Genomic DNA, 456,137 nt, shown 5'->3' with positions numbered 1-456,137 from the left:
CGGCCTGCCGGCTCGACCTGCCTGTGCTCGCAAGCCTCGTGGGATCGCGGCCGGATCGGCTCGACGTTGTCGCGATCTGCACCGATACGAAGGACCTGCGCAAGATCCGCGCGTTCCTCGGCGGTCTCGCCGTGCAGAACCTCGCCTGCTACGTCGATGCGTATGACACGACGGCGGAAGCCTCAGCCTCGGCCTTCACGCTCGTCGGCATGCCCGTGACCTATCTGGTCGGCGCGAGCAACCACGTCGAGGGTTACATCACCGGCGCACCCGACTGGCTCTCGCCGGCAGGCGCGCGGTTGCTGCAATTCTATCGCGAGCAAGCCTGATCCGCTCAATTCGGATGCCACCAGCGGCCACCGATGACCACGCCCTCCGAAACGATCTTGCGATCGCCGATCAGGTGCTCGCCGACGACGTCCTCATAGTCGAACTGGCCCTGCCTGACCGAAATCAGCGTGGCGTCGCCGACGCAGCCCGGCTTGAGGCTGCCGAGCTCGGGGCGGCGCAGCGCCATCGCCGCGTTCACCGTCGAAGCGGCGACCACATCGGACAGCTCCATGCCCATGCACAGGAACTTCGACATGGTCGTGACCTGGTCGAAGGCCGGGCCATCGATGCAGAGCTGATGGATGTCGGAGGAGATCGTGTCCGGATAGAAGCCGTTGGCGAGCATCGCGCGCGCGGTCTTGAAGGCAAACGAGCCCTTGCCGTGGCCGATGTCGAACAGCACGCCGCGCTCGCGCGCATCCAGCACCGCCTTCTTCACCGTGCCCTGCGCCGTCGCCGGCGTGTTGGGGAAAGGGCGGAACGCATGGGTCAGCACGTCGCCGGGCCGCAGGCGCGCCAGCACGTCCTCATAGCTCGGCGGCGGATGATCGATATGCGCCATCAGGGGCATGCCGACCTCGTTCGCGACCTCGAGCGCGATGTCGAGCGGCACGGCCCCCGACGTGCCCGAGGAGTGCAAGCCCACGCGCACCTTGATGCCGACGATGAGATCGCGGTTGGCATCCGCCACCTTGGCCGCCTCGATCGGATTCATCAGCCGCAACTCCTCGCTCTCACCCACCATGATCCGGTGCGAGAAGCCGAAGATGCCGGCATGCGAGACGTGCAGGTAAGCGAGAATGCGGACCTGGCTCGGCTCGATCACATGCTTGCGGAAGCCCGCGAAATTGCCGGGCCCCGCGCTGCCGGTGTCCACCGCCGTGGTGACGCCGGAGAGGCGGCAGAATTCCTCGGCATCGATGCCGAGCGAGGTGCCGCCCCAATAGACATGGGTGTGGAGATCGATCAGCCCCGGCGTCACGATGTAGCGTGACACGTCGCGCACCTCCGTGCCCGGATCCGCCTTGAGCCCGCTGCCCACCGCAGCGACCTTGCCGCCGGCAAAGCCGACATCGGTCACGGCGTCGAGCTTCTGGGACGGGTCGACCACACGGCCGCCGCGCAGGATCAAGTCGAAAGGCATTGTCGTCTCCGGATGGGCAGTGAGGCGTGGCTAGCAGGTCAGCCGGGCCAGCAAGGAAGGAAGCCGTTCGCTTCTAGCAATTTTTGCGCCGATGGACCCGCCAAATAGCGGCCAATGCCCATGACAAAATGGCGATCCCGGGATGACTCGAACATCCGACCTACGGTTTAGGAAACCGCCGCTCTATCCGGCTGAGCTACGGGACCGCGGAACCCGCGGGAGGCGGGTTTCGACCCCTCTTAGCAGAGCAGGATTGGGATCGCCAGTCGCCAGACGGGGTCAGCGATGCGCTGCGCCGATGGTCGTCAAACTGCGTTAGGGGTGTACCATGGTCCCAGCCCAAAACCGGGTCCAGGAGCCGGCACCATGATCGAGGGCATCAGTGCCATCACACTCGGCACCCATGACATGGCGCGCGCCGTGCACTTCTACCGTTCGCTCGGGTTCGAACTCCTGTATGGCGGCGAAGCCGCTGCATTCACCAGCTTTCGCGCCGGGACCGGCTATCTCAACCTGACCGCACAACCGGACGACAAGCACTGGTCCTGGTGGGGGCGCGTCATCTTCTACGTCGCCGATGTCGACGGGACCTACGAGCGCGCCCGCGCAGCCGGTTGGCAGCCATCGAGCACGCCTCGCGATGCGGAATGGGGTGAGCGCTACTTCCATCTCACCGACCCCGACGGCCACGAGCTCAGTTTCGCGCGTCCGTTGTCCTGACCGAATAAGTCACACCCGCTGACGTTCCCAACGCGCAAGTAGCGCTCTCTCAGCCGCCGTGGCAAGCTCGGCGCGGTTGCCTCAAGCGAGAATTGTATCTGGGTTCTAACGAGGGAGGACGACCATGGTAACCTATGTCGTGCTGGGAAACTTCACTGATCAGGGAGTCCGCAACGTCAAGGACTCGCCGAAGCGGGCCGACGCCTTCAAGGAGATGGCCAAGACGTTCGGAGTGACCGTGAAAGAGATCGTCTGGACGCAGGGACGATATGACGTTGTAACCGTTCTCGAGGCTCCAGATGAGGCTGCCGCGATGTCGCTTAGCCTTAGTCTCAGCGCACTCGGCAATGTCCGCACCGAAACGCTGCGCGCGTTTTCGGCGGCAGATATGACAAAGATCGTCGGCAAGATGCTCTGACGCTCAAGCCCGCGCGAGCGCACTGGACCCGGGATGGCAATCCCGGGAATAGGCCTTTCATGCCCTGATATTGTTCTCGCGCACCACCTTGCCCCAATAGGCGACCTGCTTGTCGAAGAAGGTCTTGAAGGCGGCGCCGTCCTCGAGCAGCAGCGTCATGTGCTGGGTCTCCTTGAGCTGGGCTGCGGTCGCGGGTTCGCTCAGGATCTCCCTGGACGCCGCCGCCATGGCGGCGACGATCTCAGGCGGCGTGCCCGCGGGCGCGAAGATGCCCCACCAGGCCAGCGTCTCGAAGTCCGGAAAGCCCGCCTCGATCGCGGTCTGCGTATCGGGCAGCGCCGGCAGCCGCTCGCGGCCGAGCTGCAGGATCGGACGCAGCATGTTGGAGCCGAGCTGGGCTGCGACCAGCGCCGCCGATCCCGCGATCAGATCGACATGGCCGCCGAGCACGTCGTTCATCGCGGGGCCGCCGCCGCGATAGGGCACGTGCACGATCTCGACCCCGGCCTTGTTGCCGAGCACGGTCATGGCGAGATGGCCGAGCGTGCCGATGCCGACGGAGGCGTATTTCACCGCACCGGGCGTCGCCTTGCAGGCCGCGACCACGTCGGCAAAACTCTTGTAGGGACGGCCGGCGCCGGCGGCGATCACGTAAGGCGCGGTGCCGACGAGCAGCACCGGCATCAGCTCGCGCTCGACGTCGACCGGCGGCTTGTCGAGGATGGACGGGATCACCGCGTGGGAATCGAAGGTGACCAGGAACGTCGTGCCGTCCGCCGGGCTCTTGGCGACCTGCGCGGCGCCGAGCGCGCCCGCGGCGCCCGACTTGTTCTCGACCACGACGATGCGGCCAAGCTTGGTTTGCAGATTGCTCTGGAGCAGCCGCGCCATCGCATCGGTCGAGCCACCCGGCGGAAACGGCACGACCAGAGTGATCTTGCCGGCCTGCGCCGCCGCGGGCGCCATCGCCAGGATTGCGGGCGCTGCCAGCAGCGCCCGTCGTGTGATCGTCATGGTCCCCTCCCTTGTGTTTCCGCGCCCGGCTTTTGCTCTTTGGCGCTTAGGTCGTCCCGAAACCCGACCCGGGTTTTCTGTATTCTGGCCGCGGTGGACTGAAGATGTCCAGCACGCGGGCGCCCTCGGGGCCGGCGCGCATGGTGTGCGGCACATTGCCCGGCGTGCGCCAGAAGTCGCCCTTCTTCACGGGGATCTCCTCATCGCCCTGGACGCGGATGGCGGAGCCGTCGAGCAGCACGCCCCATTGCTCCTCGGGATGGTGGTGCAGCGTACCATGCGCGTGCGGCGCCAGCGTCACCACCGACAGCATCGCCTGCTCGCCGGAGAAGATGCGCGTGGTCACCCCCGCCGCAAGCTCGCGGAACAGCCCGTCGCTGGCGTCGTCGAGATTGTGGAACTCTTCCTTCTGGCTCACGCCATCCTCCCCTTCGTTCTCGCGTCGATCAGGACTTGCCGTAGGAGCCCTGATAGCGGCCCTCGCGGATCGCCTTCAGTGTCTCCTCCTCGCGCGCGACCTGGGCGCGCACGGCTTCCAGCAACGCGGCCGCACCAGCCGCGGGAAACGACACCACGCCGTCCTCGTCGCCGACGACGATGTCGCCGGGCGAGATCACGCTGCCGCCGACCGTAACAGGCACATTGATCTCGCCGGGGCCGTTCTTGTAGGGGCCGCGATGGATCACCGCGCGGGCATAGCAGGGGAAGTCATCAGCCGCGAACGCCGCGACATCGCGGATCGCGCCGTCGATGACGTAGCCTTCGGCTTTGCGCCACTGCGCGATGTTCTTCATGATCTCGCCGACCAGCGCGCGGGTCTCGTCGCCGCCGCCATCGACCACGATGACGTCGCCGGGACCGACCAGATCGAGCGCGCGGTGGATGGCGAGATTGTCGCCGGGCCGGGTGCGCACCGTGAAGGCCGTGCCCACCAGCTTGCCGCCGCGATGATAGGGCTTCAGCCCCACCGCGCCCGGCAAGCGGGCGAGGTTGTCTGAAATGACGGAGGTCGGTGCACCTCGAAAGCCCTCGATGATGTCGGCCGGCGGCTTCGGCACGCTGTTGGCTACGATCGTGATGGTCATGTCAAAGAGTCCTTTCGTGAATTTTCTTATTCGGCGTGCGCCCGCGCCTTCGCCGGCCAGATCCGGAAGGCACGCCCCTCCTTCATCCACGCCGCACGCTCGTCGCGCAACAGCGTGCGGCGCACTTTTCCGGAATCATCGCGCGGCGGGGCGCTGACGATCTCGAAACTCTCGGGGTGCTTGTAGCGGCTGAGCCTGTCCTTCAAGAACTCCGCCATGCCGTCGGCGATAACCTGGCCGTCCGCATCCAGCTCCGGCTCGATGATGGCATGCACGCGCTGGCCCAATTCCGGATCAGGCAATCCCACCACCACGCAGGAGCGCACGACGGGGCAGGCGGAGACGGCGGCCTCGACTTCGGCCGGATAGATGTTGGCGCCGCCGCGCAGCACCATGTCGGCGAGGCGGTCGCCGAGATAGAGATAGCCTTCCGCATCCAGCCTGCCGATATCGCCGAGCGATTCCCAGCCGTCGGCGCGCCGCTTCGGCTCGGCGCCGAGATAGTGATAGGTGGCGTCCTTGCCGTCATTGTTGAGGAAATAGATCTCGCCGGTCTCGCCCGGCGCGACGTCGTTGCCGTCCTCGCCGATGATGCACAGGCGCGCCATCTCGCCGATCTTGCCGACCGAGCCCTTGTGGGTCAGCCATTCCGTGCCTGATATGATGCAGGAGCCTTGCCGCTCGGTGCCGCCATAGAGCTCCCAGACCCGCTCGGGCCCGAGCCAGGCGATCCAGTTCTCCTTCAGCCAGGGCGGCATCGGAGCCGCCATGTGAAACACGGTCTGAAGGCTCGAGACATCGTAGGCGTTGCGCACGTTCTCAGGCAGCGCCCAGATCCGGTGCATCATGGTCGGCACGAAATTGACCCACTGCACGCGCTCGCGTTCGATCAGCCGCAGCGTCTCCTCGGCGTCGAACTTGACGAGGCCGGTGAGCTGGCCGCCGGCGAACAGCGCGGTGTGCGACACGATGAACGGCGCATTGTGGTAGAGCGGGCCGGGATTGAGCAGCGAGACCCCGAAGGGGATGTTGAGCGCCGGCGCGGCGACGGTGTCGGTCACCGCCGGGTGATGATCGAGGATCACTTTCGGGCGGCCGGTAGAGCCGCCTGAGGTCATGGCCTTCCAGTAGCGCGCCACCGGCGGCGTCAGCGGCTCGTCCGAAAATCCTTCCGGCACGAAATCCGCAGGCAGACGGTTCGGCGCGTTCCAATCGGCCTCGCCGCCGACCACCAGCGCAGGCTTGAGGATGTCGAGCACCGCGGCGGCTTCGCCGCGCGGCAACCGCCATGACAGCGAGGTCGGTGTCGCCCCGCACTTCCAAATCGCAAACGAGGTCTCGAAGAATGCATTACCGTTGGGAAGACCGATCGCGACGAAATCGCCGGGCTTGACGCCCTTGGCCGCAAATGCCCGCGCGCGCCGGTTGGCGCCGCGCTCGAGCTCGTCCCATGTCAGCGTATCCTGCCCGTGGCGGACGGCGATCGTGCCTTGGGGTTTGCGCTCAGCGTACCAGCGCGGCACGTCGGACAGGGGCAGCAGCATCAGGCGTTTCCACTTCGTCTTCTTGGCGGCGCCTCGGGGTGAGATGCTCGCGGTGCGAAGTGTAACAGCCGGAGCCGGAGCTTCAAGGCAGCGGCGTCAGCGCTCGGCGCCGCAGCCCGGAATATCGAACAGGGCCGCGAGCCCGCATTTCGAGGTCAGCATCTTGTCGCCGTCATGACCGACGCCGGGAACGTCCCAGACCCGGTGGTTTGGCGTACCGTGATCGCGCTTGGCCATCGCGTCCACGTAAGCGTGGCCGCGGGCGTAACGATAAGGCCCCTGCGCCTCCGCCATGCAGCTCTTGTCCAGCGCGGAATGCTTCGGGTTGGTGTCGAGCGTGCCAAGCAGATAGATCACCTCGCGCTCGACATAGCGCTGCTCGAGCGCCGCCGGCGTCGCGTCGGCGAGATAGGGCGGCCGGTCGCCCATGCCGTATTTCCAGTTGTTGTAGCCCGGACAGGACGCGGCAATTGCGGGCACCGGCCGGTCGGCGCTGAAATAGGCATAGGACGAGGGGTTGGCGACGACATAGCGGACGTCGATGTGCTGGCGCGACAGCGCCGTCTCGCCCTTGCCGGCGATGGCATAGCGTTGCACGACCTGTCCGCCGCCGGAATGGCCGGCAACCACGACCTGCTTCAGGTTCGGGAAGACGCGCCGGTCGGCGAGTCTTGCGAGGATCGCATCGAGCGCCTCGAACGAGGAGACCGGATTGGGCGCAAGCGCGGCATCGCCGCCCTCCCATCCCTCCAGCGACCAGCGCAGCGTGTCCTCCGTCAGCTTGTGCGCTTCGATATCGATCTCGGCGAGAAACTGCGGCACGATCATCAGTGCGGCCTTGCCGTCGTCGCCCGCCACGGCCTGCGCGTTGTTGGCCGATATGTAATATTCGTCGGCGTTGCGCAGGCGTCCGTGCAGCACGATGACGGCGCGCGAGATCGCGGGCTGCGGCATCGACCAGTCGCGGGAGAGGTAGAGCCGCAGCGTTCCCCGGCCGCCGACCGAGAGCCGTGCATCGCCGATCGCCTTCACCGGCTTGCGGTTGGGCGCATCTTCGTCCGCTGCAAAGGCATGGCCGCAGATCAGCACCAGGACGAGTGCGGCAAGACAGGCCAGCGCTCTCATGACGAACATTCCCCTTCGCCTCCGAATGGATAGAACTCTAAGCGCATGACGTGCCGTACGGCTGTGACTCCCGCGCCACGTCAAGCAAAAAATGTCAGCATTGCAGTCATGAAATTCCCGAGTTCCATGGGTGACAAGCCGGCGATAAAGAGGCAAAAATTGGCCCGACTCAGTTCGGGTTGAGTTTTGCAAGGAATGCTCTCGTAGAATGTGGTCCGTGTTTGCATCGCGTCGTGCGGCGCTTCTCGTTGCTGCAGCAGGATTTTTTCTGCTGACGCACGCGCATGCCCAGGCGCAATGGTGGAAGCGCGCGCCTGTCGACTTCGAGGAATGCGCTGATGCCGCCGAGAAGGCCACGACCAAGGCGGAGAAAACGTCGGCGCTTGCGGATTGCAACGCCAAGTTCGCCGGACGCCGCAAGCCGGGCGGCGGCTACTCCTATTACGACTTCCTCCAGGACCGCACCTTCGATATCGCAGGTCCCAACCCGACGCCGGAAGAGCAGAAGAAGATCGACGAAGCCTACACCGCCTATCTCGCCAATCAGCGCCGCAGCAATGAAGCGGCCCAGGCCACCGCGCGTCAGCAGCGCGAGCAGCAGGAACAACAGGTGCAGCAGCTCCAGCAGGTCGCGCTGCGGACCGACGTCGAGCGCGTGCCCGTCCCGGTCGAACGGCCGAAGGTGCAGCAGGCCGTGGGCCCGAGACCGAAGGGCGCACCCTGCACCAAGGGCTCGTTCTCCTGCGAATGGCCGCGGCTGTCGGAAAGCCTGAACGATCTGAAGAAGCTGTTCAGCCCGACGCCGAGCAAGCCGGCGAAGAAGGGGTGAGCTTCTCGCACTGACCGTAGGGTGGGCCAAGGCGCGCGCTTCGCGCCCCGTGCCCACCATTCCGGCAAGAAGGAAGATGGTGGGCACGCTTCGCTTTGCCCACCCTACATCCTCAGTTCGGCTGCTTCTTCTTGCTGCGCTTCGGTTTGACCACCGGCGCATCCGCCGGCGCTGTCGCCGGTGAACTGCCCAACTGCGACCTGCTCTCCTGCAATCGCCTGTCATAACCGGGAGAGTTCATGACCGTCGGCGGCCGGGCTTCCGCAAACGTGGACGCGCCGCAGAGCACGGCCAGTGCGAATCCGATCATCAAGAAACGCCTCATCGTTACTCCTCCGGTCGCGCGGCATGCACTCAGGCGCTACCCGCGAATCTGCTGCGGCGTCAGCCCGGGAGGGCCGTTGCCGGCGACTTCAGCTTCCTTGATCAGCGCAACAATGCGGCGCATCAGCGGCACATTGACATTGCTCTGCTCGGCAAGCGCGATGACCGCGCCCTGGAGATAGTCGATCTCGGTCTTGCGGCCCTGCTTCAGGTCCTGCCACATCGAAGAGCGCGCCTCGGGATCGATCTTCATGGTCCGCCCCAGGATCGCGTTGAAGATCATGTCGGGCAATCTCAGCAATGTCGGCGTCCAGTTCAGCGGGATCGGCGTCGCGGAGACCGGATTGATGCCGGCGGCCTTCATCGCAGCCAACCCCTCTGCCATCTGTTCGGCGAACAGTTTTCGCCAGTTGCGGCTTGCCAGTTGCGCGGCGAGCGGCATGTCCGACAATGCGCTGAGCGCGTTGTTCAGGTTGATGATCAGCTTGCCCCATTGCACGCCGGTGATGTCGCGGCTCGCGCGCATCGACAGACCGGGCACCGAGAGCGCCGCGGCCGTGTTCTCGGCGTCCTCTCCGACATGGATGTCGCCGGAAGTCGAGCGGTGGAAGCGCCCCTCGCCCATCGCGATCACGTTGAACGGCACCATGCCGGCGAGCACGCGCCGGCCGCCGAGGCGCTCGCGCAGCACCGCGACATTGCCGACGCCGTTCTGAAGCGAGACGATGACAGCGTCCTGCGGCGCGTGCTGCGCGATCTGGTCCGCGACATCGGCGGTGTCGGCGCTCTTCACGGTCACCAGCACGATGCCGGCACTATGGAAGATCGCGGGATCCTCCGACAGCGCGAGCTGGCCGGCCCCGAGCTTCTTCTCGGAGCCGTCGAAATCGGTCAGCCGCAGGCCGAACCGCTCGATCTCGGTCTTCACCCGCGGCCGCACCAGCAGCGCGACGCGACGGCCGGCAGCCGCCAGCATGCCGCCGACGAAACAGCCGATGGCGCCCGCGCCGGCCACCACGATCGGTCGATCCGCAACCACCTGACCTCAACTCCCTGAATGACCGGCCTTCGATAGCAGAGCCGGGGGTCTCGCGGCTACGGCGCATCCGCCTTGTAACGGTCATGAGAGCCCCATATGTTTTCGCCCCGGGGGGCTTGTCAGCGGCGAGCGCTCGCCGAACGGGAACAGCAAACTCGCCGAACGAGAACGCCAAAGGAGAGCACCATGGGTCTACTCGACGTCCTCAACGGCATGCAGAACGGCCCGCACGGATCGCGCACGGGCGAGCAACCATCCTCCGGCGGCATGTCGCCGATGACCATGGCGCTGCTCGGCCTGCTCGCCTGGAAGGCATTCAAGCATCTGACGGCGGGCCAGCCGGGCGACGCGCCTGCCCCGCAGCAGCGCTCACCGCTGCCGCCTCCGACGCCTGTCAATACGGGCGACGCCACGCTTCCCGGAGGGAGCGGCGGCGGTCTCGGCGATCTGCTCAAAGGCGGCCTCGGCGGTCTGCTCGCGGGCGGCGCGGCCGGCACCGTGCTGAGCGGCGGGCTCGGCGATCTCCTCAATCAGCTCCAGCAGGGCGGCCACGGTGAGACCGCGAATTCCTGGGTCGGCAAGGGCCAGAACAAGCCGATCGCGCCCGGCGATCTCGCCAGCGCACTCGGCGCGGACCAGATCGAGAGCCTGTCCGCCCAGAGCGGCCTGTCGCGCGAGGAGCTGCTCTCCGGCCTCAGCCAATATCTGCCGCAGGTGATCGACCACCTGACGCCGGATGGACGGCTGCCGACCGAGAACGAACTCTCGGGCAGAATTTAGTCAAGATTGATCTGCGCGTTCTCGGGAAGGGGAGCATTGTCATGAGCATGGGCGGCCTGTTGTGGATCATCGTCGTCGGCTTCATCGCCGGTCTCATCGCGCGCTGGCTCGCGCCGGGGCCGAACAATCCGAGCGGCTTCATCCTCACCACCATCCTCGGCATCGCCGGTGCGTTTCTGGCGACGTTCGTCGGCCAGGCGATCGGGCACTACGGCGCGGACCAGGGCGCCGGCTTCATCATGGCCACGATCGGCGCGGTGGTGGTGCTGTTCATCTGGCACCGGCTGGTGGCGAGCGGCGTGATCAAGGGGTAGCCACCGTCATTCCGGGGCGCGCAACGCGCGAACCCGGAATCTCGAGATTCCGGGTTCGATGCTAACGCATCGCCCCGGAATGACGTCGTGTAGAGTCACGCAATCAAATGCATGCCAGCGTCCATGCGCACGACCTCGCCGGTCATGTTGCTGGAGGCCGGCATCGCCAGGAAGCAGACGAGCTGCGCGATGTCGTCGGCGGTTGACGCGACCTTCAGCGGCACCTTCGCCACCACGCTGTCGCGCACCTGCTTTGCGCCGGCCTCGCCGCGGCCCTTGGTGAACCAGGGCGTGTCGATATAGCCGGGGCATACCGTGTTGACGCGGATCAGCGGCGCCAGCGCCCGCGACAGCGACAGCGTCATCGTGTTCAGCGCGCCCTTGCTCGCGGCATAGGCGATCGACGAGCCGACGCCGCTGATGCCGGCGACCGACGACACATTGACGACCGCCGACGGCCGCCCCGACGCCTTCGCGCCGGCTTCCAGCAGGCTGCGCGCCGCGCGCACCATCTGGAACGGGCCGATGGTGTTGACGCCGTAAAGGCGCTGGAAATCTTCCGCCGACAATCCGTCGAGATCGGCATGGGCGACATGCTTGGTGGTGCCGGCATTGTTGACGAGCACGTCGAGCCGGCCCCAGCCGCTGGCTGCCGCAACGATCTTGCGGCAATCCTCATCCTTGGAAACGTCGCCCTGGGCGACCAGGACTTCCGCAGCGCCCGCGTTGCGGCAGAGCTCTGCCGTGGCCTCGGCTTCCTTCTGGCTCGACGAATAGTTGATGACGAGCCGCGCCCCGCTCCGTGCGAGAATTTCCGCGGTCGCTGCGCCAAGTCCGGATGCGGACCCCGTCACGATTGCGCATAAGCTGTCTTTGGCCATCCGGATTTCCTTCCCCTGTATCTGATGCAAGCCTTGGGTCGCTGGCCCTGTTTAGCGAGTTTGCCGCACCCTGCAAATCGAGCAAACTCCGCTAAGCGGAATTAGTCCAGATCGGTTCTCGCGCCCATGCCGGTGCCGCAGATGGGCTTGCGATCAACGCTTGTCAGGGCCATGGCTTTTTCAGATCATCGGGCGCAAGAAGAGACCGCGCGCCGGCTTGACTTGGCGGGACGCGCCAATGGCAAAGCACGGGGAACGCTGTGGCGGAGAGTGACAATATCGTCGTCGAGACCGCGGAGAAGATCTTCGCCGATCTCGCCGACCCGCAGACCATCAACAACGACAAGAAGGATTCCTGGCAGGCGCCGCTATGGCAGGCGCTGAGCGAGGCCGGACTGCCGCTGTCCTGGGTGCCGGACGATCTCGGCGGCTCCGGCGCAAGCCTTGCCGACGGCTTTGCGCTGCTCAACGCCGCCGGCCGCTTCGCGGTCGCGGTGCCCCTCGCCGAGACCATGCTGGCGGGCTGGCTGCTCGCGCAGGCCAGGATCGCCTCGCCCGAAGGCGAGATGACGGTCGCCCCGGCGTCGCCGAAGGATCGCATCACGCTCGATGCCGACGGCGCGCTCTCCGGCCGCGCCCGCGGCGTGCCCTTTGCCAAGGCCGCGAAACATTTTGCCGTGCTGGCGCATGGCAAGGACGGCGTCTCGATCGCGCTGGTCGATGCCAGCAAGGGCCGGATCGAATCCGGCCTCAATGTCGGCTATGACCACAGCGACACCGTCACGCTCGACAAGGCCCAGCCAATCACGATCAAGCCGGCGCCGAAGGGCTTTGACCAGACCGCCCTGATGCTGATGGGCGGCGTCGCGCGCAGCCTTCAGATCGCGGGCGCGCTGGAAGCGATGCTCGACATCTCCGTGCGCTACTCCAACGAGCGCGTCGCCTTCGAGAAGAAGATCTCGAAATTCCAGGCCGTGCAGCACAATCTCGCGCGGCTTGCCGGCGAATCCGCCGCAGCGCTCGCGGCCGCAACGTCCGCGGCCGATGCCATTGCAAACGCAACGTCGTTCAACGACGAGGTCTACCTGGAGGCCGCCTCGGCAAAGATCCGTTGCGCGGAAGCCGCCGAAAAAGGCGGCGCCATCGCGCACCAGGTCCATGGCGCGATCGGCTTCACCATGGAGCACATCCTGCACCGCTATTCGCTGCGGGCGCTGGCCTGGCGCGACGATTTCGGTTCGGAAAGCCACTGGGCCGTCGAGCTCGGCAAGCTGGTCGCAAGGCGCGGCGCCGACGAACTGTGGCCGCTCGTAGCTTCGCGTTGATCGGGAGACGAAACACATGACCGCTGCCCTCCGTTTCGATCCGATCCGCCTGCCCGAGAAGTGCGAGCAATTGCGCAAGGAAGTGCGCGCGTTCCTCGCCGAGGAGATCGCCGCCGGCACTTTCGATCCGCACAAGCCCAACCGCGAAGACACCGACGCGCCGGAATTTTCCCGCCGGGTCGGCGCCAAGGGCTGGCTGGGCATGACCTGGCCGAAGAAATATGGCGGCCAGGAGCGCTCGTTCCTCGAACGCTACGTGGTGACCGAGGAGATGCGCGTGGCGAATGCGCCGACGCGACGCTTCTTCGTCGCCGACCGCCAGAGCGGGCCGGTGCTGCTGAAATACGCCCCTGAACACATCAAGATGGAGATCCTGCCACGCATCTGCCGCGGCGAGATCTGCTTTGCGATCGGCATGAGCGAGCCGAATTCCGGCTCGGACCTGTTCGCGGCGAAGACCCGCGCGACCAAGACCGACGGCGGCTATCTCATCAACGGCACCAAGATCTGGACCTCGTCGGCGCATATCGCCGACTACATGATCGCGATCTTCCGGACGTCGCCGCCGACCAAGGAGAACCGCCGTCACGGCCTGACGCAGTTTTTGGTCAAGATGAAGCAGCCGGGCATCGAGGTGAACCCGATCGGCCAGATCACCGGCCAGTACGAGTTCAACGAGGTCGTCTTCACCGACTTCTTCGTCCCTGACGATCACGTGCTCGGCGAGGTCGACGGCGCCTGGAAGCAGGCGACGAGCGAGCTTGCCTACGAACGTTCGGGCCCCGAGCGCTTCCTCGAGACCTATTACGTGCTGACCGAGCTGGTCCGCGCGGTCGGTCCCAATCCGGACACGCGCAGCGCCGAAGGCATCGGCCGGCTGGTGGCACAGCTTCACACCATGCGGCGCATGTCGGTCTCCGTCGCCGGCATGCTGCAAGCCGGCAAGGAGCCGGTGGTGGAAGCCTCCATCGTCAAGGACATCGGCACGGTCTGGGAGCAGCAGCTTCCGCATCGCGTGCGCGATCTCGCCGCTTTCGTCGAGGAGACCGCGACCAACCGCGAGACGCTGGAGCGGCAGCTCGACTTCGCCATCAAGACCGCACCGAAACTCACCATCCAGGGCGGCACCACCGAGGTGCTCCGCGGCATCATCGCGCGCGGACTTGGCTTGCGCTAATTCAATCGAGGACCATCATGAGCACCTATACAGATATCGGCGTCGAGAAGGTCGGGCACGTCGGCACCATCGAGATCCGCCGTCCGCCGCTGAACTTCTTCGACATCTCGCTGATCAACCAGATCGCGGACGCGCTCGACGAGTTCGACCGCGACATCGAGATCCGCGCCTCGGTGCTCTCGGCCCAGGGCAAGGCGTTCTGCGCCGGCGCCAATTTCGGCGACCCCGCGCGACAAGCCCAGGAAGCGCGCGCGGCCGAGAAGAAGGGCGACCCGGCCGACAACCTCGGCCCGATCAGCCATCTCTACATCCAGGCCGTGCGCATCTTCCGCGCTAAGAAGCCGATCGTCGCCGCCGTGCAGGGCGCGGCGATCGGCGGCGGCCTGGGCCTCGCGGTGTCCGCGGACTTCCGCGTCACCTGCCCCGAAGCACGCTTCTCCGCGAACTTTACAAAACTCGGCTTCCACCCCGGCTTCGGCCTGACCGTGACGCTGCCGGAGCTGATCGGCAAGAACAACGCCGAGCTGATGTTCTACACCAGCCGCCGCGTCACCGGCGAAGAAGCGGTCAAATGGGGCCTCGCCAACGAGCTGGTGCCGCAGGACCAGGTGAAGTCGGCCGCGATGAAGCTCGCCGGCGAGATCGCCGAGTGCTCACCGCTCGGCCTGCTCTCGACGCGCGCGACGATGCGCGCCAGCCTCGCCGACCGCGTCATGGCCGCCACCAACCACGAGCTCGCCGAGCAGACCCGCCTGCGCGCGACGGAAGATTTCAAGGAGGGTGTGAAGGCGACGGAAGAACGGCGCGCGGCGAATTTCAGGGGGCGGTGACCTCTTCTTCCTTCTCCCCTTGTGGGAGAAGGTGGCGCGAAGCGCCGGATGAGGGGTATCTCTCCGCAAATGCCTCTCTCGCAGATGTGCGCGCGGAGAGAACCCCTCACCCGTCTCGCCGCTCCGCGGCGAGCCACCCTCTCCCACAAGGGGAGAGGGTTTAGCCGCGCCCCACCACCAGCGCGTCCACGATGGTCACGCCCTGCCCTTCGGCGTGCACCAGCACCGGGTTGAGCTCGATCTCCGCGATGTCCCTCGCATGCCGCGCGGCGAGCACGGAGACGTCCGCGATCAATTGCGATAGCGCCACGACATCCGCCTTCGCTGCTCCGCGAAAACCGTTCAGCAATGGCGCCGCCTTCAAACCCTTGAGCATCGCCCCCGCCTCCTCCGCACTCACAGGCGCCGGACGATAGGCGACGTCACGGAACAGCTCGGTGGTGATCCCACCGAGACCCACCATCACCATCGGACCAAAGGTCTTGTCCGTCATCGTGCCGACGATGATCTCGACACCCTGCTTCGCCATCGGACCGACCAGCACGCCCTGGATCACAGCCTCCGGCCGGTGCTTGCGCGCATTGCCCAGCAGCGCCTCGAACGCCAGAAACACCTCGCCCTTGGCGACGATGTTGACGCGCACGCCGCCGATCTCGCTCTTGTGCGCGATGTCGGGCGACTGGATCTTCATCACCAGCGGGAAGCCGATGCGGGCGACCGCTTCATCGAGCCCGGCCTTGTCCTTCACCAGCACTTCGTCCGGCAGCGCGATGCCGGCGGCGCGCAGCAACGCCTTGCTGTCGGCCTCTGACAGAACCGGCGAGGTCAGATGCGCGGAGAGATCGCGCGACGGCAACCGCGCCTCGTCCGCGGGCTTCGGTAGCTCGAAACGGGCGTAATCCACGAGTTGCCGCATCGCGACGCCGGCATGGGACAGGCCGGAGAGCACGACGACGCCGGATTTGGCAAGCTCGCGCCGTGCGAAGTCGGACGGCACCGTGTAGGAATAGAACAGCACCGGCTTGTGCTGCGCCGCCAGCACCGGCGTCAGCTCCTCCTCCCTGAAGGGCTTGCGCATCTCGCTCGACAGCGACAGCACGACCAGGATCGCGTCGACCTCGTCCGAGGCCGTGAGCAGATCGACGCTCTTCTGAAGACCGCCCGACGTGACGCCCTGCGCGGTGACGTCGATCGGATTGCGCGCGGTGCCGTAGGACGGCATCAGCGTCTTGATCTCCGCCTGGACCGGTTCGGACAATTCCGGCACCTGCAAACCCCGCAGCGCCACCGCATCCGCGCCCCAGATGCCGGCGCCGCCGGAGACGGTGACGACCGCAACGCGATCGCCCTTCGGCAACGGGTTGCTCGCCAGCACGGCGGCAATCGTCAGCGCCTCGTCGAGATCGTTGGAGACGATGAAGCCGTATTTCGCGAACACCGCATCATACGCTGCCGACCAGCCGGCCATGCTCGCGGTATGCGAGGCCGCGGCGCGCTGGCCTGCGCCGGAGCGGCCGACTTTCGTCACGATGACGGGCTTCTTCACCTCCGCGGCGCGCCGCGCCGCCGCGAGAAACTTGCCAACGTCGCGGATGCCTTCGATGAACAGCAGGATCACGTCGGTCGAGGAATCCTGCACCAGGTAATCGAGGAATTCGCCGGCGCCGAGATCGGATTCGTTGCCGGCGCTGACGACGTAGCTCACGGCGACACCGAGCGCCCGGGCGCGGTGATAATAGGCAAAGCCGATGCCACCGCTCTGCGCGACGATGCCGATTCGTCTTTGCGTGGCGACGAGCGGCACCACACCCGGCTTGACGTCCACGGCCGGGCTGAACGTCGCCGCCACGCGCTGCATCTGGCTGAAAAAGCCCTCCGCGTTGGGGCCGGAGATCCGCATGCCCGTGCGCTTGGCCAGCGCCGCGATCGCATCCTGCATCGCCGCACTGTCGCCGCCCTCCTCCGCAAAGCCGGAGGAGATGATGACGGCGTTCCTGACGCCGGCGACGGCGCATTGCTCGAGCGCAGGCAGCACGGCACGGGCGGGAATGATGACGACGGCGAGATCGATCGGCGCACCGATCTCCGCGATCGACTTGTAGCAGGCGAGCCCGTCGATCTCGGCGTAGTTCGGGTTCACCGGATAGATCTTTCCGGGATACTCGTTCTTGCGCAGCATCGCGAGCAGCCGCCCGGGAATCTTCTCATGATCGCGCGAGGCGCCGATCAGCGCGATGCTGGCGGGCGAAAAGAAGCTGTCGAGCGGATGCGGCATTGGGAGGCGAGTCCTTTTTCGTGGAGCCGTGCACTCTCTCAAACCGTCATCCCCGCGCAACGGCGAAGCCGATGTCGCTGGAGGCGCGAGATCAGCGGCGCAACTGCGCCGCTGGGCGAGCCTCGAAGGATGAGCGGCCCGGCCGGTGGCCGTTCATCCTTCGAGGCTCCCTGCACGGCGCTGCGCACCGTACAGCTCGCACCTCAGGATGACGGTTTGAGAGCTACGAAGGCGAGAGCTCACGCATTGAGCCGGAACGTCACTCCACCCAGCAGGAACTCGTTGCCAGCCACCGCGAGGCCTTTCGCCCTGGCCGCATGCAGCACGCCCGCGACATCAGCCACCCGGAACTCCAGCGCGCTCATGATCTCGCTAGGCCCCTTCACGAAACGAAAAGTTGCGTTGGGCAGCCTCAGCTCGGCATCGCTTGGCGCGACCCCGATGATCCCGCCCCAGTGCTCCGCCAGCCCCGCTGGATCCGGGCTCTGCATCTCCACCGCTGTCAGCGCCTGCGTCACATCCTTGCGGATGAATTTCTGCCAGTCCGGTCCCGCCGGCGGATACGGCCCCAGAATGTCGTCGCTGCCTTTGGTGTGGTTGAACTCGATGAAGGCCGCGCGGCAGTCGCGCGGATGGAGCTGCACGCCGTGATACGGCGCGTGGTCGATCACGTTCGCCGTACGCACGCCGAGCGCGTTGGCGTTGCGGCCGCGCTCGTCCGGATCGTTGCAGCAGAAGATCGCCATGTAGCCGCCGCGGCCGCCGGTCTTCTCGATGAAGCGGCCGGCGGTGGTGCCGTCCTTGAAGGGTGCGACCACCTCCAGCAGGATCGTGTCGACCGGGAGCAACGCGTTCTCCAGGCCGTATTTTGCGACATTGCCGTCGCGGTAGCAGACGGCGAGGCCCATGATGTCCGCGATGTCGGAGATCACGGGCGCGAGCTGCGGCGCGACCAGGCAGATCTGTCGCAAGCGCACATAGGGCGCCATGATCATGCGCCCTTGAAGGTCGGCTTGCGCTTCTCGACGAAGGCCTTTGCGGCCTCCTTGTGGTCCTCGGTGTCGCCGCAGCGGGTGTGATGGATCGCCTCGCCGTCGAAGCAGTCTTCCAGCGCCAGATGCTCGGCATTGTTGATGTTGCGCTTGATGAAGCCGAGCGCGATCGAGGGGCCCTGCGCCAGCGACAGCGCGAGCTCGTGGGCGGCAGTGTCGATCTCGGCGTCGGGCACGACCTTCGTCACCATGCCGATGGCCTGCGCCTCCTTCGCGGTGAGCACCGGCGACATCAGATAGAGCTCGCGCGCCCGCGCGCTGCCGAGCAGCTGGGTCAGGAAATAGGTGCCGCCGTAATCGCCGGAGAAGCCGACCTTGGCGAAGGCGGTGGTGATCTTACAGGATTCAGAGGCGATGCGCAGATCGCAGGACAGCGCCATCGAGAGGCCGGCACCGGCCGCGGCGCCGTCGAGCTGCGCCACCACGGGTTTCGGCATCTGGTGCAGGATGCGCGAGACCTCCATGCCGCGGCGCAGATTCGCAAGCTTCTGCTCGAACGGCAGCGGCGCGCGGCCCTCCGCCATCGACTTGACGTCACCGCCGACACAGAACGAGCCGCCGGCGCCCTTGAACAGCACCGCGCGCACCTCCGGATCGTCAGCCGCGCGCCGCGCCGCCTCGACCAGCCCGCGCACCATGTCCGGGTTGAGCGCGTTCTTCCGTTCGGGGCGATTCATCGTGATGGTGAGCAGCCCGCCTTCGAGCTTTTGCAGGACCATGTCGTTGCTCATGGGACGTCTCCCTCTTGTTGTTTGTTGTTTCGTCATTCCGGGGCGCGCCGACCGTTAGATTGTCGTTCCGGGGCTCGCGAAGCGAGAACCCGGAACCTCGAGATCCCGGGTTCGCTTCGCGCCCCGGGATGACGTCATGACTTACGTCACGCCGTCACTTCTTCACCAGCGGGCAGCGCGACTGCTCCAGCGACTGGAACGCTTCGCTGCCGGGCACGGTGGCGAGCAGCTTGTAGTCGTCCCAGCGGCCCTTGGATTCCGACGGCTTCTTCACCTCGAACAGGTACATGTCGTGGATCATGCGGCCGTCCTCGCGGATCTTGCCACCCTTGGCGAAGAAATCGTTGATCGGCGTCTCCTTCATCACCTTGATCACCGCAGCCGCATCCGTCGTGCCCGCCGCCTTCACGGCTTTCAGGTAATGCGTCACGGAGGAGTAGACGCCGGCCTGCGCCGAGGTCGGCGGCCGCTTCATGCGCTCGGTGAAGCGCTTCGAGAATGCGCGCGTGTCGTCGTTGAGGTCCCAGTAGAAGGCTTCCGCCAGCAGCAGGCCTTGCGCGGTCTCCAGTCCGATCGAATCGATATCGGTCACGAAGGCCAATAGCGGCGAGACCTTCTGGCCGCCCTTGGTGATGCCGAACTCGGCCGCCTGCTTGATGGCATTGACGGTGTCGCCGCCGGCATTGGCAAGGCCGATCACCTTGGCCTTGGAAGCCTGCGCCTGGAGCAGGAAGGATGAGAAGTCCGACGTGTTGAGCGGATGGCGCACGCCGCCGAGCACCTTGCCGCCGGTCTTGGTGACGACGGCGCTGGTGTCCTTCTCCAGATCCTGGCCGAAGGCGTAGTCGGCGGTGAGGAAGAACCAGGTGTCGAGGCCCGACTTCACGGCCGCAAGCCCGGTCACGTTGGCCTGGCCGTAGGTGTCGAACACGTAGTGCACGGTGTAGGGACCGCAGGCCTCGTTGGTGAGACGGATCGAGCCCGGGCCGTTGAACATGATGATCTTGTTGCGCGCCTTCGCGATCTCGCCCGCCGCAAGCGCGGTCGCGGAGGCCGCGACGTCGTAGATCATCTCGACGCCCTGGTTGTCGAGCATGTCGCGGGCGATGTTGGCGGAGAGATCCGCCTTGTTGAGATGGTCGGCCGCCAACACCTGGATCTTGCGCCCCAGCACCTCGCCGCCAAAATCCTCAGCGGCCATCTTGGCCGCGGTCTCGCTGCCGGGACCGGTGATGTCGGCATAGAGGCTCGACATATCGAGGATGCCGCCGATCTTCAGGGGCGGCTTGTCCTCGGCCTGCACGGCACTCGCACTCAGGGCCAACGCGGCGGCAAAAATGCCCGGCAAAATTCTCGTCATCGAAAAAGACCTCCCTTATCGCGCCGTACTCTGATGGCGGCTTGGTTATTGCTCTTGGTTATCGCTATTGCCGCAATCATGCCGCATGCGCGAGAGGGCAGCAAGCGCGAGGGGCGTGCAGCTCGCGCGATCGTCACGCGTTTTCCGCAAAGCGGAATGGTGGAATGACGCAAGACGTTTCCGCACCGTCATTGCGAGCGCAGCGAAGCAATCAGACCGTCACCGCGGGGATAGTCCTGGATTGCTTCGCTGCGCTCGCAATGACGCATGTGAGGCAATGGCTGAGCGTCACACGGCCACTGGATCGGATCGAAGCACTTCGTCGTTGGCCTCGTTTGAGTTAAGAGTGGAGCGTAACGCAACCTTCCCGGGCAACGTGACGCGACTGCTTCACCTCATCGTCGTACTTCTTCTCGTCGCGGGTCGCACTGCGTTCGCGGCGCCGTGCCAGTTCGAGTCGCAGGGCGATGGCCGCGTCGCCGCGATCGTCGATGCGCGCAGCGTGCGCCTGGACGACGGCCGCGAGATCCGCCTCACCGGAATCGAGCCGACCGCGACGACGAAGCAGGCGCTGGCTTCGCTGCTCGTCGGCCGCGACGTGACGCTGCGGAGCGCCGACGACACGCCCGACCGCTATGGGCGCCAGGGTGGGTTGATCTTCATCGGCGACAGCGACACCCCGGTGCAGGCGATGCTGCTGGCCCAGGGCGACGCCATCGTCTCCGCCGAGATCGCCGACAAGGACTGCGCGGCCGCCCTGATGTCGTCCGAGGCCGAGGCGCGACGCCAAAAAAAGGGCAACTGGGCTGACCCGTCGGCCATAAAAAACGCGGAAAGTCCGGACGATATTTTGGCCGGGATCGGGCGTTTTGTGGTGGTCGAGGGCAAAGTCCTGTCGGTCCGGCAAGCTGGGGCAATGACCTACCTCAACTTCGGACGGAACTGGACACGCGGCTTTGCCGTGACTATTTCAAGGCGCGCATCACCGGCGTTCGAAACCGCCGGGATAGCCCTTAAGTCCCTGGAAAATCGACGTATTCGAGTCCGGGGCTGGGTTGAGGGGAATACGGGGCCGCGTATCGATGTGCGCCTCGTTGGACAGGTCGAGTTGCTGGGTGCAAACGAGCCGGCAGGGGTAAGGCCTTAAACGGGCCGGGCACGGGTTAAGCGACGTGAATGGGGTGCTAGAACAGCACTGGACGGGTGAAGGCCGCCGCCTTCGGGCTGCGCCGGCCGTGCTATGCCTTTTGCTGGGCACGGCGCTCGCCGGTTGCGGCGACATGAACCGGTTCCAGACCGCGGCGGCCCCGCCGACGGTCGCGATGCCCAAGCCGAAGCCAGCCGTCGCGCAGACCCCCGCCACCGAAAAGGAGCACGAGCGCATCCTGGCGAGCTATGGCGGCACCTATGACGACCCGAGGCTCGAATCGCTGGTCACCAAGACCGTCGACCGGCTCGTCGCCGCCTCCGACCGCCCCGACCAGGGCTACCGGATCACCATTCTGAATTCCGGCGCGGTCAACGCCTTCGCGCTGCCGAACGGCCAGCTCTATGTCACGCGCGGTCTTCTTGCGCTCGCGAGCGATACGTCGGAATTGTCCTCCGTGCTCAGCCACGAGATGGCGCATGTGCTGTCCAAGCACGCCGCGATGCGCGAGGACCAGGCGCGCCAGGCCGCGATCGTCACCCGTGTTGTCACCGACATGAGCAACGATCCCGATCTCACCGCGCTCGCGCTGGCCAAGACCAAGCTCACCATGGCGAGCTTTTCGCGCAACCAGGAGTTCGAGGCGGACGGCATCGGCGTCGGCATCTCCGCCAGGGCGCATTTCGATCCCTACGGTGCCGCGCGCTTCCTTTCCGCGATGGAGCGCAATGCCGAGCTCAAGGCCGGCAAGACCTCGCTCGATCCGCGCGCGCAGGACTTCACCTCGTCGCATCCGGCAACCCCGGAGCGTGTGCAGAACGCGCAGACCATCGCGCGGCAATACGTCGCTCCGGAAGGAGGCGAGCGCGACCGCGAGAGCTATCTCGCCGCGATCGACAACCTCGTCTATGGCGAAGACCCGAGCGAGGGTTTTGTCCGCGGCCGGCGTTTCCTGCATCCGAAGCTCGGCTTCACCTTCCAGGCGCCGGACAATTTCACGCTCGACAACACCGCGCAGGCGGTGATCGGCGTGCGCGACGGCGGCTCGCAGGCGATGCGCTTCGACGTGGTGCGGGTGCCGGCCGAGCAGTCGCTCGGCGATTACCTCAATTCGGGCTGGATGGAAGGCGTCGAGAAGGCGTCCACGGAAGACATCACCATCAACGGCTTCCCGGCCGCGTCCGCCACCGCCAAGGGCGACCAGTGGCAGTTCAAGGTCTATGCGCTGCGTTTCGGCAGCGACGTCTACCGCTTCATCTTCGCGGCACGGCAGAAGTCGACCGAGAGCGAGCGCAATGCGCGCGAGACCGTCAACTCGTTCCGTCGCCTGACCCTCGACGAGATCCAGGCCGCCCGCCCGCTGCGCATCAAGGTGATCACCGTGCAGCCCGGCGACACCGTGGAATCGCTCTCCCACCGCATGGCCGGCGTCGATCACCCCGCCGAGCGCTTCCGCGTGCTCAACGGCCTCGATCGCAACGCGCAGGTGAAGGTGAGGGATCGCGTGAAGGTCGTGGCGGATTGACGCTGCGCGAAGCGCGCGTCATCCCGGGGCGCTTGGCGCGAACCCGGGATCTGGAGCCACGAAGACACTGCCGTAGGGTGGGCAAAGCGTAGCGTGCCCACCATTTCCGATCGAAATCGTTGAGAGAGGTGGGCACGGCGCCATGCGCCTTTGCCCACCCTACAAGCTCCGCGCTTGACTAAGCGCCCGCGTCCATGTCGCCCGCCTCGCGCTGGCCGCTGAGCCAGAGCGCGAGCAGCGTCCAGAACGCGCCCGAGAGCAGATACGCACCCGAGGCGATGACGCCGAGATTGGTGGCAAGCAACAGCGCGACCAGCGGCGCGAAGCCGGCGCCGAACAGCCAGGCCATGTCAGAGGTCAGCGCCGAGGCCGTGTAGCGATACGCCTGCTTGAAGTTCGAGGCGATCGCGCCCGAGGACTGGCCGAACGACAGGCCGAGCAGGATGAAGCCGATCACCATGTAGATGGTCTCGCCGAACGCGCCGGCGTCGAGCAGCTGCGGAGCGAAGCCGCTGTAGATCGCGATCGCGATCGCCGATCCCATCAGCAGCGACTTGCGGCCGACGCGGTCGGCGATGATGCCGGAGGCCACGATCGCGGCGACGCCGAACACGGCGGCGACGATCTCGATGATCAGGAAGCGCACCGGGCTTTCGCGGGTGAACAGGAACACCCAGGACAGCGGAAACACCGTGACCATGTGGAACAGCGCAAAGCTCGCCAGCGGCGCGAATGCGCCGAGCATGATGTTCTGGCCTTCGCGCGCGACCGTCTCGGAGATGCGCGCGGGCTGCAATTCACGGGTCTCGAACAGCGTCGCGTATTCTTCCGTCGTCACCATGCGCAGGCGCGCGAACAGCGCCACGACGTTGATGGCGAAGGCGACGAAGAACGGATAGCGCCAGCCCCAGTCGAAGAAATCGTCGGCCGAGAGGTTGCCGGCGAAATAGGCGAACAGCGCGCTCGCCACGATCAGCCCGAGCGGCGCCCCGAGCTGCGGCACCATCGCGTACCAGCCGCGCTTGGAGGGCGGAGCGTTCAGCGCCAGCAGCGAGGCCATGCCGTCCCAGGCGCCGCCCCAGGCCAGACCCTGCGCGATACGCGCCAGCGCCAGCAGCCAGATCGCCGCAACGCCGATCTCGGAATAGCCGGGCAGGAACGCCAGCGCCACGGTGGCGGTGCCGAGCAGGAACAGCGCCGAGACCAGCTTGGCCGTTTTGCCGTACTCACGGTCGACCGTCATGAAAATGACGGTTCCGATCGGCCGGGCCATGAAGGCCAGCGCGAAAATCATGAAGGAATAGAGCGTGCCGGTCAGTTCGCTGGTGAACGGAAACACCAGGCGCGGGAACACGATCACCGAGGCGATCGCGTAGACGAAGAAGTCGAAGAATTCCGAGGTGCGGCCGATGATGACGCCGATGGCGATCTCGCCGGGACTGGCCTGGTCGTGGCCGTGCTCGCCCGAGTGGAGGTCTGCCATTGCAGGGGTCTGTGCCGTCGCCATTCGTGCGCCCTTAACGTCCTGAAAACCAAAGCCGACCGCCCGGCGGGGCGCCAGGCAATCCGGGCCTGTCTGGCCCAACATTCCGCACTGCAACATTGGACAAATTGTCCAATGTCCGGATTGCTGCGCCGCAGCTACCCGTTGGCCCCGCAAAGGAAACTCATTCTCAAAGGCTCGGCCCGTGTCCCGTCTCAAGATCCTGGCGCTGCTACCCTTGGCAGCCGCGCTCAGTGGCTGCAACTACGTCGTGCTGGCGCCAGCCGGCGACATCGCTGCCCAGCAGCGCGACCTCGTCATCATCTCCACCGTCCTGATGCTCCTGATCGTCGTCCCCGTGATGGCACTGACGGTGCTGTTCGCCTGGCGCTACCGCCAGTCCAACACCTCGGCCCGCTACGAGCCGGATTGGGACCACTCGACCAAGCTCGAGCTGGTGATCTGGTCGGCGCCGCTGCTGATCATCATTTGCCTGGGCGCGCTGACCTGGATGGGCACGCATCTGCTCGACCCCTATCGCACGCTCGGCCGCATCCACGCCGACCGCGCCGTGGACCAGTCCAAGGCCCCGCTCGAGGTCGACGTCGTCGCGCTCGACTGGAAGTGGCTCTTCATCTATCCGGACTACGGCATCGCCACCGTCAACGACCTGGCGGCGCCGGTCGATCGCCCGATCAACTTCCGCATCACCGCCTCCTCGGTGATGAACTCGTTCTACATCCCCGCGCTCGCCGGCCAGATCTACGCGATGCCGGGCATGGAGACCAAGCTCCACGCCGTCGTGAACCACACCGGCACCTACAAGGGCTTCTCGGCGAACTACAGCGGCGCCGGCTTCTCCGGCATGCACTTCGACTTCCAGGGCCTCGACGACAAGGGCTTTGACGCCTGGATCGCCAGCGCCAAGTCCGCCGGCGGCTCGCTCGGCCGCGCCGAATATCTCCAGCTCGAAAAGCCGAGCCAGAACGAGCCGGTGCGGCGCTACGGCACCATCGATACCGATCTCTACCGCCTGATCCTCAACATGTGCGTCGAGACCGGCAAGATGTGCCAGAGCGAGATGATGGCGATCGACGCCAAGGGTGGCCGCGGCCATGAGGGCCTGAACAACACCCTGCCGCTCGCCTACGACAAGTACGCCCGTCGCGGCACCGCGCTCGGGCCCGAGCCGACCTTCGTCGCCGGCACCTGCACGCCGGATGCGCCGCAGGGCCAGACCACCGCGTCGATCAAGGCGCCGGCCGACACCGCGCCGCTGCTCGGCGCCGGCCTGAAGCGGCCGACCTTCACGCCGCTCAAGTCCTCGTCCTTCTTCCTCGGACAGCGTCCGAAGTCAGACTCCTAAAGAGAGCTCGCATGTCTCCTGATCTTCTCAAGCTCATCTTCGGCCGGCTCGGCCTCGAGTCACTGCCACTGCACGAGCCGATCGTCGTCGGCACCTTCGTGGTGGTCGCGCTCGGCGGCGCCACGCTGCTCGGCGGCCTCACCTATTTCCGTCTCTGGGGCTACCTCTGGCGCGAATGGTTCACCACGGTGGACCACAAGCGCATCGGCATCATGTACATGATCCTCGGCATCGTGATGCTGCTGCGCGGCTTCGCCGACGCGCTGATGATGCGCGGCCAGCAGATGCTCGCGTTCGGCGGCTCCGAAGGCTATCTCAACGCCCATCACTACGACCAGGTCTTCACCGCCCACGGCGTGATCATGATCTTCTTCGTGGCGATGCCGCTGGTCACGGGCCTGATGAACTACGTCGTTCCGCTCCAGATCGGCGCGCGCGACGTGTCGTTCCCGTTCCTGAACAATTTCAGCTTCTGGATGACGGTCGGCGGCGCGGTGCTGGTGATGGCCTCGCTGTTCATCGGCGAGTTCGCCCGCACCGGCTGGCTCGCCTATCCGCCGCTGTCGAACATCGGCTACAGCCCTGATGTCGGCGTCGACTATTACATCTGGGCGCTGCAGGTCGCCGGCGTCGGAACGACGTTATCCGGCATCAACCTGATCTGCACCATCGTCAAGCTGCGGTGCCCCGGCATGACCATGATGAAGATGCCGGTGTTCACCTGGACCTCGCTCTGCACCAACATCCTGATCGTCGCCTCCTTCCCGGTTCTGACCGTCGTGCTCGCGCTGCTCTCGCTCGATCGCTACGTCGGCACCAACTTCTTCACGAACGATTTCGGCGGCAGCCCGATGATGTACGTGAACCTGATCTGGATCTGGGGCCATCCCGAGGTCTACATCCTGGTTCTCCCCGCCTTCGGCATCTTCTCGGAAGTCACCTCGACCTTCTCCGGCAAGCGCCTGTTCGGCTACACCTCGATGGTCTACGCCACGGTGGTCATCACCATCCTGTCGTATCTCGTGTGGCTGCACCACTTCTTCACGATGGGCTCGGGCGCCAGCGTGAACTCGTTCTTCGGCATCACCACGATGATCATCTCGATCCCGACGGGCGCGAAGATGTTCAACTGGCTGTTCACGATGTATCGCGGCCGCATCCGCTACGAGCTGCCGATGATGTGGACGATCGCCTTCATGCTGACCTTCGTGCTCGGCGGCATGACCGGCGTTCTGCTGGCGGTGCCGCCGGCCGACTTCGTGCTGCACAACAGCCTGTTCCTGATCGCGCACTTCCACAACGTGATCATCGGCGGCGTGGTGTTCGGCGCGTTCGCCGGAATCAATTATTGGTTCCCGAAGGCGTTCGGCTTCAAGCTCGATGTGTTCTGGGGCAAGCTGTCGTTCTGGTTCTGGGTCGTCGGCTTCTACCTCGCCTTCATGCCGCTCTATGTGCTCGGCCTGATGGGCGTGACCCGCCGCCTGCGCGTGTTCGACGATCCGTCCTTGCAGATATGGTTCGTCATCGCCGCGATCGGCGCCGGCCTCGTCTTCCTCGGCATTCTCAGCATGCTGATGCAGTTCGCGGTCAGCTTCCTCAAGCGCGAGCAGCTTAAGGACGTCTCCGGCGATCCCTGGGACGCGCGCACGCTGGAATGGGCGACCTCCTCGCCGCCGCCGGACTACAACTTCGCCTTCACCCCCGTCGTTCACGACAATGACGCGTGGTGGGACATGAAGAAGCGCGGCTACCAGCGTCCGCTCATCGGGTTCAAGCCGATCCACATGCCGAGCAGCACCGGCACCGGAATCATCCTCGCCGGCTTGGCAACCGCGATGGGATTCGGCCTGATCTGGTACATCTGGTGGCTGGCCGCCGCGAGCTTCATCGCGATGCTCGCCGTCGGGATCGGTCACACCTTCAACTATCACCGCGACTTCGACATTCCGGCTGACGACGTCATCCGGACCGAGGACGCGCGCACCAAACTGCTCGCCGGAGCCAAGTAAATGACTGTCGCTGTCAATCCCTCGCAGACCGGCGAGCCGGTCTTCTATCTCGCCGACGAACACCCGCATCCGGAAGGCTACAGCACCTCGCTCGGCTTCTGGATCTACCTGATGAGCGACTGCCTCATCTTCGCGATGCTGTTCGCCGCCTTCGGCGTGCTCGGCGCCAACTACGCCGCCGGCCCCGCGCCGAAGGACCTGTTCGACCTCGACCTGGTCGCGGTGAACACCTCGATGCTGCTGCTGTCGTCGATCACCTACGGCTTCGCGATGTTGACGATGCAGCAGAACAAGATCGCGCAGACGCAGATGTGGCTGGCGATCACCGGCCTGTTCGGCGCCGCCTTCATCGGCATCGAGCTGACCGAGTTCGCCCACATGATCCATGAAGGCGCAACGCCCCAGCGCAGCGCCTTCCTGTCCGCCTTCTTCACCCTGGTCGGCACCCACGGCCTGCACGTCAGCTGCGGCCTGATCTGGCTGGTCACGTTGATGGTGCAGGTCTGGAAGTTCGGCCTGATCGAAGCCAACCGCCGCCGCCTGATGTGCCTGTCGATGTTCTGGCACTTCCTCGACGTGGTCTGGATCGGCGTCTTCACCTTCGTCTATCTCCTGGGAGTTCTGCGATGAACACCGATACCCACGCCGCTCACGCGGGCGACCATCACCACGACGACGGCCACGCCCACAGCACGTTCTCGGGCTACATGCTCGGCTTCGTGCTCTCGGTGGTGCTCACCGCGATCCCGTTCTGGCTGGTGATGAGCGGCACACTGCCGAGCAAGCAGATCACCGCGCTGGTCATCATGGCCTTCGCGGTCGTGCAGATTGTCGTGCACATGATCTACTTCCTGCACATGAACACGAAATCCGAGAACGGCTGGAGCATGATGGCGCTGATCTTCACCATCGTCATGGTGGTGATCGCGCTGTCCGGCTCACTGTGGGTGATGAACCACCTCAACAGCAACATGATGCCGATCCACCAGATGAGCGGAATGAAGTGAGCGAATTGGGGACCGTGACGAGCAAGGCAGGACGGGCGCGCCGTAAGGCTGCGCGCCCGTCCTTCTGGCTCACGGTCCTCTCGCTCACGGCCTTTGCCGCTCTGATCGCGCTCGGCGTCTGGCAGATCGAACGCCGCGCCTGGAAGCTGGCGTTGATCGACCGCGTCGAGCAGCGCGTCCATGCCCCGGCCCAGCCGATCCCCTCGCCCGCTTCGTGGCCTGCGGTCTCCGCCGCAAGCGACGAATACAGGCATGTCACCGTCGCCGGCCGCTTCCTGCATGACCGCGAGACGCTGGTTCAGGCCGTCACCGAGGAAGGCCCCGGCTATTGGGTGCTGACGCCTCTCAAGCGCGACGATGGCACCCAGGTCCTGATCAATCGCGGCTTCGTGCCGCCCGAGCGGCGCGAGGCATCGATGCGCCGGAACGGCAATCCGGACGGCGAGGTCGAGATCACCGGCCTGCTGCGCATGACGGAGCCAAAAGGCGGCTTCCTCCGCAACAACGTGCCCCAGCACAACCGCTGGTACTCGCGGGATGTCGCCGCGATTGCGGCGGCGCGCGGCCTCCACGATGTCGCACCCTTTTTCGTCGATGCCGATGCCGGATCACAAACCGCCCAAGGCCCCATCGAGGGCCCCATCGGCGGATTGACCGTGATCCGCTTTCCCAATAACCACCTGATCTACGCGCTGACGTGGTTTGCCCTGGCGTTCATGCTGGCCGGTAAACTTTTCGTCACATTCGGCGGCGGGCTGTTCCGCCGCGGGCGCTTCGTCCACGAACCGGCCGGCGGCTCCGATGCTGCCGCCCGCAGGACGGGATCAGATGCTGGAACGATCGTCGAACAGACCTGACGACGGAAGAACGCCTCCCCAGGCGTTTGGCGAGCTCGCCGTCACGCTGCAATCGCAGGCGGACGCGCGCAGCGAGCTGATCGGCGCTGCGCCGACCGACGACGAGACCAACCGCAAGAACATGGCGTTGCTGATCCAGCTGCGCTGGACCGCGGTGGTCGGCCAGATCGTGACCATCGGCGGCGTGCATTTCTGGCTCGGCATCCCCCTGCCGCTGGAGCGGATGGGCGCCGTGATCGGCGCGCTGGTGCTGCTCAACGTCTCGAGCCTGGTCTGGGTGCGCCATCGCGCCGCGATCTCCAGCAACGAGCTGCTGGTCGCCTTGATGCTCGACGTCGCCGCGCTGACCGCGCAGCTCTATCTCAGTGGCGGCGCCACCAATCCGTTCACCTCGTTATTCCTGCTCCAGGTGACGCTGGGCGCGGTGCTGCTCGATGCGCGCTCGACCTGGTCGCTGGTGGCGCTGACCTGCGCCAGCTTTGTCTGGCTGACATTGGCGTACCGGCCGCTCGACCTGCCGCCGAACCCGATCAGCGAGGCCTACAGCCTCACCGTGGCCGGCATGCTGTTGGGCTTCGTGCTCAACGCCGTGCTGCTGGTCGTGTTCGTCACCCGCATCAACAGAAACCTGCGCGAGCGCGACGCGCATCTGGCGGCGCTGCGCCAGCATGCGGCCGAGCAGGACCACATCGTCCGCATGGGCCTGCTAGCATCGGGTGCAGCGCACGAGCTCGGCACCCCGCTGGCCTCGCTCTCGGTGATCCTCAGCGATTGGCGCCGCATGCCGGATCTCGCCGCCGATCAGGAACTCGCCGAGGATCTCGCGGAGATGGAGACCTCGCTGCAACGCTGCAAGTCGATCGTGACGGGCATCCTGGTGTCGGCGGGCGAAGCGCGCGGTGAAGGTTCCTCGCCGACGACGGTGACGGCCTTCGTCACCGCACTGGTCGATGAGTGGCGCAACGCCCGTTCGGCGCGCACGCTCTATTTCGTCAACACGTTCGGCGAGGACGTCGCGATCGCCTCGGACGTCGCGCTGAAGCAGGTGATCTTCAACGTGCTCGACAACGCCTATGAGGTCTCGCGCGACTGGGTCGAGCTTCTGGCCGAGCGCGAGGGCGACAATCTCGTGCTGTCGATCAGCGACCGCGGCCCGGGCTTTGCGCCGGAGATGCTGGCGCAGCTCGGCAAGCCCTATCACTCAAGCAAGGGCCGCGCCGGCGGCGGGCTCGGCCTGTTCCTGGTGGTCAACGTTGTGCGCAAGCTCGGGGGCAGCGTAACCGCCGAGAACCACAGGAAGCGCGGCGCCACCGTCCGCCTGACCCTGCCCCTCGCAACGCTCGCGATCGGAGGCAGCTTTGACGCCTGACCGTTCGCTCATCGTCGTCGAGGACGATGAAGGCTTTGCGCGCACGCTGAAACGCTCGTTCGAGCGCCGCGGCTACGATGTCGTGCTCGCCGGTTCGATCGAGGAGGTGCGGAAAGTGCTGGAGGAGCGATCCTTCGGCCACGCCGTGGTCGATCTCAAGCTCGGCGGCGCTTCGGGCTTGGCTTGCGTCGAGCTGCTGCACACGCACGACGAGGAGATGCTGATCGTGGTGCTAACCGGCTTTGCCAGCATCTCGACTGCCGTCGAGGCGATCAAGCTCGGCGCCTGCCACTATCTGGCCAAGCCGTCGAACACCGACGACATCGAGGCCGCCTTCAACAAGGCCGAAGGCAATGCCGAAGTCGCGCTCGATGCGCGGCCGACATCGATCAAGACGCTGGAATGGGAACGCATCCACCAGACCCTGATCGAGACGGATTTCAATATTTCGGAGGCGGCGAGGCGGCTCGGCATGCACCGGCGGACGCTGGCGAGGAAGCTGGAAAAGCGGCCGGTGAAATGAGGCAAGGCCTCCTTCTCCTCGTCGTCCTGGACCAGCGAGCAAAGCGAGCGCCGATCCAGGACCCATCACCACAGGCTGCGGTTTGACGAAGGCTGTAACTCCGAGCCGTCGCAGCAACTCAAACCTGGGGTAATGGGTCCTGGCCTTCGCCAGGACGACGCTTGGTATGACCCTGCCCCCAAACAAAAAGCCCGGCCGCAAGGCCGGGCTTTTGATCTGTTGCGATCGACGCGACGTGGCGCTTACGCCGCCTCGTCGGCGACGGTGGTGTCGTCGCCATCGGTATCGTCGGCATCGCCCTCGGCATCCGCCTCGCCCTCGGTGGCTTCCGCCTTGGCGTTGCGGCGCGGGCTCTTGGCGAGCTGGGCCTCGATCTCCTTGACCGCTTCGGTCTCGGTCGAGTGCTGCACCACCGCGATCTCGCGGGACAGACGATCGAGTGCGGCTTCATAGAGCTGGCGTTCAGAGTAGGACTGCTCGGGCTGCGACTCGGAGCGATAGAGGTCGCGCACGACTTCCGCGATCGCGACGATATCGCCCGAATTGATCTTCGCTTCGTATTCCTGGGCGCGGCGCGACCACATGGTGCGCTTGACGCGGGCGCGGCCCTTGAGCGTTTCCAGCGCCTTCTTCACCAGCGCGGGCTCGGACAGCTTGCGCATGCCGACGTTCGCGACCTTGGCGGTCGGAACGCGCAGCGTCATCTTGTCCTTGATGAAGTTGATGACGAACAGCTCGAGCTTCGCACCGGCGATCTCCTGCTCCTCGATGGCCAGGATCTGGCCGACGCCGTGAGCGGGATAGACGACGAATTCGTTGGCCTTGAAGCCCTGGCGCTGGGTCACGACCTTCTTTTCCTCGACCTTCGGCGCAGCAGCCGCCGGCTTCACGGCCGGCTTGGCAGCGACAGGAGCCTTGGCAGGAGCAGCAACAGAGGCCTTCGGCGCAGCGGGCTTGGCAGCGGGAACCTTAGCAGCAGCAGGCTTGGCAACGGTCGCTTTCGCGGCCGGTTTGGCAGTCTTGTTAGGCATTGCGCTTCTTTTGTTCTTCGAGGACTTTGCAGCCGGCGCCTTAGTCGCGGTCCGACCCTTGGATGCGCTACGGCTGGCCGCGGCGACTTTTTTGGCCTCCTTATGGGAAGCCCTCGCTGAAGTACTCTTTTTACGCGTTTTCTGTGACACAGCCTGCGCGCGGAAACTGCCACGCCCCTGTTCGACATTTGGTTTCACGGGAACCCAGAGGGGCCAACGGGGCTGACGGGGTTCGGCTTAATGTGCCCAATATAGCACATTTCCCGCAAAAATCAATGATTTAGGGGTCTTTAGGCCTGGTTTTCGGCGCGAACGAAGGTATTAGGGTTAAGTTTGGGTCCGAATTAGTCTCCGGAGCCGGGGTTCGGAGAAAAATATTTCTCGAACTTGCCCTCCATACCGTCGAATTCCTTGGCGTCGGCGGGTGATTCTTTCTTTTGGGTGATGTTCGGCCAGCTCTTGGCGTAGTCGGCGTTGACCGAAAGCCACTTTTCCAGGCCCGGTTCCGTGTCCGGCTTGATGGCGTCGGCGGGGCATTCCGGCTCGCACACGCCGCAGTCGATGCATTCGTCAGGATGGATGACGAGCATGTTGTCACCCTCGTAGAAACAGTCGACCGGGCAGACCTCGACGCAGTCGGTGTACTTGCACTTGATGCAGTTTTCAGTGACGACGTAAGTCATCCAACGCTCCGAAAAGCTCTTTTAAAAGTCGCGGCTTGCGTAGCGCGGATGGCCCGGCGCCGCAAGGTCGGGGACGGCCGATCATGACGGCTTTGCGCGATTGATCGACCAAGAAATGAATTCAAAGCGCAATTAATTGCGCTTTCCTTCGCCGAGCTCCTCGTAGAGCACGCGCGCCGAGGCGGCATCGCCGCGGCGCTCGTTGAAGGCTATCACTTTCAACACGCGCACGGTGCGGTCGAGCGCGATGGTGAGCACGTCGCCCACCTTGATCGCATGCCCGGGCGAGGTCTCGCGCGTGCCGTTGACGCGGACATGGCCGGACTCGACGAGTTCAGCCGCGGAGGTGCGCGCCTTCACCACCCGCGCGTGCCACAGCCATTTGTCGATGCGCTGCCGCTCGGTCGTAGGCTACTCCTTGCGCCCCGCGAGCTGCTCCTTCAGCGCAGCGAGCTTTGCGAAGGGCGAATTGGGATCGACCGGCCGATCGCGCTCGCGCGGGTTCGCGCTCGAGGCGTAGGGACGCAGCGACGGCCCGCCTTGGCGGTCACGGCCCTTGTCGCGGTCGCGGCCACGATTGTCGCGACCCTTGTCGCGATCGCCGCCGAACTTGCCCTTGTTGCGATCGCGATCCTTGTCGCGATCCTTGCCCTGGAAGCTGCGGTTCTTGTCGTCGCGCCCCTCGGGACGCGGCGCGCCGTCGGCACCGCCTTCGCGGCCTTTGCGGAAATCTTTCCGATGCCCGCCATGGCGATGACGCTCGCCGCGCTTCTCGCCGTCGGCGGCTTGCGCGGCCTCGCCTTCGGCGGGCGCAGCACCCGCCTCGGCGCCCGCCTGCGGACGCGGCTGATGATGACGCTGATGGCGATGGCGCTCGTGGCGCGGCTTGCGATCCTCGTGACGGCCGCCGGGACGCCAGACCTCGACGAGCTCCGGCTCGGCGGGCGCGGCAGCGGCCTCGACCGGCGCTGCGGCATCGGGCGATGCGGCAGCTTCGACAGCGGCAGCTTCAGCGGGCGCGGCTTCAAGGCCGGCAGCCTCGGTGGGCGCGGCGGCCTCTTCGGCCGGCGGCGCGATGCCGGGAGCATCTTCGGGCGTGACGGGCGCCTCTAGCGATGCTGCGAGCGCCGGTCCTTCGGGCGCGGGCTCGTCGTGCTGCTCCATGCCGGGCGCGTCTTCGACGGTGACGGCTTCGGCAGCGACTTCGATCGGTGTGTCTGTGGCGACAGCGTCCTCGACCGGCGTTTCGGTCGCAGACGTCTCGGCGGGAGCCTCTGCGCTGGACGCTTCCGCAACGACCGCTACAGGCTTCGGCGGCAGCGGCGGGCGCTTCTCCATGCGATAGCCGAGCGCGCGCAGCACCGAGGCGAAATCCTCGCCCGCAGAGCCCGTGAGCGAGGTCATCGCCTGGGTCACGATAAAGCTGCGGCCGTCGAACGCGCCGGCGGGCTTTTCGCCGGGCGAGTTCTCGCGCCAAGCCAGCGCCGGGCGGATCAGGTCGGCAAGGCGCTCCAGGATGTCGACGCGCACAGCGCGCTCGCCGGCCTGCTTGTAGCCGAGCACGCGATAGGCATCGCGCGGCAGAGCCTTGTCGACCGGGAACGAAGTGCGGCCCGAAGATGCCAGATGCTGCGCGCCCGAGAGCGAGGACAGATCGACATTGTCCTGCTTCAGCGCCCACAGCAGCGCGGCCAGCGCACGCGCGGCGGGCTTCAAGAGGCCGGGGAAATAGAGGTGATAGGCGCCGAAGCGGACGCCGTATTTGCGTAAAGTGGCGCGCGAGGGTTGGTCGAGATCCTTCAGCTCGTTGGCGATCCTGGGACGCTCGAGCACGCCGAGCGCCTCGACCAGCTGATAGGCGATGCCGCGGGCAATGCCGGTGACGTCCTCGGCCTTGGAGAGCTCGAACATCGGCCCGAGCAGCTTTTCGATATGCGTCTTGAGCCAGAGGTCGAGGCGCGCCTGCACCTTCTCGCGCGGGCTGCCGGTCAGGCGCTCGTCCGAGATGATGCGGATGCGCGGATGCAGCGCGTCCTCTGCGGCGGACAGCCGCGCCACGGCGTCGCCGGTCCAGCGGATGGTGCCTTCCGAGGTCAGCACGAACTGCTCGTCCGGCGCGTTGCCCAGCTTTTCGGCGCGCGCGTTGATCTCGCCGGCGAGCACCGCTTGGGCCGCAGCCTGCAAGGCTTTCGCATCGGAGCCGGCTTCCGCCGCATCCGGTGCAAAGGTGAAGCCATCGAGACGGCCGATGACATGGCCTTCGACGATGACTTCGCCGGTCTTGCCGATTTCAGTATTCAAGCTCGTGTTCTCCCGCAGGCGGCGCATCAATACACTGGTCCGGCGATCAACGAAACGCTCAGTCAAGCGTTCATGGAGCGCATCCGACAATTTATTTTCGACCTCCCGCGTAATCCCCTGCCAGTGTTCGGGGTCGGCGAGCCAGTCCGGCCGGTTGGCGACGAAGGTCCAGGTGCGGATCTGCGCGATCCGGCCCGACAGCGTGTCGATATCGCCGTCGATGCGGTCGGCCTGGTCGACCTGGGCCGCGAACCAGGCATCTGGAATGCGGCCCTTCTGCATCAGGAAGCCGTACAGCGTGGTCACGAGCTCGCCATGGGCCGCCGGCGACAGTTTTCGGTAATCGGGGACCTGGCAGGCCTCCCACAGCCGTTCCACGGCCAGCTTGCCATGTGCGGTATCGCGCACATCGGCGTCGCGGGCGACGTGGTCGAGCACGCGCATGTCCTCGGCGATCGGCGCGCGCGTCAGCGCCTCATGGCCGGGGGAGAGGTTCAGCGACACCTGGAGCGCGCCGAGCGAGGAGAAATCCAGCTTCGAATTGCGCCATTGCAGCATCTTCACGCTGTCGAAGGTGTGGTTCTGCAGCGCGTTGACGAGCTCGGGCTCGAACGGCGCGCAGCGGCCGGTGGTGCCGAACGTTCCATTTCGCGTGGCGCGGCCGGCGCGACCGGCGATCTGCGCGAATTCGGACGGCGTCAGGCGGCGGAACTGGTAGCCGTCGAACTTGCGGTCGGAGGCGAAGGCGACGTGGTCGACGTCGAGATTGAGGCCCATGCCGACCGCGTCGGTGGCGACGAGATAATCGACGTCGCCGTTCTGGAACATCGACACCTGCGCATTTCTGGTGCGCGGGCTGAGCGAGCCGAGCACCACGGCCGCGCCGCCATGCTGGCGGCGGATCAGCTCGGCGATGGCATAGACCTCGTCCGCCGAGAACGCGACGATGGCGGTGCGGCGCGGCTGGCGGGTGATCTTGCGGTCGCCGGCGAATTCCAGCTGCGACAGCCGCGGCCGCGTGATCATGGACACGCCGGGCAGAAGGCGCTCGATGATCGGGCGCATGGTCGCCGCGCCCAGCAGCAGCGTCTCGTCGCGGCCGCGACGGTTGAGGATGCGGTCGGTGAAGACGTGGCCGCGTTCGAGATCGGAGGCGATCTGGACCTCGTCCACAGCGAGGAAGGAGACGTCGAGATCTCTCGGCATCGCCTCGACGGTGGAGACCCAGTAGCGCGGGTTCTTCGGCTTGATCTTCTCCTCGCCGGTGATCAGCGCGACGCTCTCCACGCCCTTGCGATCGGCGATCTTGTTATAGACCTCGCGCGCCAGCAGCCGCAGCGGCAGGCCGATCATGCCGGAGGGATGCGCGAGCATCCGCTCAATGGCGAGATGGGTCTTGCCGGTGTTGGTCGGCCCGAGCACCGCAGTGACGCCCGCGCCGGGTGCGCGCTCGGAGGCGAAGGGGGAAGGGGGAAAAGCCATTCTGTACGATTAGGTAGTGCCGATTTCGGCGAATGTCAGTGCTGTTTGGGGCGGCGCGGCGGCCGGGCGCGATTAGGGCTAGGCGCGATGCGCTTGGAGGTCACCTCGCCCCGCTTGCGGGGAGAGGTCGGATCGCGAAGCGATCCGGGTGAGGGGGACTCTCCACGAACCAGCTATCACCTATTCCGTGGAAGCAGCCCCTCACCCCAACCCTCTCCCCGTAAGAACGGGGCGAGGGAGAAGAAGAAGCCGCCCGAACCTCGCGCAACTGTCTCACTTTGCGACGCTTTTCCCTGTGTCCTTAAGCTTCGGAACGACTCTAGAACGAATCGCGGCCGAATCGCTGACTCCCTGTTGAGTCCTGTTACGTTCACGCAACATGTCGCGGCACCCTGTGTTTGATTGCACTAGATGGAGTTTTGGGCTGCCGCACAAGCGACGTTTCGATGGCGGGTTCCTTAAAATTGGGGACGGCGCGGAGTCGAATCAGAATCGGGGAGGAGTCAAATGGATTCACGGATCGAGGGCGCCAAAACAAAAACTGCGAAAACAACCCCATGCACAGTAGAAACGGCGCGCGGGCGAAGGGCGGGGTGACGGCGGGTAAGGTGTTGGAGCTGCGTGCCGAATCGCTCCGCTCGTCATTCCGGGGCGCGACGCCAGTCGCGAACCCGGAATCTATCAGGCCGCAAGGTTCGCCTCACCATGGATTCCGGGTTCGCGCCAAGTGGCGCGCCCAGGAATGACGGAGGAATGGTAGCCCGTATGGCGCGGCCTTTACTGCGTCTTCGCGACCCGCGGCGGCTGGGCGGATGTGATGAAGCTGGTGGCTTCGAGCATCGCGGGGCCGAGCGGCGTCGGCACTTTCAGCCAGAACGGAACCAGGATGCGCGTGCCGGCGACCGGGGCGAAGGCGATCTCGATGTTGCGCTGGGCGGCGAGGTATTTGATCACGGGGCGGTCGGGGATGTAGCCGGCGACAGGCACGAAATAGAGCGCGCAGACCACGACCGGGCCGCGATAGCCCTTCTCCGCCTTCACGGTCTCCATGCGCTTGAAATCGAGTTTTAAGTCGTAGCGCATGCGGCCGTCGAACACCGGCGCTGCGTTGTGGCAGGCGTCCGGCGTGACAGGATCGCCGGTGCCGGGCACGCGCAACAGCGAGGCCGTCATCGGATCCCAGACGCCGCGGCGATGCGCCTCGGTGACGACGATACGATCAGGGTCGACCGGCGGCTCCGGCACGATGCCGAACTCCTTCACATTGCCCTTGTCGAGCGTGATGTGGATCTCTTCGGTCTTCTTCGAGGTGGTGGTGGAGGCCTGGTAGCCGGTCGCAACCAGCGCGCCGTTGACGACCCGGCCCTGCGAGGCGCCGGTGCCGGACCCGCCCGCGAACGACTTCAAGAGCCCCGTGGTGCCGCCGGAGGCGGCCGCGGCAAACACGTCGTCCTGGATGTCGATGTTCCAGGCGCCCCTGCCGACCGGAATGCCTGCCAGCGTCGCCTCATACTGCGCCTCGAGCTTGCCTTGCGCGGCGGCCGGCTTCGCCTCCCAGGCGAAGACCAGCCCGCACAGGGCCGCCATGGCCAACCGGGCGGCAGACCGCGGGCTGGCGATACGCGGCTTGGGCGCAAATCGGGAGGAAATGGGCACGAAACGATCCAATCGGGGCGCGACGGTTGTTACTTAAGCCAAAAACCGCGGCAAACAATGTGTTCGGGCGCAACAAGCGCGGAACTCCACCTGATACTTCGGGGGCGAATACGCCCTTTATGTGATGGTAAGGCACTTCAAACATTGCCGTTTTGGTGATCGAGGGTGGTAAGCTCTTGCCGCTTATTCCCCTGTCATGCCCCGGCTTGACCGGGGCATCCAGTACGCCGCGGCCCCTCGACTCCGGCCGCGCCGGCACGGAATACTGGATCGCCCGGCCAAGCCGGGCGATGACACCTATTGTGGGCATGGCGCCGGGCATGAATCCCGCCCCAAAAACTTGACGTCCCGCCGCTTCCCCCCTATACGTCCGCCGCTCCCTGCAAGGACAGAGAATTTGCCCCCGTGGCGCCCCGAATGGCGGCCGCAAGTCGTTGGGGGCTTAGATTGAGGATTTGTGACATGTCTCGCCGCTGCGAACTGACGGCCAAGGGCCCCCTCGTCGGCCACAAGGTCAGCCACTCCAACATCAAGACCAAGCGCCGCTTCCTGCCGAACCTCGTCAACGTGACGTTCATCAGCGAAGCCCTGGAGCGCAACGTGCGCCTGCGCGTCTCCACCAACGCGGTGAAGAGCGTGGATCACAATGGCGGCCTGGACGCCTTCCTGCTCAAGGCCAGCGCCGACGCCCTGTCGCCGCGCGCCCTCGAGCTGAAGCGCGCCATCCAGAAGAAGGTCGGCGTCACCGCGCCGGTCAAGAAGGCCAGCTAAGCGAATTTTCGAGTTGGGCGGGGGCTAAGTTGCGTCGCGTGGCGTAGGCTTAGCCAGTAGAGTTTGTGTAGCGGCCGGATCGAGAGATCCGGCCGTTTTTGTTTTAGGGATTCGAATGGCGAAGTGCTGGCGACGAGCGGAGCGTTGCTGGCAGATCGCGGCCGAGGTCGGCATCTTACCTCGCGTTCGAGGGCTATCTCTCGCTCGAACAACGTACTGTTTGATCGCGCCGCAACCCCTCAAACATAGTGCTTCACGATCTCGTCGAGGATGGCCGGGCTGTAAAATCGCTGCTTTGAGCTTTTCTTGTTCCGTGGATCGAGCAGACGGACGCGACAAAACCGCGGATCGTCCTCGAGGGGTCTGCGCAGCTTGTGAAATCGCTCGTTCTCTTTGAAGTCGGGTGTCTTCCGTAGCGCCTTGCAGAGCGTCCGGTAGTCCCACGGGTAGCGCTTCAGCATGTCCTCCTCGCTCAACGTCACCCGAATGGCATTGGGGTCGTTGGGGGAGACGATGACCGGCATCGCCTGCGCGTTGGAGTTCCGGACGAACCTCAGCTCGACCTCCACGCCGACGTTGAAGGGCTTGGCAGCCTCGAAGGGAAATTTCCGCTCCTGATCGGCCAACAGCTTTGCGAGCTTGCCAGCGGCGCCTTTGGTGTCGTCACCGAAGACCGTCTGTATGACTCCGGCCGGTGTCTCGAAGGCGACGGGCATCAGCGCGAACTGGTACTGTGACAGGTCGCAATCAAACCATTTCCTTGCAGCGAAAGCGAAGTTGCGCAGCGCGGCAGCGCCGACCTCCTGCACCCTCTTATGCAGGTCTCGGCCCACGTTGTGGAAGTGGATCGCGTTGTCCCTGATCTCCATCAGGAGCGAGATGTTCTCGATAGCGTGGTCATCAATCGAGTCCTGCGCGTACTGCCTCACGATGTTCGCCCCGGGCAGCACGCCGATGGTCATCGTGTTGCCCGGACCCAATTGATGCGATTGGTCCCGGATTATAGGTCGGAATTTTTTGAGAAGATGCTCGGGAAAGGAGACCTGCTGGCGAACTACTCTCGTTCAGTCTTCAAAAAAACCGGCCGTAAAGAGGTAACGCACGCTGTTTGGCAGGAAAACGTCGGACATTTTCAGATCAATCATTGGTTCAACCTCCGCCCGCACCCTTCGTTCGGTAGTCCATTAGATGGCTCGACCACCATTTACGAAATCGTGGCGAACGATTTCGATCTCGCCAGCCAAAAACGAGTTATGGAGAGTTGGATCTGGGGAGAACCTGGCAACGGAGACCATCCATAGCTGGGCTTCATCGTCACCCGCGGTAGTGGTGCCCTGCGATCCCAAGGCCGGCACGGCGACGCCACCCGTAAACCAGCACCGCGCGCGCGTTAACCATGCATTAACCAATGCACCCTAGCCTGCTGTGATCGTCCAGCCATCATTAGCTCGAAATGCCTTCCCGGTTCGCTCCAGGAGAAGCGCCGATGTGCGTTGCGTTGTTGACGTATGCCAATCTCAGTGCCCGCCTCAAGATCTCGCGCGAGGCCGCTCGTTCGCTGGCGAGACGTCGCCGGTTGCCGCGCTCGCGGTCGGATGATGGCAAGGCCCTGGTGAGCGTTGATCTCTCCGCGCTCCGGTACACGCCCCGCCCACGAAAGGGCCGCCGGGCAGACCCCGTCGATGCCTCCATGACAAAGATCGAGGCGTTGGAGCCATTTCCGTTCCGATGGAGTCGGAACGGGGCTCCAGATTCTTATTCTGACGCGTTTTCTTCACGCGAACCGGTATCCACTTCGCTCGAAAACGCTCTAGAGATCGGGGCCTTCAAGGCGGAGATCGCGCGGCTCGAAGACGTCGCAGCCGCCTACAGGGCCGTGTTCGAGCGCGAGCGTGAGCGTGCCGATCGCCTCGCCGTCGAGCTGACGCAGGCGGCCGCCGAGACGACGGCCGCCAATGCGTGGGCGGCGCGACTGGAAGACGAAGTGACGGCGCTGCGGAACGATCGCCGCCCTGGCGAGGCGATCGCGGGATACGCCGCGCGTCGATTGGGACATCTGGCCGCCTCCATCGTGCAAGCAGACCGCGCGGCTAGAACGCGATGAGATCAGGATGAATCGTCGCTTCAAGTTGTTGTTTGCGCACTCGAGACTTTCTTTAATCCCCGGCTTGCCGGACCAATCGCGAGGGAAAAATGGCAAGCAATACCGATATCCATGAAATGAAGGCCCGCATCGTCGTCTTCGGCGTCGGCGGCGCCGGCGGCAATGCCGTCAACAACATGATCACGGCCGGGCTGCAAGGAGTCGAGTTCGTGGTCGCCAACACCGACGCGCAGGCGCTGGCGATGTCGAAGGCGACGCGCCTCATCCAGCTCGGCACAACGGTCACCGCAGGCCTCGGCGCCGGCTCGCAGCCGGAATTGGGACGCGCCGCAGCCGAGGAGGTCATCGATACGATCCGCGAGCACCTGACCGGCGCGCACATGGTGTTCGTGACGGCCGGCATGGGCGGCGGCACCGGCACCGGGGCTGCACCGATCATCGCCAGGACCGCGCGCGAGCTCGGCATCCTCACCATCGGCGTGGTCACCAAGCCGTTCTACTTCGAGGGCCAGCGCCGCATGCGCTTTGCCGAAGCCGGCGTCGAGGAGCTGCTGAAGACGGTCGACACCCTCTTGATCATCCCGAACCAGAACCTGTTCCGGGTGGCCAGCGAGAAGACCACGTTCGCCGATGCCTTCGCCCTTGCCGACCAGGTGCTCTATTCGGGCGTGGCCTGCATCAGCGACCTCATCGTCAAGGAAGGTCTGATCAATCTCGATTTTGCCGACGTCCTCTCCGTCATGAAGGAGAAGGGCAAGGCGATGATGGGACGGGGCGAGGCTTCCGGCGAGAAGCGCGTGCTCGCCGCCGCCGTGGCCGCGATCTCCAATCCGCTGATCGAGAATCCCTCGATCAAGCGTGCCAGTGGCCTCATCATCTCCATCACCGGCGGCAGGGATCTCATGCTGTACGAGGTCGACGAAGCCGCGACCCGCATTCGCGACGAGGCCGATCCGGACGCCAACATCATCGTCGGCGCGTCGTTTGACGAAAGCCTCGAAGGCATCGTCCGCGTCTCGGTGGTTGCGACCGGAATCGATAATCTCGATCCGGCGCAGCAGGCGCTACCGGTGGAAACCGCCCTCACCCAGCTCGCCGGCAGGCTGCGCAACGACGGCCGTCGCATCGCCGATCGCATCGAGCGCAGTGCTCCCCTTCCGCAAGCGGCAAGCCCGCCGCTCCGCCCGCAGCCGCACCACCCCGTGGGGCCACCGGCAAGGCCGGGTCTGGACTATGCGCCGCAGGCGGCGCTTCAGCCGCTCGATCCTTACGGCCGCGCCCCTGCGCGCAATCTGCCCGACGAGGCCGCTCTCGATATCCCGGCCTTCCTGCGCCGCGCCGCCAACTGAGCGGTGGCGAGCGGGGGAGTTACCTGCTCGGCAACCAGCGAGCCCAACAACAGCTCGTCATCCCGGGGCGCGACGAAGTCGCGAGCTAGGATGCGCAATTGCGCACCTGAGGATCCATTTGGCCGCAGTGCGTGTTGAGGGATGGATTCCGGGTTCGCGCCAAGAGGCGCGCCCCGGAATGACGGCGTAGAGCGTGCGCAGCGCGCCGATGTTTCAAGCCGCCGTGCTGCGCGGGCTCTCGGCGGTGTCCTTCTTGTCCGTCTCCCTGTCGCGGGACAGCCACGCCGGAAAACGAAGCAGGCGCTCGTTGGTGTCCTTTGGCAGCTCGATGGGCGGCGCTTCAATGGCCGAACTCGGCAGGTCCAGCGCTGCCTGTCCGGTTCGCACCGCATCCGCGCGCTGATCCAGTTCGCGGAGCAGGGGATCGAGCACGCTGTCGATCTCGGTCGCCACCGACACCAGGAAACTATTGAGCTCGCGCGCTTCGGGCACAACCGCCGCAGCCTGCTCGATCGCCCTCGAGAGACCATCGACGACAGGCGCAAACGCGCCGGCGGCTTGCTTGATTCGCGTCTTGATCGCTTCGACCTCGCTCAAGACGCGCTCACGCTCACGCCTTTTCTTTTCCTCCGAAAGACGGGCTTCAATTTCGGCGATCTGGGCCGTCAGGGTCGTGGCTTCGGATGCAAGCGCATCTCGTCTTCCGCGCGCGCGATCGAGATCGCGGCTGAGATTGTCCACTAAGTCGTCCTTTCCGAACATGGCTTTGCTCCGTGGGACAGGCGCTTTGCCCTGTAGGACAGCCTTGGCGCGAACCGCCAGCCTCGCCACCGACCGGATGGCCGGATCGGCCGAAACAGGCATCAACCTCGGTCGCGTCACATGGGCCGACATGGTGATCCCCCATCGTCAACATTAGGCAACCGCATGGTTAACAGACGGTTAATGTCAACAGACGATGCGGCCATGGGGCGTGACGGCATCGGCAACGAGATCCCGAAGAACATCTCCAACGTCCCGAAGCTCCATCGCTGCCTGCGCAAGACGGACAAGTCGCAGCCGCGGTAGCCCGCCTCCCCTACCCCCGAAAATCAATGCTCCGCAGCACGATCCCCGGCGGCGTGCCCTCGAACTCGGTCGCGCGGTACTTGCTCGCGGCGCGGGCTTCGATGCGGTCGCGCAGGCGGGTGAACTGGGCTTCGCGCTGCTCGGGCCTCGCCTGCGGGCCGCGCTCGAGATAGTCCATCGCGGAGGTCGAGATCGCGCAGGCGATCTCCTTCGATCCGTCCTGCATCAGGAACTGGACGATGCCGCGGTCCTGTTCGTAGCCGACGAAGCGGCTGCTCGTGAGTGTCATGGCTTACTCCCTTACGCGATTGCACCTTGGCGGTCGCCGCGGGGCTTCGATGCCGCCGCGGCCCGCGAATTCTCCGACGTCGTCCCGGCCTGGTGCGCAATTGCGCACGGGAGCCAGGACCCATTATCCCGGTCAGCGTTGTGGAGGCACGCTGTGGCCGCGTTCGTTCACAATAACTCGGTTCGGTGGTTATGGGTCCTGGCTTTCGCCAGGACGACGGCTGTGTTCCAGATGCGCACTGCCGCTGCGGCGCTCCGGCCGGCCTTCAATTGCCGCCACTGAGCCTCAGCTGTCGCCACTGAGCCTGGCGAAATCGTCGAACAGCGCCGTCACCAGCGCGCGGTGGCGCGAGTCCTCGGTGGAGAGGCTGGCGGCATAGAGGTTGAGCAGATAGCGCGCCTTCACCGCGGCCTCGGGCCACGAGGTGGCGGGCACGGTCATCAGGCGGTTCTCGAGATCGGCCTCGCGCTCGCGCAGCTCCCGGACATTGTTCTCGACCTCGGCCAGCGCGCGGCGCAGGTCGGTCGCCTTCTGGGCGGCCATGCCGCGATGCCTGTCGAGATCCACCGGGACGTCAGTCATGGGCGACCCTCTGGGCGACGCTCGCCGGCGCGGCCTGCGCGTCCGCGGCCTGCGCGTCCGCGAGGTCGACCGAGCCGATCGACAACATTTCCGTCATGCCGGCGCCCCCGCTTTCGGCAGGCACCGTGATCATGGTGGCGATGCGGCGCCAGCACGGGAACGACAGGCCCTCGATCATCTCTTCGTCGGTGACGACGTCATAGCTGCCCGCGGGCAGCAACCGGTCGATGCCGTTGATGCGGAACGGATGCCTGAAGGTGACGGTTTCTCGTCGCGAACGGATGGTCATGGACGCCTGCCTTCCTGCGAGCGAAGCCCCAACCGACGCCGGCTGTGACAAGCATGCGCTCCCTGGGCGGATATAGCCAGCACTATCGTCGCCGCGCCGCGCGCGGCCGGGGCCGCGGGCTGCGGGCTGCGGGCTGCGGGCTGCGTTTTAGTCCTCGCTATTGGCGTAGGGCAGGCGTAGGCTCGCTCCCATCACCGCACTTCCTGCAACGGCATCGACCGGTGACTGAGGGTCACGTGCGCTCCCGCCGTAGGACCAGTTAGCGGAGCATGGTGTTGCCCTGCTCTGGCAGGAGCGTGCGATGTCGCGGTTTCGCGTCCCGGAATGGATCGTTCCACAGGTCGACGTCGCGCTGTTCCTTCTGCTCCTGGTCTGCGCGGCGGCCATCCTCAATGGCTAGGACAATGCGCGTGCCCTATCTCGTCAGCGGCACCAACGAATATGGCTGTTCCAATCTCGGCCGCGGCAGCGCCACCGTCGCGCTGCGGCTGGCACGGAAGCTGCTGCGCGAGGGCTACATGGACGTGCGCGTCTGCACGCCGCGCGGACGCGTGCTGCAATCCGACGAACTGGACGAACTCAAACCCCCACAGGAGACCGACGCCATGGCCAAGGGACAGCAACGCGGCAACCGCGAAACCAAGAAGCCGAAGAAGGACAAGACCAAGGTGATCGCCGCGGCCCCGAGCCGCAAGGACGCGGCTTGGCAGCCGGATTTCGGACCGGCGAAGAAGAAGTAGGGCTTCTTTCGCCTCTCCCCGCTGCGGGGAGAGGCCGGGATTTGCGCAGCAAATACCGGGTGAGGGGGACTCTCCGCGAGTCCAGCTCTCAGCTCCCTTGCGGAGACTCCCCCTCTCCCCGCAAGCGGGGCGAGGGAGCGCACCTTCGCTGCGGCAACCACCACCGTCTCCTCGCCGTCGCGCTTTTTTGCTATACTCGCCCCGGTAGCATTGCCGGGAGGGGCCGACCTGTGGAGCACGAGCGCAGAACCGAACCGAAGACCGAGCCGAAGCACCTCGTCATCTGCTGTGACGGCACCGGCAACGAGATCAGCGAGAACATCTCCAACGTCCTCAAGCTCTATCGCTGCCTGCGCAAGACCGACAAGACGCAGCCGCGGCAGATGGTGTTCTACGATCCCGGCGTCGGCACGGTGACGGAGCCGACGACGTGGCACCGCCTCAAGGCCAACGTCAATCTGGTGCTGGGGCTCGCCACCGGCTACGGGCTCGATGACAACGTGCTGTCGGCCTATTGCTTCCTGGTCGAGCATTACGCGCCGGGTGACAAGATCTACCTGTTCGGCTTCTCGCGCGGCGCCTATACCGTGCGCGTGCTGGCGGGGCTGATCCACAAGGTCGGGCTGATCTCGCCGGAGCAGGCGAACCTCGCAGGCTCGGGCCTCGTCGCCTACAAGCAATATTCCGGCTCGGGGCGCGGCAACGACATCGCGGACCTCAAGGACGTCGGCTCCGACGACGACGGGCCGCTGCCGCAGGACAAGTTCGACCTCGCCGCGCAGTTCGCGCGCATCACCTCCTCGCGCTGGCCGACCATCCATTTCATCGGGGTGTGGGACACCGTGGCGAGCGTGATCGTGCCGCGTCCCGACCGGCTGTACTGGCCGAGCTTCGAGGAGCTCGCCTTCACGCTGCGCAATCCGAGCGTGAAGATCTTTCGGCAGGCGATCGCGATCGACGAGCGGCGCTGCATGTTCCGCCTCAAGCAATGGCGGGAGCCGCAGGAATATTGGAGCAACCGCTTCGTGCCCGACGACAAGAAGGAGCCTCAGGACATCATGCAGGTGTGGTTCGCCGGCGTGCACAGCGACGTCGGCGGCGGCTATCCGGAGGCCCAGAGCGGCGAGTCGAAATATCCGCTGATCTGGATGATCGACGAGGCGGGAAAGGCCGGGCTGAACTTCAACCCGCGCACCGTGAACCAGCTCGCCTGGGGCGTCCATCGCAAGAACTCCCCGTTCCAGTACGTGCCGCCCGCCTACACCGGCAAGACCGGCGAATTGCACAATTCGATGACGGCGGCCTGGCGGCTGCTGGAATATTTGCCGAAGAGCGCGAAGTACAAGGAGTGGCCGGAGCGAAAGGTGTTTCTCGGCTTCTACATCCCCGATTGCGAGCCGCGCCTGATCCCCGAAGGCGCGCATGTGCACGAGAGCGTGGTGAAGCGGATGGCGGTGGAGCCGGACTACCGGCCGGTGAATCTGCCGAAGACGTACGAGACGGTGCCGATGCCGGTGCCGCCGCATGTGGGGGCCGCGGCGGAGACGGATGAGATGGTGACGGGGTGAGATGGAGCTGGCGCCGACGGCGGAGCGTGGGGCAACGCCGTCGCACCCCGCTACCGCCGCTTTCGCCATTCGCCGCTACTTTTCATTAAAATTCTCGCGCCCACCTTAGTCGGATCGCATCAACTCCCGTCGATCATTGGGAAGAGACCACCCGCGCTATCCGCGGAATTGGAGGAGATGTGCCAATGCATCCGCGAAAGTTCGCCCGTGTAAAGCCCGCAGGGCTGGTGTCCCGCCAGGCCAAGATCATCACCGACCCGCGCGCGCCGGTGATCCCCTGCACGCTGATCGACTATTCGCCCGGCGGGGCCTGCGTCGATCTCGGCGGCCAGGTGAGCATCCCCGACAGGTTCGAGCTGCTGCACGTCAACACCAAGAAGCGCTGCCGCATCGCCTGGAAGCGCGGCTCGCGAGTCGGCGTGGTGTTTTGAGGCGCGAGCCGCCTCTTTGGCTCTCTTCCGTAGCCCCTCGCTCGATCGTCGTCCTGGCGAAAGCCAGGACCCATACCGCGGAATCTATCGGTTGTGGATGGTAGGCGTACCGGACAACGAGTCTCCGCCAAACTTCTCCCTGGGGTAATGGGTCCTGGCTTTCGCCAGGACGACACCGGAATTTGCGGCGACGGCTTTGCCTACTTCCGCATCCTGGCCTTCGCGCCGGCGACGATCTGCATGGCGACGCCGCCGACCCAGCCGAACAGAGAGAGCCAGGTCCAGGCCAGGTGCGGATCGAGCCGCAGCACGATGACGGCGACGGAGGCGAGCGCGGTGAGCGTGGCGCAGAGCGTCCCGGCCGAGCTCAAGAATTCCGCGGCGTCGATGGCGCTGTGCGCCTCGTCGAAGGGCAGCTGCGGCGTGTCGATGCCGAGATAGAAGCCGACCGCACCGAGCGCCATCATCAGCAGCAGGAAACCCTGCGTGGTGAGCACGGGGATTGCCGACCCCACATAGGCGCCGACGAACAGTCCGCACGCCGCGCCTGCCATCGCAAGGCCCACGCGCTCGAAGATGTGAGCAGCTTTGCGGACAGGATAACGCATGGCGGGCCTCCGTGAGGCGTTGAACGTGCGAAGGTTAGGCCAGTTTTGCGGGAGGTGGAAGCCGAGGGATGTTACGGATGCGTGAGGAGGCAGCTGCGATCGCGCAACTTAAACCTATCGAGTTACTCCCTGTGGTTATGCCGCGGTCCTCGCGCCTCGCACGCGTCCCCTACCTTGCCCCGAACGTCGTCTTGCCGAACAGCGCCTTCTGCGTCGACGGCTGCGAGCGCCAGTATTGCGGCGGAGCTTCGACCTCGCCGCCGAGCTCGGCAGCGGCGTGCCAGCCCCAGCGCGGGTCGTAGAGCATGCCGCGGCCGAGCGCGACCATGTCGGCCTTGCCGGAGGCGACGATCTCCTCGGCGTGCTTGGCATCGGAGATCATGCCGACGGCGATGGTGGGCAGTCCCGTCTCGCGGCGGATGGCGTCTGCGAAGTGCACCTGATAGCCGGGGCCGAGCGGAATCTTCTGCAGCGGCGAGACGCCGCCGGAGGAGGCATCGATCCAGTCGATGCCGCGCGCCTTCAGCGCGCTGGCGAATTCGATGGTCTGCGCCAGATCCCAGCCGCCCTCGACCCAGTCGGTCGACGACACCCGCATGCCGATCGGCTTGTCGTGCGGGAACACGGCGCGCACCGCGTCGTATACCTCGAGCGGGAAGCGCATGCGGTTTTGCAGGCTGCCGCCATATTCGTCGGTACGCCGGTTCGAGATCGGCGACAGGAACTGATGCAGGAGATAGCCGTGCGCGCCGTGCAGCTCGATGGCGTCGATGCCGATCCGCTCCGCGCGTTTCGCAGCCTCGACGAAGGCCTCGCGGATGCGCGTCAGGCCCGCGGCATCGAGCGCGAGCGGCGCGGCCTCGCCCTCCTTGTGCGGCAGCGCGCTTGGGGCCACCGTCTGCCAGCCGCCTTCACTGACCGGGATCAGCTGGCCGCCGTCCCAGGGCCGCGCGCTGGAGGCCTTGCGGCCGGCATGGGCGAGCTGCATCGCGACCGCGGTCGTGGAATGCTTGCGCACGGAGGCGAGGATCTGCTTCAGCGCGGCTTCGGCGGCGTCGCTGTAGAGCCCGAGGCAGCCCGGCGTGATGCGGCCGATCGCTTCCACATGGGTCGCCTCGATGCAGAACATCGACGCGCCCGAGAGCGAAAGATTGTTGATGTGGGTGAAGTGCCAGTCGGTCGGAACGCCGTCCTCGGCCGAATACTGGCACATCGGCGACACCACGACGCGGTTCTTCAAGGTCAGGCCGCGCAGCTTGATCGGGGAAAACAGGGCGCTCATGCAGGGAGTTCCGGGGGATGGAGGGCAATCATGGAAGTGTAGTGAGCGGATGCCGGATTGCTAGCCGCACGGCAGACATGCCCGCCCGTGGCGGCATGCATTGCGCGCGTCATATGATCACGGGATCGCGACATCAACTCAGCCGCCGCCCTACTCCAGCTCCTCGAACTGGCCCGCCCTGGGCTTGCCCATGCGGATGCGGCCGTCGGGCAGCAGCTCGCCGTCGGCCTCGGCGGAAAACTGGATCGTGGTGCGGCCATCCTTCATCGCCGTCGCCTTGCCGAGCGGGCCGAGCTTGTCCGCGAGCGCGGTGCCGTCGAGGACGAACACGCGGTAGTCGGTGAGATGGAAACGGCGCGGTGCCTGCCATGTCAGCGCGGGTACCGATGTGCGCATATCGCCGTCGGTCTTGCGATCGATGCTGCGGCCGGTCGCGTCGCGGAACAGGTCCGGCGCATCGACGAGGCGCGCGCGGCGGCCGTCGACGGCGTAGAGGTTCAGCGTGACGATGTGGCGCTCGCTGCGGAAGGTGACGGCGACGTAGCGCGAGTCGGCCGACCAGGCGGCGTGGAACGCATCCGGCGCGGTGTCGAGGATGTTGTCGTCGTTGACGTTGTCGAGCGTCATCAGCCGGCGATGACCCGGCTCCGCCATCAGATAGGCGTGAAATTTATCATGCGCGCCGTCGCCCTCACCATGGACGGCGATGGCGAGCCGCTTGTTCGGCGCCCACCCGCCCGAGATGATGCCGTACTCGCCCTTCGCATAGGTGTGCTCGGCCGTGGCGCGCGCCTGCGGCAGGCCGGCAAGCACGACGAAGAGCAGGGCTGCGATGGCGCGGCGGAGTTGCATGATGTTTTGTCGCGGCCAAAAGCCACCGCGTTCAACGATGACTTCACTCAACCAGCGTGAACTGGAGCAGCAGCGTACGCTGGAGCATTGAAAAATTGTCGTCCGAGACCAGCGTCAGCACGGTGTCGCCCTCGGGCGTGACGTGGGCGTCGATGCCTTCCATGTTGTCGATCTCCTGGCCGAGATCGGCCTTGAACAAGGCAGGGCCGTCGACCACCGCGCCCGGCGCGATCGATTTCAGGGGAATCGAGCGGATGCGGATGTCGACGCCGGTGAACCAGGAGAATTTGCGTTCGAGGATGAGCAGCTCGCCCGACGGCAAGAGCACCGCGTCGCTGATGTCGAACTTCTCGGTGCGGCGGACGCTGAACTGGCCGGGCGTGGGGCCGCCGATCAGGAACGCGACCAGATTGCCGTCGGCGTCCAGCCCGCGCTCGGAGAAGGCGATCAGGGTGCCGGCGAGCGGCTGGCCCTTCGGGACGAAGACCAGCCCCTCGAGCCCCTTGTTGTGCGGCAGCTTGCGCAACGCGGGCGGCACCTGGATCACCTCGCCGCGGGCGCGCGTGCCGCCTTTCGAAAAATCGTAGCGCAGGATCTGGTTGACGCGCTCGAGCCCGACATAGACGACGTTGCCGTCGCGCGTCAGCGACTCCGAATCCCACCAGAGGCGCTTTTCCGTGATCGGCCGTCCCTCCGCATTGAGCAGCGGCGCGGCCTCGACGTCGTCGAGCCCGGCCATCCTGCTGCCGGAATAGCGGATGGCCCCGGTGAACCAGCCGCCCTGGTCGGAGACCGCAAGGAAACGTTCGCCTTTCGCATCCAGCCGGATGCCGGACAGGCCGCCGAAGCCGCGATAGGGCGAGGTCAGCACCAGGCCGCTGCGATACTCCAGCGAACCGAAGCGCGTGCGCGAGCGGTCGCGCGGCTCGAAATTCGGGATCGGCCGCGCGTTGACCTCGATGCTGACGGGCTCGGCGACGGCGCGCTCGACCTGGAGCGGCCGCGGCGGCGGCTCGGTCGTGGCTTGCGCCTGCGCAAATCGGGACAGTGCGAAAGTGGAAAATCCCGCCGCCGCGTGGCCAAGGAAGCTGCGGCGGGATCGAAGCGTGCTCACGAATGCAGTTTGCGGCGCGGACGGCTTGCCGAGGGCTGCGGTGCGGTCGCCGTCTCGCTGAACAGCTCGGCAAGCTTCTCGGTGATGGCGCCGCCGAGCTCCTCGGCGTCCACGATCGTCACTGCGCGGCGATAGTAGCGCGTGACGTCATGGCCGATGCCGATCGCGATCAGCTCGACCGGCGAGCGGGTCTCGATCTCCTCGATGATGTGGCGCAGGTGCCGCTCGAGATAGTTGCCGGCGTTGACCGACAGCGTGGAATCGTCGACCGGCGCGCCGTCCGAGATCATCATCAGGATCTTGCGCTGCTCGGGCCGGCCGAGCAGGCGCTTGTGCGCCCAATCCAGCGCCTCGCCGTCGATGTTCTCTTTCAGCAGACCCTCGCGCATCATCAGGCCGAGGTTCTTCCGCGCACGGCGCCAGGGCGCGTCGGCGGACTTGTAGATGATGTGGCGGAGATCGTTGAGACGGCCGGGATTGGCCGGCTTGCCGGCGGCAAGCCACGCTTCACGCGATTGCCCGCCCTTCCAGGCGCGCGTGGTGAAGCCGAGAATCTCGACCTTGACGCCGCAACGCTCCAGCGTGCGGGCGAGGATGTCGGCGCAGGTCGCCGCCACCGTGATCGGGCGGCCGCGCATCGAGCCGGAATTGTCGAGCAGCAGCGTCACCACGGTGTCGCGGAACGTCGCCTCCTTCTCGTGCATGAAGGACAGCGGGTGATAGGGATCGGTCACCACGCGCGACAGCCGCGCGGGGTCGAGGATGCCCTCTTCGAGATCGAACTCCCAGGCGCGGTTCTGCTGCGCCATCAGCTTGCGCTGCAGCCGGTTGGCGAGGCGGGCGACGATGCCTTGCAGATGCGCCAGCTGCTTGTCGAGATAGGCGCGCAGGCGCTCCAGCTCGTCATGGTCGCAGAGGTCTTCAGCCGCGATGACTTCGTCGAATTTCGGCGCGAAGGCGTGGTATTCGGGCCCGCGCGGCTCGTTCTTGCCGTGCGCGTTCGGACGCGTCGCCTCGCCCGGAGTCTCGTCGTCGCCGAGCTCGCCGTCGTCGAACGTGTCTGACGTCGAGGCCTGCGCGCTTTCCATCGCGCTCTCGCTCATCTCCTCGCTCGACGCCTGCGCCTGGTCGGCGCTCATCTCCTGGGCGGCATCGGAATCGGGCGAGCCCTCGGCGCCGGACTGGTCGTTGTCGCCGTCGCGGTTTTCGTCGTCGTCGTCATTCTCTTCGCTGTCGGCGTTGCGCTCGTCGCCGAGCTCGAGCGCCGACAAGAGGTCATGCACGGCGTCGCCGAACCTGGTCTGGTCCTCGACCACGCCGTCGAGCCGGTCGAGGCGCTTGCCGATCTTGTCTTCGAGAATCGGCCGCCAGAGATCGACCATCTTCTTCGCAGCCGTCGGCGGCGCCATGCCGGTCAGGCGCTCGCGCACCAGCATCGCCAGCGCATCGGCCAGCGGCGCATCGGCGCGGTCGGTGATCTCGTCGAACTTGCCGCGATGGAAATGGTCGTCGAGCATCGCGGTGAGGTTTTTCGCAACGCCCGCCATGCGGCGCGCGCCGATCGCCTCCACCCTCGCCTGCTCGACCGCCTCGAACACGCCGCGTGCCTGCGGATTGCCCGGCATCAGCTTGCGATGCAGCTTCGGATCGTGACAGGCGAGCTTCAGCGCGATGGAATCGGCGTGGCCGCGCACGATGGCGGCGTCGCGCTTGGTCATCTTGCGCGCCGGCTCGGGCAGCCGTGCCTTGCCGGGCGCAAGGCCCGGCCGCTCGGCGGCAAAGGAGACCTCGAGCTCGGGCGATTTCGCGATCGCCTTCAGGCAGGAGGCGACCGAGCGCTTGAACGGCTCGGTCGGCGCTTCCTTGCTGTTACGGAATTTGGAATTGGATGATGATGTGCTCATAGCGACTTCGTAAACGAATGGCGCGTCACGCCGCCGGGATAGCCCTTGAGAGTGCCGAATTCCTCGTACCCGCAGGAACGATAGAAGCCCGGCGCCTGGAAACTCATCGTGTCGACATAGGCCTGGATCGCGCCATGCCGTCTCGCCTCATCCTCGATCGCCGCGATCAGCTTCGTCCCAAAACCCTTGCCGCGCTGCTTCTGGTCGATCCAGAAGTACTGGATGAACAGAACCGTGGCCCAGAGATGCCCGACGATGCCGCCGACGATCTTGCGGCGGTCCTTCAGTGAGACCGCGATGCTCCTGACCTTCTGCTTCCCAAAGTGCTCGTCGTTATAGGCGCCGAGCCCGGCGAGCACAGCCTTCTTGGTCGTCCCAATGGTGCGCTCGACGGTGATGGTGGCCATGGGTCAGCTGAGCGCCACGTTGACTGCCGATTCCGGCAGCTCCGCATTGAAGCAGCGCTGGTAGAACTCGGCGACCAGGGGACGCTCGAGCTCGTCGCACTTGTTGAGGAAGGTGACGCGGAAGGCGAAACCGATATCGCCGAAGATGTCGGCGTTTTCCGCCCAGGTGATCACCGTGCGCGGGCTCATCACCGTCGACAGATCGCCATTGGCGAACGCGTTGCGGGTGAGATCGGCGAGGCGCACCATCTTGTTGACGATGTCGCGACCTTCCTGGGTGCGATAGTGCTTGGCCTTCGCCAGCACGATCTCCACTTCCTCGTCGTGGCTGAGATAGTTCAGCGTAGTGACGATCGACCAGCGGTCCATCTGGCCCTGGTTGATCTGCTGGGTGCCGTGATAGAGGCCCGAGGTGTCGCCAAGGCCGACCGTGTTGGCGGTCGCAAACAGCCGGAAGGACGGATGCGGCTTGATCACCTTGTTCTGATCCAGGAGCGTCAGGCGGCCGGAGACTTCCAGCACGCGCTGGATCACGAACATCACGTCCGGACGGCCGGCGTCGTATTCGTCGAACACCAGCGCGACGTTGTGCTGGAGCGCCCAGGGCAGGATGCCGTCGCGGAATTCGGTGACCTGCTTGCCGTCGCGGACCACGATCGAGTCCTTGCCGACGAGGTCGATACGGCTGATGTGGCTGTCGAGGTTGACGCGCACGCAGGGCCAGTTCAGGCGGGCGGCGACCTGCTCGATATGGGTGGATTTGCCGGTACCGTGATAGCCGGTCACCATCACGCGGCGATTGCGGGCGAAGCCGGCGAGAATGGCGAGCGTGGTGGCGCGGTCGAAGCGGTAGTCGGAATCAACTTCAGGCACATGAGGATCGACTTCGGAATAGGCCGGCACTTCGAGATCGCTGTCGATCCCGAACACCTGGCGCACCGACACCTTCATGTCGGGCAAACCGGAAACTTCCTCAACTTTGGACATGGCGGCGGTCGTCATCAATCCTCCGAGGCCCCGGGCGATCCCGAGACCAGTTATTGCACGGTGGCTGCGGCTGGGTGCGTTTGCGAACCTATCAGAGACAACGTGCGGGCAGAAGCCCGCCCTCCAATCAAAGTTCCGTTGTCTTTTCATTTAGATAGGCAAGGAACGCGATTTTTGGAAGGCTGCCCTGCGAATCACGCTCGAATTTCGGGCGGGCCAGCTGGCCTGCCCACGCGAGTGGCACTTTTACCGCTTCTCCTTACTTATGTAGGGTCTGGACCGACGTAACCCCTCCCACCACGAAAGACGACGTGACGTCATTCCTCGATCCCTTCATCGCTTTCGTCTCGGCCCACGCGTGGCTGGCTTATCTGACCCTGTTCCTGGCAGCGCTTCTGGAAGCCGTTCCGGTGGTGGGATCGGTGGTCCCGGGCTCGACCATTATCCTGGCGCTCAGCGCCCTGATCCCGGGCGGCGAGCTGAAACTCGGCTGGGTGCTGCTGGCGGCCGCGCTCGGGGCCGTGCTGGGTGACGGCTCGGCCTACTGGATCGGGCACCGGCAGCAGCGCGAGATCCTCAACACCTGGCCGCTGACCAATTATCCGCGCGTGGTCGAGGAGAGCGAAAGCTTCTTCCACCGCTTCGGCACCTGGGCCGTGTTCTTTGCCCGCTTCGTGCCGCCGATCCGCGCATTTGTCCCGGTCACGGCCGGCGCGCTTGGGATGCCCCCTGCCCGCTTCTACGCGATCAACATCCCGGCGATCCTGGTCTGGGCCCCCGCGCATGTGCTGCCGGGCGTGCTGGCGGTGTCGGCCCTGCACGAATATGCCGGGCTGCCGCACCATGAGCACGTCGGCAAGCATATCTGGATGCTCGCCGTGATCGGCGGTGCGATCATGCTGAGCGTGACGGTTTGGATCTATCGTCGGCGGAGCGGTGGTGGTGTCGCGGCGGCCAAGCCGCGGGTCTGATTAGCTTTGGCTGCCACGGCGGACGGAGGTGCGCTCCCTCCCCCGCTTGCGGGGGAGGGTTGGGGGGGAGGGTGCATCCACAATCGAGAACCCCCAAGAGGAGGGAGCCCTCACCCGCGCCTCCGGAGCGACCTCTCCCGCAAGCGGGAGAGGTTAGGACCCGCCCGTCCGCCGCCCCGGCGCGGGTCCAACGTACCGCGCGCGCGGGCGGATCAGCTTGCCGAACTGCAATTGCTCGCTGGCGTGCGCAATCCAGCCGACGCTGCGGGCCATCGCAAACAGCGCGAGCTCGCTGCCTGCAGGCAGGCGCAGGGCATGCACGAGGACGGCGAGCGCATAGTCGATATTGACGAATTCGCCGGTCGCCTCGGCGATCCGCTCCGGCACTTCGCGCGTGAATTTGCGCGGCGCGCCGGCGCGCGACAGCGCATTCAGCAGCGATTGCGCGCGGGGATCGCCGCGCTTGTAGACGCCATGGCCGAAGCCGGCGAAGCGCTCGCCGAGCGCGACGCGTTCGCGCACCACGGGAGCGACATCGCGGTCGACCAGCGTTTTCACCAGTTGCGAAGCCAGCACGCCGGCGCCGCCATGCTTGGGTCCCTTCAGCGCGGCGAGGCCGGCGATGACGGCGTCGTAGAGATTGAGGCCGGTCGAGGCCGCGCAGCGCGCGGTGAAGGTCGAGGCGTTCAGTTCATGATCGGCGAGCAGAACGAGCGCGCGGCGGATCAGATCGGGCGCGTGCTTGTTGTCCGCCGCCCAGACGCGCGCGACCTGCTGGTGCAGCGGCTCGGCCGAGGCTTCCGCATTGAGCATGGTCGCAACCAGCAGGCGGACGATGCGCGCGCCGACCATGGCGCGGCCATCGGGAGCGCGGGTGAAGGCGCGGGGATCGGCGCTCGCGGCGAGCGCCAGCACGGCGATGGCGCGGTCGATCGGCGCAGCGCGGCGCGCGGCGCCTGCGATCGTGCGCATCTCCTCGGATATCTCGGGCTGATTGTCAGGCGCAAACGGATCGACGCCGGAAACGTCCCAGAGCAGCGTCGCCGTGTGCTCCAGCGTGTCGTTCTCGGCGAGGTCGACGCAATTGACGCCCCGATAGATCGCGCCCTCCTCGGTGATGGTCGAGATCTCCGTGTCCATGACCGGCAAGTCGGCATCGAAGCTGCGCAGCCCGCGCGGCTCCGGCGACGGCACCCGGCGCTCCTTCAGGGCGCGGACGTCCTCGGCGCGGTAGCGGTTCTTGCGCGAATCCGGCGTCGGCTCGGAGCGGATCAGGCCGCGGCTGACATAGGCGTAGAGCGTGGCCGGCGAGATCGCGAGTTCGGCGGCCGCCTCCCGGGCGGAGAGGTAGAGCTCATCAGAATTTTTCATATTGATTTATGTAATCAAGATTGATCAATCTGTCGAGAGGCCCGACTTTTGACCTGCGTAGAACAGGAGATTTGGGCCATGAACATCCACCTCACCAAAAGTCAGATCGGGCTGGACGGCGTTCCCGCGGCCGAGACCGTGCTGAGCCATGTCGACGGCGAGCGCGGCGAGCTGATCATCGCCGGCGAGCATGTCGGCCGGCTGGCCGCCAAATCGAGCTTTGAGGGCGTCACCGCCCGGCTCTGGAACGGCGCCAGCAAGACCTCGCTGAGCGAGGCCAATGTGCGGGCGAGCCTGGGCGCCGCACGCGAACGCGCCTTCGCGCGGCTCGCCGAGCTGCTGCCGGCGACGCACGGCATGGGAATCGTCGACGGGTTTCGCGCGGCCGTCGCGGGCCTTCGCGCCGAGCACGGGCTGGAGCATGAGGCGACCATCGTCGGCGCCTTTCCGGTGATATCAGGCGCGCTGGTCCGGCGCGCCAAGGGGCTCGATCCGGTCGCGCCCGATCCAAGCGCGAGCCACGCCGCCGACACGCTGCGCATGCTGCATGGGCGCGCGCCGGCAACGCGCGAGGTCACGGCGCTGGATGCCTATCTCGTCACCGTCTGCGACCACGGCATGAACGCCTCGACCTTCACCACGCGCGTGGTGGCCTCGACCCAGGCCGATCTGTTCGCAGCCGTCACCGCCGGCTATTGCGCACTGACCGGTCCCTTGCATGGCGGCGCACCGGAGCCGGTGCTGGAAATGCTCGATGCGATCGGCTCGCGCGAGCGGATCCAGCCCTGGGTGGATGCCGCGCTCGCACGCGGCGAGCGGATGATGGGTTTTGGTCATCGCGTCTATCGCGTGCGCGATCCGCGCGCCGACGTGCTGAAGACCGCGATCGAGGCCCTGGCCTCCAACGGCGCCGACCTGCCGTTTGCCGGCGAGGTCGAGGCCTATATCCGCGCAGCGCTGCGCAAGAAGAACCCGGACCGGCCGCTGGAGACGAATGTGGAGTTCTTCACCGCGATCCTGCTCGATGCGCTGGCGATTCCAAGGCAGGCGTTCACGCCGATCTTCGCGGTGGCGCGCGCCGCCGGCTGGACCGCGCATGCGCGCGAGCAGCAGCGCACCGGGCGGCTGATCAGGCCGAGCTCGTCTTATGTGGGGGCGGTGCCGGAGGCCTAGGGCCAGTAGCTTTGAACGGAATGATGACGACGGAGTGGTTCACTCCGTCGTCGTCCCGGCGAAGGCCGGGACCCATACCGCGTGATCTATCGATAGTGGGAGGTGGGAGTACCGCGGGAAGACGTCTTCACTGCGAGTCTTCGCCAAACCACTCCCTGGGGTTATGGGTCCCGGCCTTCGCCGGGACGACATCGAGAGTTTGGCTGCGACCGTCAGACTCTCGGAGGACGACGACCGCAAGAGGCCCTACGCCTCCCGCACCACCGTCTTCAGATAATTATACGCCTTGATGATCTCGATCAGGCGGTCTTCGGTCGAGCGGTCGCCGCCGTTGGCGTCGGGGTGGTGCTGCTTCACCAGCGCCTTGTACTTGCTCTTGACGTCGGCGAGCGTGGCACTGGGGCCGAGGCCCATGACCTGGAGCGCCTTGCGCTCGGCGTTCATCACCTTGCGCGTCTCGGCCTTGGGCTGGGCGTCCGGACCCTTCCGCCAGTTGGCGCGGCCATTGATCTCGCTGAACATGCTGAACGGATCGGACGCCATGTCGATATCGGCTTCCGCACCCTTCTTGCCGCCATTGGCGCCCATCTTCCAGGTCGGGCGGTGGCCGGTCAGCGCATCCTTCTGGTAGCGCGCGACGGCGTCGGCATTCATGCCGGAGAAGAAATTGTAGTTCTGGTTGTACTCGCGCACGTGATTGAGGCAGAAGTGCCAGTACTCGCGCTGGTTCTCACGCCCCTTCGGCGCGCGGTGTGCGCCCTTGTTCTGGCATCCGGCCCATTCGCACGCGACCGCGGTGTCGCGCGGCTTCACCTCGGGCTGCTTGCCCCGCGGCTTGACGCGGATGGAGTCGAAGAACTTTGATGAATCGATCGGCATGGCTGACTTTGACTACGCAATGCAAAAACCTTCAAGTCTTGACATTGCAATTAGCTGCGAACCCGGCAAATAACGGAGTGCGACCTCTGCACCTGAATGGCACACACATGGTTATGAGCGACATTATCAGCAACAAGTTGCAGGAAGCTTTCACGCCGGAAAGCCTGCAGGTTGTCGACGAGTCACATCTGCATGAGGGCCATGCCGGCCATCGGCCCAGCGGCGAGACGCACTTTCGCGTTTATATTGTGTCTCAAGCCTTCAAAGGGAAGAGCCGGGTCGATCGCCACCGCATGATAAATGCGGCGCTGGCCGCGGAACTCTCCGGCAGCGTGCACGCGCTCGCCATCCACGCGCAGGCGCCGGGGGAAAATTAGCTCGGTCATTCCGGGGCGGCTCAAAGAGCCGAACCCGGAATCTCGAGATTCCGGGTTCGATGCTTCGCATCGCCCCGGAATGACTGAGGGCTTAGAACGACGTCCCCGCCCTTCTCGGCTTGGCTTCTTCCATCTCGGCCTCGCGCGGCACCGGTGAAATACGGAGCGCGGTGATGCGGTTGCGTTCGCGGCGCAGGACGCGGAAGCGGAAGCCGTGGAACGTGAAGCTCTGGCCGCGATCGGGGATCGAGCGCGCCTCGTGGATGACGAGGCCGGCGACCGTGGTTGCCTCTCCATCGGGCAGATGCCAGTCCATGGCGCGGTTGAGATCGCGGATCGGCACCGAGCCGTCGACCACGACCGAGCCGTCCGGCTGGGCGCGCACGCCGGCGACCACGACGTCGTGCTCGTCGGAGATGTCGCCGACGATCTCTTCCAGAATGTCCTCCAGCGTCACGAGACCTTCGACTTCGCCGTACTCGTCGACGACGAGCGCGAAATGGGTCTTGCGGCGGCGGAACGCCTTGAGCTGCTCGGACACCGGGCGCATCTCCGGCACGAACCAGGGCGGCAGCGCGATGGTGGAGACGTCGATGCGCGAAGTGTCGCCTTCGGAGGCGCGGATCGCGCGCAAGAGATCCTTGGCGTGGAGCACGCCGATGATGTTTTCCGGCTTCTCGCGCCAGAGCGGAATGCGGGTGTATTCGGTCGCCAGCACCTCGCGCAGCAGCTCCTCCGGCGGCAGGTCGGCGTTGATCATCATCATCTCGGTGCGATGGATCATGACGTCGGAAACCTGGAGCTCGCGCAGGTCGAGCAGGCCGCCGAGCATGTCGCGGTCCTGCTTCTCGAACTTGCCCTCGTGATGCAACAGGTCGACCGCGCCGCGCAGGCGCTCGGTCGGCGACAGGATGGCTTGGTGCTCGCCGGCAAGGCCGAACAGGCGCATCAAGAGGCGCACGATGACTTCGACGATCTTGAGGAGCGGCCCCAGCACATACATGGTCAGCCGCATCGGGCGCGCGACCGCAAGCGCCATGCGGTCGGGCGCGTTGATGGCGATGGTCTTGGGCAGCACCTCGGCGAAGATCACCACCAGCGCGGTCATCACGCCGGTGGCGTAGAGCACGCCGACATCGCCGAACCAGGACGTGAAGATGGCGGTGGCGAGCGCGGAGGCGCCGATATTGGCGATGTTGTTGCCGAGCAGCAGAGCACCGATCAGGCGCTCGCGCATGTCGAGCAATTGGGATACGACGTCGGCGTCGTGATTACCCTGCTTGGAGAGCCGCAGCATGCTGGCGCGCGAGGCGCCGGTCAGCGCGGTCTCGCTCGCCGCGAAGAACGCCGAGACCAGGAGGCAGAGGACGACGATGGTGAATCCGAGCCAGTCCATGCACCACTCGAGTTTCTTGTCTTGACGCGTTTTCCTTGCGCGAACCGGTCCCCACTTCGCTCGAAAACGCTTTCACGAAATTCAGCCGCGCATCAGGCCTTCTGCGCGAGCTTCTCTTTCAGGAAGTCGCGCACCGGGGCCGGCTCGACGTCCTTTGCGATCACGGCGCGCCCGACCGCCTCCAGCAGGATGAAGGTGAGCTTGCCGCGCTTGACCTTCTTGTCCTGCGCCATCAGGGCCATCAGCGCGTCGGCATCGGCAAGCCCTTCCTGCGAAAAGCCCGCGATGTCCTGCAAGCGGGTCGGCAGGCCGGCCTCGATGAGATGCCGCTCGACGCGCGCCGCGTCGGCCTCGCCGATCATGCCGAGCTTGGCCGAGAACTGCGCCGCTAGCGTCATGCCGATCGCGACGCCCTCGCCGTGGAACAGACGGTCGGAGAAGCCGGTCGCAGCTTCCAGCGCGTGACCAAAGGTGTGGCCGAGATTGAGCAGCGCGCGTTCGCCGGTTTCGCGCTCGTCGCGCGAGACGATTCCGGCCTTGGCACGGCAGGAGGTGGCGATCGCGTGCTCGCGCGCTGATCCGCCCTTGAAGATGTCGGAATGGTTCTTTTCCAGCCAGGTGAAGAAGGCCTCATCGCCGAGCACGCCGTATTTGGCGACCTCGGCATAGCCGGCGTGGAACTGGCGCGGCGACAGCGTGTCGAGCACGGCGGTGTCGGCGATGACCAGCACCGGCTGGTGGAAGGCGCCGAGCAGATTCTTGCCCTGCGGCGAGTTGATGCCGGTCTTGCCGCCGACGCTGGAATCGACCTGCGCCAGCAGCGAGGTCGGCACCTGCACGAAATCGACGCCGCGGCGCAGGATCGCGGCGGCAAAGCCGGCGAGATCGCCGACCACACCGCCGCCGAGCGCGATGACGAGATCGTTGCGCTCGATCTTCGCGGCGATCAGGGCTTCGCTGACCTTTTCCAGGCCGGCATAGGTCTTGGAGATCTCGCCTTCCTCGACGACGATGCGCGACGTCGGGATGCCGGCGGCCGCGAGCGATGCTTCGGTCGGCTCGAGCCAGTGCTTTGCAACGGTACGGTCGGTGACAACAGCCGTGCGCACGCCGGGGCGCAGCGCTGCGACCCGTTCGCCGAGCGAGGCCAGCACGCCGCGGCCGATGACGATGTCATAGGCGCGATCGCCGAGCGCGACGTCGACGTTGACGGGATCGGAATGCTTCAACGGCGCAGTCATCGTACGGCACTCGCAACGTCGGCAGGTGGTTGGGCGGCCTGTTCGCCGCAGAGATGGGCGCGCAGCGTCTCGATACACTCCTCGACGATCTTGTCGTGCGGCACGTCGCGCGAGGCGATGGTGAGGTCGGCATGGCTGTAGACCGGCTCGCGCTCGGTGAGCAGGCGCGTCACGGTTCCCTCGGGGTCGGCGGTCTGGAGCAACGGGCGGTCGGCGCGGCGGCGGACGCGGCGCATGATGACGTCGTGGTCGGCCTTGAGCCAGATCGAGACCGCCTTGGCCGCGATGCGCGCACGCGTCTCCTCGCGCATGAAGGCGCCGCCGCCGGTCGCCAGCACCACCGGGCCGCCGTCGAGCAGGCGCGCGATCACGCGGGCCTCGCCGTCGCGGAAATGGCCCTCGCCATGGCGCTCGAAAATCTCCGGTATGGTCATGCCGGCCGCCGCCTCGATCTCGGTGTCCGCGTCGACGAAGGGCAGCTTGAGCCGGGCCGCCATGCGGCGGCCGATGGTGGATTTACCCACCCCCATCATGCCGACGAGCACGATCGAGCGCGCCCCGAGCGCCGACAGGATGTCGGCCTCAGGCGATGCTTGTATCGGCAACGCGGCGTCGGACATGGGTCTCGCTCTGGATCTCGCTCTGGGTCTCGCTCGATCTGCCGCCAAAAGCGGCCTGCTTTGGCCACCTATACGACCCCAAAGGGGGCCTCGCCAGAGGACTCTTGCCACGAAACGGCGAACATGTTGGATGATTTCATTGGTTAATTTGCCTGCCAAGTCCCCTACAGAGACCCCAGACCGATGCCCAGCCTGTTCCGCTTCCTGACGGTCGTCGCCGTGATCGCCGGCATCGTCTATGGCGTGATTTTCGCGCTGGCGAACTTCGTCAATCCGAAGCCGCGGGAAATGTCGGTGACGATCCCGCCGGATAAGTTTCTCAAGAAATAGGGGTTAGCCTCCAGGGCATGCGTGCAAAGCCCTCAGACGCCAAGCTCACCGGCCTGTTCCTCGACATGCTCGCGGCGGAACAGGGCGCCGGCCCCAATACGCTCGATGCCTACCGCCGCGACCTCACGGACTTCTCCGAGTTTCTGGGCCGCGTCGGCCACAGTTTTGCGGACGCCGAAACTCAAACGCTGCGCGACTATCTCGCCGATCTCGACACGCGTGGCTTCAAATCCACCAGCGTCGCGCGGCGGCTGTCGGCGATGCGGCATCTCTACCGCTTCCTGCTGAACGAGCGGATTCGCGGCGACGATCCCGCCGCGATCCTGTCCGGCCCGAAACGCGGCCGCGGCCTGCCAAAGGTGCTGTCGATCGCGGATGTCGACCGCATGCTCCGCCGCGCCAGGGAATTGAGCGAGGCGGAGGATGCCTCGCCCTCGAAGCGGCTGCGCGCCTTGCGGCTCTATTGCCTGCTCGAGGTGCTGTACGCCACGGGCCTGCGCGTCTCCGAGCTGGTGGCGCTGCCGCGCACGGCGGCCAAGCGCGACGCCCGCATGATCGTGGTGCGCGGCAAGGGCAACAAGGAGCGACTGGTGCCGCTGAACGAGGCCTCGCGGCAGGCGATGGCGGATTATCTCGCCGCGACCGAAGCCGCGAAATCCGACAAGAAGACCGGCGTTGCCGCCTCGAAATGGCTATTCCCCTCCTTCGGCGAGAGCGGGCACCTGACCCGGCAGCATTTCGCCCGCGACCTCAAGGAGCTCGCGGTCGCCTCCGGGCTTCAGGCCCGGCTGGTCTCCCCGCACGTGCTGCGCCACGCCTTTGCCAGCCACCTCCTGCACAACGGCGCTGACTTACGCATCGTGCAGACCCTGCTCGGCCACACCGACATCTCGACCACCCAGATCTACACCCATGTGGTCGAGGAGCGGCTGAAGAGCCTGGTGCGCGACCTGCACCCGCTGGCGGAGAAGTAGGCCTGCCGCAGCCGAAACCGCCTTGACTTCGGCCACATCTCCGCAGAAAGAGCCGTGGCCTCACGATTGAATTGGCGGGCTGCCCAGAAGCCCACAAGCCAACTCATTGAAGAGGCTACACTTCTTTCCGCAGGTCCGAAATCGCTTCGCCGCCTCGCCCCGTCCTCCCTATATTGAGTTGATGCAAGACCAGATGCGCAGCTATCTCGACTTCGAAAAGCCCGTCGCCGAGCTCGACTCCAAGGTCGACGAGCTGCGGACGCTCGCGGCCTCCGGGACCGACATCACCGACGAGATCGGGCGGATCGAGGACAAGGCGGCGCAGGCGCTGGCCGACCTCTATACGAACCTGTCGCCGTGGCAGAAGACGCTGGTCGCGCGCCATCCGCAGCGGCCGCATTTCAACGACTTCATCAAGGGCCTGATCACCGAATTCACCCCGCTCGCCGGCGACCGCAAGTTCGGCGAGGACGAGGCCCTGGTCGCCGGCTTCGGCCGCTTCCGCGGTGAGCCGATCTGCGTGATGGGCCAGGAAAAGGGCGATTCCACCGAGAGCCGCATCCGGCACAATTTCGGCATGGCGCGGCCCGAGGGCTATCGCAAATGCGTGCGGCTGATGGAGATGGCCGAGCGATTCGGCCTGCCGGTGCTGTCGCTCGCCGATTCCGCCGGCGCCTATCCCGGCATCGGCGCCGAAGAGCGCGGCCAGGCCGAGGCGATCGCGCGCTCGACCGATGCGTGCCTGTCGCTGGGCGTGCCGAACGTCGCCATCATCACCGGTGAAGGCATGTCGGGCGGCGCCATCGCGATCACCACCGCCAACCGGGTGCTGATGCTGGAGCACGCGATCTACAGCGTGATCTCGCCGGAGGCCGCCTCCTCCATCCTCTGGCGCGACGGCACCAAGGCGCAGGAAGCCGCCAACAACATGAAGATCACCGCCCAGGACATGCTCCGCTTCGGGGTGATCGACAGCATTTTGAAGGAGCCGGTCGGCGGCGCCCACCGCGACCCCGCCGCCATGATCGCCACCACGGGCGAGGCCATCGCCAAGGCGTTTGACGAGCTCCGCGGCCTCGACGGCGACGCCATCCGCAAGCAGCGTCGGCAGAAATTCCTCGATATCGGCCGGAAACTGGGCTGATTCGGGCGGCCTCGACGTCGTCATTCCGGGGCGATGCGAAGCAGCGAACCCGGAATCTCGAGATTCCGGGTCCGCCCTTCGGGCGCCCCGGAATGACGGTTGGAGCCCGGTAACCCCGCATTAACCCTTTTTTTGCCCAAATCGGCGATCTGAGTCCCAATTGGGCCGGAAGGCCCAAGTAAGGCCCAAAGTCGCGTCCATTTAGTCTCTGTTGACCATGCTACTGGGCCAACGGGCTCGTGATCCCCGCTCGGGTTGCGACCACATGACCCAGAGGTTAGAATTTTAATCAATGGCTTCAGGGCATAAGCGCTGGAGCGTGGTTTGAAAAAGCCCGTCACGACGGGTCCGGATCTCCGGTCGGATCATGCTCCAAAGAATTGGGGTTCGCGCTCTCTGCCCGGCACGGTGTGGGGTCCATCTTGATTTCTCGTTCGCTTGCTCGCGCGCTCTTGGCTTCGGTTGCGCTGCTGACGGCCAGTGTCCTGCTGGCCGGCTGCGACACCGACCAGGTTTCGCTCGCGACCAACGCCAAGGCCAACCAGCCGGTGCCGCCAAAGCTTCTCGCCGCGATGGTCGAGAAGGACATGGATCTGCAGTCCCCGATCCTGGTCCGCCTGTTCAAGCAGGAAGCCGAGCTCGAAGTCTGGAAGCAGACCCGCAACGGCCAGTTCGCGCTGCTCAAGACCTATCCGATCTGCCGCTGGTCGGGCGATCTGGGTCCGAAGGTGCGCGAAGGTGACCGCCAGGCGCCGGAAGGATTCTACTCGATCAATCCGGGCCAGATGAATCCGCAGTCGGCCTATTACCTCTCGTTCAACACGGGCTATCCGAACGCGTTCGACAAGGCTTTGGGCCGTACCGGCTCGCAGCTGATGGTGCATGGCGATTGTTCTTCGCGCGGCTGTTACGCCATGACGGACGAGCAGATCGCGGAGATCTATTCGCTCGGCCGCGAGTCCTTCTTCGGCGGCCAGAAGGCGTTCCAGCTGCAGGCCTATCCGTTCAAGATGACGCCGGTGAACATGGCCAAGCACCGGAACAATCCGAACATGCCGTTCTGGAAGATGATCAAGGAAGGCTATGATCATTTCGAGGTGACGCGGCAGGAGCCGAAGGTCGATTTCTGCGAGAAGAAGTACGTCTTCGACGCGGCGAAGACGCCCGATGCCAAGCGCGATCCGGTGTTCGACGCCTCGGCAAAGTGCCCGGCCTATGTGATCCCCGAGGACATCGCGAGCGCCGTGCGCGAGAAGGACGCGCGCGACCAGGCCGAGTACGCCAAGCTCGTCGCCAAGGGCACGCCGGTGGCGCGCATGAACACCGGCATCGACGGCGGCATGAACAAGATCTTCGCCGCCAAGATTCCGGAAGGCTCGACCGGCCTGTCGGAGGGCGCCGAAGGCACCACGCTGCAGATGCTGGCAATGGCGAAGGCGCCGGGCACGATCCCCGGCCACGTCAATCCGCCGAAGCCGAATTTCGACGCGGCCGCTCCCTCGCCGCAGGAAGAGCCGGTCGTCGCCGTCAGCGCGCCCGCGACCAGCACCCGCGTCGCGGCCGCAGCGCCCGCCGAGAAATCCCAAGAGAAATCGCAGGGCGGCGGCTTCTTCTCCAACCTCGGCCGCAAGATGGGCCTCGGCACCGCCGACACGACGGCGACCGCTTCGGCTCCGCCGGCGACCGCCTCCGTGGCCCCGGCCACAACGTCCACGACGCCGCCGACGGCAGCGTCCAGGCTGAAGGCCGCAGTCACCCGGTTCGTGCCGGGACATGACAAGTCCAAGGATGCAGCGAAGGACGCGCCGAAGCCGGCTGTGGCCGCCGCCAAGCCGGCAGAGCCGGTGAAGCCCGACACGCGCCTCGCCGCAACGCGTCCTGCGCTGAAGCCGTCGGTGTCGGATGGTGCGGGTGACAGCGGCCAGATGGCAGGCGCGGCACCGGTCGTGTCGTCGAACTCGTTCGACAGCCGGTTTGGGGCGGTGAAGTAAGCGCGCGGCCTCTCCGCGCGTTCTCTCCGGTCTATTCCAGCCTGACGCCGTCATTCCCCGCGAAGGCGGGGAATCCAGCATTCCAGAGGCACCAATTAGCGATCGAGAAGCCGCGGCGTACTGGATGCTCCGCCTTCGCGGGGCATGACAGGTGAGGTGGGACGAGAGTACCGCGCCTCACTCGCAGGTGAGCAGCGCTACCTTACGGCGCCAGATACCGCAGCAGTTCCGGATTGCCCCTCACCTCGCCCGCCTCGCCCTGCAGCGCGACCCTTCCGCGGTCAAGCACGTAGGCGTAGTCGGCGACGCGCAGCGCGAGGTCGAGGTGCTGCTCGACGATGATGACGGCGATCTCTTTCGCGAGCTCGATCAGGCGCTCGGTGATCTCCTCGATGACGCCGATCCAGACGCCTTCGGTGGGCTCGTCGAGCAGCAGCAGTTTTGGATCCCCTAACATGGCACGGCCGATGGCGAGCATCTTGCGCTCGCCGCCGGAGAGCGTGCCGGCGGGCTGGTCGAGGCGCTGGCCGAGCTTCGGGAAGATGCTCAGCACGTGATCGACTGCGTCGGCCTTGCTGCTCGCGAGCGAGCCGACCGCGAGATTGTCGCGCACCGACAGGCGCGCGAACACCGAATGCTCCTGCGGGACGTAGCCGATGCCGGCGCGCACGCGTTCCTGGGTCGCGCGGCGGCTGATGTCGCGGCCGTCGAAGGCAACCTCGCCCTTCCACGCCGGCAGCTCGCCGACGATGGTCTTCATCAGCGTGGTCTTGCCGGCGCCGTTGCGCCCGAGCACGGCGACGCCGCCGCGCCAGGGGATGCCGAGGTTGACGTCGAACAGGACCTGGCTGCGGCCATAGCCGGCGTCGAGATGCTTGATGTCCAAAAATTCAGGCACGGCGCAGATAGATCTCCTGGACGGATTTGTTGGCCTGGATCTCGGACACGGTGCCTGACGCCAGCACCTTGCCCTGGTCGAGCACGGTCAGGCGATCGCAGATGTCGCGGATGAAATCGAGATCGTGCTCGACGATGACGAGCGAGCAATGTTTCTTGATCGGCTGGAGCAATTCGCCGGTGACGCGGCGCTCCTCGAGGCTCATGCCGCCGGTCGGCTCGTCCAGCAGCAGAAGCTTTGGTTTTCCGGCAAGCGCCATCGCGATCTCCAGCCATTGCTGCTGGCCGTGCGACAGCGCCGCCGCCGCGTCGAAGGCGCGGTCGGCGAGGCGGAACTGCGTCAGCATGGTCATGACCTGGTCGTGCAGCGCGCCGCGCGTGCGCGAGAACACGAGGTCGAGCAGCGAGGATTGCGCCTGGAGCGCGAGCAGGATGTTGTCGTACAGCGTCAGCGTCGGCAGCACGCTCGTGATCTGGAATTTCAGGCTCATGCCGGCGCGGGCGCGCTCGGTCGGCGTGAACGCGGTGATGTCGGTGTTGACAAAACTCACCTTGCCCTGCGTCGGCACCTCGGCGCCGGCAATGCACTTCATCAGCGTGCTCTTGCCGGAGCCGTTCGGGCCGATCAGGCCGTGAAACTCGTTCTCGCCGACGGTGAGGGCTGCGCCGTCGAGCGCGGTGAGCTTGCCGAAGATCTTCTTGATGCCGGCGGCCTCAAGGAGCGGCATTGCGCTTCTCCTTTGGGTTCGCACCGAAGCTGCCGACACGCTCGCGCTCGCCCAGCACGAAGCTGATCAGGCCGAGCGGCCGGAACAGGATCACGAGCAGCAGCAGCAAGCCCAGGATGATAGGCCAGATGTCACGATAATTGTCGGACAGCCAGAAGCTGACGCCTTCGACGATGATCGCGCCGATGACCGCGCCGATCAGCGTGCCGGAGCCGCCGAACAGCACATAGAGCACCACCTGTGTCGAGACGACGACGCCGACCATGTTGGGCCAGACGAAACCTTCGTGGAAGGCATAGAGGCTGCCGGCAAGGCCGGCGACGCCGCCGCCGATGGTGAAGATGATCGCTTTCAGATGCTGCGCCTTGTAGCCGAAGAAGGCGATACGCTGCTCGTTCTCGCGCAGCCCCGCCAGCGCGAGGCCAAACTGCGAGCGCACCAGGAAGCGGCAGAGCAGGTAGACTACGACGAGGATGCCGAGCACGAGATAGTAGAAGGCGGGCCCTTCCGAGAATTCGTAACCACCGAGCGTCATCGGCGCGATCGAGGGAATACCGTTCTGGCCGCCGAGATAGTACCAGCCGCGCGCGAGGCGGTCGGCGGCGTAGGAGCCGGTGAGCGTGCCCAGCGATACGAAGATCACGCTGGAGGGATGCCGTCCCAGCAGCAGGAAGCCGCCGAGCAGCAGCGCGAAGGTGAGGCCGATGATGGTGCCCGCGGGGAGCACCAGGAAGATGTTGGTGATGTCGAGGTCGCGCGCGAGCAGCGCCACGCCATACCCGGCCGAGCCGAAGAACAGGGCCTGGCCAAAGCTCATGATGCCGGCATAGCCCCAGACCAGATCGAACGACAGGGCGAACAGCGCGAGGATGATCACGCGCGTCGCGAACACCGTGAGATAGTCCTGCAGCACCAGCGGCGCGAGCAGCGCGGCGACGAGCACCACGCCCTCCACGATCGGCAGGACTCTTCGTCCCGCCGCGACCTGTCCCGCCGCTTCGCGTTCAGCCATCGCATCGTCCGCTTCGTCGCCGGCGATGGCTTCCCTTACCACACTCATCGACTTCGGCATTCCGCCTCAGCATTCCTTGGGATCGACGAGCCCGTCGCTGCGTCCGACGATCTCGTAGTTTCCGCCCTTGGCGACCGCGGTGTACATCTTCATCTTGCAGTGCCGCTTGCCCGGCACCATTTCGGCAGGTCCGCCGGGACCTTCGGCGATCTTGGCGTGGTCGAGCGCGGCGGCGACCGACTCGCGGTCGAGCTTGCCCGCTTCTTTCACCGCCGCTTCCCACAGCTTGAGGCCGCGATAGGTGCCGGTGGCGGCGCTGCCGGCGGCGAACAGGAAGTTGCCCGGAAAATCCTTCTCGTAGGCCGCCTGGATTTTTGCGTCGAACGGGTTCTCCTTGGTCAGCACCTTGAAATAGTCGAGACAGCTCGCGAGGCCCTCGATCTCGCTCGCCTGATTGATGTTGAGCGTGTTCTCGTCATAGTAGACGCAGGCGAGACGGCCGCCGTTCTTGAGGAAGCCCGCTTCGTAGAGCTGCTTGAAGAACGGGCCGACGCCGGGCGGAATGACGGTGTTGAAGACGACGTCGACCTTGTTGGAGATGATGCGGTTGACGGTCGAGGAGAAGTCGACCTGGTCGAGTGGATAGTACTCCTCGAACACGACCTCACCGCCGTTGGATTCGATCACCTTGCGGGCATAGACGTTGAGCGTATGCGGCCAGACATAGTTGGCGCTCGGCAGCGCGAATTTCTTGCCGCCGTTCTTGATCAGCCAGGGTATGAACTCGTCGCATTGCTGCGCCGGCGTCGGGCCGGTGCAGAACAGATAGGGCGTGCACTCCTTGCCTTCGTAGAGCTGCGGATAGATGTAGAGCGTCTTGCCGCGCGCCACGATCGGGTCCTTGATCGCGTTGCGCATCGAGGAGGTGATGCCGCCCAGCACCATGTCGACCTTGTCGCGCTGGATCAGCTTGCGCACGTTGCCGACCGCGACGGATTCGTTCGACGCGGTGTCCTCGATATAGAGCTCGAGCGGACGGCCGAGCATGCCGCCGGCGGCGTTGATCTCCTTGATCACCATTTTTGCGACGTTGGCGTCGGCATTGCCGGCGTACGCAATTGGGCCCGTTAGATCTGTGGCGATGCCGACCTTGATCGGGGCTTCGGCCGCATTGGCCCAGGGGGCCGGGATTACCCAGCTGCCGACGCCGGTCGCGACCGCGCCCGACGCAAAGGCGAAATTGGAGAGGAAGCGGCGGCGTGAGAGCTGCGTACGATCGAACATATGACTAAACCCCTTTGCCAGCGATGAGGCCCTGCGGCCGGAATTTGATGAAGATAATGGCGAGCACAAAGACGAGGACGTCGGCGACGACGGGCGCCATCACCCAGGGCAGCGCGGCACTCAGCGTGCCGATGACGCCGGCACCCGCCACCGGCCCGATGAAGGAGCCGACGCCGCCGACCATGACCGCGACAAAGCCCTGGATCAGGAAGCGCAGGCCGAGATCGGCGAACAGGCTGAAGACAGGCACGATCAGCGCGCCGGCAAGGCCGGCGAGCGCCGCGCCGAAGGCAAAGGTGGCGCCATAGATCAGCGGCGTGGAGATGCCGGAGGCGCGCGCCAGCGAGGGATTTTCCAGCGTGGCGCGGACGCGCAGGCCGAAGCTCGTGCGAGAGAGCAGGAGATAGCAGCCACCCATCACCAGCAGCGTGATGACGATGATGGTGAAGCGCCATGCCGAGATGTGCATCGCGCCGATGTCGATCGAGCCGCCGATCGGCTCGGGCACGGTGAGATAGAAGCCGCCGATCAGGCCGCGCACGGATTCGCGGATGATCAGGCCGAGCGCATAGGTGCCGAGCATCGCCACGATCGGCGCGGCGTAGAAGCGGCGGATGATCAGCGCCTCCAGCACAAAGCCGAGCGCGCCGACCACGAAGGGCGCCGCGACCATGCCGGCCCAGATCGGCAGGCCCCCGGCGTAGGCGAGATAGGTGATGTAGGCCCCGAGCAGGACGAACTCTCCTTGCGCGAAGTTGAAGATGCCCATCATGCTGGCGATGATCCCGAGCCCCAGCACGATCAGGACGATGATCGCGCCAAAGCTCAGGATCTCGAACGCCGCGACGAACGCGTTAGCCATTTGGTGCTGTTCCGTCCGTCTGCATCGACGCCTCGCTCACATCTTCTTCCAGTCGCCGATCTGCTCGAAGGCGTGCGCGGCGCGATAGATGGTCGATTCCTCGAACATGCGGCCGACCAGCATCAGGCCGACGGGCAGGCCGTCGACCATGCCGCAGGGCAGCGACATCGCGGGGTGATGGGTGATGTCGAACGGCGCGGTGTTGCCGATCATCTCCAGCGCACGGGCGACGTAGTCCTCGCGGCTGGCCGTGGGCTCCGGCAGCTTGGTTGCCTTCATCGGCGTCGTCGGCAGCAAAAGCAGATCGTAATCCCCAAACGCCTTGTCGTAGGCGGCGGTCAGCCTGCGGGAGATATTGAGCGCCTTGCCGTAGAAGCGTGGACCGAAATTGTTGTTGATGTAGGTGCCGAGCATCATGAACAGCTTCGTGGTCTCGGACAGCGAGTCGGCCTGCCGGCGCCAGCCGCGATGAAAATCCATCAGCGAGGTCGAATAGAGATCGCCGCGGCTGAGGCCGTAGCCGTCGCCGAACATCATGGTCTGGGTCAGGCCTTCGGTGCCGATCGGGGTCCAGATCGCGCCGCCCAGGAGATGCATCGGGATTGAGACCGTCTCTACGGTGGCGCCAAGATCCTTGAAGCGCTTTGCCGCCTCGCGCACGCTTTCATTCACCGCGGCTTCTGCGACCGGCTGCTCAAAGCCTTCCTTGAGAATGCCGATCTTCATGCCCTTGACGCCCTGGCCGAGCGCCTTGGTGTATTCCTCGACCTTCGGAGCCTTGATGCGCGGATCGTAGCCGTCATCGCCGGCGAGCACTTCAAGCAGCAGCGCGTTGTCAGCGACGGTCGCGGTCATCGGACCGGTATGGTCGACATAGATCTCGATCGGCATGATCCCGGTGTAAGGCACGAGGCCCCAGGTCGGCTTCATGCCGTAAATGCCGCAGAACGAGGACGGCATGCGGATCGAGCCGCCCTGATCGCCGCCGATCGCCATGTCGACTTCGCCGAGCGCGACCACGACGCCCGAGCCTGACGACGAGCCACCGGCCGAGTAACCCATCTTGTGCGGATTGTGCACGGGCCCGAAAGAGCCGGTGTGGCTGCCGCCGGACAGGCAGAAATGCTCGCAATGCACCTTGCCCTTGATCTCGGCACCGGCATCCAGCATGCGCGTGACGATGGTGGCGTCGAAATCGGGCACATAGCCTTCCAGCGTCGACGAGCCGTTGGTCATGGGCACGCCGGCCAGCATGATGTTGTCTTTCAGCGCAACGGTTTTGCCCTTGAGCTTGCCGCCGGCGGCGCCTTTCACAGTCGCCTTGCGATACCAGGCATTGCGCGGGTTCTCTTCGGCCGAGGGCCGATAGCCCGGCGTGCGCGGATATTTCACCTCCGGCACTTCGTCCGGCATCGCGGCAACGAGATTGTAGGCTTCAATCGAGCCCTGCATCAGGCCGCGGAACGAGGCGACGTCGTCGTCGGTGAGCGAAAGGCCGCATTGCTCGGCGACACTGCGAAGTTGGGCGGGCGTGGGAAGGACGACTGTCACGGCGCTCTCCTTGAGGTTTCTTGATCCCTGGCTTTGGATGGAGGCCGCTCGCTCGCGCCTGCACGGCGCGGGCCAGCCGGCTTCGCCTCGATATTACAGACGGAAATATTTTCCTTTTCAAGCATTATTTCGAAGCTCGGCCGTGACGGACGAGCGGCCGGATCTCAGAGCGTCTTGATGAGCTTGAAGTCGAGACCGTCCGCTTCGGCAAGATACATCGGCATCTCGGCGCGGCCATCGCGGATGGTGACGGGTCCGCGGCCCGCCGAATAGACGGTGTTGCGCGCGGCCTTGAGCAGCGGGCGAAAGGCCAGCGAGCCGGCGCGGTTGGCCACGGATTCCAGGAACCGCAACCCCTCATAATTCGACTGGCCGACCGAGCCGACCGGCGGCGCGTGCGGGCCGAACATGGCCTGATAGCCACTTAGGAACTCGTCGTTGGCGCGCGAGGCCATGCAGTTGAAATAACCGGAGGCGCAGAACAAATTCTCGGTGTTGTCGGCGCCGATGCCGAGCAGCACGGTCTCGTCCATCGCGCCCGCGAGCCGCAGCGTCGAGGTGGCAAGCCCTGCCTCGGCGAAGGCACGGTTGAAGGTGATGCTGTCGGTGCCGATCAGCGAGATCAGCACCGCGTCCGGCTTGGCAGCGTGGATGCGCGCCAGATGCGCCTCGTGATTGTCCTCGCCGACGGGAACGAACTCCTCGCCGACGACCTGGCCGCCGGCCTCCTTGATGTAGCGCTTCACCGCGCGATGCGACTGCCAGGGCCAGACATAGTCGCTGCCGATCAGATACCAGCGCGCCGCCTTCTTGACGTCGGCCAGCCAGTGGATGGCGGGGCGGCTCTGCCAGCGCGGCGTCTCGCCGATCGCCATCACGCCCGGCGTGCGCTCGCCGCCCTCATAGACCGGCGTGTAGATGTAGGGGATGCGATTGCCGGTGACCTTGCGCAGCGCGACGCGGACCGCGCTGATATGCGAGCCCATGATGAGGTCGACCTCGTCGAAGGCGATCGCCTGCTCGGCGCGCTGCACCACCTCGTCGATCGGGCCGCCGGAATCGTAGATCGACAGCTCCAGCTCGCGGCCCAGAATGCCGCCGCGCTTGTTGATCTCGGCGACCGCCAGCATCGCGCTGTTGGTGGAGGTCGGGCCCCAGATCCCGGGCGAGCCGGTGAAGGTGAGGAAATTGCCGATGCGCAGCTTGTTGCGCGCACCACGGCGCTTCATGAAATGCGCGTCGAGCGGAGACAGGTCGAAGTCGGCCGCCGACGACGACAGATTCCTGAACAGCAAGGACGGCGGCAACGCCGGGCCGCCGTGAGCCGGGAAGTTTACCGTCGCGCGCACGCCAACTCCTGTCTGGCACCAGACCTGAAAGCACATTGAGTAGGCGGCCGCGGCTTCCGCCCTTTTGTTGGGCAATGATCCTATTTTGAAAATATTGAATATTCAAGAATTGAAGTGCATATAGATGCAGCATTGATTGCAAGACATTCACTCATTTGGGTCAAGACGAAGTCTTAGCCGTGGCAAAACCGTCGAAAGAAAACACTCCGATCACCGAACATCTCGCCTACCTGCTCGCGCAAGCCAACCGGGAGATCAACCGGCAGCTGGAACTGCGCTTGAGCAAGGAAGGTGTTCCCGTCGAGCAATGGCGCATCCTGAAAGTGCTGTCGGATGGCAACGGCCATTCGATGGGCGAGCTTGCGGACGCCGTGCTGCTCAACCATCCGACGCTGACCAAGATGATCGACCGCATGGTCTCGGACACGCTGGTCTATCGCGTGCAGGACCCGAACGACCGCCGCAAGGTGCTGATGTTCATCTCCGACCGCGGCAAGGTGCTGTGCAAGAAGCTCAACTCGCTCGCGGTGGACCAGGAGGAGCACATCCTGGAGAGCTACGGCAACAAGTCGACGAGCGAATTGAAGCGGCTGCTGGAGAGCTTGATCGACAGCTCGAATTGAGCGGCGAAGATTGCCGACTCTCATGTAGATCTTTAGGAGAGCGCCACCCTTCAGCGCCACAGTTGGTCTCTCATTCTGGAAAATCGTGCGGCAAGGGTCGCCCATACTCGATCGACCTTGGCCATTCCGCCAGCATTGGCATGTCCCAATCCGCCAGTGTGCGGCACTCCGTAGATCTCCGTGCGGTTGACCAAAGTATGGGACGAGGGGATGCAAGCTTCGTTCAGCTTCAAGTCGGTCATGTTCAAGGCACGCCTAAGTGAGTTGAATGTCTTTGCGCCAAGACAAATCGCCATAATCGGCTGGACAGCCTTTATCTGAGGAAGAGTGTAAGTCTTGGCGCAGTACAGCATGTCTTTCATGGGTACATTGCCTGTCATATGGCCAGGCTTGATGAAGACCAAGACATCGGTGGCATAAGTTTGAGCGAAAGAGATGTTGAAGTGCCTCTGCAGCAACTCCTTTAGTCGGCGGTTTGTCGGCAGATACTCGTCCTGACCCGATTGCTCTCTGCCTTCGATCCGCTCCCGTGTATTGTATCTTGGGTCTATCAGGAACCGCTCTGATGCCCAATCCTGTCCGACAATGATCAGTTGGGCGTTGAGATTGCACGCAGACTTCGTCCATGGAACTACGTATTCGCAATCCCAGCGACCGCTATCGAAACTGTGTAGGTGATGATAAGCGGAATGAGTCTCGCTACGCCGCCTTTCAACTAATGCGGCGAGAGCGGCAGCCTTGTCCACACTCCCTCCAATCTGCAATCTGTGCCAGGGCCCTGGTCTTTGAAAGGCTTTAGTAGTCCAGCGCTACTTCGTCGAGACTTTCGCTACTCTCATCAGAGTCAGCGTCTCCTTCGTAAAGGTCTGCAATGGAGTCTGAGCCGCGATGAAGGAACACCGGAGTGGTTCGCTTTGGTGCACCTTTTGTTACTTGCGGAAGTGAGCCCTTCAGGTCGCCTGACGCCGCTTTCGGCCGGAAGGTGCGCCGGTCCAAGTTTATCCTCCGGGCGTCAAGTACATCATCTCGTAGAAATGCAACGTTCTCCTTTAAAGCTAGTGCGAGAAGTGTGTGTCCGTTTGCATGGCTGATCAATTTCCTGTCCTTGGTCCATCCGCGGCGTACCGCCTCATACAGAAGGAGCCAATTTTCGCCGAATGTCCCTTGGGCACGCAGCACACCTCGCCAGTCCCAGCGAGAGAGCGAGAAGCCAATCAAATTGCGCTCCCAGAGCAATCCGAATAGCGCTATGATGATGGATCCGGGGAAAGCGCTGTCGGTCGGCACGTCCGACGCCTCAAGCTTTATGCGAAGTACGCCGGCTGCGACAAGGCTCCAGGCAACCTCGAAGTTATGCCCCTGAGGAAGGTGGATGGCCAAAATCGAGCGTATCCAACTATGGACCCGAGTCTTAACCTCTTGGTTGGCGCAAAGCCCCTGATTGTTAATTAAAAATCCAACGACATGGCTGATGCATATCGGAAAGTCGCGGGACAGACGAAACATAGAGTCAAGCAAGGTGTGAAAGGTGCCGTCTAGAACTGTCGCCCGACTTAGGCGGCGGCAGGCCCATTGAGCCGGAGTTCCCGCGACTCTCGAAGCAAGCGTTGAGGGCGAGGTCGACGAGATATTCGATATCTCGAAGCTGTTGTTGCGGATCGATCTGAGAGAGTGGAGCTTTATCAAAATCTAGCTTCCACTTCTCACGGAAGATAAGAGGAGAAGTTATTATCTTTGTCTTCTCTTCATTAAGCTGCAGATTGTATCTCCATAGAACCTGCCGGATGGCTCGCAGCGCTTGCCTGGCGTCGGCTTCGTTATCAAATCCGATCGAGAAATCATCCAATAGCCGGAATGCATTAGTTGGCTGCAAATATTTTGACAGGGACTTGTCCGTCTCTACACCTGAGAGAAGAAGCTCGGCCAGCACTCTTGAGGTATCCGGCCCGACCGGTATGCCGAAGGTCTCACGAGACTGGCAGCTCTGTAATGCCTCATCGATCTTGTTCGACCAATGGGCGTTGAGCTTCTTTCGGTTTGTTCTGAGAAGCTCCTTTGCCTTCTCCTTGCCAAGAACAGCCCAAGGAATTGAGTGCGTATAAGCCGTATAGAAGAATCTCGATATGTCCGCCTGGAGGATGAAGGGTTTCTCGGAATGAAGTTTTGCAGCCAACGTCCTTCGCTTTTGAAAATCTAGACCCGCGAAGGCTTTTGCTTGTGCAGCAGCTTCAGAGACGTCGTAAAGCGATGTACCCGACTTCTTGAGAAGGGACCTGATCTCCGCTCGTCTTTCCGTGATCAGAAGTGATACGCCGAGCTGCGCTAGGGGGTGAACCACGGCAAGGGCTCTTCGGCCTGGTACGTTTCGGGGGGCAGAGTATGTATCGTAGCTGGTAGCGAGCTTGATCAGCTTGTCCTTCTCGGCGCGAACCAAAGCATAGTTGCGCCGACAGAATTCGGAATACTCACGGCTAGTAACTGTAGGAGGTAATTCCTCAGGAAGGTACGCGGTGCTAAGCAAACACTGCAGGAAATCTCGCGGCCTAAGCTTGCTCGCCTTCATGGTCGATCCAGCCCCGGTTCGTACAATTTATTGGGGAAGACTAGCCGCTATACAACGAATGCACAGGGCTCTCCAAACCTCAGTCCACAGCAGAGTGGCAACGGAAGTGCCCCTAGTTGGCGCTATGGGAACGAGAGATTTCTCCTGCGCGCTCTCGATAGACTCCGCGGTATGAGTACCGGCCTTCGCCGGGACCCCGATGTGGTGGGAGTCGCGCGCCACACACTCAACTGTCATCGTCCGGCTCGACCGGGCGATCCAGTATTCCTGAAACGGATGTGATTGAGCCGAAAGGCCGCGGCGTACTGGGTCGCCCGGTCAAGCCGGGCGACGACAGCGGAGAATGAGGCGGGTATGTCGCGCCTCACGCGCGCATGACAGCGAGCTAGCGGTTACGCGTACCGCCCGTGGCAGTGCTTGTACTTCTTGCCTGAGCCGCACGGGCAATCCTCGTTGCGGCCGATCTTGCCCCAGGATGCGGGGTTCTTCGGATCGCGCTGGGCGGCGTCGGAGGCCGGCGCGCCGAGCGTGACGCTGGCGAGCGCCATCTCGTCCTCGCCGGTGTTCGGGTCGAACTTGTGCGCTTCCATCGGCGGCAGCACGGGCGCTTCCTGCTCCGGCGGGACGATCTCGACCCGCATCAGCTGCGCGGTGACGGCCTCGCGCAGGTGCGCGCTCATCTCCTGGAAGAGATTGAAGGCCTCGGTCTTGTACTCCTGCAGCGGATCGCGCTGGCCGTAGCCGCGCAGGCCGATGACCTGGCGCAGATGGTCGAGCATGATCAGGTGCTCGCGCCAGAGATGGTCGAGCGTCTGGAGCAGAATGGTCTTCTCGACGTAACGCATCACGTCGGGGCCCCACTGCGCGACCTTGGCGGCCATGTGCTCGTCGGCGCGGTTCTCGATGCGGTTGAGCAACTCCTCGTCGGCGATGCCCTCTTCCTTGGCCCAGTCGTCGACCGGCAGGTCGAGATCGAGCACGCGCTTCAGCTCCTCCTTCAGGCCGGCAACGTCCCACTGCTCGGCATAGGCATGCTCGGGCACGTGCTTGGCGACGAGGTCGTCGATGAAGGCATGGCGCATGTCGGTAACGGTCTCGGCGACGCTGTCGTCCTTCATCAGGTCGACGCGCTGGTCGAAGATCACCTTGCGCTGGTCGTTCTGGACGTTGTCGAACTTGAGCAGGTTCTTGCGGATGTCGAAGTTGCGGGCCTCGACCTTCTGCTGCGCCTTCTCCAGGGCCTTGTTGATCCAGGGATGGATGATGGCCTCGCCCTCTTGCAGGCCGAGACGCTGGAGCATGCTGTCGAGGCGATCCGAGCCGAAGATGCGCATCAGATCGTCTTCCAGCGACAGGAAGAACTTCGAGCGGCCGGGGTCGCCCTGACGGCCGGATCGGCCGCGCAGCTGGTTGTCGATGCGGCGGGATTCGTGACGCTCGGAGCCGATGATGTAGAGACCGCCCGGCTTCGTCACGGTCTTGGCGGGCTTGGAACCCTTCGCCGGCTCGATCTCGACGATCTCCTCGGCCTTCAGCACGATCTCGCGGAAGCGCTCGACGTCGGCCTTGATCTGCTCGATCTTCCTGGCCTTCTCGGCCTCGTCCTCGATGCCCGCAGTTTCCTTCGGGACGCGCATCTCGAGCGAGCCGCCGAGCTTGATGTCGGTGCCGCGGCCGGCCATGTTGGTCGCGATCGTGATCGCGCCGGGCACGCCGGCTTCCGCGACGATATAGGCTTCCTGCTCGTGGAAGCGCGCGTTCAGGACCGCGAACAGCTTCGACGGCTTGCCGGCACGGGCCGCCGCATAGAGCTTGTCGAGCGCGTTCTCCTTGCCGAAATCGATCTGCTTGTAGCCGTTCGACTTGAGGAACTCGGCGAGCACCTCCGACTTCTCGATCGACGCCGTGCCGACCAGCACGGGCTGGAGCCGCGCGTTCGCCCGCTCGATCTCGGCGAGAATGGCGGCGTATTTTTCCTTCTGCGTGCGGTAGACCTCGTCGTCCTCGTCGAGACGCGCGACCGACAGGTTGGTCGGGATCTCCACGACCTCGAGCTTGTAGATGTCGAACAGTTCGTCCGCTTCGGTCGCGGCGGTGCCGGTCATGCCCGCAAGCTTCTCGTACATGCGGAAGTAGTTCTGGAAGGTGATCGAGGCCAGCGTCTGGTTCTCGGGCTGGACCTGGACGTGCTCCTTGGCCTCGAGCGCCTGGTGCAGGCCTTCCGAATAGCGCCGGCCCGGCATCATGCGGCCGGTGAACTCGTCGATGATGACGACCTCGTCGTCGCGGACGATGTAGTCCTTGTCACGGGTGAACAGCGTGTGGGCGCGCAGGGCCTGGTTGATGTGGTGCACGACCGAGACGTTCTCGACGTCGTAGAGCGACTCGCCCTTGAGCTGGCCGGCGTCGCGCAGCAGGGTTTCGATCTTCTCCATGCCGGCTTCGGTGAGCGTCACCGTGCGCTGCTTCTCGTCGACGTCGTAGTCGGTCTTGTCGAGCTTGGGCAGGAAGCCGTCGATGGTGTTGTAGAAGTCGGAGCGGTCGTCGAGCGGGCCGGAGATGATCAGCGGCGTGCGCGCTTCGTCGATCAGGATGGAGTCGACTTCGTCGACGATGGCGAAGAAGTGCGGCCGCTGGACCATGTCCTCGAGCCGGTACTTCATGTTGTCGCGCAGATAGTCGAAGCCGTATTCGTTGTTGGTGCCGTAGGTGATGTCGCAGGCATAGGCCGTCTTGCGCTCGGCATCGTCGAGACCGTGGACGATCACGCCCGTGGTCATGCCGAGGAAGCCGTAGATCTGGCCCATCCAGCCGGAGTCGCGGCGGGCGAGGTAGTCGTTGACGGTGACGACATGGACGCCCTTGCCGGCGAGCGCGTTGAGATAGACCGCAAGCGTCGCCACCAGCGTCTTGCCTTCGCCGGTCTTCATCTCGGCGATGTCGCCCTCGTGCAGCACCATGCCGCCGATCAGCTGGACGTCGAAATGGCGCTGGCCGAGCGTGCGCTTGGCGGCCTCGCGCACGGTCGCGAAGGCCGGCACCAGCAGGTCATCGAGCGTCTTGCCCTCGGCGAGCTGCTTCTTGAAGTCGGCCGTGCGGGCCTTGAGCTCCTCGTCGGAGAGCTTGATGAGCTCGGGCTCCAGCGCGTTGATCGCGTTGACGCGGGACTGATATCCCTTCACCCGCCGGTCGTTGGCGGAGCCGAAAAACTTGCGGGCGAGCGCGCCGATCATGCCTAGTTCCTGTGTTCGCGATTTAACCGCGTTGCAGCCAAGAAGTTGTCCCCCGCCTGCCTATCAACTCACCGTGACGCTGATGGCGCCAGAGCCCGGACTGCGGGGGGTCATCCGCCATATGGGTGGGAATTGGGCAAGTCTGGGTTCAACGGCCAAAAACGCAGCAAAATAAACGCCATCGCCATGGTCGCGACCGGGCAGAGATATGGCCCGGTCAGGGCCTTGTCAACGGCGGGCGCATTGCGGCTAATTCATCATTTTGACAGACTTTTCGCGTTGCCAAGCCCCCCTGAATTGGGCGAGTGTCCGCCCCGCTCGAGCAGCCCCCTGCTTCAACAAAAGGATTTTCCATGACCACCTCGTTCCCGGTAACCAAAACCGGCCTGCGCTTCGGCCTCGCCACCGCCCTCGTGGGCTGCCTTGCGCTGGCGCTGATCGCGGGTCCCGGCCGGGCTGCCGACGATCCGGTCCTGGCGAAGGTCAATGGCGCGGAAATCAAGAAGAGCGACGTCGCCATGGCCGAGGAGGAACTCGGGCCGAGCCTCGCCCAGATGGACCCGGCGACCAAGGACGAGAACGTCCTGTCCTTCCTGATCGACATGAAGATCGTGTCCAAGGCCGCCGAGGACAAGAAGGTCGCCGACAGCGAGGAGTTCAAGAAGCGCCTGGCGTTCGCCCGCAACCGCCTCCTGATGGACAGCCTGCTCGCCAACGAGGGCAAGGCCGCCACCACCCCCGACGCCATGAAGAAGGTCTACGAGGAGGCCTCCAAGCAGATCACCGGCGAGCAGGAGGTGCGCGCCCGCCACATCCTGGTCGAGACCGAGGACGAGGCCAAGGCGGTGAAGGCCGAGTTGGACAAGGGCGCCGATTTCGCCGAACTCGCCAAGAAGAAGTCCAAGGATCCGGGCTCCGCCGACGGCGGCGACCTCGGCTTCTTCACCAAGGAGCAGATGGTGCCGGAATTCTCGGCGGTGGCCTTCGCGCTGGAGCCGGGCAAGATCTCCGACCCCGTGAAGTCGCAGTTCGGCTGGCACATCATCAAGGTCGAGGAAAAGCGCAACCGCAAGGCGCCGGACTTCGAGCAGGTCAAGGCCCAGATCGAGCAATACGTCACCCGCAAGGCCCAGGCCGACTACGTCGCCAAGCTGCGCACGGAAGCCAAGGTCGAGCGGCTGGACCAGCCCGCCGCGGACGCCAAGCCGGCCGACGCGGCCAAGCCTTCCGATGCGAAGCCCTCCGACAGCAAGATGGCGCCCCCTGCGAAGAAGTAAGAATTCGCTGTCACTTCGCGGACGCCAATAGTATCTAACGTCGCAATGGCCGGGCAAATGCCCGGCCATCTGCATATCCAGACCCCACCAAGGCGCCCCGCGATGTCCTCCTCCGTCTCTCCCCTCGCTCCCAAGACTGTTCCCGACATGCCCGTGATCGCGGGCGTCCGCCTTGCGACGGCCGAGGCCGGCATCCGCTACAAGAACCGCACCGACGTGCTGCTGGCGGTGATGGACAAGGGCACTGCGGTCGCCGGCGTCTTCACCAAGTCGAAATGCCCGTCCGCGCCGGTGGAATGGTGCCGCGCCAAGCTGAAGGGCGGCAAGGCGCGCGCCCTCGTCGTCAATTCCGGCAATGCCAACGCCTTCACCGGCAAGACCGGCCGCAGTTCCACCGCGCTGACCGCCAAGATCGCGGCCAAGGCCGTCGGGTGCAGCGAGAGCGAGATTTTCCTGGCCTCGACCGGCGTGATCGGCGAGCCGCTGGACGCGACCAAGTTCGACGGCGTTTTGGGCCGACTGGCCGAGACCGCCGAGCCCGGCGACTATCTCGCCGCGGCCAAGGCGATCATGACCACCGACACCTTCCCCAAGGTCGCGACCGCGACCGTCAAGCTCGGCAAGGCCAAGGTCACCATCAACGGCATGGCCAAGGGCGCCGGCATGATCGCGCCCGATATGGCGACGATGCTGTCGTTCGTCTTCACCGACGCGCCGATCGCGCCGGCCGCCCTGCAAGCGTTGCTCAAGAGCGGCGTCGAGGACACCTTCAACGCGGTGACGATCGACGGCGACACCTCGACCTCGGACACGCTGCTGGCCTTCGCGACGGGCGCGGCCGCCGAGCACGGCGCGCCCAAAATCAGCCGCGCCAGCGACCCCAGGCTGAAGGCCTTCGTCAAGGCCTTCAACCAGGTGCTCGCCAACCTCGCCGAGCAGGTCGCCCGCGACGGCGAAGGCGCGCGCAAGCTGGTCGAGATCACCGTCGAAGGCGCCAAGACCAAGGCGTCGGCGCGCAAGATCGCGATGTCGATTGCGAATTCGCCGCTGGTGAAGACCGCGATCGCCGGCGAGGACGCCAATTGGGGCCGCGTGGTGATGGCCGTCGGCAAGGCCGGCGAGCCGGCCGACCGCGACAAGCTCTCGATCTCCTTCAACGGCATCCGCGTCGCCAGGAGCGGCGCGCGCGATCCCGACTACGACGAGGCGCAGGTGTCGGAGGCGATGAAGGCGCCGGAGATCGCTATCAAGGTCTCGCTCGGCCTCGGCAAGGGCCGCGACCGCGTCATGACCTGCGACCTCACCAAGGAATATGTCGCGATCAACGGGGATTACAGGTCGTAGTCTCCATGACCCCTCTCAAGCTCACACTGGTGGTGGCCTGCGCGCTTGTCGACGCCGACAAGCGCGTCCTGATCGCGCAGCGCCCCGAGGGCAAGGCGCTGGCCGGCCTCTGGGAATTTCCCGGCGGCAAACTCGAGCCCGGCGAGCGGCCGGAGCAGAGCCTGATCCGCGAGCTGCATGAAGAGCTCGGAATTACCGTCGCCGAGCCGTGCCTGGCGCCGCTGACCTTTGCGAGCTACGGCTACGAGACCTTCCACCTGTTGATGCCGCTCTACATCTGCCGGCGCTGGGAGGGGATGGTCGCCGCACGCGAAGGCCAGACCCTCGCCTGGGTCCGTGCCAACAAGCTGCGCGACTACCCGATGCCGCCCGCGGACATTCCGCTGATCCCGCATTTGATTGATTTGCTGATGTGAGTTGGCGGTCACCGCGTCTCAATCTCCATTGTCGTCCCGGACAAGCGCGCCCAAAGCGCGCGCAGATCCGGGATCCATATCCACAGGAAGGCGTGGTTACGGGGACTCGGAGTGACCGCCTTCGCGCCACAACCACTCCCTGTGGCTATGGGTCCCGGCCTTCGCCGGGACGACATCGAATTCTTGGGCGGCGGTCTCGGCAATGACGGAGAGAACGACTCAGCTCTCCCCCGCCTTTTTCACCGCCTCCGCAAGACTCGCCTTCGCCGACCCCGGCTTGAGCGGCTGCTGCTGGCTTGCATGCGGGGCCCAGCCGGAGAGCCAGATGATGTCGAATGTCGCACGGATGCGGCCGTCGGAATCGGCAAAGCGTTCGGCATAGATTTCGGCCATGCGCAGCAGCGTCGCGCGCCGGCTCGGCGTGCGGCGGCGTTCGATCAATACATTGGCCGCGCCCATGCGCCTGATATCCTGCATCAGCGCGAAGGCATTGGCGTAGCGCACCACGACACGGTCGACGTCAGTGACCGGCAGCGCAAAGCCCGCGCGCTGCAACAGCGCGCCGATGTCGCGCAGATCGGCGAACGGCGCGACGCGCGGCGACACGCCGCCTTCGCATTCGGCTTCGGCGGCAGCAAAGGCCTGGCGCAGCTCGGTGAGGCTGTCGCCGCCGATCATCGCGGCCAGCAGCAAGCCATCCGGCTTCAACGCGCGCCGGACCTGCGCCAGCACGCCCGGCAGGTCGTTGACGAATTGCAGCGCCAGTGCCGAGACGACGAGATCGAGGCTCTCGGGCGTGAAGGGCAGCTTCTCCTCGCCGGTTTCGCCAAGTGCAATCCGCTGAAGCGACGGCAGCCGCGCGCGCAGGACCGCGAGGCCTTCACCGGGCGTCCAGAGATCGGCCGGAGCGTGAAACTCCCGCATCACCGCGGCGAGCCGGTCGGACATGTCCTCGGTCACCCGATCGAGCAGGAAACTCACGGCGCCTTGCGCGTGCGCACGGCGTTGCCGCGCGTGCAGCAAGGCCCGATCGAACAGGGCGGGCGGGGTTTGCACGTTCTGAGCCATGCCGCTGGTTACGCCGATCCAAGTCGTTCTGGCAACCGTGTCCCGGACGCAGTGCGGCACCAAGTGACGCGCCGCGCTGCGTCCGGGGCACGAGACCGAGCCGCTTGAGCGGATTGTCGCAGAGCGCTAGCCTTCCCACATGGAAGCCGACGCCGCCCCTTCCCGTTCGATCGCTACACCTCTGCGTGCCGCGTGGACGGCCGGCCGTCACGCGCTGGCGCGCGCGGCACGGCTCGCGCTCGACATTGCGCTGCCGACCTTGTGCGTGTCCTGCCGCGAGCCGGTGGATGGCGAGGGCGTGTGCGCGGCCTGCTGGGCGCGGCTGTCGTTCATCGAACGGCCCTATTGCCCGCGCCTCGGCATCCCCTTTGTCTACGATCCCGGCCCCGACATGCTGTCGATGGAGGCGATCGCGAGCCCGCCGGCCTACCAGCGCGCGCGAGCAGCGGTGCGCTATGACGACGTCGCGCGCACGCTGGTGCATGCGCTGAAATACCAGGACCGCACCGATCTGGCGCCGGCGATGGGCCGCTGGATGGCGCGCGCGGGCGGCGAGTTGCTCGCCGGCGCCGACATGCTGATCCCCGTTCCCCTGCACTGGCGACGGGCCTGGCGCCGCCGCTACAACCAGTCCGGGGCGCTGGCGCGGAGCATCGAGCGGCAAAGCGGGGTGAAAGTGCGGGGCGAGCTGCTGCGCCGGGTGCGCGCCACCGAGCAGCAGATCGGCCTGTCGCGGGCCCAGCGCGCCACCAATGTGCAGGGCGCATTCCAGGTATCTCCCGACCGTCAGGCCGAGGTGCAGGGCCGCCGCATCGTCCTGATCGACGACGTCCTGACGTCTGGGGCGACGCTGGATGCCTGCGCCCGTGCCTTGCTGCGTGCCAAAGCGGCCCAGGTGGACGTGCTGGTGTTTGCCCGGGTTGTGGAGGTCAGGTGAAGTCCCATATAATTCAATGAATTCATGACATGAGAGCGCCAGACAAGATGCCCGCCGCTGTCGAGATCTACACCAGACCAGGCTGCGGCTATTGCTCCGCGGCCAAATCGCTGCTGACCCGCAAGAAGGCGACCTTCACGGAATTCGACGTCGCCAGGAACCCGTCCTGGCGCGACGAGATGTACGACCGCGCCGGCGAGGGCTCGACCTTCCCGCAGATCTGGATCGGCGGTAGCCATGTCGGCGGCTGCGACGACCTCTACGCGCTCGACCGCGAGGGCAAGCTCGACGGCATGCTCGAAAGCGTGAAGGCTGAATCATGAGCGACAACAGGACCTTCACCGCCGCGATGGTGCAGATGCGCACCGGCCTGATGCCCGAGCCCAGCCTCGCGCAGGCCACCAGGCTGATCCGGCAGGCCGCGGCCAACGGCGCCGACTACGTGCAGACGCCCGAAGTCAGCAACATGATGCAGCTGAACCGCAAGGCGCTGTTCGAGCACCTCCAGAGCGAAGAGAACGACGCCTCGCTCAAGGCTTACCGCGCGCTCGCGGCGGAGCTGAAGATCCACATCCATGTCGGCTCGCTGGCATTGCGTTTCTCGGACGAAAAAGCGGTCAACCGCTCGTTCCTGATCGGGCCCGAGGGCAATGTGCTCGCGAGCTACGACAAGATCCACATGTTCGACATCGAGCTGCCGGACGGCGAGAGCTATCGCGAATCCGCCAATTACCAGCCGGGCGAGACCGCCGTGATCTCCGACCTGCCCTGGGGCCGGGTCGGGCTGACGATCTGCTACGACGTGCGCTTCCCCGCGCTCTACCGCGCGCTGGCCGAGAGCGGCGCCTATTTCATCACGGTGCCGTCCGCCTTCACGCGCAAGACCGGTGAAGCGCACTGGCACGTGCTGCTGCGCGCACGCGCGATCGAGACCGGTTGTTTCGTGTTCGCCGCGGCGCAGGCCGGCCTGCACGAGAACAAGCGCGAGACCTATGGCCACTCGTTGATCATCGATCCCTGGGGCGAGATCCTCGCGGAAGGTGACGTCGAGCCCGGCATTATCATGGCCACGATCGATCCCGCCAAGGTCGAGACCGCGCGCCGGGCGATCCCTTCGCTCCAGCACGGCCGCCGCTTCGGCGTCGCCGACCCCAAGGCCGGGCCGGATCATCTGCATCTGGTGCGGGGATCGGCATGATTCGCTACGCGCTTCACTGCGACCGCAACCACGCATTCGAAAGCTGGTTCCAGAGCTCGTCGGCCTACGATTCGCAGGTGAAGCGCAAGCTCGTGACCTGTCCGATCTGCGGCTCGGCCAAGGTCGAGAAGGCGATCATGGCGCCGCGCATCGTCGGCAAGAAGGGCCGCGGGCCGGCCACGCCTCCGCCGGAGCCCGCTTCAACACCCGTGCCCGAGGCTGCGCCGTCAGGACCGACCCCGCTGCTGATGGCGCAGGAGCGCGAGCTGCGCGCCAAGATCAAGGAGCTGCGCGACCACATCGTGAAGAACGCCGACAATGTCGGCGAGCGCTTTGCGAACGAAGCCCGCGCGATGCACTACGGCGACAAGGAGCATCGGCCGATCTACGGCGAGGCCTCGCCCGACGAGGCCAAGTCGCTGATCGACGAAGGCATCGAAGTCTCGCCGCTGCCGACGCTGCCGGAAGACAGGAATTGACGCGCGAAGCGCGTCATCCCGGGATGGTCCGAAGGACCAGACCTCAGATGCGCAATTGCGCATCGGGGGATCTCGAGATTCTCAGGAGCGCAATTGCGCTCCATAGTTCGCCCTTCGGGCGCCCCGGAATGACAGTCAACTACGCCCCCACCAACACCGCCACGCCGACCACGATCAGCGCGATGCCAAAGATCTCGCGTGGCGCGATCGGCTGCTTGAACGAGTAGTACGCCACGCCTTGTGCGAACAGCACCTCGATGAGGGCGAGCGTGCGGACATTCGCGGCCGCGGTCAGCGCGAACGCCAGGAACCAGAACTGCGAGGAGAAGGCGCCCATGAAGCCGGCGAACAGCGACGGCTTCCACAGGCCAAGGATCGCCTGCAGGATCTTGGGCGCGCGCCAAAGCAGGTAGATCGTCAGAATCAGAGTCTGCACGAACAGGCCCAGCACCAGCGTGAAGGACGCCGCCGTTACGAAAGACACGTTCGGCACCGTGATGATGGCGCCGCGGAAGCCGACCGCGGACAGCGCGAACGCCGCGGCCGCCACAAGCCCCAGAATGGTCGGCTTCAGCTCGGCAAAGCTTTTCTCGCCGCCGGGCCGCAGCGCCGTGATGACGACGCCGATTGTCGCAACCACGATCGCCAGTACCTTCAGCAAGGTGAGATGATCGCCGAGGAAGACGAAGCCGAAGATCGCGGTCTGGATCGCCTCGGTCTTGAGGTATGCCGTCGTCACCACGAAGGAGCGATCGTTCATCGCCAGCAGCATCAACCCGGTGCCGACGATCTGGCTGAGCGCACCGAGCAGCAGCCACGGCCAGAATACCGACGGCGGCATGCCGAGATGATCGCCTGTCGCGACCAGCACGACGCCAAGAAACAGCAGCGAGAACGGGAAGCCGAACAGGAAGCGGATATTGGTCGCACCCCACGTCCCCAGCGGCTTCGTCAGCGACCGCTGCATCGCATTGCGCGCGACCTGCCCGAGCGCGGCAATGATGGTGAAGGGAATCCAGAGGCTGGTGATGGTGAGCATGGGGGTGGGTGGGGATGGTGTGGCAGGAGAGGATTTGCGGCCAACCTGCCGCTAGCGCTCAAGCAGGTCAATCACAGGGATGTCATGGGTGCGATGCTCTCGCTACAAACGCCGATGTCGTCCCGGCGAAGGCCGGGACCCATAGCCACTGGATTTGGTTTGGCGAAGATTCGTGGTGACGAGCTCGCGCTGCAACTTCTCCCTGGGGGTATGGGTCCCGGCCTTCGCCGGGACGACACCGTGGGTGTGGATGCAGCTAGGCCGCCACGAACAGCCCCTCACACCATCCCTTCCGCCACCACCATGTAGTTCACGTCCATGTCGGAGGAGAGGGTCCACTTGTCGGCGAAGGGTGAGTAGACGACGCCGGTCTGCTCGGTGATGACGAGGCGGTTGTCGAGCAGGTATTTCGTCAGCTCGTCGGGGGTGACGAACTTGTTCCATTCGTGGGTGCCGCGCGGCAGCCAGCGCAGCACGTATTCGGCGCCGACGATGGCGAGAGCAAAGCTCTTCCAGTTCCGGTTCAGCGTCGAGACCACCATCAGCCCGTTGGGCTTGAGCATTGCGGCGCAGCGCTTCAGGAAGACGCCGACGTCGACGACGTGCTCGACCACCTCCATCGCCAGCACGATGTCGAAGCGCTCGCGCGGGTCGATCTCCTCGACCGTGGTGCAGCGGTAGTCAATCGCAAGATGGCTCTTGTCGGCGTGCAGTTTTGCGGCCGCAATATTGCTCTGCGAGGGATCGACGCCGATGACCTGGGCCCCTAGCCGCGACAGCGGCTCGCAAAGCAGGCCGGCGCCGCAACCGATGTCGAGCACGCGCAGGCCGCCGAGGCAGTTGAGGCTGCGCACGTTGCGCTCGAACTTGCGGCAGGCGGCGTCGCGGATATAGCCGAGCCGCAACGGGTTGATCCGGTGCAGCGGCGCCATCTTGCCCTTGGGGTCCCACCACTCCGCGGAGAGTTTCGAGAATTTCGCGATCTCGGCGGCGTCGACGGTCGAGCCCGGCTGGGCAGTTGCGGAAGTATTTTGCTGCATGCTCATGGTTACGCGCGGTCCTACCGCGTGGTGATCGAACTACGGAAGGCGAGCGGCGAGGCGATGGTCCTGATCGTCTCGATCCCCTCGCCGACACCGCGAATGGTCACGTCGCCGTAGTTGAGAATACGTCCAAGAATCGTCTGATCGACGTCGACGCTCTCGACCTTGTCCAGCGCCATCTCGAAGGTGCGGCGCTTGATGAACCCGGTCTTGTGCACAACCCTGAGGTTGGTGACGTCGGTCTCGGTGGTGAAGCGATGGAACCAGCCCTTCACGGTCCAGTACAGGGCGGCCAGCGCGACCAGGCCGGAGCCGAACAGGGACAGGATCATCACGCTGTAGATGTCGCTCTGCCGGGACAGGGCGAACAGGGCCAGGGCCACGATCCAGGCCACGATGGCCGGGAAATAGAAGATCCAGTGCGCATTGGTCGAATACAGCACCCGCTCGCCCGGTTGCAGGATCTCGTCGATGTAACGCGCCATGATCTCGGTTAACCCATTACCCCCAGGCCAGACTTCAAGCCAGACCTCGAGCCTGCCCCCGCAGGAACCCGCTTGCCCCCGGCCCCGCCGCTATGTATACGCGCGGTCGGTGTCCGCGAGGCCCGTCCAGTGCGGGTCACCATACTGATCCTTATGAGGGAATGCACGCGTCGTCATGAGCCGCCTCGTGATGAAATTCGGCGGCACATCCGTCGCCAACATCGAACGCATCCGCAACGTCGCACGCCATGTGAAGCGTGAGGTCGACGCCGGCCACGAAGTGGCCGTGGTCGTCTCGGCGATGTCGGGCAAAACCAACGAGCTGGTGGCCTGGTGCACCGAGGCCTCGCCGATGCACGATGCGCGCGAATACGACGCCGTCGTCGCCTCCGGCGAACAGGTGACCTCCGGCCTCCTCGCCATCGTGCTCCAGAGCATGGGCATCCAGGCCCGCTCCTGGCAGGGCTGGCAGATCCCGATCAAGACCAGCGACGCCCATGCCTCGGCCCGGATCGAGGACATCGACGGCAGCGAGATCATCAAGCGCTTTAGGGATCGCAAGGAAGTCGCCGTCATCGCCGGCTTCCAGGGCATCAACCCCGAGACCAACCGCATCACAACGCTCGGCCGCGGCGGCTCCGACACCTCGGCCGTGGCGGTCGCCGCCGCCGTCAAGGCCGACCGCTGCGACATCTACACCGACGTTGACGGGGTCTACACCACCGACCCGCGAATCGTGCCGAAGGCCAAGAGGCTCGGCAAGATCGCGTTCGAAGACATGCTGGAACTGGCCTCGCAGGGCGCGAAAGTGCTCCAGGTCCGCTCGGTGGAACTCGGCATGGTCCACAACATGCCGATCTTCGTCCGCTCGAGCTTCGACAAGCCCGAGGATATCGACCCGCATGCCAACCAGCCGCCCGGCACGCTGATCTGCAGCGAGGAGGAGATCATGGAAAGCCACGTCGTCACCGGCATCGCCTTTTCGAAGGACGAGGCCCAGATTTCGGTGCGCCAGATCGAGGACAAGCCGGGCGTCGCCGCGTCGATCTTCGGTCCGCTGGCGGATGCCAACATCAACGTCGACATGATCGTGCAGGGCGTCTCCGAGGACGGCAAGACCACCGACCTCACCTTCACGGTGCCGGCCGCGGACTTCACCCGCGCCAGGGATACGATTACCGCCGCCAAGGGCAAGATCGGCTATGCCCGGCTCGATACCGCCACCGACGTCGCCAAGATATCGGTAATCGGCAGCGGGATGCGCAGCCACGCCGGCGTCGCCGCCCAGGCGTTCTCGGCCCTCGCCGGACGGAATATCAACATCCGGGCCATTACAACCTCCGAGATCAAATTCTCGGTATTGATCGACACCGCCTATACCGAGCTTGCGGTGCGGACCCTGCATACGCTCTACGGCCTCGATCAGGCTTAGGCTAATTTTCTCTTAGCGGTCGCAGCAAACGCGAAGGTGTACACACCTTCGCGTCTGGCAGGCGTTTTGCTTGGCAAAACAAGCCCCAATTCGCTATACGGCGAACAGGGTGGGCTGCCACATACTGTGCCCCAGTTGAGGCGGTGCTGATTCGGCTCAGGCGCCAAATCTGAAGAAGATTTGGACCCGGGCCGGCGCCGGATGAGCAAATTCGTTGTTTTTCTGGATTTTCGGGCGAGCCGCCGGGACCCCCTTTCGGGCCCGGCTGACGGAGGAGACTGAGGGTACATGCGGAGCGCGTCGGGAGGTCCCCGCGTCTTGTTGAGACGGCTCCGCGAAACCATGGCGGAGCAGGTCTCGGCCCAGGAGCGGCTGGACAAGATCGTGGTGCTGATCGCCGCCAACATGGTGGCCGAGGTGTGCTCGGTCTATGTGCTGCGCATCGACAACACGCTCGAGCTCTACGCCACCGAAGGTCTGAACCGCGAGGCGGTGCACCATACCGTGCTCAGCGCCCATGAGGGCCTGGTCGGCCTCGTCGCCAGCGAGGCGACGCCGCTCAATCTGAACGACGCGCAGAGCCATCCGGCCTTCTCGTTCCGCCCGGAGACCGGCGAAGAGATCTACCACTCCTTCCTCGGCGTGCCGATCCTGCGCGCCGGCAACACGCTCGGCGTGCTGGTGGTGCAGAACCGCGCCAAGCGCACCTATGTCGAGGAAGAGCTCGAGGCGCTGCAGACCACCGCGATGGTGCTGGCCGAGCTGATCGCCTCCGGCGAACTGTCGGCGCTGGCCCAGCCCGGCCTCGAGCCGGCCGCGCGCCACTCCATGCAGAAGGTCGGCGCGATCCTGTCGGAAGGTATCGCGCTCGGCCATGTCGTGCTGCACGAGCCGCGCGTCGTCATCAAGGACTACATCGCCGAGGACCTGCCGAAGGAAATCAAGCGGCTGGACACCGCGCTCGCCAAGCTGCGCGCCGATCTCGACCGCATGCTGGAGCGCGGCGACGTCGCCGAGGGCGGCGAGCACCGCGAGGTGCTGGAAGCCTATCGCATGTTCGCCAATGACCAGGGCTGGTCGCACAAGCTGCACGAGGCGGTCGCCACCGGCCTCACCGCGGAAGCCGCCGTCGAGCGCGTGCAGTCCGACACCCGCGCGCGCATGCTGCGCTCGACCGATCCATACCTGCGCGACCGGCTGCATGACCTCGAGGATCTCGGCTACCGCCTGATGCGGCAGCTCGTCGGCCAGGACCACGCGCCGTCACGCGAACAATTGCCCGACAATGCCATCGTCATCGCCCGCGCGATGGGCCCGGCGGCGCTGCTCGACTACGACCGCAAGCGCCTGCGCGGCATCGTGCTGGAGGAAGGCACCGCCAACTCCCACGTCTCGATCGTGGCGCGCGCGCTCGGAATCCCTGCGGTCGGCGAAGTGCCGAACGCGCCCGGTATCGCCGATCCAGGCGACGCCATCATCGTCGACGGCACATCGGGCTCGATCTATGTGCGCCCCTCGCAGGAGATCGAGGCGGCCTTCGCCGAGCGCGTGCGCTTCCGTGCCCGCCGCCAGGCGCAGTACCTCGCGCTGCGCGACCGGCCCTGCGTCACCAAGGACGGCCAGAAGGTCGAGCTGATGATCAACGCAGGTCTCGCCATCGACCTGCCGCATATCGAGGACACCGGCAGCGCCGGCATCGGCCTGTTCCGCACCGAGCTGCAATTCATGGTCGGCCAGAGCCTGCCGCGCACCAGCGACCAGCTCGCGCTCTATCGCACCGTGCTGGATGCGGCGGGCACCAAGCCCGTCACCTTCCGCACCCTCGACATCGGCGGCGACAAGGCGCTGCCCTATATGGAAGCGGTGATCGAGGAGAATCCCGCGCTCGGCTGGCGCGCGATCCGGCTCGGGCTCGACCGTCCCGGCCTTTTGCGCGGCCAGATCCGCGCGCTGCTGCGCGCCGGCGGCGGCCGCGCGCTGCGCATCATGTTCCCGATGATCTCGGAGGTCGCCGAATTCGATGCGGCGAAGGCGCTGGTCGAGCGCGAGCTGACATATCTGCGCCAGCACGGCCACACGCTGCCGGAGCGGATCGACATCGGCACCATGGTCGAGGTGCCGGCGCTGCTGTATCAGCTCGACGAGCTCCTGAAGAAGGTCGATTTCATCTCGGTCGGCTCCAACGATCTGTTCCAGTTCCTGTTCGCGGTCGACCGCGGCAATGCCAAGGTCTCCGAGCGCTTCGACACCATGTCGGCGCCGATCCTGCGCGCGCTCCGCGACATTGCCCGCAAGTCCCATGCGGCGCAGAAGTCGCTGTCGCTCTGCGGCGAGATGGCCTCCAAGCCGATCGGCGCGCTGGCGCTGATCGCGATGGGCTATCGCTCGCTGTCGCTGTCGGCAACCGCGCTCGGCCCGGTCAAGGCGATGGTGATCGATCTCGATGCCAAGAAGGCCGAGGCGATGCTCGGCCCGTTGCTGGATGCGCCAAGCGGCAGCGTCTCGATCCGGCAGAAGCTGACGGAATTTGCCGAGGCCGAAGGCCTGGCCTTGTAGCGGGCCTGTCGCCCGCTTCCCGCCGCCTCGCCGCCTTCCGTCATTTGAGACTTACCCGATGTCGTCACTCCCCGAAGCCAAACTGGACGTCCTGCTCGCGCATCACGCTTCGCTCGAGGCCGAATCGCTGGGACAGCTCGCCTCCGAGCGCTACGTGCAGATCACGCGCGAGCTCGCCGAGATCACGCCGCTGATCGAGGCGGTCAAGACTTACCGGTCCGCGGTTAAAGAACTCGCCGACACCGAGGCGCTGATCGCCGATCCCGCGACGGATGCGGAGATGCGCGGCATGGCGGAAGCCGAGCGCGACGAGCTGGCGCCAAGGATCGAGGATCTCGTCCAGAAAATCCGCGTCGCGCTGCTGCCCAAGGACGCCATGGATGACCGCAACGTGGTGCTGGAAATCCGCGCCGGCACCGGCGGCGACGAGGCTTCGCTGTTCGCCGGCGACCTGTTCCGGATGTACGAGCGCTTCGCCAGCCTGCAGGGCTGGAAGGTCGAGGTCATCTCGGCGAGCGAAGGCACCGTCGGCGGCTACAAGGAAATCATCGCGGAGGTGCAGGGCCGCGGCGCGTTCTCGAAGCTAAAGTTCGAATCCGGCGTGCACCGCGTGCAGCGCGTGCCCGACACCGAGACGCAGGGGCGCATCCACACCTCGGCCGCGACGGTGGCGGTGCTGCCGGAGGTCGAGGATGTCGACGTCGACATCAAGAACGACGATCTGCGCATCGAGACCATGCGTGCGCAGGGCGCCGGCGGCCAGCACGTCAACAAGACCGAATCGGCGATCCGCATCACCCACATCCCGACCGGCATCGTGGTGATGATGCAGGACAGCCGCTCACAGCACAAGAACCGCGCCTCGGCGATGAACATCCTGCGCTCGCGCATCTACGACGCCGAGCGGCAACGCGTCGATGCGGCGCGCTCGGCCGAGCGCAAGGAAAAGGTCGGCTCCGGCGATCGCAGCGAGCGCATCCGCACCTATAATTTCCCGCAAGGGCGCGTCACCGACCACCGCATCAATCTAACGCTCTACAAGCTGCCGCAGGTGATCGCGGGCGAAGCGCTTGGCGAATTGATCGACGCGCTGACCACCGAGCACCAGGCCGCACAGCTCGCCGCGCAAGGCGCGGCGGCGTGACGCCCCGCGTGAGCGATCCCTTCACCGGACAATCGATCGAGAGCGCACGGCGTACACTGGCGGCGCGGCTGCGATCGGCGCAGCTCGAGGAAGCCGAGCTCGACGCCCGCATCCTGCTTGGTGCTGCGCTCGGCCTCGATCTCACCGGCCTGATTGCGCAGGCCGCCCGGCTTCTCACGGAGGCGGAGGCCTCGCGGATCGCGCAGCATGCGCAACGCCGGATCGCGGGCGAGCCGGTGGCGCGCATTCTCGGCACGCGCGAATTCTGGGGCCTGCCGTTCCGCCTGTCGGACGCAACCCTGGTCCCACGCCCCGACACAGAGACGGTGGTCGAGCGCGCGCTCGAGCTTTTCCGCGAGCAGAAGGCAACCCAGCAGCCACGCATCGCCGACATCGGCACCGGATCCGGCGCGATCCTGCTGGCGCTGCTGCACGATATCCCCGGCGCCTTCGGCGTCGGCACCGATCTCAGCCTGAACGCGCTCGAGACCGCCAGGGGCAATGCCGTGACCCTTGGCCTTGCCGACCGCTCCGCCTTCGTCGCCTGTTCCTATTTAGCGGCGCTCCGCGGCCCATTCGACCTCATCGTGTCGAATCCGCCCTATATCCCTTCTGCCGAAATTCCGAAATTGAGCCTCGAGGTGCGCGAGCACGATCCGCATCTGGCGCTCGACGGCGGCAACGACGGATATGACGCCTACCGCGCCCTGATCCCGCAGGCGGCCGAGCGTCTCGCGCCCGGCGGAGCGCTGATCGTCGAGGCCGGACAGGGCCAGGCCCGAAATATTGAAACCCTTTTGACGGCTGCGGCGTTGGTGGTGGACAGGCCGCCCAAGGCCGATTTGGCGGGTATCCCACGGGCCGTTTCGGCCCGAAAAATGCCCCCATAAAAGCCGGATTGGCCTGTAAAAACCACTTGGAATATCCCTTGGGAACGACTACCTTCTACTCAACACATCGGTGTCGGCCCCGTACACCTACGGGCGAAAGCCGGGCTCTCGGGCGAGAGCTTCACTGATTTTAGGTTCCAAGCCGCAGGTCCTGTTAAGCGCGATAGCCCATTGAGGTGCGCAGCTTTCCGACCGCAAAGTGAACGAAAGCCTGATATTGCGCGCGAAGACTAACGCAAGAAACCAGGGCTTGTTTTGGCAGGCAAAATGAATGGGTTCGCTGGCAATGAATGCTGGCGGGTGGGGAACGCGTCTTTGTTGAACGCGACGGTCGACGAACATTGGCAGGGTTCAAGCCGCCTCTTGCGCGCGGTGCGCGTGAGCGATGTGAACCGCTGTCATCAGGTCACTCCTAGCAATCGGTAATGCGTGCAACCTTTAGGGCTGGAATTAAAGGCAGGACATGAGAAACGGTCAGAACAAGCAGCGGATGCGCAACCGCAACAACAACAATAACAACAACCGGCGCGGCCAGAACCCGATGACCCGGGTCTACGAGTCCAACGGACCCGATATCAAGATCCGCGGCACGGCTTCGCACATCGCCGAAAAATATCTGCAGCTCGCGCGCGACGCGCGCTCCTCCGGCGACCCCGTTGCGGCCGAGAACTACTACCAGCACGCCGAGCACTATTTCCGCCTGATCGCGGCCGCCCAGGAGCAGTTCCGCCAGAACCAGCAGCCGCGCGGCGACGAGCCCATCAGCAGCAATAGCGACGACGGCGAAGACGACGGCGAGAATTTCTCGAATTTCGGCCAGGAGCCGGGCTTCGTCCCGCAGCCGCAACAGCAGCAGCCCTTCATGCGCGACCGCGACGGCCAGCGCGATCATCATCAGCGTGATCACCAGCAGCGTGACAACCAGCCGTCGTACCAGCGCGACAACCAGCAGCCGCGCGAGCACCGCGAACGCGACCATCGTCCGCAGCCGCAGCAATATCAGCCGCAGCCAATGCCGCCGAACCAGCCGCAGCCCGTCATCGCCGATGCCGGCAGCGTCGATCGCCTGCCCTCCTTCATCACCGGCGCACAGCCGCAAGTGAATGTCGGCGCGAACGGCGGCCAGGCTGGCTTCGAGGGCGGTGGTGGCGGCGAGCGCTTTCCGCGCCGGCGGCGCCGGCCGCATGGCCCGCGCCCCGAGCGCGAAGCCGCTCCGGCCGCGTCCAGCGACGATCTGGCGCCCGGCGAGTAAGCTCCTTCGGATTTTCTGATCTGCATCGTCCCGGCCTCGCGCCGGGACGATTTGTTTTCAGCTGCGCGTCACCGTCGAGGACGGCACCAGCACCGGCTTCAACGAGGGAATCAGCCGCGCCCGCTCGCGCTTGGCGGGGATCGCGCGATAGACCTGCTTGGTGGCCTCGACGATGTGCACGCCGGCGAAGGGTAGCGACAGCGCCGCGCCGGCACGCTCCCACATCTGCGCCGATTTCAGCACCCAGCCGCCGGCATAGGGCGGCATGAACAGCGCCTCGCCCCAGGCGGTCGGCGTGAACCAGGTCTGGCGCAACAGATCGGTGATCTGCGAGCGCGAATAGGGCCGGCCGTGGCCGAACGGCGTATTGTCGCTGCGCGTCCACACGCCGCGCCGGTTCGGGATCACCGCGATCACGCGGCCGGACGGCGACAGCACGCGCCACACCTCGCGCAGCAGCGCAGCCGGATCGTCCGACATCTCCAGCGCGTGGACCAGCAGGATGCGGTCGACCGCGGAATCGGGAAGCGGCAGCGAGAATTCATCCACCAGCGAGGCCAGCGCCGGCCGCCCCGTAGGCCATTTCAGGACGCCCTGGGCCGCCGGCATGAAGGCGAGGCAGCGCTCGGCGTCCTCCCGGAACAGTCCGAGATAGGGCGTGGGATAGCCGATGCCCAGCACACGCTGGCCCTCGGCGCGCGGCCAGCGCTCCCTGATGCCGCGATTGATCATTTGCCGCGCCACAATCCCGAGGCGACGGGAATAGAACTCGCGGAGGTCGACGACGTCGATGCTCATGACGGCAATGTAACATGCGCAAGGCCGCGGCTGCGCGCTGAATATTGCATTGCCTGCGCAACGTTAACGCCATATTTGTCTGGCGGGGCTGAGCGCGAAGGAGACGTCATGGCTGCCGAAATTCGTACTTTCAGCTGTTTAAACGACAATTTCGGTTACCTGATCCACGATGTGGAAACCAAGGCGACAGCGTCGATCGACGCGCCGGAGGCCGGCCCCATCCTGAAGGCGCTGGAGCGCGAGGGCTGGCAGCTCACCGACATCCTGATCACCCATCACCATGGCGATCATGTCGGCGGGGTCGCCGAACTCAAGCACAAATACAACTGCCGCGTCGTCGCGCCGCACGACAAGACCACTGCGATCGCCAACGTCGACCTGCGCGTCGCCAATGCCGACGTGGTCAAGGTCGGCAACCTGCTGGCGCGCGTCGTGGAGACGCCCGGCCACACGCTCGACCACATCTCCTACGTGTTCGACACCGAGAAGACCGTGTTCGCCGCCGACACGCTGTTTTCGATCGGCTGCGGCCGCGTCTTCGAGGGCACCTACCCGATGATGTGGGATTCGCTCTTGAAGCTGCGGGCCCTGCCCGACGATTTCAAGCTCTATTGCGGCCACGAATACACCGCCTCCAACGTCAAGTTCGCGCTCACCGTCGATCCCGACAATGCGGCGCTTCAGGCGCGCGCGGCGGAGGTGGCCAAGCTTCGCGCCGAGAACAAGCCCACGATCCCCTCACTGCTTGGTGACGAGAAGCGAGCAAACGTGTTCCTGCGTGCCGATGACCCCTCGGTCGCAGCCAGGCTACACATGAAGGGTGCGGATGCCGCCGCGGTGTTCGGCGAGTTGCGCGAGCGCAAGAACAAATCCTAAAGAACAAATCCTGACGGGGATCGATGCCGACCGCAGCCGAGATCATCGCGCGCCTTGAACTCCGACCGCATCCCGAAGGCGGGCACTATCGCGAGACGTTTCGCGACCAGACCACGGACGCCAACGGCCGTTCGCGCTCGACCCTCATTTACTTCCTGCTCGCGCGCGGCGAGCGTTCGCACTGGCACCGCATCGATGCGGTCGAGATCTGGCATTACTACGCCGGCAGCCCGCTGATGCTGCGCATCGCGCATGAGGGCTGCTCCCAGCACGAGGTCCGCCTCGGCACGGATCTCGTGAGCGGCGAACGACCGCAGGCCATCGTACCGGCCGATGCATGGCAGATGGCCGAGACAACAGGTGAGTGGACACTGGTCGGCTGCACCGTGGCACCCGCATTCGAGTTCGCGAAGTTCGAGCTCGCGCCGAAGGGCTGGGAGCCGTAGCTCCACACCGTCATTCCGGGGCGCCCCGCAAGCGGCAAACCCGGAATCTATCTCGCCACTATTGACGCCGATAAATGGATTCCGGGTTCGCACGTCGTGCGCCCCCGAATGACAATCATCGCTTCCGCAACACCATATCTTTCGCCGCGATCAGGCCGCCGCCGGCGATCAGGACCGCGGCGATGGCGATATTGGCACTGGCTTTTGCGAAGCCGGCGGCGATGAGGAAGCCGGTCGACAATAGCGGCGTCGCGTAGGAGGCGGCACCGAGCACGCGGATGTCGCCGCGCTTCATGCCGATGTCCCAGGCGTAGAACGCTGCCCCGACAGGCCCGATGCCGAGCCCAATCACGGAGATCCATTGCAGCGCCGTCTCCGGCCACACGGTGGTTTCGAGCGCGCCATGCATCAGCGCAGCGAGCAACGCCGTGGCGAGACAGAAGCCCGCGACCGCGTCGGTCGGCACCGCCTTCAATCGGCGCGACAGCACCGAATAGGTCGCCCACACGAAGGCGGCGATGAAGGCCGCGATCAATCCCGGCACCGCCCCCGGCGCGAAGCCGGAGGTATTGCCGGCGAACAGCAGCACGGTGCCGACGAGGCCGAGCACGGCACCGACGATGTGATGCACGGCCAGCCGCTCGCCCGGCAGGAAGGACGAGAACAGCACGATCAGCAGCGGCCAGAGATAGTTGAGCAGACCGGCTTCAGCCGGCGGCGCGAAGCGCAGTGCCAAAAAATACAGCGCGTGATAGCCGAACAGTCCGCCGACGCCGACGGTCCACACAGCCAGTGGCTGGCGCAGGCTTTTTGCCGCCTCGCCGCGGCCGATCCAGGTGAGCAGGCCGACGAGGCCGCCGATCGCAAACGTCATCGCGGCGAGCTGGAATGCCGGGATCTTTCCGGTCGCCACCGTCATCACTGACAGCAGCGACCACATCAGGATCGCGGTCAATCCGATCAGCGTCGCGGTGCGGGGAGTCATTTAAATCGCCTCGTCATTCCGGAGCGGCTCAAAGAGCAGAACCCGGAATCTCGAGATTCCGGGTTCGCCGCTATCGCGGGCCCCCGGAATGACAGTGCATGGACAAATGCCCGGGACAAGCCCGGGCATGACGACGTCGTCGATATCAGCCTGCGTGATGCCTACGCATCACACCATGTACTGGCCGCCGTTGACCGTCAGCGTCGAGCCGGTGATGGCGCCGGCTTCGTCGGCGGCGAGGAACACGACCGCGCGTGCGATTTCCTCGGGCTCCCCTAAGCGGCCGATCGGGATCAGCGGCAGGATGGACTTTTCCAGCACGTCCTTCGGCACCGCCTGCACCATCTCGGTGTTGATGTAGCCGGGGCAGATCGCGTTCACGGTGACGCCGCCCTTGGCGTTCTCCAGCGCCAAGGCCTTGGTGAAGCCGATCTCGCCGGCCTTCGCCGCGGAATAGTTCACCTGGCCGAACTGGCCCTTCTGGCCGTTGATCGAGGAGATGTTGATGATGCGGCCGAACTTGCGCCCGCGCATGCCTTCGATCACCTGGCGCGACATGTTGAACAGCGAGCCGAGATTGGTGCCGATCACGGCGTTCCATTGCTCGAGGCTCATCTTGTGGAAGGCGCCGTCCTTGGTGATCCCGGCATTGTTGACGAGCACGTCGATCGGGCCGACCTCGGCCTCGACCTTCTTCACGCCTTCGGCGCAGGCGTCGAAATTGCTGACGTCCCATTTGTAGACGGCGATGCCGGTCTCCGCCTTGAACTTCTCCGCCGCCGCATCGTTGCCGGCGTAGCTCGCCGCGACCTTGTAGCCGGCCGCCTTCAGCGCCTTGCCGATCGCAGCTCCGATGCCCCGCGTACCACCCGTCACCAATGCAACACGTGCCATATCGTATTCCTTCCCTTGGACTCTTCGGACGTTTCTGAGTGATCGTTTTTAGCTACGGATTATGCGGGACGTTTGACGGACATCAAGAACAAAACGCCCGGCGTGAGCCGGGCGTTTCTCTTTAGTCGAGGCTGAGGCGGTTGCGAAGAATATTTGATTTGCAACCGCTGCCTTTTTAGTCGCGTGCAACGCACTCACTTATGTGTGCAGCGCACGCGCATGGTCCAAATAAGCTGCGCGACAGCTAGATTCAGTCGCGCGCCAGACACATCGCGATACCCATGCCGCCGCCGATGCACAGCGTGGCAAGGCCCTTCTTGGAATCGCGCTTCTGCATCTCGTGCAGCAGCGTCACCAGTACGCGCGCGCCGGAGGCGCCGACCGGGTGGCCGATCGCGATCGCACCGCCATTGACGTTGACCTTGGAGGTGTCCCAGCCGAGGTCCTTGTTGACGGCGCAAGCCTGCGCCGCGAAGGCCTCGTTGGCCTCGATCAGGTCGAGGTCGCCGACGTTCCAGCCGGCCTTCTTCAGCGCGGCGCGCGAGGCCGGGATCGGGCCCGAGCCCATGATCTTCGGATCGACGCCGGCCTGGGCCCACGACACGATGCGCGCGAGCGGCTTCTTGCCTTCCTTGGCAGCCTGCTTGGCGGTCATCAGCACCACGGCGGCAGCGCCGTCATTGATGCCGGAAGCAGAGCCTGCGGTGACCGTGCCGTCCTTCTCGAAGGCGGGACGGAGCTTGGCCATCGCATCGAGCGTTGCGCCATGGCGCGGGTATTCGTCGGCGCTGACGACCACGTCGCCCTTGCGGGTCTTGATGGTGACGGGGACGATTTCGTCGTTGAACTTGCCGGCCTTCTGCGCGGCCTCGGCCTTCTGCTGCGAGGCGACCGCGAACTCGTCCTGCTGGGCGCGGGTGATCTGCCACTGGCGCGCAACGTTCTCGGCGGTGTTGCCCATGTGGTAGCCGTTAAAGGCATCCCACAGGCCGTCCTTGATCATGGTGTCGATGAATTCGAGCGCGCCCATCTTGACGCCGCCACGCAGATACTGGGCGTGCGGAGCCATGCTCATCGATTCCTGGCCGCCGGCGACCACGATCTCGGAATCGCCGTTGAGCAGCGCCTGGTAACCGAGTGCGACCGTGCGCAGACCCGAGCCACAGAGCTGGTTGACGCCCCAGGCCGGGCTCTCCACCGGAATGCCGGCGGCGATCGAGGCCTGGCGGGCCGGGTTCTGGCCCTGAGCGGCGGTCAGAATCTGGCCCATGATGACTTCGGAGACCCGGCCGGGCTCGATGCCACCACGCTCCAGCGCGGCCTTGATGGCGACGGCGCCGAGATCGTGGGCGGGAAGGGTCGCGAACGCTCCGTTGAAGCTTCCGACCGGGGTGCGGGCGGCGCTGACGATGACGACATCGTCTGACATGGGCATCTCCTGGGGTTGAATGGGGGCAGACGGGGCTGGGGAAACGGCTCGCCAGTCTCGGACGGCATCCTGTTAACGTCATTGCGGCATGTCAATCGGCCGGTGACCGAATTCATGCCGCAACGCATTCCAAATAGCGTTCTTGGCGCTTTCGCAAGCACGTTTTTGCTGCCCGATTAACCGTGGCGCACAAAACGGTAGCGTGACCCCTTTGAAAATGCTTATTTTGTTGCGTTGCGTACTCTTCCCGCCCTGCGGCATCGGCCGCCGGGTTCCCGTTCTCAGCGTCTTGCAAGTGAGAGCCCATGGCGAAATCAGACCAACCCACCACCATCAAGAAATACGCGAACCGCCGGCTCTATAACACCGGAACGAGCACCTATGTGACGCTGGAAGACCTCGCCGCCATGGTCAAGGATGGCGAAGATTTCCTGGTCTACGACGCCAAGACCGGCGACGACATCACCCGCTCGGTGCTGGCCCAGATCATCTTCGAGCAGGAGAACAAGGCCGGCCAGAACCTGCTGCCGACCACCTTCCTGCGCCAGCTCATCCGCTTCTACGGCGACAGCATGCAGATGGTGGTGCCGAAATATCTGGAACAGTCGATCGCGACGCTGACCCAGGAACAGGAGAAGTTCCGCAAGCAGATCGCCAATACGCTGTCCGGCACGCCCTTTGCGCCCCTGGAGGAGCAGGTCCGCCGCAACATGGAGCTGTTCCAGCAGACCTTCTCGATGTTCAAGCCTTTCGCCCCGCCGGCGCGCTCCTCCACCACCCCGGAGCCGGAGCCCGATGCGACCGCCGAGGCGCCGAAGGACAGCAACATCGACGATCTGCGCCAGCAGATGAAGGAAATGCAGGAACGCCTCGAGCGGATGTCGAAGAAGGAAGAGTAGGTCCTCTCGTTCGCCTCAGCGCGGCCGCCTGCCGCGGGCGTTTGCTTGGCGATTGTGCACCCGTCATTCCACAATGTCGTCCTGGCGAAAGCCAGGACCCATACCGCGCGATCTGTCGGTAGAGATCGATAGCAGTACCGAACGACGAATCATCGCCAAACTGCTTCCTGGGGTAATGGGTCCTGGCTTTCGCCAGGACGACGCTGGAGAAGCCGCCATGTCCGACCCAAGCGCGCATTGGAACAACGTCTACGCCACAAAGGGCGAGACCGAGGTCAGCTGGTTTCAGGAGAGCCCGGCGATCTCGCTCGACATGATCCGCTCCGCCAACGTGGATCGCGGCGCAGGCATCATCGATATCGGCGGCGGCGCTTCGCGGCTGGTGGACGCTCTCCTGCAGGACGGATACCGCAATCTCGCCGTGCTGGACCTGTCCGCCAATGCGCTCGACGCTGCGAAGCGGCGGATCGGCCCGGCGGCCGCGTCCGTCGACTGGATCGTCGCCGACGCCACGACGTGGCGGCCGGCGCGCAGCTACGAGGTCTGGCACGATCGTGCGGCGTTTCACTTCCTGACCGATCCGCGCGACAGGGCCGCCTACGTCGAGCGCCTGCGGTCGGCGGTTGCGGCCGGCGGCCACGTCATCATCGCCACCTTTGCGCTCGATGGTCCGGAGAAATGCAGCGGCCTGCCGGTGCAGCGCCACGACAGCAAGAGTCTTTCGACGGAGTTGGGGCCGGATTTCGAGCTGATCGAAACGCGCAGCGAGACTCATCACACGCCGTGGAAATCGACGCAGGCGTTTCAGTTCAGCCGGTTCCGGAGGCGCGGCTCTTGAGGCGTGGCACATGCCACACCTTCGGTGTCGTCCTGGCGAAAGCCAGGACGACGTCAGGAAGCCTACGCCGCCAGCTTCACCGCATGCGCAAAGTCCCAATAGAGCTTGCGCGCTTTTGTGTAGAGCGGGCCCGGCTTCAGCTCGCGCTCGTCGATGCGAATCACGGGCGCGACCTTGGCGAAATTGCCGGTTGAAAAAATCTCGTCGGCGGCGAGGAAGTCGGCATAGCGCAACGTCTTCTCGACCACGGTGACGCCGTCGGCGCGAAGCAGGCCGATGACGCGCTGGCGCGTGATGCCGTTGAGGAAGGTGCCGTTCGGCACCGGCGTGAACACCACGCCGTCCCTGGCCATGAACACGTTGGAATTGCCGAACTCGGCGACATTGCCGAGCATGTCGAGCATCAGCGCGTTCTGGAAGCCGCGGGAGGCGGCCTCCGCCAGCGCGCGCGAATTGTTGGGATAGAGGCAGGCCGCCTTGGCCTCGACCGGCGCGCATTCGGCAGTCGGCCTGCGGAACGGCGACAGCGTGATGGCGTTGCCGACGGGTTTGGGCATCGGCGCCTCGTAGATGCACAGGCACCAGTTGGTGGTCTCGGGGTCGAACAGCACGCCGCCGCCCGACCCGTTCTCCGCCCAGTACATCGGACGGATATACAGCTCGGCATTCGTCGCGAAGCGCGCGATGCCTTCGTTTGCGAGCGTGAGCCAGGTGCCGGGATCGACCACCGGCTTCAGGCCAAAATTGATCGCGGACTGATTGGCACGGGCGATGTGACGGTCGAGATCGGGTGCGACGCCCTCGAACGCGCGCGCGCCGTCGAACACGACCGAGCCGAGCCAGGCCGCATGCGTGCGCGGGCCCATGATCGGCACATTGCCGTCGTGCCATTTGCCCTCGAAGAAGGTCCAACTCGGCGAATATTCGATGGCTTTCTTGATCTCGGCCATGACCGGCCTCCCCTTGGCGTGATGCCGCAATATGGCACGACTATTGGGGGCAATTTCTAAATGATTCCCTGCGGGGAATGCCCCCCTCCCCTGGAGGGCCCCCTGGACGGAGGGTGAGCATCGCGGTGAAATAACATTGGGGAGCAAACCGGATATAATGCCGTCCACGTTACGGAGTCCTCCATGCCGCTCGATCCGCTCGCAAAGCGTTTGTTGACCATGATGGCTGCGGCCGGGCCGCAGGTGCGAAACCGGCCGAGCGTCGAGGCGCGGCGGCAGTCGCTGGCGAAACTGATGCAGTTCGCGCGCACTGACGCGCCTGACGTGACCGTCTCCGACGGCACGCTGCCCGGCCCCGGCGGAGAGCTTCCCTATCGGCTGTATTCGCCCGCAACCGCCGCTGAGCGCGCGCCGGGCTTCGTGTTCTTTCATGGCGGCGGGCTCGTCGCCGGCAGCGTCGCCACGCACGACCGCATCGCGGCGGCACTTGCGCATGCCACCGGCTGCCGCCTGGTCTCGGTCGATTACCGCCTCGCGCCGGAGCACAAATTTCCCGCCGCGGTGGACGATGCGATCGCCGCCACCGAATGGGTCGCACGCGAAGCGTCGTCCCTCGGCATCGACGCCGGACGCCTCGTGGTTGGCGGCGATTCCGCCGGCGCGACGCTCGCCGCGATCGTGTGCCAGGAAGCGCTGCAGAACGCCGGCCTCTCCATCGTCGCGCAATGCCTGATCTGCCCGGTGCTTGATTTCGAGGAGACCTCGCCTTCGCGCGAGGCGTTCGCCGAAGGCCACCTGATCGATCGCATCACGATCGAAGCCGATCTCGCCGACTATCTGCCCGGCGGCATCGATGCCGCCGATCCCCGCATCTCACCCCTGCGCGCCACACGCTTTGCGGGCCTGCCGACCGCAATCATCCATACCGCCGAGTTCGACCCGATGCGCGACGAAGGCAATGCCTATGCGCGCAAGCTTCTCGCCGCAGGCGTCACCGTCGAGCACGTCTGCCATGACGGCATGGTCCACAATTTCCACGCCATGGGCGCGATCCTGCCGCAGGCACAGCTCGTGCTGTCGCAGATCGGCGAACAGGTGCGGCGGGCGGTCGAGAAGTAAAAGCGCGAATCACACGCGCGCGTCCAGCACGGCCCTGGCTGCCGCAACATATTCGGGCCAATGCGCATCCGCATAGCGTTCGGCCTGCCGCGTGCAGGTGACATCGGGGGCATGCGCGGCCGCGATCGTGCGCGCGAAGCGCTCTTCGGCGACCGTCACGTCGCCAGGTTCGGCCGGCGGAACGGCGGCGGCCACGGCGGTCGGGGCGACAGCGAGGCCTGCCAGACCAGTGAGCAGGATGCGGCGTGACGTGTTCATGACTGTCGTCCCTCCATTGTCCGGCCTGCACTCTGGCCGGCGAGTATGTCAACGCGATCACCGCAGGGTACCCGCGCACATCCGCGCAGTCCATCGCTTGCGGACAGCGCTTGACCACAGGTGTGATCACGTTCCATCTAACAACAGTTCCGTCATCAAGTCGCCACGCGTCGGATCGTCACGTGCCCCGTCACAGCCCATCGCGAAGCCGACCGTACCGAACATCTATCTCGACCTGCGCACGACTTGCGCGACGATTCCCGCGGGCACGCTCGGGCTCGGCTTCGGCAACACCTCCCTGTCGGCCGCGTTCGAAGCCCTGGCGGTACGACAGGGCGCGACGCTGCCGAGCGGACTGCCTGCTGCGAAAAACGACAACCGCCTGTTCGGCATCACCGCGCAGATCGCATGGATGCCGAAACCGTCCTACCAGCTGACGCTGCGGACGCCGCTCTACACCGTGCGCAATTAGAGCATGATCCGGAAAAGTGTGCAGCGGTTTTCCGAAAAGATCATGCTCGAACAGAACAAGGCGCTTCTACTCCGGCACCGGCACGTCGAAGGTGTTGAGCGTGACCGAGACCATGCAATAGACGCCGACGAGATAGGACAGCTCGGCCGCGCCATGCTCGCCGAACTCCTTGACCGCGGCGCGCCAGGTCAGTTCCGGCAGCACGCCGCCGCTCACCAGCGCCGATGCGACGTCGTAGGCGACCGCCTCCTGCTTGGTCAGATCCACCGGCCGTTGCCCGGCCACGATGGTCGCGAGCTTCTCGTCGGAGAGGCCGCGCTGCTCGGCCACCAGCACATGAGCATAGAGCTCGTAGCCGGAGCGGAAATGCGAGCCGGTGACGAGGATCGCGACCTCGCGCACCGAGGCCGGCAGCAGCGGGTTCGACGCGATCGCCTTGACCAGCTCCCACACCGGCTTGCCGAAGCGCGGCTCGCGGACCCAGGGATTCCAGGGTCCGAGCAGCGCACCATCGTCGCGCATGTTCACAAAGCCCTTGAAGTGGTCCTTGATGCCGGCCCGCATGTCGTCATAGAGCGGCTTCTGTTCGTCGGTCAGATCTTTCGGATCGAGAATGGGAAGGCGCACGGCAGGATCTCCTCGTTGAGAAGCGGAGACCGTCGCCCGCATGTGCGCGCATCGCAAGTGAAGTTGCCGTGACGATCGTGCAATTTTGCAAATAACAGGGAGACGCCGGTTACGGCGCCTCCGGGCGCGCCAGCGGCTCGCCCAGCGTATGCATCAGCCGGTTGGCCCAGCCGAAGATCGCGGCCGACAGTACCAGGTCGAGCTGCTCGAGCTCGCTCAGCCCGGCCTCGCCGAGTGCACGCGCGTCATCTGCAGTAGCTTCGATCGGCGTCGTCGAGAGTTTTGTAGCGAAATTGAACAGTGCCTGCTGGCGCGCCTCCAGCGTGGCATCGCGCTCGTCGGCAAAGATTTCCTCGACGATGTCGTTGCGCCCGGAGTAGCTGATGAAGCGTGAGGCGTGCACGGCGGCGCAATAGATGCAGCGGTTGACGACCGAGGCACTCAGCGCGCCGAGCTCACGCTCGGCCGGGGACAAGCCGTCCTTGCCGTACATGATGAGGTTGAACAGCGGCGAGCGCACCGCGAGCGATTCAGGGTCATGCGCCAGCGTCAGCACGTAAGGCGAGACGCCCTTGTTGGAGGGCGTGACCTTCATCGCCGCGAGCTGCTCTGACGTCGCCGAGGCGAGCTCGACAGGCGTGACATAGGGCGACCAGGTCGGGATCGTGGCGGTGAAGTTGTGGACGACCTCGCTCATCGGGCTTCGACCTCTTTCAGGAGCCTGAGGCCGGCCAGGACCCGCAGCTGGTAGTTCACGAAGGCGGCAAGCTCGGACAGCCGCACGATATCGGCCTCGCTGACGCCGGCCGTCTTCAGCGCCGCAATGTCCTGTCGCGTCGCCTCGCGCGGCGACAGCGTCAGCAGGTCGGCATGGCGGGCCATGGCGTCGTGCAGGGAATCGCCACACAGGCCGCCGGGCCGTGCCAGGGCGGCCAGGTCGAGATCGCTCGCATGCGCCAGATAGGAGTCGTAATGCGCGGTCAGCGCCTCGTCGCCGACGTGCCGGCACATCCGCGCCGCGAGCGCCGCCCGCAAGCCGTGGCTCAGGCCGCCGGGCTCGCGCGGCAGCAGCACCGCGTCATGGGCGGCTTCGCTGAGGTGCAAAATCTCGGCGCGGGCGTTCAGAGCCTGGCCGAGCCGTGACGCCGCGCGCACGCCGGCAATGGTTTCGATCAGCGTGGTCAAGCAACACTCCGCGGGCTCTGTGGATTGACAACATCCTCGACGGCGAGCGCCAGCGGCTGCGCCGTATCCAGGAACGACGACAGGGCAATCTCGAACGGCGCTGGATCGAGGCCGCGTGCTTTCAGCCATGCGGGGTCATAGTAGGTCTGCCGATAGCGTTCGCCGGAATCGCAGATCAGCGTGACCAGCGATCCGGCTTGGCCGGCGCTGCGCATCTCCGAGGCAATGCGGCACAGCGCCAGGAAGTTGGTGCCGGTGGAGCCGCCGACGGATCGGCGCAGCCGGCGCGACAGTACATTCATCGCCGCAATCGTTGCGACGTCCGGGATTTTCATCATGCGGTCGACAACGCCAGGCACGAAGGACGGTTCGCAGCGCGGCCGGCCGACGCCCTCGATCAGCGAGGGCCGTTCGCAAACGTGGGAGCGGTCCTGCGTGCGGAAGCAATCGAAGAAGGCGGAATGCTCGACATCGGCGACGCACAGCCGCGTCGGATATTGGCGGTAGCGCAAGTAGCGTCCGATGGTGGCCGAGGTGCCGCCGGTGCCGGCGCCCATCACGATCCAGTCCGGCAGCGGGCGCGGTTCGCCCTGCAATTGCGTGAAGATCGATTCGGCGATGTTGTTGTTGCCGCGCCAGTCGGTGGCGCGCTCGGCGAAGGTGAACTGGTCCATGTAGTGGCCGTTCAGGCGGGTGGCGAGCGCGGCGGCCTCAGCATACAGCGCGCGGCCGTCGTCGATCAGATGGCAATTGCCGCCATAATGCTCGATCGCAGCGATCTTCTCCGCCGACGTCGTGCGCGGCATCACGGCGTAGAAGGGCACGCCGATCATCTGCGCGAAATAGGCTTCCGACACCGCGGTCGATCCCGACGAGGCCTCGACCACGGGCGTGCCTTCGCGGATGTGGCCATTGCAGAGCGCGTAGAGGAACAGCGAGCGCGCCAGCCGATGCTTCAGGCTGCCGGTCGGGTGCGTGGACTCGTCCTTCAGATAGATATCGATGCCTGATAGCGCCGGCACGATCAGCCGGATCAGATGCGTGTCGGCCGTGCGGCATTGGTCGGCCTCGATCGCAGCTACAGCCTCGTCGACCCAGCCGCGCCGGTAGACCGGCCCGGCCGGATTGTGGTGGCGAAAGGGGGTTGGCTCCATCGGCATAACCTCATGCTCTCATAATACCTCTTGCACATCAAGAAATATTGTTCATTCTATATTCACATAATGCGGGCGACATGGCGATGAACCAGGACGTTATCGATATCCGCCTTCTCGAGGCCTTCGCCGCCGTGATGTCGGCCGGCAGCATCACCGGCGCAGCGCGGCTGCTCGGCCGATCGCAGCCGGTCGTGACGCGTCAGATCCAGGATCTCGAAGCTGACGTCGGCTATCTCCTGTTCACCCGGAACGGCCCGCGCATCAGCCCGACGCCAAAGGGCGTGCTGTTTCATGCCGAGGTCGAGCGGCTGCTGATGGGCTTGAAGCACATCCGCCAGCGCGCCAACGCGATCGGTGCGGGGGCGCTTCCCGTGCTCAGCCTGGCGGCAATCCCGGCGCTGGCGGCCGGCTTCGTCCCGGCCGCGCTCGCAGCGCTCGAACGCAAGTTGCTGCCAAGCCAGGTCCACGTGCAGGCGCTCTCGGCCGAGAACGTCGTGCAATCGGTGCTGTCGCAGTCGGTCGATTTCGGCCTTGCGAGCCTGCCGATCCAGCATCCCGGGCTCGACATGCAGTGGGTCTGCGAGGTGCCGTGCGTCGCGTGCCTCGCGATGGATCATCCGCTGGCAAAGAAGAAGGTCATTCGCCTGAGGGATCTTGCTGGCGTCCGGCTGCTGACGATGGCCAACCCCTACCGGCTTCGCCGCCGCGTGGAGGAGGCGCTGGAGCGTGAGGGTGTCGTGCCCGCTGAGGTCATCGACACCAACGCTTCGCTGACGGCGATCGCCATGGCCAAGCAGTCGCTCGGCATCGCCGTGGTCGAGCCGGTGCTGACCTCCAGCCTGCCGGTGGAGGGCGTCGTCACCCGGCCCCTGGACGTGTCCATTCCCTTCCTGTTCGCCGCGATTGCGCCGACCGGGCGCGAGCTGACGCCGACGGTTGCCGCGCTCAACGACGCACTGCGCGCCGCGGTCGCGCTGATGCCTGGCGCAAAACTGCATAGCGGCGCCGCCGCGCTGGCCGAGGCCGGCGACGAAACCAGTGAATTCGAGAAAGCTCCCTCATGACGACGATGACACCTGACGCGGCGGGCCTCGCGGCGCTTGAAGCGCGCCTGAAGCAGGATCTGGCCTGGCTCGAACTGCCGGCCAAATCGTGGGTGCCGCGCCGCGTCGTTGACGGCAAGAGCGTCGTCGACGTCGTCATCGTCGGCGCCGGCATGGCCGGCCTCGTCGCCTCCGCCATGCTCAGGCGTCTCGGCGTCGACAACCAGCTCGTGCTCGACCGTGCCCGCGCCGGCGAGGAAGGCCCCTGGGTTACGTTCGCCCGGATGCGGACGCTACGCTCGCCCAAGGAATTGACCGGACCTGCGATGGGCATGCCGGCGCTGACCTTCCGCGCCTTCTACGAGGCGCAATATGGCAGGCAGGCGTGGCAGGCGCTCGACCGCGCGCCGCGCACGATGTGGATGGATTACCTGATCTGGTACCGCAAGGTGCTGGACCTGCCGGTCCGCAACGGGGTTTCGGTCGAGCGAATCCACGCGCGCACCGATGAATTGTTCGCGCTCGACATCAGCGAGGGCGGCACGTCGCGACAGATTCTCGCGCGCCATGTCGTGCTGGCGACGGGCCGCGACGGCCTCGGCGGTGCTTACGTGCCGTCGCTCTGCGACGGCATCGACCGACGTTTCTGGGCGCATTCGTCCGCCCCTATCGACTTCGAGAGACTTCGCGGCAGGCGTGTTGCCGTCGTCGGCGCGGGCGCATCCGCGATGGACAACGCAGCGATGGCGCTGGAGGCGGGCGCAGCGCGGCTCGACCTATTCATTCGGCGCGCGGACATCCCGCGCGTCAACAAGTTCACCGGCATCGGCAGCCAGGGCGTCGTCCACGGCTTTGCCGGCCTGTCGGATGACTGGAAATGGCGTTTCCTCGATCACACGCTGAAGGCGCAGACGCCGCCGCCGCGTCAAAGCGTACTGCGGGTCTCCGCCTATCCGCAGGCGCATTTCCATCTCGCAAGCCCGATCGATGATCTCGCCGTCGCGGGAGACCATCTCACGGTAACGACGCCGAAGGGCCGCTACGCGACCGATTTCATCATCTTCGGCACGGGCTTCAAGGTCGACCTCGCGTTGCGCGACGAGCTCGCCGAGTTCGCGCCGCATATCCGGTTCTGGTGCGACCGCTTCCCGGCACCTGACGGCATGGACAATGCCGAGCTGGAGAACTCGCCAGACCTCGGCGACAGCTTCCAGTTCCTGGAGAAAGAGCCCGGCGCCTGCCCCATGTTGGCGCGGCTGCATTGCTTCAACTATCCGGCGACGCTGAGCCACGGAAAGCTCTCCGGCGATATCCCCGCGATCAGCGAAGGCGCCGACCGGCTCGCGCGCGGCATCGTCCGTCGCCTGTTCGTCGAGGATCGCGAGATTCATTTCGCCAACCTCAAGGCCTTCGCCACGCCGGAACTCGCCGGCGACGAATGGCAGGATGCCGACGTCACCCATCAACCCGCCGAATAGGCGCAACCGGACAGGCAAGCGAGAGATGCAGACGAACAGGAAAGCCATCGCAGCCGCGATCGCCGGCAATGCCCTGGAGTGGTACGACTTCACGGTGTTCGCCCTGATGACACCGGTCATCAAGAACCTGTTCTTCCCGGTCGACCCGAAAATTTCGGGCAGTGAGATCAACGCACTGCTGCTGACCACCGCGCTGTTCGGCACCGGCTTCTTCATGCGGCCGATCGGCGGCCTCGTGCTCGGCTATTTCGGCGATCGCAAGGGGCGGAAGGCGGCGATGACGCTCGGCATGGGCATCATGGCTGTGTCGGTCGCGCTGTTGGCGTTGACGCCGACCTACGCCACGGCCGGCATTGCGGCGCCGCTGATCGTGCTGCTGGCGCGGCTGTTGCAGGGCTTTTCGGTCGGCGGCGAGTTCGGCACCTCGACCGCCTATCTGATCGAAGCGGCGCCTCCCGGCCGCACCGGCTTCTATGGCTCGTGGCAGATCGCCGGCCAGCTCATGGCCAACGTGCTCGGCGCAGTGCTGGGTGCCGCCCTGACGCTGGCGTTCACGCAGGAGCAGCTTGCCGCCGGCGCCTGGCGCATTCCCTTCTTCGTCGGCCTCGTGATCGTTCCGATCCTGCTCTATATGCGCGCCAGCGTCATCGAGCCCGAAGCTTCCCGGCGCAGCATGGCGACGCTGCACAAGGACAATTTCATCGCCGCGCTGAAGAATCCCGGCCGCAATTTCCTGATCGGCATGGGCATGGTGGTGGCGAGCGCCGTGTCGTTCTACGTCACCTTCGGCTACACCGTGACCTACGCCAAGGAGGTGCTGAAGCTGCCGCTGATGCAGAGCTTCCTGGTGCAGATGATCGCGGCAATCGTGATGGTGATCGTCGTGCCGATCGCGGGCGCCGTCTCCGACCGCTATCCGCGCCGGCCGCTGTTGCTGGTCTCGCTGATCGGCTATTTCGTCTCGCTCTACCCGCTCTATGCCTGGGTGATCTCCGAGCCGTCGATCGCAAGGCTCCTGGTCGCCCAAATCGTCATCGGCTTCTTCAGCGCCTTCTTCCTCGGCGTCTACTGCACCACGCTGGTCGAGCTGTTCCCGATCCGCGTCCGCTCGACCGCGCTTGCGATCGTCAACAATGTCGCGGTGCTGGTGTTCGGCGGCTTTGCCCAGTTCTTCGTGACCTGGCTGATCGCGCTCACCGGCTCCCCGCTGGCGCCGATCTTCTATGTCATGATCGGCGTCGGCCTCGGGCTGATCGCGGTGATCGCGATGCGGCCGGAGGACGCCGAGCGGGAGCAGGTCCCGGACGGCGTCGTCGAACAGGCATCGTGAAGCCGCTCAAAACTCCAGCGGCGCGTTGTCGACGACCTCTTTCATCACGAAGAAGGTGCGGGTCTGGCGCACCCCCGGCAGCGCGATGAGCTGTTCGCCATGGATGCGGTTGAAATCCTCCATGTCGCCGACGCGGATCTTGAGGAAATAGTCGAAGTCGCCGGCGACGAGGTGGCAGTCGAGCACGAATTTCAGTTTTGCGATCGCCTGCTCGAAGATGGCAAAGCTTTCCGGCGTCGAGCGGTCCAGCACGACGCCGACCATGACCAGCGTCCCCTTCGCCACCTTCTTCGGCGCGATCATGGCGCGGACGGCAGCGATGAAGCCGTCCTCGAACAGGCGCTGGGTGCGGCGATGGCAGGTGGCGGGGCTGATCGCAACGGTTTCGGCCAGCTCGGCATTGCTGAGCCGGCCGTTATTTTGAAGCAATCTCAATATCTTAAGGTCGGTTCGATCGAGCCGAAGCGGCATGGAAGAAGCTTCCGATTCTGGATGATTTTCTGAAAGAAATATTAGTCAAAATGCCAATCTTCGCAAGATATCATGCAATATCGGTGCAGCATTCGAGAGCACATTCCTTACCACATATGCTAATCGCTGCGGCCAGCTCAACACCAATCGAGATGACCTGACCATGCTGGAAAAATTCGCGCGCTATCCGCTGACCTTCGGCCCGACGCCCATCGAGAAGCTGGAGCGGCTGTCGAAACATCTCGGCGGCAATGTCGAGATCTATGCCAAGCGCGAGGACTGCAACTCCGGCCTCGCCTATGGCGGCAACAAGCTGCGCAAGCTCGAATACATCATCCCGGACGCGATCGCCTCGAACGCCGACACGCTGGTCTCGATCGGCGGCGTGCAGTCCAACCACACCCGCATGATCGCCGCCGTCGCCGCCAAGATCGGCATGAAGTGCCGCCTGGTGCAGGAAGCGTGGGTGCCGCACGAGGACGCCGTCTATGACCGCGTCGGCAACATCATGCTCTCGCGCATCATGGGCGCCGACGTGCGCCTGGTCGACGACGGCTTCGACATCGGCATCCGCAAGAGCTGGGAGCAGGCGATCGAGGAAGTGAAGGCCGCGGGCGGCAAGCCTTACGCGATTCCCGCCGGCGCCTCCGTGCACAAATATGGCGGGCTCGGCTATGTCGGCTTCGCCGAGGAAGTGCGTAAGCAGGAAGCCGAGCTCGGCTTCAAGTTCGACTACATCGTGGTCTGCACCGTCACCGGCTCGACCCATGCCGGCATGCTGGTCGGCTTCGCCGCCGACGGCCGCGCGCGAAAGGTGATCGGCATCGACGGGTCGTTCACCCCGGCGCAGACCAAGGCGCAGGTGCTCTCGATCGCCCAGAACACGGCCAAGCTCGTCGAGCTCGGCAAGGACATCGTCGCAGACGACGTCGTGCTGATCGAGGACTACGCCTATCCCGCCTATGGCGTGCCGTCGGAAGAGACCAAGGAGGCGATCCGCCTCACCGCGCGTCTCGAAGCCATGATCACCGACCCCGTCTACGAGGGCAAGTCGATGCAGGGCCTGATCGACCTCACGCAGAAAGGCTATTTCGAGAAGGGCGCGAAGGTCCTCTACGCGCATCTCGGCGGTGCCCCGGCGCTCAACGGCTACGGCTACGCGTTCAGAAACGGCTAGTGCGTCGGTGCCGTAAGACGGCGCGCGCCTCCTCACTGGTCTCGTCCTGGCGAAAGCCAGGACCCATTACCCCGACCGCCAATTGTTGAAACACACTGAGGCTGTCGGCGTGCCGTTTCCCACGGCCTGTGGTTATGGATCCCGGATCTGCGCGCGCTTTGGGCGCGCTTGTCCGGGATGACGGTGGAGATATTAGCTTCACCCCTACCGCGTCCGCACGATCTGCAGCAGCTCGTCGCCATAATGCTCGAGCTTCTTGTCGCCGATGCCGGGCACGTTGCGGAGCTCGTCCAGCGTGGTCGGCCAGGCCCGCACGATGCCGTCAATGGTGGCGTCGTGCAGCACGACATAGGCCGGCACGCCACGTTCGCGCGCGACATCCGAGCGCCAGGACCGCAGCCGGGCACGCAATTCAGGATCGACATCGCCTTGCGGGGCGCTGGCCGCAGGCGCGAGATCGCCGCGGCGGGATTTCGCGCGGCTGGAACGGACGCGGGTGCCGGGCACCTCCTCGCGCAGCCATACCTCGGTCTCGCCGCGTAGCACGCCGCGCGCGGCCTCCGTCAGCTTCAGTGCGCCATAAGCTTCGCTGTCGCTCTGCAAATGGCCCATCGCCACGAGCTGCCGCAGCACCGTGCGCCACTGCTTTTCGTTGAGCTCGCGCCCGATGCCGAATACCGACAGCTTGTCGTGGCCGAACTGCGTGACCTTCTCGGTCAGGCGACCGATCAGCACGTCGATCAGGTGCATCGCGCCGAAACGCTGGCCGGTACGATAGACGCAGGACAAGAGCTTTTGCGCCAGCACCTTGCCGTCGCGCATCTTCGGCGGCGTCAGGCAGTTGTCGCAATTACCGCAGGTTTCACCGTGCACGATCTCGCCGAAATAGGCGAGCAGCCGCCTGCGCCGGCACTGCGCGGTCTCGGCGAGCCCGACCAGCGCGTCGAGCTTGCCGATCGACACGCGCTTGAAATCGTCCGAGCCGCTGGACTCGTCGATCATGCGGCGTTGCTGCACGATGTCGGAGAGGCCGTAGGCCATCCATGCCGCGGACGGCTTGCCATCGCGGCCGGCGCGTCCCGTCTCCTGGTAATAGGCCTCGATGCTCTTGGGCAGATCGAGATGCGCGACGAAGCGCACGTCGGGCTTGTCGATGCCCATGCCGAAGGCGATGGTCGCCACGATGACGATGCCGTCCTCGTTGAGGAAGCGGTCCTGGTTGCGCGAGCGCACGCTACTGTCGAGCCCGGCGTGATAGGGCAGCGCGGCGATGCCGGCATCATCGAGCGCGGCGGCGACCTCCTCGACCCGGTTGCGCGACAGGCAGTAGACCACGCCGGCGTCACCCGCATGGCGCTCCCGGATGAACTCCTTGAGCTGCGACACCGCATTGCGCTTGTCGACGATCTCGTAACGGATATTGGGGCGGTCGAAGCTCGAGACGAATTGCGGACTGCCCCCAAGCTTGAGCCGTTCAACGATCTCCTTCCGCGTCAATTCGTCGGCGGTCGCGGTCAGCGCGATGCGCGGCACCTCGGGAAAGCGCTCGGCGATGATGGAGAGGCCGACATATTCGGGGCGGAAGTCGTGGCCCCATTGCGAGACGCAGTGCGCCTCGTCGATCGCGAACAGCGCCACCTTGGCCTGCGCCAGCATCAACAGGCAGCGCGGCGTCACCAGTCGTTCCGGCGCGACATAGAGCAGGTCGAGATCGCCCGCGATCAGGCGCCGCTCGATGTCGGAGGCCTCCTGCGGCGTCAGCGACGAGTTCAGCGCGGCGGCGTTGACCCCGGCCTCGAGCAGGCCGGCAACCTGGTCGCGCATCAGCGCAATCAAGGGCGAGACCACGATGCCGCAGCCTTCGCGCAGCAACGACGGCAGCTGGTGGCACAGCGACTTGCCGCCGCCGGTCGGCATCAACACGAGGCAATTGCCGCCATCGGTGACATGCCGGATGATCTCGCCCTGCGCGCCGCGGAACCCCGGCAGGCCGAACACCGAATGCAGCACCGACAGCGCGTCGCGGCCGTTGGCCGGCGCGGGCAGCGGAGCAGTGGAAGGGACGTTCATGGGTGTGTCGGAGGCCGTGGGATTCGTCACAAGGCCAGTCGCATGGCTGCGCGGGCGTGGCAAGACGATTTGACGCTTGCGCCGCTGCTTCTTCTCCCTCTCCCCGTTCTTACGGGGAGAGAGTTGGGGTGAGGGGCCTCTTTCCACGGATGAGACTGTTGCGGGACCTGTACCCCCTCACCCGGATCGCAAGAGCGATCCGACCTCTCCCCGCAAGCGGGGCGAGGTAAGAGAGCTACGCCCCGATTCGTCGCAGCGCCTCCGCGACGGTTACGATCGGCATGTCGCGCTTGCCGGCCGCCTCCAGCGCATGGCGCATCAGGTGCGGCGTGCAGCCATAGGGGCTCGGCGCGTTCACGACGTCATGGCCGTAGAAGATGAGCCATCCGCCGCTTGCGACCGCCTCGTCGAAATAGCGATCGACGCCCGCCCTATCGATCTCGCAATCTACCAACGGTGAGGCGCGCAGGAACTGGAGGTCGATGACATCGCGATTGACGCCGGGCAGAATGCCGCGCGCCGAGCGGAAGGTTCTCGCGAGCTGCGGCTTGCGCCAGACCGAGGCGAGGCCGTACGGATAGGCGAAATTCTCCAGCGCGATCGAGGAATCGATTTCGCGGAGATGGCTGCGGTTTCGTTCGATCTCGCGGGTCATGGCGGCCTCGCCGAGATTGACCGCGCTCTGATGCGAAAAGGTATGGCAGGCGATCTCGTGGCCGGCATGGTGAAGCCGCACGATTGCGTCGTTCGACAGCCCATGCCAATGATCCGACGGCCGGCCAATCAGGCTGCCGGCGATGTAGTAGGTGCCGCGGCCACCATGCGCTTCGAGAAGCGAAGCACCCTCGCCGGCGGCACTATCGGGGGCATCGTCGAAGGTGAAGCTCACCATCGGCGCGTGCGCGGGCAGCCGGTGCGGCGCGGCACGGAAATGCCGGGCCAGCCGATTGCTCACGCGTCCCTGGAGTGCCGACCACACGACCGCATTTCCTGTTTGCCCCGCCCCCTTCAGTGAAGCATTCGTACGCTGCCGGAAGCAAGCTTCACACTTCGTTAGTCCTAACGTGAAGCGTCCCGACCTAGCGCGCAAGGACCGACGCATCGGCGTCCGCGCCGAGATATTGCAGCCAGTTACGGAATAGCGCCGCCGCCGCGCTGCCGGCGGCGATATCGGCGCGCAAATTCAGCGCGGGAAGCTCGTTGCTGAGCGCTGGATGGCGCTGGTGCCTCGCCTGCTTCTCGAAGCGCACAAGCTTCTCTTCCGTCGCTGCGTCAAAATAGCTCACCGGCAGGTGCGGATAATTGTCACGCTCGCGCACGAGGTAGCGGCCGACGTCGCGCAGATATTCGCGCTGGAGCGACAATGCGTCATATTCGGGGTGGCCCTGGAAGAACACGAAGCGGCTGGCATATTGGCGGACGAAGACGTCGACACCAGCCAGTGCCGAGCGGGTCAAGACCTGATAACCGGCCTGCTCGAGGTCGCTCTCGACGATCTCGTTCAGGCGCGAATGCGAAACCTTGAGCGGCGCAGGCAGGGCATGCGTCAGCGGATCACCCGTAACGGCCTCGCAGTCGAAGATGCCGTGACACTTGGCCGGTAGCCGTCGCCGCGCGATGCCGTCGAGGTGCAGCACCGCGGCGTGCGCGGCGAGGCATGACCAGATCGTCGAGCGCGTGTTGGTCCTCGCCCAGTCGACCAGATCGGTGAGGTCGCGCCAGTACGGCTCCTGGTCGAGCTCGGGCGCGACCGGCTCGGCGCCGGTCACGATCAGCCCGTCGAATCGCTGACGCTTGAGATCCGCGAGATCGGAATATTCGCTCTCGACGTGCCATTTCGCTTCGGGCGAGCGCTTGACCGAGGGCAGCGAGAAGCAGTGGAAGCGGATGCGGCGCGGGCCGGCGGCGGCCTGGAGCAGCTTCATGAACTGCCGCTCAGTCGCCTTCAGCGCCGGATCAGGCATGTTGTTGATCAGCCCGATGGTGAGCTCGGCGCCGGCATGATCGCGCGCCAGATCGCCCTCAGCCGGCACCAGCGCCGGGCTCGACATACCGTGATCCCTGTCGATCAGGATCGTCATCGGGGCCGTCGCCTACTCCGCGGCCTGGAGGCGCGACGACGGACAGGCTTTTTCCAACGCCTGGTCGATGTCCTCGATGATATCGGCAGCATGCTCGATGCCGATGGACAGGCGGATCGTCTCCGGCAGAACGCCGGCGAGGCGCTGCTGCTCCGCCGACATCTGCCGGTGCGTGGTCGAAGCCGGATGGCAGGCCAGCGACTTCGCGTCGCCGATATTGACGAGGCGCGTGATCAGCTTCAGCGCATCGTAGAAGGTCTTGCCGGCTTCCATGCCGCCCTTGATGCCGAAGGTGAACAGCGAGGAGGCATTGCCGTCGAGATATTTCTGGACCAGCGGATAGTAGGGGCTGTCCGGGAAACCCGTGTAGTTGACCCAGGCGACGCGCGGGTCAGTACGCAGGAATTCGGCGACCTTGCGCGCGTTCTCGACGTGGCGCTCCATGCGCAGCGCCACGGTCTCGATGCCCTGGAGCAGCAGGAAGGCGTTGAACGGCGACAGCACCGAACCCATGGTGCGCTGATAGACGCTGCGCGCGCGCTCGATATAGGCGGTCTTGCCGAAGCGCTCGGCATAGACGAGTCCGTGATAGGACGCGTCCGGCTTGTTGTAGGCGGGGAAGCGGTCGGCGTATTTCGCCCACGGAAAATTTCCGGAATCGACGATGGCGCCGCCCAGCGTGGTGCCGTGGCCACCCAGGAACTTGGTCAGCGAATGCACGGCGATGTCGGCGCCGTAGTCGAACGGCTTGAGCAGGATCGGGGTTGCGACCGTGTTGTCGACGATCAGCGGCACGCCATGGGCATGCGCGATCTTCGCCAATGCCTCGATGTCGCAGACATTGCCGGCAGGATTGCCGATGGTCTCGGCGAACACCGCACGGGTGTTCTCGTCGATCAGCTTCTCGATCGCATCCGGCTTGTCGCTCTCGGCGAAGCGGCCCGTGATGCCCTGGCGCGGCAGAATGTGCGAGAGCAGCGTGTGCGTGGTGCCGTAGAGCTGCGGCACGGACACGATGTTGCCGCCGTGATCGGCGACGTTGACGAAGGCGAAATGCAGCGCCGCCTGGCCGGTCGCGACCGCAAGCGCGCCGACGCCGCCTTCGAGCTGGCTGATACGCTTCTCCAGCACCGCGCTGGTCGGATTGGCGATGCGGCTGTAACGGAAACCCTCGGCCTCGAGATTGAAGAGCGCCGCGCCGTGATCGGCGCTGTCGAAGGCGTAGGCCGCGGTCTGGTAGATCGGCACGGCAACCGCGTGCGTGGTGGCTTCGGGCTCATAGCCGGCGTGAATAGCGATCGTCTCGTTGCGCATCGTGCCACCTCCGCGTGGAGCGGGCCGCACTTATTGGCCTGTATGAGGCACGTGCGTTGTCCGCCGTCCTCGTGTTAGAGGCGGGTGGTAAAGCGAGCAATAATTCGCCTAGAGATCGAGGAAGTAACCCTAACGGTTATTGGTGAATTGGCTAAAATTCGAATCAAATTGGATTAACGAATTCGTACGCCTAGGCGCGACTCGCTTCCCATCGCGGATGCAAAGCATCGGCGTTCTCAAGGGACGGCGGCCGAAGGCCGCCAGTGCCACCCTCTCCCACAGGGAGCGAGGGCGGCACTGTCAACGCGGCGGCAACTCGCGAGCGCTCAGTCCATCGTCTCCCATAGGCGATGGGCGAGCACGCCGGCACGATTCTCGATCGCCGCCGCGGCATCGAGCGCGAGGTCCTCGCGGTAGCGGCCGGTGATGAGCTGCACGCCGATCGGCTTGCCCTCGTGCAAGGCCACCGGCACCACCGCGCCGGGCAGGCCCAGCACGTTGATCGCGGAGATGAAGCGTATCCCGCCCCAGAACACCTCCTGCACGCGCTCGGCGCTGATAGTGTCGTCGCGCGGGCCCGGCGTCGGACTGACCGTGGTCGGCGCCAGCACGACCGGGTAGTCCTCGAAGAACAGCTGCCAGGCGCGGATGTGGCCGTTGCGCGCGGCCGTCGCCTGCATCCAGGCCTTGAGATCGAGCACATTGGCCTTGGCCTTCATGCCGTTCCACGCATTGTGGAAATCCTCGGACGTGACCTTCAGCATCGCGGCCTCCTGCATCACCATCGTCTCGTTGGTGATGATGTCGCACCAGGTCTGCCAGACGCCGTTGATGTCGGGCACCTCGACCTCGCTGACGCGATAGCCGGAACGCTCGAGGTGATCGGCGGCCCGGCGCAGCGCCGCGGCGACCGCCGGATCGACGTCCATGTCGTCGGGGATCTTCGCCAGCGCGACCTTGATCGGTCCCTTCGGCTTCGGCCCCACAAGCGGCGCCGGCACCCACCAGGGATCGCGCGGATCGCGCTGGCTCATCACCTCCAGCGCGAGGCGAACGTCGGCAACGTGGCGGGCGAGCGGCCCCTGCGCCGACATCAGATGCGCCAGCATCGGCCGCTCGGCCGTTGCGCTTCCGTTGAAGGCGGGGATGCGGCCCTGCGTCGGCTTGATGGTGGCAACGCCGTTGCAATGTGCCGGCCAGCGCAGCGAGCCGCCGATGTCGTTGCCATGGGCGATGGTGCCGATACCGGCGGCAACCGCCGACCCCGCGCCACCCGAGGAGCCGCCGCAGGTGATATCAGGGTCCCAGGGGTTCAGCGTCAGCCCATGCAGGGGATTGTCGGTGAAGCCGCGGAAGGAGAATTCCGGCGTGTTGGTGAGACCGATGACGATCGCGCCGGCCTTCTTCAGGTTACGGACAACAGGCGCATCCGACGGCGCGATGTAATCCTTGTTGGCGGGCACGCCGTTGAAGTTCGGCCGGCCTTCGTAATCGACGTTTTCCTTGATGGTGATGGGCACGCCGTGCAGGAGGCCGAGCTCGCCGCCTTTGGCGCGCTGCTTGTCGGCCGCATGCGCAGCCTTCAGCGCTTCCTTGCTGAGATCGACAACGACCGCATTCAGCCTGGGATTGACCGCGCGCATCCGATCCAGATGCGCCTCGACGGTCTCGACCGCGGAGATTGCGCCGCTGCGGATCGCGGCCGCGGTATCGACCGCAGACCATTGCCAGACCGGCCCCTTGGGACGGCGCGCCGTGGCCGATTTGCGCGGGGCGGCCTTCTTGACTGATTTCTTCGCAGCTTTCGCGACGGCACCCTTGCGGGCGGTGGCTTTCTTGCTCGAGGTCTTCGTTACTTTCCTTGAAACACTTTTCTTCTTGCTCGCCGTCTTCTTCGCCACGCCGCATCTCCTGAAATTGCGCCGCGGAGGTTATGGAGATCACGCGACCGTGTACAGGCGCGTTTCTGCATGGCGCGTTGTCGCGACGCTCTGTCACGGCCCCGGAGCCAGGGACGCCCGTGAACCTTTGCGCCCGCTGTCTTGACCCATATATTGGTTGAATTGTGCAACAGACTACCGCTGAGATTGCGGCATAACGACCAGGTTTTTTGACGCAGCTATTTTTGACATCGGCAGATTGGAGCATTTTCCATGCTCACAGAATTCGACGCCGGATACGGCGAGCAACCCTTTCGCGATCTGTGCGCCAACTACCCCGGCGCTGAAGCCTACGATCCCCACGACTTCCGCATCGAATGGGGGCCCATCTTTCACCGCGGCCGGCTGGACGGATCGGCGCGTGTGCTCATCGTCGGCCAGGATCCCGCCCAGCACGAGACCATCGTGCGCCGAATCCTGGTCGGCACCGCGGGCCGCCGGACCCAGGGCTTTCTGGCCAAGCTCGGCATCGTGCAGAGCTATGTGATGGTGAACACCTTCCTGTACAGCGTTTACGGCCAGAGCGGCGGCTCCAAGCACAAGAACGAGCCGGGCATCGTCGACTATCGCAACAAATGGTTCAAGGCCGTGCTGGGCCCCGGCAACATCGAGGCTGTCGTCTCGCTCGGCGGCCTCGCGGACGAGGCCTGGAAAGCCTGGCTCAAGAGCTCCGACGGCGCGGCCTACAAGACCCTCGCGTATCAGCACATCACGCACCCGACCTGGCCGGAAAGCTCCGCGCATGATTCCGCGACGCAGGCGGCGAATACCAAGATCATGCTGGCCAAATGGAATGCCGCCCTCGCGGCGCTGGCGCCTGAGGTCAAGCATCCCGACGTGCCGACGACACTCGTGCCGTACGGCGACGCCTTCAAGCCGTCCGAGCTTGTCGACATCATTGCAAAGGACCTTCCGGCGGGACTGCCGGCCTGGATGCGTGGAGATACGCCGTGGGCCGTGCGCCAGGGCGTTGACGCGGCGGCCAAGCGGCGCACCATCATGATCACCATTCCCGATGGGGTGATTCCATGAGCCCGGCCGCAAACCCGAAGCGATGGGCGCTGACCGGCCGGATCGTGACGATGGCCACTGAGGGCGACGTCATCAAGAACGGGACGATCTTCATCGAGGACAATCGGATCGCCGCGATCCTGCCCAAGGGACAGCCGGCCCCGGTGGGCTTCGAGGCCGTCGCCGCGGTGACCACCGGCGGCACCATCTATCCCGGCCTGATCGAGCTGCATAATCACCTCAGCTACAACGTCCTGCCGCTCTGGCGCGTGCCGCAGCTCTTTGGCAATCGCGACCAGTGGCAGAATGCCAAATCGTACAAGACGTCCGTGACCGGCCCGATGAGCGCGATCGCCCTTGCCGACGACGGCTCGCTGCTGCCGGCCCTGGTTCGCTATGTCGAAGCCAAATGCCTGGTCGCGGGAACGACGACGAGCCAGGGGATCACGCTGTCGAACTGGAGCGGCACGATCCACAAGTATTACAAGGGCGCGCTGCGCGCCGCCGAGATCGGGAGCCCGCCCGATCTTCCGCGGGCACACTCCAAGATTCCCGACATCGATGCCGAGGATTGGGCGAAGTTCGACAACGAGCTGAAATCGTCGGCGTGTTTCCTGCTCCACTTAAGCGAGGGCATCGATCCCAAGGCGCATAGCCACTTCCTGGCGCTGCGCAATTCCGCGGGAGATTGGGCGATCGAGCCGTCGCTGGCCGGCATTCATTGCACGGCGCTCGATGCGACCGACTTCGGAACGATGGCCCAGCACCAGGCCAAGGTCGTCTGGTCGCCCCTGAGCAACCTGCTGCTCTATGGCAAGACGACCGATGTCGTCGCCGCGTGCGCCGCAGGCCTCACCATCGCGCTGGGCTCGGATTGGTCGCCGTCCGGCAGCAAGAACCTGCTGGGCGAGCTGAAGGCGGCGAAGGTCGTATCCGCGCATTTCAATCTCGGCTTCAGCGATTACGATATCGTCGCGATGGCAACGCGCAATCCGGCCGCGATCCTGAAGTGGGACTCAAAGCTGGGAACCATCGCCAAGGGCAAGTTCGCCGATCTCGTCGTCGTGAAGGGTGTCACCGGCGATCCTTACGCCCACCTGATCAAATCGCGCGAGCAGGATATCGTCCTGGTCACGATCGGCGGGCGAGCGCGCTATGGGACCAAGAAGGCCATGCAGCAGGCAGGCGGAAGCGGCGAGGCCCTGAAGGTCGGCAGGAGTGCGCGGGTGATCGATTTCACCTCGCCCGACCAGGATCCGGGGATCGAGAAGATCACGCTGGCGGAAGCAACGACCCGATTGAGTGCCGCGCTCGGCAATCTCGGCACGTTGCAGCCGCACAGCATCGCGATGTCGGCCGCGATCGCGAGCGGAACGGTGTCACGAACCGGATGGCGTCTCGCGCTGGACGAGCAGTTCGGCAACAATGTCCAATTGCGCCCGCGGCTGGCATATAACGGCATCCGGACCGGTCCGGATTTGGCAGCTGTCGCAGCAGCCGCCGAGCCGCTGCATCCGATCAAGCTGGATGGCCTCACGGTGGCCGACGATCCCGTCTTCATCGACACGCTGAAGAGCGAACCCAACCTTCCGCAGGGACTAGGCGCAGCGATCGCCGCCTTCTATTAGCTATCCGTCACACCAGCGGTGGATTGAGCCGCGCAAAACCCTCCTGGATGCGATAGGGGTAATAGGGATAGGGCGGCATCACGGCGCACGCCTCGTCGAGACGCTTGATCTGATCCGCGCCCAGCGACCAGCCGACCGCACCGAGATTGTCGCGCAGCTGCGCCTCGTCACGGGAGCCGATGATCACGGAAGAGACGGTGGGGCGCGACAGCAACCAGGCGATCGCGACCTGCGGCACGGTGCGGCCGGTCTCGGCGGCAATCGCATCCAGCACGTCGACGATCGCGTAAAGCCGCTGCTCGTCCACGGGCGGACCGAATTGCGCGGTGGCGTGCAGGCGGCTCTGTTGCGGCAGCGGTTGGCCGCGCCGGATCTTTCCGGTCAGCCGCCCCCAACCGAGCGGGCTCCAGACCAGCGCGCCGACGCCCTGATCGCGCGCGAGCGGCATCAGCTCCCACTCATAGTCGCGGCCGAGCAGCGAGTAATAGACCTGGTGCGCGACATAGCGCGGCCAGCCGTGCCGGTCCGCGATGGCGAGCGACTTCATCAGCTGCCAGCCCGCGAAATTGGAAACGCCGACATAGCGCAGCTTGCCGGCACGCACGAGCGTATCGAGGGTGGACAGCACCTCCTCGATCGGTGTGAACGCGTCGAACGCGTGAAGCTGAAGGAGGTCGATGGTGTCGGTGCCGAGCCGTTGCAGCGCTGCGTCGACCGCAGTCAGCAACCGCTGCCGCGATGAGCCGGCATCGAGCGGGCCATCGCCCATCGGCAGGCTCATCTTGGTCGAGATCAGCACCTTGTCGCGGCGGCCCTTGATCGCAGCGCCGAGAATCTCCTCGGAGGCACCGTTCGAATAGACGTCGGCACTGTCGAACAAATTGACGCCGGCATCGAGGCAGATGTCGACCAGCCTGCGCGCTTCCTCCGTGCCGCTGCGGCCCCAGGCGGAGAACAGCGGACCCTGGCCGCCGAACGTGCCGGTGCCGAAGCTGAGGACGGGGACCTTGAGCCCGGACGCACCGAGACTACGATATTCCATGATCGCTCTCCTATTCCGCCGGGCACGCCGCGACTGCGGTCGCCGTGCGATCGAGCTGGAGGCTCCACAGCGCCAGCACGAGGCCGATCGCGGTGATTCCGGCCGCCACCAGCGGCAACGCGGAGAGGTCGAGCCCGCGATCGATGGTGACACCGCCGGCCCAGGCCCCCAGCGCGTTGCCGAGATTGAACGCGGCGATGTTGAGGCTCGAGGCCAGCGTGCGGCCGCTCGGGCCGGCGGCTTCCAGCACGCGCAGCTGGAGCGGCGCGACGGTTGCGAAGGCGGCGATGCCGAGCAGCAGGATCAGCACGATCGCGGGGATCTTGACCGACAGCACCGCGGCAAGGCCGAGCAGCACGATGGCGAGCGCGGCGAGAGTGCCGATCAGGGCCCGCGCCAGGCCGCGGTCGGCGAGCTTGCCGCCCGCGACGTTGCCGATCGCAAGACCCGCGCCGAACACCAGCAGGATCGGCGACACCGCTTCCTCCGAAAAACCGGTGAAGCGCGTCAGGATCGGCTGGATATAGGTGAAGACGACGAACAGGCCGGCAAAGCCGAACACGGTCATGGCGAGGCCGAGCAGCACCTGCGGACGGCCGAGCACCGCGAGCTCTTCAGCCAGCGAGATCGGCTTGTCGCCGTTACCGACATGGCCGGGCACGAACGCGGCGACCACGGCAAAGGCGATCACGCCGATGACCGTTACCGCCCAGAACGCCGCGCGCCAGCCGAGCATCAGGCCGAACCAGGCGCCGAAGGGCACGCCCAGCAGCGTTGCGACCGTGAGGCCGATGAACATGGTCGCGATCGCCGAGGCGCGCTTGTCCTCGGCGACGAGGCCGGTGGCCACGACCGAGCCCACGCCGAAGAACGTGCCGTGGGCCAGCGAGGTCAGCACCCGCGCCGCCATCAGCAATTCGTAGTTCGGCGCCAGCGCGCAGGCGGCATTGCCGAGCGTGAAGATCGCCATCAGCGCCAGCAATACGGTTTTGCGCGGCATCCGCCGCGTCGCCAGCGTCAGAACCGGCGCGCCGACGAACACACCCAGCGCATAGCCGGAGATGAGGAGGCCCGCGATCGGCACGGAGACATGCATGTCGGCGGCGACCTGGAGCAGCAGGCCCATGATGATGAATTCGGTGGTGCCGATGCCGAAGGCACCGGCGGTGAGCGCAAGGACGGCGGGAGGCATGCGGGACTCCAATGGATGGCACGAGCCACGCAGATAGCCGCGCTGCAGCAAAAGCATTAGGATGTCCGCAATCCAATCATTTGTGACGTGAATTCAACATGGCCCGTTTCGACACCAACCGCTCCGCCGAGATGGAGGTTTTCGTCCGCGTCGTCGACCTGGGCGGGTTCACCCAGGCCGCGCGAAAACTGCGCCTGACGCCGTCGGGCGTCAGCAAGCTGATCTCGCGGCTGGAGGTACGGCTCGGCTCGCGGCTGATCAACCGCACCACGCGCAAGCTCACGCTGACGGAGGAAGGCCAGGCCTTCTACCAGCGCGCCGTGCGCATTCTCGCCGAGATGGAGGAGGCCGAGCGCGAGGCAGCTTCAGGCGCGGCACCGCGCGGCCGCCTCACCGTCAACAGCAACATCCCCTTCGGCATGCTGCATGTGATGCCGCTGATCCCGCGCTTCCTGGAACAGCATCCCGACGTCACGCTCGATCTGGTGCTGACCGACACACTGATCGACCTGATGCAGGAGCGCGCTGACGTCGCGATCCGCGTCGGACCGTTGCGGGCCTCACGCCTCGTCGCGCGAAAACTCGGCACCAGCCGCATGGTTGTGGTCGGCGCGCCGAATTATCTCGCGCGCTTCGGTACGCCGAAGATTCCGGCGGATCTTGCCGATCACCGCGGCATCGGCTGGACCTTTCCGCGCTCGATCCGCGGCTGGCCCTTCAAGCGCGGCGACCGCACCGAGGAAGCCGTCCCGCCGCCGGCCGCCCGCGCCAGCGACGGCGAAGCCGCCCGCCGCCTCGCGCTCGGCGGCGTGGGCCTCGCCCGCCTCGCCCTCTTCCACATCGGCCCCGACATCGAATCAGGCCGCCTCGTCCCGGTCTTGCAGAACTACAATCCCGGCGACCGCGAAGACATCCACGCTGTCTATGTCGGCCACACCGCGCCGCTCCCGGCGCGCGTCCGCGCGTTCATCGATTTTCTGGCGGAGCACGTGCGGGTGAGCGACCCCGCGCTGAAGCGCGCGGGGGACGGGAAATGGAGGGTGATGGAAATCCAGCGGACGCGTCCTATTCCTTGAGCTAAGCCTCACGTCGGCGTCGCATCGGAGCTCGACCTGGGCCGGCTCATTGCTCCACTGTCCTTTCCGCATTGATGCGAGGGACTGGCTGGTATGTTCTGCATTCGCGCTCTCGTCGCAAGGATCCCGTGATGATAACTGTCCGGAACCGGCTGCAACGTGAAGCGGGCTCCAGTGTCCGCGGCATGTTTCCGAAATCCGCCGACGCGGCCTTTCGCTAGAACCTTTCGATTGAACCAGACTCCCCGAGGACCTCAGATGCATCCCACCGACTTGCCCGGCCAACCCGGCATCGTTCCTCCCGGAGCGATCGGCCACAATCGCGGCGTTGTCGGTCGCAACTTCGCGTTCATGCCGCCGGAAGGCGTGTTGAAGAGCCGGCTTCCGGCGTGGAAATCCACAACCGTGCGCTTTCTGGCGGCGCCTTCGCTCGGCGCCGGTTTTGCCCAATATATGCTGGAAATCGAGCCCGCGGGCGGTACGGCCCAGCCGATCTGTGTGGACCTGCAGCACTTCTTCTATGTTGTGGCAGGAGGCGTGGACGTGACCATCGGCTCCGACCCGCCAGTGGAGCTTGCTGTCGGCGCCTTTGTCTATGTACCGCCCGGCGTATCCTTCACGATGTCCTGTCATCCCACCGCGCCTGCCCGCATCATCGCCGTCAAGAAGCGCTATGAGAAGGCCGAGGACATCGCCACCCCGACGGCGATCATCGGTCAACAACAATCCATGCCGATGACGAACCATACCGGGCTGCAGGGCCGCGGGTTCAAGCACCTGCTGCCAATGGGCGACCTGCGGTTCGACTTTGAGATGAACCTGATGTTTTTCCAGCCCGGCGTCTGCTTCCCGGCTGTCGAAACGCACATCATGGAGCACGGATTGTTCATGCTGGAGGGGCAAGGCCTATATTATCTCGGCAATAGCTGGCACGAAATCTGGGTTGACGATTTCATCTGGATGGGATCGTTCTGTCCGCAGCAATTCTATCCCACCGGCCTGAACCACTCGGTTTATCTGCTGTACAAGAACGTCAACCGGGACGTCGTCCTCTGAGGATGGCCGATGAGCGCCGGCAAGACGAGTCGAAGCGAACGAGGTTCAGAGATCCTCAGCCTGATGCCTGAGACGTATCGCGCGTGCCAGCCGGTAGCGCGGCGGTGATGATGATCTCGATCAAATCACCATCGGGCATAACCGACTGCACGAACGAGCGCACCGGCCCATAACCCGCCGGCATCCAGCTCGCCCAGGCCTCGTCGAAGGCTGGCTTGTTGTCGTGGTCGGTCACCACGATCTCAGCCTTGACGATGCGCGTACGGTCCAGACCCGCATCCTTCAGATAAGTATCGATGACGCCCAAGGCGCCCAGCGTCTGTATGCGAATGTCCTGGGTGCGATCAGGTGAAACCGCCACCGCCCACAGCAACCCGCCGCCGCCCGGCATATGATATGTTGTTACCGCTGACTTGCTGGGCAGATTCCTGTTCGGGATGCGCGTGATGTCGTTTGCATTCATTCTGGGCTCTTGGGCTTGGAGGAGATTCTCGCGATGACGCCTGAGGCCTAACAGCTATCGCGCTCGAAATAGTTCGGAATCGTTGCTTGCCGCACAAAATCGTGGGATGGCGGAGGGTGTCAGTCAATCCCCGTTGAAAGATACAGCACTCTCGACATTCCGAGACTGGCTCCGTCTCCTTCAGCTTTGCGTGGCCGTTTCTTCGATCGACGGCTCCATCAAGGCATAGTGCGCGATGCCGGCGGCAATGAGCCTGCAGAAGTTTATGGTAACGCGACCGTAGAAGGCGCCCGCCCCGGGTTCCGAGGATGCGAACCGATAGGAGGCGCCGAGACCGCGAGCGATCTCCAACAATCCCATGATCTCATGGTGCACCAGCGCCGAATGAATGCCGACCAGCTGCAGCAGCAGGGCCTGAATGCCAGGGTTGCTCATGACGGTCTTGCTCCGACGGGCGGCAGCGGCAGGAATTGCGCGAGATAGGCGCTCCTCCATTGATACGGCGTGTCGCCCGCGAAGCGCTTGAACACCGTCGTGAAATGAGCCTGCGTCTGGAACCCGACGGTCAAGGCGATGTCGACGAGCGAGACGTCAGCTTGTTGCAGCAATTCCTGGGCCCGCTCGATCCGCCGCTTCAGCAAATACTCGTGCGGCCTGATGCCGACGGCCGCCCGGAACTGCGCCGCGAAGTGCATCCGGCTAAGGCCGGCAACGGCAGCCAGATGCTCCAAGGTCACCTTCGCGGCCAGATTGTCGTCGACATACTGCATGACGCGCTTGAGGCGCCATTTCTGCAACGACCGCACCGCCCGGCAAACCCGGCCTTCATGATCACCCTCGGCCGACTCGGGCTGGCCTTGTCCGGCCACCGTCCGCCGGCTTGCCTTGCGGGTCAGAATGGCCAGACGCAGCGCATCGACAAGGATGGCAGAATGGGGATGGTGCATGGCTTTGGTGGCCGCGAGCGCATCCGCGAGGCGCTGCATCACCGGATCCGTGAATCCTTCCGCGCCCGTCTCCCGATCGACCTCCGAGGAGGCGCACGCAAGCCGTTTCGCGGACACCCTGAAGCTCGGCTCGCGGTCGGCAGATCCCCGCACGTCCGGCGCAGGCGGCTCGATGGCCAGCGCAACATCCAGATGAACGAGGGAGAGCGTCATGGCCTCCTCGCCGGAGCGCCGTGAACGTCTCGATGACCGCAGCCGCCCACATTCGATTGACGAGACGTCGATTGCGGCGGCGACATGGTCCTTGGCATTTTGCGGGTGTGACATCTGCAGCGACATCGTCGAACTCCTTGTTCCATTTCGCATCGGCAATGTCTGACGACTTGTCCGAATGCGATGGGAGCAGAGTAGTTCGGCGATCCGCGCGCTCCATTCTACGCGCGGGTGCATGGATAAGGTCTCGGGTTAACTGCGTCATACCTAGGTATGATCGCGGTACAGCCACCGGGCGAGAGTGCGAGCGGAACACCTCGTCCGCAGCTACGGACGCACGAGGCCGGCGGCTCGGCGCGCCTGCGGTAAGTTGACGCGGCCGTGATCGGCGATATCACCGAGAAGCCTCGTTCCGCCGGACAATCTCCCGGTCGCGCCCGCGCCGGATTCAACTGTCCAGGAGGTCTTCCACGAGAGCACGAAAATCGGCCGGCTGGATATTGTGGACGCGATCAAATCGCGGCATCAACGTGGCTGCTATGAGAAGAAGCACAGCCTGCGACGATGACGAACCTTGATCGGCCCACGGGTTCATCCATGAGCCGCGCCGGCTTGCGGTTCTGGTCCGCGGCCCTCGCCTTCGCGGTCTTCATGGTTGACGTGCTGACGCCGCTCGAGGGCGCGGTCGCAGTCCTCTATGTCATCGCGATCCTCCTTGCGGCGAGGACGAATCGGCGCAACGACATCATCGTCGCAGCGACCGGCTGTGTCGTCCTGACCATAACCGCCTATCTGCTGTCGCACGATCTGCATGAAATCGCCTCGCCCGCCCTTCGCGCGCTGGTGAGCCTCGCGGCGATCGGGATCACCACCCTGCTGGTGCTGCAGAATCACGCGGCGACGACGCGCCTCGCGGCGCAAGCGCGGCTGCTCAATCTCTCGCATGACATGATCTTCGTCAGGGATCGCAGCGGCGTGATCACGTTCTGGAACAAGACCGCGGAACAGACTTACGGCTGGTCGCCCGACGAGGCGCTCGGGCAGCTCGCCGACAAGCTTCTGCGGACCAGCTATTCCGACCGGCGGGAAGCCATCGAGGCCAGCCTGCTCGATACCGGGCGATGGGAAGGCAGGGTTGAGCAACGGACGAAGGCCGGCGCCGCGCTCACCGTCGACGCCCGATGGGCCCTTCAGCACGACCATCTCGGCAAACCCGTCGGGGTGCTCGAAACGCACACCGACGTTACGGACCGCGTGGCGGCGCACAGCGCGCTGGTGCAGAGCGAGCAACGATACCGCCGGATGTTCGACGCAAGCCGGATCGGCGTCGTCGAGGAGGACTGGAGCGGACTGCGGACCGCGCTGGATTCGCTGCAGACCGGAGGGGCGGACCTGCGCGACTATCTGGCACGCAACCCCGATTTCGTCAGGCATGCCCGCCGCCTCGCCAGAATCACCGACGTCAATCCGGCCCTGCAGAAGATGGCGGGGGCAAGCGGCTCTGCGGCCTTCATCGAGAACGCCGACAAGCTGCTGGGCGAGAATGATCGCAGTTTCCTCGACGCGCTGGTCGCATTCGCGAATGGAGAGCCGTTTCACGAAGGGGAGACCCAGCTCGTGAGCTTCGACGGGCGTAAGGTCCCCGTGCTGTTCACGATCACCTTTCCGCCCGAACCCGACGGAGATCAAAACGTGCTCGTCTTCGTCGTCGACATCACCGAGCGCAAGCAGGCTCAGGATGCACTGCTCGCGGCGCAAGCCGAGCTCGCCCATGCTGCGCGCGTTGCCACCCTCGGCGAGCTCAGCGCGTCCATAGCGCACGAGGTGAACCAGCCACTGGCGGCAATCGTCACCAGCGGCGAAGCCGGCTTGCGATGGCTGCGGCGCGACGTACCCGATCTCAAGGAGGTCGCCACCACGATCGGCCATGTTGTTGCTCAGGGCCGCCGCGCCAGCGAGATCGTGACCCGGATCCGGACCTTCCTGAAGAAGGCTGCACCCCAGCAGGATCTGCTGCAAATCGGCGAGGTCATCGAGGAGGCGACTGCGCTGGTCGCGCGCGAGCTCGCCAAGGACGACGTCGCCCTCATCGTCGAGCCGCAGCACGGCCTGCCGCCGGTTCGCGGCGACCGGATTCAGCTGCAGCAGGTCCTGGTCAATCTTCTGATCAATGCCAGCCAGGCGATGTCAGGCCGGCCCGGTTCCCGCGTCATCACGCTGCGTGCAGGCACCGTGGACAGCGAGACCCTCGCCATCACGGTGCAGGACAGCGGCCCGGGCATCCCGCCTGATGACATGGCACGCCTGTTCGATCCGTTCTTCACGACGAAGGACGGCGGGATGGGCATGGGGCTTGCGATCTGCCGAACGACGGTGGAAGCTCACGGCGGCCGATTGTCGGTGGTGAGCACCCCGGGCTCGGGAGCGACATTCCACCTGACATTGCCATATAGCCAAGAACACGCCCCGCCATGACACGACCAAACCAGGCTCAGCCGCCGACGCAACCCTCAAGCGCGACTGTCATCATCGTCGATGACGATGCGGGCATCCGCGCCTCGCTCGACAGCCTGTTCCGATCCGTCGGCCTCGAGACGCGCCTGTTCGGCTCGCCGGCGGAACTGCTCGGCGGCTCGCTGCCCGGCGGCCCAGGCTGCATCGTGCTGGACGTCCGCCTTCCCGGCGTGAGCGGGCTCGATCTGCAGAGCCAGCTCGTCCGGCAGGGCATCAGCTATCCGATCATCTTCATGACAGGCCATGGGGACATTCCGATGTCGGTGCGTGCCATGAAGGCCGGTGCCGTCGATTTCCTCTCCAAGCCGTTTCGCGACCAGGACATGCTCGATGCCGTGACGGCGGCGCTCGAACGTGATGCGCAGCACCGTGCCGAAGCCGCGACCAAGGAAGACATCCGCGCCCAGTACGGGACCCTGACGGCGCGCGAGCGCGAGGTGATGGGCCATGTCACCGCCGGCCTGATGAACAAGCAGGTCGCCGCCCTGATCGGCCTCAGCGAGATCACGGTCAAGATCCACCGCGGGAACGTCATGCGCAAGATGGGGGTTCGGTCGCTGGCCGACCTCGTCCGCAAGGCCGAGGCGCTGGGGGTATCCCAAACCCGCGGGACTACGGATCACACCTGAGTATAATTCCTGCGGGACTGCCCCGGGTGCATAAGGCGCCATCGGCCGCGCAAAGGGAGATGCCTCCTTGCGGAACACCGCGGTCAGGATTGTGTGCCAATGGCCAAAACCCCGGTGATTGCGATCGTAGACGACGACGAAGGCGTTCGCACGTCGCTGGCGAGCCTGGTGCGCTCGATCGGCTACGAGGCCCAGGCCTACGAATCCGGCATGGATTTCCTGCGGCAGACACCGGGAGACGATCCGGCATGCATGATCGCCGACGTCCAGATGCCTGTCATCACCGGCGATGAGCTGCAGGCACAGTTGATCGCGTCCGGCCGACGCTTCCCGATCATCTTCATGACGGCATTTCCAAGCGAATCCGTGCGCCGGCGCGTGATGGCGGCTGGCGCGCATTGCTATCTCGGCAAGCCCTCCAGCGGTGACGAGATCATCCGCTACCTCGAAGAGGCGCTGGCAGGCCACGCGCCGTAGTCCGCAAGACGGCCCCTGCCCCCAACCGGACGTGCATTCCGGCAAGCGGGTTGGTGGACCGGAAATACCGGCAAGCCCCGCAAACCTCATATTCGGCGCTGATTTTACGAGATCGGCAGGCCCGCACGCTCTGCCGGAAACGGATGGGGCACGATGCCAGTGAACACCACAAGTGCCGCCGCGCCGCGCCCGCTGGTCTTTGCCGGCTTTCCGGCAAGTTCCTGGGCGTTCGCGCTGCGGGTCTGGCTGGCGATGCTGCTCGCGTTGTATGTGGGCTTCTGGCTCGAGCTCGAATCCCCGTCGTCGGCCGCCCTCACCGTGGCCGTCCTGGCGCTGCCGACACGCGGTCAGGGTATGGAAAAAGCCGGCTACCGGCTGCTCGCAACCGTCATCGGCGTCATCGCCTCGATCGCGATCGCCGGCCTATTTTCCCAGACCGGCGGCCTCCTGCTGGTGGTGTTGGGCATCTGGGTCGGGCTTTGCACCTATGTGGCCGGCCTGCTGGATGGCAATCGCGCCTATGCGGCGGCACTCTGCTGCATCACCGTCGCCCTGATCGCCGTCGAGCAGATCGACACGCCGCTACAGGTGTTCCCGACCGGCGTCGCGCGTGGCGCAGCCATCGGCATCGGCGTCCTTGCGGTGGCGCTTGTGAACGAGGTTCTGGCCGCGCCGAGCTATCATCCGGTTCTGGCAAGCCGCATCGAAGTGCTGCACCGCCGGGTCACGGATCTCGCGCGAGATGCCGAGCGCGGCGAGACTCCATCCGCGGCCGTTGGGGCTGGACTGCTGCATGACATCGCGGCGGTACGTCCGGAGATCGCCAGCCTGACGACGGAATCGAGCATCGGCACGGCAAGGACCGCGGCCGCGCGTTCCGCGCTGGTCGATCTCGTCAGCGCGCTCTCGCTCGGTCGCATGCTCGCAGCGCTCCCTGCCGCGTCGGCGCTGGCCCCAGAGGCAGCCGGGCTGGTCGCGATATCCCGATCCTGGCTCCGGGCCGAAATCGGCCGAAACAACGCGCAGGTCCGCGGCAGCCTCGATGCGCTGCGCGAAGGGACAAGCCCGTATCGTGCATGGCGCGCACCGCTCTATCGCTCGCGCCGCATCGCGGCCGAGACTGGCGCACGGGCTGCGATCTCGTTCACGCTGATTGCAATTGTCTTCGTCCTGACGGGCTGGCCGACCACCGAGCTCTGCCTCTCGCTCGTTGCGGTGATCATCGGCCTCGGCTCGACGTCACCCTCGCCGCGCAACTTCACGATGGTGGCGGTGATGGCGACGCCGATCGCCTGCGTGCTGGCCGGCATCCTGAAATATCTCGTCTTCAACGGTGTGTCCGAGTTTCAGCTGCTCGCGATCGGTCTTGCGCCTGTCGTCATCGGCCTCGCACTGCTGATCACGCTGCCGAGCCCCATGCTGTCATCGATCGGCCGCCTCGTGCTGGTGTTCACCCTCGTCGTGCTCGCGCCGACCAATCCGCAGAGCTACGACCCCGAGGTGTTTCTCGTGACGAGCCTGTTTGTCTGCCTGTCGTCCGTGCTCGTCTTCGCGGCGCAGCAGCTGCTGCCTCCCTTGTCGGGCGACCGGCGAGTTCGGCTGCTACTGGGAGAGGCCCGGCGCGAACTGAGCCGCGCCGACGGGGGACGAGCCCGCCACCTCGCGCCGGAGGAAGCCGCCTTTCGCGACGCGGCGCGGATCGAGCAGATTTTGACCGCAAACGGCCCCTCCGCGATCGACGATCGGATGGCCGGCACGGCGATGCGCTGTTTCGACCAGGCCGCAGCCCTGCGGCGTTGCCGCGCCGAACTGGACCGGGTCGGACAGGGGCCGCTGGCCGTAGCGGCGCAGGCCGCGCGAGAGGCCCTCACCCGTCGGAACAGCGGCGTGATCCTCGCTGCAGCCGAGGCGCTGCACCAGTCGGCAGCACGAAGCGACCTGTCGGCCAGCGCGGCCATTGCCGCGCTGATTGCGGCAAGCGTGGCCTTCGCGCCGTCACAATCTCCGGCCGACTCCAGCCAAGGGAGACGGTCATGACGAACACCTATCGGGAACTGGTCATCGGCGGCGTGCTCATTGCCCCCATCGTTTCCTATGCGGCAACCGCGCTGCTCGCGTTCCTGTTACTGCGCCCGCTGCTGCGCTTCATCGGATTCGCGAGAGTCTTCAGCAACCCGTCGCTGGCCGAGCTTTGCCTCTACGTGGCGATGTTCGGCATGCTCGCACTGTTCTTCTAGGGAGAAGAGTCATGGAAGCTACCCTGCCCCGCGACGCCGCCCCGCTTCGCAGCGAACCATCAGCCGAAGCACCGGGCGATGCCTCAAGTACCGCGGAGGGCTCCGCCGCACCGGAGACCGTGGCACGCGACACCAGCGATCGCACGGCGGACACCGTCAGACCTCCGACACAGGCAACGCCCTCCGCGAGGCCGCTGCGCAAGGCTGTCGGCCGATTCATGCTCGGCGCAGGCAAGCATCTCGCGACCCTCGGCATCGCATTGGTCGCCGTCTTGATATCGGTTGCGACCTGGCAGCACTACGTCACTGCTCCCTGGACGCGGAACGGCAGCGTGCGTGTCCAGGTCGCCAATGTCGCGCCGCAGGTTGCAGGCAAGATCGTGGCGCTGCGGGTTGGCGACAACCAGTTCGTCCACAAGGGCGACGTCCTTTACGTCATCGACCCCTTCGACTTCGAAGTGGCCGTCCGAATCGGCAAGGCGCTGGTCGACCAGCGGGCCGCGGATCTGGAGGTGAAGCAGGCCGAGTTCGACCGGCGTCGACATCTGTCCAACCTCGCAACGACGCCCGAAGAGCAGCAGATCTATGCAGGCAACGCAGCGCAGGCGAAGGCCGCCTACGAGGCGGCGGCACACCAGCTCGCACAGGCGGAGCTGAATTTGAAACGGACCAGCGTGACCAGTCCCGTCGACGGTTACGTCACCAATCTCCTGCTGCGCGCGGGCGACTATGCCGTCACCGGCGTCAGCAACATCTCGGTGATCGATTCCAACAGTTTCTGGATCGACGGCTATTTCGAGGAAACCAAGATGGCTCGCGTCTGCGTCGGGGATCGCGCGGAAGCGCAATTGATTGGTTACGCCAAGCCGATCCTGGGGCATGTGAAGACCGTGACGCGAGGCGTCAGCGTGTCGAACGCCGCTGCGGGCACGCAGGGCCTGCCCAGTGTCGACCCGATCTACACCTGGGTGCGGCTTGCCCAGCGCGTACCGGTTCGCGTCGCCATCGACACGGTGCCGCCGGATGTGCCACTGGTCTCGGGCATGACGGCGACGGTGACAATCCGACAGCCCTCCGCGGGCGATCACCAGACCCGGTTCGACCGGTTCCGCGCGAGCTTCGTGGATCCCGTCACTGATCTGTTCGGCGCAGGACAACCGCCGCGTGCGAACTGCCTGCAGGCCACATCCCAGCAACGCCCCGAGGTGGAAGCGATCCCGTATTCGCGCGAACCCCCGGTTCCCTCGGCACAGTCGATCGCGCCCGGCCTTACACCCGGCATCGACGCCTCGCCACGTCTGCCCTGAACACGTCTGCTCTGAATTAGACGAACACGCCCGACCGGACGAGACGGCACCGCGTCAAACCTCTGGTCCGGCCGGTGCTGCGCTCTAACATCAGACCTCACTGCACATGTGCTTGATCCCTTTGGTTCAATTGAACTCTTTGCGACATGCGGTCGCACCTCTCGCATTTGCAAAATCTAATACCGCTTAAGCATCCTTAACGAGCCTTTCGACGAGGCCGCACCTATCGTTCGAGCATGGACCAGTTGCATTCGGCAGCCGTCACGACGGCGGCAGAATCCAGGACACGGGGACGAACGATGCTCACCGATATCCAAGCGGCCGGCGCCCGGTCGACGTATCAACCCAGCCGCCACAAACCGGCCTCCCCGCAGGAGACTCGCGCATTTCCCCTCGAACGGAGGTGGCGCCAGCCCGCGGCCACGCCTGACGACATCACGATCTCGCGCTGGACCTGCACGCAAACGGGCATAAGGCACGAAGAGGCGACGACCCCTGCCGACCGATACTTCTTCGCCATCGCCTTGAAGACGTCCCGCGCCAAACTGACCAGAGGCCGTCACACCATCTTCGACGGCATCATGCCGGCAGGCACGCTGTATATCGGCGCACCGTTGCAGCAGCTCAGTGCGCAGTTCTCCGCGCCGTGCGACTTCCTGCACTTCCACGTCTCGGCCAGCACATATTTTCCGTTCCTAAGGCCTGGAGCAGGAACAGCTTCGGCCGAAGGCCTCAACGACCTCGTGCTGCTCCGCGACCCCTTTGCCGAACAGCTGGCGAAGGCGCTGACCGAACGCGGCCATTCGGCTGACCGGGAATTCGCGCGCTGCATCGGTCAGACGCTGGCAATGCACCTCGCCCGGCGCGAGCTGCCACACTCGAAAGTCAATGCCTTGCCGAAATGGCGACTGCGGCGCGTGGAGGAATACGTCGGGACGCACTTCGACCACTGCATCAGCTTGTCCGAGCTTGCCAAGGTGGCGGGACTGTCCCGGATGCACTTCGCGGCCCAGTTTCGCGCCGCGACGGGATACCGGCCGCGCGAGTACCTGCTGCATCAGCGCATCGAGCGTGCGAAATCGCTGCTGTCGAATTCCGAGACGGCCCTGGCCGAGGTGGCGCTGACCGTCGGCTTCTGCACCCAAGCGCATTTCTCGACCGTCTTCAAACGGATCACGGGTGACACGCCCGCGCGCTGGCGTTGCGCCAGCCGGAACGCATCGGCTTCGTCCAGGCTCTCCGGCGGCGATCCGGCTTCGACATACAAGGCCGTGTCTCACGTGCTGCCCGCGGACTTCTCGTGAATCATGCGAAATGAGAAACACAAGGGGTTCGTGAAATACTTTGGCCGCGGGATCGGCGATGCTGTGCGTGTTAGGTGACTGAGACCCCAAGTCACCGCTCGAGCCTCCCTCCTCCCTGGGCATACGAGCGTTTTAGGGCCGTCCTCCCCCAAAGGACGGCCCCTTTTTTTGACCGGGCAGCGCGATCGACGGCATCGTCTCTTCGGAATTTGGCGAGGCTAGTCGTTCAGGTGACGCGCAGCCCAGGCGCGGACGCCCTGAAGACTCCTGAAATCATCCAGCGAGCGAGCCGGAAGTCCGGCCCCGATTTCCGCAACCATGCTGCTGAGCGCATGTCGCGGCCCGAGCTCGAGAAACCCCGTCGCGCCCGCTTCGACACAGGCCTGCAGGCAATCCGCCCATTGCACGGTTTGCGAGATCTGCGCGGCAAGTTTGTCGCGACCGCTCTCGAGCGAGACGACCGGAGCGGCATCGATTCCGCTCAGAATGCGCGCACCGGTCCTCGGGGGAAATACCGCCGGTGCCAGGCGCAAGGTCTCACGAAATGCGGCAGACGCCGCGGCGAGCCGCTTGGTGTGGGAGGCAACCTCGACCGGCAACGCGACGATCCTTGCGCCGTGCATCGCCCGCGCGTCGTCGGCAATCCCGCCCAGCGCCTCGCGGCCGCCGCCGATGACAAAGGCATCGCCCGGATTGACGATGGCGATCGCTGCGCCGTGACGTTCGCAAAGGCGACCGACCTCCTCGCGCGAAAGACCGCGGACGAAGATCAGCCCGTCACCGGCGCGCGTGGCCGCATCCATGGCCTCTGCGCGGCGTGCCACGAGATCGAGCGTGGCGGTCGCATCGAGCACACCGCCGACACCCCAGGCCGCGACCTCGCCGACACTGTAGCCGGCAATGATGACGCCGCGTGGAATGACATCTGCGAGCGCGCGCGCCGCGGCGAGCGGCTGCAAGGTGCAGAGAATCTGGCCCGTACGGTTGCGGTGCAGGGCCTCATCGGGTTCGCCGCGGACGAAATCGCGCGGATCGCTGCCACCGAGCAATGTCGCCGCGTGCGCAAACAGGTCCGCGGCCTCAGGCGCGCCGCCCGTGAGGGCGAACATGTCCCGATGCTGTCCGCCTTGTCCCGAGCAGAGGATCGCAAGCGTCACGGTCGCGACCTAACCGGGAAAGAGCATGGCGATCGCAATCGCCAGGGTCACGACGCTGAATCCGGTGCTGGCGATGACCATGGATCCCGCCGTCGCGGAATCCAGCCGGTAGTTGACGGCAAACAGGATGCCGAAAAAGCCCGAGGGCACCGCGGCAAGCAGAATGGCAGTCTTCGCGGGATCAGGCGCAATCGGAATGAAGTGAATGACCGCAATGGCCAGCAGCGGCCGAACGACATCCGAGGCCGCCGTTGCGGCCACGATCCGCCAATCCAGCCGGAACGATTGTGCCGACAGAATCGCCCCCGTGAGAAACAGGGCGACACCCGCGGCGGCGCTCCCGATCAACGCCAGGCATGCATGGGCGAGTGCATCGAGGCTCACGTCCGACAGCGAAAGCAGGATGCCTGCCGCAGGCGCCAGTACGACCGGCTTGGTGATCGCGCGCCTGACTGCCGTCAGAATCTGCCGCATCGACAATTCGGCGCCCTGCGCCCTGCTCGCACCCATTTCCACCATGATCAGGGTCAGCGGGCTGATCAGAATCGAGCCCGTTGCCAACGCGACCGCAACCGGGACGGTGCCGGCGGGGCCCAACACGGACGACAGGATCGGAAGTCCGACGCCGGCAAGGTTCGGAAAGCCGATCGTCAAGGCCTGCAGCGACGCATCGGACCGGGACGCCTTCGAGAACCTGCGCGCGGCGCAATACCAGGCGACATAGAGCAACAGCATCGTCACGCCGAGCACCATGGAGAGCGGAACCTGTTCGATCATATCGCGGCGCGAGGCCGAAGCGGTCGCGGCGAACAGGGACGCCGGCAGCGCAAAATCCATCACCAGCGCGTTGAGGGCGTCGACGTGAAGATTGTCGACGATATGAAATTTTCCGGCGGCGTATCCCAGCAACAGGACGAAGAAGACCGGCACCAGCGCCATCAGGATCGCGTTGGACATCATGGAATCGGCCTTTCATGGACATCGACGAAGAGCGTCATAGCGAGCAGGTCGGCCGATCCACCCGGGCTGAGACGGCGGGCGACGAAACTTTCGTGGATCGATTGTGCCCGCGCACGCCAGCCGGACGCGCAGACGCCGCCGGCATCGACGAAGCGACGCGCCGCGTCATGCGCAAACCGAAGGCCGTCGAGCCCGCCGCGATGCAGGAGGTTGGTGTCTTCGACGGAAGCGATCAGAGCAAAGCACGCCTCGACCCGGGCGGCTTCCGTATCCTCCACAACGACAGTTGCTCTCCGCAAGGCCGGCAAGCCGATTCCGTAGATGCTGGGAAATCCCCTCGCGGCCTCGATACGCGCACCGCCCGCGCGAAAGCGGCGGCGGGCCACGCTGCCATGGCTGTGCAGCAGCACCGGTCCATCGAGGATGCTGTCGCCCCACAGGCGCGCCACGACGTCGCCAAGCGGAAGCTCGGGATCGACCAACCCGCCGGCTCTCGCGCCGGCGGCCGCGCACAGCAGGCCGAGCCCGAAGATCGCGCCACGGTGCGTGTTGACCCCCGACGTCGCCGCGAACATGGCGCGCTCCGCCTCGAGGCCAATGATCCGCAGCCGCCCCATGCCGCAGCCAAACGCACCCGCATCGGCCAGGCGCTGCAGATAGGGCCTGATGGCCGCGGCGCTGCGACGAAACGTGCCCGCATCCATGTCATCGTGACTGCCATTGTCGACATGGCTCACCAGCCCCGGTTTCGGCCAGGTTTCGAGCTCCTTGACGAGGCAATCGGCGGCGACAGCCCCGATGGCAGAGACATCGGGCATCATCCGCGCGCGGCGCAGAAGCGGCCGTTCCATGCCTCTTGCGGCCATGGTGATCATGATCCCGTCGCTCCCGAAATGAATTGATGCCTGTCGAGCAGGACCACGCGCTCAATGCTCTTGACCAGAAGCTCGCTCGCGCCGCCGTGGACTTCACGCCAGTTCACCGCCGCGCCGTCGGCGCTCATCAGCTCGCCATCAAGCCGCATCGGCGCGCTGGTCTCGATCGCGGCGACATCGGCGACGAAGCGATCGATGTCGGTTTCGCTTCGAAACTCGAACAGGACATCGAGATCGGAACGGCCGGTCACGTAGTCGAGCCCGGTCAACGACTGCCAGGCCAGGCTGCCGTAGACGCGCGCGTCCACCGAATGGCGAAGCGCCAGCCCGTCGAGCCGGTCGAGCGTCGGCCACCAGTTGCGCGGCGCGTAAGCCCGCGCCTGTTGCAGCGACGGCGGCCGCGCGACCGAGGCGACGTGGTCGATTTCGACCAGGAGGGCAACCCGTTTCTTGCCGGCAGAAGGCGGCAGGGGCAGGCCCAGCGCGACGCCGGTTGCCTCGTGTGGCAAGGCGCGCCGCCTGATCGTCGGCCACCGCATTTTGGGCCAGCGCGCGAGAAGGGAATCGGCGGCGAGATCGTCGCGCGCGTCCAACATCGCGCGCCACCCCGCGGGGCTGACGAAGACGAGGTCGTGACGACCGGGTGGTCGATCACCGTGCTTGCAGGGCGAGGTCACGAACGCGCTCCGCGATCTCGGCGGCCTTCAGCCGGCCGCCACGCTGCTTGCCGAGCGCATCCCGCCGGTCCTGCGCGGCCGGCATGTCGGCGAGCAACGCCTCCAGCTGGTCGGCGAGCGATGCGGCATTGCTCCATGTCATGTGAACGGCACCCATTTGCGCGAGATTGGACAGGCCCGGCGCGAACACCGGCGTCGACTTCGCCTTTTCCTGTAGCGCCTCCATCGACAGCTTGGTCACCTTCGCCATCGAAGGCAGATCCATCACTGCGGGATCGGCTCCGGGCAGTCCGACCAGCACACGCGTTGCAAGGCCTGTCGCAAGCAGCGCGCCCGCAGCCGAGTGGCCGTACAGGACGCCGATGGTCGGGCGGCCATTCATGTCCGCGTGGATCAGCACCTTCGCCAGATGTGCGAGGAACTCGTTCAGCCCGAGCAGTTCGTCACGCTTGCTCATGCGCTGGCTGTCGCTATCGACGAGCACCAGGATCGGCCCGGAGTCACGACCGATCGACTTCAGGACATGTGCGGAAAGCCTGATGGCCTCGTCGACGCCCAGCGCGGTTCGATTCGCAATGCCGATCACCAGCATCGTGCCACCGGATCGCAGCGTCGCCGAGCCGTGAAGGACGCCGTTGTCGTTGCTTACCTCATGGCCGTCAGGAAAGAGCGAGGCGATGATGTCATCGAGCGTCACGGCTGGTCCTCCCGATCCTGTTGGCGAGCGCAATGAACTGATCTGCCGGCAGCTCCGGAACCGTCTCAGCGTGCTCGATGCCTTCCGCGGTCCAGATGTCGACGGCATCCGCGCAGGCGCCGAAGCGGCGCAACCGTCCGGCGAGCCGTTCCTGCTCGGCCTTCAGCCTGTCGAGACCGAAAGGTCCGACCAGGCCGATCAGCTCCAGCGCGGCCTCGCGAAAATCCTGCACATTGTCGTCGGCAAAGACATCGGCGGCGCCGAGCAGGCGGCGGTGCTTGCCGCCCATCGTCCGCCAGACCAGGGCACGATCGCGCGAGTCGAACTCCTCGACGCCGCGATTGGTCTCGATGACTTCGGGACCTGACACAGCGATGCGCCCCGGCTCCGAGACGGCGAGCGCGGAGCAACAGCCCGCGATCAGGCCGCCGCCGCCGTAGCATCCGGACCTCCCACCGATCAGGCCGATGACCTTCACGCCGGCGGCGCGCGCTTCCATCACGGCGCGCATGATCTCGGCGATGGCAAGCTCGCCGGCATTGGCTTCCTGCAACCGGACGCCGCCGGTATCGAACAGGATCAAGACGGGGATCGAGCCGATCTCGCGCGCGGCGCGGAGCAGCCCGGTCAGCTTGGCGCCGTGCACTTCGCCGAAGGCGCCGCCCATGAAGCGGCCCTCCTGCGCGGCAACGAACACCGGCGAGCCGTCGAGGCGACCGTGACCGACGACGATGCCGTCGTCGAACTGCTCGGGAAGATCGAATATCTTCAGATGCGGGCTGACCTCGCGCTGCTCCGGCCCGATGAACTCGACGAAGCTGCCGGCATCGAGCAGCAGTTCCAGCCGCACGCGGGCCGACGCCTCGTAGAAGCTGGTGCTGTGCGCCCGTTCGGCGGGGGTGATGTGCTTGATCGGCGCGGTCATTGGCCGTTCTCCGCGATCGATCGCACCGCCTGCGCCAGCCGGAGCGAGACCGTATCGGGACGCGCGCCGCCGTCATTGATCGAGAACTTCAGCCCGCCGGGCGAATAGCGCTCGACGAAATCGCCGATCACGGCTCTCCAGACCTCGCCGAAGCCGACGGCGGCGGTCTTGATGTCGATGGCACATTCCGCATCCGGCAGCACGCGCTCCACCAGCACTTCGAGATTGCCCGAGGCAACTATGCCGACAATCGCGCTCCGCCTGGCGCCGTCGGCGCGGGCGCGAACCGGATGTCGAAAGCTGAGATCTTCCATGGCGCGTTCCTCACCAGTTCCTGAATTTCGAAGGGGGTGCGTACAAGCCACCCGACCAGCGCACGAGATCCTTGATCGAGCGCGCCGCCAGCAGGCTGCGATCCGCATCGAGCGGATTGATGCCGAGATCTTCCGGCCGGCGGATCACGCCGCGCTCGCGCAGGCGCGCGACCATGCCGTGGTCCCGCCGACGGCCGACATCGGTGTAGCCGGCAACGCCACGGATGGCCTGCTCGCGCTCCTGCGCGGTGCGGCACAGCAAGAGATTCGCCACGCCCTCCTCGGTGACGATGTGCGTGACGTCGTCGCCATAGATCATGACCGGCGCCAGTTCGAGCTTCAGCTTCTCCGCGAGCTCGATGGCATCGAGCTTCTCGACGAAGAGCGGCACGTTCTTGTCCCCGAACGTCTCGCCGATCTGCACGACCAGCTTGCGGCCGCGGCGCATCAGTGCCGAGCCGTCCGGATCGGCCTCCGCTCCGGCCTTCAGCCAGGGCTCGCTCGGATGCCGCCGCCCGCGGGCATCCGCCCCCATGTTCGGAGCGCCGCCAAAGCCTGCGATGCGCGAGGTGGTGACAGTCGACGAATTTCCCTGCAGATCGATCTGCAGCGTGGAGCCAATGAACATGTCGCAGGCATAGAGCCCGGCGGCCTGACAGAAGGCGCGGTTGGAACGCAACGAGCCGTCGGGACCGGTGAAGTAGACGTCGGATCTGGCGCGGATGTAGTCATCCATGCCGACCTCCGATCCGAACGAGTGGATCTGCCGCACCCAGCCGGATTCGATCGCGGGAATGAGTGCGGGATGCGGATTCAGCGCGAAGTGGGTTGCGATCCTGCCCTTCAGCCCCAGCCTCTCGCCGAATGTCGGGAGCAGGAGTTCGATCGCGGCCGTGCTGAAGCCGATGCCGTGATTGAGCCGCTGCACGCCATACGGTGCATAAACCCCCTTGATCGCCAGCATCGCGGTCAGGATCTGGCCTTCGGTGATCGCGGCCGGATCGCGCGTGAACAATGGTTCGACGAAGAACGGCTTGTTAGCCTTGACGATGAAATGGACACGGTCCGCCGGGATATCGACCCGCGGAACCGTCTCCACGATCTCGTTGACCTGGGCGATCACGACGCCGTCCTTGAACGTCGTCGCCTCGACCACGGTCGGCGTGTCCTCGGTGTTCGGGCCGGTGTAGAGATTTCCCTCGCGATCGGCGCTGACGGCGGCGATCAGCGCGACGTGCGGCGTGAGGTCGATGAAGTAGCGGGCGAACAGTTCGAGATAGGTATGAACCGCACCCAGCTCGATCTTGCCGCCGAACAGCATGCGCGCAATCCGCGCCGATTGCGGCCCGGAATAGGCATAGTCGAGCCGCTTCGCGACGCCGCGGTCGAACAGGTCCAGATGTTCGGGCAGAACGACGCCCGACTGCACCATGTGCAGATCGTTGACCCTGGAGGGATCGACCGCCAGCAGCGCGCGGCTCAAGAGATCCGCCTGCTTCTGGTTGTCGCCCTCCAGGCAAACCCGGTCGCCCGGCCGGATCACGGCCTCCAGCAGGCGCGTGACGTCGTGTGCTTCGACGACCTTGCCGCGGGCAAGGACTGCGCCCGCCGCAATGCAGGCATCACGCGCGACACGGTTGTCCTGCCAGCTCGTCATGACTTCTGCCCCTTTGCGGCGTTGGCCCCGCTCCAGAGCGATCCCGGATTGGCACGGTCGGGATGGAGCTCGAGCATCGCCTCGTAGAGCTCGCGCGGCGATGTCGTCGCCTTATCGAGGCGGTTGAAATCGAGCAGGTATTGCCGGGTCGCCGCGATGTTGCGCGGGTCGTCGTCGTTATCCGGCTTTTTGTGTCCGGCGACGACGAAGCGCGGCTTCAGCGCCGCAAGCCGGTCGAGCGCGGCGATCCATTCCAGCCGGCTCTGCGTGTCGGTTTCGGCCAGATAGGGATGAATGCCGTTGTACACGGTGTCGCCGGCGACGATCAGATCGAGAGACGGGACATGAAGGGCGGTTGAGCGCGCCGTATCGGTTCGTCCCATGTCGATGACGACGAGCTTGTGTCCCTCGAGCGTGAGCTCGCCTTCGAGGGGCGCAGCCGCGACCAGGCGCTCTGCGATCTCGCCCGGAAAGCGCTTGCGCCAGAAACCGTCGAGCGAGGCCGGCGAGAGCTGCGCCTTCATCTCGTCGACGACCTCGGGAACGGCAACGGCTTTTGCCTGCGGAAAGCGGTCGAGCAGCGGTGCCAGCCCGAAGAAATGATCCCCGTGCCCGTGTGTGACATAGATCGTCGTCAGATTTCGCTCGCAAGACGCGACCCAGTCCAGCAGCGTTTTCGACTGCCCGGCGGTGAGGAACGTGTCGACGAGGACCGCGTCCCGCTCGCCGTAGATCAACGTCGACGAATTCGCGACCCACATCAGGTCCGGATTGCCGGACGGCAAGTCGCGGCTCAGTCCGGCCCGCTTCACCGTCGTCACCTTCCAGTTCAGGGCGGCGCCGGTCGTCTCGATCACATTCATGGGAATTCTCCTGATGGCACAGTCGGGCCGGCGGGAGTGCTGTCGCTCCCGCCGTCCTTCCTTCTGCCGGTCGTGCGTCAGGACCGGCGAAGCGTGATCAGCGCGTAACCGGCTGCTGGATGCTGCGCGCGGCGCGGGTGATGACCGCAGCCACTTCCTTCGGATGCGACTCGTAGACCGAGTGGCTGGCGCCCGGGATCACGGTGGTCTGGCTCTTGGCGCGCTCGTAGTACCAGCGCTCCAGATCCGGATTGATGATCTGGTCATTGCCGGCGACGATGCCCCAGCTCGGCTTGGTCTTCCACGCCGCCGCCGTCAGCGGCGTGCTGAACACCTGGGCCGCAGCCGGGACCTGGGAGCGCGCGACGAACTCGGCCCGCTCGCGCGGCAGATCGGGTGCGAACAGTTTCGGGAATTGCACGGGATCGAGATAGGTGAATTTGTCGGGCGTGACCTTGATGACGCCTTCGGTCTTGCCGAGCACGCTCGGCGTCTTCTTGCCCAACGCCGATTCGTCCTCTCCGACGTCGGGCGCGTGTGCGGCGACGTAGACGAGACCGACGACGCTCGGATGAACGCCGGCCTCGGTGATGATCGAGCCGCCGTAGCTATGGCCGACGAGAAGCGTCGGGCCATCCTGCAGATCGAGAATGCGCTTGGCCGCCGTGACGTCGTCGGCGAACGAGGTCTCAGGCTCCTGCACCATGGTGACGCGGAAACCTTCCTTGGTCAGGATCTCGTAGACCGGTTTCCAGCCGGACCCATCCACCCAGGCGCCGTGCACCAGGACGATGTTCTTCAGGGGCTCCGCGTTCGCAGGGGCGACGGTCGAGAGCAAGGAGAGAGCGGCGGCAAAGGCGAGACCAGCGTTGAGGTGTTTCATGACGGGATCACTCCGGGTTGGAATGACGCGACACTAGTTTCGATGCTTGCCCGCGTATTTCGGCAAGCAACGGCCCTTGCCACTTCGCACGCCGGGACACGCGAGCTGCGACGATCGCTGCTCGAACATCCTCCGGACGCGGCCCGGTTGAGAGACGCACTTCTAACGGAGGGCCCACGTCATGCACACTGACATTCATGACAATGATCTCTCGCAAGCGTGAACGGCCGGCGTTCATACGCGAAAGACGATCGATACGCGCTCTGTCATTCACGACAACGTTCCTGACGTCACTCGAAATCCAAGCATAGGATTGAACAATGACATCCATCGCAAAGTGCAGCGTCGCTCTCTTCGCCCTGCTGTGCGCGACCATGCCGGCTCTTGCCGGAAGCTGCGCGGATGACATCGCGCAAACCCAGGCCCAGCTCGATCTGGCCATAGAAAAGGATGCGGGCTCCCACGGCTGGAAGCCGGAGAGCCTCAGCGCGCTGCGCAGCCATCAACCGACGCCCCGCTCGCTCGCGGAAGCAGAAGGTGGCAACGGCGTCGATTTCACCGACGCGCTCGACTCGCTCGATCGCGCGCGCACCGCCAATCGCGCCGGCGACATCGCCGCGTGCAGCCGGGAGATCGCACACGCGCGGGCCATCCTGAGATAGCGAATGCGCTTCGGGGCCGATGACGAGGCGACGCCTCCTCGCCGTCGTGCAGCCGGGGAGCAGGACGTGCGTTCTGGAAATACCCGCGCGAGCGCATCTTTCTAATGTCCATGCATAGAGCCGGAGCCTTCTTCCATGCGAGATCAGCATTCACCGAACGACGCCGGCGCACGGAGTTCCGAATCGCGCCGGTTCTCCTTGATGCACCCTGCCGCGATGCTTGCGACCAGCGTCCTGTGGCTGGTCTCGACTGCGGCCATCGCCCAAACAACAATGCCGGGAACGCAGCCGCCTGCCGGCATGCTTGCGACCTCGCCGCTCAACCCGCAATCCACGCGACCCGTGGGCATTCCGTTGGGATCGACCGAGATCGCAACGCCCGGCATCTCCCCGATCAACCCCGCGCCAAACACGACCGCCTGCGCCGGATCCGGCAATGCTTCATCCTCCGGAGCATTGTTCGACGGCGGCGGGCTGTCCGGCACCTTATCGACCAATTGCCCCGGCAGCACGGCAGCAGTCTCGTCCCTGCCCTCGACATCGACGGTCGGCCGCGTCGGGATTCCGCTGGGCTCCACCGAAATCGGCGGCGCCGGAATCAGTCCGTCCGTGCCGGTGCCCGGCCCCACGTCCACGGGCGGCACGACTTCGATCGACGGCTCCGGCAATCCCTGAGATCAGAAGGACCATCACCGTGAAACGCAACCTCACCATTGCATTCGTTGCTCTCGCCGCGATCCTGATCGGCGCGGGTCTCTGGTTCTTCGGCACCGACCGGAAGCCGGCCGTGGCAGCCGCACCCGTGCCCACCGCCGTGCCGGTGGTCGCCGCCAGCGTCACCGGCAAGGACGTTCCGATCTATCTGCGCGGCATCGGCACGGTGATTGCCTACAACACCGACGTCGTGCGCAGCCAGATTCAGGGACAGATCGTCAAGATCGCCTTCACCGAGGGACAGACCGTCAAGGCCGGCGACCTGCTCGCGCAGATCGACCCGCGTCCCTACGAGGCGCAGATCGAACAGCTGACGGCCAATCGCGACAGGGACCAGGCGCAACTCGCGAATGCCGAGGCCAACCTCTCCCGCTACAACCAGCTTGGCGACAAGGGCTATGCGACCCCGCAACTGATCGAGACGCAGACGGCGCAGGTGGCGCAGCTCAAGGCCGCCGTGAAGGCGGACCAGGCCCAGATCGACGAGGCCAACGTCCAGCTCAGCTATACGCGCCTGTCGTCGGCCGTCCCCGGCATCACCGGCGTTCGCCAGATCGATGTCGGCAACGTCATTCATCCGACCGATCCCAACGGCCTCGTCATCGTCACCCAGATCGAGCCGATCTCGCTGCTGTTCACCCTGCCGCAGGCCGATCTGCCGGTGATCCAGGAGCATGCCGCGAAGGGCGAACTGAAGGTCATCGCCTACAGCCAGGACAACAAGACGAAGCTCGACGAGGGCACGCTGCTGCTGGTCAACAACGAGATCGCGGGAACGACCGGCACGGTCCAACTCAAGGCCGTGTTCCCAAACCATGAGCACAAGCTGTGGCCGGGCCAGCTGGTGAACGCGCGCCTGCTGCTCGAGGTCCAGAAGGGTGCGCTCACTGTCGCCGGCTCAGCCGTGCAGCAGGGACCGAACGGCAGCTATGTCTATGTCGTGACCGACGGCCAGACGGCCACCTTGCGTCCCGTTCACGTCGTGCAGATCAGCGATGGCCAGGCCCTGATCGACCAGGGACTGAAATCAGGCGACGTCGTCGTGATCGACGGCCAGTACCGACTCACGGAAGGCAGCCGCGTTCGCGAGCTGCACGGCAAGGCCGCGCGTGAAGCCGACCTGCAGAGCGCCGTGCAGGATGCGATCCCATGAACCTTTCCGCGCCCTTCATCCTGCGGCCAATTGCAACCGCCCTGCTGATGGCCGGCTTGCTGCTGTGCGGCCTCGCGGCCTATCCGTTGCTGCCGGTCGGTGCGCTGCCGAACGTCAATTACCCGACCATCCAGATCTCGGCGCAACTGCCCGGCGCCGATCCGGGCACCATTGCCTCGTCGCTGGCGACGCCGCTCGAGCAGCAGCTCAGCCAGATCCCCGGCGTCACGCAGCTCACCTCGTCCAGTGCGCTCGGCGTCGCCCAGCTCACAGTGCAGTTCGAGCTGTCGCGCACCGTGGACAGCGCGGCGGTGGACGTGCTGGCCGCGATCAATGCCGCAAGCCCTTTCCTGCCGCCGAACATCCCCTACCCGCCGACGATCAGGAAGGTGAATCCGGCGGAGACGCCGATCATGCTGATCGCGCTGACGTCGGACTCGCTGCCGCTGACCACGGTCGACGCCTATGCGGAAAACATCCTGCTGCCGAAGATCTCGCAGGTGCCGGGTGTGGGTCTCGTCGGCATCGGCGGCCAGCAGAAGCCCGCGATCCGTGTTCGCGTCAATCCGCAGGCGCTTGCCGCCCGCGGCATCGGCCTCGAAGACGTCCGCAACGTGATCGCCGGCGCCAACGTCGACCTGCCGAAGGGCACGCTCAACAGCCCGCGCGTCACCTATACGCTGAACACCAACGATCAATTGCTCAAGCCCTCCGCCTATGAAGACCTCATCATCGCCTATCGCAACGGCTCGCCGGTGCGGATACGCGACATCGGCACGGCGATCGAGGGGCCCGAGAACGACCTCCTGGCCGGCTGGTACGGCAAGGAGCCCGCCATCATCCTGGCAGTCCAGCGCGTTCCCGGCGCCAACGTGATCGAGACGGTCGACCGCATCAAGAAGCTGCTGCCGCAATTGCAGGCCTCCGTTCCACCGGCGATCAAGGTGACGATCGCCGCCGACCGGACCGCCACCATTCGCGCCGCGGTCTCCGACGTTCAATTCACGCTGATGCTGACGGTCGCACTGGTGGTAATGGTCATATTCCTGTTCCTGCGGAATTTCTGGGCCACCATCATCCCGGCGATCACGGTTCCCCTGTCGCTGATCGGCACGTTCGCGGTCCTCTACGTGCTCGGCTACAGCCTGGACAACCTCTCGCTGATGGCGCTGTCGATCGCGGTGGGCTTCGTCGTCGACGATGCCGTCGTCGTCATCGAGAACATCGTGCGCCATCTCGAGCAGGGCATGACGCCGATGGAGGCCGCGCTCAAGGGTTCCAGCGAAATCGGCTTCACGATCGTCTCCATCACCCTGTCGCTGATCGCTGTGTTCATCCCGCTTTTCCTGATGGGAGGCTACGTCGGCAAGCTGTTCCAGGAATTCGCCGTCACGATCACGGCTTCGCTGCTGCTGTCGCTGGTCATCTCGCTCACGCTGACGCCGATGATGTGCGCGCGGCTGCTGAAGGACGACTCGCGGAAGAAGCACGGCCGAATCTATCTCGCCTTCGAACGCGGTTTCGACGCCCTGCTTGCGCTTTATGCGAGCGGCCTGCGAATCGTGCTGCGCCATCGCTTCGTGACGCTGCTCGTGATGCTCTCGACGATCGCGCTGACCGGCTATCTCTACGTGATCATTCCGAAGGGTTTCTTCCCGCAACAGGATACCGGGCAGATTGTCGGCATCACCGAAGCCGCACAGGACATTTCCTTCCCCGCCATGTCCGAACGCCAGCAGGCGATCGTCGACATCCTGTCGAAGGATCCGGCAATTCAGTCGGTGGCGAGCTATATCGGTCCGGGAGGTCCCACGGCGACGCTCAACCAGGGACGGATATTTATCGTCCTGAAGCCGAAGCCCGGGCGCAAGGCCAGCGCCGACCAGATCATCGAACGGCTGGGGCCCCAGCTCGCCCATATCCAGGGCATCAGGCTCTACATGCAGGCCGCGCAGGACATCACCATCGGCGCACGCCTGTCCAAGACGCAATACCAGTACACGCTGACGGACGCCGATTCCAACGAGCTCACCAACTGGTCGGCGATCTTCCTCAAGAAGCTCCGCGAGCTCGACCTCATCACCGACGTCGCGAGCGACCAGGCCAATGCCGGTCCGCGGCTGGAGGTCACCGTCAATCGCGAGGTCGCATCGAGCTTCGGCATCCTGCCCACGACGATCGACAATGCCCTCGACGACGCATTCGGCCAGCGCATCGTCTCCACGATGTTCACCTCGCTGAACCAGTACCATGTCGTGATGGAGGTCGATCCGCGTTTCCAGTACGGGCCGGAAGCGCTCAAGGACATCTACCTGAACTCGGCCACCGGCCAGCAGGTCCCCCTGAGCACGCTGGTTCACAGCGTCATTAAGCCCGCGCCCATCCTGATCAACCACCAGAGCCTGTTTCCGTCGGTCACGATCTCGTTCAACCTGCAGCCCGGCGCCGCGCTCGGCGATGCGGTGACGGCGATCCAGAACATCGAGAAGAGCACGGGCAAGCCCGCCTCGCTATCGACCTCGTTCCAGGGCAACGCCCAGGCCTTCCAGTCTTCCCTGCGAGGCACACCGCTGCTGATCGGGGCGGCGCTGATCGTGATCTACATCATCCTCGGCGTGCTCTATGAGAGCCTGATCCATCCGATCACGATCCTGTCGACGCTGCCGTCGGCCGGCATCGGCGCGCTGTTGCTGCTGCTGGCGGTCCACATGGATCTCAGCGTCATCGCCATCATTGGCATCATCCTGCTGATCGGCATCGTCAAGAAGAACGGCATCATGCTGGTCGATTTCGCCCTCGAGGTGGAGCGCCAGCACGGGCTCAGCCCGGAAGAGGCGATCTACCAGGCCTGCACGCTGCGCTTCCGCCCGATCCTGATGACGACGATGGCGGCGCTGCTCGGCGGCGTGCCGCTGATGATCGGTTCCGGTACCGGCGCGGAGCTGCGCCAGCCGCTCGGCTACACGATCGTCGGCGGCCTGATGCTCTCGCAGATCCTGACGCTCTACACCACGCCCGTCGTCTATCTCTATCTCGACCAGCTCAGCAACTGGCTGACCGGGCGCAAGCCGCAGGCGGCCGCGACACCCACTTCATCCACGACCAAGGCAGATGCGGAATTGAGCCATGAATCCGCTTGAGAGGCTGACCGCCGGCATGACGGCAGAGAAGCTGGTGACCGTCACGTCCGAGATGACGGTTGGCCATGTGGTGCCGGGAATGCCAGCCGTCTACGGCACGCCGATGATGATCCTGCACATGGAGATGGCCGCGGGATCGGCCGTTCAACCATTCCTGCCGACGGGCCATGTCAGCGTCGGGATGATGGTCAATATCCGCCATCTGGCGGCAACCCCGGTCGGCCGCACGGTGCGCGCGATCGCGCGGGTCGTCGCGGTCGAAGCCAGGAGTGTGCTGTTCGAGGTCGAGGCCTGGGACGGCGACCGCAAGATCGGCGACGGCAGCCACCGGCGCGGTGTTGTCGATGTCGCCGAATTCGAGCGGCGGTTCGGCGTGACGAAGCCCGCCGCTGAGATGGCCTAGGATCGCAGGCGGCAGGCAGCCCGATCGCGGCTTCGTGCGTTTTGACAAAGCGCCTGCGAAAACGCAAAAGACCGCTCTTCGGCGGCGCGGTAGACCTCCCGCATGACGCTCGAACGCCTGGATGGCCCTAATTTCGTACAGCTCCAGCGATGGTGGCGCCGTCTGCTCCAAGACTGGGCCAAACAGGATCGCACTCCATTGTGGGCCTGGAGCAGCGTTGCCCTTTGCCTGCTGTCCTTCGCCTGGTCACTGCTCGGCTTCAATTCCACCACGATCGCTCTCGCCGCCTTTCTCGCGACTTCGCTCGCGGCGATCAGTCTGACCAGGTGGTCAGGCGAGCATGGCCACCTGGCCGCTTATCTCGCCGAGGCACAGAAGCTCAGCCAGACCGGCAGCTTCGGCTGGAACGTCGTGACCGGAGAGCTTTTCTGGTCGGATGAAACGTTCAGGATCTTCGATCTGGCACAGACATCGCGCCCGTCGCTCGCCGTCGTCTTGAAGCGCACACATCCCGATGACGTCAATGCCGTACGCGAGGCCATCGACCGGGCGGTGAACGAGAGGGGCGACTTTTCCCACGAAAACCGGCTGGTGCTGGACGACGGTTCGATCCGGACCATACGCGTGGTCGCCCGCGGAATGACGAACGGCCGGGGCCAGTTCGAGTTTGTCGGCGCGGTCATGGACATCACCGCTCAGAAGAAGGCCCATACCGAGCTGGAGCGGAGCGAACAGCGTTACCGCCATCTGTTCAGCCGCATGCCGATCGCATTCCGGCAGCTCGACGCCAGCAGGCTGGTCGTGCTGTTCCGAAAATTGCGTGCCGAGGGCGTCAAGGACCTTGGCGCCTATTTCGACAGCCATCCCGAGTTTCTGCGGACCTGCATGGACGCGCTCTCGTTTCAGGAGGCCAATGAACGAGCCATCCAGATGTTCGGAGGAGGCGTCGAGGGCTATGTCGGACGCTCCATGGCCGAGAGCTGGAAGGAGCGGCCCGACACGTTCCGGCGGGCGATGGAATCCCGCTATCGCGGCGAGACGAATTTCGAGGAAGAGACCAAGATGGTCACGTGGGACGGCCGCGTCGTCGACGTTCTCTTCACCACGGCGCGGGTCGGCCCCATCAATGATCTCGAAGTCAGCCTGGTCGGCACCATCGACATTTCACAGCGTGTTCGCGCTCAGCAGAAGCTCCAGCAGGTTCAGGCTGAGTTCGCGCATGCCGCGCGCGTCTCGATGCTCGGAGAACTCACCGCATCGATCGCCCACGAGGTCAACCAGCCCCTCGCGGCCATCGCCACCAACGGCGCCGCCGGGCTGCGGTGGCTGAACAGGCCCACTCCCGATATCGTCGAGATCCGCAAGACCATCGAGAACATCATCGTGGATACCCAGCGCGCCGCGAACATCGTGGCGCGCGTTCACGGGATGGCTTCCCGGAAAGTCCCCGAACAGGCATCCTTGTCATTTGACGAGATCGTCCGCGAAGCGCTTCTCTTTCTGCGACACGAGCTCGAATCCCGCGGCGTAACGATCCTGCACCAGCCCGATCCGACCACACCGCAGGTGCTCGGTGACCGCACCCAGCTCCAGCAGGTGATCGTCAATCTGGCCATCAACGCTGTGCAGGCGATGACGCAGGCGGGATATGACGATCGCAGGATCGTCATCAGCACGGTCACGCAGGACGCGGCCACGTTGTGCTGCGCCGTGGAGGACAACGGCCCCGGCATCGCAGTTGAACATGTCGACCGGCTCTTCGAGAGCTTTTTCACGACCAAGGACAGCGGGATGGGCATGGGACTGCCGATCTGCCGGTCGATCGTGGAAGCGCATGGAGGCCGGATCGGCGCCGGGGGTAACGGTGCGAGTGGCGGCGCCCGCTTCTGGTTCACGCTGCCGGTCTCCGTGCCGGCGGATTCGCTGCGCTGCGACCTCAACGCCGATACGTGACCGCGACGTTTCCGGCGTGGCCGCTATTCCCCGGTAGCGGCCGAACGCACCAGGCGGATCGGGACGCCCTTGTATGACGGCGTGAAGCTGAGCGGATCGCGGGCGTAGAGCGGCACCAGCGGATTGGTCTCCGGATAGTACGCAGCACAGCAGCCCGTCGGAAAGGAATAGGCTACCACGCGGAAGTTGCGCACGATCCGCTCGGCGCCATCGGTCGAGGCGGTTATCAGGTCGACGCGATCGCCGTCCACAAGTCCCCGCCTCTTCAGCTCGTATTCATTGAGGAACACCACGTCGCGCTGACCGAACACGCCGCGATAGCGGTCCGACATCGAGTAGAGGGTGGTGTTGTACTGATCGTGGCTGCGTATGGTGGTAAGCCACAGGAAATCGGGATCGCCCTGCGGCGGGTCCTCGCCGCAACCCGCGAAGACCAGGAAGTTCGCCTTGCCCGACGGCGTCGCCCAGATGCGTTCACGCGCCGTCGAGGTGAGATGGAAGCCGCCGGGGACGCGGATGCGGGCATTGTAGCCTTGGAAGATGGGGAACACCGCCTCGATCGCATCCCGGATGCGATCGTAATCGGCAACGAAGTCATCCCAGTCGACCACCGTGCGCTCTCCCAGCGTCGCCTTGGCAACGCCGGCGATGATCGCGACCTCGCTGAGGAGATGCTCCGATGCCGGCTTGTTGCGGCCGCCGGACGCATGCACCATCGACATCGAGTCTTCCACCGTGATCGACTGCGGCCCCGACGCCTGGACGTCGATCTCGGTACGGCCGAGACACGGCAGGATCAAGGCTGCACGACCATGAACGAGATGGCTGCGGTTGAGCTTGGTGGCGACGTAGGCGGTCAGATCGAGATTGCGCAACGCAGCCTGCGTCGCCTGCCAGTCCGGTATGGCCGCGGCAAAATTGCCGCCCATTGCGAAGAAAGCCTTCACCTCGCCGCGGATCATGGCTTCCAGCGCGGTTACCACGTTGTGTCCCGGCGCGGTCGGAGGCTTGAAGCCGAAGCGCTGCTCCAGCCGCTCGAGGAAGTCCGCCTTGGGGACTTCCGTGATCCCCACGGTCCGATCGCCCTGCACGTTGGAATGACCGCGAACCGGGCAGACGCCGGCGCCTTCGCGCCCCACATTGCCGCGCAACAGCGCGAGATTGGCGATCTGCTGCACGTTATTCGCGCCGCGCCAGTGCTGGGTGATGCCCATGCCGTACACGAGGATGGCACGCTCGGCCTTCATATAAGCGCCGGCGGCATATTCCATGTCCTCGCGCGTCAGGCCGGACTGACGTTCGATGTCCGGCCATTGCGTGCGCTTGAGATCGTCGATCAACGCCTCGACGCCGACGGTGTGACCGCGGATGAAATCCCAGTCCAGGATCTCCGGCCGCTCGGCGGCGCGGGCTGCTTCGTCGGCCTCCACAAGGATCTTCATGATTCCCTTGAGGACGGCGACGTCGCCGCCGACCCGTACCTGGAAGAGTTTTGAGCTGATCGCCGTCGACGACAGTGTGATCATCTCGATCGGGCTCTGCGGCGCCTGGAAACGCTCCAGCGCTCGCTCGCGGAACGGATTGAAGGAGATGATGGAGGCGCCGCGGCGTGCCGCATTGCGCAGGCTGGTCATCATCCGCGGGCTGTTGGTGCCGGGATTCTGACCGAAGATGAAGATGCAATCGGCCTTGTCGAAATCCTCCAGCAGCACGGTGCCCTTGCCGACGCCCAGCGAGTAAGGCAGGCCGACGCTGGTCGCCTCGTGGCACATGTTCGAGCAGTCGGGAAAATTGTTGGTGCCGTACTCGCGCACGAAGAGCTGATAGAGGAAGGCGGCCTCGTTCGAGGTCCGCCCGGACGTGTAGAACTCCGCCATGTTCGGATCCGGCAAGGCCCGAAGCTCGCGACCGATCATGTCGAATGCATCGCTCCACTCGACCGGGAGATAGCGGTCGGATGCGGCATCATAGGCCATCGGATGGGTGAGCCGCCCGACCATTTCGAGATCGTAATCGTTCCAGCTCGTAAGCTCGGTGACCGTGTGCTCGGCGAAGAATTCGGGCGTGCAGCGCTTCGACGTTGCCTCCCAAGCGACCGCCTTGCCGCCGTTCTCGCAGAATTCGAAGGACGAGGTGTGCTTCGGATCGGGCCACGCACAGCCGGGACAATCAAAACCCTCAGGCTGGTTCATCCGGCTCAGCGTCGCCGCGCCCTTCAGCGGCACCCGCTGCACCAGGAGTGCTTCGCTAAGCGCCTTGAGTGCGCCCCAGCCGCCGGCGGGTTCACGATAGGGACGAACCGATTTCGTGGTCATCTCGATATCTCTCGGTATGGCAATTCTCCGAACCAGTTAAGGATCGCGCGGGCAGAGCCGTCTTTTCAAAACGACGCCGAATTTCTCAATTGCACACGTTCGAACCCGGCCGGGCGGCTGAAGCAGCCAGTGCATTCCGGAAAAAGGAAAGCCGTTCGCGGAAGCTGTGCCGGCAGCAAGGAACTAGGCTGGGCATCTTGAGCCCCCGCGCGACAGAGGGCTTTCGATGATTTTCAGGAGAGGCCCCCATGTTTTCACGACGTGATTTGCTGGCCATGTCCGCGGCAGGCGCCGCCATGGTCGGTTCCAGTGCGCAGGCGGCAACCTTCGGCAATCCGGACGAGCCGCCGCAAGGCGCCGTCAACGCCAAGAGCCCCGGGAGCCTGAGCGATCCCGGTCCGCAAAATCCCGAACTGGCCAAGCAATTCCCTTCCGCACAAACGCCGCCAGCGACGGACGTCGGCGGCCTGCCGATGGATTGGGCCTCGTTCAACAATGCGCCGCGACGCATCCAAAACGGTGGCTGGGCTCGTCAGGTCACCGTCGAGGACTTCGCCATCTCGAAGGAAATCTCCGGCGTCAACATGCGCCTGTCCGCCGGCGGTATCCGCGAGCTGCATTGGCATCAAGCGGCCGAATGGGCGATCATGACCTACGGCTCCTGCCGCATCACCGTGCTCGACACGCAGGGGCGCCCCTATGTCGGCGATCTCAAGGCCGGCGACCTCTGGTATTTCCCGCCGGGCGCGCCGCATTCGCTGCAGGGCTTGGGCCCCGACGGCTGTGAGTTCGTGATCTGCTTCGACGACGGCCACGCCAACGAATTCAACACGCTGCTGGTGACGGACTGGCTGGCCCATACGCCACCCGAGGTGCTGGCGAAGAATTTCGGCGTGCCGGCCGACGCCTTCGCGAAGATCCCGCTGCACAATCGCTGGATCTTCCAGGGTACGGTGCCCGGCGATCTCGCCGACGATCGCGCGGCGGTCTCCAGGCACGCCGAAGCGCCGCCCTATCCCTTCATCCATTCGCTCGGCAGCTCGCCTCCCGTCAAGGAGAGCGCCGCCGGCAGCATCCGCGTCGCCGACAGCAGCAACTTCAAGGTCGCCACCACCGTCGCCGCGGCGCTGGTGACGATGCCGCCAGGCGCGGTCCGGGAAATGCACTGGCATCCGAATGCCGACGAGTGGCAGTACTACATCAAGGGCAAGGCGCGGATGACGGTGTTCGACACCGGCCCCAACGCGCTGACGACGGATTTCTCGGCCGGCGACATCGGCTATGTCCGGCGCAATCTCGGCCATTATGTCGAGAATGTCGGCGACACCGAGCTGCAGTTCGTCGGCGTGTTCCGCGCGCCGCGCTACGAAGAGGTGTCGCTCTCCAACTGGCTGACGCACACGCCGCCCAAGCTGGTGGCCCAGCATTTCAACATCGACGAGAAGCTGATCGCGCAATGGCCGGACAACGGCCCGGGCGTCATGCCCAAGTCCTGAAGCAAGGCCTTAGACGGTCTGAACGAGAAAGGCGCCGAAACCGGCGCCTTTCTTATATTCGCGGTTCGAGCCTGTAGCCGTCAGTAGTGGTCCGCCGTCGCAGCCGTCTTGCCGCGAAAGACGCGATAACCCACCGCGACATAGAGCAGCATCAGCGGGAACACGAACAGGCCCGCACCCCAGAACATGAAGGCGAGGCTCGCATGAGGCGCCGCCGCCTCCTCGATCGTGATGACGAACGGGATCATATAGGGCCAGAAAGACAGGGCAAGCGTGCCGAAGGCCGATGCGAAGATCAGCGCCACCATGTGGAACGGCCAATAATCGTCGTGGCGCAGAATACTCGTCGCGAGCACTGCGGCGGCGCCCGCGCCGATGAGGGGGAACACGAACAGATAGGGCCGCTCGATCCATCGGCGCAGGATTGGCAGATGCTCGACAAGCGCATGCGTGAAGACGACGACGAGAAAGGCCAGCACAGCGACCGCAAGCAACGGGATCTGACGCCGTGTGGCATCGCGGATCGGGCCTTCGCACTTCCTCACCAGCCAGCAGACACCGAGCAGCGCGTAGCCGAAGCACAGGCCGATCCCGCACAAGACCGAAAAGCCGGTCAGCCAGCCGAAGGTTCCGCCGACATATTCGCCGTTGGAGAATTGCAGTCCCTCGACAAGCGCTCCGACCATCGCGCCCTGCATGAAGCTTGCGGCAAACGATCCCACGGCGAAGCTGAAGTCCCAGACCCGGCGCGAGCGCGAGGCCTTGCCGCGAAATTCGAACGCAACGCCGCGCAGGATCAATCCCAGCAGCATGACCACGACCGGGATGTAGAAGGCGGGCATCAGCATGGCATAGACCACGGGGAACGCCCCCCACATGATCACGCCGGTGACGACCAGCCAGGTCTCGTTGCCATCCCAGACCGGAGCGATCGTGCGCAGCATCTCGTCACGCCTCGCCTCGCCATCGGCGAGGCCAAACAGCATGCCGACGCCGAGATCGAACCCGTCCAGCAGAAGATAGATCAGGATGCTGATGGCGAGCAGCGCAACCCAGAACATCACCATGTCTATTCTCCCGCTTCGAGGTAGCTGTGCGACGGCACCTGGTCGGCGAGCGACATCGGCCGATTGGGGACGGGAACGTGCAGGGGCTTGCCGCCCAGTCCCGCCGGGCCGGCGCGCAGCAGCCGGTAGATGTAGTAAGTCCCGAACGAGAAGATGAAGGCATAGACAGCAACGAACAGGATCAGCGAAGCCGTCGCGGCGGCCGCTGTCAGAGACGGCGTCACGGCATCGGCGGTCCGCAATACGCCGTAGACCGTCCACGGCTGGCGGCCGACCTCCGCGGTGTACCAGCCGGTGAGAATCGCGATCCACGGCAGCGGGAAGCTGAGGAAGATGCCCCACAGCAGCAGGCGGCTCCGATCGAGCCGATGCTTGAGGCCGAGCCAGGTCCCGAACCACGCGAGCCCCAGCATCACGAAGCCGCAGCCGACCATGACGCGGAAGGCGAAGAACGGGATCGCCACCGGCGGCCGGTCCTGCGGCGCGAAGCTGGTGAGGCCGACCTCTTTCGACGTCAGGCTCATGCTGCCGATGATGCTCCCGAGCACGGGAATCGATATCGCATATTTGTTGGACTCGGTGCTCGAATCGGGAATTGCGATCAGCACCTCCGAGGCCGGCTGCTCGTCATGCCAGCGCGCCTCGATCGCGGCGAATTTGGCCGGCTGGTAGTCGTGGACATAGTCGCCGACGAGATGCCCGATGAAGAGCTGGACCGGGAGCAGCACCGCCGCAAGCGCAAGGCCCATCCGCAGCATCACATGGGCCTCGGCGCGATAGGTCCGCCGCAGCAGATACCATGCGCCGGTTGCAGCCACGCAGAATGCGCCGGTCAGATAGGACGCGAGCAGCATGTGCGGAAACCGGACCCAGACCACGCGATTGAAGATGATCTGCGCCCAATCGTTCGGTACGAACTGGCCGTTCTGCAGGACGTAGCCGGTCGGCACCTGCATCCAGCTGTTGTTGACCATGATCCAGAACGCCGAAAGCGTGGTTCCGAGCGCGACCATCGCCGTCGAGAACAGGTAGAACCACGGCGGCACCCGGGGCCGGCCGAAGATGAGGATGCCGAAGAACCCTGCCTCCAGCATGAAGGCGGTGAATGTCTCGTAGGAGAGCAGCGGGCCCTGGATCGGCCCCGACATCTTCGACAGCACGCTCCAGTTCGTTCCGAACTGGAACGCCATCACCACGCCCGAGACGACGCCCATGCCGAAGGCGACGCCGAAGATCTTGAGCCAGAACTCGAACAGGGTCCGGTAGACGGGCTTGCCGCTGTACTGGTGCATTGCCTCGAGCACGGTGAGCCAGGCGGCAAGCCCGATCGTGAACGCCGGAAAGATGATGTGGAACGAGATCGTGAAGGCAAATTGCAGCCGCGACAGGAGGAGTGCCGTCGGATCCATCGGACATTCTCCCGTTCGTTCACGCCCGCTTCGCGGCCGCCGGCGCGCGTGCGGCCGGCTGCGGAATGTTGTCGACCTTGAGGACCTCCGCCGTCGTCGCTCGAATCTGACGACAGAAATCCGCGTCGTCGATTAACGACACACCATAGGACGGGACGATCTGCTTCAGCTTCGGCAGCCAGGCGCTCGCCGTCAGCTCTCCGGCAAAGCACTTTTCGAGCACGCTGATGGCGATGAACGCCGCAGTGGAGGCGCCCGGCGAGGCGCCGAGAAGCGCGACCAGCGAATGATCGTCCGCGCCGACGAGCTCGGTCCCGAATTCGAGCAGACCGCCGCGCTTGACATCGGGCTTGATGATCTGGACGCGCTGGCCTGCGACCTGCAGCCTCCAGTCCTTCGGGTCGGCCTTCGGGAAATATTCGTCGAGCGCCGCAAGCCGGTGGCTCTCGGATTGCAGCACCTGCCCGACCAGATATTCGGTGAGATCGAAATTGTCGCGCGCCACCGAGAGCAGCGGCTTGACGTTGGCAGGACGAATGGACTCGAACAGATCCAGCAGCGAGCCGTGCTTGAGGAATTTGCTCGAGAAGCCCGCATAAGGGCCGAACAGCAACGAGTGCTTGCCGCCGATCACGCGCGTATCGAGATGCGGCACGGACATCGGCGGGGAGCCGACCGCGGCCTTGCCGTAGACCTTGGCATGATGACGCTTGTTGATCTCCGGATCGTCGCAGCGCAGCCAGATCCCGCTGACCGGAAAACCGCCATAACCGCGTGCTTCCGGAAGGCCGGATTTCTCCAGCAGCGGCAGCGCACCGCCGCCGGCACCGATGAAGACGAATTTTGCGCGGACCGACCGCGTTTCGCCGCTCGCGGTGTCCCGCACCTCGATCCGCCAGCGGCCGCCCTGCTCGCGGACGAGACCGGTGACGCAGCTGTTGTAGTGGACCGCGCAACCCGGCTGGCTGACGAGATGACCAACCAGCAGATGCGTCAACGCGCCGTAATCGACGTCGGTGCCGGTGATGATCCGCGTTGCGGCGACCGGCTCGTCGCCGCTCCGTCCGTCCATCACCAGCGGCGCCCATTCGGCAATCTTCCTGGGATCCTCGGTATGCTCCATGCCCTCATAGCAATGATGGGCCGACATCGCCTTGAACCGCTTCCGGAGAAATTCGACGTTCTCCGTGCCGTGCACGAAGCTCATATGCGGCACCGGATGGATGAAGGACCGGGGGTCGGCGATCGCGCCCCGCCCGATGAGATAAGACCAGAATTGCCGGGACAGATCGAACTCGACGTTGACCTGGAGCGCCTTGGAGATGTCGATGCTGCCGTCGGGCCGCTGCGGCGTGTAGTTCATCTCGCAGTTCGCCGCGTGGCCGGTACCGGCGTTGTTCCAGGAGTCCGAGCTCTCCTGCGCGCAATCATCGAGAGTCTCGAGCATCTGAATCGTCAGGGAGGGCTCGAGCTCCTTGAGGAACGCGCCGAGGGTGGCGCTCATGATGCCTGCGCCAATGAGAACGACGTCAGTTTCGCGGTCGGAAGCTGCTGGCATGGTTTTTTCCTTCGTTGGGTGTTGCTGTTCCGGATAGCTCGATCAGGCCTGCACCGATTGCCGCGTCTTGGCGCGGAACGGCACATCTGCTCCCGGCCGCAGGATCACGTAGGCACGGCGCCAGGACGAATCGTCGGTCAATTTCCAGCTGTGCCCCGAGCCGGCGGTGTCTTCGGCAAGCAGGACGTTGCCGGGGTGAATCAGGAAGTGGTGGCCGTCACGCGTCTGGAAATCGAGCGTTCCGCTCAGCGTGATCACGAGCTGCCGGATCGGCGCGGTGTGCCAGGCAAAAGCCCCGCCTGATTCCGTCTCCTGGAAGGAGACGCTGACGGCATCGAACTTGCCGGTCAGAAAATCGCCACGCTGGCCCGGCTCCAGCTCGAGGAAACCTTCCTCGAAATGCGAGTTGTTATCCTCTCCGGTCCATAGACGCACACAGCGGATCATCGTGTCTCTCCTTGCATGGTTGCTGCGTTGCCCGCGCGGTGTGGTGCGGGCCGCATCATGGCCCTTGCTCCCTTCAACCGGTTTTCGCACCGATTGCGAGCGGCACCTTGATCTCGGCAACGTAGGGCTTGACCATCTTGGCGGGATCCACGATGCGGTCGAACTCCGGCTCGGTCACGAAGCCGAGCTTCAGCGCCGCCGACTTCAGCGTGAGATCGTTGTCCATCGCGTAATGCGCGATCCGCGATGCCTTGTCGTAGCCGATCACCGGCGCCAGGGCGGTCACGAGCATCAGCGACCGCTCGACATACTCCTTGATTTTCTTGCGGTTCGGCTCGGTACCCTCGACCAGAAAGGTGCGGAAATTCGTGCAGCCGTCGGTGAGGATGGTGACGGATTGCGCGATGTTGTGGATGATCAGCGGCTTGTAGACGTTCATCTCCAGGTAGCCGCCGGCGCCACCGAACCCGACGGCGACGTCGTTCGCCATCACCTGCACGGCGATCATCGTCAGCGCCTCAGCCTGCGTCGGATTGACCTTGCCCGGCATGATCGACGAGCCCGGCTCGTTCTCGGGAATCCGCAACTCGGCAAAGCCCGCGCGCGGACCGCAGGACAAAAGGCGGATGTCGTTTGCGATCTTGTAGAGCGAGCCGGCGAGCGTGCGCAGTGTACCGGAGAGCTGCACCAGCGCGTCGTGTGCACCCTGCACGGCGAACTTGTTCGGCGCACTGACGAAGGGCAGGCCCGTCAACCGCGCGATCTCGGCTGCGACGGCTTCTGCAAAGCCCGGCGCCGCGTTAATCCCGGTGCCCACGGCGGTGCCGCCCAGCGCGAGGCGGAAGACGCCCTTGAGCGCGTCGTCGATGCGCGCCAGACCGTCGGCGAGCATCGCGGCATAACCGGACCACTCCTGCCCGAGCGTCAGGGGTGTGGCATCCTGCATGTGGGTTCGGCCGATCTTGACGATGTCGTCCCACTGGTTCGATTTCGCCGCGATCGCATCGTGCAGAGCTTCGACCGCAGGAACCAGCCGTTGCGTCACGTTCATCGCGGCCGCGATGTACATGGCCGACGGGAAGCTATCGTTCGACGACTGCGACATGTTGACGTGATCGTTCGGATGAACCGGCAGCTTGCTGCCGAGCGCCGTGCCAGCAAGCTGGCAGCATCGGTTCGAGATCACCTCGTTCACGTTCATGTTGAACTGCGTTCCGCTACCCGTCATCCAGACGTGAAGGGGAAACATGTCGTGATGCTGGCCGGCGAGAATCTCGTCGCAGGTGTGGACGATCAGTTTGTGAATCTTGCCGTCGAGACGGCCGCCAGCGTAATTCGCATTCGCGGCCGCTTTCTTCAGGATCGCGTAGGACTGGATCATTTCGCGCGGCATCAGGTCCCGGCCGATGCTGAAATGCTCGAGCGAGCGCTGCGTCTGCGCGCCCCAGAGCTTGTCCGCGGGAACGTTCACTTCACCCAGGCTGTCTGTCTCTTTGCGGAGGTCGTTCATCCTTTGCCTCTCGTGGCAGTTGATGTCGGGAGCACTCTTGCGGCGCCGACCTAAAGTGTACGGACGGCACAGCGCACACGCTTCCGCGAACGAACGTCCTTTTTCCGAATGGCATGGTGGGCGCCTCGGCTTGCAGCGAGCGAACGCGCGTTGCGCGTGCGGAACACTCAGACAATCGCACGGCTCCAATGTTGATGGCTTCGATGCCGGCAGAGCCAGAGAACGCACACCGACAATGCGATCGGCAGAGCGAGGCTCCAGGTTCCCAGCCACTTCGTCACGCAGCCACCGACGGCGGCTCCCAGCAGGAACATCAGACAGATCGCAACCATCGCTCCACCGCCGCGCGCCGCATCGCGATCGGACGCGGCAACGAACTGATCGATGGCACGGAGCATGTTTCCACTGGCAGTGACCGAGAGATACTTCCAGCGTCCAACCTGCCTGAAACTCGCCGACTGCAACGCGACGCCGAAGGAGATGACAAGAATCACGATCTGATCGGGAACGCGATGAAGCAGCAGCATCGCCGTGGCAAGGCAGACGATTTCTCCGACGAGACAGCGCAGCGCCGCCCGGGTGCGGGCCGCCACCACCGCCCCGAGGACGAACGCCACGATCGGAAGGAGATGGTGAAGCGCGCGCAGCCATTGCCCGGACTGGGCATCGATCCCGAGGAAGACGACATTGCCGGTCTGCGAACTCGCGAAGACGCCCAGCGACAGCCACGTGAAGGCGTCGAGGAAGCCCCCCGACATGCTCAGGAGAGAGGCAACCAGCAGCGATCGTTCCGGAGCGTAGGCCTCGACGCGCGTCTCGGCCAAGGCCTCCGTTGATGCGGCTTGCATCGCCATGTTCGCGGGTCCGCGAGGTCAGCAGCCGGCGGGCGGCGCGGCCTCTTCAGGCAGCAGAACGCGGCGCGAATGCGTGAATACGCCGTATCCGTCATCGCGGGCGACGGCGAGCAACGTGATTCCCGCCTCGTTCGCTGTCTGGATGGCGAGCGCGGTCGGCGCGGAAACGGCAACGACGACCGGCGCGCCGATCATCGCAGCCTTCTGCACCATCTCTACCGAAACGCGGCTCGTCAGCAGCACAGCGCCGTCACGAGCCGAGTTGCCGTCGCGAACGATTGCACCGGCGAGCTTGTCGAGCGCATTGTGCCGGCCGACATCCTCCCTGATCACGGCAATGCCGGCGCGAGGATGCCAGAAGGCCGCTGCGTGAACGGATCTCGTCTGTTGGTTCAATGTCTGGAGAGGAGACAGCGCCTGCATGGCGCTCAGCAGGTCCCGTGCGTGAAAGGCAATGCCGGGGCTCTCGACCCGCGACGGCGCGCGACGTGCCTGTTCGAGGCTTTCGATGCCGCATAACCCGCACCCGACCGGACCGCTGATGGCGCGGCGGCGCGCGGCCAGGGACGCAGCGCGGTCGCCATCGAGCCACATCCGCACTTCCACGCCAAGCTCGTTCGAGATCAGCTCGATGCTCCTGATCTCGCTTGCGCAGCCGATGATTCCTTCGGTGAGGCTGAAGCCGACACCGAAATCCTCAAGATCGGCCGGCGTCCCCATCATCACCGCATGGGTCGACCCGTTGTAGGTCAGCGCGATGGCGCTCTCCTCGGCGACCAATCGCGACGTCGACCTCGTGCGGCCGCCGCGCCAGGCGATCTCCCGGTGCCGCGTGAATGTCGAACCCGTCATCATGGCTCACACCGTCGCCGGCTCGGCCGAATGTCGCGAGGCCCGGTTTCTGAGGGCGAGCCCGAACGCAATGAAGCCCCATCCCTGGAAGATCAGATCGACGACCAGCATCGCACCGAGCAGCCACAGGCCAATGGTCGGCCAGGCTGCAACCAGCATCACGCCGACGCAGAACGTCACGACGCCGGCGGCCACTATCCAGCGCCAGCCTGCGGCCGGCTGCATATGGAAGCCTACCCAGATCCGCGTCACCCCGGCGACGATCAGGAAAGCGCACATTGCGAGCGACAGTGTGAACGAAGCCAGTAGCGGATCGTAGAGGATGACGGCTCCGGCGGCGCCATAGATGATCCCGGCGAACAGCCAGAACAGGAAACCCCGCAGGCCGTGCACGGAGAAGGCATGCACGATCTGGAAGATCCCGGCGACTGCCATGGTCGCTCCAATGACGAGCACGGAGGCCAAGCTCGCCGCCATCAGATTGGCCGACGCAATGCCGCCGAGGATCAGTTCGCCAACCCCCAGTGCAACGAACCAGCCCCATTTTCCGGCAATCGCGTGAATGGCTCTTCCGAGCGACGCCTTCGAGTTCGACATGTCCGTCATGACTTGACCCTTGTACGTGCGACCGGCCTAGCGGTCATGGATGGGAGCAAGCGTACAGAGTTTCGCTCGGGGTCATCTTTCGAGAATGCCGCGATATTGTTTCATCCGCACGATGCGGGTCTTTTCGGTGGGCTCACGATCAAACGGCGAGCGTTCAAGGCAGGTCTGCAGCCATCTTTGGCAGATGCAACGGCAGTGAGATGGTAGAGTCGCGCATGGACTTCCAACCACCCCTGCGCGGAAGCGAAGGTCGCCCTCGCTTCCGCGGCGTCGCAGCGATCGGCCGCCTTCGACACCAGGTCGATCACCAAGGCAAGCTCGTCATCGACCCGGCATCCTGTGCCTACGAATTCGGGCCGCTTCGTCCGGTCTCGTACAGGAACCAGATCCGCCGCTCCGTCTCATCGATCCAGTTTTCCAGCAGGCTTGCGGTGGCGACGTCGCCATACTCGTCGCAAAGCTCGTGGACCCGACGCATTTCCCGCGTCAGCTGCTGGTTGTCGCTGCGCAGCTCGGCGAGCATGTCCTGGGGTTCGACATAATCCGCGTCGTTGTCGAGAATGCGCTGCTCGCGCGCGATATGGCCGATCGAGCGCAGCGTCGTGCCGCCGATCTTGCGCGCCCGCTCGGCAATGTCGTCGGTCATGGCAAAGATCTGCTCGGCCTGCTCGTCGAGCAGCAGGTGATAGTCGCGGAAGTGCCTACCCGATACGTGCCAGTGGAAGTTCTTGGTCTTCAGGTACAGCGCGAAGACATCGGCCAGCAGCGCTCTCAACGCGGCTGGAATGTCCCGGTTCGCGTTGGCCCCGAGATCCGTCGGGCTCTGGAGATCCGCTTTGCTCATTGTCGTCATCCTTGTTGGAGGTTGAAAAACTTTAACCGCATGCTTCGCCGGCGCACGAGGGCTTCATTCCGCCGGCGTCGTCCTGTTCCGCAACGGCAGGAGCGCGATCGTTCCGAATAGCCATCGCGGCGGATCAACGCGTGGAACAGCCCTGCCGCGAGATGCAGCAGCACGAGGGCAAAGAACGCAAAGCCCAGATAGACATGGGCATTCCACAACAGCGTGTGCAGGCGGTCGCTCTGCGGCAGCAACGCCGGAATTCGAATGTCGCCATACAGAACGACTGGATAGGCCGCAGCCCAAAGCATGCCGAGCCCCAGCAACGGCATCACGATCATGAAGCCATACAGGAGCTGGTGCGACAAACGTGCTGCCAGCTTCATCGCCGGCGGAAGATCAGCCGGCAACGGTGGCGCGCTGTAGTGGCGCCGCAGAGCCAACCTGATCACGACGAGAGCCAGAAGAGTGACGCCGAGCGTCTTGTGGATCAGGATCAGCGGCAGATATGTCGGCGCCACGGTGGACACCATGCCGACGCCGATGAAGAGCATGGCGATAATACAGACTGCCATCAACCAGTGCAGGAGCCGCTGAAGCAGGGCGAAACGATGAGGAGCATTGCTCATGGCCTGGCGGTCTCGGTTCGAGGATAATCCCGGGCTTCGGCCGCACGCAAATCGTAGGACTTGCGGTAGACCGACGAGCGCGCGGCCGGGAAAGGATCGTCCGACACCCGGATTCCCTGCGGCAGCACGGTCGGATCGAAGTTGATGTCGCGGCAGGGCCCATCCCGCTCCGGTTCGATCCGCTGCACGATGAGCGTTCCGACCTGCACCGTACGGCGGCCCTCAGGCCAGGGCTTGCTCGGGTCCGCGGTCGGATCACCAGGATCGGCGACGGTCGTGACCATGGTCCAGCGTTGCGGGCCGGCGATCCGGACCCGTTCCGCTATCTCCTGCTCGAGAAAATCGGGACCGCGCTTTTCCAGCTCGGCTTGTGACAGAGGAACGACCTCCGCCGTCGGCAGCAGCGACCATCGCACCGCATGCTCTGCGCCCTTCGCATCCGTGAAGTTGAAACTATTGAGCCCGTGGTAAGGCTCCTCCGCATAGCTCGCGGTCCAGGGCGCCGTTTTGGCCCAGGCCGCGAAGGCGGCGAATTCCGGATTGACCTGGATGAAAATCTTCATCGCCTCCGGGTCCTTCTTGCCGGATGCAATCAACAGGTCGTGAAACGCCTGCGGCGTGGAGACTGCAAAGAACGGCGGATTGATCATCGCCATCCGCCACTCTTCGCCATCCGCCGTTGCGATCTGCAATCCCAAACCGCGCACGCGCGCGGTTGCGTCCACGGCGTTCGGATCGGCAGTGCCGAGATTGAAGCGGCCCAGAGCCGGATACGTGCCTCGCTCGAAGACCCTGGCTTTCGAGAGTTCCACGCCGTTCCCGTTCGCCTCGAAGACGCCGGTGAAGCAGATTCCCTTGGCATGATTTCGCCGGTGCCCGAGTGGCGGGCCACTCGGGGGCGTGAGCGCCGCGATCATCCGATCCGGCGTCAGGCGCCCGGGCGAGAGCCACCCAGCAGTGTAGGCAAGCGCGGCAGCACCGCCCCCGAGGACGGCCACAATCAGCACCAGCGAGCCGAGCCTCGAGCGCGGCAGGTTGCCTGACTGATTCATCGCTGCTCCTTGCAATACGCAAGCCGCCCCGCAATCCGGCCCCACGGCCCGTTCTGTCGAGCGGCTCGGGTTCCGTTGTAGCTGGCGACCACGGCCGCGATCTTCTGAAACCGGATCGCCAATTTCGCGAAGGCACGTTCGCGCTTGCCCAGTCTGCGGGGCTCGTCCTCGCCGGATTTCGGGCTTTCTCGAAATATTTCGTGCGATCTGAAAATCACTCACCGGGCTCGAAAGACCCGCTTTGCGCCGGGGCCTAGTTCAATGGCTCTTCGCACAAGGCCAGCGGTCGGTCGACGAACGATGAACGTGTCGCGACGACGCTGGCGTCTTTGCGGAAGCTGGAGTGCGATTGGGGTTCGAATGAGCAAAGTGATCATCGTCACAGGAGCTGCAAACAGCATCGGACGAAGCACCTGCAAGACATTGGCGCAAGCCGGCCACACGGTCTACGTTTCAATGCAGGAAACGAAGGGCCACGATGATCACGGCGTCGAGGACGCCGGCAAGCACGGCGCGGAACTCCGAACCATCGCGTTCGACGTCGCCTCGGAAGCCTCCGTGAATTCCGCCATCGATGCCATCGTCGCCGAGAACAACCGCCTCGACGTGATCGTGCACAATGCCCGACAGGTCATCTACGGACCGGCGGAGGCCTTTACGCCGGACCAGCTTGCCGAGCTCTACGACACCAACGTGCTGAATGCGCAACGGGTCAATCGGGTCGCATTGCCCCAGTTGCGCAAGCAGGGCCAGGGCCTGCTGATTTGGGTCTCATCGAGCAGCGCACGTGGCGCCTCGGTTCCTTTCCTGGGAGCCTATGCTTCGTCAAAGGCCGCCCTCGATGCACTGGCGCTCGGCTATGCGGGCGAGCTCGCGCGCTGGGGCGTCGAGACGACGATCGTGGTCCCCAGTGCGCTCGGACCCGGCCACTACATTCGCTCCGGCCGACCGCTCGACACGGCGCGGGCCGAGGAATACGCGGATGGTCCGACGGCCGACGTGAGCGAGATCGCGCAATCGGCACTTGCGCAGCTTCCGGCGAAGGATCGAACTCCGCAAGACGTCGCGACCGCCATAGCCGATGTCGTCGGCATGCCATTCGGACAACGGCCGCTGAGAGTTCATTTCGGTCCTGACGACGACGGAGCCGCAGCCGTCAACGCCATCGCCGACAGCGTCCGCATGGAACTTCTCCGCCGGATCGGGTTGGACGACATTCTCAAGCCCGCGTCCATCGGATAGGGCTGGGTGTCGTGGCGTCGCACATTCGTGATCAGGCGAGACCGAAGACCAGCCGCGGCGCTCGTTTCGACGCATCGATATAAGCTCCCGGTCGTTTCTGTAATCAGGGATCGATTCCTGAAAATCCGGGAGCCTCTTCGGAGCCCCAGACGAAAGTGATACGTCCCAATCCTTTACCCTGTTACTGCCGAATGTTAGGTTTGAAAGGCCACTACGTTCACGCGTCTTGGTGTGCTTCCAAGTCATAGAACGTGACGAGTCGTGCGCCGGGTTGAAATTCCCAATGGCCCCCCGCTGGCAAAGCAACAACACGCAAAGCAGCAACACGATGGCCGCTGCCGGCCGCTCCGCCCAAGACGAAGCCGCCCGGGAGATCTTGGTCTTCGGGCCGTTTCGGCTCGACCCCTCGCAGCGGCGGGTTGAGAGAGACGGGAGCCCCCTGCAGCTGTCGGGTCGAGCATTCGACATTCTGCTCGCACTGGTCCGGCAGGCCGGCAACGTCGTCAGCAAGACAGAGCTTATGGCCACGACGTGGCCGGGCGCCGCCGTCGAGGAAAACAGCCTGCGTGTCCATATCGCCGCACTCCGCAAGGCACTCGGAGACGGCAACGACGGCGTCAGATATCTGAGCACGGTCTCCGGGCAAGGCTACTGCTTCGTCGCGGCGGTATCGCGCCCGGAACAGAGGCAACCTGCACCGACCAATCCGACTTACGTCCATAACCTGCCGGCGCATCCCCGGCAGATGGTCGGGCGTGAGCAAGCCATACAGGACATCTCGGAAAGACTGAGAGCCCAACGTTTCGTCACGGTCGTCGGCCCGGGCGGCATCGGCAAGACCACAGTCGCCATTTCCGCGGGCCACGCCCTGCTCGCGGAATTCGCCGGCCATGTCCACTTTGTCGGTCTCGGCGAGACAGGCAGCGCCGCTCCAGTGCCGGCGATCGTCGCATCTTCACTTGGGCTGCGAGCTCGATCGAATGATCCCACGAATAGCCTCGCGACATTCCTGCGCGACATGCGGATGCTGCTCATTCTGGACTGCTGCGAGCATGTCATCGAAGCCGCGGCGGCGCTGGCCGAACGGCTCTACCAGGCAGCACCGGAGCTGCACATCCTGGCGACCAGCCGGGAGCTGCTGCGCGTCGAAGGCGAGTTCACATACCGGCTCCCACCGCTGCCGAGCCCGCCGGAGAAGATCGTTTTGACGGCCGCGAACGCTCTCGCCTACCCTTCGGTGAAACTCTTCGTCGAGCGTGCGACCGCGGGAGGCGGCGAGTTCGCGCTGACGGATGCGAACGCCTCTGATGTCGGCAACCTCTGCCGTCGGCTCGACGGTATCCCGCTTGCCATCGAGCTCACCGCCGGCCATGTGGGCGCATATGGCGCAAGAGCGATGGTCCAACTCCTCGACCAGCACCTCAATTTGCTGTGGGAGGGACGACGCACCGCGCTGCCTCGGCACCGGACACTGCGCGCAACCATCGAATGGAGCTACAATCTTCTATCCGACGCGGAACGCGTGATTCTCGGCCGACTGTCAGTGTTCGTCGGCAGCATGACCCTGGACGCCGTGCGGTCGATTGCCGCGGGCTCGGAGGATGACGACACGATCCTGGCGATCATCGACAGCCTCGTCGCCAAGTCGATGCTTGCACTGAACACCGGCTCGCAACCGACCCGCTACCGCCTTGCCGACTCGACCCGGGCATACGCGCAAGAGAAACTTGCCGCCAGCGGGGACTCCGAAGCGGTCGCGCGACGTCACGCCTGCTACTTTCTCGGCCTCCTTGAGAAGATCGGCGACGAAGCGAACCGAGACCTTTCGACGGTTGCGGAGGAATTCGGCAACGTCCGCGCCGCACTGACGTGGTGCTTCTCGGATCAGGGAGACCGCAGAGCCGGCGTGGCGCTCGCTGCAGCATCGATACCGCTCTTCTTCAAGCTGTCGCTCCTGGCGGAATGCGAGCTCTGGGTCACCCGCGCCATCGAAGCACTCGATGACACCAATGGAGGCATCAGGCAGGGCCTCGTCCTTCACACGGCGCTAGGGGCTGCGCGCATGCTCACCGGACAGCTGGATGAATTGGGCGCAAATCACCTCCGCCGGGCGCTCGAGCTGACGGAAAGGATCGGCGATATACCGGGGCAGATCCGTTTGATCGACCAGTTGCATTTGCTGCAATTGTTCGTCGGCAAGTATGATGACGCATTCGGCATCGCCAAGCGCGGCGAAGCCATTGCCCTTGCCAACAACGATTCCAATGCGGTCGCGCGCATGCGCGTATTGCTCAGCATCTCCTGCCAGTATCTCGGCAAGTTCGTTGCCTCTCGCTCATACGTCGAAAAGGCATTGCGACATACGGGCCTGGACAAGGACGTCCTTAGCGGCCTCACCCTCGAATATCCCAAACGCGCTCAAATCACCCTTGCGCGCGTCCTCTGGCTTCAGGGATATCCCGATCAGGCGACGCGAATAGTGCGCCGCGCCATCTCGGACGTCATCGCAGCGAACCATCCGGTCATGTTCTGCAGAGCGCTGCCATGGGCATTCGGCGTCTTCTTCTGGAATGGCGATCTGGAGGATTGCGAAGAACACATCGACAGGTTCGTCGTGGAGGCTCGCAGGCACAACCTCGCCATCCTCCAGTTGGTCGGCGAGGCCATGAAGGGGATTACACTGCTGGCCAGGAACGAGACCGGTGTCGGGCTCGCCATGCTGAAAGGCTCGATCGAGAAGCTGCACAGCCTGTGCTTCGGTGCGGTGGCTGGGTTTCGCATGCCTCTCGCCGATGCCCTGGCGGCGACAGGTCACGGCGACGAAGCCCTGGACACCATTGATCAGGCGATTGCCCAGGCCCAACACTGCAACTTCATGATGGACATGCCCGACATGTTGTGCACAAGAGCGAAAGCGCTGATGCGGAAGAGCAATCCGGATCTTTCGCAAGCGGAGCTGAGCCTCATCCGAGCACTCGACCTCGCCCGCCATCAGGGGGCGCTGGGTTATGAGCTTCGCGCGGCGATCGCGCTTGCGAGACTATGGCAGCGAGGCGATCGCCGCCGGGAGGCGTACGATATGCTCGCCCCCGTCTATCAGCAGTTTACCGAGGGATTCCAGACGCGCAGCCTCGTGGCGGCAAGAGGCTTGCTTGCCGAGCTGAACCCGCCACGCTCGCGCTCGTTTGCGGCCAAATGATCCTCTCCGGATCGCGTAAGCGCGCATCGCCTCGATCGCCGTGCAATCGCGATAGAGGGGTGCAGTCTCGAACGACGCGTGCGGGCGGCCGGTCCATGCTGAGTTGGCAATGAGACGTCGGCGCCGGCCATCGCCATCCATGGCACAGGCGGCGCCACTGGCGGATTGCGGAACGTTCCAGAGCACGGGGATGCGGCGCTCGCCGAGGCCGCACAGGCATCCGATCGATCGGATCTGATGCCGCTCCCCGGGGCCTCCATCGCTTACGATCCCAGCTTCACCATCATTGCGCGCGCGTCGCTGAGGTCCGCAGTCTCGAAGCCTTCGGTGAATTTGCCATACACGGAAGCGAGAACATCGCGTGCATCGGCCGGATGCCCCTCACTCATCCTCATTCGTGCCACGCTGATCGCCGTCCTCAGCTCCCAGAACAATGCACCCTGGCTCCGCGCCACCTCGAACGCCTTGTCGAAGGCCTGCTCGGCACCGCCCGTCGAGCGGCGCGCGCCGGGGAGCAGCAGCAATTCGCCCTTTATGCGCAAGAGCTCGGCGACATACCATCCTTCGTCCCTTGCCTCGCATCGTGCGAGCGCCTCGTCGGCGGTCGCGAGCCCTTGCAACACCTCGCCGGCCTCTCCGAGACACACGGCGAGCTCGCCGAAGGGAAGCAGGAAACGCGGCAGGAAGCGCGCCTCGCCCGCGAGCTCGAGCGCCTTGCGCAGCAGCGGCAATCCGGTCGCTACGTCGCCCCGGCGCGAGATCAGCACGCCCCTGAAGGCGCGTGCCCATACGTTCCACAAGCGGATCGGGTGGCGTTCGGTGTGCTCGATCAGCATCGTACAATACCGCTCCGCCGCGTCGAGATCGCCGGCCAGGAAGGCAATCGGGCAAGCACCCTGCCCGAGGACGCTGCAGAATGTGAGTGCGTGGCCGCTCGTCCGGCCTTCCTCGACGTTGCGCTCGACGACGCTCAAGGCCTGATCCGCGAGGCCAAGCAGCCACAGGATCCGCGCCTGGAAGTAGTGAGTTGAGGCCCGCAGGTCGAACCGGAAACGGATGACCTGCGGCTTGGCCGCCAGATCCGAGAGGCGAGACAAGGTTCGCCCGATGTGATGATACGCCTGCCGCTGGTCGCCGAGATAGTGCAGCGTGGTTGCAAGAAGTCGGTCGGCCATCATCCGGTCGACAGGATTGCCGGAATCGGCTACGGCGTCCGCGAAACGATGCGCAAATTCGAGGGCCCTGCGGAATTCGCCATTGTTGAACTGATCGATGCAGAGTCCCCAAAGCGCGCGCAACAGGTAGTCCCTGTCACCGAGTTGCTCGGCCAGCTGAAGGGTCGCGGCCCAGGCGGGACCGGCCTCCCGGGCTCTTCCAACACCGTACATCAGCGACCAGCCGCGCGCGGCCGACAGCTGCATGCGAAGCCGCGGCGCGTTCGCAGCCGTCGGGTCGAGGCGCGCCAGAGCGAGTTCGGTCCGCTCGCGGCATTCGCTGAGGAGCGACAATTGCACCCAGAGCGGGACCGCGGCCGCCGTCAAGGCCGCTCCGACTTGCGCGTCTCCGCCGGACGAGAAGGCCCAATCAAGGCTCGTTCGCACGTTGTCGATGTGCCGGCCATAGATGGTGAGCCACTCCGCCTGCGGCTTCACTTCGCTGTCGGCCTCGGCGTTGGCAAAGAATCCGCAATAGTATTTCGCCTCGCGGCGGGCGGCGTCGGGATATTCTCCGCCCGCGTGCAGCTTCTCCAATGCATAGGCACGCGTCGTATCCAGCAAGCGATAATGAGGACTGTCGCGGCGAATATCGGCGACAACGAGCGACTTTGCCACCAGCCTGGCAAGCTGGCCGGTCACGTCGCCGATGTGCTCGCCGGCGAGCGCGATCACTGCATCGAGCTGGAATTCGCCGGCGAATATGCCGAGCTGCCGGAGCAGCCACGCCTCGTCGTCCGGCAGCAGGTCATAGCTCCAGTCGAGCGTTGCTCTCAGCGTTTGCTGCCTCGGCAACGCGGTACGACGGCCCGTCGTCAGAAATTTGAACCTGTCATCGAGAAGTGCCGCGATCCTCGGCGGGCTGAGCATGACTGCGCGCGCTGCTGCAAACTCGATCGCAAGCGGAATGCCGTCGAGCCGCCGGCAGATGGCTGCGATGGCGCCGATGTTCTCCTCGTCGGACGCGAAGCTTGAACCCAACGCCTTCGCTCTGCTCGTGAACAGCTCGACTGCGCTGTACGCGGAGGCGCCGGCGGGCTCGAGCCTGGCTTCAGGCGGCACGCCCAGAGGGAGCACGCGGTAGACGTGCTCCCCCTCGATGCGCAGCGCTTCTCGACTTGTCGCAACAATGAACGTCCCGGGACAGCGGCTGACAACGAGCTCGGCCACCTGGGCCACGGCATCAATGACGTGTTCGCAATTGTCGAGGATGAGCAACAATGGCCGAGGGCCGATCGCGCGTGCGATGGATTCAGGCGAAATCTCCTCGCCCTCGAGCTTGGTGCCGAGCACGCCGGCGATGACCGAGCAGACGAGCTTGGGATCGGACAGCGAGGCCAGTTCGACCAGCAACCGGTCAGCCGCCAAGCCGGTCGGCGGCGTTCTGGCTGCCTCCAGCGCCAACGCCGTCTTTCCGATCCCGCCGGGCCCGACCAGGCTCACCACGCGATAGGCCGACAGAAGCCGCCACAGATGTGCGATCGCGGCGGTGCGGCCGATGAGATCGAACGACGCGCTGGGAATGTTGGTCGACGGCAGCAACCCGGTTGCGGCAGATTGTAGCGGGGCGTCCATATGCCGGATCCGCCACGCTCCCAGCAAACGATAACCGCGGCCAACAGTGGTTGACAGCATGTCGCGGTCAGGACCAAGGGCTTTTCGGATCGCCGCGATATGTACGCGAAGTGCGCTCTCCTCGACAAAGACGCCCCGCCAGACGCGCTCCGTCAGGTCGTTCTTGGTGACGAGTTGGCCCTCCGCCTGAACCAATTCCGCAAGAATCTCAAAGGCACGCCCCCCCAAAGGAACGAGCTCTCCTGCCGAACGCAACTCGCGTCTGACAAGATCGATCTCCCATTGCGCATAAATGTAGACGGGACGCTGGCCTGGCTCAGCCATCATTGGGACAGCCCAAGCGGTTTCATCATTTTCAGTCCAGCTTACCATCAACCCTTTCGAAAGACACAGGTTGCCGGACGGCGCCGCCGCCGGCCCCCGTCTCGGAATGCGCGCTCTTCAGCAGCCGCGGCAGATCGATCCTTCCAGCATCTTCTCGAGCCGGGCGTCGTCCTTGTCGATGGTCGGGTCCGTGCCGAGCAACGGCCCCTTCGTCGCGCGACCACCACTGTCGGACGACGGAAGCGCGGTGCCCAGCGAGTTCGTTCCAGGCGCGGCGGCGCTCGTCCCGAGCGCACCGCCGCTTGCCATCGACATATGCGATCCCATGTCACCGCGGGCAGACGCAATGCCCGAGAGCGCTACGCAGGCGACGACACAAACAACAGGGATTAATCTCATTGCTCACACTCCAAATGTTCAAACGACCCGCCTCCCAGAAACGGGCATCAGACGCGTTTGACCACGCACAATCGCGCGAGGATTCTGACAACGTTGACAGAATCTTCCCGCAGGAGTGATGCACGTCCTCCGGGACTTCTCGACCGGACGACCTACATAGGATTCATCAAAAGAATTTTCGGAAACGCCACCAGCCGAGCAGCGATCATCGCCAAGCGACTCTCCGCACAGAGCAAGCAATGGAGAATCGCTATGAGTGTATTCAAAATCCTAATCGCTGCGGCGCTACTCTCAACGGCAACGATATCGTCCGCATCCGCCGCCTGGTCCTTCGCCGATCAGGAGCCGGCAGCCTTTGCATCGATGTACCCCGATCGCGACGTGCTGAATGGCGGCGCGCTGACGCCGGCCGGACGAATGGGCCTCGAGCGGCCGGGTGGTGCCGCGCCCGTATTCGCCGCGGGCCACTACCACGTCCGCAACTGGCATCGATGATGAGGCACCACAATCGAGCGTCATGCAGATGATGGCGTCCAAAATCCGGGAGTGCGGCCGCGCCATGCGGCGCACCCTGCCGGCTTCGAAACAAGGCCAATCACGTCGATCCGGATAGCCGGCCCGGCAGTTGCGAAACTTAACAGTTCTTCAGCATCTTAAGCCGGGCTCGCGGCAGCACCCGCGCTATATTCGGGACCCGACTTCTGCACGTGCACGCCCAGCGACCGCAATACGCGTCTCTCCCGGGCCGGCGCGGCCGAACGACACGTCGTCGGGTTTGGTATGTTCGAAACCCGGCAGCGCCATGGAGGCACCGCTTGATCACAGGCAGAACTGGCTACTCGATTTCGGGCAACGCGTGGCGCCTGGGAAAGCTCGTCATCTCCTGCGCCGTGCTCGCAGTCGGCAGCGCTTCCGCGGAGCCGCAGTACGACCCCGGCGCAAGCGATACCGAGATCCGGATCGGCAACATCATGCCCTACAGCGGTCCGGCGTCGGCTTACGGCATCATCGGCAAGACGATGAGTGCATACTTTCGCATGATCAACGACAACGGCGGAATCAACGGCCGGAAGATCAATTTCATCTCATATGACGACGCCTACAGTTCATCCAAGGCGGTCGAACAAGCACGACGGCTCGTCGAGGACGACGAGGTGCTCGCGATCTTCGCGCCGTTCGGCACGGCCAGCAATGCCGCCATTCAGAAGTACATGAACCACCGGCATGTGCCGCAATTGTTCGTCATCACCGGAGCGTCGCACTGGGCCGATCCCGAGCACTTTCCGTGGACCATCGGCTGGCTACCGAGCTACCGAACCGAGGCCCGCATCTATGCGGACTACATTCTGAGGCATCATCCAGGTGCCAGGATCGGCATTCTCCACCAGAACGACGACTTCGGGCGCGACTATCTGCTCGGGCTGAAGGACGTGCTCCAGGACAAGTACGCGCAAATGGTGGTTGCCAGCCTGCCATACGAGGTCAGCGAACCGACGATCGATTCACAGGTCGTCGCGATCAAGTCCGCCGCGCCCGACATATTCATCGACATAGCCACGCCCAAATTCGCCGCTCAGGCGATTAGGAAGCTCGCTGAGCTGGACTGGCATCCCATCCACATCGTGACGAACGTCTCGGTCTCGGTCGGCGCGGTGCTGAAGCCGGCCGGACTGGACAACGCAAAGGGAGTTCTCAGCGCGGGGTATCAGATGGACGTGACGGATCCGCAGTGGGACAGCCATCCGGGCATGCAGCACTTTCGCGCGTTCATGGCGAAATACTTTCCGGAAGCCGATCGATCGGAGAGCGGGCCTCTGGTGGCCTTCAACATGTCGAGCGCGCTCGTGGAGGTGATCAGACGCTGCGGCGATGATCTGACGCACGAGAGAATCATGCAAGTGGCCGCGGATCTCGATTTCGAACTCGAAGCCTACATCCCCGGCATTCGAATAAAGACATCACCAACGGACTTTCATCCGATCGAGCAGCTCCAGATGATGCGCTTCACCGGCGAGAGCTGGGAATGGTTTGGTCCGCTGCTCGATGGACGCGCTGACCAGGCGACGCCCTTGCCCGACTAGGACGCGAACCTCCCTGTGGGATGAGCCGTCGATGTCCGAAGTCAACGCACCGCGACGACTTCGTGCAAAGACGAAAATGTTCGTTCGATCAACACTGCGGATCCGACGCGCGCATGAACATGTCTCGCGTGCGGGCCGAGGCGTTCGGCGTCGCTTTCTCAAGGAGATGTTCGATGACTACACTGAAGCTCTTGTCGGCCGGATTCGTGGTCGCAGCCATGATTGCCTCCCCCGCGATGGCTCGCGAAGGCAACGCGAAGCGTACCAATGCCGAGGCTTATGCGTCGGCTCAGCGCGTTCCGGCCTCCTCCAAGCGCGGCTGCGCCCGTGCTCCCGACGTCGGTGCGTACGCAACCGCCCCCTGGCGGCGGCCGCCATGCGAGCCCACCTCGGGCTATTGAGTTCGCGAACCGGATCAAGTCCGGTTGACGCCGACTGGAAGTTGATCGTCTCAACGTTCCGGATTTTGACCTCTCGGCGGAAGGAAGGACGGCGGCTCACGATCAGGCCGCCGTTCTTGCGACCGGTGCACGTCTCTCGGACGCATTTCTGCTCCGGAGGTCTTGCGCTGACGATCCTCGGCGAAGTGAGTAAATGATGCTTCCGTTGCAGACGTCAGGCTTCTTCCGACCGCCTCTCCCATTGTGACACACGCCCGGCTGCTGTCACGAATTCGTGTATCGAACACGAGCGCGTCGGGTGCCAGCATCGACGATGAACGAAGCGTCGGACTGAGCGGGTCTTCTTGACATGCCGACGATCTCCCCTCTAGGAGACCTAGGCGCATTGACGCTTTCAAATTCTTGCCACGGGTCGGTGATCTCAAGGGCGGGCTCGTGATCTCCCCCTCGGATCACGGCAGCGAAGTTGATGCACGGACCCCTTATGTCATCTCCGGTTGATCGCACGTACTCTTTCGGACATTGGCTGATCGATTGCCAACGGAGGGAGCTGAGATACAACAACGTCGCGGTGCCGATCGGAAGCCGTGCATTCGAGATTCTCGAGAAGTTGGTGGGCTCCGCCGGCCTCCTGGTCACCAAGGACGATTTGATCGGAAGCGTCTGGTCGGGCCTGACCGTCGAAGACAACACGCTCCAGGTTCATATTTCGGCCGTCCGGAAGGCGCTGGGCGAGGATCGCAATCTGCTCAAGACGGTTTCAGGTCGCGGATACACGCTCGCTGGAACTTGGCGAAGCGGGCATTTGGATCATCCGGCGGCCGCACCGGTAACAATTCCGGCCGATGCGCTCTTTTCCAGCAACCTGCCGAGTATCCGCGCGCCTCTCATCGGTCGCGAGGATAGTCTGAGCGAATTGAGCGACGTGTTGTCCGCATATCGGGCCGTGACTCTTGTCGGCCCCGGCGGCATCGGAAAGACGAAGCTGGCGATCGAGCTCGCGCGCAGTGTCGCGCCTTCGTTCAACGATTCCGTAGCGCTGGTCGAGCTCGCGGCCCTGCAGGGTGCGGCTCTTGCGGCATCTGCGACCGCCCGTGCGCTCAGGCTCGCCTCGAATGACAAGGAAGTAACGCCCGCAAGCATCGCGCAGGCCATCGGGACCCGCCGCCTGCTTCTTGTCCTGGACAATTGTGAGCATGTGATCGAAGCGGCCGCGCAGATCGCCAGTGCCGTGCTCCACTATTGTCCGAACGTCACGGTTCTCGCGACCAGCCGCGAAGGCCTCCGCATCGACGGCGAATACGTTGCGGCCGTTCCGGCGCTGTCGGTCCCCGATCCCGATATGCACGCTCCCGATCTGCTGCTCCGGGCAAGCGCAGTGCAGCTGTTCGTCGCCCGAACGCGGGCGCTGCGTGCGAGCTTCGTTGCCGGCGCCGAGGAGCTTCAGAAGATCGCCGCCATCTGTCGCCGCCTCGACGGCATTCCGCTCGCACTGGAGTTTGCCGCAGCCCGGGCCGCCAATCTCGGAGTAGACGCCGTACTGCTCCGCCTGGACAAGCGCTTCGAGCTCCTGAATGGCGGCCGCCGCGACCAGCTGCCGCGACACCAGACCCTGCGGGCGACCCTGGACTGGAGCTACGATCTCTTGCCGCCGGCAGAGCAGAACCTGCTTTGCCAACTCGCGGTGTTTCCGGCCGGTTTCACGCTCGATGCGGCCAGTGCGATGATGGACGACACTCTGTCGCGGTCGGACGTCATCGAAACCCTGTTCAATCTGGTCGCGAAATCGCTGGTGTCGCTGGATCCCTCCTTCGAGGGACGATGGCGCCTCCTGGAGAGCACTCGCGCCTATGCGCTGGAGAAGCTCGCAGACGCAGGCCTCGTCGAGCAGGCTGCCAGACGGCAGGCCGTCTTTGTCAGGCAGATCATCGCGCCGCTCGGCGATGCCTCTCCCGCTCCCGACGACATCTCCCGTTTCGCCCAGGAGATCGGAAACGTGCATGCGGCGCTCGATTGGGCGTTCTCGCCCGGTGGAGATACGGCGCTTGGAATCGAGCTGACGTCCGGCTTCGTTCCGGTATGGATGCAGTTGCTGTCCTTCGTGGAATGCTCAACGCGGATCGAGCACGCTCTTGCGCATTTCAGCCCCGGGTTCACCTGCGTTCCGAAGCTCAAGGCGCAGCTCTATGTCGCGCTGGGATTCGCACTCCTCAACACCACGGGGTCGGCCGATCGCATGAAGGCGGCGCTGAGCATCGGTCTCGCGCTCGCCGAGGAATTGTCCGATCTCGAGCTTCAGCTCAAGGCGGTCTGGACCTTGTGGAGCTATAACCTCAACTCGGGCCAATATGCCGCGGCCAAGGACGTCGGCGAACGCTACCTCGAGATCGCGCTGCGCACCGGAAATCCCGCCAACGAGGCGGTAGGCCGTCGCCTGATTGGCGCTGCCGCCCATTTCTTCGGCGCGCAGGAGGTTGCACGGCGCGAGCTGACCTTGTCCCTGGACGATTCGGCCCACGGATTGAGCGGCGGCACGAACCTGATGTGGTTCCTGCTGAATCAGAGCGTTCTTGCCAAGGCGATGTTGGCTCGCGTGCTGCTGTTGCAGGGAAAGATCGCCCAGAGCAGATCGCTGGCCGCCGAGTGCCTCCAGGACGCCGAGCGTGAGAAGGACAAGCTTGCGATCGCCTACGCGCTCCGGAACGCCGTCTGCCCGATCGCGCTGATGACGCATGATCTCGCCGCCGCCGATCAGGCAATATCCTCCCTTCTCGAGCTCGTCACACGCGAAGGAATAGCTTTCTGGACGAGCTGGACGTCTTGCCTGAAGGGGCAGCTGTTGGTTTTGCAAGGCAACCATGACGACGGAATAGCGCTGCTGCGTAGTGGCCTGAAAGCGCGGACCGAGAACGGATGGCTGATGCGCAATCCCGAGTTTCTCGGATCGCTCGCCGAAGGCCTGCTCGCGAGCGGCGAGGCTGCGCAGGCCCTGGCCGCGGTGGAAGAGGCCTTGTCCATCTCGCGGCAAGGCCGGCAATTGTGGTGCCTTGCGGACCTGCTGAGGATAAAGGCTGAAATTCTTCTGGCCAATGGCCCATCCGAACTCTCGCGATCCGAATTGCTGTTCGCCGAGGGACTATCCGTGGCCCGAGAGCAGCAATGCAGCTTCTACGAGCTGAAGGTTGCGGCGGCCTGGGCAAGGATCATGGCGAAGTCGAACCGTCAGCAGACGGCACTTGATCTCGTTGGTCCGGTCAGCGCTCTGTTCGATCAGGAGATCGATCTTCCCGCACTCACGTTTGCTCGCGCTCTGGCTGAAATACCGGGCATCTCGCTTTCGACATACGACGGCGAGCGGCCCCCGTCTTGCACCTGCCACTAGGTTGCGATGACGCTTGAGGCCTGCAATTTCGCCTCAGCATCCCGGTGGCAGGATCGGCGACACGCCCGGCGTTGGCGCTGCACCCGAGGCGTTGGCCGGCAACACCGTCGCGGGCTGCGCCAGATTCATCGAAACCCCTTCCGCGCAAGCCGAGCTGTTCGGGCTGGGTACGACGGCGGCGTTCGGGTCGATGCCCGTGCCGCCGGCGCCGCTGGTATCCGCCAGGATCGTGCCGGGCGCGGGGCTTGCAGGCACCTGCGGAATCGAAAGCGGCAGAGATGCCGCGCTCGTCACCTGCCCTCCGGGCGTTGAGCTGCATGCCACTGTCGCACCTGTTCCCGCCGGCGCGGCCGTGGAGATTGTCCCGATGGAGCTGCCGTTCTGTCCCGTGACCGGCAGGATCGGGGCCGCGATGCCCGATGTCGAAAGGCCAGTGCTCGATACGGTCGGTGTCGCCGGCAACGGCGTTGGCGAGGTCGCCGGCGGAGCACAGACGACCACCGTCCCGGGCGTCGTCGGATCCGAGGCGAGCGGAACCGGCGCCAGCGTCGTATCCGGAACGCCCGGCACGGTCGTTGCCGAAAACGGCCCCGGACTGTTGAGCGGCGAGATCACGATCGCGCCCGGCACTGTCGGCAGATCCATTGCCGTGCTGCCGGTCGTTGCGATCTGTGCCTGGCCCGGAGAGATGCCGAGCAGCAGAGCCATCGCCGTTGCGAACGCGATCCGCATCATCTTTGGTGCCCTAACTCACTTCGCTCTTGCGAACCGTGACCTTGCTGCCCTCTGCCAGATTGACCGCGGGATTGAGCACGACCTGATCGCCGGGCTGCACGCCGTCGCGCACTTCCACCGTGGTGCCGAAATCCCTGGAGATCGAGACCTGCTGAAAATGAACCGTACCATTCCGCACGACCGCGACATGGAGGCCGTTCTGATCGAAGACGAGCGCATCGGACGGGATCGTCGTCGAGGGCGTCCTGCGCGGGATCGATAATTCGACCGTGCAATAGATGCCGGGACTGAGCAGGCCATCGGGGTTGGGCACGTCGATCTCGGTCAGCAACGTCCGGCTCCCCGGCTGCAGCGCGGTCGCGATCCGCGTGACCTTGCCCGCAAACGTCCGCCCCGGAATCTCGGGAACGCGGATATCCGAGTCGACGCCCGGAGCAACGCCGAAAGCCTCGTCCTGCGGCACGAAGACCTGGGTTCGGATGACATTGGAATGCATCATCGTGAACATGAAGGTGGAGCCGGCCTGCACTAGGCTGCCATTGTCCACGTTGCGCTGCGTGACCACGCCGTCGAACGGCGCCACCACGCGCTGGTAGGACTTCTCCTGCTGGAGCACGCGAATCTGCGCCTCTTGCGCCGCGATGTTCGACTGCGCGACGCCCACCGCGCCCTGCTGTGCGCGCAGGGTAAGACGATCGTTATCGCCCTGTTGCGCCGTCAACCAGCCCTGCTTGACGAGATTGCTGTCGCGCGAATTGGTGACGTCGGCCAGTTCTCGGCTCGCTTGCGCTTGCTGAAGTGCGGCCTGGTCCTGCGCGAGCGTCGCCTGCGCCTGCGCGATCTGCTGGTCCAGCTCGGGAGCGGTGATTTCCACGAGGAGATCGCCCTTCTTCACTCGATCGCCGATGTCGACGTAGCGCTTCTCGATATAGCCGCTGGTCCGCGCAAAGATGTTGGCAGCCTCGAACGCGGTCGTCGTCGCCGGCAAGGTGACCTTCATGAGGTCGCCGCTAGCCTGGACCGTCGCCACGCGAACTTCCGGAACGTTGGTCCGAACCTGCTCTGCCACTGCGGCGACCTCACGCGCGGCCTCATAGTGCCGCCAGCCGCCGATGCCCAGACCGCCCGCAAGTAGCAGGAGCACGCCTCCCCCGAGCAGCGGACCACCGTAACGGCGCTTGGATCGTGCGACCTTGCCCGGCAGCTCCACGATCCTGAGGCTCTCCGCTCCGGGGCGGTCTGCTGCCTCGTCGTCATCGGACCGTTCGCGAACATCACTCATTCCGGTTGCTCCTCGAATACGCCGTGGCGGGGCTTGCCGTCGTTGCCCTTGCGCAGCATGGCGAAGAGATAAGGCACGATCAGCAAGGTGGTCGGAGTTGCGAACAGCAGGCCGCCGATGACCGCCCGCGCGAGCGCTGCATTTTGCTCCTCACCCGGCCCGCCGATCGCCATCGGGATCATGCCCACGATCATCGCCGCCGCGGTCATCAGCACCGGCCGGATCCTCGTCCGGCCCGCGCTCAGCGCCGCCTGGAAGGCGGAATGTCCCTTCAACTGCTCGTCCCGCGCGAACGTCACGAGCAGGATGGAATTTGCGGAGGCAACGCCGACCGCCATGATGGCTCCCATCAGCGAGGGCACGTTCAGCGTGGTCCCGGTGACGAACAGCATCGTCACGATGCCGCAGAATGTCGCCGGCAGCGCCATGATGACGACGAAGGGATCTCCGAAATTCTGGTAGTTCACGACCATCAGCAGGTAGACGAGAATCGCCGCGAACAGCAGTCCAATCCCGAGATCGCGGAACGACTGATGCATGCTCTGGATCTGTCCCAGAACCTGGATCGAATTGCCGGGCTGCAGTTGCTTCTGAAGGGTGGACGTCACCTTGTCGATATCGGACGCGACGCTGCCGAGATCGCGGCCCTGGACGCTCGCATAGACGTCGAACACCGGCTGGACATTGGCCTGGTTCAAATTGGTCGGAACGGTGCCCCGCTTGAAGGTGGCGACATTGCTGAGGAGGCCAGGCACCGTCTGCCCGCTTGCGGCGAGCGATGCCGACACCGGCGTGTTGCCCAGGGAGTTCAGCGAGTTGGCCCTGTATTCGGGTGTCTGCACGGCCAGGTAATAGGGGATGCCTGACGTCGGATCAGTCCAGAAATTCGGCGAGACCTGCGCGGACGAACTGAGGCTGACATTGATATTGGTCGCCACCGTGCTCGCATTGAGACCCAATTGCGCGGCGCGAGTGCGGTCGATATCGGCGTAGAACGCGGGAGCATCGACCTCCTGCTGCAGATGCGCGTCGACGACACCGGGGATCGCCGCAAGACTCTTCTGCAGCTCCTTGGCCACGGCCAGGTTGTTGCTGCCGTAACCGACGGTGCGGACATCGATCTGCGCCGGGAGACCGAAGTTCAGGATTTGCGTGACGATATCGGCCGCCTGGAAATAGAACGTGTCCTCCGGAAATGCCGACGGCAGCACCTGCCGCAGCTTCCTGATGTAGTCCGCAGTCGGCTTGTGCCCGTCCTTCAGCGATACGAGAATGGTGCCGTCGTTCACCCCGATCGTGGAGCCGTCGGTGAATGCGAGATTGTAGGGCCGCGCCGGGAGGCCGATATTGTCGACGATCAGCGCCCGGTCGCGCTTCGGAATAACTTCGCGGATCTTGTCCTCGACCGCCTGGAAGATCGCTTCCGTCCGCTCGATGCGCGTGCCCGCGGGCGCGCGAACATGGAGCTGGATCTGGCCGCCGTCGATCAGGGGATAGAAATCCCTTCCGACATAGACGAACATGGTGGCTCCGAGCGCCAGCACCAGCACGGCGACGACGGGCACGATGACGCGACGACGCAACAATGTCAGCAGGAGATCGGAATAGCCGTCGCGCAGGTGCTCGAACCCGCGCTCGAACGCGGCGGAGGCGCGCGCGAATATGTTCGACGATCGCTCGCCCTCGCCATGACGCCGCTCGCCCTTCAGCAGCAGGCCGATAGTGATCGGCGTGAGCGTCCGCGACAATCCGTACGACGCCAGCATCGCGAACACCACGGCGAGGCCAAGCGGCGTGAACAAATATTTGGCCGGGCCTTCCAGAAATACGACCGAGGTGAACACGCAACTGATCGCGAGCGTGGAGACCAACGTCGGAATAGCGATCTCGGCGGCTCCGTGCAGGGTCGCTTCCGACAACGGCATGCCCTCTTCGGTCCAGAGCCGGTGCGTGTTCTCGATCGTCACCGTCGAATCGTCCACAAGGATACCGACCGCGAGGGCAAGCCCGCCGAGCGTCATCGTGTTGAGGGTCTCGCCGAGAAAATACAGGACGACCAGCGAGGACAGCATCGCCAGCGGGATCGAGATCAGGACAACCAGCGTCGATCGCCAAGACCCCAGAAACACCAGGATCATCAGCGCCGTCAGGCCGGCCGCGATCGCTCCTTCGCGCAGCACGCCATTGACCGAATGGGTGACGAATATCGACTGATCGAACAACTCGTTGATCTTCAGCCCCGCCGGGGCCGACGCGCGGATCGACGTCAAGGCCGCCTTCACGCCGTTGACGACGGCGAGGGTAGAGGCGTTCCCGTTCTTGATGACGCTGAGCAAAACGGCCCGGTGGCCATCCTCGCGGACGATATTCTGCTGGACCTGGGCACCGTCGCGGACCTGGGCGACGTCCTTCAGGAAGATCGTGGCCCCGTTGGCGAACTTGACCGGGATCATGTTGAGATCCTGGATCGTGGCCGGCGTTGCGTTGGTTCGAACGGTGTACTGGGTGTCGCCGATCTTCGTCGTGCCGGTCGGCAGCGTCAGATTCTGGGTGTTGACCGCATTGACGATGTCGAGCGGCGTCAATCCGCGCGACAGCAGCTTGTTCGGATCGATATCGACCATGATCTGCCGGTATTTGCCGCCGGCAGGCGTGGGAAGGGTCACGCCCGGAACGGGAGCCAGTTGCTGGCGGACCCGGTAGATGCCGAAATCGTAGAGTTGCTGCTCGTTCAGGCTGTTTGACTCGAGGCTGAGCTGGAGCACCGGGACGCTCGAGGCATTGAACTGCACGATGATCGGCGGCTGGATGCCCGGCGGCATCAGGGCACGGATGGCATTGGTCGCCGAGACGATCTGTGAGATCGCGAGATCGAGATTGACGTCCGGCTGAAAGTAGATCTTCTGAACCGAAAGGCCGTTGAGGGTCTGTGCTTCGATATTCTTGATTCCGGTGACGTTGGCGCTGATCGAATATTGGCTGTAGGTGCTGACGCGCTGCTCCATCTCCGGCGTCGAGAGGCCAGTGTAGCTCCAGATGACCGTGACAACGGGGATCCGAATCTCCGGGAAAATATCCGTCGGCATCGACCGGATCGCGATCCCGCCGAGAAACAGGATCAGCGCGGCAAGCACATAAAATGTGTGCGGAAGCCGTAGTGCGAAGCGAACAATTCCCATGGTGGTCTGCCTGGAGCGAGGGACGCGGGATCTTCGGACAGGTGAGGACGGTCGGAGCTCCGTTCAAATGAAAACGAATTCAGACGTTGCATACGGCGGCGCGTGGCGCATCCTGCGCGGCGAGCATCACGGCCCGCTTGACCTTGGCAAAGGCACGAATCTCGATCTGTCGAACCCGTTCGCTGGAGATGGACAATTCGCGGGCCAACTGATCGAGCGTCACAGGGCATTCCGTCAGTCGCCGCGCCTCGAAGACATGACGTTCCCGCGCCGCAAGCCCGCCCAGCGCAACCCGCAAGGCTTTGGCACGCCGCTCCGTCTGCTCGTGATCGGCGAGCATCGTCTCGGCGTCGACCGCCCCATCGACCAGCAAGGCTTCCAGCTCGGTTCCGCTTTCCTCGCCACCGACGCGCGCGTTCAGCGACATGTCGCCATTGAGCCGCGCATCCATCTCGATCACCTCACGCGCGGTCACATCGAGCTTCCCGGCGATCAATTCGGCGACGTCAGGCGTGAGCCCTGACATCACGCTGCCGGTGGCTTTCCTGATCTCGCTGCGGAGCTTGAAGAACAGCTTCTTCTGCGCAGCCGTCGTCCCGATCTTGACCAGGGACCAGGAGCGCAGGATGTACTCGTGAATGGCGGCCTTGATCCACCAGATCGCATAGGTGGAGAAACGCGCGCCGCGGCCGGGCTCGAAGCGTGACGCTGCGATGACGAGGCCGAGATTCGCTTCCGCGATCAGGTCGACCATCGGAAGTCCGTATCCCTTGTAGCCGCGCGCCAGCTTGGCGGCGAGCCGGAGATGGCTGGTGACGAGCGCGTCGGCTGCGCCGCGGTCTCGTGTCTCGTGCCAGCGACGTGCCAGCTGCTGCTCCTGACCTGGCTCGAGCAGTTCGTAGCGTCTGATGGCCGCGGAATACGCGCTGAGGAACGGTGCCGATACCGCTGCGCCCGCAGCGGCGACGGAAGCACTCCTCGCAACTTCGTGGCTAGTCTGCATCTGTCACTCCCACACTCCAGGCCGGCTGATCGATCTCGAAGGCATTGCGCATCATTTGGCTCATCCCATCAGGTCGGCGTCTGCGTGCCGCAATGTCCGGGACCGGCAGGTGGCGGCCTTGTCCGCCCGTCCGGTCCAGGCGAGGATCTCGATCCGCCCTCCGGGCGCGGGACCGACGATCAGCCGGAAGCCATGCAGCTTGACGATGGCGGCCACCAGGCTCAGCCCCAGCCCGACGCCCGGCGTGTTGCGCATCTTGTCGGAGCGATAGAACCGCCGCAGCACCGCCTCTCGCTCCTGCTCGCGGATGCCGGGGCCTGTGTCGCTGACGCGCACGAGCGCCGTGCCGTCCTCCGCTTCCAGCGCGAGCTCCACCCGTCCGCCCGATGGCGTGAACTTGACGGCATTGTCCACGAGATTGGCGACCGCCTCGAACAGCAGGTCCCGGTCGCCCCACACCTGCACATTGCGCTCGATGACGACACCGAGGGCGATGCGCTTGTCCTCGGCGATGGGTTCGTAGACGTCGCACACTTCCCGCAGGATCTCGTCGAGCGCGACCTCGCCAAAGCCGGCCATGCGGCGATTGTTCTCGATCTCGGTCAGACGCAGCAGGGCGGTGACGATCGCGAGCGACTGGTCGATGCCGGCGATCGCCTTGTCGGTAATCTCCTGGAGGTCCTCCAGCGTTGCCGCATGCGTGCGCCCGCGCTCCAGCGCCAGGCGGACGCGCGTGAGCGGCGTCCTGAGATCATGGGCGATGTCGTTGCCGACGCCGGCGAGCGCGTTGATCATCGTCTCCATCTCGTCGAGCATGCCGTTGACGATCCCGGCCAGCCGCGCGAATGGATCGTCCGTTCCGCCCTCCGGGAGCCGCTCGCGCAGCTCGCCGGCCACGATGCGCTGGACCCGTTGGTTCACCTCCTCCACGCGTCTCTGGGCGCGGATGCTCAGCCAGGCGCCAGCCAGCAGACAGAGGCTGAAGGCCGGCAGCAAGCCCAGGGCCAGCGCCTGCCCCACCACGCTCGATATCTCGCGCGTCTCATCGACGTTCCGTCCCATCACCAAGACATCGCCGCCATCGAGACGTCTGCCGACCGCCCTGACGACCGGAACGTGGGCTGCCGGCTTTTCGAACAGGTCGAGCCGCACGCCCTGCACCGCGCCATCAAGCCCCAGCTCGCGCGGCAAATGGTCGATGTTGCCGGCCAGCCTCGTGCCAGCGGCATCGAACAGTCCCGCGTATTGCACGCCCCTGGAATCCTGCCCGAGATGATCCGCGATCGCGCTGATGCGGCGGGCCGGCGGCAGGTCTGCGATGAAGTGAATCCGTGTGGTGATCATGCGATCGGATCGCGCGACCAGATAGTCGTCGAGCTTCCAGTAGATGAACGCGAACAGGCCGACCACGAACAGCGCGAAGGCGGCCGCCACGGCCAGGGCCCAGAGGAACGTGCTGGAGCGGATCAGCTGGCTCTGGTGCATCTCGCGCCCCTATAGCCGCGAACGCAGAACGAAGCCGGAGCCTCGGACGTTGTGGATCAGCTGCACCTCTCCGGGACCGTCGACCTTGTGTCGGAGCCGACCCATATGCACATCGATCAGGTTCGTGGTCGCCGGGACGAACTTGTAATTCCAGACCTCCTCGAGCAGCATCGCGCGCGTCAGCAGCTGATCGTTCCGGCGCATCATGTATTCGAGCAGGCGGAATTCGCGCGGCAACAGTTCGAGCTCGCGCTCGCCGCGTCGCGCGGTCCGCTCGATCAGGTCGATCTCGAGCGGCCCGACATGCAGGATGGTTTCGCGGCTGTCGGTCGGACGGCGCAGCAGCGCCTCGATCCGCGCGACCAGCTCGATGATCGCGAACGGCTTTGTGAGATAATCATCTCCGCCCATGCGTAATCCGCGCACCCGGTCGTCAACCGCGCCGAGCGCGCTCAGGACCAGCACGGGCGTCCTGACCTGGTCCTTGCGTAGCGCCTCGATGACGGCCAGCCCGTCCATTCCCGGCAGCATGCGATCGACGATCATGGCATCAGGGCTCGATGTGCGCGCGCGGTCGAGACCGTCGACGCCGTCGCCGGCCCATTGCACCTCGAACCCGCGATCGGCGAGCTCGGCGACAATTGCCTCGGCGGTCTCGGCGTCGTCCTCGATCAGGAGAATCCGGTTCATGATCCTCGTTCCGCGTTCCGCACGCCGTTTCGGCGCGCGGTGAGGAAGCGAGGGTTCAGCGGCACGCGGTCTCATGCTCAATGCCCGCCCGCGTCGAACGCGCGGCCCTGATGCCGCCTGACGCCGGCCACTCGCTGCGGTACAGGATAGGCTCGCGTCGCATGGGGCACCATTGAATTGCAATTCATGGTGCGGACCGCGCGCCTCGCGAGCAGCGCCAGTGCAAGGGCGATGCGTGTTGCCAATGTCGTGATCATCTTCCGGGCTCCGCTGCCAACTGCGCTGATCGAACATATGCCGTCAACGCACGCGCTGTAGTTTCAGGGGCCACGGATGTTATGCATTCGCACGATCGTGGTTGCGACGCCGCATCGGGTCACGGGCGGTTGAACTGCGGTGAGCAAATCGTGCGTTTGAATCGCGACTGATCGTTCACACGTCGATGACGAGCCGGCTTGGTTCGGCCTGATGTCATCAATGGAGAGAGCGAATGACCACGTCCAAACTGTTGTCGATGGGATTGATCGCAGCCGCCATGCTGGGCGGCCCCGTCATGGCGCGCGAGCACCATCGCGTCGTGCAGCAGCCCGCGGTGGAAGCCGATACGGTCGCGACGAGCGCGCCATTCTATCCGGGCGAACGCGCCTGCATTCCGGCACCGCGCGTCGGCGCCTTTGCCACCGCGCCGTGGACCGGCAACAACGTGCCTTGCGAGCCGGGCACGGGCAGCTTCTGATTGCACCAACGCGGCCGGCCGGATGGCTCCGCCGGGCGCTTCACATCGAATGACAGGGAGCGGGCTGTTCGATTCAGCCCGCTCTCTTGCGTGCGTTGCCACCACGCGCGGCGCGTTCACCTTCGCGCGCGGCGCCTGATGTCTGACGCGGAATTCAGTTGGATTGCCGCGCGGCGCACCTACCTCTCCTGCATCACACGCCCGGTCACCAGCAGCCTCGCGCGCACAGCACGATCCGGCAGCGGGCCTCAGGGATGACCGGGCAGCTCAACACGAGAGGAGTTTTCCATGAAACGAGCCATCATGATTCTGGCAACAGCAGCGCTCGCCTCGACGCTCGCCATCGGCGCGGCCGACGCGCACGGTGGAGGAGGTGGAGGTGGCGGCCACGGCGGCTTTGGCGGTGGCGGCTTCGGCGGTGGACATGCGGGCTTTGGCGGCGGCGCGCATTTCGGCAGCATGGGGCATGAGGGCGGCTTCGGCGGCGGCGCCCGGTTCGGCGGCGAGCACCTCGGCTTCGGCGGTCATGCCGACGGTCTCCGCCAGCACGCGTTTCACCACTTCGGCCGCTACCGGCCCGGATATGGATTCTACGGCGCCTATCCGGATTGCTATGATTGGTACGAGTTGCATCCCAACCAGCCGTTGCCGCTGAGCTGCAGCTAGCCCCAACCGCTCAACAGCCATCGGCCCGGACTGACCAAGGCGTATTGCCGTCGTCGTCAAAGATAAAGGCGACGAAACGCGTCGTACCCTTGCGAAGCCAAGATGCTCTCTCGAGAGCATCTTGGCTACCGAACGACTAACAGACTCAATGTTTTCCATGCCGTTCCAACACGAGCCCACTGTTACAGGCTTGAGTTCTACCGGCTCGCTCCAAAATGACGACCGCTCTGATCGCGCAGATTGTCCGATTTGCTCGTCCCGACATCCAAATCTACGACGCGCACGTTTGAGCAAGGGCCCGAGCCTGCGCTGAGAGCGTCAGCAGCGCAACAGTTGGCATGTGCCGGCATCGCGCTTCAGTCGCCGAGCGGCCCATTTGAATTTCCGTCCGTCCCCTTCAGCAACTCGTATTTGATCCGTCGCATCCGTGTCTGGGCTTCGAGCGGCTTGCAATAGGCCGTCGACGCGGCGAGCAGATCGATGGCCGCGAGAAGGGCATAGCGCGACGCGGTCGGCTTGAGCGCATCGGGCGCTTCGGGCACGTGCACCCCGAGCGCAATATCGGCGATTGAGGCCAGCCTGCTTTGCGGCCTGGTAATCGCGACGACCAGGGCGCCGTATTGCTTGGCGATACCGGCTGCCTCGATCACCTCGCTCGCTGCACCCGTGGTCGAGATGGCGACGACGACATCCTCCTCGCCAAGGGTCGCCGCGATCATGCGCATCAAGCTCGGGTCGGAGGTGTGAGAGACGGCGATCCCGAGACGAAAGAAGCGATTCTGGACCTCCATCGCCGCAAGGGTCGAGCCGCCGCCCACGCCGAAGGCTGCAAGTTTCGAACAGCGCGAGATGGCTTCGGCAGCCCTCTCGATGTCCTCCTTCCGTAGTCCCTCTTCGGCAGCAGCGATTGCGCGACGAATTTCCTGGAACACCGACCGCCAGAGAGCGGGGCGCGCCAGATCCGTGCCGACATGCGGGGGCAGCTCAACGTAAATCCGCCCAACCGCCATGGCTTGAGCCAGCCTCACCTTGAGGTCACGGACGCCGCGACAGCCGACGGAGCGACTGAACCTGGTCACTGTCGGCTCACTGACACGCGCGCTGCGAGCCAGCTCCGCATTGCTCGCGTGAATGGCAAACTCGACGTCGGCCAGCAGCGCCATGGCAACACGCTGCTCCGAGGGGCTGAGACTCGGAGCACTCTGTCTGATGACAGAGATGATGTCGCCGGCCACGAACGCGTCGCGACGCGACGGGGTCGAGACTGCCGTCCCCGCGGCTTTCGCCGGGTGAATTCGCTTCGCACGCGGCATGCGCGCCCTTCCTCAAGTCGGATTAACCTGCGCCCTTGACCAGGAGATCGTCGTAAGAAACCTTCAGCCTCGATCAATCCACGTATCGACAGATCGGCAGTCTACCGCAATTTTCTACTTGAAACTTAGCATATTCTGTATGTAACTTTCAAACAAACGATAACGCGCCGCCGGGTCAACGCCTGAGGGCGCATCCCCTGCAGGTGAAGGCAGGCGGCTGAAACAAGGTGGGAGGGGCGATCATGAGATGCGACCTCAGTGTCTTGATGCGCGGCGCCGTTGGGATCGCCACCGCATTGTTTCTCAATGCACAGGCCAGCGCGGCCACCCTGCTTCGCGAAGCCACCATCGGCGAACCGCCGCCACTTGACGTCATGCTGACGACTGCCGACGTCGCATCGGTCATCGGCCGCCACATCTTCGAAACACTGTATGCGCTGGACTCGGCCTATACGCCGCGCCCGATGCTGGCCGAGAGCGATCGCGAGGAAGACGGCGGCAAGACCATCGTCATCAAGCTCCGCGAAGGCGTTCCCTTCCACAACGGCAAGGAGATGACCGCCAGGGACGTGGCCGCCTCGCTGACGCGGTGGGGCAACTTCGGTGCGCGCGGCAAGCTCCTGATGGCCGCAGCCACGTCGGTCGAAGCGACGGGAAAGTACGAAGTCACGCTGAAATTGTCCGCGCCGAACGGCGCCTGGAAGAATCTCATTGCGGACGTCAATGGTGGCCTTGCGATCTATCCGGAAGAAATCGCCGCCAATGCCGGCAACCGGCCGATCGAGCAGAAGGACTATATCGGCACCGGGCCTTACAAGTTCGTGGAGTGGCGGCCGAACCGCTATGTCGAGGTGGAGAAATTCGATGGCTACAAGCCGGTGAAGGAAAAGGGCGACGGGTTCGCCGGCGCCCGCATCGCCATCTTCGACAAGATCCGGTTCATTCCGGTCCCGGACGTCGGCACCCGCGTGAGCGGCGTGCAAGCCGGCGACTACGACTATGCGGAAATGATCTCTGGCGATCTGTACGAGTCCCTGAGCAAGGACCAATCGGTCCAGGTGCAGCGTACGAACGCGTCGATCTTCGGCCTTTTCTTCATGAACTCGAAGCAGGGAATCCTGAAGGACAACTACAAGCTCCGCCGCGCCATCCAGACCGCGCTGGACAAGTCGCAGGCCCTGCGCGTCGCCTTCGGCTCCAAGGATCTGTGGAACGCCGAGGGATCGATCTTTCCCAAGGGCACGCCCTGGTACTCGGCGGAAGGCGTTTCCGGCTACAGCCCGCACGATCCAAAGAAGGCCAAGGAGCTCGCCAAGGAGGCGGACTACACGGGGACTCCGATCCGCCTTCTGGTCTCGACAAACTATCAGGCGCACTACGACGAAGCCTCCGTCTTCACTCGCCAACTGGCCGACGCCGGGATCAATGTTCAGATGATGGTCGTCGATTGGGCGACGCTTCTGAAGATGCGAGGCCAGCCGGAACAGTGGGACATCTTTGTCACCCACCATTCGTTCTCGCCCGATCCGCTGCTCCTCACGTTCCTGAATGCGAGTTATCCCGGGTGGTGGGACAGTCCCGAGATCAGTTCGCTTCGGGCCGAGCTGATCAAATCGACCGATCCGACCGCACGCAAGTCGACATGGGACAAGATCCAATCGCTGATCTACGATCAGGTGCCGGTCATGAAAGTAGGCGATGCCTACACCTATGACATCGCTTCTCCCAAGTTGAAGGGACTGAACCCGAACGGTCCCGTGTTCTGGAATGTGTCCACGAAGTAAGGACGGGCAATGAGACCGCTGGGAATGTCGAGCGCCGTCACCGGCGCGCATCATCGCCGCTGATCAGCCGCACAATCACATGTGGTCTTACGCACTCAAGCGCGCGGGAACGACGGCGGTGACGCTTCTGGCGGCGTCCGTTATCATCTTTGCCTTCATCCATATCGTTCCGGGCGATCCCATCTACGTCCTGCTCGGTGACACCGCGACCCCCGATCAGATCGACGCTCTGCGACACCAGCTCGGTCTCGATCAACCGATCATCCTGCAATATCTGACCTGGACCGGCCATGTGCTCGAGGGCAACCTCGGACGGTCGATCTTCTTCCAGGCGCCGGTGCTGTCGGTGATTGCCGACGGTGCCGAGACCAGCGCCTTGCTCGCCACCATGACGATGATCTGGGTTACGCTCATCGGCGTGCCGATCGGCATGATCGCGGCGGTTCGGCACGGCACCTGGCTCGACCAGGGGCTATCCGGCGCGGCGATGCTGATGGCCTCGATTCCCACGTTCTGGGTCGGGCTCTATTTGATCCTGATCTTTGCCGCGTGGCTTGGCTGGTTTCCGAGCTCCGGTTATCCATCGATCTTCGAAGGCGGGCTCGTCAATCTCCGCTATCTCGTCCTCCCGAGCCTGGCGCTTGCAGCGCCGAATGCCGCGCTGATTCTGCGGCTGACGCGCGCCAGCATGCTCGACGTCGCCCGCGAGGATTACGTGCGCACGGCGCGTGCAAAGGGCATCCGGCCCTGGCAGGTCGTGGTTCGGCACATCCTGCGCAACGCGCTCCTGGCGGTGGTCTCGGCATTCGGCTTCACCTTCGCGGCGCTGCTGTCCGAAGCGGTGGTGACCGAAACGGTGTTTGCCCTGCCGGGTATCGGCCGCCTCGTCGTACAGTCGATCCTCCGCCGGGACTATCCGGTGATCCAGGGCGTCATTCTGGTCATCGTCGTCGTGTATCTCCTGATCAACCTGATCGTCGATCTGAGTTATCGCCTGCTCGATCCGCGGGTCGAACTCCAATGAGCCGCGACGGTGCGACCCTTTGGTTGAAGCCATTCATCGCGCGCCCGATCGCACTGGTGGGGCTCGGCCTCCTCCTGGGGACCGTGCTTGCCGCGACTTTCGCGCCCTGGCTCGCACCTTACGATCCCTACGCCATCGACCCGTCGATCCGACTGACACCTCCGAACGCGCTTCATTGGTTCGGTACCGACCAATTTGGCCGGGACACCTTGTCACGCGTCATCCACTCGGCGCGCATGGCGCTCCTGATCGGTTCGGGCGTGGTCGTGTTCGCGCTTGCGACAGGCGTGCCGGTCGGCGTGCTGTCCGCCCTGTTTCCCCGGCTCGGTCACCTGTTGATGCGCATGATCGATGTGCTCATGGCATTCCCGAGCCTGCTGCTCGCACTCGGTCTGATCGTCGTCCTCGGCCCGAGCGTGGCCAATGCCATTCTGGCGATCGGGCTCGGCTACATGACGACGACGACGCGCATCGTTTACGGTCTGACGCTGCGCTTGCGCGTGGAGACCTATGTCGAGGCATCCCGCAGCATGGGCGCCGGAACGGCATGGCTCATCGGCAAGCACATCCTGCCGAACCTGATCTCTCCGCTTCTTGTGCAGGCCAGCTTCGTCTTCGCGTTCGCGCAGCTTGGCGCGGCATCGCTCGATTTCCTGGGCCTGGGCGCTCCGCCGGAGATTCCGAGCTGGGGCAACATGCTGGCGGAATCGCGCACCTTCATCACCCGAGCCCCGTGGCTGCTGTTCTTTCCGGGCATGATGATCGTGGCGACTGCATTTTCGCTCAACCTGGTCGGCGATGCACTGCGCGATCGTCTCGATCCCCGGTTCCGTCAGGTCTTTAGCGAGAAGGGCTAGATCGTGCTGTCCGTTCGCGACCTTACGGTGTCATTGGGCTCGGAGACCACACCGGTCGACATCGTCGCCGGCGTGTCCTTCGAACTTGGCAAGGGCGAAATCCTCGGCCTCGTCGGCGAATCCGGCTGCGGCAAGAGCATGACCTCGCTCGCGGTGATGGGATTGCTGCCGCAGCCCGGCCCGCGGATCCGGGCCGGCCGGGTCCTGCTGGAAGGCTGCGACGTGACGCAGCTGCAGCCCTGGCAGCGCGTCGAAGCGGGCCACGGCCGGATGGCAATGATCTTTCAGGAGCCGATGACCTCGCTTAACCCGGTTCGTCGGATCGGCGATCAGATCGCCGAAGCCGTGCGCGTGCATGATCGATCTTCCGGTCCCCCGGCGATCGCCCGGGCGCGCGAGCTGCTCGAGCTGGTGCGCATGCCAGATCCCGCAATGCAGCTCTCGGCGTATCCGCATCAATTGTCCGGCGGCCAGCGCCAGCGGGTCATGATCGCGATCGCGCTCGCCTGCCGGCCTCAGGTTCTGATCGCGGATGAACCGACCACGGCACTGGATGTCACCATCCAGGTGCAGGTTCTCGGGCTGCTGCGCGAGCTCTGCAACCGCCTCGACATGGCGATGTTGTTCATCACCCACGACATGGGGGTGATCGCGCAGCTCGCCGATCGTGTGTCGGTCATGTATGCGGGCCGGATCGTGGAGACCGCGGGCGTCGAAGCGTTGTTCGGCAGACCGCGCCACCACTACACGCGCGGACTGATGGACTGCATGCCGTCGCGGAATTCCGGCGCGCGCCGCCTGCCAACCATAGCGGGCCAGCCGCCGGCGCCCGGCACAGTCGGTGCCGGCTGCGTCTTTGCCTCGCGGTGCGCAGCAGTGCGCGAGTCGTGCCGCACGGCGGCCCCGCCGCGCGCGGAGGTTTCTCGAGGACACGAGGTGCTCTGCGCCTTCCCCCTGGACGGCGGGGAATCGCGATGAACGGAAACGCCGTCCTCGACATTCGGGATCTGAGAGTCTCCTTCAGCGTCAGGCGCGCCGGCCGAAAATATCAGGTGCGGGCGGTGGATGGTGTGTCGCTGTCGCTGGCAGAGGGTGAGGTGCTTGGGATCGTCGGCGAGTCAGGCTGTGGCAAGACCACGCTGGGCCGGTCCATCGTGGGGCTGGCCCGGCCCGACAGCGGCACCATCAGCTTCAAGGGAACGGACATGACGGGCGCCAGCCTTCGCAACATGCGCCTGAACATCCGGATGGTCTTCCAGGATCCCTATGCATCGCTCAACCCGCGGCGGTCGATCGGAGACTCGGTCGCGGAGGCTGGCGATATCAATGGTTTCTTCACCAGTCGCGCCGAGCGCAGCGCGGCGATCGCCACCACGCTGACGGCGGTCGGCCTGGATCCGTCTTTCGCCGCGCGCTATCCGTACGAACTGAGCGGCGGGCAGCGGCAACGGGCCGGCATCGCACGAACAATCCTTCCCTCACCGTCCATCGTGATCGCCGACGAGCCGGTCTCGGCCCTCGACGTGTCCGTGCAGGCCCAGGTGCTCAATCTGATGATGGATCTGCGTGAGCAGCTGAGACTGTCGATGCTGTTCATCTCCCACGACCTCGGCGTCATCGGACAAATCAGCAATCGCGTTGCGGTGATGTATATGGGGCGGATCGTGGAGCAGGCCGCAACGCGGACGGTTTTGGACGATCCGCGCCATCCCTATACACGTTCGCTGGTGGCGGCAATTCCGAAGCCGGACCCATCCAAGCGGATTCTCGGCGCGATCGAAACGGGTGAACCGCCAAGCCTCTTCAAGCGGCCAAGCGGCTGCGCCTACGCCCCACGTTGCCCGATAGCCAGCCATCGCTGCCTGGTCGACGTTCCCGAGCTTCGGTCTGCCGGCGCGGACGGTAGAGCAATTGCCTGCCATAACGCGTAGCCGGATTCGTGGGCCTGTCGGATCGACTTCGCGCGACCAGGAAACCGATGGCGTACGGCCAGGACCGGGCACGGAGACGAACGACGTCGCATTCAACCTTCACGCCACCGTCAACGAGCGCAACCACGCTAAGCGAGCGATGGCCCCTTCCGCCAATTCTTGTAGCAGCACGACCTGGGTTTGATCGCCGGCGCTTTCGGCGCTCTCCAGGTAGCCGTCGGCCAGCGCTTCCGAGATCGTCTCCGCGTCGCGCTGTTCGAGTGACACCGGGAATTTCCCGATGCCCTCGGCTTTCTCGGACATCTGCATCGTCTCTTCAACAAGCTCCCGTGTGCGGACCGCTGCAGCCCCGGCGAGACCGCGTTCCAAGTCGGCAAGCTGCGCTGCGAGACGGAGCTCCAGTGCGCGCGCATCGATCTGCATCACGGCCGAATCGTCGCGCCCCCTCCGTTCGGTTTGCTCATGCTCCTTATGGTAGGCGCGACGCCGTTCCTTCCTCAGTGTCGAGATATGTCCGAGTTCCTCACGCGCCATGGCTTCGGCGGCCTGCTTGATCTCCAAATCCCGGGAATAGGCGGCGACGTAGGACCAGAATGCGAAGGCGCGTTCCTCGTTGCGAACCGCCATGGCCAAAGCGCGGTAGGGGGTCGTCAGCCGGGAGGTTTCGATCTCCCTTGCCGTCTCGGCGTCGAAGGTTTCGGGCGCCTCCCATCGAACCAGTGCCGGATCCGGCGCCTTGCCGCGGCGCGATTGTGACCATCTTGCGACGCTGTCGACATGTTCGCGCTCAGCGGCGGCGAGGTTAGCGAAGACCTCGGCCAGGGCATCCTTGTTCTGCCGTCGCATCTCCTCCGCCAACGCGGAGTATCTTTTCGCAGCCTCCTCTTCCATGGCGTTGGCGAGAGCGAACAACTCGTCGAGCGACTCGAGCGTTCCGGCCGGCTCGCTCATCAGCAGCGAAGTTCGTAGCAACGGCATGACGAGATCCTCACGGAACAATTGGCGAGCTTGATCCAGCGCAAACACTCTTTCGGTTGACAGCGTAGCATCTATCCGATCAAGTTCCTGCGTCAACGGCGACTTCGGAAGAAATAGGAGCGCGCGGCCCGGTCGGTCGCGGCGTTCACGTTCGAGGTCCCATGCTCCAAAGAACGCATGTTGTTCCGGATTTTCTAACCCAAGCGGCGCGCGCACTCTTCGCGTTGGCGTTCCTTTGCGTGCTCTCGTCCTTCAACACCGCGTCCGCTGCCGACCTGAACGGTTACCTGTCGAAGATTGCCCCTGCCGACTTCTTCGCGGGCGCCGACCGTTTCGGTCCCCCGCAGGGCGAGCCGCCTATCATACCGGCCTATCGCGGCGATCAATTGCAGGGCTTCGTGTACCTGAATTCCGATTTCGCCAATGCGGTCGGCTATTCCGGAAAACCGATCCAGATGCTCGTCGGCATCGATCCGAAAGGTGTGCTGACCGGCCTCAAGCTGGTCGAGCACAAGGAGCCCATCGTGCTGGTGGGCATCCCCGAAAAGCGCATTCTGGAGGCCGTCAACAAGCTGATCGGCGCCGACCTGGGGAGCGTCGCCCGCGGGGCTGCGCCGGCGCCCCAAGTCGACATCGTCAGCGGCGCAACCGTAACCGTTCTGGTGATCGGCGACAGCATCGTTCGATCCGCCACCAAGCTGATCCGGAGCGGCCGCCTCGGCGCTCAGGGCAGTCCGGTTGCGGCGGCCGGGCCGCGAGCCGCGAAGGCCATCGACGCGGCCAAGAGCGAAGTCCGCGATTGGCAGACCCTGGTCGGCGACGGCTCGGTCCGGCGGCTAACCCTCTCCGTCGCCGATATCAACCAGGCCTTCGAGAAATCGGGCAATGCGGTCGCCGCAGCGCGCCCGGAGGAAGGCGCTCCGGACGACAGCTTCATCGATCTCTATGTCGCGGACGTCGCGGTGCCGACCATCGGCCGCAGCCTGCTGGGCGACGAGAGCTACGGCCGGCTGGCCGGCAGGTTGAAGCCAGGCCAGCAGGCGCTCGTCGTCGCCGGTGCCGGCCGTTATTCCTTCAAAGGGGCCGCCTACGTTCGGGGTGGAATCTTCGACCGGATCGAGCTGATCCAGGAAACCAACAGCATCCGTTTCCGCGATCGGGACCATACCCGACTGGGTAGCCTGGCGGCCGACGGCGCGCCGGATTTTCCCGAAATAGCGCTGTTCATCGTGCCGGCCGACTTCGCGTTCGATGCGACCGAGCCGTGGGCGCTGCAGCTCCTGGTGCAGCGCGTCGTCGGCGCACGGGACAAGGCCTGGGTCACCTTCGATCTTGGATACACACTTCCCGAAACCTATCTCAAGCGCGAAGCGCCGGTTCGGCCGGCCGCAGCGGCAGCGGCGCCGACCGCAAAGTCGTCGCCGGCCGCCGCCCCCGAAGCCCGCGTGCCGACGACCGACGAGGATCCGTTGTGGATGCGGATATGGCGCGCGGACGCCCTCAAGATCGGCACAGCGATGCTGGCGCTCGGCGCGCTGACGTTGATCTTCTTCTTCCAGAATTTTCTGGTCCGTCGTCCGGCGGTGTACACGTGGGTCCGCCGCTTCTATCTGCTGTTCATTCTCGTCTGGCTGGGATGGTATGCGAACGCTCAGCTTTCAGTGGTCAACGTCCTGACCTTCACGAACTCCCTGCTGACCGGGTTCAGTTGGGAGTATTTCCTCTCCGCGCCGCTGATTTTCCTTCTCTGGGCCTCCATCGCGGCGGGACTTCTCTTCTGGGGGCGCGGACCGTTCTGCGGTTGGCTCTGCCCGTTCGGCGCCCTGCAGGAATTGCTCAACAACGCCGCCAAGGCGCTCAAGGTCCCGCAGTACCGCGTTCCCTGGGGCCTTCACGAACGGCTGTGGCCGATCAAGTACATCATCTTCCTCGGCCTGTTCGGCATGTCGCTCTACTCGACCGCCTTCGCCGAGCAGCTCGCCGAGGTCGAACCGTTCAAGACTTCGATCGTCCTGAAGTTCGCGCGGGAATGGCCGTTCGTCGTCTACGCCCTGACCCTCCTCGCGGCGGGGTTGTTCGTCGAGCGCTTCTTCTGCCGCTACATGTGCCCGCTCGGCGCGGCGCTGGCGATTCCCGGCCGCATCCGGATGTTCGAATGGCTGCGACGCTGGCCGGAATGCGGCTCGCCCTGCCAGCGCTGCGCCAATGAATGCCCCGTGCAAGCGATCCATCCGGAAGGTCACATCAACGTCAACGAGTGCATCTACTGCATGCACTGCCAGGAACTCTATTTCGATGACCACCGCTGCCCGCACATGATCCAGGTGCGGCTGAAGCGCGAGAAGCGGATGGCCATGTCGTCGCCTTCGATGCGATCAGGCGGCAAAGGTCCGAACACAATCATCACAGCCGGGGGAAAACCCGTCGGCGCGTCGCCAGTCGACGCCATCACGCCATCTGCAACCTGCAACCTGAACCGAAAGCCGAGGAGGCAATCATGAGCGACAGCGACAACATCAAGGGCGTCAGCCGGCGAACGCTGCTGGGGACCACGGCGGCCGCTGCGGGCGTGGGACTTGCCGGCGGGGCGGTGGTAACAAAGGACGGCGCGGGCTTCGTCTCGACCGCCGACGCGCAGACCAAATCTGCCGCACCCAAGGCACCGCCGGCGCGTCCGGCCGTGCAGAAGACCGAAGTCGCGCCGGGCGAGCTCGACGAATATTACGTCTTCTTTTCGAGTGGCCAATCCGGCGAGATGCGGATCATCGGGCTCCCCTCGATGCGCGAACTGATGCGCGTTCCGGTCTTCAACCGCTGCAGCGCGACCGGCTGGGGCCAGACCAACGAAAGCCTGAAGGTTTTGACAGAAGGGATGCAGCCGGCGACCCGCGAATTCCTCAAGAACCGTGGCGGCACGTTCATGAACGGCGACCTCCACCATCCGCACGTCTCCTTCACGGACGGCACCTACGACGGCCGCTACGCCTTCATGAACGACAAGGCCAACAGCCGCGTAGCGCGGGTGCGGCTCGACGTCATGAAGTGCGACAAGATTATCGAACTGCCGAATCAGCACACCGTCCACGGCCTTCGGCTGCAGAAGTATCCACGAACCGGATATGTGTTCTGCAACGGGGAAGACGGCGTTCCGCTGCCGAACGACGGCAAGGTTCTCGACAACCCGAAGGAATATCACTCCATCTTCACGGCGCTCGACGGCGATACCATGAAAGTGGCCTGGCAGGTGATGGTTAGCGGCAATCTCGACAACGTCGATTCCGACTACCAAGGCAAATACTGCTTCTCGACCTGTTACAACGCCGAAGAAGGCGTCACTCTGGCCGAGATGACCGCCAACGAGCAGGACTGGGTCGTCATCTTCAACCTCAAGCGGATCGAGGAGGCAGTGAAGAAGGGTGATTTCAAGGAAATGAACGGCGTGCCCGTGATCGACGGTCGCAAGGGCTCGCCCTACACGCGCTACGTTCCGGTGTCGAACAATCCGCATGGCATGAATACCGCGCCCGACGGCATCCACATCGTCGCGGCAGGCAAGCTGTCGCCGACGGTGACGGTGATGGACGTTCGGCTGTTCGACCAACTGTTCGACGACAAGATCAAACCGCGCGACGTCGTGGTCGCCGAGCCCGAACTCGGCCTCGGGCCGCTGCATACGGCCTACGACGGCAAGGGCAACGCCTACACGACGTTGTTCCTCGACAGCCAGGTCGTCAAATGGAACATCGATCTCGCCAAACGAGCCTTTAAGGGCGAGAAGGTCGATCCCATCATCCAGAAGCTCGACGTCCACTATCAGCCTGGCCACAATCACTCCTCGATGGGTCAGACCAAGGAGGCCGACGGAAAATGGCTGATCTCGCTGAACAAGTTTTCGAAGGACCGCTTTCTCAACGTCGGCCCGCTGAAGCCGGAGAACGATCAGTTGATCGACATCTCGGGCGACCAGATGAAACTGGTCCATGACGGTCCTAGCTTCGCCGAGCCGCATGACGCCACCATCGTGCACCGTTCCAAGATCAACCCGATCTCGATCTGGGACCGCGCCGATCCGATGTTTGCCGATGCGGTCAAGCAAGCCAAGGCCGACGGGATCAACCTGGAGGCGGATTCCAAGATCATCCGCGACGGCAACAAGGTGCGGGTCTATATGACCTCGACCGCTCCGGCGTTCGGGCTCGAGCAGTTCCAGGTCAAGCAGGGCGATCAGGTCACCGTCTACATCACCAACATCGATGCGGTCGAAGACCTGACGCACGGCTTCTGCATCGTGAACTACGGTATCCAGATGGAGGTCGCGCCGATGGCGACCGCGTCGGTGTCGTTCAGCGCCGACAAGGCGGGCGTCTACTGGTACTACTGCTCCTGGTTCTGCCACGCCATGCACATGGAGATGAAGGGCCGCATGTTCGTCGAGCCGAAATCGGTCTGATCGGGAGCGACACCGTGCGTCTTCCGTCACGCATGCTTCCGGCGGCGCTCGTCGCCGCCGGATTGTCCGGCTTCGCCAGCGCGGAGACGCTGACTGCTGTGCCGGGGCAACCGCTGCAGGCGTTGCTGGATCGTGCCCGCGACGGTGACGTCGTCGAACTCGCTCCAGGGGACTACAACGGCTCGATCCGCATCGATCGCCCTCTTGCCCTGACCGGACGTCCCGGCGCCGTGCTGGACGGCGGGGGCTCCGGCAACGTCGTCACGGTGACCGCGCCCGATGTAACGGTCCGCGGCGTGACCATCCGGGGGTCGGGGCGCGACCTGCAGGCGATGAATTCCGGGGTCTTTCTCCAGAAGACCGCCGAACGCGCGACCATCGAGAACAACCGCCTGGTGGGAAACCTGTTCGGCGTCTACGTGCACGGAGCGACCGGATCGCGGGTGGCCAACAACTTGATCGAAGGGCTTCGCGGCCATCGCCTCAGCGAGGCCGGCAACGGCGTCTCGCTCTGGAACGCTCCCGAAGTCACCATTGCGGACAACACCTTCCGCTATGGCCGCGACGGTATCTTTACCATTTCCAGCCGCAAGGACCGCTTCGTCGGCAACCGCTTCGAACAGGTCCGCTTCGCGGTCCACTACATGTACACCAACGACAGCGAGGTCAGCGGCAACGTCTCGATCGGAAATCATGTCGGCTACGCCATCATGTACTCGAACCGGCTGATCATCCGCGACAACATCTCCGATCGCGATCGCGATCACGGCCTCCTGTTCAACTACGCCAACTACGCCGAGATCGACGGAAACAGGGTGACGGGCGGACTATTGGATACGGTGTCCGCCGGGAGCGAAGAGGGGCCGGACGACGAGCGAGGCATGATCCCGGACACGAAGCGCGAGCAGAGCTTACGAAGCGGCCCGGAGAAGTGCGTGTTCATCTACAACACGAACCACAACCGGTTCCGGAACAACTGGTTCGAACGCTGCGCCATCGGCGTTCATTTCACGGCCGGATCCGAAGGCAACGAGATCACCGGAAACGCCTTCGTCGGCAATCGGAACCAGGTCAAATATGTCGGTACGCGCAACCTCGACTGGTCCAAGGGCGGCCGCGGCAATTATTGGAGCGACAATCCCGCCTTCGATCTCGACGGTGACGGCATCGCCGACACCGCCTACCGACCCAACGATCTCGTCGATCGGGTGCTGTGGACGGCACCCTCCGCCAAGGTGCTGATCAACAGCCCTGCGGTGCAAGTGCTACGGTGGGCCCAGGCTCAGTTTCCGGCGCTCTACCCGGGCGGCGTCATCGACAGCCACCCCTTGATCGCTCCACCGCCGCGGCCGTCGGGCAAGGAGGGCGGAAGATGAGCGCTACCGTTTCCGTGACTGGTGTCGTGAAGAACTACCGCACGGTGCGCGCACTGCGCGACGTCTCGTTCGATCTCGCCCCGGGACGGCTCAGCGCACTGGTCGGCCACAACGGCGCCGGCAAGACCACACTGATCAAGCTGATGCTGGGATTGATCCGTCCGGATCAGGGCTCCATCCGCGTCCTCGACGAGGATCCGGCCGCCGGTGAATTTTCGGCACGACGGCAGCTTGGATATCTTCCGGAAAACGTTGCCTTCAACGCAGCACTCACCGGGCGAGAGACGCTGACATTTTACGCGCGGCTGAAACACGTCAAACCGTCGAAAGCGTGGGCCTTTCTCGATCGCGTCGGACTGACCGATGCGGCCGACCGCCGGGTCGGGACCTATTCGAAGGGCATGCGCCAGCGCCTCGGATTGGCGCAGGCGCTGCTCGGCCGGCCCCGGGTGCTCCTGCTCGACGAGCCGACGACGGGACTGGATCCCGCGCTACGGCAGACCTTCTATGAGATCCTGAACGAACTCCGCGACGACGGCGCCACTGTGCTGATCTCGTCCCACGCGCTGAACGAACTCGAGGATCGCGCCGAGCATGTCCTCATCATGAACCGCGGGCTCCTCGCCGCGCAGGGCACCCTGTCGGAACTGCGCTCGATCTCGCAACTCCCGATCCGGGTTTCGGTCGACTTTGCGCCCGGCGCCGGCGTTCCCGCGGCGTGGGTGAACGGCGCAAGTGTTGCGACCCCGCGCGGACGCATGCTGCTGGTGCCCGACGAGGCGCGCAAAATGGACGTGCTGCGCGCTGCGGCCAGTGATCCCGGCGTCATCAACATCGAGATCGCGGCGCCGACCCTCGATGAGCTCTATGCGCATTTCCTAAATTCGCAGGAGAGTGCTGCGTGAGAACGATCGTCATCATAGCCGCCAAGGAGATCCAGGAAGGGTTACGGAACCGCTGGGTCCTGGCAACCACGCTCCTTTTGGCCGCGCTGGCCTTGTCGCTGACGTTCCTGGGAAGCGCACCCACCGGCAATGTCGGCGCGGGGGCGCTCGACGTCGTCGTCGTCAGCCTGTCGAGCCTGACGATCTTCCTGCTTCCGCTGATCGCCCTCTTGATCTCGCACGACGCCGTGGTCGGCGAGATGGAACGCGGCACCATGACGCTGCTCCTGAGTTATCCGGTGGGCCGAGGCCAGGTGATCCTCGGCAAATTCTGCGGCCACGTCCTGATCCTCGCCTTCGCGACAGTGATCGGCTACGGCGCCGCGGCCGCTGCCCTCGCGACGACCGGCGCCTCGGTGCTCGCCGCGAGCTGGTATGCCTTCGCCTCGATGCTCGGAACCTCGGTCATGCTCGGGGCGGTCTTTGTCGCGGTCGGTTATCTGATCAGCAGCCTGGTCCGGGACCGCGGCACCGCCGCCGGCATCTCGGTGGGAGTCTGGCTGCTGATGGTGCTGGTATTCGACATGGCACTGCTCGGCGTGCTGGTCGTCGATCAGGGGAACATCGTCTCCGCACCCGTTCTCGAAGCGCTGCTGTTCCTCAATCCGACGGACCTGTACCGGATGACGAACCTGACCGGCTTTAACGTCAGCCAGTTTTCCGGGATGGCAGGGCTCGCCGGCACCGCGACGACCAGCGTCGGCGCGCTGTTGACGGGACTGACCGCCTGGGTCGTCGCGCCGCTCGGGCTTGCGGCCGCCTTCTTCGCTCGGAGGGAGCTATGATCCTGCGGATTCTGTGCATGATCGTCGCGCTGGTCCTCGCCGGCTGCAATCGGGACGGAAGCGATGCCGTCATGCCGCCGCCCGCGGCGCTCAACAGCGATGCAATGGGGGTCTTCTGCGGCATGAACGTGCTCGAACACCCTGGCCCCAAAGGGCAGATCATCACGGCGAGCCGCATCGACCCGTACTGGTTCACCTCGGTGCGCGACACCGTGGCCTTCACTCTGATGCCGGATCAGCCCCGTGACATCCGCGCGATCTACGTGTCCGACATGGCGCGCGCGCCCAGTTGGGAGGAGCCGGGAGCGACCAACTGGATCGACGCCAAAAAGGCGTTCTTCGTCATCGAGAGCCGCAAGCAGGGCGGAATGGGGGCCGCCGAGGCTGTGCCTTTCGGCAATCGTGCCGCGGCGGACGCCTTCACCGCCGCCAATGGCGGCAAGGTCGTCACGTTTGCGGACGTTCCGAGCGGCTACGTGCTCGGCAGCGACAGCGCCGCCGTCGATCAAACCGGGCATGAACGCCCCAGCGCCCGGACCAACTGACGAGGCTTCCGATGGCACCAGCAAATCTCACGCGCCGGCGCATGATCACCATCGCAGCCGCGACCGCAGGCTCGGCGTTTCTTTCCGGCGGAGGACACGCGTCCTCGACCGGGGCAGTGCGTTGGCGCGGATCGGCGCTCGGCGCGCAGGTGTCGATCGATATCTTCCATCCCGATCGGGAGGAGGCGGAAAGGATCATTCAGGATTGCCTGACTGAGGTAAGACGACTCGAAGGGCAGTTCAGCCTGTACCGGGCGGATTCCGCCATTTGTGCCCTCAACCGGAGTGGCATCCTTGTCGCACCGGAGCCCGACATGGTCGCGCTGCTCAAGGCCTCGCTGCAATTCTCCGACCTTACCGGCGGCACCTTCGATCCCACCGTCCAGCCGCTCTGGCAGCTCTATGCCGCACACTTTTCGTCGGAGAATCCGGATCCCGGCGGTCCGCCGGCCGGGAAGCTGGCGGAGGCGCTCGCGAAGGTGGGCAGCAGCGGCCTGCGCGTAAGCGAAAAGCTTGTGGCGCTCCTCAGACATGGCGCTGCGATCACCCTGAACGGCATCGCCCAAGGATACGCCACCGACCGTGTCGTGGATGTCTTGCGCGCCCGCGGGTTGTCGACGACCCTCGTCAACATGGGTGAGATCCGCGCGCTCGGAGCGCGCGCGGACGGGACGCCGTGGCGCGTCGGCCTTTCCGATCCGGACAGAGCCGGCGCGCTCACGGAAACCATCGACCTCATTGATCGGGCGGTCGCGACCACCGCGGGCGCGGGCTTCCGCTTCGATCCGGCGGGCCGGTTCACGCATCTATTCGATCCCCGGACGGGACGGAGCCCTGCGCTCTATCGGACCGTCAGCGTCATTGCGCCGACCGCCACCGAGGCGGATGCGCTTTCGACCGCCTTTAGCCTGATGCCTGCGTCGCAGATTGGCGACATAGCGGCCACGCGGCCAGATGTGCAGGTCCGGCTGATCACCAATGATGGAAATTTGCGCCTTTACGGCGCCTGAGAGGACGAGTCGCCATAAGATCTGGCGGAGAGAGTGGGATTCGAACCCACGGTACGGTTTCCCGCACACACGCTTTCCAAGCGTGCGCCTTAAGCCACTCGGCCATCTCTCCGGAGCGCCCTCTCTTGAAGGGGCGCCGGCGATTTTGCAAGAGACCGCGAGAAAATCGGGTGAATTTTCCGTAAGATGTTGTATTTAAATGACAATATCTGGCGCCGGCGGCTGTTTTGGAACCGCCTGCCGGCTGAACCCAGGACGGGTTTGGCGCGACGATTCATTTGAGAATGCCAAACACGACCGGGGGCGCCATGACCATCCGCAAGACCATCGCCGCACTGGGCCTGATTTCGGCCCTTGGCTCCGCCTTTGCCGGGCCGGCCCTGGCTCAGGTCTGCACCCGCCAAGGGGTTGACGTCAGCTGCGACGACGGGCGGCGCGGGGTGCTTTCGGGCGATGCCATTATCTGGCCGGACGGGACGCGCTCGAGTTCGTCGCCGCATCCGAGCGTGATCATCGGCAACAAGAGCTCGGTGCATGTCGGGCCCGGCGTGTTCGTCGGCCAGGGCAAGGGCATGGTGCCGCTGGACGATCCCAACGCGCCGAACAAGCGGCAATGCGCGATTCTGGATGGCGTGTCGTATTGCTATTGACGATCTCTTCCTTCCCCCCTCGTGGGAGGGGGGAAGATCAGAGCGAGCTTCACGGAAGCTAAATCAACCGCACGCCCGAGATCGCCGACTTCAACCAGCGCAGCGCTTGCGGGGGCTGGGCTGCGAGCGGGGCGACGGCGGCCTTCTCGATCCGGCACTTTTCGAGCTCGGCGACGAAATCGGCGGACCATTGCTGGATGGTGTGGCCGCGCAGCTTCTTCATCATCGCGTCCCAGCGCATCTTGCGCTCGGTGAGCGGCATCGCGGCGGCGATCGCGATCGCGCGTGCCATGGCGTCGATGTCGTGCGGATTGACCAGCAGCGCCGTGTCGAGCTCATTCGCCGCGCCGGCGAATTTCGACAGCACCAGCACGCCGGGGTCGGCCGGGTTCTGCGCGGCGACATACTCCTTTGCGACGAGGTTCATGCCGTCATGCAGCGGCGTCACCACACCGATCTGCGCGGTGCGATAGAGCCCCGCGAGCACGGCCTGGCTGAAGCCCTTGTTGAGATAGCGGATCGGCGTCCAGTCCACCTCGCCGTGGCGGCCGTTGACGTCGGTGACGAGACGCGCGACCTCGTTCTGAAGATTGCCATAGGCCTCGATGGCACCGCGCGAAGGATTGGCGATCTGGAGCAGCGAGATGCTGCGCAAGAATTGCGGCTGCTCGGTCCAGAGCCGGTCGAACGCGCTGATGCGGTTGACGAGGCCCTTGGAATAGTCGAGCCGGTCGACACCGATCGCCAGACGCTCGCCGTTGAGGCTGCGGCGCAGCCGCGACACATCCGGATGCGAGGCGGACTTGGCGGCATACTGCGCGAACTTCTCCGCATCGATGCCGATGGGGAAGACTTCACAGCGGGTGCGGCCGTGCTGCGACAGCACAACACCATCATCGATGACGAGACCGAGCTCGCCGGCGACATAACCGAGGAAATTCTGGCGATCCTCCTCGGTCTGGAAGCCAATGAGATCGTAGGCGAGCATCGCCGTGATCAGTTCGCGATGATTGGGTACGCCCTGCGTCACCGCGGCCACCGGCCACGGCGTGTGCAGGAAGAAGCCGATCGGATCGTCGACGCCGAGATCGCGCAGCTCCGCACCGAGTGCGAGGAAATGATAGTCCTGCACCCAGAATGCGGTCCGGGGTTTACGGAAGCGCATCAAGGCGCGCGCCATGAAGGCGTTGACCTCGCGATAGCTGACATAGTCTTCGCGCGAAACGCGGATCAGATCGCTGCGCGAATGCAGCGCCGGCCACAACGCCGAATTGGCAAAACCTTCGTAATAGCCGCCGTAATGCGCCGCCGGCAGATCCAGCGTCGCAATCGCGCCCGAACCCAGCGCCTCGATCTCGGCAAACGGCTCCTTCTGATGGCCGTCACGCACGCGGCCGGAAGACCCCACCCAGATGGCACCCGAATGTTCCACAACGGGAAGCAATGCCGCAGCCAAGCCGCCCGTCATGGGCTCGTTGGGTTTGCCGCGCGCAACACGATTCGAAACGACGACTAAGTTCACAGGTCGTCCCCTCCTGTTCATTCCACCCCGTTTAACTGGCGTTCATCAATATGGTTCCTGTCATCATTTCCACGAAATGAAACCAAAGTCAGGCGCGCACGTTGGAACTGGTTTCGCTTGCGGAACCTACTGCAAAGACAGTCATTTTGGTACTATTGCACGGCATGCATCGCTGCACGCTAGGGCGCTGCGCCGACGGCCTTTATGTCTGCAGCGTGGCGCTGCCTTTGTTTCACCTCGGATCGAGCAGGCGCGCGAGGAACGCGCGCACATCGCTCGGCGCATCGAAGTGACCATTCACACCCATGGCACGGCGGCCCACCGAAAAAGCGAGCCCGTTCATGTCAGGCATGATCGCGAACACGGTCTCGTCGGTGACGTCGTCGCCGATGAACAGTGGACGCCGTCCCCTGAACGGTTCGTGCTTCATCAACTCGTGCACGCCGGTCGCCTTGGTGAAGCCGGAATGCTTGATCTCGCAGACGAACTTTCCGGGCAGCACCTCGATCGGCGCATTGGGCAGATCGGCGCGGATCAGCGAGACAGCCTCGAAGATCGCCTTCTCCGCATGCGGTGCGAGGCGATAGTGCAGCGCGAGCGAATAGCCCTTGTCCTCGAGCAGAATGCCCGGACTGAGCTTTGCGATCGCAGCGAGCCGCCGCTTCAACTCCTTGTCCAGCGGCGGCGCGTGCACATCATCCACTTCATTGTCCACCGACAGCCGCATCTCCGCGCCGTGGCCGGCGACGGCGCGATAGACGTCGGGCGCGAAGATCAAGTCGATGTCGTTGAGCGAGCGGCCGCTGACCAGCGCCAACGCCCCGGAGGTGCGTTCCACCAGCCGCTTGAGCGTCTCCGACAGGCCCGGCGGCACCCACACTTCGCGCGGCGTCGGCATCAGGTCGAGCAGCGTGCCGTCGATGTCGAGCAGGATCGCGGTCTCGTCGAGATGTGGCACGAGCGCATGCGGCACCGGCACCGTTTCCGGCACATCGTCGTCAACGGGCATGGTGCGCTTCTGGTCCACTGCCATTTCCGCAAGTTCCGATTTCATAGTCTACTCCATAAAGGCCAGCGGCCGCGCTATTTGTTCGAGCGATTTGCGTTCCGCGGAGACGGCGTAGCGCCACGCCACGATCGCGGCCGCGATCATGAGGAATGCCCCCAGCAAATAGCCGGCGAACACGCTTGTGCGTGATCCCGTGTCGATCAGCGCGCCGAACAGCGCCGGGCCGATGACGCCGCCAATACCGGTGCCGACCGCGTAAAACACCGCGATCGCCAGCGCGCGGACTTCCAAAGGAAACGTCTCGCTGACCGTGAGATAGGCCGCGCTCGCGGCGGGCGAGGCAAAGAAGAAGATCACCATCCAGGCGATGGTCTGTCCTTGCGCACTGAGCGCCCCGATCGAGAACAGATAGCCCGACAGCGCCAACAGCAGGCCCGACGCGCCATAGGTGAACATGATCATCGCGCGCCGTCCGAGCGTGTCGAACAGGCGGCCGAGCAGCAGCGGGCCGAGGAAATTGCCGGCGGCGAAGGGAAGCAGATACCATCCGACATGATCGGCGCTGATGCCGTAGAAATCGGTCAGCACCAGCGCGAAGGTGAAGAAGATGGCGTTGTAGAAGAAAGCCTGCGCGCCCATCAGGACGAGGCCGACCAGCGCGCGCTGGCGATAGACCGTGAACAGCGTGTGCATGACCTCGCGAATCGGCGTGTGATCGCGCATCTTCAGCCGGATCCTGGTGAAGCGTCGGTCGCTCGCATCCTGGTCGTGTCCGATCACCGAACGCTCGATCTCGTCGACGATGGCGTGGGCCTGATCGGGCCGCCCGTGGATCATCAGCCAGCGCGGGCTTTCCGGGATCCACATCCGCATCAACAGCACGACGAGGCCGATGCTCGCGCCGATGAGATAAGCGAGGCGCCAGCCGAGATCGGGGCCGATCAAGGCGGGATCCAGCAGAACGATGGCCGCCACCGCGCCCATGGCCGCGCCGATCCAGAAGCTGCCGTTGATGACGAGATCGGTCCAGCCGCGATAGCGCGCCGGCACCAGCTCCTGGATGGTCGAATTGATCGCGGTATATTCGCCGCCGATGCCGGCGCCGGTGAGAAAACGAAACAGCGCGTAGCTCGCGATATCCCACGACAGTGCGGTCGCAGCGGTCGCGGAGAGATAAAGCGCGAGCGTGATGAAGAACAGTTTCTTGCGGCCGATGCGGTCGGTCAGCCAACCGAAACCGAGCGCGCCGAGCACCGCGCCGGCGAGATAGGCTGAATTGGCAATGCCGAGATCGAGATTGGAGAATTGCAACGAGGGACTTTGCTTCAGCGCGCCGGAAAGCGCACCGGCGAGTGTCACCTCGAGCCCGTCGAGGATCCAGGTGATGCCGAGCGCCAGCACGACCCGGGTGTGAAAGCCGCTCCACGGCAGCGCATCGAGACGTGAGGGAATACTGGTCTCGATGATGCGATCGGTCGCGACCGCCGAGACAGCAGGTCCATAATTCAGCGCTTGGCTTTGCTGCAATTCCATCGCGTTGCTGGGTCTGACCAATGGAAGCGACCCCGGTTCACATGATGTGGCCAGGGGCGAACCGATCATCGGGGTGCGGCATTCCGCCTGCCACCTGCGACAACGTCTGCGGCAAGCGCCGGTTCCAGCAGGAACGGCCTCCAACGCCGTCCGTTTCCGAAGGAGCCGCAGGGAGTTGACGCATGGCTCACGTCAGAAAGACGACACATTCTCGCAAAACAGCTGCGCGCAGCAGGAAGACCAGCGTGCGCAAGAGCGCGAAACGCGCGACGCCGAAGCGCTGGTCGCAACGTGTGACCAAGGAGAGCGACGCGCTCGATCTCAAGCGCGGCGTATTCACGCTCACGAGTCCGAAGAAGATCGCAGCATCGCTGAAGCGCTCGGCCGAGCACAGTTCGCGCCGCAAGACCGGCGCCTATCGTTCGGCGCTGTCGATGCTGACGTTCTATATCAACCGTGCCGGCAAGACGCTGCCGAAAACACAGCGGGCGCGGCTGGAGCAGGCGAAGGTGGAATTGAAGCGGGCGTTTGGAAGGGAGTGAGACTTAGACGGCACAGCGAAAAACCAGCCGTCGTCCTGGACAAGCGAGCGGAGCGAGCGCTGATCCAGGACCGATTATCACAGGACGTGGTTTGGCGAAGACTTGCGGCTGGCTGCTCGCGCAACGACTGCTCCCTGGGATAATGGGTCCTGGCTTTCGCCAGGACGACAGCGGAGAGAGTGGCGCAGTCCGAGCCTTACGCCGCCCGGATATTCCCCATGAAGCGGTCGAGCTCGGCGCGGAGGCGGGTGCTTTCGGATGACAGGGTCTTGGCCGAATTCAGCACCTCTTCCGAAGCCGAGCCGGTCTCGGCGGCGCCGCGATTGACCTCGCCGATGTCGGTGGCTGCGGTCTGGGTGCCCTGGGCGACCGTCTGGACACTGCGCGCGATCTCCTGCGTCGCGGCGCCCTGCTGCTCGACCGCGCTCGCGATCGACGTCGAGATCGACGAGATCTGGCCGATGGTCGCGCCGATCTCCTTGATCGCGGCGACCGACTCGGCGGTGGCGCCCTGCATGCCCGTGATGTGGGAGGAAATCTCGTCGGTGGCCTTCGCCGTCTGGCTGGCCAGTGACTTCACTTCGCTGGCAACCACCGCAAAGCCGCGGCCGGCTTCACCGGCGCGCGCCGCCTCGATGGTGGCATTGAGCGCCAGCAGGTTGGTCTGCTCGGCGATTGCCGTGATGAGCTTGACCACTTCGCCGATCTGCTGGGCGGCATGCGAGAGCTTGCCGATGCGACCATCGGTCTCCTTGGCCTGCACCACGGCGGCCTCGGCAATGCGGCTGGAATCGCGCACCTGGCGACCGATCTCCTCGACCGAGGCCGAGAGCTCTTCCGTCGCGGTGGCGACCGACTGCATATTGCTGGAGGCCTGCTCGGAGACGCCGGCGACCTGGCTCGACAGGCTCTGCGTGGTCTCGGCGGTACGGGTCAGCGTGGACGCCGCCGATTCGAGCTGCACGGCCGAGGCCGAGACGTTGGAGACGATGGCGCCGACGGCGTTCTCGAAATCGTCGGCAAAGCGGATCAGCTCGGAGCGGCGGCTTGCGGCCTGCTCCCGGCTCTGGGCTTCGCTGGCGGCGGCATCGCGCTCGGCCTTGGCGACGGCCTGAACCTTGAACTCCTCGACCGCGCCGGCCATCTCGCCGATCTCGTCCTTGCGGCCGAGGCCCGGCAGCACGACGTCGAAATTGCCCGAGGCGAGTTCGCGCATCGCCTTGCACATCGCGATCATCGGACGCGAGATGCCGTTGCCGAGCATCAGGGCGAGCACGGCGCCGATGGCCAGGCCGCCCAGCGCCAGCATCAGCATCAGCCGTTCGGTCTCTCCGATCGTTGCATTGGCGCTGGCCTCGATGCGCTGCTGATCGGCGGTCAGGTCCGATCGCAGCTCACTCGAAAGCTTGAGGATGGACGCGGCCGTCTTGGTCATCTCGCCGTTCGACTTGACGATGACCTTCACGTTCTCGGTCAGCTTGGCAAAGGAGGTGCGGTACTGCTTCAGCAGGTTGCTGATCTCGGTGACGCGGTCGGTGATCTTCTGGTCGTTGGCATAGATCGAGACCAGCAGGGTCTCCAGGAACTTGATGCGGGCGATCACGCCGTCGGCGGTCTTCGGTTCGGGCTTGGCGACGAAGGCGCCGACAGAGGTGGAGACCGCAAGATATTGCGAGGTGACGTCCTTGGCCGTGGTCTGGACCGAGGCGAGCCCGGCGAGCGCCGCGGTATCGGCAAGGTCGTCAAACTTGAAGCGAATCTTGTTGCCGACGCTGTTGAGCTCATCGGCCGCGATCTTGTTGTTCTCGCGCGTCAGGGTGATGATCTCACCGAATACCTTCGTAAAGCGCTGGAACTCCGCCTCGAGCTTGCCGACCTGCTCGCGGCGCGCGGCGCCGGTCGTGGCGGACGTCGATTTGGCGATCGCCGCTTTCAGATTCTCTTCGGCCGCCTTGGCCGCGGTCTCGTCGTCTGTCGCCCCGGTCAGCGTATAGGCCCGCGCCAGCCCCTGATAGGCGATCAGCTCGCGGTCGACGGTTCGCGCGAGATCCGCTTCCGCCACGCTGGTCCGGTAGGAGGCCACGGCGGCCTGGATCCGCTCGAAGCCGAAATAGGCGAAAGCCATGCTGACCGCGAGGATGGCCAGCACCGCCACGAAGCCGAGGATGATTTTTGCGCGAAAACGCAAGGTTGGCAGTTTCGATGTGTTCGGCTTGGATTTGACGGACATTCCCCCACCCCATTCCATTCGCGGAAAACCAGGCGCAGCCCGGAAGCAGCCCGCTTCCCGACTCGTGTGCACGGTAATTGGCAAAGGATAAGCGGCGGTAAATTTGCGGCGTCGCAACTTGCGGTTCGGTGACGCGGGCAAATGTCAAGGCGCGCTTTCTCGCGCCGCTACAAATTGAAGGCCGGCACCAATCTCCGCTGTCGTCCCGGACGAGCGAGCGCTGATCCAGACCCATTACCACAGGGCGTGGTTTGGCGATGACTCGTAGTTGCCGGTCTTTGCCCAGCTGGCTCTCGGGGTAATGGGTCCTGGCTTTCGCCAGGACGACGGTGGAGAGAGGGGAGAAGTCCGAGCCTTACGCCGCCCGGATATTTGCCATGAAGCGGTCGAGCTCGGCGCGAAGACGCGTGCTTTCGGATGACAGCGTCTTGGCCGAATTCAACACCTCCTCCGAAGCCGAGCCGGTCTCGGCGGCGCCGCGGTTGACCTGGCCAATGTCGGTGGCGGCGGCGTGGGTGCCCTGGGCGACCGTCTGGACACTGCGCGCGATCTCTTGCGTCGCGGCGCCCTGCTGCTCGACCGCGCTCGCGATCGACGTCGAGATCGACGAGATCTGGCCGATGGTGGCGCCGATCTCCTTGATCGCGGCAACCGACTCGGCTGTGGCGCCCTGCATGCCCGTGATGTGGGAGGAAATCTCGTCGGTTGCTTTCGCCGTCTGGCTGGCCAGCGACTTCACTTCGCTCGCGACCACCGCAAAGCCGCGGCCGGCTTCACCGGCGCGCGCCGCCTCGATGGTCGCATTGAGCGCCAGCAGGTTGGTCTGCTCGGCGATCGCGGTGATGAGCTTGACGACCTCGCCGATCTGCTGGGCGGCATGCGAGAGCTTGCCGATGCGGCCGTCGGTCTCCTTGGCCTGCACCACCGCAGCTTCCGCAATGCGGCTGGAATCGCGCACCTGGCGGCCGATCTCCTCGACCGAGGCCGAGAGCTCTTCCGTCGCGGTGGCGACCGACTGCATGTTGCTGGAGGCCTGCTCCGAGACGCCGGCGACCTGGCTCGACAGGCTCTGCGTGGTCTCGGCGGTGCGGGTCAGCGTGGACGCGGCCGATTCGAGCTGCACGGCCGAAGCCGAGACGTTGGAGACGATGGCGCCGACGGCGCTCTCGAAGTCGTCGGCAAAGCGGATCAGCTCGGAGCGGCGGGCGGTGGCCAGTTCCTTGTTCTGGGCTTCGCTGGCAGCGGCATCGCGCTCGGCCTTGGCGACGGCCTGAACCTTGAACTCCTCGACCGCGCCGGCCATCTCGCCGATCTCGTCCTTGCGGCCGAGGCCCGGCAGCACGACGTCGAAATTGCCCGAGGCGAGTTCGCGCATCGCCTTGCACATCGCGATCATCGGACGCGAGATGCCGGTGCCGAGCAGGAAGGCGAGGATCGCACCTAACAGCGTGCCGCCGACGGCCAGCATCAGCACCAGTTGCTCGGTCTGCCCGATGGTCGCTTCCGATTCCGTATCCAGCCGCTGCTGCTCGGCGACGAGGTCCGCCTTCATTGCGGTCGCGCCTTGCAGGATCGCACCAGCCGAGCCGCTCATCTCGGTCACGAGCTCATCGACCATCTTGGCGTTGGCGATCAGCTTCTCCAGCGCGTCGCGATAGGCCGCGAGCAGCACCTTCGCATCCTTCAAGCCGGCGACGATCTTGTCGTCCATGGAATAGACCGCGCCCAGCGAGTTCTCGACGAACTTCAGTCGCGCCAGCGCGCTTGTCGCCACCGCCTGGTCGGAGTTGAGGATGAAATTGCTCGCGGCCGAACTCGCAGTCTGGAACTGGGCATTGACCTGCTTGGTGCCGAACTCGATCGCCTGCGCTTCTGCGTCGGAGGCGTTGTTGCCGATATCGTCGAGCTTGTACTTCAGGAGGTTGGCATTGCGCTGGAGCTGGTTCTGGACCAGCAGGGCGCTGTCGCGCTTGGCCTGCAGGATCTTTGCAAACGTCGCGGAGAAGTTCGAGAACTCCTTGGCGAGCTTGTTGAGACTCTCCTGCCGCGCCGGCCGCTTGGCGCCCTTGATCGCCTGGTCGATAGCGTTCTTCAGGCTGGCCTCGGCTTCCAGCGCCGCCTTGGCGTCATCTTCCTTGCCGGTGACGACGAAGTAGCGGGCGGACGAACGATAGGCGAGCAGCTCGCGGTCGATGTTGCGGGCGAGGTCGGCCTCCGAAACGCTGGTGCGGTAGGACCCGACCCCGGAGGAGACCCGCTCGAAGCCGAAATAGGCGAAAGCCATGCTGCCGGCGGAGATCACCAGCACTGCGGCAAAGCCCAGGATGATTTTGGCGCGGAACCTGAGGGTCGGAAATATGGTGCGCTTAGACGGCGACGCGATACGCCCGGACATTCCCACCCCCAACCTTATGTTCTTGCAACGATCACGCGGCCCGGAAGCAGCCCTTTCCGAACGCGTGCGGAAAATTAAGGCAGAAACGTCAAGGGGTGGTAAATCCGTCCGGCCTGCACCCCGGGTGGAGAGAGTTTCCGGCCCCTCGCGCGCGACCAGCCTTACCAACCCGTGGGGCGCCGTGTTGCGGCTAACCGGAAAACGCCTTATTCTTTGAAGACTTGTCGGGCACTTATCAGGCACTTGGCGTTAGACCAGGCTGGTCCTCGAGGGGAGAAACGGAGTGGGGCAAACCGATTTTCGGTTTGGCGGTGCGTCTGGCGTTGCCGTTGCCAAATCGAAGGCTGCGAGCGTCGATGAAGCCGTGGCCGAGCTCGCCGCCCAGCTCCCATCCGACGAGCTGGCGCTGATCCTGGTCTTCCTCTCGCCCAGCTACGACCCTCATCACTTCATCGCCGAGATCACCCGGCAATTCGACGAGACTCAGGTCTGCGGTTGCACGACCGCGGGCGAGCTCGCCCCTGACGGCTGGGACGAGAACAGCGTCGTGGCGCTGGCGTTCAGCCGTGCCGACTTCTCCGCCGCGGTGCGGCCCATTCTCAACCTCGACAGCTTCCGCGTCGAGGACGGCCGCAGGATCGGCGGCGAGCTCCGGCACGAGCTGTTGCGGATCACCCCGCAAGTCGATCGCGGCAATCCCTTCGGCCTGGTGTTGATCGACGGCCTGTGCCGCCGCGAGGAGGCGGTGATGTCCGCGATCTATGCCTCGCTCGACGACATCCCGGTCGTCGGCGGGTCCGCAGGCGACGGGATGCGCTTCGAGAAGACCTGGGTGTTCTGCGACGGCAAGGCACACACCAACGCCGCCCTCCTGATCCTGTTGAACACCTCCCTGCCGTTCCGGGCTTTCAAGTGCGACAATTTCGAGCCGAGCCCGCAGAAGATGGTGGTCACCGAAGCCGACATCGAAAATCGAACGGTCAGGGAGCTGAACGCGGAGCCCGCGGCCGAGGAATATTCGCGCATGGTCGGGATCCTGGACGCCAAGCTCGATCCGTTCTCCTTCGCGTCCCACCCCGTGCTGGTGCGCGTCGGCGGCGCCTATTACGCGCGGTCGATCCAGCGCGTCGAGCCGGACGGATCCTTACATTTCTTCTGCGCCATCGACGAGGGCATGGTGCTGACGGCGGCGACGTCGCGCAGCCTGGTCGGCTCGACCCGCGACACCTTCGCCGAGATCCGGGACCAGATCGGAGACGTCTCGCTCTATATCGGCTTCGAGTGCCTGCTTCGCCGGCTCGACGCCGAGCAGCATCAGCTCGCCCGCGACATGTCCGACCTGTACCGGCAGAACCGGGTCGTCGGTTTTCATACCTATGGCGAGCAGTTCGGCTCCATGCATGTGAACCAGACCTTCACCGGCGTTGCGATCGGAAGGCGCCCGTCGTGACGGACATATTGCAGGGCCCTGATGCGGTCGACCAGCTGCGGCGCGAGGCGGTGAAGCTGAAGAAGATCAATGCCGCGCTGATGTCGCGCGTCGAACGCTCGATGGACCAGCAGCTCAACGCCTTTTCATTGTTCGAAACCGCCATTGCGCTCGACCACAAGGTTCGCGACCGGACTCATCAGCTGCGCGAGGCGCTGCATTCGGTCGAGCGCGCCAATGAAGGGCTCTACCGCGCCAAGCAGCAGGCCGAAGCCGCAAGCTCGCTGAAATCATCGGTGCTGATCTCGGTGACCCACGACCTGTTGCAGCCGCTGAACGCGGCGCGCCTGACGCTGTCGGCGCTGACCGAGATGATGGAATCGCAGGAGGCGGGCCTGCTGATCGACCAGGCCGACCGCTCGCTGCTGATGCTGGAGGATTTGCTGCGGTCGCTGCTGGAGATCGCAAAGCTCGACGCCGGCGCGCTCAAGCCCGACGTGCGCGCGATTGCGCTGGCGCCCCTGTTCGAACAGCTCCGCAACGAATTCGAGCCGGTCGCGGCGCGGCAGGGTCTTTCCCTGCGCATCCGCACCTCGCCGCGCGCCGTGAGGTCGGATGCGATGATGCTGCGGCGGATCCTGCAGAACCTGCTTGCCAATGCCATCCGCTATACCCGCAACGGCGGCGTCGTCATGGGATGCCGGCTGAGGGGCGACCACATCTGCATCCAGGTCTCCGACACCGGGCCTGGGATTGCACAGGCGCAGCAGCAGGCAATCTTCCGCGAATTCCAGCGCGGCGAGGCGACCGCGACCGACCAGGCCGGCTTCGGGCTCGGCCTCTCCATCGTCCGCCGTTTCGCAACCGTGCTCGGGCACGAGGTGCGGCTGTCGTCGCAGGTCGGCCGGGGATCGACCTTCACCCTGGAGCTGGAGCCCGCCGACCTCGCCGAGGTCAGCGACGAGGTGCACGAGGTCAAGCTCGCCGAGCGGCGCTATAGCGGGCTCGAAGGCGCCAAGATCCTGCTGATCGAGAACGACCCGAACGGCTCGGAGGCGATGGCCGCGCTGCTGGAAGGATGGGGCTGCGACGTCGCGACCACGCGCTCGGCCGCGGATGCGCTGCTGCGCCTCAGCGAGCTCGGCGGCGCACCCGATGCCGTGATCGCCGACCTCCATCTCGATCACGGCGAGAGCGGCTTGTCGGCCATCGCCGACGTCCGCCAGCATCTGAAGCTCGACACGCCGGCCATGATCATCACGGCCGACTACTCCGAAAAGGCCGCGAAGGACGCGAGCCGCCACGGCCTCGAAGTGCTGAAGAAGCCGATCAAGCCCGCCGAGATGCGGGCGCTGCTGTCGTTCCTGCTGAGCTAGCCCGCGCGGATGGCCTTCGCCCCCCGCCTGCGGGGCAAGCGCGCATGGCTCCCAACAAAAATGGCGAAAACAACCCCATGCACAGTAGCGGTAATATCTTACATCCATTCAAGGCAATGATTTACAATCGAAATCAGAAACAGAGCGCTCTCAATCTGGAGGGCAAACCAGGCGCGGATCGCCTCACTGCTGGTCCGGCCGTGGTCGCTCGCGCTCGGCCGCGGTGCCCCCGCCTGCCAGCGTCGCGAAATCGATCCTGGACATTTCGACGATGGCCTTGGTGCGGCTGATCACGTTGAGCTTGCGCAGGATGTCGGAGACGTGGACCTTCACCGTGGTCTCCGAGATCTTGAGCTCAAAGGCGATCTGCTTGTTTTGCAGGCCGCGCTTGAGCATTTCGAGCACGCGCAATTGCTGCGGCGTCAGCTCGTGCAGGCGCTTCAGGAGATCCTGCGCGGGGCCGGCCGCGCGCTGCGGGCGGACCTGCCCGCGATACGCGGCGGGAACACAGACCGCGCCGCGCAGCACCTCGCCGATCGATTGCGCCAGATCCTGCTTGGACGACGATTTGAGGATGTAGCCGGACACGCCGAGCGACAATGCGCCGGAGATGATCTGCCGATCCTGATATCCGGATACGATGACGACGGGAATTTTGGGGAACGCCTTGCGGATGCGGATGATGCCCGAAAGACCCGTGGTGCCCGGCATCGACAGATCGAGCAGGATCAGGTCGAGCTCGGTGGTCGCCGCCACCTGCTCCAGCGCGCCGTCGATCGAGGTCGCCTGAAGAATATCGGCCGCGGGCGCCACCATCCGGAGCGCGCCCTCGAGCGCCTCGCGAAACAGCGGATGGTCCTCGACGATCAGAAATCGCATCACGTATGAGCCATTCTGAAGACCTTGCCCAAGATGCCGCCGGGGCCGACGTTGAATTGCACATGCTGAGAATGGCTCAGCAGGGCGGCGCCGGCTTGATCCAGGTCAAGGACGACAGCGCGCGTCATTGCGGCCTGCCACGATCGACCCGTGCATGAGGCCGGCTGCGCGGATCGGGCAGCTCCATCTTGCCGATCTCGATGATCGCCTTGTTGCGGCTGAACAGGCCGAGCTTGCGCAGGATCTCGGTGATATGCGCCTTCACCGTGGATTCGGCGAGCTGAAGCTCCTGGGCGATCTGCCGGTTCGGATAGCCGCGACGCAGGAGGTCGAGCACGCGAAGCTGCTGCGGCGTGAGCTCGCGCAGCTTGACCTCGAGCGCCTTGCTGGCATCGGCCCGCCGCCGCGGCGTCGCCACGAAATCCTTCGGCACCGACACCGATCCGCTCAGCACACCCTCGATCGATTGCGCCAGCTCACGCTTCGACGTCGACTTGGGCAGATAGCCGGCGGCGCCCAGCGCCAACGCCTCGCGGACGACGTGCTGATCCTCCTCGCTCGACACGATAGCGACGGGCAGGCGCGGATAGGCCTCGCGCAAGCGCAGGAAGCCGGAGAAGCCGGTCGCATCCGGCAGCGAGAGGTCGAGCAGCGCGAGGTCGATGCCCTCCCCGGCCGACAGGATATGCAGGGCATCCCCGATCGACATCGCTTCGAAGATCCGCGCCTCCGGCAAGGCCAGCCGCACCGCATTGCCGAGCGCCTCGCGAAACAGCGGATGATCGTCGATGATCAGGAAGCTGGTCATGGGGCCTTCCCAACACTGCACCGCACCCGCATCGACCGCAGCAGCGGAAGCGGCACATCCATGCGATAGCCGTCCGGCGCCGGGATGATGCCGGACGGACGCTACCACATCCTCCCGATCGCGTTCGGTCAAGATCGTTCAGTCGTTCGATTCGGACTGGACCGTCAGCAGGAAGGAAAAGATGTGGTCGAACTGCTCGTCGGTGAAGACCTCTTTCCAGGCCGGCATGCCCTTGGTCGGCCGTCCCTCATGCACGGTCGTCCAGAACTTCTCGCGCATCTCGTCGCCGTAGCGGTGACGCAGCAGCCGCAGGTCGATCTTCCGCTCGCTCTGGATCGCGTCGGGGCCGTGGCAGTGCGCACAGGTTCCGTTGAAGATCTCCTTGCCCGAGCCGACGGCCTCGGCGGCCGGCGCGGCCGCGTCCCCCTTGGTCTCGGTCGCCACCACATTGGCGGTCTGCGTCACGCCGGGTCCGGTCCCGGTCGTCGTTCCCGCCGGCATCGCCTGGGTCGCACCGAAGCGCGCCGGCTGGCCGGTCGGCAGGCCATATTTCACCGCGAGCGCGCCGATCGTGCCCTGAAGCTGCGGCAGGACGGCATCGACGCGATCACGCAGCTCGGTGGACGTCTTCGCAAAGCCGATCGCCGCATCCCATGACAGGCCCTCACCCTCGGTGAGCTGGATCTGATAGCGATCGCCGTAGCTGGTCTTGTTCAGCCAGCCGGCGACCGGCCCCCAGATGAAGGCGACGTCGGCCTTGCCCTGATCGAGCGCCTGCATGCCTTGCTCGGGCGACAGCACCGTCACCTTCTGGATGTCGTCGCGGCTCGCGAGCAGATTCTGCGGCGTGCTGGCGAACTGCACGGCAACGCGCTTGCCCTTGAGGCCGTCGATGCCATCGAGCGCCTGCCCCTTGGCGGCCACGAGGGCATAGCCCTGCTTCGCGAACGCGTTGGAGAAGATCACGGCCGGTCCCATGAAATCCTCGGACCGCGGCAGCCCGATCATGGCGTCGCATTGCTTGCCGAGCAGGGTGACGCGCACGGTGCGCTTGCCGAAATAGGATTTGTACCAGTCATAGGCGATCGGCCGGCCGAGCGCCTGCGCCAGGGCCTGCCCGATCTCGACATAGAAGCCCGGTTGCGACGGACTATCGCTCGAGAATGGAAGATTGGTCGGATCGGCGCAGAGGCGGAGCGGCTGCGCCTCGTCTGCGCGCAGCGAGACCGGAACGATCAGCGCGGCACATGTGAGCAGGCCTGCGATGGCGCGATTTCGGCTCGCACCGATGCCAGAATGATTCGGACGCATCCTCGTCTCCCATAGCTTTGTTGAGCCGGAGCTCGTTGAGCCAAGCGCAGCGGCACCAGGCATCGGCCGATGCCGCAACCAAAGTCTGGAAAAAGCGCGCGCGTATCCCGCGGGGATACGCGCGCGAGTGGTCACTGGACGGAGAACACGAAGAGCGAACCGCCCTCGGGAGCTGCGGCCGTCATCTTCTTTCCTACCTCGCCCAGGAACGCAGGCAGCGCAGCCGTGCGGCCGACGACGATGGCGACATATTGCTTGCCGTCGACCTGGTAGGTCACCGGACCTGCGCCGATGCCGGAGCCGAGATTCCTGCTCCACAACACCTTGCCGGACTTCGCATCGATGGCGCGGAAATCGCCATGGATGTTGCCGGCAAACACGAGGCCACCGCCGGTGGTCAGCGTGCCGCCGTTGAACGGCAGGTCTTCCTTGATCGACCAGACCTTCTTCTGCGCGACCGGATCCCAGGCCACGAGCTCGCCGAGGAAACCGCCGGGGCCTTCCTTGGTCGGGAATTCGGCGCCGAGATAGAACACACCGCGCTTGTAGGCGACGTCGGAGACCGACCAGTCCATGCAGACATTGTTGGACGGGATGTAGACGAGGCCGGTCTGCGGGTTGAACGACATCGGCTGCCAGTTCTTGCCGCCGATCAGGTTCGGGCAGATGTCCTTGGCGGGATGGTTCGGCCCGGGACGCTTGTCGGGATCCTCGACCGCGCGCATCGTGGCGATGTCCCACTTCTTGGCCCAGTTGGAGAACACGTATTTCTCCGCCGAAAGCACCTTGCCGGTCTCGCGATTGGCGACGAAGAAGTAGCCGTTGCGATCCGCCTTCATCAGCGCCGGCACGGTGCTGCCGCCGATCTTCAGATCCGCGAGCACGGCTTCGTTGACGCCGTCATAGTCCCAGGCATCGGCCGGCGTGGTCTGGATGTGCCACTTGATCTTGCCGGTGTTGGGATCGAACGCCACCGTCGAGGCGGTGTAGAGGTTGGTCAGCTTGCCGAAATTGCCGTCGCCGGTCGAGCGTACCGCCGTGTTCCAGGGACCGGGATTGCTGGTACCCCAATAGACCGTGTCGGTCTTCGGATCGTAGGAGCCGACCAGCCAGGCCGCACCGCCGCCATGCTGGGCGGAGTCGCCCTTCCAGGTGTCGCCGCCGGGCTCATCCGGCGACGGAACGGTGTAGGTCTGCCACAGCTGCTTGCCGGTGTTGATGTCGAAGGCCTGGAGCGAGCCGCGCACGCCGTACTCGCCGCCGCCGAAACCGGTGATGACCTTGTCGCGCACGACGAGCGGCGGCGAGGTGATGACCGAACCCTGCTTGTAATCGACCACCTTCGCCGTCCAGAGCGCCTTGCCGGTCGCGGCATCGAGCGCCGTCAGCTTGCCGTCGAGGCGGCCGACGAAGATCTTGCCGTCGGCATAGGAGACGCCGCGATTGTTCACGTCGCAGCAGGCGTATTGCAGCACGTCCTCGGGAATATCGGGTTCGTAGGTCCATTTGCGCACGCCGGTGGCGGCATCGAGCGCGTAGACGTATTTCGGGCCCCAGGAGCTCGAAACGTAGAGCGTGTTACCGACGACGATCGGCGAGGATTCGTTCGAACGGAGCGAGGCGAGCGAGAACGAATAAGCGAGCGTCAGCTTGCCGGCGTTCTCGGTGTTGATCTGCTTCAGCGGGCTGAAGCGCGTGTTGCCGTAGTCGTGGCCGGCAACGGCCCACTGGCTCGAGTCGGATTGCGCCTTGAGCAGGGAGTCGTTGGCGCGAACGCCCGACGTAGCGGTAGCCAGCATCGCAACCATCGAGATGCCAGCCAAGAAGCCCTTCGTTCCAAAGGTCATGTATTCCCTCCACGATGTTGTTGTGCACGCCATGTTAGGCGCCTGAGCGCGCCGCGCCCGTGATGCGCAGTTCGTCTGCGAGCCATCGTTCGAAATTACAGCATCGCCTTGTCGCGCTTAGTATAGGCGGAAGGTAGTAGTGCAAATCATTGGCGGCTTTTGCCGCTCATCTCGTTGTCCGGGCTTGCGTCTTGCCCTTATTTTACAGCTCGAAAAGCGCCATCGGATTTGGGCAGCATCGCGCCGTAATCCGCTTCGTCCGCCCAATCAGCGCAGTAGGTTGGGCAAAGCAAAGCGTGCCCACCTCTTCTCTCGCAATCGTGGATTGGTTAAGTGGTGGGCACGGCGCAAGAGCGCCTTTGCCCACCCTACAAGTTCGCGTCAGGCGCCGAGGACGACGCGCTGATCACGATGATGGCGCTACCACAGCCGCGAAGCTTTCGAAGAAATTCGCGGCAAGCTTTCGCGACGTCGAGTCGATCAGCCGCGAGCCGAGCTGTGCGAGCTTGCCGCCGATCTGCGCGTCGGCCTCGTAGTGCAGGACGGTGACGCCAGGCGATTCTTCTTCCAGCCTGACCTTCGCGCCGCCCTTGGCAAAGCCGGCGACGCCGCCGGCGCCTTCGCCGACGATGCGGTAGCCGTTGGGCGCATCGATATCGGTCAGCGTCACCTTGCCGCTGAACGTCGCCTTCACCGGGCCGACCTTCAGCACCACGGTCGCAATCATCTCCGTCGGCGATGCCATCTCGAGCGATTGGCAGCCGGGAATGCAGCGCCTGAGAATATCGGGATCGTTGAGCGCGGCCCACACATTGGCTTTCGACGCTGGGATACGCTGACTGTCGTTCATCTGCATCGCTTCCACCCCTTTTGACCGTTGCTTGTATGGCACGACTAGGGCGGCGCCCGGCTGCGATCAATCGCCAGGAAGTACTAGGGGTGCTTTTTCTGGCGTCTCATTCACTCAATCCACTCTGCGGCCCGATGGATTCCGGGCTCCCTCGCTCCGCTCGGGCCCCGGAGTGACGGAATGGACTGTCCGGCGAGGAACGCCAAGGTCAACATCAATAGAATCAATGAGTTAGCCTGCCGCCGTCTACTACCAAGATCGCGATTACAACGGCGTGGGCGCGTGCTCCTATTCGCAACAACGAACACGACATCAAAGGGAGAAACGACGCGCCAAGGGCGCCGACATCCAGGGCCAGCGCCTCGCGCCGGCGGCTGAACCCAGCCGCCATCGACGAAGCGGAGATCGTTTTCGAAAGCTCCCTGCAAGGTCGCGCCACGCACTGGCGGCGGCACGGAACATCGTGGCCGAATCGCTGACCTGCGACAACCGCCATGATGACCTTTCCATGACGCGCAGTCCCCAAAATCCCAGTTGCAAAGTTCCGTTCGCGCTGTCTCTAATTGGAATAACTACAAACATTCGGGAGGACTTCACCGTGTCTACAGTCAAACTGACAGTGAACGGCAAGGCCGTTGCTGTCGACGTCGAGGATCGCACGCTGCTGGTCCATCTCCTGCGCGATCACCTCAACCTCACCGGCACCCATGTCGGCTGCGACACCAGCCAGTGCGGTGCCTGCGTCGTGCACATGGACGGCCGCGCGGTGAAATCCTGCACCATGCTGGCGGGACAGGCCGACGGCGCCAGCGTCACCACCATCGAAGGCATCGCCAAGGGCGACGAGCTGCATCCGATGCAGGCCGCCTTCCGCGACAATCACGGCCTGCAGTGCGGCTATTGCACGCCGGGCATGATCATGTCGGCGATCGACATCGTGCACCGCCATGGTGGCGAGCTCGACGAGGCCACCGTCCGCCAGGAGCTCGAAGGCAATATCTGCCGCTGCACCGGCTACCACAACATCGTCAAGGCCGTGCTGGATGCAGCCGGACGCATGAAGGTTGCGCAGGCGGCCGAGTAAGGCCGCCCGCCTCGAACAAAGACCACCACTTGCTGCTTTCGATGGAAAGCGCAGTCAAAATAATTCCGGTCGGGAGGACCAGACATGGGTGTTGAAGGCATCGGCGCGCGAGTCGTGCGCAAGGAAGACAAGCGTTTCATTACCGGCAAGGGCCGCTACGTCGACGACATCAAATTGGTGGGCATGACCCATGCCCATTTCATCAGAAGCCCGCACGCGCACGCCAAGGTCAAGAAGATCGACTCTTCCGCCGCGCTGAAGATGCCGGGCGTGGTCGCGGTGCTCACGGGGCAGCAGATCGTCGACGACAAGGTCGGCAACCTGATTTGCGGCTGGGCCATCACCTCCAAGGACGGCAGCCCGATGAAGATGGGCGCATGGCCGGCGATGGCGCCGGAGACGGTGCGCTTCGTCGGTCAGGCCGTCGCGGTCGTGATCGCCGACAGCAAGAACCTGGCGCGCGACGCGGCGGAAGCTGTCGTCGTCGATTACGAGGAACTTCCCGCGGTCGCCGACGTCCACGCCGCGATCAAGGCCGGCGCGCCGCAGCTTCATCCCGAGGCTCCCGGCAACCAGGTCTATGACTGGGTGATCGGCGACGAGGGCGCCACCGATGCGGCCTTCGCCAAGGCCGCCAATGTCGTGAAGCTCGACGTCACCAACAACCGCCTCGCGCCGAACGCGATGGAGCCGCGCGCGGCGATCGCCGATTACGACGCCGCGGAGGAGCATTTCACGCTCTACACGACGTCGCAGAACCCGCACGTCGCCCGCCTCGTGCTGTCGGCGTTCTACAACATCGCGCCCGAACACAAGCTGCGGGTGATCGCGCCCGACGTCGGCGGCGGCTTCGGCTCCAAGATCTTCATCTATCCGGAGGAGATGGTGGCGCTGTGGGCCTCGAAGAAGGTCGGCCGTCCCGTGAAATGGACCGGCGACCGCACCGAGGCCTTCCTCACCGACGCGCATGGCCGCGACCATGTGACCCATGCCGAGATGGCGTTCGATGCCAGCAACAAGATCACCGGCCTCAAGGTGAAGACCTACGCCAATTTCGGCGCCTACATGTCGCTGTTCTCCTCGTCGGTACCGACCTATCTCTACGCGACGCTGCTGTCGGGCCAGTACAACATCCCGGCGATCCATGCCGAGGTGATCGGGGTCTACACCAACACCACGCCGGTCGACGCCTATCGTGGCGCGGGCCGCCCCGAGGCGAGCTATTTGATCGAACGGCTGATGGAGACGGCGGCGCGGCAGTTGAAGGTCGATCCGGCCGCGCTGCGCCGGACCAACTTCATCACCCAGTTCCCGCACCAGACGCCCGTGATCATGGCCTATGACACCGGCGACTTTAACGCTTCGCTCGACGCCGCGATGAAGGCGATCGACTATGCCGGCTTCGCCGCGCGCAAGGCCAAGGCCAAGGCGGACGGCAAGCTGCGCGGCATCGGCGTGTCCTGCTACATCGAGGCCTGCGGCATCGCGCCGTCGAAGGCCGTCGGCAGCCTGGGGGCGGGCGTCGGCCTTTGGGAATCCGCCGAGGTGCGCGTCAACCCGGTCGGCACCATCGAGATCCTCACGGGCTCGCACAGCCACGGCCAGGGTCACGAGACGACGTTCTGCCAACTCGTCGCGGAGCGCCTGGGGGTTCCCATCAGCCAGGTCTCGATCGTTCATGGCGACACCGACAAGGTGCAGTTCGGCATGGGCACCTACGGCTCGCGCTCGGCGGCCGTCGGCCTCACCGCGATCCTGAAGGCCATGGAGAAGATGGAGTCCAAGGCCAAGAAGATCGCCGCGCACGCATTGGAAGCGTCGGAAGCCGACATCGTCATCGAGAACGGCGAGTTCAAGGTGACGGGCACCGACAAGGCGATCGCCTTCCCGATGGTCGCGCTCGCGGCCTACACCGCGCACAATCTGCCTGACGGGATGGAGCCCGGCCTGAAAGAAAGCGCCTTCTACGATCCGACCAACTTCACCTTCCCGGCCGGTACCTATATCTGCGAGCTTGAGGTCGATCCCGGCACCGGCAAGACCTCCTTCGTCAACTTCGTCGCGGCCGACGATTTCGGCCGGCTGATCAACCCGATGATCGTCGAGGGCCAGGTCCATGGCGGCTTGGTTCAAGGCATCGGACAGGCGCTGCTCGAGCACGCGATCTACGACGCCAACGGCCAGCCGGTCACGGCCTCGTTCATGGACTATGCCATGCCGCGCGCCGACGATGTGCCCTCGTTCAACCTCTCCCACACCACGACGCTGTGCCCGGGCAATCCGCTCGGCATCAAGGGTTGCGGTGAGGCCGGCGCGATCGGGGCGTCAGCGGCCGTGATCAACGCGATCACGGATGCGATCGGCAAGAACAATCTGGAAATGCCCGCAACCCCTGACCGGGTGTGGCGCACGATCCACGCGGCTTAACCGCCTCATCATCGTCATTCCGGGGCGACGCGAAGCGTCGAACCCGGAATCTGGAGCCACGAATTCAACCTCGAGATTCCGGGTCTGCGCCTGCGGCGCATCCCGGAATGACAGAGAAAAGATTTCAGGAGCAACCAAGATGTACCAGACAACCTATCATCGCGCCTCCTCGGTCGACGAAGCCGCCAGCCTGTTCGGCAAGAGCAGCGAGGCGAAATTCCTGTCCGGCGGCCAGACGCTGCTGCCGGTGATGAAGCAGCGCCTCGCCAGCCCGTCCGACGTGATCGACCTCGGCAAGATCAAGGACATGATCGGCATCGAGGCCGCCGGCGACACGCTGACCATCAAGGCCGCCACGCCGCATTACGACGTGGCGACCAGCGATGCCGCGAAGAAGGCGATCCCCGCGCTCGCCTATCTCGCGTCGCTGATCGGCGACCCCGCCGTGCGCTACCGCGGCACGATCGGCGGCTCGCTCGCCAACAACGACCCTGCCGCGGATTATCCGGCCGCGACGCTGGCGCTCGGTGCCACCGTGAAGACCAACAAGCGTTCGATCTCGGCGGAGGATTTCTTCAAGGGCCTGTTTACGACGGCGCTCGAGGACGGCGAGATCATCACCGCCGTGTCGTTCCCGGTTCCGGGGAAAGCGGGCTACGCGAAATTCCCGCATCCGGCCTCGCGCTTTGCGCTGACCGGCGTGTTCGTCGCGCAGACGAAGTCGGGCGATGTCCGCGTTGCCGCCACGGGCGCCTCGCAGAGCGGCGTGGTGCGCATTCCCGCCATCGAAGCCGCGCTCAAGGCCAACTGGTCGCCGTCGGCGATCGACAGCGTGACTATTTCGGCGAGCGGACTTCTGTCCGACATCCACGGCACGTCGGAGTATCGTGCGAACCTCATCAAGGTGATGGCGCAGCGTGCGGTGGCCGCCGCAGGCTGACGATCCCGCTCTAGCGACTGAACGCAAATTTTCCGCGGCGCGCAGAAATGCGCGCCGCTTTTATTATGCGCCCATGCATGAAAACCGCTTGCCTCGCTGGCGGGAAGGCGAGAAAAGTTAATCAGCCGATTAACTCGCCCCCAAGAGCAACGTGAGGCGTTTGCCGGACCACCGGCACTTGCCCGCGACCCGAGGAAACAACAACGTGCTCGACAAATCAGCCCCCACCTCGTCCGTCCGCGCCTCCGGCCCGCTCTCGGGCTTCCGCATCGTCGAATTCGCCGGCATCGGGCCCGGCCCGTTCGCCTGCATGATGCTGGCCGACATGGGCGCCGACGTCGTCACGCTCGACCGGGTCGGCGCCAAGAAGAGCATGAAGTCGGTGGCGGGCCGCGGCCGCAAGGTGATCGAGCTCGACCTCAAGGACAAGGCGGCGATCGCACAGGTGCTCGACCTGCTTGCGAGCGCCGATGCGCTGGTCGAAGGTTTTCGTCCCGGCGTGATGGAGCGGCTCGGACTGGGCCCCGAAATGGTGCTCGCGCGCAACCCAAAGCTCGTCTACGGCCGCATGACCGGCTGGGGCCAGGAAGGCCCGCTCGCGAATGCCGCCGGCCACGACATCAACTACATCTCCATCACCGGCGCGCTCGCCGCGATCGGCCCGAAGGAGGCGCCGGTGCCGCCGCTCAACCTGGTCGGCGATTTCGGCGGCGGTGCGCTCTACCTCGTCGTCGGCGTGCTCGCGGCCCTGCTCGAAGCATCGAGGTCCGGCAAGGGCCAGGTGGTCGATGCCGCGATGTGCGACGGCGCGGCATCGCTGATGTCGTTCTTCTTCGACATGACCACGATCGGCCGCTGGACCGAAGGGCGCAACCAGAACTTCCTCGACGGCGGCGCGCATTTCTACGGCGTCTACGAATGCGCCTGCGGCCATTTCGTCTCGATCGGCTCGATCGAGCCGCAGTTCTACGCGCTGCTGCGCCAGCACGCGGGCCTGACCGACGCCGATTTCGACGCGCAGATGGACCGCAAGGCCTGGCCGGCGCTGAAGGAAAAGCTGAAAGCCGTGTTCAAGAGCAAGACGCGCGAGGACTGGTGCAAGATCATGGAAGGCACCGACATCTGCTTCGCGCCGGTGCTGACCATGTCGGAGGCCACGCAACATCCGCACATGGTCGCCCGACAGGTGTTCGTCGAGCGCCACGGCGTGAAACAACCTGCGCCCGCACCAAGGTTCTCACGGACGCCATCAGCGGTGCGCGAGCCGGAGGGCGCGGAGATCGCGGCGGTGACGAAGGCGTGGCAGGCGGCGAAATAATCTCCGCCGTCGCAACACGCTCCGCTGTCGTCCCGGACAAGCGCAGCTCTCGACAACGCGTAGCGTTGCCTAGAGCGGAGCGCTGATCCGGGATCCATAACCACAGGCCGTTGTGGTTACGGGACTCGGAGTTACCGCTTTCGCGCCGCAACTCCTCCCTGCGGCTATGGGTCCCGGATCGGCGCTTGCGCTTGTCCGGGACGACACCTGTTATGAGGCGGCAAATGCAGGCAATAGCGACGAGCTACGCCGCATCATCCACCTTCAACACCCCACGCCGGATCTGGTCCTCCTCGATCGACTCGAACAGGGCCTTGAAGTTGCCCTCGCCAAAGCCGTCGTCGCCCTTGCGCTGGATGAACTCGAAGAAGATCGGGCCGATCGCGTTGGCCGAGAAGATCTGCAGCAGCACCTTGGTCTGGCCGCCGTCCACCACGCCTTCGCCGTCGATCAGGATGCCGTTCTTCTGAAGCCGTGCGATGTCCTCGCCATGCTTCGGCAGGCGCGCGTCGATCCGCTCGAAATAGGTCTCGGGCGGCGAGGGCATGAAGGGCAGGCCGGCTTCGCGCAGGCCTTCGATGGTCTGGTGGATGTCGCGGCAGCCGCAGGCGATGTGCTGGATGCCTTCGCCGCGATAGATCTTCAGATATTCCTCGATCTGGCCGGAATCGCCGGCGTCCTCGTTGATCGGAATCCGGATCTTGCCGTCGGGGCTGGTCAGCGCGCGCGAGAACAGGCCGGAGGCACGGCCCTCGATGTCGAAGAAGCGGATCTGGCGGAAGTTGAACAGCCTTTCGTAGAAGCCGGTCCAGACATCCATGCGGCCGCGATGGACGTTGTGGGTGAGGTGGTCGAGATAGAACAGGCCGGCACCGACCGGCTTGGGATCGCGCGCGCCCAGCCACTCGTACTCGGAATCATAGGCCGAGCCCTTGGCGCCGTAGCGATCGACGAAATAGAGCAGGCTGCCGCCGATGCCCTTGATCGCGGGCACGTCGAGCGCCTTCTGCGCGGATGACACGTTGGCGGGCTCGGCGCCGAGCGCAATCGCGCGGTCGTAGGCCGCCTTCGCATCGACGACGCGAAACGCCATCGACGGCGCACAGGGACCGTGCGCGGCAACGAAATCGTAGCCGTGGGTGCCGGGCTCCTCGTTGACGAGATAGTTGATGTCGCCCTGGCGATAGACCGTGATCGCCTTGGTCTTGTGGCGCGCGACGGGCACATAGCCCATCAGCTTGAACAGCGCGTGCAGCTGTTCCGGATTGGGATGCGCATATTCGACGAACTCGAAGCCGTCGGTGCCCATCGGATTGTCGGCGCTGATCGTGGCCGGCGGTGCATCGTGCGGAAACGGACCCATGCTGCTCTCCCAAATGGCTGCTGGCAGGAACTATCCTTCATGGGACGCGCAAGGGGCGTGCAAACGGGACGACATTTGACTATCATATGCACGATCCGTGCATCAAATGGACAAAGCCCGCATGATTTCGGTGGACGCCTTCGACCTCAGGATTCTCGGCGCGCTCCAGGACGACGGCCGCCTCACCAACCAGGAGCTTGCGGAGCTCGCAGGTCTCTCGGCCTCGCAATGCTCGCGGCGGCGGATGCGGCTGGAGGAGGAGAAGGTGATCGCGGGCTATCACGCCGATCTCTCCAGCGAGGCGCTCGGCTTCGGCGTGATCGCCTTCATCCAGGTGGGGCTCGCGACCCACTCGCCGGACAATTCCAAGCGCTTCCGCGCGCTGGTGAACCGCATCGACGAGATCCAGGAGGCCTACTCGCTGACGGGCGATGCCGATTACGTGCTGAAAGCCGTGCTGCGCGACCTGAAGGGCCTCTCCAACCTCGTCAACGACGTGTTGATGCCGCACCAGAGCGTGGCGCATGTGCGCTCCTCGATCGTGCTGGACCGGCTGAAGGAAAGCTCGAAGCTGCCGCTGAAGGAGCTGAAGGCTGGCTGAAATCGAGGGAACTACGGCATTCGCGCGTCACGCGCCGTCTGCGATGATCCGGCCGATCCGGAGATTCGACCATGGCCCTCCAGCTTCGACCGAACTGCGAATATTGCGACCGCGACCTGCCGCCTGACGCAACGGATGCGCGGATCTGCTCCTATGAATGCACGTTCTGTGCGGACTGCGTCGAGACCAAGCTCTCCAACGTCTGCCCGAATTGCGGCGGCGGCTTTGCGCCGCGCCCGATCCGCCCCACGCAGGAATGGCGGCCGGGCGTGTGCACGACCAGGCAGGCGCCGTCGGACAAGCGGGTGCATCTGAAATACAGCGTGGAGGATGTCGCGGCACATTGCGCGCGGATACGCGACGTGCCGCCGGAGAGGCGTTGAATTTCCAACTCGTCGTTCCGGGGCGCGCGAAGCGCGAACCCGGAACCTCGAGATTCCGGGTTCGATGCTTCGCATCGCCCCGGAATGACGACCATCTCACTCCGCCGGCAAAATCGTCCCCTCGACCTGGCCGAACCCGACGCGATAGCCGGCGCCCTGGCACCAGCCGCGCATGACGAGGCTGTCGCCGTCCTCCAGGAACGAGCGCTTGATGCCGCCGGGGAGTTCGACCGGCTCGGTGCCGTTCCAGCTGATCTCGAGCAGGCTGCCGCGCTGGTTCTTCTCCGGGCCGGAGATGGTGCCGCTCCCTAAGAGATCTCCGACATTCATGGCGCAGCCAGAGGAGGCGTGGTGCATGAGCTGCTGCACCGAGGACCAGTACATGTACTTGAAATTGGTGCGGCTGATGCTGGTGGGCGCGTTGGCGCCGCCGGGCCGCAGCGAGACGTCGAGCTCGATGCTGTAATTCTGCGGCTTGGCCTGCTTGAGATAATCGAGCGGCACCGGCTCCTGCTCCGGCCCCTTCAGCCGGAACGGCTCCAGCGCCTCGCGCGTCACCACCCACGGGCTGATCGAGGTCGCAAACGCCTTTGCCAGGAACGGACCGAGCGGCACGTACTCCCATTGCTGGATGTCGCGCGCGCTCCAGTCGTTGAGCAGCACGAAGCCGAAGATCATCTCTTCGGCCTGTTGCTCGGTGAGCATGCCGCCCATGGCTGAGGGCTGGCCGACCACCACGCCCATCTCCAACTCGAAATCGAGCCGCTTGCAGGGACCAAAGCTCGGCACGTCGACATTCGGCGGCTTCAACTGCCCGCGCGGGCGCTTCACGTTGGTACCTGACACCACGACCGTGGACGCGCGGCCGTTATAGGCGATCGGCATATGCAGCCAGTTCGGCTGCAACGCATTGTCCTTGCCGCGGAACATCACGCCGACATTGGTGGCGTGCTCCCTGGACGAATAGAAATCGGTGTAGCCGGAGACCGCGAACGGCATGTGCAGCTTGGCGTCGCGCATCGGCACCAGGGCCTGCTTGCGCAGCTCCTCATTGTCGCGCAGCTCCGGATGATCCGCGCGCAGGAGCTCGCTGATCCGCGCCCGCGTCCTTGCCCAGACCTTCGGCCCCAGCGCCATGAACGGATTGAGCGAGGCGCCCGAGAACACGCCGAGCGCGCCGACATCGAGACGCGAGTCCTGCTCGAGCTCCCAGAGATCGAGCACGTAATTGCCGATCGCGACGCCAACCCGCGGCGTCGGGCTGGCCGCGGTCGAGAACACGCCATAGGGCAGGTTCTGGATCGGGAAGTCGGAGGCCGGATCGACGTCGATGAAGGAGCGGAGGCTGGGATCGTTGGGGTGGGGCATTGGTTTCCTGCCGGATGTTCTGAAACGGTTTCTCCGCCGTCATTCCGGAGCGCGAGCCCGGAATCCATAACCACGATCGTGAGTATGGATTCCGGGCCTGCGCCTCTGGCGCATCCCGGAATGACGAAGTCACTACGGCCTGTTCGGATCGAACCGCTTCTCCAGGCCCTTCCAGCAATCGGCGTAATCGTCCTGGAGCGTGGACGCGTTCGCGGCATGCGCGGTGACGCGCTGCGGGTAGCGGGTCTCGAACATGAAGGCCATGGTGCCGGTCAGCTTCACCGGCTTCAATTCGCCGTTGCTGGCGTGCTCGAAGGCATCACGATCCGGGCCGTGCGGCAGCATGCAATTGTGCAGGCTCATGCCGCCGGGGACGAAGCCCTGCGGCTTGGCGTCGTAGACGCCGTAGATCAGGCCCATGAACTCGCTCATGATGTTCATGTGGTACCACGGCGGCCGGAAGGTGTTGTCGGCGACCATCCAGCGCTCCGGGAAGATCACGAAATCGATGTTCGCGGTGCCCGCGGTCTCCGACGGCGAGGTCAGCACGGTGAAGATCGACGGATCGGGATGGTCGAAGCCGATCGCGCCGACCGGAGAGAAGGTGCGCAGATCGTATTTATAGGGCGCGTAATTGCCGTGCCAGGCGACGACGTCGATCGGCGAATGCGGCAAGGTGGTCTTGAACAGCGACCCGCCCCATTTCACGAACAACTCGGTCGGCGTGTCCTTGTCCTCGTAGTTCGCGACCGGCGTCAGGAAGTCGCGCGCATTGGCGAGGCAGTTGGCGCCGATCGGCCCGCGCTCCGGCAGCGTGAAGGCGCCGCCGTAGTTCTCGCAGAGATAACCGCGCGCCGGCCCGTTCGGAATCTCGACGCGGAATTTTACGCCGCGCGGGATCACCACGATCTCGCCGGGCTCGGCGTCGATGCGGCCGAACTCGGTGACGAGGCGCAGGTTCCCCTGCTGGAGCACGAACATCAGCTCGCCGTCGGCATTGTAGAAATGCTGGTCCACCATCGACTTGGTGATGAGATAGACATGCGCGGCCATGCCGGCCTGCGTATTGACGTCGCCGGCCGTCGTCATGGTCTGCACGCCCTGAACGAAGGTCACCTCCTCCTTCGGCACCGGCGTCGGGTCCCAGCGCATCTGGGCGATGGGCAGATCGTATTCATGGCACGGCGCCGAGCGCCACAGGCCCGCATCGGCCTTCTCGAAGCGCCCCGAATGCTTCACCGAGGGACGGATGCGGTAGAGCCAGGAGCGCTCATTGGTGCCGCGCGGCGCGGTGAAGGGCGAACCCGAGAGCTGCTCGGCATAGAGCCCGTAGGCGCAGCGCTGCGGCGAGTTGCGCCCGATCGGCAGCGCGCCAGGCAGGGCTTCCGTCTCAAAGCTGTTCCCGAAGCCGGACATGTAGCCCGGCGTGACCTGGGCCGAGCTTCGGATGATCTGATCGGGCGAGGTATTGATGTTCATGACTATCCTCCTCCTTGCAAGGCAGCCCACATCTCCTGATCGCGCTTGTCGGTCCAGATCACGGGATCGTCGATCCCCGACGCTTCGTCATAGGCGCGCGACACGTTGAACGGCAGGCAGTGCTCGTAGATGGCGAAGCTGTGGAATTTCGGATCCATCACCTCGCGCGTCGCCGCCATCGATTCCTTCAGCGTGCGTCCTTTGGCGACCGAGATTTCGGCGGCGCCATAGAGCGAGGTGACGAAGTCGCGCGTCATCGCGATGGCCTCGCGCACGGTGGCTGCGCCCTTCAGCGCATCGCCGCGGCCCGGCGCAATCGCCTTGGGATTGAAGTTGCGGATCTCGTTCAGCGTCAGCGGCCATTCGCGCAAATGCGCATCGCCGCAATAGCAGGCCGAGTGATATTCGATGAGGTCGCCGGAGAACATCACTTCGGCATCCGGCACCCAGGCGACGATGTCGCCCGAGGTGTGGCCGGCACCGAGCTGCATCAAGCGCACCTCGCGCTTGCCGAGATAGATCGACATCTCGCCTTCGAAGGTCAGCGTCGGCCAGGTCAGGCCGGGAATGCTTTGCGCGTCCTGGAACAGGCGCGGGAAGCGGCCGTATTCGGAATCCCAATCCTGCTTGCCGCGCTCCTCGATGAGACGATAGGTCTCCTGCGAGGCGACGATACCTTGCGCCTTGTAGGCGGAGGCCCCCAGCACGCGCACGGCGTGATAGTGCGACAGCACGACATATTTGATCGGCTTGTCGGTGACGGTACGGACGCGCTCGATCACCTTGTTCGCCATCGCGGGCGTTGCCTGCGCGTCGAACACGAGGCAGCCGTCGTCGCCGACGATCACGGCCGTGTTCGGATCGCCCTCCGCGGTAAAAGCATAGAGATCGGCGCCGATCTCGGAGAAGGTGATCTTCTTCTCGGCGAGATCGCCGGTGGACGCGAAGTTCTTCGCCATCAATTCATCCTTAGGTCACAGGGTTATTGTTGTTGCTGTTGTTGCTGTTGTTGCTGCTGCTGGCCGTCGATCATGCGGCGCTTGGCGAGCCCGATCGCTTCCCGCAGCACATCGATGTCGCCGATATGGTTGGCGAGGATCAGCACCAATGCCGCGTCGAAATCGGCGCTCTGCTCCTCCGTGAGGCCGCGATGCGCCTCGACGATGGCGCGAAAGGCGTCGTCCGGGCGTGCGAAGTTGGAACTGGTGGACAGCGGCATACCAAACCTCAATTCAAGCCTTCGGCGCGCGACAGCGCCGCAGCAATGGTCTCGCGCGTCGGATGACGGAACCGCGCAGCAACGTAACCATCGGGCCTGAGCAGATAGGCAGCACCCGCGTCGGCGTCGTAGCGCCTTGCGACGAGGCCCGAGGGATCGGCAAGGCCGCCCTCGCCGCCGATGCGGATATCCTTCACGCCTTCGGGCACGCCGAGCTCCGTGCCATTGCTGAACGACAGCAAGGTGAAGTCTGTTCCGCCCTTGCGGAATACATCCGTCAGATAGGCCTGCTCACCCGCGCTTGAGGCAACCGGCGCATCCAACATGGAACAGCCGGGCCGCGGGCCAGCGCCCCACATATCCGCATCGGGCGACGACAGCGACGTATCATAGCTGCACGGCACCGAGAGCCGGCCGCCATTGACCATGCGCTTGCCGAATTCGGTCTCCTTGGCGAGCGACAGCACCGCCTTGCGCAGCCGCGCCTCCTGGTGCGAGTTCGGCGCCATGAAATCGGTCGAGCGGGTGGATTCGCGGATGTTCTCATCCGCCGCCATGCTGCGCTCGGCGTGGTAGCTCTCCAGCAGGCTCGCGGGCGAGGTGCCGCGCAGGACGCGGTCGAGCTTCCAGGACAGGTTTTCCGCGTCCTCGAGTCCCGAATTGGCGCCGCGCGCACCGAAGGGCGAGACCTGATGCGCGGAGTCGCCGGCGAAGATCACGCGGCCATGGATGAAGCGGTCCATGCGCCGGCACTGGAATTTGTAGAGCGAGATCCACTCGAACTCGAACTTGTCGTGGCCCAGCATGCGCGCGATCCGCGGCCGCACGTTTTCCGGCTTCTTCTCGACGACCGGATCGGCGTAGCGATTGAGCTGGAGATCGATGCGCCAGACATCGTCGGGCTGCCGGTGCAGCAGCGCCGAGCGTCCCGCATGGAACGGCGGATCGAACCAGAACCAGCGCTCGGTCGGGAATTCCGCCGTCATCTTGACGTCGGCGATCAGGAACTGGTCCTCGAACACCTGGCCGGCGAACTCGGCGCCAACCATCTGCCGCAGCGACGACCGCGCGCCGTCGCAGGCGACGACATATTGCGCGTGCAGGCGGTAGGCGCCCTCCGGCGTCTCGATCGTCAGCGCGACGGAATCGTTGCGCTGCTCCAGCGCGGTCACCTTGTTGCGCCAGCGCAGGTCGACCTCAGGCAGATCGCTGATGCGATCGACCAGATAGGCCTCGGCGTAATATTGCTGGAGATTGATGAAGGCCGGCCGCTTGTGACCGTCTTCCGGCAGCAGGTTGAACTGGTAGAGCTGGGACTCGCCGTGGAAGATGCGACCGACGCTCCACACCACGCCCTTCCCGACCATGCGGTCGCCGACGCCAAGCCGGTCCCAGTACTCCAGCGAGCGCTTCGAGAAGCAGATCGCGCGCGAGCCTTCGCCGATGCGGTCGGCATCATCCAGAAGGACGACGCTCTGGCCGCGCTGCGCGAGGTCGATCGCCAGCGACAGTCCGACCGGGCCCGCGCCGACAACCACAACCGGATGCTCGGCCGGGCTTTGCCCGGGACGGTCCTGATCGGGGTGGCGGCGATAGCCGAATTGGGTCTTGGTCTGATGCACATTGACCTGCGCCATGCGCTAACCTCGGCTCTGGTCAGAAGAGGGCTGATCTGCTAGATAGTCTCACGTGCAACTATTTTGGACCGGAGCCGGCCGGCCGTCAACTGGAATTCGGAGCGCAAGCCTTGGCGAGGACATCCAGCGATGCGGCGCTGCAGAGACAAGAGGCGGGCGAGGCGTCGCCGCGGCAAAAAACGCGGCTCGATCTGTTCAAGTTCGTGCCGTTCCGCCTCAACCGGCTTGCCGCGGAGGTGAGTTCCGCGCTCGCGGTCGAATATCAGGAGCGTCACGGCCTCGACATTCCGGCCTGGCGCGTGATCGCGACGCTCGGTTTCCGCAACGATGCCTGTAGCGCGCAGTACATCTCGCAATGCACCCGCACGCACAAATCCACCATCAGCCGCGCCGTCACCATGCTGTTGCATGAAGGGCTGATCGAGCGGGTCGAGAACGAGGCCGACCGCCGCGAATTCCGCCTGCAACTGACCAAGAAAGGCCGCGCGCTCTACGAGGAGCTGTTCCCGCAATTGCTGCGGCGGGAGGACGAGATCCTCGCCTGCCTCTCGGCGCAGGAGCGCAAGCAGCTCTCGGCTCTGCTCGGCAAGATCGAGCAGAGTCTCGACCTGATCCAGACCAGCGAAGAGGCGGATGCCAAGCAGGCGTATTAGGGTGCGGAATAGACGCTCCAGCATGTAGTTGCTGAGCCGTCTTTGTCGCGACTTTCCGCTCGGCCGACGGCGGCCCGATGCCGAAGCGACGACGCGGTCAAGACAACTGCGCTTGGCGGCGTCGGCACATTGCGGCCGGTCAGGGCCGCCGCGCGGCCGATGCGGCTCACAGAACCTCAATACTCTAACGCTACGCCCGCAACTCTCAGCGGAGTCTCAGAGATCGATGCCGACCGCGATGTTACGGCCCTTCAATTCGGCAAAGGTTAGTGTGTGCGCGTACAGCTTTGTGAATGCTTCATCCTTTGCCAATGCCTCCTGCACCTTTCCGTACACTTCCCAACTGGAATAGCGCGTAGCGATAAGAAACTCCCCAGCCCACATACCAGTGTGAAATCGGGAAAGTCGAAGAAATTCAGCGCCGTGCTTTTCGAAGATTGCCTTCGCCTGCTTGGCGGTCTTGATCATTTCCTCAGGTTTGTCGCTCTTGAAGCGTGTGAATTGTACAATAGCCATGACCTAGTCCCTCCATTGACCCTCCCATGGGTAAGTCTAGGAGTGGCCGCGGAGGTTCACAGGAAGCCCCTATGATGCGAGGTCCGGGTGTTGGGCAAAAACGCCGGTCGAGAGCCGTGCGGCCAAAGACCGGTCTAGGGTGCAGCGAACCCATGCGGCTTCCCGAACCTCTTCGCGTCGGGCCACAAGGAGCTGTCTCCGCATTTCAGAGAGACGCGCACGACAAAATTCGCGGTACAGAAAATCGAATATCGAGGGCATGGTCAAACCCCCTTGTTTGATCTTCGCTATGCACGTCCCACTTGCACTAGCTCTTGGTGTGCAACAGGCGAACTAGAACACACGAGGCTACCAAACTTTGTCGGATACTTCGCGACGTTCGGCCTCACCCCAATTTGTGAACCTCCCTTAGCCGAAAGATACCTACTCACAAGCGGTTACAGTTCGCCCGGAGGCACCATGGGGCGGCACTGCACAGCGTTGATCAAACGCGGGATTTCGCAAATCGCCATGAGCGCGGCTATCGCGATGGTGATGTCGCCGGCGCCGGGGCGCGATCTCGACGGACGCTACAGGAATTCACCACTTCTCGAATGGTTTGAGAGTTTGGCAAGCGGCAAAGGCCTCTGCTGTTCGCACGCCGACGGTCATGCCGTCGAAGACGTAGACTGGGAAGCCAGAGACGGCCACTACCGTGTGCGACTGCCGAAAACCGCCGACTCCAAACTGATGATCTGGGTCGATGTGCCTGACGATGCCATAATCACCGTACCGAACAAAGTCGGACGCACGATGGTCTGGCCGATCTACAACGACCTCTATCCGGAGATATCGATCCGGTGCTTCATGCCAGGGAGCATGACCTAGATTGGCGGGCGCTTGTAAGGGATTGACCTATGACCAGCGGCTATTTTGAAGACACCGAAATTGGCGATAGCCGGCAAGGCCGGCCCCTATTTTGTCTCCAAGGACGAAATTATTCAGTTCGCCAAGCAATATGACGCACGGCCCTTCCACATCGATGAGGAAGCTGCTGCGCACTCAGTTTTTGCGGGACTGACGGCATCCGGTGCCCACACGTTCGCGATCTTCATCTCGCTAACGAGCAAACTACAGCCTCCGCTCCGTGTCCTTGCCGGGCTCGGCTGGGATGAGGTGAGGCTGCCGAACGCGGTACCCCCGGAGACCACCTCGATCTTGAATCGATTGTTCTGGAGAAGCGCGAGTCGAGGTCGAGCTCCGATAGGGGAATCCTTCGCAACCAAATCCACTTGCGCAACCAAAGACGCGAGACGGTGTTGCAGTGCATCGGCAATGTTCTCGTTGCGAGGCGACCGGATGCGAAAGCATCGATGTAAGCCATTCAACAAGCTGCCGTCGGTTGGTTTCGCTCTGATGTCTCTTGTGCGTCACAAGGCGACATTCCGGGTTCGGGGGGTGTCCGCTTTACCCTAGAAAGCAAACATCCCGGATTTACGAAGTACACGCCCTTGCATTCCTGATGATTCGTTGACCGTCATGGTGAGGAGGCGCGCAAGCGCGCCGTCCAAAACTCAATCGTCGTCCCGGACAAGCAGTGCTCTAGACAACGCGAAGCGTTGTCTAGAGCGAAGCGCAGATCCGGGATCCATAACCACAGGGAGATCTTTGGCGAAGACTCGGAGTTGCCAGCTCGCGCGGCGACTCCTCCCTGGGGTTATGGGTCCCGGATCTACGCGCGCTTTTGGCGCGCTTGTCCGGGACGACGAGCGTGGGGCAGGTCTCAACCGCTATTTCGCAAACGACCGCGACGGCGGCAAATGCAGCGCCCAGGCGTCGACCTTGTCGCTGGCGCGCGGATAGATCTCCGTCACGATCGGATCGTGGCCGGGAATGAACCTGTCGGGGTGGCCGGCGAGACGCTCGATCGTCTCCCAGCCCTGTGCCATGTCGCCGACATTGTAGACGATCGGAAACGGGCTGCGGCGCTGCAGGTTGGCGTAGTAATGCGCGGCGTCGGACGCCAGCACCACCGGCCCGCGCGCGGTCTCGACCTTGACCACCTGCAAGCCGTCCGAATGGCCGCCGACACGGTGCACGGTGATTCCGGGCGCGACCTCGCCGTCGCCCGAATAGAAATTGACGCGCTCGCCATAGACATGGCGCACCATCTGCGTGACGTGCTCGACCGAGAACGGATGTCGCAGCAGTCCGTTGCACATGCAGCGGCCGGTCGCGTAGGCCATCTCGCGCTCCTGGAGATGGAAGCGCGCGTTCGCAAAACGATCGAGATTGCCGGCATGGTCGTAATGCAAATGCGTCACGATGATGTCGCGAATCGCCGACGCCTTGACGCCAAAGCGCTCCAGCGCATCGACCGGATTGAGCGTCAGCTTGCGCGCGCGTGCGCTCGCCTCCTCGGCATTGAAGCCGGTATCGACCAGGATGTCGCGGCCGCCGCCGCGGATCAGCCAGACGAAGTAGTCGAGATCCTGCGCCGCGCTGTCATGCGGATCCGGCGCCAGGAAGTTCATGCTGGGAGTGCGCGGCGACATGGTCGCATAGCGCAGTGCGTAGATTTCGTAGGCGTTTCCCATGATTTTTCTTTTGGTTTTGCTTCTTGTGTGGACCTTCGGGGAGGTACGAGCGCACCAAGCCATTGTCCGCCGGAAAGGTCAAACGCCACGCGTGATGCGTGGAGGGCCCCTCCAATGTGAGACCAATCACATTTTCGGCGCCACGACTCCCCTAATAAAGAACTCCCCTAACAGGGGTGCCCTGAGATGGCCGCTGCAATGCCCAACCGGATCGTGTCGAGCACAACCAAGATGGCTGGTTTATTCCCCTCGCGGCGCGCCCATGCGTTGCGGTCAATCGTCGCGATAATGCCGAATCTCCAAGCGGTTGACGCCCCCTCTCCCCGGTTTGATAATGCACATTGCGTAAGTTAAGGTCGCCGCGGCGCAAGCTGGGAACGGCGCCTTTTTGGCTGGACCGCGCTGATTATGAAAATTCGCTTCCTTTTCCTTCTTCCCTTGCTCGTTTCGCTCGTCCCGACCGCTCCATCGCTTGCGGCCGGCGACCGTTATGCGCTGGTCATCGGCAACGCCAAATATCCGGATGCAGACGCCCCGCTGAAGGAACCGCTCAACGACGCACGTGACGTCGCCGACGAGCTCAAGCGCGACGGCTTTTCGGTCGAAATCGGCGAGAACCTGACCGGCGACGGCATGCGCCGCGCCTTCGACAAGCTCTACGGCAAGATCAAGCCGGGCTCGGTTGCGCTGGTGTTCTTCAGCGGTTTCGGCATCCAGTCGGCGCGCCAGAGCTACATGCTGCCGATCGACGCGCAAATCTGGACCGAATCCGACGTGCGCCGCGACGGTTTCAGCCTGGAAGCCGTCCTCGGCGAGCTCAACACCCGCGGCGCCGGCGTCAAGATCGCGCTGATCGATGCCTCGAGGCGTAACCCGTTCGAGCGCCGGTTCCGCAGCTTCTCGGCCGGCCTGACCCCGGTCATCGCGCCGAACGGGACGCTGGTGATGTATTCGGCGGCGCTGGCCTCGGTGGTGTCGGACGCCGGCGGCGAGCACAGCCTGTTCGTCCAGGAACTGCTGAAGGAAATCCGCGTCCCCGACCTGATGGCCGAGGAGACGCTGAACCGCACCAAGATGGGCGTCACCCGCGCCTCGCGCGGCGAGCAGGTGCCGTGGATATCCTCTTCATTGGCCGAAGATTTCTCGTTCATTCCGGGAGCCGGCGGATCGCGTCCGACAATGGCGCCGCCGCCCGCGCCCCCCGCGCCGCCACCCGTCGTCGCCAACAACCCGCCGCCGGCACCACCGGTGCCACCATCACCGCCTCCGCCGCCGAAGCCGGCCGACACGGCGGCCGCACCAGCTCCCGCGCCCGTCCCGGCCCCATCACCGAAGCCGCAGGTCGAGGCCGCCTTACCCCCGCCGCCGCCGCCGGTGAAACCGGCCGATCCCGCTCCCGCGCCGAACGCGGACGCCGGGCCTAGCGCGGCCGCCCTCGCGGAGGACCCCACCATCAAGGGCCTGACGGCCAAGATCGCGGCCAATCCTGACGACGTGAACGCGCTGTACCGCCGCGGCCAGGTCTATGCCAGCAAGGGCGCCTACAACCTCGCCATCAAGGATTTCGACGACACGCTCCGGATCAACTCGAAGGACGTCGAGGCGCTGAACAACCGCTGCTGGACCCGCACGGTGGTCGGCGATCTCCAGGGCGCCCTGAAGGATTGCAACGAAGCGCTGCGGCTGCGTCCGAACTTCGTCGATGCGCTGGACAGCCGGGGGCTCGTCAATCTGAAATCGGGAGCGGTGAAGAACGCGATCGCCGATTTCGATGCGGCCCTGAGGATCAATCCCCGCCTCACCTCCTCGCTGTACGGACGGGGCATTGCGAAGCAGCGCAACGGCTCCGCCCAGGAAGGGGCGCTGGACATTGCCAATGCCAAGGCGATGGATCCGAACATCGTTCAGGAATTCGCAAGCTACGGAGTCCGCTAGTATTTTTTTGAATTGAGGCGACCGACGCCTCGAACCCCCGGCGGCCCAGGCAAGACTAATGGGCGGATGCCGCAGGCGGCCTTTCCCGGGGGGCCTATTGCAGGAATTTTGGAACCACGCAGCTCGGCTGCGCAGGAGGGACTGGCAATGAGATCGGCTGCAAAAGGACTTACCGCAATCCTGTCCATCATGGCCATTGGCGCCGCGCTGTCGCTGCCGGCCTCACCCGCATTCGCCGGCGACGACGGCAACAGCAAGAACGTCACCGAGGACGAGATCGTCCGCGCGCTGGCGCCGCCGCAGAAGAAGCCGCTGACCCGCGGCCTCTCGATCGCGCCGCAGGCCGACCCCGCGCCGAGCGCGTCGGAGACCAAGCTGATCCAGTCCGTGCGCGGCCGCTCGACGCGCTCGCTGTCGTCGACCGAGCGCGAGGAAATCGCGTCAGTCGCCAAGGACAAGCCGAACATCGATCTCGAGATCACCTTCGACTACAACTCCGCCAACATCAGCACCAAGTCGCTGGCTTCGGTGCAGGCTCTCGGTCGCGCGCTGACCAGCCCCGACCTGAAGGGCTCGACCTTCGTGGTCGCCGGCCACACCGACGCCGCCGGTGGCGAGAGCTACAACCAGGACCTGTCTGAACGCCGCGCGGATGCGATCAAGCGCTACCTCGTCGAGAAGTACAGCATCTCCGCGACCGACCTCGTCACCGTCGGTTACGGCAAGAGCAAGCTGAAGGACCCGAGCCAGCCGATGGCCGAGGTCAACCGCCGCGTGCAGGTCGTCAACATGGAAAACAAGACCACCGCATCGAAGTGAGCACGACGCAATCCGTTGAAGTGACCGTGCCTGATGTGGTGTAAAGTCTCGCTTCCAAAGCGCGTCCCGCAGCCTTGCGGGACGCCGCTTTGTTTCAGGGTAACGCTCTCAGCAGGCCTCGTGCGGATGGCCGTGAGCCAGGCCAGGACAATCCGGCGATGAACGTCTCCGACTATCTCAAGCCTGCCGGAACCGTGGCGTTCATCGTCGCGCTCGGCATCGGCTATTATCTGTTCGAGCATCGGCGTCGCCCCGAGGCGAAGGAAACGCCGGGCGAGGCGCTCGTCATCGTGACGAAGTCGACCAATGCCTGCTTCTCCGACCTCGTCCGGGTGACCGGCTTTTTCGTGCCGCGCCGCGAGGCCGTGGTCGTCGCCGACCAGGAAGGCTCCCGGGTCACCGACCTCTTCGTCACCGAAGGCACCATGGTCACCGACAACCAGGAGCTGGCGCGCCTGACGGCGCCGCCGCAGATCCCGGGCCAGCCGCAGCGGTCCGGCGCGCAAGGCCCGATCTCGCTGAAGGCGCCGGCGCCGGGCCTCGTCACCGAAGTTCGCACCATCGTCGGCGCGCCGGCCTCGCCGCAGGCCGGCCCGATGTTCCGCATCGCCGTCAACAACGAGATCGAGCTCGACGCCCAGGTCCCGGCCGTGCACATGCCCAAGCTCAGCGCCGGCGCGACCGTGCGCATCAGCCGCGACGACGCGCCCGATCTGATCGGCCGGGTGCGGCTGGTTGCGCCCGAAATCGACCGCGCCACCCAGCTCGGCCGTGTCCGCATCAGCGTCACCAACAATCCCTCGCTGAAGGTCGGCGTGTTCGCCCGCGCCTCGATCGACGCCAAGCGAAGCTGCGGCGTCGCGGTGCCCAAGACCGCGATCGACCATCTCACCGTGCAGGTCGTCAAGGGCAACACGATCGAGACGCGCAAGGTGCGGGTCGGGCTGTCGTCCGACACCGCGACGGAAATCCTGGAAGGGCTCGACGTCGGCGAAATCGTCGTGGCCGACGCCGGCTCTTCACTGCATGACGGCGACCAGATCAAGACCATGTTCGCCGATGAACTCGATCGCACGCGGGTACGCTGATGGCTCTCAATATCTCGGCATGGTCGATCCGGAATCCGCTGCCGTCGGTCGTCTTTTCGATCATCCTGCTGATCCTCGGCTGGACCTCCTTCGCCAAGCTCGCGGTGACGCGGCTTCCCTCGGCCGACATTCCCGTGATCTCGGTCGCGGTGTCGCAGTTCGGTGCTGCGCCCGCCGAGCTCGAATCCCAGGTCACCAAGACCATTGAAGACGCGGTCTCCGGCGTCGAGGGTGTGCGGCACATCACCTCCTCGATCACCGACGGCTTGTCGCTGACCACCATCCAGTTCGCGCTGGAGACCAACACCGACCGCGCGCTCAACGACGTCAAGGACGCAGTGACGCGGGTGCGCTCCAACCTGCCGCAGAACGTCACCGAGCCCTTGATCCAGCGCGTCGACGTCATCGGCCTGCCGATCGTGACCTATGCCGCGATCTCGCCCGGCAAGACGCCGGAGCAGCTCTCCTATTTCGTCGACGACGTGGTCAAGCGCGCGCTCCAGGGCGTGCGCGGCGTCGCCCAGGTCGAGCGCATCGGCGGTGTCGAGCGCGAGATCCTGGTCTCGCTCGATCCCGACCGCCTTCAGGCGATGGGCCTGACCGCCGTCAATGTCAGCCAGAGCCTGCGCGGCACCAATGTCGACGTCGCCGGCGGCCGCGCCGAGATCGGCAAGAACGACCAGGCGATCCGCACCCTGGCCGGCGCCAAGACGCTGAGCGACCTCGCCGGCACCATGGTCCCGCTGTTCGGCGGCGGCGAGGTCCGGCTCGACGATCTCGGCACCGTCACCGACACCATCGCCGACCGCCGCACCTTCGCGCGCTTCAACGGCGAGCCGGTGGTCGCGCTCGGCATCAAGCGCTCCAAGGGCGCCAGCGACGTGAAGGTCGCCGACGCCGTGCAGAAGCGCATCGACGCGCTCAAGGCCGCCTATCCCGACGTCGACCTCAAGCTGATCGACACCTCGGTCGAATACACCAACGGCAATTACGAAGCGGCGATCTCGACCCTGTTCGAGGGCGCCATCCTCGCCGTCGTCATCGTGCTATTGTTCCTGCGCGATCTGCGCGCCACCATCATCGCCGCGATCTCGCTGCCGCTGTCGATCTTCCCGGCATTCTGGGCGATGGACCTCCTCGGCTTCTCGCTCAACCTCGTCAGCTTCCTCGCCATCACGCTGTCGACAGGTATTCTTGTCGACGACGCCATCGTCGAGATCGAGAACATCGTGCGGCACATGAACATGGGCAAATCGCCCTATCGTGCCGCGCTGGAAGCCGCCGACGAGATCGGCCTCGCGGTGATCGCGATCTCGCTCACCATCATCGCGATCTTTGCGCCGGCGAGCTTCATGTCGGGCATCGCCGGACAGTTCTTCAAGCAGTTCGGCATCACCGTCTCGGTGCAGGTGTTCTTCTCGCTGCTCGCGGCGCGCTTCGTCACGCCGGTGCTGGCCGCCTACTTCCTCAAGCATGGCCATCACGAGGAGCCGCCGCCCGGGCGCGTGCTGCGGTCCTATCACCGGATCGTGGCCTGGTCGGTGAAGCACTATTTCATCACGGTGCTGATCGGCTTCGGCATCTTCGCCGCCTCGATCTGGAGCATCACGCTGCTGCCGCAGGGCTTCCTGCCGGCGCAGGACAGCGCGCGCTCGCTGCTTGCCCTCGAGCTGCCGCCGGGCACCCAGCTCGCCTACACCGAAAAAGTCACCGAGGACATCGTCGCGCGACTGCGCAAGCGGCCCGAGGTGAAGAGCATCTTCGTCGACGGCGGGCGCGTTCCACCCGGCACCCAGGAAGTCCGGCGCGCCGCCCTCATCATCAACTATACGCCCAAGGGCGATCGCGACATCACCCAGCGCGAGCTGGAATTCTCGATCAGCCAGGAGCTGGAGAACATTCCCGACATCCGCTTCTGGTTCCTCGACGAAAACGGCCTGCGCGCGATCTCGCTGGTCGTGACCGGCGTCGACGCCAACATCGTCAACAACGTCGCCAGCGAGCTCGCGACGCAGATGAAGCGGATCCCGACCATCTCCAACGTGATCTCGGAAACCACGCTGGAGCGGCCCGAGCTGCGCATCGAGCCGCGCGCCGATCTCGCCGCACGCCTCGGTGTCTCCACGGAAAGCCTGTCGCAGACCATCCGCGTCGCCACCATCGGCGACGTCGGGCCTGCGCTTGCCAAATTCGACGTCGGCGACCGCCTGGTGCCGATCCGGGTGCAGCTCGAGGACGCCGCGCGCGGCAACCTCAAGACGCTCGAACAATTGCGCGTGCCGCTCGGTGAGCATGGCGAGAAGGGCGGCGTGCCGCTCTCGGTCATCGCCGACGTCAAGCTCGACCAGGGTCCGACCAGCATCAACCGTTACGACCGGGACCGCCAGGCCACCGTTGCCGCCGACCTCGTCGGCTCCGCGGCGCTCGGCGATGCCACCAAGAAGATCAACGAGCTGCCGGTGATGAAGAGCCTGCCGAAGGGCGTGAAGGTCTCACCGTCCGGCGACGCCGAAAGCCTGAACGAGCTGTCCGACGGCTTCGCCACCGCGATCACCGCGGGCCTGATGATGGTCTATGCCGTGCTGGTGCTGCTGTTCGGCACCTTCCTGCAGCCGATCACCATCCTGTTCTCGCTGCCGCTGTCGATCGGCGGCGCCATCGCGGCCCTGCTCGTCACCGGCAAGCAGCTCACCACGCCGGTCTGGATCGGCATCCTGATGCTGATGGGCATCGTCACCAAGAACGCGATCATGCTGGTGGAGTTCGCCATCGAGGCGATCCGCGACGGCAAGCCGCGCGACGAGGCCATGATCGACGCCGGCATGAAGCGCGCCCGCCCGATCGTGATGACAACGATCGCGATGGCCGCCGGCATGATGCCGAGCGCGCTCGCGGTCGGCGCCGGCGGTGAGTTCCGCTCGCCGATGGCGCTCGCGGTGATCGGCGGCCTGATCTTCTCGACCATCCTGTCGCTGGTGTTCGTGCCCGCGATGTTCATGGTGATGGACGATCTCGGCGCCCTGATCTGGCGCTTCGGCAAGCGGCTGATCGTGCACAGCGAGGATACCGAGGCCCCCGGTCATCATCACGAAGCTTCGCCGGCACAGCCGGCACAGAAGAGCATCGTGCATCCGGCGGCGGAGTAAGGTTCGCGAGAGCCCCTACTCGTTCCGCGCGATCGCCGTCAGCTTGGTCATGTTCCTCAGCAGGATGCGGCCACGCTGGAGATCGAGGATCGCGTCCTTGCGCCAGGCCTGAAGCTGGCGGTTAACGCTTTCGCGGGCGGCGCCGACGAAGACGCCGAGCTGCTCCTGCGAGATGTGCACCTCCGAGCCGAAATCGGCGGCGAGCGCGCAGAGCCGCCGCGCGAGGCGAACCGGCAGCGGCTGCAGCATGGACTCTTCCATGCGCTCGCTCTGCCAGCGGATGCGCTGGCACAGCAGCGCGATGATCTTGATCGCGACCTTCGGCTCGCGCTCGAGGAAGGCAAGAAAGTCTTCGCGCCGCAGCACGAACAATTCGCTGGCCTCGCCCGCGGTCGCGTCCGCAGTGCGGTTCTGGCCGTCCAGCACCGCGACCTCGCCGAACAGGTCGCCCGGCCCCATGAAATTCAGCGTCAGCCGGCTGCCGTCGGCGGCGCCGGTCTCGATACGGACCTGGCCGCGGCGCATGCCGAACAGCGCGTCTCCGGCATCGCCCTTCTGGAACAGCACCTCGCCGTTCGCCAGATGCTGGGTGTGGCAGAGATTGGACAGCCGCTGGAGCTCGTCTGCGCCGAGATCGGCGAACATCGGGTTCATCTTCAGGATGACCGCAAATTCGGCCTGCTTGCTCATTTCAACTTCCTTGTGAATTTACTTGTCAATTTCGCTGGCAAATCGGCTGGAACCATCAACGTCCAGAATCGCGTAAAACCGCGCCGGAGAAGTGTGTCATAAGTCACATAACTTTGCAGCACCCCCTGACTATTTTTGACCGCTTGGAGCGGCTTCCCGTCCCGGGATAAACTCACGCGCATAGGACGGGTGAGCGGCCGGGTTCGGCACCGTTCGTCCGTCGTTGGAAAGTCGACATGAGAGCAGTGAAATTCGCCGGCGCCGCGGTCGCCGCTGTCGTCATCGTGATCGCGCTTCTCCTCGTGGTCGGGATCCCATCGGGCTTCCTGACCTCGACGATTGCGTCGCGGGTCGAGAGCGCGACGGGCTATCGCCTGTCGATCGACGGCACCACCAGGATCAGCCTGTGGCCGACGCTGAACGTCACCTTGAACGATCTCACGCTTCAGGATCCGAAGGACCGCAGCGGCATTACGCGCCTCACCGTCGACAGCGTGCAGGCCGACATGTCGCTCTCCAGCGTCTGGTCGGGCCGCCCGAAGATCAGCGAACTCATCGTCACCCGCCCCGTGCTCTACCAGCCGCTGCTGCGTGAGCGCCTGCCGAATGCCGGCACCTCGTCGAAGCCGCTGGCGCTCGACACGGACGGCGCGACCATCGACCGCGTCAAGGTCACCGACGGCGAGGTCGCATTCGCGCGCGTGCGCGATCGCGTCGAGAGCCGCATCAGCGCCATCAATGCCGATGCCGTCGTTGGCCGCGACCGCAACGTCAGCATCACCGGCACCGCGCGCGTCGGCGAGCACCCGACCAAGTTCGACATCAAGGCGACGACGCCCGCGCCGCCAACCGACCGGCCGACGATCCCGGTGGAGTTCGCCATCGACATGCCCGATGTGCTGAAGTCCCGGCTCGCAGGTCACGCCGAGATGCGGCTGAGCGGCGATCTCGTGATGATCAACGGCGTGAACGGCACGCTCGGCGACGGCGCGTTCAACGGCTGGGCTTCGGTCGACATCGCGAGCAAGCCTCTGGTCAAGGTCGATCTCGACTTCCAGCGGCTCACGATTCCGCTGGCGAAATCGCCGGACGGCGCGTCCGGGCAGCCCTGGAGCAATGCGCCGATCGACGTGTCCGGGCTCAATTATGTCGATGCACAAATCAGGATCTCCGCGAACGACGCCGTGATCGGCGATGCGCGTCTTGCGCCGCTGGCGCTCGATGCAAAGCTCGCCGGCGGGGTGCTGAAGGCCGGCACCGCCAATCTCGGCGCCTATGGCGGCCAGGTCTCCGGCGAAGTGATCCTGGATGCGACCAGCGGCGCGCCGAGCTTTGCCATGCATTCCGACCTCGTCGGCGTGCGCGCGCTGCCGCTGCTCCGGGGCCTTGCCGAATTCGACCGGATCGACGGCAAGCTGCAAGCCAAGCTCGCATTGCGCAGCGCCGGCACCAGCCAGCGCGCCCTGATGGCGAACATGCAGGGCACGGCCTTCGTCAATTTCCAGGACGGCGCCATCCGCGGCATCAACGTCGCGCAGATGATCCGCTCGCTGACATCGGGCACGCTGTCCGGCTGGCAAGACAACCAGAACAGCAGCCAGGACCAGAGCACGGATTTGTCGCAGCTCTCGGCCTCCTTCCGCATCGACAAGGGACAGGCGGTGACGACCGATCTCAACCTGATCGGGCCGCTGGTGCGCGTGACCGGCGCCGGCACGATCGCGCTCGACACCAAGATGTTGGGCTTTCGCGTCGAGCCGAAGCTGGTGATGACCACCGAAGGCCAGGGCCGCGCCTCCGAGCCGGTCGGCTTCGGCATCCCCGTGATGATCCAGGGCAGCTGGTCGCAGCCGCGGATCTACCCTGACATGGCCGGCATGCTCGACAATCCCGACGCCGCCTACGCCAAGCTGCGCGAGATGGGCAAGGGCCTGTTCGGGCCTGATGGCGCCGGGCTCGGCAATATCCTGGGCAGCCTTGGTCTCGGCGGCACGACCGCGCCGGGTGGCGGCAATGCAGGCAGCAACGCCAATCCGCAAACCCAGCAGCCGGGACAGAACAATCTGCTCGGCGGCCCGCTGGGCGAGGCGCTCGGCAATCTGATCCAGCAGGGACTTTCCAGCGGAGCTGCAACCGGCACTGGCACCGGCCGCAGCCGCAGCCTGCCCGCGACGCCGTCCACACCGGCACCGCAGGCCTCGCCCGCGCCGGCGCCCCCGGCCCGGGCCCCGGACGAGCCGCCGGTGGCGCAGCAGGACAGCCAGCCCATGAACGACGTGTTGCGGCAGCTCTTCAATAATCGATGATTGGCGGACCAACAGGCTGGACTCCACGCCAATCCCTTACATCGGCCCGGCCTTTCCCTGCTTCCTCCGAACGGATGAGCCTGCGACAATTCACCACCCTTTAGGCCCGACCCGGCGTCCACTTCGGGTAACCACGCCGGCCGGTCCTCCGGTCCCCGGGACGTCCCTTGGCCCAAATTGTGATAGAAGGGCGGCTGGGCCTGTACGGCCCGTAGCGCCGGCGTCGATGGCGGCGCGAGAGGATCCGGATGGCGGGAGCGAACGACAAGACACGGTTTCTGCGCGAGGGCCTGTTCGCCAAATACGTCGTCTCCCTCGTCGGCCTCGTCGTGTTCGTCCTCGCCGTCAGCGGCGCGATGGAGACCTGGATCTCCTATCGCGCCACCAAGACACAGCTGACCGACGGGCTGGAGGACAAGGCGCAGGCCGCGGCCCGGCGGGTGGAACAGTCGATCTCCGAGCTCGAGCGCCAGATCAGCTGGGTGACCCGCGCGAGCCAGGACACCCTCGAGAAGCGCCGCGCCGACTACGCCCAGCTCCTGCACCAGGTCGCGGTGGTCAACCAGCTGTTCCAGCTCAACGGCGAAGGCCGCGAGGTGCTGCGCGTCTCGCGCCAGTCGACCACGACCGGCGGCAATGCCGACCTCTCCCGCGACATGCGCTTCACCGACACCGTCGCCCGCGGCGTCAGCTACGCGCCGGCCTGGTTCTCCGACAGGACTCCGTTGATGTCGATCTCGGTGGCGCATTCCGGCTTCAACGCCGGCGTCACGGTCGCTGAGATCGATCTCAGCTTCCTCTCCGAATTGCTGTCCGACGCCCAGGTCGGCAAGGCGGCCTTTGCCTATGTGGTCGATCCGCGCGGCCGCGTGCTGGCGACGTCCTCGAAAGGACCCGATGTCGGCAAGGACCTCTCCAAGCTGCCGCAAGTGGCTGCCGCGATTTCGCCCGGCCGCGGGCCCGACACGTCAGGCACCGACTTCAACGGCTATTCGGTGCTGACCGCCGCGAGCACCGTACCGAAGCTCGGCTGGAGCGTGCTGTTCGAGCAGCCGACCACGCAGGCCTTGACGCCGATCCGCGATCAGCTGGTGCGCATCGCGCTCTTGATCGGCATGGGCCTGATGGTCGCGATCCTCGCCGGCACGCTGCTCGCCCGCCGCATGATCATTCCGATCACGGCGCTGCGCGACGGCGCGCACAAGCTCGGCGAAGGCGATTTCAGCCACCGCATCGACGTGCACACCTCCGACGAGCTGGAAGATCTCGCCGGCCAGTTCAACCGCATGGCCACCCAGATCCAGGAGACCTATTCGAACCTGGAGACCAAGGTCGAGGAGCGCACCCGCGATCTCGCGCAGTCGATCAACGAGCTCAAGGTGCTGGAAGAAGTCGGCCGCGCCGTCGCCTCCTCGCTCGATCTCAACGCGGTGCTGCCGACGATCGCCGCCCGCGCGATCGAGATCACCCATGCCGACGCGGTGCTGATCTACGGCTTCGACGCCGGGACGCGTCGCTTCAACCTGGTCGAATCCAACGGCATCGACAAATCGGCAGACGGCGCCCATGTCACGATCGACGAAGGCGACAACATCCTGAGCGATGCCGCGGCGAGCTGTGAGCCGATCGCGCTTGCCGATCTCGACCATGCGGCCGAGCAGCCGCTGCGCGACGTCGCGATCGCGGCCGGCTTCCACTCCGTGCTGGTGGTGCCGCTGGTGGACCAGCAGGGCACGCTCGGCTCGTTGGTGGTGCTGAGGCGTGCCGGCGGCGAGTTCGCCGCCAGCATCATCGGCCTGATGCGCACCTTCGCCAACCAGGCCGTGCTGGCGATGCGCAACGCGCGCCTGTTCACCGAGGTCGATCACAAGAGCCACGCGCTGGAAGCGGCGCACGAGACCGTGCGCGCCCAGGCGGACAAGCTGCGCGTGCAGACCGAGCAGCTCAAGGACTGGAACAAGTCGCTGGAGGAGCGCGTCGAGAAGCAGCTCGGCGAGATCGAGCGCATCCGCAAGCTCGAGCGGTTCCTCGCACCGCAGGTCGCGCAGTTGATCGCCTCCTCCGACAGCCCCGAGGGGCTGCTCACCAGCCAGCGCCGCGAGGTCACGGTCGTGTTCTGCGACCTGCGCGGCTTCACCGCGTTCACGGAAGCGACCGAGCCGGAAGAGGCGATGAACGTGCTGCGCGAATATCACGCGGCGCTCGGCACGCTGATCTTCAAGTATGAGGGCACGCTCGACAAATATGCCGGCGACGGCGTGATGATCCTGTTCAATGCACCGATTCAATTCGAGGACCACACCCAGCGCGCCGTGAAGATGGCGGTGGAGATGCGCGACACCATCGGCCCGCTGACCGAGCGCTGGCGCAACCGCGGGCATAGCCTCGGCTTCGGCATCGGCATTGCACTCGGCTATGCGACGCTCGGCCAGGTCGGCTTCGAGCAGCGGCTGGAATATGCCGCGATCGGCAGCGTCACCAACCTCGCCTCGCGCCTCTGCGGCGAAGCCAAGGCCAACCAGATCGTGGTCAGCCGCCGCGTCTACGGCATGGTCGAACCCTGGGTGGAGGCGCGCGCGCTCGACGATCTCGTGCTCAAGGGCTTCAATCACCCCGTGCTGGCGATGGAGATTCTGAGCTGGCGCGAGGAAGTGGACAACGTGGTGGATGCTGCGGCGGCAAGGCGGCGAGGGTAGCCCTCGCTCTCAGCCGCACGCTCGCTGCGTTCCCTCCCCCCTTGCGGCAGGGCAATCGCATTTAAGGCCGTTGCTCTGTGGCCCATCCTTCGAGACGCCCGCCTTTGGCGGGCCCTCAGCATGAGGACGGAGTTCGCGGCAGCAATTTCGACCGGCAAAGATGCCGCTTAGCCTCATCCTGAGGAGACCGCGGAGCGGTCGTCTCGAAGGACGAGGCGCGCGCTCAGGCCCTGCCAAAAGTCATATGCGATTGCCCTGCCGCAAGGGGGGAGGGAGCGCAGCGGCGCAAGCCGCACCGTCGTCGCGACTCTTGCGACGACACTACGAACCACATCTCTCCTCCCTGCGACTAACCATCGCCTCAACGGCGAGGCGGGTTTCAGATGGGAGACGATCGTGGCGTTTGCCTTGCCTTCGCGCGCATATGATTTGCAGATGCTGGACCGTCCCACTGAGCGTGCGCGCGACCACGGCTGGGTCTATGGCTTGCCGCCGGGCATCACATCCGAGCAATGGCCGCTCGATCCCGTCACCGGCTATCCGTTGATGCACGGGTTTACGCTTCTGCTGCCGGACGATTATCGCCTGCATGGCGACGACATCGTCGCGGTGTCGTTCTTCGCGACCGCGCCCGATCACAATGACGGCGGCGCGCCCGACGACCCTGAGATCCGCGAGGCGGTGCTGGCGCGGCCGGCGCATCCGCGCCTGTCGCGCATGACCGACATCCTCGACTACGAATATGCCGCGCTGCTGCTGACCAAGGCTGAATATGACGGCGCGTTCGCGACGCCGCCGGCGCCGCTTGCGCTGGCCACCGCCGACCGGCCGCGCTGGCTGGATGTCGGCGGCGCCTGCGCCTTCTTCGAGACCGCCGCGCCCTACGCCAGGAAGATGTTCGCCGCGCCGCCGCGCGCCGATCTCGCCGAGACCCGCGCGATTGGCTTGACGCCGCGCGCGGCCGATCCCAATGCCGGCAAGGGCCCGCAGGACGAGCACGTCCGCCAAAACCCGCCGACCGGCTATCAGCCCTATTACTATTATGTCGGCGGCGTGCCGAGCCGCGACAATTTTCGCCTGCACGATTGGAGCAAGGACCACGCCCACAACCATCTCGGCGGCACCATGCGGCCGTGCCAGGCGGTGCCGGAGATGAGCCCGTTCTACATCGAGTTCGAGGAATATTTCGGCGGCTACAATTTCGGCGGCGGCAATGCGCAGCTCGACTTCAAGGAGATGAAGTTCGACTGGGCGTGCGGATAGTCACGCCCCCCGCTTCGGTCCGATCGCCTCGAAGCCGGCCTTCTGCTCGTCGCTCAGGTCCGCCTCGAAATCGTCGAGCGCATCGGCAACGCCGCTCACCGCCTGCAGCATCGTCTCCAGCCGCGCCTTCACGGCCGCGAGGCGGCCTTGCGGTGTCGCGGCAGGCTTGGTCGGGCAGGCGCTCAGCGTCTCCATGGTGCGCAGCGTGGTGTCCTGGAGCACGTCGAGCCGGGCGCGGCCGATGTCGTCGAGGCGAAGCGTGGACGCGATGTCGGCGACGGGCCATTGCTGCTGCACGAGCTGCTCGTACTGGCGCTGCAGCTGGGGGTCATAGCGAGGATCGCTGTCCGCCGCGCAAGCCGCGGCTGCCTGCGCATCCTTGTGCTGGCTTGACGCGAGCGCGGCGCGAGCCTCGTTGGCCAGCGCATCGAGCCTGGACTTCTGGTTCGCGTCGAGAAGATCGACAAATTTCGAAAGCGGCGGCGCGACCGCGTCCGTTGCCTTGATCATGGCCTCCAGGCGCTCGCGCATCAGGCCGAGGCGCTCGGATGCGGTCGCAGGCACCTGCGCCGGGCAGGTCGCGCGAACGCTGTTGCGGGCAGCTAGCCAGGCGGCACTGAGATCGTCGAGCGCGGTGCGCTGCAATTCGTTCGGCTGCACGGCAGCGGTGATGCGATCCGCCGGGAAGCCGGCGGGATCGCTGACGTCACAGATGTTTTGCGCCGACGGAATCCTGCGCGCAAACCGGCCTTGCGGCGCGGCGTAGGCGGCAAGCTCCTTGGCCGCATAGGGCGAGAACAGCGCGGCGTAGATGTCGCCGTAGCCGTAGAGCGAGATGCTGGTCGTATCACCAAGGATGATTGCATTGGCGAGATCGTCATGGGCGAACGGCCAGAACACCGGACCGGCCCAGCCATAGCTGCCGTCGGGGTGGCGCCACCAGCCCTGCGGGCGGCGGCCGCCATGCCAGCCCGACAGCGCCGCTTGCGCCGTGAGCGCCGCGCGCAGAATGGCGGGATTGAGCGGTTGCCGGCCCTCGACGCCGCGGGGATCCTGCGACCGCAACGCGGCGGAGCGGTATCCGCCGCCTCGCACCGCCATGCGGGCATGACGCAGGCGCGACAGGCCGATCACGTGACCGACGGCGAACCGCGCGACGCCGAGCGGCCCGCCGCGCAGTCCGAACTGCGCTTCGGCCCTGTTCGGCAGCAGCACGGCCAGAACGACAAGGGCGGCGCCCGCCAGCACGGGGGCCATCCGTGATCCCGACATGATCGCTGACCTGACCACCTTGGCCCTCCTCCAGCGCCAAGCGCGCACCACCTCGCATCACATGACGCGCGGGGGAACCAAAGGTTCCGGGAGTACGACGGTCAAAGCGTCGCGGCGGTGAGAAGAAGCGCTGCGCTCATTCCGCCTTTTGCGGCAGCACAAGAGTCTGGCCGGGATAGATCAGGTTCGGGTTGTGGATCTTCGCGCGGTTGGCGTTGAAGATCACGGCGTAGCGGGCGCCGTCGCCGTAAGCGAGCCGGCTGAGCGCCCACAGGCTGTCGCCGCGGGAGATCACCCGGCTGCCGCCCGCCTCCGCCGGTGTGCCGCTGAGGGCGTCGCCCGGCGACGCCGATGCGACCGTCGTGGCGGCAGGCGCTCGCGCCATGCTGCCCCTAGATTTCGTCGCGCCCATCATTCTGGGCCGCGTCGCCGGCCTGTCCGATGCCGACGGCAGGGATGCCACGACATCCGATCTCGCGTCCGGCGTCGCGGCCCGCTTCGTTTCCAGTTTGGCGGCGGGCGGTGCAACACGCGCCGGCGGCGGCGCCGCCTCCGCGATCGTCACCGGCATGGTGCGGCTGGACTGCGTGACGGTGCCATCCGGCGCCCTGGCGCGCAGGGTCAGCTCGTAGCTGCCGGCGGGAAGTTGCGGCGGCGTCATGACGAACTGGCCCGATGCATCGGCCACGACCGAGTGAAGCGGCTGGCCGTCGCGCAGCAGCTCGACCTTTGCACCCGGCGTGGCCTGGCCCGCGATCACCGCCGCTTCGCCATGGTCGTCGATGCGGGCGACGTCGAACCGGGGACCGGCGTCGGTCGCGGCCACCGGCGGCTTGACCGGCACGAGATCAGCCAGCGCCGTGACCTGCTTCTGCGTCTCGGCCAATGGACCCGCAGGCTTCGGCGCGGCGGCGGGCGCGGGCGGCGCGCCGGCGGCGAGCTTCGGTTCCTCGGGCGTCGGCACTGCCTTGGTCTCGGCTTTAGGTTCGGTCTTGATTTCGGCGTTGGCTCCGACCTTGGCCTCGGACTTGGCCGCGACGGCGATCTCGGTGCTCGTCCCGCCCGGCAACAGGCGGCGCAGCTCGGTGGGGCCGATCACCAGCACGGTGCCGACCACCGCGAGCAGGCAGAATGCAATGAAAGCCTTGGAAGCGGTCATCATCAGAAAGCAGACCCTTGCTGGCAAATCGGCCGATGACGGCAAGTTGCTCCGATTTGGCTACGGCAGCAAGACGGTCGAAGGGATTACCGCCCTCCGTTCCCGCCCGCCGCGGATGAACCGGCGCGGCCCCGTCGGCGTCATATGATCGAGGCCGCATCGCGGCCTATTTTTTGAGGATTTTTCCCGTGACTGCATTCTGCCGCCCCGCGCCATGGCTGGCGCTTGCCGTGATGCTCGCCGCCACCCCCGCACTTGCCGCCTCGGGCCCGCCGCCGGACTACATGCTCACCGACAATGCCGATCTCGCCTTCACCTCGCCCGACGGCGCCACCCGGATCGAGCAGTACATGAAGGACAGCAAGGATTTCGACGTCAAATGGCAGGCCTGGGCGAGGAACGGCGAGCGGATGACGGAGCTGAAGCCCGAGCAGGGCTACGGGGCCGGCTTCCGCTTCACCAGCGACTCGCAATGGCTGGTGCGGATGCAGAAGACCGGCTCGGGCGAGCAGGATCTGTTTCTCTACCATGTCGAGAACGGCGCCTTCGTGAGCGCGACGAAGAAGTCGCTCAGTGACCTCGCCTGGGCCTATTTCCACAGCCGGCCGGACACGAAGAACATGAAGCTCGACTACCACATCTCGGCCAATCTGATGAAGGGCACCGAAGATGCTTATCGCTGGCTCGGTGTTGACTGGCCCAACAATCGCTACCTCCTGATCTCGCTGTCGGGCGAAATGGACAAGCATCCGAAGAACGTCGCCGTGAAGGGACTGGCCGACTGGAAATGCCGTTATGACCTCAAGACCGGCAAGTTCGACGTGCCGGCGATGTTCGCCAAGGGCAACGCGGAGGCGCTGAACTGGGAGATCAAGCGGTGAGATTTGGCCTCGCCGGCCCCCTCCAAAGCGGGGCGATCTCATATGTCTCCTTGGCGCCAGTCTACGCGCGCCTCGCCCTTCGAGACGACCGCTTCTCGCGGTCTCCTCAGGATGAGGCTAAGCAGCATCGGCGCCCGCTAAAATTGCTGCCACGCACTCTGCCCTCATCCTGAGGAGCCCGCCAAAGCGGGCGTCTCGAAGGATCGGCCGCCCCGAGAACCAACCTCCCGATTCCGTTCCCATTCATATTTTCGTAACCCTCACTGGTAACGGGGTCTTGTCGGTTTTGCTGCATCTTGCATCCCACGGGAGGGCTGGATGGGCACATCGATCCGATGGACCGCGCGGATGCGCGCGCTGCTGCGCCGTTGGCGCGGGGCGCCGCTGACATGGCTGATCGTCGGCGGCTTCGTGCTGATGGCTGCAACCGCCATCGGCACCGCGCTCACCGTCGACCGCTTCCGGCAGAATGCGATCGAGAGCGGCCGCGACAGCCTGGAGAGTGCCGTCCGCCTGCTGGTCCGCCATTTCGACCGCGAGTTCGCGGATTTCGCGGTGCTCCAGAAGAGCGTCATCGCCGAGCTCGAAAGCCACGGCATCGCCTCCACCGACGTCTTCCGCAGCGAGATGGGCACCCTCGCCATGCACGAGGCGTTGCGCGCAAAAGCCAGCGGCTGGTCCGACGTCGCCGGCGCCAATGTGTTCGACGCCAACGGCGCGCTCATCAACTCGTCGCGGCGCTGGCCGGTCGCCGACATCTCGGTCGCCGACCGCGGCTATTTCAACCGCCTCAAATCCGACCCGACCTCGCAGGAGGAGATCGAGGTCGTGCCCGGACGGTTCGGCAACGGACCGGCGATCGTGTTCGCGCGGCGCGTCTCCGGCCCCCATGGCGAATTCCTCGGCATGGTCTCGCGCGCGATCACGCCCGACCAGCTCGAATCCTTCTTTGCCTCGACGGGGCTCGGCGACGATTCCTCGATCGCGATGCACCACCAGAACGGCCAGCTGCTTGCGCGCATTCCGCATGTCGACGCGATGATCGGGCAGAACTACCACACCGGCTCCCCCGAGCAGAAAGCCGTGTTCGAGCGCACCTTCGTCACGATGCAGCTCGCGAGCCCGATCGACGGCAAGGACCGCATCGTCGCCTCCCGCCTCCTGACCGGCGCGCCGCTGGTGATCGTTGCGACCAGGTCGCTGGACGCGACGCTCGCCACCTGGCGCACGCAAACGAAATTCTTCGTCACCGTGGCCGTGCTGTCGATCGGCCTGCTCGTCCTGACGCTGTTCCTGATCTTCCGCCAGGTGACCCGCCGGCTCTCGCTGGAGAAGCAGCGGCTCGACACCGCGCTGAACACCATGACGCAGGGCCTTCTGATGTTCGACCAGGACGAGCGGCTGATCGTCTGCAACCGGCGCTACATCGAGATGTACCACCTGTCCACCGACGTGGTGAAGCCCGGGGCCTATTTCCGCGACGTCATCCAGCACCGCCACGACACCGGATCGTTCGACGGCGACGTCGATTCCTATTGCGACGGCATTTTGGGCAGTGTCGGACGGACCCAGAGCGCGATCGTCGAGACCGCCGACAGCCGCCTGATCGAGATCAAGAACCAGCCCGGCGCCGCCGGCGGCTGGCTTGCCACCCATGACGACGTCACCGAGCGCATCCGCGCCGACGAACGCATCGCGCATATGGCGCATTACGACGCGCTGACCGACCTGCCCAATCGCGTGCTGATGCGCGGCCATCTGGAACGCCGCGTGGCGGAGCTTGCCGAGGGCAAGCCGTTCGCGATCCTCTATATCGACGTCGACGAGTTCAAGGGCGTCAACGATTCGCTCGGACACGAGGTCGGCGACGAGCTGCTGCGCCAGGTCGCGAACCGCCTGCGCGCCTGCGTCAGCGGCAACGACCTCGTCGCGCGGCTGGGCGGCGACGAATTCGCCATCGTCAAGGCCGGTACCCGCGACCAGGCCGAGCTGACGGCGCTGGCGGAAACGATCCTCAACGCATTGCGTGCGCCCGTGAACTGCAAGGGCCAGGAGGTTCCGACCGATGCCAGCATCGGCATCGCAATCGCGCCCGACCACGGCGACAATCTCGACGACCTGCTCAAGCGCGCCGACCTGGCGATGTATGCCGCCAAATCCGAGGGCCGCCGCACCTTCCGCGTCTTCGTGCCCGAATACGACGCCAAGGCGCGGCTGCGCCGGCAGCTGGAGCTCGATCTGCGGCAGGCCCTCGCGCGCGGCGAGTTCGAGGTGCACTATCAGCCGCTGGTCGACCTCGCGGCCAATGTCGTGACCGGCTGCGAGGCGCTGCTGCGGTGGCACCATCCGGAGCGCGGCATGGTCTCGCCCGCCGACTTCATTCCGGTCGCGGAAGACACCGGACTGATCGGCGAGATCGGCGAATGGGTGCTCAAGCAGGCCTGCACGGAGGCGGCCTCCTGGCCCGGCGATATCCACATCGCCGTCAACGTCTCGCCGGTGCAGTTCCGCTCCAAGACGCTGGCACTCAAGGTCGCCGCCGCGCTTGCCGAATCGGGCCTGGCGCCCGGGCGGCTCGAGCTCGAGGTCACCGAAACCGTCCTCATTCGCGACGACGAGGAGGCGCTGACGATCCTCCAGCAGTTGCGCGAGCTCGGCGTGCGCATCGCGCTCGACGATTTCGGCACCGGCTATTCGTCGCTGAGCTATCTGCACCGCTTCCCCTTCGACAAGATCAAGATCGACCGCAGCTTCATCAGCGACATCGGCGAGCCCGAGGACTCCTCTCCGATCGTCCAGGCCGTGGTGCACATGGCCGCCGCCCGCCGCATGGCGACGACGGCCGAAGGCGTCGAGACCGAGGCGCAGCGCGAGGTGCTGCGCCAGCTCGGATGCAGCCAGATGCAGGGCTGGCTGTTCAGCCCGGCCGTCCCGGCCGCGAAGCTGAAGCGGTTGCTGTCGGCGCAGGCGGCCGCGGCTTAAGCGCCGTTTGCGCAGGCGATGACGGTGAAAACACCTCTCGCGCGGCCCGGAATAGGCTTCAGGTGGCGAATTGACGCGCACGGCGGCCTTATCGATTGACACGGCGGCCCGGGAGTGTTCACGTCGTCCCCGAACTGTATCGCGGCGACAAGCAGCTCGCGTGTTCGAGGCCGGCGCTGAAGATCGCCGTCACTGTCATCCTCACGATCGCAATGAAGCTCCTGCGCAATCGGCTGCGTGCAGGACTGCCGTATTTCGCAGCCGGACGAGGAGACACAATTGCAGGTACTTGTTCGCGACAACAATGTCGACCAGGCGCTTCGTGTCCTGAAGAAGAAGATGCAGCGCGAGGGCGTGTTTCGGGAAATGAAACAGCGGCGCTCCTACGAGAAGCCGTCGGAGAGAAAGACGCGCGAAAAATCCGAGGCCATTCGCCGCGCCCGCAAGCTCGCTCGCAAGCAGGCGATCAGGGAAGGCTTGCTGCCGGCGCCGCCGAAAAAGAAGCTTCCGGAGCGCAAGCCGCCGCTGCCGCAGACCGCTGCCAGGCCCGCGGGCTGAAACGGCGGCACGACAACGCCGTGAGACCGACCGGGCAATGAGAACAGGCCGGCATCGTTGCTGCGCATCTTGTATCCGGGAAGATGGTCCATATCTCATCGGCATGATGAAGCTCACACTCGTCCAGGACCAGGCTATCCAGGCGCTCATGGCAGGCATCGTCGGCGCCGAGACGTTCGATCGCGTCTTCGCGGGCATCCGCTTCGACAATATCGAGGGCACGATGCTCTACGCCTTCGCCGGGAACGCGGAGGTCGCGTCCGACATCGAGGACAGCTACTCGCCCTACATCGCCGCGGTCGCATCGCAGGTGCTGGACAAGCAGGTCGACGTCGTCATCGTGATGCCGAAAGTGCTGCAATAAGGTTCATCGAGCGAGACGGCGCAAGCTAGCTGTCCGTCTCGCCCCGCGGCATCGTCCCACCCTGCAGACCTCATGGCGCCACCAACAAAAGCCGTGGCGTGACCTCGAAATAAATCCGCGCTAACCTCTTGAGCACAAGAACAAGAGGAAACGCCAATCGTGTACGACTACATTATCGTGGGCGGCGGCTCGGCGGGGTCCGTGCTGGCCCACCGGCTCTCCGCAAAGAGTGCCAACAAGGTCCTGCTCTGCGAAGCCGGACAGGACACACCACCCGGCAACGAGCCGGCCGAGATCAGGGACAGCTATCCGGGCACGGCCTATTTCGATCCGCGCTTCCACTGGACGGAATTGAAGGTCACGACGCAGGTCGTCAGCCACAACAATCCGACCGAAGCGCGTCCTCCCTTGCGCAAATACGAGCAGGCGCGCGTGCTCGGCGGCGGCTCGTCGATCAACGGCCAGATGGCCAACCGCGGCGCGCCGACCGACTACGACGAATGGGATGCGCGGGGTGCCGAAGGGTGGACGTGGAACGACGTGCTGCCGTTCTTCAAGAAGGTCGAGCGCGACCTCGATTTCGACGGCCCGTATCACGGCAAGGACGGCCGGATCCCGGTGCGCCGGATTCCGCGGGAGCACTGGACACGGCATTCGCAGGCCTTCGCCGATGCCTTCCAGCAGGCCGGTCATCAATTCGTGGCGGACCAGAACGGCGAGTTCGTCGACGGCTATTTCGCGGTGACGCACTCCAACCAGGCCGAGCAGCGCGTCTCCGCCGCGATGGGCTATCTCGATCGCGACACCCGCAAGCGCGCCAACCTCACGATCTCCACCAACACGCAAGTTCGGGAGCTGCTGTTCGAAGGCACGCAATGCGTCGGCGTGAAGGCCAGGGTCGACGGGCGGGAGCAGGAATTCCGCGGACGCGAGATCATTCTCTCCAGCGGCGCCATCCATTCGCCGGCGCATCTGCTCCGCGCCGGTATCGGCCCGGTCGGCCACCTCAAGGACATGGGGATTCCCGTGCTGACGGGCTTGCCGGGCGTCGGCCAGCGCCTGATGGATCATCCCTCGATTTCGCTGTCGTCCTTTGTCCGCCGCGGCGCGCGCATGAACGAGCATACCAGGCGCCACATGCAGCTTGGCCTGCGCTATTCGTCCGGGCTGTCAGGGGTGCCGAAGGGCGACATGTTCGTCGTCGTGCTCAGCAAATCGGCCTGGCACGCGGTCGGCGCGCAAATCGGCTCGCTGCTGACCTTCGTCAACAAGACCTATTCCGAGACCGGACAGGTCAAGCTTGCCTCGCGCGACCCTTCCGCAGAGCCGATCGTCGAGTTCAACCTGCTGTCGGACCGGCGCGACCTCGATCGGCTGATGAGCGGCTTCCGCAAGATGGCGGCGGTGCAGATGAGCGAAATCGTCAGGAAGGTGACGGACAAGCCGTTCCCGGCCGCCTATACCGACAAGGTCCGCAAGATCGGCGTGGTCAACACCGGGAACAAGATCCTGACCAGAGTCGCGGCGGCGCTCATGGACGGGCCGGCGGCGCTGCGTCACTATCTGATCGACAATTTCGTGGTCGAAGGCTTCACCTTCGATGACGTGATGAACGACGACGAGGCGCTTGAAGCCTTCGTGCGCAAGGCGACCATCGGCGTGTGGCACGCCTCGTGCTCATGCCGCATGGGCCGGGCCGACGATCCGATGGCGGTGGTCGACAACCAGGGCCGCGTCAGGGGTGTCCAGGGTCTGCGGGTCGTCGACGCCTCGATCTTCCCGGTGGTGCCATGCGCCAACACCAACTTTCCGGTGCTGATGTCGGCAGAGAAGATCGCTGCAACCATGCAGTGAGGGATCCCGGCGGGACGAGGTCCGGAAGCGGAGGCGAGTCCAAACCGGACCTCGGACCGCAGACGTCGCCCTCGGGCGAAGCCGGCGATCGGGGAACAGCATCCCTGTCGGGACGAAAGTTCACATCAGCCGTTTGGCCGCGTGCACTTCGACGAACTCGGCGTCGGGATGCGTGACGATGGTGGCGAACATGATGCCGCTGATGATCAGCGACCAGGCGGTGTCCCAATAAATCCAAAACACGTGCCAGCCTCCGTTTTGGCGTCCTCCGCCCGCGAGATCAGGGGTAACGGCGGGAAGGGGGCTGCCGTTCCCTAGCGATCATGTGGCCCTGCGGCCTGAGATAGAGCAGAGGAAGCGCAGCGCTGTTCAAGTTTGTCGGAGAGACCTTGCGATCGGTTTAACCGGTGTGGCGCTTTGCCACGACATCCTCATCCCGCGGACCCTTTCATCCCCTTGGGCTGTGAACGAGTTCATAGAGGCGCGGCCGTTTGCAGTGCACGATGGTTCACACGCGCCCCGGCGCATCGAACATTCGACCGACGGATTTTCGCCATGCGCAAACGACTCGTCGCCTGGACCATCCTGACCTCGGCATTGCTCGCGGTCGTCGTGTGGACCGTGCTCGGGCCGCCCGACCATCCCGCCGGCCCGAATCTGCACTTCCGCAACCTGACGGCCGCGGTGCGGTAGCCGCCTTCGGCGCGACGCAACCGATACCATTTCGGCATCGATCGATCTCATTTGGAATTTGGTGCGGCGAGGCGCCTGCCGCTATCCTCTGCGACAAAACAACAATGCCGCACTGGCCCCGAGGAGAACGCCCATGCCGAGACCGACACGCTGCGTCGCATCCAAAACGCCCCGCGCTGCGATCGCCACCACCCTCGCCTTCCTTGCCCTCATTTCGGGAGTTCGCGCCGGCATGGCCGAGACCTTTGCCTATGTCGGCAATGCCGACAGCAACGACATCAGCGTGTTCAAGCTGTCCGAAAGCGGCGAGATGACACCGGTGCAGACCGCCGCCTTCACGGGCGTCGAAAAGCCGGGCTCCTCGACGCCGCTCGCGATCACACCCGACCACCGCGTGCTCATTGCCGGCGTCCGCTCGCAGCCGTTCCAGGCGGTAAGTTTTGCGATCGACCCCAAGACGGGCCAGCTCAGCCATGTCGGCAACGGGCCGCTCGCCGACAGCATGGCGAACATCGCAACCGACCGCGGCGGCAAGGTCCTGTTCAGCGCCTCCTATGGCGGCAACAAGGTCGCGCTGAATCCGCTTTCCGCGAACGGCGTCGTTGGCGAGCCGAAGCAGGTGATCCCGACCGGGCTGAACGCGCACGCCTTCCTGCCCTCGCCCGACAACCGCTACGTGTTCGCGACCAATCTCGGCTCCGACCAGGTGCTGAGCTTCGCGTTCGACGTCACGACCGGTACGCTCACGCCGAGCGCTCCGCCGAACTACAAGGTGCCGGAAAAATCGGGGCCGCGGCACTTCGTGTTCCATCCGAACGGCAAGTTCGTCTATCTCATCCACGAACTGAACGGCGATGTCGCTGCTTTCACCTATGAGGCCAAGAGCGGCGCATGGGACGAGATCCAGCGCACCACCGCACTGCCGGAGGGTTTTAATGGGAAACCCTGGGCCGCCGACATCCACATCACCCCGGACGGGCGCTTCCTCTACGCCTCCGAGCGCACGACCAATACGCTCACCGCCTACAAGGTCGATGCGGCCAGCGGCAAGCTGACCACGGTCGGCAGCGTGCCGACCGAGAAGCAGCCGCGCGGCTTCAACATCGATCCGTCCAGCCGCTACCTCGCCGCGGTCGGCGAGCTGTCCGACGGCATGACGGTCTATGCCATCGACCAGAGCAGCGGCGCGCTCAGCAAGCTGAAATCCTACCCCACCGGCAAGAAGCCGAACTGGGTGGAGTTCCTGAGCCTGCCGTGAGGGGCCGCGGCCGGCCTAAGTAATCATCCGTAATTTCAAAGTCCGGGGCTTTTCATCATATGACGGTCATGGACCGTCATATTGTCTTCAAGTGCCCCCAGACCGGCATGAACGTGCAGCATCGGCTTGGCGACGAGCCGGCCGATCGCACGCACGTGTCCGTACCCTGCCCGGCCTGCACGCGGCTGCATCTGATCGACCGTTCCTCCGGCAAGCTGCTCGGCGATCGCCGAAGCTGACCGGCAGCCAGGCAGAACCGTCGCATCCCATCTCGAACCACGAGTTGTGCGGCCGCCGCGCCCTGCCCGGCGGCGAGCGAACCTGTTCTCCAATCCCGCGACTAATCAAAGACTTGCCGCGGCAGCCCCGGGCGGCGCGGCATCCCGCTTTGGGACAACGCTGCCGTAGTCCTTGCCGCTGCCATCTGCTATCGATTGGAGGCATAGCCCCCGTGGAATTTCCGATGCGCCATTTGCCCCGTGCCGCTGTTCGAGCCCTGTTTCCCGCAACCATCGCCGCAGTGCTCGTCTTCGGCCAATATCCGGCCGGAGCCGCCGATGACGACGCGCCCAAGGGGCCGGCCGTCACGGTGCTGAAGGTCGCAAAATCCTGCTTCTCCGACATCGTCGAGGCCACCGGCACAATCATCGCGCGCGAGGAGACCTCGGTGCGGCCCGAACGTCCAGGCCTGAAGGTAACGGAAGTGCTGGCGGAAGCCGGCGAGACCACCACCGCCGGCCAGGTGCTGGCGCGCCTCGCGCTGCCCGAAGGCGGCACGCTTCAGGTCACCGCGCCGGTCGCGGGTGTGATCGCCACCTCGACCGCGCAGATCGGCAACCTCGCCTCGGCCAAGGGCGAGGCACTGTTCACGATCGTGGCGCGCAGCGAATACGATCTCGTCGGCCTCGTGGCGACGACCGACATGCGCAAGCTCGCAGTCAATCAGCAGGCGACCGTGCGTATCGCCGGCGCCGGCGACATCGACGGCAAGGTGCGCCGCATCGGGCCGACCGTCGAGCCGAACATCCAGCAGGGCATGGTCTATATCGGCATCTCCTCGCAGAAGCGGCTGCTGCTGAATGCGAGCGGGCGCGCGCTGATCAAGACCGGGCAGAGCTGCAACGTCGCGGTGCCGCTGACCTCCGTGCAATATTCGTCCGCCGGCACCGTGGTGCAGGTGATCCGCCGCAACCGCGTCGAGACCAAGCGCGTCGAGATCGGCTTGATGTCGGGCGGCAATATCGAGGTCCGCGACGGCCTCAACGAAGGCGACGTCGTCGTCGCTCGCGCCGGCGCACTACTCCGCGAAGGCGATCCCGTGCGCCCGGTGATGGCCGCGGAAGCGGCGAAGTAGCAGCCACGATCGTCATTGCGAGGAGCTCTTGCGACGAAGCAATCCAGAGTCTTTCCGCGGAAAGATTCTGGATTGCTTCGCTGCGCTCGCCATGACGGTGTAGGGGCAGATGTGCGCTACACACGCATATCGTAGGGTGGATTAGCCGAAGGCGTAATCCACCTCTTTGCTTTCCGCTCTGAGAAAGAAGTGGTGGATTACGCTTCGCTAATCCACCCTACAATCGCCGGGAAAAACTAGCCGCCGGCTTCGCCGAAATGAACGTCTTCGAGCAGCGAGGAGGAGACGGTCGGGACCTGGTCGCCTTCGGAGGCGCGGGAGATGGCGACGCGGGTCTTGTTGAAGGCGCTTTCGGCGCTGCCCTGCGCAGCGAGGTTGCCGAGCAGCTCGCTCACCAGCACGCTATGCTCGCCCTTGCCGTCGTCGACGACCTTGCCGGGCGAAGCGGAGGAGAGGATCAGCGCATTGTCGGGCGCGCTGATCGGCGCGAGGCCGTGGCTGTAGGAGCGGAAGCGGCGCTCGTAGGGGTTACGGCGGGAGGCATCGACGACGACGAGCTTGGCCTTGGCGCCCTGCTCCTTCATCATGTCGAGCACGCCGTCGATAGAGACGCCCTGGCGGCGGACGTCGCTTTCCTTCCAGATCACGGCGTCGATCGGCAGCATGTAGCTCTGGCGGCCGGCCTGCACGCCGTAGCCGCCGAAGAACAGCATGACGACGGTGTCGCGCTTGATCCGGGACTTCAGGCGGTTGACGGCGCGGACCATGTCGTCCTTGGTCGCGTCTTCCACCATGTCGACGTCAAAGCCGTTCTTGCGCAGGGTCGAGGACAGCGCGCGGGCGTCGTTGATCGACTGCGTCAGCGGCGCGTTGGCGTCGGGATAATGTCCATTGCCGATGACGAGCGCGAGCCGGGAGGCCTGGCCGATCGACCCGGTGACCTGGTCGGTCGTAACAGCCTTGGCGGCATCGAGCGCGCGCATGTTGAGGGCAGCATGGGCGCCGATCACGAGCGAGACCGTGCCGATGAGGGCTGCGGCCACCGCAATCGTGCGTCGGGAAATGTCGAGCTGCCTTACATTCATCTCGCTTCATTCCTGTCAGTGCCAAAGACCGGCCACGCGCGCGCATACAGGTTGAGTAGCGCGATAGCGTCTTTAGGTTTGAGGGATTGGCCGGGGGAGTGCCCCCGAATTGCGCGCAATTTGCGGCGCCGCACCAAACAAACCTTTAACGGGATATAGGGTGTCCCGCAATAGATTGCCCAAAATTTGAGCTAAGTCGCTGAAGATGTTAGTTAATTACCTGACCTGGATTTCTCCGTTTTTGGTATCCCCGTAGCCTTCCGGGCTCTGATCATGCAGCCCTCGTGCCGACTTTTTCCGTGACTGCCATCACATTTGTTTTTCCTGCGAATCCGGGTAGCTTTTTCAAAGACTTGCAGGGGTGGTGCGCAGATGGGAGCGCACCGGCCGTCCCCGACCAAGGCCCCGCGACCAGGTATTTCATGAGCTTTCATTATTTTGCCGGCGCCGCCTGCCGGGCGCTGACGGCGCGGAAGGACGGCCCCTCGCTTTACGACGTCTGCGATCCCGTATTGTCAGGCCCCGCCAGCGGCGATCCGCATCTGGCCAAATTCTACAAGACCGCGCTCGGCAATCCCGCGCTGCGGGTGCTGCTCCGGCGGGCCGGGCTGCCCGAGTTGCGCAACGAGGCCAAGCTCACCCGGCTGCGCGAGGCACTCACCCGCGCCCGCGACGAGGCCGAGCCGGACTGGGCGGCGGTCGGCCAGCCCGTCGCCGATCTCGTCGACAGCATCACGCTCGACCATCCGAGGCCACCGCCGGCGCTGTTCGTCGGCGCCATGCCGCAGGCTTCACAGATCGACGGCGTGATCCGCGACTGCGCGCAGCATCTGCTCGGCTCGTACCGCAAGAACGGTTTCCTGCCGACCTATGCCGCCTTCAACCTGATCGGCGACCCTGATTTCCGCGGACGCGAGCTGACCATGGCGCTCACCGGGTTGAACGCGCGCGGCTACAAGAACTCCTCACTGCTGTTCAATCTCGCCCGCGTCTTCATCGCGCGCTCGAAGGCAGCCGCCGTGGTCAATCCGCCCTGGACCGGCATCGCCGAGCCGATGTGGGAGCCGGTGCAGATCCGCCACCGCTCGGCCTATTACGATGCGTTCTTCATTGAAGCGCTGCTCAGCTTCGTTGAGACCGGGCTCGCTTCACCGGCCGACAAGACGGCGGCAGAGCGCGCCATCGCCGACATGGTCGATTTCTGCGTCAACATCAGCCGCGAGGAGGTCGAGGGCACCGACGGTGCGCGCTTCAATGTCATCACCGCGCTCGCGCCCGCGCCACATCCGCGCTTTTCCCGCTTCTTCGCCCAGATCAAACAGGATCTCGGCTTCGGCGTCTATGTGCCGGACTGCGACACCACGGCCTGCTCGATCTCGGCGGCGACGCAGGCGGGCTGCACCGATCCGATCATCGACCAGCCGCTGCTGGATTTCTACAGCAGTTACCAGGTGCGCGCCGGCGTCAACGAGCCGCGCGTGACCGTGCCGCTCAATGACAATATCGACTATGAGGGCGGGGTCGCGACCTGGATCGACAATCTCAGGGGCGAACGGCCCTACGGCAACGATCTCGATCCGACGCTCAATCTCGACATTCTAGAGGTCAGCTTCCGCAACCTCGTGCGCTGGAAGATTCTGGAGACGCCGGCCCGGCTTGCGACCGTGCATCGCATCATCGGCTTCCAGAAGCGGCTCGCGGCCAGCGGCGCCTTCGCCAATCCGCGCTCGCACATCTATTACCTGCCGGAACTCTACAGCGCCTATTTCGGCCGCTGCTATGCCGCCTTCCTCGCGCTGCCGCTGGCGGCGCAGGCGGCGATCGATCCGGACGGCGACTTCGATTTCATCCGCCACCGCGTGCTCTCCTACGTCAAGGGCGAGCTGATGGCCGCCGAGATGAACGTGTTCGACGCCGCACTCGCCTTGATCGCGCTCGGCCATCTCGGCGCCGACCCGCGGGCCTTCGCGCCGGCGCTGAATGTCATCGTCGGCGCCATCGGCGAAGGCGGCCGCCGCGGCCCGTTCCGCGCCTATGAATGGAACAAGATGAAGACGCCGACGCGGATCCTGGTGGGCGGACCGGAGGTGACGTCGGCGTTCGTGCTGATGGCGCTGGCGGTGGCGAGGCGGGCGATGGCGCGGGGGTAACGTGTCTTCCCCCTCCAGGGGAGGGTAAGTGGCGTCCACGACAATGACGGGAAGTTGAAAGCTTAATCGTTAGGCAAGCGCTGGCCGGGCGGCCAAAAGCCGACCACAATTGCGCGGCTTATCGAGATTTTCCTGAACACTGGACCGGCATGTTGCGAAAATTCCTGCTTGCGCTGTCTTTGCTCGCCCCGACGCTCGCCCAGGCCGCCGACATCACCGGCACCGCAAAGGTCCGCGACGGCGATTCCGTCGTGATCGGCAACACGAGGGTCCGGCTCGGCGGCATCGACGCGCCGTCGTCCGACCAGCTCTGCCTCAACACCCATACCGAGCGCTGGACCTGCGGGATCGCGGCACGCGACGAGCTCGCCAAATACACCGAGGGCAAGAACTGGGTCTGTCATGCCCGCGCGATCGACCGGCGCGGCCGCACCGTGGCGCGCTGCGAGGTCGGCGGCGAGGACATCCAGAAATGGCTGGTGCGCAGCGGCTGGGCGCTGTCCTACACCCGCGTTTCGCACGATTACGACGCCGACGAGGCTGCCGCGCGTGAGGCTAAGGCCGGCATGTGGCAGGGCGCCTTCATTGCGCCCTGGGACTGGCGCGTGCGCAACAAGAAGACGACGATATTGGGCGCCACCAAGCCGCCGGAGGGAGCGCATGCCGTGCTGCTCGCTTCGGCCTCGGGGCCGGTCGCGCCCTCGCCGGACTGCACCATCAAGGGCAACGTCAACACCGCCGGCGAGTGCATCTATCACCAGCCGACCAGCCGCTGGTACACCCAGATCAAGATGAAGATCAGCAAGGGCACCCGCTGGTTCTGCTCGGTGGAGGAGGCGGAAGCCGCCGGCTGCCGCGAGACCAAACGATAACCCAGCCCTGCATTTTGCGTGCTTTTCTTGGCTTCCAGCAGCGCGTAAAAGTACGACTCGAGCGACCCACCAGCCTGTCCTCCAGCAACAAGGACCAACAGCAATGACCGTTCGCGCGGGCCGGGAATTTCTGGCCATCCCCGGGCCCACCACGATGCCCGACGAGGTGCTGCGGGCGATGCATCGTCCGGCGATCGACATCTACTCCAAAGAGATGCTCGACCTGACGGAGAGCCTGCTCAGTGACATCTCGAAACTGTTTGCGACCAGGGGCAAGTCCTACATCTACATCGCCAACGGTCATGGCGCCTGGGAAGCCGCGCTGAGCAACGTGTTGTCGCGCGGCGACAAGGTGCTGGTGCTGGAGAGCGGCCGCTTCGCGATCGGCTGGGGCAATGCGGCAGCGCTGATGGGCGCCGAGGTCGAGGTGCTCAAGGGCGACTGGCGTCGCGCGGTGCGGCCGCACGAGGTCGAGGAGCGCCTGCGCCGCGACAAGGAGCACAGGATCAAGGCCGTCGTCGTCGTCCAGGTCGATACGGCCTCGGGCGTGCAGAACGACATCGAAGCGATCGGCAAGGCGATCAAGGCGAGCGGTCATCCCGCGCTGTATATGGTCGACACCGTCGCCTCGCTCGGCTGCATGCCGTTCGAGATGGACAAATGGGGCGTGGACGTCGCGATGTCCGGCTCGCAGAAGGGCCTGATGACGCCACCCGGCCTCGGCTTCGTCTCCGCCAATGCGCGCGCGCTCGAGGTGCACAAGAAGGCGAACATGTCGACGCCCTATTGGAGCTGGAGCGAGCGCGAGGGCACCGAGAATTATCGCAAATATGCCGGCACCGCGCCGGTGCATCTGCTGTTCGCGCTGCGCAAGGCGATCGACCTGCTGCACGAGGAAGGGCTTGAAAACGCCTTCCGCCGCCACAGCCTGCTCGGCGAAGCCGCGCGCCGCGCGGTATCCGCCTGGACGGAAGGCCAGGTGCTCGGCTTCAACATCGCCGAAGCCAGCGAGCGCTCCAACACCGTGACCACGGTGACCATGAGCAACGGCCATGATCCCGCAGTGCTGCAACGCTATTGCAAGGACAAGTGCGGCGTGGTGCTCGGCACCGGCATCGGCGACCTCTCCGGACAAGCCTTCCGCATCGCCCATATGGGCCACATCAACGCGCCGATGCTGCTCGGCACGCTGGGGGTGGTCGAGATCGGCCTCAACGCGCTGAAGATCCCGCACGGCAAGGGCGGGCTGGAGGCGGCGGTCGCGTATCTCGGCGAAGAGGTGGCGGCGTAGGCGCAAATTCCGCCGTCGTCCCGGACAAGCGCAGCTCTGGCAACGCGTAGCGTTGTCGGGGCGGAGCGCCGATCCGGGACCCAGCCACAGGATGCAGTTTGGCGAAGAGTCGGAGTTGCCAGCCCGCGCGATAACCTCTCCCTGGGGTTATGGGTCCCGGCCTACGCCGGGACGACGGCAGAGGTCGTGGCTGGGCTGAGCCTCACATTCGCAGCGACTTAAGATTCAGCGCTCGACGCGATACGCCTCGACCTGCGCCTTCAGCTCCTCCAGCGACGCGAGCGGCGCCTTCGGATCGACCCGGTATTCCCCGCTCGCCAGCCATTTCAACACCATCGCGTCCACGGCCGGCGAATGGTGGATGACGTCGCCGTAATTGTTGAGGTCGTGGGTCACCGCCTTGATCGCGCGGAAATCGTGGAGGCGCACGTTGGGAAGCTGCGTCAGGCGCTGCGCGATGCGGGCCGTAAGATCGGTGACGATGGTCAGCGTCGCCGGTGAGGCATCGCGCATCGCGACGAATTGCAGGATCGAATAGGGCGGGAAGTAGACGTCGAAGGTCACGTCCGGATGGCGCGTGATCAGGCTGGCGGCGTCACGCTCGAAATGCCTGATCATGGCGTCACGCTCGTAGCCCTCGCCGAGAAAGCTGCTGCGCACCGGATCGGTGATATAGGCGAAGGCGGCGCGTGTCCTCTCGGCGTTGTAGGCGCGCGCGACGTCGAAATCCCGTGGCAGCGCGTAGATGTCGTCGACGTCGGACAGCGCGAACTTGACGGGGAGAAACGGCGCCGCACGGCTCAGCGGCTCCCGCAGCGGCGGGACAGACCGCAGCAGCGCGAACAGGGATTCCTTCGCCATCGGCCCGCTGAACAGATATGCCGCGATCCCCTTGGCCGTCCTCCGATAAAGATCGACGGACAGATAGGGATCGGCCTCGATGCCGGCCGCATCGACAAAGCTGAAATCGTCCATCGCCCAGATCACGCGCCGGGCGCCGCGATCGATCGCCTGCTCCAGCACAAAGCCCTGCTGGCGCGAATTGGATCCGGTCATCGCCAGCTTGAGCGAACGGACGCCGAGCGCGCGGTCGATGTCGCTCTGGCGGAAATGGATCGCGAGCGAGGTGCCGATGAAGGCGGTGTCGAACGACTGGCTGCGGATCAGCCCGGCATTCTGCATGCGCGTGTCGTCGGAATAGAACGGCGCGACGAGGCGCGACGGGCGGAACAGTTGCAGGGGATCGACGGCAAAGGTGAGCGCCGCGGCGCCCAGCACGCACGCGACGCTCGCAAGGAGAAGGCGCATCACGCTGGTGAACGATCCCCGCATCAGAACCGGAAGTAGATGAATTCGCTGTGGCTCTGGATGCCCAGAAGTCCGAATGCGAGCACGAGCGATGCACCATAGAGGAACAGCGGCCGCATGCGCCCTGCCCGCAAGCTTTCGCCGACCCTGCGGTTGCCGTGATCGTAGCCCATGATTCCTTGCGTGTTCGGCGCCAGCCACACCAGCGCCGCATAGATCGCGACCTGCACCAGCGCCGCGATCTCCTCGCGGCCGAGGACGATGTTCAAGGGATCAGCCATGGCACTGACGATCCGCAACGCCCAATCGACCCGCTCGGCGCGGAAGAACACCCAGGCGACGACGACGGCGAGGAAGGTCAGCACGGCGCCAAGGATCCGGACCGGGCGCGCATGAAGCGACGGGATGGTCTGCACCAGCGCGCTGAAGGCGTGATTGACGCAGAGATAGGCGCCGTGCAGCGCACCCCACACCACGAATGTCCAGGCCGCGCCGTGCCAGAGCCCGCCGAGCAGCATCGTGATCAGCAAATTGACATAGCGCAGCACGTGGCCGCGGCGGTTGCCGCCGAGCGGGATGTAGAGATAGTCGCGCAGGAATTGCGACAACGTCATGTGCCAGCGGCGCCAGAACTCGACGATGCTCGCAGCCTTGTACGGCGAGTTGAAGTTGACGGGCAGGAAGATGCCGAACATCAGGGAAATCCCGATCGCCATGTCGGAATAGCCGGAGAAGTCGAAATAGAGCTGGAACGTGTAGGCGAGCGCACCACACCAGGCCTGGTCGAAGCTCGGCGAGCGCGCGTCGAAGGCGAGCGCGACCAGGGGCTGGATGCCGTCGGCAAGGCAGGTCTTCTTGAACAGGCCGATGGCGAAGATGATGATTCCGCACAGGATCAGATGCGCGTGCGGCTGCTTGGACTCCTCCCGCTCGAATTGCGGGATCATGTCCTTGTGGTGGAGGATCGGCCCCGCGATCAGATGCGGGAAATAGGTCACGAACAGCGCGTAATGCGGCAAGGCATAACGCGCGACCTGGCCGCGATAGGCATCGACCAGGAACGCGATCTGGGTGAACGTGTAGAAGGAGATGCCGACCGGCAGCAGGATGTGGACCGCGACATGCGTGCCGAGCAGCGCATTGAGATTGTCGGCGGCGAAGCCCGCATATTTGAAGATGCCGAGCACGAGGAGGTCGCCGGCGACACCAAGGGCAAGTGCCGCCCGGCGCTGCGTTGGCATGAGCTCCGCTGCAATCAGGAGATGGCCGACACCGTAGTTGAAGGCGATCGACGCCAGCAGCAGCGCGACAAACTGCCAATTGCCGATGGCATAGAAGGCGAGCGAGGCGACCGCCAGCCAGATCACCGGGGTCAGATTGCCGCGCCGCCCGAGCCAGAAGTACCCGGCCAGCACAGCCGGCAGGAACAGCAGGATGAACGGGTAGGAATTGAACAGCATCAGGCTGGACCGGCGGCGGGGTACTGCCCCTAAAGCATACAAGGGGGCGATCAACAACCCGGCGACTTGGCGCAGTCCTTTGTCCGGTCCTTGGCGCAGCGACGCTGGCAATCCGCGGAATCGGGACGATATAAGGTGGGATACGCTGTGCTAATTCCCCCTTTCCCCGTTCTTACGGGGAGAGGATCGGGGTGAGGGGCCTCTCTCCACACGCGAGATGGTCGAGAGACCTGTACCCCCTCACCCGGATTGCATCTCCGATGCAATCCGACCTCTCCCCGCAGGCGGGGAGAGGTAAGGAAGAGGCGCCGTACGGACGTGAGATGATGAGGATCGAGTGACCCAGACCAAGACACCTTCCCAGCCCCCCGTCGCCCGGCGCCGGCCGCACAGCTTTACCCGGCACGGCATCACCGTGACCGACGACTATGCCTGGCTGAAGGACGAGAAATGGCAGGAGGTGCTGCGCGACCCCGGGGTGATCGACCCCGACATCCGCAAATATCTGGATGAAGAGAACGTCTACACCGAGAGCCTGCTCGGCCATACCGCGGCGCTGCAGAAGACGCTGGTGCGCGAGATGCGCGGGCGGATCAAGGAGGACGATTCCAGCGTGCCGTCGCCGGACGGCCAGTTCGCCTATTTCCGCAGGTTTCGCGAGGGCGGGCAGCACGAACTGTTCGGCCGCATGCCGCGCGAGGGCGGCGACGGCCATATCGTGCTCGACGGCGATGCGCTCGCCAAGGACCACAAATATTTCAAGTTCGGCGGCAGCCGGCATTCGCCCGATCACAAGCTGCAGGCCTGGAGCGCGGACACCAAAGGCTCCGAATATTTTTCGATCCGCGTGCGCGACTGGGCGACGGGGAAGGACTTTGACGACCTCGTCGAGGAGACCGACGGCGGCATCGTCTGGAGCAAGGACGCGAAAAGCTTCTTCTATGTGAAGCTCGACGACAATCACCGGCCGATGCAGGTGTGGCGGCACCGGCTGGGGACGAAACAGGCCAACGACACGCTCGTCTATGAGGAGCAGGATTCCGGCTGGTTCACCCATCTGCACGAGAGCACCAGCGGCCGCTTCTGCGTGATCGCGGGCGGCGATCACGAGACCTCCGAGCAGCGGCTGATCGATCTCGAAAGCCCTGATACGCCGCCGCGGCTGGTCGCGGCGCGTGAGGAAGGCGTGCAATATTCGCTGGCCGATCGCGGCGATCAGCTCTTCATCCTCACCAATGCCGATGACGCCATCGACTTCAAGATCGTCACCGCACCGCTTGGCTCGCCCGAACGGAAGAACTGGCGCGATCTGATCCCGTATCGTCCGGGCATCTACATCATCGACCTCGATCTCTATGCCGGCCATCTGGTGCGGCTGGAGCGCGCCAATGCGCTGCCGGCGATCGTGATCCGCGATCTCGCATCGAACGAGGAGCACGCCATCGCCTTCGACGAAGCCGCCTATTCGCTCGACACGATGGGCTCCTACGAGTTCGAGACAACGAACTTGCGTTTCGCCTATTCGTCGATGACGACTCCGTCGGAGGTCTATGATTACGACATGGCCAAGCGGACGCGGACCTTGCGCAAGCGCCAGGAGATCCCGTCCGGCCACAATGCGAGCGACTACGTCACCACGCGCATCATGGCGAAGGCGCAGGACGGCGCCGAGGTGCCGGTCTCGATTCTCTATCGCCGCGGGCTGAAGCTCGACGGATCGGCACCGCTCCTGCTCTACGGCTACGGCTCCTATGGCATGGCGATGCCGGCCTCGTTCAACGCCAACCGCCTGTCGCTGGTCGATCGCGGCTTCGTCTATGCCATCGCCCATATCCGTGGCGGCGCCGACAAGGGCTGGGGCTGGTATCTCGACGGCAAGCGCGAGAAGAAGACGAATTCGTTCGACGATTTCGCCGCCAGCGCCCGCGCGCTGATCGACGCAAGATACACCAGCGCAAAGCGCATCGTCGGCCATGGCGGCTCGGCCGGCGGCATGCTGATGGGAGCGGTGGCAAACCGCGCCGGCGAGCTGTTCGCCGGCATCGTCGCCGAGGTCCCGTTCGTCGACGTGCTCAACACCATGCTCGACGACACGCTGCCGCTGACGCCGCCGGAATGGCCGGAATGGGGCAACCCGATCGAGAGCGAGAAGGATTTTCGCACCATCCTGTCCTACTCGCCCTACGACAATGTCGCGGCGAAGGCCTATCCGGCCATCCTTGCAATGGGCGGATTGACCGATCCGCGCGTCACCTATTGGGAGCCCGCCAAATGGATCGCCCGCCTGCGCGCCACCATGCGCGGCGGCGGCCCGGTGCTGCTGCGCACCAACATGGGCGCCGGCCACGGCGGCGCCTCGGGGCGATTTGATCGTCTGGACGAGGTGGCGATCGTCTATGCGTTCGCGCTGTGGGCGGCGGGAATGGCGGAGGCCGGGGTGTAGCCCCGTCGTCGTCCTGGCGAAAGCCAGGACGACGACGGAGTGTAAACTACCTGCCGTTCTTCTTCCGCCATTCCGCGAAGTCGGTGAGCGTCTGCGGATCGGTGGCAGGATAGAGACCGAAGATGCCGCGACCCTTGCCGACCTCCTCGGTGACGAAGTCCTCGAACGCGGTCATCTCGAACGTCTCGTTGGCGATATCGTCGGCAAGATGCGCGGGGATCACGATGACGCCGTCGGCATCGCCCAAAATGACGTCGCCGGGAAACACCGGCGCATCGCCGCAGCCGATCGGCACGTTGATCTCGATCGCCTGATGCAGCGTGAGGTTCGTCGGCGCCGAGGGACGATGGTGGTAGGCGGGGATGCCGAGCTTGGCGATCTCGGCGGAGTCGCGAAAGCCGCCGTCGGTGACGACGCCGGCGACGCCGCGCTTCATCAGCCGCGTCACCAGGATCGCACCGGCGGAAGCCGCGCGCGCATCCTTGCGGCTGTCCATCACCAGCACGCTGCCTGCCGGGCAGTCCTCGACCGCCTTGCGCTGCGGATGCGAGCGGTCCTTGAAGACGTCGATGGTGTTGAGGTCCTCGCGCGCCGGCATGTAGCGCAGCGTGAAGGCCTCGCCCACCATGGTCGGCTGGTCAGGACCGAGCGGGTGCACATCCTGGATCATCTGGATGCGCAGGCCGCGCTTGAACAGCGCGGTGGCGACGGTGGCGGTGGAGACGGATTTGAGCTTGTTGCGGGTGGCTTCGCTGAGTTTTGTCATTGGCGCTTTCTTTCTCGTTCGTCATTCCGGGGCGCGCCACTTGGCGCGAACCCGGAATCTCGAGGTTCCGGGTTCGCTTCGCGCCCCGGAACGACGGTGTTAGTAGATCGACGGCTCGCCGATCGGCGCGCCGAAATCGGTCTCGAGGAAGTCGAAGTCGCAGCCGTCATTGGCCTGCTTGATGTGCTTGGTGAACATCCAGCCATAGCCGCGCTCGAAGCGGCGCTCGGGCTGCTTCCAGGCGGCGCGGCGTTTTTCGAGCTCGGCTTCGCTCACATCGAGATTGATGGTCCGCGCGGCGACGTCGAGGGTGATGCGGTCGCCGTTCTGCACCAGGGCCAGCGGGCCGCCGATGTAGGACTCCGGTGAAACGTGCAGGATGCAGGCGCCGTAGCTGGTGCCGCTCATGCGCGCGTCCGAGATGCGCACCATGTCGCGCACGCCCTGCTTCACGAGCTTGGTCGGGATCGGCAACATGCCCCATTCCGGCATGCCAGGTCCGCCCTGCGGCCCCGCATTGCGCAGGATCAGGATGTGGTCCTCGGTGACGTCGAGATTGGGATCGTCGACCGCCTTCTTCATCGACGGATAATCGTCGAACACCAGCGCGGGTCCGGTGTGCTTGAGGAAGCGCGGCGCGCAGGCGGAGGGCTTGATGACGCAGCCGTCGGGCGCGAGATTGCCCTTGAGCACGGCGAGCGCGCCTTCCTTGTAGATGGGATTGTCGACCGAGCGGATCACGTCGTCATTGTGCACCTCGGCATGCGCGATGTTCTCAGCCACCGTCTGGCCGGTGACGGTGATGCAGTCGAGATGCAGATGCGGCTTGATCTGGCCCATCAGCGCCGGCAGGCCGCCGGCATAGAAGAAGTCCTCCATCAGATAGGCATCGCCGCTCGGCCGCACGTTGGCGATCACAGGCACCTTGCGGCTCGCGATCTCGAAATCGTCGAGACCGATGTCCTGGCCGGCACGGCGAGCCTGCGCGATCAGATGGATGATCGCGTTGGTGGAGCAGCCCATCGCCATCGCGACCGCGATCGCGTTCTCGAACGCCTTGCGGGTCTGGATCACCTTCGGCGTCAGATCCTCCCACACCATCTCGACGATGCGACGGCCACATTCACTGGCCATGCGGATGTGGTTGGCGTCCGCCGCCGGAATCGAGGAGGCGCCCGGCAGCGTCATGCCGATGGCCTCGGCGATCGCGGTCATGGTCGACGCCGTGCCCATGGTCATGCAGGTGCCGTAGCTGCGGGCGATGCCGGCCTCGATGTCGAGCCAGTCCTTGTCGGAGATCTTTCCGGCGCGGCGCTCGTCCCAGTATTTCCAGCCGTCCGAGCCGGAGCCCAGCGTCTTGCCCTTCCAGTTGCCGCGCAGCATGGGACCTGCCGGCAGATAGATCGCCGGGATGTTCATCGAGGTCGCGCCCAGCAGCAGCGCGGGCGTGGTCTTATCGCAGCCGCCCATCAGCACCACGCCGTCGACGGGATGGCTGCGCAGCAGCTCCTCGGCGTCCATCGCCAGCAGATTGCGATAGAGCATCGTGGTCGGCTTGAGCAGCGATTCCGATAGCGACAGCGCCGGCAGCTCGAGCGGCAGGCCGCCGGCCATCAGGATGCCGCGCTTGACGTCGTCGACGCGCGACTTGAAGTGCATGTGACAGGGCTGCGCGTCCGACCAGGTGTTGAGGATCGCGATGATCGGACGGTCCTTCCACTCCTCGGGGGCGTAGCCCATCTGCATGGTGCGGGAGCGGTGGCCGAACGAGCGGAGATCGTCGGGCGCGAACCAGCGCGCGCTGCGGAGCTGGTCGGGTGTTTTCTTCTTCTTGGTCATGATTGAGTGCCCCATTTCTGGACCGTGTTCCGCTCGATGGCGCGGAAGATCAGGTTCTCGACAAAGAGCCCGATGATAATCACCGTCAAGAGGCCTGCGAAGACGGCGGGTATGTCGAGGAGGTTGCGGTTCTCGAAGATGAACCAGCCGAGCCCGCCTTGGCCCGAGGACACGCCGAACACCAGCTCGGCCGCGATCAGCGTGCGCCAGGCGAAGGCCCAGCCGATCTTGAGGCCGGTGAGGATCGAGCCGAAGGCGGCGGGGATCAGGATTTTCGCCACATAAGGCAGCCCGCGCAGGCCGTAATTGCGCCCGACCATGCGCAGCGTGTTGGACACACTCTTGAAACCGGAATGGGTGTTGAGCGCGACCGGCCACAGCACCGAATGGATCAGCACGAAAACGAGGCTGCCGTTGCCGAGTCCGAACCAGATCAGCGCCAGCGGTAACAGCGCGATCGCCGGCAGCGGATTGAACATCGCCGTGACGGTCTCGAGGAAATCGGTGCCGATGCGGGTCGAGATCGCAAGCACGGTGAAGATCGCGGCGAGCACGATGCCGGCCGAATAGCCCATGAACAGGACCTTCAGCGAGGCCCAAGCCCGCATTGGAATCGTGCCGTCCTTCACGCGCTCATACATCGTGACGATGGTGTCGTGCAGCGTCGGAAACAGCAGCGGATTGTCGAGGGCGACGCCGTAGGCCTCCCAGATCGCCGCCAGGAACAGGATGATAACGGTCTTGCGGACAAAACCGTCGTTCCACAACAGCTCGGTCACGCTCAGCTTGCGCTCGACCTCGGCAGCGCCGCTGGCAGCAGCGACCGGCGCGTCACGCAGCAATATTCTCGCTTCGCCCATGTCGAGGCTCCCTCAATGCGCGGTGGCTTCGGCGGCGAACAGGAGATCGTGGATCTCCTTCTCCAGCCGGCCGGCGCTGCCGTCCGCACTCGAGACCTTGTCGACATCGACCACCTCGGCCTTGACGCGGCCGGGATGCGGCGACAGCAGGAGGATGCGGTTGCCGATGCGGATCGCTTCCGCGATCGAATGGGTCACGAACAGCACGGTGAATTTGGTCTCGCTCCAGAGCTGGAGCAGCTCGTCCTGGCAGGTCCGGCGCGTCAGCGCGTCCAGCGCCGCGAACGGCTCGTCCATCAACAGGATGTCAGGCTCCATCGCCATGCCGCGCGCGATCGCGACGCGCTGCTTCATGCCGCCGGACAGCGTGTGCGGATAGGCATCGACCACGCGGGTGAGGCCGACTTTCTCGATATAGGCCCGCGCGCGGGCCTCGGCGTCCTTGTGCGGCAGCTTTCGCGCCGTCAGCAACGGAAACATCACGTTGGCGAGCACCGTCTTCCACGGCAGCAGCTGGTCGAACTCCTGGAAGATCATCATGCGGTCGGCGCCCGGGCCGTGGATCTCGCGACCGTTGATACTCATGCGGCCTTCGCTCGGGCTCATGTAGCCGCCGACGGCCTTGAGCAGGGTCGACTTGCCGCAGCCGGACGGTCCGAGCAGCACGAAGCGGTCGGACCTGTCGACGGTGAAGCTCACCCTCTCGGTGGCGGTGACGACGGCGCTGGAGGTCTTATAGCGCAGCGTCACTCCGTTGACGTCGAGCAGCGCCATCAGTTGCCCTTCAGGTCGTGCGCGACGGGGAGATAATAGTCGGTCCAGGCCTTGGGCTGATTCTTCAGCGTGCCAGTCTTGTAGAGATGGGCGGCGAATTTCATCGTACCCTGCGGCTCGAGATTCCACTCCATCATGCCGGGCTCCTTCAGCAGATCGAGCAGCTCCTCCGCCGAGGTCTTGTCGCCGGTGATCTCCTTGTAGATCTCGACGGCTTGCCTGGTGTCGCTGCGGATCAGGTCCTGCGCTTCCTTGGTGGCGTCGCGCACGGCCTGGATGATCTTGGGATTGGCGTCGGCGAATTTGGTCGTGGTGAAGAACTGGGCCTGGCTGAGCGGGCCGCCCATCACGTCGGGCGACGACAGCACGACATGCGCGCCCGGCACGTTCTTCAGCTCCAGGAACGTGAAGGGCGGGATCGAGAAGTGGGTGTGCACCTCGTGCTTGGAATTGGCGAGCGCCGCATAGGCGTCGGGATGGCCGAGCTGCACGGTGTTGGCGTCGAGCTTCGACCATTGATCGGCGCCGAAGGCCTCGGCCGCCGCGATCTGAAGCACGATCGCCTGGGTCGAGACTTTCACCGTCGGCACCGCGATCTTGTCGCCGGGGCCGAAATCCCTGATCGACTTGATGTTGGCATCGCGGCTGATCAGCGTCATCGGCTGCGCCGAGGTTGCGACGATGCCCTTCACGCCGCCGCGGGTACGGTCCCACAGCAACAGGAGATTGCCGGTGCCGGTGTTGAGGATGTCGACGCCGCCCGCGAGCAGCGCATCGGTCTGGGCGCCGCCGCCGGAGAAGGTGACCCATTTGGTCGTGACGCCGGGCACACCGAGGCTGGCGGCATGCTTCTCGATCAGCTTCTGCTTCTCCATGATGTGGCTCGGCATGTAGAAAATGCCGGGCTGGCGCGACAGCGAGATCTCGGACTTCTGCTGTGCATGCGCCGCGGACACCGAGAGGGCGGTTGCGGCGATCAGGGCGGCAGCCGCAAGCTTGCTACGAAGATGCATCATCATTGTTGTGTGTTTCCTCCGGCCAGCGTCGAGCTGCGTTGACCCTGCTGATGCACTAATATATTAGTGCATCAAAGGCAAGCCCGCGGGACCCGACATGGAAGTAACCCATACCGCGCCGCGCGCGGCACGACCCGCCCGGCTCGACCGCGCCCGCCAGGCCGCGCCGCAGGTGTTCGAACGGCTGCGCAATGCGATCATCGCCCTGGAGCTGCCGCCGGGCGCGCCGCTGTCCCGCGCCGAGCTCGCCGGCCAGTTCGGCGTCAGCTCGACGCCGGTGCGCGATGCCTTGATGCGGCTCGAGGAAGAGGGCCTGGTCGACGTCTTTCCGCAGCACGCGACCGTGGTCAGCCGGATCGACATCGGCCGCGCCCAGCAGGCGCATTTCCTGCGCCAGGCGCTGGAGCTCGAGATCGTCCGCCTGCTCGCGGAGAAGCATGACGACGCCCTGATCATCCGCCTCGACCACGCCATCGCACTCCAGCAGCAATTCGCGAAGGCCGGCGAGTTCGAGGCGTTCATGGCCGCCGACAACGACTTCCACGCCCAGCTCTACGCCGCCGCCGGCAAGCAGGAGCTGTGGGCACTGGTGCGCAGCCGCAGCGGCCATATCGACCGGCTGCGCCGGCTGCATCTGCCCTCACCGGGCAAGGCCCAGAATATCGTGCGCCACCACAGGCTGATCACCCGCGCGATCGAGGCCGGGGACGCCGATGCCGCGCAACAGCATCTGCGCAAGCATCTGTCGGGCACGCTGAGCGAGCTCGACAAGATCCGGAGCCACCACCCGGAGTACCTGACGGACTAGTCAGGCGGCGTTGCGCCGGTCCGGCCCGCGATAATCGGCATCGTCGCTGTTGCGGCGGTCCATCGGACCAGTGCGCAGCCTGACGAAGAAGGCCTGGACCTCGGTGGCGAGGCGTTCGGCCGCTCCAGAAACGTGGTTCGCGGCGCCCATCACGTCGTCGGCCGAGCGGTTGGTTTCCGCGATGGCGCCGGAGACGGTCCCGATGCTGGTCGCCAGCGTCTGCGTGCCCGACGCCGCCATCTGGACGTTCTGCGAGATCTCCCGCGTCGCGGCGCCCTGCTCCTCCACGGCGCTGGCAATCGCCGCGGTCACCTCGTCGATCCGGCGCATGGCGGTTGCGACCTCCTTGACGGAGGCGACTGCGCTGCCGGTCGAGTTCTGGATCGCGGCAATGTGCTGAGCGATGTCCTGCGTCGCATTGCGGGTCTGGTCGGCCAGCGCCTTGACCTCGGAGGCCACCACCGCAAAGCCGCGGCCGGCTTCACCGGCGCGCGCGGCCTCGATGGTGGCGTTGAGCGCCAAAAGGTTGGTCTGGCCCGCGATCGCCTGGATCAAATCGACCACCGAGCTGATGCTCTGGGCGGCGTGCGCGAGGCCTTCGATCTCGGCCTCGGAGCGCGCGGTCACCTCGCCCGCCGACCGCACGGTCTTGTTCGACAGTTCGATCTGCCGGCCGATCTCGACGATGGAGCTCGCGAGCTGCTCGGCCGCCGCGGCGACGGTCTGGACGTTGACCGCGGTCTGTTCGGATGCGGTCGCTGCGGACGCGGCCTGGCTCGTCGCATGGTTGGCGATGCCGCCGAGGCTCTCTGCGGTCTGCCGCATGGTGCCGGCGTTCTCGCCGACCAGCGCGAGCAGGTCGCGCGAGGTCCCGCGAAATTCCTCGACCGCGTCCTCCATGTTGCGGTTGGCCGCTTCGCGCGCCTCCGCCTCGCGCGCGAGAGACGCCGCCGCCTGTTGCTGGGCGATCACGTTGTCGCGGAACTTCGCCACCGCCTGCGAGACCACTCCGATCTCGTCGCCGCGCCCGGCCGTCTTGAATTCGACACTGGTGTCGCCCCCGGACAGGCGCGCGGAATCGCCCACCAGCTCGACGATCGGACGGGTGATGGAGCGCGCAACCAGGATCGCAATCGTTGTCCCGAGCGCAAGCCCCGCGGCGAGCAGGATCCATTGCAGCAGCAGCAACCTCTCGACCGCGTCGGCCACGCTGCGGGCGTCCTCGGCGAGCTTCGACTGTTGGTCGCTCTTGAGTCCGCCGGAGCGCTTGCCATCCGTGTCCTTGCGACCGTCGAGCAGATCGAGGATGCGGGCCGCGCGCGGCGCGGCCTCGGTGGACAGGATGAAGACCGGCGCGTTCCATTGCGGCGTCTGGCGGATCGCGAAGATCTTCTGCGGCAGCGGGGTGAAGGCCTCGTTCGCCCTGGCGATGGCCCGGTAAGCGGACGCCTGCCTTTCGGTGAGCAGATCCGCCTGGGTGCCGACCGATGCGAGCGCGGCCCTGAAGGTCGCGAGCGGCTTTTCGAACTTGTCACGGTCGGCCGCCTCGCCCGAGGCGACGTAGAGCCGCAATTGCGATCCCGCCGCGGCGAGATTGCCGCGCACGTCGGCGAAGGTCTTGAGCAGGCGCTTGCGCTGGGGCGTCGCCTCCAGCGCCTCCTCCTCGTCGATCATCGCGGTGATCTCGGCGAACATGGTCGCGATCAGCGGCGCGGCCTCCTTGGCCAGGAGCTCGCTCGCCGGATAGGCCGACGGAGTGAAGGCGGCGAGCTCGGCCTTGTCTTGGGCCTGGCGAAATTCCGCGATCAGCGCCCTGGCTTCGCTCCAGTTGGTCTTGTTCTGCGGGTTGGAAAACCCCTCCGCCATGCGGTCGACCGCGGCGGCGGTGCGATCCAGGTCGGCCCAGACCGCCGCCCGGTCACGCTTGCCCTGCGCATCGCCGGTCAGCAGATAGCCGCGCAGCACCGAGAGCGTGGAGTAGAGATTGCCGACGAGTTCCGTGCTTGCGACTGCGACCGGCGCTCGCAGATCCACGACCGTCTTGATCCGCGACGAGATGTCCGAGACGGCGGCGACGGTGTAGATCACGGTCGCGGCGAGCAGAATGCAGATCAGCGCAAAGCCGCCGAGCAGCCGGGTCCGAATTCCGGTGTTCGCAATCGATTTGAACATGGAAGATCTCGTGCTGGTGGTCGGTTGATCGGTTGGCGTGGTGGGACGCCAGAATGTGAGCAATGAAATGCGCGAAATACTGATACGAGGACTATCGGAGATTGTAGTCAGCGGCCTTTAATCCATAGTGAAGGCTCGGGTTCCGTACAACTACGGCGAGAGAAATATCTCCCGATGCTAAAACGGGTTACGATGTTTGGAACCAGGCCCGACCTCAAATGCACGCAAGAGTGCGTATGATGTGCAAGGCATTGCCTCCCGGCGCGCCAGGAAAGGCAATCGCGGCAGACGCGAGGCGCTTGCGGGGCGGATAGAATCCGCGCAACAATTTCGTATTTGATGCCTTGATTTGCGGTCACTGGAACGTCCCAGCCGACCCGGAGGAATTCAGACGTGGCCAACATCCTGATCGTGGATGACGACCCGGCCGTGCAGATCACGATCCGGCTGCTTCTGGAGAGAGCCGGTCATCACGTCACCGTCGCCGGCGACGGCCACAAGGGACTTGCGCTGTTCGAGGCCAGCCCGTTCGACCTCTTGTTTCTCGACATCTTCATGCCCGGCATGGACGGGCTGGAGACGATGCGCCACATCCGGGCGCTAGCCCCGGCGATTCCGATCATCGTCATTTCCGGCCGATCGATCACGCCGGACGCCCATGCGGAGCCGGATTTCCTGAAGATGGCGACCAAGCTCGGTGCAGTGGCAAGCCTTCAGAAGCCGTTCCGGGCAGACGCGCTGCTCGCCGCGGTGAGCGGCTGCCTCGACGCGGGCAAGCCGGAGGGGCCCGATGTCAGTACCGGCCGCCGATGACGAGGGCGTCTCCTCTGCTGCAGGCCAGAACACGCACGGTCATCCGGGAACCCCTGCGAATATCTCCATGACCCTCGCAACCCGGCTGGCCATCGCGATGATCCTGCTGGTGGCGGCTACCGTGACCGCCGTCGGCTGGCTGGGCTATCGCAACATCACACAAGCCGTCATTCCGCGGGTGCTGGAGCGGGTCGAAGCCCAGTCACGCCTGCTGGCCACCAATCTTGAATCCTACGTTGCCGGCGTTCGCGGCGATTTGGTCGGCTATCGCTCCGCCGCGGCAATCAACGGTCTGATCCGGGCCCACCTCGGCGGAGGAATTGACGCTCTTGACGGCGTCTCGGAGCAGACCTGGCGCGAGCGTATCGCGGCGCGGCTCGCGGCCGAGATCGAGGCCAAGCCCAGCTATGGACAGTTTCGAATCATCGGTCTTGACGACGACCAGCGCGAGCTGGTCCGCGTCGATCGCTCCGGCCCGAACGGAGCGGTACGAGTTGCCCCCGACAGCGAACTGGAGCGCAAGAGCGAACGAACCTACTTTCAGGAAACGATACGACTGGCGCCGGGCGAGATTTATGTGTCGCCCATCGAACTCGCGACCCGCCAGGGGGGAACCACGGCCTTGCACACTCCGACCCTGCGGGCCGCGACGCCGCTGTTCACGCCCGACGGCAAGCCGTTCGGCATCATCATCGCCAATATCGACATGCGTCCGGTACTCGACCGCATTCGCTCGACGACGAGCTCGGGAGGCGAGATCTACGTCGTGAATGCGCGCGGCGACTATCTGGTTCATCCCGATCAGACGCGAGAATTCGGCTCGTTGCGCGCCCCCCCCACCAACTGGCGCAGTGATTTTCCATTTTTCTCAGCCCTGGCAGGCTCGCCGGGAGTATCCACGCAGCTCGCGACCGATGGATCGGGCCGGCCGAGCGGCGCGGCGATCGCGCCTGCGCTGCTTGCGAGCAAGGAATGGGTCGCAATCATCGTGACCATTCCCCCGGCCGTCTTTGGCCGCGTGCCGGCCGCCATTCAAAAAACGTCCTTGCTCGTCGGCTTGCTTGCCGTCCTCGCCGCGGCTTCGCTCGCGGTGCTGCTGGCGCGCTCCCTGACTCGCCCGATCGGGCGCCTGACCGCGGCCGTGGAGGCCATCGGCAGCGGACGGCCAGCGGACATTCCCGTCGATGCAAGCGGCGAGACGGGCGTGCTGGCGCGGGCCTTTGCCCACATGGTCGAGGAGATGAAGGCAAAGACGTCGGCACTGGAGCACGAGGTCGAGGAGCGGCGTCGCACCGAGGCCGTCCGCGACCAGCTCGCCGTCCGCGAAAGCCTGTTCAGCGCGGCGGTCCAATCCTCCGACGATTCGATCGTCCTGCAAACGCTCGACGGCATCATCATCGGCTGGAACGCGGCAGCCGAACGCCTCTACGGCTATTCGGCCGAGGAAGCGATCGGACAGCCGACGTCGATCCTGCTTCCGCCGGATCGCCGCGAGGAGGGCAAGGACTATCTTCGGCGGATTGCGAGGGGTGAGCGGATCGAACATTTCGAAACCGTGCGCCTGCGCAAGGATGGCAGCCCGGTCGAAATCTCGGTGAGCCTCTCACCGATCAGGGGCCCCTCCGGCGAGATCATCGGCGCCTCGGGCTCGGCGCGCAGCCTCACCGAGGCGCGACGGACCGAGCGGGCGCTACAGCAGCAGCTCGAGGAGCGGCGGCAGCTTTTCGACGCCTCGCAGGACCTGATCATGATCATGGACTCGCAGGGCCATATCGCGCAGATCAGCCCGAGCTGCGAGGCCATTCTCGGCTACCGGCCCGACGACATGATCGGCTACAGCGGCGCCGATTTCATCCACCCGGCCCATCTCGAACAATCGCGCGAGGAAATGCGCGCACTCAGGCGCGGCGGGCACCCGAAGCTCGCCGACACCCGCTGCCTCCACAGGGACGGACGCGAGATCTGGCTGTCCTGGCTCGGCAACTGGTCCGATCAGGCCAAGCGCTACTTCTTCGTCGGGCGCGACATGACCGAGGCAAGGCTGGCCGAGGAGTCCTTGCGCGAAAGCGAGCAGCTGGCCCGCAACATCGTCGAGACCGCGCTCGACGCCTTCGTCCAGACCGACGACCGCAGCATCATCCTGAACTGGAGCTCGCGGGCCGAAGAGCTGTTCGGCTGGCGCCGCGACGAAGCGCTGGGCAGGAATGCGATCGACCTCATCGTCGCCACAGGTGAGCGCGAGAGGGTCAAGGCGGGTCTCGCACGCTTCCTCGATTCCGGAGACGGTCAGACGCTCAATCGCCGCCGCGAGCTGGTCTGCTGCCGCCGTGACGGCAAGGAATTCAAGGCCGAACTGAGCGTCACGGCGCTGAAGCGCCGCGAAGGCATTCTGTTCAACGTCTTCTACCGCGACCTCACCGACAAGATCGCGTCCGAGGAACGCATCCGCCATGCGGAGAAGATGGAGGCGGTCGGCCAGCTCACCGGCGGCGTGGCGCACGACTTCAACAACATCCTCACCGTGATCACCGGGACGATCGAAATCCTCAGCGACGCAGTGGCCAAGGAGCCCGAGCTTGCGGCGATCACCCGGATGATCGACGAGGCCGCCGGCCGCGGCGCCGAGCTGACCCAGCACCTGCTCGCGTTCGCGCGCAAGCAGCCGCTCCAGCCGCGCGAGGTCGATATCAACTCGCTGATCGTCGACACCGCAAAGCTGCTGCGGCCGACGCTGGGCGAGCAGATCCAGATCGAATCCGTGTTCGAGGAGGAGAGCTGCGTTGCGATCGTCGATCCCAACCAGCTCACCACCGCGATCCTCAACCTCGCGCTCAACGCCCGCGACGCCATGCCCGGCGGCGGCAAGCTGATCGTGGAGACGGGCGCCGCCTATCTCGACGAGGTCTATGCCAGCGTCAACGACGTCCGGCCCGGGCACTACGTGCTGATCGCCGTGAGCGACACCGGAACCGGCATTCCGTCCAACATGCTGACCAGGGTGTTCGATCCCTTCTTCACCTCGAAGGGACCGGGCAAGGGCACCGGACTCGGGCTTTCGATGGTCTACGGCTTCATCAAGCAGTCCGCGGGCCACATCAAGATCTACAGCGAGGAAGGCCACGGCACCACGATCAAGATGTACCTGCCGCCAGGCAAGACGGCGACGGCGGTCGGCGACGGTGTGATCCCTGCGACGATCGAGGGCGGACACGAGACGATCCTGGTGGTCGAGGACGACCGGCTGGTGCGCGACTACGTGCTGGCGCAGCTGCATGCGCTGGGCTACGTCACCTTGCAGGCTGCGAACGCCGCGGAAGCGCTCGCGATCGTCGCCGCCGGAAAGCCGTTCGACCTCCTGTTCACCGACGTCATCATGCCCGGCAGGATGAACGGACGGCAGCTCGCCGACGAGCTGATGAAGACGCGCCCCGATCTCAGGGTGGTCTACACGTCAGGCTATACCGAGAATGCGATCATCCATCACGGCCGGCTGGATTCGGGCGTTCTGCTGCTCGCAAAGCCCTACCGCAAATCGGATCTCGCGCGGATCATCCGCAAGGCGCTGCTGGGGTGAGGCTTGGGAGTCATTCCGGACGCGCGTAGCGCGATCCGGAATCTCGAGATTCCGGGTTCGATGCTCCGCATCGCCCCGGAATGACGAAGAAATGTCCGCGATGCAACCGACCCTACGACGCGCGCTGCGCCGCGGTCATCACGATCCGGATCAGGTCGGCGGCATTGCGCGCACCGAGCTTCTTCATGATGTTGGCGCGGTGGTCCTCGATGGTGCGCGGGCTGATGCCGAGAGTGCGGCCGGCTTCCTTGTTGGAAGCGCCGGCGGCGAACTGCTCGAGCACCTCGCGTTCGCGCCGCGTCAACGGCTCGCGTCCGGGGAAATGCAGCGAGCCGAATTTCGGCGCTGCGTTCTCCGCCTGCCTGCGTGCATAGGCGCCGATCGCCTCGTCGAGGCGGCCGACGATCTCGCTGCCGCGGAACGGCTTCTCGATGAAGTCGAGCGCGCCGCTCTTGATGGCGCCCACCGCCATTGTGATGTCGCCCTGCCCGGAGATCATGAAGATCGGCGCCGGATAATCCTCACCGTGCAGCTCCTTCAGAATGTCGAGACCCGACTTTCCGGGAATGTGCACGTCGAGCAGGATCGCAGCCGGTGTGCGGTTTCGCGCGACGGAGAGCAGCGCTGCGCCGTCCGCAAAACAGATCACCTCATAGCCCGCCGCCTTCAACACCATCGACAAGGTGTCGCGAACAGCCGGGTCGTCGTCGACTACGAAGATTTCACCGCGAGAGGTTTGTTCGGCCATGTGCCATGTCCAATTGGCATTAGAGTCCATTCGGCATTGAGGACTCGCGTCCGCGCCAACCGTTATGGCGTTCGGCGCGGATTCGGCCCACCCGTATTTGTACGGGACATAGACTTAACGCACAAGTAGCGGCATGGCGCCTAATTGCGGGGGACGGAGAATATCCATGCTAAATTTGGCCAGCACGCCACCTCTCGTCACGACGCCCGAGGCCGACAGCCGTCAGTTGATTGCGGCCGACCTTCGCTGCCTGATCGCGCAGATCGAGAGCAGCATGCGCCTGATCGACGCAGCCATGATCGATGCAGGCCCGGAGCAGGACGACAACGGCGATCAGGCCGGTTCCGCCGACATTTTCGTGCTCGACGACGTCACGCCGCGCTATGCCACGGCGAGTGCCGCCCTCAACGTCTGCCGGGCGGGCCTTGGCCACGCCCTGCAATACCTGTCGGATTCCGGCGACCCGGTGTAGGTCGCGATCGGCGCGGCGGCGGCTGCATCCGATTGCATGGCAGCTCCGCGCGTCAGGTGCGGTGCCGTTCCACGATCGCGTCGCTGGCGACACCACCCCAGGTGTGGATCGCCGGCAGCCCCATCGCGGTCTTGCCGAGGTTGGCGAGGCTGATGCGCAGGGCCGCCAGATCGAGCGGCTTCGGCAGGCCCTGGAGCTGGATCCCGACGGAGCGGGCGAAGCTGCGGGCGGCGCTGCGGCGCTTGCCGTCCATGCCGCTGATGACGATCACGGCACCGGCGAATTTCGCGTTCGCCATCTCGCGCAACACGTCGATGCCGTCGCCATCCTCCAGCACGAGATCGAGCGTCACGCAGTCGAAGCGCGCGGCGCGCAGCTTCTCGATCGCTTCCGCCACGGACGGCGCCACGGTGACCTCGTGGCCGGCCTGCTTGGCGGCGACCGTGATCAGGCTGCGCTGCGTGGCGTCGTCATCGACCACCAGGAGCTGGAGCGCACGCCGCTCGGCGACGTCGGGCAGGTTCGATGGGACGGGGGAGAGGGAACTTCTGGGCATTGCCGTATTCCTGAGATTGAGACAGGCAATGGATACACGGCGCGCGCTTAGGCCACGTAAAGCCGCCGCGGCAAATTCGCCCGGATGTTTCAGCAAATGTAAAGCAACGTGGCGGAAAGCGCCGGCGCCGCCACGCGCCGGTCAGGCTGCCGCGTCGTGGCCGCCGGCGGCGCCGCGCTTCTTGCGGTTCTTGCCGCGCAGGAACTGGATGTCCATTTCGGCGCCGTTGACGCGCACCAGCTCGCAGCGGCGGTAGGCTAGGCCGGTGGACGACAACAGCAGGAAGAACTCTTTCAGGTTCAGCCCCTGGATCGAGCCTTCAACCGTAAGGATGGCGTCGGTGTCGGAAATGGCGTTGAGCTTGCAGTCACGGCGCCAGGTGCCGTCGATGGCCATGATGCAGACATCATAGCCGCGACTGAAGGTGACGCGCTCCGCGCCTTTTCCATCCTCGGCCATGCCTATCGTCCCGCCATCACCGCCATGCGCGGCGCCACGCCGGCGAGAGCCGGCTTGGCCACGGCTGCACGCGGATCGTTCGGCTTGTAGAGGCCGCGCCGGTCGGGAATCGGCCTGAACGTATCCGTCAGTCCGACCACGGTTTCGGCGGCACCCAGCACGAGGAAGCCATCGGGCTCGATCTGGCGCGCCAGGCGGTTGAAGATGTTGATCTTGGTGTCCTGGTCGAAATAGATCAGCACGTTGCGGCAGAAGATGACGTCGAACGTACCGAGCTGGGCGAAGTCGTGCAGCAGGTTGAGCTGGCGGTGCTGGATCATCGCCCGCAATTCGGGATTGATCTGCCAGGTCTCGCCGGTCTGCTTGAAATATTTCACCAGCATCTGGATCGGCAGGCCGCGCTGCACCTCGAACTGGCTGTAGACGCCGGCTCTGGCCTTCTCCAGCACCTCCTGCGACAGGTCGGTCGCGATGATCTCGACGCGCCAGCCGGTGAGGGCCGCACCCATCTCCTTCAGGCACATCGCCAGCGAATAGGGCTCCTGTCCGGTCGAACCGGCGGCGCACCAGATCCGCACGCTGCGGCGCCCGGCGCGCGCCTTGATGATCTCGGGCATGATGGTGTCGCGGAAATGATCGAACGGGACCTTGTCGCGGAAGAAGAAGGTCTCGTTGGTGGTCATGGCTTCGACCACGTCGGTGATGAGCGCGCGCGAGCCACCCTGCAGCTTCTGCACGAGCTCGGGGATGCCGGAGAGCCCGGCCTTGCGGGCGAGCGGCAAGAGGCGGCTTTCGATCAGATACTGCTTGTCTGCGGACAGATCGAGACCTGAATTGTCCTTCAGGAACTTGCGCAGATACTCATACTCGGTCGGGGTCACAGATGGCCTCTCGAAAGCTGTACTGAAAACACTCTGGCCGGAACACTCGGGCCAGACACACTCAGACCATGGCTTGTCCGACCGGGATCAAGCCGACTTCAGCGAACTTGTCGGCGATAATGTCTTTGTCGAAGGGCTTCATGATGTATTCGTTGGCGCCGCCGCTGAGCGCCTGGGCGATATGGGCCACGTTGTTCTCGGTGGTGCAGAACACCACCTTCGGCTGGTCGCCGCCGGGCAGGCGGCGCATGTGGCCCATGAACTCGAAGCCGTCCATCACGGGCATGTTCCAGTCGAGCAACACCGCATCGGGCAGTTGCCGCTGGCAGATCTCGAGCGCCTTCGAGCCGTCCTCGGCTTCGGTGACCTGGAATTCCAGGCCTTCCAGGATGCGGCGCGCGATCTTGCGCACGACGCTGGAATCATCGACCACCAAACAGGTCTTCATTTTGGTTCTCCGGCTTCGATGTTTCGTTGGTTCACGCAGCCATTTGCACTTTGGTTTCGAGCTCGAGGACGCGATCGACGTCGAGGACGACCATGAGCTGGCCGTCGAGGCGGTGGACACCGCCGGCGAGCTTGGCCATGCGGGGGTCGAGGTTGACAGGGTTTTCTTCCTTGCCGTCCTCGGGCAGGCGCAGCACCTCGCCGATCTGGTCGATCAGCAGGCCATAGGATTCGCCGCGCAGGTCGACACCGACCGCCATCGGCACCTTGCCGTCCTCGGGCCTCGGCAGGCCGAGGCGGGCGCGCATGTCGACCACGGTGACGATGCGGCCGCGCAGGTTGAGGACGCCGGCGATCTCGCGGGAGGACAGCGGAACGCGGGTGACGCGCTCGGGCATGAACACGTCCTGGACGCGGGAGATCGGCAGGCCGAACAGCTGGCCGCCGATCATCGCGGTGACGTATTCGACCATGGCGCCTTCGGTGGACTGGGTCTTGTTGGCCATCAGCGTATCTCCTGATCCCGCTTTTTCGTTTTGAGCATGATCTCGTCGGAAAACCGCTTCACACTTTTCCGGATCATGCTCTTACGCCGCTGCCCGGCTCAGCTCGGAGGCGCCGGCGGCGCCCGCGGTCTGCTCCTTCAGCGCCGCGATCAGACCGGGACGGTCGAACTTGGCGACATAGTCGTGGAAGCCGGCCTGACGGCCGCGCTCGATCGCCGCCGGCGACACCAGCGCGGACAGGCCGATGATCGGCATCGCGCCGAGATTGTTGTCGGAGCGGATCACCTCGGCGAACTCGAACCCGTTCATGTCGGGCATCTCGATGTCGGTCAGGACCACGTCGAAGCTCTGGGCGCGCAGCGCGGCCAGGCCCTCCTGCGCGGTCGGCGCGGTGCGGACGCGGTAGCCGGCGGCTTTCAGCACCGGCGCCAGCATGTTGCGGAAGAACGCGGAATCGTCGACCAGCAGCACCGACTGCGAATGCATCGACGGCTTCATCTCCTTGCGGGTGAACCAGTCGGCGAACGCCATCGGCAGGAAGTGGCCGACGTCGATCACCTCGGTGGCCTGCCCCTTGATCACGGCCGAGCCCAGGATGCCCTGGCTGGAGCCGCCGACCTCGATGTTGAGGCGTTCCTCGACGATGTCGATGATCTCGTCGACGACGAGGCCCATGGAGCGGCCGTCGTCGGCGAACACCAGGATCGGCTGGGCGCCTTGGCTCGCAACAGTGACGCTCTCCATGGCGACGAGCGGCATCAGCTGCTCGCGGTACTGCACCATGTAGCGGCCGTTGCTGAACTCGATCTTGTCGGCGGGCAGCTCCTCCAGGCGCGTGACGAGCCCGAGCGGGACCGCCTTGGGCTGGGACGAGCCGGCGCGGAACACCAGCAGCGAAGTGGTCTGCTCGCCACTTCCGATGTGATGCGCCCCGTTCTCGTCGCCCATGTCATGGGCCGAGGAGCCGGCAGCACCCAGCGCCTTGGCAATGCCGTTGGGGTCGATGATCATGATGACGGCGCCATCGCCCAGAATGGTGTTGCCGGAGAACATGTCGATGTGACGCAGCTTCGTCGACATCGGCTTGACCACGATTTCTTCGGTGTGGAAGACGCCGTCGACGACGATGCCGAAGGTCTGGCTGCCGACCTGCGTCACCACGATAAAACCGTTCTCGGGATCGCTGGCCGCGCCGTCGTCGATCTTGAGCAGCTTCTTCAAATGGATCAGCGGCAAGAGCTTGTTGCGCAGGCGCAGGACGGCGGTGTCCTTGATGCGCTCGATGCGGTGCTCGCTGTTGGCGCGGGCCCGGACCAGCTCGACGACGGAGAGCTGCGGGATCGCAAAGCGGTCGCCGGCGGCTTCCACGATCAGCGCGGAGACGATGGCCAAGGTCAGCGGGATCTTGATGGTGACGCTCGAGCCCTCGCCGGCCACCGACTTGATGTCGATGGTGCCGCCGATCTGGTCGATATTGGTGCGCACCACGTCCATGCCGACGCCGCGGCCCGACACCGAGGTGATGGCGGCCGCGGTCGAGAAGCCCGGCGCGAAGATGAACTTGTGGATCTGGGCTTCGCTCATCTTCTCGAGCTCGGCCTCGGTGACGAGACCCGAGGAGATCGCCTTGGCCTTGATCCTCTCGGTGTTGAGGCCGCGGCCGTTGTCGGCGATGCAGATGATGATGTGGCCGCCCTCGTGATAGGCGGAGAGGCGGATGGTGCCCTGCTCGCCCTTGCCGGCCGCGAGCCGCTCGGCGGGGGTCTCCAGGCCATGGTCGGCGGAGTTGCGCACCATGTGGGTGAGCGGGTCCTTGATCAGGTCGAGCACCTGGCGGTCGAGCTCGGTGTCGGCGCCGTGCATCTCCAGCTCGATCTGCTTGCCGAGTTCGCTCGACAGGTCGCGGACGATGCGGGGCAGCTTCTGCCAGGCATTGCCGATCGGCTGCATGCGCGTCTTCATGACGCCTTCCTGCAGCTCGGCGGTGACGTTGGAGAGGCGCTGCAACGGCACCTTGAACTCGGTGTCCTCATTGCGGCGGGAGATCTCCAGCAGCTGGTTGCGGGTCAAGACCAGCTCGGAGACCATGGTCATCAGATGCTCCAGCGTATCCACGTTGACGCGGATCGACTGGTTGGCGATGCGGTCGCCCTCGGAGGCGCCCTCGTCGGCCATCGACTTCTTCGGCGCGGCCTTCTCCTTGGCGGCAGGCTTCGCAGCTTCCTTGGCAGCCTCTTTGGCAACAGGGGCCGGAGCCGGCGCGGGCTCAGCCTTGACCTCGGCCTTGACGATTGGCGCGGGGATTGGGGCTTCGATCGCGGTTTCGCGGAAGGCGCGCTCGAGCTCGTCGAGCGACACTTCACCCGGGCGCAGCGGGCGCTCCAGGGTCTGGTCGATCAGCGAACCCGTGGTCATGTCCTTGGCCGGCGCAGCGGCGGCCGGCGCTTCCGGCACCAGCGGCGGCGCGTCAGCAACAGCAGCGGCGCTGCCAGCCGCCGGCATCGGCTGCGCCGAGCCTGACGCGATCGGCGAAGCCGACGCTGACATCGCCGCCATGCCCTGCTCGACCATCGCTTCCAGCTTGTCGATGAGATCGCGGTCGGTGCCCTCCGGCTCGGCTTCGGTCGCCTCGAGGCCGGCGAGGATCTCCTTGATGCGGTCGATCGAGGACAGGATCACCGTCACCGCCTGCCCCGTCACCGGCATGCCGTCGCGGAACTTGCCCATCAGCGTCTCGCCGGCATGCGCCAGCGCTTCCAGTCGCGGCAAGCCGAGGAAGCCGCACGTCCCCTTGATGGTGTGGACCAGGCGGAAGATGTTATCCAGGATCTTGGCGTTGTTCGGCTCCTGCTCGAACTTCACCAGCTGATTGTCGACGGTGTCCAGGCTCTCGCTGGTCTCCGTCAAGAACTCCCGCAACAGATCATCCATGAGCTACGCCTTACTGAGCTGGACTTCGACGCCTGAGCCACGCTTGGCATCGACGGAGGTCCCCGTCTGGATCGTTAGACAACCCCTTTCACGGTCCCGTTAATTTCATCCTCCGTGCTAATACGGATATTGAAGAGAAGTTTGTGGTTCGATCACATGCGGCAGCGCTTCTCGGTAAAACCGGCACCGAACTGTCACCAAAAGAAGCGTTAGGTAAACGCGCCGACAACGGCGCGACGACGCGCGCAAGAAAGTCCTGCTCGTGAAGGACGATATGCACGGCCCACGTGAAATCGAAGCCGATCGGGAGCGCTCTCGCGACCGTCGCGGCGTGCCCTGCCGGGATCCGCAAGGCCCGCGTTTGTGGTAAACAGACGCTTACCCCGCCGCTACGACGGCCTGCGCTGCGCTAACCCAGGCGCGCGGCCGAGGCAACGTCGTCGGAGCGGTGCTCCGCGAAGCAATCGTTGACGGCGGCGAGCAGAGCGTGCGGCGTGAACGGCTTGCGCAGACAGCGTGCCGCGCCGAGCTCGAGCGCCATCCGGAGGAAATCGGGAGCGGGTGAATTCAGATTTGCGAAAGCGTAGCCGGACATCGCGATCAACGGAATGGTGGGCGCCCGCTCGTGGAACACCCTGATCGATTCGAAGCCGCGCATGTGCGGCATGAAGATGTCGATGATCATCAGATCGAACTGTCCGTGTTCGAGAGCACGCAGTCCGACCTCTCCTCCTTCGGCAATCGTCACCCGAAAATGGTTTAGCTGAAGATAGACCTCGATGGCCATGCACACCATCGGGTCGTCGTCGACAACGAGAATATGGCGCAGACTTTCTGTCCCCGTTTGAGCTTCCCGTTTCGGCGATTCAATAATTGAACCGTGGGGCACGCCTTTCTCCTCCGGTTGGGATCGAAGAACTGACGGTCGCGAACGTCTTTGGCGAAGCCAGGAGGACGGAAACGACGGACGCGAAATCTGCAGCCATGCGGCGTCATGAATCGGCGCGATGTCCGGTCGCTGTAACCACTCGTCCAATAGACGAGGCTGCGCGGACTGACCGGTGTCCGATCGCCGCGCGGATGCAGTGCTCCCGGCTCATGAAGGCCCCCCTGCCACTTTTTCCTGCGCGCCCTCACAGGACTGGCGCGAAGGTTCTCGAGCGAATCAGCGCGCTGTACTTATTTCCGCCGCAAATGCGGCAGCCCGTCTGCCCTCTAACGGGTATATGGACAGCACCACAACCTGTACAATATGCTTTTGTTACCGTGCAACTGAACGACGCAGCAGGGCGCTGCATCGATCTTAGGTCGAACGCGCCGGAATTGATCCTGAATGACCACGAGCGGCTTCCCGCCCAATCAGTTGCTGCAAATGCTCGATGCGGCAGATTTCGACCTGCTGCGCCCCCATCTCGCGACAGTCGAAATGGTCAGGGAATCTGTCTTGGGCGAGGCGGGCGCCGCGTTGCGATACGTCTACTTCCCGCACGGCGGGTCCATTTCGATCACGCTGGGCTTGTCCGAAGGACAAATGATCGAGATCGCAATGCTGGGGCGCGACAGCGTCGTGGGCAGTGGCGCGGCGCTTGCCGACGGCATCGCGCCGGCGGACGCGGTCGTGCTTTTCCCCGGCACGGCTTCCATGCTTGAAATCGCGGCTTTCCGGACGATCGCCGCCGCGAGCGTCCCGTTTCGAAATCTGATGGTGCGTCATGAGCAGGTCCTGCTCGCGCATGCGCAGCAATCGTTGCTCTGCAATACGCTGCACCCGGTCGAGGCCCGGCTGGCGCGCTGGCTCTTGCGCGCCCGCGACCTGTCCGACAGCGCGATCCTTCCGCTGACACAGGAGACGCTGGCACAGATGATGGGCGTGCGGCGCAACGCCATTTCTCTCGTCGCGCATGCACTGCAACGGGCCGGCATTATTCGCTACACCCGCGGGCAGATCGAAATCATCGACCTGCGCGCGCTGGAGACGACGTCCTGCGACTGCCATTCGGCGGTCAAGGCCACCCATTCACGCCTGCTCGGAGCGCTGCGGTGACGAGAAGTCGATGCGGCCGTTCTGCATGCCGAGGTGCACACAGCGCCGCGAAGGTGACCGTCGCACTCGGACAACTTGTCCCAATTGCCTATATATCCCGACGGGAACATGATGGAGCTTGCCCGTGCCGGGATCCGCAAATTCGCTCTCGCAAGTCCCTGCCTGACGAGACGGGAGGCAGTTTTGGAAACGATGGTGCGTCCGTCCAACGGTTTCCTGTCCGCGCTCACGGCGGACGATTATGAGCTGATCCGCCCATATCTGCACACGGTCGAGCTGCCGCACGAAGCCGTGCTGGTCGAGACCGGCGAGACGCTCAAGCGCGCGTTCTTTCCCCACCGCGGCGTCATCTCGCTGGTGGTGAACCTCGCCAAGGGCGAGCATGTGCAGGTCGCCATGATCGGCCGCGACAGCCTGCTCGGCACGCTCTCGACCATGGGCGATACTTGCGCGCTGAACACGGCAATCGTGCTGGTTCCCGGCGTCGCGTCGGTGATGGATCTCGACCGGCTGCGCATCGCGGCCGACCAGAGCGGCACCCTGCGGACGTTGCTCACGCGCCACGGGTTGGCGGTCTACGCTCAGGTCCAGCAGACCGCGGGCTGCAACGCCGCCCATCCGGTGGAATCGCGGCTGTCGCGCTGCCTGTTGCACACCCATGATCTGTCGGGCGACTACCGGCTGCTGCTGACCCAGGAGGCCATGGCGCAGATGATCGGGGCGCGGCGCAACAGCGTGTCGCTGGTCGCTAATACCTTGCAGCAGGCCAATTTCATCCACTACAGCCGCGGGCACATCCAGATCCTGAACCTGGACGGCCTGCGCCAGACCGCGTGCGAATGCTACGCAACGGTGAAAGCCCAGTACGACCGGCTGCTCGGCCAGCGCTGACCGGCGCCGTCGCGTGGTAAACCTGCGGCTAACGCCGGCCTGCAAACACCTGCCGTCCCGCTACCGGAACTGAAATTCAAATGCCGTAGACACGGGCCGGACCTCGCGACGGACGCGCCGCGCGACAAACGGACCGTGACCAAGGCAGGCAAAGCCATGTTTGAAATGACCGCTGCGCCTGCGCAGGCAGCGCTCGATGCCGAGCCCGCGCGCGAGCCGGGCGCGTACGCGGCGCTGGTGCGCGAGATCGGCGAGGACGGTGCCGGCGAAGTGCGCGCCGTGTTCTGGAGCGAGACCTGCGCGCGCCTGCAACTGTTCCGCACGCTCGCGCTCGCGCAGCACCACGCGAAGATCGCGCGCGAAGCGCATTCGCTGAAGAGTGCGGCCGGGACGTTCGGCTATGCCAGGCTCGCGGCGCTGGCGCTGCAGCTGGAGAAGACCGCGGAGACGCTCGGTGAGGCCGAATTCGGTGATCTGCTGTCGCGCATGGATGCCGCCTACGCCGCCGCGCGCGCGCAGGAGCCGCAGGCATAGCGAGACCGATGCAACCCCGCCGTACTTCTACGGTTTGGGATTTTCACAGATGGCTAATCATAGGTGGCGATAGTCGCGGGAAACCAGGAGGGTTTCCATGTTCACCTACGAGACAGTGGACCAGAAGGAGGTCCGTCGCTTCCGTATCGCGCAGTTCAACGGCCGGATGGCGACGGTGAAGGCTGGCGAGTCGACGGTGACCGGCTTCGTGCGCTCGGTGCTGGAGCAGGAATCGAGCACCCCTCCCCGCTGGACCATCACGATCATTCCGAACGCGCCGAAGGAAGAGATCAAGCCGCTGCGCCCCATCTCGCGCGCGCGCGCCTTCTCCGAAGACTATTTCTGAACGCGATCGGCTTCTCCCGCCCCCGCGCCGCCACCGGCGGCGCAAGACAAGAACCTCAATCGATTGAATGCAGCAGCGCCGCGCGGACGAGGTCCGCGGTATTGCGCGCACCGAGCTTGCGCATCGCCTCGGCGCGATGGCTCTCAAACGTGCGCGGACTGATCTGCATCCGAAGCGCACCCTGCTTGTTCGAATAGCCCTCACTGATCAGCCGGAGCACCTCGCGCTCGCGCTTGGTCAGCCGCTTCTGGCCCGACAGGCCCAGGAGTTCGGGACTCGGCACGCGCTGCGGCTGCGGCGCACGGGCGATCTTCGCTTCGGCGTCCTCGATCCGGGGCGGGATCGGCGAGTCAACCTTGTGGGGGCCGGCAAGCTGCTTGACCAGGCCGCAAACGCGCTCGGTCTGCGTCAGCGCATTCTCCACCACCCGCTGCAAATAGGCACGGTCGCCCGTAGCCGGCGCGAGCTGATCGCTGTGATGCTTGATCTCGCCCATGTAGAGCAGGAGCGCAGTCAGGGGGCCGTTGAGCTCGCGGGCGATGGCAGCGGCCATTTCGTCTGCGGCCTTGGCGCGAGCGGCGTTCAGGCGGACGAAATCGAGCTCTTCAGCCGGAGCAGCGCTGCTTTCGTACCATTCCGACGGCCGCGAATCGGTAGCCGTATCGTTCTGTGACCCCATGTGACCTGTTTAGCGGAACCCGGGCCGATCTGTGGTTAACTTTTTGCTCCGTAAGACTACGGTAATTTTGGCAGTTTTGCGCTAAAACACCGGCGTCGGCACAATTTATGCTTGCGCGAAGCTTGCCTTGACCATGCAAGGGTTGAGAATTTCGCCCACTTCCTGGGCAGACGGGCCGAAGCCTCCTTAACCGCCGTCGCCCGGACGGTCCTCCGCCGCCCCCGGATTTTACGGATAAATTAACGGCGACTTGCTTCTCTAGAGCCCGATTGAGAGCGCGCAAATGCCTCCATGCATTGAGCCCGTAGGCTTGCTGGAATCGTTGCGGAAGATTGCGTGCCATGAACGAGATCGATCGGCTGACCGAATTCTTGCAGAGGCTGACGCCGCTGTCGCGCAGCTGTCTGCTCAGCGAGCTCGAACGGCTCGAGCTGTGCGGCATCGACATGCCGGGCTCGGCCGACGTCCAGGCCCGCCTGCGCGCCGAGTTTCGCAAGGACGGTTCGACCCAGGCGCGCGCCACCAGCCCCTCGCGTTATTTCTTCGCCCCGCTCGAGCTGCTGCTGATCGACGGCGCACCCGAGCATGCCAATATGGGGCGAATTTCGCGCAACACCCTCACCCCGATCTGGGAGTGGATCTGCCGCGATCTGCTGCCGACCATGGCGCACGACTACATCAAGGCGATCAACGACCAGGTCGCCGCCAACAACCCGAAGGAAGTGCTGAAGGTCGCGTCGATCTTCCAAACCAAGGTCGTCAAGGTCCTCGAGAACACCCTCGCATCAGCGGAGAGCGCCGAGTTCGCCCGCGGCAAGCTCGCGCAATACACGGCTTCGCGCAGCGCCTTCGACGACGTGAAGAAGATGCAGCAGGTGCTGCGCGCCGGCGCCGCGCTGCCGAAGTTCAACGAAAAGCTGCCCGAGAAGATCGCGAAATTCGACGACGGCCAGGTTGCCCAGATCACCGCGCAGCTCGATGCCTTCAAGAAGGCTCATCCCGAGGCGCTGCCCTTCGCGCTGGCGCTGGTGGCGCGGCGGCTGAAGACGTCCTGGCAATTGGTGCGCCTCGCCACCAAGGCCGCCGCGAGCAAGAGCGCGGCCGACGTCGCTGCCGCGCCCTATGCCTGCGTCGTTGCCATGGTGCTCGACCGGCTCGACGACAAGCGCCTCGCGCTCAGGATCGCTCTCCGGCACAACCGGGTGCTGGTCGCCCGCGACCTGCTCGCCGAAATCTACGACACCGAATATGCGCTCAAGGTCCGCATCGACGGCATCGAACATTGCGAATGGGGCGTCCGGCTCCAGCAATTGATGGACGCGATCGCGGCGCTGGTGGCCGCCGAGGTAAGCCGCTTCCCGGCCAATGTCGGACACATTCTCGGCTCGCGCCGGCTACGCAGTCACGATACGCTCGGCGGCAAGCTGTCCTACCTGGCGTGGAAGGGACGCGATGCCGTGCAGGACGGCGCGGCGGCGTTTCGCAAATTGATCGGGCAGACCTGACCTCCGGCAGCGCACTCAATGCGCGCGCGGCAGGCACAGGAAGCGATCGAGAAATCGCCCTGACAGCACGAACCTGAACCACCAATACAATATCCGCCGCGTCGTCATTGCTGCGATCCTCGACAGCCCACCACCGGCTGCCTGAAGCAATAGCGCAGGTGCAGCAAACCGCATGTGATCTGCTTCACACTTGCGCGGTCGCGGCCACGCATTGTCGCAGAACCGTCACGAGAAGAGGCGGAACATGCGCGCATCGCGCGAAAATGAGTTCTTCGGCCGTAGCTGCCGCTCTTATCCTCCGATGCACGGCATGAGCATTGGGAAGGAATCCGCGATGAGATCGAACCGACGGACATTGACGATGGCGGTCCTGCTTGCGGGCGCGCTGGCGCTCACATCGACGACGATGGCACAGACGTCGCCGCCGCAAGGCAATGCCGCGCCGACCGCCGACAACGCCGTGCTGCTCACCGTCTTCTTCAAGCACGACCAGTCCCGCCCGCTCAACGAGCTGAATGCGCAGCTCGATAGGCAGGGATTCCACAAAGCGTTTCCGCCGCCCGGAATCGAGGTCGTGAGCTGGTACGTGATGATGGGCATCGGCCAGGTGATCACGCTGCGCCTGCCGGCTTCGCGGCTGCGCGAGGTCAATCGCGTCATCGAGGATACCGCGTGGGGCTCGTACCGCACCGAGTTCTATCCGACCTATGACTACAAGGCGGTCGGGATGGCTCAGCACGACAAAGCCACAGCCAATTGAGGCGAGCGTTATTCAATTGGGCGACACGCGAACGGCTTCGTCCAATTGCAGGACACCGGTCTTGATCTCGCAGCGGCCGCATCTTTCAAAAATCTCTCGCGATGACCGTGTCATGCGCCCGTCACGCACGGTCAGACGTAAAGACTCTTCGAAGAAGATCCGAACAATTTTAGGAATGATGAGGGCTTTAACGTTACCCAGATAATCCGACAATCGACTGAAGCCCTCCATATTTGAAACTGCTCCCATCGCTAACACCGTCGCGGAACGGGAGTGGTTTGCGATGAACGATCAAATTGTAGAACTCGCCGGCGGAAGGCCCAGAACCTTCGGACGGCGAAAGGTAACGCCGCGCGCTTGCGTCGCCGACGGCAAGCGCCATCTGCGTGCTTTCCTCGCCGAGGTGCTGGAGGATCTCGGCTTCGTCACGACCGAATGCGCCAGCGCGGAGGAGCTGCAAACCGTACTGACGCGCGAGCTGCCGGATCTGATCCTGCTCGGAATCGCCGCCGACGGCATCGAGCCCGGGACATTTCTGCAGACGCTGGTTCGCGAGGCATTCGACGGCAAGGTTCTCGCCGTCGGCGCCCGCGAGTCGATCATCGTCAGGGCCGTGCAGCAGGTCGGCGAGGAATATGGCCTTGCGATGCTGCCGCCGCTGACCACGCCCTTTGCCGCCGAGACGCTGCGCGAGCGCGTCGCGATGCTGCTGCCGGAGGAGCCGGCGCCGAGCCCGGCCGTGCATGTCGGCGAGGCCCTGCATGCCGGCTGGCTCGAGCTCTGGTATCAGCCCAAGATCGACGCGAGGACGCTGATCCGCAACGGCGCCGAGGCACTGGTGCGGATCCGCCATCCGACCTGGGGCGTGGTGCCGCCCGCCTATTTCATCCCCGAGGCGCACGATCCGCATCTGCGCGACCTGTCCGATTTCGTGATCGGGCGCGCCGTGCAGGACTGGCACTATCTGCTGGAGCACCAGAGCCCGGTCGATCTCTCGATCAACCTGCCGGCCTCGTATCTGAAGGAGCCGCAGGCCGTGCGCGATCTCTGCCGGCGCGTGCCGACGCATCCGGCCTTCGGCGGACTGACGATCGAGATCGACAGCGAGGAGGCGATCCGCGACCTCGATCACCTCGCCGAGGTGGCGCGGGAAGTGCGCCTGCACAATATCGGCCTGTCGATCGACAATCTCGGCGCCAACTGGCCGTCGCTGATGGACCGGGACAGGCTCCCCTTCATCAAGCTGAAGGCCGACCGGCACTTCGTCACCGGCAGCGGCAATGACCGCCTCAAGCGCACGGTGTGCCGCCACATCGTCGAGCTTGCGCAGGGCTACGGTGCGTGCGCGATCGCCGAAGGCGTCGAGAGCCGCGCCGACCTCGTCGCCGCAAACGAGCTCGGCTTCGACTTCGTGCAGGGCTTTCTGTTCGGCAAGCCGATGCCGCTGAAGAAGTTTGCCCGTTCGACGCTGACGAAGACGGTGATGGAGTGAGCGCGTTCGCGGCGATCGCGCTCGCAAGCGTGCACTGTCGATTGCTTCGAAGCGCTTCCGGCGTGCCACGCGCGGGTGTCGTGATCCCGCGCGCGTTCGCCGTGATGCAAGGCAATTCGGAGAACTACGCTGTTTCCGCGCGAACATCCGTCGGCTGCGGCAATGGGCTGTCGTCAGGCAAACCGCCGCGCGAAGAAGACGCAGACGACGACGAGCGCGGTCGCGGCGATCATGCCCCATGCGACCGGCTCATGCAGCAGGAGGCCGGCAAGCGCGAGACCGAAGAACGGCTGGAGCTGCTGCAACTGACCGACGCGCGCGATGCCGCCGATCGCAAGGCCGCGGTACCAGAAGATGAAGCCGACGAACATGCTGAAGATCGAGACGTAGGCGAGCCCGATCCAGGCCGGCGCACCGACGCCGCTCCATGTCGACGGCCAGGTCAGGATCGCGACCGGCACCATCAGCGGCACCGCAAGCAGCAGCGCCCAGGAGATCACCTGCCAGCCGCCGAGGCGGCGCGACAAAGCGGCGCCTTCGGCATAGCCGAGCCCGCACAGCACGATCGCGGCGACCATCAGCAGATCGCCGGCGAGTGACGCCGAGCCGTCGTTGGAGAGAGCAAAGCCGCCCACCGTGGCGCTGCCGAGGATCGCGAACAGCCAGAACAGCGGTCTTGGCCGCTCGCCGCCGCGCAGCACGGCGAAGATCGCGGTCGAGAGCGGTAAGAGGCCGATGAACACGATCGAATGCGCGGAGGTGATGTGCTGGAGCGCAAGCGCCGTCAGCAGGGGGAAGCCGACCACCACGCCGATCGAGACGATGGCGAGCGAGGCGAGATCCTTTCGCTGCGGCCGCGCCTGACGGAGCAGGCCGAGCACGGCCGCGCCTATCAGCGCGGCGATGACCGCGCGCGCCGACGTCAGGAACAGCGCGGAGAAGCCGCCGACCGCCACGCGCGTCGCCGGCAGCGAGCCGCTGAAGATGATGACGCCGAGAAGCCCGTTGCCCCAGCCGCTGCCCGCCGATTGCATGTCCGCCTCGTCTTCTTGGGCGGCGATACTCGGCCTTCACCGGTGGCAAGAACAGCCACAATCCAGTACAATCCGGCCAAACTGTATGGGTATGGAAGGCAGTACACCTTGGACAGCGGGGCGCTGACGAAAGGCCGGGGCGGCACCCGGACCGTTGATGTGATGAGCGCGATCCGCGCCAAGGTCGCGGGCCGCGCGCTCGGTGCCGGCGACCGCCTGCCGTCGATCCGCAGCCTTGCCGCGACGATGGGTGTTTCGCCCTCCACCGTCGTCGAGGCCTATGATCGCCTCGCCGCCGAAGGCCTGATCCGCCCCCGTCGTGGCTCCGGCTTCTACGTCTCGCCGACCGTCACGCCGCCCCTTGCGTTGACCGAGGTCGAGCCGCGCCGCGACCGGGAGGTCGATCCGTTCTGGGTTTCGCGGCAATCGCTCGATGCCGACGAAAGCGTGCTCAAACCCGGCTGCGGCTGGCTGCCGCCGGAGTGGATGCCGGAAGAGGCCTTGCGCCGCGCCGCTCGCGCGCTCGCCCGCACGGATGCGAGCGTATTGACCAATTACGGTTCGACATCCGGCTCCCTCGCCCTGCGCCGGCTGCTGCTGACGCGGCTCGCGGAAGACGCAATCGAGGCTTCGGCCGACCAGTTGATGCTGACGGGTTCAGGCACGCAGGCAACCGACTTGATCTGCCGCTTCCTGCTCCGTCCCGGCGACACCGTGTTGGTGGACGATCCGTGCTACTTCAATTTTCGCGCGCTGCTGCGAGCGCATCAGGCCAGGATCGTCAGCGTTCCCTACACGCCGTCGGGTCCGGATGTCGCGCGCTTCGAGCAGATTCTCGTCGGCGAGCGGCCACGGCTCTACATCACCAATTCAGCGCTGCACAATCCGACCGGCGCGACGCTCTCGCTCCAGACCGCACACCGGCTGTTGACCGCGTCCGCGGCGCACGACCTCACCATCGTCGAGGACGACATTTTTGGCGACTTCGAGCCGGAGCGCTCGCCGCGCCTGGCCGCACTCGACGGCCTCAATCGCGTGATCCGCATCGGCAGCTTCTCCAAGACGCTGTCGGCCTCGGTGCGCTGCGGCTACATCGCAGGGCGCGCCGACTGGATCGAGCATCTCGTCGATCTCCAGGTCGCAACCAGTTTTGGCGGCCCGAGCCCGGTCGCGACCGACATCATCGCCAGGGTGTTGGCCGGCGGCAGCTATCGCAAGCACATGGACGAGCTCAGGCAAAGGCTCACGCGCGCCAGGCGCGAGGTGGCACGCAAGCTTCAGGCGCTCGGCATCGAGCCCTGGCTGATGCCGAGCGGCGGCTTCTTCCTCTGGTGCCGTCTCACGGGCGGACAGGATGCTACGTCCGTTGCGCGCGCGGCACTCGAAGAGGATATCGTGCTCGCACCGGGCAACGTGTTCAGCGTGTCGCAGACGGCATCGCGCTTCATGCGGTTCAACGTGGCGCAGATGAGCGATCCGCGGATGTGGGACGTGATGCGACGAGCGTTGAAGGCCAAATGATCGGCGCCTAGGACGCTGGTTTGAGGTCGAGCCGAGTTCGGCCGACAGCGATGCTCTCTCGTTCCCTCCGTTGGGGGAGCAGGCGAGTCTCATCTCATCGGGTCTTAGTACAACGGCTCCTCGTACACCGGCTCGCCGTCGAGCAGCAGGCGCTTGATCGCGGCGCGGCCTGAGGGCAGCACGGCGGCGACGACCCGCAGCTTCTGCTGGTTGCGGGCCTGCTCGAGCTTCTTGCCCTCGCCTTCGGGCACGAAATAACTTTCGAGACCGTATTTGATTGTGAGCTTGTCGCAGAAGGTGCGGCCGGGCGAACCGCAGGAATAGGGGACACGGCCGCGGATCAGCACTTCGGGCGCCGTAACCGCGACAGGCTCGGCGTGAACCGAGACGGCCTCGTAAAGCCCGTTGACATTGGGCGCCAGCTTGACGAACACGACGGAATTGCGCTCTCCGGCCGGCTTGCCGGCGAGCGCGCCGGCCGGCAGTTGCGAGATGTCGTAGCGGAGCACGACATAGTCGCCGCGCAAGAGATCGCGGGGATCGACCGGCTGCGTCTGCAAGGTCACCTCACGGCCTTCGCGCAGGATCTGCATGCGATCGGCGACCATCAGGACCAGCAGCACGCATTGGACCAGGACGGCGACACCGAACAGCACAGCTTTCGGGATGCGCTGCCAGAGCCTGATGACGGAAGCGACCAGTTCCATCATCGCCCCGCCCTCGGCAGTGCGCGATTGAGCGCGGTTGCAAATGCGACGGCAACGACGCCGGCCGCCGCAAGGAAGGCCGAGCGGCGCAGCAGCGAACCCTTCACCGCCCAGGTGATGCCCGCGATGACGCCGGCGATCCCGAGCCAGCCGGCCACGATCCGCGGACGCACATCATCGAGCATGCCGGAGACGACGAGGCTGAGCATGGCGCAGAGCAGCGCAGCGTAGGCGAACCAGGGCTCTCCGGCGGTGGATACCGGCCACAGCGGAGCTGCGAGCAGGGCGAGCCCGATTGAACATCCTGCAAGGATCTCACCCGCGCGCTTGGTGATCCCGGCGGACGCGAGAGCGAGGATCACACCCGCGGCCCCGCACAGGATCACCCAAAGCGGCTGGGCTGGCGCACTGCCGGTCCGAAAGCGGATGATATCGTCGACCGTCGTCACCTCCAGGAAAGCGACCACGGCCAGCGAAAACGCCCCGTAAATCGATAGAACGGTCCCGAGACGAAGCGCTCTCGGCGACGGCGCTGCGGCGATCGCGAGCCCGGCGCCGAACAGCAAGGCGGCACCGTTCGCGAGCACGAATGACGGCTGAGCACCATCGAATTCGAAGCGAAGCGACGTCGCTATCCACCACGGCAGCGCCGCGATCGCGACGAGGTGGGCCGCGACGCGGGAATTCCACGCAAGCGCAAGAGCGGCGGCGAGGAGCCACACCGCCACGAACGGAAGATGCAGCGCATCCGGCGCGTCGTAAGTCCGCATGCAGGTCCAGATGCAGGCGGCCACGAGGGCGACCGCAAGCGCGCCGCGCGATTCGGTCAGCAGCGCCGCTGCGAACGCGCCGATCGACCACAGCAGCATGCCGCCGGCAAAATCCTCGCCGAGATGGTACATCTGACCGACCAGGGCAATACCCGCGCCAAAGATGACCGCGCCGATGCTCGCGCAGAGATCGGCAAGAATCGTGCGCCGCTTCGCCGCGAACCACGCCCCAAGGCCCCCTGCGACAACCATGCCGGCAATCAGGATTCCGAACCGCAACAGCCGCGCGATCTCCGTCCAGTGCGCCGCGACGAAGGCGAGGAAAGCGGCTGCGATCAACAGGCCGCCAACGATGCCGACGACCACCGCGATGTTGACGCCGGGCGACAACGGCGGCAGCGCATTGCGGATCGAGACGGCGGCCGCCGGCGCGATCACGCCGTCCGCTTCCCATTGCGCCAGATCAGCTTCGAGGCGCTGCCGGTAGGTTTTGTCGAACATCGTCGTGAATCACCTCGCTCCCAGCCGGCCGGCGGGCTGCTGTTGGTCGGGCCGCGACGGTAGCAGGTTCAACCCGTCACTGCTGCGGTTGCGGCACACCGGGTTGTGGATTGCTGCGCAGTCAGCCGACAAGGCTCCGTTCGCGGATCGCCTGCGCACCCGCGAGAATGCCGCGCTGGAGCGCGCGTGCGGCCGGCGACAGATCGCGGCCGATGCGCCAGGAAGCTGCCCTCGCGGACGGTGCTGACAAACGGTCCCATAGCCTGAAGGCGATCTATCTTTTCATATTCTGCAAAAGAGATGCTCGGACTGCGCCAATGGTTTGAAGAGACTCAAGGCTGTAGCCTTCGGTCAACATGGCCGTAAACGGCCACGCTGCAACGGGGGGACTGCATCCATGGAATTCTTGGCGCAGCAGCGCGGCTATCATCAGACCTCGCGACAGGTGATCAACAACGCGGTCGAGCAGACCGGCGCGCGCAGCGGCCTGAGCGGTCGCCCCGTCGGGACGGTGAGGAGAGCGCTCCTGTGTCTCGTCGCCGCGACGACGCTGGCGCTCCAGGCCGGCGCCGCGGGGGCCCAGACGGCCGCGGAATCCTGGCCGAACCGCGCGATCACCTGGGTGGTGCCGTTCGGGGCTGGCGGCGTCACCGACCTCGTCTCGCGCAAGATCGCGGAGCTGCTGCGGACGCGGCTTGGGCAGCCGGTGGTGGTGGAGAACCGACCCGGCGCTGGCGGGACCATCGGGACAGAGTTCGTTGCCCGGGCCCAACCCGACGGCTACACCGTGCTCTACGCCTCCGGCGGGCCTATGACGATCCAGCCGAACCTGGGGCTGGCGAAGTTCAACTACGACCCGCTCAAGAGCTATATCCATGTCCGCGGCGTGAGCTCGGCAAACCAGATCCTCGTCGCAACCTCGGCAGCGCCCTACAGCACGCTGGCTGAGTTCGTCGCCTACGCGAAGACCAACCCGGGCAAGGTCAACTTCGGGTCCCCCGGCCCCGGCACCGCCCAGCACCTCGCCGGCGAGATGTTCCAGGCGGCCGCCGGCATCAAGCTGACCCATGTGCCCTACAAGTCGGGCTCGAGCCAGATGACCGACATGATGTCGGGCATCCTGGACGTCTCCTTCGACTACCTCACCGTGCTCAGGCCGCTGATCGACACCGGCAAGGTCAAGGTGCTCGGCACCACCGGCACGGCGCGGCTGGCCGCGTTGCCCGACGCGCCGACGGTGCTCGAGGCCGGCTACCCGGACGCCGTCAGTGTCGGTTCGACCTGGGTCTCGGTCCCGGCCGGGACCGACCCGAGAATCGTGGGCAAGCTCTCTGAGGCGCTGGCCGCGGTGCTCGCCGACCCCGGCATCGTCGCGGACCTCGCCACCAACGGCCAAGTGTCGATTGCCGACAAGGGGTCGGCCGAGATGGGACCGTTCATCGTCGAGGAGACCGCACGCTACAAGCGGGTGATCGAGAGCGCGGGCATCGCCGCGCATTAGCTCAGGCGCACGGTTGCGGGCATCGCACACTCGAGGGAGCGGCCGTCGGCGTGGCGCCGACCGATCGTGACGCCAGTTCTAGTTCGCCTTGATACCGGCTTCGCTGATGAGCTTGCCCCATTTCGCGCTTTCGCTTTGAATGAAGCGACCGAACTGCTCCGGCGACATTGGCGCGGGCTCTGCGCCGAGGGTCCTGATCTTCTCGGCCACGGACGGGTCCTTCAGGGCTTTCGTGAAAGCCTCGTTCAGCCTGGCGACGATGTCGGCGGGCGTGCCGGCCGGCGCAACCAGCCCGAACCAGCCGACGGATTCGAAACCCGCAATGCCGCTCTCGGCCAGCGTCGGCACATCCGGTAGGGATGCAAGGCGGCGCGCTGAGGAGACGCCGATCGCGTTGAGCTTCCCTTCGAGGATCAGTTGCTTCGATGCGGGAATATCCAGCACAGCAAAGGGGACATGTCCTGCGAGGACGTCGACCGTCGCGGGCGCGGTCCCGCGATACGGGACCAGCTCCATGGCGATCCCGGTCCTCTGCGTAAACAGCGCGGCCGTCAGATGCATGGCCGTCGAATTGCCGCCATGTCCGATCGACAGCGCACCCGGCTTTGCCTTGGCGAGCGCGACCGTCTCCGCCGTCGTGTGCGCAGGTATGTTCGCGGAGGCGACGAGCACGAAGGGAATTTCCGCAAGCAGCGTGATCGGCGCGAGATCCTTCAGCTCGAACGGCATCGACGAATTGAGATGCGGGTTCACCGTCAGCGCGCCCGCCGGCGCGACGCCGAGCGTGTAGCCGTCGGGCTTGGCCTGCGCGACCGCGGCCATGCCGATGTTGCCGCCGGCGCCGGCGCGGTTCTCGATCACCAGGCTCTGCTTGAGCTCGGCGGTGACGAGCGGCTCGAGCGCACGGATCACGGTGTCGGCGCTGCCGCCGGGCGGGAAGGTCACGATGATCTTGATCAATTGCTCCGGATAGGCGGCTTTGCCCGCCGTCAGCGGCAGCACGGCGAAAGTCGCGACCGTCAGCACGGCCAGAATGCGGCGCCTTGCAACGTGAAACACGTTCCCCTCCTCGGTACGTTCTTGTTTGTGAACCACGACCGGGCCGCCTGCGCCGCCAGACCGTCCGCTTCAAGTTGCCTTACGCTGCAGCGCCGGTGATGCGCGCCAGCAAGCCTTGTGGATCCGCGGGCGCGACCTGCCCGCGCCAGGCGATGTGCTGGTCGGGCCGCGCCAGCACCAGCTTCTCGGCATAGGTGCCGTTCGCCTCATCGGGCGCGATGTCGACCAGCGCGAGCGGGATGCCGCGCTCCCTTGCGGCGGATTGCAGCCGCGCCACGTCGATCGCCGGGTCGAACCGCAACAATGTGTAGCCGGCTCCGAATGCATCGTAGAGCGATCGTCCGTCGCGCAGGAACAGATGCGGCGCGCGGGCGCCCGGCACAGTGGAGGGCGTGAAGCTGCCCATCGCGTAAGCCGGCGGCGTTTCGCCGTCATAGGCAATGATCGGCGAGGCATCGTAGTAGTAGCCGAAATTGAGACCCGCGCAGCAATATTGCTGCACGTTGAGATCGCAGGCCGCCCTGGCCAGCGTTGCGCGCGCCGCCTGGCCGCGCGGCGTGTCGTCCTCGATCTCCGCGGACACGCCGCCGCGCTGCGCCATCATCTTCATCGCGTGGTCCATCGCGAAGCGCGACACCTGCTCGGTGATGGGCTGACGCTCCGCTTCATATGCGTCGAGGATCGAAGCCGGCGCCCAGCCGTTCAGATGCGCCGCCAATTGCCAGCAGAGATCGACAGCGTCGGCAATGCCCGCATTCATGCCGTAACCGGCATAGGGCATCCACAGATGCGCGGCGTCGCCACAGATGAAGACCCTGCGGTCGCGGAAGCGATCGGCCACGAGGCGACGCCCGACCCAATCTTCCTTGCTGAGGACGCGGTATTCGAAGCGCTCGTCGACGCCGAGGATGGCGCGGATCGCCCAGTCGCGATCGACCGAATCGAACTCGGGCTCGTCGGGCTTCAGATGATTGTGGATCAGCCAGCGGTCGTGGCCGTCGATCGCAACCGTCGTGCCCGAGCGTCGCGGGTTGAGCGAGAGCACCATCCAGGCCGGCTTGTGCGCGCCCATCAGCTCCTTGAGCTGCGGGGCTTCGATGAAGGTCGATTGCACGCGCTGGATCACCGGCGTGCCGGAGAGGCTCGCGCCGATCGATTTGCGAACCAGGGAACGGCTGCCGTCACAGCCGATCACGAAGGACGCTTCGATGCGAAGCGAGCTCCCGCTGTCGAGGTCGCGCGCCAGTGCGACCACATGGTCGTCGCCCTGTTCGATGTCAGTGATTTCCGTGCGCGCCAGAATGGTGATGCGCGCTTGAGCGGCCGCATGGCTGAACAGGATCGGCTCGAGGTAGACCTGGTTGATCCGGTGCGGCGGCTCGGGCGTCGGCCACCAGGTGTCGGGACCGCCGGTTGCGCTGTAACGGCGCGCGCGGGAGGGAATGTCGATGCGGCACAGCTCGATGCCGGTCGCCGTGGTCCGATAGGAGCAATCGTTCGGGAAGTCCGCCGGCAGGCCTGCGTCGCGCAGCTTTGCGGCGACGCCGAGCCGGCGGAAGACTTCCATCGAGCGCGCCGAGACGTGATTGCATTTGACGCTGGGCGGATCGCCGGCATGGCGGATCTCCGCGACGACGACGTCGATCCCGCGCGAGGCCAGATCCATCGCCGCGGTCAGTCCCACGGGCCCGGCGCCCACGACCAGCACCTGTGTCCTCATGCTCGTCTCCGCTCCCCTTGCCGTACGGCGGATTCTCCGACCGCGCGGCATGCATTTTATTGCAGGCTCGCTTATGAGATAAGCCAGAAAGAACTCATCAATTCATGAGCCCTGCCTATGAATGTCACCTTGCGCCAATTGCGGGCCTTCACCGGCGTCTATCGCACCCGCAGCATCACGCGGGCCGCGCGCGAGCTCGGGATCACGCAGTCGGCGGCTAGCCTGTTGATCCAGCAGCTCGAAACCCAGCTCGGCGTCAAACTGTTCGATCGCTCCACGCGATCGGTGCAGCCGACCTTGGCGGCCGACGAGGCGTTTCATTCCGCCGAACGGATGCTGGGCGATGCGCTGGGCCTGTCACGGCGCATGCGCGACCTCGCGCAAGCGCGCGCCGGCCGCGTCGCGTTTCTGGCATCGGCCGGCGCCGCCTCGGCGCTGCTGCCCCTGGTGCTGGCGAAATTCCGTGCGGCCCATCCCGACATCGAGATCGACATGCGGGATGTCGCCGCCGACGATCTCGTTCCGCGCCTGATCGCAACCGACGCGGAGTTCGCCATCGGCAGCGTGGAAGGTGAATTCGCGGAGATGACGATCGAGACGCTGACCCGCGGACGCCTGAGCGCGATCGGCCGGAGCACAGCCGACTTCGCCGCGCGGCGCGCGCTGACATGGGACGAACTGGCACAGCTCCCGACGATCGCGATGCGGCGCGAGACGCGGATCCGCATGCAGATCGATCAGGCGCTTGGCGCGCAGGGCAAGCACCTCAATCCAACCTATGAGGTGACGCTGATCAACACCGCGCTCGCCATGACCGCGCAGGGCCTCGGCCTCGCCATTCTTCCCGCGACGATGCTGCCGGCCGATCAGTTCCCGACGCTGATCGCAAGACCTCTGATCCGCCCGGCCATCACCCGGCCGGTGTCGCTGCTGCAGCGTCAGGGCCGGACGCTGTCGCCGGCGGCGCAGGCGTTCGTGGCGATGGCGCGGACGGTGCTGGCGGGTCCGTAATCAATGTAGCCCCTGCTCGGGCTACTCCGCCAGATTGTGCTGCTGCCAGCGCAGCAGATAGGCCTGCAATCGCCAGATCAGCGCGGACAGCGCAACGCCGACCAGCATCAGCACGATGACGGCGACCATCATGCCCGAGGCCTCCGCGCGCGCTTCGGACTCGATGATCAGGCGTCCGATTCCGCGTTCCGCGCCGATGAACTCGCCGACGATCACGCCGATCAGGGCGAAGGAGATCGCAGGCGTCAGCGAGGCGAAGACCCAGGCCATGGTCGATGGGATGACCACCGTGCGGGTGATCTGCCACTCGCTGGCGCCGAGCAGCCGCGCCGCGTTGACAAAGCCCTCGTCGATCGAGCGCGCCCCCTCGAACGTGTTGAAGAAGACGAGGAAGACGACCACGATCCACGACGTCACGACCTTCGAGGTATCGCCGATGCCGAAGGCCAGCACGATGATCGGGGCCAGCGCGATGCGCGGGATCGAATTCACCGCGGTGATGAAAGGCTGGAAAATGGCGCTCAGTCGGTCCGAGCGGCCCAGCACGAGGCCCGCGGCAAAGCCGCTGCTGACGCCGGTCGCGAAGCCGAAGAAGGTGTTCTTCAGGGTGACGGCGGTCGCGATCCAGAGATTGTTCTCGGATCGCGCCATGCAGCGGGCGAATTCGCCATTGAACCAGCCGTTGAACACGCCGAGCTTGGACTTGAGACAGCTCAGGATCAGGAAATGCTCGAAGATGTCCGAGGGTCTTGACACGAAGTAGGGGTCGAGCAGATCAGGCACCAGCCAGGGAAGCCGGCCGTGCAGATCGTAACCCCATTGCCAGATCGACAGGAAGCAGGCGCAGATCGCCATTTGCCAGGCCAGGGTCCTGCCGGCGTTGCGCGCGCGTCTCATGGCTTGCGGCCCTTGATGAACTCTTCGCCGAGCGAGTGCCAGATCAGCTGGAACAGCTCGGCATAACGCGGCGTCTCCCGGATCTTCACCGCATTGCGTGGGCGGGCAAAATCCACATCGAAACTCTCCTTGATCCGGCCGGGCCGCGCGGAGAACAGAATGATGCGGTCTGCCAGCGTCAGGGCTTCGCCGAGATCATGGGTCACGAACAGCACGGTCTGCTGCTCGCGTTCCCAGATGCGAAGCAGCACGTCGTGCATGTCGATCTTGGTGTGGGTGTCGAGCGCGCCGAACGGCTCGTCCATCAGCAGGACCTGCGGCTCAACGACCAGCGTTCGCATCAAAGCGGCGCGCTGGCGCATGCCGCCGGACAATGCAGAAGGGTAGGCGTTGCCAAAGCCCTCCAGCCCGGCCTGCACCAGGCAGGCACGGACACGCTCCTTTCGCTCCGCCACCGGGACGCCCGCCAGCTCCAGGCCGTAGCCGATGTTGTCGGCGACTGTCCGCCAGGGAAACAGCGTATCGCGCTGGAACACGTAGCCGACGTCAGACGCCGCCCGTCCGGGGACAACAGGCGTTCCGTCGATCAGAATCTGACCGCTGGTCGGCTTGACCAGTGTCGCTATCATGTTGAGGACGGTGCTCTTGCCGGAGCCGGATGGCCCGAGCAGGGCGACGAATTCGCCGCGCCGGACATTGAAGGAGACGTCGCGCACCGCCTCGATGGCGGTGCCCGCCAGCTGGAAAGTCTTGCACAATCCGCGCACGTCGATGCGCCGCATCTCAGGCGGCGCGTCGGCGTGCGGCGCATGTAAGGCCTGCACGCTCAAGCCGGATAGGCCTTGCGTGCCGCTTCGATGAAGCTGGTGGTGACGACGTCGGCCATGGCGAGCGGCTTGATCCCGGTCATTTCACGGAACCAGACCTTCTGCCCGCGTGCAAAACTCTCCGCATCGATGACGCATTCGTAGTCGGTGACCTTCTTCATGATCCCAATGTCGAAAACATTCGCATCGCGCGACGTGCTCCCGACATAAGGCTCGATCGCATCGTAGATCTCTTCGGGGGAGTGCTCCTTGATCCACTGGGTCGCGCGCCACAGCGCCGTGACGAACGCCTGCATCTTCTGCGGGTCCTTGTCGATGGTCGACTGCAAGGTGAAATGAGACGTCACCGGGACCTTGCCGCCGATATACTTGGCCCAGACCGCCTCGTCGGTTCCGTCGAACAACAGCGCGCCCCAGCCCTGCTCGATCGAATCCTTCAGGATCGACGGCGAGTTGATGAGGACATCGACCTGTTTCGTTTTCAACGTCCCCATCATGGTGTCGACATTGCCGGTGCCGATCCAGGTCACCTTGTCGTCGAGCCCCATGGTTTCCAGGTAATAGGAGGCCCAGACGTGGTTGGTGCCACCAAGCGACGATACCGCAACGATCGGCTTGCGTCCGTCAGGCCGCTTCCACTTCGCCAGCGCCTCCAGCGTGGTGATGCCCTGATCGAACAGATCCTTGCGGATGATGAAGATCGCGGCGTTGCTGCGGGTATCGACCGGCATCAGCACGCGCGCGCTGCGGCCGTGATTGCTGAGCTGCATCGGGTGGGTGATGTCGCCGATGCCGATATCTCCCTGGGACGAAGCAATGATCTCACGGGTCTTCACGCCGCTGCCGCCCTGGATCAGCTTGCAGTCGAGGCCGGCCTCCCTGAAGAACCCGGCACGGTCGGCGACGAATTGGGACTGATACACCGGAATGGCCACCGGGTAGATCACGCGGCCCGACGGGGTATCCGCCCACGCCCGCCCCGCCGCCATGGAGACACCGGCGCCAGCGACAATCGTCAGCGCCGACCGTCTTGTGACCCGAGTTCTCATCACGCGTGCTCCCTCTCCTTGCCGACCACCTTGTCGAGCGCGTTCAGCACCGCATCGCCCATCTCCTGGGTCGAAAGTCTTTTTGCGCCGGGTTCGGCGATATCGGCCGTTCTTGCGCCGGCGGCCAGGGCCGTATCCACGGCCTTCTCCAGCAGCGCGGCATCTTCAGGTCGATGGAGGGTAATGCGCAACATCATTGCGACGCTGAGGATCGAGCCAAGTGGATTGGCGATGCCCTTGCCCGCAATGTCAGGCGCGCTGCCGTGAACCGGCTCATAGAGCGCCTTGCGACGTCCGAGCCGGTCCGGCGGCCCGAGCGAGACCGACGGCAGCATGCCGAGCGAGCCCGACGCCATCGCCGCGCAATCGGAGAGAATGTCTCCGAAGATATTGCAGGTCACCATGACGTCGAATTGCGAGGGTGCCCGCACGATCTGCATCGCGGCGTTGTCGACATAGAGATGCGTCAGCTCGACATCGGAAAACTCCGCTTCATGCAGCGCGGTGACCTCCTCGCGCCACAGCACACTGGTCTCAAGCACATTGGCCTTGTCGACGGAGCAGACCCGGCCCTTGCGCGTCCGTGCCAGTTCGAACGCGGTTCGCGCCACCCGGCGGATCTGGCTGGTGGTGTATTGCTGGGTGTTGAAGCCGCGGCGCTGGCCATCGGGCAGCGTTTCGATGCCGCGCGGCTCGCCGAAATAGATGCCGCTGGTGAGCTCGCGGATGATGATGAAGTCGACGTCCTTCAGCACCGCGGCCTTGAGCGGCGCGGAGTCCGCCAGCGCCGGATTGGCGACGATGGGCCGGAGATTGGCATAGAGGTCGTATTTGCTGCGCAGCGACAAGAGGCTTCCCGCCTTGCGCGCGGCCGGAGGGACCTCCGTCGTCTCCGGGCCACCGGTCGCGCCCCAGAGGATCGCGTCGGCCTCCTCCATCGCCTCGACGGTGTCATCCGGCAGCACCTTGCCTGTCGCGAGATACGGGATCAGACCGTATTGCGCTTCGCGCAGAATCACCGGAGCGCCGCGCCGGTCCGAGAACCATTTGAGAATGCGATGGGACTGATCGGTCACTTCCGGACCGATGCCTTCACCACCGACCACGGCCACCGTGATCGTGTTCGAGAGCGTGTTCATGCCTGATGTCCTGCAAAGTGAATCCACGGCCGCGCGGTGCGGTCGGATGCCTGGAATCCGCGGATCTCTTGGTCGCGCCGCAAGGTCAGCGAAATTTCGTCGAGGCCTTCGAGCAGGCCCGCACGTCTGCGCGGATCGATCTCGAAGACGTGCCTTAACCCCGATGGCGAGGTGACCGTCTGCTCCTGCAGATCGACCGTGAGGCGTCCCGCGCCCTGGCTCGCTTCGATGTCGGCGGCGAGGCTGTCGATGATGGCCTTGTCCAGCACCACCGGCAGGATGCCGTTCTGGAAACAGTTGGCGAAGAAAATGTCGCCGAAGCCGGATCCGATGATGGCGCGGATACCCATCTCCTGCAGCGACCACACCGCCGCCTCGCGCGATGAGCCGCAGCCGAAATTCGGACCCGTGACCAAAATTTCCGCCGCGCGATACGGCTCGCGATTGAGGATGAACTCCGGATTGTCCGAGCCATCAGGCAGATAGCGGAGCGAGCCGAACGCCCATTTGCCGAGACTGCCGCGGACGGAATTTCCGATCATGCGATTGATGCTGATGATGACGTCCGTATCGACATTGGTGCGCATGATCGGCGCGGCAATCGCGGTCAACTTGGTAAAGGGCTCCGCCATCTAGCGCTCCATGGTTCGGACATCGGCGATGGCGCCGGAGACCGCCGCCGCCGCGGCCATGGCCGGGCTCGCCAGATGGGTGCGGGCACGCGGCCCTTGCCGGCCGATGAAATTCCGGTTCGACGTCGAGACCGAGCGCTGGCCGGGCGGCACGGTTTCGCCGTTCGCGGCGAGGCACATCGAGCATCCGGGCTCGCGCCATTCGAAGCCCGCGTCGATGAAGATCTTGTCGAGCCCCTCGGCCACCGCATCGCGCTTGACGGTCTCCGAACCCGGCACGACCCAGGCGCGCACGCCGGGCGCGACCTTGCGGCCGCGCGCGACCTCGGCCGCGGCGCGCAGATCGCTGAGACGGCTGTTGGTGCAGGAGCCGATGAAGACCCAATCGACCTTCGTGCCGGCGATCGGCGCGCCGGGCTTCAGGCCCATATAGTCGAGCGCGATCTCGATCGCGCCGCGGCGCGCGGGATCGGCAATGTCTCGGGGATCCGGGACGCGGCCATCGACACCGAGGACATGCTCCGGACTGGTGCCCCAGGTGATCTGGGGGATGATGGTGCCGACATCGATCGTCACCTCGCGATCGAACATTGCGTCGCTGTCGCTCCGAAGCGTCCGCCACGCCGTGACGGCCCGCTCCCACATCTCACCTTGCGGCGCGTAGGGACGTCCCCGGACATAATCGAACGTCGTCTGGTCCGGCGCGATCAGCCCCATCTTGGCACCGAGTTCGACCGACAGATTGCAGATGGTGAGCCGCCCTTCGATCGGCATGCCCCTGATCGCGCTGCCGGCGTACTCGACCGCATAACCGGTGCCGCCGGCGGCGCCGACATGGCCGATCAAAGCGAGGATGAGATCTTTCGCCGTGACACCGAACGGCATGCGGCCGTCGAACGTCACGCGCATGGTTTTCGGCCGGCGCTGGATGATAGTCTGGGTCGCCAGCACATGCGTGAGCTCGCTGGAGCCGATGCCGAAGGCAAGCGCGCCGAGCCCGCCATGGGTGCAGGTGTGGCTGTCGCCGCAGACGATCAGGCAGCCGGGCAGGCTGAGACCGAGCTCCGGCCCGATGACATGGACGATGCCCTGCCCCGGCTGGTCGATGTCGAACAGCCGGATGCCGCTGGCGGATGTCTCGGTCCGCAACGCCGCCAGCAGCTCCTGCCCGGTCGTGATCGTGCCGGCGCGCCCGGACGCCGTGGAAATCGCATGATCGGGCGTGGCAAAAGTCAGCTCGGGATTGTGGACCGGGAGGTTGCGGCTCTTGAGGTCGATCAGCCCGCGGGAGCCGCCGAGATCGTGCAGCAGATGACGATCCACATGAAGCAGATCGGTGTCATCGCTGACATGGGCGATGACATGCTGGTCCCAGATTTTGGCCAGCAGCGTGCGACCACGCGTGTCCACGATCCGTCCTCCCCTGATCGGCATCTGACGTGCCGTAGTGCCGCCGATCATGCCGACCGAGGGCAATCCTGGGAAGCAGGATAGAAGCGCGTCCCGCAAATGTGCAGTGACGGTTTGGCAGGGTGCCATCGCGGCCGGCGATGGCAGGCGTTGACACGGGCGATGTCAGCCCCTGCTGCGGACGACCGTCAGCCGGTCGGAGACGCTGCTCGTGGTGAGACCCGTATCATCCTGGGTCCGCAAATGGTCCACCAGCAGCTTCGTCACCGGCGGCAACGATTTGTAGTCGCGCACGCCCATGACCAGCTCGCGTCGCGCCCAGGACTCATCGAGCGGAACGGTGACGAGACTGTCGACACCGTAGCGGCCGCGAACGATCTCGAGCGGCACGACCCCGACCCCCATCCTGGCATCGATGACGCGGAACAGCGCATCGAAGCTGCTGACGCGGATGCGCACCTTGAGGTGCTGCCCGAGAGCGGCCGCCGCCCTGACACACAGCGTCTCGATCGAGCTGCCCTTCTCCAGGCTGACGAAGTCGAAATCGACCAGCTCGCGGAAGCGAACGCTGCTGCGACCGGCCAGCGGATGGTCGCGCGTGACCAGCGCGACCAGGCTGTCGCTGCGATAGGACAGCAGCTCCAGATCCTGTGCGTCGATGTTGCCGCCGAAAATGCCGATGTCGGCCCGGTTCTCCATCACCGCGCGCACGATCGCAGGGCTTAGATCCTCCTCGATGTCGATATGCACCAGCGGATGCCGCTCCAGGAACAGGCTGAGCTCGTCGGCGAGAGCTTCGAGGATCGCGGACTTGTTGGCGCAGACCCGGATCAGCCCGCGCTTGCCCTGCCGGTATCCGGTCAATTCGGTCTCGAGCCGGCTCAGGTTTCCAAGGACGATGCGGGCATGCTCGAGCAAGGCAAAGCCGGCCGGCGTCGGCTCGATCCCCTTCGAATGGCGATGCAGCAGCTCGACCTGGAAACGGTCCTCGATATCCGAGATGCGCCGGCTGACCGCGGACGCGGCGATGTTCTTCTTCTCCGCCGCCTTCGCGATGCTCTGCTCCTCAACGATCGCCACGAAGAGCTGCAGCGTCAGCAGATCGATTTTGGCCGTCATCCGTCGGGTCCTCGGGGCGGGCTGTCATGACGGACATTGTGGAGAAGCTTGCCGCCCCGCCGCAAGTGCGGTGTCGGATTGCGGTCCCCTGGAGGCGACGCCAGAAGCTGCTGCGATCTTGAGGATTCAGTGCTTGAGGCGAGGCTTTGAGGCCGATTGATATGGCGGAGAGGGAGGGATTCGAACCCCCGATAGGCTTGCACCTATGCCGCATTTCGAGTGCGGTGCATTCAACCACTCTGCCACCTCTCCTGAAGGCGCCAAGTAAGGAGCAGGGCCCCTGTGGTTGGGGGCGTTAATAGGCGAGGATGGCGGGCCAGACAAGGCGCGAAAGGGGAAAATCCGCTGCCTCTTTCAACCCCATCCCAGCCTTCGGGAGGAACCGCGATGGAGCATCTGACGATCAAGGCCAATGGCGCCAATTTCCACCTGGTTCGCGCTGGAAAGGGCAAACCGCTGCTTTTGCTGCATGGTTGGCCGGAATTCTGGCTGACCTGGGAGCCGGTGATGGTCCGGCTGGCCGATCGCTTCATGCTGATCGCGCCCGACCTGCGCGGCTTTGGCGACAGCGACAAGCCTGACGGGCCTTACGGGCCGGACGGCCATGCCGCCGACATGCTTGCGCTGATGGAGGGGCTCGGCATCGAGCGATTCGCCGTGGTCGGCCACGATGTCGGCGGCGCCGTGATGCAGCCCCTGGCGCGGCAGGCACCGGGCCGGCTCGCCGGTCTCTTCTTCTTCGATTTCGTCTATCCCGGCATCGGACCGCGCATGGCGGCGCCCGACCGGCTCAACCACATCTGGTACCAGTCCTTCCACCAGATGGAGATGGCCGTGCGGCTCGTCGGCGCGAGCCGCGAGAGCTGCCGGCTCTATATCAGTCACTTCCTGAAGGGCTGGGCGCATCGAAAAGACGCCTTCGACGACGTCCTCGACGCCTTCGTCGACAATTTCTCTAGGGTGGGCAACCTTGCCGGCGGCTTTGCGCATTATCGCGCCTCGCATGCCGGGCGCGTCGCGATGATGAAGGGCGAAGCTCCACAGCTTCCGCCGATCGACGTGCCGACCTGCGTCCGCTGGGCCGAGCACGATCCGCTGTTTCCCTATGCGTGGACCGACCGGCTCGGCGAGACGTTCAGCGCGCTCGATCTCGCGATGTTTCCCGGCGCCGGCCACTTCCCGCATCGGGAAAATCCCGACCACGCGGCCGCGGAGATCGCGGCGTTCTTTCAGCGCGTCGGCTGGAGTTGAGTCCGGATAAGGGTGGGACCGCCAGACGCGGTAAACACTGGCGGTCCCGTGCCGCTCATTGCAATACTGACCGGGAAGGGCGGCTTCGCCGGCCAGGTGAGGCGACAGATTCGACCGTAGCGGGTGCCCCATGCACTGCAACGCAATCCGTCCCTTAACCTAACCAGTCAAGGTTACTCCTTGTCAGACTTGGCCTTTTTCTTCCCATTCTCGGTAGAATCACGGTCTTTCCCATTGTCCTTGCGGCGGTTGGTGAAGCGCGCATTGCCGAGCCCCGTGCCGATGGTGAGCACGCCCCAGCGCTCGACATCCTGCATGAACGGAACCTCCGAGAGGCCCTGAACCACGCCGTCATTGTGCATCAGGATCGCGGTGTCGTGCTCGCCGATCTCGGGGATGCCCTCGATCAGGCTCGCCGGCAGGTTGAACTTGCTGCTCTCCCAATTGCCCGGCAGGTTCTGCGCGCCCTTCTCGATCGAGCCGTCGGCGTCGATCACGCCGGGACAGGCGATGCCGATGAAGGGCGCGAGCTTGAAGCCTTCGGTCTCGGCCTCGGCGATCAGCCCCTTCAGCATCTTGGTGAGCCGCTTCACCGCGCCTTCGCGCGTCGGCTCGTCGTCGGCATGACGCCATAGCTCGGATTTCACGACCTTGGCCTTCGACAGGTCTTTTGCCTTTTTCCAGCTCGTTTCCACCAGGCCACAGCGGATATTCGTACCGCCGATATCGACGGCGAGGATGCTGTCATGAGCCTCGAAGATCCATGACGGCGCCAGATGCAGCGCACCTATCAGGCCGGCTTCATCAGGATGATGGCGGATCGGCTGCATGTCGATCTTGAAGTCCTCGGATTTCAGGATGATCTCGGTGCGCGCGATCGCAAGCTCGCCGAGCCTGGAATCACGAAATCCGCCGCCGACCATGATGCGCTCGGTCTTGGCCCAGGCCTTGGTCTTGAGGAAGCGGCGCGTGACATAGGCTAGCTGCTGGGCGAAATCCTCGATCGCGCTGTGGACCAGCGCCGAGGCCTCGGTGTCGTCGCCGATCAGGATCGCATCCAGCGTCTTCTTGCTGATCTGGTCCGAGGGCTCCTTGCCGAACGGGTCCTCGCCGGTCTTGCGCAGCGGCTTGCGCCAGCGGTCGAGGATCTCGCGGAACGCGCCCTTGCTGGCGCGGTCGCCGAGAAAACCGTCCTCGTCCTTGATCTCGATGTTGAAACTGTCGACGTCCACCGACGGCAGGCGGCTCGCGCCGTGCTGCGCAATGCCCGTCGTCGCGACCAGTTCGTCCGTTGCCATGGGACCCTTGCCCGCTTGCGAAATCTGGGGGACAACGGCGCGGGAACCCGTTGGTTGCAACGCCGGGGAAGAATCGGCGGACGGGCGGGCTCCCGCCCAAATCCTTCAAATCCGGGCCTTTTTCAGCGGTTTTCCTTGACTTGCGGCGTCCGGCGGCTATAAGTCCCACACCCGGCGCGGGGCGTTTCTCGCGCCGCTTGTTTTTGCGTGGGTTTTCAAAGGGATAGCTCCCGCCCGCACAAAACTCGCATAAACCCATAGCGACTGACAAAAAGCCGGCCCCGACAGACTGTCGCGAGGCCGGGATTGAACACGAAGGAAAACAACGATGTTCGCAGTCATCAAAACCGGCGGCCGGCAGTACCGCGTCGCTCCGGATGATGTCCTGGAAGTAGGCAAGATCGAAGGCGAAGTCGGCTCGATCGTGCAGCTGAATGAAGTTCTGGTGGTCGGCGGCGACACGCCGATCCTGGGTCTGCCCACGGTGGCCGGCGCGTCCGTTGCGGTCGAGGTGCTCGACCACAAGCGCGGCCCCAAGGTCATCGCGTTCAAGAAGCGCCGCCGCAAGAATTCGCGCCGCAAGCGCGGCTACCGCGACGAGATCACGGTGCTGCGCGTCAGCGAGATCCTGACGGACAACGCCAAGCCCACCAAGGGGCCGCGTCCGAAGAAGGAGAAGGTCGCCAAGGAAGCGACCAAGGAAGACGCCGCCGCATAAATTGATCACGCCAATTCACGAATTGATGCGTGAGAAATTATGAAATGATTCCGTCAAGGAATTGATCTAGAACTACTCAGGATTTCGGAGACGAGCCATGGCTCACAAAAAAGCAGGCGGTTCATCGCGCAACGGTCGCGATTCAAAGGGCAAGCGCCTCGGCATCAAGGCGTTCGGCGGGGAAGTTGTGATTCCCGGCAACATCATTGCGCGTCAGCGCGGCACCACCTGGCATCCCGGCCTTAATGTCGGCATGGGCACGGACCACACTTTGTTCGCCAAGATCGAGGGTCGCGTCACGTTCCAAGCCAAAGCCAACGGCCGCACATTCGTATCGGTACTCCCGATCGCAGAGGCGGCTGAATAGACGGTGGATCAAATTTGGAGTCCGCCGGGTCCTGACCAAACCGGCGGAGTCCACAAATAGGCTCCAGGGGAGGCGGGAAACCGGCCTCCCCTTTCGTTTTGTCTTAGTGACTTCGACGGAGCCGGACATGTTGCAGGATTTTTCGAGCACCACCTTGCGGGAGGCGAGACCGAGCGTCGTCGCCACCGAACGGCTGACCTTGCGGCGGCCGACCCTCGCCGACGTCAGGACCATCGCCCGGCTCGCCAATGATCGCCGCGTCGCCGAGAACACGCGCCGCCTGCCGCATCCCTATTCGCAGGACGACGCCATCGAATTCATCCGTGCCACCGCCGAGATCGGCAGCGAGACCGTGTTCCTGATCGAGCACGACAGCGGGCCGGTCGGCATGGTCGGGATCGACTGCTCGAAGCCCGACAATGCCGAGCTCGGCTACTGGCTCGGCGTCGAGCATTGGGGCCAGGGCTTCGCCACCGAGGCCGCACGCGGCGCGATCGACTTCTTCTTCGAGGAGTTCGAGGACGACCACCTCCATGCCGGTGCGCGCGTCACCAACCCCGCCTCGCGCAAGGTGCTGGAGAAGTGCGGCTTCCAGTGGAGCGGCGTCCAGCTGCACCGCTTCCTGGCGCTGGGCTCGTCCACGCCCGTCGATTGCTTCCGCCTGTCGCGCGGGGTGTGGGCGTCGCTGAAGAGCTGGAGCAGCGCAAGACGGGTGAGGTAGGGCGCAGGCCGCGCCACAATCGACACTGTCGTCCCGGGGCGCGACGAAGTCGCGAGCCCGGGACCCATAATCCCAGGGAGAAGTGCGAGGCGAAGCGCCCACTCCGAGCCGTCGTCAAACCACTCCCTGTGGGTATGGGTCCCGGGCTCGCGCTGTGCGCGCCCCGGGAGGACAGTGTGCGCGTGGCTACGCCGGCGGATTTACCTCGTTGCTTGGGCGCCCCAGATCGCGCTCACGCAAGTAGATATAGGACCCGGCGCCGATGATGATCGCGGCGCCGACGATCGTTGCTATCGACGGCACGTCGCCGAACACGACGAAGCCGAAGATCACGGCCCAGACGATCATCGAATATTGATAGGGCACGACGACGCTGGCCGGCGCGAGCTTGAGGGACCGGTTGACGCAGAACAGCGCCGTCACCGAGATGCATCCGGCCAGGGCGAAGATGACGAGGCTGCCTGATGTCGGCGGCACCCAGTGGAATGCCGACAACACCGCGCCCAGCAAAAACGTGCCGACGAATTGCGAGGACGCCATCACGATGTCGGGGGTCTTGCGCAGGCTGCGGGTGATCAGCATCAGGGTTGCAAAGGACAGGCTGCCGCCCAGCGCGATCAGCGCCGGCAGGCTGACGGTCTGCGCCGACGGCCGCAGCGCGATCACGACGCCGCAGAAACCGATCAAAATCGCCGTCCAGCGCCGCCAACCCACCTTCTCGCTCAGGAAGATCGCCGACATCGCGGTGACGAAGATGGGGCCGGCGAGGTAGTACGTGATGACGTCGGCGAGCGGCAGATAGACCGTCGCAAGGAAGAAGGCCGCCACTTCCAGCGTCGAGAGCACGACGCGGAACAGCTGCAAGCGCGGCCGCTCCAGATGCAGGAACTGGCGACGCTGCCGCCAGATCAGCGGCGACAGCAGCAACAGCGCCGCGCAGGCGCGCAGGAACAGCAACTGCCCCACCGAATAGGTCCCGACCAGGAACTTGCCCATGGCGTCGCCGAACGAGAACATGAAGATCGACAGCACCATCAGCGCGATGCCGGCGAGGCGCGCGGAGCGGTCGTCATAGGCGGAGAGGTTCTTGAAGAAGGGCATTGAAACGAGTCGGAGTGTGAGAGGTCGTCATTGCGAGCGAAGCGAAGCAATCCAGACTGTCTCCACCGCGGCAGTCTGGATTGCTTCGTCGCTTCGCTCCTCGCAATGACGGGCGGAGAGAGCACGGAAAACCCGCGATTAGCGTCGCTTGCGGTCGTTTTAATGACGTGAGCGACTGGGACAAGCCCGCCACCGCCGAATTGAACGGATTGTCGCACTCTTCGCGTCGCGGTAGCGATAGGCGCCTCATCGACAAAGAGAGCTTTGACATGACCGACTTCGATCCGGCCCGGCACCGCATGATCCCCACGCAACGCTGGTTTGAGGATTTCGTCGTCGGCGAACGCTTCGTGCTGCCGAGCCGGACCCAGACCTCGGCGGTGTTCGCGGCGTTCCAGACCGCGAGCGGCGACACCCACCCCGTGCACTACGACGTGGAATATTGCCGCAGCCGCGGCATGCCGCATCTGCTCGCCCACGGCTTCCAGACCTTGATCCACACCGCGCCCGGCGCCGGCCTGTTTCCGTTCATGGTCGAGGACTCCCTGGTCGGCTTCCTCGAGCAATCGAGCCGGTTCCTCAAACCCGTGTTCGCCGACGACACCATCTATCCCGCGCTCGAGGTCACCGAACTCGCGCCGGGACGCTCGACCGGCGTGGTGACGCTCAAAAGCACCGTGTTCAACCAGCGCAAGGAGCTGGTGCTGGAGGGCATTCAGAAATTCCTGATCCGGCGACGGCCCCTCTGATGTCGTCTTGGAAGTCGTCCGGGGGTTAAGCAAGGGGCGAAATTCGCGGAATTTCGGCCGGTTTGCGGGTAAGTCCGGGTTGCCGCGGGGGACCGGCTGGCCTACCTATGGCCCATGAAATTCCTCGACGAAGCAAAGGTCTATATCCGCTCCGGTGACGGTGGGAACGGCTGCGTGGCGTTCCGCCGCGAGAAGTTCATCGAATTCGGCGGCCCCTCCGGCGGCAATGGCGGCCGCGGCGGCAACGTCATCATCGAGGTCGCGGACGGGCTCAACACGCTGATCGACTACCGCTACCAGCAGCATTTCAAGGCCCAGAAGGGCGAGAATGGCGCAGGCTCGGACCGTCACGGCGCCAACGGCAAGAACATCGTGCTGAAGGTGCCGATGGGCACGCAGATCTTCGATGAAGACCGCGAGACGCTGATCCACGACTTCACCAATGTCGGCGAGAAATTCGTGCTCGCCGAGGGCGGCAATGGCGGCTTCGGCAACGCGCATTTCAAATCCTCGACCAACCGCGCGCCGCGCAACGCCAATCCCGGCCAGCCCGGCGAGGAGCGCTGGATCTGGCTGCGGCTGAAACTGATCGCGGATGCGGGCCTCGTCGGCCTGCCCAATGCCGGCAAGTCGACCTTCCTCTCCAAGGTCAGCGCGGCCAAGCCGAAGATCGCCGACTATCCCTTCACCACGCTGCATCCGCAGCTCGGCGTCGTGAATGCAGACGGCCGCGAATTCGTGCTGGCCGACATTCCCGGTCTGATCGAGGGCGCGCATGAAGGCGCGGGCCTCGGCGACCGCTTCCTCGGCCATGTCGAGCGCTGCCGCGTGCTGCTGCATCTCGTCGATGCGACCTGCGAGCACGCCGGCAAGGCCTACAAGACGGTGCGCACAGAGCTCGATGCCTATGGCGGGCTGCTCACCGACAAGATCGAGATCGTCGCGCTGAACAAGATCGACGCGGTCGAGCCGGACGAGCTCAAGAAGCAGAAGGACCGGCTGAAGCGCGCCGCCAAGAAGACGCCGCTGCTGCTCTCCGCCGCGACCGGAGAGGGCGTGAAGGAAGCGTTGCGCGCGCTTGTCGCAGTGATCGGCGAGGCCCCGGTGTCCGCCAAGGCGAAGAGCGCCGCCGAAGCCGAGCCCTGGTCGGCTTAAACTATCTCCCCTGGGTCGTCCCGGCGAAGGCCGGGACCCATAACCACCGAATGCGATTTGGCGAAGATTGGTCATTGCCATCTCGCGCCATAACATCTTCTGAGGAGTATGGGTCCCGGCCTTCGCCGGGACGACATTGGAGTGTAGGTTGCGGGCACCCGCATCACTGGCAGGTTGTCACCGGCGCTCTAATATCGCAGCATTAAACAAGCAAGAAACGGCAGGGATGACGCATGGCGCGCGCGAAGAACGTTCTCTGGATCATGTGCGACCAGCTTCGCTATGACTATCTCGGCTGCACCGGCCATCCCACGCTGAAGACGCCCAACATCGACGCCATGGCGAAGCGCGGCGTGCTCTTCAGCAAGGCCTACGTGCAGTCGCCGATCTGCGGGCCCTCGCGGATGTCGTTCTACACCGGCCGCTACATGCGCTCGCACGGCTCGCACTGGAACGGCTGGCCGCTGCGCGTCGGCGAGCCCACGCTCGGCGATCACCTCAAGAAGATCGGCGTGCGCAATGTGCTGGTCGGCAAGACCCACATGGCGCCCGACCTCGAAGGCATGAAGGCGCTCGGCATCCCGCCGGAGTCGATGATCGGCGTGCATGTCGCCGAATGCGGTTTCGAGCCTTATGAGCGCGACGACGGCCTGCACCCGACGGGACGGCCGCGCCCGAAATACGATGAATATCTGCGCAAGCAGGGATTCGAAGCCACCAATCCCTGGGAGCATTGGGCGAATTCAGGTGCGGCGGAAGATGGCAGTTTGCAGAACGGCTGGCTGCTGGTGCACGCCGACAAGGCCGCGCGGGTGCCGGAGGAGCATTCCGAGACGCCCTACATGACGCGGCGCGCGATGGACTTCATCAGTGAGGCCGAGACCGACGGCAAGCCGTGGTGCCTGCATCTGTCCTACATCAAGCCGCACTGGCCCTACATCGCGCCCGAACCCTACGCCAGCATGTATTCGACCGATGACATGATCCCGGTGATCCGCTCCGAGCGCGAGCGCCAGAATCCGCATCCGGTGTTCGGCGCCTATATGGACATGCGCTACTCCCGCAACATGGCGCGCGACGACGCTCGCGAGAAGGTGATCCCGACCTATATGGGCCTGATCACGCAGATCGACGACCAGATGGGCGCGCTGATGAAATTCCTGGAAGAGCGCGGCCTGCTGGACACCACCATGATCGTGTTCACCTCCGATCATGGCGACTATCTCGGCGATCACTGGATGGGCGAGAAGGATCTGTTCCACGAGCAGTCGGCAAAGATTCCGCTGATCATCATCGATCCCTCCCGGGAAGCCGACGCCACGCGCGGCACGCGCAGCGACGCGCTGGTGGAGGGCATCGATCTTGCGCCGACCTTCGTCGATTATTTCGGCGGCAAGGTGCCGGGCCACATCCTCGAAGGACGCTCGCTGCTGCCGCTGCTGCGCGGGCCCACACCGCCGGACTGGCGCAAGGTCGCGTTCTCCGAATACGACTACGCTATGCAGGACGTGCGACTGAAACTGAATCAGCCGATCGAGCGCTGCCGCCTGTTCATGGTGTTCGACGGCCGCTGGAAATACATCCACGCCTCGGGCTTCCGTCCGATGCTGTACGATCTCGAGACCGATCCGGAAGAGTTTTTGGATCGCGGCGATGATCCTGATTGCGCCGGCATCATCGCGCGGTTGCAGGCCGAGCTGTTCGACTGGGCGCTGCATCCCAACGACCACATCACCACGCCGCGCGAGAAGATCGCGGCTTATGCCGACAACCAGCTCCAGGTGAAGGGCGGCGTTTTGATCGGCATCTGGGACGAGGCCGAGCTTGCGGCGATCAAGGACGGCATCGCGCAGCGCGCGAAGCTTTGAGTCTGTCTTCGCCTCTCCCCGCTTGCGGGGAGAGGGAGAAGAATTCAATTCTCGATCTTGTATCCCGTCGCCTTCACGATCGGCTGCCAGAACGCCGTGTTGGCGGCGAGCTCCTTCGTCAGCTCATCCGGGCTGCTGCCGACCGGGATCAGGCCGATCGCAGTGAGCTTCTCCTTCACCTCGGCCTTGGCAAGCGCAGCGCTCGCGGCGGCGCCGAGCTTGCTGGCGAATTCCGGCGGGCTGCCGACGGGAAGCCACATGCCGTACCAGGCATCCGCAACGAGAGCGATGCCGCTCTCCTTCAGCGTCGGCACCTCCGGCGCGAAGGGCGACCGTTCCGCGCTCGAGACCGCGATGATCTTCACGCCCTTGGCGCGGTGCTGCGGCAGCGCATCGGCCAATGTCACGATGCCGAACGACAGATGGCCGCCGATGAGATCGTTGAGGATCGGCGCGCTGCCGCGATAGGGCACGCGGGTCAGGGGAATGCCGAGATCCTTCTCGAGCTTGGAGCCCATGAAATGTGGAATGGTGCCGTTGCTCGGCACCCCGAACGACGTCTTGTCCGGATGCGCCTTCAGCCAGGCCACGAATGACTTGAAATCGGCAGCATCGATAGCCGGGCCGATCACGACGGCGAATTCGAACCGCGCCAGCAGCGACACCGGCATGAAATCCTTGGCCGTGTCGAAGCTCGGCGTCGTCTCCACCATCGGCAGCAGGTACATGGTGGGGCCCGTCGTCACCAGCACCATGCTGCCATCGGGGCTCGCACCCTTCACCGCCTTGATGCCGATCAGGCCGTCGCCGCCGGTGCGGTTCTCGACCACGATGGTCCTTTGCAGCACCGGCGCCATCTCCTGCGCGATCAGCCGGCACAGCGTGTCGCCGCCGGCGCCCGCCGCGAACGGAAAGATGATTTTTGAAAGCCCGGCCTGCGCTTGCGCCCCGCCCGCCTGTGCCAGCAGCGGCAACCCAAGACCTCCTCCAAGACATCCGGCCATGAATTTGCGGCGATCCATACGTTTCCCTTCCAGCCCGTTATTGGTTGCCGGCATTAGAACCGCCCCCGCGCTCAAGACAAGGCCGAAGACCAAGCCACGTTGCACCGTTTACCGGGCCTGCCGCCTTGCGCCGGCCATCGTCCTGCTGCAAAAGCAGGCCTTATCGGAGCCGCTTGTTTGCTCCGCCGTTCCCGAACCCGAGCAATTCGTCACACGCGCCAACACATACACACATGGCCAGCCCCGAACTCAGTCAATTCCGCCGCATCGTCGTCAAGGTCGGCTCCGCACTGCTGGTCGATTCCGACAAGGGCGAGGTGCGGACGTCCTGGCTCGCCGCGCTTGCCGACGACATGGCCAAGCTGCACAAGGAGGGACGCGACGTCCTCGTCGTCTCCTCGGGCTCGATCGCGCTCGGCCGCAGCCGGCTCAAGCTGCCGCGCGGCCCGCTGAAGCTGGAGGAGAGCCAGGCCGCCGCTGCCGTCGGCCAGATCGCGCTGGCGCGGATCTGGTCCGAGGTGCTCGGCGCGCACGGCATCGACGCCGGGCAGATTCTCGTGACGCTCCAGGATACCGAGGAGCGCCGCCGCTATCTCAATGCGCGCTCCACCATCGGCAAGCTCCTGGAGTGGCGCGCCATCCCCGTGATCAACGAGAACGACACGGTCGCCACCACCGAGATCCGCTACGGGGACAACGACCGCCTCGCCGCGCGCGTCGCGACCATGGCGAGCGCCGATCTCCTGGTGCTGCTCTCCGATATCGACGGGCTCTACGATGCCCCCCCGAAGAACAACCCGAACGCAAAGCTCATTCCCGTCGTCGACAGCATCTCCTCGGAGATCGAGGCTGTCGCAGGCGACGCCGAGTCCGAGCTCTCGCGCGGCGGCATGCGCACGAAGGTCGAGGCGGCCAAGATCGCCACGACCGGCGGCACGCATATGCTGATCGCCTCCGGCAAGATCGAGCATCCGCTGCAGGCAATCGCCAATGGCGGCCGCTGCACCTGGTTCCTGACACCGGCCAATCCCATCACCTCGCGCAAGCGCTGGATCGCGGGCACGCTGGAGCCGAAGGGCACGCTGACGATCGACGCCGGCGCGGTGACGGCGCTGCGGGCCGGCGCCAGCCTGCTGCCGGCCGGCGTGATCAAGGTCGAGGGCCAGTTCGCCCGCGGCGATGCCGTGATCGTGCGCGGCCCCGATACGAGCGAGATCGGCCGCGGCCTGATCGCCTATGACGCCGACGACGCCGAACGCATCAAGGGCCGCTCCTCCCCTGATGTGATGACCATCCTCGGCATCAGCGGCCGCGCGGAGATGATCCACCGTGACGATCTGGTGGTGGGCGGGTAAACCCGTTGCTCCGTCATTCCGGGATGGTTCGAAGGACCAGACCCGGAATCTCGAGATTCCGGGTTCGATGCTCCGCATCGCCCCGGAATGACGCCCAAGGAAAACATGGACAAGCCCGCCACAACGTCGGGGCTGGGCCAATGACCCAGCCGTCGCGCGGCCGGGGAGACCTGCCATACCCTCCCCGCCCTTCGCAAAAGCGGGATTTCCGTGCTAGGACACTGCCTTAGCAGAAGGTTGAAACCCCAATGGCCGCCCCCCTCAAAGCCGTCGACGGCAATGCCGATCGGACTGGCGATCTCCAGGCGCTGATGTCCGATCTCGCCGCCCGTGCCCGCGCTGCCGCGCGCGTGCTGGCGCTGGCGCCGCCGGAGCAGAAGAACCGGGCGCTCGAGGCCATGGAGCGGGCGATCCGCAGCAATGCGGCGGCGATCCTCGCGGCCAATGCCGAGGACGTCGCGGAGGCGCGCGCCTCCAGCAACATGACCGCGTCCTTCATCGACCGCCTGACGCTGACACCGGCGCGTGTGGAGAGCATGGCCGAGGGTATCGGCATCGTGCGCGGCATCGCCGATCCGGTCGGAATCGTCACCGAGAGCTGGCAGCGGCCGAACGGCATGACCATCGAGCGCGTGCGCGTGCCGCTCGGTGTCGTCGGCGTGATCTTCGAAAGCCGGCCGAACGTCGCAGCGGATGCCGGCGTGCTGTGCCTGAAGTCCGGCAATGCCGTGATCCTGCGCGGCGGCTCCGACAGTTTCCGCTCCTGCCGCGCCATCCATGAATGTCTGGTGCAGGGTCTGCGCGAAGCGGGCCTCCCCGAGGCTGCGATCACGCTGGTGCCGACGCGCGACCGCGCGGCGGTCGGCATGATGCTGTCGGGGTTGAACGGCGCGATCGACGTCATCGTGCCGCGCGGCGGCAAGAGCCTCGTCGCGCGCGTCGAGCAGGAAGCGCGCGTGCCGGTGTTCGCGCATCTCGAAGGCGTCAACCACGTCTATGTCGATGCCAGCGCCGACCTCGCCATGGCGAAGTCGATCGTGCTCAACGCCAAGATGCGGCGCACCGGCGTCTGCGGCGCAGCCGAGACGCTGTTGGTCGATCGCGCGGCTGCTGCGACGAGCCTGAAGCCGCTGGTCGAGATGCTGATCGAGGCCGGCTGCGAAGTGCGCGGCGACGACGTCGTGCAGAAGACAGACGCGCGCGTAAAGCCTGCGAACGACGACGATTGGGACACCGAATATCTCGACGCGATCATCGCGGCGAAGGTGGTGGACGGCGTCGACGGCGCGATCGCGCATATCCAGAACCACGGCTCGCATCACACCGATGCGATCGTGAGCGAGAACGAGGCCGCTGCGAAGAAATTCCTGAGCGAGGTCGATTCCGCGATCGTGCTGCACAACGCCTCGACGCAGTTTGCCGATGGCGGCGAGTTCGGCTTCGGTGCCGAGATCGGCATCGCCACCGGCCGCTTTCACGCCCGGGGACCTGTCGGCGCCGAGCAGTTGACGAGCTTCAAATATCGCGTTCACGGCACCGGGCAGACGCGGCCGTAGATAACGTCGCGAGGCGCGGGCAATTGAGCAACAATTTCGTCGTGCCGCGTTTCGTGGCGCAAGCGATCCCGCCCTCGACCCCGGGCATGCGCGTCGGCCTGCTCGGCGGCTCCTTCAATCCGCCGCATCAGGCCCATCGCGCGATCAGTCAGTTCGCGCTCAAGCGATTGCAACTCGATCGCGTCTGGTGGCTGGTCACGCCCGGCAACCCGCTGAAGGAGAACGGCACGCTGCATGAACTCGGCGCGCGCATGCAGGCCGCGCGCGACGTCGCCAACGATCCCAGGATCGAGGTGAGCTGTCTCGAATCCGTCATTCGCACGCGCTACACTATCGACACGATCAACACCTTGCGCCGCCGTCTCCGCGGCCTGCGCTTTGTCTGGATCATGGGCGCCGACAACCTCGCTCAATTCCACCGTTGGCAGGACTGGCGGCGCATCGCCGGCCAGGTGCCGATCGCGGTCATCGATCGCCCGCCGCAGAGTTTTCGTGCCCTCGCCTCTCCTGCCGCCAAGGCACTATCGCGCTACCGCCTCCCCGAGAATGAGGCGGCGTTGCTGGCGGATCGGCCGGCGCCGGCCTGGGTCTTCCTCACCGGACTGAAGCTGAACCTGTCCTCGACGGGCCTGCGGAACCCGGACGGGAGCTGGAAAGGTACGAAGTGAGACAGACTGTGCGGATCGGGGCTCTCTGGCATATTGAAACCCTTAACCCCACATGATGTAGTGTAACCCGCGAGGATCGGATTCGGCTCTCGCGATACAGTGAAAGGAATGGTCCCTGGCCACATCTGTATTGTCCAAGTCTGTTTTACCCAAGGTTGCTAAGCCTACGCGTAAAACATCGACCAAAGCTGCGGCCTTGAAGGCGCAACCCGACGCCGACAAGACGCTGAGCCTGATCCTCTCCCGCCTCGAGGACATGAAGGCGGAAGAGACGGTCACAATCGACCTTCGCGGCAAATCGGCGTACTCCGACTACATGATCGTCACCACGGGCCGGGCCAACCGGCACGTCGGCGCGATCGCGGAAAACGTCACGAAGAGCCTCAAGGAAACCGGCATCAAGAACATCCACGTCGAGGGCTTGCCCAATTGCGACTGGGTGCTGATCGATTCCGGCGATGTGATCGTGCACGTGTTCAGACCCGAGGTCCGCGAGTTCTACAATCTCGAGAGATTGTACACGCAGGGCCCAGGGGCGGCGAAGGCGATCTAGAGGCTCAAAGAGCCGATTTCGAATCGGCTGACGCGCATGCTAGCGTCGTGCGCGCGCGAGATGCGCGCGGCCTTGAAAACACGGCTCTGAACACATGCGTGTTGCTGTCATTGCGGTGGGCCGGCTGAAGCAGGGCCCCGAACGGGAGCTTGCCGACCGCTATTTCGAGCGGTTCGACGAGGCCGGCCGCAAGCTCGGATTCCGCGAGCTGTCGATCCACGAAATTCCCGAGAGCCGCGCGCGCGACGCCGCGACGCGGATGGCCGAAGAGGCTGCGGCGATCGGTGCGTACATCCCGGACAAGTCGATCCTGGTGGCGCTGGACGAACGCGGCCAGAATCTCGATTCCACCGTATTCGCACGGCACCTCGGGCGCTGGCGCGACGAGGGTGCCGGTCATACTATCTTCGTGATCGGAGGGGCGGACGGACTTTCGCCCGAATTGCGCCGTAAGGCCAAGCTCGCGATCGCGTTCGGCTCTGCGACCTGGCCGCACCAAATGGTCCGCGTCATGCTTCTGGAACAGCTTTATCGGGCCGCCACCATCCTGGCCGGCCACCCCTATCACCGCGCGTGATCCGCGCCACAACGAGCACCTTTGCCTAAAGCGATGCGAGCGCCTGTCCTCAACCTGCTGCTGATCGCGAGCGTCTCAGGCGCAACTGTCTTGGATGCAAGTGTCTTGGGCGCAAGCCTCGCGCAAGCTCAGACGCCGGCGCCGCAGACCGCAGCCGTCTCGCCCGATGCGATCAAGCAGCGCGAGCAGGAGCTGGAGGCCGCGCGCGCCAGGCAGAAGAGCGCGGAGGAGGCTCAGGCCAAGCTCAAGGCCGAGATCAGCTCGCTCGGCCAGGACCGCACCCAGCTCAACCAGCAGCTGATCGACACTGCCGCCAATGTGCGCAGCGTCGAGACCAAGATCGACGAAGCCGAAGCGCGGCTGAAGACGCTCAACGGCCGCGAGCAGGCGATGCGCACCTCGCTTGATTCGCGCCGCGCCGACATCGTCGAGGTACTGGCGGCCTTGCAGCGCGCCGGCCGGCGCACGCCGCCCGCGCTGCTGGTGCGGCCCGAGGACGCGCTGCAATCGCTGCGCACGGCGATGCTGCTCGGCGCCGTCGTGCCGGAACTGCGCGGCCGCGCCGAAAAGATCGCGAGCGAGCTCGGCGAGCTCGTGGCTCTGCGCAAGAACATCGCCACCGAACGCGACCAGCTCGCTTCCGATCGCGACAGGGTCCGCAACGACCAGAGCCGGCTCGCCGCATTGGTCGACGAACGGCAGCGCCAGCAGGCCGCGCGCGAGAAGGACCTCGATGCCGAGAACTCGCGCGCCATCATGCTTTCAAGGCAGGTCGGCGATCTCCAGGGCCTGATCGCCAAGATGGAGCAGGACCTGCAAAGCGCCGCCAAGGCGGCGGAGAAGGCAGCCGAGGCCGCCAGGCAGGCGGAGGCAAAAGCGGCCGCCGGCGCCAAGTCGGGCCCTGGCGCTTTCAAGGACCGGTCCCGGACCAGCCCCGCGATCGCCTTCGCTTCGGCCAAGGGCCTGCTGCCGCTTCCGGTTAACGGTAACAAGATCAGGGACTTTGGCGGTTCCGATGGGGTCGGCGGGGTCCAGAAGGGCATTTCGCTGGCCACCAAGCCGGGCTCCCAGGTCACGACGCCGTGTGATGGCTGGGTGGTCTATGCCGGCCCGTTCCGCAGTTATGGACAACTCTTGATCCTCAACGCCGGGGGCGGGTATCATGTCCTGATCGCCGGGATGGAGCGCATTTCGGTCAACATCGGACAGTTTGTGCTCACGGGGGAGCCGGTCGCGACCATGGGGTCGACCTCTCAAGTCGCCTCCATTCTCGCCACGAACGCGAGTCAACCTGTGCTGTATGTCGAGTTCCGCAAAGACGGCACTCCAATCGATCCAGGCCCATGGTGGGCCGCAAATGAAGGCGAGAAGGTTCGCGGATGATGCGCAAGACTTCAGTTATCCTCCTCAGCGCGGCCACCGGTGCGGCGCTGACGCTGTTCGTGACCCAGCCGCGCGCGGTCTTCATGGGCTCCAGCGCGCGGGCCGCCACCGCAGACACCTATCGCCAGCTCAATCTGTTCGGCGACGTCTTCGAGCGCGTGCGCTCCGACTATGTCGAGAAGCCCGACGACACCAAGCTGATCGAATCCGCCATCAGCGGCATGCTCACCGGCCTCGATCCGCATTCGAGCTACATGGACGCCAAGAGCTTCCGCGACATGCAGGTGCAGACCCGCGGTGAGTTCGGAGGCCTCGGCATCGAGGTCACGATGGAAGACGGCCTGATCAAGGTCGTCTCGCCGATCGACGACACACCGGCGTCGCGCGCCGGCATCATGGCCAACGACATCATCACCAATCTCGACGACGAAGCGGTGCAGGGCCTGACCCTGAACCAGGCGGTCGAGAAGATGCGCGGTCCGGTCAACACCAAGATCAAGCTCAAGATCATCCGCAAGGGCCAGGACAATCCGCTCGACGTCACCTTGGTGCGCGACAACATCCGCGTCCGCTCGGTGCGCGCCCGCATCGAGGCCGACGACATCGCCTATATCCGCATCACCACCTTCAACGAGCAGACCACCGAAGGCCTGAAGCGCGAGGTCGCCAACCTCTCGAATCAGATCGGCGACAAGCTGAAGGGCTACATCATCGACCTCCGCAACAATCCGGGCGGCCTGCTCGAGGAAGCGGTCACCGTCTCCGACTCGTTCCTGGAGAAGGGCGAGATCGTGTCGACCCGCGGCCGCAATGCCGAGGAGACCCAGCGCCGCACCGCGCATGCCGGCGACCTCACCAAGGGCAAGCCGGTCATCGTTCTGGTCAATGGCGGCTCGGCCTCGGCGTCCGAAATCGTCGCCGGCGCGCTGCAGGACCACAAGCGCGCGACCATCGTCGGCACGCGCTCGTTCGGCAAGGGCTCGGTGCAGACCATCATCCCGCTCGGCTCGGGCAACGGCGCGCTGCGCCTGACCACGGCGCGCTACTACACGCCGTCGGGCAAGTCGATCCAGGCCAAGGGCATCGTGCCCGATATCGAAGTGCTCCAGGACGTGCCGGACGAGTTGAAGTCGCGCACCGACACCAAGGGCGAGGCTTCGCTGCGCGGCCATCTGAAGAACGACGGCGACGAGAAGACCGGCTCGCAGTCCTACGTCCCGCCGGACGCCAAGGACGACAAGGCGCTGAAGCTCGCCGACGACCTGCTCCACGGCATCAAGAACAGCGCCTCCGCGGCGCCCACGCCGGGTACCGACAAGGCCGCGACCGACAAGCCCAAAGCGGCGAACTGAGTCGGCGCGACCCGCGCGATCCAACGCAAAGGGCGGCTCCCGGAGCCGCCCTTTTTTGTTTGGAGCTCATGGCATCCCCGGCCTATCCCGGCCTGCCGCCGCTTGACCTCGGCGTGGTATCGTCGGCAGCAGTGATTCGGGATCGCGCATGACTGAAACGGCCGATGATCTGAGCGCCCCGCTCGGACAGGACAAGCTGCGCCGGAAACGCCGGCTGCGGCTGCCGTTCACGGCCATGCAGGCGCTCGCCATGCTGCTCGGCCTGTTCCTCGTCACCTTTGCCGGCTTCGCCATCTTCAACAAGGATCCGCTCGGCGGCGAGCCGATGACCCGGATCGCGATCCGCGAGCCCAAAGCCACGGACGAGAAGCCGGCCGCCTCCGGCCACGGCCAGGACAGCAAGCAAGAGAGCAAGCACGAGACCAGGGAGGCGCCGAAGCAGGCCGCTCCCGGCGAGCAGAAGACCGTCACCATGATCGATGGCTCCACCGGCGCGCGCCACGACGTGGTGATCGGCGCCGGCGAGGCCGACGACAAGGGCGAGGCGGCGTCCGCACCGCCGCCGGTCATGGCCGGAATCGACCCGAAGCTGCTGGAGAAGTCGCGCTACGGCATGATCCCGGTGGTCGCCGACGGATCGAAGCCGTTCAACGTCTACGCGGCCGATGCCGACCGCGCCAAGGCCGCCAAGATGCCGGTCGTCGCGATCGTGATCGGCGGGCTCGGCGTCGGCGCCGCCAAGACCACCGACGCGATCATGAAGCTGCCGGCCGCGGTGACGCTGGCCTTCACGCCCTATGGTTCCGATCCAGGAAAAATCGCCGAGCGGGCCCGCACCCAGCGCCACGAGATCTTCCTCCAGATCCCGATGGAGCCCTACGACTTCCCTGACAACGACCCGGGCCCGCAGACGCTGCTGACCTCGCTCAGCGCCGACCAGAACATGGACCGCCTGTACTGGCACCTGAGCCGGATGCAGGGCTATGCCGGCATCACCAATTTCATGGGCGCCCGCTTCGTGGCGACGGACGCGGCGATGCAGCCGATCATCCGCGAGGCGGCCAAGCGCGGCCTCGGCTTCTTCGACGACGGCTCCTCGCCCCGCAGCATCGCACCCCAGGCCGCAGCGAGCCAGGCGATGCCGTTCGGCAAGGGCGACATCGCGATCGACGTGGTGCCGACCCCGGCCGAGATCGACCGTGCCCTGAACAAGCTCGAATCGGCGGCGCGCGAGCGCGGCACGGCCATCGGCACCGCCTCCGCCCTCCCCGTCTCGATCGAGCGCATCGGCGCCTGGACCAAGACATTGGGCGACCGGGGTATCCTTTTGGTGCCATTGACAACCGCGATGCTGAAATCAAAATCCAGCTAAATCAACGAATTGGTACGGTACGGGTCCCGCGGGGCCGAGATGCCCTGCCGGAAGCACGCGAGAGGTTTGGCGGAATGGCGCGTTACGAGGATCTGCCCTACCGGACTTGCGTCGGAGTGATGCTGATCAACGCGAAGGGACTGGTGTTCATCGGCCGCCGCGCCGGTGGCATCGAACATATCGACGACACCCATGTCTGGCAGATGCCGCAAGGCGGCGTCGATCCCGGCGAGGACACCTGGGCGGCCGCCAAGCGCGAGCTCTATGAGGAGACCAGCGTGCGCTCGGTCGAGCGGCTCGGCGAGGTTCCGGACTGGCTGATCTACGACATCCCGCGCACCGTCGCAGGCCGCGCCTGGAAGGGCCGCTACCGCGGCCAGCGCCAGAAATGGTTCGCGGTGCGCTTCACCGGCAAGGACAGCGAGATCAATGTCGAAAACCCCGGCGGCGGCCACAAGGCCGAGTTCGTCAGCTGGCGCTGGGAGCCGATGAAGAATCTTCCCGGGCTGATCATCCCCTTCAAACGCCCGGTCTATGAGCGCGTGGTGAAGGAGTTTTCCGCGCTGGCGGAGGAATAGTTTGCACCGTCACTCCGGGGCGTGCGAAGCACGAACCCGGGATCTCGGAATTCCGGGGCTGGCCTTTCGGACCATCCCGGAATGACGATCAGAGAAGTGACCGCATGTCGAACGACAACAAACCCTACCGTCCCAATGTCGGGATCGCGCTGTTCAATGCCGAAGGCCGCGTGCTGATCGGCCACCGCTTCAAGGGCGACGGCCCCGAGATCATCCTGCCGGGTCTCGACTGGCAGATGCCGCAGGGCGGCGTCGACGAGGGCGAGGACCTGCGCGATGCGGCGATGCGCGAGCTCTGGGAGGAGACCAATGTCGTCAGCGCGAGCTATCTCGGCGAGACCGACTGGCTCACCTACGAATTCCCGCCCTATGACGGACCGCAGACGCATCGGCTGGCGAAGTTTCGCGGCCAGCGCCAGAAATGGTTCGCGCTGCGCTTCACCGGCAAGGACGACGAGATCGATCCGCTGACGCCGCAGAACGGGCAGCCCGCGGAATTCGACGCGTGGCGCTGGGAGCAGCTCGATCGCGTCGCCGATCTCGTGGTGCCGTTCCGCCGCGAGGTCTATCGGGCCGTGGCGCAGCAGTTCGCGCCCTTCGCGAGCTAAACTGCGAAAACAACCCCATGCACAGTAGAATGGTGGTTGAAATCATTGGGACATTCTCGACGGAAATTTGCGCGTGCGGGCCGCACGATTCTCTCGTTCCTCCCCCCTTGTTGGGGAGGGAACGCACCTTTGTTGGCGCGTTCGTCGGGCCCAATCAGAGCAAGCGCTAGTTCGTCGGCCCGACCGTAAACGGGCCGATCGCGATCACGTGGCAGTCGCTGTCGCGCCTCGCGCAATCGGCCAGCGCGGAATTGACCGCGGTCTGCTCGTCGGCGGCCTTCAGGCCGAGGCCGGGGCGTCCTGCGGTGCCGACGGCGACGGCATTCCAGCCCATGCCGTCCGCGAGCTTGCGCACGACCTCGTCGCGGGCGTCGGCCACGATCGAGGCATTGCTCGCAGCATGGAAGAAGCCGGTGATCCTGAGCAGGGTCGGAATCGGCACGACGAAATTATCGTCCACCGCGACGATCATGCAAGCGACGCCCGCGATCGCGCCGCACGATTCCAGCGCACGCCGCGCCGATTCCTCGGGCGATGATGAGCCCAGCACCATGAAATATTGTCCGCCCGGGCCGAGCGCGACCGACCGGGATTTCGCCGCCGGCACGAACATGTTCTCGAGCCGGACCTTTTGCGGATCGCGCACCATCGGAAAGTCCTTCGACGCAAAGGTTCGCTCGGTCATCGCGTCATGCCGAAAATAGGGAGACGGCGGCATCGGCGGCTTGCCATGCGTGTAGACGACATTGTTGCCGACCGCATAGAGCTCGCAGCGCCGCGGCGATTGCGCGGCATCGGCGCGCTTCTGGCACTGATCGAGCGCGGCGTTACGCGCGGCCTCCTCGTTCGGCTGGTTCAACGCTGAACCAGTGAAGCCGCCGATATTGAGCGCGAAGGCCTTGTAGTCGCCGGCGGCGGAATAGTCCCCGGCCAGGTAGTTGCGGATGCGCTCGTTGATGAAGGGCACGCTGTCGGCAGCAAACTTGCCCGTCATCGGCGAGGCGGATGGCGACGGTGCGGGCATCGGCGCCATCGCAGCGCCGGCATTCGGCGGCGCCGTCGGCGCTACCTGCGCCTTTGCGAGCTGGGTCGGCGTCGCGCTCGGCGCCGCACTTGGCGTCGCGGCCGGCGTCACCACGGCGGTCGCCGTCTGCTTGAGCTTGGTGTTGTAGAGGAAGCCGGTGACAACGATGGCAACGACCGAGACGACTGCCACCACCAGCGGCCACATCCACACGGGTGCGGCGGCGAGCCTGGAGGCGGGCTTCTTCAACTGCGGCTTCGAATAGGTGCCGTCCTCGCGCCGCATCGCCACCATGTAGGCATGCACCGGCGTCGGGATGTTCTTCACCTCCTGCGCGCCGATATCGGCGAACTGCACCGACAGCTTGTTGGCGACCTGCTCGTGCACGGCACGGGAAACGCAGATGCCGCCGACCTCGGCGAGGCCTTCCAGCCGCGCGGCGATGTTGACGCCGTCGCCGAGCAGATCGCCGTTGCGCTCGACCACGTCGCCGATGGTGATGCCGATGCGGAACGACATCTGCCGGCTCGGCGGATAGGCCATGTTGCGGGTCCGCAAGGACTCCTGGATGTCGATCGCGCAGCGCACCGCGTCCACCGCGCTCGGAAATTCCGCGAGCACGGCATCGCCGGCGGTGTTGAAGATGCGACCGGTCGCCTTTGCGATGAAATCGTCGATGACTTCGCGGTAGGAGGCCAGGCGCCGCAGCGTCTCCTCCTCGTCTTCCGCGACCAGCCTCGAATACCCGGCAATATCGGCTGCGAAAATCGCTGCGATCTTGCGTTTCATCTGTGACCCGCCCCGGAACAAATTCGCGGGCGAAGAATGCCGCTATCGGCTGCGCAGTGCAACAAAGTTTCAGCGCCCGCCACTTCCGTGACGAGCGCTGAACTTATTCAGGAATTTCTTGCAGGAATTTCGCGTTCGAGCCCCGAAGCGATGCCTCGGGGCTTAATGCATAGCCGTCGAGCTGAGCTGCTGCTGGATGCTCTTGTAGTGGTCCAGCCGCTCGATGGCCAGATCGAGCTCGCCGCCTTCGTGCTCCTTCAGGCCCTCCTCCATCTCCGCGATGGTCTCGGCGAACTGGGCACGATCGAGCTCGTCCAGCGAGGTCGCGACGTCGGCGAGCACGGTGAGGCCCTTTTCGGAGACTTCGGCGAGGCCGCCGAGCACGATGATCTTCTCGTGGCGGCCGGCGGTGGTGACGGTGAGGATGCCCGGCCGGATTGCAGCCACGACCGGCGCATGTCCCGCCAGCACGCCGAAGTCGCCCTCGACGCCGGGGATGTCGACCTGGTCGACCTCACCCGAGAATGCGAGCTTTTCCGGCGAGACGAGATCGAAGTGGAAGGTGGCCATGAGAAACCTGCGAATAGCGAGTGGCGAATGGCGAGCGGCGAGTGGGAGCGGCGACTATTCGCTACTCCCCATTCGCCATTCGCTTCTTAGGCCGCTTCAGCGGCGAGCTTCTTGCCCTTCTCGACCGCCTCTTCGATGGTGCCGACCATGTAGAAGGCAGCTTCCGGCAGGTGGTCGTACTTGCCTTCCACCAGGCCCTTGAAGCCCTTGATGGTGTCGGCGAGGTCGACGAACTTGCCGGGCGAGCCGGTGAAGATTTCGGCGACGTGGAACGGCTGCGACATGAAGCGCTCGACCTTGCGGGCGCGGGCCACCGTCAGCTTGTCCTCTTCCGAAAGCTCGTCCATGCCGAGAATGGCGATGATGTCCTGAAGCGCCTTGTAGCGCTGCAGCACCTGCTGGACCTGACGGGCGACCGCGTAGTGCTCCTCGCCGACGACCAGCGGGGAGAGCATGCGCGAGGTCGAGTCGAGCGGGTCCACCGCCGGGTAGATGCCCTTTTCGGCGATCGAGCGCGACAGCGTGGTGGTCGCGTCCAGATGCGCGAACGAGGTCGCGGGCGCCGGGTCGGTCAAGTCGTCGGCCGGAACGTAGATGGCCTGCACCGAGGTGATCGAGCCCTTCTGCGTGGTGGTGATGCGCTCCTGCAGCGCGCCCATGTCGGTCGCGAGCGTCGGCTGATAACCCACCGCCGAAGGAATACGGCCGAGCAGCGCCGACACTTCCGAGCCGGCCTGGGTGAAGCGGAAGATGTTGTCGACGAAGAACAGCACGTCCTGGCCCTTGTCGCGGAAGTCTTCCGCGATGGTCAGACCGGTGAGCGCGACGCGGGCGCGGGCGCCCGGCGGCTCGTTCATCTGGCCGAACACCAGCGCGCACTTCGACTTCACGCTCGGATCCGGATTGTGCGGATCGGCGTTGACCTTGGACTCGATGAACTCGTGATAGAGGTCGTTGCCCTCGCGGGTACGCTCGCCGACGCCGGCGAACACGGAGTAACCACCGTGCGCCTTCGCGACGTTGTTGATCAGCTCCTGAATCAGCACGGTCTTGCCGACGCCGGCGCCGCCGAACAGGCCGATCTTGCCGCCCTTCGCATAGGGAGCCAGGAGATCGACGACCTTGATGCCGGTGACGAGAATTTCAGCTTCGGTGGACTGGTCGGTGTAGGTCGGCGCTTCCTGGTGGATGGCGCGCAGGCCTTCCGACTTGACCGGGCCGGCTTCGTCGATCGGCTCGCCGATGACGTTGATGATGCGGCCGAGCGTGCCTTCGCCGACGGGAACGCGGATCGGCGAACCGGTGTCGGTCACTTCCTGGCCGCGGACCAGACCCTCGGTGGTGTCCATCGCGATCGTGCGCACGGTGGATTCGCCGAGATGCTGGGCGACTTCGAGCACCAGGCGGTTGCCGCCGTTCTTGGTCTCGAGCGAATTGAGAATGGCCGGGAGGTGGCCTTCGAACTGCACGTCGACGACGGCGCCGATGACCTGGGTGACGCGACCGGACTGGGCTGCCATTGAATGTCTCCTTCGATCCGAACTTCTAGACCACGGTCAACTGACCGGGATGTTGGGTTTAACGGGCAATGAAGCGCCTTGATCAGACGGCCTCGGCACCCGAGATGATTTCGATCAGTTCCTTGGTGATCTGCGCCTGACGCGTGCGGTTGTAGACCAGCGTCTGCTTGCGGATCATCTCACCGGCGTTGCGCGTCGCGTTGTCCATCGCGCTCATCTGCGCGCCGTAGAACGAGGCGTTGTTCTCGAGCAGCGCGCGGAAAATCTGGACCGCGAGGTTGCGCGGCAGCAGGCGCGTGAGGATCTCGTCCTCTTCCGGCTCGTATTCGTAAGACGTCGTGCTGGCGGCAGTGCCCTCCTCGACGACCAGCGGGATGATCTGCTGGGCGGTCGGGATCTGGGCGATCACCGAGCGGAAGCGCGAATAGAACAGCGTGCAGACGTCGAATTCACCGGCCTCGAAGCGCGCCAGAACCTTCTTGGCGATGTCCTCAGCGTTGACGAAGCCGAGCTGGCGAACGCTGCGCAGGTCGAGATGCTCGACGATCTGCTTGTCGAACTGGCGGCGCAGCTGCTCGTAACCCTTGCGGCCGACGCAGAAGAATTTCACTTCCTTGCCCTGCGCCATCAGCGCCAGCGCGCGCTCACGGGCGAGACGCACGATCGAGGAGTTGAAGGCGCCGGACAGGCCGCGCTCGCCGGTGCAGACCAGCAGCAGGTGGACCTGGTCCCTGCCGGTGCCGGCCAGCAGCGCCGGCGCGCCGGGCGAGCCCGCCGCGGCGCCGGCGATGTTGGAAATCACCGCGCTCATCTTGTCGGCATAGGGACGCGCAGCCTCGGCCGCGGTCTGCGCGCGGCGCAGCTTCGAGGCCGCGACCATCTGCATGGCCTTGGTGATCTTTTGCGTCGCCTTGGTGGAGGCGATGCGGACGCGCATGTCTTTAAGTGACGCCATTCTTCGTCCCCGACGGTTCGAGCCCTTGCGGCCAAACCGCTAGCCTGTCTCTGTCGTCATGCCCGGGCCTGTCCCGGGCATCCACGTCTTCGTCTCCCACGCGGTAAGGCGTGGATGGCCGGGACATCAAATGCGAAGACGCGCTTCGCGCTTTTGGCCCGGCCGTGACGGTTCTTACGCGAAGCTCTTCGCAAAACCTTCGACCACCGACTTCAGCTTGGCAGCGGTGTCGTCGGAGAGGTCGCGGCTGTCGCGGATCGAATTGAGGATCTCGACGTTCTTGCCGCGCAGCAGCGAGAGCAGACCGTCCTCGAACGCGCGCACCTTGTTAACGGGGAGCGGATCGAGATAGCCGTTGGTGCCAGCCCAGATCACGCAGACCTGCTCTTCCATCTTCAGCGGCGAGAACTGCGGCTGCTTCAGGAGCTCGGTCAGGCGCGAACCGCGGTTGAGCAGGCGCTGGGTCGAGGCGTCGAGGTCGGAGCCGAACTGCGCGAACGCCGCCATTTCGCGATACTGCGCGAGCTCGCCCTTGATCTTGCCGGCGACCTTCTTGGTGGCCTTGGTCTGCGCGGACGAACCGACGCGCGACACCGACAGACCGACGTTCACCGCGGGACGGATTCCCTGGAAGAACAGGTCGGTTTCCAGGAAGATCTGGCCGTCGGTGATCGAGATGACGTTGGTCGGGATGTAGGCCGACACGTCGTTGGCCTGGGTTTCGATAATAGGCAGCGCAGTCAGCGAGCCCGAGCCATGATCCTTGCTGAGCTTCGCCGCGCGCTCGAGCAGGCGGGAGTGCAGATAGAACACGTCGCCCGGATAGGCTTCGCGGCCCGGCGGACGGCGCAGCAGCAGCGACATCTGGCGGTAAGCGACGGCCTGCTTGGACAGATCGTCATAGATGATGACGGCGTGCATGCCGTTATCGCGGAAGAATTCGCCCATGGTGCAGGCAGTAAAGGGGGCAATGTACTGCATCGGCGCCGGATCCGAGGCGGTGGCGGCGACGATGATCGAGTATTCGAGCGCGCCCTGCTCTTCCAGCACCTTCACGAACTGGGCGACGGTCGAACGCTTCTGGCCGACTGCGACGTAGACGCAGTACAGCTTGATGTTCTCGTCGGGCTGCGCGTTGAGCGGCTTCTGGTTCAGGATGGTGTCGAGCGCGATCGCGGTCTTGCCGGTCTGACGGTCGCCGATGATCAGCTCGCGCTGGCCGCGGCCGATCGGGATCAGGGCGTCGATCGCCTTGAGGCCGGTCGCCATCGGCTCGCTCACCGACTTGCGCGGAATGATGCCGGGCGCCTTGACGTCGACGCGCATACGCTTGTCGGCCTGGATCGGGCCCTTGCCGTCGATCGGGTTGCCGAGCGCGTCGACGACGCGGCCGAGCAGGCCCTTGCCGACCGGCGCGTCCACGATGGCGCGGGTGCGCTTGACGGTCTGACCTTCCTTGATCTCGCGGTCGGCACCGAAAATAACGACGCCGACGTTGTCGGTTTCGAGGTTCAGCGCCATGCCGCGGGTGCCGTTCTCGAACTCGACCATCTCACCGGCCTGGACGTTGTCCAGACCGTAGACGCGGGCGATACCGTCGCCGACGGACAGCACCTGTCCGACTTCGGAGACTTCAGCTTCCTGGCCGAAATTCTTGATCTGGTCCTTGAGGATCGCGGAAATTTCCGCGGCGCGGATGTCCATCAGCCTGCCTCTTTCATCGCGTGCTTGATCGAATTGAGTTTGGTGCGAAGCGAACCATCCACCATGCGGCTGCCCAGCTTGACGACGAGGCCACCGATGATCGAGGGATCGACTTTCACGTTCAGCGCGACGTCCTTGCCGGTCACCGACTTCAGGGCAACCTTGAGGGCGTCGAGATTCTTGTCCGAGAGCGCCTCCGCCACGGTGACATCAGCGGTCGCCTCGCCCTTGAACTTGGCGACGAGGGCGCGGTAGGCGCGGATGACGTCAGCCACCACGAACAGGCGGCGGTTGGCGGTCAGCACTTTCAGGAAATTGGCAGAGATGCCGGCGATGCCGACCTTGTCCAGCACGGCCGTGAGGGCCCTGGACTGGGCATCGGCCGCGAACACCGGGCTGCGGACGAGGCGCTTCAGATCGGCGCTCTCGCCGAGCAAGGCCTCGAACCTGTCGAGGTCGGCCTTGACCTCGTCGACCGCTTTCTGGTCGCGGGCCAGTTCAAACAAGGCCGTTGCATAACGGCCGGACACACCGGAAACGGACGTATCTTCTGCAGCCACAGACGCGCTCTTTTTGCTGTCAAATTCGCAAGGGAAAAACCGTCGCCACGAAGCGGCGCCTAGCGATCCAAGCCCTTGGAATTCAAGCGGGACTTCGATTTTCGACCAGCACGGGAAGTGCCGGGCTCGTTAAAATCGCGGCTTTGCTAACATAGCAGGCGCGCACGTGCAACATGACGCCAAATTAAAGGCACGAGGTTCTGTCGCCAGTTCGTCGCACTCGACGGCGCTTCAATGACGAGGGGTCGGCGACCTCGACGATGACCTGCCACGCCACGGAATTGCCGCGAGCCTTGCGGCGGTGCGGCGCCGTTGGTTCCTGCTCTCAGCGCATAGCGGCCATGAACACGGATCGCTGAGGCGTGAATTCGGCCCCGGTCGCGCCGCCCGCTGAATACTTACCCAATTCTAAATGCTGAGAGCGATGACTTCACTCTACAGTATTCATAAGTAATAGTTAAGTTAATGAATCGTTAAAGTTAAAAATTACGGAATGTCGGATGAATATACCGGCAGGTCACAAGATATTTCACGACGAAACAGAATGGAATTACTGCCCAATTCATGCCGCATTGCGCAACGAAACGCCAAACCGCTCACAAACTGATGAGGGCTCCACTGGCCACATATGTGGCAATACTAGCTTAGGGACCACTAAATGCTGTCTTTCAAGACGCTGGGCACTGTGACCCGGCCGCGCACGGCGATCGCTTTCATAGCCGCAACCCTCTTCATCGGTGGAACCGCCACCGAAGCTTCCGCCAAATCCAGGCATCACCGGCACCATCATCGCCACCACGCCCAGACCGACGCCAATGCAGGCTCTGATTGGCGCAATGCCAATGCGGCGATGACGCCGTCCTCGGGCACCGGGCACAGCTTCTCCGGCATGGCCTCCTATTACGGCAACGAGTCCGGCAGCAGGACCGCCTCGGGCCAGCGCTTCAACCAGAACGCCATGACCGCGGCACACCGTTCGCTGCCGTTCGGCACCAAGCTGCGCGTCACCCACGGCGGCTCGAGCGTGATCGTCACCATCAATGACCGTGGCCCGTTCATTCGCGGCCGTGTGCTCGACCTCTCCACGGGCGCTGCCCGCGCCATCGGCCTCACCGGCGCCGGCGTCGGCCGCGTCACCGCGGAAGTCATCTCCTAAGGCGCCACGGCGCCTCACATTGCCCGCGCACTTTCCATCAGTTTGATGCGCGCATGAAACAAGCCCGCCGTCTTGGGGGACGGCGGGCTTTTTGTTGTCGTCATTCCGGGGCGATGCGCAGCATCGAGCCCGGAATCCATCGGGCGGCAGGGCCCGCGGTGAAATGGATTCCGGGCTCGCGACTTCGTCGCGCCCCGGAATGACAGCGGAGAATGTGGCGGCGACGGCAGCCTTACAAAAAGCTCTGCGGATCGACGTCCACCTCCAGCTTCTGATTGCCCTTCGGTTTCGGACACACAGCGAGCCAGTTGCGCAAATAGTCCGACAGGTCGAAACCGCGCGCCGATTTCACCAGGATGCGGAAGCGGTAGCGGCCCTTGATGACGGCGAGCGGCGCTTCCGCCGGGCCCAGCACCACCACGCGCTCGTCGCGCGGCGCGAGCGCAACGAGGCGGCGGCCAAAGCCTTCCGCGCTCGGGCGGTCGCCGGCCGAGATGATCAGGCTGGCGAGCCGGCCGAACGGCGGATACAGCGTGCGCTCGCGAAGATCGATCTCGCTGTCGTAGAAGGCTTCGCGGTCGCAGGCGATCAGCGCCTTCATCACGGGATGATCGGGCTGGTGGGTCTGGAGATAGCCGACGCCGCGGCCCTGCTCGCGTCCGGCGCGGCCGATCACCTGGTTGAGCAACTGCCAGGTGCGTTCCGCCGCGCGCGGATCGCCATTGGAAAGGCCGAGATCCGCATCCACGACGCCGACCAGATTGAGCCGCGGGAAATTGTGGCCCTTGGCGACGAGCTGCGTGCCGATGATGATGTCGACGCGGCCCTCCGCGATCTCGGCAAGCTCGGAGCGCATGGTCTCGATCGAGGTGATGAGATCGCTCGACAGCACCATGGTGCGCGCCTCCGGGAACAGCGCGGCCGCTTCTTCCTGCAGGCGCTCGACGCCGGGGCCGACCGCGACCAGCGATTCCTCCGCCGAACAGTTCGGACAGACATGCGGGCGCGGCATCGAGAAGCCGCAATGGTGACAGACGAGGCGCTGGCGGAAGCGATGATCGACCAGCCAGGCATCGCAGATGGTGCAGGCGAAGCGGTGGCCGCAGGCGCGGCACAGCGTCAGCGGCGCATAGCCGCGGCGATTGAGGAACAATAGCGCCTGCTCGCGCCGCTCGATCGCGGTCCTGATCTCGCCCGCCAGGCGCGGCGAGATGAAGCGGCCGCGCGCCGGCGGCTCGCGGCGCATGTCGATCGCCTCGATATGCGGCATGTGCTGGCCGCCGAAGCGCGAGGGCAGCGCGATGCGCTGATAGCGATTCTTGCGCGCATTGACCTCGGATTCGACCGACGGCGTCGCGGAGGCCAGCACGATCGGAATTTTTGCGATATGCGCGCGCACCACCGCCATGTCGCGGGCATGGTAATGCACGCCCTCGTCCTGCTTGTAGGCCTGGTCGTGCTCTTCGTCGACGACGATGAGGCCGAGATTGGCGTAGGGCAGAAACAGCGCCGAGCGCGCGCCGACCACGACCGGCGCGCTGCCTTCGGAGATCGCCGCCCAGTTGCGCGCGCGGGTGCGCGGGGTGAGCTCGGAGTGCCATTCGATCGGCCGCACGCCAAAACGCTGCGCGAAGCGGTCGAGGAACTGGCCGGTGAGCGCGATCTCCGGCATCAGGATCAGCGACTGCCTGCCGCGGCGGATCGCCTCCGCCACCGCCTCGAAATAGACCTCGGTCTTGCCCGAGCCGGTGACGCCGTCGAGCAGCGCGACGTGGAAGGTGCCGTTGGCCGCGAGCGCGCGCATCGTATCGACCGCGGTGCGCTGGAGCGGTGTGAAATCCGGCCGGCCGAAATCCGGATCGGGGGCCGGCGGCGGTGGCGGCGGCGGCATCGGCTCGACCGTGAGCGTGCCTTCGTCCACCAGGCCGTCGATCACGCCGGCCGAGACGCCCGCCTCCTTGGCCGCTTCGGACTTGCCGTGCAGCAGCCGGTCCGACAGCACCGCGATCACGCGTTGCCGCGCCGGCGTCAGCCGCCTGGGGGGATCGCCGATCAGGCGCACGCCGGGGCGCACCCGCTCGGGGCCGAGATTCTCGCCCATCCGCAGGCACATGCGCAGCACCATGCCGCGCGGGCTCAGCGTGTAATTGGCGACCCAGTCGACGACCGAACGCAACTCGGGCTTCAGCGGCTGGAGGTCGAGCTTCTCGCTGACCTCCTTGAGGCGGTTGTGCAGGCGCGGATCGGGATTGGCGTTTTCCGCCCAGACCACGGCGAGCACCTCGCGGGGCCCAAGTGGCACGCCGACGAGATCGCCCGCCTTCAGCTCCATCCCGCGCGGCACCTTGTAGGAATAGGTCTGGTCGAGCGCGACCGGCACCAGCACGTCGACCATGCGGGTCGCGTTGGCGGAGGCGGTGCTGCTGCGGGAGGTGTGGTCCATGAACTGAGAATCGGAACCCGGGGGCCTCAAGGCTAGCGCCGTGAGGCGGCCTTAGCGAACGATAAACGAGTGTGATGCGATATACTGTGCGGAATCACCACGTCCAGAGCGCATGAGCAAAGCGGCCGCCCCACAAATCGAGCTCGCCAGCGCCGATCCCTCGATCGCGCAGGAGATGACGCGCTGGCTGTCGCATCTCGGCGCCGAGCGGCGGCTGTCGCCGAAGACGCTGGAGGCCTATGGCCGCGACTTGCGGCAGTGCCTGGATTTCCTCTGCAATCACTGGGGCGAACGCGTCACGCTCAAGCGCTTCGCCGCGCTGGAGGCCACCGACGTGCGCGCCTTCATGGCGATGCGCCGGGCCGACGACATTGCCGGTCGCTCGCTGATGCGCGCGCTGGCGGGCCTGCGCTCGTTCGGCCGCTTCCTCGAACGCGAGGGCAAGGGCAAGGTCGGCGCGCTCTCCGCGATCCGCGCGCCGAAAGTCGCAAAGAGCCTGCCGAAGCCGCTGCCGATGGCGTCGGCCAAACGTCTTGCGGACGCCGACGAGCGCGCCGGCGAGGAACGCGAGACCTGGATTCTGGCGCGCGATGCGGCGGTGATGGCGCTGCTGTATGGTTCCGGCCTGCGCATCTCCGAAGCGCTCGGACTGAAGCGCCGCGAGGTGCCGAAGCCGGGCGAAGGCGACGTGCTCGTCGTCACAGGCAAAGGCAACAAGACCCGCATGGTGCCGGTGCTGCAGAACGTGCTGGCGCTGGTGCAGGAATATGTTTCGATGTGCCCCTATCCGCTGCCGGCGGAAGGGCCGATCTTCGTCGGCGCGCGCGGCGGTCCCTTGAGCCCGCGCATCATCCAGCTCGCGATGGAGCGGCTGCGCGGCGCGCTCGGCCTGCCCGACAGCGCGACGCCGCACGCGCTGCGCCATTCCTTCGCCACGCATCTTCTGTCGCGCGGCGGCGACCTGCGCGCGATCCAGGAACTGCTCGGCCATTCCTCGCTCTCGACCACGCAGATCTACACCGGCATCGATTCCGAGCGGCTGCTGGAAGTCTATGCCAGCGCGCATCCGCGGCGGTGAATTCTGACATCAAGCTGTCATAGCAAGCTCTTGGCGCGCATGCCTCTTGCGCGGCGCCCGCGGTTCGGTCAATCGTGGGGCATCCAGGCAGGAGGGATTTATGAGCGCACATGAAAGCATGGAGCATGCCGAGCACGCCGAACACGCGTCCGGCTCGAACAAGAAGATCGCCCTTCTGATCGCCGTGCTGGCCCTGTTCCTGGCGATCTCGGAGACGCTCGGCAAGGGCGCCCAGACCGAATCGATCAGCAAGAACGTCGAGGCCGCCAATCTCTGGGCGTTCTTCCAGGCCAAGAGCATCCGCCGCACCGTGGTGCTGACCGCGGCCGAGCAGGGCAAGCTCACGGTCGTCGGCGCGACCGACGACGCCATGAAGGCGGCGGTGCAGAAGCAGGTCGACGACTGGACCAAGACCGCGCAGCGTTATCGCTCCGAGCCCGAGACCGGCGAAGGCACCGAGCAGCTCGCCGAGAAGGCCAAGCATGCCGAGCACGAGCGCGACGAGGCGACCGCGAAATACCATCACTTCGAGCTGGCATCCGCCGCCTTCCAGATCGGCATCGTGCTGGCCTCCGCCACCATCATCACCGGCATCTTCGCCCTCGCCTATGTCGGCGGCCTCCTGACGCTCGCCGGCCTGCTCATGACCGCGCTCGGCCTGTGGTGGCCGCATCTGCTGCATTTGCATTGAGGGGGTGAGGCGGCTTACTCCGCCGTCGTCCCGGCGAACGCCGGGACCCATACCGCGTGATCTATCGATTACTCGCGGTGGGAGTACCGAACGACGAATCTTCGCCAAACTACTCCCTGGGGTTATGGGTCCCGGCCTTCGCCGGGACGACACCTGAGAATTGGCGCGAGCCCTGGCCCGACAACTGAAAGCGCAATCACCGCGCCTGGTGCACGCTCTTGCGGAAGCGCTGGATCAGGCGGAGCGTGCGGGCGGACCAGCCTTCGCCGTTGCCGGTGATCAGCTCGCGGATGCGCTGCTTGATCGGGTCGACCAGCAGGTGCGCCTTGGCACGCACCTTCATCACGAGATCGTAGATCCGCTCGAACCAGTGCATCTCCAAAAGCTTGTCGCGCGTGACGTCGAACACGAAGGCGGTGACGCCGACGCCGACGAGCTTTGCGAACAGGATCGTGAAGACGGCGCTGGTCCAATATTCATGCGTGAGCAGCCACAGGCCGACGAGCTTGAGCGGAAACAGCGGGATGATGGGGACCGCGAACACGATGAGCGTCATGGCCGGCGACAGCGCGTCGACACGCTCCGTCAGCCATTGCTTGAAACGCGCGAGCGGGATAGCTGCGACAACCCGCGCGACGATCGGTTCGAGATGGTCCCACAGCCAGGCTTCGATCAGGAAAATGATCGCAAGCAGGACCCAGACCGGTTGGAGAAGGCGGCGCAGCATGTGTTGTCCCGCCCGATTCGGCTCGGGGCGTCGCCTACATATGGATGGCCCGCTTGCCGACTGCAAGCGCGGCTTCCTTGATGGCCTCCGAGCGGGTCGGATGCGCGTGGCAGGTGCGCGCGAGATCCTCCGCACTGCCGCCAAACTCCATGAGAACGCACGCTTCATGGATCATTTCGCCGGCTTCGCGGCCGATAATGTGCACGCCGAGCACGCGATCGGTCTTCGCATCTGCGAGAATCTTCACAAAGCCATCGGTGGTCTGGTTGACCTTGGAGCGGCCGTTGGCGGTAAAGGGAAACTTCCCGACGGTATAAGCCACGCCCGCCTGCTTCAGTTCCTCCTCGGTCTTGCCGACGGAGGAGACTTCCGGCGTGGTATACACGACGCCTGGGATAACGTCGTAATTCACGTGGCCGGCCTGGCCTGCGATGATCTCGGCAACCGCAACGCCTTCATCCTCGGCCTTGTGCGCGAGCATCGGGCCCGCGACGACGTCGCCGATGGCATAGACGCCCTTCAGGCTGGTGGCGAAATGCGGATCGATCTGCACGCGGCCGCGATTGTCGAGCGCAACGCCGGCTTCCTTCAGGCCGAGCCCATCGGTGTAGGGCACGCGGCCGATGCAGACGAGCACGACGTCGGCTTCCAGCGTCTCCGCAGCGCCGCCGGCGGCGGGCTCGATCGTCGCCTTCAGCGTCTTGCCGGAGGTATCAACGGCGGTGACCTTGGCGCCGAGCTTGAATGCAAAGCCCTGCTTCTCGAGGATGCGCTGGAATTGCTTGGCGATCTCGCCGTCCATGCCGGGCATGATGCGATCCAGGAATTCGACGACGACGACTTCGGCGCCGAGCCGCTTCCACACCGAGCCGAGCTCGAGGCCGATCACGCCGGCGCCGACGACAAGCAGCTTACCGGGGACCTTGTCCAGCGACAGCGCGCCGGTGGACGAAACGATGCGCTTCTCGTCGATCTCGATGCCCTTGAGACGCGCGATGTCCGAGCCGGTGGCGATCACGATGCTCTTGGTCTCGACGACCTGCGACTTGCCGTCGGCGGAGACTTCGACCTTGCCGGTGCCAAGAATCTTGCCGGTGCCCTTGAGCACGTCAATCTTGTTCTTCTTCATCAGGAACTCGACGCCCTTGACGTTGCCGTCGATGCCCTGCTGCTTGAAGTTCATCATCGCCGGAAGCTCGAGCTTCGGCTCGGAGACCGACACGCCCATCTTGGCGAAGGAGTGCGCGGCCTCCTCGAACATTTCGGAAGCGTGCAGCAGCGCCTTCGAGGGCATGCAGCCGACATTGAGGCAGGTGCCGCCGAGCGTTGCGTTCTTTTCGACCACGGCGACTTTCATGCCGAGCTGGGCTGCGCGCACCGCGCAGACATAACCGCCCGGTCCGGTGCCGATGACGACGAGATCGTAGGTAGCCATGAGAGAAAGTCCCGTGAGTTTAGCGTGGAAAGATGCGTCAGCGTCCGCGCGGCGCGTCAGCGTCCGCCGGACACATCGAGAATGGCTGAGGTGACGTAGGAGGCATCGTCCGACATCAGCCAGACGATGGCGTTGGCGATTTCCTCGGCGGTGCCGACGCGCTTCATCGGCACCAAATGGGCCAGACGATGGGCGCGGTCGGGCTCGCCGCCGGCGGCGTGGATTTCGGTGTCGATCAGGCCGGGCCGGATCGCCGCGACGCGGATGCCTTCGCCCGCGACCTCGTAGCCGAGCCCGACGGTGAAGGAATCGACCGCGCCCTTGGATGCGGCGTAATCGACATAGGTGTTGGGTGCGCCGAGCCGGGCTGCGACCGACGACAGGTTCACGATGACGCCGCCCTTGCCGCCGTGCTTTGTCGACATCCGCTTTACAGCTTCGCGCGCGCAGAGGATGGAGCCGGTGACGTTGACCGCCATCACGCGCTGGATGCGCTCGGCCGACATCTCGTCGACGCGCACGCCGCTCTTGCCGACGATGCCGCCGTTGTTGACGAGTGCGCCGAGCGTGCCGAACTTGTCCGCCTGCTTGAACAGCTCGAGGATGTCGCTTTCCTCGGCGACATCGCATTTCACCGCGATGGCCTTGCCGTTGCTGGCCGCGATCTGCGCGACGACTTCATCCGCAGCCTGCTTGTTGCTGGCGTAGCCGACGACGACACGGAAGCCGCGTGCGGCCGCCGCGATCGCGGTCGCCCGCCCGATGCCGCGGCTCCCGCCGGTGATGACGACGACTTTATCGGTCATGCGCGCCTCCATGGTTCGACACGCGCCGTCGCGTGAGGGCGACGGCGCTCGCAGAGCATCAGCGATCAGAGATCGAGCACCAGGCGCGCCGGATCTTCCAGGCTCTCCTTGACGCGGACGAGGAAGGTGACGGCTTCCTTGCCGTCGATGACGCGGTGATCGTAGGACAGCGCCAGGTACATCATCGGGCGGACCTCGATCTTGCCGGCGACGACCATCGGCCGCTCCTGGATCTTGTGCATGCCGAGGATGCCGGACTGCGGCGCGTTGAGGATCGGGGTCGACATCAGCGAGCCGTAGATGCCGCCATTGGTGATGGTGAAGGTGCCGCCCTGCATCTCGTCGATCTTGAGCTGGCCGTCACGGGCGCGGCGGCCGAAATCGGCGATGCCCTTCTCGATGTCGGCGATCGACTTGTGGTCGCAGTCACGCACCACGGGCACGACGAGGCCCTTGTCGGTGCCGACGGCGACGCCGATGTGATAGTAGTTCTTGTAGATCAGGTCGGTGCCGTCGATCTCGGCGTTGACGGCCGGGATGTCCTTCAGCGCCTGCACGACGGCCTTGGTGAAGAAGCCCATGAAGCCGAGCTTGCTGCCGTGCTTCTTCTCGAACGCGTCCTTGTAGTGGGCGCGCAGCGCCATGACGTTGGTCATGTCGACCTCGTTGAAGGTCGTGAGCATGGCCGCGGTGTTCTGCACGTCCTTGAGGCGGCGCGCGATGGTCTGGCGCAGCCGGGTCATCTTGACGCGCTCTTCGCGGGCGGCGTCATCGGCCGGCGACAGCGCGCGGACCTGAACGGCGGCGGCGGGCTGGTTGACCGGGGTCGGCGCGGAGGCCGCACGCTCGATCGCGGCGAGCATGTCGCCCTTGGTGACGCGGCCGTCCTTGCCGGAGCCCGGAACGGTCGAAGCGTCGATGCCGGTCTCGGCCGAGAGCTTGCGCACGGAGGGGGCGAGCGGGGCATCGGCCGGCGGCGCCTTCGCGGCCGGAGCCGGTGCGGCAGCAGCCGCCGCGGCGGCCGGAGCAGCAGCGGGCTTGGCGGGAGCAGCGGCCGGCTTGGCCGCGCCGGCGGCGCCTTCGGTGATCTGGCCGAGCAGCGCGCCCACGGCAACGGTCGCGCCGTCAGCGGCGATGATCTCGCTCAGCGTGCCGGCGGAGGGCGCCGGGACTTCGATGGTGACCTTGTCGGTCTCGAGCTCCACCAAGGGCTCGTCAACGGCGACGGGGTCGCCGGCCTTCTTGAACCAGCGGCCGATGGTGGCCTCGGTGACGGATTCGCCGAGCGTCGGCACACGAATTTCAGTCATGGTCTTTTCCTTAAGGGATCGCCAATGCGGTCATGAATTCCAATTGTCACGGCCAGCGAAAAGCAGGCCATCCAGCAAGCCGGGACGTTCGCATTCACGAGGACGCCATGGCATGCCGGATGCCCCGCTTTTGGCGGGGCATGACGCAGTTCAAAAAGTTCAGCTCAGTGCTTCGTCCAGGAACGCCTTCAGCTGAGCCTGATGCTTGGACATCAGACCCGTGGCGGTCGCGGCGGAAGCGGCGCGGCCGACATAACGCGGACGCCGGCTCACACCGTTCACCTGGTTCAGCACCCACTCCAGATAGGGCTCGATGAAGTGCCAGGCACCCATGTTGCGGGGCTCTTCCTGGCACCACACCACTTCGGCCTTCTTGAAGCGCGACAGCTCGGCCACCAGCGCCTTCAGCGGCACCGGATAGAGCTGCTCGACGCGCATCAGGTAGATGTCGTCGATGCCGCGCTTCTCGCGCTCCTCGTAGAGGTCGTAATAGACCTTGCCGGAGCAGAGCACGATGCGGCGGATCTTCTCGTCCGGAACGAGCTTGATGGCATCGGTCGGCAGCATCTGGGCGTCGTCGTACAGGATGCGGTGGAAGGTCGTTCCCTTCGCAAGCTCCTCGAGACGCGACACCGCCCGCTTGTGACGCAGCAGCGACTTCGGCGTCATCAGGATCAGGGGTTTACGGATCTCGCGATGCAGCTGCCGGCGCAGCACGTGGAAGTAGTTCGCCGGCGTGGTCGGGTAGACCACCTGCATGTTGTCTTCCGCGCACATCTGCAAGTAACGCTCGAGGCGCGCCGAGGAGTGCTCCGGTCCCTGCCCTTCATAGCCGTGCGGCAAGAGGCAGACGAGGCCGGACATGCGCAGCCATTTGCGCTCGCCCGAGGAGATGAACTGGTCGAACACGACCTGCGCGCCGTTGGCGAAGTCGCCGAACTGCGCTTCCCACAGGGTCAGCGTGTTCGGCTCGGCGAGCGAATAGCCATATTCGAAGCCGAGCACGGCTTCTTCCGACAGCAGCGAGTTGATGACCTCGTAATGGCCCTGCTCGTGGCCGAGATGGTTGAACGGCGTGTAGCGGCTCTCGTCTTCCTGGTCGATCAGGACCGAGTGGCGCTGCGAGAAGGTGCCGCGCTCGGAATCCTGGCCGGACAGCCGGACGTGATGGTTCTCGTTGAGCAACGAGCAGAACGCCAGCGCTTCGCCGGTCGCCCAGTCGATGCCGGCGCCGCTGTCGATCGCCTTGGAGCGGTTCTCCAGGAAGCGCTGGATGGTGCGGTGGACGCGGAAACCATCCGGCACCTTGGTGATCTTGCGGCCGATATCCTTCAGCGCGGTGATGTCGACGCCGGTGACGCCGCGGCGGGCGTCCTCTTCCTGGTCGGCGATCTTGAAGCCCGCCCACTTGCCGTCGAGCCAGTCGGCCTTGTTCGGCTTGTAGGAGGTACCGGCCTCGAACTCGGCATCGAGCCGCGCGCGCCAGTCGGCCTTGGCCTTGTCGACCTCGCCCTCGGTCATCACGCCTTCGCTGATGAGGCGGCGGGCGTAGAGCTCGAGCGTGGACGGATGCGCCGCGATCTTCTTGTACATCACCGGCTGGGTGAACGCCGGCTCGTCGCCCTCGTTATGGCCATGCCTGCGGTAGCAGAACATGTCGATGACGACGGGCTTGTGGAACTTCTGCCGGAATTCGGTCGCGACCTTGGCCGCGAACACCACGGCTTCCGGATCGTCGCCGTTCACGTGGAAGATCGGCGCGTCGATCATCTTCGCCACATCCGACGGATAGGGCGAGGAGCGCGAGTAACGCGGATAGGTGGTGAAGCCGATCTGGTTGTTGACGATGAAGTGCACGGAGCCGCCGGTGCGGTAGCCCTTCAGGTCCGACAGACCGAAGCATTCCGCGACCACGCCCTGGCCGGCGAACGCGGCGTCGCCGTGCATCAGCAGCGGCATGACGGAGATGCGCATATCCGGCGGATCGCCATGCTGGTCCTGCTTGGCGCGGACCTTGCCGAGCACGACGGGATCGACGATCTCGAGATGCGAGGGATTGGCGGTCAGCGACAGATGGATGCGGTTGCCGTCGAACTCGCGGTCCGAGGAGGCGCCGAGGTGATACTTGACGTCGCCGGAGCCTTCGACCGCGTCGGGGTTGGCCGAGCCGCCCTTGAACTCGTGGAACAGCGCGCGGTGGGCCTTGCCCATCACCTGGGTCAGCACGTTGAGGCGGCCGCGATGCGGCATGCCCAGCACGATTTCCTTCACGCCGAGATTGCCGCCGCGCTTGATGATCTGCTCGAGCGCGGGGATCAGGGATTCAGCACCGTCGAGACCGAAACGCTTGGTGCCGGTAAACTTGGTATCGCAGAACTTTTCAAAGCCTTCGGCTTCGACCAGCTTGGTCAGGATGGCTCTGCGGCCCTCGCGGGTGAAGGAGATTTCCTTATCGGGCCCCTCGATGCGCTCCTGGATCCAGGCCTTCTGCGCGGCATTGCTGATATGCATGAACTCGACGCCGAGCGTCTGGCAGTAGGTGCGCTCGCAGATCGCGGTGATCTCGCGCAGCGTGCCGTATTCGAGACCGAGCACGTGATCGAGGAAGATCTTGCGGTCGAAATCGGCCTCGCTGAAGCCGTAGGTGCGCGGGTCGAGCTCTTCGCGGTTGCGCGGCGCCTCGATGCCGAGCGGATCGAGCTTGGCGTGGAAGTGGCCGCGCATGCGGTAGGAGCGGATCAGCATCAAGGCGCGGACCGAGTCGCGCGTCGCCTGGAGCAGATCGGCGGAGGAGATGTCGGCGCCCTTGGCCTGCGCCTTGGCGGCGATCTTGCCGCCGACCGCCTTCTCGACCTCGGCCCAATTGCCGTCGAGGGCGGAGGTCAGGTCGTCCTGCGGCGTCAGCGGCCAGTTGGCGCGCTCCCAGGACGGGCCCTCGGCGTTCCTGCGGACGTCGTCCGGCTGGTCCTTCAGGCTCTTGAAGAACTCCTGCCACTCGGCGTCGACCGAGGACGGGTCCTTCTCGTAGCGGGCGTAGATTTCGTCGATGTAGGTGGCGTTGGTGCCCTGCAAAAAAGATGAGAGGGCAAAGGCTGCGTTCGCGTCTTGGCGAGACATACTTGAGTTCCTGGCGATTTCGGTTCGCGCATAACAAACGGCGCTGGCGCTGGGCTCCCCGGCAGAGGCCCAGCGCGATTGGCACCATTTACCCTATTTGCTGCGAAACTTCGCCCGGAAAAGTACGAAGAAGTGAATTAGCCTTTCAATTTTTCGGCAAGCGTGTGCCCGAGGCGGGCGGGCGACGGCGACACTGTAATCCCAGCCGATTTCATCGCGTCGGTCTTGGAACCGGCGTCGCCCTTGCCGCCCGAAATGATCGCGCCGGCATGACCCATGCGGCGGCCGGGAGGGGCGGTGACGCCGGCGATGAAGCCGACCATCGGCTTCTTGCGGCCGCGCTTGGCCTCGTCCTTGAGGAACTGGGCGGCGTCCTCCTCGGCGGAACCGCCGATCTCGCCGATCATGATGATCGATTCCGTCTTGGGGTCGGCGAGCAGCATTTCCAGCACGTCGATGAACTCGGTTCCCTTGACCGGGTCGCCGCCGATGCCGACCGCGGTGGTCTGGCCGAGGCCTTCCTGCGAGGTCTGGAACACGGCTTCATAGGTCAGCGTGCCGGAGCGGGAGACGATGCCGACGCTGCCGGTCTTGAAGATGTTGGCCGGCATGATGCCGATCTTGCATTCGCCGGCGGTCATGACGCCCGGGCAGTTCGGCCCGATCAGGCGGGACTTGGAACCGGCCAGCGAGCGCTTCACGCGGACCATGTCGATGACCGGAATGCCTTCGGTGATGCAGACGATCAGCGGGATCTCGGCGTCGATGGCTTCGCAGATCGCATCGGCCGCGCCCGGCGGCGGCACGTAGATCACCGACGCGTCCGCGCCGGTCTTCTCACGCGCGTCGCGCACGGTGTCGAACACCGGCAGGCCCAGATGCGTCGAACCGCCTTTGCCCGGCGAAGTGCCGCCGACCATCTTGGTGCCGTAGGCAATCGCGGCCTCCGAATGGAAGGTGCCGTTCTTGCCGGTGAAGCCCTGGCAGATGACCTTGGTGTTCTTGTCGATCAGGATGGACATGAGGTCTGCTTTCGCGAAACTAACGAGTGAGAGGTCAGTGGATGCGGCGGTAGACGCCGGTGAGCACGTCAGCCCAGCCTTCCGCGTCCGGCGAGAACTGGATCTTCAACGAGTAGGAATTGTCGTCGATGATCTCGTAGACGTGGCGCGCATTGCCGCGGAGCGAGCCGCGCACCAGCGTCAGGGTCTTGCCGACCCACCCGCCGGAGGCGGGCGAAGGCGGCGTGTAGCCGAGCGAGTCGTACCAGAACAATTTGTAGGTCCGGTCCTCGCGATCGAAGGTGAAGATGCCGTGGGTGGCGAAGATCTGCTTGCCGTCGCGCATCTGGACCGAGTCCTGGATCAGGTAGAACCCGTTGAGATCCATGCGCGCGACGGTGTGCGAGGTGGCCGGCCCGCCCGCCGTCCAGCGCGACGGGAAGACCACCTCTTCGCCATCCCATTCGCCGGCGAACGCGGCGAGACGCGCGTGCTCTGCAAGCGGAGATGATGCGGCGAGATGGTCCTGGGCCATGGCGTTAGCCTCCCTTGACGGCCTTCACGATCTTCTGCGCGGCGTCGTCGAGATTGTCGGCCGGCACCACGTTCAGACCGGATTCAAGGATGATCTTCTTGCCGAGCTCGACATTGGTGCCTTCGAGGCGAACCACCAGCGGCACGCTAAGGCCGACCTCGCGCACGGCGGCCGTGACGCCCTCGGCGATCACGTCGCACTTCATGATGCCGCCGAAGATGTTGACCAGGATGCCTTTCACGTTGGGATCGGCGGTGATGATCTTGAACGCGGCCGCGACCTTCTCCTTGCTGGCGCTGCCGCCGACGTCGAGGAAGTTCGCCGGCGCCATGCCGTAGAGCTTGATGATGTCCATCGTCGCCATGGCGAGACCGGCGCCGTTGACCATGCAGCCGATGTTGCCGTCGAGGGTGACGTAGTTGAGGTCGTACTTGGACGCCTCGATTTCCTTGGCGTCTTCCTCTGTCTCGTCGCGCAGCGCGAGCACCTCGGGATGACGGAACAGCGCGTTGTCGTCGAACGACACCTTGGCGTCGAGCACGCGGAGCTGGCCCTGCTTGGTCACGACCAGCGGGTTGATCTCCAGCATCGACATGTCCTTGGCGACGAAGGCCGCGTAGAGCTGCGCGGTGAGCTTCTCGGCCTGCTTGGCGAGATCGCCCGAGAGCTTCAGCGCGTTGGCGACGGTGCGGCCGTGATGGCCCATGATGCCGGTCGCGGGATCGACCGAGAAGGTGACGATCTTCTCAGGCGTGTTGTGCGCGACGTCCTCGATGTTGACGCCGCCTTCGGTCGACACGACGAACGAGACGCGCGAGGTCTCGCGGTCGACCAGCAGCGAGAGATAGAACTCCTTGTCGATGTCGGAGCCGTCCTCGATGTAGAGGCGGTTGACCTGCTTGCCGGCAGGGCCGGTCTGGATCGTCACGAGCGTCGCGCCGAGCATCTGCTTGGCGAATTCGGAGACCTCGGCGGCCGACTTGGCGATGCGGACACCGCCCTTGTCGCCGGCGGAGGCTTCCTTGAACTTGCCCTTGCCGCGGCCACCGGCATGGATCTGGCTCTTCACCACATAGACCGGACCGGGCAGCGCCTTGGCGGCGGCCTCCGCGTCTGCGGCTTTAAGGACCGGCACGCCCTTGGAGATTGGAACGCCGAACTCGCCCAGCAGCGCTTTGGCCTGATATTCATGGATATTCATATGGTCGCTCCCTGAATCCGCGGGCGGTGACCTCGTAGGCCCACCTCAGTCTTGTGGCTGGCATACCATATACCACATGAACTGCAACCCGGATTCTTTGACATCGAGATCTTTGGACTGCTGCGCCGGAACCCGCCAGGCCTTCAACAAGAGTTGCAGCCGGGCCCCAGAAGTGAAACCGCCGAAGACCGGTTTTCCGATCTTCGGCGGGATTTGTTTGCGCCTTAGCGGCCGAGAAGATCGGGGGCAATCTTCTTGCAGGCGTCGACCAAGCCCTGCACCGCGCCGACCGACTTGTCGAAGGCCTCGCGGTCCTTGCCGGCGAGCTCGATCTCGACGACGCGCTCGACACCCTTGGAGCCGATCACGACGGGCACGCCGACATACATGTCCTTCACGCCGTATTCGCCGTTGAGGTAGGCGGCGCTGGGCAGCACGCGCTTCTTGTCACGCAGATAGCTCTCGGCCATCGCGATCGCGGAAGCGGCCGGGGCGTAGAAGGCCGAGCCGGTCTTGAGCAGGTTGACGATCTCAGCGCCGCCGTTGCGGGTGCGGTCGACGATCTCGTCGAGGCGCGCCTGCGAGGTCCAGCCCATCTTGACGAGGTCGGGCAGCGGGATGCCGGCGACGGTGGAGTACTTCACCAGCGGCACCATGGTGTCGCCGTGGCCGCCGAGCACGAAGGCGGTGACGTCTTCAACGGAGACGTTGAATTCGTCGGCCAGGAAGTAGCGGAAGCGCGCCGAGTCCAGCACGCCGGCCATGCCGACGACCTTCTTGTGCGGCAGGCCCGAGGCCTTCTGGAGCGCCCACACCATGGCGTCGAGCGGGTTGGTGATGCAGATGACGAAGGCGTCGGGGGCATACTTCTTGATGCCGGCGCCGACCTGCTCCATGACCTTGAGGTTGATGGAGAGGAGATCGTCGCGGCTCATGCCGGGCTTGCGCGGCACGCCGGCGGTGACGATGCAGACCTTGGCGTTGTCGAGCGCCTCGTAGGAGTTCGCGCCGGTGTAGTGGGCGTCGAAGCCGTCGACCGGCGAGGACTGCGCAATGTCGAGCGCCTTGCCCTGCGGCACGCCCTCGGCGATGTCGAACATCACGACGTCGCCCAGTTCTTTCAGGCCGATGAGGTGAGCCAGCGTTCCGCCGATCTGACCGGAGCCAATCAAAGCAATCTTGTCGCGCGCCATGTGAACCTGTCCTTTAGACACGTAAGGAGGGGAAAACTGACAGGGTGGTTATCCCTTTCGCTTCGCCCGTTCAAGTCGGTGGATGCCCAATTGTCGGGCTTGCCGAGATCGCAGCCAGCATACCCCCGTCCGTCATTCCGGGATGCGCCGACAGGCGCAGGCCCGGAATCCATCGGGCTGCAGAGTTAGTGGCGCGATGGATTCCGGGCTCGCGACTTTGTCGCGCCCGGGAATGACGGCGGAGAAAATGGTGAAATAGGACTTAAGTCTCCACCAGGCCCTTGGTGGAGCCGCTCGCGGTGGAATCCTTGCGGCCGTGAGGCAGCGCCAGATAGGATTCCGAGCTCATTTCGATCAGCCGCGAGGCGGTCCGCTTGAACTCGTTGGCCTCGTTGCCCTCGTCGGCGAGGTACAGCGAGATCGGGTTGGCGTCGGCCGAGGCCATCAGCTTCACGGCATTGTCATAGAGCGTATCGATCAGCGTGATGAAGCGCTTGGCGGCGTTGCGCTGGGAGAAGTCCATCACTGGAATATGGTCGACCAGGATGGTGTGATAGTCGTGCGCGAGCCTGAGGTAATCCGATGCGCCGAGCGGCTTCTCGCAGAGATCGGTGAACGAGAACCGCGCCACGCCATGGGCCGAGCACGGCACGTGCAGGATGCGGCCCTTGATCGAAATATCGCGCGACTTGCATTTGGCGCTGCCGCTCATCCGCGACCAGGCGCGGTCGAGGACTGCGTCCGCATCGCCATCGGCCGGCGTCAGCCACATCGGCACGCCCTGAAGCTTCTCCAGCCGGAAGTCGGTGCGCGCATCGAGCCGCGCCACGTCCATGTGGTCGGTGATCTGCTTGATGAAGGGCAGGAACAGCGAACGGTTGAGGCCGCCCTTGTAGAGATCCTCGGGCGCGACGTTGGAGGTTGCGACCACCACGGTGCCGAGCTCGAACAGCTTTGCGAACAGGCGGCCGAGGATCATCGCGTCCGCGATGTCGGTGACGTGGAATTCGTCGAAGCAGAGCAGCCAGCTCTCCTCGAAGATCGCGTTCGCGGTCAGCGCGATGACGTCGCCGTCGGCGATCTCGCCGCGCGCGATGCTCTGGCGATAGTCGTAGATGCGTTCGTGCACATCGGCCATGAACTCGTGGAAATGCGCGCGGTGCTTGTGCTCGACCGAGGAGTGCTGGAAGAACAGGTCCATCAGCATGGTCTTGCCGCGGCCGACCTCGCCATGGATGTAGAGCCCGTGCGGCGCCTCGTCCTTGTCGCTGCTGAACAGACGGCTGAGCAGGCCCTGCTTGCGCTGCGGCTTGTAGCTGCCGAGCCGCTGGTCGAGCGCCGCATAGGCTTCGGCGACTTCGGCCTGCGCGGCATCGGGCTCGATCGCGCCGTCGGCGATCTGGGCCTGATAGGCCTCGCGGAATTGGGAACTGGGGGTCGAGAGCATGGCTCTTTACCGCCAGAGACGGACGGAAATTGCAAGCCGTGAATTGGTGTCAGGGGTATGCGAATATCCTCCCTCTCCCCGCAGGCGGGGAGAGGTAAAGACCTACTCACACAGCTCGTAGGCGTCCTCGACCACATACGGTCCGCCGCCGGTCGATGCACGGGACGAGAACAAGACAAAACGTTCGGCCATGAACGCCTTGCTCGGGAAGTAGCCGCGCAGCGACAGATAGTCGGCGACGTCACGGTCGGTGGCGTCGTGCAGTCGCGCCAGCGTGACGTGCGGGATGAACTTGCGTCCCTCCGGATTAAGGCCGATCCGCTGCATCATCCGCTCGAGCTCGGCCTGCAATTCGATCAGCGGCTTGCTCGGCGCGATGGTGGCGACCACCGCGCGCGGCTTGCGGCCGCCGAAGCTCGTCAGCCCCTGCACCTTCACCTCGAACGGTTTGCGGTTGACGCGAAACAGCATCGAGGCGATCTCGTTGGCGGAGACGCCGTCGATATCGCCGATGAAGCGCAAGGTGACGTGATAATTTTCGGGATCGATCCAGCGGGCGCCGGGAAGGCCGCCCCTCAAGTTGGAAAGCGTCTGGCCGATCTCGGCCGGGATTTCCAGACCAGTGAACAAACGCGGCATCGTTTCGCACTCCCGATGCTTGGGTACGGTCCCTTGAAGCAGGACCTTATCCAAATTAGAGCCGGCGACGAATCACCGGTACCCTGATTCCTATCGCAGTTGTGTGACTCTGCGAAGCATCGCGCGGGCCACCCCGGGAAAACCCTGGGAATTAGGGTTAGCGTTGCCTGCTTTTCAACGGCGTTGCTCGCTTATGTTGCGCAGGAATGCCTCCACCGTGGGCATCATGTTGCCGACGATGATGTCGACGCCCGCCGCGGTCGGGTGGATGCCGTCGGCCTGGTTGAGCTTGGCGTCGGCCGCAACGCCGTCGAGAAAGAACGGATAGAGCGGCACGTCGAATTGTTTCGCAAGATCCGGATAAATCGAATTGAAGCGCGCGGCGTAGTCGGCACCGTAATTCGGCGGCGCCAGCATGCCGCACAGCATGACTGGAATCCCGCGTGCCTTCAGCCGCTGGACGATGTCGGTCAGCGCGGCGCGCGTCAGGCCGGGATCGATGCCGCGCAGCGCGTCGTTGGCGCCGAGCTCGACGATCACCCCCTCGGTTCCCTCGGGCACCGACCAGTCGAGCCGGTCGCGGCCGCCGGAGGCGGTGTCGCCGGACACCCCGGCATTGGTCATGCCGACCTCTATGCCTTTGGTCTGCAAGGCTTTTTGAAGTTTCGTGGGGAATGCCTCCTGTGCCGGGAGGCCGAGGCCGGCGCTCAAGGAATCGCCGAGGACCACCAGCTTGATCGGTTGGGCGGCCGGCTGGGCCTGTGCCGACGCATTTGTCGCAATTGTCATCACGGCGAGCATCAACACGGCTATGTGCATGAACAATCCGTAACGCCTCTCGACCGCGCTATCGGAGTTGCCATATGACCGGACCATGGACACTCGCATCGAATCCTCTTCGCTCGCCGGCACCACGCCGGACACCATCGCCATCTCCAACGTCAATCTCTCATTGGGTACGGGCGCGGCACGCGTTCACATCCTCAAGGATATCAGCTTGCGGGTCGCCTCGGGCGAGACGATTGGCCTGATCGGCCCGTCAGGCTCGGGCAAATCGACGCTACTGATGGTGATGGCGGGGCTGGAGCGTCCTGATAGCGGAGAGGTGGTGGTGAACGGCACGCCTTTCAATGCCCTCGACGAGGACGCGCTCGCCCGCTTCCGCGGCCGCCAGGTCGGCATCGTCTTCCAGTCCTTCCATCTGATCCCGACCATGACGGCGCTGGAGAACGTCGCCGTGCCGCTCGAGCTTGCCGGCAATCCCGACGCCGCGAAACGCGCGGCGCAGGAGCTGCAATCGGTCGGGCTCGGCGACCGCCTGCATCATTATCCGACGCAGCTTTCCGGCGGCGAGCAGCAGCGCGTCGCGCTCGCGCGCGCGCTGGCGCCCGATCCCGCGATCCTCGTCGCCGACGAGCCGACCGGCAATCTCGACGAGGCGACGGGAAAACAGATCGTCGACCTGCTCTTCACCAAGCATGCCGAGCGCGGCATGACCCTGGTGCTGGTCACGCACGATTCCTCGCTCGCGCATCGCTGCGATCGCGTCATCCGCCTGCGCTCCGGGCGCATCGACACGCAGTCTGCGCCGGCATGAGCGCCGCGGCCGAACCGTTCGTGCGGCCCAACGCCGCCGCGTTGTCGCTGCGCTACGCCTTACGCGAATTGCGCGGAGGCCTGCGCGGCTTCTACGTCTTCATCGCCTGCATCGCGCTCGGCGTGATGGCGATTGCCGGCGTCGGCTCGGTGTCCGCGAGCCTCTCCGACGGCCTCGCCCGCGAAGGCCGCACGCTGCTCGGCGGCGACGTCTCCTTCGTGCTGTTCCAGCGCGAGGCCAAGCCCGAGGAAGTCGCCTTCCTGCGTTCGCGCGGCACCGTCTCGACCGCCGCGACCCTGCGCGGCATGGCGCGCTCGGCCGACGGCCAGCTCGCGCTGGTCGAGATGAAGGCGGTCGACGACACCTATCCGATGCTCGGCCAATTGACGCTGGCGCCACAGCTAGCGATGTCCGACATCCTTGCGGAGCGAGACGGCGCGTTCGGCGCGGCTGCCGATCCGACGCTGCTGGCGCGGCTCTCGCTCAAGACCGGCGACCGCGTCACCATCGGCTCGGCCACCTTCCAGATCCGCAGCACGGTCGAAGCCGAGCCCGACAAGCTCGCCGGCGGCATCGGCTTCGGCCCGCGCTTCCTGATCAGCGAGGCGGGCCTGCGGGCCACCGGCCTGATCCAGCCCGGCAGCCTGGTGCGCTGGGTCTACCGGGTGAAGCTGCCCGATACCGCCAACAACGAGCGCGCGACCGACGCCTTCATCGCCGATGCGCGCAACGCCGCGCCGCAGGCCGGCTGGGAAGTCCGCAGCCGCTCCAACGCCTCGCCGCAGCTCGAGCGCAACATCAGCCGCTTCACGCAGTTCCTGACGCTGGTCGGCCTCGCCGCGCTGCTGGTCGGCGGCGTCGGCGTCGCCAACGCGGTGAAGAGCCATATCGACCGGAAGCTCGAGGTGATCGCGGCCTTCAAGGCCGTCGGCGCCACGGGCCGCGACGTGTTCGGCATCTATCTCGCCCAGGTCATCCTGCTGGCCGCGATCGGGTCCGTGATCGGGCTCGCGCTCGGCGCCGCCATGCCCTTCGCCATCGTCGGTCTGTTCGGCAAGTTGCTGCCGCTGCCGGTGGTGCCGGCCGTGCATGCCGACGAGCTCGCGCTGTCCTTCGTCTACGGCCTTTTGACCGCGCTCGCCTTCGGCCTGTGGCCGCTCGGACGGGTGCACGACGTGCCGGTCGCCGCACTGTTCCGCGACACCATCAGCTCCGAATGGCACCGGCCGCGCTGGAGCTATCTCGTGTTCATGGGCGTCGTGATCGCCCTGCTCGTCGCGGTCGTGATCGGCCTGTCCTTCGACAAGCGCATCGCGGCGGTGTTCGTGGCCTCCTCGGTCGTCGTGTTCGCGTTGCTGCGCGGCATCGCCGCCCTGCTGATGACGATCGCGCGGCGGATGCCGCGGACGCGGCTGCCGATGCTGCGGCTCGCGATCGCCAACATCCACCGGCCGGGCGCGCTGACGCCCTCGGTCGTGCTGTCGCTCGGCCTCGGGCTCGCCGTGCTCGTCACCATCACCCAGATCGACGGCAATCTGCGCCGGCAGTTCCTCGCGGCCCTGCCGGACCAGGCGCCGTCGTTCTTCTTCATCGACATTCCGAGCACGCAGGCGGCGCAGTTCGACGGCTATCTGCGCCAGATCGCGCCCGGCGCCAAGGTCGAGGACGTGCCGATGCTGCGCGGGCGCATCGTCGCCGCACGCGGCGTCCGCGCCGAAGAGCTCAAGCCGACGACCGATTCCGAGTGGGTGCTGCAAAGCGACCGCGGCCTCACCTATACCGGCGAGCTGCCGAAGGGCTCCAAGGTGGTCGAGGGCGAGTGGTGGAGCGCCGACTATTCCGGCCCGCCGCTGGTCTCGATGGAGAAGAAGATCGCCGACGGGCTCGGCCTCAAGCTCGGCGACGAGGTCGTGGTCAACGTGCTCGGCCGCGACATCCCGGCGAAGATCAGCAATCTGCGCAACATCGACTGGCAGGGGCTCGGCATCAATTTCGTCCTGGTGTTCTCGCCGAACGCCTTCAAGGGCGCGCCGCATACCCATATCGCGACGCTGACGGAAGCCGGCAGCAATGCCGAAGGCGACGGCAGGATCATCAAGCAGGTGGCCGACACCTACCCGATGGTGACGAGCGTGCGCGTGCGCGAGGTGATGGAGACGGTCGGCTCGGTCGTGACCAATCTTGCGCTGGCGATCCGCGGCGCGAGCGCCGTGACCCTGATCTCGGCGATCCTGGTGCTGGGCGGGGCGCTCGCGGCCGGCCATCGCCACCGGGTCTACGATGCGGTGATCCTGAAGACGCTGGGCGCGACGCGGCTGCGGCTGCTCGGCGCCTATGCGCTCGAATACCTCCTGATCGGGCTCGCCACCGCGGTCTTCGGCGTGATCGCCGGCAGCATCGCCGCCTGGATGATCGTGACGCGGCTGATGACGCTCAGCTTCGTCTGGCAGGCCGGCAGCGCGGCCGGCGTGGTCGTGGCCGCCCTGGTCGTCACCGTCGGGCTAGGGCTCGCCGGCACGCTCCTGGCGTTGAACAAAAAGCCCGCCACGGTGTTGCGGAATTTGTGACAAAAGGTAGCGGGCCGCCGCGCGGGTGCGGAAACGCACGATTCTTGCGATTAACCACGTCCGCTCGCCAGGATTGCCGGCGAGGGCGACATTCGGCCGCGCGTGGACGGTTGCAGCGAATGTGTTAGTTTCCCACATATCCAATGGGTTCGGACCCCCGATTGTTAGCCAAAATTTAGTCGGCAGACATCGGTATCCGAGATAGAGTTTGACGAACCGGCGGCATGGCGACCCTCATGCCGGACCGGCCAACCAACGGGAATTCGACCATGTCGGACCTAGACCGTAACTACGCTTCTCCTTTCGGCAGGGCCGCCGGGCGTGTTGACGCCGCGACGGTCGATGCCGGCCTGCGCGCCTACATGCTGCGCATATACAACTACATGAGCATTGGCCTCGCCATCACGGGCCTTGCCGCACTCGGCGTCTACATGGCCGCCGTGACCGACGTTCCGACCCCGGAAGCCGTCCGCGTCGGCAAGCTGTTCCTGACGCCGTTCGGCTATGCGATGTTCGTCAGCCCCCTGAAGTGGCTGTTCATGCTCGCGCCGCTCGCCATGGTGTTCGTGATCTCCGCTGGCATCAACCGTCTGGCGCCCTCGACCGCCCAGATCCTGTTCTGGGTGTTCTCGGCGCTGATGGGCATCTCGCTGTCGTCGATCTTCCTGGTGTTCACGCACACCTCGATCGTGCGGGTGTTCTTCATCACCGCGGCGACCTTCGGTGCGCTCAGCCTCTACGGCTACACCACCAAGCGTGACCTGACCGGGATGGGCTCGTTCCTGTTCATGGGCCTGATCGGCATCATCATCGCGAGCTTGGTGAACCTGTTCCTGGCGAGCTCGATGCTGCAGTTCATCGTGTCCGTGGTCGGCGTGCTGGTGTTCGCGGGCCTCACCGCCTGGGATACCCAGCGGCTGAAGAACGACTACATCTACGGCTACGCTGCGGCCGGCGGTGACATCGCAGAGCGTGCGGCCATCACCGGCGCGCTGTCGCTGTACCTGAACTTCATCAACCTGTTCACGCTGCTCCTGCAGCTCCTCGGCCAGCGCGATTAAGCGATCGACCAGAGAGAACGACATGAGCCCCGGCCGCAAGGCCGGGGTTTTTTGTTAGGGCCGGGTGCCTCCACGAACACCGTCATTGCGAGCGCAGCGAAGCAATCCAGAGTGCCTCCGCGGATGCATTTCTGGATTGCTTCGCCGCAAGGGCTCCTCGCAATGACGGAGTATATGGAAACGATGTTGCCTCTTCCGGCCGCCGCGGGAAGGCTCTAATCTTTCCCCATGTCCGCACCTGAAATCAGGCCCACCCTTGAGGCCGACCTCCCCGCCATCACCGCCATCTACCAGCAGGCTGTCCGCGTGGGCACGGCGACGTTCGAGCTGGAGCCGCCGGATCTTGCCGAGATGACGCGGCGCTACCGCGCGCTGGTCGACGGCGGCTATCCCTATTTCGTCGCCATCCTCGACGGCCGCGTTGCCGGCTACGCCTATGCCGGCGCCTACCGGCCGCGGCCGGCCTATCGCTTCACGGTCGAGAACTCGATCTATCTCGACCCCTCCTTCCACCGCCGCGGCGTCGGCTCGTTGCTGCTGGAGCGGCTGATCGCCGAGTGCGAGGCGCGCGGCTTCCGCCAGATGATCGCGGTGATCGGCGATTCCGCCAATGCCGGCTCGATCGGCGTGCACACCAAGGGCGGCTTCAGGATGATCGGCACGCATCCCAATGTCGGGCTGAAATTCGGCCGCTGGCTCGACACGGTGATGATGCAGCGCGAGCTCGGCGAGGGCGCCAGCACGGTGCCGGGGAAGTAAGCGTTTCTTCATCGTCATTCCGGGGCGCGACGAAGTCGCGAGCCCGGAATCCATAACCACAGGCCGGGGTTATGGATTCCGGGCCTGTCGGCGCATCCCGGAATGACGAGAGGAGTTTGCTACACCACGGCCAGCTTGCGATCGATCACCAGCAGCACGCGCTCGAGCTCGTGGCCGCGGCGCAGGATCAGGCCGGTCGCCGAGATCACGCTGTACATGCCCTGCTTGCGCGCGAGGCGCGGGTCCTTCTCGATGCGATAGATCGGCACTTCCGAGGCGCGGCGATAGACCGAGAACACCGCACGGTCCTTCAGGAAGTCGATGGCATAGTCGCGCCACTCGCCGTCGGCGACCATGCGGCCGTAGAGATTGAGAATTCGGCGCAGCTCGAGCCGGTTGAAGGTCACCTGGTTCGGCTGCGCATTCGCAGCGGGGGGACGCGCCGCCGCGCGCTGCTCGCTCGGATCGGCATCCTCCGACGTCAGACTCATGGAGCGCCTCCTGATCGCACGGCATGATCGCGTCCGCGAAAACCGTCCCCGGAACCGCGGATCATGACAATCGCATGATTGCGCCAACCGTTCCCCTCCGCAAGGGGCTCTCGAGGGCTGTTTGAAGAGCTCTCGGTGCAACCCATTGAACCGGGGGCGAATCGGAACACACGCAACGGTGGAACTCTGTCGCGACGAACCGTCACGGGATCGTTAGCAGGAATCATAGTATCGCCGCTTTTCCGCCCAGCGCCTGCCGCCCTGCACTGCGAAAAGAGCTGTGTGCGTTGACCCGGTCCTTTCGGTTCCGGATTCCTCAGCCCCCAGCCCCCCGGGGTCGACGGGATCGGGTCTGTACGCGCGACAAGGAGGGCCAACGCGAGTTGGTCCTTTTTTGTTTGTGTCGGGATGTTTCTTCCCCCGCTGTCATTCCGGGACGCGCGAAGCGCGGGCCCGGAATCCATCAATCCAAGGTTCCCAGTTGAGAAATGGATTCCGGGCTCGCGCCAAAGAGGCGCGCCCCGGAATGACGAGGGACAAGATTTTTCCGACACGATCTTGCGTACGCTCTCTCCCCTCATCCTTCGCGCGGCGTCCCGAAGGATCGAGGCCCGAGCGGCATCAGCGGGGCCTTTCATGGTTCTCGCGGCGATGCGCAGCATCGTCCGCCGCGCGCGCAAGGGGCGCGCTCCTCACCATGAGGAGATAGAGCCAGACCGCGCATCAGGAAGAATGCGAAGCGTGCGCGTCAGTGCAGCGACGTGTATGCCGCGCCCAGCATCGGGCCGGGTTTCTCGCGGCTGCCGTCCTGGACATAGACCACCGCGCCATCGACGCCGTCGCGCGTGAGGTTCTCGATCGGCACCGTCCAGCTTTCCGGACGACCGTTCCAGTCGCCGACCTTGAGCAGGTTGCGCACCACGTTGTGATAGGTGATCTGCTGTCCGCGATTTTCGCCTTTGGCGATCGCGATCGGCACTGACTTCGCAATCGAGCAGATCCAGACTTCGCCGTGCGAGATCGCCGGCTCCTTGCTCGCGGCCACCGACACGTTGATCTGCTTGCCCGAGAGCGACATCGTCACCGGCACGCTCATCACGCCCATGCCTTTGTCGGTCTTGCCGATCGCACTCTCGATGCCGGCACGATCACTGCCGACGACATGCGTCGAGCCGTTCACCACGACCTGCGGGGTGTAGACCTCGCGGTCGCCGCGCATGCGCGAATAAGCGCGCTGCCGCGCCGAGAAGCGCGAATCCGCCAGCGTGTCCTTCCAGCCGAGATAATCCCAATAATCGATCGGCATGCTCAGCGCGATGATCGAGGGATCGCTGGAGAGATCGCCGATGATCTTGTCGGCGGGCGGGCAGGAGGAGCAGCCCTGCGAGGTGAAGAGCTCAACCACGGCGCGGGGATCAGCCTCAGCGGGACGGATGACGGCGACGATCGCACAGATGCCGAGTGCTCCCGACCAGAAGGCACCGGACCAACGTGAAATCAGATGAGAAGCCGTCATTGCTGTCATGTCGAACGCCGCACACCGTTGCTCGTGGGAAGGGAAATCTTATCGCCTGATGGTCACCGTAGTCTTACGGGCACGGCACATTCGACCGTCCAGGGCGGAGTTTCCGCCGGGCGGGCCCATCCGAAGCATGCCGCAAACGCGCGAAGGCGGCCTTGTGATAGGCCGCCTTCGTTTAACCTTCTACTCACTTCGCAGTGAGCCACCGTTCACAAATCCGCGCTTAAGCCGCGAGCTTGCGCAGCACGTAGTGCAGGATGCCGCCGTTCCGGTAGTAGTCGAGTTCGTCCAGCGTATCGATGCGGCAAAGCAGCGAAACGCGCTGCAACGAACCGTCGCCGGAGACGATCTCCGCGGTCAGCTTCTGGCGCGGCTTCAGATCGCCGACGAGACCACGCAGCGTGACCTTCTCGTCGCCCTTCAGGCCGAGCGACGACCAGGAGGTGCCTTCCTCGAAGGTCAGCGGCAACACGCCCATACCGACAAGATTGGAGCGATGGATGCGCTCGAAGCTCTGGCAGATCACCGCGCGCACGCCGAGCAGGCGCGTGCCCTTTGCAGCCCAGTCGCGCGAGGAGCCGTTGCCGTATTCGGCGCCGGCGAACACCACCAGCGGCACCTGCTCCTGCTGGTACTTCATCGCGGCGTCGTAGATCGACATCTGCTCGCCGTCGGGCCAGTGCTTGGTGAGGCCGCCTTCCGGGATGTTGCCGTCGGCGCCCTTGAGCATGAAGTTCTTGATGCGGATGTTGGCGAAGGTGCCGCGCATCATCACTTCATGGTTGCCGCGCCGGGTGCCGTACTGGTTGAAGTCGGCGGGACGCACCTGGTGCTCGCTGAGATACTTGCCCGCGGGCGAGGTGAGCTTGATCGAACCGGCCGGCGAGATGTGGTCGGTGGTGATCTTGTCGCCGAACATGGCGAGGATGCGCGCCTCGACGATGTCGGTGACCGGCTCCGGCTCCTTCTTCATGCCTTCGAAGTAGGGCGGGTTCTGCACGTAGGTCGAGCTCATGTTCCAGCGATAGGTCTCGCTCTCGACGGTCTTGATCTTGCGCCAGTTGGTGTCGCCCTTGAACACGTCGGCATACTTCTTCTTGAAGATCGACGCGGTCACGAACTTCTTCATGAAGGCGTTGATCTCCTTCGACGTCGGCCAGATGTCCTTGAGGTACACCGGCTTGCCGTCCTTGCCTTCACCGAGCGGCTCGACGGCGAGGTTCTTGGTCACGCTACCCGCGAGCGCGTGAGCGACGACCAGCGGCGGCGAGGCCAGATAGTTCGCCTGCACGTCCGGCGAGACGCGGCCTTCGAAGTTGCGGTTACCGGAGAGCACGGCGGCGGCAACGATGCCGTTGTCGTTGATCGACTTCGAGATCTCCTCCGGCAGCGGACCGGAATTGCCGATGCAGGTGGTGCAGCCGAAGCCGACCAGGTTGAAGCCGACCTTGTCGAGGTGGGCCTGGAGGCCGGAATCGGCGAGATAGGCCGCGACCACCTGGCTGCCCGGGGCAAGCGAGGTCTTCACCCACGGCTTGGCCTTGAGGCCCTTCGCCGCGGCATTGCGGGCCAGGAGCCCGGCGCCGATCAGCACGCTCGGGTTCGAGGTGTTGGTGCAGGAGGTGATCGCCGCGATCACGACGTCGCCATGGCCGATCTCGTACTTCTTGCCTTCGACGGCAAAGCGCTTCGCCGGCTCTTCGGTCTTCTTGTACTCATTGGCGAGCGCGACCGAGAAGCCTTCCGCGACCGACGGCAGCGCGATGCGGCCTTCGGGACGCTTCGGACCGGCCATCGACGGCACGACGTCGGCGAGGTCGAGCGTCAGCGTTTCCGTGAACACCGGATCGGCCGACTTGGCGGTGCGGAACAGCCCCTGCGCCTTGGCATAGGCCTGCACCAGCGCAACGCGCGGTGCGGCGCGGCCGGAGGTCTTGAGGTAGTCGATCGCCGCGGCGTCGACCGGGAAGAAGCCGCAGGTCGCGCCATATTCGGGCGCCATGTTGGCGATGGTCGCCTTGTCGGCGACGGAGAGATGATCGAGGCCGGGGCCGAAGAACTCGACGAACTTGCCGACGACGCCGAGCTTGCGCAGCATCTGCGTCACGGTCAGCACGAGGTCGGTCGCGGTGACGCCTTCCTTCATCGCGCCCTTCAGCTTGAAGCCGACGACGTTAGGCAGCAGCATCGACAGCGGCTGGCCGAGCATGCAGGCTTCCGCCTCAATGCCGCCGACGCCCCAGCCGAGCACGGCGAGACCGTTGACCATCGTGGTGTGGGAATCGGTGCCGACCAGCGAGTCGGGATAGGCGACCTCGAAGGTGCCGGTCTTCTTGCCGACCGTCATCTTCTCCTTCTTGGTCCAGACCGTCTGGGAGAGATATTCGAGATTGACCTGGTGGCAGATGCCGGTGCCGGGCGGCACGACGGAGAAGTTCGAGAACGCCGCCTGGCCCCACTTCAGGAACTCGTAGCGCTCCTGGTTCTGCTTGTATTCCTCGGTGACGTTCTTGGCGAAGGCCTTGTTGTCGCCGAAGAAGTTCACGATCACGGAATGGTCGATGACGAGATCGACCGGCACCAGCGGGTTGATCTTCTCGGCATCGCCGCCGAGCTTCTGCATCGCGTTGCGCATCGCGGCGAGATCGACCACCGCGGGCACGCCGGTGAAGTCCTGCATCAGCACGCGCGCCGGGCGGAACGCGATCTCGTGCTCCAGCGACTTCTTGCGCAGCCATTTGGACACCGCGACGATGTCCGCCTTCTTGACCGAGCGGCCGTCCTCATTGCGCAGGAGGTTCTCGAGCAGGACCTTCATCGAATAGGGGAGTTTCGAAATTCCCTTCAGACCATTCTTCTCGGCCGTGGGCAGGCTGTAATAGACATAGGTCTTGGCGCCGACCTTAAGGGTCTTTTTGCATTTGAAGCTGTCGAGCGAGGTCATGTAGGAAATCCCAATTGTTAGTTATACCCGGCAAGGGGTATTTTAACACCGTCAGCGAGTCCGGCTGGGTCGCTTGCAGGGGCAGGTTGAGTTGCTGCATCAAGTAGTTCCGGGCTTATAGAAGCTTTCTAACCGCGCCGCCACAGCCACAAACGTGCCGCAGCAATCCGCGAGCCAAAAATTCCCATGCGCTACCCCAAGTTTTCCTGAGGCCTGGTTTGAACGGGTTGATACGAGGCAAGATGCAGCTTTCCGGACGTAGGGTGATCTGTGTGCGGGGCGGCCGCGAGGTGTTTGCCGGACTCGATTTCGAGGCCGTCTCCGGCGAGGCCGTGGCGGTCGTTGGCCGCAACGGGTCGGGCAAGACCTCGCTGCTGCGGCTGATCGCGGGGCTGCTCATTCCGGCTGGCGGGACGATCGCGCTCGATGGCGGCGATGCCGAGCTGACATTGCCTGAGCAATGCCACTATCTCGGCCATCGCGACGCCCTGAAGCCGGCGCTGAGCGTGGCGGAAAATCTGTCATTCTGGGCCGATTTTCTGGGCGGCGAGCGACTTGATGCCCATGAGAGCCTCGCCACGGTCGGGCTCGACCACGCCACCCACCTGCCGGCAGCTTTTCTGTCGGCCGGCCAGCGCCGCCGGCTCTCGCTGGCCCGGTTGCTGACGGTGCGCCGCCCGATCTGGCTCCTGGACGAGCCGACCACGGCGCTGGACGTCGCCGGCCAGGACATGTTCGGCGGCCTGATGCGCGACCATCTCGCCCGCGGCGGCCTGATCATCGCGGCGACCCACATGGCGCTGGGGATCGATTCGCGGGAGCTGCGGATCGGGGGTGTGGCATGATTCCGACCGACCCTCAGCTTTTCGAGCGGCAAAGCTCCGCTCTACCCGTTCCCTCCCCCCCTGTGGGGGAGGGTCAGGGAGGGGGGTGCCACACAGGGACCCTCTCGATCTACCGAAGTCCTTCCCTGAACCCAAGCACACCTTTTCCGGGGCCACCCCTCTCCCATAGCCGAAGCTTCGCTTCGGCGTCTCTTAAGAGGACGGCCGCCGGAGGCGGCCTACGCCTCCCCCGCAAGGGGGGAGGGAGCGCAGATTGCCTGTGGCGCGAGTCGGGCTCTTACGATCGTCTCGAAGCCGAAAAGGCAGCCCCATGACCGCCCTGTCCGCCCTCATCCGCCGGGATATCAGGATCGCGCTCCGCGTTGGCGGCGGGGCGCTGATCGGCGTGCTGTTCTTCCTGACCGTGGTGGTGCTGATGCCGTTCGCGGTGGGGCCGGACCTCGCGTTGCTGTCGCGGCTGGGGCCGGCCATTCTCTGGCTCGGCGCCCTGCTGGCGAGCCTGCTGACGCTGGACCGGCTGTTCATGGCCGACCATGAGGACGGCTCGCTCGACCTGATCACGATGAGCCGGACGCCGCTGGAACTCGCCTGCGCGGCGAAAGCGCTGGCGCATTGGCTGGCGGCGGGCCTGCCGCTGATTGTCGCAACCCCCGTGCTCGGGCTCTTGCTGAATCTCGACATGGTCGCGACCGGCGCGGTGGCCCTGACGCTGCTCGCGGGCACGCCGGCCCTGACCTTTACCGGCATGATCGGCGCCGCGCTGGCGGTGACGCTGCATCGCGGCGGGCTTTTGATGGCGGTTCTGGTGCTGCCGCTGTCGATCCCGGTGCTGATCTTCGGGGTCGCGGCCTCCCAGGCCGTGATCGTCGGTCCCATGTCGTTCGGCGCGCCGTTCTCGATCCTGTGCGCGCTGTCGCTGGTCAGCCTCGTGATCGGCCCCTTCGCCGCGGCGGCGAGCCTGCGGCATGGTCTCGACTGAGATGAGCTCGACTGACCTTGACCCCGATCAACTTTCGCTGCCCGCTTTTATGCTGATTGCGTGAGTGCTGACCTGTGATTATCAGAATACCATGACGCTGATCGACCTCGCCAACCCGACACGGTTCCTCGCGCTGACGGCGCGGGTGTTGCCGTGGCTTGCGGCCGCGACCGTCATCCTGCTCGCGATCGGCCTCTACCAATCCGCGCTAGCGCCCGACGACTACCAGCAGGGCGCGACCGTGAAGATCATGTTCATCCACGTGCCCAACGCCTGGCTGTCGATGTTCGTGTGGGGCGTGATGAGCATCGCCTCATTGGGCACGCTGGTGTGGCGGCATCCGCTCGCCGACGTCGCCGCGAAGGCGGCAGCTCCCATCGGCGCCGCCTTCACCTTCCTCGCGCTGCTGACCGGCTCGCTGTGGGGCCGGCCGATGTGGGGCACCTATTGGGAATGGGACGCCCGCCTGACCTCGGTGCTGATTCTGTTCCTGATGTATCTCGGCCTGATGGCGCTGTGGCGCGCGGTCGACGATCCCTCGCGCGCGGCGCGCGCTGCCGCGGTGCTGACGCTGGTCGGCGCGATCAACCTGCCCATCATCAAGTTCTCGGTCGACTGGTGGAACACGCTGCACCAGCCAGCCTCGGTGATGCGCATGGGCGGTTCGTCGCTCGACAAATCGTTCCTGATTCCGCTGCTGGTGATGGCGATCGCGTTCACCCTGCTGTTCGTCACGCTGCACCTGGCGGCGATGCGCAACGAGATCCTGCGCCGCCGTGTCCGCTCGCTGCAGATGATGCAGGCGAGCCGCATGGCGTTTTCGAGCGAAATGGGCGCCGGTTCGCGTCAAAACAACGCGTCAAACGAAGTCGGGGCCGCATGATCATGTCGCTCGGTCCCTATGCCTCCTTCATCGTGACGTCTTATGCCGCAGCCGCGCTCGTGGTCGCGATCCTGATCGGCTGGATCGCGACCGACTATCGCAGCCAGACCCGCCGCCTGCGCGACCTCGACCGCAGCGGCATCACCCGCCGCTCGGGGCGCAGCGCGATGGATCGGCCATGAGCGAGCAGTCGACTTCCGCGAACCCGCAGCGCCGCACCTTCCTGATGGTGCTGCCGCTGATCGCCTTCATCGGCCTGGCGCTGCTGTTTTGGTTCCGGCTCGGCAGCGGCGATCCTTCGCGGATTCCCTCCGCGCTGATCGGACGGCCGGCGCCGCAGACCGCGCTGCCGCCGCTCGAGGGATTGCAGGCCGACAACGTCCAGGTGCCGGGGCTCGATCCCGCCGCGTTCAAGGGCAAGGTCAGCCTTGTCAACGTCTGGGCCTCCTGGTGCGTACCCTGCCATGACGAGGCGCCGCTTCTGACCGAGCTGGGGAAAGACAAGCGCTTCCAGCTCGTCGGCATCAACTACAAGGACGCGGCCGACAACGCCCGCCGCTTCCTCGGCCGCTACGGCAACCCGTTCGGCCGCGTCGGCGTGGATGCCAACGGCCGCGCCTCGATCGAATGGGGCGTCTATGGCGTGCCGGAGACCTTTGTCGTCGGACGCGAGGGCACCATCGTCTACAAGCTGGTCGGCCCGATTACGCCGGACAATCTGCGGAGCGTGCTGCTGCCGCAGATGGAGAAGGCGCTGAAGTAGTTACTGTCATTCCGGGGCGGCTCGCAGAGCCGAACTATGGTGCGCACTTGCGCACCTGAGAATCTCGAGATTCCGGGTTCACGCTTCGCGTGCCCCGGAATGACATCAAACAGTCACCCCTTCCTCACATCCCCCGCATCCGCCTCGCTCGCTTCCAGCGAGACCGGCTCGAGGTGATAGCGCTTGGTCAGCGGCATCTGGGCGATGGCGAAGATCATCGTGATCGGCGTCACGCCGAACACCTTGAAGTTCACCCAGAAATCCGTGCTCTGGGTGCGCCAGACGATCTCGTTCAGCACCGCCATGCCGGCGAAGAACAGCGCCCAGCGCAGCGTCAGGATACGCCAGCCCTGCGGCGTCAGGTTGAACATCTGGTCGAACATCACGGCGATGAAGGAGCGGCCGAACAGCAGCCCGCCGCCGAGGATTGCGGCGAACAGGCCGTAGATGATGGTCGGCTTGACCTTGATGAAGGTCTCGTCGTGCAGCACCAGCGTCAGCGTGCCGAACACCAGCACGATCACGCCCGTCACGATCGCCATGATCGGGATATGGCGCGTCACCACATAGGAGGCGATCATCGCCGCCACGATCGCGACCATGAACGCGCCGGTCGCGGCGAACAGATTGAACTTCGCATTCACGAAGAAGAAGACGAGCAGCGGACCGAGTTCGGTCGCAAGCTTGAACAGCGGATGCGGCTGGGTCTTGTCCATTCCCTGACTTTCGTTGATGTCATCCCCCGCGAATGCGGGGGATCCAGTATTCCGTGGCACCTGTGATCGACAACCGGCGGCGCGGCGTACTGGATGCCCCGCCTGCGCGGGGCATGACGAAAGAAACCTATGACTCGATTCCGGCGATCGCACGGGCGAAATCGCGCGCGGTGAACGGCGCGAGATCGTCGACGCCCTCGCCGACGCCGATGAAATGCACCGGCAGTTTGAATTTCTCCGCGAGCGCCACCAGGATGCCGCCGCGCGCCGTGCCGTCGAGCTTGGTCATCACGAGGCCGGTGACGCCCGCCGTGCGATGGAAGGCCTCGACCTGCGACAGCGCGTTCTGGCCGACGGTGGCGTCGAGCACAAGCAGCACCGCATGCGGCGCAGTGTCGTCCACCTTGCGGATGACGCGCACGACCTTTTCGAGCTCGTTCATCAGCTCGGCCTTGTTCTGAAGCCGCCCGGCGGTGTCGATCAGGAGCACGTCGGTCTTCTGCTCCTTCGCCGCCGTCAGCGCGTTGAAGGCGAGGCTCGCCGAGTCGGAGCCTTGCGTGCCCGCGATGACCGGTGTTTTCGTACGCTCACCCCAGACCTTGAGCTGCTCAATCGCCGCTGCGCGAAAAGTGTCGCCGGCGGCCAGCATCACCTTGCGGCCTTCGGAGGCGAATTTTTGCGAGAGCTTGCCGATAGTGGTGGTCTTGCCGGAGCCATTGACGCCGACGACGAGGATGACGAACGGCTTCCTGGCCGCATCGATCTCGAGCGGCTTTGCCACCGGCGCCAGCACCTTCTCGACCTCGGTCGCAACGACGTCCTTGACCTCGTCCGCCGAGATCGCCTTGTCGTAGCGCCCGGTGCCGACGGCGTCGGCGATGCGCACCGCGACGGATGTGCCGAGATCGGCGCGCAGCAGCACGTCCTCGATGTCGTCGAGCATGGCGCGGTCGAGCTTGCGCTTGGTGACGAGGTCGGCGACCGCGGTCCCGAGCGAGGACGAGGTGCGCTTCAGCCCGTTGGACAGGCGGCGCCACCAGCTCAGCTTGGGGGGATCTGACGTGGTATCGTTCATGGTGCTCGTGCCGACGATTTGAAGTTCCTACTCTCTTGCCGCAAGTCCGGTTAGGAACTTCAAATCGAAGAGCGGCACGAGAAAATATTGTTGCCAGTGCGGCCCTGGATTTGGCATTCGCTTCACATTTCGCGGCAGCCGCTGAGCGAATGCCAAATCCACCGCACTGGTGTGTTAGCCGTTCCGGCTCCCAAACGAAAGTCTTGACCGAAAGTCCTGCCATTGCTCGATGTTCCCGAACTGACCGCCGACGAAATCCTGGGCCGCGTGCTCCATCGCGACGGATTGATGCTGGTCATCGACAAGCCGGCCGGTCTGCCGGTGCATCGCGGCCCCAAGGGCGGCGCCAATCTGGAGGCATCCTTCGACGCGCTCCGTTTCGGCCTGCCGCGGCCGCCGGTGCTGGCCCACCGGCTGGACAAGGACACCTCCGGTTGCCTCATCCTCGGCCGCCATCGCAAGGCGACCGCCTCGCTCGGCCTGCTGTTCAAGCACGGCAAGATCGGCAAGACCTACTGGACCGTGGTCGAAGGCGGGCCCGCCGAGGACGAAGGCACCATCGATATGCCGCTCGGCCGGCTCAATGCCGAGCGCGGCTGGTGGCAGAAGCCCGATCCCGAAGGCCAGAAGGCGATCACCAACTGGAAGGTGATGGGCCGGGGTGACGGTTTCACCTGGCTCGCCATGGAACCGGTGACGGGGCGGACCCATCAATTGCGGGTGCATTCGGCCGCGACCGGCTGGCCGATCTTCGGCGATAACATTTACGGCAACGGCCCGCGCTTCGGCGAGCCGAAGCTGCACCTGCACTCCCGCGAGATCGTAGTGCCGATCTCCCGGAACAAGGAGCCGGTCCGCGTGGTGGCCCCGGCCCCGCCGCACATGCACGAGAAGCTCAGGGCTTGCGGGTGGAACGGGGAGTAGCTGCCGTTCACCTCTCCCGCTAGCGCGAGAGGGAGCGCAGCGCCGCCGCGGCAGCACTTCGTTCTCCTCGGCCATGGTTTACGAAACGTTCAGGGCTCGCCTCTAATGATAGCGGTTGCTTAGAACAAGCTTCCGTCAATCCGCTCAGGACGAGCCGCGCGTCATGTCCAAGGCCGAGCTATCGATCATCGACGAGGTCGAATCCGCACTTCGGATTGGCTCGGCGGAAAAGGGCCTGGAGACGGCCCGCCGCGTCACCGACCTGTTCCTGTCCTCCGCCGGCAGTTTTGACGACGAGCAGATCGCGCTGTTCGACGAGGTGCTCGAGCGCCTGATCGGCACCATCGAGCTTCGCGCCATCGCCGACATGGGCGCACGCGTGGCGCTGGCCGAGATCAGCGCGCAGCTGGCGCCGATCGCACAGGCGCCGCCCTCCGTGATCCGCCGCCTCGCCAACAATGACGAGATCCGCATCGCCGGACCCGTGCTCCAGGAATCCGCGCGCCTCGACGACGGCGAGCTGGTGAAGATCGCATCGTCCAAGGGCGAACCGCATCTGCTCGCGGTCGCCGGGCGCTGGTGGCTGAAGGAGATCGTCACCGACGCGCTGCTGGCGCGCCGCTATCCCAGTGTCAGCCGGCGGCTTGCCGCCAATCCGGGCGCACGCGTCTCCGGAAACGGATTTGCCGTCATCGTCGGACAGGCGGAGGGTGATCCGGAGCTCGCCGTCAGCGTCGGCGTCCGCGTCGATCTGCCATCGGAGCTGCGCCGCCAATTGCTGCGCTCGGCGACGGACACGGTTCGCACCCGCCTGCTGTCGCGCGCGCCGCCGCATCTGTTCGAGGAAATCCAGGGCGCGATCGCCGCCGTTACCGCCGGCGTCACGCGCGAGATGTCCGGTGTCCGCGATTTCGAAGGCGCCAAGCGCGCCATCGCAGGTCTCAAGGCATCCGGCCAGCTCAACGAGGCGACGCTGTTCAGCTTTGCCAAGCAGCGGCGCTATGAAGAAACCGTCGCGGCGCTGGCGGTGTTGTCGCAATCCACCGTCGAGGTGATTCGCCCGTTGATGCAGAGCCTGCGCGAGGACGGCCTGCTGGTGCCGTGCAAGGCGGCGCAGCTCAGCTGGGAGACCACCGCCGCCGTGCTCGAAAGCCGCTTCGCCACCGGCGCGATGAAGCCGGCGGATCTTGCGAGAGCGCAGGGGCATTACGCACGAATGACGCCGGAGAACGCGCGGCGCACGCTGCGGTTCTGGCAGGTGCGGGCGTCGTAGCGGAGCGGGTTTGAGGCGCGCTGCGGGCCACGCCCTCCGCTGTCGTCCTGGCGAAAGCCAGGACCCATAACCACCGAATTCAATTTGGCGAAGACTGGTGGTTGGCAATCCCGTGCAACAACTTCTCCCTGGGGTAATGGGTCCTGGCTTTCGCCAGGACGACGACGGCAAATTACGTGGTCAACCGCTCACCATCGCTGCCGACGATCATCCGCGGCACCACGCTCCCCACGCGCGCGCCCGCGATCGCCACCGGCAGATAGTGCTCCGTGCGGCCCTGGCTCTCACTTTCGATCAGCACATCGCGCGTTGCGCCAATTTCGGCTTGCAGCCTCTGACGCAATGCTGCCTCTCCAGCCGCACGCAGCCGCCGCGCGCGTTCCTTGATCTCAGGCCCCGCAACCTGCGGCATCCGTGCGGCGGGCGTGCCGGGGCGCGGGGAATAGGGGAAGACGTGCAGGAAGGTCAGGCCGCATTCCTCGACCAGATCGAGCGAGCGGGAAAACATCGCCTCGGTCTCGGTCGGAAAGCCCGCGATGATGTCGGCGCCGAAGGCGACGTCCGGGCGCAGGCGCCGCACCTGGTCGCAGAAGGCGATCGCATCGCCCCGCAAATGCCGCCGCTTCATGCGCTTCAAGATCATGTCGTCGCCCGACTGCAGCGACAGATGCAGATGCGGCATCAGCCGCGCATCGTCGGCGATCGCGTCGAGCAGATCGTTGTCCGCCTCGATCGAATCGATCGAGGAGATGCGCAGGCGCTTCAGCTCCGGCACATGCCGCAGGATCTGCTTCGTCAGCATGCCGAGCTTCGGCGCACCCGGCAGGTCGGCGCCATAGCTGGTGAGGTCGACGCCGGTCAGCACGATCTCGGCATGGCCGCGCTCCGCCAGCGCCCGCACCTGCTCGACCACGGCGCCCATCGGCACCGAGCGCGAATTGCCGCGGCCGAACGGGATGATGCAGAAGGTGCAGCGATGGTCGCAGCCGTTCTGCACCTGCACGAACACGCGCGGCAGACCGCTTGCGAAGCCGTCGACGAGATGCGGCGCCATCTCCTTCACCGCCATGATGTCGCTGACGGCAATCTTCTCCCTGGCGCCGATGTCGAAGGCATCGCGCGCCTCGCGCCAGGCATCGCTGCGCATCTTGTCGTCATTGCCGACGACGCGATCGACCTCGGCCATATCGGCGAACATCCGGCTCTGCGTCTGTGCGGCGCAGCCGGTGACGACGATGCGCGCCCCCGGCCGCTCGCGCTTCAGCTTGCGGATCGACTGCCGCGCCTGAGCCACCGCCTCGTTGGTGACGGCGCAGCTGTTGATGACGATGGTGTCTACGAGCCCTGCGCCTTCGGCTTTGCTGCGGATCACCTCGGCCTCGAAGGCGTTGAGGCGGCAGCCGAAGGTGACGATCTCGACGGACATTATCCGGCCGGCGCGAACAGCGCCGGATCGAAATTGCCCTCATATTCGAAGGTCGCGGTGCCCGTCATCAGCACGTGGTCGTCGCGCTCGCGCCATTCGATGCCGAGCTTGCCGCCGGGCAGCGTGATCTCGACGTTGCGCTCGGCGCGCTTCAGGCGCGCCGCGGCGACGGCCGTCGCGCAAGCCGCCGAACCGCAGGCCCTGGTGAGACCGGCGCCGCGCTCCCAGGTGCGGATCGTGATGTGGTCGCGGTCGACGATATGGGCGAGCGTGATGTTGGCGCGCTCGGGGAAGATCGGATGGTTTTCCAGCAGCGGGCCAAAGCGCGCGAGGTCATAGGCGTTGACGTCGTCGACCCAGAAGATCGCGTGCGGGTTGCCCATGCTCACCACTGAGGGCGAATGCAGGATCGGATTGTCGATCGGCCCGATCTGCAATTCGATGTAGCGGGTGTCGCGAAACTCTTCCGCCAGCGGAATGTCCTGCCAGCCGAACTTGGGCACGCCCATGTCGACGGTATAGAGATCGGGCGCCGGGCCCTGCCAGGCATTGAGCAGGCCGGCGGCCGTCTCGAACGTCGCCGTGGCCTGCCCGGTCTTCTCGAAGATGCGCCGCACCACGCAGCGCATGCCGTTGCCGCAGGCGCCGGCTTCGGAGCCGTCATTGTTGTAGATGCTGATGAAGGCCTCGGTGCCGTCGAGCCGCGGCTTCTGAAGCACCATGAGCTGATCGTAGGGCACGCCGCCCTGCGCGGATGCCACCGCGCGGGCATCGTCCGGCGTCACCTTTGCCGTGGAATCGCGCATGTCGACAACGACGATCTCGTTGCCGATACCGTTCATCTTGGCAAATGCGTGGTTGGCCAGCGCGCTCATGAAATTTCCTGAATTTCGCCTGCCTTATATGGCGATCCTTGGCCGCTTGGCCAGTGATTTGCCGCCGGGCGCCAGGACGTTCGCCATGACGCATCTGTCATGGGACGAATTCGGCGCTCGCGTGTTAGAACGGCGCGGTTCGCGCGAACCGGGACGCGCGGCCAGGTTAAGGCCTTGGTGGGTAAGGTCTTGATGAATTAGGGCCTTGCTGGACCAAGGCCTTGGGGAGAATAAAATGAACACTTTTCGTCGTCTCGCTCTGGCCGCGCTGATCCCGGCAGCGGCCTTGTCGCTTGGGCTGTCCGGCGCTCTGGCGCAGAGCCCGGCGCCCGCTGCCTCGGCAAGCCCCTCGCCGGCCCCGTCGGCCTCGCCCGCCCCGGCTGCAAGTGCCTCGCCCGCCCCCGTGGCAACGCCCTCGCCTGCGGCGAGCGCCTCACCGGCTCCCGCAGCATCGCCCGCGCCCGCAGCCAGCACCTCGCCCAGCCCGACGGCCCCGGCTGTCGCCGCCACCCCCGCCCCGGTCCAGACCGCCGATCCCTTTGGCCTCGAGACCACGCTCGAGTCCAGGAAGGTCGTGATGGTCAAGGGCACTGCCAATTGGGACTCGGCCTTCGACACGCTGGTCGACGCCTTCAAGGCGCTGAACACGCTCCTGGACAAGCAGGGCATCAAGCACGCCGGCAATTCGATGATCGTCTATACCTCGACCGACGACACCGGCTTCACCTTCCTCGCCGAGATTCCGGTCGAGCAGGATCCCAAGAACCTGCCCAAGGACATGAGCGTCGGCAAATCGCCTGAAGGCAAGGCGCTGAAATTCGTCCATCGCGGCTCCTACGACAACATGGACAACACCTACGAGGCGATCACCAATCACCTCGACGACAAGAGACTGGAAGCCAAGGACACCTTTATCGAGGAGTACCTCACCGATCCCCTGAAGACGGCGGAGGACAAGCTCGTGATCAATGTTTTCGTGCCACTGAAGTGAGACCGATGAAAAAGCCTGCCGTACTCGCCGCCGTTTTCGCTGCCACGCTGCTGGCAACGCCCGTGCTCGCCGACGATTTTCCCTCCGCGATCTCGGTGAGCGGCGAGGCCACCGTTTCAGTGGCGCCCGATCTTGCGCAGATCGACGCGGGCGTCGCCAATGACGCCAAGACGGCGAAGGAAGCCTCCGACGCCAACAACGCCGCGATGGGCAAGGTGCTGCTGGCGTTGAAGGGGGCCGGGATCGCCGAGAAGGATTACCAGACCTCACGGCTGTCGCTGCAGCCGCAATACGGCCAGAACAAATCCACCGGCGCCTCGCCCGTGGTCGGCTTCCGCGCCTCCAATCGCGTCACCGTCAAGATTCGCGATGTGACCAAGATCGCCGGCATCATCGACACGCTGGTCAGCGCCGGCGCCAACGATATCGGCAACATCTCGTTCGAGGTGACGCAGGCGTCAAAACTGCTCGACGACGCCCGCGAGCAGGCGGTGGCGGATGCCCGCCGCAAGGCCGAGATCTACGCCAAGGCCACCGGCGTCACGCTGGGTGCACCGCTCAGCGTCTCCGAAGGCGGCGCGCCGGTGCCGTTGTTCAAGGCGCGAATGGCCACGGCACCGATGGCCGCACCCGCCGCCGTCGCACCGGGCGAGGAGACGCTGTCGGTGACGGTGAATGTGAGCTGGGCGATCAAGCAGGGGCAGTAGACGTAGCGCCGTAAGAGGCACACTGCTCGCTACAAATACAACTGTCGTCCCGGCGAAGGCCGGGACCCATACCGCGTGATCTTTCGGTAGGCGCAGGTCGCCGTACCGCGGGAAGACTGAAAACGACGAGTCTTCGTCAAACGTCTTGCTGTGGGTATGGGTCCCGGGCTCGCGACTTCGTCGCGCCCCGGGACGACGAGCTGTATGGGTGGCGACAGCGGAGCTAAATCTCCACCACCTGCCCCGGCTTCATCGCGACGAACCGCTGCTGCGGAATCTGCGCGGCATCCAGCGCCTCGACCAGCGCTTTCGCAGGTGCGTCGATCGCCTCGTCCGTCAGCTGGAAAGTGCCGTGATGATGCCCGAGCGCGTCCTGCGCGCCGCAATCGAGCAGCGCCTTCACGGCATCTTCCGGATTCATGTGCTGGTCGCGCATGAACCAGCGCGGCTCGTAGGCGCCGATCGGGAGGATCGCCAGGCGTAACGGCCCGTGCTTCTCCGCGACGCGGCGAAAATGTCTGCCATCGCCATAGCCGGAATCGCAGACGACGTAGATTTTCCCGGCCGGCGTCTCCAACACAAAACTCGCCCACAGCGCCTTGTTGCGATCGAACAGGCCGCGCGCTGTCCAGTGCCGGGTCGGAACCAGATGCACGGCGATGCCGCCGCCGAGCTCGACGCGGTCGTGCCAGTCGAACGCCTCGGCCTTGATCGACGAGTCGGTGCTGCGCATCGTCACGTCATTTCCGAGCGGCGTGACCACCCGCGGAGCAAAATTCTTGGCGAGCCGCGACAGCGTCGCGATGTCGAGATGATCGTAGTGCCCGTGCGAGACCAGCACGACGTCGATCTTCGGCAGCTTCTCGAAGGCGATGCCGGGATCGTTGTGCCGCTTCGGTCCGGCAAAGCCGACGGGCGACACCCGCGAGGACCAGACGGGATCGACGAGGATGTTGAGGCCGCCGGCCTGGATCAGCCAACTGGCGTGACCGACGAAGGAGAGTCGCGCCTTGCCGCCGTCGACGCGCTCCGGCGGGGTGTCGGCATGGGGGCTCGGAGCCCAATCCGGCCAGGCCGCCCGCTGCCGCTTGCCGCTGAACTGCCAGCGCAGCACCTCGCGAAGCGGTTTCGGCGGCGCGCCGTCGGGATCGAAGAAGTGCAGGCCGTTGAAATGGTCGGAGGCGGGACCGTCATAGGTCTTCATGCGGGACATCCAGAGGAGGGGACGCCGACCAGCGCACCGGCTCCGGCAAGCAGTCCGAAAAGGCGGCGGCGGGCGACCGGCACCGGCGGGATTCTAGGGATGGTCGGGACGGCAAGACATCACCGCCTATATGGGCGGGGCCGCTAGAAAAGGAACCCATCGCCAAAAGGGTCATAATTTCAGGGCCTTGCCCTACCAGGGGCGTTCCGGCGCCCTAACTTTCCTTGACTTTTGGGCGGGAGCGGCGTTTAACCCCGCCACTTTCTCGGAAAGGCTTTCTTTTCGACCCGCCGACTGGCCCTGGAGGCCAGAGGTCAACGCCCGACAGCGCTATGCGCCCTCGGGCGCAAAGGTGTTTGGAAGATCGCTTCCTGGCTTCAGGCCACGGACCGAGAACTGGTCATCCCCCGCGAAGGCGGGGCATGACAGAGGTGAATGCGGCAACCCTGCGCAAGCAGGACAAGGGACAACGGCATTGTTCGACAATCTGTCGGAACGGCTTGGCGGCATCCTCGATCGTCTGACGGGGCGCGGGGCGCTGACCGAAAAGGACGTCGACGCCGCGATGCGCGAGGTGCGCCGCGCGCTGCTGGAGGCCGACGTTGCGCTCGAAGTCGTGCGCAGCTTCACCGAACGCGTCCGCGAGCAGGCGATCGGCGCCACCGTCGTCAAGTCGGTGACCCCCGGCCAGATGGTGGTCAAGATCGTCCATGACGAGCTGATCAACACGCTCGGCGCCGAAGGCCAGACCATCGACATCAATTCCGTGCCGCCGGTGCCGATCATGATGGTCGGCCTGCAGGGCTCCGGTAAAACCACCACCACCGCGAAGCTCGCCCGCCGCATGGTCCAGCGCGACAGGCGCAAGGTGCTGATGGCCTCGCTCGACGTCTATCGCCCGGCGGCGATGGAGCAGCTGGCCGTGCTCGGCCGCGATCTCGACATTCCGACCCTGCCGATCGTGGCGGGACAGCAGCCGGCGCAGATCGCAAAGCGCGCGCTGGAAGCCGGCAAGCTCGGCGGCTACGACGTCGTGCTGCTCGACACCGCCGGCCGCACCACGCTCGACGAAGACATGATGGCGGAAGCCGCAGCCATCAAGGCTGCCGCGAATCCGCATGAAGTGCTGCTGGTCGCGGACTCGCTCACCGGCCAGGACGCCGTCAATCTTGCCCGCGCCTTCGACGAGCGCGTCGGCCTCACCGGCATCGTGCTGACCCGCGTGGACGGCGACGGCCGCGGCGGCGCCGCGCTGTCGATGCGTGCCGTCACCGGCAAGCCGATCAAGCTGATCGGCACCGGTGAAAAGACCGACGCGCTGGAGGACTTCCATCCCGACCGTATCGCCGGCCGCATCCTCGGCATGGGCGACGTGGTGTCGCTGGTCGAACGTGCCGCCGCCAACATCGACGCCGAAAAGGCCGCGCGCACCGCCGAGCGCATGCGCAAGGGTCAGTTCGACCTCAACGACATGCGCGAGCAGCTGTCGCAGATGGCCAATATGGGCGGCATCAGCGGCCTGATGGGCATGATGCCCGGCATCTCCAAGATGAAGAACCAGATCGCGGCCGCCGGGATCGACGACAAGATCTTGAAGCGCCAGGTCGCGATCATCGATTCCATGACGCGCGACGAGCGCCGTCATCCCGACCTGCTCAAGGCCAGCCGCAAGAAGCGCATCGCCGCAGGCAGCGGCCAGAGCGTCGAGCACGTCAACAAGCTGCTCAAGATGCACCGGAACATGGCCGACGTGATGAAGGCCATGGGCTCGGGCAAGCGCGGCCCGCTCGCCGGCATCGCCCAGGCGATGGGCTTTGGCGGCGGCATGAAGATGCCTTCGCCCGAAGAGATGAAGGCGATGCAGGAGAAGATGCAAAGCGGCGGCGGACAAGGCCTGCCGAATTTGCCGAAGGATTTGCCGCCCGGTCTTCGCACCGGCCTGCCGAACCTTCCTGGACTGACCGGGCTGAGCGGCAAGCCGACGCTGCCGGGCCTCGGCGGTTTCCCGGGCAAGAAGAAATGAGGAATTCGTCGCACGGGATCGCATCGGTCTCGCGCAACGCGGAATACCAATCAACCGAACAAACTGTGCTTTGAAGGAGAACTGAATGTCCGTCGTTATCCGCCTCGCCCGCGCAGGCACCAAGAAGCGTCCCGTCTATCACGTCGTCGTCGCCGACTCGCGCTTTCCGCGCGATGGCCGCTTCATCGAGCGTCTCGGCTACTTCAACCCGCTGCTGCCGAAGGACAACGAGGCGCGCCTCAAGCTCGACATGGAGAAGGTGAAGGCCTGGGTCGCCAAGGGCGCGCAGCCGTCGGACCGCGTGTCGCGTTTCCTCGACGCCGCCGGCGTCAAGAAGCGCGAAGCGCGCAACAACCCGCAGAAGGCCGTGCCGCGCAAGGAGCGCAAGGCGCAGGCCGAAGCTGCCGCGAAGGGTTAAGGCCAGACCATGTCGGCGCTGGTCTGCGTCGCGCGGATCGGCGCCGCGCATGGTGTGCGCGGTGCGGTCAAATTGTGGACCTTCACCGAAGATCCCTTCGCCATCAAGCGCTACGGTCCGCTTCTGTCCAAGGACGGCAAGCGCCAGTTCGAGGTCGCGCAAGCGCGTGAGGCGAAGGATCATCTGGTCGCGACGTTCAAGGGCGTCACGACCCGCGATGAGGCCGAGCGCCTCAACGGCATCGAGCTCTACGTCGCGCGCGAAAAGCTGCCCGCGACCGACGAGGACGAATATTACCACACCGACCTGATCGGGCTCGCCGCCGTCACCACGGACGGCGAGCCGCTCGGCCGCGTGCTCGCGATCCATAATTTCGGCGCCGGCGACATCATCGAGATCGCGCCGCCGAAGGGCGCGTCCCTGCTGCTGCCGTTCTCCAACGCGGTGGTGCCGGAGGTCGATGTCGCCGGCGGCCGCGTCGTGGTCGCCCTGCCGCAGGAGATCGCGGGCGATGAGGCTGAAGAGCGCTAACCGCGCTCAGACTGTCTGGCGGCCCTGCTGCTCGAGCCAGTCGCAGAACACCGCGCGATGCGGATCGTCGTCGCGCCCTTCGGGAAAGTAAGCAAAATAGCTGCGGGCCGGCAGGCTGATGTTCGGAAACGGCGTCACCAGACGGCCGGCCGCGAGATCGTCGGCGATCAGTGCCGTCGGTCCCATGGCGACGCCGAGGCCGTCGAGCGCCGCCTGAAGCGTCAGATAGAAATGATCGAAGGTCAGCGACGCCGCGCCCTCCAGCGCGGACTCGCCTGCATCGGTCAGCCAGTCGCGCCACAGCCGCGGCATCGAGGTGACGTGCAGCAGCGTATGCCGGCTGAGATCCGCAACCTCGGTCAGCGGCAGCTTCGCGAGCAGAGCGGGACTGCACACCGGCAGCCGCTGCTCCGACAACAGGAAGCGCGACGCAAAGCCGTGAAAGGTGTCGGGGCCGCCGCGGATCACCACGTCGAACAGCTCGGGCAAGGCATCCACGGGATCGTTCGACGTCGACAGCCGCACCTCGATATCGGGATGCTCGGCACGAAACCTTGTCATGCGCGGCAACAGCCAGCGCAGGCTGAATGTCGCTAGCGCGTTGACGCGCAGCACCGCGGCCGGCGCCTCGCCGCGACGCTTGCGATGCTGCTGCACGGCGGCCGAGACCCGATCGAGCGCGGGCGCGAACTCCGCGAGCAGCGCGGCGCCAGCCGGCGTCAGCACCACCCGCCGCACCGATCGCCGGAACAGCGCCGGCGGCCCGAGCCAGGTCTCGAGCAGGCGGATCTGCTGGCTGACCGCGCCATGGGTCACGCCAAGCTCGCCGGCCGCCTCCTTGAAGCTGCCAAGCCGGGCCGCCGCCTCGAAGGCACGGACAGCGTTCAGGGGCGGCAGGCTGCGGCGAGGAACGAACATGGCCATACAATAGAATTTCTAGCGCATGATCCGATTATTACTGGTTTGTGACGGATTCTTGAAGGCCGCATAGTGGAGGCCAAAGCACTTACATAGCTTCGTCTTTCGACTGCTTTTGGTTTGAGATCGTGGCAATTCTCCCCTCAGGTTTTCTATCGCAATCGCAAACGGCCCCTCCCGGCGAGGAGACGCTGAGCAAGCCGCGCCGCACCCTGGCGGCGACCGGCATCAACCACGCCCTGCACGATGGCTACACCGACCTGATCTATGTGCTGCTGCCGGTCTGGCAGGCCGAATTCGCGCTCAGCTACGGGCTACTGGCGGTGATGCGCGGGCTCTATTCCGGCGCTATGGCCGGGCTGCAAATCCCGGTCGGCCGCCTCGCCGAGCGGATCGACGGCAAGATCCTGCTCGCGCTCGGCACGCTGCTCGCCGCGCTCGGCTATGTCCTGGCCGGACTGTCCGGCGGCGTCATGGGACTGGGCCTTGCGCTCCTCATATCCGGCGCGGGTTCGAGCACGCAGCATCCGCTCGCCTCGGCCGCAGTGTCGCGCGCCTATGGCAAGGCGGCGCGCGGACCGCTCGGCATCTATAATTTCAGCGGCGATCTCGGCAAGGCGGCACTCCCGGCCCTGACCGCGGTGCTGCTGGTGATCATGTCGTGGCGGCACGCGCTGCTTCTGGTCGCACTGATGGGCTTAGTCGTTGCGCTCTGCCTCGCGGTGCTGATGCCGGCTGTCGGCAAGGGGTTTGCGCACAAATCAGCGGTCACGACGCAAGGCACGCATGCCGGCCGCGGCGGCTTCTCCTGGCTGCTCGCGATCGGGATTCTCGACAGTGCGGTGCGGATGGGCTTCCTCACCTTCCTGCCGTTCCTGCTGCGCGACAAGGGCGCCTCGCTGCCGACGAGCGGCTTTGCGCTGGCGATGGTCTTCATCGGCGGCGCCGCCGGCAAATTCACCTGCGGCTGGCTCGGCGAACGCGTCGGCACGATCCGCACCGTGCTTCTCACCGAGGGCGGCACCGCCGCGCTGATCCTCGCGGTGCTCGCATTGCCGCTGATCCCGGCGATCATCGTGCTGCCGCTGCTCGGCGTGATGCTCAACGGCACGTCCTCGGTTCTCTACGGCACGGTCCCCGAGCTCACATCGCCCCATCGCACCGAGCGCGCCTTCGCGCTGTTCTACACCGGCACGATCGGATCGGGCGCCATCGCACCGGTGCTCTACGGCCTGCTCGGCGACGCCGTCGGTCCGACGCTGGCAACCGCGGCGACGGCCGTCACGGCGCTTGCGATCTGCCCGCTCGCGCTGGTGCTGGCATCGCATCTGCCGAATGACCGGCGAGCCTGAGGAATCCGAGGCCTCGACCTGTCGGCCGCAATGCCCTAACCAGCGGCGATGACGACTTCCTCACCCTGGCGCGCGACGGTGCTGACGCTGTTTCCGGAGATGTTTCCGGGACCGCTCGGCGTGAGCCTGGCCGGCCGCGCGCTGGCCTCCGGGCTCTGGCAGCTCGAGGCACGGGACATCCGGGCCTCGGCGACCGACCGCCATCGCAGCGTCGACGACACCCCGGCCGGCGGCGGCCCGGGCATGGTGCTGCGGGCGGATGTTCTGGCGGCCGCCATCGACGCGGCGGAGATCGGCCAAGGTTCTTCAAAGGAGCGGCCTCGCCTGCTGATGAGCCCGCGGGGTCGGCCATTGACCCAGGCTCGCGTCGTGGAGCTCGCCCGGGGCCCCGGCCCCCTGATCGTCTGCGGGCGGTTCGAGGGGATCGACCAGCGGGTGATCGACGGGCGGGGCCTGGAGGAGGTCTCGATCGGCGATTACGTGCTCTCCGGGGGCGAAATCGCGGCTCTGGCGCTGATTGACGCCTGCGTCCGGCTGTTGCCGGGCGTGATGGGCAAGGAAGCCTCGGGAACCGAGGAAAGCTTCTCCGACGGCCTGCTCGAATACCCCCAATATACCCGCCCGCAGCTGTTCGAAGGGGTTCCGATCCCCGAGATCCTGACCTCCGGCGACCACGCCAAGGTCGCGGCCTGGCGGCGGGCCGAAGCCGAGGCCCTGACGGCGGCCCGGCGGCCCGATTTATGGGCCCAGATCCCGGTCAAGGCTCCGAATCGGGCCGGTCGCCAAAAAACGCCAAAAAACAAGACAGACGGGTGACAAACGCTCCGGCTTGCCTTATAGCAGCGGCCAAATCCGCAATGGCTGGATAGACGAATTTTGCGCAGCCCCCGTTTGAAAAGGCTGGGCGCGCCGATGGAGATTTACCCATGAACCTGATCAAGCAGCTCGAACAAGAGCAATTCGACAAGCTGTCCGCCGGCAAGGACATTCCGGAATTCGGTCCCGGCGACACCGTGATCGTCAACGTGAAGGTCGTCGAAGGCGACCGCACTCGCGTGCAGGCCTATGAAGGCGTCTGCATCGGCCGTTCCGGCGGTGGCCTCAACGAGAGCTTCACCGTGCGCAAGATTTCGTACGGCGAGGGCGTCGAGCGCGTGTTCCCGGTGATGTCGCCGATGATCGACTCGATCAAGGTCGTGCGCCGCGGCAAGGTGCGTCGCGCCAAGCTCTATTACCTCCGCAACCTTCGCGGCAAGTCGGCCCGCATCGTCGAGAAGCAGGACCGCCAGGCTGCCGTCGGCGAGTAAGCTCCGCCCACCAGGCAAGTTTCGAAGAGCGCGGGGCCGAACGCCCCGCGCTTTTTTGTTGCGTCAGCCGTGCGCGTCAAAGCCCTCGCGCTTCCAAATCTCCCTGCTATATATTCTTGGAATGTTTCCAGATCTGACCAGTCTCGCCCCCGTCAAGCACATCGTCATCGACGATCGCTCGCGGCTGCCTGGCCGGTTCTTCGGACGCTTCGCGACCTCGGCAACCTCAGAGCTTACGCGCGCAGCCTAAAAGCTGCGCCGACGATTTTGTTGCCCGCGCGCCATCCGCGCATATCCGCTGACACAACATTCCCGGAGCTCAAGCTCATGTCCAAGCCGACCACCCTGTACGACAAGATCTGGAACGACCATCTGGTGCACGAAGCCGACGACGGCACCTGCCTGCTCTATATCGACCGCCATCTGGTGCACGAGGTGACCTCGCCGCAGGCGTTCGAAGGCCTGCGCGCGACCGGGCGCAAGGTTCACGCGCCGGAAAAGACACTCGCCGTCGTCGACCACAACGTGCCGACCACCGACCGCACCAAGCCGAATCCGGATCCGGAGAGCATCGAGCAGATCAAGGCGCTGGCCGACAATGCCAGGGAATTCGGCATCGAATATTACAACGAGTTCGACAAGCGCCAGGGCATCGTCCACGTCATCGGCCCCGAGCAGGGCTTCACCCTGCCCGGCACCACCATCGTCTGCGGTGACAGCCACACCTCGACGCATGGCGCGTTCGGCGCGCTCGCGCACGGCATCGGCACCTCCGAGGTCGAGCACGTGCTGGCGACGCAGACGCTGATCCAGAAGAAGGCCAAGAACATGCGCGTCACCGTCGACGGCAAATTGCCTGACGGCGTGACCGGCAAGGACATCATCCTCGCCATCATCGGCGAGATCGGCACCGCGGGCGGCACCGGCTACGTGCTGGAATACGCCGGCGAGGCGATCCGCGCGCTCAGCATGGAAGGCCGCATGACGGTCTGCAACATGTCGATCGAAGGCGGCGCCCGCGCCGGCCTCGTCGCGCCCGACCAGAAAGCCTACGACTTCCTGCGTGACCGCCCCAAGGCGCCGAAGGGCGCGGCCTGGGACGCGGCGATGCGCTATTGGGAGAAGCTGCGCTCCGACGACGGCGCGCATTTCGACCACGAGCTGCGCCTCGACGCTGCAAAGCTGCCGCCGATCGTGACCTGGGGCACCTCGCCGGAGGACGTCATCTCGGTGACCGGCATCGTCCCCGACCCCGACAAGATCGCGGACGAGGCCAAGCGTCTCTCCAAGCACCGCGCCTTGAAGTACATGGGCCTGACGGCGGGGACGAAGATCACCGACATCAAGCTCGATCGCGTCTTCATCGGCTCCTGCACCAACGGCCGCATCGAGGATCTGCGCGCCGCCGCCAAGATCGCGGAAGGCAAGCAGGTCTCCGCCAGCGTCAACGCCATGGTGGTGCCGGGCTCCGGCATCGTGAAGGAGCAGGCCGAGGCCGAGGGTCTGGACAAGATCTTCATCAAGGCCGGCTTCGAATGGCGCGAGCCGGGCTGCTCGATGTGCCTTGCCATGAACCCGGACAAGCTGAAGCCGGAAGAGCGCTGCGCCTCGACCTCGAACCGCAATTTCGAGGGCCGCCAGGGCTTCAAGGGCCGCACGCATCTGGTGTCGCCGGCGATGGCGGCGGCAGCTGCGATCGCGGGTCACTTCGTCGACGTCAGGGAGTGGCGCTAAGCCGCTCCCCGCAATTTGAGCTAAAGCGGCAAACCGCCGTTAATCGCCAGCGCCGACACTGCGTCCTCGCGACGACTTCGCGAGGACACGCCTGATGGCCAACAAGCCTGAATATGTCGATCTGATCAGCGAGGCGACCCGCCAGCACCGGCGGCGCGCGACACCCTTGCGCATCGTCGCCAAGCCGGAGGTCGAGGAGACCTCAAAGCTCAGCCGCTGGCCGCCGGCGATGTTCAAGCAGTGGAAGCTCGAGAACCTGATGCGGTGGAAAGCTTCGTCGTGGAAGCTGAAGGATTGGCTCTGAATCAAAGAGCGCCACTATCCGCAGTCATTCCGGGGCGCCCATAGGGCGAACCCGGAATCTCGAGATTCCGGGTCTGGCGCTGACGCGCCATCCCGGAATGACGGCGCTAACTCACATCACCAATAGCGGTACGGATAGTGCCAGCGATGCCAATGGTGCCAGCGGCAGATGCGGCGCGGGCCGTAATAGGTCCAGATGATCCGGCAGCGGCGCGGATAGTGGTAGTAGGGATAGTAGCCGCCGTAATAATAGCGCCGGTGGAAGTGGCGATAGCCGTAGTGCGGGCGATAGATTCCGTAGCGATGATAGCCGCCATAGTGGTGGATTCCGCCGTAGCGAATGCCGCCGCCGTGAAAGGCCGGCGCGGCACGGAAGCCGCCGCCATGGAAGCCGCCAAAATGTCCTCCGCCACCGCGGAAGCCACCGCCGCTGCCGTGAAAATGTCCGCCACCACCATGTCCCCCGCCGCCGTGGCGAACCTGCGTAACGAGGTCGTCGCTTGCGGCCTTCGCTGCCGGCAACGCCGCCGGATTGATTGGAGTCATCGCCTCGGCGCGGCGCGCCGTCCCGGCCGACAGCATCAGCGTGGCAACGGCCGCCAGCCCGAGCAAGCGTATCGAGCCTGTCCCAACACCCAGAATCCTCAGCATCGAATTCTCCTGAACCTGGACAGCGGCATTGCGGCGCAGCGCCTCGCGCCACCGCTGCTCATTTGGCTGTTCATTCGCGGTCGCTCCCAAGATTAAATTAGGGACAGCGACGTGAACGCGTCATGAATGAACGATGTTGCGGGCAACGCGCCGCGGCGCAGTGCCGCGATGGGAGGAATTCTTGCAATGACTGTCTACGCGATCGCGCAATTGAAGATGACGGACCGCGCGGCCTATGACCGCTACCAGGCGCGGTTCTTCGATGTGTTCAGGAAGTACAGCGGGCGGCTTCTCGCGGCCGACGAACAGCCCCGCGTGCTCGAAGGCACCTGGCCCTATGACAAACTTGTCATGATGTCGTTTCCCGACGAAGCCGCGTTTGTTGCCTTCTCCAACTCAGCCGACTACGAGGACATCTCGCGCGATCGCAAGGCGGGCGCGCAGGCGACCGTGCTGCTGGTGAAGGGATTTGCGCCTGCCGGCTAGCGCGTCACCACCACGGTCCGAAACCGAGCACAAAGGGAGCGGGCACACCGTAGGGATAGGGACGGTAGTAGACAGGCCGCGCGTAGTAGCGCGGATCACGGGACGCAGAGTGCCGCGCAATGTCGTCATGTCGCGCGTGTCGTCGCGCATCAAAAACCGCGATCCCCGCCGAGGCATCCGGCTTCGTCATTCTCTGCACCGCGGAAGCGCAAGGCATGGCGGCGGCGAGCCCAACGATAACGGCCAATGCAATCCATCGCGTCATGACGACCTCCGCGCCCAGCATGCGGGCTTCGTTCTTGCGGTGCACGCGCTGACCAGGCGTTACGACACAAGGATTAGGGCCGGACCCTAGAGCCTTGAGACTGAATAGGCTATGGATGAACGCGCCCCGGACATGAATGCAGAGGGCGCGACAAGTTCCTGAGTCCCGGCGCAACATTTCAGGCGCTGCCAAAACCGGCCGTCAGCGACGAACGTATCTTCTGGTCGAGCGAATGCAGGAGATGGTCATGCCGAATTCCAGCGGATTGCGGATATCTCGCCTCGTGATCGCAGCGAGCCTTGCACTCGGTGCGAGCTCGGCGATTGCCGCGCAGGGACCGGGCGTCGAGGCCGGCGCGGCAAGCCCGCTGACTCAGCTCGTGATGACGATCCTGGTCTATGGCGCGTCCGCAGCTGTCGTCGGCGCCGGCCTGATCGGCGCGCTCCGCGGCAATTGAGGGCGCGTCAGCCTCGGCGCCAGTAGCAGCTCATATGCGGCACGATCACCGTGCCGCTGGGCCGGTATTCCTGCACATAGGTCGCGTTGCACTCGCGGACCGCATCGGGACCGGGATTGTACCGCGGATAGACGCCGTCCGGGCTGTAATAGGGCGTGACACGCAGGCGCGCCGGAGGGCGCCTGCGTGGCGGCGGCGCGTCGGGCGAGACGGCCTGAGCCAGTCGGATTTCAGGGGCGGCCGTCCGCGTCTGAGCATTGGCTCCGCCGCCGACAAAAAAAGTCGAAAACAACCCCATGCACAGTAGAACCAGAACTGCTGTTCCCGCCCGCATCGCACCACCACTGACCTGAGCCAACCCCTTGATGCGCCGTACGCTCCCCGTTTTCGCGCGCGGCGTCAACGCTCCTTCTTGGCCCGATCCTATAAAGCGGGATGCAACGCCGCGGAACCCGCGCTATGAGGGTCTCATGTGGACGGAATTGAAAGCGCCCTCGCTGGCCGAGATGGAAGCGACGGCACACGACATCTTCGAGCGCCTGCCAGCGGAGTTCCGCGGCCTCTGCGAGGGCGTGATCCTGCGCGTCGACGACTTCCCGACCGAGGACGTCATGGACGAGATGGAGTGCGAGAGCGAGTTCGACCTGCTCGGCCTGTTCCAGGGCGTCGGCCTGCCCCAGCAGAGTTTTGGCGATGTGGCGCGGCTGCCCAACATGGTCTGGCTCTACCGCCGGCCGATCCTGGACTACTGGGCCGAGCACGACGAGAGCCTCGGCCATATCGTCCGCCACGTCCTGATCCACGAGATTGGCCATCATTTCGGCCTCTCGGACGACGATATGGCGGCGATCGAGGCCAAAGCAGACTAGATCTGCCGAATTCGGCCTAGGATTCGGCCCCCGATCGCGATAAATACCTGTTCCCCTAGAACCACCCGGGAAAGCGCAACCATGGACAAGTTCACCACGCTGGAAGGCGTCGCGGCGCCGCTGAAGATCATCAATGTCGACACCGACATGATCATTCCGAAGCAGTACCTCAAGACCATCAAGCGTACCGGCCTTGGCAAGGGGCTCTTCTCCGAGCAGCGCTACAAGGACGACGGCAGCGAGAACCCTGATTTCGTCCTCAACCAGCCCGCCTATCGCAACACCAAGGTGCTGGTCGCCGGCGACAATTTCGGCTGCGGCTCGAGCCGCGAGCATGCGCCCTGGGCGCTGCTCGACTTCGGCATCCGCTGCGTGATCTCGACCTCGTTCGGCGACATCTTCTACAACAACTGCTTCAAGAACGGCATTCTGCCGATCCGCGTCTCCCAGGAAGACCTCGACAAGCTGTTCGACGACGCCGAGCGCGGCGCCAACGCGACGCTGACGATCGACCTGCCGAACCAGGAGATCCGCGGCCCTGACGGCGGCAAGGTCAAGTTCGAGATCGACCCGTTCCGCAAGCACTGCCTGATCAACGGCCTCGACGACATCGGTCTCACCATGGAGAAGAAGGCCTCGATCGACACCTACGAGGACAAGCTCAAGCGCGAACGCGCCTGGGCGTGATCTCGATATCCGGTTCAAGCCCCGGTGCTGATTGCGCCGGGGCTTTTTCTTTGCCCTGATTATCCCCTATAGCTTCCGCGCATGCTGCCCGACATCGTCACCTTCTGGCACGGCCCGATGGACGCCCTGCGCCAGACCTGTCTGCGCTCGCAACTTGCGGCCGGCCACAAGGTCACGGTCTACAGTTTCGACACCATTCCCGGCCTGCCGGCAGGCATCGAGAATGCCGAGGCCGAAGCGATCCTCCCGCACGCATTCTCAGAGCGCTTGCGGCCGCCGCAACCCGACGGAAGCTGGCGCGACTGGACCACGCTTCAATTCAGCGACTTCTTCCGCATGAAGCTGATGGCGAAAGGCCTCGGCCTCTGGCTCGACGCCGACGTGCTGCTCCTAAGGCCTGTCGAGATCGATCCGGCAAAGCCCTACTTCGCCTGGGAGCGGCCGCGCCAGCTCGGCAATTCCGTGATCTACCTGCCGCCCGGGCACGGCATCGTTGCCGCTTTCGAGGAGCTGATGGAGCAGGAGGAGCTGACGCCGAACTGGCTGTCGGTGCGCCATCGCATCACCTTCATGATGCGCCGCCTGCGCGGCGGCTCGAACCGCCTCTCCGATATTCGCGTTGCGATCTTCGGGCCCGCGGCGCTGACCGCGCTGGCGCGTCGCACGGGTGAATTGCAGAACGCGCTGCCGAAGCAGTCGTTCTACGCCGTGCATGCCGAGCCAAAATTGTTCTTTGATCCCTCGAGCTATCTCGGCCTCGTCACCAACCCCGAGATCATCGGCCTGCACATTTCGCCCAAGGGGCGCGGTAGCGAAAAACCGATCCCGGGCAGCCTGTATGCCTGGGCGGCGGAGCGGTTCGGCTAGCTGTCGCGCAGGAAGTGCGCTCCCTCTCCCGCTTGCGGGAGAGGGTTGGGGAGAGGGTGTCTCCGCAGGCGAGCCCCCCAAGAGGAGAAAGCCCTCACCCGGCGCTTCGCGCCGACCTCTCCCGCAAGCGGGAGAGGTCGACCACCTCGCAGCCCGCTCTTCCTGTTTGATCCAGCGCAACGCGCTCCTGCATCATTGTGCCTAATCTGGTTCCAATTTCACGACCCCAAGAGGAGCCTCGCATGAGCACCGCAAGCAGGCCTTATCCCATCGTTCAGGATCTCATCGACTCCTTTGCGAGCTGGCTGAAGCATCGCCGCGAGATGAACGAAATGCGGCAGCTCGACCGCGCCGATTTCGACCGGATCGCGAGCGATCTCAGGATCGCGCCTGATGATCTCGAAGAGCTGGTCCGCCATGGCAAGCACGCCGCCGATGAGCTGCCCAAGATGCTGGAGCAGCTCGGCATCAGCGCGGAAGGGCTCGGACGCGCGCAGCCGCTGCTGCTGCGCGACATGGAGCGGGTCTGCTCGCTCTGCGGTCACAAGGGACAGTGCGACCGCGATCTCGCCGACGGCACCGCCGCGGAGAACTACCACGGTTATTGCGGCAATGCCGCGACGCTGGAATCGCTCGACCGCGCCGATCTCGCGCCGCGCTGAGCGGCGCGGATTGCGACGGAAATTATCCGATCAACATCGACAGAACCGTGCGTGCGAGATCAGCTGGCCGCTCCACCAATTGATCTGCGCCGGCCGCCTCCAGCTCATCCCGGTTGCCATAACCCCAGAGCACGCCAAGGCCGCGCATCTTGACCGCGTGAGCGCCGGCGATGTCGTGGTGGCGGTCGCCGATCATGATGCTGTGCGAGGCGGCGATACCGCATTCAGACAGGATATGGGCAAGCAACTCCGGCTTATGATCGAGCTTGCCGCCCGGCACCGAGCCGTGGATGCCGTCGAAATACGCCGCTAAATTCAGGTTCTCCAGGATCCGTCGCGCGAAGACTTCACGCTTCGATGTGGCGAGGTAGATCCTCAATCCGGCTTGCCGCAATTCCTGGAGCGCTCCGCTGATTCCAGGATAGGGCTCGCTTCCGAGCAAGCCGCTTTCACCATAGTGCTGACGATAGGCGACAACGGCTTCGTCGATCCGGTCGTCGCCATATGCCTGCAGCAACGTCCGCAAGATGTCTTCGAGTGGTGGCCCGATCGCTATATCGGGCGCCTTACCGGGATCATGCCCGAGCACACGCAATGCTGCCGAGCAGCTTGCTGCAATGCCCGGCTGCGAATCGACCAGCGTACCGTCGAGATCCAGAAAGACGGAACGGGCCGGGGACACACCTCAGCCCTTCCCCATCGCCGCGATCGCGTCCGCAATCGCGATCGTGCGCCGCGCCATGTCGGCATGCAGCCGCTCGACCATCGCCCCGTCGAGGCGGATCGCGCCGCGCGAGACGTTCTCGGGCAATTCGAACGCCGCGATGATTTTTCGCGCGCGCGCGACTTCTTCTTCCGGCGGCGTGAAGATCGCGTTGCAGGCTTCGATCTGCGAGGGGTGGATCAGCGTCTTGCCGTCGAAGCCGAGGTCGCGGCCCTGCGCGCATTCGGTGGCGAAACCGTCGGAATTGTTGATGTCGCTGTAGGGGCCGTCGAGGATTTCGAGGCCGTGGGCGCGCGTCGCCAGGATGCAGTGGGTGATCATCGGGATCATCGCGGCGCGGCCGGGCAGCATCTTGATGCGCGTCTCGCGCGAGATGTCGTTCGGGCCGAACACGAAACCGGAGAGGCGGCTCGTTGGATTGCGCCCGGCGGCGGCCAGCTCCTCGGCATGGAGCACGGCGCGCGCGGTCTCGATCATGGCCCAGACCTTCACGGTCGGCGCGGCGCCGAGCTCGGCGAGGCGGCGGCCGATCGCGTCGAGATCTTCGACGCTTGAAACTTTTGGAACCAGGATGCCGTCAGGCGATGCCTTGGCCGCCATCGCGACGTCATCGGCCCACCAGGGCGTATCGAGACCGTTGGTCCGGATCAGGATCTCGCGCTTGCCGAACCCCTTGGCCGCGATCGCGGCGGCGATTCCGTCGCGTGCCGCTGCCTTAGCGTCAGGGGCGACGGAATCCTCGAGATCGAGGATCAGGCCGTCGGCGGCCAGATTCCGCGCCTTCTCCAGCGCGCGGGGGTTCGAGCCGGGCATGAACAGATGGCTGCGGCGCGGGCGGGTCATGCGAATGGTCCTTCCGGTTTCCTCATATCTCTTCTGACCTGAGCCGATAGCATCTGGCATGCCTATTCGAAAGGCTTGTTCGCCCCTGCGGTATATGGTTAGGCATAGGCCATGGTCACATTCCCGAAGCATTTGCTGGAAGGCTACCAAGCCTTCGCCACCCAGCGGCTGCCGACCGAGCAGACCCGCTATCGCGAGCTGTCGGTGAAGGGGCAGTTCCCGGAAGTGATGGTGATCGGCTGCTGCGACAGCCGCGTCTCGCCCGAGGTGATCTTCGACGTCGGCCCGGGTGAATTGTTCGTCGTCCGCAACATCGCCAACCTGGTGCCGGTGTATCAGCCCGACGGCAACGCGCACGGCGTCTCGGCCGCGCTCGAATATGCCGTGACGGTGCTGAAGGTGAAGCACATCGTGGTGCTCGGGCACGCGCAATGCGGCGGCATCCGCGCCTTCGTCGACAAGATCGAGCCGCTCACCCCCGGCGACTTCATCGGCAAATGGATGCAGATGTTCATCAAGCCCGGCGAAGTGGTCGAGCAGCGCGACCACGAATCGATGGCGCAATTCGTCGAGCGCATCGAAAAGGCCGCGGTGTTCCGCAGCCTGGAAAACCTGATGACCTTCCCGTTCGTGCAGAAGGCGGTCGATGCCGGCCAGATGCAGACCCACGGCGCCTATTTCGGCGTCGCCGAGGGATCGCTGTTCGTGCTGGACAAGGTCGCGAAGGAATTCCGCAGCGTCAAGGACGCGGCGTAGTCGATCTCGTAAACTGGCGCATCAAACGAGATCGTCGTCCCGGACAAGCGGAGCTCTTGGCAACGCGCAGCGTTGTCCAGAGCGGAGCGCCGATCCGGGACCCATAGCCACAGGAAGTTGTTTGGCGAAGACTCGTTGTTGCCAGCTCGCGCAACAATGCGGGCCGGTGGTTATGGGTCCCGGATCTGCGCGCGCTTTTGGCGCGCTTGTCCGGGACGACGAGAGGCGTGGGCGAAGGCTTACGCCGCCTTCTTCTTCGCGCTGATCAGCTTGCGGTTGATCAGCACTTCGGCGATCTGGATCGCGTTGAGCGCGGCGCCCTTGCGCAAATTGTCGGACACGCACCACAGCACGAGGCCGTTCTCCACTGTCGCGTCCTCGCGGATGCGGCTGATATAGGTCGCGTCCTCGCCGGCGGCTTCATACGGCGTGGCGTAGCCGCCGGGCTCATGCTTGTCGATGACGAGGCAGCCCGGCGCTGTGCGCAGGATGTTGCGCGCTTCGTCGGCGCTGATCGGGTTCTCGAACTCGATGTTGACGGCCTCGGAGTGGCCGACGAAGACAGGCACGCGCACGCAGGTCGCGGAGAGCTTGATCTTGGGATCAAGAATCTTCTTGGTCTCCATCATCATCTTCCACTCTTCCTTGGTGTAGCCGTCCTCCATGAAGACGTCGATCTGGGGAATGATGTTGAAGGCGATGCGCGCGGGAAACTTCTTATTGACGATCTCGCTGTTGGTGTAGACGGCCTTGGTCTGCGAGAACAATTCGTCCATCGCATCCTTGCCGGCGCCCGACACCGATTGATAGGTGGAGACCACGACGCGCTTGATTGTCGCCTTGTCGTGCAGCGGCTTCAGCGCGACCACGAGCTGCGCCGTCGAGCAGTTCGGGTTGGCGATGATGTTCTTCGTCTTGAAGCCCGCGGCCGCATCCGCGTTCACCTCGGGCACGATCAGCGGCACGTCCGGGTCCATGCGCCAGGCCGAGGAATTGTCGATCACGACCGTGCCGGCGGCGCCGATCTTCGGCGACCATTCCTTCGACACCGAGCCGCCCGCCGACATCAGGCAGATGTCGACGTCGGAGAAGTCGTAGTGCTCGAGCGCTTTGACCTTCAGGGTGCGGTCGCCATAGGAGACCTCGACGCCGACGCTGCGGCGTGACGCGAGGGCCACGACCTCGTCCGCGGGGAATTTGCGCTCATCGAGGATGTTGAGCATTTCCCGTCCGACATTGCCGGTCGCGCCGACGACTGCGACTTTGTAACCCATCGTTCACTCTCCGATGAAAAAGCCCGTTCCCGAAGCTGACGCTTAAACAGGAAGAGCAGCGCTTCTATGCGAGAACCGGCCTCAAGACAACGTTGGACCATGCCTGAAGGCCATGGATGCAGTCGCCTGAGGCCGGCACGGCCGCAACTCCCACCCAGATCCATCTGGCGCTCGCCAATTTCGCCGACGAGGTCGTCGGCACGCTGGCGCGCCTGTTCGCCTATGTGGGGACGCTGGTGCTGTTTGCCATCCTGGGCCTTGCGGCCTTGGGTCAGCTCCCGAGCCTGCGCGACGACGATCCGGCGCTGAAGCCGGGCTGGAGCGTGACCGACCACTCGCATCCGGCCTTCGCCATCAGCCGGCTAAATTCATCAGATAAAACAGCCACTTATACCATCCTACGACATCCCGAAGGTGGCCGCCGGGACGTGATGCGCTGGACTGGCGAGGCAGACCGGCCCGTCGCCGAGCTCGATATTTACCGGGAAGGCGGCGAATTCGACGTGGCGCGCCCGGCCACAGCAGACCTGGCCGTCCAGATGGGACTTGGTGCGGCCGCCCCGCTCGAGCAGGCCGGCCTGATCGACACGAAATTCGGCCCGGTCGCCCTGTACCGGCCGACCGGCACGGCGCAGGCGTGCCTTGGCTATCTCAAGCGCAGCGAGGAGCCGGCGCTCCAGATCTCCGGCTTCTCCTGCCAGGGCGAGACGCTGCCCGCCCAGCGCGCGGCCATCGCCTGCACGCTGAACCGGCTGACGCTGCTCACCTCGGGCAACGAGCCGAAGCTGGCGGAATTGTTCGCCCGTGCCGAGCTCAAGCGCAGAGGTTGCGCCCCCCAGGGCTCGCCGGACTGGCTGCTGGGCGCCGCGAACGCGCAATTGCGCGGGGCGCTTTGACCGGCATCAAGCTCAAGTGGCTGGTATTCATGCAACTTTTGCCGGCGCGCACGATTATTCCGCCCTGGTGTGACCCAATAGACCTAGTTGCGGCCACCCCGACCGGGCTAGTATGGGTCGAAATCGACTGGCGGCTTGCCGCCTGAAGGGGACGTGATGAGCTCGAAATTTTCTGCCGCGAACAAATTGGCGACGTTGCTTGCGGCGGGCGCCGCGATTGCCATGGTCTTCGCGGCACCGGCTTCGGCCGACACCAGGACCAAGCAGCGCTATGACGATCGCGGCCGGCCCGTTTACGGCCCGAGCGGCCCCAACACGGTCTATCAGCAGGGACGCACCCGCATCTATGTGAGCAAGCGCTCCTGGCTCGACGGCGGCACCGAGGTCAATCCGGGCGATCGCAAGTTCTCCGACTACGCCTTCCCGCCGGCGGTGGGCTATCCGTCCTTCGCCCGCGAGAACCTCAACCGCCCGATCGATCGCCAGCCGCTGTCCCCGCCGTCCGATGTCGGCGGCTATCCGCAGAACTTCCCGCTGTACTGAGGCGGACGCAGGCACCGAATCAAATGGCCGGGCTCACGCCCGGCCATTTTTGTTTTCTCGCACCGTCATTCCGGGATGGTGCGCAAGCACCAGACCCGGAATGACGGCACTTGCCGCTTACGCGTGCAGCTTCTGCAATTCCTTCAGGATCGCTTCGCCCATCTGCGTGGTCGAGGCGGCCGTGGTGCCTTCCGACTTGATGTCGGCGGTGCGCAGGCCGCTGGCCAGCACGGCGGCGATCGCGGCATCGACCTTGTCGGCGAGCGCGCCCATGTCGAAGGAGTAGCGCAGCGCCATGCCGAACGACGAGATCATCGCGATCGGATTGGCGAGCCCCTTGCCGGCGATGTCGGGCGCCGAGCCGTGCACGGGCTCGTACAGCGCCTTGCGCTTCTTGCTCTTGACGTCGACCTCGCCGAGCGAGGCCGAGGGCAGCATGCCAAGCGAGCCGGTCAGCATCGCCGCGATGTCGGACAGCATGTCGCCGAACAGATTGTCCGTGACGATGACGTCGAACTGCTTCGGCCACTTCACCAGCATCATGCCGCCGGAATCGGCGAGCTGATGCTCGAGCGTGACGTCGGGATATTCGCGCTTGTGGACCTGGGTCACGACCTCGTTCCAGAGCACGCCCGATTTCATGACGTTGCGCTTCTCCATCGACGTCACCTTGTTCTTGCGCTTCTTGGCAAGGTCGAAGGCGACGCGGGCGATGCGCTCGATCTCATAGGTGTCGTAGACCTGGGTATCGATGGCGCGCTTCTGGCCGTTGCCGAGATCGGTGATGGTCTTGGGCTCGCCGAAATAGACGCCGCCGGTGAGCTCGCGCACGATCATGATGTCGAGGCCCTCGACCGCCTCGCGCTTCAGGCTCGAGGCATCGGCCAGCGCGGGGTAGCACACCGCGGGGCGGAGATTGGCGAACAGGCCGAGATCCTTGCGCAGGCGCAGCAGGCCGGCTTCGGGGCGCACCTCGTAGGGAACGGCATCCCACTTGGGACCACCGACCGCGCCGAAGATGATGGCGTCGGCGGCCAGCGCCTTGGCCATGTCGCCCTCGGAGATCGACACCTTGTGCGCGTCATAGGCGGAGCCGCCGACGAGGCCGGTGTCGGTCTCGAATTTGGCGATCCCGGCCGAATTGAGCCAGTCGATCAGCCGCTTCACCTCGCCCATCACCTCGGGGCCGATACCGTCGCCGGGGAGCAGCAGCAGTTTGTGGGTCGCCATGGTCGTTTCCTTCTCGATCCTCTCTCGTCATTCCGGGACGCGCCTCTTGGCGCGGGCGGGGAATCCATAACCACCAGCCGGGGTTATGGATTCCGGGCTCGCCCGCTTCGCGTGCGCCCCGGAATGACGGCCGGCCGGAGTGCTAGAGCGGCGTTGCGCGCTTGGCAAGACACCATTGCCGCGCCGCGGCTGTGCAAGACCGGCAGGGCCTGCCACAGTGCGGGACGCCGGAGTACCCCCTTGCACGCGCCTGACCGCCCCCCGCCCGACGCGCACCCCGCGCGGCTGATCCTGATCCTGTCGCTGGCAGCGACCGTCGGGCTCGGCATCGGCCGCTTTGCCTATGCGCTGGTGCTGCCCGACATGCGGGAGACCCTCGGCTGGTCCTACTCGGCGGCCGGTTTCATGAACACCATCAACGCCGTCGGCTACCTCGTAGGCGCGCTGGTGGCGTCCCGGCTGATCCAGCGCGTCGGCTGGTCGGCGGCAATCCGCGGCGGAACCCTCGCCTGCGTCGCCGCCCTCGCCACCTGCGCACTGACCGGGAATTTCGTCGCGCTGAGCCTTGCACGCCTGGTGCTGGGCCTGGGTGCCGCGGCCGGATTCGTCGCCGGCGGCGCGCTGGCCGCTTCGATCGCGCAGTCGCAGCCCGCGCGGGCGAATTTCCTGCTCAGCCTGTTCTATGCCGGCCCCGGCATCGGCATTCTCGCCTCGGGGCTGATCGCACCGTTCACGCTCCAGCATTTCGGGCCGGGCTCGTGGTGGCTGGTGTGGTGGGCGATGACGCTGCTCTCGGCCGCGATGACCGTCCCGCTGTTCCTGGTCCGCATCGAGAGCCGCGTGCGTTTCACCGAAGGCAGCCACGCCTCGTTCGCGATTCTCCCCGTGCTGATCTACCTGGCCGGCTACTTCCTGTTCGGCGCCGGCTACATCGCCTACATGACCTTCATGATCGCCTATGTGCGCGACGGCGGTGGCGGAGCCGCGGCGCAGGCGGCGTTCTGGAGCCTGATCGGCCTCAGTGCCTTCGTCACGCCGTGGGTCTGGCGCGGCGTCCTCGCGCTCGATCGCGGCGGGCTTGCCACCGCCATCATCCTCGGCACCAACGCGCTCGGCGCAGCCTTGCCGATGCTGGGGCATTCGCCGGCGTGGCTCGCGGTCTCGGCGGTCGTGTTCGGCGTCGCCTTCTTCGCGGTGGTCGGCTCGACCACGGCCTTCGTCCGCTTCAACTATCCGCCCGAGGTATGGCCGACCGCGATCGCGGCGATGACGATCTCGTTCGGCGTCGGCCAGACGCTGGGGCCGATCGTGGTCGGCGCCATCACGGATGCGCTGGGCAGCCTGAGTTACGCGCTGAACGTCTCGGCGGCGCTGCTGGCGTTGGGCGCGGTGGCGGCGCTGTGCCAGCGGAAGGTGGGGTCTTCATAGCCGTCATTCCGGGGCGCGCGTAGCGCGAACCCGGAATCCAGAGATTGTGGCACGAGATTCCGGGTTCTCGCTTCGCGAGCCCCGGAATGACTGCCTCAATCAGCTCCCGCTGAACGAATTGTACCCCTGGTCTTCCCAGTAGCCGCCCTTGTAGTCGTTGGTGACTTCCATCGAGATCACGTATTTCGGGTTCTTGAAGCCGAGCTTGGTCGGCACGCGGATCTTCATCGGGAAGCCGTAGGCGCGCGGCAAAATCTCGTTGGCATATTTGAACGTCATCTGGGTCTGCGGATGCAGCGCGCTGCGCATGTCGAGAGGCGAGTTGTAGCCGTCCTTGTCGGCGCACTGGAACCAGACATATTTGGCGCGCGTGTCGGCGCCGATCAGCTTGAGGAAATCGCGCAAGGGCGTGCCGGTCCAGCTGCCGATCGCGCTCCAGCCCTCGACGCAGATGTGACGCGTGATCTGCGTGACCTGCGGCAACTTGTAGAGCTCGTCCAGCGTCCAGGACTTCTTGTTGTCGACGAGGCCGCGCACTTCGAGCTTCCAGTCGGCGGCCGAAACCTCGGGCGCGTCGTCGAGATCGTAATAGGCGTTGAATGGAAACGGCTTCGTGATCGCGCTCTCGGGGAAGGTCGGCGCCAGCGCGTCGGGATTGAAGATGAAGGCCTGCACGGCGTCGTTGAACTTCGAGACCTGCGCCAGCAGCGTATCGGCCGAGGACGAGTCCACGACGTCGCAGCCGGTCAGCAGCGTCAGCGCGCCGAGGCTGGCGCCGCCCGCGATGAAGCGGCGACGGGTAAAATCCGGCATCGTCTTGATGGCGTCCTTGATGAGCAACCGCTTGTCAACGCCGGGGATCAGGAATGAACGCTTGGCCATCGCTATTCTCCCTTATCGCCCGATGATCATCGCGCGCAGGCTCTTCGGCACCAGCAGCGCGAGCAGGACGTGAATGACGAGGAAGGCGCAGATCGCGGCCATGCAGAAGAAGTGCACGTAGCGCGCGGTCGGATAATCGCCGAACAGGGTGACGAGCCAATGCAGCTGCACCGGCTTCCACATTCCAAGGCCGGAGAGCACGATCAGCACGCCGACGACGATGATGCCGGCATAGAGCAGTCGCTGCACGTAATTGTAGACGGTGAGATCGTCATGGCCGAGCTTGAAGGTCAGCGCCGCCCTGACGTCGTGGAGCACGCCGGACGGGGTGATCGGCAGCAGTTTTTTCCGGAAGCGGCCGGTGGCGAAGCCGGTGACGAGATAGGCAAGGCCGTTGATCATCAACAGCCACATCGCCGCAAAATGCCAGAGCAGGCCGCCGCCGAGCCAGCCGCCAAGCGTGTACTCGCGCGGGAAACTGAAACCGAACAGCGGCGAGGCGTTGTAGATCTGCCAGCCCGACAGGATCATCAGGATCATGGCAAGAGCGTTGATCCAATGCATGAGGCGGACCCAGGCCGGCTGGATCACTTTGGCCGGGCTGGACCGGACCTGCTCGTCGGTGACTGTAAGGCTCGCCATGGTGGTTCCGTCCTGAACGTCGTGTGACACCGAATATACGCCGATGCGTCCGCTTTCGTTACGCCTGCGCACGACATCGAGTCGATGCCGGCAGGCTATGCTGGTCACAAAAATGCGAGCCGGGTGCCCCCGGCTCGCCGTCTCAAAGCACCCTGTCGGGGATGAAACAGGACGCCGCGGTGTTACGTCGCCGGCATCAGCACGGTGTCGACCACATGGATCACGCCGTTCGACTGGTTGACGTTGGAGATCGTCACCATCGAGGTGCCGCCCTTGGCGTCGACGATCCAGGTCTTGCCGTCCATCTTCTTCACCGTCAGCTCCTCGCCTTCGGCGGTCTTCAGCTTCTTGCCGTCGGTGAGGTCAGAGGCTTCGAGCTTGCCGGGCACGACATGGTAGGTGAGGATCTTGGTCAGCGTCGCCTTGTTCTCGGGCTTGACCAGATTGTCGACGGTGCCGGCCGGCAGCTTGCCGAAGGCCGCGTTGGTCGGCGCGAACACCGTGAACGGACCCTTGCTTTCCAGCGTCGGCACGAGACCGGCCGCCTTCACCGCCGCCACCAGCGTGGTGTGGTCCTTGGAGTTGACCGCGTTCTGGACGATGTTCTTGGACGGGAACATTGCGGCGCCGCCGACCATGACGGTCTTCTCCTCAGCGCGAGCGGGCGCGACGACGGTCGCGGTGATGGCGAGGGCGCTGAAGGCGGCGGCAGCGAGATAGGCAATACGCTTCGACATGGAGGGTCTCCCGATTGAATTGAGACCGGCAATGGCCGGTGCTTGAGTTGGGCAACAACGGCGGCTGCGGCAGTTTTTCGTGAAGCAGCAGCGCGTCGTTGGACCGAACTACGGGAGGGTTGGCGAAGTGGTTTCGAGGAAAAATTCTTTGTGATGCGTGAAACTATGTGCGGGGACGTTCGTGTGTGAGCGGGCGCACCACACATCTCAGGAGCCGTAGGGTGGGCAAAGGCGTGCTTGCGCCGTGCCCACCATCTCGCGCTCGATTGCGATAGGCATGGTGGCACGCTTCGCTTTGCCCACCCTACAAGACTCAATCCCTGTTGTTCGGCGTCTGGATGAACCCGCGATTATGCGTCGGGCTGATCAGGAGCTCGTTGATGCAGACTCGCGCCGGCATCGATGCGATGAAGGCGATGGTGCGGCCGAGATCTTCGGATTGCAGCATCCTGGCCTGCTCCTCCTCGCTCGGCACCACCGGGCGCTGCTTCAGGATCGGCGTCGCGACCTCACCCGGCATCAGGCAACAGGCGCGCAGGCCGTTGACGCATTCGTCCATGTTGAAGGAATGGGTCAGCGCCAGCACCGCGTGCTTGGTCGTGGTGTAGGCAGGACCCGGCATCTTCGAAACGTGCCGGCCGGCCCAGGACGAGACGTTGATGATCGCGCCGTCCTTTTGCTTGCGCATCGTCGGCAGCACCGCGCGCATGCAATAGAGCACGCCGTTAAGGTTGACCTGGACCAGCTTGTCCCAGCCCTCCAGTTCCATGTCCTTCCAGCTTCGCTTCGGGACATTGATGCCGGCATTGTTGACCAGGAGATCGATACGGCCGTGCTTGGCGACGATCTGATCGGCCGCCTTCTGGGCCTCGGCCGCGTTGGACACGTCCAGTGCAATGGCCTCGGCCGCCCCGCCCGCCCCGATGATCTTGGCAACTACGGTATCCAGGGCATCCTTGCGGCGGCCCGAGACCACCACCGTCCAGCCGTCGGCGGCTAACGCCTCGGCGCCGGCCTCCCCGATACCGCTGCCGCCGCCCGTGACCCAGGCCACGCGTTTCCCATTTTTGGTCATGCAAACTGTCTCCGTTGCTTCATCGGGGCGGTTTTTGCTAATCCAGCCCTCGGTTTTGACCGACCTTGTCTTACAAGCCTTGCGGTCGAGGAAATCTTGCATGAACCGAGCTGCCAACGCCAACCTGTTTTCCCGCCTGTTCGACGGCCTGGACGATCCCAAACGCCTCGCGATCGAGACGCATGACGGCGCCCGTATCAGCTATGGCGATCTGATCGCGCGGGCCGGGCAAATGGCGAACGTGCTGGTCGCGCGCGGCGTGAAGCCTGGCGACCGCGTCGCGGTGCAGGTCGAGAAATCGGTCGCGAACATCGTGCTTTATCTCGCCACGGTGCGGGCCGGCGCGGTCTACCTGCCGCTGAACACCGCCTATACGCTCAACGAGCTCGATTACTTCATCGGCGACGCCGAGCCGTCGCTGGTGGTCTGCGATCCCTCCAAGGCCGAGGGCCTCGCCCCGATCGCCGCGAAGGTGAAGGCCGGGGTCGAGACGCTCGGCCCCGACGGCAAGGGCTCTCTGACGGAGGCCGCCGACAAGGCGAGCAGCGCGTTTACGACGGTGCCGCGCGAAAACGACGATCTGGCCGCGATCCTCTACACGTCGGGCACCACCGGCCGCTCCAAGGGGGCGATGCTCACCCACGATAATCTCGCGTCGAACTCGCTCTCGCTCGTCGGCTACTGGCGCTTCACCGACAAGGACGTGCTGATCCACGCGCTGCCGATCTACCATACGCACGGTCTGTTCGTGGCGACCAACGTGACGCTGTTTTCGCGGGCGTCGATGATCTTCCTGCCGAAGCTCGACCCTGACCTGATCATCAAGCTGATGGCGCGCGCCACCGTGCTGATGGGCGTGCCGACCTTCTACACCCGCCTCCTGCAAAATGCCGCGCTGTCGCGCGAGACCACCAGGCACATGCGGCTGTTCATTTCGGGCTCGGCGCCGCTGCTCGCCGAAACCCATCGCGAATGGTCGGCGCGCACCGGACATGCCGTGCTCGAGCGTTACGGCATGACCGAGACCAACATGAACACGTCGAACCCCTATGACGGCGAGCGCGTGCCCGGCGCGGTCGGTTTTCCCCTCCCCGGCGTCTCCCTGCGCGTGACCGACCCCGAGACCGGCAAGGAGCTGCCGCGCGAGGAGATCGGCATGATCGAGGTCAAGGGCCCGAACGTGTTCAAGGGCTACTGGCGCATGCCGGAGAAGACCAAGGCGGAATTCCGGCCCGACGGCTTCTTCATCACCGGCGACCTCGGCAAGATCGACGGCAAGGGCTACGTCCACATCCTCGGCCGCGGCAAGGATCTCGTGATCTCCGGCGGCTTCAACGTCTATCCGAAGGAAATCGAGAGCGAGATCGACGCGATGCCCGGCGTGGTCGAGTCCGCCGTGATCGGCGTGCCGCATGCCGATTTCGGCGAGGGCGTCACCGCCGTGCTGGTCTGCAACAAGGGTGCCGAGGTCAGCGAAGCCTCCGTGCTGAAAGCACTCGACGGCCGGCTCGCCAAATTCAAGATGCCGAAGCGCGTCTTCGTGGTCGACGAGCTGCCGCGCAACACCATGGGCAAGGTGCAGAAGAACGTGCTGCGGGATACCTACAAGGATATCTACGCGAAGAAATAGACATCGCGTTGCTCCAAAACCGCACCGCACTCTCGCTGTCGTCCTGGCGAAAGCCAGGACCCATTACCCCAGGGAGAAGTTGCGGCACGAAGCTGGCAATCACGAGTCTTCGCCAAACCACTCCTTGGGGTAATGGGTCCCGGATCGGCGCTCGCTGCGCGAGCTTGTCCAGGACGACGTTGGAGTTGGCATAGCGCGCTCTCTCAACAACGTCATTGCGAGCGCAGCGAAGCAATCCAGACTGCCGCCGCGGAGAGATTCTGGATTGCTTCGCTGCGCTCGCAATGACGGAGCTCGTGGCGTCTACTGCCCGCCCACCAGACTCACCACAAACCGGCTGCCGACGATGAACAGGTAACACCCGAACGCGGTCTCCAGCGTTCGCTTCGACATCGCATGCGCGGCTCTCACGCCGAGCGGCGCGGTGACGAGGCTCATCGGCATTACCAGCACGGCCCCGATCAGCGAGACGTAGCCGAGCGCGAACGGGACTTGCAGCGCTGCGACGGCCGGGTAGCTCGCCGCCGCCGGCCAGCCGGCATAGATGTAGCCGAGCGCGCCGGGGATCGAGATCAGTACCGCGAGCGCCGACGACGTCGCGACCGCCTGATGGATCGGCCGGCCGTAGAAGGTCATCAGCAGGTTCGAGAACAAGCCGCCGCCGATGCCCATCAGCGTCGACAGGATGCCGACGCAGAAGCCGTAGATCCGCATCACCGGACCTTTCGGCAGATCGTCGCCGAGCTTCCAGGTTTCGCGCGCGAAGATCAGCCGCACGGCGGCCGACCAGGCGACGCAGACGAACACGATCTTGAACAGCCGCTCCGGCGCGTGGCGCGCGACCACGCTGCCGGCGACGACGCCGATCACGATCGGCAGCCACCAGACGCGCAGGATCGCCATGTCGACGGCGCCGCGCTTGTAATGCGCCTGGAACGAGCGAATCGAGGTCGGGATGATCACCGCAAGCGAGGTGCCGACGCAGAGCGGCATGCGCACCTCGAGCGGCACGCCGGCGATGCGGAAGCATTCGTAGAACACCGGCACGAGAATCGCGCCGCCGCCGATCCCGAACACACCGGCCAGAAATCCCGAGAGCGCACCCGTTGCGATCAGCAGCAACGCGAGCTCCACGATCTCCTTGATATCAAGTCCCGCCATCAGCACGTCCAAAGCCTGTTCTCAACGACAGGGATAGACCCTTTCGCATTGCGCGACTATCGGCGAAGCTGGATAGACTATCTTGCTGAAAACGGAAGGATGGCCATGGACCAGCTCGCGGCGATGGCGACCTTTGTCCGGGCTGTCGACAGCGGCAGCCTGTCCGCGGCGGCGCGGTCGTTGCCGAGCTCGCTGACGGCAGTGAGCCGACAGATTTCGGCGCTCGAACAGCATTTCGGCACGCGCCTGCTGGTGCGTACGACGCGGCAGCTGGCGCTCACGGACGACGGCCGCATGCTCTACGAGCGCGCCAAGTCGATCCTCGGCGAGGTCAAGGAGATCGAGGAGGCGCTGGCGGGAAGCCGCCGCGAGCCGTCGGGGCGCCTGCGCGTGAGTGCGCCGACATTGATGGGGCGCCTGCTGATCGCACCGCTGCTGGGCGACTTTCTGCACGCCTGTCCCTCGCTGTCAGTCGATCTGCTGCTGGTCGATCGCAACGTCAACCTGATCGAGGAGGACGTCCATCTGGCGCTTCGCGTCGGGCGCATTCCCGATTCCCAGCTCGTGACGCGGAAACTCGCGGAGGTGCAGATGATCCATTGCGCCTCGCCTGGCTACCTCGCGCGCCGCGGCGAGCCGCAGAGCCCGTCCGATCTGCCGCGGCATGATTGCCTGGTGTTCTCCGATGCGCCGGGTGCAGCGACCTGGCGATTCGGCCGCGACGCGAAGGGCGGATCGCGAATCAGGATAGCGGGACGGCTCTGGGTCAACAGTCTCGACGCGCTCGCCAGCGCCGCGGAGAACGGCGCCGGCATCGTCCGCGTGCCGTCATGGCAGGTGGAAAGGCAACTTGCCGAGGGGCGCCTGCGTCGTCTGTTGCGTGAGCATGAACCTGCTCCGGCTCCGCTCCACGCGCTCTATCAGCCGTCGCGCCTGGGGTCGGCGAAGATTCGTGCATTCATCGATTTCCTGGTCGAGCGATGGCGCGGCAGCGATCCCCTCGGACGCTGATTCCTGCGGCGGGGTGGGATGCAGGCCGCGCATATCCACCCGTCAGACGAAAAATCGGTGCGCGCGGCGGAAATCGAAATTTCCTCGCCGGCGATTCGTGCCGACGTGGGCGTCATGAACTGACTGGTTCGAACTCTGGCTGGCCCGCGGCGGCTTAGAGCCGTTCCAATAGTAATTTCAATGTGCCTCGGCCGTCGCCACAAAAGATGAATATATATTCTATTCTTTGTCGGCACACCATTGCTCTGGTATACCAAGCCCCTGATTGGCCTTGTTTCATCAACGCTGTAGCGCTGAACCACGGTTCGATTTATGGCGATTTGGTGATTGCGCAGGCCAAATCGACTCCGTAAATAGAGCCGACCTTTCGCGATCCCCGCGCGCCCCCTGCTGGGCCGCTACACAACATCAAAGCCCATGACCGCACGGATCGAACGACCGCTTTCACCACACATGCAAGTCTACCGCTGGACGTTGACGATGGCGCTGTCCATCGTCCATCGCGCCACCGGAATCGCCCTCTATGCCGGAACCCTGCTGCTGGCCTGGTGGCTGATCGCGGCGGCCTCCGGCCCCGCCGCCTATTCCCACGTCCAGGCCTTCACCGGCAGCATCATCGGCCGGCTGATCGTGTTCGGCTACACCTGGGCGCTGATGCACCATATGCTGAGCGGCATCCGGCACTTCGTCTGGGACCTCGGCTACGGCTTCAAGGCCAATGAGCGCGAAGCGCTGACCTGGGGCGCGCTGATCGGCGGCATCGTGCTGACGGTGCTGATCTGGATCGTCGCCTACGCGATCGGAGGTGGACGATGAGCGCAACCGATACGCCGAAGCGCAGCATGCGCACCCCGCTCGGCCGCGTCCGCAATCTCGGCGCGGCGCATTCGGGCACGTCGGACTTCTGGCGCCAGCGCATCACCGGCGTCGCGATGGTGCTGATGATGATCCCGGTGATCGTGATCATCGTGATGCTGTTCGGCCGCAACCAGGCCTTCGTAGCGCAGACCATCGGCTCGCTGCCGATCGCCATCATCATGCTGCTCTTCATCTTCGCCAGCGCCTGGCACATGAAGATCGGCATGCAGGTGGTGATCGAGGACTACGTCCATAACGAGAAGCTGAAGCTCACGGCGATCATGCTCAACAACTTCTTCTCGATCGCCGTGGCACTCGCCTCGACCTACGCGATCCTGAAACTTTCATCCGGAGTGTAACCCATGGCCAACGAGACGAATGGCAAGGGCAACGGCGCTCCCGCCACCAACGGAAAAGCCTATCCCATCGAAGACCACACCTATGACGTCGTCGTGGTCGGCGCCGGCGGCGCGGGACTGCGCGCCGTGGTCGGCTGCAGCGAGGCGGGCCTGCGCACGGCCTGCATCACCAAGGTGTTTCCGACCCGCTCGCACACGGTCGCGGCGCAAGGCGGCATCTCCGCCTCGCTCGGCAACATGCACAAGGACGACTGGCGCTGGCACATGTACGACACCGTGAAGGGGTCGGACTGGCTGGGCGACCAGGACGCGATCGAATACATGGTGCGCAACGCGCCCGACGCGGTCTACGAGCTCGAACATTGGGGCGTGCCGTTCTCGCGCACCGAGGACGGCAAGATCTACCAGCGCCCGTTTGGCGGCATGACGTTGGACTTCGGCAAGGGTCAGGCGCAGCGCACCTGCGCCGCCGCGGACCGCACCGGCCATGCCATGCTGCACACGATGTACGGCCAGTCGCTGCGTCACGCGGCCGAATTCTTCATCGAGTTCTTCGCCATCGACCTGATCATGGACGACCAGGGCACCTGCCGCGGCGTCATCGCGCTCAAGCTCGATGACGGCACGCTGCATCGCTTCCGCGCCCAGACCGTGATTCTCGCGACCGGCGGCTACGGCCGCGCCTATGCCTCCTGCACCTCGGCGCACACCTGCACCGGCGACGGCGGCGGCATGGTGCTGCGCGCCGGCCTGCCGATGCAGGACATGGAGTTTGTGCAGTTCCATCCGACCGGCATCTACGGCTCGGGCTGTCTCGTCACCGAAGGCGCGCGCGGCGAAGGCGGCTATCTCGTCAACTCCGAGGGCGAGCGCTTCATGGAGCGCTACGCGCCGTCGGCCAAGGACCTCGCATCGCGCGACGTCGTCTCGCGCGCGATGACCATCGAGATCCGTGAAGGGCGCGGCGTCGGCAAGAAGAAGGACCACATCTTCCTTCATCTCGACCATCTCGATCCCGCGGTGCTGGCCGAGCGCCTGCCGGGCATCTCCGAATCCGCGAAGATCTTCGCCAATGTCGACGTGACGCGCGAGCCGATCCCGATCGTGCCGACCGTGCACTACAACATGGGCGGCATCCCGACGAACTATCACGGCGAAGTGCTGACCAAGAAGGACGGCGACGACAACGCCGTCATCCCCGGCCTGATGGCGATCGGCGAAGCGGCCTGCGTCTCCGTGCACGGCGCCAACCGTCTCGGCTCCAACTCGCTGATCGACCTCGTGGTGTTCGGCCGCGCCGCCGCGCTGCGGCTGGCCGAGAAGCTCACGCCCAACGCCAAGCAGCCCGAGCTGCCGGCGAACTCCGCCGAGCTCGCGCTCGGCCGCCTCGATCATTACCGCTACGCCTCCGGCGGCACGCCGACCGCAAAGCTGCGCGAAGGCATGCAGCACGTGATGCAGAGCAACTGCGCCGTGTTCCGCACCGGCGAAGTCCTGAGCGAAGGCCAGAACCTGATCGAGAAGGTCCACAGCGGCATCACCGACATCGCCGTGTCCGACCGCTCGCTGGTGTGGAATTCGGACCTCGTCGAGACGCTGGAGTTCGACAATCTGATCGCGCAGGCGGTGGTGACGATGAACTCGGCCGCCAACCGCACCGAGAGCCGCGGCGCCCACGCCCGCGAGGATTTTTCCGAGCGCGACGACAAGAACTGGATGAAGCACACGCTGGCCTGGCTGGACGATGCCGGCAAGGTCAAGATCGAGTATCGCCCGGTTCACGACTACACCATGACCAACGACGTGCAGTACATCCCGCCCAAGGCGCGCGTGTACTGATCGAACAGTAGCCGTCATTCCGGGGCGATGCATCGACCCCGGAATCTCGAGATTCCGGGTCTGGTCCTTCGGACCATCCCGGAATGACGAAAGGTTAGAGCAATGGTTGAATTCGCACTTCCGAAGAACTCCAAGATCACCGGCGGCAAGACCTGGCCGAAGCCCGCGGGCGCGACTGACGTTCGCGAATTCCGCGTCTATCGCTGGAATCCGGACGACGGCAAGAATCCGAGCGTCGACACCTACTACGTCGACACCAATGATTGCGGTCCGATGGTGCTGGACGGCCTGATCTGGATCAAGAACAACATCGACCCGTCGCTGACCTTCCGCCGCTCCTGCCGCGAAGGCGTCTGCGGCTCCTGCGCCATGAACATCGACGGCCAGAACACGCTGGCCTGCACCCGCTCGATGCACGACGTGAAGGACGGCGCGGTGAAGATCAATCCGCTGCCGCACCAGCCGGTCGTGAAGGACCTGGTTCCCGACCTCACCAATTTCTACGCGCAGTATGCCTCCGTCGAGCCGTGGCTGAAGACGACCTCGCCGACGCCGCAGAAGGAATGGCGCCAGAGCCACGAGGACCGCGAGAAGCTCGACGGCCTCTACGAGTGCATCCTCTGCGCCTGCTGCTCGACCTCGTGCCCGAGCTATTGGTGGAACAGCGACCGCTATCTCGGCCCCGCCGCGCTGCTCCAGGCCAACCGCTGGGTCTCCGATTCGCGGGACGAGGCGACCGGCGAGCGGCTCGACAATCTCGAGGACCCGTTCCGGCTCTACCGCTGCCACACCATCATGAACTGCGCCAAGGCCTGCCCGAAGGGCCTCAACCCGGCGGAAGCCATCGCCGAGCTCAAGCTCAAGATGGTCGAACGGCAGATCTAGACCTGATTCATGCATCGATCCCCGGCCGAAATGGCCGGGGCCTGCTACGGCCAGCGTCAATTTGAGTAGATTTTTCCGCCAACCCGCGCCGCGGGCGATTATCTGGAATTGCAACCACCGGTTCCGGTCATAAGCGGCTTCCTTCCCAGCGGGAAATTCAGTTAAGCTCGGGTCCAGGGACCGGAGCGACTGTGCAGGGTGCGCAACGCAATTCGCTGAAGCTGTTGCAGTGGATGATGGCGGCATCCCTGGCATTGCCGATTGCCCTGTTCGCGATCGCCGCCACGATCTCCTACACATCGACCAAAGATATCGCCGACCGCGAGATCGAGCGCACCCTCGACGTCGCGCATGAGCACGCGCTCAAGGTGTTCGAGACCATCGACCGCAGCCTTGCCGAGCTCAACGAGGTCGTGCGCGGCCTCCCCGACGACCTCATCCGCGCGCGCGAACCGGCGCTGCACCGCCGCCTGAAGCGGCTGGCCGATTCGCTGCCGCAGCTCAAATCGGCCTGGATCTTCGATGCGAACGGAAAGGCGCTGGTCAACAGCCTCGCCTCGCCGCCGCCGGAGCTGAGCTTCGCGGACCGCGACTACTTCTACGCCCATGTCGACCAGGCCATCGGCACGTTCATCGGCATGCCCCTGACGCCGCGTCCGCCCTATCAGGGTGCGCGCTTCTTCGGGATGAGCCGCCGCCGCGACTCCGACGACGGCAGCTTCATCGGCGTGATCCAGGCCTCCGTCCTGCCGGAATATTTCGAGAGCTTCTACGCCAGGATCGGCTCCGATCCCGGTAGCTTCTTCGCGATGGGTCGCGCCGACGGCGTGGTGCTGGCGCATTTTCCGCGGCTCGACCGCGACCTCCGGCTTGATCCAGGCGGGCCGGTCGGCCGCCAGATCGCCGCGCACCCCGCGCACGGGCTCATGACCATCGCGTGGCCGTCAGACGGGATCGAGCGCCGGCTCGGCTACAGGCGCATCGCCGAATATCCGATCTATGTCAGCGCGGGGCTCGAGACCTCGGCCATCCGCGCGCGCTGGCTCGCCACAATGGGCCAGCATCTCGTGTTCGGCGTTCCCGCGACCGCACTGCTGTTCCTGCTGCTCGCGTTCGCCTTCCGGCGCACCCAGCATCTCCAGACCGAAGCCGCAAAGCGGCGCGAGGCCGAGGAGGCGCTCAAGCACAGCCAGCGCCTGGAGGCGCTGGGCCAGCTCACCGGCGGCGTCGCACACGACTTCAACAATCTGCTGACCGTGATCCGCGCCTCCGTCGACCTCTTGAACCGGCCGCAACTGACGGAGGAGCGGCGGCAGCGCTACATGACCGCGATCGCGGATGCGGTCGCGCGCGCCGCCAGGCTGACGTCGCAGCTCCTCGCCTTCGCGCGGCGCCAGACCCTGAAACCGGAGGTGTTCGACGTCGGCGAGCGGATGCAGTCGCTGCACGACATGCTCGCCACCTTGCTGGGACCCGCGATCGAGATCGCGACACAGCTGCCGGCCGAGCCGTGCCTCGTCAATGCCGATGCCAGCCAGTTCGAGACGGCGCTGATCAACATGGCGACCAATGCGCGCGATGCCATGCAGGGCAAGGGCCGGATCAGCTTCAAGGTCGAGGTGGCGACGACCGTTCCGGACACACTGGCGCATCTTCCGGGCGGTCATATCCCTGACAGCAATGGCTTCGTCTGCGTCGTCGTCAGCGATACCGGAATCGGCATTCCGGCCGCGCGCCTCGGGCGCATCTTCGAGCCGTTCTTCACCACCAAGCAGGTCGGCCACGGGACGGGTCTTGGCCTTTCCCAGGTGTTTGGCTTTGCCCGGCAATCCGGCGGCGAGGTGACGGTCACGAGCGAAGTCGGCCAGGGCAGCACCTTCTCGCTCTATTTGCCGCGCGTGCCGGCGGACTTGCTGCCGCAGCAGCAGGCGCCGAACACCGCACCGGCGCTGCCGGGCAGCGGCATGTCGGTGCTGGTGGTCGAGGACAATATCGAGCTCGCCAATTTCGCCGCCGATGGACTGACCGAGCTCGGCTACAGCATCACCCTGGTCGACAACGCCGCCGACGCGCTCGCCGAGCTGGTCGTGGACACGGATCGTTTCGACGTCGTGTTCTCCGATGTGGTCATGCCCGGCATGACCGGGCTCGAGCTGGCGCGGGCGATCCGCGATCGCGGCATCGGCGCACCGGTCGTGCTGACCACCGGCTACAGCGAGGCGCTGGCGCAGGACGGCAGCGACGGTTTCGAACTCGTGCAAAAGCCCTATTCGATCGAGGAGCTGTCGCAGATCCTCCACAGAGCCGCGCGGCGGCGGCGGGTACGCGGTGGCGCGGCCGAATAGCCCGGCCTCGGAACCGCTGGGAACCGACTGATTTCCCTTGCGTTGTCCGGCCATGCAAAAACCGGCCGGGAAGCGCGAACAGGGCAAGAAGCCGCCCATCATCGAAATCGAGGGCGAGACTGGCGAGGACGTGGCTCCGCCCCCGCCCGAGGAGCTCGAACCCGATCCCGAGCTGTCACCTGAGGAGGCCGAGCAGGCGCGCAAGGATTATCTGCTGACCCGCTTCTGGATCAGCGCGCGCGGCTTCTGGGGCCGCAACGGCGATCGCCTCGCCTGGCCGTTCTCGATCGGCCTCGGCATGCTGATCGTCCTCACCGTCGCCTTCCAGTACGGCATCAATGTCTGGAATCGCGCGATCTTCGACGCCATCGAGAAGCGCGATGCGACCAGCGTGTTTCATCTCACCGCGGTGTTCGTGCCGCTCGCGATCGGCAGCATCGTGCTCGGCGTGGCCCAGGTGTTCGCGCGGATGGGCATCCAGCGGCGCTGGCGGGCCTGGCTCACGGCGAGCGTGCTGACGCGCTGGCTCGCCAACGGGCGCTACTACCAGCTCAACCTCGTCGGCGGCGACCACAAGAATCCCGAATACCGGATCGCGGAGGATCTGCGCATCGCGACCGATTCGCCGGTCGATTTCCTCGCCGGCGTCACCTCGGCACTGCTGTCGGCGGTGACCTTCATCGTGGTGCTCTGGACCATCGGCGGCGCGCTCACGATCGCGCTGGGTGGATCGACCATCACCATTCCCGGCTTCCTCGTGATCGCCGCGATCCTCTACGCCGCGATCGCATCGAGCTCGATCGTGGTGATCGGCCGCCGATTCGTGCAGATCTCCGAAGACAAGAACCAGGCCGAGGCCGATTTCCGCTACACCCTGACGCGCGTGCGCGAGAACGGCGAGAGCATCGCGCTGCTCGGCGGCGAGGAGGAGGAGCGCGGCGGCATCGACCGCAATTTCACCAACGTGCTGCGGCAATGGGCGCGGCTCGCCGGCCAGCACATGCGCACCACGCTGGTGTCGCAGGGATCGAACCTCGTTGCACCGGTGGTGCCTCTGCTGCTCTGCGCGCCCAAATTCCTCGACGGCAGCATGACGCTCGGACAGGTGATGCAGGCGGCCTCCGCCTTCACCATCGTGCAGGGCGCGTTCGGCTGGCTGGTCGACAATTATCCGAGGCTGGCCGACTGGAACGCCTGCGCGCGCCGCATCGCCTCGCTGATGATGTCGCTGGACGGCCTCGAGCGCGCCGAGCAGGGCGACGGCATCGGCCGCATCAAGCGCGGCGAGACCAGCAACGAGGCGATGCTGGAGCTGAACGACCTCTCGGTCACGCTCGACGACGGCACCGCCGTGGTCGGCGAGACCGAGGTGGTGATCGAGCCCGGCGAGCGCCTGCTGGTCGCCGGCGAATCCGGCACCGGCAAGAGCACGCTGGTGCGCGCCATTGCGGGGCTGTGGCCGTGGGGCGGCGGCAGCGTCAATTTCCATCCCGACCGGCGACTGTTCATGCTGCCGCAGCGGCCTTACGTGCCCTCCGGATCCCTGCGCCGCGCCGTCGCCTATCCCGGGGCCGAAGACGACTGGACCGTCGACGAAATCGGAGAAGCCTTGCACAAGGTCGGCCTCGACCATCTCAAGGAGAAGATCGAGGAGGAAGGACCGTGGGACCAGACGCTGTCCGGCGGCGAGAAGCAGCGCCTCGCCTTCGCGCGGCTCCTGCTGCACAACCCCGACATCGTCGTCCTGGACGAGGCGACCTCGGCGCTCGACGAGAAGAGCCAGGACAAGATGATGAAGATGGTCACCGACGCGCTGCCGAAGGCGACCATCGTCAGCGTCGCGCACCGCGTCGAGCTGGAAGCCTTCCACAGCCGCAAGATCGTGCTGGAGCGGCGCAAGGGCGGCGCCAAGCTCGTCAGCGACATCGACCTGATCCCGCGCAAGGGCCGGCGCAGGCTGCTCGGCCGCTTCCTGCGCCCGCGCAGGCCAGCGCCGACAAGGGCGGCGTGAAGCGCTTCTCTCTCCCTCGTCGTCCCGGACAAGCGCAGCGAAGCGGAGCGCCGATCCGGGACCCATACCCACAGGGAGAGATTTGGCGAAGACTCGGAGTGGGAGTTTGGCGTCACGACTCCTCCCTGGGGTTACGGGTCCCGGGCTCGCTTCGCGCCCCGGGACGACACCGGTGATCGAGCGTTGGAGTCCCCGGCAAAACCGGCTATGCATGCGCCGCTTGCAACGAGGACCACCTGCTTGACGACCGACAACGCCCCTTCGTCCGCGCCGTTCGGCACGTTTGCGCCGAATGCGGCGCAGGCCGCGATCATTCGCCTCGCGACGCAATCGGGGCTGAAGCGCGGCGCGTTCCGGCCCTGGCTGTCGCGGCTGGTCAATCTGCTGCGCGGCGGTCCGGTCGACGTGCAGTATCAGGGCGCCTCGTTCCGCTTCTACCACCAGGGCAGCGCGACCGAGCGCGGCGCGCTGTTCAACCCCGACTACAATCTCGACGAGCTCGACTTCCTGCGCCAGCATACCCCGGCGGGCGGCGTGTTCGTGGACGTCGGCGCCAATGTCGGCACGTTTGCCCTGGTGATGGCGCGGCAGGTCGGGCCCGCAGGCAAGGTGATCGCGATCGAGCCGCATCCGCTGACCTTCGGACGTCTCTCCTTCAACCACGCCGCCTCGAAAGCGACGCAGGTCCGCCTGGTGCAGGCCGCAGCAGGCGACAGCGACGGCGAGCTGATGATCGAGAGCGGCGGCGGCAATCTCGGTGCCACCCACGTCGTCACCGGCACGGCCAGCGCCGATGCGATCAAGGTCCCGTCGCTGCGCTTGATGCGCATTCTCGACGAGGCCGGCGTCACGCAGGTCGACGCGCTCAAGATCGACGTCGAAGGCTTCGAGGACCGCGTGCTGACCGGCTTCTTCCGCGACGCGCCGCAAGCGCTGTGGCCACGCGCGGTGGTGATCGAGCATCTGTCACAAAAGGAATGGCAGCAGGATTGTATTGCCGACATGGTCGCGCGCGGCTTTGCGATCGCACGCAAGACACGAAGCAATACGTTCCTGTCACGCTGACAGGGGCGAACAACGGAGGTTGCGATGATCGACCATTTGGGTTTCTCCGTCTCCGACTATGAGCGCGCGAAAGCGTTCTATGCCAAGGCGCTGGCGCCGCTCGGCTACAGCCTCATCATGGAGGTCACGGCGGAGCAGACCGGCCACGATCCGGCCGCCGGCTTCGGTGCCGACGGCAAGCCGGATTTCTGGATTGGCGGCGAAGGCGCCATGAACAAGCCGGTGCATGTCGCGATCGCGGCAAAGGACCGCGCCACGGTCGACGCCTTCTACAAGGCGGCAATCGCGGCCGGTGGTCGCGACAACGGACCGCCCGGCATCCGTCCGCACTATCATCCGAACTATTACGGCGCCTTCGTGCGGGACCCCGACGGCCATAACATCGAAGCCGTCTGTCACGCGCCCGAATAGGCGCGCCCCGCGACGACGCGGCAAGGAACATCGGCGCGGCATCGCCGTTGTTGTCCTCTGGACAACCGAACTCGATGATGCCGATGCCGATCGAACCGCCCGAGATTCCACCGGCAACACCGGGGACTCCCACCGAGCCGCCGCCTGGAATTCCGCCGGGCAATCCTCAGCCCGAAATCACGCCGCCGGTGCACGAGCCCGGCGAATCACCGCGGCCCGACGAATTGCCGGGCCGCATGCCTGAAGAGATTCCAACGCGCGGGCCGAACGGGCCGCTCACTCCCGGTCCTGCGACGGACGCAACTCCGCGGCGGGATCACATATGAGGCGAACCATCGCATGTGAGGCGATTGCAACCCACGCCTGAATGCGCAATGAACGTCGGCATAATGAGGTGATTTGCGTGCAGAAATAAATCGGGCCGCGCCCGCTTTGCTCGCCACAATGCGGCCTAACGCGTAGCTGTTCATCCCACCACTTCGTCAAAGAACCTTCCGGGGAAGTTCACCACTATGACCAATCTTCGTTTCGTGCTGCTTGCCACCACGGCTCTGACCGCGATGCAATTGGCAAACACCGCATCGCATGCGCAAGGCGCTTCGCCGCTCGTGGTCGCGCAGGCCCAGCCTCAAGAGACGGGCCCTGACGGAAAACCGAAGCAGCCGCCGAAGGGACCGCCAGGGGCTGCGCCGCCTGCTGCGCCCGCGCGCCCGGCCGCTCCGCCGCCCGCCGCTGCGCCGCCGCACCCGCCCGCTGCGCCTCCGCCGGCCGCCGCGCCGCCGCGCCCCGCGGCGCCGCCTCCGCCTCCGCCTCCGCCTGCGGCACGTCCGGCTCCGCCGCCCCCGCCACCGCCGCCTGCCGCTCCGAAGCAGCCTTCGCCGCCTCCGGCCGCGGCCCCGCAGCAGCCCGCCCCGACACCGCCGCCTCCGGCTCCGCCCGCAGCACGTCCGGCGCCCACGCCACCCGCGCCGCCGCCCGCCGCAGCTCCACAGCACGCGCCGCCGCCTCCGCCTCCTCCCGCGGCACGTCCGACTCCGACACCTCCGCCGCCGCCTCCTGCAGGCCCCGCGGCGCGGCCCACGCCTGCGCCCACAGCAACGCCAACGCCCGTGGCTCCTCCGCCCGCAGCGCCGACGGCCCGCCCCGGCTCGCCTGCGCCGGCAGCCACTCCCGCTCCGACGCCGACACCCGCACCGACAGCAACACCTGCGCCGACCGCGACGCCGGCTCCGGGCAGCACGCCTGGCGCTCCGCCGGCCGGACGCCCCGGTGCACCGCCGCCCGGCGTACGTCCCGGTTCGCCCCCGGCTGCAGGATCACCGCCAGCTCCAGGCGCTACGCCCGCTCCAACGACCACGCCGGCACCCGGCGGCACCGCGACGCCGCCATCCGGACGTCCGGGTCCTGCATCGACGCCCGCGCCCGGCGCGGCGACCCCGGCTCCGACGGCAACGCCGGCACCCGGCGGCGCTCTGACGCCGCCGCCCGGACGTCCCGGTGCGGGACCGACGCCAGGACCTCAGGGTGGAACGCCGCCCGCCGGCGCGCCTGCTGCCGGAACTCCGGCTGCGCCGCCCCAGGCCGGCGGCCTCCCGGCCCGGCCCGCGGCTCCTGCCGGTGCCGCAGCGCCGAGCACAGTCCCGGGCTCGGCGGCTGCAACGCCGCCGCCCAACAGGGCGCAATTCGCTCCGCCGACGGTTACGCCTGCCTTCCAGGCCGCGCCGACAGTCGTCGCACCGCTGCCACCTCCGCCGCGTCCGCCGCAGCGTGACCTGACGCCGCTCGCGATCGGTGCGGGCGTCGTGGCCGGCGCCGTGATCGGTGCGACCATCGCCGACCTGCACAACCAGCGACGCGAGTCCATCGAAGGCGGCCGCACCGTCTACACCGAGCCGGATCGCATCATCATCCGCGATCCCGGCGGGCAGGCCTACGTCCGCGGCAACGATCTCTATCGCTTCCGCTATGGCGCCCGCGACATCCGCACCGACACCGTCGGCGGCGATACTCGCACCGTCGTGATCCGTCCCGACGGCAGCGAGATCATCACCGTGGTCGCTCCCGACGGTCGGTTGCTGCGGCGAATTCGCAGGGACCCCGGCGGGCGCGAGCTCATCATCATCGACAACAGTTACCGCGATCCGCAGTCGGTCGGCGGCTTCTATGTCGACGCGCCGCCGCCGGTCGTGAACATTCCCTACGATCGCTACATCGTCGACGCGGAGGAGGCGTCGCCGGACGTGATCTACCAGACCATGGAGGCACCGCCGGTGCAGCGGATCAATCGGCGCTACACGCTCGACGAGATCCGCTACAGCCCGAATATTCGCATGCAGATGCCGAGCATCGACGTCAACACGATCACCTTCGAGACGGGTTCGTGGACGATCCCACCGGATCAGGCGGCGAAGCTGCAAGTGATCGCCGACGGCCTCAACCGTGCGATCCAGGCCAACCCGCGCGTGGTGTTCCTGATCGAGGGACATACCGACGCGGTCGGCAACGAGGTCGACAATCTGTCGCTGTCGGACCGCCGCGCGCAGTCCGCGGCCGAATTGCTGACCCAGCAGTTCGGTGTGCCTGCGGAGAACCTGACGTCGCAGGGCTATGGCGAGCAGTACCTGAAGGAGCAGACGCAGGGGCCGAGCGCGATCAACCGGCGCGTCACCGTCCGCAACATCACGCCGCTGCTCAACGGCGGTCAGGCCTCGCTGCCGCCGCCCCCGCCCGGCACCGCGCCGCCGCGGTAACGGCACACACAAACGCAAAATGGCCGGGAGAAATCCCGGCCATTTTTGTTTTCGTTGTTGCGCGCGACGTTGCGGCACATCGCGCAATCGTAGGGTGGGCAAAGGCGCGCGAGCGCCGTGCCCACCACTATCTCGGACGTGGAAGGATGGTGGGCACGCTTCGCTTTGCTCACCCTACGGCTACGAAAATCTCAGCCCTTGTCGTTCTCCAGCCGGAAGATCTGCGAGCCTTCGCTGCCTGAAAGCAGGCCGGTGTCCGTATAGAGCTTCAGCTTGGTGCGCGTGTCGGCGATGTCGAGGTTGCGCATGGTGAGCTGGCCGATGCGGTCGGCCGGCGTGAAGGCGGCATCCTCGACCTTCTCCATGCTGAGCCGCTCCGGCGCATAGGTGAGGTTGGGGCTCTCGGTGTTTAGGATCGAATAATCGTTGCCGCGGCGCAGCTCGAGCGTCACCTCGCCGGTGACGGCGCGCGCGACCCAGCGCTGCGCGGTCTCGCGCAGCATCAGGGCCTGCGAATCGAACCAGCGGCCCTGATAGAGCAGGCGGCCGAGACGCATGCCGCTGATGCGGTACTGCTCGATGGTGTCCTCGTTGTGGATGCCGGTGACGAGGCGCTCATAGGCGATGTGCAACAGCGCCATGCCGGGCGCCTCATAGATGCCGCGGCTCTTGGCCTCGATGATGCGGTTCTCGATCTGGTCGCTCATGCCGAGGCCGTGGCGGCCGCCGATCGCATTGGCTTCGAGGAACAGCGCGACGGGATCGGTGAAGGTCTGGCCGTTCAGCGCGGTGGGCTGGCCTTCTTCGAAACGCACGACGACCTTCTCGGCCTTGACGTTGCAGTCCTCGCGCCAGAACGGCACGCCCATGATCGGGTTGACGATCTTGATGCCGCTGTCGAGGCTCTCGAGATCCTTGGCTTCATGCGTGGCGCCGAGCAGGTTGCTGTCGGTCGAGTACGCCTTCTCGGCGCTCATCTTGTAGGCGAAGCCCTGGGCGGTCATGAACGCCGACATCTCGGCGCGGCCGCCGAGTTCGTCGATGAACTGCTGGTCGAGCCAGGGCTTGTAGATGCGCAGGCTCGGATTGGTGAGCAGGCCGTAGCGATAGAAGCGCTCGATGTCGTTGCCCTTGAAGGTCGAGCCGTCGCCCCAGATGTTGACGCCGTCCTCCTTCATCGCCGCGACCAGCATCGTGCCGGTGACGGCACGGCCGAGCGGCGTGGTGTTGAAATAGGTGATGCCGCCGGTCGAGATGTGGAAGGCGCCGGACTGGATCGCGGCGATGCCTTCGTGGACGAGCTGCGTGCGGCAATCGACCAGCACGGCCTTCTCGGCACCGAATTCCTGCGCCTTGCGCGGGATCTCGTTGTAGTCGGCTTCATCGGGCTGGCCGAGATTGGCGGTATAGGCGTAGCAGCGCGCGCCCTTCTGCTTCATCCAGAGCAGCGCCGCGCTGGTGTCGAGGCCGCCCGAAAACGCGATGCCGACTTTCTCGCCCTTGGGCAGGCTTTTCAGGATCGTGGTCATGGGGCTTCCAATCGGGTCTTAGGGGGCTGATGGCGGTTGCGGATTGACCGGGCGAATATCAAATTTCGCAGGGCTCGGCACGCATTTAATGGCTCAAACCGAGGGTTCGGCGCCCGTCTTGCGGCCGAACAGGCGCTGGCGGAGCCGGTAGGCGGGCATGTTCAGCCGGGTCAGGGCGGCGTCGACCGCCTGGTCCGAAAACCGCGTCCGCGGCCAGCGGTAAATCATCGCGTAGGCGAACCAGATCACGACGAAGGTGACGAGGGCGGCGATCGACACGTCGGTGAAGAAGTGCCCGCCGAAGGCCATGCGCAGCCCGCTGGTCACAAGGCCGAAGACGACCGCGCCGGCATAGGCGAGCGGGCGCCACGCCGGCGGCGCCAGCGCTGCCGGGGCCAGCGTCCAGAACGCGGTCGCGCCCTCACCCGAGAAGAACGAGCAGTTGCGCACGCAGCCACCGCGCGGATCCCACCACGGCACGAACTGCTGGTCGCCGGCAAACTGCGTCACCACCACCGGGCGCGGACGGCCCCAATAGGTCTTGAAGGTGAGGTTGGTAAGGATTCCGGCCGACAGGATGATCGTCACCAGCAGGAACACGATCGCGCGCCCCGACACCATCAGCGGCCGATCGGGCCGGATCATCTTGACCACAAGCGCCACCAGCGAGGGCAGCACGAACGCCCAGGCGATCCACATCGCCGCGTCACGCGCGACGCCGGCCCAGCCGCTCGATTTGAGCGGAAACGTCTTCGTCTCGGGATCGAAGAACAGCGCGGCGAGCTTGAGATCGAGTTCGGGATAGAGGCCGAAAACGACACCGATCACGAGCCACAGCGCCAGGGCGATGAAAAGTCCAGTCCGGTTCATGCCGCGCGGTTTAGCGGAGTGGGGCGGGGATGAAAACCCTTTCACCGTCATTCCGGGGCGGCTCGCAGAGCCGAACCCGGAATCTCGAGATTCCCCGGTGCGCAATTGCGCACCTGAGGTCTGGTCCTTCGGACCATCCCGGAATGACAGCGCCAGTCACCGCGCATCGGGCCTCGACTGCGACGGCAGCGGCGGAGGCGGCTTGCGCGGGGGTGGCGGATTGCGCCAGGCGCCGGCGTTGCGGCCGGCGATCAGCCAGTAGACCACGCCGGCCACGATGCCGGCGCCGGTCATGATCTCGAGGTGACGCCGCACGACGCCTTCGAACTGCAACGTGTCGGAGTGAAAGGGAACGAGGCCGAGGTAGCAGGCGAGCCCCACAACGCCGCCGCCGACGGCGTAGGCCAGTGCGCTGCGGATGTAGAGCGCTTCAGTGATCGCGACGATCACCGCCGCCGGCACCAGCGCAAAGCCGGAGACGAAGATGAAACCGAATCCGAGCAGGATGTCGATCGCGCCTTCATCGACGGGGCCTGCGCCGAGATCGGCGAATTCCGGAAACAGCAGCGCGACGACGACGATCATGCCGCCGACGAAGCAGGCGGCGAGAAAGCCCATGAAGATGACGACGAGGCGGCCGATCAGGGACATCTGATGGCCCTGTTGAGTGTCATCGTCATTCCGGAGCGGTGCGCAGCACCGAATCCGGAATCTCGAGATTCCGGGTTCGCGCTACGCGCGCCCCGGAATGACGGCTCATAAACGCAGATGGTCGGATCAAGCCCAGGCATGACGAGAGTGCACGAGGCACGCATCCTCAATCCGTCATCGCCATGGCGCGCAGCGTCTGGCGTTCGCGGGCCGAGAGCTTTTCGGTTTCCGACTTGAGCTGGCCGCAGGCGGCGAGGATGTCGCGGCCGCGCGGGGTGCGCACCGGCGAGGAATACCCGGCGTTGAAGATGTATTCGGAGAATTTCTCGATCTGGTCCCAGTCCGAGCATTCATAGGCGGTGCCGGGCCAGGGATTGAACGGGATCAGGTTGATCTTGGCGTGAATGCCCTTGAGCAGCTTCACCAGCAGCTTCGCATCGTCGAGCGAATCGTTGACGCCCTTGAGCATCACATATTCGAAGGTGATGCGGCGGGCGTTCGAGGCGCCGGGATAGTCGCGGCAGGCCTGCAGCAGCTCCTTGATCGGATATTTGCGGTTGAGCGGCACCAGCTCGTTGCGCAATTCGTCGCGCACCGCGTGCAGCGAGATCGCGAGCATCACGCCGATCTCCTCGCCCGCGCGCACGATGTTCGGCACCACGCCCGAAGTCGACAGCGTGATGCGGCGGCGGGAGATGCCGATGCCTTCGTTGTCGCCGACGATGAGCAGCGCATCGCGCACCGCGTCGAAATTGTAGAGCGGCTCGCCCATGCCCATCATCACGATGTTGGTGACGCGGCGCGTGCCGTCCTCGCGATCGGCCCAATCGTTGAGGCGATCGCGTGCGACCATCACCTGCCCCACGATCTCGCCGGCGGTGAGGTTGCGCACCAGGCGCTGCGTGCCGGTGTGGCAGAACGAGCAATTCAGGGTGCAGCCGACCTGCGAGGAGACGCAGAGCGTGCCGCGATCGGTCTCGGGGATGTAGACGCACTCGACTTCATGCGCCTTCTCGACATTGTCGCCGCTCGGCAGCCGCAGCAGCCATTTGCGGGTGCCGTCATTGGAGATCTGCTCGGCCACGACTTCGGGCCGGTCGACGGTGAAATGCTGCGCGAGCTCGGCGCGAATGCCCTTCGAGATCGACGTCATCTCGTCGAAATTCTGGGCGCCGCGGAAATACATCCAGTGCCACAGCTGCTGCACGCGCATCTTGCGCTGCGCAGGCGCGACGCCGATCTCGCCGAGGCGATCGGCAAGCTCGTTGCGCGACAGGCCGATGAGCGACGGCTTGGCCGGCGGCACATAGGTTTCGAGCGGAGTCTTCTCCACCAATATTGCGTTGTGCGGCTCGGTCGTCGGTTGCATGGAATGGACCTAATGGCTTGGTCGTTCCGGGATGGTCCGAAGGACCAGACCCGGAACCTCGAGATTCCGGGTTCGCGCTTCGCGCGCCCCGGAATGACGGAAAAACTTGGAACCGCCCCTATATAGCAACCGGAACGGCCGATTGCGACCGTGATACCGCTTGCAGCCTTAACGCCTCCAATCTTACGGCAGCCTTACCGTCGGCAGTCCTGGGCGATCTTGTCGAGCGCCTGGGCGAGGCCCTTCAGCGAAAACGTGTCGGTCGTCTCCGTCCCCTTGGCCGAGATGCCTTTGACCACGAGATCGGCGGATTTGCGCATGGCTTCGACCATCCGCTCCTCCTCGGCCGCGTTCTTGATCCAGAGGCCGTCGCCCTGCGTGTACATGGCGAAAGCGGCGCCGCCGACCTCGACCGAGGATTCCGATCCCGGCTTCAGCGCGTAGCCGATCATGACGGAGACTTCGTTGTTCACCTTCTCGGCCGGTCGGGTCGAGACGAAGGCATAGGCAGGATCACGCGGCCGATTCGGCGGATTGGTCTTCGACGACGACGGCTTGGCCAGCGCAAAGCAGACCTTCTTGCCGTTGGGCGTGGCCGAATAGGCGCCCCAGGTGCCGAACTGGCCGATCAGGGTGGGCTCCGCGCCGCCCGCAACCGCCGCAGCCGGGCCCGCCGGCTTGCTCTCGGGCTTCGCTGCCGTCTTTGCTGTCGTATTGGCCGCCGGCGCAGCCGCTTTCGGTGCGGCCTCTTTGGGTGCGGACTTGGGCGCCGGTTGCGCCGTCTGAGCCCGCGCGGAATCAGTGATTCCCCACGCCGTCACGCCGGCCGTCAAAGCCAAAAATAGCACCCGCCACATGCTGGAGTGGTTCCCTCAATATTGTGACTGGAAGATGGCCCGGCCGCGCTTTGTCCCCGCGGCAGGGATAACCGGGAAAGTTCAATTTGGGAAGGCAGTTAGCGGGTTGGCAATAGCTAGCCCCGGGATCGCGCGGCACGCTGGTCGGCCCATTGCGCGTCGGTCCAGCCGAGCAGGTCTTCGGCGCCGGAACTGCGCAAATGCGCGCCGCCGTCAATCACCACCATCTCGCCGTTGATGTAGCCGGCGCGATCGGAGACCAGGAAGCTGGCGAGATCGGCAAGCTCGCTGTGGTCCCCGGTACGGCCAAGCGGGTTGCGCGCGGTCCAGCCGTCGTCGCGGCCTTCGGGGCGGAGCTGCCCCGATGCGCCGGCGGTCGGGAACGGACCCGGCGCGATCGCGACGGTACGGATGCCCTTCGGACCCCACTCCACTGCAAGGCTTTTGGTCATCGCCAGCAGCGCCGACTTCGCCATCGCCGACGGCACGGTGAAGGCGCGGCCGGTGATGGTCGAGGTCGAGAGGATCGAGAGCACGACGCCGCCATGCCTGCCGTCGATCCAGCGTTTGCCGGCGGCGAGCGTGCAATACATCGCGCCATGCAGCGTCGGCGCCAGGATCGCATCCGCGGCGCGGAAGGACAGACGCTCGCTCTGGGCAATGAAGGTCGCCGCGGCATTGTTGACGAGAATGTCGAGCGGCGCCTCGCGCCAGATCGCGTCCATCATGCTCTCGACGGCGGCGCCGTCGCGGATATCGCAGGCGATCGTGGTGACCTTGCCGCCGCTCTGCGCGCGCATCTCGGCTGCAGTCGTTTCAAGCCGGTCGAACTTGCGGCCGCAGATCACGAGCTCGGCGCCGAGCGCGAGGAAACGTCGCCCCATCGCGGCGCCGAGGCCCGAGCCGCCACCGGTGACGAGAATGCGCTTGCCTCTGAGCAGACCCGTTTCAAACATCGTTTGAATCCTTCATTTCCTTCTTGTTCCGTCATTGCGAGCGCAGCGAAGCAATCCAGACAATTTCCGCAGGACGGATTCTGGATTGCTTCGCTGCGCTCGCAATGACGCAAGGATAGGCCTGCGCGCTCCCTTAGACAAAGAATCCGGATTGTAGGGCCGCGCTAAATCCGGCAGAAACGGGCCAACTATAATTCCACCTCGAAACGCCCAAGACTTCGCTTCTCAAGAAGGTGTCGCCATGAAAGCCATTCTCTGCACGCAATATTGCCAGCCCGACGATCTCGTGCTCGCCGAGGTGCCGGATCCGGTGGCAGGTCCCGGCGAGGCCGTGATCGCGATCAAGGCGGCGGCGCTGAACTTCTTCGACATCCTGATGATCCAGGGCAAGTACCAGATCAAGCCGCCGTTCCCGTTCTCGCCGGCCGCCGAAGTCGCGGGCGTGATCGAGAGCATCGGCCCCGGCGTGACCGACCTGAAGGTCGGCGATCGCGTGGTCGCCTCCTGCGGCCACAACGGCGCGCGCGAGAAGATCGCGCTGCCGGCGGCGTCGATCGTGAAGATCCCTGACAATCTCGACTATGACCGCGCGGCCGGCATCATCATCATCTACGGCACCGCGCTGCATGCGCTGGAAGATCGCGCCAGCCCCAAGCCCGGCGAGACGCTTGCCGTGCTCGGCGCGGCCGGCGGCACGGGCCTCGCCGCCTGCGAGCTCGGCAAGCTGATGGGCCTGAAGGTGATCGCCTGCGCCTCGTCGGACGAGAAGCTCGAATTCGCGAAAGCCCATGGTGCCGAGCTCACGCTGAACTACGGCAAGGAAGATTTGAAGGAAGGCCTGCGCAAGCTCACCGGCGGCAAGGGCGTCGACATCATCTTCGATCCGGTTGGCGGCGCCTATGCCGAGCAGGCACTGCGCTCGATCGCCTGGGAAGGCCGCTTCCTCGTGATCGGCTTTGCCGCCGGCGACATTCCGAAGATGCCGCTGAACCTCGCGCTGCTGAAAGGCTGCGACATCCGCGGCGTGTTCTGGGGCGCCTGGACCCGGCTCAATCCCGCCAAGAACCGCGCCAATCTCGAGAAGCTCGTGAAGTGGACCGCGGAAGGCAAGATCTCATCGCACGTCGATCGCACCTTCCCGCTGGCACAGACCGCGGACGCGCTGAAGGTGCTCGCGGGACGCCAGGCCATGGGCAAGGTGATCTTGCATCCGTGACGGTGCAGGCGACGGCGCGACGCCGTCGCTACGCACACACCTGTCATCGCATGTGAATTTCACGAGGATTGTCCGCGGGCTTGCTCCGCCTCTCCCGCTTGCGGGAAAGGCCGACGCGCCCCGGGCGATGCGAAGCATCGTCCCGAGCGCGGCGGGTGAGGGCTCTCGCCACGCAGGGACGTTCTCCGCAATCCCTGGCAATCCCGACGCGGAGACACCCCACCCCAGCCCTCCCCCGCAAGCGGGAGAGGGAGCCCAGCGCCGATGCCGCCGCACGGTAGCGCCTTCTCAACCACCATCGCCAAAATTGCGGTGCACTCCGCCGCGCCGCCCGAATCAAACCTAAATTTTTCCCGATTCGCCCCAACCGTTGTCGCTTTTTGGGCTGATTCAAATTGCGATTTACCGGTTCCAGTCTGCAGGGCGCTCCTGGACAAAAACAAGAAAACTAAAACCGGCACTGCCCCGCGTTGTGTCAGTATTGGGGGAAGCATCACCATGGAGACGACGGCATTCCGTCCGTCCTGGGGGTCGAGAGCGCTCGACTCCGAACAAGCGGCATCACATACGTCCACCGCATCCTACATTCGTGCGCGCGCTGAACGGACCGATCCTTCATCGCACGATCCTATGCCACTGTTCTTGTCCGATCCGCTCAGCGCGCCGGATCCACGGGAATTCGCGCCATTGGCCGTGCGCACCAGGACCAGAATCGTCCGGCGCATTCTCGCTGCCGTCCTGGCCGCGTCGGTCATCGCGGTCCCAATTGCGCTGTTTTGGTCCGACATCAACCGGCTGCTCACCGTCAACGGCGCGTCGTGGATCGGCGCGGCCGCGAACGAGGCCGCGGCTCCCGCCAATCCGCCCGCCGCACGGCAGGGTCCGGTCAAGGATGCCGCGCGTGTGACCAACACGATGCTGGCGAGCGGAGACGCACAGGATATTGCCGCACCGGCGACGCCGAGCCGCGAGGCGATCGCAACCGCCTATCAGAGCGCGCTACAGGCTCAGGCACCCGCGCCCGTACCGACACAAGTCGCCGCACAGCCCGCGCCACCGCCGCCAGCCAAGAGCCTCGACGCCGACACGTTGGCCGGTTTGATGGCGCGCGCCAAGAGCCTGATGACCATCGGCGACATCGCCGCGGCGCGTCTGCTGCTCGAGCGCGCGGCGAATGCGCAGGATGCGACGGCGGCTTTCCTGCTGGCGCAGACCTACGATCCAGCCGTCCTGGGCACCAAGGACACGCGGAGCATCACCGCCGACGCCGGCGCCGCACGCGACTGGTACCAGCGGGCCGCCAGCCTCGGATCGGCGGAGGCGCGACGGCGGCTCACCCAGCTCTCGAACTAGAACTCTTCAGGGGACATCATGCGTAACGTTTTGGGAATGGCGCTTGCCGCCATCATGACCATCTGTGCCTTCGCAGCGCGCGCCGATCAGACCGAATACGATCCGGCCAAGGTCTCGGACAGTCTGAAGGCCATCTTCCAGTTCGGCTCGACCTCGACCAAGCAGGCGCTCAACGCCAACACCGTCACGCTGATAACAGGCACGATCGGCGGCACCTATGTGCAGTTCGGCGCCGACCTCGCCTCCGTGCTCGACGACGGCAACAAGATCCGCGTGCTGCCGATCGTCGGCCGCGGCTCGGTGCAGAGCGTCGCCGACATCCTGTTCCTGCAAGGCGTCGATCTCGGCGTCGTGCGGGCCGACACGCTCGACTATCTCGAGCGCAAGGGCTTTGCCAAGGACATCAAGAAGCAGTTCACGTATGTCACCAAGCTCTACAATGAAGAGATGCAGGTGATCGCGCCGCGGTCGATCGCAACGCTGAAGGACCTCGAGGGCAAGAAGGTCAGCGTCGACCTGCCCAATGGCGGCACCTTCGTCACCGCGCTCACCGTGTTCGAACGGCTCGGGATCAAGGCGAACTTCGTCTATGTCGAGCAGCGCATCGCGATGGAAAAGCTGAAGGCCGGCGAGATCGACGCCGTGATCGTGGTCGGCGGCAAGCCTTACAAATCGGTCTCGACCTTCGGCAATGACGGCCGCTTCCATCTCGCGAAGGTCGACTATGCAAAGCCGCTCCAGAGCGACTATCTGCCGGCGACGCTGACCGCGAAGGACTATCCGAACCTGATCAAGGAGGGCGAGAGCGTGGACACGATCGCCGTGCCTGCGGTGCTCGCGGCCTACAACTGGGCGCCCAACACCGAGCGTTATCGCAAGCTCGCACTGTTCGTGGACGCGTTCTTCACGAAATTCCCCTCGCTCCAGAACCCACCCTTCCACCCCAAGTGGAAGGAGGTCTCGCTCGCCGCACCCCTGTCAGGCTGGAGCAGGCTGCCGGTGGCGCAGCAATGGCTCGACAAGCACGGCGTCGAGCCGGTGACGCGCCAGCGCTTCGAGGCGTTCCTGAAGCAGAGCCCCGCGGCCGCACAGGTGTCCGACGCGGACAAGGAGACCTTGTTCAAGCAATTCCAGGCGTGGGATGCGGAGAAGGCGCGGGCGCAGGCGGAGAAGAAGTAGCTCTCTCGGCGTCGTCCTGGCGAAAGCCAGGACGACACGGAGGATGTGGCGACGAGGCGTTGCCAGCAACTACTCTCCCGCCTCGTCCACGCCCCGCTTCAGCGCGGCGCGGGCGGCTTCGCGGTGCTCCGTCGTGATGTGGCTGGCGACCATGCGGATGGCGGTGGCGAGCACGGCGGCATCGTCGGTGAAGCCGAGGATCGGCATCACGTCGGGGACGAAATCGAACGGCAGGATGAAATAGGCGATCGCCCCCAGCAGCGACGCCTGGACATGGCGCGGCGTCTGCCGGTCGAACGCGCAGTAGTAGGCGGCGAGCAGGTCTTCGGCGAACGGCAGATGCGCGGCGACGCCCTTCAGCTTGCGCCAGAAGCTGCGGCGAACGCTTTCACGATCTTCCGCGAGCCGATCGGCCGGCTCGAAGCCGACGCTGTGTTCGGCAGCCATGGTCCAAACTCCCCGTTCAGCCCGGAGCGGCGGATCGCCGCATCCCCTGCTGATCACAATCACAAGATGGGGATGCAGCCGGTCGCTGCAAGACGTCAGCCCGGTGTAAGCTTGGCGATGGCGTTCATCGCCCTGGCGAGCTCGATGTCGAGCGCCGTGACGCCGCCGGCGTCATGGGTCGACAGCACCACCTCCACGGTCTTGTAGACATTGCGCCATTCGGGGTGATGATCCATCTTCTCGGCAACCAGCGCTGCACGGGTCATGAAGCCGAAGGCTTCGTTGAAATCCTTGAAGACAAAGGTTTTCCCGATGGCGTCGCGGCCCGAAACCTCGGTCCAATCAGGGATTCCGCCCAGCGCCTGCTTGCGCGCCTCCGTCGTCAGCCGTTCTGCCATGATCGTCTCCGTGCTTCAGGGGAACTTTACCCTAACACCGTGCTTACGCCCGGGTTCACGCGGGATTTGCCCCATCCGCTAACCATGACGGAGATGTAACCCCGCCGGACAAGAAATTTGCTACAATTGCGGGCGTAAATCGCCGGCGAAGATGAAACTGAGCCTCAAGCGCCTGTTCGGGAGATCGATGACCGGGGGATTGGACCTGGCCGAAACGCCCTCTCCGCCTTCGCCGCGATCAGCGGCGCGGAAGACGGCGCTCGTGTCTCTGGCGCTGGTGCTCGCAATCGTCGGCGCGCTTGCCGGCGGCTATTATTTCGCGATGCGGCCGGTGGCGCTGAAGATCGCGGTCGGTCCCCCCAATAGCGACGACATCAAGGTCGTGCAGGCGCTGACGCAGGCCTTCTCGCAAAACAAGAGCTATGTGCGGCTACGTCCGATCCAGACCGACGGCGCCACGGCCAGCGCCGAAGCGCTTGCGGAGGGCAAGGTCGATCTTGCCATCGTGCGCGGCGATGTCGACGTGCCGAAGAACGCGCAAGCGGTCGCGACCCTGCGCAAGAACGTCGTGGTGCTGTGGTCCGTCCCCGGCAAGGGCAAGAAGAAGGGCGCCAAGATCACCAAGATCGCGCAGCTCGCCGGCCATCGCGTCGGCGTGGTCGGCCGCACGCAGGCCAACGTCAACCTGCTCAAGGTGATCCTCCAGCAATACGGCGTCGATCCCGCCAAGGTCGAGATCATACAGTTCCCGGCCAATGAGGCCGCCGAGGCAATCAAGGCCCAGAAGGCCGATGCCTATCTCGCGGCCGGCCCCGTCAACAGCAAGATCACGTCGGATGCGATCGCCGCCTCAGCCAAGGATTTCGGTACGCCGACCTTCCTCGCGATCGATTCGGCGGATGCGATCGCGCAGAATCATCCGGTCTATGAAGCGGCGGAGATTCCCGCCGGCACCTATGGCGGCTCGCCTGACCGACCGGAGGACGAAGTCAAGACCATCAGCTTCGCGCACCACATCGTGGCGCGCAAAGGCGTGTCCGAAACCACCATCGCGGCGTTCACGCGTCAGCTCTTCGCCGTGCGCCAGCAACTGGTGACGGAATTCCCGCTCGCCGCCAAGATCGAAACGCCCGACACCGACAAGGATGCCGTGATCCCCGTGCATCCCGGTGCCGCGGCCTTCGTCGACGGCGAGGAAAAGACCTTCCTCGACAGATACAGCGATTACATCTGGTGGACCCTGATGGCGCTCTCCGCCATGGGTTCGATCGGCGCGTGGTTTGCGGGCTATCTGAAGAAGGACGAGCGCGACAACAACAGCCATCTGCGCGATCGCCTCCTCGACATGATCGCGGCGGCGCGCAAGAGCGAGACCATGGACGAGCTCGACCAGATGCAGACCGAGGCCGACGAGATCCTGCGTGACACGCTGCACTGCTACGACCACGGGGCGATCGAGGAAGGTGCGCTCACCGCGTTCAACATCGTGCTCGACCAGTTCCACGCCGCGATTGCCGACCGCAAGGCCGTGCTGTTCAGCATGCCGCAAAACCCACCGCGCGCCGGCGCGCAATTCCGGGCCGCCGGCAACGCGTAAACGGTTGCGCGCGTAATCGCTGCGTCACATTGTCTCAATATAGACTTTACCGTCATTCCGGAGCGCGCGAAGCGCGAATCCGGAATCTCGAGATTCCGGGTCCGGTCCTTCGGACCGTCCCGGAATGACAGCGCCAGATGCGCCTAAGACAACCAGCGAATCCACCATGAACATCAAATTCTCCCGCCGCCATTTCCTCGCCACCAGCACCGGTGCGCTTGGCGCAATCGCAATGCCCTATCTGTCGCGCGCGGCCGACCGGCCGGCGGTCACCCATGGCGTGCAGTCGGGCGACGTCACCGTCGACGGCGGCGTGGTCTGGGCGCGCGCCGATCGTCCATCGCAGATGCTGGTCGAGGTGGCGACGACGGAGTCCTTCAAGGACGCGCGCGCGCTGCCACCGATCGCGGCGCTGCCCGAAAGCGATTTCACCGCGAAGATGCTGATCGAAAATCTGCCGGGCGGGCAGGACATCTTCTATCGCGTCCGCTTCCGCGATCTCTCGCACGGCGCGATCGAGGGCGAGCCGGTGGTCGGCCGCTTCCGCACCGCGCCGGCCGACCGCCGCGACGTCAGCTTCGTCTGGGGCGGCGACGTCGCAGGTCAAGGCTGGGGCATCAATCCCGATGACGGCGGCATGTTCACCTTCTCGGCGATGCGCAAGCATCGTCCGGATTTCTTCCTGCACTCGGGCGACACGATCTATGCCGACGGCCCGATCGAATCCGAGGTGAAGCTCGCCGACGGCAAGACCTGGAAGAACGTCACCATTCCCGAGAAGGCCAAGGTCGCCGAGACGCTGGACGAGTACCGCGCCGCGCACAAATACAATCTCACCGACGCGAACCTCCGCGCCTTCAATGCCGAAGTGCCAATCTTCGTGCAATGGGATGACCACGAGGTGACCAACAACTGGTCGCTGTCAAAGGAGCTCCCGGCGACCTACAAGGTGCGCGACATCGCGCTGCTCGCAGCGCGCGCGGGCCGCGCCTTCCACGAGATGTATCCGATGCGCGAGAGCATCAATGAGCCGGGCCGCGTCTATCGGCAGATCTCCTACGGCCCGCATCTCGACGTGTTCGTGCTCGACGAGCGCAGCTATCGCGGCCCCAACGGCGCCAATCTCGAAACCGCTTACGGCCCCGCCAGCTATTTCCTCGGCCCGGACCAGATCGCCTGGCTCAAGCGCGGCCTGCTCAACTCGCGCGCGACCTGGAAGGTGATCGCCTCCGACATGCCGCTCAGCCTCGTCGTCTCGGACACGCCGAAGGGCGGATCGGAAGCGATCGCTCAGGGCGACGGCCCGGTGCGTGGCCGCGAGTTCGAGATCGCCGACATCCTGCGCTTCATCAAGACGGCGCCGATCAGCAACACGGTGTGGCTGACCGCGGACGTGCATTACGCCGCCGCGCATTACTACGACCCGAACAAGGCGCAATTCCAGGATTTCGAGCCGTTCTGGGAATTCGTCTCCGGCCCGCTGCACGCAGGCACCTTCGGTCCGAACGCGCTCGACAACACGTTTGGGCCGGAGGTGCGCTTCGTCAAGGCGCCGGGCAAGGACAGCCAGAACCTGCCGCCGTCGGCCGGCATGCAGTTCTTCGGTCACGTCAAGATCGACGGCGCCTCCGGCCAGATGACGGTGACCCTGCGCGACCGCGCCGACGTCGCGCTGTGGTCGACGACGCTGGATCCGAAGCTCGCTTGAGCCGCTTCAGCCAGAGCGGAGCGTCATGAGCCGCGCGACCGTAGCGCGGCCTCGAGCGCATCGCTCGAGCACGGCTTTTGCAAGCGCGGCCGGTTGACGAAATCCGAAGCGATCCGTGTCTCGGCGCCATAGCCGGTGACGAAGACGAAGGGAATCTTCAGGGCCGCCAGCCGCTCGGCGACGGCAAAGCTGTTCTCGCGGCTGAGCTCGACGTCGAGCAGCGCGAAGTCGGGCGCGCGCGCCGCGATCGCGGCCAGCGCCTGCGCCACCGAACCCACGGTGCGCACGCTTCTCACGCCGAATCCCAGCAGGCGGTCCTCGAAGTCGATCGCGATGATCGG

418 protein-coding genes, 3 tRNA genes and 3 pseudogenes (2 of these 424 only partly in view) are annotated in these 456,137 nt (G+C 65.1%); 209 read left to right on the top strand and 215 right to left on the bottom strand.

Annotated elements, in window-relative coordinates; all coding sequences use genetic code 11:
* On the top strand, window positions 1-329 hold the 3' portion of the coding sequence (locus AB5K84_RS03740; protein ID WP_011082956.1) for a TlpA disulfide reductase family protein. 277 nt of this gene lie to the left of the window's left edge; the window shows 329 of its 606 coding nt (coding positions 278-606); its start codon lies beyond the left edge, outside the window; it ends in the stop codon at window positions 327-329.
* 5 nt (window positions 330-334) lie between these two features.
* Here the strand turns inward: AB5K84_RS03740 and AB5K84_RS03735 are convergent, their stop codons facing one another.
* Together AB5K84_RS03735 and AB5K84_RS03730 are read right to left on the bottom strand one after the other, a co-directional pair.
* Entirely contained in the window at window positions 335-1,474 is a 1,140-nt protein-coding gene (locus AB5K84_RS03735) for an amidohydrolase/deacetylase family metallohydrolase (RefSeq protein ID WP_011082957.1), read from the bottom strand.
* Between the two features lie 129 nt (window positions 1,475-1,603).
* Window positions 1,604-1,680 (bottom strand) — tRNA-Arg (locus tag AB5K84_RS03730).
* A 160-nt stretch (window positions 1,681-1,840) separates the two neighbouring features.
* Between AB5K84_RS03730 and AB5K84_RS03725 the strand changes: the two genes are divergently transcribed.
* Both AB5K84_RS03725 and AB5K84_RS03720 read left to right on the top strand, forming a co-directional pair.
* On the top strand, window positions 1,841-2,194 hold the full coding sequence (locus AB5K84_RS03725; protein ID WP_038966633.1) for a VOC family protein: 354 nt from the start codon (window positions 1,841-1,843) through the stop codon (window positions 2,192-2,194).
* A gap of 124 nt (window positions 2,195-2,318) precedes the next feature.
* Window positions 2,319-2,612: a GYD domain-containing protein gene (locus AB5K84_RS03720; RefSeq protein ID WP_011082959.1), complete on the top strand. Its 294-nt coding sequence runs from the start codon at window positions 2,319-2,321 to the stop codon at window positions 2,610-2,612.
* A gap of 57 nt (window positions 2,613-2,669) precedes the next feature.
* Here AB5K84_RS03720 and AB5K84_RS03715 read toward each other — a convergent pair whose 3' ends face one another.
* From AB5K84_RS03715 to AB5K84_RS03695, 5 genes are all read right to left on the bottom strand, one after another.
* Window positions 2,670-3,626 (bottom strand): tripartite tricarboxylate transporter substrate-binding protein, encoded by a 957-nt coding sequence (locus AB5K84_RS03715; protein WP_011082960.1) that lies wholly within the window; start codon window positions 3,624-3,626, stop codon window positions 2,670-2,672.
* 46 nt (window positions 3,627-3,672) lie between these two features.
* Window positions 3,673-4,044 carry a cupin domain-containing protein gene (locus AB5K84_RS03710; protein ID WP_011082961.1) on the bottom strand — a complete coding sequence of 124 codons (372 nt, stop codon included), beginning with the start codon at window positions 4,042-4,044 and terminating at the stop codon, window positions 3,673-3,675.
* 28 nt (window positions 4,045-4,072) lie between these two features.
* A complete protein-coding gene (locus AB5K84_RS03705) occupies window positions 4,073-4,711 on the bottom strand; it encodes an RraA family protein (RefSeq protein ID WP_028175134.1) in 639 nt (212 codons plus the stop codon).
* Window positions 4,712-4,737: 26 nt separating this feature from the next.
* Window positions 4,738-6,255: an AMP-binding protein gene (locus AB5K84_RS03700; protein WP_011082963.1), complete on the bottom strand. Its 1,518-nt coding sequence runs from the start codon at window positions 6,253-6,255 to the stop codon at window positions 4,738-4,740.
* A gap of 96 nt (window positions 6,256-6,351) precedes the next feature.
* Entirely contained in the window at window positions 6,352-7,380 is a 1,029-nt protein-coding gene (locus AB5K84_RS03695) for an alpha/beta hydrolase (RefSeq protein ID WP_441232783.1), read from the bottom strand.
* A 208-nt stretch (window positions 7,381-7,588) separates the two neighbouring features.
* Between AB5K84_RS03695 and AB5K84_RS03690 the strand changes: the two genes are divergently transcribed.
* On the top strand, window positions 7,589-8,209 hold the full coding sequence (locus AB5K84_RS03690; protein WP_038966637.1) for a hypothetical protein: 621 nt from the start codon (window positions 7,589-7,591) through the stop codon (window positions 8,207-8,209).
* A 112-nt stretch (window positions 8,210-8,321) separates the two neighbouring features.
* Here AB5K84_RS03690 and AB5K84_RS03685 read toward each other — a convergent pair whose 3' ends face one another.
* Both AB5K84_RS03685 and AB5K84_RS03680 read right to left on the bottom strand, forming a co-directional pair.
* Window positions 8,322-8,534 carry a hypothetical protein gene (locus AB5K84_RS03685; RefSeq protein ID WP_028175138.1) on the bottom strand — a complete coding sequence of 71 codons (213 nt, stop codon included), beginning with the start codon at window positions 8,532-8,534 and terminating at the stop codon, window positions 8,322-8,324.
* A 36-nt stretch (window positions 8,535-8,570) separates the two neighbouring features.
* Window positions 8,571-9,572 (bottom strand): 2-dehydropantoate 2-reductase, encoded by a 1,002-nt coding sequence (locus AB5K84_RS03680; RefSeq protein ID WP_011082966.1) that lies wholly within the window; start codon window positions 9,570-9,572, stop codon window positions 8,571-8,573.
* A gap of 186 nt (window positions 9,573-9,758) precedes the next feature.
* Here AB5K84_RS03680 and AB5K84_RS03675 point away from each other — a divergent pair, with 186 nt between their 5' ends.
* Together AB5K84_RS03675 and AB5K84_RS03670 are read left to right on the top strand one after the other, a co-directional pair.
* Window positions 9,759-10,352 carry a YidB family protein gene (locus AB5K84_RS03675; RefSeq protein WP_028175139.1) on the top strand — a complete coding sequence of 198 codons (594 nt, stop codon included), beginning with the start codon at window positions 9,759-9,761 and terminating at the stop codon, window positions 10,350-10,352.
* A gap of 41 nt (window positions 10,353-10,393) precedes the next feature.
* Window positions 10,394-10,666 carry a GlsB/YeaQ/YmgE family stress response membrane protein gene (locus tag AB5K84_RS03670; RefSeq protein WP_161532573.1) on the top strand — a complete coding sequence of 91 codons (273 nt, stop codon included), beginning with the start codon at window positions 10,394-10,396 and terminating at the stop codon, window positions 10,664-10,666.
* Between the two features lie 95 nt (window positions 10,667-10,761).
* Here AB5K84_RS03670 and AB5K84_RS03665 read toward each other — a convergent pair whose 3' ends face one another.
* A complete protein-coding gene (locus AB5K84_RS03665; RefSeq protein WP_011082969.1) occupies window positions 10,762-11,547 on the bottom strand; it encodes an SDR family NAD(P)-dependent oxidoreductase in 786 nt (261 codons plus the stop codon).
* Window positions 11,548-11,807: 260 nt separating this feature from the next.
* On the opposite strand from AB5K84_RS03665, the gene AB5K84_RS03660 reads away from it, so the two are divergent.
* From AB5K84_RS03660 to AB5K84_RS03650, 3 genes are read left to right on the top strand one after another with little or no spacing between them, the layout of a single operon-like run.
* Window positions 11,808-12,872, top strand: a complete 1,065-nt coding sequence (locus AB5K84_RS03660) for an acyl-CoA dehydrogenase family protein (RefSeq protein WP_011082970.1) — start codon at window positions 11,808-11,810, stop codon at window positions 12,870-12,872.
* A gap of 16 nt (window positions 12,873-12,888) precedes the next feature.
* Complete coding sequence (locus AB5K84_RS03655; protein WP_011082971.1) at window positions 12,889-14,049, top strand: acyl-CoA dehydrogenase family protein; 1,161 nt, start codon at window positions 12,889-12,891, stop codon at window positions 14,047-14,049.
* Window positions 14,050-14,066: 17 nt separating this feature from the next.
* A complete protein-coding gene (locus tag AB5K84_RS03650; RefSeq protein ID WP_011082972.1) occupies window positions 14,067-14,879 on the top strand; it encodes an enoyl-CoA hydratase/isomerase family protein in 813 nt (270 codons plus the stop codon).
* Window positions 14,880-15,039: 160 nt separating this feature from the next.
* Here the strand turns inward: AB5K84_RS03650 and AB5K84_RS03645 are convergent, their stop codons facing one another.
* The 4 genes from AB5K84_RS03645 to AB5K84_RS03630 all read right to left on the bottom strand — a co-directional run bounded on the left by AB5K84_RS03645 (window position 15,040) and on the right by AB5K84_RS03630 (window position 20,297).
* Window positions 15,040-17,154 (bottom strand): acetate--CoA ligase family protein, encoded by a 2,115-nt coding sequence (locus AB5K84_RS03645; RefSeq protein ID WP_011082973.1) that lies wholly within the window; start codon window positions 17,152-17,154, stop codon window positions 15,040-15,042.
* Between the two features lie 239 nt (window positions 17,155-17,393).
* A complete protein-coding gene (locus AB5K84_RS03640; RefSeq protein WP_038966641.1) occupies window positions 17,394-18,143 on the bottom strand; it encodes a hypothetical protein in 750 nt (249 codons plus the stop codon).
* Window positions 18,144-18,145: 2 nt separating this feature from the next.
* Window positions 18,146-18,937 (bottom strand): enoyl-CoA hydratase, encoded by a 792-nt coding sequence (locus tag AB5K84_RS03635; RefSeq protein WP_011082975.1) that lies wholly within the window; start codon window positions 18,935-18,937, stop codon window positions 18,146-18,148.
* 154 nt (window positions 18,938-19,091) lie between these two features.
* Window positions 19,092-20,297: an ABC transporter substrate-binding protein gene (locus AB5K84_RS03630; protein ID WP_011082976.1), complete on the bottom strand. Its 1,206-nt coding sequence runs from the start codon at window positions 20,295-20,297 to the stop codon at window positions 19,092-19,094.
* 346 nt (window positions 20,298-20,643) lie between these two features.
* On the opposite strand from AB5K84_RS03630, the gene AB5K84_RS03625 reads away from it, so the two are divergent.
* Together AB5K84_RS03625 and AB5K84_RS03620 are read left to right on the top strand one after the other, a co-directional pair.
* Window positions 20,644-21,444: a thermonuclease family protein gene (locus AB5K84_RS03625; RefSeq protein WP_370161381.1), complete on the top strand. Its 801-nt coding sequence runs from the start codon at window positions 20,644-20,646 to the stop codon at window positions 21,442-21,444.
* 133 nt (window positions 21,445-21,577) lie between these two features.
* Window positions 21,578-22,969: a M48 family metalloprotease gene (locus AB5K84_RS03620; protein ID WP_038966643.1), complete on the top strand. Its 1,392-nt coding sequence runs from the start codon at window positions 21,578-21,580 to the stop codon at window positions 22,967-22,969.
* A 178-nt stretch (window positions 22,970-23,147) separates the two neighbouring features.
* Here AB5K84_RS03620 and AB5K84_RS03615 read toward each other — a convergent pair whose 3' ends face one another.
* On the bottom strand, window positions 23,148-24,476 hold the full coding sequence (locus AB5K84_RS03615) for an MFS transporter (protein ID WP_038966639.1): 1,329 nt from the start codon (window positions 24,474-24,476) through the stop codon (window positions 23,148-23,150).
* 181 nt (window positions 24,477-24,657) lie between these two features.
* On the opposite strand from AB5K84_RS03615, the gene cyoA reads away from it, so the two are divergent.
* The 7 genes from cyoA to AB5K84_RS03580 are packed head-to-tail and all read left to right on the top strand — an operon-like array spanning window position 24,658 to window position 31,583.
* Entirely contained in the window at window positions 24,658-25,818 is a 1,161-nt protein-coding gene (gene cyoA, locus AB5K84_RS03610) for a ubiquinol oxidase subunit II (RefSeq protein ID WP_011082981.1), read from the top strand.
* Window positions 25,819-25,829: 11 nt separating this feature from the next.
* On the top strand, window positions 25,830-27,827 hold the full coding sequence (gene cyoB / locus AB5K84_RS03605; protein WP_011082982.1) for a cytochrome o ubiquinol oxidase subunit I: 1,998 nt from the start codon (window positions 25,830-25,832) through the stop codon (window positions 27,825-27,827).
* A complete protein-coding gene (gene cyoC / locus AB5K84_RS03600) occupies window positions 27,828-28,457 on the top strand; it encodes a cytochrome o ubiquinol oxidase subunit III (RefSeq protein WP_011082983.1) in 630 nt (209 codons plus the stop codon).
* Entirely contained in the window at window positions 28,454-28,834 is a 381-nt protein-coding gene (gene cyoD, locus AB5K84_RS03595; RefSeq protein ID WP_011082984.1) for a cytochrome o ubiquinol oxidase subunit IV, read from the top strand. Before cyoC ends, cyoD begins: the two co-directional genes overlap by 4 nt.
* Entirely contained in the window at window positions 28,831-29,691 is an 861-nt protein-coding gene (locus AB5K84_RS03590) for an SURF1 family protein (protein WP_011082985.1), read from the top strand. Before cyoD ends, AB5K84_RS03590 begins: the two co-directional genes overlap by 4 nt.
* Window positions 29,663-31,060, top strand: a complete 1,398-nt coding sequence (locus AB5K84_RS03585) for an ATP-binding protein (protein ID WP_028175152.1) — start codon at window positions 29,663-29,665, stop codon at window positions 31,058-31,060. Before AB5K84_RS03590 ends, AB5K84_RS03585 begins: the two co-directional genes overlap by 29 nt.
* Window positions 31,050-31,583, top strand: coding sequence for a response regulator transcription factor (locus tag AB5K84_RS03580; protein ID WP_011082987.1), 534 nt, complete (start codon window positions 31,050-31,052; stop codon window positions 31,581-31,583). The genes AB5K84_RS03585 and AB5K84_RS03580 overlap by 11 nt, the downstream gene beginning before the upstream one ends.
* 242 nt (window positions 31,584-31,825) lie before the next feature.
* Here AB5K84_RS03580 and AB5K84_RS03575 read toward each other — a convergent pair whose 3' ends face one another.
* From AB5K84_RS03575 to AB5K84_RS03555, 5 genes are all read right to left on the bottom strand, one after another.
* Complete coding sequence (locus AB5K84_RS03575) at window positions 31,826-32,614, bottom strand: CarD family transcriptional regulator (RefSeq protein WP_161532582.1); 789 nt, start codon at window positions 32,612-32,614, stop codon at window positions 31,826-31,828.
* Between the two features lie 344 nt (window positions 32,615-32,958).
* Window positions 32,959-33,297, bottom strand: coding sequence for a ferredoxin FdxA (fdxA, locus tag AB5K84_RS03570; RefSeq protein WP_011082989.1), 339 nt, complete (start codon window positions 33,295-33,297; stop codon window positions 32,959-32,961).
* A gap of 132 nt (window positions 33,298-33,429) precedes the next feature.
* Complete coding sequence (locus AB5K84_RS03565; protein ID WP_074076385.1) at window positions 33,430-33,687, bottom strand: RNA-binding S4 domain-containing protein; 258 nt, start codon at window positions 33,685-33,687, stop codon at window positions 33,430-33,432.
* Window positions 33,688-33,708: 21 nt separating this feature from the next.
* On the bottom strand, window positions 33,709-37,080 hold the full coding sequence (locus AB5K84_RS03560) for a helicase-related protein (protein WP_441232373.1): 3,372 nt from the start codon (window positions 37,078-37,080) through the stop codon (window positions 33,709-33,711).
* A gap of 777 nt (window positions 37,081-37,857) precedes the next feature.
* A complete protein-coding gene (locus tag AB5K84_RS03555; RefSeq protein ID WP_038966645.1) occupies window positions 37,858-38,667 on the bottom strand; it encodes a DUF3108 domain-containing protein in 810 nt (269 codons plus the stop codon).
* Between the two features lie 531 nt (window positions 38,668-39,198).
* Between AB5K84_RS03555 and rpmB the strand changes: the two genes are divergently transcribed.
* Window positions 39,199-39,507, top strand: a complete 309-nt coding sequence (rpmB, locus tag AB5K84_RS03550) for a 50S ribosomal protein L28 (protein ID WP_011082994.1) — start codon at window positions 39,199-39,201, stop codon at window positions 39,505-39,507.
* 239 nt (window positions 39,508-39,746) lie between these two features.
* On the opposite strand, the gene AB5K84_RS03545 is transcribed toward rpmB, so the two are convergent.
* A complete protein-coding gene (locus AB5K84_RS03545; protein ID WP_011082995.1) occupies window positions 39,747-40,469 on the bottom strand; it encodes a DUF3644 domain-containing protein in 723 nt (240 codons plus the stop codon).
* Window positions 40,470-40,532: 63 nt separating this feature from the next.
* Between AB5K84_RS03545 and AB5K84_RS03540 the strand changes: the two genes are divergently transcribed.
* The 3 genes from AB5K84_RS03540 (at window position 40,533) to ftsZ (ending at window position 42,960) form a co-directional block, all read left to right on the top strand.
* Window positions 40,533-40,808, top strand: a complete 276-nt coding sequence (locus AB5K84_RS03540) for a hypothetical protein (RefSeq protein ID WP_162494182.1) — start codon at window positions 40,533-40,535, stop codon at window positions 40,806-40,808.
* A 185-nt stretch (window positions 40,809-40,993) separates the two neighbouring features.
* Entirely contained in the window at window positions 40,994-41,611 is a 618-nt protein-coding gene (locus AB5K84_RS03535) for a hypothetical protein (protein WP_162494183.1), read from the top strand.
* Window positions 41,612-41,700: 89 nt separating this feature from the next.
* Entirely contained in the window at window positions 41,701-42,960 is a 1,260-nt protein-coding gene (gene ftsZ / locus AB5K84_RS03530) for a cell division protein FtsZ (RefSeq protein ID WP_011082998.1), read from the top strand.
* A gap of 213 nt (window positions 42,961-43,173) precedes the next feature.
* Here ftsZ and AB5K84_RS03525 read toward each other — a convergent pair whose 3' ends face one another.
* Window positions 43,174-43,722, bottom strand: a complete 549-nt coding sequence (locus AB5K84_RS03525; RefSeq protein ID WP_236842158.1) for a hypothetical protein — start codon at window positions 43,720-43,722, stop codon at window positions 43,174-43,176.
* A gap of 183 nt (window positions 43,723-43,905) precedes the next feature.
* On the opposite strand from AB5K84_RS03525, the gene AB5K84_RS03520 reads away from it, so the two are divergent.
* Complete coding sequence (locus AB5K84_RS03520) at window positions 43,906-44,028, top strand: hypothetical protein (RefSeq protein ID WP_256380412.1); 123 nt, start codon at window positions 43,906-43,908, stop codon at window positions 44,026-44,028.
* Between the two features lie 10 nt (window positions 44,029-44,038).
* On the opposite strand, the gene AB5K84_RS03515 is transcribed toward AB5K84_RS03520, so the two are convergent.
* From AB5K84_RS03515 to AB5K84_RS03505, 3 genes are all read right to left on the bottom strand, one after another.
* Window positions 44,039-44,317, bottom strand: coding sequence for a DUF1488 domain-containing protein (locus tag AB5K84_RS03515; RefSeq protein WP_011083000.1), 279 nt, complete (start codon window positions 44,315-44,317; stop codon window positions 44,039-44,041).
* Window positions 44,318-44,602: 285 nt separating this feature from the next.
* Entirely contained in the window at window positions 44,603-44,899 is a 297-nt protein-coding gene (locus AB5K84_RS03510) for a hypothetical protein (RefSeq protein WP_011083001.1), read from the bottom strand.
* A complete protein-coding gene (locus tag AB5K84_RS03505) occupies window positions 44,892-45,188 on the bottom strand; it encodes a hypothetical protein (RefSeq protein ID WP_011083002.1) in 297 nt (98 codons plus the stop codon). The genes AB5K84_RS03510 and AB5K84_RS03505 overlap by 8 nt, the downstream gene beginning before the upstream one ends.
* A 392-nt stretch (window positions 45,189-45,580) precedes the next feature.
* Between AB5K84_RS03505 and AB5K84_RS03500 the strand changes: the two genes are divergently transcribed.
* From AB5K84_RS03500 to AB5K84_RS03490, 3 genes are all read left to right on the top strand, one after another.
* Window positions 45,581-45,928 carry a hypothetical protein gene (locus tag AB5K84_RS03500; protein ID WP_178372631.1) on the top strand — a complete coding sequence of 116 codons (348 nt, stop codon included), beginning with the start codon at window positions 45,581-45,583 and terminating at the stop codon, window positions 45,926-45,928.
* Between the two features lie 230 nt (window positions 45,929-46,158).
* Window positions 46,159-47,496 carry a DUF2235 domain-containing protein gene (locus AB5K84_RS03495; protein WP_028175825.1) on the top strand — a complete coding sequence of 446 codons (1,338 nt, stop codon included), beginning with the start codon at window positions 46,159-46,161 and terminating at the stop codon, window positions 47,494-47,496.
* A 185-nt stretch (window positions 47,497-47,681) separates the two neighbouring features.
* Complete coding sequence (locus AB5K84_RS03490) at window positions 47,682-47,927, top strand: PilZ domain-containing protein (protein ID WP_028175824.1); 246 nt, start codon at window positions 47,682-47,684, stop codon at window positions 47,925-47,927.
* A 200-nt stretch (window positions 47,928-48,127) separates the two neighbouring features.
* On the opposite strand, the gene AB5K84_RS03485 is transcribed toward AB5K84_RS03490, so the two are convergent.
* From AB5K84_RS03485 to cobS, 7 genes are all read right to left on the bottom strand, one after another.
* Window positions 48,128-48,535, bottom strand: a complete 408-nt coding sequence (locus AB5K84_RS03485) for a hypothetical protein (protein WP_011083006.1) — start codon at window positions 48,533-48,535, stop codon at window positions 48,128-48,130.
* Between the two features lie 169 nt (window positions 48,536-48,704).
* Window positions 48,705-49,817 carry an NADH:flavin oxidoreductase/NADH oxidase gene (locus AB5K84_RS03480; RefSeq protein ID WP_011083007.1) on the bottom strand — a complete coding sequence of 371 codons (1,113 nt, stop codon included), beginning with the start codon at window positions 49,815-49,817 and terminating at the stop codon, window positions 48,705-48,707.
* A 150-nt stretch (window positions 49,818-49,967) separates the two neighbouring features.
* Complete coding sequence (locus tag AB5K84_RS03475) at window positions 49,968-50,669, bottom strand: hypothetical protein (RefSeq protein WP_011083008.1); 702 nt, start codon at window positions 50,667-50,669, stop codon at window positions 49,968-49,970.
* A gap of 43 nt (window positions 50,670-50,712) precedes the next feature.
* Window positions 50,713-51,783 carry an esterase-like activity of phytase family protein gene (locus tag AB5K84_RS03470; RefSeq protein WP_011083009.1) on the bottom strand — a complete coding sequence of 357 codons (1,071 nt, stop codon included), beginning with the start codon at window positions 51,781-51,783 and terminating at the stop codon, window positions 50,713-50,715.
* Window positions 51,780-53,687, bottom strand: coding sequence for a cobaltochelatase subunit CobT (gene cobT / locus AB5K84_RS03465; protein ID WP_011083010.1), 1,908 nt, complete (start codon window positions 53,685-53,687; stop codon window positions 51,780-51,782). The genes AB5K84_RS03470 and cobT overlap by 4 nt, the downstream gene beginning before the upstream one ends.
* Window positions 53,684-54,094: a GNAT family N-acetyltransferase gene (locus tag AB5K84_RS03460; RefSeq protein ID WP_011083011.1), complete on the bottom strand. Its 411-nt coding sequence runs from the start codon at window positions 54,092-54,094 to the stop codon at window positions 53,684-53,686. Before AB5K84_RS03460 ends, cobT begins: the two co-directional genes overlap by 4 nt.
* Window positions 54,095-54,097: 3 nt before the next feature.
* Complete coding sequence (gene cobS / locus AB5K84_RS03455; protein WP_370139181.1) at window positions 54,098-55,081, bottom strand: cobaltochelatase subunit CobS; 984 nt, start codon at window positions 55,079-55,081, stop codon at window positions 54,098-54,100.
* A 311-nt stretch (window positions 55,082-55,392) separates the two neighbouring features.
* Here cobS and AB5K84_RS03450 point away from each other — a divergent pair, with 311 nt between their 5' ends.
* Entirely contained in the window at window positions 55,393-56,052 is a 660-nt protein-coding gene (locus tag AB5K84_RS03450; protein ID WP_011083013.1) for a DedA family protein, read from the top strand.
* Between the two features lie 153 nt (window positions 56,053-56,205).
* Here AB5K84_RS03450 and AB5K84_RS03445 read toward each other — a convergent pair whose 3' ends face one another.
* On the bottom strand, window positions 56,206-57,423 hold the full coding sequence (locus tag AB5K84_RS03445) for a citrate synthase family protein (RefSeq protein ID WP_011083014.1): 1,218 nt from the start codon (window positions 57,421-57,423) through the stop codon (window positions 56,206-56,208).
* Window positions 57,424-57,501: 78 nt separating this feature from the next.
* On the opposite strand from AB5K84_RS03445, the gene AB5K84_RS03440 reads away from it, so the two are divergent.
* The gene (locus AB5K84_RS03440) at window positions 57,502-58,596 is read left to right on the top strand and encodes a citrate synthase/methylcitrate synthase (RefSeq protein ID WP_011083015.1); all 1,095 of its coding nucleotides are present in this window, start codon (window positions 57,502-57,504) and stop codon (window positions 58,594-58,596) included.
* Window positions 58,597-58,842: 246 nt separating this feature from the next.
* Here AB5K84_RS03440 and AB5K84_RS03435 read toward each other — a convergent pair whose 3' ends face one another.
* Window positions 58,843-59,475, bottom strand: a complete 633-nt coding sequence (locus AB5K84_RS03435; protein WP_011083016.1) for a J domain-containing protein — start codon at window positions 59,473-59,475, stop codon at window positions 58,843-58,845.
* Between the two features lie 107 nt (window positions 59,476-59,582).
* On the opposite strand from AB5K84_RS03435, the gene AB5K84_RS03430 reads away from it, so the two are divergent.
* The gene (locus tag AB5K84_RS03430) at window positions 59,583-59,852 is read left to right on the top strand and encodes a BolA family protein (RefSeq protein ID WP_011083017.1); all 270 of its coding nucleotides are present in this window, start codon (window positions 59,583-59,585) and stop codon (window positions 59,850-59,852) included.
* 91 nt (window positions 59,853-59,943) lie between these two features.
* Here the strand turns inward: AB5K84_RS03430 and AB5K84_RS03425 are convergent, their stop codons facing one another.
* The 3 genes from AB5K84_RS03425 to AB5K84_RS03415 form a co-directional block, all read right to left on the bottom strand.
* Complete coding sequence (locus AB5K84_RS03425; protein WP_011083018.1) at window positions 59,944-61,248, bottom strand: HlyC/CorC family transporter; 1,305 nt, start codon at window positions 61,246-61,248, stop codon at window positions 59,944-59,946.
* Between the two features lie 92 nt (window positions 61,249-61,340).
* Window positions 61,341-62,489 (bottom strand): 3-dehydroquinate synthase, encoded by a 1,149-nt coding sequence (gene aroB, locus AB5K84_RS03420; RefSeq protein WP_011083019.1) that lies wholly within the window; start codon window positions 62,487-62,489, stop codon window positions 61,341-61,343.
* Entirely contained in the window at window positions 62,486-63,109 is a 624-nt protein-coding gene (locus AB5K84_RS03415; protein WP_028175815.1) for a shikimate kinase, read from the bottom strand. Before AB5K84_RS03415 ends, aroB begins: the two co-directional genes overlap by 4 nt.
* A gap of 183 nt (window positions 63,110-63,292) precedes the next feature.
* Here AB5K84_RS03415 and AB5K84_RS03410 point away from each other — a divergent pair, with 183 nt between their 5' ends.
* The 4 genes from AB5K84_RS03410 to AB5K84_RS03395 all read left to right on the top strand — a co-directional run bounded on the left by AB5K84_RS03410 (window position 63,293) and on the right by AB5K84_RS03395 (window position 67,548).
* Entirely contained in the window at window positions 63,293-63,439 is a 147-nt protein-coding gene (locus AB5K84_RS03410; protein WP_011083021.1) for a hypothetical protein, read from the top strand.
* Between the two features lie 17 nt (window positions 63,440-63,456).
* The gene (gene xerD / locus AB5K84_RS03405; RefSeq protein ID WP_011083022.1) at window positions 63,457-64,413 is read left to right on the top strand and encodes a site-specific tyrosine recombinase XerD; all 957 of its coding nucleotides are present in this window, start codon (window positions 63,457-63,459) and stop codon (window positions 64,411-64,413) included.
* A 181-nt stretch (window positions 64,414-64,594) separates the two neighbouring features.
* Entirely contained in the window at window positions 64,595-65,557 is a 963-nt protein-coding gene (locus tag AB5K84_RS03400) for an acetyl-CoA carboxylase carboxyltransferase subunit alpha (RefSeq protein ID WP_011083023.1), read from the top strand.
* A gap of 422 nt (window positions 65,558-65,979) precedes the next feature.
* Entirely contained in the window at window positions 65,980-67,548 is a 1,569-nt protein-coding gene (locus AB5K84_RS03395) for a L,D-transpeptidase family protein (protein WP_162494184.1), read from the top strand.
* Window positions 67,549-67,750: 202 nt separating this feature from the next.
* On the opposite strand, the gene AB5K84_RS03390 is transcribed toward AB5K84_RS03395, so the two are convergent.
* The 7 genes from AB5K84_RS03390 to AB5K84_RS03360 all read right to left on the bottom strand — a co-directional run bounded on the left by AB5K84_RS03390 (window position 67,751) and on the right by AB5K84_RS03360 (window position 75,231).
* Complete coding sequence (locus AB5K84_RS03390; protein WP_011083025.1) at window positions 67,751-68,446, bottom strand: branched-chain amino acid ABC transporter ATP-binding protein; 696 nt, start codon at window positions 68,444-68,446, stop codon at window positions 67,751-67,753.
* Window positions 68,439-69,173: an ABC transporter ATP-binding protein gene (locus tag AB5K84_RS03385; protein ID WP_038966650.1), complete on the bottom strand. Its 735-nt coding sequence runs from the start codon at window positions 69,171-69,173 to the stop codon at window positions 68,439-68,441. The genes AB5K84_RS03390 and AB5K84_RS03385 overlap by 8 nt, the downstream gene beginning before the upstream one ends.
* On the bottom strand, window positions 69,160-70,245 hold the full coding sequence (locus AB5K84_RS03380; RefSeq protein WP_011083027.1) for a branched-chain amino acid ABC transporter permease: 1,086 nt from the start codon (window positions 70,243-70,245) through the stop codon (window positions 69,160-69,162). Before AB5K84_RS03380 ends, AB5K84_RS03385 begins: the two co-directional genes overlap by 14 nt.
* Window positions 70,246-70,251: 6 nt before the next feature.
* On the bottom strand, window positions 70,252-71,469 hold the full coding sequence (locus AB5K84_RS03375; protein WP_011083028.1) for a substrate-binding protein: 1,218 nt from the start codon (window positions 71,467-71,469) through the stop codon (window positions 70,252-70,254).
* Window positions 71,470-71,473: 4 nt separating this feature from the next.
* Window positions 71,474-72,331 (bottom strand): branched-chain amino acid ABC transporter permease, encoded by an 858-nt coding sequence (locus AB5K84_RS03370; protein ID WP_011083029.1) that lies wholly within the window; start codon window positions 72,329-72,331, stop codon window positions 71,474-71,476.
* A gap of 36 nt (window positions 72,332-72,367) precedes the next feature.
* Window positions 72,368-73,882 carry an amidase gene (locus tag AB5K84_RS03365; protein WP_011083030.1) on the bottom strand — a complete coding sequence of 505 codons (1,515 nt, stop codon included), beginning with the start codon at window positions 73,880-73,882 and terminating at the stop codon, window positions 72,368-72,370.
* 164 nt (window positions 73,883-74,046) lie between these two features.
* Window positions 74,047-75,231 (bottom strand): substrate-binding domain-containing protein, encoded by a 1,185-nt coding sequence (locus AB5K84_RS03360; RefSeq protein WP_038966651.1) that lies wholly within the window; start codon window positions 75,229-75,231, stop codon window positions 74,047-74,049.
* Between the two features lie 179 nt (window positions 75,232-75,410).
* Between AB5K84_RS03360 and AB5K84_RS03355 the strand changes: the two genes are divergently transcribed.
* A complete protein-coding gene (locus AB5K84_RS03355) occupies window positions 75,411-75,854 on the top strand; it encodes a MarR family winged helix-turn-helix transcriptional regulator (RefSeq protein ID WP_011083032.1) in 444 nt (147 codons plus the stop codon).
* A gap of 50 nt (window positions 75,855-75,904) precedes the next feature.
* On the opposite strand, the gene AB5K84_RS03350 is transcribed toward AB5K84_RS03355, so the two are convergent.
* From AB5K84_RS03350 to secA, 4 genes are all read right to left on the bottom strand, one after another.
* Window positions 75,905-76,600 (bottom strand): hypothetical protein, encoded by a 696-nt coding sequence (locus tag AB5K84_RS03350; protein ID WP_038966652.1) that lies wholly within the window; start codon window positions 76,598-76,600, stop codon window positions 75,905-75,907.
* 49 nt (window positions 76,601-76,649) lie between these two features.
* Entirely contained in the window at window positions 76,650-77,360 is a 711-nt protein-coding gene (locus AB5K84_RS03345; RefSeq protein ID WP_038966653.1) for a hypothetical protein, read from the bottom strand.
* A gap of 4 nt (window positions 77,361-77,364) precedes the next feature.
* Window positions 77,365-78,417 carry an RNA-directed DNA polymerase gene (locus tag AB5K84_RS03340; RefSeq protein WP_011083035.1) on the bottom strand — a complete coding sequence of 351 codons (1,053 nt, stop codon included), beginning with the start codon at window positions 78,415-78,417 and terminating at the stop codon, window positions 77,365-77,367.
* 392 nt (window positions 78,418-78,809) lie between these two features.
* Window positions 78,810-81,650 (bottom strand): preprotein translocase subunit SecA, encoded by a 2,841-nt coding sequence (secA, locus tag AB5K84_RS03335; RefSeq protein ID WP_011083036.1) that lies wholly within the window; start codon window positions 81,648-81,650, stop codon window positions 78,810-78,812.
* 353 nt (window positions 81,651-82,003) lie between these two features.
* Here secA and AB5K84_RS03330 point away from each other — a divergent pair, with 353 nt between their 5' ends.
* The 3 genes from AB5K84_RS03330 to AB5K84_RS03320 all read left to right on the top strand — a co-directional run bounded on the left by AB5K84_RS03330 (window position 82,004) and on the right by AB5K84_RS03320 (window position 84,687).
* A complete protein-coding gene (locus AB5K84_RS03330; RefSeq protein WP_028175805.1) occupies window positions 82,004-82,927 on the top strand; it encodes a peptidylprolyl isomerase in 924 nt (307 codons plus the stop codon).
* A gap of 102 nt (window positions 82,928-83,029) precedes the next feature.
* Window positions 83,030-84,271: a bifunctional glutamate N-acetyltransferase/amino-acid acetyltransferase ArgJ gene (argJ, locus tag AB5K84_RS03325; RefSeq protein WP_011083038.1), complete on the top strand. Its 1,242-nt coding sequence runs from the start codon at window positions 83,030-83,032 to the stop codon at window positions 84,269-84,271.
* Window positions 84,272-84,276: 5 nt separating this feature from the next.
* Window positions 84,277-84,687, top strand: coding sequence for a (deoxy)nucleoside triphosphate pyrophosphohydrolase (locus tag AB5K84_RS03320; protein WP_011083039.1), 411 nt, complete (start codon window positions 84,277-84,279; stop codon window positions 84,685-84,687).
* Between the two features lie 219 nt (window positions 84,688-84,906).
* Here the strand turns inward: AB5K84_RS03320 and AB5K84_RS03315 are convergent, their stop codons facing one another.
* A complete protein-coding gene (locus AB5K84_RS03315; protein WP_038966655.1) occupies window positions 84,907-85,755 on the bottom strand; it encodes a methyltransferase domain-containing protein in 849 nt (282 codons plus the stop codon).
* A gap of 139 nt (window positions 85,756-85,894) precedes the next feature.
* On the opposite strand from AB5K84_RS03315, the gene AB5K84_RS03310 reads away from it, so the two are divergent.
* The 4 genes from AB5K84_RS03310 to AB5K84_RS03295 are packed head-to-tail and all read left to right on the top strand — an operon-like array spanning window position 85,895 to window position 88,369.
* Window positions 85,895-86,692, top strand: a complete 798-nt coding sequence (locus AB5K84_RS03310) for a ComF family protein (protein WP_011083041.1) — start codon at window positions 85,895-85,897, stop codon at window positions 86,690-86,692.
* A 47-nt stretch (window positions 86,693-86,739) separates the two neighbouring features.
* Window positions 86,740-87,015 (top strand): glutaredoxin 3, encoded by a 276-nt coding sequence (gene grxC / locus AB5K84_RS03305; protein WP_011083042.1) that lies wholly within the window; start codon window positions 86,740-86,742, stop codon window positions 87,013-87,015.
* Complete coding sequence (locus AB5K84_RS03300) at window positions 87,012-87,890, top strand: carbon-nitrogen hydrolase family protein (protein ID WP_011083043.1); 879 nt, start codon at window positions 87,012-87,014, stop codon at window positions 87,888-87,890. Before grxC ends, AB5K84_RS03300 begins: the two co-directional genes overlap by 4 nt.
* Window positions 87,887-88,369: a DUF1178 family protein gene (locus AB5K84_RS03295; RefSeq protein WP_011083044.1), complete on the top strand. Its 483-nt coding sequence runs from the start codon at window positions 87,887-87,889 to the stop codon at window positions 88,367-88,369. Before AB5K84_RS03300 ends, AB5K84_RS03295 begins: the two co-directional genes overlap by 4 nt.
* A 139-nt stretch (window positions 88,370-88,508) precedes the next feature.
* Here AB5K84_RS03295 and AB5K84_RS03290 read toward each other — a convergent pair whose 3' ends face one another.
* The 3 genes from AB5K84_RS03290 to AB5K84_RS03280 form a co-directional block, all read right to left on the bottom strand.
* Entirely contained in the window at window positions 88,509-89,408 is a 900-nt protein-coding gene (locus AB5K84_RS03290; protein ID WP_011083045.1) for an EamA family transporter, read from the bottom strand.
* Between the two features lie 278 nt (window positions 89,409-89,686).
* Window positions 89,687-90,454: a bifunctional 2-polyprenyl-6-hydroxyphenol methylase/3-demethylubiquinol 3-O-methyltransferase UbiG gene (ubiG, locus tag AB5K84_RS03285; RefSeq protein ID WP_038966657.1), complete on the bottom strand. Its 768-nt coding sequence runs from the start codon at window positions 90,452-90,454 to the stop codon at window positions 89,687-89,689.
* Window positions 90,455-90,468: 14 nt separating this feature from the next.
* Entirely contained in the window at window positions 90,469-90,936 is a 468-nt protein-coding gene (locus AB5K84_RS03280) for a PH domain-containing protein (RefSeq protein WP_011083047.1), read from the bottom strand.
* 175 nt (window positions 90,937-91,111) lie between these two features.
* On the opposite strand from AB5K84_RS03280, the gene AB5K84_RS03275 reads away from it, so the two are divergent.
* The 5 genes from AB5K84_RS03275 to AB5K84_RS03255 all read left to right on the top strand — a co-directional run bounded on the left by AB5K84_RS03275 (window position 91,112) and on the right by AB5K84_RS03255 (window position 98,210).
* A complete protein-coding gene (locus tag AB5K84_RS03275) occupies window positions 91,112-92,368 on the top strand; it encodes an aspartate kinase (RefSeq protein WP_011083048.1) in 1,257 nt (418 codons plus the stop codon).
* 288 nt (window positions 92,369-92,656) lie between these two features.
* Window positions 92,657-94,924, top strand: coding sequence for a phosphoenolpyruvate--protein phosphotransferase (gene ptsP / locus AB5K84_RS03270; protein ID WP_011083049.1), 2,268 nt, complete (start codon window positions 92,657-92,659; stop codon window positions 94,922-94,924).
* A 58-nt stretch (window positions 94,925-94,982) separates the two neighbouring features.
* Window positions 94,983-96,068: a peptide chain release factor 1 gene (prfA, locus tag AB5K84_RS03265; RefSeq protein WP_011083050.1), complete on the top strand. Its 1,086-nt coding sequence runs from the start codon at window positions 94,983-94,985 to the stop codon at window positions 96,066-96,068.
* Complete coding sequence (prmC, locus tag AB5K84_RS03260) at window positions 96,065-96,958, top strand: peptide chain release factor N(5)-glutamine methyltransferase (protein ID WP_011083051.1); 894 nt, start codon at window positions 96,065-96,067, stop codon at window positions 96,956-96,958. Before prfA ends, prmC begins: the two co-directional genes overlap by 4 nt.
* A gap of 463 nt (window positions 96,959-97,421) precedes the next feature.
* Window positions 97,422-98,210: a DUF4167 domain-containing protein gene (locus tag AB5K84_RS03255; protein ID WP_011083052.1), complete on the top strand. Its 789-nt coding sequence runs from the start codon at window positions 97,422-97,424 to the stop codon at window positions 98,208-98,210.
* Between the two features lie 57 nt (window positions 98,211-98,267).
* Here AB5K84_RS03255 and AB5K84_RS03250 read toward each other — a convergent pair whose 3' ends face one another.
* The gene (locus AB5K84_RS03250; protein WP_011083053.1) at window positions 98,268-99,008 is read right to left on the bottom strand and encodes a methyltransferase domain-containing protein; all 741 of its coding nucleotides are present in this window, start codon (window positions 99,006-99,008) and stop codon (window positions 98,268-98,270) included.
* A 108-nt stretch (window positions 99,009-99,116) separates the two neighbouring features.
* Between AB5K84_RS03250 and gloB the strand changes: the two genes are divergently transcribed.
* Both gloB and AB5K84_RS03240 read left to right on the top strand, forming a co-directional pair.
* Window positions 99,117-99,884, top strand: a complete 768-nt coding sequence (gloB, locus tag AB5K84_RS03245) for a hydroxyacylglutathione hydrolase (protein ID WP_011083054.1) — start codon at window positions 99,117-99,119, stop codon at window positions 99,882-99,884.
* A 23-nt stretch (window positions 99,885-99,907) separates the two neighbouring features.
* Window positions 99,908-100,330: a cupin domain-containing protein gene (locus tag AB5K84_RS03240; protein WP_011083055.1), complete on the top strand. Its 423-nt coding sequence runs from the start codon at window positions 99,908-99,910 to the stop codon at window positions 100,328-100,330.
* Between the two features lie 115 nt (window positions 100,331-100,445).
* Here AB5K84_RS03240 and yddG read toward each other — a convergent pair whose 3' ends face one another.
* The 3 genes from yddG to AB5K84_RS03225 form a co-directional block, all read right to left on the bottom strand.
* The gene (gene yddG, locus AB5K84_RS03235) at window positions 100,446-101,315 is read right to left on the bottom strand and encodes an aromatic amino acid exporter YddG (protein ID WP_011083056.1); all 870 of its coding nucleotides are present in this window, start codon (window positions 101,313-101,315) and stop codon (window positions 100,446-100,448) included.
* 168 nt (window positions 101,316-101,483) lie between these two features.
* On the bottom strand, window positions 101,484-102,209 hold the full coding sequence (phbB, locus tag AB5K84_RS03230) for an acetoacetyl-CoA reductase (protein ID WP_011083057.1): 726 nt from the start codon (window positions 102,207-102,209) through the stop codon (window positions 101,484-101,486).
* A 250-nt stretch (window positions 102,210-102,459) separates the two neighbouring features.
* Window positions 102,460-103,638, bottom strand: coding sequence for an acetyl-CoA C-acetyltransferase (locus AB5K84_RS03225; protein ID WP_028175239.1), 1,179 nt, complete (start codon window positions 103,636-103,638; stop codon window positions 102,460-102,462).
* A 305-nt stretch (window positions 103,639-103,943) separates the two neighbouring features.
* Between AB5K84_RS03225 and phaR the strand changes: the two genes are divergently transcribed.
* Together phaR and AB5K84_RS03215 are read left to right on the top strand one after the other, a co-directional pair.
* The gene (phaR, locus tag AB5K84_RS03220) at window positions 103,944-104,537 is read left to right on the top strand and encodes a polyhydroxyalkanoate synthesis repressor PhaR (protein ID WP_011083059.1); all 594 of its coding nucleotides are present in this window, start codon (window positions 103,944-103,946) and stop codon (window positions 104,535-104,537) included.
* A gap of 217 nt (window positions 104,538-104,754) precedes the next feature.
* On the top strand, window positions 104,755-105,375 hold the full coding sequence (locus AB5K84_RS03215; protein WP_038966671.1) for a class I SAM-dependent methyltransferase: 621 nt from the start codon (window positions 104,755-104,757) through the stop codon (window positions 105,373-105,375).
* Between the two features lie 62 nt (window positions 105,376-105,437).
* Here AB5K84_RS03215 and AB5K84_RS03210 read toward each other — a convergent pair whose 3' ends face one another.
* Window positions 105,438-106,325 carry a branched-chain amino acid aminotransferase gene (locus AB5K84_RS03210; RefSeq protein ID WP_038966658.1) on the bottom strand — a complete coding sequence of 296 codons (888 nt, stop codon included), beginning with the start codon at window positions 106,323-106,325 and terminating at the stop codon, window positions 105,438-105,440.
* 183 nt (window positions 106,326-106,508) lie between these two features.
* Here AB5K84_RS03210 and AB5K84_RS03205 point away from each other — a divergent pair, with 183 nt between their 5' ends.
* The gene (locus AB5K84_RS03205) at window positions 106,509-107,444 is read left to right on the top strand and encodes an alpha/beta hydrolase (RefSeq protein WP_011083062.1); all 936 of its coding nucleotides are present in this window, start codon (window positions 106,509-106,511) and stop codon (window positions 107,442-107,444) included.
* A 9-nt stretch (window positions 107,445-107,453) separates the two neighbouring features.
* On the opposite strand, the gene AB5K84_RS03200 is transcribed toward AB5K84_RS03205, so the two are convergent.
* On the bottom strand, window positions 107,454-107,702 hold the full coding sequence (locus AB5K84_RS03200) for a hypothetical protein (RefSeq protein ID WP_011083063.1): 249 nt from the start codon (window positions 107,700-107,702) through the stop codon (window positions 107,454-107,456).
* Between the two features lie 97 nt (window positions 107,703-107,799).
* Between AB5K84_RS03200 and AB5K84_RS03195 the strand changes: the two genes are divergently transcribed.
* Window positions 107,800-108,174, top strand: a complete 375-nt coding sequence (locus AB5K84_RS03195) for a hypothetical protein (RefSeq protein ID WP_038966659.1) — start codon at window positions 107,800-107,802, stop codon at window positions 108,172-108,174.
* A gap of 66 nt (window positions 108,175-108,240) precedes the next feature.
* Here the strand turns inward: AB5K84_RS03195 and AB5K84_RS03190 are convergent, their stop codons facing one another.
* From AB5K84_RS03190 to AB5K84_RS03175, 4 genes are all read right to left on the bottom strand, one after another.
* Window positions 108,241-108,801 (bottom strand): carboxymuconolactone decarboxylase family protein, encoded by a 561-nt coding sequence (locus tag AB5K84_RS03190; RefSeq protein WP_028175243.1) that lies wholly within the window; start codon window positions 108,799-108,801, stop codon window positions 108,241-108,243.
* 109 nt (window positions 108,802-108,910) lie between these two features.
* Window positions 108,911-109,498 (bottom strand): peroxidase-related enzyme, encoded by a 588-nt coding sequence (locus AB5K84_RS03185; protein ID WP_011083066.1) that lies wholly within the window; start codon window positions 109,496-109,498, stop codon window positions 108,911-108,913.
* Window positions 109,495-109,986, bottom strand: coding sequence for a CMD domain-containing protein (locus AB5K84_RS03180; protein ID WP_028175245.1), 492 nt, complete (start codon window positions 109,984-109,986; stop codon window positions 109,495-109,497). The genes AB5K84_RS03185 and AB5K84_RS03180 overlap by 4 nt, the downstream gene beginning before the upstream one ends.
* Window positions 109,983-111,140 carry a PLP-dependent cysteine synthase family protein gene (locus AB5K84_RS03175; RefSeq protein WP_038966672.1) on the bottom strand — a complete coding sequence of 386 codons (1,158 nt, stop codon included), beginning with the start codon at window positions 111,138-111,140 and terminating at the stop codon, window positions 109,983-109,985. Before AB5K84_RS03175 ends, AB5K84_RS03180 begins: the two co-directional genes overlap by 4 nt.
* A gap of 86 nt (window positions 111,141-111,226) precedes the next feature.
* Here AB5K84_RS03175 and AB5K84_RS03170 point away from each other — a divergent pair, with 86 nt between their 5' ends.
* From AB5K84_RS03170 to AB5K84_RS03160, 3 genes are read left to right on the top strand one after another with little or no spacing between them, the layout of a single operon-like run.
* Window positions 111,227-112,207, top strand: a complete 981-nt coding sequence (locus AB5K84_RS03170) for a LysR family transcriptional regulator (RefSeq protein WP_011083069.1) — start codon at window positions 111,227-111,229, stop codon at window positions 112,205-112,207.
* Window positions 112,204-113,664 carry an NAD(P)-binding domain-containing protein gene (locus tag AB5K84_RS03165; protein WP_011083070.1) on the top strand — a complete coding sequence of 487 codons (1,461 nt, stop codon included), beginning with the start codon at window positions 112,204-112,206 and terminating at the stop codon, window positions 113,662-113,664. Before AB5K84_RS03170 ends, AB5K84_RS03165 begins: the two co-directional genes overlap by 4 nt.
* Window positions 113,665-113,689: 25 nt before the next feature.
* The gene (locus AB5K84_RS03160; RefSeq protein WP_038966661.1) at window positions 113,690-114,994 is read left to right on the top strand and encodes a citrate-proton symporter; all 1,305 of its coding nucleotides are present in this window, start codon (window positions 113,690-113,692) and stop codon (window positions 114,992-114,994) included.
* A gap of 6 nt (window positions 114,995-115,000) precedes the next feature.
* Here the strand turns inward: AB5K84_RS03160 and AB5K84_RS03155 are convergent, their stop codons facing one another.
* A complete protein-coding gene (locus tag AB5K84_RS03155) occupies window positions 115,001-115,465 on the bottom strand; it encodes an Lrp/AsnC family transcriptional regulator (protein ID WP_011083072.1) in 465 nt (154 codons plus the stop codon).
* A 163-nt stretch (window positions 115,466-115,628) separates the two neighbouring features.
* Between AB5K84_RS03155 and AB5K84_RS03150 the strand changes: the two genes are divergently transcribed.
* A complete protein-coding gene (locus tag AB5K84_RS03150; RefSeq protein ID WP_011083073.1) occupies window positions 115,629-116,642 on the top strand; it encodes a 1-aminocyclopropane-1-carboxylate deaminase in 1,014 nt (337 codons plus the stop codon).
* Between the two features lie 204 nt (window positions 116,643-116,846).
* Here the strand turns inward: AB5K84_RS03150 and recQ are convergent, their stop codons facing one another.
* The 5 genes from recQ to AB5K84_RS03125 form a co-directional block, all read right to left on the bottom strand.
* The gene (gene recQ, locus AB5K84_RS03145) at window positions 116,847-118,712 is read right to left on the bottom strand and encodes a DNA helicase RecQ (RefSeq protein ID WP_441232372.1); all 1,866 of its coding nucleotides are present in this window, start codon (window positions 118,710-118,712) and stop codon (window positions 116,847-116,849) included.
* A 235-nt stretch (window positions 118,713-118,947) separates the two neighbouring features.
* Complete coding sequence (locus tag AB5K84_RS03140; RefSeq protein WP_038966663.1) at window positions 118,948-119,691, bottom strand: polysaccharide deacetylase family protein; 744 nt, start codon at window positions 119,689-119,691, stop codon at window positions 118,948-118,950.
* 100 nt (window positions 119,692-119,791) lie between these two features.
* A complete protein-coding gene (metA, locus tag AB5K84_RS03135; protein ID WP_011083076.1) occupies window positions 119,792-120,793 on the bottom strand; it encodes a homoserine O-succinyltransferase MetA in 1,002 nt (333 codons plus the stop codon).
* Window positions 120,794-120,805: 12 nt separating this feature from the next.
* Entirely contained in the window at window positions 120,806-122,107 is a 1,302-nt protein-coding gene (locus AB5K84_RS03130) for an O-acetylhomoserine aminocarboxypropyltransferase/cysteine synthase family protein (RefSeq protein ID WP_011083077.1), read from the bottom strand.
* 326 nt (window positions 122,108-122,433) lie between these two features.
* Window positions 122,434-124,008, bottom strand: coding sequence for an amidase family protein (locus AB5K84_RS03125; protein WP_011083078.1), 1,575 nt, complete (start codon window positions 124,006-124,008; stop codon window positions 122,434-122,436).
* A 252-nt stretch (window positions 124,009-124,260) separates the two neighbouring features.
* On the opposite strand from AB5K84_RS03125, the gene AB5K84_RS03120 reads away from it, so the two are divergent.
* Window positions 124,261-125,079, top strand: coding sequence for a uracil-DNA glycosylase (locus AB5K84_RS03120; protein ID WP_011083080.1), 819 nt, complete (start codon window positions 124,261-124,263; stop codon window positions 125,077-125,079).
* Complete coding sequence (locus AB5K84_RS03115) at window positions 125,076-126,686, top strand: amidohydrolase family protein (protein ID WP_011083081.1); 1,611 nt, start codon at window positions 125,076-125,078, stop codon at window positions 126,684-126,686. The genes AB5K84_RS03120 and AB5K84_RS03115 overlap by 4 nt, the downstream gene beginning before the upstream one ends.
* A 7-nt stretch (window positions 126,687-126,693) precedes the next feature.
* Here the strand turns inward: AB5K84_RS03115 and AB5K84_RS03110 are convergent, their stop codons facing one another.
* Window positions 126,694-127,728, bottom strand: a complete 1,035-nt coding sequence (locus tag AB5K84_RS03110) for an aldo/keto reductase (protein WP_011083082.1) — start codon at window positions 127,726-127,728, stop codon at window positions 126,694-126,696.
* Between the two features lie 10 nt (window positions 127,729-127,738).
* Window positions 127,739-128,920: an MFS transporter gene (locus AB5K84_RS03105; protein ID WP_038966673.1), complete on the bottom strand. Its 1,182-nt coding sequence runs from the start codon at window positions 128,918-128,920 to the stop codon at window positions 127,739-127,741.
* A gap of 98 nt (window positions 128,921-129,018) precedes the next feature.
* On the opposite strand from AB5K84_RS03105, the gene AB5K84_RS03100 reads away from it, so the two are divergent.
* Entirely contained in the window at window positions 129,019-129,996 is a 978-nt protein-coding gene (locus AB5K84_RS03100; RefSeq protein WP_011083084.1) for a LysR family transcriptional regulator, read from the top strand.
* 258 nt (window positions 129,997-130,254) lie between these two features.
* Window positions 130,255-131,052 (top strand): (S)-ureidoglycine aminohydrolase, encoded by a 798-nt coding sequence (gene allE / locus AB5K84_RS03095; RefSeq protein WP_011083085.1) that lies wholly within the window; start codon window positions 130,255-130,257, stop codon window positions 131,050-131,052.
* Between the two features lie 55 nt (window positions 131,053-131,107).
* On the opposite strand, the gene AB5K84_RS03090 is transcribed toward allE, so the two are convergent.
* From AB5K84_RS03090 to AB5K84_RS03080, 3 genes are all read right to left on the bottom strand, one after another.
* Entirely contained in the window at window positions 131,108-131,515 is a 408-nt protein-coding gene (locus tag AB5K84_RS03090; protein ID WP_011083086.1) for a RidA family protein, read from the bottom strand.
* A gap of 180 nt (window positions 131,516-131,695) precedes the next feature.
* Complete coding sequence (locus AB5K84_RS03085) at window positions 131,696-131,950, bottom strand: hypothetical protein (RefSeq protein ID WP_011083087.1); 255 nt, start codon at window positions 131,948-131,950, stop codon at window positions 131,696-131,698.
* A complete protein-coding gene (locus tag AB5K84_RS03080) occupies window positions 131,947-132,501 on the bottom strand; it encodes a helix-turn-helix domain-containing protein (protein ID WP_236842159.1) in 555 nt (184 codons plus the stop codon). The genes AB5K84_RS03085 and AB5K84_RS03080 overlap by 4 nt, the downstream gene beginning before the upstream one ends.
* 172 nt (window positions 132,502-132,673) lie before the next feature.
* Between AB5K84_RS03080 and AB5K84_RS03075 the strand changes: the two genes are divergently transcribed.
* The 8 genes from AB5K84_RS03075 to AB5K84_RS03040 all read left to right on the top strand — a co-directional run bounded on the left by AB5K84_RS03075 (window position 132,674) and on the right by AB5K84_RS03040 (window position 141,143).
* Complete coding sequence (locus AB5K84_RS03075) at window positions 132,674-132,841, top strand: hypothetical protein (RefSeq protein WP_236842160.1); 168 nt, start codon at window positions 132,674-132,676, stop codon at window positions 132,839-132,841.
* A gap of 485 nt (window positions 132,842-133,326) precedes the next feature.
* The gene (locus tag AB5K84_RS03070; protein WP_244647806.1) at window positions 133,327-135,150 is read left to right on the top strand and encodes a PAS domain-containing sensor histidine kinase; all 1,824 of its coding nucleotides are present in this window, start codon (window positions 133,327-133,329) and stop codon (window positions 135,148-135,150) included.
* Window positions 135,147-135,818 (top strand): response regulator transcription factor, encoded by a 672-nt coding sequence (locus AB5K84_RS03065; protein WP_011083090.1) that lies wholly within the window; start codon window positions 135,147-135,149, stop codon window positions 135,816-135,818. The genes AB5K84_RS03070 and AB5K84_RS03065 overlap by 4 nt, the downstream gene beginning before the upstream one ends.
* A 99-nt stretch (window positions 135,819-135,917) precedes the next feature.
* The gene (locus AB5K84_RS03060; RefSeq protein WP_038966666.1) at window positions 135,918-136,295 is read left to right on the top strand and encodes a response regulator transcription factor; all 378 of its coding nucleotides are present in this window, start codon (window positions 135,918-135,920) and stop codon (window positions 136,293-136,295) included.
* 153 nt (window positions 136,296-136,448) lie between these two features.
* Window positions 136,449-138,332 carry an FUSC family protein gene (locus AB5K84_RS03055; protein WP_011083092.1) on the top strand — a complete coding sequence of 628 codons (1,884 nt, stop codon included), beginning with the start codon at window positions 136,449-136,451 and terminating at the stop codon, window positions 138,330-138,332.
* Window positions 138,329-138,532, top strand: coding sequence for a DUF1656 domain-containing protein (locus AB5K84_RS03050; RefSeq protein ID WP_038966667.1), 204 nt, complete (start codon window positions 138,329-138,331; stop codon window positions 138,530-138,532). The genes AB5K84_RS03055 and AB5K84_RS03050 overlap by 4 nt, the downstream gene beginning before the upstream one ends.
* An 11-nt stretch (window positions 138,533-138,543) precedes the next feature.
* On the top strand, window positions 138,544-139,839 hold the full coding sequence (locus tag AB5K84_RS03045; protein ID WP_011083093.1) for a biotin/lipoyl-binding protein: 1,296 nt from the start codon (window positions 138,544-138,546) through the stop codon (window positions 139,837-139,839).
* Between the two features lie 299 nt (window positions 139,840-140,138).
* Window positions 140,139-141,143: a helix-turn-helix domain-containing protein gene (locus AB5K84_RS03040; RefSeq protein WP_038966668.1), complete on the top strand. Its 1,005-nt coding sequence runs from the start codon at window positions 140,139-140,141 to the stop codon at window positions 141,141-141,143.
* 218 nt (window positions 141,144-141,361) lie between these two features.
* On the opposite strand, the gene AB5K84_RS03035 is transcribed toward AB5K84_RS03040, so the two are convergent.
* The 10 genes from AB5K84_RS03035 to AB5K84_RS02990 form a co-directional block, all read right to left on the bottom strand.
* Window positions 141,362-142,300, bottom strand: coding sequence for an acyltransferase domain-containing protein (locus AB5K84_RS03035; protein ID WP_011083095.1), 939 nt, complete (start codon window positions 142,298-142,300; stop codon window positions 141,362-141,364).
* Window positions 142,301-142,309: 9 nt separating this feature from the next.
* A complete protein-coding gene (locus AB5K84_RS03030; protein ID WP_011083096.1) occupies window positions 142,310-143,260 on the bottom strand; it encodes an AEC family transporter in 951 nt (316 codons plus the stop codon).
* Entirely contained in the window at window positions 143,257-144,135 is an 879-nt protein-coding gene (gene mdcB / locus AB5K84_RS03025; protein WP_011083097.1) for a triphosphoribosyl-dephospho-CoA synthase MdcB, read from the bottom strand. The genes AB5K84_RS03030 and mdcB overlap by 4 nt, the downstream gene beginning before the upstream one ends.
* A complete protein-coding gene (gene mdcG, locus AB5K84_RS03020; RefSeq protein ID WP_011083098.1) occupies window positions 144,132-144,812 on the bottom strand; it encodes a malonate decarboxylase holo-[acyl-carrier-protein] synthase in 681 nt (226 codons plus the stop codon). The genes mdcB and mdcG overlap by 4 nt, the downstream gene beginning before the upstream one ends.
* Window positions 144,787-145,509 carry a biotin-independent malonate decarboxylase subunit gamma gene (gene mdcE, locus AB5K84_RS03015; protein ID WP_011083099.1) on the bottom strand — a complete coding sequence of 241 codons (723 nt, stop codon included), beginning with the start codon at window positions 145,507-145,509 and terminating at the stop codon, window positions 144,787-144,789. The genes mdcG and mdcE overlap by 26 nt, the downstream gene beginning before the upstream one ends.
* Window positions 145,496-146,434 (bottom strand): biotin-independent malonate decarboxylase subunit beta, encoded by a 939-nt coding sequence (locus AB5K84_RS03010; protein WP_038966669.1) that lies wholly within the window; start codon window positions 146,432-146,434, stop codon window positions 145,496-145,498. The genes mdcE and AB5K84_RS03010 overlap by 14 nt, the downstream gene beginning before the upstream one ends.
* Entirely contained in the window at window positions 146,431-146,748 is a 318-nt protein-coding gene (gene mdcC, locus AB5K84_RS03005) for a malonate decarboxylase acyl carrier protein (RefSeq protein ID WP_011083101.1), read from the bottom strand. The genes AB5K84_RS03010 and mdcC overlap by 4 nt, the downstream gene beginning before the upstream one ends.
* Before the next feature lie 10 nt (window positions 146,749-146,758).
* Window positions 146,759-148,405, bottom strand: a complete 1,647-nt coding sequence (gene mdcA, locus AB5K84_RS03000; RefSeq protein ID WP_011083102.1) for a malonate decarboxylase subunit alpha — start codon at window positions 148,403-148,405, stop codon at window positions 146,759-146,761.
* The gene (locus tag AB5K84_RS02995; protein ID WP_011083103.1) at window positions 148,402-149,268 is read right to left on the bottom strand and encodes an MBL fold metallo-hydrolase; all 867 of its coding nucleotides are present in this window, start codon (window positions 149,266-149,268) and stop codon (window positions 148,402-148,404) included. Before AB5K84_RS02995 ends, mdcA begins: the two co-directional genes overlap by 4 nt.
* 97 nt (window positions 149,269-149,365) lie before the next feature.
* Window positions 149,366-150,151, bottom strand: coding sequence for an alpha/beta hydrolase (locus AB5K84_RS02990; protein ID WP_011083104.1), 786 nt, complete (start codon window positions 150,149-150,151; stop codon window positions 149,366-149,368).
* A gap of 320 nt (window positions 150,152-150,471) precedes the next feature.
* On the opposite strand from AB5K84_RS02990, the gene AB5K84_RS02985 reads away from it, so the two are divergent.
* Window positions 150,472-150,813: a hypothetical protein gene (locus tag AB5K84_RS02985; RefSeq protein WP_011083106.1), complete on the top strand. Its 342-nt coding sequence runs from the start codon at window positions 150,472-150,474 to the stop codon at window positions 150,811-150,813.
* A 143-nt stretch (window positions 150,814-150,956) separates the two neighbouring features.
* On the opposite strand, the gene AB5K84_RS02980 is transcribed toward AB5K84_RS02985, so the two are convergent.
* Window positions 150,957-151,481, bottom strand: a complete 525-nt coding sequence (locus AB5K84_RS02980) for a hypothetical protein (RefSeq protein ID WP_236842163.1) — start codon at window positions 151,479-151,481, stop codon at window positions 150,957-150,959.
* A gap of 26 nt (window positions 151,482-151,507) precedes the next feature.
* Between AB5K84_RS02980 and AB5K84_RS02975 the strand changes: the two genes are divergently transcribed.
* The 4 genes from AB5K84_RS02975 (at window position 151,508) to AB5K84_RS02960 (ending at window position 158,176) form a co-directional block, all read left to right on the top strand.
* Window positions 151,508-152,680 (top strand): efflux RND transporter periplasmic adaptor subunit, encoded by a 1,173-nt coding sequence (locus AB5K84_RS02975; protein WP_011083108.1) that lies wholly within the window; start codon window positions 151,508-151,510, stop codon window positions 152,678-152,680.
* The gene (locus AB5K84_RS02970; protein WP_011083109.1) at window positions 152,677-155,820 is read left to right on the top strand and encodes an efflux RND transporter permease subunit; all 3,144 of its coding nucleotides are present in this window, start codon (window positions 152,677-152,679) and stop codon (window positions 155,818-155,820) included. The genes AB5K84_RS02975 and AB5K84_RS02970 overlap by 4 nt, the downstream gene beginning before the upstream one ends.
* A complete protein-coding gene (locus AB5K84_RS02965) occupies window positions 155,807-156,223 on the top strand; it encodes a thioesterase family protein (RefSeq protein ID WP_011083110.1) in 417 nt (138 codons plus the stop codon). The genes AB5K84_RS02970 and AB5K84_RS02965 overlap by 14 nt, the downstream gene beginning before the upstream one ends.
* Window positions 156,224-156,325: 102 nt before the next feature.
* Entirely contained in the window at window positions 156,326-158,176 is a 1,851-nt protein-coding gene (locus AB5K84_RS02960) for an ATP-binding protein (protein WP_011083111.1), read from the top strand.
* A gap of 23 nt (window positions 158,177-158,199) precedes the next feature.
* On the opposite strand, the gene AB5K84_RS02955 is transcribed toward AB5K84_RS02960, so the two are convergent.
* Window positions 158,200-160,491, bottom strand: coding sequence for an FdhF/YdeP family oxidoreductase (locus tag AB5K84_RS02955; RefSeq protein ID WP_011083112.1), 2,292 nt, complete (start codon window positions 160,489-160,491; stop codon window positions 158,200-158,202).
* Between the two features lie 248 nt (window positions 160,492-160,739).
* Between AB5K84_RS02955 and AB5K84_RS02950 the strand changes: the two genes are divergently transcribed.
* Window positions 160,740-161,987, top strand: a complete 1,248-nt coding sequence (locus tag AB5K84_RS02950) for an oxalate decarboxylase family bicupin (protein WP_011083113.1) — start codon at window positions 160,740-160,742, stop codon at window positions 161,985-161,987.
* An 80-nt stretch (window positions 161,988-162,067) separates the two neighbouring features.
* On the opposite strand, the gene cydB is transcribed toward AB5K84_RS02950, so the two are convergent.
* From cydB to AB5K84_RS02895, 11 genes and pseudogenes are all read right to left on the bottom strand, one after another.
* A complete protein-coding gene (gene cydB, locus AB5K84_RS02945) occupies window positions 162,068-163,054 on the bottom strand; it encodes a cytochrome d ubiquinol oxidase subunit II (protein WP_011083114.1) in 987 nt (328 codons plus the stop codon).
* 2 nt (window positions 163,055-163,056) lie between these two features.
* Window positions 163,057-164,463: a cytochrome ubiquinol oxidase subunit I gene (locus tag AB5K84_RS02940; protein ID WP_011083115.1), complete on the bottom strand. Its 1,407-nt coding sequence runs from the start codon at window positions 164,461-164,463 to the stop codon at window positions 163,057-163,059.
* 19 nt (window positions 164,464-164,482) lie between these two features.
* Window positions 164,483-166,021: a malate dehydrogenase (quinone) gene (gene mqo, locus AB5K84_RS02935; RefSeq protein ID WP_011083116.1), complete on the bottom strand. Its 1,539-nt coding sequence runs from the start codon at window positions 166,019-166,021 to the stop codon at window positions 164,483-164,485.
* A 42-nt stretch (window positions 166,022-166,063) separates the two neighbouring features.
* The gene (locus AB5K84_RS02930; protein ID WP_011083117.1) at window positions 166,064-166,468 is read right to left on the bottom strand and encodes a hypothetical protein; all 405 of its coding nucleotides are present in this window, start codon (window positions 166,466-166,468) and stop codon (window positions 166,064-166,066) included.
* Between the two features lie 73 nt (window positions 166,469-166,541).
* Window positions 166,542-167,978 carry a class II fumarate hydratase gene (fumC, locus tag AB5K84_RS02925; protein ID WP_011083118.1) on the bottom strand — a complete coding sequence of 479 codons (1,437 nt, stop codon included), beginning with the start codon at window positions 167,976-167,978 and terminating at the stop codon, window positions 166,542-166,544.
* A 167-nt stretch (window positions 167,979-168,145) separates the two neighbouring features.
* Entirely contained in the window at window positions 168,146-168,832 is a 687-nt protein-coding gene (locus AB5K84_RS02920) for a YoaK family protein (RefSeq protein ID WP_011083119.1), read from the bottom strand.
* Window positions 168,833-168,850: 18 nt separating this feature from the next.
* On the bottom strand, window positions 168,851-169,687 hold the full coding sequence (gene fdhD, locus AB5K84_RS02915; RefSeq protein WP_441232371.1) for a formate dehydrogenase accessory sulfurtransferase FdhD: 837 nt from the start codon (window positions 169,685-169,687) through the stop codon (window positions 168,851-168,853).
* Between the two features lie 3 nt (window positions 169,688-169,690).
* On the bottom strand, window positions 169,691-170,290 hold the full coding sequence (locus tag AB5K84_RS02910) for an HdeD family acid-resistance protein (RefSeq protein WP_011083121.1): 600 nt from the start codon (window positions 170,288-170,290) through the stop codon (window positions 169,691-169,693).
* Window positions 170,291-170,633: 343 nt separating this feature from the next.
* Window positions 170,634-171,134 carry a Dps family protein gene (locus AB5K84_RS02905; RefSeq protein WP_038966677.1) on the bottom strand — a complete coding sequence of 167 codons (501 nt, stop codon included), beginning with the start codon at window positions 171,132-171,134 and terminating at the stop codon, window positions 170,634-170,636.
* 63 nt (window positions 171,135-171,197) lie between these two features.
* A pseudogene (locus AB5K84_RS02900) lies at window positions 171,198-171,760 on the bottom strand (cytochrome b).
* Window positions 171,757-172,812 (bottom strand): catalase family peroxidase, encoded by a 1,056-nt coding sequence (locus tag AB5K84_RS02895; protein WP_038966678.1) that lies wholly within the window; start codon window positions 172,810-172,812, stop codon window positions 171,757-171,759. The pseudogene AB5K84_RS02900 and the gene AB5K84_RS02895 overlap by 4 nt, the downstream one beginning before the upstream one ends.
* A 360-nt stretch (window positions 172,813-173,172) precedes the next feature.
* Here AB5K84_RS02895 and AB5K84_RS02890 point away from each other — a divergent pair, with 360 nt between their 5' ends.
* Together AB5K84_RS02890 and AB5K84_RS02885 are read left to right on the top strand one after the other, a co-directional pair.
* Entirely contained in the window at window positions 173,173-174,054 is an 882-nt protein-coding gene (locus AB5K84_RS02890; protein ID WP_038966679.1) for an SDR family NAD(P)-dependent oxidoreductase, read from the top strand.
* 283 nt (window positions 174,055-174,337) lie between these two features.
* The gene (locus tag AB5K84_RS02885; protein WP_051000326.1) at window positions 174,338-177,253 is read left to right on the top strand and encodes an ATP-binding protein; all 2,916 of its coding nucleotides are present in this window, start codon (window positions 174,338-174,340) and stop codon (window positions 177,251-177,253) included.
* A 263-nt stretch (window positions 177,254-177,516) separates the two neighbouring features.
* Here AB5K84_RS02885 and AB5K84_RS02880 read toward each other — a convergent pair whose 3' ends face one another.
* Both AB5K84_RS02880 and AB5K84_RS02875 read right to left on the bottom strand, forming a co-directional pair.
* On the bottom strand, window positions 177,517-180,366 hold the full coding sequence (locus tag AB5K84_RS02880) for an ATP-binding protein (RefSeq protein ID WP_246716325.1): 2,850 nt from the start codon (window positions 180,364-180,366) through the stop codon (window positions 177,517-177,519).
* A 117-nt stretch (window positions 180,367-180,483) separates the two neighbouring features.
* Complete coding sequence (locus AB5K84_RS02875; RefSeq protein WP_231166614.1) at window positions 180,484-180,681, bottom strand: hypothetical protein; 198 nt, start codon at window positions 180,679-180,681, stop codon at window positions 180,484-180,486.
* Window positions 180,682-181,017: 336 nt separating this feature from the next.
* On the opposite strand from AB5K84_RS02875, the gene AB5K84_RS02870 reads away from it, so the two are divergent.
* The 4 genes and pseudogenes from AB5K84_RS02870 to AB5K84_RS02855 all read left to right on the top strand — a co-directional run.
* Window positions 181,018-181,260 carry a hypothetical protein gene (locus AB5K84_RS02870; protein WP_028175300.1) on the top strand — a complete coding sequence of 81 codons (243 nt, stop codon included), beginning with the start codon at window positions 181,018-181,020 and terminating at the stop codon, window positions 181,258-181,260.
* Between the two features lie 320 nt (window positions 181,261-181,580).
* Window positions 181,581-182,846 (top strand): ABC transporter substrate-binding protein, encoded by a 1,266-nt coding sequence (locus tag AB5K84_RS02865; RefSeq protein ID WP_038966681.1) that lies wholly within the window; start codon window positions 181,581-181,583, stop codon window positions 182,844-182,846.
* 173 nt (window positions 182,847-183,019) lie between these two features.
* Entirely contained in the window at window positions 183,020-183,247 is a 228-nt protein-coding gene (locus tag AB5K84_RS02860; protein WP_074076402.1) for a hypothetical protein, read from the top strand.
* 469 nt (window positions 183,248-183,716) lie between these two features.
* Window positions 183,717-184,016: pseudogene (locus tag AB5K84_RS02855) on the top strand (winged helix-turn-helix domain-containing protein); the annotation flags it as partial.
* A gap of 2,646 nt (window positions 184,017-186,662) precedes the next feature.
* On the opposite strand, the gene AB5K84_RS02850 reads toward AB5K84_RS02855, so the two are convergent.
* The 7 genes from AB5K84_RS02850 to AB5K84_RS02820 all read right to left on the bottom strand — a co-directional run bounded on the left by AB5K84_RS02850 (window position 186,663) and on the right by AB5K84_RS02820 (window position 195,260).
* On the bottom strand, window positions 186,663-187,364 hold the full coding sequence (locus tag AB5K84_RS02850) for a hypothetical protein (RefSeq protein WP_038966682.1): 702 nt from the start codon (window positions 187,362-187,364) through the stop codon (window positions 186,663-186,665).
* A gap of 10 nt (window positions 187,365-187,374) precedes the next feature.
* Entirely contained in the window at window positions 187,375-188,646 is a 1,272-nt protein-coding gene (locus AB5K84_RS02845) for an efflux RND transporter periplasmic adaptor subunit (RefSeq protein ID WP_011083132.1), read from the bottom strand.
* A complete protein-coding gene (locus AB5K84_RS02840; RefSeq protein ID WP_011083133.1) occupies window positions 188,643-191,825 on the bottom strand; it encodes an efflux RND transporter permease subunit in 3,183 nt (1,060 codons plus the stop codon). The genes AB5K84_RS02845 and AB5K84_RS02840 overlap by 4 nt, the downstream gene beginning before the upstream one ends.
* Window positions 191,826-191,904: 79 nt before the next feature.
* A complete protein-coding gene (gene rpoH, locus AB5K84_RS02835) occupies window positions 191,905-192,828 on the bottom strand; it encodes an RNA polymerase sigma factor RpoH (RefSeq protein ID WP_011083134.1) in 924 nt (307 codons plus the stop codon).
* A gap of 60 nt (window positions 192,829-192,888) precedes the next feature.
* The gene (locus AB5K84_RS02830) at window positions 192,889-194,313 is read right to left on the bottom strand and encodes a HAMP domain-containing histidine kinase (protein WP_011083135.1); all 1,425 of its coding nucleotides are present in this window, start codon (window positions 194,311-194,313) and stop codon (window positions 192,889-192,891) included.
* Between the two features lie 9 nt (window positions 194,314-194,322).
* The gene (locus tag AB5K84_RS02825; RefSeq protein WP_028175307.1) at window positions 194,323-195,003 is read right to left on the bottom strand and encodes a response regulator transcription factor; all 681 of its coding nucleotides are present in this window, start codon (window positions 195,001-195,003) and stop codon (window positions 194,323-194,325) included.
* Window positions 195,004-195,080: 77 nt separating this feature from the next.
* On the bottom strand, window positions 195,081-195,260 hold the full coding sequence (locus tag AB5K84_RS02820) for a hypothetical protein (protein ID WP_074076403.1): 180 nt from the start codon (window positions 195,258-195,260) through the stop codon (window positions 195,081-195,083).
* Between the two features lie 233 nt (window positions 195,261-195,493).
* Between AB5K84_RS02820 and AB5K84_RS02815 the strand changes: the two genes are divergently transcribed.
* Window positions 195,494-195,739 (top strand): hypothetical protein, encoded by a 246-nt coding sequence (locus AB5K84_RS02815; RefSeq protein ID WP_028175308.1) that lies wholly within the window; start codon window positions 195,494-195,496, stop codon window positions 195,737-195,739.
* A gap of 288 nt (window positions 195,740-196,027) precedes the next feature.
* Window positions 196,028-196,405: a hypothetical protein gene (locus AB5K84_RS02810; protein ID WP_011083138.1), complete on the top strand. Its 378-nt coding sequence runs from the start codon at window positions 196,028-196,030 to the stop codon at window positions 196,403-196,405.
* Window positions 196,406-196,761: 356 nt separating this feature from the next.
* Here the strand turns inward: AB5K84_RS02810 and AB5K84_RS02805 are convergent, their stop codons facing one another.
* Window positions 196,762-197,718: a MurR/RpiR family transcriptional regulator gene (locus AB5K84_RS02805; RefSeq protein WP_011083139.1), complete on the bottom strand. Its 957-nt coding sequence runs from the start codon at window positions 197,716-197,718 to the stop codon at window positions 196,762-196,764.
* A gap of 242 nt (window positions 197,719-197,960) precedes the next feature.
* On the opposite strand from AB5K84_RS02805, the gene AB5K84_RS02800 reads away from it, so the two are divergent.
* From AB5K84_RS02800 to AB5K84_RS02780, 5 genes are all read left to right on the top strand, one after another.
* Window positions 197,961-199,502 (top strand): ABC transporter substrate-binding protein, encoded by a 1,542-nt coding sequence (locus AB5K84_RS02800; RefSeq protein WP_038966683.1) that lies wholly within the window; start codon window positions 197,961-197,963, stop codon window positions 199,500-199,502.
* Between the two features lie 79 nt (window positions 199,503-199,581).
* The gene (locus AB5K84_RS02795) at window positions 199,582-200,526 is read left to right on the top strand and encodes an ABC transporter permease (protein WP_011083141.1); all 945 of its coding nucleotides are present in this window, start codon (window positions 199,582-199,584) and stop codon (window positions 200,524-200,526) included.
* Between the two features lie 23 nt (window positions 200,527-200,549).
* Window positions 200,550-201,383, top strand: a complete 834-nt coding sequence (locus tag AB5K84_RS02790; RefSeq protein ID WP_231166612.1) for an ABC transporter permease — start codon at window positions 200,550-200,552, stop codon at window positions 201,381-201,383.
* Window positions 201,384-201,386: 3 nt separating this feature from the next.
* On the top strand, window positions 201,387-202,361 hold the full coding sequence (locus AB5K84_RS02785) for an ABC transporter ATP-binding protein (RefSeq protein ID WP_011083143.1): 975 nt from the start codon (window positions 201,387-201,389) through the stop codon (window positions 202,359-202,361).
* Complete coding sequence (locus tag AB5K84_RS02780) at window positions 202,358-203,314, top strand: ABC transporter ATP-binding protein (RefSeq protein ID WP_011083144.1); 957 nt, start codon at window positions 202,358-202,360, stop codon at window positions 203,312-203,314. Before AB5K84_RS02785 ends, AB5K84_RS02780 begins: the two co-directional genes overlap by 4 nt.
* 99 nt (window positions 203,315-203,413) lie before the next feature.
* Here AB5K84_RS02780 and AB5K84_RS02775 read toward each other — a convergent pair whose 3' ends face one another.
* Complete coding sequence (locus AB5K84_RS02775) at window positions 203,414-204,292, bottom strand: ferritin-like domain-containing protein (protein ID WP_038966686.1); 879 nt, start codon at window positions 204,290-204,292, stop codon at window positions 203,414-203,416.
* Between the two features lie 161 nt (window positions 204,293-204,453).
* On the opposite strand from AB5K84_RS02775, the gene AB5K84_RS02770 reads away from it, so the two are divergent.
* From AB5K84_RS02770 to AB5K84_RS02740, 7 genes are read left to right on the top strand one after another with little or no spacing between them, the layout of a single operon-like run.
* On the top strand, window positions 204,454-206,793 hold the full coding sequence (locus tag AB5K84_RS02770; RefSeq protein WP_011083146.1) for a NosR/NirI family protein: 2,340 nt from the start codon (window positions 204,454-204,456) through the stop codon (window positions 206,791-206,793).
* Entirely contained in the window at window positions 206,790-208,742 is a 1,953-nt protein-coding gene (nosZ, locus tag AB5K84_RS02765; protein ID WP_011083147.1) for a TAT-dependent nitrous-oxide reductase, read from the top strand. Before AB5K84_RS02770 ends, nosZ begins: the two co-directional genes overlap by 4 nt.
* A gap of 32 nt (window positions 208,743-208,774) precedes the next feature.
* On the top strand, window positions 208,775-210,118 hold the full coding sequence (locus AB5K84_RS02760; protein ID WP_038966688.1) for a nitrous oxide reductase family maturation protein NosD: 1,344 nt from the start codon (window positions 208,775-208,777) through the stop codon (window positions 210,116-210,118).
* Entirely contained in the window at window positions 210,115-211,023 is a 909-nt protein-coding gene (locus AB5K84_RS02755) for an ABC transporter ATP-binding protein (RefSeq protein WP_011083149.1), read from the top strand. The genes AB5K84_RS02760 and AB5K84_RS02755 overlap by 4 nt, the downstream gene beginning before the upstream one ends.
* Window positions 211,020-211,847, top strand: coding sequence for an ABC transporter permease subunit (locus AB5K84_RS02750; protein ID WP_011083150.1), 828 nt, complete (start codon window positions 211,020-211,022; stop codon window positions 211,845-211,847). Before AB5K84_RS02755 ends, AB5K84_RS02750 begins: the two co-directional genes overlap by 4 nt.
* Window positions 211,844-212,392 carry a nitrous oxide reductase accessory protein NosL gene (locus tag AB5K84_RS02745; protein WP_011083151.1) on the top strand — a complete coding sequence of 183 codons (549 nt, stop codon included), beginning with the start codon at window positions 211,844-211,846 and terminating at the stop codon, window positions 212,390-212,392. The genes AB5K84_RS02750 and AB5K84_RS02745 overlap by 4 nt, the downstream gene beginning before the upstream one ends.
* Before the next feature lie 11 nt (window positions 212,393-212,403).
* Window positions 212,404-213,402, top strand: a complete 999-nt coding sequence (locus tag AB5K84_RS02740; protein ID WP_011083152.1) for an FAD:protein FMN transferase — start codon at window positions 212,404-212,406, stop codon at window positions 213,400-213,402.
* A 22-nt stretch (window positions 213,403-213,424) separates the two neighbouring features.
* Here AB5K84_RS02740 and AB5K84_RS02735 read toward each other — a convergent pair.
* Window positions 213,425-213,514 (bottom strand) — tRNA-Ser (locus AB5K84_RS02735).
* Between the two features lie 196 nt (window positions 213,515-213,710).
* Here AB5K84_RS02735 and AB5K84_RS02730 point away from each other — a divergent pair.
* Window positions 213,711-214,052: a hypothetical protein gene (locus tag AB5K84_RS02730; RefSeq protein WP_038966690.1), complete on the top strand. Its 342-nt coding sequence runs from the start codon at window positions 213,711-213,713 to the stop codon at window positions 214,050-214,052.
* A gap of 58 nt (window positions 214,053-214,110) precedes the next feature.
* Here AB5K84_RS02730 and AB5K84_RS02725 read toward each other — a convergent pair whose 3' ends face one another.
* From AB5K84_RS02725 to AB5K84_RS02715, 3 genes are all read right to left on the bottom strand, one after another.
* Window positions 214,111-215,574 (bottom strand): trehalose-6-phosphate synthase, encoded by a 1,464-nt coding sequence (locus AB5K84_RS02725; protein ID WP_028175323.1) that lies wholly within the window; start codon window positions 215,572-215,574, stop codon window positions 214,111-214,113.
* Between the two features lie 232 nt (window positions 215,575-215,806).
* Window positions 215,807-216,628 carry a trehalose-phosphatase gene (gene otsB, locus AB5K84_RS02720; protein WP_011083155.1) on the bottom strand — a complete coding sequence of 274 codons (822 nt, stop codon included), beginning with the start codon at window positions 216,626-216,628 and terminating at the stop codon, window positions 215,807-215,809.
* Window positions 216,629-216,631: 3 nt separating this feature from the next.
* Window positions 216,632-218,116, bottom strand: a complete 1,485-nt coding sequence (locus AB5K84_RS02715; RefSeq protein WP_028175325.1) for an MFS transporter — start codon at window positions 218,114-218,116, stop codon at window positions 216,632-216,634.
* Window positions 218,117-218,298: 182 nt separating this feature from the next.
* On the opposite strand from AB5K84_RS02715, the gene AB5K84_RS02710 reads away from it, so the two are divergent.
* Complete coding sequence (locus AB5K84_RS02710) at window positions 218,299-218,658, top strand: DUF3175 domain-containing protein (protein ID WP_011083157.1); 360 nt, start codon at window positions 218,299-218,301, stop codon at window positions 218,656-218,658.
* A gap of 196 nt (window positions 218,659-218,854) precedes the next feature.
* Here the strand turns inward: AB5K84_RS02710 and AB5K84_RS02705 are convergent, their stop codons facing one another.
* Together AB5K84_RS02705 and AB5K84_RS02700 are read right to left on the bottom strand one after the other, a co-directional pair.
* On the bottom strand, window positions 218,855-220,888 hold the full coding sequence (locus tag AB5K84_RS02705; RefSeq protein ID WP_039186345.1) for a methyl-accepting chemotaxis protein: 2,034 nt from the start codon (window positions 220,886-220,888) through the stop codon (window positions 218,855-218,857).
* A 355-nt stretch (window positions 220,889-221,243) separates the two neighbouring features.
* The gene (locus AB5K84_RS02700; RefSeq protein ID WP_063921594.1) at window positions 221,244-223,283 is read right to left on the bottom strand and encodes a methyl-accepting chemotaxis protein; all 2,040 of its coding nucleotides are present in this window, start codon (window positions 223,281-223,283) and stop codon (window positions 221,244-221,246) included.
* 283 nt (window positions 223,284-223,566) lie between these two features.
* Here AB5K84_RS02700 and AB5K84_RS02695 point away from each other — a divergent pair, with 283 nt between their 5' ends.
* Both AB5K84_RS02695 and AB5K84_RS02690 read left to right on the top strand, forming a co-directional pair.
* Complete coding sequence (locus AB5K84_RS02695) at window positions 223,567-224,733, top strand: FIST N-terminal domain-containing protein (RefSeq protein WP_011083160.1); 1,167 nt, start codon at window positions 223,567-223,569, stop codon at window positions 224,731-224,733.
* A complete protein-coding gene (locus AB5K84_RS02690; protein ID WP_011083161.1) occupies window positions 224,730-226,088 on the top strand; it encodes a hybrid sensor histidine kinase/response regulator in 1,359 nt (452 codons plus the stop codon). The genes AB5K84_RS02695 and AB5K84_RS02690 overlap by 4 nt, the downstream gene beginning before the upstream one ends.
* A gap of 183 nt (window positions 226,089-226,271) precedes the next feature.
* Here the strand turns inward: AB5K84_RS02690 and AB5K84_RS02685 are convergent, their stop codons facing one another.
* The 6 genes from AB5K84_RS02685 to AB5K84_RS02660 form a co-directional block, all read right to left on the bottom strand.
* Complete coding sequence (locus AB5K84_RS02685) at window positions 226,272-226,967, bottom strand: response regulator (protein WP_049832585.1); 696 nt, start codon at window positions 226,965-226,967, stop codon at window positions 226,272-226,274.
* Window positions 226,967-227,095 carry a hypothetical protein gene (locus AB5K84_RS02680; protein WP_271556299.1) on the bottom strand — a complete coding sequence of 43 codons (129 nt, stop codon included), beginning with the start codon at window positions 227,093-227,095 and terminating at the stop codon, window positions 226,967-226,969. Before AB5K84_RS02680 ends, AB5K84_RS02685 begins: the two co-directional genes overlap by 1 nt.
* Window positions 227,092-227,775, bottom strand: a complete 684-nt coding sequence (locus AB5K84_RS02675) for a response regulator transcription factor (protein ID WP_011083163.1) — start codon at window positions 227,773-227,775, stop codon at window positions 227,092-227,094. The genes AB5K84_RS02680 and AB5K84_RS02675 overlap by 4 nt, the downstream gene beginning before the upstream one ends.
* Window positions 227,776-227,913: 138 nt before the next feature.
* Window positions 227,914-229,086, bottom strand: a complete 1,173-nt coding sequence (locus AB5K84_RS02670) for a c-type cytochrome (RefSeq protein WP_038967450.1) — start codon at window positions 229,084-229,086, stop codon at window positions 227,914-227,916.
* Window positions 229,087-229,217: 131 nt separating this feature from the next.
* Window positions 229,218-230,933 carry a PQQ-dependent methanol/ethanol family dehydrogenase gene (locus tag AB5K84_RS02665; RefSeq protein WP_038967449.1) on the bottom strand — a complete coding sequence of 572 codons (1,716 nt, stop codon included), beginning with the start codon at window positions 230,931-230,933 and terminating at the stop codon, window positions 229,218-229,220.
* Between the two features lie 406 nt (window positions 230,934-231,339).
* A complete protein-coding gene (locus AB5K84_RS02660; RefSeq protein ID WP_028175650.1) occupies window positions 231,340-231,789 on the bottom strand; it encodes an SRPBCC family protein in 450 nt (149 codons plus the stop codon).
* A 592-nt stretch (window positions 231,790-232,381) separates the two neighbouring features.
* On the opposite strand from AB5K84_RS02660, the gene AB5K84_RS02655 reads away from it, so the two are divergent.
* The 4 genes from AB5K84_RS02655 (at window position 232,382) to AB5K84_RS02640 (ending at window position 237,552) form a co-directional block, all read left to right on the top strand.
* Complete coding sequence (locus AB5K84_RS02655) at window positions 232,382-232,867, top strand: (2Fe-2S)-binding protein (RefSeq protein WP_028175651.1); 486 nt, start codon at window positions 232,382-232,384, stop codon at window positions 232,865-232,867.
* Between the two features lie 84 nt (window positions 232,868-232,951).
* The gene (locus AB5K84_RS02650) at window positions 232,952-235,294 is read left to right on the top strand and encodes a xanthine dehydrogenase family protein molybdopterin-binding subunit (RefSeq protein WP_011083168.1); all 2,343 of its coding nucleotides are present in this window, start codon (window positions 232,952-232,954) and stop codon (window positions 235,292-235,294) included.
* Window positions 235,295-235,433: 139 nt separating this feature from the next.
* Window positions 235,434-236,234 carry an FAD binding domain-containing protein gene (locus AB5K84_RS02645; protein WP_011083169.1) on the top strand — a complete coding sequence of 267 codons (801 nt, stop codon included), beginning with the start codon at window positions 235,434-235,436 and terminating at the stop codon, window positions 236,232-236,234.
* A 205-nt stretch (window positions 236,235-236,439) separates the two neighbouring features.
* The gene (locus tag AB5K84_RS02640) at window positions 236,440-237,552 is read left to right on the top strand and encodes a CaiB/BaiF CoA transferase family protein (RefSeq protein ID WP_038967455.1); all 1,113 of its coding nucleotides are present in this window, start codon (window positions 236,440-236,442) and stop codon (window positions 237,550-237,552) included.
* A 244-nt stretch (window positions 237,553-237,796) separates the two neighbouring features.
* Here AB5K84_RS02640 and hppD read toward each other — a convergent pair whose 3' ends face one another.
* A complete protein-coding gene (gene hppD, locus AB5K84_RS02635; RefSeq protein ID WP_011083171.1) occupies window positions 237,797-238,915 on the bottom strand; it encodes a 4-hydroxyphenylpyruvate dioxygenase in 1,119 nt (372 codons plus the stop codon).
* Window positions 238,916-239,036: 121 nt separating this feature from the next.
* On the opposite strand from hppD, the gene AB5K84_RS02630 reads away from it, so the two are divergent.
* Together AB5K84_RS02630 and AB5K84_RS02625 are read left to right on the top strand one after the other, a co-directional pair.
* On the top strand, window positions 239,037-239,516 hold the full coding sequence (locus AB5K84_RS02630) for an Lrp/AsnC family transcriptional regulator (protein WP_038967454.1): 480 nt from the start codon (window positions 239,037-239,039) through the stop codon (window positions 239,514-239,516).
* A gap of 71 nt (window positions 239,517-239,587) precedes the next feature.
* On the top strand, window positions 239,588-239,899 hold the full coding sequence (locus AB5K84_RS02625; protein WP_011083173.1) for a DUF1272 domain-containing protein: 312 nt from the start codon (window positions 239,588-239,590) through the stop codon (window positions 239,897-239,899).
* 96 nt (window positions 239,900-239,995) lie between these two features.
* Here the strand turns inward: AB5K84_RS02625 and fahA are convergent, their stop codons facing one another.
* From fahA to AB5K84_RS02600, 5 genes are all read right to left on the bottom strand, one after another.
* Window positions 239,996-241,267, bottom strand: a complete 1,272-nt coding sequence (gene fahA, locus AB5K84_RS02620; protein ID WP_011083174.1) for a fumarylacetoacetase — start codon at window positions 241,265-241,267, stop codon at window positions 239,996-239,998.
* Between the two features lie 132 nt (window positions 241,268-241,399).
* Complete coding sequence (gene hmgA, locus AB5K84_RS02615; protein WP_038967448.1) at window positions 241,400-242,746, bottom strand: homogentisate 1,2-dioxygenase; 1,347 nt, start codon at window positions 242,744-242,746, stop codon at window positions 241,400-241,402.
* Between the two features lie 2 nt (window positions 242,747-242,748).
* Window positions 242,749-243,705 (bottom strand): MBL fold metallo-hydrolase, encoded by a 957-nt coding sequence (locus AB5K84_RS02610; RefSeq protein WP_011083176.1) that lies wholly within the window; start codon window positions 243,703-243,705, stop codon window positions 242,749-242,751.
* 23 nt (window positions 243,706-243,728) lie between these two features.
* A complete protein-coding gene (locus AB5K84_RS02605; RefSeq protein ID WP_011083177.1) occupies window positions 243,729-243,965 on the bottom strand; it encodes a DUF2783 domain-containing protein in 237 nt (78 codons plus the stop codon).
* 8 nt (window positions 243,966-243,973) lie between these two features.
* The gene (locus tag AB5K84_RS02600; RefSeq protein ID WP_011083178.1) at window positions 243,974-245,602 is read right to left on the bottom strand and encodes an FAD-dependent oxidoreductase; all 1,629 of its coding nucleotides are present in this window, start codon (window positions 245,600-245,602) and stop codon (window positions 243,974-243,976) included.
* A gap of 110 nt (window positions 245,603-245,712) precedes the next feature.
* Between AB5K84_RS02600 and AB5K84_RS02595 the strand changes: the two genes are divergently transcribed.
* On the top strand, window positions 245,713-246,255 hold the full coding sequence (locus AB5K84_RS02595; protein ID WP_038967447.1) for a MarR family winged helix-turn-helix transcriptional regulator: 543 nt from the start codon (window positions 245,713-245,715) through the stop codon (window positions 246,253-246,255).
* Between the two features lie 216 nt (window positions 246,256-246,471).
* On the opposite strand, the gene AB5K84_RS02590 is transcribed toward AB5K84_RS02595, so the two are convergent.
* Entirely contained in the window at window positions 246,472-246,771 is a 300-nt protein-coding gene (locus AB5K84_RS02590; protein WP_011083180.1) for a hypothetical protein, read from the bottom strand.
* A gap of 510 nt (window positions 246,772-247,281) precedes the next feature.
* On the opposite strand from AB5K84_RS02590, the gene AB5K84_RS02585 reads away from it, so the two are divergent.
* The gene (locus AB5K84_RS02585) at window positions 247,282-247,638 is read left to right on the top strand and encodes a hypothetical protein (RefSeq protein ID WP_051000370.1); all 357 of its coding nucleotides are present in this window, start codon (window positions 247,282-247,284) and stop codon (window positions 247,636-247,638) included.
* Between the two features lie 102 nt (window positions 247,639-247,740).
* A pseudogene (locus tag AB5K84_RS02580) lies at window positions 247,741-248,226 on the top strand (MaoC/PaaZ C-terminal domain-containing protein); the annotation flags it as partial.
* 314 nt (window positions 248,227-248,540) lie between these two features.
* Here the strand turns inward: AB5K84_RS02580 and AB5K84_RS02575 are convergent.
* Window positions 248,541-249,347 (bottom strand): N-acyl homoserine lactonase family protein, encoded by an 807-nt coding sequence (locus AB5K84_RS02575; protein WP_038967446.1) that lies wholly within the window; start codon window positions 249,345-249,347, stop codon window positions 248,541-248,543.
* A 408-nt stretch (window positions 249,348-249,755) separates the two neighbouring features.
* On the opposite strand from AB5K84_RS02575, the gene AB5K84_RS02570 reads away from it, so the two are divergent.
* The 4 genes from AB5K84_RS02570 to AB5K84_RS02555 all read left to right on the top strand — a co-directional run bounded on the left by AB5K84_RS02570 (window position 249,756) and on the right by AB5K84_RS02555 (window position 256,335).
* Window positions 249,756-251,282 (top strand): caspase family protein, encoded by a 1,527-nt coding sequence (locus AB5K84_RS02570; RefSeq protein ID WP_038967445.1) that lies wholly within the window; start codon window positions 249,756-249,758, stop codon window positions 251,280-251,282.
* Window positions 251,283-251,429: 147 nt separating this feature from the next.
* Window positions 251,430-252,101, top strand: coding sequence for an OmpA family protein (locus AB5K84_RS02565; protein ID WP_028175667.1), 672 nt, complete (start codon window positions 251,430-251,432; stop codon window positions 252,099-252,101).
* Window positions 252,102-252,259: 158 nt separating this feature from the next.
* Window positions 252,260-253,189: an efflux RND transporter periplasmic adaptor subunit gene (locus AB5K84_RS02560; RefSeq protein ID WP_011083187.1), complete on the top strand. Its 930-nt coding sequence runs from the start codon at window positions 252,260-252,262 to the stop codon at window positions 253,187-253,189.
* On the top strand, window positions 253,189-256,335 hold the full coding sequence (locus tag AB5K84_RS02555; protein WP_011083188.1) for an efflux RND transporter permease subunit: 3,147 nt from the start codon (window positions 253,189-253,191) through the stop codon (window positions 256,333-256,335). Before AB5K84_RS02560 ends, AB5K84_RS02555 begins: the two co-directional genes overlap by 1 nt.
* A gap of 15 nt (window positions 256,336-256,350) precedes the next feature.
* On the opposite strand, the gene AB5K84_RS02550 is transcribed toward AB5K84_RS02555, so the two are convergent.
* Complete coding sequence (locus tag AB5K84_RS02550) at window positions 256,351-257,025, bottom strand: Crp/Fnr family transcriptional regulator (RefSeq protein WP_011083189.1); 675 nt, start codon at window positions 257,023-257,025, stop codon at window positions 256,351-256,353.
* A 236-nt stretch (window positions 257,026-257,261) separates the two neighbouring features.
* On the opposite strand from AB5K84_RS02550, the gene AB5K84_RS02545 reads away from it, so the two are divergent.
* The 3 genes from AB5K84_RS02545 to AB5K84_RS02535 all read left to right on the top strand — a co-directional run bounded on the left by AB5K84_RS02545 (window position 257,262) and on the right by AB5K84_RS02535 (window position 263,290).
* Window positions 257,262-259,331, top strand: coding sequence for an AsmA family protein (locus AB5K84_RS02545; RefSeq protein WP_011083190.1), 2,070 nt, complete (start codon window positions 257,262-257,264; stop codon window positions 259,329-259,331).
* 248 nt (window positions 259,332-259,579) lie between these two features.
* On the top strand, window positions 259,580-262,027 hold the full coding sequence (locus AB5K84_RS02540; RefSeq protein WP_011083191.1) for an adenylate/guanylate cyclase domain-containing protein: 2,448 nt from the start codon (window positions 259,580-259,582) through the stop codon (window positions 262,025-262,027).
* A gap of 396 nt (window positions 262,028-262,423) precedes the next feature.
* Window positions 262,424-263,290, top strand: a complete 867-nt coding sequence (locus AB5K84_RS02535) for a hypothetical protein (protein ID WP_011083192.1) — start codon at window positions 262,424-262,426, stop codon at window positions 263,288-263,290.
* Here the strand turns inward: AB5K84_RS02535 and AB5K84_RS02530 are convergent, their stop codons facing one another.
* On the bottom strand, window positions 263,291-264,562 hold the full coding sequence (locus tag AB5K84_RS02530; protein WP_441232782.1) for a Spy/CpxP family protein refolding chaperone: 1,272 nt from the start codon (window positions 264,560-264,562) through the stop codon (window positions 263,291-263,293). It abuts the gene before it with no gap.
* Window positions 264,563-264,698: 136 nt separating this feature from the next.
* Window positions 264,699-265,724: a LysM peptidoglycan-binding domain-containing protein gene (locus tag AB5K84_RS02525; protein WP_011083194.1), complete on the bottom strand. Its 1,026-nt coding sequence runs from the start codon at window positions 265,722-265,724 to the stop codon at window positions 264,699-264,701.
* Between the two features lie 185 nt (window positions 265,725-265,909).
* Here AB5K84_RS02525 and AB5K84_RS02520 point away from each other — a divergent pair, with 185 nt between their 5' ends.
* The 5 genes from AB5K84_RS02520 (at window position 265,910) to AB5K84_RS02500 (ending at window position 272,360) form a co-directional block, all read left to right on the top strand.
* Window positions 265,910-266,602: a hypothetical protein gene (locus AB5K84_RS02520; protein ID WP_441232370.1), complete on the top strand. Its 693-nt coding sequence runs from the start codon at window positions 265,910-265,912 to the stop codon at window positions 266,600-266,602.
* Between the two features lie 318 nt (window positions 266,603-266,920).
* Window positions 266,921-269,584 carry a bifunctional diguanylate cyclase/phosphodiesterase gene (locus tag AB5K84_RS02515; protein ID WP_011083196.1) on the top strand — a complete coding sequence of 888 codons (2,664 nt, stop codon included), beginning with the start codon at window positions 266,921-266,923 and terminating at the stop codon, window positions 269,582-269,584.
* A gap of 279 nt (window positions 269,585-269,863) precedes the next feature.
* Window positions 269,864-270,142, top strand: a complete 279-nt coding sequence (gene rpsU, locus AB5K84_RS02510; protein WP_011083197.1) for a 30S ribosomal protein S21 — start codon at window positions 269,864-269,866, stop codon at window positions 270,140-270,142.
* Window positions 270,143-270,245: 103 nt separating this feature from the next.
* Window positions 270,246-270,506 carry a hypothetical protein gene (locus tag AB5K84_RS02505; RefSeq protein WP_038967442.1) on the top strand — a complete coding sequence of 87 codons (261 nt, stop codon included), beginning with the start codon at window positions 270,246-270,248 and terminating at the stop codon, window positions 270,504-270,506.
* A gap of 159 nt (window positions 270,507-270,665) precedes the next feature.
* Entirely contained in the window at window positions 270,666-272,360 is a 1,695-nt protein-coding gene (locus tag AB5K84_RS02500) for a GMC family oxidoreductase (protein ID WP_011083199.1), read from the top strand.
* Between the two features lie 120 nt (window positions 272,361-272,480).
* On the opposite strand, the gene AB5K84_RS02495 is transcribed toward AB5K84_RS02500, so the two are convergent.
* Window positions 272,481-272,603, bottom strand: a complete 123-nt coding sequence (locus tag AB5K84_RS02495) for a hypothetical protein (RefSeq protein WP_256380414.1) — start codon at window positions 272,601-272,603, stop codon at window positions 272,481-272,483.
* 312 nt (window positions 272,604-272,915) lie between these two features.
* Here AB5K84_RS02495 and AB5K84_RS02490 point away from each other — a divergent pair, with 312 nt between their 5' ends.
* From AB5K84_RS02490 to AB5K84_RS02475, 4 genes are all read left to right on the top strand, one after another.
* The gene (locus AB5K84_RS02490; protein WP_156149861.1) at window positions 272,916-273,053 is read left to right on the top strand and encodes a hypothetical protein; all 138 of its coding nucleotides are present in this window, start codon (window positions 272,916-272,918) and stop codon (window positions 273,051-273,053) included.
* Between the two features lie 133 nt (window positions 273,054-273,186).
* On the top strand, window positions 273,187-274,311 hold the full coding sequence (locus tag AB5K84_RS02485; protein WP_038967441.1) for a lactonase family protein: 1,125 nt from the start codon (window positions 273,187-273,189) through the stop codon (window positions 274,309-274,311).
* 68 nt (window positions 274,312-274,379) lie between these two features.
* The gene (locus AB5K84_RS02480) at window positions 274,380-274,550 is read left to right on the top strand and encodes a hypothetical protein (protein WP_165448133.1); all 171 of its coding nucleotides are present in this window, start codon (window positions 274,380-274,382) and stop codon (window positions 274,548-274,550) included.
* Between the two features lie 224 nt (window positions 274,551-274,774).
* Complete coding sequence (locus AB5K84_RS02475; RefSeq protein ID WP_028175680.1) at window positions 274,775-275,665, top strand: efflux RND transporter periplasmic adaptor subunit; 891 nt, start codon at window positions 274,775-274,777, stop codon at window positions 275,663-275,665.
* Between the two features lie 236 nt (window positions 275,666-275,901).
* Here AB5K84_RS02475 and AB5K84_RS02470 read toward each other — a convergent pair whose 3' ends face one another.
* Window positions 275,902-276,750 (bottom strand): caspase family protein, encoded by an 849-nt coding sequence (locus AB5K84_RS02470; RefSeq protein WP_011083202.1) that lies wholly within the window; start codon window positions 276,748-276,750, stop codon window positions 275,902-275,904.
* Between the two features lie 422 nt (window positions 276,751-277,172).
* Here AB5K84_RS02470 and AB5K84_RS02465 point away from each other — a divergent pair, with 422 nt between their 5' ends.
* The 3 genes from AB5K84_RS02465 to AB5K84_RS02455 all read left to right on the top strand — a co-directional run bounded on the left by AB5K84_RS02465 (window position 277,173) and on the right by AB5K84_RS02455 (window position 281,063).
* On the top strand, window positions 277,173-278,900 hold the full coding sequence (locus AB5K84_RS02465; RefSeq protein WP_038967439.1) for a hypothetical protein: 1,728 nt from the start codon (window positions 277,173-277,175) through the stop codon (window positions 278,898-278,900).
* A 149-nt stretch (window positions 278,901-279,049) separates the two neighbouring features.
* Window positions 279,050-279,772: a thermonuclease family protein gene (locus AB5K84_RS02460; protein WP_011083204.1), complete on the top strand. Its 723-nt coding sequence runs from the start codon at window positions 279,050-279,052 to the stop codon at window positions 279,770-279,772.
* A gap of 103 nt (window positions 279,773-279,875) precedes the next feature.
* Window positions 279,876-281,063 carry a pyridoxal-phosphate-dependent aminotransferase family protein gene (locus AB5K84_RS02455; protein WP_011083205.1) on the top strand — a complete coding sequence of 396 codons (1,188 nt, stop codon included), beginning with the start codon at window positions 279,876-279,878 and terminating at the stop codon, window positions 281,061-281,063.
* A 225-nt stretch (window positions 281,064-281,288) separates the two neighbouring features.
* Here AB5K84_RS02455 and AB5K84_RS02450 read toward each other — a convergent pair whose 3' ends face one another.
* Both AB5K84_RS02450 and AB5K84_RS02445 read right to left on the bottom strand, forming a co-directional pair.
* Window positions 281,289-282,395 (bottom strand): hypothetical protein, encoded by a 1,107-nt coding sequence (locus AB5K84_RS02450; RefSeq protein WP_011083206.1) that lies wholly within the window; start codon window positions 282,393-282,395, stop codon window positions 281,289-281,291.
* Entirely contained in the window at window positions 282,395-283,831 is a 1,437-nt protein-coding gene (locus AB5K84_RS02445) for an MBOAT family O-acyltransferase (protein WP_011083207.1), read from the bottom strand. Before AB5K84_RS02445 ends, AB5K84_RS02450 begins: the two co-directional genes overlap by 1 nt.
* A 337-nt stretch (window positions 283,832-284,168) precedes the next feature.
* On the opposite strand from AB5K84_RS02445, the gene AB5K84_RS02440 reads away from it, so the two are divergent.
* Entirely contained in the window at window positions 284,169-286,274 is a 2,106-nt protein-coding gene (locus AB5K84_RS02440; RefSeq protein WP_011083208.1) for a S9 family peptidase, read from the top strand.
* 46 nt (window positions 286,275-286,320) lie between these two features.
* Here AB5K84_RS02440 and AB5K84_RS02435 read toward each other — a convergent pair whose 3' ends face one another.
* The 5 genes from AB5K84_RS02435 to AB5K84_RS02415 all read right to left on the bottom strand — a co-directional run bounded on the left by AB5K84_RS02435 (window position 286,321) and on the right by AB5K84_RS02415 (window position 291,532).
* Window positions 286,321-287,040: a ribonuclease activity regulator RraA gene (locus tag AB5K84_RS02435; protein WP_011083209.1), complete on the bottom strand. Its 720-nt coding sequence runs from the start codon at window positions 287,038-287,040 to the stop codon at window positions 286,321-286,323.
* Between the two features lie 99 nt (window positions 287,041-287,139).
* Window positions 287,140-288,879, bottom strand: coding sequence for an L-arabinonate dehydratase (gene araD, locus AB5K84_RS02430; protein WP_011083210.1), 1,740 nt, complete (start codon window positions 288,877-288,879; stop codon window positions 287,140-287,142).
* Window positions 288,876-289,739, bottom strand: a complete 864-nt coding sequence (locus AB5K84_RS02425) for an ABC transporter permease (protein WP_011083211.1) — start codon at window positions 289,737-289,739, stop codon at window positions 288,876-288,878. Before AB5K84_RS02425 ends, araD begins: the two co-directional genes overlap by 4 nt.
* Window positions 289,740-289,751: 12 nt before the next feature.
* Window positions 289,752-290,513 carry an ABC transporter ATP-binding protein gene (locus AB5K84_RS02420; protein ID WP_011083212.1) on the bottom strand — a complete coding sequence of 254 codons (762 nt, stop codon included), beginning with the start codon at window positions 290,511-290,513 and terminating at the stop codon, window positions 289,752-289,754.
* The gene (locus tag AB5K84_RS02415) at window positions 290,513-291,532 is read right to left on the bottom strand and encodes an ABC transporter substrate-binding protein (protein WP_011083213.1); all 1,020 of its coding nucleotides are present in this window, start codon (window positions 291,530-291,532) and stop codon (window positions 290,513-290,515) included. The genes AB5K84_RS02420 and AB5K84_RS02415 overlap by 1 nt, the downstream gene beginning before the upstream one ends.
* Window positions 291,533-291,626: 94 nt before the next feature.
* Between AB5K84_RS02415 and AB5K84_RS02410 the strand changes: the two genes are divergently transcribed.
* Window positions 291,627-292,337 carry a GntR family transcriptional regulator gene (locus AB5K84_RS02410; protein ID WP_011083214.1) on the top strand — a complete coding sequence of 237 codons (711 nt, stop codon included), beginning with the start codon at window positions 291,627-291,629 and terminating at the stop codon, window positions 292,335-292,337.
* Here the strand turns inward: AB5K84_RS02410 and AB5K84_RS02405 are convergent, their stop codons facing one another.
* Window positions 292,338-294,509 (bottom strand): HAMP domain-containing methyl-accepting chemotaxis protein, encoded by a 2,172-nt coding sequence (locus tag AB5K84_RS02405; RefSeq protein ID WP_011083215.1) that lies wholly within the window; start codon window positions 294,507-294,509, stop codon window positions 292,338-292,340. It abuts the gene before it with no gap.
* Between the two features lie 393 nt (window positions 294,510-294,902).
* Between AB5K84_RS02405 and AB5K84_RS02400 the strand changes: the two genes are divergently transcribed.
* Together AB5K84_RS02400 and AB5K84_RS02395 are read left to right on the top strand one after the other, a co-directional pair.
* On the top strand, window positions 294,903-295,322 hold the full coding sequence (locus tag AB5K84_RS02400) for a response regulator (RefSeq protein ID WP_011083216.1): 420 nt from the start codon (window positions 294,903-294,905) through the stop codon (window positions 295,320-295,322).
* Complete coding sequence (locus AB5K84_RS02395) at window positions 295,300-298,896, top strand: PAS domain S-box protein (protein ID WP_011083217.1); 3,597 nt, start codon at window positions 295,300-295,302, stop codon at window positions 298,894-298,896. The genes AB5K84_RS02400 and AB5K84_RS02395 overlap by 23 nt, the downstream gene beginning before the upstream one ends.
* Window positions 298,897-299,008: 112 nt before the next feature.
* Here AB5K84_RS02395 and AB5K84_RS02390 read toward each other — a convergent pair whose 3' ends face one another.
* Window positions 299,009-299,644: a response regulator transcription factor gene (locus AB5K84_RS02390; protein ID WP_011083218.1), complete on the bottom strand. Its 636-nt coding sequence runs from the start codon at window positions 299,642-299,644 to the stop codon at window positions 299,009-299,011.
* 166 nt (window positions 299,645-299,810) lie between these two features.
* Between AB5K84_RS02390 and AB5K84_RS02385 the strand changes: the two genes are divergently transcribed.
* Window positions 299,811-300,116, top strand: a complete 306-nt coding sequence (locus tag AB5K84_RS02385; RefSeq protein ID WP_028175690.1) for a hypothetical protein — start codon at window positions 299,811-299,813, stop codon at window positions 300,114-300,116.
* Between the two features lie 52 nt (window positions 300,117-300,168).
* On the opposite strand, the gene AB5K84_RS02380 is transcribed toward AB5K84_RS02385, so the two are convergent.
* The 7 genes from AB5K84_RS02380 to AB5K84_RS02350 form a co-directional block, all read right to left on the bottom strand.
* The gene (locus tag AB5K84_RS02380) at window positions 300,169-300,672 is read right to left on the bottom strand and encodes a response regulator (RefSeq protein WP_011083220.1); all 504 of its coding nucleotides are present in this window, start codon (window positions 300,670-300,672) and stop codon (window positions 300,169-300,171) included.
* A 141-nt stretch (window positions 300,673-300,813) separates the two neighbouring features.
* Entirely contained in the window at window positions 300,814-301,131 is a 318-nt protein-coding gene (locus AB5K84_RS02375; RefSeq protein WP_011083221.1) for a hypothetical protein, read from the bottom strand.
* A gap of 2 nt (window positions 301,132-301,133) precedes the next feature.
* A complete protein-coding gene (locus AB5K84_RS02370; RefSeq protein WP_011083222.1) occupies window positions 301,134-302,012 on the bottom strand; it encodes a CheR family methyltransferase in 879 nt (292 codons plus the stop codon).
* 61 nt (window positions 302,013-302,073) lie between these two features.
* Complete coding sequence (locus tag AB5K84_RS02365) at window positions 302,074-302,460, bottom strand: response regulator (RefSeq protein ID WP_028143851.1); 387 nt, start codon at window positions 302,458-302,460, stop codon at window positions 302,074-302,076.
* 31 nt (window positions 302,461-302,491) lie between these two features.
* Entirely contained in the window at window positions 302,492-302,965 is a 474-nt protein-coding gene (locus AB5K84_RS02360) for a chemotaxis protein CheW (RefSeq protein ID WP_011083224.1), read from the bottom strand.
* Between the two features lie 81 nt (window positions 302,966-303,046).
* A complete protein-coding gene (locus AB5K84_RS02355; RefSeq protein ID WP_011083225.1) occupies window positions 303,047-305,896 on the bottom strand; it encodes a hybrid sensor histidine kinase/response regulator in 2,850 nt (949 codons plus the stop codon).
* 409 nt (window positions 305,897-306,305) lie between these two features.
* Complete coding sequence (locus AB5K84_RS02350) at window positions 306,306-306,785, bottom strand: response regulator (RefSeq protein ID WP_011083226.1); 480 nt, start codon at window positions 306,783-306,785, stop codon at window positions 306,306-306,308.
* 444 nt (window positions 306,786-307,229) lie between these two features.
* Between AB5K84_RS02350 and AB5K84_RS02345 the strand changes: the two genes are divergently transcribed.
* From AB5K84_RS02345 to AB5K84_RS02330, 4 genes are all read left to right on the top strand, one after another.
* The gene (locus AB5K84_RS02345) at window positions 307,230-307,940 is read left to right on the top strand and encodes a Crp/Fnr family transcriptional regulator (protein WP_011083227.1); all 711 of its coding nucleotides are present in this window, start codon (window positions 307,230-307,232) and stop codon (window positions 307,938-307,940) included.
* A gap of 192 nt (window positions 307,941-308,132) precedes the next feature.
* Window positions 308,133-308,831 carry a Crp/Fnr family transcriptional regulator gene (locus AB5K84_RS02340; protein ID WP_171463725.1) on the top strand — a complete coding sequence of 233 codons (699 nt, stop codon included), beginning with the start codon at window positions 308,133-308,135 and terminating at the stop codon, window positions 308,829-308,831.
* A 156-nt stretch (window positions 308,832-308,987) separates the two neighbouring features.
* Window positions 308,988-309,365, top strand: coding sequence for an Hpt domain-containing protein (locus AB5K84_RS02335; protein ID WP_038965048.1), 378 nt, complete (start codon window positions 308,988-308,990; stop codon window positions 309,363-309,365).
* A 97-nt stretch (window positions 309,366-309,462) separates the two neighbouring features.
* Complete coding sequence (locus AB5K84_RS02330) at window positions 309,463-309,711, top strand: hypothetical protein (protein ID WP_011083230.1); 249 nt, start codon at window positions 309,463-309,465, stop codon at window positions 309,709-309,711.
* Window positions 309,712-309,766: 55 nt separating this feature from the next.
* Here AB5K84_RS02330 and AB5K84_RS02325 read toward each other — a convergent pair whose 3' ends face one another.
* Complete coding sequence (locus AB5K84_RS02325; protein WP_011083231.1) at window positions 309,767-310,390, bottom strand: helix-turn-helix domain-containing protein; 624 nt, start codon at window positions 310,388-310,390, stop codon at window positions 309,767-309,769.
* A gap of 341 nt (window positions 310,391-310,731) precedes the next feature.
* Here AB5K84_RS02325 and AB5K84_RS02320 point away from each other — a divergent pair, with 341 nt between their 5' ends.
* Complete coding sequence (locus AB5K84_RS02320) at window positions 310,732-311,895, top strand: hypothetical protein (RefSeq protein WP_011083232.1); 1,164 nt, start codon at window positions 310,732-310,734, stop codon at window positions 311,893-311,895.
* A gap of 334 nt (window positions 311,896-312,229) precedes the next feature.
* On the top strand, window positions 312,230-312,655 hold the full coding sequence (locus AB5K84_RS02315) for a hypothetical protein (protein ID WP_162494187.1): 426 nt from the start codon (window positions 312,230-312,232) through the stop codon (window positions 312,653-312,655).
* A 12-nt stretch (window positions 312,656-312,667) separates the two neighbouring features.
* Here the strand turns inward: AB5K84_RS02315 and AB5K84_RS02310 are convergent, their stop codons facing one another.
* The gene (locus AB5K84_RS02310) at window positions 312,668-312,886 is read right to left on the bottom strand and encodes a hypothetical protein (protein WP_133414997.1); all 219 of its coding nucleotides are present in this window, start codon (window positions 312,884-312,886) and stop codon (window positions 312,668-312,670) included.
* 52 nt (window positions 312,887-312,938) lie between these two features.
* On the opposite strand from AB5K84_RS02310, the gene AB5K84_RS02305 reads away from it, so the two are divergent.
* Window positions 312,939-314,147 (top strand): EAL domain-containing response regulator, encoded by a 1,209-nt coding sequence (locus AB5K84_RS02305; RefSeq protein ID WP_011083234.1) that lies wholly within the window; start codon window positions 312,939-312,941, stop codon window positions 314,145-314,147.
* Between the two features lie 173 nt (window positions 314,148-314,320).
* Here AB5K84_RS02305 and AB5K84_RS02300 read toward each other — a convergent pair whose 3' ends face one another.
* Window positions 314,321-315,181 carry a DMT family transporter gene (locus tag AB5K84_RS02300; RefSeq protein ID WP_011083235.1) on the bottom strand — a complete coding sequence of 287 codons (861 nt, stop codon included), beginning with the start codon at window positions 315,179-315,181 and terminating at the stop codon, window positions 314,321-314,323.
* A 162-nt stretch (window positions 315,182-315,343) separates the two neighbouring features.
* On the opposite strand from AB5K84_RS02300, the gene AB5K84_RS02295 reads away from it, so the two are divergent.
* Window positions 315,344-316,702: an aminotransferase-like domain-containing protein gene (locus tag AB5K84_RS02295; RefSeq protein WP_051000229.1), complete on the top strand. Its 1,359-nt coding sequence runs from the start codon at window positions 315,344-315,346 to the stop codon at window positions 316,700-316,702.
* 104 nt (window positions 316,703-316,806) lie between these two features.
* Here the strand turns inward: AB5K84_RS02295 and AB5K84_RS02290 are convergent, their stop codons facing one another.
* Both AB5K84_RS02290 and AB5K84_RS02285 read right to left on the bottom strand, forming a co-directional pair.
* On the bottom strand, window positions 316,807-317,412 hold the full coding sequence (locus AB5K84_RS02290; protein ID WP_011083237.1) for a GDYXXLXY domain-containing protein: 606 nt from the start codon (window positions 317,410-317,412) through the stop codon (window positions 316,807-316,809).
* The gene (locus AB5K84_RS02285; protein WP_011083238.1) at window positions 317,409-318,680 is read right to left on the bottom strand and encodes a DUF2157 domain-containing protein; all 1,272 of its coding nucleotides are present in this window, start codon (window positions 318,678-318,680) and stop codon (window positions 317,409-317,411) included. The genes AB5K84_RS02290 and AB5K84_RS02285 overlap by 4 nt, the downstream gene beginning before the upstream one ends.
* A gap of 397 nt (window positions 318,681-319,077) precedes the next feature.
* On the opposite strand from AB5K84_RS02285, the gene AB5K84_RS02280 reads away from it, so the two are divergent.
* On the top strand, window positions 319,078-320,181 hold the full coding sequence (locus AB5K84_RS02280) for a Bug family tripartite tricarboxylate transporter substrate binding protein (protein ID WP_011083239.1): 1,104 nt from the start codon (window positions 319,078-319,080) through the stop codon (window positions 320,179-320,181).
* A gap of 78 nt (window positions 320,182-320,259) precedes the next feature.
* Here AB5K84_RS02280 and AB5K84_RS02275 read toward each other — a convergent pair whose 3' ends face one another.
* Together AB5K84_RS02275 and AB5K84_RS02270 are read right to left on the bottom strand one after the other, a co-directional pair.
* Window positions 320,260-321,240 carry a Bug family tripartite tricarboxylate transporter substrate binding protein gene (locus tag AB5K84_RS02275; protein ID WP_038965041.1) on the bottom strand — a complete coding sequence of 327 codons (981 nt, stop codon included), beginning with the start codon at window positions 321,238-321,240 and terminating at the stop codon, window positions 320,260-320,262.
* Window positions 321,241-321,319: 79 nt separating this feature from the next.
* A complete protein-coding gene (locus AB5K84_RS02270) occupies window positions 321,320-322,960 on the bottom strand; it encodes an FAD-dependent oxidoreductase (RefSeq protein ID WP_038965042.1) in 1,641 nt (546 codons plus the stop codon).
* Between the two features lie 117 nt (window positions 322,961-323,077).
* Here AB5K84_RS02270 and AB5K84_RS02265 point away from each other — a divergent pair, with 117 nt between their 5' ends.
* Window positions 323,078-323,971 (top strand): LysR family transcriptional regulator, encoded by an 894-nt coding sequence (locus tag AB5K84_RS02265; protein WP_011083242.1) that lies wholly within the window; start codon window positions 323,078-323,080, stop codon window positions 323,969-323,971.
* 21 nt (window positions 323,972-323,992) lie between these two features.
* Here the strand turns inward: AB5K84_RS02265 and AB5K84_RS02260 are convergent, their stop codons facing one another.
* From AB5K84_RS02260 to AB5K84_RS02225, 8 genes are all read right to left on the bottom strand, one after another.
* A complete protein-coding gene (locus AB5K84_RS02260) occupies window positions 323,993-324,868 on the bottom strand; it encodes an ABC transporter permease (protein ID WP_011083243.1) in 876 nt (291 codons plus the stop codon).
* Complete coding sequence (locus AB5K84_RS02255) at window positions 324,865-325,650, bottom strand: ABC transporter ATP-binding protein (RefSeq protein WP_051000230.1); 786 nt, start codon at window positions 325,648-325,650, stop codon at window positions 324,865-324,867. Before AB5K84_RS02255 ends, AB5K84_RS02260 begins: the two co-directional genes overlap by 4 nt.
* A gap of 44 nt (window positions 325,651-325,694) precedes the next feature.
* Window positions 325,695-326,744 (bottom strand): ABC transporter substrate-binding protein, encoded by a 1,050-nt coding sequence (locus AB5K84_RS02250; RefSeq protein WP_038965044.1) that lies wholly within the window; start codon window positions 326,742-326,744, stop codon window positions 325,695-325,697.
* Window positions 326,744-327,883, bottom strand: a complete 1,140-nt coding sequence (gene leuB, locus AB5K84_RS02245; protein WP_038965045.1) for a 3-isopropylmalate dehydrogenase — start codon at window positions 327,881-327,883, stop codon at window positions 326,744-326,746. Before leuB (AB5K84_RS02245) ends, AB5K84_RS02250 begins: the two co-directional genes overlap by 1 nt.
* Window positions 327,880-328,515 (bottom strand): 3-isopropylmalate dehydratase small subunit, encoded by a 636-nt coding sequence (gene leuD, locus AB5K84_RS02240; protein WP_011083247.1) that lies wholly within the window; start codon window positions 328,513-328,515, stop codon window positions 327,880-327,882. The genes leuB (AB5K84_RS02245) and leuD (AB5K84_RS02240) overlap by 4 nt, the downstream gene beginning before the upstream one ends.
* Entirely contained in the window at window positions 328,516-329,949 is a 1,434-nt protein-coding gene (gene leuC, locus AB5K84_RS02235) for a 3-isopropylmalate dehydratase large subunit (protein ID WP_370161170.1), read from the bottom strand. It abuts the gene before it with no gap.
* A gap of 141 nt (window positions 329,950-330,090) precedes the next feature.
* The gene (locus AB5K84_RS02230) at window positions 330,091-331,044 is read right to left on the bottom strand and encodes a LysR family transcriptional regulator (protein ID WP_011083249.1); all 954 of its coding nucleotides are present in this window, start codon (window positions 331,042-331,044) and stop codon (window positions 330,091-330,093) included.
* A gap of 162 nt (window positions 331,045-331,206) precedes the next feature.
* Window positions 331,207-331,296 (bottom strand) — tRNA-Ser (locus AB5K84_RS02225).
* Between the two features lie 135 nt (window positions 331,297-331,431).
* On the opposite strand from AB5K84_RS02225, the gene AB5K84_RS02220 reads away from it, so the two are divergent.
* A complete protein-coding gene (locus AB5K84_RS02220) occupies window positions 331,432-332,295 on the top strand; it encodes an alpha/beta fold hydrolase (protein ID WP_060909735.1) in 864 nt (287 codons plus the stop codon).
* 173 nt (window positions 332,296-332,468) lie between these two features.
* On the opposite strand, the gene AB5K84_RS02215 is transcribed toward AB5K84_RS02220, so the two are convergent.
* Window positions 332,469-333,593, bottom strand: a complete 1,125-nt coding sequence (locus AB5K84_RS02215) for an ROK family protein (RefSeq protein WP_011083251.1) — start codon at window positions 333,591-333,593, stop codon at window positions 332,469-332,471.
* A gap of 328 nt (window positions 333,594-333,921) precedes the next feature.
* Here AB5K84_RS02215 and rplU point away from each other — a divergent pair, with 328 nt between their 5' ends.
* From rplU to AB5K84_RS02200, 3 genes are all read left to right on the top strand, one after another.
* A complete protein-coding gene (gene rplU, locus AB5K84_RS02210; protein WP_011083252.1) occupies window positions 333,922-334,311 on the top strand; it encodes a 50S ribosomal protein L21 in 390 nt (129 codons plus the stop codon).
* Between the two features lie 97 nt (window positions 334,312-334,408).
* Window positions 334,409-334,678, top strand: coding sequence for a 50S ribosomal protein L27 (gene rpmA / locus AB5K84_RS02205; protein WP_011083253.1), 270 nt, complete (start codon window positions 334,409-334,411; stop codon window positions 334,676-334,678).
* Between the two features lie 127 nt (window positions 334,679-334,805).
* Window positions 334,806-335,399, top strand: a complete 594-nt coding sequence (locus tag AB5K84_RS02200; protein WP_038965053.1) for a GNAT family N-acetyltransferase — start codon at window positions 334,806-334,808, stop codon at window positions 335,397-335,399.
* 186 nt (window positions 335,400-335,585) lie between these two features.
* On the opposite strand, the gene AB5K84_RS02195 is transcribed toward AB5K84_RS02200, so the two are convergent.
* Window positions 335,586-336,500 carry a DMT family transporter gene (locus tag AB5K84_RS02195; RefSeq protein WP_011083255.1) on the bottom strand — a complete coding sequence of 305 codons (915 nt, stop codon included), beginning with the start codon at window positions 336,498-336,500 and terminating at the stop codon, window positions 335,586-335,588.
* A 269-nt stretch (window positions 336,501-336,769) separates the two neighbouring features.
* Here AB5K84_RS02195 and AB5K84_RS02190 point away from each other — a divergent pair, with 269 nt between their 5' ends.
* From AB5K84_RS02190 to AB5K84_RS02180, 3 genes are all read left to right on the top strand, one after another.
* Complete coding sequence (locus tag AB5K84_RS02190; protein ID WP_038965056.1) at window positions 336,770-337,249, top strand: MaoC family dehydratase; 480 nt, start codon at window positions 336,770-336,772, stop codon at window positions 337,247-337,249.
* Window positions 337,250-337,363: 114 nt separating this feature from the next.
* Complete coding sequence (obgE, locus tag AB5K84_RS02185) at window positions 337,364-338,404, top strand: GTPase ObgE (protein WP_011083257.1); 1,041 nt, start codon at window positions 337,364-337,366, stop codon at window positions 338,402-338,404.
* 233 nt (window positions 338,405-338,637) lie between these two features.
* Window positions 338,638-340,272, top strand: coding sequence for an alkaline phosphatase family protein (locus AB5K84_RS02180; RefSeq protein WP_011083258.1), 1,635 nt, complete (start codon window positions 338,638-338,640; stop codon window positions 340,270-340,272).
* Window positions 340,273-340,316: 44 nt separating this feature from the next.
* Here AB5K84_RS02180 and AB5K84_RS02175 read toward each other — a convergent pair whose 3' ends face one another.
* Window positions 340,317-341,294, bottom strand: coding sequence for a Bug family tripartite tricarboxylate transporter substrate binding protein (locus tag AB5K84_RS02175; protein ID WP_038965054.1), 978 nt, complete (start codon window positions 341,292-341,294; stop codon window positions 340,317-340,319).
* A gap of 215 nt (window positions 341,295-341,509) precedes the next feature.
* Between AB5K84_RS02175 and proB the strand changes: the two genes are divergently transcribed.
* The 10 genes from proB to AB5K84_RS02125 all read left to right on the top strand — a co-directional run bounded on the left by proB (window position 341,510) and on the right by AB5K84_RS02125 (window position 351,278).
* A complete protein-coding gene (gene proB / locus AB5K84_RS02170) occupies window positions 341,510-342,631 on the top strand; it encodes a glutamate 5-kinase (protein WP_011083260.1) in 1,122 nt (373 codons plus the stop codon).
* A gap of 248 nt (window positions 342,632-342,879) precedes the next feature.
* Window positions 342,880-344,187 (top strand): glutamate-5-semialdehyde dehydrogenase, encoded by a 1,308-nt coding sequence (locus tag AB5K84_RS02165; protein WP_011083261.1) that lies wholly within the window; start codon window positions 342,880-342,882, stop codon window positions 344,185-344,187.
* A 23-nt stretch (window positions 344,188-344,210) separates the two neighbouring features.
* Window positions 344,211-344,855, top strand: a complete 645-nt coding sequence (locus AB5K84_RS02160) for a nicotinate-nucleotide adenylyltransferase (protein ID WP_038965055.1) — start codon at window positions 344,211-344,213, stop codon at window positions 344,853-344,855.
* 196 nt (window positions 344,856-345,051) lie between these two features.
* Window positions 345,052-345,408: a ribosome silencing factor gene (gene rsfS, locus AB5K84_RS02155; RefSeq protein ID WP_027523570.1), complete on the top strand. Its 357-nt coding sequence runs from the start codon at window positions 345,052-345,054 to the stop codon at window positions 345,406-345,408.
* A 94-nt stretch (window positions 345,409-345,502) separates the two neighbouring features.
* A complete protein-coding gene (gene rlmH, locus AB5K84_RS02150; RefSeq protein ID WP_011083264.1) occupies window positions 345,503-345,985 on the top strand; it encodes a 23S rRNA (pseudouridine(1915)-N(3))-methyltransferase RlmH in 483 nt (160 codons plus the stop codon).
* A 33-nt stretch (window positions 345,986-346,018) separates the two neighbouring features.
* Window positions 346,019-347,368, top strand: coding sequence for a murein hydrolase activator EnvC family protein (locus tag AB5K84_RS02145; RefSeq protein WP_011083265.1), 1,350 nt, complete (start codon window positions 346,019-346,021; stop codon window positions 347,366-347,368).
* Window positions 347,365-348,720, top strand: a complete 1,356-nt coding sequence (locus tag AB5K84_RS02140; RefSeq protein ID WP_011083266.1) for a S41 family peptidase — start codon at window positions 347,365-347,367, stop codon at window positions 348,718-348,720. Before AB5K84_RS02145 ends, AB5K84_RS02140 begins: the two co-directional genes overlap by 4 nt.
* A gap of 148 nt (window positions 348,721-348,868) precedes the next feature.
* Window positions 348,869-350,092, top strand: a complete 1,224-nt coding sequence (locus AB5K84_RS02135) for a divergent polysaccharide deacetylase family protein (RefSeq protein WP_011083267.1) — start codon at window positions 348,869-348,871, stop codon at window positions 350,090-350,092.
* 74 nt (window positions 350,093-350,166) lie between these two features.
* Window positions 350,167-350,670 (top strand): RNA pyrophosphohydrolase, encoded by a 504-nt coding sequence (locus tag AB5K84_RS02130; protein ID WP_011083268.1) that lies wholly within the window; start codon window positions 350,167-350,169, stop codon window positions 350,668-350,670.
* A gap of 104 nt (window positions 350,671-350,774) precedes the next feature.
* Window positions 350,775-351,278 (top strand): RNA pyrophosphohydrolase, encoded by a 504-nt coding sequence (locus tag AB5K84_RS02125; protein ID WP_011083269.1) that lies wholly within the window; start codon window positions 350,775-350,777, stop codon window positions 351,276-351,278.
* A gap of 166 nt (window positions 351,279-351,444) precedes the next feature.
* On the opposite strand, the gene AB5K84_RS02120 is transcribed toward AB5K84_RS02125, so the two are convergent.
* The 6 genes from AB5K84_RS02120 to AB5K84_RS02095 form a co-directional block, all read right to left on the bottom strand.
* The gene (locus AB5K84_RS02120) at window positions 351,445-353,091 is read right to left on the bottom strand and encodes an adenylate/guanylate cyclase domain-containing protein (protein ID WP_011083270.1); all 1,647 of its coding nucleotides are present in this window, start codon (window positions 353,089-353,091) and stop codon (window positions 351,445-351,447) included.
* 162 nt (window positions 353,092-353,253) lie between these two features.
* A complete protein-coding gene (locus AB5K84_RS02115; protein WP_011083271.1) occupies window positions 353,254-353,661 on the bottom strand; it encodes a F0F1 ATP synthase subunit epsilon in 408 nt (135 codons plus the stop codon).
* Window positions 353,662-353,747: 86 nt separating this feature from the next.
* Window positions 353,748-355,181 carry a F0F1 ATP synthase subunit beta gene (atpD, locus tag AB5K84_RS02110; protein WP_011083272.1) on the bottom strand — a complete coding sequence of 478 codons (1,434 nt, stop codon included), beginning with the start codon at window positions 355,179-355,181 and terminating at the stop codon, window positions 353,748-353,750.
* A gap of 82 nt (window positions 355,182-355,263) precedes the next feature.
* Window positions 355,264-356,136, bottom strand: coding sequence for a F0F1 ATP synthase subunit gamma (locus tag AB5K84_RS02105; RefSeq protein ID WP_011083273.1), 873 nt, complete (start codon window positions 356,134-356,136; stop codon window positions 355,264-355,266).
* Window positions 356,137-356,310: 174 nt separating this feature from the next.
* Window positions 356,311-357,840 (bottom strand): F0F1 ATP synthase subunit alpha, encoded by a 1,530-nt coding sequence (gene atpA / locus AB5K84_RS02100; protein ID WP_011083274.1) that lies wholly within the window; start codon window positions 357,838-357,840, stop codon window positions 356,311-356,313.
* Window positions 357,840-358,400, bottom strand: coding sequence for a F0F1 ATP synthase subunit delta (locus tag AB5K84_RS02095; RefSeq protein ID WP_011083275.1), 561 nt, complete (start codon window positions 358,398-358,400; stop codon window positions 357,840-357,842). The genes atpA and AB5K84_RS02095 overlap by 1 nt, the downstream gene beginning before the upstream one ends.
* 658 nt (window positions 358,401-359,058) lie before the next feature.
* On the opposite strand from AB5K84_RS02095, the gene AB5K84_RS02090 reads away from it, so the two are divergent.
* Complete coding sequence (locus AB5K84_RS02090) at window positions 359,059-359,556, top strand: septal ring lytic transglycosylase RlpA family protein (protein ID WP_011083276.1); 498 nt, start codon at window positions 359,059-359,061, stop codon at window positions 359,554-359,556.
* A gap of 232 nt (window positions 359,557-359,788) precedes the next feature.
* Here the strand turns inward: AB5K84_RS02090 and AB5K84_RS02085 are convergent, their stop codons facing one another.
* Window positions 359,789-361,999, bottom strand: coding sequence for a primosomal protein N' (locus AB5K84_RS02085; protein WP_011083277.1), 2,211 nt, complete (start codon window positions 361,997-361,999; stop codon window positions 359,789-359,791).
* 112 nt (window positions 362,000-362,111) lie between these two features.
* Here AB5K84_RS02085 and AB5K84_RS02080 point away from each other — a divergent pair, with 112 nt between their 5' ends.
* Window positions 362,112-363,077 (top strand): tyrosine recombinase XerC, encoded by a 966-nt coding sequence (locus tag AB5K84_RS02080; protein ID WP_011083278.1) that lies wholly within the window; start codon window positions 362,112-362,114, stop codon window positions 363,075-363,077.
* Window positions 363,078-363,177: 100 nt separating this feature from the next.
* A complete protein-coding gene (locus AB5K84_RS02075) occupies window positions 363,178-363,768 on the top strand; it encodes a DUF4337 domain-containing protein (protein ID WP_011083279.1) in 591 nt (196 codons plus the stop codon).
* A 196-nt stretch (window positions 363,769-363,964) separates the two neighbouring features.
* On the opposite strand, the gene AB5K84_RS02070 is transcribed toward AB5K84_RS02075, so the two are convergent.
* From AB5K84_RS02070 to AB5K84_RS02015, 12 genes are all read right to left on the bottom strand, one after another.
* Window positions 363,965-364,495, bottom strand: coding sequence for a hypothetical protein (locus AB5K84_RS02070; RefSeq protein WP_011083280.1), 531 nt, complete (start codon window positions 364,493-364,495; stop codon window positions 363,965-363,967).
* A 34-nt stretch (window positions 364,496-364,529) separates the two neighbouring features.
* Window positions 364,530-365,930, bottom strand: a complete 1,401-nt coding sequence (gene lpdA, locus AB5K84_RS02065; RefSeq protein WP_011083281.1) for a dihydrolipoyl dehydrogenase — start codon at window positions 365,928-365,930, stop codon at window positions 364,530-364,532.
* Between the two features lie 56 nt (window positions 365,931-365,986).
* Window positions 365,987-366,736 (bottom strand): SDR family oxidoreductase, encoded by a 750-nt coding sequence (locus tag AB5K84_RS02060; RefSeq protein WP_038965061.1) that lies wholly within the window; start codon window positions 366,734-366,736, stop codon window positions 365,987-365,989.
* Between the two features lie 65 nt (window positions 366,737-366,801).
* Window positions 366,802-368,046: a 2-oxoglutarate dehydrogenase complex dihydrolipoyllysine-residue succinyltransferase gene (gene odhB, locus AB5K84_RS02055; RefSeq protein ID WP_011083283.1), complete on the bottom strand. Its 1,245-nt coding sequence runs from the start codon at window positions 368,044-368,046 to the stop codon at window positions 366,802-366,804.
* A gap of 159 nt (window positions 368,047-368,205) precedes the next feature.
* Entirely contained in the window at window positions 368,206-371,163 is a 2,958-nt protein-coding gene (locus tag AB5K84_RS02050) for a 2-oxoglutarate dehydrogenase E1 component (RefSeq protein ID WP_011083284.1), read from the bottom strand.
* A gap of 137 nt (window positions 371,164-371,300) precedes the next feature.
* The gene (sucD, locus tag AB5K84_RS02045) at window positions 371,301-372,185 is read right to left on the bottom strand and encodes a succinate--CoA ligase subunit alpha (protein WP_011083285.1); all 885 of its coding nucleotides are present in this window, start codon (window positions 372,183-372,185) and stop codon (window positions 371,301-371,303) included.
* A 34-nt stretch (window positions 372,186-372,219) separates the two neighbouring features.
* Window positions 372,220-372,699, bottom strand: coding sequence for a DUF1579 domain-containing protein (locus tag AB5K84_RS02040; protein WP_011083286.1), 480 nt, complete (start codon window positions 372,697-372,699; stop codon window positions 372,220-372,222).
* A 4-nt stretch (window positions 372,700-372,703) separates the two neighbouring features.
* Window positions 372,704-373,900, bottom strand: a complete 1,197-nt coding sequence (gene sucC / locus AB5K84_RS02035) for an ADP-forming succinate--CoA ligase subunit beta (RefSeq protein ID WP_011083287.1) — start codon at window positions 373,898-373,900, stop codon at window positions 372,704-372,706.
* Between the two features lie 224 nt (window positions 373,901-374,124).
* Window positions 374,125-375,093: a malate dehydrogenase gene (mdh, locus tag AB5K84_RS02030; RefSeq protein ID WP_008145224.1), complete on the bottom strand. Its 969-nt coding sequence runs from the start codon at window positions 375,091-375,093 to the stop codon at window positions 374,125-374,127.
* 262 nt (window positions 375,094-375,355) lie between these two features.
* The gene (gene zapE, locus AB5K84_RS02025; protein ID WP_011083288.1) at window positions 375,356-376,540 is read right to left on the bottom strand and encodes a cell division protein ZapE; all 1,185 of its coding nucleotides are present in this window, start codon (window positions 376,538-376,540) and stop codon (window positions 375,356-375,358) included.
* Between the two features lie 102 nt (window positions 376,541-376,642).
* Window positions 376,643-377,179 carry an RNA 2',3'-cyclic phosphodiesterase gene (gene thpR, locus AB5K84_RS02020; RefSeq protein WP_011083289.1) on the bottom strand — a complete coding sequence of 179 codons (537 nt, stop codon included), beginning with the start codon at window positions 377,177-377,179 and terminating at the stop codon, window positions 376,643-376,645.
* A 174-nt stretch (window positions 377,180-377,353) separates the two neighbouring features.
* Complete coding sequence (locus AB5K84_RS02015) at window positions 377,354-377,998, bottom strand: arylesterase (protein ID WP_038965065.1); 645 nt, start codon at window positions 377,996-377,998, stop codon at window positions 377,354-377,356.
* 55 nt (window positions 377,999-378,053) lie between these two features.
* On the opposite strand from AB5K84_RS02015, the gene AB5K84_RS02010 reads away from it, so the two are divergent.
* The 4 genes from AB5K84_RS02010 (at window position 378,054) to AB5K84_RS01995 (ending at window position 383,163) form a co-directional block, all read left to right on the top strand.
* Complete coding sequence (locus tag AB5K84_RS02010; protein ID WP_011083291.1) at window positions 378,054-378,776, top strand: ABC transporter ATP-binding protein; 723 nt, start codon at window positions 378,054-378,056, stop codon at window positions 378,774-378,776.
* Window positions 378,773-381,343: an ABC transporter permease gene (locus AB5K84_RS02005; protein WP_011083292.1), complete on the top strand. Its 2,571-nt coding sequence runs from the start codon at window positions 378,773-378,775 to the stop codon at window positions 381,341-381,343. Before AB5K84_RS02010 ends, AB5K84_RS02005 begins: the two co-directional genes overlap by 4 nt.
* A 269-nt stretch (window positions 381,344-381,612) precedes the next feature.
* On the top strand, window positions 381,613-382,404 hold the full coding sequence (locus AB5K84_RS02000; RefSeq protein WP_028174871.1) for a Bax inhibitor-1/YccA family protein: 792 nt from the start codon (window positions 381,613-381,615) through the stop codon (window positions 382,402-382,404).
* Window positions 382,405-382,632: 228 nt separating this feature from the next.
* The gene (locus AB5K84_RS01995; protein WP_038965068.1) at window positions 382,633-383,163 is read left to right on the top strand and encodes a GNAT family N-acetyltransferase; all 531 of its coding nucleotides are present in this window, start codon (window positions 382,633-382,635) and stop codon (window positions 383,161-383,163) included.
* Window positions 383,164-383,282: 119 nt separating this feature from the next.
* Here AB5K84_RS01995 and AB5K84_RS01990 read toward each other — a convergent pair whose 3' ends face one another.
* The 3 genes from AB5K84_RS01990 to acnA all read right to left on the bottom strand — a co-directional run bounded on the left by AB5K84_RS01990 (window position 383,283) and on the right by acnA (window position 388,120).
* Window positions 383,283-383,654 (bottom strand): DUF2794 domain-containing protein, encoded by a 372-nt coding sequence (locus tag AB5K84_RS01990; RefSeq protein ID WP_011083295.1) that lies wholly within the window; start codon window positions 383,652-383,654, stop codon window positions 383,283-383,285.
* A gap of 748 nt (window positions 383,655-384,402) precedes the next feature.
* Complete coding sequence (locus AB5K84_RS01985; protein WP_011083296.1) at window positions 384,403-385,179, bottom strand: DUF1223 domain-containing protein; 777 nt, start codon at window positions 385,177-385,179, stop codon at window positions 384,403-384,405.
* A 220-nt stretch (window positions 385,180-385,399) separates the two neighbouring features.
* Window positions 385,400-388,120: an aconitate hydratase AcnA gene (gene acnA, locus AB5K84_RS01980; RefSeq protein ID WP_011083297.1), complete on the bottom strand. Its 2,721-nt coding sequence runs from the start codon at window positions 388,118-388,120 to the stop codon at window positions 385,400-385,402.
* A 242-nt stretch (window positions 388,121-388,362) separates the two neighbouring features.
* On the opposite strand from acnA, the gene ccmA reads away from it, so the two are divergent.
* From ccmA to AB5K84_RS01955, 5 genes are all read left to right on the top strand, one after another.
* Window positions 388,363-388,965, top strand: coding sequence for a heme ABC exporter ATP-binding protein CcmA (ccmA, locus tag AB5K84_RS01975; RefSeq protein ID WP_011083298.1), 603 nt, complete (start codon window positions 388,363-388,365; stop codon window positions 388,963-388,965).
* A 310-nt stretch (window positions 388,966-389,275) separates the two neighbouring features.
* On the top strand, window positions 389,276-389,944 hold the full coding sequence (ccmB, locus tag AB5K84_RS01970) for a heme exporter protein CcmB (protein ID WP_011083299.1): 669 nt from the start codon (window positions 389,276-389,278) through the stop codon (window positions 389,942-389,944).
* Window positions 389,945-390,035: 91 nt separating this feature from the next.
* A complete protein-coding gene (locus AB5K84_RS01965; RefSeq protein WP_011083300.1) occupies window positions 390,036-390,827 on the top strand; it encodes a heme ABC transporter permease in 792 nt (263 codons plus the stop codon).
* Window positions 390,824-391,009 (top strand): heme exporter protein CcmD, encoded by a 186-nt coding sequence (ccmD, locus tag AB5K84_RS01960; protein WP_011083301.1) that lies wholly within the window; start codon window positions 390,824-390,826, stop codon window positions 391,007-391,009. The genes AB5K84_RS01965 and ccmD overlap by 4 nt, the downstream gene beginning before the upstream one ends.
* The gene (locus tag AB5K84_RS01955) at window positions 391,006-391,590 is read left to right on the top strand and encodes a DsbE family thiol:disulfide interchange protein (protein ID WP_011083302.1); all 585 of its coding nucleotides are present in this window, start codon (window positions 391,006-391,008) and stop codon (window positions 391,588-391,590) included. The genes ccmD and AB5K84_RS01955 overlap by 4 nt, the downstream gene beginning before the upstream one ends.
* A gap of 113 nt (window positions 391,591-391,703) precedes the next feature.
* Here the strand turns inward: AB5K84_RS01955 and AB5K84_RS01950 are convergent, their stop codons facing one another.
* Window positions 391,704-392,306, bottom strand: a complete 603-nt coding sequence (locus AB5K84_RS01950; RefSeq protein WP_011083303.1) for a septation protein A — start codon at window positions 392,304-392,306, stop codon at window positions 391,704-391,706.
* Between the two features lie 127 nt (window positions 392,307-392,433).
* Complete coding sequence (gene ftsY, locus AB5K84_RS01945) at window positions 392,434-393,381, bottom strand: signal recognition particle-docking protein FtsY (protein ID WP_011083304.1); 948 nt, start codon at window positions 393,379-393,381, stop codon at window positions 392,434-392,436.
* A 222-nt stretch (window positions 393,382-393,603) separates the two neighbouring features.
* On the opposite strand from ftsY, the gene AB5K84_RS01940 reads away from it, so the two are divergent.
* Window positions 393,604-394,305, top strand: coding sequence for an RluA family pseudouridine synthase (locus AB5K84_RS01940; RefSeq protein ID WP_028174878.1), 702 nt, complete (start codon window positions 393,604-393,606; stop codon window positions 394,303-394,305).
* A gap of 163 nt (window positions 394,306-394,468) precedes the next feature.
* A complete protein-coding gene (locus AB5K84_RS01935) occupies window positions 394,469-395,578 on the top strand; it encodes a DUF2336 domain-containing protein (protein WP_011083306.1) in 1,110 nt (369 codons plus the stop codon).
* Between the two features lie 172 nt (window positions 395,579-395,750).
* Here AB5K84_RS01935 and mtaB read toward each other — a convergent pair whose 3' ends face one another.
* The gene (gene mtaB, locus AB5K84_RS01930) at window positions 395,751-397,004 is read right to left on the bottom strand and encodes a tRNA (N(6)-L-threonylcarbamoyladenosine(37)-C(2))-methylthiotransferase MtaB (RefSeq protein ID WP_011083307.1); all 1,254 of its coding nucleotides are present in this window, start codon (window positions 397,002-397,004) and stop codon (window positions 395,751-395,753) included.
* Window positions 397,004-397,879, bottom strand: coding sequence for a diaminopimelate epimerase (dapF, locus tag AB5K84_RS01925; protein WP_011083308.1), 876 nt, complete (start codon window positions 397,877-397,879; stop codon window positions 397,004-397,006). The genes mtaB and dapF overlap by 1 nt, the downstream gene beginning before the upstream one ends.
* 235 nt (window positions 397,880-398,114) lie before the next feature.
* Here dapF and AB5K84_RS01920 point away from each other — a divergent pair, with 235 nt between their 5' ends.
* Together AB5K84_RS01920 and AB5K84_RS01915 are read left to right on the top strand one after the other, a co-directional pair.
* On the top strand, window positions 398,115-398,870 hold the full coding sequence (locus AB5K84_RS01920; RefSeq protein ID WP_011083309.1) for a GyrI-like domain-containing protein: 756 nt from the start codon (window positions 398,115-398,117) through the stop codon (window positions 398,868-398,870).
* Window positions 398,871-398,875: 5 nt separating this feature from the next.
* On the top strand, window positions 398,876-399,577 hold the full coding sequence (locus AB5K84_RS01915) for an SIMPL domain-containing protein (RefSeq protein ID WP_038965070.1): 702 nt from the start codon (window positions 398,876-398,878) through the stop codon (window positions 399,575-399,577).
* 223 nt (window positions 399,578-399,800) lie between these two features.
* On the opposite strand, the gene AB5K84_RS01910 is transcribed toward AB5K84_RS01915, so the two are convergent.
* Window positions 399,801-400,781 carry an MBL fold metallo-hydrolase gene (locus AB5K84_RS01910; RefSeq protein ID WP_038965071.1) on the bottom strand — a complete coding sequence of 327 codons (981 nt, stop codon included), beginning with the start codon at window positions 400,779-400,781 and terminating at the stop codon, window positions 399,801-399,803.
* Between the two features lie 475 nt (window positions 400,782-401,256).
* On the opposite strand from AB5K84_RS01910, the gene ffh reads away from it, so the two are divergent.
* From ffh to rimM, 3 genes are all read left to right on the top strand, one after another.
* The gene (gene ffh / locus AB5K84_RS01905; protein WP_038965072.1) at window positions 401,257-402,804 is read left to right on the top strand and encodes a signal recognition particle protein; all 1,548 of its coding nucleotides are present in this window, start codon (window positions 401,257-401,259) and stop codon (window positions 402,802-402,804) included.
* 85 nt (window positions 402,805-402,889) lie between these two features.
* Complete coding sequence (rpsP, locus tag AB5K84_RS01900) at window positions 402,890-403,222, top strand: 30S ribosomal protein S16 (RefSeq protein WP_011083313.1); 333 nt, start codon at window positions 402,890-402,892, stop codon at window positions 403,220-403,222.
* Window positions 403,223-403,231: 9 nt separating this feature from the next.
* A complete protein-coding gene (gene rimM / locus AB5K84_RS01895) occupies window positions 403,232-403,753 on the top strand; it encodes a ribosome maturation factor RimM (RefSeq protein ID WP_011083314.1) in 522 nt (173 codons plus the stop codon).
* 6 nt (window positions 403,754-403,759) lie between these two features.
* Here the strand turns inward: rimM and AB5K84_RS01890 are convergent, their stop codons facing one another.
* Window positions 403,760-404,671, bottom strand: coding sequence for a LysR substrate-binding domain-containing protein (locus AB5K84_RS01890; protein ID WP_038965078.1), 912 nt, complete (start codon window positions 404,669-404,671; stop codon window positions 403,760-403,762).
* Window positions 404,672-404,799: 128 nt separating this feature from the next.
* On the opposite strand from AB5K84_RS01890, the gene AB5K84_RS01885 reads away from it, so the two are divergent.
* From AB5K84_RS01885 to AB5K84_RS01865, 5 genes are all read left to right on the top strand, one after another.
* Window positions 404,800-406,023 (top strand): MFS transporter, encoded by a 1,224-nt coding sequence (locus tag AB5K84_RS01885; RefSeq protein ID WP_011083316.1) that lies wholly within the window; start codon window positions 404,800-404,802, stop codon window positions 406,021-406,023.
* 48 nt (window positions 406,024-406,071) lie between these two features.
* Window positions 406,072-406,839 (top strand): tRNA (guanosine(37)-N1)-methyltransferase TrmD, encoded by a 768-nt coding sequence (gene trmD / locus AB5K84_RS01880; protein ID WP_011083317.1) that lies wholly within the window; start codon window positions 406,072-406,074, stop codon window positions 406,837-406,839.
* Window positions 406,840-406,949: 110 nt separating this feature from the next.
* The gene (rplS, locus tag AB5K84_RS01875; RefSeq protein WP_011083318.1) at window positions 406,950-407,330 is read left to right on the top strand and encodes a 50S ribosomal protein L19; all 381 of its coding nucleotides are present in this window, start codon (window positions 406,950-406,952) and stop codon (window positions 407,328-407,330) included.
* 327 nt (window positions 407,331-407,657) lie between these two features.
* Window positions 407,658-409,064 carry a 3-isopropylmalate dehydratase large subunit gene (gene leuC, locus AB5K84_RS01870; protein ID WP_011083319.1) on the top strand — a complete coding sequence of 469 codons (1,407 nt, stop codon included), beginning with the start codon at window positions 407,658-407,660 and terminating at the stop codon, window positions 409,062-409,064.
* A 94-nt stretch (window positions 409,065-409,158) separates the two neighbouring features.
* Window positions 409,159-409,368: a hypothetical protein gene (locus tag AB5K84_RS01865; protein ID WP_028174890.1), complete on the top strand. Its 210-nt coding sequence runs from the start codon at window positions 409,159-409,161 to the stop codon at window positions 409,366-409,368.
* A gap of 116 nt (window positions 409,369-409,484) precedes the next feature.
* On the opposite strand, the gene AB5K84_RS01860 is transcribed toward AB5K84_RS01865, so the two are convergent.
* The gene (locus AB5K84_RS01860; protein ID WP_011083320.1) at window positions 409,485-410,018 is read right to left on the bottom strand and encodes a hypothetical protein; all 534 of its coding nucleotides are present in this window, start codon (window positions 410,016-410,018) and stop codon (window positions 409,485-409,487) included.
* A 186-nt stretch (window positions 410,019-410,204) separates the two neighbouring features.
* Between AB5K84_RS01860 and AB5K84_RS01855 the strand changes: the two genes are divergently transcribed.
* The gene (locus tag AB5K84_RS01855) at window positions 410,205-410,504 is read left to right on the top strand and encodes a DUF1330 domain-containing protein (protein WP_038965080.1); all 300 of its coding nucleotides are present in this window, start codon (window positions 410,205-410,207) and stop codon (window positions 410,502-410,504) included.
* 4 nt (window positions 410,505-410,508) lie between these two features.
* Here the strand turns inward: AB5K84_RS01855 and AB5K84_RS01850 are convergent, their stop codons facing one another.
* The gene (locus tag AB5K84_RS01850; protein WP_236842167.1) at window positions 410,509-410,790 is read right to left on the bottom strand and encodes a hypothetical protein; all 282 of its coding nucleotides are present in this window, start codon (window positions 410,788-410,790) and stop codon (window positions 410,509-410,511) included.
* A 226-nt stretch (window positions 410,791-411,016) separates the two neighbouring features.
* Here AB5K84_RS01850 and AB5K84_RS01845 point away from each other — a divergent pair, with 226 nt between their 5' ends.
* Window positions 411,017-411,226: a hypothetical protein gene (locus tag AB5K84_RS01845; RefSeq protein WP_162494188.1), complete on the top strand. Its 210-nt coding sequence runs from the start codon at window positions 411,017-411,019 to the stop codon at window positions 411,224-411,226.
* Between the two features lie 7 nt (window positions 411,227-411,233).
* Here the strand turns inward: AB5K84_RS01845 and AB5K84_RS01840 are convergent, their stop codons facing one another.
* Window positions 411,234-411,524, bottom strand: coding sequence for a hypothetical protein (locus AB5K84_RS01840; RefSeq protein WP_038965073.1), 291 nt, complete (start codon window positions 411,522-411,524; stop codon window positions 411,234-411,236).
* A 172-nt stretch (window positions 411,525-411,696) separates the two neighbouring features.
* On the opposite strand from AB5K84_RS01840, the gene AB5K84_RS01835 reads away from it, so the two are divergent.
* From AB5K84_RS01835 to AB5K84_RS01820, 4 genes are all read left to right on the top strand, one after another.
* Window positions 411,697-412,095, top strand: coding sequence for a metallopeptidase family protein (locus tag AB5K84_RS01835; RefSeq protein ID WP_038965074.1), 399 nt, complete (start codon window positions 411,697-411,699; stop codon window positions 412,093-412,095).
* 81 nt (window positions 412,096-412,176) lie between these two features.
* Window positions 412,177-412,782: a 3-isopropylmalate dehydratase small subunit gene (gene leuD, locus AB5K84_RS01830; RefSeq protein WP_011083326.1), complete on the top strand. Its 606-nt coding sequence runs from the start codon at window positions 412,177-412,179 to the stop codon at window positions 412,780-412,782.
* Between the two features lie 81 nt (window positions 412,783-412,863).
* Complete coding sequence (locus AB5K84_RS01825; protein WP_011083327.1) at window positions 412,864-413,649, top strand: hypothetical protein; 786 nt, start codon at window positions 412,864-412,866, stop codon at window positions 413,647-413,649.
* Between the two features lie 242 nt (window positions 413,650-413,891).
* Window positions 413,892-414,311 carry a hypothetical protein gene (locus AB5K84_RS01820; protein WP_038965082.1) on the top strand — a complete coding sequence of 140 codons (420 nt, stop codon included), beginning with the start codon at window positions 413,892-413,894 and terminating at the stop codon, window positions 414,309-414,311.
* 22 nt (window positions 414,312-414,333) lie between these two features.
* Here the strand turns inward: AB5K84_RS01820 and AB5K84_RS01815 are convergent, their stop codons facing one another.
* Together AB5K84_RS01815 and AB5K84_RS01810 are read right to left on the bottom strand one after the other, a co-directional pair.
* Window positions 414,334-414,993: an HAD family hydrolase gene (locus AB5K84_RS01815; protein WP_011083329.1), complete on the bottom strand. Its 660-nt coding sequence runs from the start codon at window positions 414,991-414,993 to the stop codon at window positions 414,334-414,336.
* Between the two features lie 3 nt (window positions 414,994-414,996).
* On the bottom strand, window positions 414,997-415,878 hold the full coding sequence (locus AB5K84_RS01810) for an HpcH/HpaI aldolase/citrate lyase family protein (RefSeq protein WP_011083330.1): 882 nt from the start codon (window positions 415,876-415,878) through the stop codon (window positions 414,997-414,999).
* Window positions 415,879-415,989: 111 nt separating this feature from the next.
* On the opposite strand from AB5K84_RS01810, the gene AB5K84_RS01805 reads away from it, so the two are divergent.
* Window positions 415,990-416,634 (top strand): carbonic anhydrase, encoded by a 645-nt coding sequence (locus AB5K84_RS01805; RefSeq protein WP_011083331.1) that lies wholly within the window; start codon window positions 415,990-415,992, stop codon window positions 416,632-416,634.
* A gap of 239 nt (window positions 416,635-416,873) precedes the next feature.
* Here the strand turns inward: AB5K84_RS01805 and AB5K84_RS01800 are convergent, their stop codons facing one another.
* A complete protein-coding gene (locus AB5K84_RS01800; RefSeq protein WP_011083332.1) occupies window positions 416,874-417,908 on the bottom strand; it encodes an aspartate-semialdehyde dehydrogenase in 1,035 nt (344 codons plus the stop codon).
* A 116-nt stretch (window positions 417,909-418,024) separates the two neighbouring features.
* On the opposite strand from AB5K84_RS01800, the gene AB5K84_RS01795 reads away from it, so the two are divergent.
* Window positions 418,025-418,804 (top strand): hypothetical protein, encoded by a 780-nt coding sequence (locus AB5K84_RS01795; RefSeq protein WP_011083333.1) that lies wholly within the window; start codon window positions 418,025-418,027, stop codon window positions 418,802-418,804.
* Window positions 418,805-418,960: 156 nt separating this feature from the next.
* A complete protein-coding gene (locus tag AB5K84_RS01790; RefSeq protein WP_028174905.1) occupies window positions 418,961-419,347 on the top strand; it encodes a hypothetical protein in 387 nt (128 codons plus the stop codon).
* Window positions 419,348-419,464: 117 nt separating this feature from the next.
* Here the strand turns inward: AB5K84_RS01790 and leuB (AB5K84_RS01785) are convergent, their stop codons facing one another.
* Window positions 419,465-420,577, bottom strand: coding sequence for a 3-isopropylmalate dehydrogenase (leuB, locus tag AB5K84_RS01785; RefSeq protein WP_011083334.1), 1,113 nt, complete (start codon window positions 420,575-420,577; stop codon window positions 419,465-419,467).
* A 240-nt stretch (window positions 420,578-420,817) separates the two neighbouring features.
* Between leuB (AB5K84_RS01785) and AB5K84_RS01780 the strand changes: the two genes are divergently transcribed.
* The gene (locus AB5K84_RS01780; RefSeq protein WP_038965084.1) at window positions 420,818-422,005 is read left to right on the top strand and encodes a YbfB/YjiJ family MFS transporter; all 1,188 of its coding nucleotides are present in this window, start codon (window positions 420,818-420,820) and stop codon (window positions 422,003-422,005) included.
* 99 nt (window positions 422,006-422,104) lie between these two features.
* Here the strand turns inward: AB5K84_RS01780 and AB5K84_RS01775 are convergent, their stop codons facing one another.
* From AB5K84_RS01775 to AB5K84_RS01760, 4 genes are all read right to left on the bottom strand, one after another.
* On the bottom strand, window positions 422,105-422,887 hold the full coding sequence (locus tag AB5K84_RS01775) for a molybdopterin-binding protein (RefSeq protein ID WP_011083336.1): 783 nt from the start codon (window positions 422,885-422,887) through the stop codon (window positions 422,105-422,107).
* Window positions 422,888-422,899: 12 nt separating this feature from the next.
* The gene (locus AB5K84_RS01770; protein WP_011083337.1) at window positions 422,900-423,529 is read right to left on the bottom strand and encodes a cytochrome b/b6 domain-containing protein; all 630 of its coding nucleotides are present in this window, start codon (window positions 423,527-423,529) and stop codon (window positions 422,900-422,902) included.
* 182 nt (window positions 423,530-423,711) lie between these two features.
* Window positions 423,712-424,266: a fasciclin domain-containing protein gene (locus tag AB5K84_RS01765; RefSeq protein WP_011083338.1), complete on the bottom strand. Its 555-nt coding sequence runs from the start codon at window positions 424,264-424,266 to the stop codon at window positions 423,712-423,714.
* A gap of 313 nt (window positions 424,267-424,579) precedes the next feature.
* A complete protein-coding gene (locus AB5K84_RS01760) occupies window positions 424,580-425,341 on the bottom strand; it encodes an SDR family oxidoreductase (RefSeq protein ID WP_011083339.1) in 762 nt (253 codons plus the stop codon).
* 100 nt (window positions 425,342-425,441) lie between these two features.
* Between AB5K84_RS01760 and AB5K84_RS01755 the strand changes: the two genes are divergently transcribed.
* Window positions 425,442-426,971 carry a malonate--CoA ligase gene (locus AB5K84_RS01755; protein WP_011083340.1) on the top strand — a complete coding sequence of 510 codons (1,530 nt, stop codon included), beginning with the start codon at window positions 425,442-425,444 and terminating at the stop codon, window positions 426,969-426,971.
* Window positions 426,972-427,274: 303 nt separating this feature from the next.
* Here AB5K84_RS01755 and AB5K84_RS01750 read toward each other — a convergent pair whose 3' ends face one another.
* Window positions 427,275-428,135 carry a sulfite exporter TauE/SafE family protein gene (locus AB5K84_RS01750; protein WP_038965087.1) on the bottom strand — a complete coding sequence of 287 codons (861 nt, stop codon included), beginning with the start codon at window positions 428,133-428,135 and terminating at the stop codon, window positions 427,275-427,277.
* A 102-nt stretch (window positions 428,136-428,237) separates the two neighbouring features.
* Here AB5K84_RS01750 and AB5K84_RS01745 point away from each other — a divergent pair, with 102 nt between their 5' ends.
* From AB5K84_RS01745 to AB5K84_RS01695, 11 genes are all read left to right on the top strand, one after another.
* Window positions 428,238-429,143 carry a LysR family transcriptional regulator gene (locus AB5K84_RS01745; RefSeq protein WP_038965085.1) on the top strand — a complete coding sequence of 302 codons (906 nt, stop codon included), beginning with the start codon at window positions 428,238-428,240 and terminating at the stop codon, window positions 429,141-429,143.
* 417 nt (window positions 429,144-429,560) lie between these two features.
* Window positions 429,561-429,959: a succinate dehydrogenase, cytochrome b556 subunit gene (sdhC, locus tag AB5K84_RS01740; protein WP_011083343.1), complete on the top strand. Its 399-nt coding sequence runs from the start codon at window positions 429,561-429,563 to the stop codon at window positions 429,957-429,959.
* A complete protein-coding gene (gene sdhD, locus AB5K84_RS01735) occupies window positions 429,956-430,360 on the top strand; it encodes a succinate dehydrogenase, hydrophobic membrane anchor protein (RefSeq protein WP_011083344.1) in 405 nt (134 codons plus the stop codon). Before sdhC ends, sdhD begins: the two co-directional genes overlap by 4 nt.
* A gap of 3 nt (window positions 430,361-430,363) precedes the next feature.
* Window positions 430,364-432,199 (top strand): succinate dehydrogenase flavoprotein subunit, encoded by a 1,836-nt coding sequence (gene sdhA / locus AB5K84_RS01730; protein WP_011083345.1) that lies wholly within the window; start codon window positions 430,364-430,366, stop codon window positions 432,197-432,199.
* 102 nt (window positions 432,200-432,301) lie between these two features.
* A complete protein-coding gene (locus AB5K84_RS01725; protein WP_011083346.1) occupies window positions 432,302-433,084 on the top strand; it encodes a succinate dehydrogenase iron-sulfur subunit in 783 nt (260 codons plus the stop codon).
* 191 nt (window positions 433,085-433,275) lie between these two features.
* Window positions 433,276-435,429 carry a hybrid sensor histidine kinase/response regulator gene (locus AB5K84_RS01720; RefSeq protein WP_011083347.1) on the top strand — a complete coding sequence of 718 codons (2,154 nt, stop codon included), beginning with the start codon at window positions 433,276-433,278 and terminating at the stop codon, window positions 435,427-435,429.
* Window positions 435,430-435,481: 52 nt separating this feature from the next.
* Window positions 435,482-437,440 (top strand): ABC transporter ATP-binding protein/permease, encoded by a 1,959-nt coding sequence (locus tag AB5K84_RS01715; protein WP_011083348.1) that lies wholly within the window; start codon window positions 435,482-435,484, stop codon window positions 437,438-437,440.
* A gap of 240 nt (window positions 437,441-437,680) precedes the next feature.
* On the top strand, window positions 437,681-438,505 hold the full coding sequence (locus AB5K84_RS01710; RefSeq protein ID WP_038965090.1) for an FkbM family methyltransferase: 825 nt from the start codon (window positions 437,681-437,683) through the stop codon (window positions 438,503-438,505).
* A gap of 24 nt (window positions 438,506-438,529) precedes the next feature.
* Window positions 438,530-438,916, top strand: a complete 387-nt coding sequence (locus AB5K84_RS01705; RefSeq protein WP_011083350.1) for a VOC family protein — start codon at window positions 438,530-438,532, stop codon at window positions 438,914-438,916.
* An 83-nt stretch (window positions 438,917-438,999) separates the two neighbouring features.
* Window positions 439,000-439,242 (top strand): hypothetical protein, encoded by a 243-nt coding sequence (locus AB5K84_RS01700; RefSeq protein ID WP_162494189.1) that lies wholly within the window; start codon window positions 439,000-439,002, stop codon window positions 439,240-439,242.
* A 186-nt stretch (window positions 439,243-439,428) separates the two neighbouring features.
* Entirely contained in the window at window positions 439,429-441,666 is a 2,238-nt protein-coding gene (locus tag AB5K84_RS01695; RefSeq protein ID WP_441232369.1) for an OmpA family protein, read from the top strand.
* Window positions 441,667-441,857: 191 nt separating this feature from the next.
* Here the strand turns inward: AB5K84_RS01695 and argG are convergent, their stop codons facing one another.
* The 6 genes from argG to AB5K84_RS01665 all read right to left on the bottom strand — a co-directional run bounded on the left by argG (window position 441,858) and on the right by AB5K84_RS01665 (window position 447,898).
* Complete coding sequence (argG, locus tag AB5K84_RS01690; RefSeq protein ID WP_011083353.1) at window positions 441,858-443,195, bottom strand: argininosuccinate synthase; 1,338 nt, start codon at window positions 443,193-443,195, stop codon at window positions 441,858-441,860.
* 93 nt (window positions 443,196-443,288) lie between these two features.
* Window positions 443,289-444,065 carry a phosphatase PAP2 family protein gene (locus AB5K84_RS01685; RefSeq protein WP_038965094.1) on the bottom strand — a complete coding sequence of 259 codons (777 nt, stop codon included), beginning with the start codon at window positions 444,063-444,065 and terminating at the stop codon, window positions 443,289-443,291.
* A gap of 156 nt (window positions 444,066-444,221) precedes the next feature.
* Complete coding sequence (locus tag AB5K84_RS01680) at window positions 444,222-444,716, bottom strand: hypothetical protein (RefSeq protein ID WP_011083355.1); 495 nt, start codon at window positions 444,714-444,716, stop codon at window positions 444,222-444,224.
* A 166-nt stretch (window positions 444,717-444,882) separates the two neighbouring features.
* Entirely contained in the window at window positions 444,883-446,085 is a 1,203-nt protein-coding gene (gene rlmN / locus AB5K84_RS01675; RefSeq protein ID WP_011083356.1) for a 23S rRNA (adenine(2503)-C(2))-methyltransferase RlmN, read from the bottom strand.
* A gap of 194 nt (window positions 446,086-446,279) precedes the next feature.
* Window positions 446,280-446,942: an invasion associated locus B family protein gene (locus tag AB5K84_RS01670; protein WP_011083357.1), complete on the bottom strand. Its 663-nt coding sequence runs from the start codon at window positions 446,940-446,942 to the stop codon at window positions 446,280-446,282.
* Window positions 446,943-447,058: 116 nt separating this feature from the next.
* Window positions 447,059-447,898 carry an SDR family oxidoreductase gene (locus AB5K84_RS01665; protein WP_011083358.1) on the bottom strand — a complete coding sequence of 280 codons (840 nt, stop codon included), beginning with the start codon at window positions 447,896-447,898 and terminating at the stop codon, window positions 447,059-447,061.
* Between the two features lie 241 nt (window positions 447,899-448,139).
* Here AB5K84_RS01665 and AB5K84_RS01660 point away from each other — a divergent pair, with 241 nt between their 5' ends.
* The 3 genes from AB5K84_RS01660 to AB5K84_RS01650 all read left to right on the top strand — a co-directional run bounded on the left by AB5K84_RS01660 (window position 448,140) and on the right by AB5K84_RS01650 (window position 451,646).
* Entirely contained in the window at window positions 448,140-449,114 is a 975-nt protein-coding gene (locus AB5K84_RS01660; RefSeq protein WP_028174923.1) for an NADPH:quinone oxidoreductase family protein, read from the top strand.
* 498 nt (window positions 449,115-449,612) lie between these two features.
* Entirely contained in the window at window positions 449,613-450,467 is an 855-nt protein-coding gene (locus AB5K84_RS01655; RefSeq protein WP_038965095.1) for a hypothetical protein, read from the top strand.
* An 18-nt stretch (window positions 450,468-450,485) separates the two neighbouring features.
* On the top strand, window positions 450,486-451,646 hold the full coding sequence (locus tag AB5K84_RS01650; protein ID WP_011083361.1) for a TAXI family TRAP transporter solute-binding subunit: 1,161 nt from the start codon (window positions 450,486-450,488) through the stop codon (window positions 451,644-451,646).
* A 69-nt stretch (window positions 451,647-451,715) separates the two neighbouring features.
* Here AB5K84_RS01650 and AB5K84_RS01645 read toward each other — a convergent pair whose 3' ends face one another.
* Window positions 451,716-452,093, bottom strand: coding sequence for a YkvA family protein (locus AB5K84_RS01645; protein ID WP_038965096.1), 378 nt, complete (start codon window positions 452,091-452,093; stop codon window positions 451,716-451,718).
* A gap of 95 nt (window positions 452,094-452,188) precedes the next feature.
* Complete coding sequence (locus AB5K84_RS01640) at window positions 452,189-452,491, bottom strand: 4a-hydroxytetrahydrobiopterin dehydratase (RefSeq protein ID WP_011083363.1); 303 nt, start codon at window positions 452,489-452,491, stop codon at window positions 452,189-452,191.
* A 151-nt stretch (window positions 452,492-452,642) separates the two neighbouring features.
* On the opposite strand from AB5K84_RS01640, the gene AB5K84_RS01635 reads away from it, so the two are divergent.
* Together AB5K84_RS01635 and AB5K84_RS01630 are read left to right on the top strand one after the other, a co-directional pair.
* A complete protein-coding gene (locus tag AB5K84_RS01635) occupies window positions 452,643-454,088 on the top strand; it encodes a TAXI family TRAP transporter solute-binding subunit (RefSeq protein ID WP_051000233.1) in 1,446 nt (481 codons plus the stop codon).
* Between the two features lie 166 nt (window positions 454,089-454,254).
* A complete protein-coding gene (locus AB5K84_RS01630) occupies window positions 454,255-455,796 on the top strand; it encodes an alkaline phosphatase D family protein (protein ID WP_038965097.1) in 1,542 nt (513 codons plus the stop codon).
* 23 nt (window positions 455,797-455,819) lie between these two features.
* Here the strand turns inward: AB5K84_RS01630 and AB5K84_RS01625 are convergent, their stop codons facing one another.
* Window positions 455,820-456,137, bottom strand: partial view of a response regulator gene (locus tag AB5K84_RS01625; protein WP_028174928.1) — the 3' portion only. The gene runs 66 nt beyond the window's last position; only the last 318 of its 384 coding nucleotides appear in the window; the start codon falls outside the window, past its right edge; the stop codon is at window positions 455,820-455,822.

It is taken from the genome of Bradyrhizobium sp. 1200_D9_N1_1 (assembly GCF_052075915.1).
Taxonomy (GTDB): Bacteria; Pseudomonadota; Alphaproteobacteria; order Rhizobiales; family Xanthobacteraceae; genus Bradyrhizobium; species Bradyrhizobium diazoefficiens.
This window is presented reverse-complemented; position numbering and strand designations above follow the sequence as displayed.

Coding starts and splice junctions, on each gene's coding strand:
- AB5K84_RS03735 (WP_011082957.1), bottom strand. CDS start 1,474: ATGCCTTTCGACTTGATCCTGCGCGGCGGCCGTGTGGTCGACCCGTCC.
- AB5K84_RS03725 (WP_038966633.1), top strand. CDS start 1,841: ATGATCGAGGGCATCAGTGCCATCACACTCGGCACCCATGACATGGCG.
- AB5K84_RS03720 (WP_011082959.1), top strand. CDS start 2,319: ATGGTAACCTATGTCGTGCTGGGAAACTTCACTGATCAGGGAGTCCGC.
- AB5K84_RS03715 (WP_011082960.1), bottom strand. CDS start 3,626: ATGACGATCACACGACGGGCGCTGCTGGCAGCGCCCGCAATCCTGGCG.
- AB5K84_RS03705 (WP_028175134.1), bottom strand. CDS start 4,711: ATGACCATCACGATCGTAGCCAACAGCGTGCCGAAGCCGCCGGCCGAC.
- AB5K84_RS03700 (WP_011082963.1), bottom strand. CDS start 6,255: ATGCTGCTGCCCCTGTCCGACGTGCCGCGCTGGTACGCTGAGCGCAAA.
- AB5K84_RS03695 (WP_441232783.1), bottom strand. CDS start 7,380: ATGAGAGCGCTGGCCTGTCTTGCCGCACTCGTCCTGGTGCTGATCTGC.
- AB5K84_RS03690 (WP_038966637.1), top strand. CDS start 7,589: ATGTGGTCCGTGTTTGCATCGCGTCGTGCGGCGCTTCTCGTTGCTGCA.
- AB5K84_RS03685 (WP_028175138.1), bottom strand. CDS start 8,534: ATGAGGCGTTTCTTGATGATCGGATTCGCACTGGCCGTGCTCTGCGGC.
- AB5K84_RS03675 (WP_028175139.1), top strand. CDS start 9,759: ATGGGTCTACTCGACGTCCTCAACGGCATGCAGAACGGCCCGCACGGA.
- AB5K84_RS03670 (WP_161532573.1), top strand. CDS start 10,394: ATGAGCATGGGCGGCCTGTTGTGGATCATCGTCGTCGGCTTCATCGCC.
- AB5K84_RS03665 (WP_011082969.1), bottom strand. CDS start 11,547: ATGGCCAAAGACAGCTTATGCGCAATCGTGACGGGGTCCGCATCCGGA.
- AB5K84_RS03655 (WP_011082971.1), top strand. CDS start 12,889: ATGACCGCTGCCCTCCGTTTCGATCCGATCCGCCTGCCCGAGAAGTGC.
- AB5K84_RS03650 (WP_011082972.1), top strand. CDS start 14,067: ATGAGCACCTATACAGATATCGGCGTCGAGAAGGTCGGGCACGTCGGC.
- AB5K84_RS03645 (WP_011082973.1), bottom strand. CDS start 17,154: ATGCCGCATCCGCTCGACAGCTTCTTTTCGCCCGCCAGCATCGCGCTG.
- AB5K84_RS03640 (WP_038966641.1), bottom strand. CDS start 18,143: ATGGCGCCCTATGTGCGCTTGCGACAGATCTGCCTGGTCGCGCCGCAG.
- AB5K84_RS03635 (WP_011082975.1), bottom strand. CDS start 18,937: ATGAGCAACGACATGGTCCTGCAAAAGCTCGAAGGCGGGCTGCTCACC.
- AB5K84_RS03630 (WP_011082976.1), bottom strand. CDS start 20,297: ATGACGAGAATTTTGCCGGGCATTTTTGCCGCCGCGTTGGCCCTGAGT.
- AB5K84_RS03620 (WP_038966643.1), top strand. CDS start 21,578: ATGAACCGGTTCCAGACCGCGGCGGCCCCGCCGACGGTCGCGATGCCC.
- AB5K84_RS03615 (WP_038966639.1), bottom strand. CDS start 24,476: ATGGCGACGGCACAGACCCCTGCAATGGCAGACCTCCACTCGGGCGAG.
- cyoB (WP_011082982.1), top strand. CDS start 25,830: ATGTCTCCTGATCTTCTCAAGCTCATCTTCGGCCGGCTCGGCCTCGAG.
- cyoC (WP_011082983.1), top strand. CDS start 27,828: ATGACTGTCGCTGTCAATCCCTCGCAGACCGGCGAGCCGGTCTTCTAT.
- cyoD (WP_011082984.1), top strand. CDS start 28,454: ATGAACACCGATACCCACGCCGCTCACGCGGGCGACCATCACCACGAC.
- AB5K84_RS03585 (WP_028175152.1), top strand. CDS start 29,663: ATGCTGGAACGATCGTCGAACAGACCTGACGACGGAAGAACGCCTCCC.
- AB5K84_RS03575 (WP_161532582.1), bottom strand. CDS start 32,614: ATGCCTAACAAGACTGCCAAACCGGCCGCGAAAGCGACCGTTGCCAAG.
- fdxA (WP_011082989.1), bottom strand. CDS start 33,297: ATGACTTACGTCGTCACTGAAAACTGCATCAAGTGCAAGTACACCGAC.
- AB5K84_RS03560 (WP_441232373.1), bottom strand. CDS start 37,080: ATGGCTTTTCCCCCTTCCCCCTTCGCCTCCGAGCGCGCACCCGGCGCG.
- AB5K84_RS03555 (WP_038966645.1), bottom strand. CDS start 38,667: ATGGCGGCCCTGTGCGGGCTGGTCTTCGCCTGGGAGGCGAAGCCGGCC.
- rpmB (WP_011082994.1), top strand. CDS start 39,199: ATGTCTCGCCGCTGCGAACTGACGGCCAAGGGCCCCCTCGTCGGCCAC.
- AB5K84_RS03545 (WP_011082995.1), bottom strand. CDS start 40,469: ATGACCATCGGCGTGCTGCCCGGGGCGAACATCGTGAGGCAGTACGCG.
- AB5K84_RS03540 (WP_162494182.1), top strand. CDS start 40,533: ATGCTCGGGAAAGGAGACCTGCTGGCGAACTACTCTCGTTCAGTCTTC.
- AB5K84_RS03535 (WP_162494183.1), top strand. CDS start 40,994: ATGTGCGTTGCGTTGTTGACGTATGCCAATCTCAGTGCCCGCCTCAAG.
- ftsZ (WP_011082998.1), top strand. CDS start 41,701: ATGGCAAGCAATACCGATATCCATGAAATGAAGGCCCGCATCGTCGTC.
- AB5K84_RS03525 (WP_236842158.1), bottom strand. CDS start 43,722: ATGTTCGGAAAGGACGACTTAGTGGACAATCTCAGCCGCGATCTCGAT.
- AB5K84_RS03520 (WP_256380412.1), top strand. CDS start 43,906: ATGTCAACAGACGATGCGGCCATGGGGCGTGACGGCATCGGCAACGAG.
- AB5K84_RS03515 (WP_011083000.1), bottom strand. CDS start 44,317: ATGACACTCACGAGCAGCCGCTTCGTCGGCTACGAACAGGACCGCGGC.
- AB5K84_RS03510 (WP_011083001.1), bottom strand. CDS start 44,899: ATGACTGACGTCCCGGTGGATCTCGACAGGCATCGCGGCATGGCCGCC.
- AB5K84_RS03505 (WP_011083002.1), bottom strand. CDS start 45,188: ATGACCATCCGTTCGCGACGAGAAACCGTCACCTTCAGGCATCCGTTC.
- AB5K84_RS03500 (WP_178372631.1), top strand. CDS start 45,581: ATGGCTAGGACAATGCGCGTGCCCTATCTCGTCAGCGGCACCAACGAA.
- AB5K84_RS03490 (WP_028175824.1), top strand. CDS start 47,682: ATGCATCCGCGAAAGTTCGCCCGTGTAAAGCCCGCAGGGCTGGTGTCC.
- AB5K84_RS03485 (WP_011083006.1), bottom strand. CDS start 48,535: ATGCGTTATCCTGTCCGCAAAGCTGCTCACATCTTCGAGCGCGTGGGC.
- AB5K84_RS03480 (WP_011083007.1), bottom strand. CDS start 49,817: ATGAGCGCCCTGTTTTCCCCGATCAAGCTGCGCGGCCTGACCTTGAAG.
- AB5K84_RS03475 (WP_011083008.1), bottom strand. CDS start 50,669: ATGCAACTCCGCCGCGCCATCGCAGCCCTGCTCTTCGTCGTGCTTGCC.
- cobT (WP_011083010.1), bottom strand. CDS start 53,687: ATGAGCACATCATCATCCAATTCCAAATTCCGTAACAGCAAGGAAGCG.
- AB5K84_RS03460 (WP_011083011.1), bottom strand. CDS start 54,094: ATGGCCACCATCACCGTCGAGCGCACCATTGGGACGACCAAGAAGGCT.
- cobS (WP_370139181.1), bottom strand. CDS start 55,081: ATGTCCAAAGTTGAGGAAGTTTCCGGTTTGCCCGACATGAAGGTGTCG.
- AB5K84_RS03445 (WP_011083014.1), bottom strand. CDS start 57,423: ATGAAAAATTCTGATGAGCTCTACCTCTCCGCCCGGGAGGCGGCCGCC.
- AB5K84_RS03440 (WP_011083015.1), top strand. CDS start 57,502: ATGAACATCCACCTCACCAAAAGTCAGATCGGGCTGGACGGCGTTCCC.
- AB5K84_RS03435 (WP_011083016.1), bottom strand. CDS start 59,475: ATGCCGATCGATTCATCAAAGTTCTTCGACTCCATCCGCGTCAAGCCG.
- AB5K84_RS03430 (WP_011083017.1), top strand. CDS start 59,583: ATGGTTATGAGCGACATTATCAGCAACAAGTTGCAGGAAGCTTTCACG.
- AB5K84_RS03425 (WP_011083018.1), bottom strand. CDS start 61,248: ATGGACTGGCTCGGATTCACCATCGTCGTCCTCTGCCTCCTGGTCTCG.
- aroB (WP_011083019.1), bottom strand. CDS start 62,489: ATGACTGCGCCGTTGAAGCATTCCGATCCCGTCAACGTCGACGTCGCG.
- AB5K84_RS03415 (WP_028175815.1), bottom strand. CDS start 63,109: ATGTCCGACGCCGCGTTGCCGATACAAGCATCGCCTGAGGCCGACATC.
- AB5K84_RS03410 (WP_011083021.1), top strand. CDS start 63,293: ATGCCCAGCCTGTTCCGCTTCCTGACGGTCGTCGCCGTGATCGCCGGC.
- xerD (WP_011083022.1), top strand. CDS start 63,457: ATGCGTGCAAAGCCCTCAGACGCCAAGCTCACCGGCCTGTTCCTCGAC.
- AB5K84_RS03400 (WP_011083023.1), top strand. CDS start 64,595: ATGCAAGACCAGATGCGCAGCTATCTCGACTTCGAAAAGCCCGTCGCC.
- AB5K84_RS03385 (WP_038966650.1), bottom strand. CDS start 69,173: ATGCCGCTCCTTGAGGCCGCCGGCATCAAGAAGATCTTCGGCAAGCTC.
- AB5K84_RS03380 (WP_011083027.1), bottom strand. CDS start 70,245: ATGCCGAAGTCGATGAGTGTGGTAAGGGAAGCCATCGCCGGCGACGAA.
- AB5K84_RS03375 (WP_011083028.1), bottom strand. CDS start 71,469: ATGTTCGATCGTACGCAGCTCTCACGCCGCCGCTTCCTCTCCAATTTC.
- AB5K84_RS03370 (WP_011083029.1), bottom strand. CDS start 72,331: ATGGCTAACGCGTTCGTCGCGGCGTTCGAGATCCTGAGCTTTGGCGCG.
- AB5K84_RS03345 (WP_038966653.1), bottom strand. CDS start 77,360: ATGTTTCGTCTGTCCCGCGACTTTCCGATATGCATCAGCCATGTCGTT.
- AB5K84_RS03340 (WP_011083035.1), bottom strand. CDS start 78,417: ATGAAGGCGAGCAAGCTTAGGCCGCGAGATTTCCTGCAGTGTTTGCTT.
- secA (WP_011083036.1), bottom strand. CDS start 81,650: ATGATCGGCGCGCTCGCCCGCAAGTTTTTCGGCTCCGCCAACGACCGG.
- AB5K84_RS03330 (WP_028175805.1), top strand. CDS start 82,004: ATGACCACCTCGTTCCCGGTAACCAAAACCGGCCTGCGCTTCGGCCTC.
- argJ (WP_011083038.1), top strand. CDS start 83,030: ATGTCCTCCTCCGTCTCTCCCCTCGCTCCCAAGACTGTTCCCGACATG.
- AB5K84_RS03320 (WP_011083039.1), top strand. CDS start 84,277: ATGACCCCTCTCAAGCTCACACTGGTGGTGGCCTGCGCGCTTGTCGAC.
- AB5K84_RS03315 (WP_038966655.1), bottom strand. CDS start 85,755: ATGGCTCAGAACGTGCAAACCCCGCCCGCCCTGTTCGATCGGGCCTTG.
- AB5K84_RS03310 (WP_011083041.1), top strand. CDS start 85,895: ATGGAAGCCGACGCCGCCCCTTCCCGTTCGATCGCTACACCTCTGCGT.
- grxC (WP_011083042.1), top strand. CDS start 86,740: ATGCCCGCCGCTGTCGAGATCTACACCAGACCAGGCTGCGGCTATTGC.
- AB5K84_RS03300 (WP_011083043.1), top strand. CDS start 87,012: ATGAGCGACAACAGGACCTTCACCGCCGCGATGGTGCAGATGCGCACC.
- AB5K84_RS03295 (WP_011083044.1), top strand. CDS start 87,887: ATGATTCGCTACGCGCTTCACTGCGACCGCAACCACGCATTCGAAAGC.
- AB5K84_RS03290 (WP_011083045.1), bottom strand. CDS start 89,408: ATGCTCACCATCACCAGCCTCTGGATTCCCTTCACCATCATTGCCGCG.
- ubiG (WP_038966657.1), bottom strand. CDS start 90,454: ATGAGCATGCAGCAAAATACTTCCGCAACTGCCCAGCCGGGCTCGACC.
- AB5K84_RS03280 (WP_011083047.1), bottom strand. CDS start 90,936: ATGGCGCGTTACATCGACGAGATCCTGCAACCGGGCGAGCGGGTGCTG.
- AB5K84_RS03275 (WP_011083048.1), top strand. CDS start 91,112: ATGAGCCGCCTCGTGATGAAATTCGGCGGCACATCCGTCGCCAACATC.
- ptsP (WP_011083049.1), top strand. CDS start 92,657: ATGCGGAGCGCGTCGGGAGGTCCCCGCGTCTTGTTGAGACGGCTCCGC.
- prfA (WP_011083050.1), top strand. CDS start 94,983: ATGTCGTCACTCCCCGAAGCCAAACTGGACGTCCTGCTCGCGCATCAC.
- AB5K84_RS03255 (WP_011083052.1), top strand. CDS start 97,422: ATGAGAAACGGTCAGAACAAGCAGCGGATGCGCAACCGCAACAACAAC.
- AB5K84_RS03250 (WP_011083053.1), bottom strand. CDS start 99,008: ATGAGCATCGACGTCGTCGACCTCCGCGAGTTCTATTCCCGTCGCCTC.
- gloB (WP_011083054.1), top strand. CDS start 99,117: ATGGCTGCCGAAATTCGTACTTTCAGCTGTTTAAACGACAATTTCGGT.
- AB5K84_RS03240 (WP_011083055.1), top strand. CDS start 99,908: ATGCCGACCGCAGCCGAGATCATCGCGCGCCTTGAACTCCGACCGCAT.
- yddG (WP_011083056.1), bottom strand. CDS start 101,315: ATGACTCCCCGCACCGCGACGCTGATCGGATTGACCGCGATCCTGATG.
- phbB (WP_011083057.1), bottom strand. CDS start 102,209: ATGGCACGTGTTGCATTGGTGACGGGTGGTACGCGGGGCATCGGAGCT.
- AB5K84_RS03225 (WP_028175239.1), bottom strand. CDS start 103,638: ATGTCAGACGATGTCGTCATCGTCAGCGCCGCCCGCACCCCGGTCGGA.
- phaR (WP_011083059.1), top strand. CDS start 103,944: ATGGCGAAATCAGACCAACCCACCACCATCAAGAAATACGCGAACCGC.
- AB5K84_RS03215 (WP_038966671.1), top strand. CDS start 104,755: ATGTCCGACCCAAGCGCGCATTGGAACAACGTCTACGCCACAAAGGGC.
- AB5K84_RS03210 (WP_038966658.1), bottom strand. CDS start 106,325: ATGGCCGAGATCAAGAAAGCCATCGAATATTCGCCGAGTTGGACCTTC.
- AB5K84_RS03205 (WP_011083062.1), top strand. CDS start 106,509: ATGCCGCTCGATCCGCTCGCAAAGCGTTTGTTGACCATGATGGCTGCG.
- AB5K84_RS03200 (WP_011083063.1), bottom strand. CDS start 107,702: ATGAACACGTCACGCCGCATCCTGCTCACTGGTCTGGCAGGCCTCGCT.
- AB5K84_RS03185 (WP_011083066.1), bottom strand. CDS start 109,498: ATGAGCGAGGTCGTCCACAACTTCACCGCCACGATCCCGACCTGGTCG.
- AB5K84_RS03175 (WP_038966672.1), bottom strand. CDS start 111,140: ATGGAGCCAACCCCCTTTCGCCACCACAATCCGGCCGGGCCGGTCTAC.
- AB5K84_RS03170 (WP_011083069.1), top strand. CDS start 111,227: ATGAACCAGGACGTTATCGATATCCGCCTTCTCGAGGCCTTCGCCGCC.
- AB5K84_RS03165 (WP_011083070.1), top strand. CDS start 112,204: ATGACGACGATGACACCTGACGCGGCGGGCCTCGCGGCGCTTGAAGCG.
- AB5K84_RS03160 (WP_038966661.1), top strand. CDS start 113,690: ATGCAGACGAACAGGAAAGCCATCGCAGCCGCGATCGCCGGCAATGCC.
- AB5K84_RS03155 (WP_011083072.1), bottom strand. CDS start 115,465: ATGCCGCTTCGGCTCGATCGAACCGACCTTAAGATATTGAGATTGCTT.
- AB5K84_RS03150 (WP_011083073.1), top strand. CDS start 115,629: ATGCTGGAAAAATTCGCGCGCTATCCGCTGACCTTCGGCCCGACGCCC.
- recQ (WP_441232372.1), bottom strand. CDS start 118,712: ATGAACGTCCCTTCCACTGCTCCGCTGCCCGCGCCGGCCAACGGCCGC.
- metA (WP_011083076.1), bottom strand. CDS start 120,793: ATGACGATCCTGATCGACAGGGATCACGGTATGTCGAGCCCGGCGCTG.
- AB5K84_RS03130 (WP_011083077.1), bottom strand. CDS start 122,107: ATGCGCAACGAGACGATCGCTATTCACGCCGGCTATGAGCCCGAAGCC.
- AB5K84_RS03120 (WP_011083080.1), top strand. CDS start 124,261: ATGCTCACAGAATTCGACGCCGGATACGGCGAGCAACCCTTTCGCGAT.
- AB5K84_RS03115 (WP_011083081.1), top strand. CDS start 125,076: ATGAGCCCGGCCGCAAACCCGAAGCGATGGGCGCTGACCGGCCGGATC.
- AB5K84_RS03110 (WP_011083082.1), bottom strand. CDS start 127,728: ATGGAATATCGTAGTCTCGGTGCGTCCGGGCTCAAGGTCCCCGTCCTC.
- AB5K84_RS03105 (WP_038966673.1), bottom strand. CDS start 128,920: ATGCCTCCCGCCGTCCTTGCGCTCACCGCCGGTGCCTTCGGCATCGGC.
- AB5K84_RS03100 (WP_011083084.1), top strand. CDS start 129,019: ATGGCCCGTTTCGACACCAACCGCTCCGCCGAGATGGAGGTTTTCGTC.
- allE (WP_011083085.1), top strand. CDS start 130,255: ATGCATCCCACCGACTTGCCCGGCCAACCCGGCATCGTTCCTCCCGGA.
- AB5K84_RS03090 (WP_011083086.1), bottom strand. CDS start 131,515: ATGAATGCAAACGACATCACGCGCATCCCGAACAGGAATCTGCCCAGC.
- AB5K84_RS03085 (WP_011083087.1), bottom strand. CDS start 131,950: ATGAGCAACCCTGGCATTCAGGCCCTGCTGCTGCAGCTGGTCGGCATT.
- AB5K84_RS03080 (WP_236842159.1), bottom strand. CDS start 132,501: ATGCAGCGCCTCGCGGATGCGCTCGCGGCCACCAAAGCCATGCACCAT.
- AB5K84_RS03075 (WP_236842160.1), top strand. CDS start 132,674: ATGGCCTCCTCGCCGGAGCGCCGTGAACGTCTCGATGACCGCAGCCGC.
- AB5K84_RS03070 (WP_244647806.1), top strand. CDS start 133,327: ATGGTTGACGTGCTGACGCCGCTCGAGGGCGCGGTCGCAGTCCTCTAT.
- AB5K84_RS03065 (WP_011083090.1), top strand. CDS start 135,147: ATGACACGACCAAACCAGGCTCAGCCGCCGACGCAACCCTCAAGCGCG.
- AB5K84_RS03060 (WP_038966666.1), top strand. CDS start 135,918: ATGGCCAAAACCCCGGTGATTGCGATCGTAGACGACGACGAAGGCGTT.
- AB5K84_RS03055 (WP_011083092.1), top strand. CDS start 136,449: ATGCCAGTGAACACCACAAGTGCCGCCGCGCCGCGCCCGCTGGTCTTT.
- AB5K84_RS03050 (WP_038966667.1), top strand. CDS start 138,329: ATGACGAACACCTATCGGGAACTGGTCATCGGCGGCGTGCTCATTGCC.
- AB5K84_RS03045 (WP_011083093.1), top strand. CDS start 138,544: ATGGAAGCTACCCTGCCCCGCGACGCCGCCCCGCTTCGCAGCGAACCA.
- AB5K84_RS03040 (WP_038966668.1), top strand. CDS start 140,139: ATGCTCACCGATATCCAAGCGGCCGGCGCCCGGTCGACGTATCAACCC.
- AB5K84_RS03030 (WP_011083096.1), bottom strand. CDS start 143,260: ATGATGTCCAACGCGATCCTGATGGCGCTGGTGCCGGTCTTCTTCGTC.
- mdcB (WP_011083097.1), bottom strand. CDS start 144,135: ATGATCACCATGGCCGCAAGAGGCATGGAACGGCCGCTTCTGCGCCGC.
- AB5K84_RS03010 (WP_038966669.1), bottom strand. CDS start 146,434: ATGACCGCGCCGATCAAGCACATCACCCCCGCCGAACGGGCGCACAGC.
- mdcC (WP_011083101.1), bottom strand. CDS start 146,748: ATGGAAGATCTCAGCTTTCGACATCCGGTTCGCGCCCGCGCCGACGGC.
- mdcA (WP_011083102.1), bottom strand. CDS start 148,405: ATGACGAGCTGGCAGGACAACCGTGTCGCGCGTGATGCCTGCATTGCG.
- AB5K84_RS02995 (WP_011083103.1), bottom strand. CDS start 149,268: ATGAATGTGATCGAGACGACCGGCGCCGCCCTGAACTGGAAGGTGACG.
- AB5K84_RS02990 (WP_011083104.1), bottom strand. CDS start 150,151: ATGAAACACCTCAACGCTGGTCTCGCCTTTGCCGCCGCTCTCTCCTTG.
- AB5K84_RS02985 (WP_011083106.1), top strand. CDS start 150,472: ATGACATCCATCGCAAAGTGCAGCGTCGCTCTCTTCGCCCTGCTGTGC.
- AB5K84_RS02970 (WP_011083109.1), top strand. CDS start 152,677: ATGAACCTTTCCGCGCCCTTCATCCTGCGGCCAATTGCAACCGCCCTG.
- AB5K84_RS02965 (WP_011083110.1), top strand. CDS start 155,807: ATGAATCCGCTTGAGAGGCTGACCGCCGGCATGACGGCAGAGAAGCTG.
- AB5K84_RS02960 (WP_011083111.1), top strand. CDS start 156,326: ATGACGCTCGAACGCCTGGATGGCCCTAATTTCGTACAGCTCCAGCGA.
- AB5K84_RS02955 (WP_011083112.1), bottom strand. CDS start 160,491: ATGACCACGAAATCGGTTCGTCCCTATCGTGAACCCGCCGGCGGCTGG.
- AB5K84_RS02950 (WP_011083113.1), top strand. CDS start 160,740: ATGTTTTCACGACGTGATTTGCTGGCCATGTCCGCGGCAGGCGCCGCC.
- cydB (WP_011083114.1), bottom strand. CDS start 163,054: ATGGTGATGTTCTGGGTTGCGCTGCTCGCCATCAGCATCCTGATCTAT.
- AB5K84_RS02940 (WP_011083115.1), bottom strand. CDS start 164,463: ATGGATCCGACGGCACTCCTCCTGTCGCGGCTGCAATTTGCCTTCACG.
- mqo (WP_011083116.1), bottom strand. CDS start 166,021: ATGCCAGCAGCTTCCGACCGCGAAACTGACGTCGTTCTCATTGGCGCA.
- AB5K84_RS02930 (WP_011083117.1), bottom strand. CDS start 166,468: ATGATCCGCTGTGTGCGTCTATGGACCGGAGAGGATAACAACTCGCAT.
- fumC (WP_011083118.1), bottom strand. CDS start 167,978: ATGAACGACCTCCGCAAAGAGACAGACAGCCTGGGTGAAGTGAACGTT.
- AB5K84_RS02920 (WP_011083119.1), bottom strand. CDS start 168,832: ATGGCGATGCAAGCCGCATCAACGGAGGCCTTGGCCGAGACGCGCGTC.
- fdhD (WP_441232371.1), bottom strand. CDS start 169,687: ATGATGACGGGTTCGACATTCACGCGGCACCGGGAGATCGCCTGGCGC.
- AB5K84_RS02910 (WP_011083121.1), bottom strand. CDS start 170,290: ATGACGGACATGTCGAACTCGAAGGCGTCGCTCGGAAGAGCCATTCAC.
- AB5K84_RS02905 (WP_038966677.1), bottom strand. CDS start 171,134: ATGAGCAAAGCGGATCTCCAGAGCCCGACGGATCTCGGGGCCAACGCG.
- AB5K84_RS02895 (WP_038966678.1), bottom strand. CDS start 172,812: ATGAATCAGTCAGGCAACCTGCCGCGCTCGAGGCTCGGCTCGCTGGTG.
- AB5K84_RS02890 (WP_038966679.1), top strand. CDS start 173,173: ATGAGCAAAGTGATCATCGTCACAGGAGCTGCAAACAGCATCGGACGA.
- AB5K84_RS02885 (WP_051000326.1), top strand. CDS start 174,338: ATGGCCCCCCGCTGGCAAAGCAACAACACGCAAAGCAGCAACACGATG.
- AB5K84_RS02880 (WP_246716325.1), bottom strand. CDS start 180,366: ATGGCTGAGCCAGGCCAGCGTCCCGTCTACATTTATGCGCAATGGGAG.
- AB5K84_RS02875 (WP_231166614.1), bottom strand. CDS start 180,681: ATGTCGATGGCAAGCGGCGGTGCGCTCGGGACGAGCGCCGCCGCGCCT.
- AB5K84_RS02870 (WP_028175300.1), top strand. CDS start 181,018: ATGAGTGTATTCAAAATCCTAATCGCTGCGGCGCTACTCTCAACGGCA.
- AB5K84_RS02860 (WP_074076402.1), top strand. CDS start 183,020: ATGACTACACTGAAGCTCTTGTCGGCCGGATTCGTGGTCGCAGCCATG.
- AB5K84_RS02850 (WP_038966682.1), bottom strand. CDS start 187,364: ATGATGCGGATCGCGTTCGCAACGGCGATGGCTCTGCTGCTCGGCATC.
- AB5K84_RS02845 (WP_011083132.1), bottom strand. CDS start 188,646: ATGAGTGATGTTCGCGAACGGTCCGATGACGACGAGGCAGCAGACCGC.
- AB5K84_RS02840 (WP_011083133.1), bottom strand. CDS start 191,825: ATGGGAATTGTTCGCTTCGCACTACGGCTTCCGCACACATTTTATGTG.
- rpoH (WP_011083134.1), bottom strand. CDS start 192,828: ATGCAGACTAGCCACGAAGTTGCGAGGAGTGCTTCCGTCGCCGCTGCG.
- AB5K84_RS02830 (WP_011083135.1), bottom strand. CDS start 194,313: ATGCACCAGAGCCAGCTGATCCGCTCCAGCACGTTCCTCTGGGCCCTG.
- AB5K84_RS02825 (WP_028175307.1), bottom strand. CDS start 195,003: ATGAACCGGATTCTCCTGATCGAGGACGACGCCGAGACCGCCGAGGCA.
- AB5K84_RS02820 (WP_074076403.1), bottom strand. CDS start 195,260: ATGATCACGACATTGGCAACACGCATCGCCCTTGCACTGGCGCTGCTC.
- AB5K84_RS02815 (WP_028175308.1), top strand. CDS start 195,494: ATGACCACGTCCAAACTGTTGTCGATGGGATTGATCGCAGCCGCCATG.
- AB5K84_RS02810 (WP_011083138.1), top strand. CDS start 196,028: ATGAAACGAGCCATCATGATTCTGGCAACAGCAGCGCTCGCCTCGACG.
- AB5K84_RS02805 (WP_011083139.1), bottom strand. CDS start 197,718: ATGCCGCGTGCGAAGCGAATTCACCCGGCGAAAGCCGCGGGGACGGCA.
- AB5K84_RS02800 (WP_038966683.1), top strand. CDS start 197,961: ATGAGATGCGACCTCAGTGTCTTGATGCGCGGCGCCGTTGGGATCGCC.
- AB5K84_RS02795 (WP_011083141.1), top strand. CDS start 199,582: ATGTGGTCTTACGCACTCAAGCGCGCGGGAACGACGGCGGTGACGCTT.
- AB5K84_RS02780 (WP_011083144.1), top strand. CDS start 202,358: ATGAACGGAAACGCCGTCCTCGACATTCGGGATCTGAGAGTCTCCTTC.
- AB5K84_RS02775 (WP_038966686.1), bottom strand. CDS start 204,292: ATGCCGTTGCTACGAACTTCGCTGCTGATGAGCGAGCCGGCCGGAACG.
- AB5K84_RS02770 (WP_011083146.1), top strand. CDS start 204,454: ATGCTCCAAAGAACGCATGTTGTTCCGGATTTTCTAACCCAAGCGGCG.
- nosZ (WP_011083147.1), top strand. CDS start 206,790: ATGAGCGACAGCGACAACATCAAGGGCGTCAGCCGGCGAACGCTGCTG.
- AB5K84_RS02760 (WP_038966688.1), top strand. CDS start 208,775: ATGCTTCCGGCGGCGCTCGTCGCCGCCGGATTGTCCGGCTTCGCCAGC.
- AB5K84_RS02755 (WP_011083149.1), top strand. CDS start 210,115: ATGAGCGCTACCGTTTCCGTGACTGGTGTCGTGAAGAACTACCGCACG.
- AB5K84_RS02745 (WP_011083151.1), top strand. CDS start 211,844: ATGATCCTGCGGATTCTGTGCATGATCGTCGCGCTGGTCCTCGCCGGC.
- AB5K84_RS02740 (WP_011083152.1), top strand. CDS start 212,404: ATGGCACCAGCAAATCTCACGCGCCGGCGCATGATCACCATCGCAGCC.
- AB5K84_RS02730 (WP_038966690.1), top strand. CDS start 213,711: ATGACCATCCGCAAGACCATCGCCGCACTGGGCCTGATTTCGGCCCTT.
- otsB (WP_011083155.1), bottom strand. CDS start 216,628: ATGAAATCGGAACTTGCGGAAATGGCAGTGGACCAGAAGCGCACCATG.
- AB5K84_RS02715 (WP_028175325.1), bottom strand. CDS start 218,116: ATGGAATTGCAGCAAAGCCAAGCGCTGAATTATGGACCTGCTGTCTCG.
- AB5K84_RS02710 (WP_011083157.1), top strand. CDS start 218,299: ATGGCTCACGTCAGAAAGACGACACATTCTCGCAAAACAGCTGCGCGC.
- AB5K84_RS02705 (WP_039186345.1), bottom strand. CDS start 220,888: ATGTCCGTCAAATCCAAGCCGAACACATCGAAACTGCCAACCTTGCGT.
- AB5K84_RS02700 (WP_063921594.1), bottom strand. CDS start 223,283: ATGTCCGGGCGTATCGCGTCGCCGTCTAAGCGCACCATATTTCCGACC.
- AB5K84_RS02685 (WP_049832585.1), bottom strand. CDS start 226,967: ATGCGATTTCTGATCGTCGAGGACCATCCGCTGTTTCGCGAGGCGCTC.
- AB5K84_RS02680 (WP_271556299.1), bottom strand. CDS start 227,095: ATGACGCGCGCTGTCGTCCTTGACCTGGATCAAGCCGGCGCCGCCCTG.
- AB5K84_RS02675 (WP_011083163.1), bottom strand. CDS start 227,775: ATGACCAGCTTCCTGATCATCGACGATCATCCGCTGTTTCGCGAGGCG.
- AB5K84_RS02670 (WP_038967450.1), bottom strand. CDS start 229,086: ATGCGTCCGAATCATTCTGGCATCGGTGCGAGCCGAAATCGCGCCATC.
- AB5K84_RS02665 (WP_038967449.1), bottom strand. CDS start 230,933: ATGACCTTTGGAACGAAGGGCTTCTTGGCTGGCATCTCGATGGTTGCG.
- AB5K84_RS02660 (WP_028175650.1), bottom strand. CDS start 231,789: ATGCAGATGAACGACAGTCAGCGTATCCCAGCGTCGAAAGCCAATGTG.
- AB5K84_RS02650 (WP_011083168.1), top strand. CDS start 232,952: ATGGGTGTTGAAGGCATCGGCGCGCGAGTCGTGCGCAAGGAAGACAAG.
- AB5K84_RS02645 (WP_011083169.1), top strand. CDS start 235,434: ATGTACCAGACAACCTATCATCGCGCCTCCTCGGTCGACGAAGCCGCC.
- hppD (WP_011083171.1), bottom strand. CDS start 238,915: ATGGGTCCGTTTCCGCACGATGCACCGCCGGCCACGATCAGCGCCGAC.
- AB5K84_RS02630 (WP_038967454.1), top strand. CDS start 239,037: ATGATTTCGGTGGACGCCTTCGACCTCAGGATTCTCGGCGCGCTCCAG.
- AB5K84_RS02625 (WP_011083173.1), top strand. CDS start 239,588: ATGGCCCTCCAGCTTCGACCGAACTGCGAATATTGCGACCGCGACCTG.
- fahA (WP_011083174.1), bottom strand. CDS start 241,267: ATGCCCCACCCCAACGATCCCAGCCTCCGCTCCTTCATCGACGTCGAT.
- hmgA (WP_038967448.1), bottom strand. CDS start 242,746: ATGAACATCAATACCTCGCCCGATCAGATCATCCGAAGCTCGGCCCAG.
- AB5K84_RS02610 (WP_011083176.1), bottom strand. CDS start 243,705: ATGGCGAAGAACTTCGCGTCCACCGGCGATCTCGCCGAGAAGAAGATC.
- AB5K84_RS02605 (WP_011083177.1), bottom strand. CDS start 243,965: ATGCCGCTGTCCACCAGTTCCAACTTCGCACGCCCGGACGACGCCTTT.
- AB5K84_RS02600 (WP_011083178.1), bottom strand. CDS start 245,602: ATGGCGCAGGTCAATGTGCATCAGACCAAGACCCAATTCGGCTATCGC.
- AB5K84_RS02590 (WP_011083180.1), bottom strand. CDS start 246,771: ATGGCTATTGTACAATTCACACGCTTCAAGAGCGACAAACCTGAGGAA.
- AB5K84_RS02585 (WP_051000370.1), top strand. CDS start 247,282: ATGAGCGCGGCTATCGCGATGGTGATGTCGCCGGCGCCGGGGCGCGAT.
- AB5K84_RS02575 (WP_038967446.1), bottom strand. CDS start 249,347: ATGGGAAACGCCTACGAAATCTACGCACTGCGCTATGCGACCATGTCG.
- AB5K84_RS02570 (WP_038967445.1), top strand. CDS start 249,756: ATGAAAATTCGCTTCCTTTTCCTTCTTCCCTTGCTCGTTTCGCTCGTC.
- AB5K84_RS02565 (WP_028175667.1), top strand. CDS start 251,430: ATGAGATCGGCTGCAAAAGGACTTACCGCAATCCTGTCCATCATGGCC.
- AB5K84_RS02560 (WP_011083187.1), top strand. CDS start 252,260: ATGAACGTCTCCGACTATCTCAAGCCTGCCGGAACCGTGGCGTTCATC.
- AB5K84_RS02555 (WP_011083188.1), top strand. CDS start 253,189: ATGGCTCTCAATATCTCGGCATGGTCGATCCGGAATCCGCTGCCGTCG.
- AB5K84_RS02550 (WP_011083189.1), bottom strand. CDS start 257,025: ATGAGCAAGCAGGCCGAATTTGCGGTCATCCTGAAGATGAACCCGATG.
- AB5K84_RS02545 (WP_011083190.1), top strand. CDS start 257,262: ATGAGAGCAGTGAAATTCGCCGGCGCCGCGGTCGCCGCTGTCGTCATC.
- AB5K84_RS02540 (WP_011083191.1), top strand. CDS start 259,580: ATGGCGGGAGCGAACGACAAGACACGGTTTCTGCGCGAGGGCCTGTTC.
- AB5K84_RS02530 (WP_441232782.1), bottom strand. CDS start 264,562: ATGTCGGGATCACGGATGGCCCCCGTGCTGGCGGGCGCCGCCCTTGTC.
- AB5K84_RS02525 (WP_011083194.1), bottom strand. CDS start 265,724: ATGATGACCGCTTCCAAGGCTTTCATTGCATTCTGCCTGCTCGCGGTG.
- AB5K84_RS02515 (WP_011083196.1), top strand. CDS start 266,921: ATGGGCACATCGATCCGATGGACCGCGCGGATGCGCGCGCTGCTGCGC.
- AB5K84_RS02505 (WP_038967442.1), top strand. CDS start 270,246: ATGATGAAGCTCACACTCGTCCAGGACCAGGCTATCCAGGCGCTCATG.
- AB5K84_RS02490 (WP_156149861.1), top strand. CDS start 272,916: ATGCGCAAACGACTCGTCGCCTGGACCATCCTGACCTCGGCATTGCTC.
- AB5K84_RS02485 (WP_038967441.1), top strand. CDS start 273,187: ATGCCGAGACCGACACGCTGCGTCGCATCCAAAACGCCCCGCGCTGCG.
- AB5K84_RS02480 (WP_165448133.1), top strand. CDS start 274,380: ATGGACCGTCATATTGTCTTCAAGTGCCCCCAGACCGGCATGAACGTG.
- AB5K84_RS02475 (WP_028175680.1), top strand. CDS start 274,775: ATGCGCCATTTGCCCCGTGCCGCTGTTCGAGCCCTGTTTCCCGCAACC.
- AB5K84_RS02470 (WP_011083202.1), bottom strand. CDS start 276,750: ATGAATGTAAGGCAGCTCGACATTTCCCGACGCACGATTGCGGTGGCC.
- AB5K84_RS02465 (WP_038967439.1), top strand. CDS start 277,173: ATGAGCTTTCATTATTTTGCCGGCGCCGCCTGCCGGGCGCTGACGGCG.
- AB5K84_RS02460 (WP_011083204.1), top strand. CDS start 279,050: ATGTTGCGAAAATTCCTGCTTGCGCTGTCTTTGCTCGCCCCGACGCTC.
- AB5K84_RS02455 (WP_011083205.1), top strand. CDS start 279,876: ATGACCGTTCGCGCGGGCCGGGAATTTCTGGCCATCCCCGGGCCCACC.
- AB5K84_RS02450 (WP_011083206.1), bottom strand. CDS start 282,395: ATGCGGGGATCGTTCACCAGCGTGATGCGCCTTCTCCTTGCGAGCGTC.
- AB5K84_RS02445 (WP_011083207.1), bottom strand. CDS start 283,831: ATGCTGTTCAATTCCTACCCGTTCATCCTGCTGTTCCTGCCGGCTGTG.
- AB5K84_RS02435 (WP_011083209.1), bottom strand. CDS start 287,040: ATGACAAAACTCAGCGAAGCCACCCGCAACAAGCTCAAATCCGTCTCC.
- araD (WP_011083210.1), bottom strand. CDS start 288,879: ATGACCAAGAAGAAGAAAACACCCGACCAGCTCCGCAGCGCGCGCTGG.
- AB5K84_RS02425 (WP_011083211.1), bottom strand. CDS start 289,739: ATGGGCGAAGCGAGAATATTGCTGCGTGACGCGCCGGTCGCTGCTGCC.
- AB5K84_RS02420 (WP_011083212.1), bottom strand. CDS start 290,513: ATGGCGCTGCTCGACGTCAACGGAGTGACGCTGCGCTATAAGACCTCC.
- AB5K84_RS02415 (WP_011083213.1), bottom strand. CDS start 291,532: ATGATGATGCATCTTCGTAGCAAGCTTGCGGCTGCCGCCCTGATCGCC.
- AB5K84_RS02410 (WP_011083214.1), top strand. CDS start 291,627: ATGGAAGTAACCCATACCGCGCCGCGCGCGGCACGACCCGCCCGGCTC.
- AB5K84_RS02405 (WP_011083215.1), bottom strand. CDS start 294,509: ATGTTCAAATCGATTGCGAACACCGGAATTCGGACCCGGCTGCTCGGC.
- AB5K84_RS02395 (WP_011083217.1), top strand. CDS start 295,300: ATGTCAGTACCGGCCGCCGATGACGAGGGCGTCTCCTCTGCTGCAGGC.
- AB5K84_RS02390 (WP_011083218.1), bottom strand. CDS start 299,644: ATGGCCGAACAAACCTCTCGCGGTGAAATCTTCGTAGTCGACGACGAC.
- AB5K84_RS02385 (WP_028175690.1), top strand. CDS start 299,811: ATGCTAAATTTGGCCAGCACGCCACCTCTCGTCACGACGCCCGAGGCC.
- AB5K84_RS02380 (WP_011083220.1), bottom strand. CDS start 300,672: ATGCCCAGAAGTTCCCTCTCCCCCGTCCCATCGAACCTGCCCGACGTC.
- AB5K84_RS02375 (WP_011083221.1), bottom strand. CDS start 301,131: ATGGCCGAGGATGGAAAAGGCGCGGAGCGCGTCACCTTCAGTCGCGGC.
- AB5K84_RS02365 (WP_028143851.1), bottom strand. CDS start 302,460: ATGAAGACCTGTTTGGTGGTCGATGATTCCAGCGTCGTGCGCAAGATC.
- AB5K84_RS02360 (WP_011083224.1), bottom strand. CDS start 302,965: ATGGCCAACAAGACCCAGTCCACCGAAGGCGCCATGGTCGAATACGTC.
- AB5K84_RS02355 (WP_011083225.1), bottom strand. CDS start 305,896: ATGGATGATCTGTTGCGGGAGTTCTTGACGGAGACCAGCGAGAGCCTG.
- AB5K84_RS02345 (WP_011083227.1), top strand. CDS start 307,230: ATGACCACGAGCGGCTTCCCGCCCAATCAGTTGCTGCAAATGCTCGAT.
- AB5K84_RS02340 (WP_171463725.1), top strand. CDS start 308,133: ATGGTGCGTCCGTCCAACGGTTTCCTGTCCGCGCTCACGGCGGACGAT.
- AB5K84_RS02335 (WP_038965048.1), top strand. CDS start 308,988: ATGTTTGAAATGACCGCTGCGCCTGCGCAGGCAGCGCTCGATGCCGAG.
- AB5K84_RS02330 (WP_011083230.1), top strand. CDS start 309,463: ATGTTCACCTACGAGACAGTGGACCAGAAGGAGGTCCGTCGCTTCCGT.
- AB5K84_RS02325 (WP_011083231.1), bottom strand. CDS start 310,390: ATGGGGTCACAGAACGATACGGCTACCGATTCGCGGCCGTCGGAATGG.
- AB5K84_RS02320 (WP_011083232.1), top strand. CDS start 310,732: ATGAACGAGATCGATCGGCTGACCGAATTCTTGCAGAGGCTGACGCCG.
- AB5K84_RS02315 (WP_162494187.1), top strand. CDS start 312,230: ATGAGATCGAACCGACGGACATTGACGATGGCGGTCCTGCTTGCGGGC.
- AB5K84_RS02310 (WP_133414997.1), bottom strand. CDS start 312,886: ATGGAGGGCTTCAGTCGATTGTCGGATTATCTGGGTAACGTTAAAGCC.
- AB5K84_RS02305 (WP_011083234.1), top strand. CDS start 312,939: ATGAACGATCAAATTGTAGAACTCGCCGGCGGAAGGCCCAGAACCTTC.
- AB5K84_RS02300 (WP_011083235.1), bottom strand. CDS start 315,181: ATGCAATCGGCGGGCAGCGGCTGGGGCAACGGGCTTCTCGGCGTCATC.
- AB5K84_RS02295 (WP_051000229.1), top strand. CDS start 315,344: ATGAGCGCGATCCGCGCCAAGGTCGCGGGCCGCGCGCTCGGTGCCGGC.
- AB5K84_RS02290 (WP_011083237.1), bottom strand. CDS start 317,412: ATGATGGAACTGGTCGCTTCCGTCATCAGGCTCTGGCAGCGCATCCCG.
- AB5K84_RS02285 (WP_011083238.1), bottom strand. CDS start 318,680: ATGTTCGACAAAACCTACCGGCAGCGCCTCGAAGCTGATCTGGCGCAA.
- AB5K84_RS02280 (WP_011083239.1), top strand. CDS start 319,078: ATGGAATTCTTGGCGCAGCAGCGCGGCTATCATCAGACCTCGCGACAG.
- AB5K84_RS02270 (WP_038965042.1), bottom strand. CDS start 322,960: ATGAGGACACAGGTGCTGGTCGTGGGCGCCGGGCCCGTGGGACTGACC.
- AB5K84_RS02265 (WP_011083242.1), top strand. CDS start 323,078: ATGAATGTCACCTTGCGCCAATTGCGGGCCTTCACCGGCGTCTATCGC.
- AB5K84_RS02260 (WP_011083243.1), bottom strand. CDS start 324,868: ATGAGACGCGCGCGCAACGCCGGCAGGACCCTGGCCTGGCAAATGGCG.
- AB5K84_RS02255 (WP_051000230.1), bottom strand. CDS start 325,650: ATGCGGCGCATCGACGTGCGCGGATTGTGCAAGACTTTCCAGCTGGCG.
- AB5K84_RS02250 (WP_038965044.1), bottom strand. CDS start 326,744: ATGAGAACTCGGGTCACAAGACGGTCGGCGCTGACGATTGTCGCTGGC.
- leuB (WP_038965045.1), bottom strand. CDS start 327,883: ATGAACACGCTCTCGAACACGATCACGGTGGCCGTGGTCGGTGGTGAA.
- leuD (WP_011083247.1), bottom strand. CDS start 328,515: ATGGCGGAGCCCTTTACCAAGTTGACCGCGATTGCCGCGCCGATCATG.
- leuC (WP_370161170.1), bottom strand. CDS start 329,949: ATGCCGATCAGGGGAGGACGGATCGTGGACACGCGTGGTCGCACGCTG.
- AB5K84_RS02230 (WP_011083249.1), bottom strand. CDS start 331,044: ATGACGGCCAAAATCGATCTGCTGACGCTGCAGCTCTTCGTGGCGATC.
- AB5K84_RS02220 (WP_060909735.1), top strand. CDS start 331,432: ATGGAGCATCTGACGATCAAGGCCAATGGCGCCAATTTCCACCTGGTT.
- AB5K84_RS02215 (WP_011083251.1), bottom strand. CDS start 333,593: ATGGCAACGGACGAACTGGTCGCGACGACGGGCATTGCGCAGCACGGC.
- rplU (WP_011083252.1), top strand. CDS start 333,922: ATGTTCGCAGTCATCAAAACCGGCGGCCGGCAGTACCGCGTCGCTCCG.
- rpmA (WP_011083253.1), top strand. CDS start 334,409: ATGGCTCACAAAAAAGCAGGCGGTTCATCGCGCAACGGTCGCGATTCA.
- AB5K84_RS02200 (WP_038965053.1), top strand. CDS start 334,806: ATGTTGCAGGATTTTTCGAGCACCACCTTGCGGGAGGCGAGACCGAGC.
- AB5K84_RS02195 (WP_011083255.1), bottom strand. CDS start 336,500: ATGCCCTTCTTCAAGAACCTCTCCGCCTATGACGACCGCTCCGCGCGC.
- AB5K84_RS02190 (WP_038965056.1), top strand. CDS start 336,770: ATGACCGACTTCGATCCGGCCCGGCACCGCATGATCCCCACGCAACGC.
- obgE (WP_011083257.1), top strand. CDS start 337,364: ATGAAATTCCTCGACGAAGCAAAGGTCTATATCCGCTCCGGTGACGGT.
- AB5K84_RS02180 (WP_011083258.1), top strand. CDS start 338,638: ATGGCGCGCGCGAAGAACGTTCTCTGGATCATGTGCGACCAGCTTCGC.
- AB5K84_RS02175 (WP_038965054.1), bottom strand. CDS start 341,294: ATGGATCGCCGCAAATTCATGGCCGGATGTCTTGGAGGAGGTCTTGGG.
- proB (WP_011083260.1), top strand. CDS start 341,510: ATGGCCAGCCCCGAACTCAGTCAATTCCGCCGCATCGTCGTCAAGGTC.
- AB5K84_RS02165 (WP_011083261.1), top strand. CDS start 342,880: ATGGCCGCCCCCCTCAAAGCCGTCGACGGCAATGCCGATCGGACTGGC.
- rlmH (WP_011083264.1), top strand. CDS start 345,503: ATGCGTGTTGCTGTCATTGCGGTGGGCCGGCTGAAGCAGGGCCCCGAA.
- AB5K84_RS02145 (WP_011083265.1), top strand. CDS start 346,019: ATGCGAGCGCCTGTCCTCAACCTGCTGCTGATCGCGAGCGTCTCAGGC.
- AB5K84_RS02140 (WP_011083266.1), top strand. CDS start 347,365: ATGATGCGCAAGACTTCAGTTATCCTCCTCAGCGCGGCCACCGGTGCG.
- AB5K84_RS02135 (WP_011083267.1), top strand. CDS start 348,869: ATGACTGAAACGGCCGATGATCTGAGCGCCCCGCTCGGACAGGACAAG.
- AB5K84_RS02130 (WP_011083268.1), top strand. CDS start 350,167: ATGGCGCGTTACGAGGATCTGCCCTACCGGACTTGCGTCGGAGTGATG.
- AB5K84_RS02125 (WP_011083269.1), top strand. CDS start 350,775: ATGTCGAACGACAACAAACCCTACCGTCCCAATGTCGGGATCGCGCTG.
- AB5K84_RS02120 (WP_011083270.1), bottom strand. CDS start 353,091: ATGAAACGCAAGATCGCAGCGATTTTCGCAGCCGATATTGCCGGGTAT.
- AB5K84_RS02115 (WP_011083271.1), bottom strand. CDS start 353,661: ATGGCCACCTTCCACTTCGATCTCGTCTCGCCGGAAAAGCTCGCATTC.
- atpD (WP_011083272.1), bottom strand. CDS start 355,181: ATGGCAGCCCAGTCCGGTCGCGTCACCCAGGTCATCGGCGCCGTCGTC.
- AB5K84_RS02105 (WP_011083273.1), bottom strand. CDS start 356,136: ATGGCGTCACTTAAAGACATGCGCGTCCGCATCGCCTCCACCAAGGCG.
- atpA (WP_011083274.1), bottom strand. CDS start 357,840: ATGGACATCCGCGCCGCGGAAATTTCCGCGATCCTCAAGGACCAGATC.
- AB5K84_RS02090 (WP_011083276.1), top strand. CDS start 359,059: ATGCTGTCTTTCAAGACGCTGGGCACTGTGACCCGGCCGCGCACGGCG.
- AB5K84_RS02085 (WP_011083277.1), bottom strand. CDS start 361,999: ATGGACCACACCTCCCGCAGCAGCACCGCCTCCGCCAACGCGACCCGC.
- AB5K84_RS02080 (WP_011083278.1), top strand. CDS start 362,112: ATGAGCAAAGCGGCCGCCCCACAAATCGAGCTCGCCAGCGCCGATCCC.
- AB5K84_RS02075 (WP_011083279.1), top strand. CDS start 363,178: ATGAGCGCACATGAAAGCATGGAGCATGCCGAGCACGCCGAACACGCG.
- AB5K84_RS02070 (WP_011083280.1), bottom strand. CDS start 364,495: ATGCTGCGCCGCCTTCTCCAACCGGTCTGGGTCCTGCTTGCGATCATT.
- lpdA (WP_011083281.1), bottom strand. CDS start 365,930: ATGGCTACCTACGATCTCGTCGTCATCGGCACCGGACCGGGCGGTTAT.
- AB5K84_RS02060 (WP_038965061.1), bottom strand. CDS start 366,736: ATGACCGATAAAGTCGTCGTCATCACCGGCGGGAGCCGCGGCATCGGG.
- odhB (WP_011083283.1), bottom strand. CDS start 368,046: ATGACTGAAATTCGTGTGCCGACGCTCGGCGAATCCGTCACCGAGGCC.
- AB5K84_RS02050 (WP_011083284.1), bottom strand. CDS start 371,163: ATGTCTCGCCAAGACGCGAACGCAGCCTTTGCCCTCTCATCTTTTTTG.
- sucD (WP_011083285.1), bottom strand. CDS start 372,185: ATGTCCATCCTGATCGACAAGAACACCAAGGTCATCTGCCAGGGCTTC.
- AB5K84_RS02040 (WP_011083286.1), bottom strand. CDS start 372,699: ATGGCCCAGGACCATCTCGCCGCATCATCTCCGCTTGCAGAGCACGCG.
- sucC (WP_011083287.1), bottom strand. CDS start 373,900: ATGAATATCCATGAATATCAGGCCAAAGCGCTGCTGGGCGAGTTCGGC.
- mdh (WP_008145224.1), bottom strand. CDS start 375,093: ATGGCGCGCGACAAGATTGCTTTGATTGGCTCCGGTCAGATCGGCGGA.
- zapE (WP_011083288.1), bottom strand. CDS start 376,540: ATGCTCTCGACCCCCAGTTCCCAATTCCGCGAGGCCTATCAGGCCCAG.
- thpR (WP_011083289.1), bottom strand. CDS start 377,179: ATGCCGCGTTTGTTCACTGGTCTGGAAATCCCGGCCGAGATCGGCCAG.
- AB5K84_RS02015 (WP_038965065.1), bottom strand. CDS start 377,998: ATGCACATAGCCGTGTTGATGCTCGCCGTGATGACAATTGCGACAAAT.
- AB5K84_RS02010 (WP_011083291.1), top strand. CDS start 378,054: ATGGACACTCGCATCGAATCCTCTTCGCTCGCCGGCACCACGCCGGAC.
- AB5K84_RS02005 (WP_011083292.1), top strand. CDS start 378,773: ATGAGCGCCGCGGCCGAACCGTTCGTGCGGCCCAACGCCGCCGCGTTG.
- AB5K84_RS02000 (WP_028174871.1), top strand. CDS start 381,613: ATGTCGGACCTAGACCGTAACTACGCTTCTCCTTTCGGCAGGGCCGCC.
- AB5K84_RS01995 (WP_038965068.1), top strand. CDS start 382,633: ATGTCCGCACCTGAAATCAGGCCCACCCTTGAGGCCGACCTCCCCGCC.
- AB5K84_RS01990 (WP_011083295.1), bottom strand. CDS start 383,654: ATGAGTCTGACGTCGGAGGATGCCGATCCGAGCGAGCAGCGCGCGGCG.
- AB5K84_RS01985 (WP_011083296.1), bottom strand. CDS start 385,179: ATGACAGCAATGACGGCTTCTCATCTGATTTCACGTTGGTCCGGTGCC.
- acnA (WP_011083297.1), bottom strand. CDS start 388,120: ATGACCTCGCTCGACAGCTTCAAATGCAAAAAGACCCTTAAGGTCGGC.
- ccmA (WP_011083298.1), top strand. CDS start 388,363: ATGCAGCTTTCCGGACGTAGGGTGATCTGTGTGCGGGGCGGCCGCGAG.
- ccmB (WP_011083299.1), top strand. CDS start 389,276: ATGACCGCCCTGTCCGCCCTCATCCGCCGGGATATCAGGATCGCGCTC.
- AB5K84_RS01965 (WP_011083300.1), top strand. CDS start 390,036: ATGACGCTGATCGACCTCGCCAACCCGACACGGTTCCTCGCGCTGACG.
- ccmD (WP_011083301.1), top strand. CDS start 390,824: ATGATCATGTCGCTCGGTCCCTATGCCTCCTTCATCGTGACGTCTTAT.
- AB5K84_RS01955 (WP_011083302.1), top strand. CDS start 391,006: ATGAGCGAGCAGTCGACTTCCGCGAACCCGCAGCGCCGCACCTTCCTG.
- AB5K84_RS01950 (WP_011083303.1), bottom strand. CDS start 392,306: ATGGACAAGACCCAGCCGCATCCGCTGTTCAAGCTTGCGACCGAACTC.
- ftsY (WP_011083304.1), bottom strand. CDS start 393,381: ATGAACGATACCACGTCAGATCCCCCCAAGCTGAGCTGGTGGCGCCGC.
- AB5K84_RS01935 (WP_011083306.1), top strand. CDS start 394,469: ATGTCCAAGGCCGAGCTATCGATCATCGACGAGGTCGAATCCGCACTT.
- mtaB (WP_011083307.1), bottom strand. CDS start 397,004: ATGTCCGTCGAGATCGTCACCTTCGGCTGCCGCCTCAACGCCTTCGAG.
- dapF (WP_011083308.1), bottom strand. CDS start 397,879: ATGAGCGCGCTGGCCAACCACGCATTTGCCAAGATGAACGGTATCGGC.
- AB5K84_RS01920 (WP_011083309.1), top strand. CDS start 398,115: ATGAACACTTTTCGTCGTCTCGCTCTGGCCGCGCTGATCCCGGCAGCG.
- AB5K84_RS01915 (WP_038965070.1), top strand. CDS start 398,876: ATGAAAAAGCCTGCCGTACTCGCCGCCGTTTTCGCTGCCACGCTGCTG.
- AB5K84_RS01910 (WP_038965071.1), bottom strand. CDS start 400,781: ATGAAGACCTATGACGGTCCCGCCTCCGACCATTTCAACGGCCTGCAC.
- rpsP (WP_011083313.1), top strand. CDS start 402,890: ATGTCCGTCGTTATCCGCCTCGCCCGCGCAGGCACCAAGAAGCGTCCC.
- rimM (WP_011083314.1), top strand. CDS start 403,232: ATGTCGGCGCTGGTCTGCGTCGCGCGGATCGGCGCCGCGCATGGTGTG.
- AB5K84_RS01890 (WP_038965078.1), bottom strand. CDS start 404,671: ATGTTCGTTCCTCGCCGCAGCCTGCCGCCCCTGAACGCTGTCCGTGCC.
- trmD (WP_011083317.1), top strand. CDS start 406,072: ATGACGACTTCCTCACCCTGGCGCGCGACGGTGCTGACGCTGTTTCCG.
- rplS (WP_011083318.1), top strand. CDS start 406,950: ATGAACCTGATCAAGCAGCTCGAACAAGAGCAATTCGACAAGCTGTCC.
- leuC (WP_011083319.1), top strand. CDS start 407,658: ATGTCCAAGCCGACCACCCTGTACGACAAGATCTGGAACGACCATCTG.
- AB5K84_RS01865 (WP_028174890.1), top strand. CDS start 409,159: ATGGCCAACAAGCCTGAATATGTCGATCTGATCAGCGAGGCGACCCGC.
- AB5K84_RS01860 (WP_011083320.1), bottom strand. CDS start 410,018: ATGCTGAGGATTCTGGGTGTTGGGACAGGCTCGATACGCTTGCTCGGG.
- AB5K84_RS01855 (WP_038965080.1), top strand. CDS start 410,205: ATGACTGTCTACGCGATCGCGCAATTGAAGATGACGGACCGCGCGGCC.
- AB5K84_RS01850 (WP_236842167.1), bottom strand. CDS start 410,790: ATGCTGGGCGCGGAGGTCGTCATGACGCGATGGATTGCATTGGCCGTT.
- AB5K84_RS01845 (WP_162494188.1), top strand. CDS start 411,017: ATGCCGAATTCCAGCGGATTGCGGATATCTCGCCTCGTGATCGCAGCG.
- AB5K84_RS01840 (WP_038965073.1), bottom strand. CDS start 411,524: ATGGGGTTGTTTTCGACTTTTTTTGTCGGCGGCGGAGCCAATGCTCAG.
- AB5K84_RS01835 (WP_038965074.1), top strand. CDS start 411,697: ATGTGGACGGAATTGAAAGCGCCCTCGCTGGCCGAGATGGAAGCGACG.
- leuD (WP_011083326.1), top strand. CDS start 412,177: ATGGACAAGTTCACCACGCTGGAAGGCGTCGCGGCGCCGCTGAAGATC.
- AB5K84_RS01825 (WP_011083327.1), top strand. CDS start 412,864: ATGCTGCCCGACATCGTCACCTTCTGGCACGGCCCGATGGACGCCCTG.
- AB5K84_RS01820 (WP_038965082.1), top strand. CDS start 413,892: ATGAGCACCGCAAGCAGGCCTTATCCCATCGTTCAGGATCTCATCGAC.
- AB5K84_RS01810 (WP_011083330.1), bottom strand. CDS start 415,878: ATGACCCGCCCGCGCCGCAGCCATCTGTTCATGCCCGGCTCGAACCCC.
- AB5K84_RS01805 (WP_011083331.1), top strand. CDS start 415,990: ATGGTCACATTCCCGAAGCATTTGCTGGAAGGCTACCAAGCCTTCGCC.
- AB5K84_RS01800 (WP_011083332.1), bottom strand. CDS start 417,908: ATGGGTTACAAAGTCGCAGTCGTCGGCGCGACCGGCAATGTCGGACGG.
- AB5K84_RS01795 (WP_011083333.1), top strand. CDS start 418,025: ATGCAGTCGCCTGAGGCCGGCACGGCCGCAACTCCCACCCAGATCCAT.
- AB5K84_RS01790 (WP_028174905.1), top strand. CDS start 418,961: ATGAGCTCGAAATTTTCTGCCGCGAACAAATTGGCGACGTTGCTTGCG.
- leuB (WP_011083334.1), bottom strand. CDS start 420,577: ATGGCGACCCACAAACTGCTGCTGCTCCCCGGCGACGGTATCGGCCCC.
- AB5K84_RS01775 (WP_011083336.1), bottom strand. CDS start 422,887: ATGGCCAAGCGTTCATTCCTGATCCCCGGCGTTGACAAGCGGTTGCTC.
- AB5K84_RS01770 (WP_011083337.1), bottom strand. CDS start 423,529: ATGGCGAGCCTTACAGTCACCGACGAGCAGGTCCGGTCCAGCCCGGCC.
- AB5K84_RS01765 (WP_011083338.1), bottom strand. CDS start 424,266: ATGTCGAAGCGTATTGCCTATCTCGCTGCCGCCGCCTTCAGCGCCCTC.
- AB5K84_RS01760 (WP_011083339.1), bottom strand. CDS start 425,341: ATGACCAAAAATGGGAAACGCGTGGCCTGGGTCACGGGCGGCGGCAGC.
- AB5K84_RS01755 (WP_011083340.1), top strand. CDS start 425,442: ATGAACCGAGCTGCCAACGCCAACCTGTTTTCCCGCCTGTTCGACGGC.
- AB5K84_RS01745 (WP_038965085.1), top strand. CDS start 428,238: ATGGACCAGCTCGCGGCGATGGCGACCTTTGTCCGGGCTGTCGACAGC.
- sdhC (WP_011083343.1), top strand. CDS start 429,561: ATGACCGCACGGATCGAACGACCGCTTTCACCACACATGCAAGTCTAC.
- sdhD (WP_011083344.1), top strand. CDS start 429,956: ATGAGCGCAACCGATACGCCGAAGCGCAGCATGCGCACCCCGCTCGGC.
- sdhA (WP_011083345.1), top strand. CDS start 430,364: ATGGCCAACGAGACGAATGGCAAGGGCAACGGCGCTCCCGCCACCAAC.
- AB5K84_RS01725 (WP_011083346.1), top strand. CDS start 432,302: ATGGTTGAATTCGCACTTCCGAAGAACTCCAAGATCACCGGCGGCAAG.
- AB5K84_RS01715 (WP_011083348.1), top strand. CDS start 435,482: ATGCAAAAACCGGCCGGGAAGCGCGAACAGGGCAAGAAGCCGCCCATC.
- AB5K84_RS01705 (WP_011083350.1), top strand. CDS start 438,530: ATGATCGACCATTTGGGTTTCTCCGTCTCCGACTATGAGCGCGCGAAA.
- AB5K84_RS01700 (WP_162494189.1), top strand. CDS start 439,000: ATGCCGATCGAACCGCCCGAGATTCCACCGGCAACACCGGGGACTCCC.
- AB5K84_RS01695 (WP_441232369.1), top strand. CDS start 439,429: ATGACCAATCTTCGTTTCGTGCTGCTTGCCACCACGGCTCTGACCGCG.
- argG (WP_011083353.1), bottom strand. CDS start 443,195: ATGACCACGATCCTGAAAAGCCTGCCCAAGGGCGAGAAAGTCGGCATC.
- AB5K84_RS01685 (WP_038965094.1), bottom strand. CDS start 444,065: ATGAACCGGACTGGACTTTTCATCGCCCTGGCGCTGTGGCTCGTGATC.
- AB5K84_RS01680 (WP_011083355.1), bottom strand. CDS start 444,716: ATGTCCCTGATCGGCCGCCTCGTCGTCATCTTCATGGGCTTTCTCGCC.
- rlmN (WP_011083356.1), bottom strand. CDS start 446,085: ATGCAACCGACGACCGAGCCGCACAACGCAATATTGGTGGAGAAGACT.
- AB5K84_RS01670 (WP_011083357.1), bottom strand. CDS start 446,942: ATGTGGCGGGTGCTATTTTTGGCTTTGACGGCCGGCGTGACGGCGTGG.
- AB5K84_RS01665 (WP_011083358.1), bottom strand. CDS start 447,898: ATGTTTGAAACGGGTCTGCTCAGAGGCAAGCGCATTCTCGTCACCGGT.
- AB5K84_RS01660 (WP_028174923.1), top strand. CDS start 448,140: ATGAAAGCCATTCTCTGCACGCAATATTGCCAGCCCGACGATCTCGTG.
- AB5K84_RS01655 (WP_038965095.1), top strand. CDS start 449,613: ATGGAGACGACGGCATTCCGTCCGTCCTGGGGGTCGAGAGCGCTCGAC.
- AB5K84_RS01650 (WP_011083361.1), top strand. CDS start 450,486: ATGCGTAACGTTTTGGGAATGGCGCTTGCCGCCATCATGACCATCTGT.
- AB5K84_RS01645 (WP_038965096.1), bottom strand. CDS start 452,093: ATGGCTGCCGAACACAGCGTCGGCTTCGAGCCGGCCGATCGGCTCGCG.
- AB5K84_RS01640 (WP_011083363.1), bottom strand. CDS start 452,491: ATGGCAGAACGGCTGACGACGGAGGCGCGCAAGCAGGCGCTGGGCGGA.
- AB5K84_RS01635 (WP_051000233.1), top strand. CDS start 452,643: ATGAAACTGAGCCTCAAGCGCCTGTTCGGGAGATCGATGACCGGGGGA.
- AB5K84_RS01630 (WP_038965097.1), top strand. CDS start 454,255: ATGAACATCAAATTCTCCCGCCGCCATTTCCTCGCCACCAGCACCGGT.